Source organism: Legionella busanensis, assembly GCF_900461525.1.
GTDB lineage: Bacteria > Pseudomonadota > Gammaproteobacteria > Legionellales > Legionellaceae > Legionella_C > Legionella_C busanensis.
Genome location: NZ_UGOD01000001.1, coordinates 465,001 through 926,373 on the forward strand (window position 1 = coordinate 465,001; position 461,373 = coordinate 926,373).

Genomic DNA, 461,373 nt, shown 5'->3' on the forward strand with positions numbered 1-461,373 from the left:
CAAACTCCGAATACAGGCTAATTGAATCACGGGAGACACACAGCGGGTGCTAACGTCCGTTGTGAAGAGGGCAACAACCCAGACCGCCAGCTAAGGTCCCCAAGTGATGATTAAGTGGGAAACGATGTGGGAAGTCACAGACAGCCAGGAGGTTGGCTTAGAAGCAGCCACCCTTTAAAGAAAGCGTAATAGCTCACTGGTCGAGTCGGCCTGCGCGGAAGATGTAACGGGGCTAAATCATCCACCGAAGCTGCGGATGTGCACTAAAGTGCACGTGGTAGGGGAGCGTTCTGTAGGCTGATGAAGGTGCATTGAGAAGTGTGCTGGAGGTATCAGAAGTGCGAATGCTGACATGAGTAACGATAAAGAAGGTGAAAACCCTTCTCGCCGGAAGTCTAAGGTTTCCTGCACGACGTTAATCGGAGCAGGGTGAGTCGGCCCCTAAGGCGAGGCTGAAAAGCGTAGTCGATGGGAATAAGGTTAATAGTCCTTAACTTTTTATAAGTGGTGATGTGGGGACGAAGAAGGCTAGGTGAGCCGGGCGTTGGTTGTCCCGGTCCATGCATGTAGGCGGTGTGTTTAGGTAAATCCGGACACACATGACGCTAAGGTGCGATGGGGTTCTGACCTTTCGAGGTGCAGAGAAGTCATTGACGCCATGCTTCCAGGAAAAGCTGCTAGCCATAACTTATAGAAAACCGTACCGCAAACCGACACAGGTGGACAAGTAGAGCATACTAAGGCGCATGAGAGAACTCGGGTGAAGGAACTAGGCAAAATGGTACCGTAACTTCGGGAGAAGGTACGCCCTTGATTGTGAGTCATTACGCATGACGAAGCAGTTGAGGGTCGCAGAGACCAGGTGGCTGCGACTGTTTATTAAAAACACAGCACTCTGCAAATTCGTAAGAAGACGTATAGGGTGTGACGCCTGCCCGGTGCCGGAAGGTTAATTGATGGGGTTATTCCTTTGGGAAGAAGCTCTTGATCGAAGCCCCGGTAAACGGCGGCCGTAACTATAACGGTCCTAAGGTAGCGAAATTCCTTGTCGGGTAAGTTCCGACCTGCACGAATGGCGTAACGATGGCCACACTGTCTCCACCCGAGACTCAGTGAAATTGAAATCGCTGTGAAGATGCAGTGTACCCGCGGCTAGACGGAAAGACCCCGTGAACCTTTACTATAGTTTTGCACTGGACTTTGATGATGACTGTGTAGGATAGGTGGGAGGCTAAGAAGTGTGGACGCTAGTTCACATGGAGCCAACCTTGAAATACCACCCTGTTATCATTGAGGTTCTAACTTAGGCGAGTGAATCCTCGTCAAGGACAGTGCATGATGGGTAGTTTGACTGGGGCGGTCTCCTCCCAAAGAGTAACGGAGGAGCACAAAGGTACCCTCGGTACGGTCGGACATCGTACCAAGAGTGTAAAGGCAAAAGGGTGCTTGACTGCGAGAGCGACGGCTCGAGCAGGTACGAAAGTAGGTCTTAGTGATCCGGTGGTTCTGAATGGAAGGGCCATCGCTCAACGGATAAAAGGTACTCCGGGGATAACAGGCTGATACCGCCCAAGAGTTCATATCGACGGCGGTGTTTGGCACCTCGATGTCGGCTCATCACATCCTGGGGCTGAAGCAGGTCCCAAGGGTATGGCTGTTCGCCATTTAAAGTGGTACGCGAGCTGGGTTTAGAACGTCGTGAGACAGTTCGGTCCCTATCTGCCGTGGGCGTAGGAAAATTGAGAGGAGCTGCTCCTAGTACGAGAGGACCGGAGTGGACGAACCTCTGGTGTACCGGTTGTGACGCCAGTTGCATTGCCGGGTAGCTAAGTTCGGACGGGATAACCGCTGAAAGCATCTAAGCGGGAAGCCTCCCTCAAGATGAGTTTTCCCATGAAGCCCGTTGAAGACGACGACGTTGATAGGCAAGGTGTGGAAGTACGGTAACGTATGAAGCTAACTTGTACTAATTGGCTGATTGTCTTGACCATATAACCTGAAGTGCTGTAAACAAGCAACTGACGGCTTAGGTCACACATAAATGCTTGTGACTCGTTAATCTTTACCAGGCTGTTAATCAGCCTTACCGGTTTTCCTGGCGACCATAGCGGTTTGGAACCACCTGACTCCATCTCGAACTCAGTAGTGAAACAGACCAGCGCCAATGATAGTGTGGGGTTTCCCCATGTGAAAGTAGGTCATCGCCAGGGCTTTATACTTGAAAGCGGCTTTAAGCCGCTTTTTCTATAACTGCTAAAGTCATATTTTTTCTATAAATCATTTAAGCCAATTTCTCTTGGCTTTTCATATTTCATTTTAAATTCTACAGATTATTTGACGCTTACTTTTTTATCAAGTATATATGGTCTCTCTATATTAATACTGTATGACGTTAGTTTTATGATTGTTGAAATAGAAGGTTTTAAAGTCGAGCTTACCAGAAAGCCAGTTAAATACATTAATCTTCGTATTACATCTCAAGGTAATATTAAAATTAGTGCTCCTAAACGCTCATCCCTTGTAAGTATTTCCCGATTTGTTAAAGATAAATCTGGCTGGATTACTTCTAATCAGGAACGTTTAAAGAGCCAAGAAACTATTATTAATATGCATCTGCGAGAAGGTGAAGAGCATTTCTTTCTGGGTAAACGCTATCCATTACATCTTAAGAAAAGTCAAAAACAAAAAGGTATTGTTCTCAATGATGAGGATATGCATTGTTTTATTACCAATGATAATAATACTACTGTAAAGCGGACTATTTTGCATAGTTGGTATCGAGAGCAAATGCTAGTTCTCTTACCAAAATTAATTCAAAAATGGGAACCTATTATTGGGGTTAAAGTATTAGAATATGGGGTTAAGATGATGAAAACCCGCTGGGGATCTTGCAATACTTTAGCAAAACGAATTTGGATTAATTTACATTTAATACAAAAGCCACTGATTTGCTTAGAATATGTTTTAGTTCATGAAATGGTGCATTTGCTTGAGCCAAGCCATAACAAGCGTTTTCATATGTTAATGACGAAGTTTATGCCCGACTGGCCTCAATATAAAGATTTACTTAATACAAAGCTCGTTTAATTCCTCTTCCCAAAGTAAGTTAAATATTTTATTGTGCTTAACATAGAAAACATGAATTGCTATGGATAACAATGAATATTTTAATTGCCGGTGGAACGGGATTTATAGGGCGTGAACTAATTAATGCCCTAAAACATAAGTACACCATTACTGTCTTAGGTCGGAATCAAGCTAAACTTAAGGCAACTTTTCCTGATCTACCTCATTTAACTTGGGCAGATTTACCAGAGCATTCAGCGCAATCATATGATTCTGTTATTAATTTATCTGGTTACAATATTGCTGCTTCGCGCTGGTCTCCTAAAGTTAAGCAAGAAATTATTAGCTCGCGTGTCGATACAACGACTGATTTAATAAATTGGATTATTAATACTCAAGCTAAGCCTCGTTTTTTTGTTGCCAATGCAGTTGGTATTTATGGTGCAGAAGCTCATCATGATGAGACTGGGTTTGATGAAGATACGGTAATCGATAGACAACATCCAAAAGATTTTTTAAGTGAAATAGGTATAAAGTGGGAGCAAGCTTTACAACCGGCGCTTGATTATGGATTGGAATCAGTTATTACTCGTTTTGGTGTTGTTTTAAAAAGAGGGGAAGGGATATTAAAAAAACTTGAGTTTAGTTTTAAATTAGGTTTAGGAAGTGTAATCGGTGAAGGCCAGCAAATAATGTCTTGGGTACATATTAATGATGTTATTGCCGCTTTCTTATTTCTTTTTGACCACTCTAATTTAAAAGGCACATTTAATGTTACTTCACCAAACCCCATAACACAAAAAGAGTTTGCTCAAGCCCTCGCTAAATCAATGCATCGACCTTTAATGTTGAAAATGCCTGCGCCTATTGTTAAACTTTTGTTTGGCGAAATGGGTGACTATCTACTGCTTCGAGGGCAACGCGTGTTGCCTAAGCGTTTATTAGAGGCTGGCTTTAAATTTAATCACCCTTATATTGATGAGGCGCTCCAGGTAAATTAGGCGGCTTATTTTGGGCTAAGTATTTATCTTTCAGACGAATATAGTGCTCAGCTGAATATTCAAGCTGATCTAATTCTGTTTTACTTAATTCTCTAATAGGTTTTGCCGGACTGCCTAAATATAAATAACCACTTTGTAAGTGTTTTCCAGGTGAAACAAGAGCGCCCGCACCGATAATTACTTTCTCTTCTACATGAACATCATCAAGTAATAAAGCGCCCATCCCTATAAGACAATAGCTTTCAATTGTACAAGCATGAAGGACTGCCCGATGACCTACTGTAATTCCCTTACCAAGAATTAAAGGCCGGCCACCCGGCGTGAAAGGGCCGTCATGAGTTACATGTAAGATTGCCGCATCTTGAATATTAGTGCCTTCATCGATATAGATGCTATTTACATCGCCACGAAGAACTGCCATAGGCCATATTGAAACATCATTAGCAAGCCGTACATCACCAATGATTGTGGCAGCTGGATCAATATAGACACCTTTGCCAATGGAGGGGGTTTTATTTTCAAATGGACGGATCATACTAAACTCAAATTAAGGTTACAAACTCTTCTGCGCTAGTAGGATGTATAGCAACAGTGTTATCAAAATCGCGTTTACAAGCACCCATTTTGACAGCTACACCGAAGCCTTGCAACATTTCGTCAGCGCCATAACCAATCACATGTAAACCAATAATTTTTTCATCCGGACCTAAAGTAATAAGTTTCATTGCAGTAGGTAATTTTTGATCGCTTAAAGCATCAAACATTGGATTAAAGCGAGTTTTATAAATCTTAAGTTTTTCAGCTCCAAATTTAATAATGGCCTCGCTTTCGCTATAACCCACACTGCCAATAGGTGGATGAGTAAAAACAACGGAACAAATATTTTCATAATCTAAATGAGCTTCCTTTTGGCCACCAAATAACCGATCACAAAGCCTGCGACCAGCAGCAATTGCCACAGGGGTTAATGCAGGCTCATTTATAACATCACCAAGGGCATAAATTCCGGGGATATTAGTATTTTGATACTTATCGACCGCAATTAAGCCTTGTTGATCTAGTAAAACGCCTACTTTATCTAAATTTAAATTAAAGATTCTTGGGGTACGACCAACGGCTGCAATAACAACATCAATATTAGAGATGAGTGAGCCTTTAGTGCAAAGAATATTTTTTGTACCATTAGATTGTAAGGTAATGGCTTTTGCACAGTGATTTAAATGTACCTCTAAGCCTTGTAGTTTCATAATTTCCAGAAGAGTATCACCTAACATACTGTCAAAGCGACTAAGAGGCCGATTACCGCGAATTAATAAATGGGTTTTAACGCCTAGCCCATGCAAAACACCGGCAAGCTCTACACCAATATAACCACTACCAATAATGGCAACGCTTTTTGGTTTTTTTGTTAAATGAAAGAAGCCATCTGAGGTGATAAGGTGTTCATTGCCTTCTAAGTCATTAGGTATGGTTGGTTCCCCACCAGTAGCAATAATGATGTGAGGTGCTTTATATTGTTTATCAGCTACTGAAATAGTTTGCTTATCAACAAAGAATCCTTCGCCGTGTAAATGGGTTATATTATATTGATTAAAACGACTAGAATAAATTTCACGTAATCTTGCAATATAAGCTTCACGTTTGTTAACTAAAGTAGACCAATCAAGGTTTACATCAACAGGTTTAAAGCCATAATCTGGGGCTTTATGTAAATGTTCGGCTAGCAAAGAAGCATTAAACATGATTTTTTTAGGTACACAACCTAAATTAACACATGTACCGCCTAGATGAGATTTTTCAACAACGGCAACTTTAGCGCCATATTTTGCTGCTCGAACAGCACTAGCAATTCCACCGCTGCCGCCGCCTAATACGATTAAATCAAAATCCATTACTTACCCTATTATTAAAAAACGATGTAATAACTACTTTAGCTAGCACGTTCTATTTATTCAACGTTTATTCACTATGTCTCTGAATAAAGATCACTTAAAACTTACGCTTTATCTAAGATATTTTTATTAAAAATAATGTAAAAATACTTAAATTAGCTCTACTAGTTTGGCGCATTCTGTTTCTCTTGCTTTTGATTATTTTGACTTTTCTTGATTTTAGTCGCTTCTTATTCAGAATTTGTATCTTAAGATTTGCTGAAAACATTAATTACCGTCATTATAATTATTAATAGAATAAATTTTTATTTGCTCATGACCTTAAAATCCACTTTGATAATGCTATTTATTTTAACTTTGCTAAGCTGCAGTCGACCTAAGCAAGAAGCATATCAAGGTTATGTTGAAGGTGAGAATATTTATTTAGCCTCGCCTAATTCAGGCATTCTCATAAAATTAGCTGTACAGCGGGGTCAATTAGTTAAAAAAGGTCAATTTTTATTTGAACTAGATCCTGATCCACAGGCATTAGCTATCAGGCAATATCAGGCAGAAATCATTCAGGCTGAACATGTCCTTAAGGATTTACAAAATCCTAGACGAACAGAAGAAATTGCAGCGATTGAGGCACAAATAGAACAAGTGGATGCTCAAATAGAATTAGCTCAAGCTCGTCTAAAGCGTTATCAACAACTGTATGAACGTCGTGTGGTAGCGAAAGATATTTATGATGAAATTGTTTCTCGCTATCAAGAGTTAGTCAAAAATAAAGCGCAATATCAAGCAAATCTAAATTTAGCAAAACAGGGGAGTCGTATTGAACAAATTCGGGCTCAGGAAGCACAGATACAAGCTTTGCAAGTAAAACTTAAAGAAGCAACTTGGCAACTTGGGCAGAAAAAACTGTTTGCACCAGCCGCTGGAATTATATATGACACTTATTTTCGTGAAGGTGAATTTGTAGGTAGTCAGCAGCCAGTTCTCTCCTTGCTAACGCCAGAAAACGTCCATATAGAATTTTTTATACCAGTAGAACAATTAGGCGCGCTTAAGATAGGACAAAAGGTAAATTTTACTTGTGCTGGTTGTCAACCTAGTCAAGCAATGATCAATTACATTTCTCCAGAGGCTGAGTATTTACCTCCTTTAGTTTATAGCCGTGAAAATGATGCTAAATTGGTATTTCGAATTATGGCTAATATGATAACGTTTAATCAATATAAACCTGGCCAACCTGTGACTGTTTACCTACCATGACTAAAGACATAATTATTGATGTCTATGATTTACATAAAAGTTTTGATAATCGCGTTGTTGTTAATGGTGTTGATTTACATGTAAAAAAAGGCGAAGTTTTTGGGTTTTTAGGACCCAATGGTAGTGGAAAAACAACAACCATTCGTATGCTTTGTGGCTTATTAACGCCGGATGCGGGCCGGGGAACTTGTTTAGGTTACGATATTATTAGGGAATCTAAAGAGATTAAGCAACATGTTGGCTACATGACTCAAAAATTTAGTTTTTATACTGATTTAAGTATTGAAGAGAATCTTTATTTCGTCGCGCGCGTCTATGGTATGAATAACCGTAAACAGCGAGTTGAGCAAACAATAGAGGAATTAGGTTTAAGTAGTCGGCGTAAACAATTAACAGGTTCCTTATCAGGTGGTTGGAAACAGCGAGTAGCGCTTGCTGCTTGTCTTTTACATACGCCAGAATTATTACTCTTAGATGAGCCGACAGCAGGAGTTGATCCCATCGCAAGAAGAGAATTTTGGGATAAAATTCATTTGCTTAGTGAACAGGGGGTTACAACGCTCGTATCTACTCATTATATGGATGAAGCCGAACGCTGTACTCGGCTAGCTTATTTGGCTTATGGTGAATTATTGATTACAGGTACTGTTAATGAAGTTATTGCTGCTACTAAGCTCTTAACTTGGGAAATAACCGGACAAGTTACTACCACATTATTACAAAAGGCTAAAACATTGCCGGGCGTGGTTCAAGCAGCCTTATTCGGTAGTCAAATACACATTAGTGGTTATGACAAAGAAATTATTGAGCAAAGTTTAAGAGAATTAGCACAAACACAAAATATACACTGGCAACAAATTACATCAACATTGGAAGATGCATTTATTAGCTTAGTAACGAAATCTCAAGGGGATTTAAAGTGATTGCAGGGTTGCAGCGGTTAATGGCTATCATTAGTAAAGAATTTATCGAAATGCGTCGAGATAAAGCTACTTTTGCTATGATTCTCGGGATTCCATTAATGCAATTAATAATATTTGGGTATGCTATTAACAATAATCCGCGTTATTTACCTACTGCTATTGTTAATGATGATGAGACTAACTTTACTCGCCGAATTTTAACGAGTATGGAAATTTCAACTTATTTTAAATTTATAAGCCCTGCTGTCAGCGAAGAAGAAGCACATCAATTATTAAAGAGAGGAGAAGTGCAATTTGTAGTTAATTTTCCGCCTGACTTTACTGATAATCTTGTCAGAGGTTTAAGCCCATCTCTTTTATTAGAAGCAGATGCTAGCGATCCTGCTGCAACAAGTCGTGCCGTTGCTGTTTTTACCGAACTTCCATCTTTAATTTTAAAAGAAGAATTAGTAGGGCCCCTTAAGCGGTTAAATGCTCAGCCGCTACCTTATACACCGATAGTTCATACCCTTTATAATCCTTTAGCTATTTCTGCTTACAATATCGTTCCTGGGCTCTTAGGTGTGGTATTAACCATGACAATGGTTGTTGTAACTGCATTAGTGATTACGCGAGAATATGAGCGCGGTACTATGGAAAATCTACTCGCTACGCCTTTAAGGCCACTTGAAATCATGGTTGGTAAAATCATTCCTTATATAATCGTAGGTTATGCTCAAACCTTACTTATTTTAACCTTTGCTAGGTTTTTATTTGATGTGCCTATGCAAGGTAGTATTATTTTATTGCTATTTTTATGTCTGCCATTTATTGCCGCTAATTTAGTAATGGGGTTAACTTTCTCTACGTTAGCTTCCAATCAATTACAAGCTGTACAAAGCGCTATGTTTTTCTTTTTACCTTCGATTTTATTATCAGGTTTTATGTTTCCATTTAGAGGCATGCCTGATTGGGCTCAAGGGGTTGGCAGTATGTTACCGCTTACCCACTTTTTAGTGATTGTGCGTGGCATCTTACTGAAAGGAAATTCATTTTTTGATGTTTGGTATGAAGTAATACCTATTTTAGCATTTACTTTTGTTGTGATGTTAATAGGTTTTAAACGGTTTAGGCAAACACTTGATTAAAGTAAGAAATTCATAACCATTTGCTCAACACGTTCATCAATTAATACGTTAATATGATCAAGTTTAGCAAGCAAAGCAAGTGATGCATGAGGATAATGACGACAAAATTCAATGGACTCTCGTGGTGGAATAGAAATATCTTCTGTGCCATGGATACATAAAATAGGTGTTGTACCTCGATTGATAAAGTTACGAAAGTTAAGATGGGTAATATTTGTTTTAGAGTTTTGTCGAATCACTTCTCGTAGCCGTAAATAACCTTTACCATTTAATTTAAAACGTCTTGCATGTTTGCTTACAGGTGTTCGCATATTAGTTGGCGATGAAATAAGTACTGCACGTTCGGGTATAGATTCAAGTTCCCATTCAGGTAATTGGCAAGCTAGATTTAGGGTATTTAAAAGCATAGAGCCACCAAAAGAGTGACCTATGGCACCATAAAAGGGCCCTAAATGATTAATTACGGTTTTTAAGGTATTAACTGCATCGATCCAAGTCAATTGTAACCCTTTAGCTTCTCCATGTGCTGGAAAATCTAAAGCATATACATCATAACCTTGCTTATGTAGCGCATGAATTAAGCGCGCCATGTAAGCTGCCCGTGACATCCAACCATGAGTAATAAGAACTTTCTTTGCGTTTTCATTGCTCTCTTGAGCAAAGCGATGGATTACATGATGCCTGGGTGAATTAGCTACTAAGAAGCTAGTTCGTTGATTAACTAAGAAATCACAAGCCTTTTGTGCAAATTCTCTATATTCCTTTTCAACCGGCAGCGGAAGGGGGGTAATAAATAGCTGATAGCATAACTGGGCATGAAAAAAATTTCTTAGTTCGGCCAATGCATTAGCTAGCATAGCATTATTCTCACTACTTTATTTATTACTAAGAATAGTCAAGAAATTCAATAATAACCAACAGTAAAATTAGACTTCTTTGGAAACTCTACTACAGATGCGCATTGCTTCGTCGATACGGTGCTCTAATCCTCATGTACTTATATGTACACTCCGGTTCTTCGCTCCGTGTCTTCTCGCACCGCTCTCTCTGTAGCGAGTTTCCAAAGAAGTCTATTATTTTATTTTACAGTTTAAATACTTCTTATTATTCAAAATACTAAGCAATCTAGGGATTATGATAAAGATTTATTGTTCATATAGTTAATCAAAGGTATATTGATAGGATTGATTGGAACTTACCTCAAACTGCTTATGCTCGTCATAACACAGTACTTTTTCAGCTGTTTTTTGTCTACTTTTACTGTATCACTGACAGTTTGGAAAAGTTCTATTACTATAACTTTTAATAAAGATATATAATTAGATCAGCTAAGATTTAAATTAAGCTTAAAAGGATTAATATGCACACATCAAATTATCTTTATCATGATGGTGAGCAGGAATTGTATGGTTTTCTTGCTTATGACGATCGTAATTCGCAACCAAGGCCTGCCGTTTTAGTCGCGCATGACTGGAGTGGCCGTAATGATTTTAGCTGTCAGAAGGCTAAAATGTTAGCGAAAATGGGATATGTTGGGTTTGCATTAGACATGTATGGTCATGCTCGGATTGGTGAAACTGCTGACGAGAAAATGGCGCTTATGCAACCTTTGGCGGGGGATAGGGGGATGCTGCGGGCTCGCATTCGGGCTGCATTTGATGCCCTAATAGGTATGCCTGAAGTAGATAGTACTAAAGTGGCAGCAATAGGCTTTTGTTTTGGCGGCTTATGTGTACTTGATTTAGCTCGTAGTGGCGCTGAGCTTAAAGGTGTAGTTAGCTTTCATGGCTTACTAGGTAAGCCAGCTGATTTAGAAAATCAAAATATTCAAGCTAAGGTTTTGGTTTTACATGGTTTTGATGATCCCATGGTTAAACCTGATCAAGTTAGACAATTTTGCCACGAAATGAATGCTGCTAATGTAGATTGGCAAGTTCATGTCTATGGCAATACAAAACATTCTTTTTCCAACCCAGAAGCTAATGATGAAAAATTAGGTATAGTTTATAATCCTGTCGCCGAGAAGCGCGCTTTACAAGCAATGACTAATTTTTTACAAGAAATTTTTACTTAAACGCGAATTTTGGATAAGGATCGCTTAAAACCTCTAATAGCAAGATATTGAATGTAAATTAAAGTAGCTTGCTATTTAAATATTATTTTAATGTAGCTAATGCATCTGGAATGATTGCAGTACCTGATATAGGTATCACAAGTTGTTTAGCTTGTAGGGACCAATCTATCTTTTTCAAATCAATTTTTTGTAAAGTAGGATTCATATAGGATTTAAAATAAAAAATCCCATGAGTTAAATCTTTAAAAACAGTCCATTGCGTTTTATCTAGATTATCTTCTGTATCAGGCGTTCCTTTTTCTCCTCTAATAAAACCAAAAGGAATATCGACATTATTTAAAATATGTTCGCCTAATATAACAGCATTTAAGGCATCACGAACGGGCATCGCTGTTTGTTGTAACATCGCTACTTTAACAAAGCGGGAAGGTGGGGAAGGATCACCTGGTAAACCGACTAAGCCTGAGCCTTGTCCTGTACCTGAATAAACAATACCATCATGCTTAATAACTTTAGAAGCATAAGGTGAAAGATTAGCGTAATTCTGTAAATTGGTAATTTGCCAGCCAAAAGTTGGCGAATTCGTTAATATACCAAGCGGGTTATGATAAGTCTTAACTTGGCCATTAATAAATTCTATTACTAAGCTTTTACCTGTTTTTTCAGTGACAATAGCGTGAGCTGGGAGCACTGCTGATTTACCTGCCATTTTAATTGGTGTTGCAAAAACATAAATTGTTCGCATGGCCTGCTCTTACTTCATCAATTGAGCTAAAGTTACCTAAAATCCAGTCTCCTAGAAAGGTATAGGGAATTGCCTTATTATTATAATTGGCCTCTACCGTGGGATATTTTGTATAGCCTGGTAAGTAAAGGTAGCCAAATGAAAGCCCTTTTTCATTCATGCCATCTAAAGCTTGTCCTGTTAGAAAAAAGTCAGCAAATAAATAGCCATATTGCGCTGTCCAACTCATAGTAGGTGTACCGTCCTCACGGCTCGTTTTAAACTGTTTATGAGGTGGTGAATTCATAATTCTTGATTGTAAATCGGGGCCAAATTCTAAAGTCCTGCCAACAATCAGTGATTGATCAAGCGCTTTGATTTGGATATTAGTGCAAGCATTAAGTAGATTAGAAAATAATAAACTAAAGACAAAAATAAATGGATAAGTTGTTAGTCCTTTCATTTTAAACTCTAGAAGTTAATACTTAGATTTAAGTTAGTAAATTAAAATATATATTTTATAAGCTAAACTTTATTTACAGTGATTCTGTTAAAGATTAAAAGGCATGAAATTAAACATTTACCATGTTTGCTTGGTAACTATTATTATTAATTAAATAAAATAATCGCAGCCATAAAAAACCACTAATAAGAATTAAAAATCCTGCCATAAACAAAGTGTAATTAGCGTGATTTTTAAAAATATAATTATAAATAAGCGGCAACATAAACCCGCCAAAAATTTGTGGCAAAGTAACACTAATGTTAAAAATTCCTAAATAAGTTCCTGTTCTATCTTTTGGCAAATATTTAAGAACGATAACATAGGGTAGAACTACCAAGCTTCCCCAAAAAATCCCAATACATGTACAACTAAAAAACATACTAGCGGGCGTAGTTTTAAAGCATATTAAAGAGATGCCTAATCCACCTAATAGTAAGGCTGTACCATGTATTTTTTCACTCTTAACATATCTCGACAAATGGTAAACAATTAACGTAAAAACAAGACTAACGTATAGATAAAGAGAAAAGTAATAAGATACATCTAGGCTTACTTGATGCATGATTGCTTTATAGTGTTCGGAATCACTAATTATAACATTCCTAGGTAAATGATAAACTTGTTGGGCTAAACATAAACTAAAGTACAACCAAAAAGTAAATATACCAATCCAAGCAATACAGTTAATGGTTAGGACTTTTAAAAAAATAGGATGGGTATTTTTAATTTCTGTTTTAATTGATTTAGCTTTAAAAAATAATTCCTTAACTAAAGAGATAAATAAACCTTTGGTTATTGGTGCATCCCGGGTAGGTCTTTCTTTTGTTTGCCTAAAAAAGTAAAACAAAGTAATCAATAGCAATATACCAGTAAATATATAGCCACCTACTAAATTGGAAGGGATAAAATAAGCGCCACTTAGATTACCTTCACTGTCGCTACCTATAAAGATTTTTTGAATTGCGTTAGGTAAATAAGCACCAAAAACCCCACCTAAACCTGAAAAGAAAGCAAAGATTGAAAAAGCACGGGTACGCGTTACGTTTTCTTGAAAAAAATCGGCAGTTAAAGCACGTAAACCCTCAACACTACCATTAATGCTACAATCAATTAAAAATGTAAACCAAACAATATAAATAATCGAACTTGAAAGAGGTAATAATAAAAAAGAAAAAGCAGCACAAATTCCCCAGCCTATAATATAGGGTTTGCGTTTACCATAACTTGTAGAACTGTTATCGCTTAGATAGCCCACAATAGGCTGAATGAGCATCCCAGTTAAAGGCGGAATTAACCATAATAATGGAATAGATGCATCACTTGCACCAACAAATTTTAATAAGACAGTTAAATTAGAAAGTTGAAAGGTAAAGCAGAAATTAATAGCAAATGCTAATAATGCTAGACCTATATATTTCAACTTGAAAATTTTTTCCATCCAGCAATCCCTTGACTGTTTCAATTTTTAAGATAGGGTAATAAGTAAAATTATTCAACTATTTAGGCCATTTTAAAAATAGAAAATTGAAAAAAAATTTTTTATGCCTGTGATTTTAACACTATGTTTAGGAATGGATGCCATGTTAAAAACAGAAAAAAACCCGGTGATGGATATAAATCAAAATAAGCAAGAAATAGTTGGATTAAAAAGAGTATGGATTAGCAATGTTTATCCTGAAATAGATAGCGGAAAATTTCCAGCTAAGCGGATTATTAATGATATTGTCACGATTGAAGCTGATATTTTTTGTGATGGTATTGATGAGATTCAGGCCATTTTACTTTATAGACATGAAGAAGATAAAGTTTGGCAACAAACTTATTTTTCGCCTTTAAATAATGACCGTTTTCAAACATCCTTTACTGTGAGTAGATTAGGCAATTATTTTTATAAAATTCAAGCTTGGGTTGATGAATTTAATACTTGGAAGAAACGCTTTTTTAAAAAACTTGCTTTCAAAGATGATATTGAGGTTGAAAAATTAATTGGTACTGAATTGCTTAAGCGAACAGACCGAGCTGCTGCATCCGATATTGTTCAATCCACATTAGAAAAACTTACAGTAACAAAGCAACGGGCTCAACTTGAGAAATTATTAAATAATAAAAAATTAATTCAGTGGGTACAAAAAGAGTTAAAACCTAATTTTATTACTACATATCCGCATGAACTATCCATTACAGTTGATCGTGAAAAAGCACGTTTTAGTACTTGGTATGAATTATTTCCACGCTCAGTTACAGATAACCCAAATCAACACGGCACTTTTAAAAATGTTATAAATTATCTACCAACGCTTAAAAGAATGGGTTTTGATGTTATTTATTTGCCTCCGATCCATCCAATTGGCACTACAAATAGAAAGGGTCAAAATAATAGTATAAAGGCAGTAGAAGGTGATCCAGGTAGTCCATGGGGAATAGGCTCTTCGCTTGGTGGCCATAAAAGTGTTCATCCTGAACTAGGCACCTTAGACGATTTTCGTCAGATGATAAAACGAGCCAAGGAATTAGATATTGAAATTGCGCTGGATTTTGCTTTGCAGTGTAGTCCTGATCACCCTTACTTAAAGGAACATCCAAATTGGTTTAAACATCGCCCAGATGGCACCTTACAATATGCAGAAAATCCTCCTAAAAAATATCAAGATATTTATCCGCTTGATTTCGCCACAACTGAATGGCAAGCCATGTGGGAAGAGTTTAAATCGATTATATTATTTTGGATTAAACAAGGCGTTAAAATATTTCGTGTCGATAATCCACATACTAAACCTTTTATTTTCTGGCAATGGTTAATAAAAGAAATTAAAACATTACATCCTGATGTACTGATGTTAGCAGAAGCTTTTACGCGACCAAAAATTATGTATCAATTAGCAAAAGGTGGTTTTTCGCAATCCTATACTTATTTTACCTGGCGAAATACGAAAGAAGAATTAGTAGAGTATTTAACTGAATTAAATTCACCACCGATTGTTGATTTTTTCCGTCCTAATTTTTGGACAAATACCCCTGATATTTTGACTGAATTTCTACAAAAAGGTGGACGCCCAGCTTTTATTATTCGCTTTATCTTAGCTGCAACATTAAGTAGTAATTATGGGATGTATGGGCCTGCTTATGAAAATTGTATTAATGAACCTTTACATGAAGGTTCTGAGGAGTATTTAAACTCAGAAAAATATAGTATTCATCAGTGGCAAGAAGCTAAAGATAATATTAGCGATATTATTGCGCAAGTGAATGCAATTAGAAGACAACACAAAGCGTTACAAAATATGACCTCGCTTCACTTTTATTCTACCGATAATCCAAACCTGATTTGCTACAGTAAACATACTGTGGATAACCATAATATTATTATGGTTGTGGTTAATCTAGATTATCAATATAAGCACTCAGGATTTGTTGATATAAATTTTGAAAAATTAGGCATTAAAGAAGGGCCTTTTAAAGTTCAAGATTTATTAACAGACGATGTGTATACCTGGCATAACGGACGATGTTATGTCGAGTTAAATCCAGAGAAAGATCAATATGCTCATATTTTCCAGGTAAGGAAGTAATAATAACATGACAGAGTTAACACAAACGGAATGGTATAAAGATGCAGTCATTTATCAAATTCATGTGCGTAGTTTTTATGATAGTAATGATGATGGCATTGGCGATTTCAAAGGATTAATTCAGAAATTAGATTATATTGAGTTTTTAGGCGTTAATACCATCTGGTTATTACCCTTTTATCCTTCACCATTAAAAGATGAGGGTTATGATATTGCTGATTACATGAGTATTAATCCCATTTATGGCACGCTTAGAGATTTTAAAAAATTCTTAAAAGAAGCCCATGCAAGAAATATCCGAGTTATTACAGAATTAGTTATTAACCATACATCGAATCAGCATGAATGGTTTATTAAATCACGCTCAGCTAAGCCAGGTTCTTATTGGCGTAATTTTTATGTCTGGAGTGATACAGCTGAAGAATATTCTGATGCACGTATTATTTTTAGAGATTTTGAACCGTCTAACTGGACTTGGGATCATATTGCTAATGCCTATTACTGGCATCGATTTTATGCTCATCAACCTGATTTAAATTATGATAATCCTGCTGTCCAAAAAGAGATTTTTAAAATTGTCGATTTTTGGCTAGGTTTAGGTGTGGATGGTTTACGTTTAGATGCTATTCCTTATTTATTTCAACGTGAAGGCACCAATTGTGAAAATTTACCTGAAACACATGAATTTTTAAAAAAATTAAATCGCCATATTACATCAAAATTTGAAAACCGGTTTTTATTAGCAGAAGCTAATCAATGGCCAGAAGACGCAGTCAATTATTTTGGTAAGGGAGATGAGTGTCAAATGGCTTTTCATTTTCCTTTAATGCCTAGAATGTATATGGCTGTACAGATGGAAGATAGATTTCCCATCATTGATATTATTGAGCAAACACCACCTATCCCTCAAAATTGCCAATGGGCAATTTTTTTACGCAATCATGATGAATTAACATTAGAAATGGTCACGGATGAAGAGCGAGATTATATGTATCGTATGTATGGCCAAGACCAGCAAATGCGCATTAATTTAGGTATTCGCCGCCGCTTAGCGCCATTAATGGGAGGTGATCGAAGAAAAATAGAGCTTCTTAATGCATTGTTATTTTCTATGCCTGGAACACCTGTGATGTACTATGGGGATGAGATTGGTATGGGTGATAATATCTATTTAGGCGATAGAAATGGGGTAAGAACGCCTATGCAATGGTCTAATGATAATAATGCTGGCTTTTCTAATGCGACGCCACAAAAATTATATTTACCCGTGATTATTGATCCCGAATACAATTATCAAGCTGTTAATGTCAACCTACAACAGCAAAATTCGCAATCTTTATTATGGTGGATGAAAAGATTAATTGAAGTGCATGGTTTATATATCGCTTTCAGTCGAGGCACTATTGAGTTTCTAAATTCTGATAATACTAAAATTCTTGCTTTCTACAGAATATATAAAGAGCAAGTTATTTTAGTTCTTATCAACTTATCGCGCTTTACGCAAAGTTTTAAACTAGATTTATCTAAATATGCCAATCATTCTCTAACTGAAGTTTTTGGTAAGTCATCTTTTCCAATTATTACAGATATCCCTTACTTTTTTGTGCTCTGCCCATATGGATTTTTATGGTTGGAAATTAATAAGCCTGATACCCAACACAAAATAGCTGCTACTCATAAACATGAAGTCCTATCAATTAAAGATAAATGGTGCGATTTACTCGCTTCTTCGGAGAAGAAAAAACTAGAAAAAATTTTGGCGCATTACTTAGTTGATTGTCGTTGGTTTAGAGCAAAAAATCATGCTATTGCTAAAGTAGCAATTACCGATAATATTTTAATTAAAAATTCAGCGACTCCCGTTTATCTTCTATTGGTGAATGTAGAATTTAATGATAAGGAGGCTGAACAGTATTTTATGTTTATTACAGCAGAGACAAATGAAGATAACCTTTATGCTTCTGATCAACCTGCTAAAATCATTTGCTCTCTTGTCGACAAAAATAAAAAAATTTCTTATTTAATCGATGCTATGTACTCACTAGTTGCTTGGAAAGAAGTTTTTCATCTGTTTAGTGCTAATAAAATATTGGCCGGTGCTAATGGTAATCTTGAAGTTAAAGCAAATGGTCTTTATAAAAAGATTGTTTCCCATCAGGATGAATCAATTGAAATTAAAGCCTTAGCTGTTGAGCAGTCTAATACTTCTATTTTATATGGTAAAACAGCACTTTTAAAAATATATCGACGTTGTGAATTTGAGGAGAATCCAGAAGTTGAAATTAGCCAATTTTTAGCTCAACAAAAAGATTTTAAATCATCAAAAATTGCTTGTACTTTAAAGTATCATTATAAAAATAAAATGATGACAGTTGGAATTGTGCAAGAATACATTCCTAATGAAGGTAATGCTTGGGAATATACAGTTAATTCTATTGCTAATTTAATCGAGCAAATGGATCTTTCTATACCAGCAAAGATTACAAGCTCTCGTGTGTATCCTTGGCAAAAAATTATTCCATCGTTACCAAAAGAAATTGTAGAGTCATTAGGTTTATATGCTCATACAGTCATTATCTTAGCAGAGCGTACCGCACAAATGCATATTGCGTTAGCAGCAGAAACAGATAATAAACATTTTGCTACCGAGAACTTTAGTTTATTTGATCAGCGTAGTTTATATCAATCTTTACGTAATGCCTTTATTAAAACATCCGCGCTATTTAAATCAGCTACAATTAAACTCGATGATGTTTTACAGAAAAAAATTAATAAATTCACAACAGACAAAGATTTATTATTAGATCAGGTAAAGGCTATTTTACGTCATAAAATTGGTGGTAGAAAAATTCGTTGTCATGGTGACTATCACTTAGGCCAGATTCTTTATACAGGTAATGACTTTGTTATTATAGATTATGAAGGTGAGCCTGGTAGGCCCTTATCCGAAAGAAAAATTAAACGCCCACCACTAAGAGATGTTGCTGGAATTTTACGGTCATTTCATTACGCATTATATACAGTATTAAACAACAAAACGGTTTTTTCTACTGCACATCATTTTGATGCGGAAGAATGGTATTGTTGGATATGTCATTTATTTATTAATACTTATTTAGAGTATCCCGGTATTAAAAATTTAATGCCTAAAGAAACAGAATGTTTTGCGCTATTGCTTAAAGCCTTTATGTTTGAAAAGGTATTACATGAAATTGAATATGAAATAAATAATCGGCCTGATTGGTTGTATGTGCCCTGTAAAGGGTTAATTCAGCTTCTGGAGTGAAAATTCAGCATGGATAAAACAAACAATGATAGTTCGCAAAAAGCACTCTTAGATTTAGCTAGAGATGCAGGTATTTTGCTTTCTTATGAAGATGCCTGGAAAAAAAAGGTAACAGCAACCCCTGAGGTGATTATATGTCTTTTAAATCGCTTAGGAATACCTATAGAAAAAATTGAACAGGCGCCTGAATTTTTAAAAAAATCAATTGAAAAAAAGGTTGCTGAAAAAATTGATAAAAATATTGTTTTTTGGGACGGCAAAGCAAAAGAAATACCTATTTTTTTAACTCAAGATGAAGTAAAGGCGCAACTTGTTTACGTTATCACTTGCGAAGATGGTTCCTTAATTAAGGAATCTATTGATCTTGATAAAATTAAATCAAAGCGTAAACAAACTCATGGTGTAAAATATATAGAAAAATTAATTCGTATCCCTGCATTACCAATAGGCTACCATCATTTAAAAATAACATTACTCTCAAAAAAATATACAAGCTTGTTAATTGCAGCACCAACAAAATTTTATACTCAAAATATTGTTAAAGAGCCGTGTTACGGTGTGTTTGCTCCAATTTATGCGCTTCATGATGAATTTACTAATAAATGTGGTGATTTATCGACGTTTGCCCACTTTTCTCGCTGGTTAGCTGAGCAAGATACTAAAATTGTTGCAACAATGCCTTTTTTCGCCAGTTTTTCTGAAAGTCATTGTGAGCCTAGTCCTTATTCGCCGGTAAGTCGCTTATTTTGGAATGATTTATATCTTAATTTAAATCATATTGTTAATGACATAGAAGAAGATAAGCAATGTGAGATTGACGAGATATTAAATGATCAAAGTTTAGTTAATTATCCTGTAGCTGCAAAAACAAAACGACAACTATTTACAAAACATATTGAATCCTTTTTAGCCGATACTGAATTACAAGAGGCGCTTCAAGTTTATCGAGAAAAATGCCCTCTAATTGAGCAATATTCTTTGTTTAGAGCAAAAAATGAAGTAGATAATCAAACTTGGCACGCATGGACTGCTAAAGATAAAAAAGGTAAATTAAAATTAAATGCGGACTTAGAAAAATATTATTATTACCATCTCTTAGCGCAGTGGCAATTTGATAAACAATTAAAATCATTTAAGGAAGAACTTAATCAGCGTGGCCAACTTCTTTATTTAGATTTACCTGTGGGTGTTCATAAAGATGGTTTTGATACTTGGTATTTTCAAGATAGTTTCTTAGAGGGTATTAGTATTGGTGCACCTCCTGATCCTGTTTTTAAACATGGTCAGAATTGGGGTTCTCCGCCCTTAAGCCCTGAAACCTTAAAGAATACCCACTTTAACTACTTTATTTTAATGCTACGGAATATTTTTCAATATGTAGATATTTTGCGTATTGATCATGTCATGGGTTTTAATCGCTTATTTTGGATTCCTGATAATTTTCCAATTGCTGAGGGTGTTTATGTGCAATACCCGGCAGAAGAGATGTATGCCATTTTATCAATTGAGTCTAATCGCTACAAAGCATCTATTATAGGTGAGAATTTGGGTTGTGTTCCGCCTATAACAGATGAAATGATGCAACAGCATGACATGATTCAAATGAATATTACTCAATATTTATTAGAATCAAAATTGCCGCTTGAGCCTCTGAATGAATTAATGCTTACTAGTTTAAATACGCATGATATGCCAACTTTCTTTGCATTTTGCCAAGGTTTAGATATTGAAAAAGATAAAGAGGAAAACAATCTACCTTTAAAAGCGTATCATGATGCTATTCAAACCCGGAAAAAGCAAATTCTACGCTTACGAAAAACATTAACTAAGCATCAGCTTGATGAAGATAATTTGCTTGAATCAAGCATTAAATTCCTTGCTGCAAGCAAAGCTAAAATTTTCATTATAAACATAGAAGACTTATGGCAAGAAACTAAATCTCAAAATATACCGGCTAGTGGGCCTGATAAACCTAATTGGCGTAGAAAATTTGCTTATTCCATTGAGCAGATTAAAACAATGTCTTCAGTAAATCATCTCTTGCATATGATAAGAAAATTAAGGCCAGCAAGAGCTAAAATTGCTAAAAAGCCTAAACAGTTCTCGCTTATAAGTAAGGATGATTTGTATTTATTTAATGAAGGAACACACTATCAACTTTATGATCATTTAGGCGCTCATTATATTGCTAAAAAAGGAATAAAAGGCGTTTACTTCGCAGTATGGGCGCCTAACGCGCATTATGTTTCTGTAGTAGGAAGTTTTAATTTCTGGCATCGTGGTGAAAACCCTATGTCCACGGTTGATGACTCTGGGATTTGGGAGGTTTTCATTCCCAATGCGAACCCGGGTGATTTATATAAATTTTATATTGAATCAAAATATCATCACTATTGGGCAGAAAAAGCAGATCCATTTGCATTTTTGCAAGAGGTGCCGCCAAACACAGCTTCTATTGTTTGGCATTCTAATTATCAATGGCATGATGAAACATGGATGAATAAACGGGGGGAACATCAACGTCTAAATGCGCCTATTTCAATTTATGAAGTCCATTTAGGTTCTTGGAGGCGAGTACCAGAAGAAGGGGGGCGCTTTTTAAATTATCGCGAACTTGCACCGTTGCTTGCTGAGTACGTTTTAAAAATGAATTTTACCCATGTTGAACTTCTGCCAATTATGGAGCATCCTTTTTATGGTTCCTGGGGGTATCAAACACTTGGGTATTTTGCACCAACTGCACGTTATGGTAGCCCTGATGACTTTAAATATTTAGTTGATTATCTACATCAACATAATATCGGTGTCATACTTGATTGGGTACCTTCTCATTTTCCCAATGATGAGCATGGTCTAGCTTACTTTGATGGTACTCATTTATTTGAGCATAGCGATCCTAGAAAAGGATTTCATCCTGATTGGAAAAGTGCCATTTTTAATTATGGTCGCCATGAAGTGAAGTCATTTTTAATAAGTAGCGCTTTATATTGGTTAGAGCAATATCACATTGATGGTTTACGTGTTGATGCTGTTGCTTCTATGTTGTATTTAAATTACTCGCGTTCTGAAGGCGAGTGGATCCCTAATGTGCATGGTGGGAATGAAAATTTAGAGGCAATTGATTTCTTACAAAATTTAAATAAAACAATTTATCATTATTTTCCTGATGTTCAAACTTTTGCTGAGGAATCGACAGCCTGGCCTGGGGTTTCACGGCCAACTTATATCGGTGGCTTAGGATTTGGTTTTAAATGGGATATGGGGTGGATGCATGATACGTTATCTTATCTGCATCTTGACCCTATTCATCGGCGCTTTCATCAACATCGTTTATCGTTTCGGATGATTTATGCATTTAATGAAAACTTTACTCTTTCATTATCGCATGATGAAAGTGTACATGGTAAAGGATCTTTGTATTCTAAAATGTCAGGCGATGAATGGCAGCGTTTTGCTAATTTGCGTTTATTATTTGGCTACATGTTTGGCCTTCCGGGTAAAAAATTACTCTTTATGGGTAATGAGTTTGGCCAAAGGAGTGAATGGAATCATGAGGTCAGTATTGACTGGCATGTTTTGGATTGGCCACTCCACCAGGGCCTACAAGCTTGGGTTGCTCACTTAAATAAACTTTATAAAGAGGAGCGAGCCTTACATGACTTTGATCATGAATCAGCTGGTTTTGAATGGATTGATTGTGAGGATGCGCATAATAGTATTTATAGCTTTTTACGCAAATCAGCAAAGAGTGAACTAATATTAATAGTATTGAATTGTACGCCTGTAACTCGATTTTTTTATCGGATTGGTGTTCCAAAGCAAGGTAAATGGAAACTCATTGCATCAAGTGATGCAACACAATATGGTGGATCAGGCAATCAAGACAATCTATTAGATACAGAAAAGCACCCATTTCATTATAGGGATTATTCAATTAGCCTGACGCTACCGGGCATAAGTGTGAGCTTTTATAAATGGATAGAAAAATAACACGGACAATAGGTGCGAACCTGGCTCTAGATGGCTCTTGCACATTTCGCGTATGGGCCCCTTTTGCAGAGCATATGCAAATCAAAATCTTTCCTCAACATGGAACAGCTTATTATTTAGAGATGCATAAAGGCGAAGATGATTATTTTGAACTTATTACCTCGGATATCACCGCAGGCGATCGTTACTATTACTGTTTTGCAGACAAAGAGCTACCTGATTTAGCTTCTGATTATCAACCTGAAGGGATTCTTGGACCATCCGAAATTATTAGTAAAAAAAAGCCTAGGCCCTGGAAGGCTACGTTATTAGCGGATTATATTATTTATGAATTGCATGTAGGCACTTTTTCTGAAGAAGGTAAATTTACCGCGGTTATTCCTTATTTAAAAGAACTTAAATCACTGGGTATTACTGCACTTGAACTTATGCCAATTGCACAATTTCCAGGTGATAGAAATTGGGGCTACGATGGCGTGCTTCCTTTTGCGGTCCAAAATAGTTATGGTGGGCCGCAGGGTTTAAAGCAATTAGTAGAAGCATGTCATGAGTTAGAGATAGCCGTTATTTTAGATGTGGTTTATAACCATTTAGGGCCAGAAGGAAATTTTTTTAATGAATTTGGCCCTTATTTAACAGATAAATATAGTACGCCTTGGGGAAAAACCTTAAATTTTGATGGTGAATACAGTCACTATGTACGTAATTATTTTATTGAGAATGCGCTTCATTGGTTTTCTGAATATGGTATTGATGCACTACGCTTAGATGCATTGCATGCTATTGTCGATACATCTGCTTATCCTTTTTTAGAGGAACTTGCTGATAGGACAAAAGCTTTATCTAAAGCACTAGGACAAGAATTTTATTTAATTGCAGAAAGCTGCGCTAACGATCCGAGGCTGATTAGAACGAAGGAAGAGTATGGATTTGGTTTACATGCTCAATGGAATGATGACTTTCATCATGCTTTGCATACCCTTCTTACTAAAGAACGTGAAACTTACTATCAAGATTATGGTGATATAAAACATTTTCTAAAAGCCTATCAAGAAGGCTATGTTTATTCAGGTGAGTATTCTCCATTTCGTAAGCAGCCACATGGCGTGAGTTCTCAAGCTATTCCGGGCGATCGCTTCGTTGTTTTTATGCAAAATCATGATCATATTGGTAACCGCCCTACAGGCGATCGCTTAACGCATATTCTATCAACGGCACAGCTTCGGTTTGGAGCGGCTCTACTCTTTTTCTCTCCTTATATTCCACTAATTTTTATGGGAGAGGAGTATGGTGAAGTTGCACCATTTCAATATTTTATTAGCCATACGGATGAGCAACTGATTGAAGCAGTACGGCAAGGACGCCGGCAAGAATTTGCATTTCAAGAGCATGTTGAAGTACCTGATCCCTATGATATTAATACTTATCAGCAGAGTAAGTTAGATCATGGACTTAAAAAGAAACATGAGCATCAGCGTATGTGGCGCTATTATCAGCGATTGATTCAAATTCGCCGTAATCACCCAGCTTTGTTTGAATTAAATAAACATAGCTTATCTTTTGAATTGTTTGAAAATGAAAGATTATGGGTCATTAAACGAACAAATAAACAAAATGAAATTCTACTAATTGCTAATTTCTCAAATGAGAATCTTAGTTATGAGAATCATATTAAGCTTGCTGGATTAAGGCTGCTCTTAGACTCTTATGATTATGAGTCAACAATTGTCGATTATCAACAAGGCAGTACAGAACTTAAACCATTTGGTATCTTACTTTTTGAAAGGATAACAGAAAGTGACTAATAAATATCTTTGTATACATGGCCATTTTTATCAACCACCACGTGAAAATCCATGGTTAGAGGCTGTAGAAAATCAAGAATCAGCAGCACCTTACCATGATTGGAATGAGCGCATTACCGAGGAATGTTATGCACCAAATGCTGCGTCTAGAACTCTAAACTCAGAAGGAAAAATTACTACTATTTCTAATAATTATGAAAAAATTAGCTTTAATTTTGGGCCTACGTTACTTTCTTGGATAAATGAAAAAAATCCATTATTGCTGCAGTTATTACGTGAAGCAGATACAAAAAGCCAAGAGCGCTTAAATGGCCATGGTAATGCGCTTGCACAATCTTACAATCATATCATTATGCCTCTTGCTAATTCGCGTGATAAATATACTCAAATTTATTGGGGAATTAAGGATTTTGAATATTATTTCGGCCGAAGCCCAGAAGGTATGTGGTTATCAGAAACGGCAGTTGATTTAGAAACACTGGATATTATGAGTGAGCTTGGTATTAAATTTACAATCCTTGCTCCCAACCAATTACAGCATATTAGGCGCCTTAACAGTGACGAAGAATGGTACGATGATTTCACCATTGGGACACCTTACTTACAGCATCTTCCTTCTGGTCGAACGATTACTCTTTTCTTTTATGATGGTGGTGTGTCTAAAGCAGTTGCCTTTGAAAAATTATTAACGCACGGCGAAAATTTTGCTCATCGCTTATTAGATGCTTTTCCCCCCGAATGGACCGCAAATACATTGATGCATATTGCTACTGATGGCGAGACTTACGGTCATCATCATCCACATGGCGATATGGGACTTGCTTATGCGCTTCATTATATTGAGCAGCAAGGTGAGGTTGAAATTGTAAACTATGGTTATTTCTTAGAAGCTCAACCTCCTGAGTTTGAAGTAGAAATTTGGGAACATTCTTCTTGGAGTTGCGCGCATGGCGTAGAACGCTGGAAAAGTAATTGTGGTTGTAATAATGGTCAAGGCTGGCATCAAGAATGGCGCGGCCCCTTGCGTCAAGCGCTAGATTGGTTACGGGATGCATTAATTCCTGCATTTGAGGAAAGAGTGGGTAATTTGGTAAACGATCCTTGGGCGGCTAGAAATGATTATATTGAAGTTATCCTTCATCGTGATAAACAAAATGAATTTTTAGCAAAACATGCAAAACGAAAATTAAAACAACATGAAAAGGAAAGTGTTTTAAAATGGATGGAACTACAACGCCATGCTATGTTGATGTATACAAGCTGTGGTTGGTTTTTTGATGAGTTATCTGGCATTGAAACCGTACAAATTATGAAATACGCTGCTCGTGTTATTCAGTTACATACTGAATTAACAGGCGAAAGCTTTGAAGAGACATTTATTGAAAAACTAGCGTTAGCGCCTTCTAATTTTACGCACTTTAAAAATGGCGCTCAACTATACAATATGTTTGTCAAACCACTTAGTATCGATTTGTTCAAGGTATCTGCGCACTTAGCTGCAAGCTTACCGTTTATGGCTTATGAAGATAAGGTGGTTATGTATTGCTATGAATGTGAATTAATTAATACGCAAAAAACAATTGAGGGTAAGACACAATTAATTAGCGGTGAATTAATAGTCACTTCAAAGTTAACATCCGAATCTTTAAGAGTTTGGTATTGGCTTTTTTATCAAGGCGATCATAATCTAATATGCGCAATTAAGCACCCAGATGCTTCCTTAGAACACATAGGTAAAACATTACATGAAGTATTTATTACGGGTGATATTTTTCAGGTTGTAAAGTTATTTGAAAATTACTTTGGTGAAGAGACTATTTCTTTACGCGACTTATTTTATGATACAAAATTAAAAATCACAGAAGACATTTTATCCACCTCTTTAGCAGATTTGGAATTAAATTACCGGCGCTTCTTCGATGATAATGCACCGATGATTAACTTTATTTCTGATATAAGCATTGAATTACCAAGAACAATTAAAAGTGCGCTTAATTCATTAATTAACAGCGATATAGTGCATTTCTTTTTAGGCCCTAATCCTAATATTGAAGATTTAGAATCCATCTTTGATAAAGCGCAACGCTTGCGTGTTCGGCTAGATAAAGAAACTATTGGGTTTCATGCTAATCATATGCTGCATGATAATGCTATGATGATTGAACATCATATTAATGATAAAGATTTTTTACACTATCTAATTAAATTAGTGGCTTTTGTAAAAACAATGCCGGTAAACGTTAACTTATGGCATATGCAAAATGAAGTATATAAGTTATTGCAGGAAAATGAACAAAATCAGAAAAATCCTCTTTTAACAGAATTAGCTAGTCAACTCGATTTGGAGATCGAATATGCGTATTCCACTAGCCACGTATAGGGTGCAACTTAACAAAGATCTTCCTTTTGAGAAAGTTGAGTCTCTGTTAGATTTTTTTAAAAAGTTAGGTATTTCTGATATCTATACTTCACCTATTTTGCAAGCACAACCTGGTAGTACACATGGTTATGATGCAACGAACTATGAAGAAATAAACCAGGATTTAGGAGGCTATGACGGGTTTAAACATTTTTGTTTAACATTACAAGAAAAGGGTTTAAATCTTTGTGTGGATATTGTACCCAATCACATGGCGTCTACGGAACATAATAATTATTGGCAAGATGTTCTTAAAAAGCGAGAGAAGTCAGATTTTGCTTTTTTATTTGATGTTAATTGGACTCATTCAACGCAGGATAAATTAGTATACCGCCGCTTTTTTGATATCAATGAATTAGTTTGTATGCGAGTTGAAGATCCAAACGTCTTTGCTAAAACGCATCAACTACTTTTTTCTTTAATTAAACAAAAATTAATACAAGGCCTACGAATTGATCACATTGATGGTTTACGCAATCCAGCACATTATCTCAAATCTTTAAAAGAACATACCGCTTCTGATTTTTATATCGTTGTAGAAAAAATATTAGGCTTTGCTGAAACCTTACCAGAAACATGGTTAATTGACGGGACAACTGGCTATGATTTCTTAAATCGTTTAAATCAAGTTTATGTAAAGCCAAGTGGCTTAAAAAAAATTATTGCCTCTTATGGCTCATTAACTCAATCCACAAAGACAGTTGAGCAAATTCGTCAAGAAAGTATTATTTTAGTGCTTGAAAAATTATTTAATACGGAATTCCAAAATCTGGTTACTGCATTACAGGAATTAATTGGTGAAAAAGATCACGAAATAGGTATTATCTTGTTGCAAATTTGCGCTTTAATGCCCATTTATAGAATTTACGGCAACCTAGATTTTTACTCGTATCAGGAAAAAGAATTAATCAATAACATTCTTGAAAGAGTAAATACTAAAAGACGTGATTTATTAGAGAAAATCCAACAAGTGCTGTTATTAGACTTTGATGGCAATCAAGATGAGCAAAAGCAACGTTGCGCTAAATGGTTAAGTAATTGGCAAGTGTTAACCGGTCCCTTAATGGCTAAAGGGTTTGAAGATACAACATGCTATAGGTATAACGCTTTCTTATCCTTAAATGAAGTGGGAAGTGCGCCAGAATATTTTTCAAGAGCAGGCGATCTTCAAGATTTTCATTCTTATAATGCACTTAAACAAGAAAAATGGCCTAATAGCTTAAATACGACTTCAACACATGATACAAAACGTAGCGAAGATATGCGGGCCAGATTAAATGTCTTAAGTGAAATAAGTGAAGAATGGATTTCAACGCTAAGACTGTGGATGGAACAAAATCAGTCTAAAAAAGCCATAGTAAACCAGCAATTAGCGCCAGATAATACTGATGAAATAATGCTTTATCAAACACTAATAGGAATCTGGCCGTTTAATGGTATTAATCAAACCTTAAAAGAGCGTATAAATACATTTCTAATCAAAGCGTTAAGAGAGCGCAAATGTCATACAACGTGGTTTGCGCCCAATGAAGCTTATGAAAAGGCTGTTATTAATTTTTTTGAATCGTTGTTTGATGATCCATGGTTTTTAAAAAGCTTTACCATGCTACAAAAGAAAGTGGCTTTTTTTGGTATGTATAATTCATTGTCTCAAGTTGTTTTAAAAATAACATCGCCAGGCGCGCCTGATTTTTATCAAGGATGTGAAAGTTGGTGTTTTAGTTTAGTTGATCCAGATAATCGTAGTTTAATTGATTATAATCATATTACCTCTTTATTAAGTGAAGAGCCGTTACCTGATTTATTAAAAACGTGGGAAGATGGACGAATTAAATTAAACACCATGCGTAAGCTTTTAGAAATAAGAAATCGCTTTAAAAATGTTTTTATGTATGGCAAATATATTCCTTTAGAAGTTCAAGGTAACCTAGCGAAACATGTCATCGCTTTTGCACGAGAATTTGACAATTCTTACATTGTTGTTGTTACTTTACGTTGGATATCTCAATTAATAAGTCCTTTTACATCTTGGTCTAATTTGGCTTTTAATCAGGATGATAAAATCATTTTGCCTAAAATGTATAATCGAGCATTTCATTCTCTTTTAACAGGTGATGAAATTTTAAGTACAGACGACTCTATTTTGATGGCTGATGTCTTAGAAAAATTACCGTTTAATATTCTTTAAGCACTTAGCAAATGAAATTATTGTTAACAAATTGCTAGGTTGATTTTACTTAGCAAAACCTTGTTAGCAACTATGTTTTTTAAAGAAAGAAATTTGAAAGAGTGGAATTAAGTTAACTAATCGTCTACATTATTTTAATTAGTTATATTTCAAGGATGAAATTTATGTTAAAAGAATTAAGAATTTTTTCATATTTAATTATCTTATTTTTTTCTTCTTCTTTAATTGCTGCTGAAATAGAAAAGCCAGTACAAAGTCAACCAAGTGATTTTTCAGTTAAGGTAGAATTTAAAAATAATCAATTAGTCGTAACTAATGCATCTGATAAGCCCGTTAATTTAAACAATACGACAATAAAATTTCATTATTTAGGTAAGGTATTTTCTGCAGTATTGAATCAAAAAGAAGTAAAATTAAATTTATTAGCAATGGATGCAAAAGAATCAGGGGAAGAAGATAATTTATATAATTTAACTATTCAAGAAGGATTAGTATTAGCGCCTCATGAATCACTTAGATTTAAGCTAGTTACAGACAACAAAGATACGCCTCATCGTTTTCAATTAACAAAAGTATCTAAAGATGCGCTTGCAATAGCAACTGGCACTTTGCAGTTGACTTTGCAAAGTACACCTCTAGAAGGGCTTCGTAATCCTGTCATTACTGTGGAAGGATCAGGTGTGACCCGCACAAAAAGAGTTACTTGGGGTACTACTTGGGAGGTAATAAAATTACCCCCTGGAGATTATAAAGTTTCAGCGACAGCAGTTCATAATAGAATTCAATTTTATGAATTCAAACCGATTACTGTAACTATTGCTGCTTCACAGGTCATCTCTAAAGAGCTTTTCTTTGAGCAAGCACCTACTACGCCCGTTAAAGTTACATTAACGAATGCGCCTATTGCTAGACCTTTAATTACTTTAACAGGTGCTAAATATACTATCCCTAAATACGTATACAATAATACGATAATGAATTTACCTGCAGATACTTATAAAGTAACTTCAGATATAAGTGGTTATTCTGTTTCTTATACACCTAACCCTTTGAAAGTTCCTGACGCTACTACCTTAAATATTGTATACACTGCGATTAATCAAAATACGGGCCGTAATATTACATTTGTAAATCAATGTCCGTTTCCTGTGTGGTTTGGATTTATTAGTGGTGCAACACCTAACCCGCCTGGAAGATCATGTAACAGTGATGCAGATTGCCAAGCTGGCTCTACCTGTGTGAATCGTGGCGCTGGTGGTAATCAATGTTTTTGGAAAAACCCAGCCCCTGCCGACAATAATTTTAGATTAGCTGCAAATGGCGGCACTAATGTCGTGCAACTGCCAAGATACCAAAATAACTTAGGCGCTATCTGGAGTGGCGCTATTGCTGGGAGAACAAATTGTACAGCAGCTGGGTGTGAAACTGCGAATTGTGGTGGTGGTACCGGCGCATGTCCTGCAGGACGCGGTTTTGAGCAACCGGCAACGCAAGCTGAAATTACTATGGGTATAAACTCGCCTGATTTTTATGATGTTGAAGTAATAAATGGTATGAATATCCCTGTTCAAATGTCACCGGTACTATCAGGGCCTGCACCTGCTAACCCTTATGACTGTGGTAGTCCGGGCGCTGTTACTTCATCAAACTCTATGGGCGCTTGTTCTTGGGCAATGAATCCACCGGTAGTTGAGAATAATTATGTAAGGGCAGGCGGTAATGCATGTTCTTCAAATGGTGATTGCCAGGCGCCTAATGTCTGTGGATTAAGTTTTAACCCTGGTAAGAATCCATTGTTACAAAAAACTTGTGGTACTCGTATTGGATATTGGACTGCAAATCAAGTTTGTGGTATGCAAAATAGTTATGGTGCGCCCTTTAATTGCAGAGAGGTTTTACCACCGCCACAACAAAATTTAACCCTAACAAATCTTTATCAATGCACCCAAGTTGGTTCTTGTTATCAAGATGGGGCCGCAAGTACTTGTTGTGGTTGTGCTAACTGGGATCAATTAGGGATACCAGTGCCAAATGCTACTTACACTAAGCAATGTGTTAACCAAAATCCAACTTGGCGTTCTAAAGTGTTGCCTACGTTACAGTGGTTAAAAAAGGCATGTCCTTCTGTTTACACCTATCCTTATGATGATATGAGTAGTACTTTCATTTGCCAGATTAATAATAGTTCAAACATTAATAGTGTGAATTATACGGTAACATTTTGTCCAGGTGGCAAAACAGGTGGTGTAACTGGAAGTTAAAAGATATTAAACGCCTTGCAATATCTCCTAAAAGAGATATTGCAAGTTGTTTACCTAGCCAAAATTTGCACTAGCTTCTATAATATACCCATTCAAGTTGAAAGAATTGATTGAGCGGGTAATGGCGTGAACTTAAGGATGTTGTCATTTCCGCGCAGGCGGAAATCTATCTTAGTACTTGCACTGTGCTTGCATAGAGATGGATTCCCGCCTGTGTGGGAATGACAGAGCTGTTTTTAAGTTGACGCTATTAATTGAATAGGTAAAGCTCAGCATTTATAGAAAAATATTTTTTTAACGATATAAAATAGAGAAAAGCTCTCCTATAAAAATCACTTGTATATCGAAAGATTGTCTTCTAGCGATATCCTCTTTATGATCAGAGCTTTTATCTCTTTAATTGCTATTTAATTATCTAGGATTTTCATGAAAAAGATTATTCTCACCGGGGATCGACCTACTGGGAAATTGCACTTAGGGCATTATGTTGGCTCTCTAGCTAATCGTATTAAGCTCCAAGATGAATATAATCAATTTGTAATGATTGCAGACACGCAAGCGCTTACTGATAATTTTGAAACGCCTGAGAAGATTATTGATAATGTTTATGAAGTTGCCTTAGATTACTTAGCAGTTGGTATTGAACCTACTAAAAGTACAATTTTCATTCAATCTCAAATTCCAGAACTTGCTGAATTAACGACTTACTACTTGAATTTAGTAACGCTTGGCCGCTTAGAGCGTAATCCTACTGTCAAAGCAGAAATTCAGCAAAAAAATTATGATCTATCCATTCCGGCAGGATTTTTTTGTTACCCAGTTAGTCAAGCTGCTGACATTACTGCATTTAAAGCAGAAACAGTTCCTGTTGGTGACGATCAAGTGCCTATGATTGAACAAACGAATGAAATTGTTAGAAAGTTTAATCGTATTTACAATACTGATTGTCTTAAAGAGGCTAAAGCTATCCTTAGTAAGACGCCACGTTTAGTGGGAATTGATGGGCAATCAAAAGCCAGCAAGTCGTTAGGAAATGCGATTTTTCTTGCTGATAATGCGGAGGAAGTTAAACGTAAAGTTTATATGATGTTTACTGATCCTAATCATTTGCGAGTGAGTGACCCAGGTCAGGTAGAAGGTAACGTCGTATTTGCTTATTTAGATGCTTTCCACCCAGATAAAGAAGAAGTGAATGCCTTAAAAGCTCATTATAAAAAAGGTGGGTTAGGAGACTCTGTGATTAAAAAATTACTCACCCAAACCCTAGAGAATTTATTAGAGCCCATACGGGAGAGACGAGCGTCTTTAAAGCGCAATGAAGTACTTGATATCCTTATCACAGGTACTCTTGCGGCAAGAGAAGTAGCTAAAACAACGCTTACGGAAGTAAGAGATGCAATTGGCTTGCGTTATTTTAATTAACGTGAGTTCGACAAAGAGATGAAGGCTTTTTTAGGTCGCTAAACGAACGTTATCCTGTAAAATGCGAAGCATTTATACAGGATCTAGATTAAATATAAATAAGTTCTGACGTAAAGAAGGAAAGCTTCTTTATCGCTAAACTTTTAGCAAAATTTATTAGGAAAAGGATGTTCTTACGTGTAGTTATTCTTTTAGCATGTTTAAATAATACTGTATTCTGTTGGTCTGCTTGTACTTTTAAAGATTCAAGTAATAATACAGCACCTACCACCCATGATGCTTTGCGATTAATCATTGAACAAAGCCAAGATTGTCCAACGGATGTTTTTGCTTTACGTGCTCTTCTTAAAAATAAACAATTAACATTGCATACGACCCTAGTCGCAAATCGTGGCTTCCACAATCCAAGCCTTGGCAGCTTTAGTCTATTTGAAATAGTTACAGGACATGTAAAGGGATTTCCTATCATTGAATCTGGTGAATTTTTCTTTGGTCATTTTACTGATATTGATGAACAAAATCGTTTAATTGCAAATCAGGCACCTACGAAAGGTGCTTTAATGATTGAAGCCATTGCATGGGATTATCAAAAAAGGTTATTTAATTTTTACGAGTTACGTGGTGATGGGGAAAAAGGGCAGTGGTTTTATCGTGGTAATTCACTAGATATTTTTGCTGATAATAAAAAACTTCATTTGCAAAGTGATCCTCTTCATCCCCAATTTGGTCAAAGGCTTCGTTGTTCAGGATGTCATGGCCAAGGGGGGCCTATTATGAAGGAGATATATAATCCTTATAATGATTGGTGGACACAAAATAGGCCATTAGATTTTGGCGGTAGAAAACCTGATGATAATTTGTCTGCAATCTTAGTCAATTTAGTTTCAGCAGAAAAATTAGCAGAGCATGTTAAAATAGGTATAAACAAACTTACGCAAAATTTCTCCTATGATCATTTAACCTGGCAAGAGCAATTAAGACCGTTATTTTGTCCGGTTGAAATTAATTTTATATCTGATAATTTACCTAATGATTTGGGTCAAGCCACCATTACAATTTCTGGTGATTTTTTCATTGACGCAAGGTTATTGCCGGCAATAAAAAATAACTCAATTATTATTTCTCGTAATTATTATCAGGCAGCGCTCACTAAGGCCATGAATCATTTCCCGGAAACCAATCAGCTAGATGCAGATCATGCTTGGCTTACGCCCATAAAATCACTATCTGATCAATTAACAATACAAAAGTTAGTTGATAGAGGCTTAATTACTGAGAAGTTCGTTGCTGATATATTAGCTATTGATATTACCAATCCAGTTTTTTCAAATAAACGTTGCGCTCTTTTAAGTTATATTCCTAAAACTTATTCTTCAAATTGGCTTAATATTTTTATTAATAATCTTAATCATAGTAAAAATCAAACTGCCAAAGAGCTATTAACGAATATTATGGATATCACCCATACCAAAGAATTTTATCAAAAGAATGCCGAAAGAATTATTAATCAATGTCAAAAAAAATTAAATAAGCAGCACAACGTTGAAAAATTATATGCACTCTTAGCACAAAGACGAATAGAAATTAAAGCGTCTGAAATTTCAGCTAATCCGTTAGGACAAATTCTAGAGCCTGGTTTCCGAATTATTTTTCCAGAAAATAATTTAGCATCATTACCTGGACAATTGATGCTGGATGAGGACTGTAACATTAGCGCTCTCTATTAAAGGCCAAGCCAACGAATAAACTGCTTGGTAGATTTTAAGCTAATAAAAGATTGAGTATCAAAATAAATATTATATACTTTGGTATCACCATTCTCTATTAGAGATGTACTGTTAAGTCGCACATCTTTTGCTTTCCCTAAAAGAATAATTTTCATTTGCGTTTGATAATACCCACGATTCATTTTGACTTCTGGAATAACGAAATAAACTGCATTTAAATCATCTTTGTTAGTATTAAGAAGAATATTATTAGTAGCTATTAACGTTTTAAATTCAGATCCATTAAGAGCTACATATTCAGTATTATTAATTTGTCGGCGTAGCATTCTAGAAAGGGGGACTTTAATTTGAAAGAGGCGTTCATAGTTATCTGCTGTAATTGCTAAAATAGGTTCGTTTTCCTCGCGTTTATTATTTTTATTTAAATCAGCAAAAAGTATTTCTTCTTTAGGAATACTATCTTCATCTGGTTTTAGCTCAGGGAACAGCTGTGCATCAGCCGCTATGGTTGAATGATTATCACAATTTAAAAATTTTGATTTCGCAAACCACTTATCATTGGGATAATAAATGACTAATAATGCTTTATCTTTGATAGTATTAATAATCGCTTCACTTAAATGTTCAGGCAATGCCGGGCAACCCCAACTACGGCCCGCTCTACCATATTTTTTTATAAAATCTTCTTCAACATACCAACCCGGATGTATAACGATAGCGCGTCCTGCGGCATTATCATTAAAACTTTGATCTAAACCTGTAAGTTGCAAAGATAATCCTTCGCGACCTCGATAAGCTTTATCAGTCTCATAAACCCCAATACTGCTTGCTTTACTATTGTATTTATTAGAAAAATAATTAGATAAGAGAGTACCGGAGTTAATACCATGTGAAACATAAGTATGAAAAAGTAACTTTTTCTGGTTTAAATCAAAGACCCAAAGTCTTTTTTCACTAGATGGTAGAGAGTAATCAATGATAGCTAAAACATTATTATGTTCAACATTATATGTTGTTGCACATTTTAAGGTAGTTAATACTTTATTAATAACCGCATCACTTAATAAATAATCCTTATTTTCAAGCATTGCTTTAATATCATTAAATGGATCATTTTGTATATTAGTTTGTACAGTAGGATTAAAAATAGACGTGATCAAACCCATTAAATTATAAGTATTGGCTACTTTTTGCTGGAAAAAATCCAGTGAAGGCATAGCAAAAGAAGCTGATGTAACTGCTAAATATAATAACAGGCCTTTTATCATGAGACTCCCTCATTTCCTTAATAATTTTTAACCCGTTATTACTTAATATAGTCCAAGCTAGCGATTTAATTTTGATTTTTATGAATTTAAATTAATAGGAAGGGTCTTAACTAAGCCATATAAGACCTCTAAGTTGATTACGTAAGTGTATATTTAAATAAAATAATTTAAAAAAAGTCAATTTGTGCGACAATTTAACTAAAATGATTTTTGATAACTTTTTTTAAAAGCTCGGGATTCTTGAGAATAATATCAATAGCAACATGCTAGGCCGCGTTGTGCAAGTCATTGAACAGCTAGATTTTTAAGGAGCACGCAGTTGATAGATACAGAAGTTAACCTTAATCTAGCAAAACGCAAGCCGCAATTTACGTTATGCGCTTCACTAGATTAATAATAACAGCGCTAAATTTAATTAGCCATTTACTATAACGCCTCCATTAGGATGCAAAACTTGACCTGTCATATAAGAAGAGTCTTCAGAAGCTAAATATACATAAGCAGGTGCCATTTCTGATGGCTGGCCCGCCCGTTTCATAGGCACTTGATTGCCAAACTCAGCAACTTCCTCTTTGGAAAAAGTGGCAGGAATTAAGGGCGTCCATATTGGGCCTGGCGCAACAGCATTAACTCTAATCCCTTTTTGCACTAAATTTTGTGAAAGGGAGCGGGTAAAAGCAATAATCGCACCTTTAGTAGACGAGTAATCAATTAAATGATCACTACCTTTGTAAGCTGTTACTGAGGTGGTATTGACAATAGTGCTTCCTTTTTTTAAATGAGGCAATGCTGCTTTTATTACATAAAAATAAGAAAAGAAATTGGTTTTAAAAGTCTCTTCTAATTGCTCACAGCTAATATCTTCAAAAGATTCTTGGGGATGCTGCTCGGCACAGTTATTAACAATAATGTCTAATTGTTTAAATTGTTTAATTGCCTCATGAACAATGTCCTCGCAGGCTTTATACGTTTGTAAATTGCGAGCAATTAAATGACACTGGCCGCCTAATTCTTCTTCAATAATCCTTTGAGTTTCTTTTGCATCTTCTTCTTCATTTAGATAATGGACGACAATTTTTGCACCTTCTAAGGCGAATGCACAAGCCACGGCGCGCCCGATACCGCTATCGCCACCAGTAATTAAAGCAACTTTATTTTTTAATTTATCACTTCCCTTATAAGAGGGGGAAAGATACTCAGGCTTGGGCGTCATTTCTGCTTCGATACCTGGTTGCTGATTTTGATGTTGTGGTGGTTGTTGTTGTTCTTGCATACATCCTCCAATTTAAACAAAAGTTATAAGATGAAGTGATTAAACTGCATCTTATGGGAATATTTAGTTTTCTAGGTTAACTAATTTTTACTTACGGTGAAACATAGCAGATAAGAAAAAACCAAGCGCACTAGCCATAATTAAGTAAGAAAGTGGTCTATCTACGACTTTTTGTATAGCGGCATTAAAGCAGTTTTTAAGGTACTACTAGCATCAGACATGTTATCGCAATGATTAAAAAAATTTAATAAACCCTTAAGCCGCCTATACCAAGATCTACTACTAAAGCAATCGTTATATTTTCTTGCGGTAAATACTCTATTTACTTACCTCATCCCTAAAATAGGTAATCTAATTATTAACTATCTGTAATTAATAATAAACACTAAATTAAGGATAGCAAATTATATAACCATCAATTAAGTTAGATATTTTTATTGTTAATTTAATTAATAATATTAGTTGCGGCTTCAATCCGATTTAGGTAGTAACTTATTAATAATGTGTTTTTTTTGCTCATTTAATATATAATTTTTTTTTTAAAATAGGATAAGAATAATGAAACACAGTATTTTTAAACAAATTCCTTTAGCAGAAAGACCTGAAGTAGTTGGACATCTTAAATTTAATTCAATTATTAATAGAGAAGGTGCTGAAAATTTGCTAGATATAGCTCAATCTGGCGAATATATCCTGCGAAAAAGTTCACTTGGCTCAGACTGTATAGCTTTATCACTCGTCGCTGAAAATATAGCTGATGAAGAACCAATGAAAATTAATTCTAGAAATCTTAATATTTATCATTTCTTGATAGATGCTAAAAACCCGACGCATGATCAGTTTACAAAAGCCAAAGATCCAGTTGAAGAAATAAGGAAATATATTGAATTTGCTACACAAAATAAAGAGTTTATAAGTCCTAAAAAATATTCAATGCTAGCAAATTTAACGTCGAAATTTTCTAAATCATTAACTGTAGAAGAAGAAACGCCTACTCTTAAATTCTAAAAGTAAAATACATCTAAATTATAAATAGAATCTTCAAAATAAACCGGCATATAATTATATGCCATTTATTATTTATATGTTTTCATTATAGGTGTCATGAAATCTACAAATTATTCATGTTAAATGATTTGGAAAGACGATTGTATTACACTACCACTATATTGTGCTGTACAAAATATTTTGTACAGCACAATATAAAGTAAATTAAAATGAATTTGAAATTGTATAATTAAAACCACTAAGAATAGTATTAAAATATTAAATTATTTTAACAGCACTGGTATTTAATTTGATGTTATCCATAGTTGTTCAAAGCCAGAAAAGGATAAGCTATGATGCTTTCTAATCGCTGGCAAATGGTTAGCGAGTTGCAAAGTTGGATACTGTTGTAACAGTGTTTTAAACACTAAATGCATTTCTATTCGCGCGAGTTTTGCGCCTAAACAAAAATGGCCACCATAACCGTAACTAAAATGAGCATTTGAACGTGTGCTCAGTTCTATCTCATCCGGATTAGGGAAATAATCAGGATCGCGATTAATAGCATGCGTAGAAATAAAGATTACACTGCCTGCTTTAATAAACTGATTACCTATGTAAGTATCATTTTTTGTCACCCGGAAAATAAAAGTAACAGCTGGATCTAGTCGATTGGCTTCTTCTATATATGCATCTAACTCATTAAGTTGGTTACCCATTTTCTGCCAAAGACCAGGGATGGAAAGCAAACTATAGAGATTGTTACATAATTGATCGGTGGTAGTAACTTGTCCTGCAACTAACATCATAATTGCCTGAGAAATAATTTCGTCATCATTCAAATTAAAATGTTCTTGATATTTTAGAAGGGTACTTAGAAAATCATCTTCAGGGTTTGTACGTTTGCGCTGAATTAAGTTAGCAAAATAATTATATAAATTTTTTGCGCTATTGTTAACTTTAATGCCATCCTCATTGAAATAAGTTGTTGAGCCACCAAAAAACTGGGTCATGTTATTAGACCAATTATAAAAGTCTAGGCGTTCATTATCAGGAATAGCAAACAACTCTGCTAACGTTGTTGATGGAATAACTTCTGCAATATTTTTGACAAAATCAAAAGGTTCATTGGGCTTAAGACGCGTTAAGCTTCGCTTTAACGTTTGTTCAATAAGTGGTTTAAGTTCATTGAGTTTTTGACTAGTGAAGCCTTGATAGCAGATACGGCGTCTTGCCGTATGGTCAGGCGCGTCACTCATCACCATCATTTTACTCACTACTTTAAAAAAGTCTTGAATTAATGATAAGTCCATTTCAGGCATGCGAGAAATAAAAAAAGGACTGCGATCGCAGCTAAAATCTTCACTTAATAAAACTTGTTTTGCCAAGTCATATTTAGTAACCACCCAAAATTTACCTGGCTCCCACCAAAATACAGGGCCCATCTCACATAAATGATGGGCAAATTCTTTAGGTGTTGAAGTCTGTTTTAACTGCATTAAAGTATACGTCGTCATAATATTTGAATCCTTCTTAAGTGTCTTGGCGTTACTTCACTAAATGCGTTGCGTCCATGTAGGAGTGAAAAATTATCGGCAATAAGGTAATCACCCGTTTGCCATTGATGTTGATAACAATACTGTGGGTTGCGCATTAAATGGCTAATACTTTGTAAGATAGATAGTGACTCATTTTTACTTTTGTTTATTACATTCACTTCTACTGGATTAAGGTAATCCTCGCCTACAGGTTCGGCAAACCGCATGATTGTTTTTGCTGTATCTGGATGTTTGGCAATTAGTTTTCGTTTAATATGGCCACCATAGTGAGCTAATTTTTCAGTAGAAAAAGTCAATTCATAGTTAAGCCACGCTTGTTTTTGCTCATCGGATGCATCATTCCAAACGGTTTCTGTATTGACAAATAGTGTTTCACCACCTGTATTTTGCTTAGGCGCCTCTAAGCAATGAAAGAATAAAAAATGAGGTTCTTGATAAAACGCGCCATCCCAATGTAGAGGTACATCACTATGGGTAAATAAATAGTTTTTAGCATTTACATCAGGCTGCATTTCCATAACTGGGCCAAAATCCCAATGTAGTAGTTTTGCCTGGGATGAGCAGTAATTTAATAACTCATCTCGCGTCAGCGCTTCAAAACCTCGCAATAGTATTATTTTATGGCGTCTTGTCTCTTCTAAAAGATTATTTAAGTTAAAATCAGCCAAACTTTTTTGGTTTCTATTTTCAATAAGATAAGGATGAAAAGGAATTTCTATTGGTAAGGTAATCATTAGCTAGCCTCCAAAACATAATGATCATGGTTAAATTTAGCGCCTAATCGCTCTGCCTCTGCCCGCTTAATTAACTGCCAAGAATGTTTATATTTAAGTAAAACATTATGCCAAGGTGTTGCCCAGCAATTATTAGCAGGTAAAAATTGAATACCTAGTTTTTCTGAGCCACATGGCTGTGGATGAATTGATAAGCGCACTGCATAAGGAAAATAATTTGCTAATAGATGAGACCATGCATTGGAACGCCTTAGTACCTCATAAGCAACTAGTTTTGCTTCTTTACGTACTTGATTTTTAGAAATACTTTGTCGTAAATACAATCGGTCTTCAATAATAAAGCGATGAATACCGTTAAATTGATATAAAAGTATTTCATTAGCAAGAATTCTTTTCTTTAATGAAGGTAAAGGTTCACCAAATTCCTTAATTAATTTTTCTCGCATCGTGTCATAACTACAATGTGTATAAACATCATCTAGCGAAAATGTACTTAAATAAGTTAATTCATTTGCTGCAATAATCGATTTAATTTCTTGTTGATAAATATCAACATCATTATCATCAACTAACACTAAGTCATTAAAAACGCGGCCATCTGAACAAATAACAAGCTGAACACCGGGGGTATGTAATTGTTTAATGTCATGACATAGCTGATTAAGATTTTTTAAACCCATAATCTCACCTAAGTCTGGGCGAGATGAAATTGTTTTTTGTCGGTTTGCTGATTTTGCTGGGAAGGCGGGCAAAATTAAAGTAAGTGGTTGCTCCATCATAATGGCCTGCACCACTTTAGCCAAATGGGGCTCTTGACAGTTAGAACAATAATTGCCCTGGCAATTTAGGGCATACGATTTTACCTGTCGCTTCTGTTTTAAAAGTAAGGCAATAATTTCTTTAGCTATCCCCTGCATCATATTATCTCCTGTTAAATACGAATTATTCTCATCCTAGTCAAAATCTTGATAAATTGATAATATTATTATTTTATTAAATTGATAAATAAATATAATCATGATTGATTTTGATGCTTTAAAAGTTTTTATAACTGTCATTGAAAAAGGGGGGTTTCATGCTGCAGCACAAGCGATGTTTAAATCCCAGCCAGCCATTACAAATGCAATTAAAAAATTAGAAGAGCAAATAGATTTGATTCTTTTTGATCGAAATTACTATCGGCCAAAGTTAACCAGCCAAGGTGAAAAATTATATCAACGTGCTAAAACATTGATTGCACATTGGGAGCATCTTAATCAATTTGTAGAGTTACTACAGGAGGATATGGAAACAGATATCACTATAGCAATTGATGTCTTCTTCCCCTTAAACAAATTAGAAAATTTATTTCGTCAGTGGATTGCTCAGTTTCCGCAAACCCACTTTCATTTCCTTTCTGAGTCCCTAGGCGGGGCCTGCGAACGTTTATTACAAGGCCAGGCTGATTTAATTATTAGTGAAAATTTAATCTCTAAACACGCGGTGGAAGTGATACCGCTTGCTATAGTATTAATGCCGGCTGTTGCAACACCGCAATTTATTGAACAATATAAAGAAGAGTTAAGTAACCTAGACACGCTTAAAGATTGTATGCAAGTTATTTTAAAAGACTCATCTAAAACTAACTTTTCATTTGGCGTTATTGAGCAATGTAAGCACTGGACGGTAAGTGATGTAATAGCAAAAAAAGAAATCATTTTAGCTGGCTTAGGATGGGGACGTTTACCTAAACATCTTATTAAGAATGAATTAAATAATGGTCGTTTAAAAATTTTATCTGGTCATCATCTTGATGAGCGCTTAGTGCCATTGGAAGCTATCCGTTTACAAAAGCCTGCTCATGGGCTAATTGCAAAGCAATTATGGTCTGATTTGTTAAATTTAAAAAGTAACAACGTTATTCCATAAAGTGCCTAGTAAGGAACGGGTCAAAATAGGCCCACTTAACACTTACTGTAAAAGATTTACTATTACCTTATTTGCTAATTTTGGACAAAGTACAATTGATTAGGGCGGAGAGTATAAATAATATCGGATTAATTCTAAGAAACTAGCAACAAATCATAAAGCATAGTATCGTGCTAAGACAATTATATTCTCATGGCTAATTTAAAGGAGCTTAAGTCTATGTCAACAAAATTTAATGATATTACCAAAGGAATTAATACGCAGCTTGCTAAAATGCAAAAAGAAATGCCTGACGTTATGGCAAGTTTTGCAGCTCTAGGCCAAGCAGCAGGGAAGGACGGGGCATTAAATAAAAAGACAAAGGAGCTTATTGCTATGGCTTTGGCTGTGGCCAATCACTGTCCTGGCTGTATTGGATTTCATTCGCAAAAGCTAGTTAAGCTACAAACCACAAAAGAAGAGTTAGTGGAAACATTAGCAATGGCGGTTTATATGGGCGGTGGGCCTTCTTTAATGTATGCGGCAGAAGCTTTAGAAGCTTTTGAAGAATTTAGTCAATAATTTGGTTTTAACTTATCGTTTAATTCTTGTAAAACTATTATTTTGAATAATAGTTTTACACCTAGTTAAATTTATAGTTGACTTTAATCTCATTTTAGAAAAACTAATTTTCGAGCATAAATTATTCATAATAATCTCTTAATATTAACTTTGTATAATAAAATATCTTTTTTATTGGGTGGTATTTTATGAAAAAATCAATGTTAGAGATGTATAGATCTCAATTAGAAACTTGTCGGGATAAGAGTAAAGTAGAATCTGAACAAGAATTAATAAACTCTTTAATAAAGAGTTTAGATGATAATAAAACTCATAGCGAGGTTATCTCACTATTTTCATCAGCGCTTAAAAAGCGTCCAAATCCTAGCTCTAATTATAATTTAAAAACAATACTATCTATCTTTAACAGACGCCCCACTCTGCCAGTAAAAACTGTCTATGATCAACTTCAGAAATGGATTGAGGAAGAACAAGAAGGATTAATAATGGCGAAAGAAGCTAAAGACAATTTAGTTAAAATTAGCGAAAAAATAAAGGAAATTGCTAATTATAAAAAAATAGAGCCTTTAATTAATCTATTAGAAGAATTATTTAAAAATGAAGATATATTATTGCTTAATATTAGGGGAAAAAGTTTATTAGCCTGTATAAAAGATTTAGATTTGCCGGCTGTGTTAACATACTTGGCTAACTTATCAAATAGTGAACCTGCTGCTACCACTCAGACATTAAATAGTTTTAGCTCTTGGAGTAGAGGAAGCTTTGAGGCACAACCCAATGTCGATGAAATCCATAGCGGCTGTAAATTGCTCATGTCTAAAGTAGCTAAAGCAGCTCAGAGAGATTCATCTAATCCAAATTGGGAAAAAAGTAATAGTTTATTGCAAACTGCTATAATAATTTATACTGAAATTAACGATTCTGCAAAAAATGATTTAGTCGTTGAATATACTTAAAAACTGTAGATTTATTGGATTATAAATTTTACTTAAGGCAGAAATTTTTATAAGGATCACTTTTAAATTAAATAAGACCTCTGCAATAGAATTATTTTTTATTTAAAGGTGCAGTTTCTGAATGCTGCATAGTTTGATTTTGATTGTTAAAGCCTAAACCTGGTGCCATTGGTTGTTTTTGACAAGGATATTTTTGTATAACGCCTAGCCAGGCAATCTGCGATACTGTCATTTTATTTTTATCGCTTTGCTGGCTTGAAAGGTTGTTGTAAGTTTGAATAATAATATCGTGTAATGTTTCTGCAGATAGATTTGTGCCTGTAGGTAGGCAGAAAAAAGGACGCCCTTGATTTTTGGCTAATTCATTTCCTTGCGCAAGTGTTTCTGCAATGCTCTCATCAGCTAAGATTAATATGTTTCTAGCAGAGCGAGCCCAAGCTTGAGCTTGTGGATCTGCCTTCATCTGCATTTTAGGAATATTATTAAAAATATTCATATAATGATCAATTGTATCAGCAGAAGTATAAAAAGATATTCCAAGGGTAAATAAGCTAATTAGAAAGCGCATAAGTATCCTCATAAGCTTTATTAGTAGTTGTTGTTAATTTTTAGGTTAATAAAGCAATTAGTAGGCTTAAAGTAATTCTAATAGAGTAACACATTATTAGCTATACCACCTGCTTGTTAAGGACGCCTAAATTTAACAATTAATTTTACCTATATTGCTTCGTCTGAATTTATATTAAAAATACTTTCTAGCCAATCTTTAAGATGCTCAAGATTAAAAGGAGATTCTATATATCCTATATATTTATCTGGACGAACAACCATTGTGGCAGAATTTTTAATATTAAATCGGTCTTGAATAATATAATTTTCATCTAGCCAAATTGAAGGAAGTTGTGAACTAATATTTAAAGAATCTAATAAGACTAAATGAATATGCAAAAGAAGTTTATACTTTTGAGTCAAATCCATTAATTTTCCTTCAACTTCATTGAAATCTTTTCGTTGTAAGAAAACAAATACATTATGAAGGGTTCCTAGACAAATTGTTTCTAGAAGTTTGGAAGTTCGCTGGCTTAGAGATTTTAAAGTTATAGCTGGAATAAATTCGCCAATATGAAAGCGAGTTTTTTGACCTTTAGCACTTACTATAGGACTTTTAGCATAGGAAATATTAAGTTCAGCTAAATCTTTAACAACTGGAGACATTAAAAAATCATAGGAAGTAAATTTACTCATAAGCTTATTACGTAAATTTATTAAAGGCTTACTTTTAAGAGAAATCATTTTTGTCATTAAATCGGTTTTCTTTAAAATAGCTTTAGCAATCGGATACCGCTCTATTTGATAGCTATCTAATAAAGTGTCCCTAGCATAGCCTTTAAGTACTAAGTTTAATTTCCAGACCAGATTATAAACATCTTGAATACCTGTATTAAGTCCCTGGCCACCCATCGGACTATGAATGTGAGCAGCATCTCCACAAAAGAAAACGTGGCTGTAGCGATAATGATCAATTTGGCGATGGTGAATGGAAAAATCTGCTAGCCAGATTGGATCATAAAGCTTAGCTTCATCTGAGCTTCGTTTATTAAAAAGGGTAATAATATCTTCTAAAGTAGGTTGTATTTGCTTGTTAGCAGGCATGCTCATAATCAGGCGGTAACGTTTATTTCCCATAGGGAGACAAACGAGAGGGCCATTAAGACTTGTATAAATCACTATTTTGTCTTCAGGCAAATCTCCTTGCGCATATAGATCAGCAAGCCACCACTGTTGTTTATACTCAGCGCCTAGAAATTTGGCATTACACAAATGACGTAGCGTACTATGTGCGCCATCACAGGCAATAATCCACTTGGTAGCAATTTCTTCAGTTTGGCCATTCGCTTTTTTAACTAAAGCAATAACAGGCTCGCCTTCTTGAAAAGAAATTAGTTCTGTTTGCCATTCGAGAGGGATATTTTTTGCACACAAGCCCTTATAGAGAATATCCTCAGTTTTATTTTGTGGTAAATCAATTAAAAAATTATAATTGCTGCCTATTTTTTCAAAGTTAATTTCAGACAGTAAACCATTATCTGATTTTAATAATACACCATAGACTTTATGGCCTTCGGCAAGCACATCATTTAAAAAAGAAGTATCTTCAAACGTTTCTAAGGTACGGATATGAATAGCTAGAGCCTTTGATTTATCACTTAATGTCGATTTCTTATCAATAATACGGCAACTTACTCCATGTCGAGATAATTCGTTAGCACAGAATAAACCAACGGGTCCTGCTCCTACTACAAGTGCATCTATTATTTGTTCAGCCATACGAGCTCCTTAGCGAGAGTCACGATTGAGCTTACTTAAAACTTTCTATAAAGCCTTATATCCCAGTACTAGGCTCAGCTGATGGAGCAATAGGTAGGTAATTAAAGCGCTCTTCTGTAGGTAGTGAGCCACATTCATCATAGGTGTTATCTAAACAAAGAAAAAAGCAGGTTGCACCTGATTCACGCGCATTTCGAACTGCTTCATCCACTGTAGAAAAGCTGGCGAGATCTTCCCCTGCATGAATATAGTCAGCTCTTTTAAAGGTAATTAACTCTACCAAGTATTGATTTAAATCTGCTCGTGAGTAAATGAGCCCAACAGGTTGTTCCGTTGAAAGCTCAAGAATCTTTGATCGTGATATATGGTCCATGATCCATTGCCTTAAAACTTAGCTCTTTTAAGTATAGCTACAATTCCTAAAATGTGAGTTTTATTTAGGCAGATAGATAAAAATCATTTAAATTCTAATAAGAATAGAATTACTAATGACAAAGCCATTTAACTTGATTAAGTATAGAAAATACTTCATTGTCACCAATCACTAAATGATCAAGTAATTTCACATCAATTAAGTCTAAAGCCCGTTGAATTTTTTTTGTTATTGTAAAATCGTGTGGACTTGCATCTGATAAGCCGGATGGATGATTATGAGCAAGGATAAGGGCTGCTGCGTTTAAATTTAAAATACGTACAATCAAAGGCCTTATATAAATATAGGCTGTATTAATTGTACCTTGAAAAAGTTCTTCGTAATGAATAATTCGATGTTGATTGTCCAAAAATAGCGCTGAGAAAGTTTCATTATGTTTATCTCTTAATTGTCGTTTGAGGAAGGTATAAGTTTCTTGGCTATTAGTAAGTTTTATTGTTTTTTTAAGCGAGATAAAGTCACTACGCCGGCATATTTCTTTGCTAGCTTGTAGTTGCAAGTAGCGTACTAATCCTAGACCGGTTACTTGATTGAAATTGTTAAAATCGGTATTAAGAATGGCTCGTAAATCGCCAAAGCGCTTTAATAATGCAAAAGCAAGATCTAGGCAAGATTTTTTATTATTGCCTGTACTAATAAACAGGGCTAATAGCTCAAGATCGGATAAATTATGAGCGCCCTGTATCATTAATTTTTCACGCAAGCGCAAAGGGTTGGTTGGTAAATTCATGCTAGTTATTCCTTTATAGCGAGGTTTGTGTTTTGATCCAGGATATTCTTATTTAGAATGAGTTAATGATGCAAGATTTTATTAATAAAAAGATTTTATTAGGAATTTGTGGTGGGATTGCTGCATATAAAGCTGCTTACTTAGTCAGAGAGTTAACCAGATTAGGCGCCGAAGTTAGAGTAGTTATGACTGAAGCTGCAGAACAATTTATAACGCCTTTAACATTACAAGCTTTAAGTGGCAATGACGTGCGTAATAAATTATTTGATCCACAAGCTGAACGAGCAATGGGACATATTGAATTAGCTCGCTGGGCTGACTACCTAATTATTGCGCCAGCATCGGCGAATTGCTTGGCTAAATTAGCCCATGGATTTGCTGACGATTTATTATCAACTCTTTATCTTGTCATAGAAGCGCCAGTTTTAATTTGCCCTGCTATGAATCAAAGTATGTGGAAGCATCAAGCCACACAAAGCAATGTAGCAATATTAAAAACACGAGGCGTTTTATTCTGTGGCCCTGAAGAAGGAGGGCAAGCCTGTGGAGAATATGGTTATGGCCGATTAAGTGAAATAGATAACATTATTAATACGCTGCGATTATATTCGATTAATGGATTATTAAAAGGCAAAGATATCTTAATCACAGCAGGCCCTACCTGTGAACCGCTTGATCCAGTACGTTATTTTTCTAACTATAGTTCAGGAAAAATGGGTTATGCTTTAGCCCAGGCGGCAGCTATCGCAGGTGCTAATGTAACTTTAATAAGTGGACCAACTACTTTACCTGTGCCACCTGAAGTAAAAATCTATCAAGTTGTTACAGCCAAACAAATGTATGATGAAGTTATGAAGCATTTAAAAGCAAAAAGTATTTTTATAGGTTGTGCTGCTGTTGCTGATTATGCTCCTATCACTCGGGCCGATAAGAAAATAAAAAAACAAGTGGAAGAAAATTTAATTCTTGAATTGTCGCCTAATCCTGATATTTTACTCGCTGTAGCTCAAACTAAAAAGGCGGCTTACGTTGTTGGCTTTGCAGCTGAAACAGACCATGTTCTTGAGTATGCTAAACAAAAATTACAGAAAAAACAGCTAAATATGATTATTGCAAATCAAGTTGGTGAAGGTCTTGCTTTTGCTAGTGATAATAATGCAGTTACCGTAATTACAGCTAATAAACAAGTTGATTTACCAATCACAAATAAAGTTTGTTTAGCTGGGCAAATTATTGAAATTCTTGCGATAACTATTCAAAATGACGCTGTTTAATATAAGGTATAAAAATTTATGAAGCAGGCAATTGAATTAAAGATACTAAATCCTCAGTTAGGAGAAAAATTTCCTTTACCCACTTATGCTACTGAAGGTTCAGCAGGGCTTGACTTAAGGGTTTGTATTGATGAGCCACTGCAAATTGCCCCGCAAGAAACTGTTTTACTGCCAACAGGTTTAGCAATTTATATTGCTGATCCTGATTTAGCAGCAGTCATCTTGCCTCGTTCTGGCTTAGGTCATAAACATGGGATCGTTCTAGGCAATTTAGTTGGATTAATTGATTCTGACTATCAAGGTGAATTAAAAATTTCATGTTGGAATCGTAATCAAGAACATTTTACTGTTCATCCTGGTGATCGAATAGCTCAATTAGTATTTTTGCCTATTGTTAGAGCTGAATTTAAAGTAGTAGATAATTTTAGCGCAACAGATAGAGGAGAAGGCGGTTTTGGTAGCTCAGGGAGGGCATAATGCAATATGAAATTAAAAAAGTAAATCGAGCTGTATTTCGAGCTTATGATATTCGTGGTGTTATTGATACCGATTTTAATGAGCATGCATTTTATAGTATAGGTCGCGCTATTGGCTCGCGTATGCATGAACTTAATCGGCAGAAAATAGTCATTGCTCGCGATGGCCGCCTTACGAGTACTAGTTTAGCTGCTGCCTTAAAACAGGGTTTGCTTGACAGTGGCATTAGCGTGGTTGATTTAGGTAAATCTTCTACGCCTGTGATGTATTTTGCAACGCATGAATGTGGCATAGACTCTGGTGTGATGGTCACAGGTAGTCATAATCCTGCAGACTATAATGGCATTAAAATTGTCTTAGCTGGTAAAACATTAGTTCAAGCAGATATAGATCTTCTTTATCAACTTATTTTAAAGGCTGATTTTATAGAAGGTGCCGGAGAATCCGAAACCCTAAATATTTTACCTGCTTATAAACAACGAGTCATTCGCGATTTAACTTTAAGGCGTCACTTAAAAGTTGTCGTAGACTGTGGCAATGGTATAGCTGGTGCTATTATTCCAGAAGTTATCCAAAACTTAGGTTGCGACGTCATTCCACTTTACTGTGAGGTAGATGGCCGTTTTCCTAATCATCATCCTGATCCGGCTGTTGAAGAAAATTTAATTGATTTAAAGAACGCGGTTGCTGAACACCAGGCAGATATTGGACTTGCGTTTGATGGCGATGCAGATAGGCTTGGTGTTGTCACTAATACAGGTAAAGTTATCTGGCCTGATCGGTTAATGATGCTTTATGCTCGCCATTTACTCAAAAATAAACCTGGCGCTACGATTGTTTACGATGTCAAATGTTCAGCACATTTGGCTGAAGTTATTGAAGCTGCTGGGGGACTCGCTCAAATGTGTCCGACTGGTCACTCAATCGTGAAGGATGTTATGAAAAGGACTGAAGCCGCTTTAGCAGGGGAAATGAGTGGGCATCTCTTTTTTAAAGATGGGTGGTATGGTTTTGATGATGCACTTTATAGTGCGTGTCGTTTATTAGAGATAGTTAGCGAAAGTCTTTTATCTGTTAATGATCAATTTTTAATGATTCCTGATAGCGTTAATACCCCAGAGATTAAAATCATTATTGATGAGGATGATAAATTTAATTTTATGCAGCGATTTAGTGAATTAGCAGAATTTAATATGGCTAAAATTATAAAGATTGATGGCATACGTGTTGAATTTGAACATGGATGGGGATTAATTCGAGCTTCTAACACCACCCCCTGTTTAGTTGCTCGTTTCGAAGCGCAAGATAAAACAAGTTTAGATAGCATCCAACAATTATTTAAGCAAGAACTGTTAAGGGTCGGGAAAGACTTGGCTATTCCTTTTTAATGCGCTTTATCAGTATGGCGCTGCTAAATTTTAGACCAAGCACAAGTGGCGCTATAGAACTGTTAATTGGCATCAACTTAAAGATTTTGTCATTTCGGCGCGGCATTGTTGTGTAGATAATGAGTATCTTTCCTGCGCAGGCGGGAATCCATCTAGAAATTAACTTCAGTGCTAATTGATAAATAGTTCCCCGCCTGCGTGGGGATGACTGAGCGGTTCTTCGGTTGGCATCTTAATAGAACTCCTAATAAGCAAGATTGGCAAAAAAGCTTGCCTACTTAAAGAAAAGCAAACCGCGGGGCAGGGGGATTGACTGCTATGTCTAAAGAGTGAATATCTTTAATTGGACTTGTTCTATAGGTTTCTTGTTCCCATCGTTCTTTATACCAATTATAGTAATCAATTGTGGTGAAGCCCCGTTTTTTGAGCAGAGGCAAAGCAACCGAGCGTAAATCTTCTTGTCGCTCTTCAAATAGTTCGCTACAACGTAAAAGATAAAATGGATTACTTGGTACAATCTCCATGGCTTTTTTAAAATATTCTGCATAAGGCAAGTTGAGATCAAAAAAATTAGCAATATCGCCTAATAGAAAGTAAGCTTTTCCCAATAATTTTTTTTGTTTTGGATCTTTACAACCTGTAAGTAATTTTGTTATTCGATGAAGAGCATCTAAGGCAAGAGTAAAATGCGTTTGATGTTTTGTTTTATGTTGTATACGAGTGTCACGATCGCTATCATAGTCAGCAGGTACTAAAAATAGGTGAACTAAATAGTCAACTTGACGCATTAGTCCCTTCGCTAATGCTTTGCTAAGAAGTTGTTTTTCTTCTTTGTCAACTACCTTAGAAACGCATTTATCTAATAATTTAATGGCTTTTTCGATTTCAGCAATATTACTTTGTGCTGGCTGATGCTGTTTTAAGTTAGTATGAATAAGTAGTTGAGCATAAAGCCGCATGTGAATAAAGTATTGTTCTTTCCTTTCTTCAGTGGGGTTAACTTTTAATGCTTTCCTTTTTGCTTCGAAGCTTTGTTGATAGGCTAAAGTAGCTTTTTGCCATTGCTCTGCTTTTCGATAGGCTTTTCCCTTAACATAGGCTTGTTCACCTAATTCATTAAAATAATTACCTAATTTAATTAAATCATTAGAATCAAAACTATATTTATTATGATTGATTAACCATAAATCATAGGCTTTATCATATTGTTTTTCAGCTATAGATAAGTGAAATATATCTACTGGATTAGTTTGAGCAAGTTCAGTATCCAATTGCGTCGCAAGCTGTACATCAATAAGCGTTTTTTTCTGTATGTAATATTGAGCTAATTCTTTAGCTAAAGGAGTGTTAGGCTTGATAAGCGCAAGTTGATTGGCTGCTTCATAGTGTAAAATTATGTAATTAGCAGCTTGTTTTAAATCTGGAAGTTGAGTAATTAGATTGAAAGCTTGTTCTAATTCACGTTTTTCTAAAAAATAATCAATATATAAAGTTAAATTTTGATTAATGATATTGGGATTAAAAAATATGGCACGTTGTAAATGATAATGGGTTTGCTGCTGTGCGTCGCTAAACCAAGACCAACGATATAACAAGCTATTTTTCTTATCTTTCGCTCTATCAAGATAACTTTGGGCAGTGAGTTCGGCATAGTAACTACCTGGGTAGAAAGGATAGTCTTTGATTGCAAGCTCATATTCAAGTTTATGAAAGGTTGTTGTAATTAAATTATGTGATTGTGGATCAAGTCTCGGTATTTCTGCCCATTGTTCTATAAATTTAAAACAATCTCCAAAAGCATAATAAGATGTAAAAGGTAAAGTAGGTATCTGTGGTATTGAGTTCGAATTGCTTCGATAGTAACTAATAAGCAAATCTTGTAAGGTTTTTGATGTTGCTGCATTACGCGAGTTTTTAACAAGTTTAAGGTATTGCTCAGGAATCTTATAAGAAGTTAACGGTTGTTGTAGAACGTTTTGCGAATAATTATTTAGGTAACCATAGTAAGCAAATTTACATAGTGAAAGCTGTACTTTTTGAGGTTCACAATGGTTATTGTAACCCAACCAGCCTTTAAATAATTCAAACGTATAGCGCAATATACCCACAGGTTTCAAATTATAACCATTCGTATAAATGTATTTTGCATGTATTAATTTTTGCCAATGTTGTTCATATTGTTTTGCATTATGTTGATAGACAAGCATGTCGGGATAATAACCAAGCGCATTTCTATAGTAACTGGGAATATTATTAAGTAAATGATAATTTAATTTGCTCACCATATTTCCTGACTAGAATTAGTAAAATTAAATCAGGAAGAATATTAATTGGACTTTTGAAAATAAACCAGACTTTAGAGGGAAGTTTTACCACTTCTATGTGAAAAGTTATCTTTCTGCATAACTATTAGCCAAGAAGGTAAAGGATTACCTTCTTGATGTCGAGCTACTATTTGTTTTTTAAAAATTATTTTTAAAGAATTAGCTTCTGCTAATTGTTCTAGATACTCTTCATTATGACTAAAACGTGCGCTTTCTTGTAATTGCCAAGGCATAGTAGAACTAATCTCTGTACTAAAAATAAAATAGCCTAAAGCTTCGAGATGATTACTTATTTGCTGAAATAAAGTGGAAAGTTCGCCAAAATAAGGCAAAACATCGGCCGCAACAATTAAATTATATAATTCTTTTTCCACTTTTAAGTAGCTAAGTGCTTCACTTTCAATAAGCTTATCGTAAATACCTTTAGGACGAGCCCAATCAAGCATTTTTTTGGCAATATCTACCCCAGTGAGTTGCTGAGAAATATCGCGTAATACCTGGCCAGTCAAGCCTGTCCCACAACCTAAATCAAGTGTTTTCTCGCAATGCGTAATATTTAAATCACTCAAAACATGAAAAATCTGCTGAGGTAGTGAATACTTTAAATACTTTTGTACATGTTCATCATAATATAAAGCATAATTATTAAATAAATTGGCTGCATATTCGGGTGCAGTTTCTACTGGTTTGTCTAATCCAGATAGCGCGTTTAACATATGCTGACTTGCTTTATCTTCGGGGTTAACAATGAGTGCTTGTAAAAGTAATTGTTTTGCTTTTTCTTTATCATTAAGACGAATATAAATTGCAGCAAGGTTATTTAAGGTAGCAAAATGTTTATTCTCTACACTGAGTAAATGTTCAAAATGATTAATAGCCTCATTTAAGTGGCCTAAAGCCATTTGCGCGACACCACTATTATAAAGATATTCAATATTGTTGGGATCTTTTTGTAATAAATAATCATAATGCATTAAAGCATTTTCAAAACGGTCGTGATGCATAAAAGTTGCAGCTAGGTTATTGCGTGCTTCAATATGATCGTTATTAAGTGCTAATGCTTTACTAAAATAATCAACAGCTAACTGGCCTTGATCTCGCTTGACTGCTATAACACCCAGGTTTGTTAATGCATCGACATGACCATTATTTTCTACTAATACTTGCTGAAAAGCTTGTTCTGCATGAGTTAAATCATTTATTTCAAGTGCTAAAACACCTAAATAAAATAAAGCATCTAGATGCTTTGGAGCTAAGGCTAAAACATTTTGAAATTGAATACGGGCTGCATCTAATTTATTTAGGTTAACGAAAAGTAAACCTAAATTAAAATGGGCCGCAGTAAAATCAGGTGCATTTTTTAAGGCAAGATGATAATGATGGAGTGCTTGTTGATGCATACCCTGCATTGCATAAATACCGGCTAAGTTATTATATGCTTGTGCATAATCTGGCGCTATTTTAACGGCTTTCTGATAGTTAAGGATAGCTTCATTAAATTGATAATTCTTTTTATAAGTATTAGCTAAGTTGTTGTATAAAATAGGATTACTAGGATCTAATGCTAAGGCTTTTTTAAAATTTTCTATAGCCTGTATAGTATCACCAAGTTGAGCATAAGCTAGAGCTAAAAAATGTAGGCCTTCTGTGTGAGTAGGATTTTGACCAAGCAACGTTTCATAGGCTTTAATTGCCTGTGGCAATTTATCGTCTTTATGCAGCTGATTGGCTTTTTTAAATAATTCATCTTCCGTTGTCATAGTAATGAAAGTTGCTGTTTTAGTTGTATGAGTGCTTGGGCACGATGACTATGCTTATTCTTTATATTAGCAGGCAATTGAGCTACTGTGCATTGATAAGTAGGTAGATAGAAAATAGGATCATAACCAAAACCCTGATTACCAGCTGGCTCATAAGCAATCTTGCCCGACCAGCGGCCAAAGGCTACTAATGGCGTAGGATCCATAGGATATTGTATTAGAACAATAGCGCAATAAAAAAAAGCGTCCCGCTCGTCATCCGGAACGTCAGCTAACTTTTCCAAAAGTAAATGCATATTTGCTTGATCATTATTCTGTGTTCCTGCATAGCGTGCGGAGTAAATACCCGGCTCGCCATGTAGAGCGGGAACAACTAAGCCTGAATCATCAGCTAAAGCAGGTCTATTGGCTATTCGGCTAACATGACGGGCTTTTATTAGCGCATTTTCAAGGAAACTAAGTCCTGTTTCAGCGATGCTATCTATACCTAAATTTAGCTGACTTAGACAGGAAATTGGTGAAAGCAGCGCTTGTAATTCAGCAACTTTGCCTTGATTAGTGGTAGCTAGAATAATTTCTTTCATTTTAATAATCGTTATATCTTAAGAAATAGCCTTATAGTATAAGCGTATTATATTGTTAGCTAGCTTCTAATGATAATTTTAAGCTAATACAAATTCAAACTTAACGTTTTCTATATAGCCAAGGTGGAAAAGCATAAGGATCGGCCCATAAACCTATTTTATTTTTCCTAGCTTCTTCTTGTAATTTATAAAGGCTATTATCAGTAGTATGATAGCGATCATATACCCAAGCCATGCCGGTTCGAATTTGCTCAGCATTAACATCAATATTATTGCATTGGACTCGAGCTAATAAACGTCCATAATAATCCCTTTTTTTAATATTAAGGATAGCTTTTTTGCGAAAACAAAGATCAGCAAGCGCCTGCCTTGAGCGATTACCATAGGGCTGGGAACGTTCAGGTGCATCAATTTCTGTTAATCTTATTTTTTCTGGTAATTTACCGTCGATCAATACCACTAAGGTATCACCATCAAGGATACGAATAACTTCGCCAGTAATAATTTGAGCAAAAGAGAGTGTCGGTGTTAAAAAGACAGTAAGAAAAAAAGCAACAGGTTTAAAATGTGTCACTTTAATCTCCATGACGTTAAAGACGCTTTAATTCTAGTATAATGTGAATAAAAATTTTGCTGTTATTAATACATAACTAAGTAGGAAAAAATTACATTCGCAAAGAGATTTAAGTTTAAAAGTTAAGCAATTGGCAAAATTTCAACCTATGTACTAATCTTTACATTTGAATAATTTATTTAAATAAACGAGGAGATTATTATGCCTATGCAAGGACGTGGTTCTAACTTATCCAAGGAAGCTAAATCAAAAGGCGGTGCTCATTCTCATGGGGGCAAATCTACTAGTAGCCGTAGCTCTAATTTATCTAAGGAAGCTAAATCAAAAGGTGGTAAGAGCAGTAAAGGCTCTCGCTAAGCAGATTGGCTCACTAGCCCAGGCGGGGGATAGCCATAGCCTGGGCTATCAATATTAACGCTTTAGTTTTAATTAAATTAAGTTCCACCAGTACTTTCTCTAATCAACTGTCACTTAGATGAAGCTCTGTTTACGCTAATTTTTAATATCACTTTTAAGTAAAAAACTCTCTTTTAATTACGGTTATTACTGCAAATTAGTCATTTTTTTTTAATAAGAACTATTATTAATAGAAGGAGTTTTAATAAACTTAGCGGGAGCAGGGAGTGAGTGTTAAGAAAGTTAGTACGGGAATTGCTGGTTTAGATAAAATTTTACATGGTGGTTATCTAGCAGACAAGCCTACCCTCTTAAAGGGCAATCCGGGATCGGGGAAAACAATTTTCACCTTATTCTTTGCTCATGCTCAGCTTGCTGCCGGAAAGAAAGTTCTTTATGTAAGTTGTGATGAAAAGCCTGCAGAAATCCTCGTACACATGGATAACTTTAATTTACAAGGCACCAAATTTAAAGCCAAAAATAAATTAATTATTCTAGATTTCACGCCCGAACTTGATGAAGTCGTTGGTGAGTTTGATTTAAATGTTCTTTTATTAAGGATATCGCAAGCGAGAAAGAAAGCCGGGGCAGATATCTTAATTATTGATTCACTGCATTCTTTATTTTTAGGGCTCACGCATGACAATAATCTTCCCGCGGAAATTTTAAAACTATTTCAGTGGGCAAGTCATGAAAAGTTAACTCTTTTAACCACTATGGCTGGCCATATTGATATTTGTAGAACAAAGTTTTATGAAGAGTATATTGTTGACTGTATCATTGAGCTAAAGCAAAAAGTAACCAATAATTTAATGACTCGTTATTTACGAGTTTTAAAATTACGCGGATCATCACATGGTACCAATGAGTATCCATTTGCTATTGTTTACAGTGGTATCTCCCTTATTCCAATTACAGAAACAAGATTAGAAACTAAAATTACTAAAAAATATTTAAGCACAGGTATTCAAGGCTTAGATAAAATGCTTGGTAATAAAGGCTATCAAAAAGGTAGCTCTATCATGATTAGTGGTAAATCAGGGACTGCCAAGAGTATTTTTGCTGCACTTTTTGCTCAATCTGCGGCTCTGCAGGGGCAAAAAGTGTTGTATGTTTCTTTTGAAGAATCACCTGCTGATCTAGTTTCCCATTTTAGTTCTATTAATTTGCATCTTAAGCGCTTTATTAAAACAAAGAAACTTACCATCATTTCTAAACGCTCGGTTGAAATGGGGTTAGAAGATCACATTATCTCCTTAGTTGAACTGGCTAATCGTGAGCAATTTGATGTCTTAATCCTTGACCCTATTTCTGCTCTTCTCGATTTGGGTAGTCTCGCTGATGTTAAATTTCTTTTTATTCGGTTTATTTCTTATTTAGCTGCATCTAACAAAACGTTACTACTTACAGAATTAATACCTGAGTATGCAGGTGAGAAAAGCGTACTTGGGTTGTCTAGTTTAACAACAACATGGCTTCACTTGACGCAAATTGCCAGTAATGCTGAATTTAATCGGATGCTTTATATAGCTAAGTCAAGGGGGTTAAAAACATCAAATCAAATTAAAGAATTTGTAATAACCGACCAGGGTATAACTATTGAAGATCCTTATATACATGATAAGGAAATGGTGTTTGGATCTCAAAAAGAAGCCTGTATTTTAAAAGATAAGCAAGCTGAGTTTATGCGTAATCAAGAAATACAGTATTTAACAGATGAATTAATTGCATTAGAGGAAACACTTAAACTACAAAGAAAAATTAACGAATTACGTAGTCTTACTCGAAAAAATGCAATTTTACATAAAAAGAGTAACTTATTAAAAGAAAATGAACAAAGGAAAGAACATCAAAATACCAATAAAATGCTGAGAGATGAATAATGACTAAAATGATATTAAAACTTTATATAGTTGGTCATGGCTCTATTTCAAAGCGAGCGATTAAAAATCTTAAAGCAATTTGTGAGTTACCCGAGTTAGAGGGTTTATGTGATATTGAAGTCATTGATTTAAGTAAAGACTATAATTTAGCAGAGAAAGAAAAAATTCTAGCTACACCTGTTTTAATAAGGAAGGAACCGCTACCTCAAAAACGTATTATAGGAGATTTATCCAATTACCAGAAAGTACTTGAAATTCTGGAAGAACCGATAAGCAAATTCTTATGATAAATAGAAAGGAAATCTATTGGCAGCAGCTCGTTGAAGCCTTAGCACAGGGCGTTCTGATAATAGATAAAAAAGGGGTAATTCATTATGCAAATGAGCAAGCCGCAAGCCTATTTGGACTTGTGCCTGATAAGCTCATTGGTACCTATTTTACCCAACCATTAAATACGCAAGAAGTGCAAGAAATAGAAATTTTTAAGCAAAACGGTGGCATACGTATTGCTCAAATGGTGGTGAGGCCAGGCGCATGGCAAGGCCAATTTGCTTGGATTGTGTCTTTGTTGGATATAAGTGAGTTAAAAGAGAAGGATAAATTATTAGCAATAACGTCAAAAAGTGTTCAGTCCGCATCTGAAGGTATTATCATTACTGATGAAAATGGCACTATTATTCAAGCAAACAAAGCATTTTTAGAATTAACAGGGTTTAAGGAACGGGAAGTTCTTGGAAAAAATCCAAACCTTTTACATTCAGGCAATCAAACGCGCGGATTTTATGAAAATTTATGGAATGTTTTAATTCGGCAGGGATATTGGAGTGGAGAAATAGTTAATAAGGACAAAAATAAACAAATTTCTATCTTATTAACCCTTTCTGCGGTTAAAGATGAAAATGGAGAAATTAGTAATTATATTGGTTTTTTTCATGATTTAACCATCTTAAAAGCGCAAGAAAGACAGCTTGAGCGAGCAAAATATTATGATGTGGTGACTGCTTTACCCAACAAGTTTTTTTTAACCAAAAACCTCGAGCAGTATATTAGAAATTCACATCATAAGAATAAAAATCTTATTATTCAAAGTATAAGAATATTTGGCTCACATAAAGATTCTATTTATGCTGAGAATCAGCAAACACGAGATAAAATAATTTTACAAGTTGTTGAACGCATTCGCCGTACAACTCATAAAGTACAATTTCTAGCGCGTATTGGTTATAATGAATTTATTATTGTCTATTTTACGCATCAAAACCTTGCCAGTTTTTCATCAGTTGCTAAGCAAATTATCAAAGTCCTCACTAAACCTTATAAAGTGAATGAAAAAAGTTATAAAATTTACTGTGTCATTGGCTTGGCGACTTATAAAAAATATAGCGCCTTTAGTGCAGAAGAATTATTGCATCAAGCTGAAATTGCACGTCACAAAGCACGTCTTTTAGGCGTGAATACCTTTGATTTTTTTGACCCACAAGTCGAAATCGACACCATTGAATTTAACAAATATATTAAGTCAATTCATCAGGCGATTCAAGCTAATCAGCTTGAACTTTATTACCAACCAAAAGTTAATTTGAAAACGGGTAAAGTCATTGGCCTTGAGGCGTTATTGCGCTGGAATCATCCTAAGCGGGGCTTATTAACAGCGTCAGAATTCCTATTTCAAATAGATTATCATCCTATTTCATTAGAGCTCGGTCATTGGGTTATTCATCAGGCATTACGACAAGCTGAAATTCTTACAGCGCAACATTTAGAAATACCTATCTCTATTAATATTAGTTCTTATCAGCTTCAGGATAAAGATTTTGTTAAAAAGATAGATGAAGCTTTAGCATCATATCCCACAGTACCTAGCAAATTATTAATGCTAGAAATTTTAGAGACAGAAGCGTTAGCTGATTTGCAACTTGTTTCGCGAATTATAAGGGATTGTAGAGAGCGAGATATTCTTTTCTCATTAGATGATTTCGGCACCGGTTATTCATCGTTAACTTATCTTAAGGAATTAGATATTGCCGAAGTAAAATTGGACCAAAGCTTTATTCGTAATATATTAAAAAAACCAAAAGATTTAGCTATTTTAAAGTCTACTATTGATTTATGTCGAATCATGGGTCATGAACTAGTTGCTGAGGGTGTAGAAACAGTTCTACATGGTAAATTGCTAATGCACTTAGGATGTAACCATGTACAAGGATTTGCTATTTCCAAAGCGTTGTCCAGTAATGCTTTAATTCCTTGGCTAAAAAATTGGAGCCTTGGCGCTGAATGGCGTTATGATGAACTCACAAATGAATTAATTGATAAATTTATCTATATTGCTGTTGAACACTATATGCAATTTCAAAAAATTGGGCAGTATTTAAAAAATGAGCAAGTTTCCCTACCTGATTTAAACTTAAAAAATTGTTTGCTGGACAAGATGCTGCATAAATATGCGTCAAAGCTCGCTTCTGAGGCATTTGATAAACTAAATACTTACCATAAAAAGCAACATCTTTTAGCTAAGAAAATAATTCAGTTGGCTAAGAGTAATAATCACGAAGAAGCTTATAAGCAATTAGAACAGTTTGAAAAAATAAGGAATTTAATGCTACGAAATTTAATTTTAGCCATTTTTAAGCCAGATTAATACTGTATTTAATTCCTTCAGTAGTGCTCATTAAATTAAGCTGGAACCTGAATTAACTCTTGACCATCTTCTTTTTTAAGTTGACTAAAAATTAACAAGGATAGGCAAGTAACTAACCCCATAGCGATAAAGGTATGGTGAAGTGTATCTATATTTAGCAAAGATGTTTTAATGGGCGTAAATACATGAAGTAGAATAGCAGCAATAGCTACGCCAAAGCTTTGTGATATTTGTTGAATAGTACTCATAATACTTGTTGCTGCACTTAAATCTTCAGCGTCAACATTAGCATAAGCAAGTGAATTCATGCCCGTGTATTGTAATGAAATAAGCAAACCATAGATAAATGTTAAAGTAGCAATTTTTAAAATAGTTGAATGTTCATCAATAAAAGAGAAAGAAATTAAAGAAAAACCAACTAAGAGAGTATTTAATATAAGTAATTTTTTATAACCTAAAAAGCGCAAAATATAAACAGCTAGCGGTTTGGTAATTAGAACACCTAAGGCAGTAGGTGCTAATAACAGGCCTGAAGTTTGTGGTGAATAACTAAGGCTAATTTGTAAAAGTAGTGGTAACAGAAAAGGAATACCACCAAACCCTATGCGACAGATTAAATTACCGATAATTGCAACCCGAAATGTTCTGATTGATAAAAGGTTAATTTTAACAATGGGATGATTTTTGTTTTGAGAATGCCAGGCATAACTTAATAATAATATGATGGCAGCACTTATAGTAATTAGAGAACGTGCATCTGATAATAGCGTTTCACTAAAACTAGCAAAGCTATAAGTTAAAAGTGCAAGGCTGCTACCAAATAAAATGAAACCTAGTTTATCTAAACGGTGCACTTGGCGAGGTGGCATATTGGGTAATAAATAATATGCTAATAAGAAAGCGATTAAGCCAATAGGCGCATTAACCCAAAAAATCCAACGCCACGAAAAATAATTGGTAATTAAACCGCCTAATACCGGCCCTAACATTAAGCCTATTGCACCTATCATTACAACAATACTTAATTTGCTAACTAATTCATGTCGCTCACATGTTCGAATAATAATTAATCTTCCTACTGGCATGGCTATAGAGCCGCCTAAACCTTGAATAAAACGGGCAACAATTAATTCTAAAAGATTAGTAGTAAAGCCACACCAAATCGAACTTAAAGTAAAAATTGCAATAGCTGTCATAAATATTTTTTTGGCACCAAATTTGTCAGCTAACCAACCACTAATAGGAATAAAAATTGCCAAACTAAGAAGATAACTGATAAGAGCAAATTTTAATGAAACAGGATCGGCTTTTAAGCTATGCGCCATAACAGGAATAGCCGTGTTAATAATTGTGTTATCCACTGCTTCCATGAACATCACAAAAGCTACAATAAGCAAGATAATAGTTTTATTCATAATATATTTTGTTTAAGTGTTAAATAAAAACACAAAGATGATTTGTTTATTCCTCTCATGAGAAGTATTATAGGCATGCTTAGATTTTAAGTGAAAGGAGTAAGGAAGTTATGAAAAAAATAGCGATCGTTTTAGCATGTAGTTTATCAGCTGTTGCCTATGCAAAACAGTCAGATGCAACTCTCTTATGTGGCTACAAAGATTATTTTCGTTTAAGTGATGCTACCCATCCTGGTATTTATATCGTTGAGGCTAATACATCCCCTGAAATGTATATGCAAGTGATTAGTCCTCGTAGTTTTGAATTGCGTGATACGCCTGCTTGTCGTAGTGGTTATGCGCATATTACGGTAGCTTATGATAATTATAATTGGTGTATCTTAGATATCAAAGATGGCCCCTATATGAACCATCCTGTCGTAAAAGCTACTTGCAGCGGTATTCGATACAAAGGTACAAAATATGATGGCATAGGTTCTTATTCATATACCATCGAACTTGATTAAAACACTATTATTCAGGGTAGCTTAGCTGCTCTGAACATAATTATTAGACCTCTTGCCTAACCGGTTTATTTTACGCGATTTCTGTGTTGCAAGGATTTCTCCGGTGCTCATTTACGCCATATAAACTCCGCTCCTCAAAACCCTTGCGCCTTGCACTCACCCAAAATAAACAGGTTAGGCAAGAGGTCTATTCTCTAAATTAAGGGATAAATAAGCTGGGCAAGTGAGAGCATAAAAGCTGGGTCGCCTTTATCTTCAATAAACCATTGAGCAGATAATATGACTCGTAAAAATACCCAGGATGTTAAACAAGTTAAGTCAATATCTAAAGCTGTTGCTAGTTTAGTAAGTCGTTCTTGAATCATTGTTTTACAATTCTGTTTGTTTTGATTTAATTCTTCTTTACTAATTAGATCATAAGCTGCTGCTTCAAATCCCATATCGCCAATAATGCCTTTAGGATCAATGGCTACCCAATTTTTCTGGTGATTAAGAATATTGTCTAAATGTAAATCACCATGGCAAAGATAAGTATGCGCCCCTGTATTAAGAAGCTTAGATTTTAATCTCTTTGCTTTATCAATTAAAGATGTTTCAAACTGTTGGGGTGCTAAGTTGTCTATTACTCTTAACCAATGGCTAACTGAGTAAAATTGATGATTTTTAGGGGGTGATTTGGCTGCAAGTTGCTTAACAACGCTGGCATAGTAAGTTATTTTTTCGTGCAGCGTTAATTCAGGAATATGTTTTAGAGAATGTCCAGGAGTAGCCTGCTCAAGTAGTAAGGCATTATAATTTAAATCATACGCTAGCACATTAATGCACCCCTGGCCATTAAAGTGAGTTAACGCCTGATATTCGTCACTAATAGTGTTTTTGTCACAACCAAGTTTTAATACAATAGGTGTTTGCTGTTGAAGCATGCCTTTAGCTACATAATGCCAAGTCATATTGTCAACTGGTTTAAGATTTGCAAGTAACCATTGGGTTGATAACAGTTTTATTGTTGCAGGAAGGGTGTCTAACCATTGCTGTCCCTGCATACCAAAAGCGCCAAGTACATTTTTTTTTAAAGTTTTCATGCTAAAGCAATATCTCGCTGCTAAATGTTTTAGAAATTTAGCAATTTAAGCTGAAAAAGCGCAGTCTACACGAAGTATATGATACATCCCCATCTACAAGGGGACAAGCTTTGAAGCGCTTTTTGCGGTAGGGATTAGCCATCAAAAAGGTTTAGTTGTGGACCTAGCTTGCGCATTAGCGCTACTAGCCTCATTAATTAGCTGCTCAAAAAATAATTCTATTTGAGTGGTTTGTGCTACGCTACCTTGCTGAATCTTAACTAGAACTCGATCTTGATATAATATGGAATGACGTCTAATTAGCACAGAACCGCCCGTGTGCTCTTTGGTTATCTGGTAGTTATTAGTCTTTAGTGCTGATCGTAGGTTTTGGAGAAATATTTTACTTTCTGCTTTATTGTTGCCGCCAATTAAGCAGGTTTCGCTATCTGCCTTATGTTCATCAAGGATTTTATCTAAACAACTGATAAATTTTTTAATGTCTGTTTCAGTATCTAGGTGAGTCAATGTACCCAATATCCCATCATTTGTAATAACGGTGATACAACCATAAGCTGTAAATTTATCCTCTAGTTTTGACCGCAAATTACCATCAAAATTTATAGTTTGAATAGGTCCATGAGGTGAATTCCATACTAAGTCTTTATTGTGTCCTTCACCCTCTACGTCACCTATTTCCATAGCTTCATCAGATAACTCTGCCATTGATACTTCTTCTTCCATGGCTTCTTTATCTTCATTTTTTGATGTTTCTAGTTTAAAAAACATATAAAAAGGTTTAAATAAATACATTTATAATAAATTATGACTAAATATAAAATTTATTTCAAGGGTATATATCTTAAAATTTAATTAGGAAGATTAGAGGCAATTTGAAATAGTTTAAAGTTGAAGCTACATTAATTAATGATATATCAATTACAAGGAGAGTAACATGAGTATGCAATATCATTCAGAAGATATCGTAAGAACAGAAGATGTGATTGGTAAAGAAGTTAAATCACCTAACTTAGAAGATTTAGGTACTATTGAAGAAATCGTGCTTGATAAATTTAACGGCCAAGCTCGTTATATTGTTCTTTCATTCGGTGGTTTTATGGGTTTTGGTGATAAATATTTTGCATTTCCTTGGAAAAGTATTAGTTACAATAAAGAAGAAGAATGCTTTATTTTAAATGTTGATAAAGATAAGTTAAATAGAGACTATGGTTTCGATAAAGATCATTGGCCTGATATGAGTCGTTGGGGCGGTACTATCGATAACTATTATAGATAAGTGAGTAAGGCGCCATATTTAAGGCGCCTTATGTTTTTAATCGTCTTAAAAGACTAAACAATAAATTTAATCATGCATATGCAGGGCAACTTTAATCCAGCCTTCTTCACGTTTATCAAAATGCTCATAGGCTTCTAATACATCAGAAATAGCGACTTTTTGGGTCAGAATTGCTAAAGGATCTATTCTTTTATCTTCAATTAAAGCAAGTAATTGTGGTATATAAGCGCGGTGAGGGCAGTTACCCATCACTATTTTTAAATTTTTATTCATAGCTTCCCCAATGGGATAAACTTTAAAAGAGGGTGGATAGACACCTACAATAGAAATAGTTCCACATTTGGCTGCTAGCTGTACCCCTTCTCTTAAAGCGTAACTTGGCGCATTACCTGGTACCCATTGTTTAGTTTGATTTAAAGCATTAGGCGCAATTTGCATAAGTTCCCTTTCAAACTCAGCTTGTTGTTGCCTGGCTTTCTTAGCAGCAGGGCCATGTTTTGGCGCAAAAGCATCAATTCCTACGGCATCAATAACAACATCAGCTAAGGTGCCATTGGTTAAATCCTCAATCACTTCAACCGGGTCTTCTTTATTAAAATTGATACATTCAGCACCTTGTAGCCGTGCCATCTCTAAGCGTGAGGGAATAGAGTCAATAGCAAAAATACGTGATACGCCACGTAATTTACTGCTGGCAATAGCAAACTGGCCAACAGGTCCACAGCCTAATACAACAACGACATCACCTTGTTTAGCGCGGGCATTATCTACAGCAAAATAAGCAGTTGGAAAAATATCTGATACTAAAATTGCTTGATCATCCGAAATGGTATCAGATAGTTTAATTAAATTATTATTAGCAAAAGGAACCCGTACATACTCTGCCTGACACCCATTAAAAGGCCCAGTTGTTGTAGGTCCACCGTAAAAGGCGGTGCCAGCTGCAGGTCCATTTGGATTAGCAGTATCACATTGTGAGTAACATCCTTTTCGACACATCACACAGTAGCCACAAGAAATAGTAGAGGGAATAACTACCCGATCACCTTCCTGTAAATTTCTTACCTCACTGCCTATTGCTTCAACAATTCCAACGGCTTCATGGCCTAATACCGTACCAGACTTCATAGGTCCCATCGTGCCACGAATAAAGTGTAAGTCTGTACCACAAATAGCTGAAGTTGTGATTTTAACTAAAGCATCATACTGATCTTCTATTCTAGGTTTTCTGATTTCCTCTAGCCGAATATCACCAATATCATGAAATACAAGTGCTTTCATTCCCATCACAACCTCCTTGTTTGTTTAGCTGCTCATAAGAGCTTAATGGTTTAATACTAGTTTATAAGTAAATACCATCATTTACTAAGTTAAACACTAAATTTATTAAGTTATGAATTAGGCTGCTTCAGACACCCTATTACCTACAAAGGAAAGACATTCATTATTTAAGATTTAAGCAACAAAGCTACGTTAAATATTTTGTCATCCCCGCGTAGGCGAGGATCTATCCCTTAATGAACATCGAAGTTAATTTGTAGATAGATTCCCGTCTACGCGGGAAAGACCTTTATTAGCGACGCAACAAAGTCAATCTCCAAAGAGCTCTATGGGTTAAATTAAGTTGGCTAAGATGAACTTAAGGGTATGAACAATAATGAAAGCTTTAAAAACAACAGTTATACTGTAATAGTAATTGATATTGGAACAAGCGTTCCAATATATTTATGTAGTGAATTTTGTTAACACCTCATTATAAACAGCATCACCGCCATTAACGATATTTCTTAAAGCATTCTCTACCTCAAGACTCTCGGTTTTGGCCTGCGATGAGAAGAAGGTATTAATTTTATTAATAGTATTAGAACCTGGCCTTCTACGTTTTCCTAATTCATGAAGGTAGGATAATAAAAACGCATTTGCTGTAAGGGTAACGGTTAAGCCAACTTTAGTATCAAGGGCATATAGAGGAGTAATTATTAGATTCACAAGACCAAGCAATTTTGACGTATTTGCTGCTTTCTCTTCAACTTTTTTGTCATTTTTTTGCATATTCAATCCTTTTTAATACAAGCGGCCTTATGAATATATGCTAAGAACAATAAGTTGGCAATACAGTAAAAAATTTAATCATTATAAGCTTACTCTAATTAACTTTATGAAAATCAAATATCTTCCATGAAGGCTAAATTGATTCCATTATGATTAAAACTTAATATTCCCTTAATAATTACCCTTTATACTCGCAAGCTTCTTTGAATTACTAAGAAAGTCAATTAGGGTAAAATTAAATGAATATTCATGAGTTACTTAATAAAATAGCAAAGACTAAAGAAGCATTTGCAGAATATACTGAGAGTAAAGAGCCTGAATTTAACCTTAATTTAGATAAAAACTTAGAAGGGAAATATCTTGCAGTAGTAGATTCCCAATTTACACCAACTCATGTTGAAGACTATGAAAAACAAATTGAGCTATTACAGCACTATTATAATGAACTTAAGCAATTACCAGCACAAGCGAAGATAGTAAGTAATGAAGGGCAATTAGACCTGTTAATAACTGAAACGTTAACTGAAATAAATAAAACAATTGTTAGCTTGCACCAAGAGAAAAGAAAATTATTAACAGAAGAAAAACAGAGCCAAATTCGAGCATCATTTCAACAGCTACAAGAAGCTAGACGCCTTGAACTAATAGCAACAGTAGGTGAAACTCACTGCCTTGAACAGTATGATTCTAATGTACAGAGGCTTAGTAGGCAGGGAATTTACCGCCTTGAAGACATTATTAGTGATCCGAACGTCATTATAGACAATAAGGATAAATATGCTAGTGCAGTTGGTATTTTAGATTTAAAAGTGACTCATCGAAAAGAATTTCTTCTTAAGGCGCAAGAAGAGTTAGTTAAATATCAACAGGTGTTTAAAGAAAACCAGGGATTATATGTTTCTACCAGTAAAGTTCCTAAAGAACAATTAAAACGGTACTTAGAAAGTGATACGCGCTCTAAGTCACATAACAAGTGGCTTGATGATTATTATAGTCGAGCAAAATCTACCGAAGGAAGCGTATGGGGTTGGTTAACAGAACAGGCTAAATACCGTACAACTATTTTTTCAACAGCTGAAGCAGATGAAGATTGGTATTCCTTAGCGCAGTTAATTGATGAAAAATTAAGTCAAATTAGAGAAGAGTTAAAAGTTCAATTAGATGGTGAAGCTGTAACTTCAGTGCCTGAAAACTTAGCAAACGATAACTTATATACAATTCAGCAAAAATATCAAACTATTAAACAATTGGAAAAGCAGGAAATTGCCCAACTTGATCAATGGAATAAAGAGAATGTTCCTGTTATTCAGAAAGCAATACAAGCTAGGTTCTTTACACAATTGGCAAATCTTAGCAATCAGCAAGCGGTTGTCGAAAATAAAATTTATCTGGTTGATAATAAATATGCGGAAATTATAGACAAAGTAAATGAGCAGTTACAGACGATAGTTAATTCAATGTTAACCGATAGCGCTCAAACTCCCCTAGATTTAGACCAAGCGCAAAAAGCGATAGCAGCAATTGATGTTGAATCCTTACTAGCTAGCAGTAACCATTATCGCAATCCAAGTTGTAACACGCTAGAACAGGAAATTGCTAAGCAATTTACTACACTAGAGCGTATTCGGAATAAAGACATTGCTGATTTAACAAAAAAAATCATTAACTTGCCCAAGGAGTTAGCGCAATTTAAACAAGTCACACAAGAGAACTTGCGTACTTTAAATGATCAAAAACTAAAATTACAGGAAACAAGAGGACAGCTAAGGAAAGTTATCGCAACTTTGCAGAGTCTTACTTTAATTCAACTAGAATTAACTTGTCTACAAAAACAAGTAGCTGCTTTAAAAGTTGATGATAGTCAGGGTAAGCACAAATTATTCACGCAACTTGCTAAAGTTCAATCTCAAATACGAGAACTAGAAATAAAAGAATTGGAGAGCCTTAAACATCCAATAAGTCGAGCAAAGCTTGACGAAATCAAAATGCTTGCGAGCGTAGTTAACGAAGCAAAAACAGCTCATCAAGAAAGGCTATTAACCGATATGGATCTCTCTATTTATGACTTAAATAATGGAGCAAGATTGTTGTCCATTAAATCTGCTGCAGAAAGATCTGATTTTGCTAAAGAAATTAAAGAAGAGTTAGATAACTTAAAAGAGACTTTGCAAACTAGTTTCAACATAAGCGATAAACGCGAAGTTCAAAGTAAAAAGACTTTTATAGAAAAGAAAATTAAAGACTTTGAGCAGCTAGCAGTTACAGTTATTCCTATGCTTAATGATGTTGAAACAATTCTAAGGGATTATACTCAATTACTAGAGCGAGCTACGGCCCTTGAGAAAGATACTCAATTTGTGCCACGTTTTGAGCTTGGTCGTGACATTTCACAATTAGATAAGGATACAAAATCTATCATAGAGAAAGCTAAATCCCTACCTAAAAATATGGCCTATGCAGAGCCACTTTATGAAAGATTAACTCAAATAGATACTGCTCAAAGCCAGCTTGCTAAAATCAAACAAGCATGGGCAGAAGAGGCAAATAAAGACAGGATAGGTTTTTTTAATGCATTGACTAAAGAAGTGGAAGAGGGTTATCTGCACTTAATTGATAGTTACAAGACGCTGCCATCATTTACTCCCACGAAGCGCTTTCATGAAAATACAGAGAGAGCAGATTTTTATATAAGTGTGCTAGCCTTTGAGAAAAGTATTCTTCTTGAGAAATTAAAAGCTTATCAGGATAAAATTCCTCAGTCTTCTAATGAAGAAAATGAGTCTATAAATGAAGTTAAGGACGCATATTTAAGAATTAATGAATATAAAACGGCGTTGCAAGACCTTTTATTAACTGACCTAGAAGCAAGTTATAAAGCACTATCTACTAAGTGTCGTATGTATTCTTTGCCTTCATTTAAATTTTATACTAAAGATAAAACAAAAATAGCTCAGGAAATTCAGCTCTTTAAGAAGAGCTCTTTATTTAAAGCTTATCAAGCCTTAGCGGGTATCTCTCCTGCATCTATGGAACGTTTTAATGATTATGAAAAGCAGTTAAGTTCTTTTGTTGCGCCAGAGAAAAAGGACATACCTATTTTTACCCGTAAGGCGAAAGAGGAAGTAGCGCATAGATACTTTAGAGATGAAAGTGGCGCAGGAATTTTTGATATTTATTTAGAGAGACGACATCAAGCCTTTTGGTTTAAGGATTTCATAGGTTCAATGTCTGCTTGCTTCTTAGGTGTTTTTGGTTTTCAAAGCGAGCAGGACAAGCGTAAAGAATATATACAAAATTTAAAATCAGCCTATCAAGACTATAAAGCTGATGTAACCAAGTATGAGAGCCTAGTGACGCTCATAGATGATGGAATAAAGCAATTTAAGCCAAGAGTTGAAGAAGGTAAAGCTGGGTATGGCCAAACATTACAATCTTATTTACAAGGTTTTAAACGGACTGTTGAAACAGTCTATGAGCAAAATACCTTGGCCGCAGAGAAATTAAGATTGCATGTATAAGCTAAAATGCATCAGTTTTTAAAAGAGACGCTTTTAAATAGTTAAATTTTGAATAAAGGCCATTTACATTGTAAATAGCCTTTTTATTTCAATTATTCCTTAAATATATTGTAATATAATTTATTATCTAGCTTTTAAAAGAGGGCTTCATGTTAAAAGGAATTCATCATATTGCTATCATTTGTTCTGATTATCTGCACTCTAAATCTTTTTATACGAATATCTTAGGATTAAAGGTAATCAAGGAAACATTTAGGAAAGAGCGGCAATCTTATAAATTAGATTTAGCCCTAAATGGTCAATATGTGATTGAGCTTTTTTCATTTCCTACACCACCAAAACGATTATCACGGCCTGAGGCAACAGGACTTAGACATTTAGCATTTGAGGTAGATAATTTAACGAGTGTAGTTGAAGAGCTAGGGCAAAAAGGAATTTTGGCTGAGCCTATAAGAATAGATGAAATGACAGATAAACAATTTACTTTTATTTTTGATCCAGATAATTTACCTATCGAACTATATGAAAAGTAGTTTTACCTGCTTTTAAATTTTGTTTTTAAATGTTAATCAACTAGGTTGGTTAATTAACATTTAAAAATATTAAAGGCTTTATTCATTGATGCCTATATAAATGGCCACTTCTGAACCATTATAATGTTCAAAGTCAGTCATATAATTACGTTGGTATGTAGTTTCATTCGCAAAATAATCCCAAATTAGTTTCCACGTATTGACAATAATGTCTGGAATAGGACCGCTATTTTTAAAAACTAAATATTTACCAGCTGTAATTGTCACATGGTTTAATTTAAAACCATCCTTATTAGTAACGCCCACAGTGATATTATAAGAACCATCTACATCTGACTCATAATCAGAATAAACACCAAAAACAGGCGTTATATCTTTTAACTGACTTGCATTAAATTGCTGCCAAAGATTAGGTATTTTAGCGGTTTTTGGTATGAATTCATCACTGTTTTTAGTTCTTATACTAAAACCTACAACTTTAAAAGAATCAACAAATTGCATATTAGGTTTTATCATAGTCATTGTTCTTTTCCTAAAGAGACTACACGAAGTCGATTACCATCGGGATCTTGAGCTAAAAACGTATAACCAAAAGATAAGTCTATAGGTGATTGGATAATCGCCATCTCTTTTTGTTGCCATTCTGAAAACAATGTGTCTACCTTAACATTATCTGTTACAGTAAAAACTAATTCATTGCCTGGGCTATTAACGCCCATTGTTTGTAGCGCATTACTGTCTTTCAAACCTAGCATGAGTCCACTGGGTAGCTTAAACATTTTAAAAGTAGGTGACGATTCTTCTGCTGATATACCTAATAAGCCTTGATAAAAAGAGTTACTCTCATGAAGGTTTTTAACATACATAACAATTGCATTTGGTTCTAGCATTTAATTCTCCTTGATAGTTGGTATCAAGGCTTATTTTAAGATTAGTCAGTGTCAGTTTCTGTCAGTAGTTATTAGCTCGCCCGCTAAACTACCATAGATGGCAATTTCCTATCTCGCCTTTGACAGTTGTGCAAAGGTTTATTGTTCTGGAATTTTGTGTAATTTGCGCCACTGTTTTACAAGTGCTTGCCTTTGAGTAAAACGAGATTCTAAAGAAGTTAATTGCTGAATTCTATCCATGCGAAAATGGCGAAAATCTTTTCTTAGCTCACACCAAGCAATAATAATGCGTGTATCTTCAAAAAAACCAAGTGCTAAAGGCCAGATAATCCGGCATGACTTTTCGTCTTTTAAATCAAGATATATGATTTCAATTTTATGCGCTTTGCGTATCGCTTGGCGAATAGTCGCCTCATAGTCATCATTGGTTTGAATAGTTTTTACAGGCCCTATAAATAATCCAGAGGATTCTAGCTGATGACGTAGTGCCTCTGGAAGGACCGCTTTAATTTTTGTAAGTGCTTTAGTAGCAGCAAGTTTCAGTTTATCATCAGCTCGGCGTGCTACCCAGCGTGAGCCTAGAACCAGCGCTTCAATCTCTTCTTCAGAAAACATAAGTGGCGGTAATATAAAACCAGGACGTAATACATAACCAAGACCTGGCTCACCTTCTATGTGAGCACCTTGGGATTGCAGTGTAGCAATATCTCGATAGAGTGTACGCAAGCTAATATCTAATTTTTCAGCCAGACATTTCCCACTAACTGGATACTGATGTTGGCGTAATAATTGGATAAGTTCTAAAAGTCGTTCAGTGCGGGACAACGATTTAAGCTCGGTTATATCGTGTTGTGATAGTTTGGCAGGATATGACAGTAAATTCCACTTTTATTCATAGTTATTACGTCAATACTACCTAACTAATATTCACTAAATATGCCTTGGACTTGCTCCTCGAGCAAGTCCAATATGATTAACTGTTTTTTTAATTAAAACTATCCGATGTTTTTAGAAATTAGAGTTAATAATAACGTCATCTAAGTTCTTTTTAATCTGATACCATTGTTCAAACAATTGAGTCTGTAAGCTTAAGTTTTGCTGAATCTCCATCTGTTTAACATTCTCTTTAGTAAAATGAATATTTAAAACTCGTAAACCCTTAGAATCGGAAAAAGCTTTATTCACAGAGACGATATTCTTAATTGCATCATCAACAAACAAAATTGTTTTAATTTCTTTTTTTGTTTTGGATAATACGCAAAGCAGGGCCTGTCCCTTGTCTTCTCCATCTAAAAACATAACCCCTTGTTGATAAATAACCTCATGAGTGAATTGTGGACAATGAACATTACCGGCTACAGAAGTTTTATTATTTTTAAATTTTAAACCCTTCTCTTGAAACAATGGTTTATCACCGATTGTAAAGTCATTATCTTTCAGTTGTAGCATAGTGGCACTTAAGTGCTCTTTACCGCGTGCTGTTAAGCCTATAATAATTGATCCTTGGCTAGTAGCGTTTTTGAGAAAAGGCAATACCGCATCATCTGTAACACGCATTTTAATTAATTGAAATAAAATATTTTGAATCCGTACTAGTTGCTGGTAGTCCGCAGTAAATAATTTATCTGGGGCCTCTTTCATTTTTTGTAATTTATATTGCCAATCCCACCAGCCAACACTTCCTAACGGCTGTGTCATGGTTAATAAAGTATCATCTAAATCAAAGACCAATAATGTGGTTTTAGGGTCGATGTTAGCCTCATTATACAAAGCAGCAATTTCAGTGAAGCTGGCAGTCTGATAATTAATGACTTTAGCAAAGAGAGAGCTATGTAAGATTAAACTAATTAAGAATAATAGAATACGCATGTTACCTCCTGGTAGTTATTGTCTATCAGAAGTTAATGGTATACAGTAGTTAATTATTTGATTAGACTAAAAAATATAAATTCATTGTTCACTATGATAAACAATCAATTGAATCTAAATGATTTGGCTATTTTTGCATTGGTTGTAAAAAATCGCAGCTTCACGAAAGCAGCAGTTGAAGCTGGTATTTCTAAAGCCTGGGTTAGTCAAAAAATTTCTCAACTAGAAAATGATTTAAATATTAAACTCCTTAAAAGAACTACCCGTTCTTTAAGTCTTACGAGAGGAGGGGAGATATTATTTAAGCATTGTCAAATGATGTTGCAAGAAGTTAGCGTGGCAGAAAATCATTTACGAGAATATGCAAAATCACCTTCGGGCGAATTAGTTATTACCTGTCCTGAAATTACTGGCGTAGAATTATTACCAAACCTTTTAAGTGAGTTTAATTTTCATTATCCTCAGATAAAAATCCGATTGATTATCACTGATCAATTGATGGATTTGACGCGCGATGGAATCGACTTTGCTTTTAGAACAGGAAAATTAACAGATTCTACACTTGTATCGCGCTATATAGGTAAGGTACCTCGTTGCCTTGTAGCTTCCCCTAGTTATTTAGCCAATAGTGAGCCTATTAACAACCCGAATGATTTAATGAATCATAAATTGTTAAAACATAGTTCGCTATCTAATTGGCCATTAAAAAATAATGAAAATTTAGTTAGATTTAATATTAAAAATTTTGGTATAGAAAGTAATTCGCTTATTTTTTTACATCAAATGGCCTGTCGCTCTCAAGGTATTGCCTTTTTACCTTATTATGTTTGTTGCAATTCGTTAAAAAATAAGACGCTGGTTAAGGTGTTACCTGAATGGCTTAATACGGATAATCAATACTATTTAATTTATCATAAAGATAAAAGCACACTTTATATACATCAATTATTTAAAGATTTTATTTTAAAGTCTGATTTAAAGAAGATGGTTTCTCCATAATAAAGGAAATTTATAGTTTTTTTTGTGCTAATAACAAACCAAATAAACCTTGTATAGGTTTACCAGTATTATCTAATTTATGTAGCTGTCCCGGTTTTTCGTTGTATTCTATGATAGACCAGCCTGCATCTTGGTAAAAGTGATAGAGCTCATGCTGATTAGCTAAATAAGTAAAGTTTTCTGGGTAGGAGAAAGGTTCAGCTTTAATAGGAAAAACTAAAAAATGTAAGCCATTTTGCATGGTCAGTTTTTGTAATTCAGTTATTAAGTGATGAATTCTTGTAGGATTTAAGAATTGGAATGTAACTGTTGAGTAAATAAAGTCAAACTGCTCTTCCGAAAAAGGCAGCTGTTGATTTAGGTCATGTACTTGTGTGTTTATATTCAATTTTTCTTCAGTAGTAATTTCGTTGATTTTCTGAATAGCGTTCGCATTAATATCAACTGCGGTAATCTTATGTCCCAACAAAGCAAGCACCAATGGATTACGACCTAAACCACAGCCAATGTCTAAAATTGACATTTTCTCTTGTTGTTTAAGATAAGTTTGATAGATTTGCCAAAGATCGGAATGGATAGATGAAAGTCCATATTTTTTTTCAAAATACCGATGTGGTTGACAAGCAAATTTTAAAGTTGCTTTAAAATCAGAACTTTTCAAAATGATTTTATGCCAGGCGGCAGGAGGTATAATTAGGCTTGAATTTTGATCATTTAATTCATATCGTACAATTTCATTCGCCTGCCCATCTAAAAAGACAAAATCAATCGCGCCAGTATGTAATTGCAATACTCCCCAAGTTCCTTCTTTAGTACTATGTTTATTAAGAAAAAATTGGAGATTTTGCTCACAATTAAGCTCAATTTGTTTATATGGTTTTATATTTTTTATTAATGGGTCATCAATGGCCATAATACCTACTCGTTAAGAAAATTTATTAAGCTTATCTAAATAAATAGAGCATTGTCTATTTGCTATAATTAATATGAGAACGTTAAATTAAGTAATTTTATGATTACCGGAAAAGCCTCTATCTACGAGGCTATAATCAAAGTAGAGGATAAAATCGTTTTTAAAACAGATGGCGATGATCTTGATCATTTAATTGCCTCATTAAGTGTTCATTGTGAGTCAGAAAAGTCCGGAGCAGAGGCTGAAATTATAGAAGTTAGTACGCATAATATTGTTTATCGTTGTCATAAACAAAGCGCTAGTTATGATTGAAGTATAATTTTTATTAATTGCATAATCAGCAACTTATTTAAGTACCGTACAGAAAAGATTAAGGGTTAAGTAAAACTTTTATACGGATTTTTCTTGTTCTCACTAATGCTAAAATACTTATACAAAGCACAGGAAAAGCAAGAATTAATGGTCTTGGTTCCCATTGCGCAGTTAAAATACCTATAAAGCCAGCCAAACCAAATTGGCAAGCGCCAATTAAAGCGGTGGCAGAGCCTGCTTGTTGTTTTAAATCTTGTAAAGCAAGTGCAGTTGCTGTACCCATGCTAAGGCCAATACCTGAGGTTAAAAAAAGCATAGGCAACATAAAGCGTAAAACACTCGTGTGATAATAATTTAGAAATATCATCAAGATACAAGAGAAGATAATACAAATTAAGCCAAAGCGTACTATTTTTTCCAATGAATAATAATATGTCAGGCCTGCAGTAATAATATTAATGAAAAAAACTGTTAAGGCATTTAATCCAAACCACAAACCATATTGAATCGCACTAAGATGCAACTGACTAATTAAGATACCTGGTGATAAAGCACAAAATAAATATAAACCTAATAAATTTACCGAAGCAATAAGAGTATATTGACGAAAATAATGATTAGTTACAATAGTTTTAAATATTTTTAATTGTGCTGTATTTTGTCTAGGATAAGTATAATTTGGAATTCTATAAAAAGCGGTAATACTCATTAATAAGCCAATTAAAGTGAGAAAATAAAAGCTACTGTGCCAATCATGAGTAATATCTATTAGAAAGCCACCTATTACAGGGGCAAGACTTGCAATCATTGCATTTATGCCTCCTAAAATACTAAATAGTCGTGCACAAACTGTAGTTGAAAAATTATCCCTTACAATTATAAAGCATATTAAATAAGTCCCGCAGGCGCCGGCAGCTTGAATGACTCGAGCCAAAATAAGGAGAGAAATGGATTGAGATAAAGCTGAAAGTATTGAGCCAATAAAATAGAGAAATGCTGCATAAATAGCAATACGACGGCGGCCATACTGGTCTGCTAAAGTGCCAATAATTAGCTGTCCTAAAGCAACAGTTAGCATAAATACATAAAGGCTAGCCTGCATTATAGTATCATTGGTTTTAAAAAAAGAGCTCATTACAGGAATTGCTGGAACAAACACATCCATAGCAAAAGAAATACTAATGATTAAAGGAAATAAGTAGCGAATACATTTTGCCTCTGTCCATTGAATTGAGTTCAATTAAAGATAGTCCTATAAAGTTTATTTTAAGTTTTATACTAAAAAGAAAGGGCGAAATTGTAGCATATTAATTTAAAAATAAACTAATTTTCCCTGGAATTCACCAAATTGCAAATTAGTAATTTAAACTTAATCCTTTCATTTTAAATGAGAAAATAGCTGGTTAAAATTAGCCCTCTATTTGATAAGTCTGGTTAAGTTGCAATCATAAAATTGATCGATTAACATCTACACTCCTTTCAACTAAGGTAATAAGCATGAGAAAAATACTTGTTATAACTTCCTTTGCACTATTGGCAGGTGGCTGCGCAGCGATTCCAGCTGAACCACAGGCAGTTCGTGGTGTTATTGTTTCAACAAAGGCTGCTCCACAAGGGTGCAAGTATGTAGGACAAGTGGTAGGAAACCAAGGTAATTTCTTTACAGGAGGTTTTACGTCCAATCGTAACTTAGAAGAAGGTGCTATGAATGACCTTAAAAATAAAGCAGTGCGGCTAGGAGCAAATTATATTCAGTTAATAACTAATCGGGCTGGGGTTACAGGATCGATGAGTGGATTTGGCGCACAAAGCAATGGTTATATGAGTGGTAACTCACAACAAACCAACGTAACAAACCTTGGTAATGCTTATATTTGTTCACCAAAATCTATTGGCTTATCTTAAGTTGATTCAAACATAGAAGAGCTTAAGCTATCTAGTTTGTTTTATATCATTCTCATAAATTCTGTGTGATCCCCGCGCAGGCGGGGATTTATCCCTTAATGAGTACTGAGGCTAATTTCACCATGAATTCCCGCCTACGTTGGAAAGTCATTTATAATTCACGCAATAATACCGGACGAGCCGCGGAACGTAGGTAAAATTTAAAAGGCACAATTCAGAATAAAAACCAAAGTTTATTAAGTAGGCGACTTTTTAAAGCTTACGTCCCGGGGCTTGCCCGCGAGATCCCAGAGTTTTGCTAGTTTACATAGACAAGTCACGAAAAGTAGTTAAGAAAGAACTTTTAAAAAGAAAATAAGAAAATTTCCAACCTAGTGTTTACTAGCTTAAATCTAATCTAGTTGTATTCAATATGAAATTAAATATCACTATTCTTAATATTAATCTCACCTATAATTAAATTGAATAATAAAATATGGAAATAATTATGAGTGAGTTAACTTCAAAAGAGCGCTCTTTATTAAAGAATAGCCCATTACTTCAAACATTGACTGAGGCTGATTTTGAAGAATTAATTAATATATCTCATGTAGTTACTTTCAATACTGGGCAAACTCTTCTTATAGAAGGTGAATATAGTGATGATATCTATGTAATTATTTTAGGCCAAGTTAATCTTTACAAAAAAAGCAGCGCAGGAAAGAAGAGGAGTTTAATTACTACTTTAAGCTCCGGCGAGTCTTTAGGCGAGATGCGTTTAATTAAAGATCAGCCATGCTCTTTAACAGTAGAAGCAGATACACCCGTTAAATTATTACGTTTATCCATTCAAGTACTAAAATCGAAACCATTTCAGCACTTATTAAATGCATTAACGTTATCTCTGGCCAAAATTTTAAGTGCTAGGCTTACTTCAGACAATCAACTAGTATCTGATAAAATAGTTGAAAGAGATAAGAAATCAACTCAGCTTTGGGTCTCACTTATTGTTATTTTTGCTTTAATACTCTTCTTATTAGAGGTTGGGTTAGGTCTTTATTATTTTCTAAATACTGATGATTTTTGCGAGCTAAAAATTCAACATTCAAACTACATACCTAATACTAGGAGTTAAGTCACTAGAAAATAATTTACCCGTAATTAAATGGTTTTAATTTTTTTCCAAATAGTAAATTTACTTAACAATCTATTGGGTTGCTATTAGAATAGGGCACTTTTTGTCTTATGGCTTTTTGCAATGCTATTTTATAAAGAACATGAATTAATAAAAATTGATAATAAGAAAGGCGGTAAAAATAAATCAGATGTAGATGGTTTTTACAAAGATAGTCAGGGTCGAGAATTTTTTATAAAAAAACCTAAAGATCAAAAAGAATTATTCACCGAATTATTCGCAGGTCTTTTGCTAAAAGAATTTATGAGTCGCGGCTTGATTGATGAAACTTATTTCTCATCATTAATTTGTGCAGATCTCATCAAGTTCGCCGATGGTAGTTATGGACTTATCCAGCCAAAAATCGCTTTTACTGAATTATATAAAATTATTGGCACAGGAGATCGTAAGGGTTCTGATAGAGATCCTCTTACTGAAATGCTTGCAGGCCCTAGTTATTACCCAGCTTTAACCCAACAAGGACAGTATTTTGGTTTATCTATTTCTTTAATGTTTTCACTTTTATTAGGTGATTACAGTGTTCATAGTGGTAATGTGGTTATTTTAAAGCCGCCTTCACGTCAAAATGGCAACGAAAGTTTAGATAAGGAAGAAAAGGATATACCTTTTGTTAAACAATTTGGTCGCATTGATTGGGGTGCTGCCTTTAGATATTTTGCGCACCCAGAAAATAATAAAGATATTCTTAATCCTTATGAATATCAGGGTTTATTTAACTTTAAGTGGTTTACTAAGGGATATATTGCCAATTATAAAAATGTTGTTGGTTTATTTTCTGCCATTGCTGATAAAGCGAGTGACCTCCAATCTAGATTAACTGCTTCTGATAATATATTAAAAGACATTGTTAATAGTGCTTTTAGTAAAATACCTGCTGATTTGCTTAGTCAAAGCACCAAAGATGAATTAGCTAGTTATCTTGCTATTCCTGATTTTGCCCAAATTAACTTTGGTCATTCAGATGAATATAAAGATGTTGCCGAGATTTTTAGTGGTATATTAGACTCACGACTTGATATGATTGCTGGAATAAAGGAAAGAATATCTGCAAACAAAGAGGATTTAAGTCAGCAGTCAGTTTATCAAAGTGTGATTCTTACTTCAGCTCCAATAACCTCTACAGTATTAACTACCGAACCAAATATACCTTTTCCTGATCAGTTAACTTTTTGGTTAAGTCTATTCAATGAAAACAAACCACTAGATTTGACTAAACTTAATTTAACCGACTTGGCTGGAAAATTTAATCTTTACATTGACTTATTATCTCATCAAGCAGAGATTTTTAATCTTTGGCAACATGAACCTCATAGCAATATAAATATCTTCGCTCGCTATTATAAAGGCGAAGCCCAAGCAATGTTAGGGAACGCTTTTGTTGCCCAATATCGGGAAAGTACGATTTTAAGCCGACTCTTTAGCTTAAATTTAGAAAGTGCAGCAACCAGTCGCTTTGCACCTTACCAAATACCTATTGTAGAGTATAAAAAAGAAAACCCGGATTCTCTTTGGTTATTTATTGAAACGGTTTTAAATAGAGGCTATGACGTTATTACATATCTAAATGTGTTGAAAAAAACTCAAGGCTTAAAGGATAAAAATTTAAATAACCCAGAATTAATAAAAGAGAAATTTTTACCTTTAAAACGCGCTTTAGGGCAGTTTGCACAAGCTAGCATGATGTTAAATGAACAATTAGAAGGTTCCTCGATTAAGCTCAATCCAGATAATCAACCTAGATTTGAAAGCTCATTCTTTTATCCTATTTCGGATAAAGAGCTTAGCTTAATGAATGGCGATCAACTAGTTACTATTTGTTTAGAAGAATTAAATGCGACTAAACCAAGTAATTTAGTAGGGCGACTTATTAAAAGGGATGATGTATGGCAGAAAATAGAAAGCGCTTATGTAGAAGGTAATTTTAGCGATAGAGTAGATAATCCGCAAGGTAAAATGAAATCATTAAGGCAATGGCGTCAAGCTTTTTTAGAATTCCAGCTCCAAAAAAATAATTTTGATAAAGCAGAGAAGCTTGATAAAACAGAGGTTGTGTTTGAACTTTTGACTTTAGGCTATGAGGAGTTACCTGACTTTTTGCAAAAAGATGAAGAAATATCGGATGCTTTTAATCAAAGAAAGGAATTATTAAACAGTTGGCAACTCTATTTAAATACAGAAGAACGTTTTCTTAAAGCAAATTTAGTCAAAGATAGGGTTACGACTTATAGCGATTTAACCAGAGTATTTAATGAATTACCGATTAGATTACAAGAAACTTATCAAATTAAGCAGCAAAATTATCAAAAGCAAGTAGAAGATGAGATAAAAGAAAGCAATTATATGCAATGCTTCGCTGAATTTAATAAGCAAACAACAGTTGCTGAAAGCTATGCTATGTTTTTACATCTTAAAAAATTTTTTGCAGAGTTACCTTCTGCTATTAAAACAAAATATCAAGCTGGATTTTACGCAATACAGATTACCCGTGCTTACCATAAAGAGCTTTTAGAAAATAAAGTAATAACAGGCCATGAACCTATTGGAAAAATAAATATAGTTTTGCAGCTAGCTCACCTTTATCCTGCTTGTAACGAAACTATATTTAGTGATTCAATATTTTGGCAAGCTATCAAACTTTCTGAAAAAGAGGCCTTTACTGCAGAAATAGCACATGACTTATTAGTACTTAAAACCTTTTATCAAACTAAATATAAACCAGAAAATGATAAGATTTTTGGTAAGGAATATAATCAATCAGTTAAAGAATTTTATAAGGAAGCATTAAATATTCGCTTATCATCGCTATCTATCCCACAACAAGTACAAGCAATAACCGATAAAGCACATAGCCTATTTCAACCACGGCATAGTACAAGACGCCTTTTGGCTGATGCGTTAATGATCGTTGGTATTTTGTTTGCAGGTTTGGGCCTAGCCATTATGGCAAGGCGATATAGTAAAAATAAACCTATCTTTTTTAGTCAAGCTATTACTAAGCGAGAAGACGAATTAAGAAAAGAATGGTTAATTAAAAATCCGCTTGAAGAGAAAAAAGATGAAGCTTGTTTATTTACGTTACCAACTATATCTATACAAGCCTAATATATATTAACTAACATAAGTACTAGAAGGTTAATTCGTTTGCCCATTCTGGTGGTAATGCAAAGTCTTTTTGTAAAGTGTCAATAGCATTTGTTATCTCTTTAATAAAAGAGTTAGGAAAGCCGTTGTTGATTAGACTAAGTTTAAATTTAACATCTTTAGACCAGATATGTGTATTAACCAAAGTTTCTGCATTTTGTATTTTTAAGTCTCGCAACGTAATTGCCGAATCATCTAAAATTGCTTTGACTTCTTTTTTTATATAAAAATTGTTAGTTTTAAAAAAGTATTCAAAAAGATTGGGTTTACATTTTTTAGTTAAAGTATTTAATAACATGGATGTCGCATTAGAAACCTTTTGCCTATTGTTTTCGATAGAAAGAAATTCTTGTAATGAGCCATAGGGCGGTAATAGATTATATATTTGCTTAGCTCTAATATGTTTATTAAGTGCTTTAATTTTATTGTCCAGATCCTTGGCAAATCCTCCTAATTTTCTTTCTTGATACGCGACTACCCGATAGTCAGAGCCAAAAGGTGGGTTGATAACATGAATACCATTATCTTTATTTAATATTTGCATCTTAGGATAATGACTTATTGGTTCAATAGTAGCTGGCTTTAAAAAATTATCTTCATTAATTAATCTTTCTCTATTGTCTTTATCAAATGTCGTTGGATCTGGATCAATATGAAAGATAGATGGGCTAATTTTTGCAGCTCTTTCTGGATCAATAGAGTTTGAAGTAAGTATATGATCAGCTTGTTCAGGCATACTATGGGTATAATCTATAGTTCGATTTAATTGAGCTAATAGTAATTTCTTAGAATGCAAATAGGCATGATCTAAGCAAATATCAATTGCTTGAATAAATCGAGCGCCTCCTCGAGTTTCAATTTCAAGAATACTATTATTAGAAATAAGGCCTTCACTGACGTTCTCACCACCTGTATAGGCGCTAACAGATTTTCTTTGTGCAGTATCAAAATCAATGTTTTTTTGTTGAGAAAAATTAGTTGCATTTGGATAGGTAATGTCAATTTTAGATGCAAATCCTTTAACAATCGTATCTATTTTAGGAGGTTGGCCACCTTGAACATATAAAACAACATTTAAGTTTTCCCCCTGGTTACTAATAACAGAAAAAGAGCTTAATAAAAGATGAACATTCTCATGAATACTATAAGCTAAGGCTTCAATTTCTTCTAGAATCGAGGTAAATTGGGCTAAGGTTAGTGGATTTTGGCTATATAAAGAAAATTCAGGTAATGAAAATCGAGTAATTTTATTAAGACAATCTTGTTTCAGTTGATAGCCGATTTTTGGTAAAAATTCACAATAAGCATGTTCATGATAGAGGTTAGCCATTTGAAAGAAATTACTTATGTGATCTATTAAACGTGGCAGTGAGTCTAAATTTCTATATGGATTTTTACTATTTTTTGACTCACCAAAGGATTCTTTTTTATTTAAGGGGTAAGCAACGAGGTCTTGAATAGTAACTGTTGCATTTTCTACGCTTATTTTCTGCTCATATTTTTTAATGATCTTTTGCCAGCGAGAGCGGTATGTTAGATATTGATGATAAAACATAATAAACGAGATAAATTTATAAAGTTGGAAATATAAATCAGAAATATTAACGGAATATTAAGAAATTTTTTTATAAATCAATTATTTCATTAATGTCCTTTTTTCCATGCAAAGAATCATTGCTCTTATTTGGGGCTATACAGATACGCCTTATTAAGAGAAATTACCACTCCCTATTTAGGTTTCTAATAATAATTAGATTAGCAAATGTAGGTTTGATTAAGCATAACGCAGCATAATAGGTTCAGTTATAAGTTGTGTAGCCTATTTATAATTGATTGGCTGTATTGCGTCTAGGGTTCTGCGAAAATAGTTAAATTTATTCTTTAGAGTGAGAGCAAGCCTTTTATGCGGAAAATAAAATCATATTGTCTATAATTAAATCAGTAAAGTTATAGTTATAATAAATTTATTATGGCTGCAAGAGTTCTGGATGTTAGTGAGGATTTTAAGCTTAGATATAAAAGTTTTATATCCAATTGTAAGGACTTAAAAGAAAAATGCACTGCAACTTTAACAATGAATTTGAATGCCGCGCAGGCAGAATTTAATAAATTAAATAAAATTATTTTACTTTTGGAAGCTTGGCGCAAACATAAATATAAATCTAGCAACATACCACCTACTCATAAATTACAAGAAGCCATGGGCTATTTAAAGCTAATGGAGCAGCTAAAAACAAGAAAATAAAGTTTTGATGAGTCAAAAGAATTGATATTGAAAGACACGGTGCCTTACAACTTAGAATTAGACGAACTAACGGTGTTAGCAGGAGTTTTAGGTCATAGCCTTAGTGGCGGAGGAGCTTTACATTTTAAAACCCAAAACTTAATGGTAGAGCGGTTACAAGCAGAATTAACAAAGTTAAAAGAGGATGATGATCCTAAGGCTGCTCTTTTAAGTAAAATTATTCAAAAAATAAATGCGACTGAGCCCGCCAGGTGGGGAAATATAAAAATGAATCTCAACTTAAAGCTTTCTCAAGCAGCTGATTTTGAGGAGCAGCAAGGATTATATAATTAGATATGTTTAGAGCGAGATGCAATAAATGAAGAAATTAAACGGCTAATTCAGTCTCCAGACAAAAATGTTGAATTAGCATTTCTTAAAGTAAAAAGAAGTAAAATTCAAATTTATATGAGATCTATTACAGATCTTAAGCATATTCTTGAAAAGAATAAACTGCAGTCAGATTCTTTAATGGTTGATATTAATGACGATTTAGCAAAAGTAAAAAGAGGAATTAACAGTTCAAGTTCTGACGTTCGTAAGAAAGCAAAAGTACTTGAGAAGAAATTGTCACAATGGATAAAAAATCCAACTCAATTAGATAAATTTTATAAAGCTATTGAAGGCGCCTTAATATTAGCAGGCCAAATAGCATCATTTGAGAAAATAAGAAAGGAGCTAAACGAACAATCATTACCAGATAATTCTCAATTGTCATCGGTATCTAAAGGAGCCAATTCTCATGCTTTCTTTAGTCGCAGTAATGGTAGTAGTGAAAAATTAACACCTGAAGAAATAAAAGAAAAAGTTATGGAGAATAGGGAAAAAATTAAGGCGCTAAGAGAGAAGGTTAGTAGTAAGGCAGAAGGAGATTTAGACACAATAGTAGCTGATTGGAAGAAGTTGGAAAAAGAAATAGAAGTATTAGAAATAGAAAATGAAACACTTATGCCAGAGAGAGAAAATTCTCCTAGTGAAATAAGGAATGAAGTTTTTATTGCGGCTCTAAAAGAAGGGCTAGAAATCGTTGTGAAGCAAAGTAAAAGTGAAGATAAAAATCAGGAAAATTTAGCACAATATATAGAAACAATTAAAAACGAAATAGAGGAATTAAGGAAAGAGACTGATGATTTCGCTAATGAAAATACTACAGAACCAGAAGGTATAAGTTTTTAGCAAAGTTAGACCAAGCATAGCGCGCAGCAGTCCAACCTATTTTTACTCCATTAACATTTAATAACCACAGCCTGCCCATTAAGATTTCTAATAATGATTAAATCTTGCCTACCTTGTAATTCATCAATATAAGCACGTATGCCATTGGTTGAGAAAAAACCATAATCATCAAATACGACAATAGCACTATGGGTCAATCTAGGGAGAAGCCATTCAAAGGCATCGCGTGCACTTTGGTAAACATCCACATCAATGTGTGCGAATTTAAACCTATAATCCTTAACTTGATCACCTGTTTCTTCGGGGAAAATTCCTGGAAGAATAATTACATTCTTTAATTGCATGCTAGTTACTAGATCTTTAACGACCTGCTCATCACTTGCTAATTCGCCTCCTTGATAAAAAAGATCATGCTTACTGGCTTTCACGATACCACGAAAGGTATCACATAAAAACACCTTTGTTTCTCTATTTTCTTGAGCTAGACGATAAGCAATTAAACAACCTGACCCGCCCTGCCAAGAACCAATTTCGATAGCGTAACCTGAAAGATGATTTACTTGATTAGCGAGTTGCCAAATTTCATATAATCGCATGCTATCTAATAAGGTATTAGACTTTATTTGTTGCATGACTTTAAGAAATTGCTCATCTGTGCGCCAGGGACTATAAGTAGCATTTGAAATTAACGTTGAATGGTCAGGATAATTGCGAAGCTTAGGTATCAAAAGCTTAAGGGGGAAATGCAGTATTCTTGCAATAACTTGCCGTACATTGCTACTGAACTTAGCTTTCCAAGGCGTACTCTTTTGCAATATTCTTGCCATAATAATTTGACCGATATGTTATAACTTTAACATAACATAGGCATTAATTTTTAGAAAATAAGAGCTTAAATCAAACATAGTCACATCAGTCCAAACAAGTTACAATCCGCTCTATATTTAGTGCGTGAGGATTAATGATGTTACTTTTTAGTTCTGCCTTAAAAAAACATAAACTTACTTTTACAACCTTAAATAATTGCATGGAACATGTGCCGCTGGCAGCAAAATGGGCTGAAGAAGAATGGGGATATATTCGTAATAAAGGGGTGAAGTATAGAGAACAACTTATGCGTGATTTAAGTTCACAGGTTTATATTGGCATATTTGCAGGCCAACCTGTCGCTATGTTTGCATTAATAGATCGCAATTTTGATGAGACTATTGGCGTTTCTCCTGCGCAAGAATTGATGTATGTTTATGTAGATAAAAATTATCGTGGTCTTGGGTTTGGTAAGCAAATTATTGATAAAGCCAAGCAGGTAACGACACAATTAGGCACAGATTTGATTGTGCTAGATACGTTAAAGCCTAGTTTAAATCGATTTTATGAAAATCAAGGCGCCAAAATTGTTTGTGAAGGCGAGCTATTTTCTCATCCTACCGAGGTTTTAAGAATAAATTTGTAATAATTAAAAGTATGAATGTTTACGTGAATTGTAGCCTTAGTCACTGCCTTAAGGCTACTTAACTTTTATTACCAACCACCTTCATAAGGACGATGTTTTTTCATTTGGTTTTTACTGTCGCCGCGATGATAATGTAATTTATAGACGCTCTCTTTCGCATTTTTATCCCAAAATGGATGATAGTCGATAGCAAAAACACGTTTTGACTGCCCATTTAGTTTCTGATATACATTAAATCCGCCACCACCTTTGGCATAAAGCTCAAGCGCCATCTGGTAATTGATTTTACCCTTACGCATAAGCCCATAAATTGCTAGCGAGGTGGTTAAAAATAAGGATGTTTTATAAGGAAAATCATTAACCTGTTTTTTGGGTTCTTCACGCTCTTTCATCTAAGCTGCCTAAGTCTATAAATATATTATTTTACATCAAATTGACTTAAAAGTAATCATTTGGATTTATTATTTTATGAATTATTTATAAGTAGCCTGGGTGCAGGCCTTTAGGCCGAAACCCGGGTTTCACTTCGTTGCACCCAGGCTACTTGTTAAGGTTGATTAGCTTTTGAAAGGGTAAAATATTGATCTAAAGTACTTAACTCTTTTAAAGATTTTTGTCCAAGTTCTGTTAAATTACTATTTTTTTGGCTTTCTGGATTTAGCTGACGTAAGTCTTCTAAAGTAAAATATAAAGGGCTGTGAACTTCACTAATAGTACAATAAACTAATGATTGCGATGTTTCCGGGTTTTTAACCAGTAATTGATATATATGAACAGCAGCTAAATCCTCATCAGTTTCCATCTTATCTTTTACAGCCTTAGGTAAATTAACAACACCGAAATAGACATCCCCTTTTGTTAACTCAAATCCCTGATCTTTAATTGTTTGACCGATAGAGCTGCCATGATAGATTTTATTGTGGGTGTTTTTTAACCAAACTGGAATTGGCAACGAAAAATTGACGATTGCACAAGTTCGCATTATACCATTGGAATGTAAATTTGATATTCGAATATTATCTTCTTGAAAAATAAGCTCTATTCCGTAATGACCAAATAGAAGTTTAATTCGCTGGCTATTTAGCAGGCCCTTCATATTTTGAAGTTCAGTCATGTCTCTAGACAGTGCCTGTTGATTGATTTGATTTACATTTTTTAGCTGAAAGAAAGTGGCAAATTTTGCAGTTGCATTCGTGTGTTTTGAGTACATCTTTAAAGCTCATTTTGGTCATCATGTATATTGATTAGATATTTTTCATTTGCTACTTATTATGTCAATACATAGGAATGTTTTTAATCTAATAGATGTAGTTGTTTAACTGTTTAGGTTTAAAAATGTATTGATTTTTTTGGCAATTCTTCTTTTTAGATATGCACCAGAGGTCAGGTAAGATGTAACTGGATATTTTTGACCATCTTTCATGAGGATAAATAATCTAAAGGTGCGGTTGTCGTCTCTTCTATTGCTAATATTAATTTCAACACTAATTTTAGATACATCTGATAACACAAAATTTAAATGCTTATTACCAGTAATATTTTTTGTAATATATTGCAATGTATTATTTTTTTTATCAAAAATAAGTTCATAACGACTAGAAAATATCATGATATAAAGGCCAACTACAGCAAATAAAAGGGAGATTAAGCTAAGCCAAAGGATTAGGATTAGCAAGCTTAACTGAGTTTTGCATACCTCTAGTAATAAATTGATTAATTGTATCTACAATTTTCTGCTTTTTAGCATATCCTACACTTGAGCCGTTGGTCATATTGATTAAACCATCTGTTGTTTTAAGCATAATAGAATAGGGTGATGTGCCTGTTATTGATGCGTCTATAAGTGTGTTTAGATTAGTTTGTTTTTTAGAAATTCCAAAAAATGAAAAATTTAATACACATTCTCTCGCTAAGTTGGGCTTTATATCATTGCAGGTGATTTGATAATTACCTAGAAAATAAGGTAAAGGCAATAGACTTAAACTAATTAACATAAGCCCCATCATACGTGGAAATAGAGAGCTAATGGTTAATTTCATAGTACTATTGTTTAGCATCCTTAATTTCATTGTTTAGCTTTTAGCATAGTAAATTTTCTCCTCACTTACCTACATCCTTTGAGTAGAAAAGCGGATTTGGTTAACTATCGATTTCTGAGGAATACTTAGGTAAAGTTAAAATTAGTATAGCGCCTTTGTTTAACCCAGAACTTTTAGCTTGTAGATTGCCGCCTAGCTCTTTGGCAAAAAGAGCGCTTGTATGTAAACCTAATCCATGCCCAAGCTTTTTAGTGGTAAAGCCATTGGAAAATATTTTTGTTAGATTTGACGATTGAATGCCTATGCCATTGTCGATTACTTCAATGATAATAGAGTTATCTTTATCATAAAGATTAAGTTGTAATACCTTTTTTTTCTTATTACTTTCCGTCATTGCATCAATCCCATTTTTTATAAGATTTAAAATAATCTGTAATAATTTTACCCTATCTAACTTTATCTTCGGAACTGGTTTAAAATTGCGTATGATTTTAATATCTGAATGTTTAGATTCTAATTCATGTATGATTAAGGCGTGTTCGATTAATTCTGCTGGTGAAATTAATTCAGTTGTCTTAATTAGGTAATTAAAAGATTGTTGCATTTCGATGATACGTTTAATGTGATGTACATTTTTTCTTAGAGTAATTATTTCTTGTGTTAAATGTAAATTTTCTTCTTTCCACTCCTGAGCTAGCAGAGTTAGAAATTCAGGGATATATTGACCCTTCGCATCGTTTAATGTGCCTTTGTTTTTTGCATGCTCAACGCATAAATCTGCAATCATTGCCAGTTTAGGCATTTTGGATAAATTTAAATTTTCTTGGATCATTTGAACTGAGGTATTAATACTATTTAATGTATTGCCAACATTGTGTAATATTGACGAGGCAACCTCAGACATACCAGATAATCTTGACAGGGTTGAAACTTTCTTTTGTGCCTGTTCTTTTTCAATAAAAATACCCAACTGATTACTGATATCATTCAGAAGTTCTATTGTTTTCTTATCAGGTGATTGTGTTTCTTTTTTAAAAAATTCAAGCACGCCTAATACTTTTCCTTCAAAAAGAATAGGCAAAGCAAATCCGCTACGAAGGCCTACTTCTTGAGCTGCAGTGGAGCGTGGGAAGTTTAATTCTGCTTTTATATCTGAAATCCATTTTATAGATTTATTTTGCCAAACTGTACCAGGTAAGCCGACGCCATAGGAAAAAGTCATGTTTTTACTGATTGTTTCAGCGAAATTACTGATTTCTTTACTCTTAATCCAGGTATCTACACATCTTAATACCTTATTTACCTCATCTACTTTCCATAATGCACCTTCATCCAATCCCATAAACTCACAGATGGTTTTTAATATTTTGGGCGCAATTTCATCTAGAGAAGTGTGTTCTGCCATCAGCCGTACTAATTCATGATGCATGGTTACCCGTTGCTCTGCCATCTTTCTATCAAAAATGTTACGTAAAACGCAGATAATAGATATTTTATCGGTTAAATCGACAGTAGAGATAGCTAGTTCAATAGGAATGCGAGATTTATCTTTTTTTATAGCAATAAATTCAGTCAAACTATCAGTAGGAATAGCTAAAAGTAAGGAGGTAATTTTAAGAGTTGATTGATTAGGTGATATAAATTCAATTAATTTATTAATACTTTTTCCTTCTAAGTGTTTAGCGGGGTAATCAAATAATCTACAGGCTGCTTTATTACAACGAACGACCTGAAATTGCTCATCCATGACTAAAATACCATCAGGTGTTGCTTCCAAAATAGCTCTGGTATTTTTCTCTTTATCGACCAGATTATTAGATAGATTTTCTAACTCCTGATTAATTTGATAAAGAACGCGGCATTGATTTTCACCAATATTTTCAGCTTCCCTTCGAGCTCTTTTTTCTCGCTCTAGCTGTTTAAGTAAAATATCAACTCTTTGCACAATTAATCCTTTTTGGCGAGTGTAAAAAGAATGACATATTTTTTGTCCACTTCTGGTTTAAGTTCCTGACGTGTTAACTGAATATTTTCTTTAAAATAATGACTACATCCTAAAATTAAGCCTTCAGCAAGGTCAGCGAAAGGGTGGTTAGAGCTATATTTCATAGTCATTACATGATCATTTAACATGCTACATTCAAATCGAGGTAGTTCTGCTTCAGGATAAAGTTTACGTACCTCAACATGGATATGATTATCAACTTGCTGGAGAAATTTAAAGGTTGAATTAGCTGTTTGAATAAGATCTTTATAGCGACTTAAAAACTTATTAAAAAGATAATTGCCATATTCAATTTGTAATTGAGAAATAGGGATTTTTGTAGCTAGGCTCAGATTTTTAATTAATCTAAGAAGCTCTTGATGATCATAAGTCCCAATATCCGTATATGCACCTTGCGTCGATAAATTAGATTGTTCAATAATAGTTTCCACCATTTCAGGTGAAAATACTTCCTCAACCATTTCCAGAAAATTACTGAAAATTATACCTTTCATTATCAATAATCCCTTATATTTCATCCTTCAAAATAAAGTATAAATCAGATTAGAGAAATTTTCTTTTGGTAGGAACGGGTTATGGGATACTGTTTAATTTGTAAAATAACCCTAATAAAGAACAGGATATTAAACAATTTTAAGGAGCTATTGCAGCTCCTTAACGAAATTTTGTGATAGAGTTAATTTAGGGTGTTATAGTTTGCCACTGACCGTTTAAGAAAAAAGGTTGATTCCACTGCATTCTTAATTGTTCATCTTTTTTCTTTAATGTTATCAGCGACTTATTTGTCTGCACTGTAACTAAATGATCGGTGCTGTCTATTTTTCTAATTGAAATTAAATTACTGCGTTGATAATTAATAAATGGCGGTAAGATTATTTGAATATTTCTATCTTTAGCATCAATATCAATATTGCAATCATTAGGTTTGACAACATAACTGACAGTTTCATTGCTGTGGATAGTTGTATGTGAGCAATGATTTGCTCTAGACACCAAAAGATCATTTGCCTGATATTTTTTAGCATTAGCAAGCCGATTTAAAAATTCAGCAAGATCACCACTGTAACCACATAAGTTAATTCGTATAAAACTATCACTAGCCCCCATGGTGTTGCCATTATCAACTGCAACATTCAGATCGTTAAATATAATGTCTTCCCCGGTCATCGGTGTATTATTGGAGTTATGAAGCTTTGCAAAAAGTGTAGGACTGCCAGGAATACTTACCACTTCTGTACCAGGATAACGCTTGAGAAGCTCAGATTTGACGATATCATGGCGTTTTACAATAGTTTTAAAAGCATCATTACGTAGTGATTGTCCTGCATCAGGGAGAGATAGAAGGGCGGACATAAGATTTAAAGCGTCAGCCGTACCTGGTGAGCTAGTCCCTACTGTTAATTTCCAAAGATAAGAAAAGAAATTATGAAAAATACTGGCTGCATAAGTATCATGCATAGGAAACCAGATATAACCAAGCCGATAGCCTGGTTTACCAAGTGCCTTGGAGACAGAATTAAACGTAAATACATGCTTACCTTCACGTCTTGCTCGAGAAACCCAGGCAATATTGTCTTTAATATACCCTGTACCATCATTGCCGTACGAAGGTGAAGCAAAGACAAAATCAGCTATAATAATATTCGCTTGCGTATAGGGCTCGCGAAATTTGCCATCAGGATTATTGGGTGAAGTGACAAATTCTACTAATGTTTCATCTGGATTTAGTTTAATTTCACTAGGATCATTAAAGCCTTGAAACCGGACATTTGGATAAGGTCGATATGATATTGCATGTTCATGAAATGAATAAAAGGGAATTTTTTCAACAAATAAGAAATGTTTTTGCGGCTCGGTCATAGCAATAGCATAGACTAGCCCAAAAATAATTTGCAATGAGCCATTCGAGGGAGAAAAGACAGATTTATTTTCATTGGGATCAAGAAATAATTCTAGGTTACCAAGGCGCGTATGATAATCTCTAAGTGTTTGCGCTATATCTTTAAAAAAAGCAACACTAGAAGGAATTACCAGTGGGCCCTTTTCCCCCGGTTGCCCAATATAAACGCCGCTCTCAAAAACATGAAGACCTGGTGGATTAAGTAACCCATAACGCTGATATAGTTCAGTAAACATCGGTGTTTCATTTGGCCGCATGTAAATTAAAGGTTCAAAGGCACTACTATCTTTAATAAATACAAATAATAAAAATAATACCTTAAGTGAGACTAAATTAAATGCTTTACATACATAGTCAAAAACAATACTTAAAAACTTCTTCCCGAACATCAATTAAATCCTCCTGAAAATATCTTTAAGATATCACTGGCATTTGCAGCCCTATAAGTAACTAAATGGATTATTTTCCCTGCATCATATTCTATCAAGTCTATTTTTTATTAAGAAATTATCTTTAAGTTTTTCCTTTTCAATGGATTGAATAAACAAGTATATTATCTTATTAGCAAGATGAATGCGAAAATTTAAAAAGGATAACAAATCTAAATTATCTAAATCGTTGGATGTAAAATTATAAGTAATTATTTAGTACATTGCTTACTTTCATTAGATTTAAGAATCATAATATTAGATAAATCAGTTTATAAACCAACTTATTGTGATATTAAAAACGTAGAAATTAGCAAAGGTGTTATCTTATCGCAGGAATTATTAAGGACATGTTTAAGATATTTTATCGAGCAAAACGATGTAAATAGATTGAATCAAAATGTATTAGCAACTTAAGAATCTCTGAGTTTAAATAGGAGACCAAATATAAGGAATTAATGTTTCTAGCTAACATCTACTACTTTTTCTTATTTTTTGAACGCTTATAATTTTTAACTTGGGCAGCTTTTTTGGTTAAATAAGTTTCACAGCCTTCGATAGTAAGCGGTCGTGAATAGTAGTACCCTTGAATTCCATCAACTCCATCTAATTGTAAGGCTTTAAGTTGAGTTTCATTTTCTACTCCTTCTGCTATAACTTTCAGTTTAAGGTTATGAGCCATCATAGTAATTCCACTAATTATTGTTTGATCTAATGGATCAGTATCACAATTTCTTATAAATGTTTTATCTATTTTAATTTTTTGAATAGGTAAATTTTTTAAATAGGATAAACCTGAATATCCTGTACCAAAATCATCCATAACCAGATTAATACCTAATGCTTGTAAAGCTTTAATTTCTTTAAATACCCTATTGCTGTATTCGATAAAAACTGATTCAGTAATTTCTAATTCCAGAAAAGAGTGGTCTAATTGTGTTTCAATCAAAACTTTACTGACAAGCTCACTAATGGATTGTCGTAAGAATTGTATTGTAGAAATATTAATAGCGATAGGACCTGGGAGTATATTGGCTGCTTGCCATACTTTCGCTTGCTTACAGGCTGTTTTGATGATCCATTCACTAACTGGAATAATAAGAGGGCTTTTTTCTAAAGTCTCAATAAAACTACCGGCCTCCAAAATACCCTTTGTAGGATGATTCCAACGCAATAAGGTTTCAAGCCCAATAATCTCTTCAGATTTGATATCGTAAAAAGGCTGATACATTAAGAAAAACTCTTGATTATCATAAGCACGTTGTAAATCCTTATCAAGGCCATGACTGCGTTGATATTCTTCGAATAACTGAGTCGAATAGTAATGGTATTGATTACGTCCTTTTCCTTTTGCTTGATAAAGGGCTGTATCCGCAAGTTTAAGTAGTTTCTCTATATCATCTCCATGATCAGGAAATACACTTATACCCATACTAAAAGTAATTTGAACTAAATGTTCTCCTATTTGTATAGGTTTAACTAGCTCTTTAAAAATACGTTCAACAGTAGTTGTAATTTGCTCTTCAGAAGTAATATTGGCAAGCATAATAGCGAACTCGTCACCGCCTATGCGAGCTGCCATATCACCTTCCCGTAACGTGGTCAGAAATGTTTGGGCAATGTGCATGAGTAATTTATCACCATTATCATGGCCTAAGGTATCATTGATGACTTTAAAATAGTCTAAATCTAAAAATAATAAGGCTAATTTTTCTTGGGAGCGCGTTATTTTCTTTGAAGATTGCTGGAATATTTCATAAAGCATATTGCGATTAGCTAAGCCCGTTAGAGGATCATGGGTTGCTTGATAATAAAGTTTTGCATTTTCAAGTGATGTCATCGCTTGCGCTGATAATAAATGTAAGCTATCTAAATGGCTAGGTGTGAAAGTATGAGTGTTACTTTTGTTTTCTAAGTAAAGTAAGCGACATAACTGTCCTTTGTAAAAAAGAGGCATCATCAACAGCGAGCGAGGTTGCTCTTGTTGTATATAGGGATCATGAAAACTAATTTCAGATTCAGTAGCATCCTGTAAGATAAGGGGTTTTTGTGTTCTTTGCACATAATTTAAGATAGATACAGGATATTTAGGTTTACCTTCTTCTAAGGATAAGCCATTTAAATAAATAGTTTGTTGCTCAAGGTCGCCTTCTGCTTCAACTACCCATGTATTATGAATGTTTACCAGAATAATACTTCGTTGTGCACCGGCATTTTCTAAAACTATTTTCATAAATTTTTGTAATAACTTATCTAAACGGATTTCGCTAGAAATAAGTTGAGTAAACTTCAAGATAGCAAGCATGTCTAAATTTGGGGCATTAATTTGTGGTAACGTTGATTTTTGTAAGCTATTGTCTTGATTTAATAATTTTAAATTAGTATAAGTTTTTTCTAATAATTTTACCTTGGCTAGCAGACCCCAGTCTTTAAGATAGCGATGGGCGTTTTCTAAATATAATTTTGCAAGTCTATCCATTTTATTAGCTAAGCAATAACAGCCTGCGCCTTCGCTAGCTATCGCTGTTACTACAATACTCCCCTTAGTAAGACCAATTTCAATAGCTTGCTCATAAAATCTTAGAGCATTTTGATTTTGTAAGCGGGCCATTTCAGCATCAAAAAGTAAAGCATAGGATTTGAAATTATTAGGACACCAGCGCCCATATTTTCTTATAAATGCACCAAGTACTTTTAATTGCTTTAAATAAGTTTTTTGCACAACTTTAGATACACGTGGATAATTATAAAATAAAGCTAATGCTAGAAAAAATTTACCATCTATATGACTTATTAATCCTTTGTCATAATCTGAATACCGTTCATGGTTTAAGCCGGCCTTAATTGCTGCCTCATAATTGCCTAATAAAAAATGTAACCGAGTTAAAACGCTGTAAAAAAAACTTAATTCGGTAATACTTTTTCCCTGAATAATGACCTCTTCAAAATGAACAAGGCGTTTATGATTTACGTTTTCAAGGTTCTCTAAACATTTTATAGCGTATTCCAAGAATTGGCCTAAAGTAACAAAGTCAGAAATATTGACTCTAGCTATGAAGTATAAAAAGGAATGCAAGTTTTTTTTAAGCTCAATTAAGTCCTTTCCAGCTGATAAAGCATGTAACACTAAAAGTAAATTACAATAATTTCCATAAACTAAATCACCTACTTCACAACATAGCTTAAATGCTTTGCTAACCGTGTTATTACAAACACTTAAGGGTATTTGATAAGGTTCTATAAAAGAACCTAGTACAAATTGGTTTTTACCTTCAAAATCTGATGATCCATATTTTAATTTTAAATTATTATAAAGTTTGACAAAGGAAAGGGCCTCACCATATAAATTAAGCGAATGCATAATAACAAAGGCATAGACAGGCATTGCCATAGAGCTACTTTCAGTATATCCATAGCGTAAACTTAAGCCAATGCTCTTACAAATGAGAATGACAAATAATTGTTGATTGACTATAAAAGAACTATTAAATAATTGGGTTATTAAATCAGCAATTGCTTTTTGCATTAGATCGGTCATAGGTTGTAATTCTATGTCTTCAATCCTTGTTCTTCTTAATTGCATTTTAATTTTAAGAATTGCGCTTAAAACCTGTAATTTATTGGGATTTATAGGTATTTTTATGCCAAATTTTCTTAAAATATTAATTCCTACATCTAAAGACTCAGTATGTTTTCCTAATGTTGAAAACATTTCGATTTTCAAGCGATTAATTTCTAAAATATTAAGGGGATTACTAATATGATTTAATATGACAGAGAAAATTTCATCAGCTGCTGTGAAATCACTGATTAAATATTTACAGACAGCGAATTCTTTATAAAGCTGGAAAGTAAGATCATAATTGTCTTGCCAGCTGTTTTCATTTATTAATGAGATACCGGCTGATAAATATTCATCTGCTCTATAGTAAGCTGCCGCAAACTTAGCTTTTTGTCCAGCCCAAAGATTATATTTTGCTAGTAATAGTTTCTCTTGCTGATCAGTAATTAAATTTAAACTTTGATTGAAATGGTTCATAATTTCGAATAAATTTTCACTTTGCTGATCAAGCGCTTGTTTGTTTAACAGTAAGCGTCCTATTTTAAGATGAATAGTAGCCCTGTCTTTTTGATCAATAAGTTCATAACTTGCCTGTTGAACTCGGTCATGGGCAAAACGATAACGTAAAGAACTAATATTGCTATCGGTGGTTATGATTCCTTGTAAACCTATTAAGCCTACTGTTTTGTAAGGTTCTTCGAGCGGATAAATAAGATTTTCTCTAATAGCATCACATATTCGTTCTGCTGTTTCTTGTATCGTTTGACTAGTTACGATAAGCAGAGTCTTAAAATTAAATTGATGGCCAAGGCAGGAAGCTAATTTTAAATTTTCCTGCGTGGGCTTAGAAAGGAGATGAATTTTTGTAGTAAGTAAGTCAATGACATTATCGGTTGCGCTTTGCTGCTGAATTTTATCTAAATCCCACTCCCAAGTCCCTCTATCATAAGAAAAAGCAAGAATCTTTTTTTGATAAATAATTTTAATAAATACATTAATAAAAAAAGGATTACCGTGCGTTTTATCATGGATGGATTTTGCCAGTGGTCGAATTTTTTCTGTAGGCGCAAAAAGGGTATCTATTAACAGTTGTTCAATATTATTTAATTTTAAAGGCCTTAATGTAATAGTTGTAAAAGGAAGTTTGGTCTTTTTTAAATCATGTATAGTCAGTTGCAAGGGATGGTTTGCATAGACTTCATTATCTCTATAAGCGCCAATAATGAGCAAATAATTAGTGTCGCGATCTTGTAATAAATTTTCGATAAAATTAAGTGATGAATTATCAGCCCATTGTAAATCATCTAAAAATATCACTAAAGGATGATTAGCTTGCGCAAACACACGTACAAAATTTTGAAATACCAGGTTAAAACGAGCTTGCGCATCGCTTGGATTAAGTTTAGGAACTGGTGGCTGCCTGCCTATAATAAGCTCGACTTCAGGAATAACATCTATAACGACTTGTCCGACACCGCCTAATGCTTGAATAAGATACTCTTTTAGCTCCTGAATTCTAGTTTCATTTTCCAATAAAACTTGTTTTATTAAGTTCTGGAAAGCACCTACAATAGCACTATAAGGCACACTTTGTTGTAGCTGGTCAAATTTACCCTGCGTATAATAACCTCGATGTTGCATAATAGGTTTATGGACCTCTTTAACTAAAGAGGTTTTGCCTATGCCAGAGTAACCTGCAATAAATACTAATTCTTTTCTACCTTGACTTATGCGATCAAATGCTTCTAATAGTTGGCAAACTTGTTCTTTACGACCATAGAGATTACGTGAAATAACCAAGTGATCTTTTTTATCTTTTAAAGCTAGGTTAAATTTATCAATACTTCCTTTAGCGACCCACTGCTTTCGACATTCTTCTAAGTCATATTTTAAGCCAATAATATTTGCATAACGCTCTTCAGGCATTTTTTGTAATAATTTAGCAATAATAGAGCCTAGTATCTCTGGCGCATCATGTCTAAGCTCAAGGACGTCAGTAGGTTTTTTTGCAATGTGGCAATGAACTAATTCTAAAGGATCATCTGTGGGAAAAGGTAATTGGTTAGTTAACATTTCAAAAAGCGTAACACCCAACGAATAAAAGTCGGTCCGATAATCTACAGGTCGATTAATTCTTCCTGTTTGTTCTGGTGAAATATAAGCCAAACCTTCATCAAATTTACCTAAGTTTAAATAATCAAAGGTTTCAGGAAGTTTGGTAGAAGCACTAAGATCAATTAATTTTAAGGTTAATTTATTGGGATCTATGATAATATTTGGCGATCTTATCTCTTTATGAATGATATTTAGCTGATGTAATTCTTCAATGATATCTACTAACTGTAATCCTAGATTTAAAAAATCACCTATGGTTAACTGATGTTTCTTAAGATATAGGCTTAAAATTTGTCCTTCTACACCTTCTAAAACTAAAATAGGTTCTAAAAGATTTGGAACAAAATCAAAGGGTTTGATGACAGTTGATGATTTAATTTTTTGTAGTAGTTCGTACTCATGTTGTAAGATTGCTAAATTTTCCGAGGGTGAACCACCATTATTGGGTGTTTTTAATAGAACCTTACAACTATCTTTCCATCTTAAAGCATAGTAAGTATCTATATTATGCTTAGTTCGCATTCTTTCTTGTAATGCATACCCAGATACGGTAACCATTCACACCCCTACCTTAGTAATGCAGTAGACCCTATAGTCAGCTAGATAGGTAACTACGTCAAAATTCAAACTCTATTAAAGTATAATAATAACTACTCCTATTCGCCATGTTTATTATAATAAAATTTATACAATAAGGGCTTTTTTAATTCAATAACTATGAAATTGATGGAAGTAGAGAATTAGAATTCAAGTATGAAGGAGCAGAAGGACTGTTTATTTATCCTTCTGCTTAAAAAGCTAATTTTTAACAAAAACTCCATAAGAGGCGTGCCGCAACACCGTTATCTTTTACTTGAGAAGAGTATTGACCAAAATAAGAGAGCGTTAAACTCACATTATTAGTTAAGCGCATGGCTTCCAATCCTGCATCAATTAATAGCGCATCTTCAGCAATAGGTGTGCCTGCAATTACAAAAGGTGAGCTGCTAGGTAGAAAATTAAAGGTCGCATAAGGTGTTAGATGATTATATGCATGACGCCAGCCTAAAAAGAGGTGTTGATTAAAGGCGTAAGCCTCAGTAGTAGAAAGAAGGCCTCTTTCGCGTACACCTAAAGTTGAGAAAAAGACATCCTGACTGGCACTACGCGCTCTTAAACTGGCTTCCCCACCTTCCTCCGTAAAACTATCTGTATGGGTATCAACATAAGCTAGATTAATTAAAGGCTTAACTAAAAAGCGATTTACTTGCCAGTTATACCCTAATTCCCCAAAGGCCTGGGCTGTATGGCCATTGTAGTGGTTAGTCAGTCTATTCACTAGGGTCGAGAAATCAACAAGTCGATGAGCACTATTTTTGATTTCACTCCAACTGTAAGCTGCGCCGCCACTTAAAACAAATTGGTTAAAGAAACTTGTGCCATAAAGACCTAAGTGGCCATTACTGCTTTCGTGACTATGTGAGTTAACATTATTAACTTCGTGTTGAGATTCACTATAACCGCCCACAAGGCCTAATCGGCTATTGATACCCACTGCTTGGTCTGCACCAATGAAAAACCCTTGGGTTGCACGTTCAAATTTGGCAGCATTGCCATCGCCTTCCAGTTGACCCCAAGCACCAAAACCCTGCGCCCAAAAGGTAACTCCTCTTGCCGTTCTGAATTGTGCTAGTGTCTCACTATTGTCTAGACGATTTAAAATCGCATCACGTATGTAGCGGCTTTCTTCAACACGGGCTGCTAAAGTCGAGGCATAAAGTTCCCCATTTAAATCATCTAAAGCATTTTGTATCTCAATAGGGTGATTTAGCTGCGCAAAAGCAGTATGTAAGCTATGAGCTGGCGCTAAACTGTGGGCAGGTGCTAAACTTTCTAGTGCTTGGGCAACACTAGCTTGATTGCGTGTCCTGGCAAAAGAGCCAAACAAAATACCATTGCGAGCGATATTTAAAATAACTTGCTGTGGCGTATAGCTTAAATTATAAGTTAAAAAGGCACTTGAGGGAGGTATTATAAATGAGTAAGTCCCATTTAACTGATTAGCTTGTAGAATGGTATAATTACCTATCGTAGGGTTTCTAATTTGCACACCTGAGTTAGCACCTAATGTTGCTGTTCCAGTTACAGAAATTAAATCCGATCGCCCTGTTGGACTCATGTCAACAAGATAAAATGATGGAGAAGCTGCTGAGATGCCTGCTTGGGTATAATCTCCACTTATTAGGAGCGTCCCGATAGAAGAATTACCGGGTGAAATAATGCCCTGCACGAGTGGATTTCCAGTTATTGTACCCGTACCGCCTAAATAGCCATTAGAACCTACTGTGAGAATTGGGCTTACAAAGGTACCATTTACATTTAAAGTACCTGAGCTACCTGCATTGACTCCAACATAGGTTGCCGCAGCTAAGACAGTACTTGTCGAATCAATATTTAGAGTACCTTGGCCTAAATTACCTACTAGCAAATTACCTGTCATTCCCCAACCGCTAAATCCGGTTACATTAGTGACGCCAATACCGCCAGGGTTAGCAGCAATGACACCATCCACACTATTTACCGAACTATGATCACCAATGTTAAGTGTTCCATTACCAAAGCTGCCTACAGCAATGTATGTTTGGCTAAATAAAGTGGAGCCATTTCCAGTTAAATTAACAACGCCAACGCTACCTACATTATTACCAATTATGGCATCAGAAACACTTACTCCACCACCATTTTGAATCGAAAGAGTTCCATTACCTTTATTACCCACGCGAATATAAGAGGTATTATTCCATTGAGAGCCCAAATCTGATACACTAACATAACCTGTGCTACCAACTTCTTCAGCAATAAAAGCCCTGTAACCCTGTACAAGCCCCCCATTTGAAATATTAAATGCTCCTTGTCCGCTGTTACCTATATAAAATAGTTGATCAATCGTTAATATTGAACCCAAATTAGACACAGTTAGGATTGAAGGTAAAGGCACTAGATTATTAATATTATCAACAGTGACAGAGTTAACATGGGCTGTGCCTCCCGCTAAAACAGGATAAATGGCAGAGTTTGGGATAATAACAGTATTATCAATTGAGGGAGGGCCCGGGGGAAGCCAATTGGAAGAAGTAAACCAATTATTGCTAGTCGGAGTAGGACTCCAAAATATTGAAGTAACAGCATAAGTACTGGTTGAAAAACTTAGTAATAGCGGCGTAATGGCAGAAACATTCCGTATACTTTTTTTAACTAACATTGTAATTCCTTTTAAAAAAGTGTAAGTCCGATGTTTGGAAGCAAGAAGTTAGAAATAACATAGATAAGTTAGGCATACAATGCTATTTGTTAGATAAGAGCGATTGAGAAACACGCTAGTAAAAATAGGGCAGATTTTGTAATCAGATTAATTATATTTTTATCAAAGACTCAGACTGCTAACTATAAATTTTTTGCCGCGAAGAAATAGGGGATAACCCCGCATATTTATTTTGAATAGATGCTAAGCGGGCAAGTAATTTGGTTTTATTAACAGCAATATTATAAATTTCTTTAATCGTATTATCTTTCATTTTATTAAACGTTAAGCGAATTTGTTCTAACTTGTTTTTATCAGGAATTTCAGACTTAAACTGGGATATTAGCTTACGCATTGAATTGAAATCATAATGATTGAAAATATAAAATAAATTCTTTTCATAAACATATTTAGGAAAAACAAGGTTTTTAGCAATATCATTTAGGTAAACTTGTGCTATAGAGTTAGTCGAATCAGCTTGCATAAAATTGATTTGATTTAGAATAAAAAATTCTTGTGATATTCCAGTGATTGCTCGGTCGGTTATAGAGCAATTTATGACTGGTAAGCCTAATCCTACATTATTTAAGAAAAGTAAATCGAAAACATTGCAAATATAGCTTTCAAAATCATTATCCTTATGCTGCCTAAGCGCATTCCAAATAAAATTAAAATCGAGTCCTCTGCCACTTTTTCCATGGTTTTTATGATAATACCAAATGACATAATAATACCCATCCCATGGTGAAGATAAATAGCGGTCAATGAGCATTTTCTGTAAGTCACAAATCTGATTAATCAAGGTAGGAGTAAGGACCTCAGGCACGCGGGGTTTCAAGCAAACGCGCATGCCATTTCTTTGATTATCTTCTACAACAAGTAATTCTAAATTTTTCACCCTTACTCCAAAATTATCGTAATTAACAGTTAAAACTCAAAGATAATTGTTCCCCAGGTATAGCCAGCACCAAATGCTACTAGTAAAACGATGTCACCTTCTTTTACAGAGCCCAAATTAAATAAGTCCTCAAAAGCTAAGGGAATAGAGGCAGCTGAGGTATTACCATGTTTATCAAGCGTTACATGAATTCTATTTAATGGAATTTCTAAGTTTGCTGCAACTGAATTAATGATACGAATGTTTGCTTGATGAGGAATGATATGATGAATATCCATAATAGTTAATTGCGTACTTTTCAATGCGTTTGATATACATTCCGTAAAGCGCTTCACAGCATTCTTAAAGACTTCTTTTCCATTCATTACCACATAAGGTGATGATTTTGATACTAAAGCATTTCCTTTTGCAACTCCCCAAGGAATTTCGAGGGCATTTTTTCCTAAACCATCAGCTCCAATATCACAGTAAAAAATACCTTTTTTCTCGTCATTAAGATTACCTAATAAAAAAGCGCCAAAACCATCGCCAAATAAAATTCTTGTTGCTCGATCTTGGGGATCCGTTACTTGAGTGAACGCATCACTGCCTATCACTAATGCATAACGAACATTTCGATTGGATTGCATTAAATAATAGGCATTTGCCAGCGCATAAACGAAACCGCTACATGCTGCTTGCATATCAAATGCGATACAGTGATGGATGCCTAGTGTTTGCTGAAGCATGACCGCTGTGCTAGGCATTAGTTGATAAGGCGTAGAAGTTCCTATAATGATTAAATCAATTTCTTGCGGGTTAATGTTTGCTCGTTTGATTGCGCTAGAGGCGGCATTATAGCAACATTGTAAATAATCATCGTTTTCATCTAAAAAATGACGATTTTTTATTCCCGTCATGCGCTCTATCCACTCTTCACTGGTATCCAAGGTTTGTTCAAAGTCCTTGTTATTTATGATTTTTTTAGGGAGAAAACCACCTGATGCTAAAACTTGGATACCCATTTGAACCTCTTTGCAATAGACAGAATAAATATAACAGCAAGATAGCAGTAGTTAATAAAAGGTATTTTAGATTAATTTTTGTACAATTTCTATAAAAGATAGAAAATAAAAAAATTCAACTGATTTGTTCATTTTTTAAGCTGTTGGTCTAGTATTAAAGTTAAATGCATTTTTGCTTCATGAATTTTCTTTAATCTAGAGGTTTAGTTATGCCCTTAAAAACCATCTCGGATATCTTCGAAAATAACGATCGTCTCCAACTAGGTACTGTCAGAACAAAATGTCAAATGAATAAAATTACATCGGTAAAGGAAATTGCGAAAGCTTATGAATATGCGAAACACAAGCTTTTGCAAGCAAAAGAGTGGGGATATGAGAATTTTACTGACATGGGTAGCAACGCTTCAGGTTTAATTCGCAGTGATGCAAGTCCAGCTATCGAAAAAGAATGCATAATTTGGTCAATTAACCACTATTTTGGATTAAATCGCCACCCAGAAGTTATCCAAAGTGCCATAAAAGCCTTACAAGAGTATGGTACGGGTTCTGGCACATCAGCCATGAGTGGGGGACATAGTAGTCTACATAAGCAGCTTGAGAAGCGTTTAGCTGAAGTAATGAAAAAAGAAGCAGCTATCTTATTTTCTACAGGTTTTACGGCTAATTTTGGTGCCTTATCTGCATTAGGAAAAAGTGGAAAAGCTCTTTTCTTGCTTGATCAAGAATGCCATGCCAGTATTTTTGATGGTGTAAAAGTAACTGGATGTAATTATTTACTTTTTAAACATAATGATATCAATGAGCTAGAGCGATTTTTAATAAAAAATGCGAGTGAATATGAAAATATCTTTGTAGTTGTTGAATCAGTTTATTCTATGTCAGGAGAAGAAGCGCCCTTAAAAAAAATTATTAAATTAAAAAAGAAATACCCATTTTACTTATATGTGGATGAAGCGCATGGTTTTGGTTTATATGATGTAGGTGGATTATGTAATCAATTAGGTCTAAGTGCGGATGTTGATTTTATTGTTACCACCTTATCAAAAAGTGTGGCCTCAGTAGGCGGCGTTGTTGCTTGTAATTACCAATTTAAGACTTTTTTCCAGGTAGAAGCTACCGCTTATATGTTTCAGGCCGCAATGACCCCGGCAGATGTCGCAACAGCACTTACTGCTTTAAATATCATTGAGCGAGAGCCACAGCTGCAACAAGAAATATGGGAAAAAACAGCCTATTTCCGCCAAGGATTAATTAGCAAAGGCTTTGATACAGGAAAAGGCACAAGCCCTATTATCAGTATGTATATACGCAATATCGATCTACTTTATCAGTTTTCAAAGTTATTGTTTGAACAAGGTATCTTTGTAACGCCAATAACTTACCCCGCTGTAAGCCCTTCTGAAGTGCGGTTTCGTTTTATTGTTAATAACGGACATACCTATGAACAAATTGATTATACGTTAAGTGTATTAGCAACTATTGGAAAAGATCTTGGTGTAATTTAAAAGAAGAGGATAAAGTAATATGCAGAATTTGGTGGATATTATCGAAGCAAATTTACAAAAAAATCTTTATGGTAATGTTTATTATTTGAAAGATGGTGAGTTCGAAGAAGTAATTGCGTATACAAAAATTATTGAAGATGCTAAGCATTTAGCTACCTACTTTAAGAATCATTTTAAACCCCAATCGCGAATTATATTGCTCTATCCGCAGGGGACTACCTTTATTTCAGCACTATTAGCTTGCTTTTATGCCAGAATGGTAGGGGTGCCTACTTATCCTTTTCAAAATGCAAAGCATGCTTATAGGTTAAAGCGAATTATAAGTTCTTGTGCGCCTGCTCTTATTTTAGGTACTCATAAGACAATTAATGACATAAAAAATTTTGCAGAATTTAAAGAGTATAAATTTAAAGCCTCAGATACCATTTTAAACGAGGAAATGAGCAATAATGACTTTACTATCCAAACTAATTGGCGTGAAGATGATTTAGCTTTTCTACAATATACTTCGGGGTCAACAGGATATCCGAAAGGCGTTATGGTTAGCCATAAAAATCTAATGCATAATCTTTTTACTTTAAAGAACAGTTTGCAATTTAGTGAAGAAAAGACCTCTGTAGTTTGGCTACCTTTTCAACATGATTTGGGTTTAATTGTTGGAGCCTTGTCTTCACTCTATAATGCTAATAAATTGGTGATACTGCCTCCCGTATCAGTTATTCAAAGGCCTTATGTTTGGTTAAAAGCACTTAGTGATTATCAGGCTTATTATACTGCTGGACCCAACTTTGCCTATCAGCTTTGTATTGACAAAATACCTGAAGAACTTCTAACGACACTAGATTTATCATCGATTAAATATGCTACTGCAGCTGCTGAGCCTAACCGATATGCTACAGCAGCTGCATTTTGTAAGAAATTTGCGAAATATGGCTTTAAAGAAAATGCTTATTGTGTTGGCTATGGTCTTGCAGAAGGGACACTTCATGTTGCCACCAATTCAATTGGCAAGCATTTCTCATACAAAGAAGTTTCTCATAGTGAACTAGGTAAATCATTTATAAAAGAGCCAGTAAATGATAAAGATCGACAAATACTAATGGGTGCTGGTGTTCCTCATCCAGAGCACCGTATTGTTATTGTTAACCCTGAAACACAAACAAAATGTAAGCCTTATGAAATAGGGGAAATTTGGGAGCAAAGTCAAAGTGTTGCACAAGGCTATTGGGACAATGAAGAAACTACTCAATCAACTTTCAGAGCTACCTTGCCAGACGAGCAAGGTTTTTTTCTCCGTACTGGGGATTTAGGCTTTATAGATGGTGATCAATTATTTATTACAGGGCGACTTAAGGATTTAATCGTTATTAATGGTCGTAAAATTTATCCTCAAGATATCGAGTTAGCGGTTGAAGAAAGTCATCCTGATATTAAAAATAATTGTGTAGCTGCTTTTAGTATCGATAGAGATAATAAGGAATGTATTATAATTTGCGCCGAAGTTTCACGTGCTGCAATTGGAAAAGACAATACTGAACTTGTATTTCAAATCAGGCATGCCGTGGGCAAAAAATTTGAAGTAGATATTGCCGATATTAAATTGATACGCCCAGGCCATGCTTATCGAACGACAAGTGGAAAAATTAAACGTAATAGTACTAAAGAGGCTTATTTAAACAATCGTTTAGTTTGCGTGCCAGTTTCTAAAGAAATAAAAATAAAGGCGGATGAAAAGAAAGTACAAGAGCAGCATTTCAATGGTAAAGATCAATTAAGAAAAGTATTGTGTGATGTTTTAGGTATAAGTGATATTGAAGATAATCAACATTTCATGGATTTAGGCGGGACGTCGTTACATGCGAAAATGTTGCAGCAGCAACTTGAAGAATGTTTTGGAGAAAAATATCAAATTCCTGCAACCATTGCTTTTGATTATCCTACCTTATCTGAATTAAACAATTATTTTGGCCAACTAGAAAAACAAACTTAAGAGCTTAATAAAATAAAAGGAAAACCTTGATTACGCGTTGCTGCATCAAGGTCAATTAACCAACGTTATTACCTATATTTCTAATAATTTTCTAATTTTTATTTAATAACCAATCTTCAAGAGTTAATGCAAAGCGAAAATGATCTTCCCAGATATTATTAATTTTTAGATAGCGAGGCGAAAATCCTTCTTTCAAAAAGCCATTTCTAGTTACCAAATGAATGGAAGCTGTGTTACGAGGTTGAATATTTGCTTCAATGCGATGAAGATCTAAAGAGGTGAATACCTTTTGCAAAACAAGCTTTAGAGCTTGGCTCATTAAACCCTTGCCAGCATGATTTATACAGGCATAATAGCCTAAATAGCCGCTTTTAAAGACGCCACGCATAATACCGCTAATATTAAAAACACCAATAATCTCTTCGTTCTGATCCCAAGCAATAAAATATCGCTCGCTCTCCAGTCTACTTCTACTTAAATAAGTTTGGAATTCTTCTGAAGTGCAGGGAGCCGATATAAAAGGAAAATGAAAATGACGGCTAATTTGCATGGTATTAATAAATATAGCTTCATCTTGGGCAGCGGGTTCGCGTAGTTGGATCATCTCTAGCTCAAATTGCAATTAAATTATGAAATATATATAGCAAATGTAGCCTTGATGAAGCAAAGCGTAATCAAGGTTTATTTAGCTTTTTCTTGCCTATTATATGATTTCATTATTCTAAATGAAGGCCCTGACTACGTTATATACCAAGGCCACATTGTTAATTATTAAATACAAAGCTTATGCTCATCTTGTTTAATTAAAGAAAATAGATTGAAGTTTATCACTTCAGCTCGTATAACAAAGGTTTCCATATAATGCTTAATTAATTGCTGCGGATCTTGTTTAGAATAAGCAGGGTAGTTATTTTCCTTAAGCAGTTTATCTAAGCTATCGCGAATGGCTTCATATTCACCTGTTAAATGTATCATACTAATTTGATCGCGAATAAAATAAATAGCACCCGCCAGTTCTGGCGCAGAAAGCGGCTGCTGGCTTAATTCGTCAAACCAATTAATTAAATCTTTATACTGTTGAGTTGGTTTTTTCTTAAATAAACCAAAACAACAAGCTCTTCCTTTATGATGATCAATATAAAGCTCAGCTTCTGCAAGAAGATACTTTAACCCCATGCAAAAGCGTGCACGCTGTAGTTCTTCTAATCGTCTATCCGCTTGCAGCACATTGTTATAGGCAGTTGCAATAAGATTTTGTTGATCCTGCAAAAAGTTTTTTTGTCCTTTACCTAAAATGACTTCTAAAAGGTGTGCATATTTATCAATAACGGTTGCTGCTAATTGGATATTAATCGTTAATACTTTACGGCTGTTAGGATCGTCTTCATCCTTTGGTTGAACTTTCAAGTAGAGTTCAGCATTTTTGAGTACTTCTTGCAGATAATCATTTCCTTTCCCTTGAAAAAGATCACCTAACAAATTAATAAGTTCACCTATTTCGCTTACAGATGGCATAGGCAACATAGACTTTACTTGTTTATATTGCATAATAGGTTCTAAATTGATTTTACTCTGATTTAACTTGCTTGCTTTAAGCTGACTTTTAACTTTATCACAAGTCTCAATAAAATCATGTAAGCCATCAACTTCTTCAATTGTTTTTAAATTGAAGTCTTTTAACAGCGGATTTAACTTCCTTCGTATTATATTTAAATCATCTAGCATTGACTGATTTTCTTCTACTTTAAGCCGCATAGTTAATTCCTTTTATTGTCTAGATATCAGTGTAAAGTACAATAGTAAATCCTAGCAATCTTACTCCTTTGATAAGTTAAACCAAGTCAAGCAATTTATCTTCTTGTTAATAGCTAAGGAAAACACACATTTCTCAAATAGAAGTAGTTAAACAATTCGTTACTATTACCATTCTAACTTAGCTAAAAATGTTAAAGATAAGTCCATTTAATATTTACAATACTATGTAAATAAATTTTAAAAATTTAATTGTACAATTTACTTGAAATGATAAACATCCCGCCATATAGTTTTGATAAATTCATAAATTTAGAGGGAGCTAATCTTATGAATAAAAAATTAAAATTTTGGCTAGGAGCCTTAACGTTCACTATAGAATGGCAAAAGAGTTCCGGTCGGTGTGATTGTATTTACAAAAAACCTTTTGAAGAGCAAGTAAATAAATTAAAAAAACTGGAATCTCATAGTTAATGAAGCCTATTTCTGCCAATGGTTCACTCGCAAAAAGACGCGCTATTGTTTTTTTAGTTATCGGCGCTATACTTTTTTCTCTAGGGCCTGTACTAATAAAATTAATGGTAGAGCGGAACCAGTATTACGGTATTTTCAACCCTGGGGCAATTTCATTTTGTAATGTTCTTTTTATAGGCAATCTTTGTGCGGGAATAATTATATTAGTTTTTCACAGTTTTACAGACATTCTCAAGGAAATCATCAATCTGCCTCGTAAAACAAAATTTTATTTATTTGCCATTACCCTGACTAGCACCGTATATCCAGCATTAATTTTTATTGCATTGGAATATACTACAGTCATTAATTTAATTCTTATTAGCCGCTTTAATGGCATAGTATACATGACATTGGCTTATTTCGTTTTGGGGCTTCGATTAAGAAAACTAGAGATATTGGGTTATCTGATTATTGGAATTACCGTCATAACCCTTTTGGTATACACCAATAAAGGATTTCATTTTTCTTTAGGTGATTGGCTAATCTTAAGCGCAGCTATTTTCTTTGCTTTTAACGAATTACTAAGCAAAAAGTTATTACCTGGCTGCTCTATCCCAACCTATGTATTCAGCCGAAATTTTATTTCCGCAATCATTTTTTTCTGCATTGCTGTTATCCTTTTGGGCCCTGGCCATTTTATGGAAGCTTTTGGCCGTAATTTCTGGATTTTGATGCTACTGTATGCGGGCGTTGCTATTGTATTGGCACAAATCTTTTGGGTGAAAGCGATAAGCGTTCTTCCACTCACTTATGTAGCTAATATTAATTTATTAAATCCAATTTTTTCCCTTGCATTTGCTTTTTTACTACTGCAAGAGTCCCCTCATTCCAGTGAATGGTTAGCCATCATCATTATTACTCTTAGTATCATTTTACCGAAATTAAGTCGAAAACCTCAAAACCAAAGCGCAAGACCCATGTCCACGCTCTCTATTGATACTTCATTAGTAGGAAAATAATTGACTATTAACACTAAACAGGTTTCATATCCATAAGGATAAATTAGGTTATAAAAATATAAATGATGTCAAGAATTTAAAAAGCTTCTTCTAAGTATCCAATCACTTCATTGCGCCATTTTTTTAATAACTTAATATTATGCAAACTTTCTTGTAGTGTTACTTGTTCTTTTAATGAGGTATGTGGATGTTGAATTAGTGTATTTACTGTGTTGATTTGATACGTATAAGCAGATAAATCACTTGTTAATTTTATCTCCCTTGGCTTTTCCTCATTATCTAGATAGACACGGAAAACCTGCTCACCCATTGTGGGAAACCAAGGATTAGTGAGCATTTCTAGGCGACCTTTACTGCCCCATACCATAAATTGCCAACTCATTTCTAAGCCATCTGAAACGGTGATTGCTGCTATAGATTGATCATTAAATCCCAAAATGACAGAGGCGTGGGTATCATTGTGAGAGTGCTCGGAGTTTTTAACACCAAATGCTTTTAAATTAACAGGTTCAGCATTTGATAAGTATTGAATTAAAGATAATGGATAACAACCGAGATTATAAATAGCACCTCCTGCAACTGGATTAGCCAGATGGGCTATTTTTGCTGTATAAGCGGCTTGGAAGAGCTTGATTTCACCAATCAACTTTTGCTGCAAAAGGGTTTTGATTTCTTGGATAAGAGGATGACAGCGATACATAATAGCTTCCATACATACTAACCCTCTCTTTTTAGCAGTGGTCATCATATTAAAAACCTCCTTCTCATCGAGAGCCAAAGGTTTTTCACATAAAACATGTTTGCCAGCTTCCAAGCTTTTTATCGTCCATTCCTTATGTAAGTGGTTAGGCAAACCTACATAAATAGCATCCAAATTTGGATCATCAATTAAGGCGGTGTAGTTACTGTATATCTGTGAAATAGAAAATTTTCTAGCAAAATCGTTTGCTTTAGACAGATCTCTACTAGCAATTGCTGTAAGCTGTCCTTTTGTAGATTCTGCAATGGCAATTGCCATTTGTTGAGAGATAAAACTTGTACCTAAGATTCCCCATTTAACGTTGCTTTTAACCATGGAATTTTAATCCTTATAAAATATTTTTTTCGCTGATTAAATTGTGGATTGTATGATGGCTTCTGCCTCGACCTCTACTAAGCAGTTGCCTACAAGTTTGGCTTGTACTAGCGTATTGACAGGTTTAATTAACTTAAATTTAAGGCCATGTACTCTAGCAACGCTTTCCCAGTCGGCAATATTTTCTACATAAAATCGTGTCCGTACCACATCTTGTAAGGTGCCGCCTAAGGTAATAATTGATTGTTCAATTCGATTTAAAATAAATTCCATCTGCTTTTTAGGATCATTTTTACCTACAAGGCCGGCCGGCTTAGTGGCGGTTGTTCCTGCAATATAAATATGCCTTCCTATCCGTATAGCACGGGAAAAACCGCCCATTTCTTCCCATATGGTTCCTGTTGAATAAGTTTGCTTATTAAGTTCATCCATGCAGATTTTGTCTCGCTTAGAAAGTATTTTTCTGATAATAATTATTTTAAGCTCTATTTCCAATAACCACTTAAATCTTCGCAGCAAACTATTCTTGCGATGAATGATTTTAGGTAAAGCTTAACCTAATCAGGTTGTGAGTAATAGCACAGTGAAATTAATCTGAAAAATTATCAATATGGCCTCTCCATAACTTGGGTTATTAGCAGTAACTTAAGCCATTATTCTCAAATTAACATTTACTACCTTTAATACAATTATAAAGGTGTCCATAAGTGCATAAATGATGTTGTTTGTTGCAATAACGATATGAACCACCTGATTTCATACAAGGCTTAAATACATTTCGGCTACAATACTCATAGCTACGTATTCTTCCACTTCCAATGTAATCAGTGGCTATGTTGAAAGTCTTTTGTGCACTCGTTATATTGACCTTAGAAGTCTCAGAAGTGACATTTATATTAGTTGCAGCGCTAGTGGCGCCAATTAAGGAAAATGTCAATATGCTAATTAGACCTAACGGTTTCAATGTGTCCATTTGAATTCTCCATGAAATAATTTCTATTATTGAAACGAGGTTGCCTTGTATATTATAGCATAATAGTGTTTATAAATTGACCATAAAATACTAAGGAATTCAGCTATTCTTACCAATTCTTTAACACTATTAAAAACAAGGTTTTAGCGTTTGACCTACTGCTTGATTAGTTGGTTAATCAACTATTAAAAGTTATTTATTATCAATAACTTATATTTAAAATAATGCCTGTAAAGAATTCGAATTATATTTTAGTATAACTATAATTCACTATGTATAAATATAATTCATCGCTCAATAGGTGTATTAGTAGTTAAAAGAAATCTTTTTCTTGCTAGGGAGGGCAATTATGATCAGGAAGAAGCTAGCAAAAACCTTATTTTCACCTATTATATTTGGATTTGTTGTTTTTACCACTTCAATAGAAGTTGCAAGCGCGGATGAGCTCTGTAAAGGTGCATGTCAAACTAAATATTCCAAATGCCAACGGGTTTGTAAAGGTGATGACGAATGCTTGTCAGATTGCCAAAGTGCTCATGCTCAATACTTGGAGAAGTGTGGAGAAGGTAGTCATTCAGGCGGTGGATATCACGGCGATGGACATCTCGGCGGACATCATGGTGAATAAAGTTCCCTCTTAAATTTTCTATAATGTAAGCTGGGCTGGGCCCAGCAATTTTATTTTTGTTTCATAGATTAAGGCCAAGCTTAATTTTTCAATGATGATTAAATAGCCTAAAAACTTGTTTTAGAATAAAGAGGTTATATTAAAACAGGCCCTTAAACGTAATCAACGTATTGAATTTAGAACAGATTTTTATCTGATCTTTTTCAAGGAAAGCTAAACCTAAGGTATAGGTTCCCGAAATTTTTGTTACATCTGCAAAAGAAGCATATCCAGAATTATCTAGTGCTCGATTTTTATAGTAATTACCTACATCTATTCGCAACATTTTATGTGTTTTGATAAAAATAGTTTCCCTTGTATTACTTAATACTAAAAACGTGCTTTGTGGTAGTAAACTTTGTTCAGTTGATTGGGTTAACCATCCTTTTACTGTCAGCAAATTTCTTACTACTAGGGGTTGATGAGTCAGGTTCATTCCATTAATGAAATCAATGCTGCCCTCACATTTTAGGGCAGTTGAAATAGTATATTTCTTAGCTGCATTCAATAGTTTGTCAAATTTGAGTGTGCCTGACATATCCCGCTTTGGTGTAGCAATAGTTAGTTTTTTAAACTTAATATCGTAAACATCTCTCCAATGTTCTTTATGATTAATGGGTGAGATAGAAAATGATGATACCCTAATTAATATCGGACATGTAACATTTTCTGATCTCACTCTAAATCTGACCGATTATCTTTTAAGCTCATGAGAATTGTTCATATTACCTTTTAGAAGAAAGGAGCTTGCAAGATAACCATATTTGATAGCACTAAATTTTCATCACAGCGAAGTAGCCTTGATGTAGCGTAATCAAGGTCTAAGAAATAATAAATATCCCGATTGTTGAACCAAAGTTTTATATACATTTACAAGATAGGCGCCCTAGGTGAATTGCGAATGATATTTAACGAATAAAAACCTTGATTATGCTGCGCTACATCAAAGCTACGCTTCTAAATTAAGCTATGATTTTATTATGTAAGCGAATTTGAACATTTTATTTGTGCAGGGGATATTTTTAATGGCGCATAAACATAAAATATTCGTTATAATTCTCATTTTATTAATCAGTGTTGGTTTAATTATTTTGAATTAAATCTAAAAATATTTTTTTTGCTGTTATTAAAGTGAGCAATTTCACGCGTATATTCGGTAAATTGATCCTTACTATAATTTTTAATAGTTGATCGCCAGAAACGATAAGCACCTTCGTTCCTTGGTATAATCATAACTTCCCAAACGCCGGGAAATTTTTTAAAGCATTGTTCGGCAATATATCGACCAATGCCTTTATGTTTAAATTTTCGAGCAACAAAAAATTGCGCCATATTAAAATCAATGCTGGGTTCGCTTCCTTTTTTATCAACTATAGCAAAACCAATTAGTTCATTTGCATAACGGATTATAAATGGAAAAGAGCTTTCATCTTTCCAATATTTTTCAAAATCAATACACTCATATAAGCCATCTTCAGGAATTTCCCAACCTTCTTCATGTCCAAGATATTCACTCATATCATAAACATAAAATCTAGCTAAGTTTTGTATAGTAGGATGGTCTGTTAAAGTAGCAGGAATAAGTTTTATTTTGTTGTAATCTATTAGAGTTTTTTGAATTTCGTATAAGGCTACTTCACTATTCCAGTGATGTGCACGTCCTACATAATTCATATTTACTTTTTCTAAAACGCGACGTGAATGTTTATTATTAGGATTAATGACAGCAACTAATTTATTAATAGTTAGGTGTTGAAATCCCCAATTAATAAGTGCTTGTGCAAGCTCAACGCCATAGCCTTTACCCCAGACAGCTTTAATGAGCGCATACCCTACTTCAATTTCAGGCTGAGTATCGTCATAAGCTAGATAAATTAATCCAGCTCGTCCAACAAAAAGGCCACTTTCTTTTTCAAATACACACCCAAGGCTAAACATATGCTTCTCTTGATGAGCTAGTGCTTTCTCTAAGCCACTCATCACTTCCGAATGAGTACGTACACCCTGCCCAATGTACCTCATGACCTCAGCATCCATTTGCAAAGCGTATAAATTAGCAAAATCTTCTAATTGCGGGGTCTTGATGATTAAATTTTTCGTTTCTAAGAATACGCTCATGCTGTTAACTCATTATTCATAAAATAAAGCCATACTAGTTTGATTTTAATACTGGCTCCAGTACGCCAGTATTTTAATAAAGATATTCTATCAAAAAATCATAAAGCAATTGCCAATTTATTATTTCTCTTACAATCAGCTCAATTTAAGTTAACACTGTTTTTTTTAATTTATTTCTTGCTATTTCTTAGATGGTTTATTACTTTACCCAAGTTTATGATAAATGGAATTTTTTTATGTTAGAAACGCCTCTATTAGAAGTCATCCAATCCAATATCTTTGCTAAATACCACTTACCACTTATAAAACAAAAAACGCCAGATAAAAATAAGTATTGGGATTTTCTAACCCCGCAACAATCTTATGGCGTATTATCTGCCTGTAGGCGAGCTGCATTGATTAATATTTTGTTTAATATTCTCGAAGAGACTCAGCCTGACGCTGCAAATCTAATTACTCCAGAAGATTTATTTTATTTGCAAATTGTGGCTTTATTTGCTCACTCCATTTGGGAAAATAAATTAAATGATGAAGGAATTTTAGCAATTAAAGTTAATTGTCAAAATTTTTTAAAAAGTATTGGTGTCACTCATGCGCTTGCTCATCAATTTGCTCAGTTGCTTGATCCCACCGAAGTAACCTCTCAAAACACAAAGCAAAATTGGCTAAAAATCATTCTTAACAGTGCTGATTCGCTGAATAATATGCGCAAAGCAAATTTAATGTATAGTATTCATAAAATACCTTTAGTCGTAGAATTAAAAAAAATTGATAAACAAAACTTAATAGAAGAACTGGCTAAAGAAGTATTAGATATGCTGGTTTTGCAGCACGATATTGGGGTTAATGGTGTCCAGGTTATGGATGAAAAATACGATCTAATTTATGAAAGACGCGGTATTCATCCAAAGTCAAAGGTCAAGCTTCATTACGAGTACTCTAACAATTGTTATGGGGACGTTATAAAAGATATAAAAAAATTTCCCATGTTATCTCAATACTATAAAAACGATACGTTACCTTTACGCAAGGTAAATTTATTAGAAGATATAAGGGTTAAGCAACGAGACGAAATAAGACATTCTGCTCCCACGATAAGGATTAACAATGATTTTCTCTTTAAATCATTACGCGGTGACAATGCAAATTATTTTTTACAATTTATAGATGGTGTCATATCGCCTTTTATTCATCATCCTTTGCGCTTTAAAAGTAAAAAGATATACACAGTGGATGGCAAAGGGGTGCATTTGCGCAGCGAAAAAACACCTATCTATAGTAAAGAACAGAAAAAATTATATTCGAAAAAACAGTCTACAACCTACGGCATGCCTGATTTACAACCTAATCCATTTAATTTTTCTGAAGAAAAAGTTAAAACAGTGGGGGTTATCTTTTTTGATATTATGAAGAACGCACTACTAGCTGATCATTTATTAACACGTGATGTCGGCTCTTCTGTTCGTCCTAATGATTTTAATTTTTTGCCAGAAGCTGAGCAATATTTTAAACAGCGAGTTAATAAAGTTTTATTTGCAAAAGATAATATAGAAGCATTTAAGAATGCTTTGCGTAATGAAAAAAAATATAAATATCACAATGAAGTCTTTGCTCATTTGCGCTTTACTGCAGATGATAGCTGCCAAGTATTTATTAACGTCGATACGTTAGAAGCACGATTATTAGCTCAACTTTACGCCAGAATGATTTATGCGCGCTTAAGAAATGTCAATGAGTGCCTACCCGATTATGACGTTAAGATTTGCTACTATATGCCTACATCGTCCTTGCACTTAAAACAATATACCCAGCAAGAGCAACTGTTAGATATTGCTGAGGCCGAAGAAATCTTACAAAACGATGAGTATTTACTCGAAAAGATAATAGAAAATAATTTTGAATTGTTATTCTTCTTACCTGCTGAATTTCTTATTAAGTATTTAAATAAGAATATAGGTGGGCATACTTTAATTATCCAGATTCTAAGTCAAGGTTACTTACATATTTTAGATTTTTTCATAGAATTAAAATTACTGGACGCACCAATTCTAGAAAAATTAATTGTTATGCATGTTCAAGAATTGCATGACACAAAAACACTAATCCAAATTGCCTATTTTGCAATTAAAAAAGATAGGCCATTTATTTTTCAGCAAGTTTTGGAAACACTGTCTAAGCAACCTGACTATGAAAATTACATTAATGAAGCGGTTAATGTGTCAGGTGCCAAAGTGAACTTATTACAATTGGCATTTAGTATACAGAAAGAGAATTATATTCATGCTTTATTAAACCTAAAATCGATTAATATTAATCAGGTAGATAGTGACGGTAATACTATTTTACATGATGCGGTTTTAACTGGCGATGAATATTATGTACGATTGGCCCTTGATTTAGGCGTTGATAGTAACGCAGCAAATAGTAAGGGTTTTACTGGGCTACATTATGCAGTTGCATTTGGTCATTGTAATATTGTTCGCCTTTTATTATCGCAATCAACTTTTACACAATTTAATGCAGAAGTTGAAGTTTCAAATGGAATTTATAATCAAAAATTATCATTGCTTGAATTAGCTGCAGTACAAGATCAAGTTGAGGTGTTAAAAATACTGCATCAAGATGGCCGTTTTGATTTTAGTAAAGAATATGGTTTTAAAAGAACGCTGCTATCCGTGGCAGAGGATAACCCTTTAACCTTAGCTTATTTATTAACCTTACCTGAAATCGATTTCAAAAAGAAAGATGTTAAGAACTACAGTGGTGGGAAAAACGCGCTACATAAAGCCGCAGCGAATGGTTTTGTCGATGTAGTAAAGATGCTGTTAGAAAAAGGCATGCCAATTAATGATACGAGTTGCGACAGAAAAGAAACAGCACTCCATTTTGCCATTGGCCCTGAAAAGAACGATGATGTCAGTATAGAAGATAGGATTGAAATTATTAGATTATTGTTTACTGCTGGTATCGATAAAAATGCAGTTAACTCATCAGGAGAAAGTGCACTAGGCTTAGCAGTTACTAAAGATTGTGCACCCCTGATAAAATACTTAGTAGAAAATGGCTGCAAGGTAAAAGGAATCAAAATATCTCTATTGGAAGCTGCTTTGGAACGGCACAATCATGCAATTCCAAAATTAATAAAATATGAAATCCAAGCGAAAGCAAAATTGTTTGGCCGTTTTTTTAAGCATGAACATAAAGAGAAGCAAGAAATAACCACTGCTCCAAGTGAATCCTTAGACAGTAAAACAACCCTAAACAATTAGTTGATTTTAACAAAAGTAGGTTGGGCTAAACGAAGTGCAGCCCAACAAATTATGAATTGGTTAGCGACTACTCTATGATTGACGCTGTTGGGCTGTGCTATGCTTATTTACTTTCTTTAAGAGAAATTAAATCTTTTAGCAACACTGTCAATGATTTTATCTTTAGCTTTTTTAAAAAAAGATAACCTTAAGTTTAGGTGACTGGCAGAATCAGGGTTAACTGTACTTGCGTCGTTAACATGTTGGTCATCTTCTAACGGGCTTTGTTTAGATTTTTCAATTTTTTTAGTGTTGATAGAAGGCAGAAATTGATTCATTAGCTTTAATAAATCTGCAAAGGTTTCACCAACTTGTGTTACCGTCTTTTTCCTAAGTAATATTGGTGGCAGAAATTTATTATGAGTTCCATTGTGCTTATAATATGGCTGGCCTGTCATGCCATTACTGGCTCGGGCAAAATCCAGTAAAATATCATTAAATTCTTTTACGTAATTAGCCTGTAATAATCCTGACAAATTCTCAAGATTATTTTTATTGATCCTATCAATATTACCCCAGCATCTAACCAAGTCACTATGATGACTTAAGTCAAGCACTCCTTTGACTAATCTTGATTTATTTATCTGTGTCGATTTATCCCCTTCATAACCTTGATGAGGAACTGACGTGGTAAATTCTTTATCTAAGATGGGTATGTAATGACACATACTAAAGGCAATATTGTCAACAAGGGCTGCATTAAATTCAACTGCCTTAGCAATTTCAGTAAAAATTAAAGCTGATCGCTCTGCATTACTGGGATCACTAATCCCACCCCGTTCATTAGTTCTGCCTGCTCTAAATAAAAAAGCTGCCAACATAACAGCTTCTCTTTCTTCATTGGTAAGACGCTGTAGCGCATTTTGGATTTCTGGTAAACCAACGGTAGCAATAGTCTCTAATAAAAATTGAGTATTGGCTGCCTGTCTTAAACTGTGGCCTACATCATGATTGGGGCGATAAATAATGACACCATCAACTTCCATAAAATTATGTTTTATATCTACATAAGGAATGTTAATGATGTTAGCTGCGAGTGCTTGATAGAGTGGCGTATGAAATTCTTTTTTCAACCAATACTTTTTCCAGTCTGGATCAATAGTAATGGTTGCCTGATAAGGATTATTGTGCGATGAAGTAGAGGTAATGACCAATGTATCCATAATGATTCTGAGTCTAACTGCTTAGTATGGGTTTAAAGGAGCGATATATTGCTAGTGCAGGTATTTTTTGTCAATTCATTTGTATGATGCAAGGCTTGAAAGTTAATTTCAGTAAAGTAGCCTTGATGCAGTGCAGCGTAATCAAGGTTTAAGAAATAGTGGATGTTCTAAATTGTTGGGCTAAGGCCCAATCTATGTTTGCAAGTTATTTAAATTAAATAAATGGCGAATAAAGACCTTGATTACGCTGCGCTGCATCACGGTTACGCTTACTAAAATTTTACACACCTTCGACTTCCAATTCAAAATCGATGTTACCACGTGTAGCATGACTGTAGGGACAGATTTTTTCGTGTGTTTCCTGTACTAATTCTTTTGCTTCATTAGTAGAAAGAGATGGAACTTTAACATTCATTTTAACTGCAATACCAAACCCGCCGCCTTCACGAGGGCCAACAGAGACATGACATGTTACTGTTGCACCATTGACTTTTTTCTTGTGTTGACTCGCCACAAATTCTAATGCGCCACCAAAGCAAGCTGCATAACCAGCAGCAAAAAGATGTTCCGGTGTGGTGGTATTGGGTAAGCCAGGACCCCCCATCTCTTTGGGAACGGAAAAATTTGCACTAACCGAATGATCAGTGGTTTCTGAATGGCCGTTGCGTCCTCCTGTATTAGTTGCTGTTGCAGTTACTAGCGGTTTTATGGTGTTTACTGACATGCTACTCTCCTTGTTCTTTAGGTGGTTTGGGTTTACTTACTCTGATTGTAAGGTTTCGTAGTTACATAAATATTGTTCTAGTTTCGAGAAAAAATTTTTAACTTAGTATAATTTAAACTGAGCATTAATTCCTCATAAATTGAATTCATAAAATCTCTAGATTATGCTGTCCTACAACTAAGATGTGCTACGTTATCTATGCTCATTTGAATCGCAGGAAAGCCAAAGTAGATTGGGCTAAACGAAGTGCAGCCCAACAAATCATGAATTGGTTATTTACTCTAAGATTGAAACTGTTGGGCCAAAGCTCAACATACATTTGCTCAGTGAGGTATCTTTGATACAGCGAGGTAGCCTTGATAGAGCAACGCGTAATCAAGTTTTAAGGAATAATAATTATCTTAAATTATTAGGACAAGGCCTAATCTACGTTTGCAAGATATGCACAGTAAATAAATTGAAAAAGTGATTTATTGAATGGAAACCTTGATCACGCGTTGCTCCCTCAAGGCTACCCGGGTTTTGCCCATGCTCAGGCAGTGTATTGATACTTAGTATCCTTCTCTAGGTAAGGATTTTGATTTTCCCAGATGCTATAAGTAATATACTTAAATTAAATGCAAAAAGGTTATTTCCTTCTATAATTTAAACATACTTTCTAACCTGAAGAATAAAATAAATGAAAAAAATTATTGAGGTACCAGATCTTCTTTCATATGAAAAATACGGGTTTACCCAATGTGTTCAATACGGTGACTTAATATTCGTGACAGGCCAATCCGGGCAAGATAAAGAGGGACGGATTGTTGCGCCCGATATGGAATCTCAAACTAGACAAACATTTAAAAATATTGAATATGCTTTAAAAGCAGCTCATTCAAGTTTGGACAACATCGTTTCTATGACTTCTTACATAGTAGATATCAATACAAACGGACAAAGTTATTTTCAAGCACGTAAAGCATGCATGCCTAATTCAGCATATACGAGTACATCTATTGGTGTAGCGGCACTGGCTATACCTGGCTTACTCATTGAAGTAACTTGTATTGCTTCAATTAATAAATAATGAATAGTATGATTTAAAACGGTACTTCACAATCCAAATGGTATAAAGCACAAGTAGAGAGGTAGCCTTGATGCAGCGCAGCGTAATCAAGGTTTAAAAAATAAAAATTATCTCAAATTATTGAACCAAGGCCTGATCTACGTTTGCAAGATATGCACAGTAAATAAATTGCAAAAGTGATTTAACAAATGGAAACCTTGAATACGCGTTGCTCCATCAAGGCTACGCTGGGGTAGTTTTCTGTAAGATGAAAAAGGACAAAAGTTAGCTTAGCTAGCCATATGGGTTACGATTTTGCTTTTTCAATCATCGCTGATAGAACGAATGACTCGAGCAGGATTTCCTCCAACAAGGGTGTTGGGGGGAACATGCTTAGTGACTACTGAGCCAGCAGAGACAACCGAGTTTTCACCTACAGTCACACCACCAACAATAATTGCACCAGCGGCTATCCAGACGTTTCTCTCAATCATGATAGGTTTTCCGATTGTGGTTGTACGGCGTTTAGATGGTTCAAGGGCATGGCTAGTAGTGATGATGCTAACATTTGGCCCAATCATCACATTGTCTGCGATATGGAGTCCACCAAGATCATAGAATGTACAGTTCTGATTTATGAAAACATTACGTCCGATACGAATTTCATCTCCTCCTGCAGCATAAAAGGGGGGAATTAGTAAAAAGCTTTCGTCTACTTGTTTACCGATAAGCTCACTAAACAGTGCACGGATTTCATGGGAATCATTATATGTTAAGCAATTAAGCTTGGCAGTGATTGTCATCGCTTTCTTGGTGTTGGCCGCCATGGCAGCTGATTCTGGGGTCTTACTGTGGATTACCTTAGTATTTTTCTCATTTGACATTTAGGATTTCCTTATAACCTTCATAAAGCCTATTAATCTGCCTACAGGAGAATTTCGAGTTTTTTGAAAATACCGTAACTACTTGATTTTGGTGGGCCCACTAGGACTTGAACCTAGGATCAACAGATTATGAGTCTGAAATATACCCCTTCTAGCTAGTTTTACCTCTTTTTAAACTTCCTTAAAAAAATTTTTAAAAATCAATGTTATTAAGCCATAATTGGCTTTATTTGATTTTCTATTATTTTAAATAATCTGTCTACATTGCGTCTACATGAGAATTTTGTCTACATGACATTTGAAGGAAAAATATGAGTGCTAATCCAACTAGTTTGCGCCTAACAAAATCAATTATTGATAAACTCGAACCGATTCCAGGAAAAGATCAATCTTTCTATCGCGATGAGAACCTAAAAGGTTTTGCATTAAGAATTACCAGCAGTGGCATGAAAAGCTTTATTGTCGAAACACGTATTAATGGCAAAGTAAAACGAGTCACGATTGGTAAATACGGTAATATTACGGCTAAGGAAGCGAGAAAGCAGGCTAAAAGCCTTTTGGGTAGTGTGGCTAAAGGTGATGATCCTATTGCTGAGAAGAAGACTAAACAAGTCCAAGCAATGACGCTACAGCAAGTACTTAAAGATTATCTAAAAGCCCGTAAAGATTTAAAACCAAGAACTTTAACTGACTATCATTGTGTGCTGCATGAAGTCGTACCTGACTGGCTTAATAAACCCCTTACTAAAATCACTCGCGAAATGATTGCTAAACGTCACGCAGAGCATGGTAAAACCAATAGCAAAGCACGTGCTAATAATGCTATGCGAGTTTTAAGGGCACTCTTTAACTTCGCCATGTATGAATACCAAACGGGTGATGGCCAACCCATTATTGTAGTGAATCCAGTAAAATATCTCTCGCATACTCGTGGATGGTTTCGTGTCGATCGCAAGCAAACAGTCATTAAACCGCATCAGCTAGCTAATTGGTATAAAGGCTTAAAACAGTTAGTAGAAGGAGAGGATTATCGCAATGCGCTACTATGGCATGATTACTTTCTCTTACTACTATTTACCGGAATGCGTAAAACGGAAGCGGGTTCCTTGCGTTGGTGTGACATCGATCTAAAAGCCAAAACTATTACATTACAAGATACTAAAAATAGAGAAGTGCATACACTGCCTATGTCTGATTTTATTTACGAGCTACTTAAGCGTAGAAGTCGTCAGAAAACCAGCGAATTTGTTTTTCCAGCTAATAGTAAAACAGGTTATATCTATGAGCCTAAAAAAGCAGTGTTAAAGGTAGTTGAATTATCAGGTGTACCATTTACGTTACATGATCTACGTCGCACTTTTGCAACTATTGCTGAAAGTCTTGATTTACCAGCTTACGCTTTAAAGCGATTGCTAAATCATAAAATGAATAATGATGTAACGGCAGGTTATATTATGAAAGATGTTGAGCGGCTACGTAAGCCGATGCAACAAGTAGCCAAATTTTTGCTTGAACATATGATGGAGACGGCTGAGTTATGAAATCAATGAACTAACAGAACACTGGAAATATATCTCACCGGTAATTCGTGAACCTCAAAATGGAGATGAATACGAGCAGTTAGCTAGTGTCCTCGATCAGTTATTAGATATAGTTAAGGATGATGAATCTCATGAATTAATCGGATTGGTAGACGTTATTAGTCACCTGATTTCTACGTATGATGAAACTCATGATGATCAATAACTTGGCTAAATTAAGACTATAGGTCTCTTATGCGTAGAATTCTATTAATCAGCGATACTCATGGTAATTTGGATATCATTAATGAAAAAGCGAACCAGACAAAAGCAGATATGGTTATCCATGCTGGAGATTTTGGATTTTATGATGAACAGAGTATTTATCGACTCAGTCCAAGGGAATTACGTTTATTAATTTCTCACTCACCAATTTGGCGTCAATATAATGTTGATAAGCAGACTAATCGTGACAAGCTAATAGAGATCGTCAAAGAAAATCGATTATTAGGTGATTTCCCTGATTATATCTCAGGTGAGAAAAAGTTTTCAGTTCCTGTTTATGCGGTTTGGGGAAATCACGAAGATGTACAAGTTTTGAGGCAATTAAATAGCAATCTCAGCGTTGAAAACCTGCACATGCTTGATGAAAACCACTTTTATCAATTCCAAAATGGTGAAAATAAACTTGAATTTTCTCTTTACGGCTTGGGAGGCAATTTTCTGGTTAGTAAGAAGTTATTCGATAAACCAATTGCAGGCAATGGGGGTAAGGTTTGGACTGTACTACATCAATTTGGAGCTTTGTATCAGCAGGTTAAAAATAAGAGCAAACCATCAATATTTGTATCTCATGTCAGCCCGGGAAAAGAGCCTCTTTTATCTCGTTTAATCATGCATTTTATGCCCAATTTTTGGATCAGTGGACATATGGGTGCACCGTTTACCTGCACTTGGAATCAATTTACTATCCGTGAAATGAATGAATCCTTAAGTTGGTTAGAGACAAATATTGATTTAATAGAAGAACAATACCAGCAAGGCCATCTTACAGATGAGGCCGCATTGGCTTATGAGTTAATTAAAAAACCTATTTCTAAGGATGATTCTTGGTATAAAAAATTATGGAATATTAATCTTCCTGATGTAATTGACGGACATACACTTTTAGTTTTGAAGGAGAATAAATTTTCATTAGAGACCTATTCAAATGGAATTAAATTCATTAATTGAATACTTTTAGGCGTAGACATGTAAAAAATACCTGGGGCAAAGGGGACAAGTGGGCATCCGCGTCTTTACTGGGCTAGACTCGTCCCTACCTCTTTTTATAATTTTGGGACTAGGGGACATGAATAATTCGCATGCTTAAATAATGCCTAAAAGATATAGACGATTCGCGAATCTCGATTCGCGAATCGCAAATTGCGAATTTATGCTATACTTTATTTACGCTGATGAACTGATCATATGAAATGTTAAAGCCACAAGATATCGTAATGCTTCTAAAAATTATTGCAAATAAACATCCCGCTCAATTACTTCAAAAAGATTTGGCGACATACCTTTGCATGAGTGCATCTGAAATTCATGAAGGGATGAAGCGTCTAGAATTATCAGGGTTATTAGGTCCTGTTTATCGTAAATCCTTAATGTCTGTACTTCATAAATCTAAAGATTCCACTTCCAATCAAATAATCCGAATGCCTATAAAGTCTGCATGTGAAGAGTGCTTAATATATGGTGTAAAATACTTCTTTCCTGTGGAGTTAGGATCCTATACGCGAGGTATTCCCACAAGTTATGCAGCGCCTTTATTTAAAAAGCATCTCATGTTGGGTGATGATCCTATACCGGTATGGCCATATGCTGAGGGAGAGTGTCGAGGATTAGCTTTAGAGCCTTTATACCGATCAGTACCTCAAGCTATATCTAAGCACCCAGATCAACTGTTTTACGAATTGTTGGCTCTGATTGACGCAATACGCATAGGAAGAGCAAGAGAACGGAATATTGCAATTAAACTATTAAGAGAGAAGTTATGCTTCAAAGAAACCAGCGTGCAACCTCAAATTTAAAGATGTTGGAATTTGTCGCGCGAAAACTTGGAGAGTTAAACGATGAAGTCGTTTATCTAGGTGGCTGCACCACTGCACTTTTTATCAATGATCCGCTTTCTCTGGATGTTCGGCCAACACTGGACGTGGATTGCATTATTGATGTCTTATCTTTAGGACAGTATTACAAGTTTGAGGAAAAAATAAAAGAGAAAGGCTTTCACCGTTCGCTACAAGATGATGTTACCTGTCGTTGGCATTACGACGATATTATACTCGATGTAATGCCTACTGATGAAAAAATCCTGGGTTGGGGAAATTTCTGGTATAAAGAAGCAATTAAACATGCTGTCATTCATCAAATTACAGATGATATCAAGATTAAATCGGTGACAGCCCCGTATTTTTTAGCCACTAAAATTGAGGCATTTAAATCAAGAGGAAACAATGACTTTCTTGGCAGTCATGATCTTGAAGACATTATAACGGTAATATCCGGCTGTGTTGATATTGGCGAACAAGTACAAGCTTCTAAAGATGATTTAAAATCTCATTTGAAATTAATATTCAATGAATTTTTAAAGAACGATCAATTCATGTTGTCACTACCTGGCCATGTCAGTGACGGGCCAGTGACAATGCAACGCGTTCAAACTCTCATAGAGCGAATAGAAAGGCTTGCACAATAATAAATAAGGCATCCAAAATGAAATTGGCGTGGTTAACAGATATTCATCTCAATTTTCTAGAAGTTGAAGCTCGTCAAAAATACTATGAGAACATTCTAGTTACCGGCTGTGATGCAATACTAATTAGTGGTGATATTGCCGAAGCAACTTCGTTGATTAATATTCTAAAGGAAATGGTTGGACAAATTAAAAAGCCTATCTACTTTATTGTTGGAAACCATGATTACTATCGAGGAAACATTAATGATGTTCGCAAGGCCCTAACAGAATTAAGCACAGCGAATGCCAACTTATTTTGGTTGCCAGCGTCAGGGTTACAACAACTTCCCAATAATACAGTTTTATTAGGTCAAGACGGTTGGGCTGATGGTCGGCTGGGCGATTATCAAAATAGTCCTGTTTCACTTAATGACAGCCGAATGATTGCTGATTTATTTCAGGAAAAAATGTTGGGCCGACAGCATCTATTACAAAAAATGCAGGGATTAGCTGACCAAGATGCTAATGCTCTGAAAAATGATCTAACTCAAGCGGTTAAGCAACAACCCACAAAGATCATCATTTTAACCCATGTCCCTCCATTCAAAGAGGTTTCTCAGCATATGGGTCAAATAAGTGATGATAATTATCTGCCTTATTTTAGTTCTAAAGCGATAGGCGATATATTGATGCCTTTTGCAATTGAGAATCCTTTAATCGATTTTTTAGTTCTTTGTGGGCACACGCATAGTGGTGCTGAATATCAGCCAAGAACTAACTTAATTGTGAAAGCTGGTAAAGCTGAGTATTACAAGCCCGGGATACAAGAAATAATAACTATATAGAGTTGGAAAGACTCGCACATGGTTGGAAGGATAAATAGACTGCCAACGTTAAATTTATCTATTTTGTAGATAAATGTCTCTTATTAGGCGACATTCATTATTTTATAAGTAGTGTCTTTCTTCAATCAAACTTTCATAGGGAATATGTAATTCCTTATGTAGTTTAACGATTTGAGGTAGGGTTAAACTGCGTTTTCTATTTAGAACATCACTGACGCGGCTTCTAGGGCCAAGAAACGGTTCTAAATCTTTCCTGGTTAAATTCATTTGGTCCATTAAAAAGAGAATTGCATCTACGGGATCAGAGGGTGGCATAGGATAATGTTTATTTTCATATGCCTCTACTAAAACAAGCAGGATATCAAGCTCATCACCTTCAGGCGTATCTTCTTTTGCACCCCATAGTGATTCAATGCGTTTAAGAGCTTGTTGATAATCAGTCTCATTATGTATAGGTTTAATCATTTAGTTCTACCTCCGCGGCATTAACTCGATCATATTCTTTATGAGTGCCGACAAACTTAATAAACATAGCCATTCTAGGATAGTCCACAGCACAAATAATACGATACTCATTTCCCTTAACATTAAAAACAACCCTTTCATTAGCAATAAATGAGGCATTTCTTAGCATGTCTTTAATATCTTGAGGCGTCCTCCAATTTTGTTTTAAACAAAAATGGTACCATTCATTTAAGTAAGGCTTAGACTTCTCATTACCAGGCTGTTCCCAATACTTCTTTAATTGGCTTTTTGCTATTATTCTCATCATTACAAATTATATGTTACCAAAATGGTAACGTCAAGGGTGATATAAAGCTATACATCTAAAGCAAAGTAGATCCCAGTCAAATGCTACAATTGAGCTAATCAAGGTTTAAAGAATAATGTTATCCCATTGGGGCCAAGCCCCGATTTATATTCGCACGATATGCGAAATAAACGAATTGCAAAAGTGATTTATTGAATGAAAAGCTTGATTACGCGTTGCTGCATCAAGGCTACACTGGCTTAGCCTAACCTACTTTTGTTGAATTTTTTCTAGAATTACTTCATCAATGTGAAATACTTTGTTCCTTTTAACTAAATTCCAAAGCTTTACAGGATCTAGATTTTCTAGCCCCAACTTTTCTTGAATTTGGGAAATTTTTTTATCAAGACTATTACGTAGTTCATTTAATAATGATAAAACAGTGCCGTCATTGAACTCAATAGTAGACGTTGTTTGGAATAGTTGTTGTTCTAAAATAATCTTTCCCTTTACATTTTTACCCCTTAAAACCTTGTTGACTTCTTTTGGAGGAGGACAGAGTAATGACAGGCATATTTTTTCATGAATGGATTTGCCTGCATGGGCGACATATTGATTTCTCATTTCCATTAAAAGTGCATGTATTTCTTGGTTCGTTTTAGTTTTAATGAACTTTTTATCTAGTCTGATCTTCCTTCCATCAGCATCTGTAAAGCATTTCCCATAAGTGATAACAATAGCTCTTGTCAGACCTTTTAATATAATATTTTTTCCAATATTATCACTTGTTTGAACAAGTTTATTATGCTCTTGAATAAATAGAATCGTATCTTTAATGTCTTTTTTTATTAAAATATACCCACATAAATTTTGTGCTAATTTGGTTTTTAATAGAATTGTAGGAGTTGGTGAGGCTGACTTTCTTTTATAATGATAAGTAAAAACTGGAACTCTTTGTTCATTTATGGTTTTTTTTTCATACCAATCATCATCCACTTTTTTCCATTCAGTTTTCATGAGACATTCAATATCGGAAGCTTTGTATAATTTTCATTAATAATAGACTATAAATAGTGATTGAAGTTTATAGTTTTGATGTCTAAGACTGGGATATTAGGTTTTAAAATTTGAAACAAAAAATATATTGAATTCCAGAAGGGCTCAATAATTAAAAAATTTGGCTCTACACCATTTGAGGGGGCACTTTAATCAGGTTAGGATAAACTAACCCCTTGATTTAGCGATCAAAAAGGAGATTAAAGTGCCGAAGTTTAATGTTATCTTAAATTTACCGGGATTTACAGTACAAAAAGTAAGCGGTTATCAACCGTTATTATTAGATATCAGATATATGCGTTTAGCACGTTGTGGACATTGTGCTAGTAAATCAGTGCGTAAGAAAGCCGCCTACGAGCGGTTAGTTCATCATGAATTGATTGGCCATAGACGAAGTATTCTACGATTCAGAGCCTATAAGCTTTATTGCAACGATTGTGGTCGCTACAGTAATCAGCAATTCCCCGGCATTAACAAACATCAAAGGTCGACATGGCGTTTGCAAGCCGCGGTTTTCCACGAGCATACCCGCGGTGTTTCACAAAAGGAGCTTGCAAACCACTATAAGAAAGGGAAAGCCACCATTGAGCGCTGGTATCACAAGCATTATCAGGAGCAACATCAAGAACGTAGCAATCAGGCTTGCCCCCGTATTTTAGGGATTGATGAGCATTTCTTTAATCGCAAACAAGGGTTTGCAACAACGCTTTGTGACCTTCGTCATCACAAAATCTTTGATATTGCTAAAGGGCGTAAAGCAAGTGAGTTACACGTTTACCTCAATGCACTTCAACAAAAAGAACGCGTTAGAGTTGTTTGTATGGACTTAAGCACCACCTATCGGGCCATCGTTAAAACCTATTTCCCTAACGCGTTAATCGTGGCTGATCGCTTTCATGTTATTCGCTTAATCCAACATCAGTGCATGATGACTTATCGTGAATTAACCAACAACCTGAAATACAATCGAGGGCTACTAAACCTATTACGTACTCGACCCCATAAGCTTCCTGCTGCAGCCCTAGCAAAGCGTGATTGCTTCTTAAACGATAATCCCGTCATCGAAGCCGTTTATCAATTTCAACAACAGCTTCATGACATCTTAATGCATAAAATGCTAGATAAACATCGCTGTCGAGAGCTCATTCCTATTTTCTTGGACATGATTAAACAACTTAAGAGTAGCCCTTTTAAAGCCTTAAAAGCCCTTGGCAAAACCTTGTTTGCTTGGAAAGAGGAAAGTGCACGTATGTGGCGATTCACTAAGTCAAATGGTATCACTGAAGGCTTCCATCGTAAGATGAAGCTCATTCAACGACGTGCCTATGGCTTTAGAAATTTTGAAAACTACAGAACCCGTGTTAAGGTCCTCTGTGGATGATTAAAGCTGCCCCCGTAAATGGGAAAGACCCAAAAATTTGTCTACATAACTTTTTTGAATTTTTCTGAAACTTACGTAACTACTTGATTTTATTGGTGGGCCCACTAGGACTTGAACCTAGGACCAACGGATTATGAGTTATATGTGATTAACAAGTGGCTGCCAATGTCAACAAATAACAATAATTTTATCAAAAGGTTAACTTAAAACTATTATCTCTGTCTATTGTAGATTATTGCTATTTTTTATTTTTAAATGTCCCACCAGTGTCCCATAAAATCTAACTTATAGTCAAGAAGAACTATCAAGCTCAGAAATTAATTCTTTTTGCAAGTCGAAAGTACATCCCTCATTAAAATATATTTGCCAACTGCCAGTGTTGTTTTTTTCCTGAATTTTATTAATTAGCCAATCTTCGGTATTATCTTCGATAATTTCTTCACTAAAAATTTTTTTGCTTTGTTTGTTATAATATATGTGCCGGACAAAATGGTATTGAAAGCCATTTGAATTCAAAATTCCTGTTTTAGTTTCCATAACCTTTCCATTGCAGTGCACTTTTCCTTTATTATGATTATAGATAATAAAAAGTAGGCAAGTAGCTTAAAAGACTTATATTTATCCAATCATTGATCAGTTTTGAGAGACATAGATTATCAAGGGTTATAAATTTTGTTATAGATAGGAAGATAAGTAACTTCAATATTAACAAAGTATTTAAGTACACTGTCATCTATTCTACTTCTTACAGAGAAAAAAATATGCTGTTTTTCTTGTACCCAACCAATAGCTACGATTTCATTCTCATTTCCAGAAACTTTTTTAAGTACAATCCCCTTGCCATATTTATCTCTGAGCTTTTCCAAAATATCTTTAATTTCTTTTATACTTTCTGTCGAATAGGTCAAGTCATATCCATATAAGTGATTATCTAAAAAATAATAACCTACGATAAAATTTTTGCTATATTCTGGTAAAAACAATTTATCTTGGGATATCATTACAACCTTTTCAGCATTGTGAATTGAGCTTGGAGCTGGTTGTATAACTCCTCTTTCACCATCAAAATCCAGCGGGATATGACTATCACCCCAAATCGAGTCGCTTTCACTATTAGCATGTTTTACTTCATTTTCAGACATTCCCCATGTTGCATTTAAGAGAGCTTTTGAAGCATCATTAAATATATAGGCATAGCAAAAAATTACTAAAGATAGGGTTATAATTACACTGAGGGTGATAATTAATTTGTTCTTTGTCCAGCTTACTCCTTCCAGTATCCACCAGAGGCAACTTATTATAATTACTGGCAAAATGCCCAATATTAAAAATATAACTACCCCTGTCATTACACTTTCAAAATTTGAGAAAAATAGGGAAACAAGTATAGAAATTAAAAGCCATAAAATTCCGAAAGATATACCTATCCTTTGTCTTAAAGGTAAACCTCGCATAATTAATTCCTTTTATATAAATTTTATTCCTATACTTTTTATAAAATATAGTAGATAGGCTTGTATAATGATTTAGAGCAACCAATGAATCTGAATATGGTCTCAAGCAATGAAGGGTGACGCTACACACGCGCACGTCATGGGGTCTGGATTTAATTAGGAATAGGAGACGTAAATATGGTTGCATTATATTTTGATAAAAACTTTAATATCCACATTTCATTATTTGCTAATTCTCCGAAGACTCGGCGATCTGAAAGAGGAACATGCAGCGCTAAAACTAGAAAAAAAACTTTATGTCAGGCTCCACCTGTTTGGGACAACTTTAGAGATAATGCAATAAATGGACGCTGTAAATTGCATGGTGGCTTGTCAACAGGACCTAAAACAAAAGCAGGTCGAAACGCAATTAGTGAAAGTAACCGTAGACGAAAAAAGCAAAAAGGTTAAATGCTACCTACAATAAAATACTATGTATTTGTTTCTTCTTGATATGACGTTGTAACATTTAATAACTCACCTATTTTATCGATTGCGTTTGAGATCTCAATTGGAAGATGTATTTTAAGATTACATGATTTTATATGTTCTTTATATCCTTCTAACATATAAGAATGGATTAAGTTAAGGTTGCGAGCGGCTTCTAGTAGCTCTGTATAGGAGGGTAAATAAAATATTTTATAAAGATAACGATAAAGAGGTATAGTGCTATATATAGCGAGAAGTTTGGAAGAGCACGTCTTAACTTCTTTTGAAACTTCATTATCAGCCACAGCATTAGTTAGCTTGCTGCGGAATAAAAGAAGCGTATAGCTAATAAGTCCCATAATTTTTTTTAATTCGAAGATTGGTTCTAAAATTAACTTTAAAACAAACTGGCTTAAAATAAATATAATAATTGCTGAAAATATAGTTAGTATAAAGCTCATTAATTTTCCTCTTAATGGACTATGAGACTATAGAAGATATCTTTATTTTCTTAATCAAAATAGACTCTGTTTATTAAAAAGAGGCGAAATGCTCGCCTCTTAAGGCTGGTTTAAAATAGATTTTCTTCATCAATAGCCTTGGCATTGGTAACTGTTACTTCAGAAACTGCTGGTTTCACACTAAAATTTATTGTTAATGGCTGGGCTTTTTCAGAACCTAAAACTGAATTAGCAATAAGTTCTGAATAATTAAACTGCGTCTTTAAGATAAAACAATAAAGAGCAGTATCAATTTTAATTTTGCCATTAGAAAGTAGAGCCATGCGACCTAGGCTGATAATTTTAGCAAAAGCAGCTTCTTCTGCAATTTCAGCAGCATCATTAAACTCCTTATGTTCCATTTTCCATTCATTGTAAGTTTTACGGGTAATACCTAGCGCTTGACAGACTTCAATTACAGAGCGACCGTCTTTAAATAGGGGTAATAATTGTTTGCATAACTCCCTCGAATATTTTGGTCTCTTAACCATAATAATTTTCCAAAAAAATAGCGATTAAATAGATTATAGAACTCTAAAAAACTAACAATATCGTACGTTCTATCTCGTTTAAAATGATTTAGTCACCACAACTTGAATATTCAACAAACCTATAGGGCTTTTTTTCTGGTCTACAAAGATATTGTAGTGAAAGTTTATCAAACCAAAAAGAAAAACCACCCTCCCAATCACCGTTACGTTGTTTATCGCAGCCCCAAACGCAATCCACTTCACTTTCTAAGTTAATAACCTTGTCTGTAGTGTTTTGTTCACTAAAGGATTGCTCTCGTATTAATTTCTCTTTATCCTTATTTCGCCAAATACTAAAGCAGTTATCTGCTAAATCACTAATTGCCCCCGTGCCTTTCGTATCTAATTTACCAGGAGGTTTTGATTCATCCTGCCCCTTTCTTGGGTGAACAACAATATGAACATGACAGTTGTGCTCATTTTTGAAATCGCATAATTTCTCCATGAGGGCTTTCTGGGCTTTCAAATCATCCTCAGCAATATCAAGTTTCATGAAGGAATCAATTACAAAAACATCAATTCCATAGCGCTGGCGCGCATAAAGAAACACATCTAGTAAACGTTGAGCTTTTGTTGTACCAAGTAAATCAAATATCCAAAGCTTATTTTCATACCACTTATGAATCGCTCGAATATATTCTTTGGTGGGCTGCGAAAGTGCTCCAGCTTGTTTAGTTAGTCGCATTAACATTCGGCCGGGCTTTAATTCAAGACTTGCAATACAAACTTTAGCCCCTTGTGTTATACAGCCTAAAATTATCTGTCCTAGAAATTGGCTTTTTCCATGGCCATTTATACCTGTCCAAACAGAAAGTTCGGCAGGTCGGAAAACAATTTTGCCTTTAGTTTTTTCCCAAGGTGGTTGATACCCTAGATTTGCATTTGGCGGGGGGTAAAAGAATTCGATTACCTGATCAACAAATTGAGTTGCTGATTTAAGTTCGTCAGGATCACAAGTTTTTGCTTCTTTAAAACATCGGTATATTTTATCGGGATCGATATTAGCAACAAGACATTCATTTGCATCCTTGTAAGGTAAATTTACAATTCTGCATCGGTGTCTTCCCAGTCGCTCAATTAACTCCAATGTAGCTAGTAATCCTTCCTCATCATTATCTAGACATAAATATATTTCATCAAAAATACTTAACCTATCAAATTCATATTCAATCCAACGATGCTTATTTCCGGTTCCACCTCCAAAGGGCACGGAAAGGGCTGGAAGCCCATATTGATATAAAGTCATGGCGTCAATTTCACCCTCGCAAATAATTACTGATCTTGCAGCATCAGGCATTAAATCCCAGCCAAATAAACATGGTTCGCAGTTTAATTCTACTGACATTATTTTCTTGCCTTCAGGGCGATCTAGATTGAGATACTTAATAAAAATAAGCTCATTATTACGCCAGTATGGGAAAATTGTTTGTCGGCCTCGCTCACCGATTTTAAAGGCCTTAATAGTTCCCAAAAGTAGTTTTCTTTTTTCAATTAAATACTGCATTACTGGTGAGGAAGACTGTCCAATAGCTCTATATTTTTGTTTGGGCTTTGCAAATTTTTCGGGTTTGTAGGATATAAATCGAGGTGAAAATATACCTAGATGAGTAGCTGCTTCTTTTATTGCCTCATGTAGAGACAGATTTTGAGTTTTTGCCCAGAGATCTAGTAAGTCTCCTTTATCACCATTGGCAAAATCAGCCCATACTCCTGCTTTTTCACCTGTAAGGTGAACACCTAAAGATTTCCCTGCTTCACCATTTACACTTCCTGCGCGCCATTCATCACCTTCTTTCTTACCATTCGGTAATAGTAATCTCGCAATATCTTCTGCATTTTGTGCCAACAAATTAGATATTTCTCTGGCCATCATAGCTAAATTACTCCCTTTAAAAATTGGCGTCTGTTAGACCCATTCACAGAATGATTGTTATTAGTTTGAGAATTATTTATAAAGCGTTCAATATGTGTTGAGTCGCGAAAAATTAATTCAATATCGTTATAAACCTGATTCCTATCATTCTGTCCCATATTGTATGGGGTGTTAGCACAGCCATCTATCGCACTTTTAAGTTCTTCTTTGCTATAAAGCGCCAAAGCTTCTTTAATCCTTTTTCTACGTTTTTTATCCAATTTGGCTCTAGGATATTTCATTGTAGTTTGCCAATATTTAAAAATTTCCTGTATTGCAGGCACTGATTCTTCTTTGGAACACTTAAACGAAGAAGTATTGTCTTTAACATCTTGTAATGATGTGTATTTAGTGGAGTTATTAATATCGTTATTTGAGGTGCTATCAGCACTTAGGGTTAAATCAGCTTGCTCTCGGTTGGTAGAGCTATCAGGATCTAGTAGCTGGGAGCGCTTAGTCGAGTCAGCACTTAGCTCTTCAAATAGTTTTAAGTTAAAAGAATAGTGATTATTACAACCAGATTTTCTTATGACGTAAAGTAGTTCTTTTTTTTCAAGTGATTTGATTGCTCTTTTAATTGAGGCAATGGACAAACTACAATCATTAGCTAAAGATGAGATTGAAGGATAGCACACGGATTTTTTTCCAATGTAACTGGCTAAAATAAACAGCATCAATTTCTCGTGCGCATTTAGATATTGTTTAGCAAATTTTCCTCGGCGAATAAACCGATCTACAATAATTTGAGATTGTATATACATAAATTTATCATCCATGAAAGTTTGCAAGTGAATAAAGTGTTTATCCACTTGCAAACATAAATTGTTATTGTTCATATGTTTTTATAATTTTCTTAAGCCCCTCGATGTTTCGTCTTGCGAGTCTAATTCCCGGATTATTCTTGGAATATAAACTAGCGATAGAAACTGATTGCGTAAGGCTCTCAGCGCAGGATCTCAAACGATTAATATCCGTGAGATTTATTGTGATTCTAGAAGTGCTGGCTATGCGTTCTCTTTCTCTCCAGCCATATATAAAGCTTATTAGATAATCTAGCCAGTCATTGTCAGAATTATATATAAACAGGGTTTCAATTTTATAAACAAATTTCGTTGGCTCCTTGGTTCTTTTCCGTGGATAATTGGTTTCGTAGCTTTTAACAGTTTTAAAAGCTGATGTAGGAGTAGCATTGTAACCCGTTAATATTTTTTTACTGAGTGTAAATAATAGGTTGTCATAAGAAAAAACCTTTTTCAAACTGCCTAGATTTGCTGGACTGTTTCTATCATCCATGATCATTCTCCCTTGCTGTGGCTTGCAACCCATTCAAAAAATGCGGCTTCGTTAATCAAAACGCGCTTTCCAAGCTTTATTACCACCTTTTCGAAGCCATTTGTTTTTTTATTGAAAATATAACTACGTAAAGCAGCTATCGTAGGCCAGTGATGATATTTATCCCAGTCGGGAACAGGAATATAACGAGGGTTCTTATCTGCAAATATGGGTTTTTCTTTTGTCTTCATATTGACTCCTTAGAGTTAAAGGTTATGTGGCTTAATCGCCACTAGTCATTACGATGACATACTCTTTTCTGTAAAAAAATTAGGTTAATAGGGTCAAAAAATTAATAAAAAAATAACCCTATTTTAGATCCTAGAAGACTCTGATGTTTTTAGGAAAATAGGGTTAAAAAAAATTTATATATTTACTTATTTTAATCCGACCAGGTCTCGTAGTTGCTTTATTGTAGAGCATGGTTTGCTAGGCCTACCTCGTTGGAATTTTAATTTCATCTTTGTAAAATACTTAGATAGCCTGGCAAGGGATTGTGTAAAATGCTCCGGAGCGATATGTTTTAGAATATTAACAAATTCAGCTTTGGTTCCAGGCATTTTATTTTTATTGATGATAATATTTTTAGTAGCTGCTTCGGCTATCAATTTATCAATGGTTGTTAACATATCACATTGTTTCTGTATCACTCCTTTTTCCTTAATTTCTTCATTTTCTTCTTTGAGTTTTTTTGTATCAGAATTTTTATTAAGAGAGTCTTCTGATATTATTTTAGGAAATATATTCACCTGAATAGGCCTCTCTTTTTTAGGCTCTTGTTGTTTAAGAGGAACAGAGGCGAGGCTAAATGGAGGGATATCTGTTAGGTTGAATGATAATTGTTGTTTTTTAAGGGCCTGTATTTCATATTTTTTCAACCACGATAGTGTATCTTTTATGCCTTCTATCATCTTAAAGTCGGCTAAAATGTGACTGTCAATACTTATATTATTGGCTAATAACAATGAGTCTAAATTTTTTTTTGTCTCTATAGTGGTATTACTGAATTCCTGCAATTTGTTTACAGATTTTACTATTTCGCTAATGAGCATAATAAATATCCTTATCTATTATTGTTAAAAATTTTTTCGTTCATGCTAGCAACAACTTTGCTGGTATGGGAGTCAGATAGGTGAGCGTAGCGTTTAACCATTTGAAGAGTTTTATGTCCTAAAATTTCAGCAATTTCTGCTAGGCTTGCGTTATTCATCGCTAGGTAAGAAGCACAGCTATGACGTAGATCATGCCAGCGAAAATCATTAACTTGCGCACGCTTTAAGGCATTCTCGAAAGGAGTACGAAGATCAACTGGTTTAGTAAAGTCCTGATTAGGAAATACTAAGTCGCAACTAAGATGGCGAACTTTTGATAATTGATTAATTAATTCGAAAGCATGTCCTGTTAAAGGTAATAACCGCCTTTCACCATTTTTAGTTTCGTGTAAAATAATAACTTGTCGATTGAAGTCAATATCTTTCCAGTGCAATCCCATAAGTTCCATTTTTCGAGCTCCAGTTGAAAGAGCAAGAACGACTGCAGTGTAAAGATATTGACTTTCACTTTTTCTACACTCAGCTAACAAGCGGTTACGTTCATCATCCGATAGAAAGCGAACCCGGCCACGTGGTTCTTTAGGTTTTGTAACTCGGCGCATAGGTGAGTCTTCAAGCCATCCCCATTCTTTTACTGCCATAGTAAATGCATGAGACAGAGCTGCCATATATCGAACGACAGTAGAGGGAGAGCGTAATTTATTGCGGGTCGTTATTCCAGATAATAGCTTGTCTCTTTTTTCAGCTATAATAGATGGAGAAATATCTGCTAAGCTATATTGCCCTAATTCCTCTTGCCACCATTTAAGATGGAGAATAGTGTTTCTACTGTTTTTAGGTTTATGAGGGATAACGTCTCTTATATACCGATCAAGCATTTCGCCAAGTGTTCTTTTTTTAGCCTCAGTAGTTTTGAAGTGTTTACGATTACGGATATCTACTTCGGTTTGTTGCGCCCATCGCGTAGCATCAGTTTTTCTGGCAAAGGTTGCCTGCTGGCTTGGGAAGCCTTTAATTCTTACTTTAACTCTGTAGCTAACTTTACCTTCTTTATTAATTCTTTCTTCAATACTGGCCATAGGAAAACAACATAAAAACTAATGGTAGTATGCTATAACAAATGGTAAAAAATAACAACATAGGAATTTTAATCCTATGGGTTAATTGTAAATCTATATATAGAACCTCAATATTTATTTTATACTATAGCCTGAGGGGCATTTATGGGGCACTGTAATTTTATTAGACACCGATCACTGTTGGCCATTGCAGTTCAAAGTTCAAATATGGTATAACTTTTCGCAAATGTGTCCTTATTTCTGCTTTACAAATTTTACTGCAAATTAAGGCTTAAGTCTGGTTTTGATAATTTTTAATCTTTAAAATAATACGCTTCTTGTATAGCTTGTGCTTTTGTTAATGACAAAATTATAAAATCAGGCAAGAAGTTCGATAACCTACATGATGTTAAAGAGAAATATATGCAAACAAATTTAATGGATGGAAGTGTCATTGAAACAGAAGTTGGATCAAAAGAGAAATATATGCAGATAAATTTAATGGATGGAAGCGCCATTGAGATAGGAGTTGGAGCAAAGGGCTTTGATTTGGTGCGCCAAGTAAAAAAATCTCTTAATGGTCATCAGGCTGTAGCGCTTAAGGTAAATGATATATTTAAAGATCTTAATACTGAGCTTCAAGACGGTGATACGATTCAAGTACTGACTTTTGATGATCCAGAAGGTAAGGAAATATTCTGGCATTCTTCAGCGCATTTACTTGCTCAAGCGATAGCGCGTTTATATCCTGAAGCAAAGCCTACTATAGGGCCCGCCATTGAATCAGGTTTTTATTACGATTTTGCTGATTTGTCGATTTCTGCTGATGACTTTCCACAAATTGAGGCTGAAGTTCAAAAAATTATTCAAGAACGATTTGAGCCTAAACGTATTGAATATTCTGATAAAGAAGAAGCAAAAAGGGTGTTTAACCATAACCCTTTTAAAATTGAAATGATTGAAAAACTAGATGAGGGTTTAAGCGCTTATTCTCAAGGTGAATTTATTGACTTATGTAGGGGCCCGCATATTCCTCATCTCGGGATAGTACAAGCATTCAAGCTTATGAAAACTTCTGGTGCTTATTGGCGTGGTGATAAGAATAATCCGCAATTGACTCGGATCTACGGAATTTCTTTTCCAGATAAAAAATTATTAAAGTCCCATTTGAATTTCTTAGAAGAAGCAGCAAAGCGTGATCATCGTATCATTGGCAAACAACTTGGTTTGTTTTCTTTTCATAAAGAAGGGCCCGGTATGCCTTTTATCCATCCTAAAGGGATGATTGTTTGGAATGAATTGATGCGATATTGGCAGGAACAGCATGATAGAGAAGGCTATAAGCAGATTAAAACGCCAATACTTATGTCTCACGAATTATGGGAAACATCAGGTCATTGGGATTTTTATCGAGAAAATATGTACCTTAGTGTAGTTGATGAAAAAACCAGTGTTTTAAAGCCTATGAATTGCCCTGGCGGCATGTTGTTTTATAAAGAAGATATGTATTCTTATCGTCAGCTTCCTCTACGTATTGCTGAAGTAGGCGTAGTGCATCGACATGAGTTTAGCGGTGCACTATCTGGTTTATTCCGAGTGCGTTGCTTTCACCAAGATGATGCTCATATTTTTATGAAACCTACAGATATTGCTGATGAAATTCACAAGGTTTTATCATTAGCAACATCGATGTATAAATTGTTTGGATTAGATTATCACTTAGAGTTATCGACAAGGCCTGAGCAATCTATTGGAACTGATGAACAATGGCAATTGGCAACAGATGGTTTAATCGAATCTTTAAATCGCTGCGGCTATACTTATAGGCTCAATGAAGGTGATGGTGCATTTTATGGGCCTAAAATTGATATTCATATCCGAGATGCAATCGGTAGAACTTGGCAATGTGGAACCATTCAGCTGGACTTAAATTTACCAGAGCGATTTGATTTAAATTACATTGACGCGAATGGTGAAAAACAACGTCCTGTTATGATTCATCGTGTGATTTATGGATCAATAGAACGGTTTTTTGGCATTCTTATTGAACATTATGCTGGTAAGTTTCCGCTCTGGCTAGCACCTATTCAAGTAACAATATTGCCTGTCGCCGAGAGCCATCATAATTATGCTGAGAGCGTATTAGAGCAATTTTTAGAAGCTGGATTACGAGCAGAAGTTGATTTTGATAATGAATCAATTAATAAGAAAGTGCGTAAAGCCCAGCTTAAACAAATTAATTACATTATTGTAGTTGGGGATAAGGAGCTGACAGAGGGTACTTTAAGCGTAAGAGCAGCTAATAATCTTGTCGGTACTAAGCCTATTGCTGAGGTAATTAATAGTTTAAAAGATGAGTATCAAAGTCGCTCGCCTCGACGCAATACAGTTTAATCAGTTTTATAGGAAGTTGTATGAAAGATAAAACGCAGGTAATTGAAGAAAAGAAAGAAAGAGTATGGTATGTAGGGCAATGCCATTGTGGTAATGTTAAATTTGAAGCTTCGGCTACTCGTAATTTAACAATCACACTCTGTAACTGTGGTATTTGTTTTAAATCGGGTCACCAAGAGTTAATGGTTAAGGAAGAACACTTCAAATTGCATTGCGGTCAAGAATTTTTAAAGCCCTATAGATTTGGGAACTGCATTGCTGATCACACTTTTTGTGTAGTATGTGGAATAATGCCTTTTTATAGGCCGCGTTCTCATCCGACAGGGTACTTTAGTGTAAATGCTCGGTGCCTTGAGTTAGATCAAGCAGAGCACATTGAATATGTAGAGTTTGATGGGCAAAACTGGGAAGAAAGCATAGCTGCTGGTAAACACAAGCTTACAGAATAGATCGATAAAGTAAGTTAATTTAATTTTTACTTAAGTTGTAGTGCAGTTTAATGAGTGATGATGAAGTAGAATATCACCAACCTAATCTAAGCAATATAGTACAAAGCAGTTGGCAATTTGCTAATCCTCCTATCTATCGAGGATCGACCGTTTTTTTCGATAGCTATGAAGCAATGAGCGATGAAAACGTGCCTTATGTTTATGGAAGATGGGGGACGCCGACTGCTGATGCTTTTTGTAAAGCAATGACCGAACTTGAAGGTGGCGCGGGTACTATTGTTACTTGCTCTGGGCTGGCTGCGATTTCTACTATACTTCTTGCACTTACTTATCCAGGCTCTCATGTACTAATTGGTGAATCTTCTTTTCCTGCAGCACTGCGGTTCTGTGATGAAGTACTTAAGAAATTTGGCGTTATAGTCGAGAAATTTTCAGGTACAGATATAACGAAAATCAATGAGAAAATTTTACCAAGCACCGTCTTAGTATATATCGATCTTCCAGGAAGCTATGGGGCAAATTTTTTTAATTTATTATCCATTAAAAAAAAATCAGATAAGACTTATATTTTAGTAGATAACACTTGGGCGACGCCTTTATTTTTTAATCCCTTAAAATATGGAGCAGATATCGTTGTTCATAGTACTTCTAAATACATAGCTGGCCATTCAGATTCTATTATGGGTTGTATTACTGTAGCTAATTTGAATTTATTTCAAGAAATTCAAAATACAAGTAGAGCATTGGGACAATATGCGGGCGCTGATGACTTAAGCCTTGCTATTAGAGGATTAAAGACACTTGAGCTAAGAATGAGACAACATTTTGATAGTGCTTTAAAAATTGCAACCTGGCTAACAAATCATACTGCAGTTGAAAAAGTTTTTTATGCGGCTTTATTATCAGATGAAAATTACCAGGTTTGGAGTAAACATTTTAAAGGTGCAGGTGGAGTATTAACCTTTTTCTTTAAAAGGGCAATCGAAAAAAATTATCCGAACTTCTTAAATAAATTAAAAATAATAAAATTAGGTTGGGGATGGGGCGGATATGAAACTTTAGCATCAGCTTCTACTATCAATTTTGGTGAATATTTAGGTAGAATTGCAATACGATTAAGTGTTGGTTTAGAATCAACGGATAATATTCTTAAAGATCTAGAATTAAGTTTAAAAACTTTATAATAAAAGATCAGCTCCGTTTATATCTATAGTAGCTCCATTTATATATGAGGATTGATCTGATGCGAGAAAAGAAATTAAATTGTAAATATCATCAGTAGTACCTAATCGCCGCATTGGAATTTTTTCTGATTCCATATTAATTTTTTCTAACGTTGCCGAGTCACGTAATAATTCGGTATCAATTGTGCCAGGAGCAATTGCATTGATATTAATATTATATGGAGCGTATTCAAAAGCAGCGTGACGAGTAAGGCCTAAAATACCCGCTTTAGCTGCAGTATAGTGTGCGCCTGCAAAGGTACTGATAGAGCGCCCGGCAGATGATGAAACATTTATAATCTTTCCATATTTATTTAATTTCATATGAGGCAGCACCGCGCGCATACAATAAAAAACACTATTTAAATCTATGCAAATAGTATCATTCCACTCAGCATCATCAATGAGCTCTAAAGGCCGAGTCAAGGGTGCTATAGCAGCGTTATTAATTAAAATATCTATTCTATTAAACTTTTCTAGGGCTAAATTAATTATTTTATTACAATCAGCCGAATTAGCTACATTTCCTGGTGCCTCCACAAACGAAGGATCAAAAGGACTAATGACTTCTACTGTTTGTTTCAATCGAGAACTATCGATGTCATTAAGTACTAGATTTGCACCATTTTGGGCAAAATTAATTGCAGCTTGGCAGCCTATCCCTCTACCAGCACCCGTAATAATTACAACTTTATCAGCAAATAATTTCATTTTCTCTTCTTATGTTTGTTGAGGCTGGGTTATGACCTATTAAATTTTTGGAGCAAGCGGTAATGAGAACAACATCTCTATAACCATAATTCGCGTTTATGCTAGGGACTATTGGGGTAGAATAATGAAGAACTTCAGTATCACTAAGAATTAATAAATTTCCTTCTGGGATAATTTTATCAAATATAATTTGGCCTAAACTATCTTTAACTTGGGTTTTTGCACCCGTTATATTCGTTCTTGAAACCACAAAAATTCCTAACCAATCTATTCCGTCCCTATGAAATCCTTCTAGAGCAGTTAAACCTTGTTGATTAGAATGGCAATCTATTCGTTGCAATTGTACTAAAATAACTTCCTCGCTTTTTAGTCGACATATAGTTGAGAATTTATAAAGGAGATTATAAAAGTCCTCTCTTTGATGTAGCTCATTGTCAATTGGCGAGTAATCTCTAACAATATTTCCATGAATCTGATTGTATTTTTTTTCTTGGAAAAGAGGATAGTGAGGTAAAAGCTTAAAGTTTTTGTCTTCTCCACAATGCCATGAAATACTTTTATATCTAAATCCTTCCTGTACATAGGGATCTTTAGGGGAATTAGAAAAAAATTTACCCCATTCTTTTATTTTTACAATGTCGTTTAGATCAAAAATACAGTACTTCATTTTTACAGCCAATTATAAATTATACTTCAACTAAAGACTGAGCTTTTTCGCCAATCTCTAGCATCAACGCGTCTCTTTCTTGTAATGAAAGGGGAAAAGCCCAGCCAACTTTGGCCCCGTGTGTTACATTGACAATACTATCTTCAATTGAACCTCTTACCACCAGGCCCGCAAATTGATCTAATATTTGAAATAAACCTAAGACTATTTTATTTTCTATTCGTTCGAATTTTTCATTATCTGGCAAGTCAATCACTTCACATTGAATATATTCCTGAGCTGTTCCGCCTTTCATATTCTTTAAAGTGGTTGCTACATAATTGTCGTTGTGTTCTGAACCTACGCATACAGCTTCTCCACCATAAGAGCGATTAGCTTTAAACACAAAGTTATTCTTATTCTCTATAAGATAGCTAATATTATCTTGACGAATGGATATTGTGTAAGGGACGTATTTTAATATGGCTTGACGCTCTGCTTCGGTTAATATTGACTGATATTGTTTATCATAAAATAAAGCAAACCATTTTTTATTACTTCGAATCTCTGTTTCAAAAGTATTAATAATAGTAGCGCCGCTAGCAAACATTTTTAAAAATAATGAATGACAATTTAAATCATCATATAGGGCAAGTCGATAAATAAGGGTTTTCTTTCCAGCATTTAAGTTGAGGAACTCTTCAGGATAGTCTTCTTCTGTGGCGATAGAGATAGGGACCTCAGAAATAGTTTCTTTTACACTGTCTAAAAGACTTTTTACTGTGCCGCTTCCTTCTAATAAATATTTCTTTAAAGAAAAAATAATTACTCTCTCAAATTTGTTCTCTAAAACTAATTTATGTAAATATTTAGCTATAATTTTCCTTGGCGAGGCATAGGTGCTGATATCACCTCCTATTGCGCTAAAATAACTACTAAAACAATCAAAAAACTTAATACCTCCAAGTGATGATTCAATATTTAGTTCACAAAATTTGTAGCCTTGATTTGAAGGAATAATATCAGGTCTAGCAATAATTTTATTGCCTACTTTTAACTCATCCCAATCAATAAAAACCTTTGCCTCTTTAGGTAAGTCAAACATTTCTAGAATGTGATCTTGAGGGTATGTAGACAATAAAAAACTAAGAATTCTAGTTTGTGCTTGAATTAATAATTTACTAGCCTCACAAAGCTCTTCGTAGACATATTTTTCCATAATTAGAGGTATCGGAAAAGTTGGATATTTCGCGCCATAATTTTTTAAAAAATTACTAACCTTTTGAATAGAACTATGGCTCTCGATATTCGCTGCGTGAGAGAGAAAATTATCTACCCAAGGTTTATTGAATGTAGCAAATGACATAGTTCATTTCCCATAAAAAATTTTAGTCACATAAAAAATCTTAATTTAACAGTAAATTTAAGAACTCTTGTTCAAGCGTAACAGCATAAGACTCCGATTTTGCATACACCATATAATCAATAATCCCCCAGTTATCGATATCCTCATTCATAATAACTATTCCTGAGTGATTAGTTGTTGAGAGTTTTTCAGCCAAGTTAATAGCATGCGATAAATCACAAGTAGCGACATGATTACGAGTTAAAATGCAATGTGTATTTAAATAATTTGAGCCTAACAATTTTTCTGCGATAGGTTGTATGTGTGAGCATCCGCCTAAACGACCATTAATCTCGGTAAATAAGACTTTATTATCTTCAGTAACTATTGCATCGAAATTAATAAGCCCAACATACCCAAAGTTTAACAAAAGTTGCTTTAAAATTTCGCAACCATCTAAAAATTGCTGGGTTATATTGGAAGGTAAATTACCTGGGATCTGAAATCCGATCCAATTTACTATGTCTTTTCCTTTGGCATCTTCAGTTTCGTCCATTCGAACAATGCCATAGTTTTTAAGCTGGCAATCTTCTATTTTTTTTCCAATATAATATTCTGCATACAGGGTGTGCTTAGAGGGAAGGTATGATTCCACTACAATTAGATTGTTTCCTAATGAATCAACTAAGCTGTACCATAGCTTTTCTGATAATTCATAAGTAATATCTTTTATGCTACCTAACTTTAGAACTTCTCTGACTCCAGCATAACTTAAACGGTCAGATAAAGTGATCGCGATATTTCCTTCACCATTAGCTGCAAAATCCTTTTTGATGATAATCGCACCCACATTATTTATTTGTTGACGCATGACGTAATACAGCTCTTTCACAGAACGACATATATTTCCAGGGGCGATGGTAATATAGGGCGCAGCCAAAGCTCTAAAAGTAGCTTTACTATTAAGCAAATTAATGCCAGATTGGTTCATAAAACTAGGCGTTTGAAACTTATCGTATGACAAACCTAATTCATTAGAAAAGCAAACAATAGAAGAACTAAATATATAAGGAATTAGTTCCCACGTTTTATCAGAAATATGAGCTTTAAGCTCACAAATTAGTTTATCGTTAAGGAGGACTTCACTAGTTAAGATGCTAGAGTTATTCGAAGAAGCCATTAAAGGAAAAAAGTTTTTTGATGTAATGTTTTTATTCTTAATATGAGAAATATAGTCAATCATATATTTAGAGGGCATGGATGGAAGTATTAAGAGGTCATCTTCTTCTAACAGCCAAGCTAATCTTTTTGCGTAAACAGCTGCTGCTTGACGAGTAAAAATTGGCAGCTTAGAAACATCGCCAACCACAGCTTCACTATATACATTTCCTATCAACAATTTTGGCATGAGTTCATTTTTCCTGTATTGCTAATATTAATTAATTTTTTTATCAGCCTAATATGCCAATGGAGGTATGACTTTTCTTGATAAAGAACAGAATCGGAATTTTTTTTAAATATTTGCTGTAAGCTTGAGCCAGCAAGGCCAGGATGCAGATGATGCTCTGCATGAAAGTTTCCGTTCCATAGAAAAAGGCGTACTAAATGATTAGATAAAATACTTCTTGACTCTGAATAGAAATTTGCGACTGGATTACAGTCTAAATGCTCTGGTAAGCCAAAAAATAAGATCCACATATATGAGAAGGACAGCGGAAGCCAATAGTAGTTAAGCATGGTAAGTGGGAATAAGCTGGTAAAAATAGAAAATAAAATCAAGAGGAAGCAGATAAATAGGGTATCTAACATCGCCCTCCTTTTCTTACTTGGGCTATTAAGATAATAAGGGTAAACTTGCCATAAGACTTTTAAAGTTTTTGAGATTTTTGCAAAGGCTACGGGAAGCCCTGTCATAAAATAAAGATATTGTGTTAATGATTTGAATTGAATTTTTGTTTCTGTATCTTTCTCAGTTCCAACATACTTATGATGTTGTAAGTGATGTTCTTTATAGATGGTAAAATTTATTAACAATAGGCTTGTAAAGAATCTCCCAACATACATATTAATAAGCCTATTTTTTAGATATGTCTGATGCAGGCATTCATGAGCTAAATTCAAACCTCCAGCTAAAATAAATCCTAACGCTAAAGCAATGAATAGACTAATTAGTAGGCTATGGGAGCGTACTAGAATAAGTGAAATATATGTAAAAAGAATAAGAGTTAATTTAAGAAGAGGGTATGAGGTTCTTACTCTTTTTCTACAATAACTCATTTGCATATTACTCTATCCTTAAAGCTTATTTATAAATAATTAATGTTCTAGGTTACGCCAACCAGATACTTTTGAAATTGAAGCACTCCAATTTAAGCTTTCATATAGCGCTGTCATGGCATGGTGTTGAAATTTATCTTCTTCTTCTTTACCAACTACTAGTTCTAACATTTTATGTACCATTTCAATATGGTAGGCTTCAGCTGGATCATCCTCACCTACGTGAGTTTTAAAATAAATTAATTCGTTAGAATTGTGATTAAAATTTCTTCTAATTCCAGCCCATAAAGATTCAATAATTGTATGGGCATGCATTTCAAATGCAACCATATAAGCACATCTAATCACAGCATCTCTATTACTTAAGCCGTCAATAAGCGATAGTAAATAACTACGAGTTGGCTCTGAAAAATCAGGAGTAACAGCTTTGCCAGTTAGAGTCTCAATATCATGCCTTAACAAGTTAGAATGGAACCATTTTTTTGTATCTAATATATTCTGAAGTCCAGCTTTACCGAATCTCTCAATTATGTACTGGCCTCCTGTTTCATCCCAACAGAGAAAGTTACCCACAACACTTGTCATTTCTACATGAGAAGGGATATCGTGATTAGATTTTATAGAATCAAGAATAAGTGATAATTGAGAACCTGCCTGTATATAGGGGAAAGCTAGAGAAATTCCTAGAAAATGGGGAAATAAAGTAATTATTTGATCACGGGAATGTAGCTGATTAAAGGGATGCTTATTAAGCATTTTCATCGACTTATGCTTAAATAATTCATATAACATGTTTCACCACCGATACTGATTAGATTATCACTGTTTTTATTATTCATCTTCCTTAATGTTGTACAGCACCAGTTTGGAATTCTACTTATATCTGACTTATTGTCAATAAAATTTCCCAGAAGGATTATACTTAAACAAATCTATTAAAAATCAGTGGCTTAGTTAAAAAGCTCTTTTGTAAAAAGAGTTATCTAATTTTCAGGTAAAGGATGAATTCTCGATAAGTTGATTATTTTATTAGTCTTTTAAGAGCGTTATATAAACAAAGAAACATATTGATATTTGTTTTTATCTTGATACGCTAACTAAATTAGTGGACCTAGTTAAAAGAAGTGGCCCAGTTAATATAAAGAAACATCAATATAGACTTATCTGGATGATAAAATGACTCAGAAGAATCCCAGCACTTACCTTGACCTTTGCACAGAAGTCTATGAGCTAAGCAAGCCCAATATAACACTAGATGCTTATCAGTTTTATCGAAGCTATGCTATAGAGGCAGGAGGCCCTATTTTAGAACCAATGTGTGGTACAGGTCGTTTTTTATTGCCTTTATTTGAAGAGGGATTCGATATTTATGGTTTTGATGCAAGCGAGTCTATGTTAAAAAAATTACATGAGAAAGCAGCATCTAAAAATCTTAAACCTACTGTTTGGAAAGGGTTTATAGAAGAGCTAGAAAGAAAAGAAAAATATAAATTAATTTTTATTCCTACTGGTTCATTTGGCTTAATAACTGAGCCTCAAATTATTCAAGACACAGTAAAATTAATTTACGATCATTTAGAGCCAAACGGTCTTTTTGTATTTGAAGTGGAAACTTCAACTGCTATTGGCAAGGAGCTAGGTATTTGGCATGGCTCTAGATGGCCCTTAGTAGATGGTAAAATTATTTTAATGAGCCAACTTATTGCACTGGAGGATGAAATCTGCTGCGCAATTGCTAAATATGAACTGGTTGAGGGTAATCAAGTTATCCAGACAGAAATTGAAGATTATAAGATTCGCCTTTATAATGAGCCCGCATTTTTAGTTAATTTGTTAGATTCAATTGGATTTAGTAATTTGCGTCTGGTTAAAGCCTTCGATCGGTCTGCTTCTCCGAAAAAGGATGATATGAGCATTGTGTTTGAATGTAGAAAATAATTAGAGTTAGGTATTAAAATTGAATTTTATTATCATCCTTACCTAAGAGCATCGACCTTACTTGATCGCAAAGCTAATCTTACCATCTTTCCCGCTACTTTGTTCAATACTTACCATTTTAATAGCTATAAATCAATACAAGCCACACTGTACAAGACTAAACATAATAGTTAATCCCCTAATAATTTATGATAAGATTATGATAAATAGTAATATATTTGTATACAAGAAGCCCTGGGGCACTAGTGGACAGTGATTTAAAAGACTCAATATTTCTTAATTTCAATTTGTGTATTAAATTAACAAATTAGAGCAATTGGGTTTTATTTTATCTCGGACTAAAAATCTTTTAATAATCGGGGTTGATATGCCATTATTAGGGAATTGTCTAATTTTCTTAGATACTGGTTTTTTCACAAATTACAAACCTAACGATAACCTTTATGATGAAGTATGGAAACGTGCCAAAAATGATGGTTTGAAATTATGCACTTCTTGGATATGTATTGAAGAATGGAAAAGCCAAAAAATCAAGCACCTCACTAAATTCTTAAAAGATATGAGAGACCAGCAGATTTATCATTGTAGGCAAAATTTCTTTTCTCAAAAGTTAATTTTAGAACCATTATATGCTGAGTTCGAGAACGAGGCCTATGTGCGTGATAAAGTAGAATATTTACTTCAAGATTTCTTAAAATCAAACAAAATTAAAATATATCCTGCAAAAGACGAACATATTCCTTCAACTTGGAATGGATATTTCACGGGGGCTCCTCCTTTTCAGAAAATAAAAAATAAAGAAGATTTACCTGATGCTTGGGTATTTGAAGGTGCGAAAAACGCACTGAATGATCCTGAACACAATGCATTTGAATTAAAATACTGTATTTCTACTGATGGTGCATTGTCCAAATATCTCAGTGAATTAGGTTATACCTCTATTAAATTGAATGAATTAATTGAAATCTTGCGGAAAGAAGAACTCGAAGTTGTCGACGAGCCAGTAGTTCAGCCTCAACAGCAAGTGATATTAGTGAATGATGAAATTGAAATGGGACCTCTTGATAAGCTCTTAACAAAAACGGTTCTTATACAAGATAGTGAAATTTATTTGCGACTATTAGGCTATTTAGTAGCATTAGATGCCCCAACCCATGAGACTCTCTTAACCATGGTAAGTTCAAGAGGGTACGACTCTAAACGTGTAGAAGCTTGTGCAGTAATGCTTTCAGGAGAGCCTAATCCTTATATTAAAGATCTTGGAACACATTATATTGTTGGGAATAAAGAAGTTTGTCATGCTGCTAGTGAAAGAGTGATGGATGAAATCATTGGAATGTTGGAGTAAGAGTAATCATGGATCTTAAACAAAAAAAGAAAATTATTGGTTTTCTTATTACTAAGGCAAATAAAGACCCGCGTGCTCTTAATGCAATTAAAAGTGAGCTTAAAAAAGCTGATGGAGAGTTAAAATCGAGTATTGAATTCGATGCTATATCAGAACAAATTGCAATCCTAAAGATTATAGCCCGGCTCTTTCCTAAAGAGGTTGTGTCAATATATCTTGAACTCCTTCCTCGCTTAAATTCCATTGAGTTAAGTTATACAGAAATTTCTAATATTTCATTAGATGGTTTTAAAAGCATATACACTAAGGAAAAATTAATCATTCAAATATTTAATGCCTTAGAAACTGTACGTTATCATGACATTGAAAAAATTCTAAATATTCTTTTTGAATATACTATTCATGAAGATGAAGAGGTTAGGAAGCAAGCAACTAGAGGGCTTGAAGCCATTGCTCAATATAATTTAGAAGTCTTTTCTGGTGATGGAAAAGAGTTTCATGGTTTAGGATGGTGGCCACAAGAAAAAACTGTTGAAAAAATTCAATCTTTTTCTAAAAAGGAATGGAAAATATATTTAAATACTATTTTTTCGTGTATTCAAAAAATTCTATCTCCTTCAATTAAAGGAGCTTCGTGGGGATACGATACTGTCACACTTAAAACAGCGTCGGTACCCCCAGAAGAAGGTCTAATCAAATTACGGCAAAATGCTTTAAAACTTTTAAAAGAAATTTACTTCGAACTGGCTAATCCTGAGACCAAAAAAAAATTATTGGATGTGATGCTAACAGCCACAAGGTTTTCTAGTGCCTCCCAACGAACCAAACAAATAGAACAAATGATAATATGTAATACAACGTTTGTTCTGCAATTTATGAGTGACTGTATTGTTGAATCAGAAGACCTCCAAGTACTACAGACTATAGAGCATGATGCCTACTGGCTTTACTATCATTTAGGGAGCTTGAGTCCCGATATAAAAAAAGCGGGATTAGTAGTGAAAAAGAAACTGGATGATAATGAGGAATTTCAAATATTTCGTGTACTCATTGGGTTTGAAAGTATTTTTCATGACTGGGAAGGAGAACGAAAAAAAGAGCATTTTGAACAGGAAAGAAAAATAAGGGAAGAAAAGATTATTGAGCTTGTTCGAGATATTAATGACCAAAATTATGAAGCCTGGAAAGGCCGTATTTTTCAATATGCTGCTATTCGCTCAAATGATATGGCGACTTTTCCTTATTTTGGGAAGTTCTTAGAGTGTTTGGGAAAAGAATCGTCTGAAATCGCGATACAACTGCTATCAGAGTTTCCCGAAGAACTTGAATGGTTTATTGTTCCAATTCTACGAGGAGTTGAGCAAAGCCCTAAAAAAAATGTGCTTTCTAGTCTTATTTCCTCTTGGATTAGAGATGGTATTTTTTTTCTTGCTGTTGCAAGGTTCTTACAATTTACCACCAGCTTTAAAATATCTACTCTAAAAAAATTATTTGATAAAGCTAAGCCATCAGAAAATACTCATTTTTTAAGTCAAATAATTGTTACTTCAGCTGCACAACATACAAACAGTGATAATAAACTTATTAATGAAGTTATGATACCTGCTATTGAGAAATGCACAGAACTACGATATCCAAACTGGATATTTGATTTGTGGTTCAGTAAAGAGTATGTCAGTGTATTCCATAAAATGAATGAAGGTAACTATGATGTTATTTTAACAAATCTACTTTGGCTAAAAAATATTGGTCATGAAGCTGAAGAGATCTTATTACCCATTGCTGAACATGTCCCTCAAAGGATAGTGCGATTCTTCTGTGAACGAATCATTCTGCCTCAGGAGAAGTCTGATGATAGATTTGAGGCTCTTCCATTTCAATTTAGCTCGCTTTCTGAGCCTCTTTCTAAGGTTCCAGAGCAGATAATTAAATTGATTCTATCCTATAAGAAATTTGACGATAGATTGTTTACTTATAATGCTGCGAGGTTATTAAATTTAATTTTTCCAAAACTTGAAGAGCAACCTGCTTTTGAAAAATCACTGATTCAGCTTGTGAATAAGGGTGGTGACCTTACTCTCTTTTTTATTGCCGATATATTACGTGGTTATGACGGTAATAAGTCCATATATCCAATATGCAAAGAGTTGATCAAGGTTGCGAATAGCAACGAGGATTTACTTAATGCTGTAGCCATTGCTATGCAATCAACGGGAGTTGTTGAGGGTGCAGAAGGTTTTATATTTATCTATGAAGAGAGAAGGAAAGAAATCGAAATGTGGTTAGACGATCAAAATCGTGAAGTCGTTCTTTTCGCTAAAAATTACATAGTAATGCTTAAGAGGCAAATTGAGGCAGAAAAACAACGTATATCAGAAGATGAAGCACTGAGAAGGCATCAATATGGTTTAGATGATGAGCAAAGGTAATACTGAATAGTTGTGAGTGATTGGTATTTGTTATTTCCAATTGCCCCGTGAGTGTCCCATGGAGGTCATAATTTTCTTGAGATTACTCGTAACTAATTGATTTTATTGGTGGGCCCACTAGGACTTGAACCTAGGACCAACGGATTATGAGTCCGCTGCTCTGACCAACTGAGCTATGGGCCCCGAAAGAAGGTGTATTGTAATCTTAAATTTAGAAGAAAACCATAATAATTTTACATTAAATTATTAAAAAAGGTGCTCTGGTTAGCCTTTTTGCAAATTGTATTTAAGGCTAACCAGAGTAGGGCGATGATTAATCATCGTCTCCTTCTAAGAAGCTGCGTAACTTCTCTGAGCGAGAAGGGTGGCGTAGCTTTCTTAAGGCTTTTGCTTCAATCTGGCGAATACGTTCACGTGTTACGTCAAATTGTTTACCCACTTCTTCAAGCGTGTGATCCGTATTCATTTCGATACCAAAACGCATACGTAGTACTTTCGCTTCTCGCGGAGTCAATGTTTCTAAGATTTCTAAGGTTGCTTCGCGTAAGCCTTCTGCTGTTGCCATGTCAATTGGTGAGTCAATATTATTGTCTTCAATAAAGTCACCTAAATGAGAGTCATCATCATCGCCTACAGGCGTTTCCATAGAGATGGGCTCTTTAGCAATTTTTAAGACTTTACGAATTTTATCTTCACTTAAGTCCATTTTCTCAGCAAGCTCTTCAGGCGTTGCTTCGCGACCTGTTTCTTGCAGAATTTGGCGAGAGATGCGATTAAGTTTATTAATCGTTTCTATCATATGCACAGGTATGCGAATAGTACGCGCTTGATCGGCAATAGAACGGGTGATAGCTTGGCGAATCCACCAAGTAGCGTAAGTAGAAAACTTATAGCCACGGCGGTATTCAAATTTATCAACTGCCTTCATTAAGCCAATATTGCCTTCTTGAATTAAATCTAAGAACTGCAGGCCACGGTTAGTGTATTTTTTAGCAATAGAAATAACGAGGCGTAAATTTGCTTCGACCATTTCCTTTTTAGCACGTCTAGCTTTCGCTTCGCCAATAGACATTTTCTTATTAATATCTTTGATTTCGCTAATTGTTAGGCCATATTCTTCTTCAAAGGAAGCAAGTTTTGCTTGGATACGTTTTATTTCATCTTGGTAGCTTTCAATCCGCACTAAATCTAATTTTTTGCCATGTTTAGCAATAATGGTATCAAGCCATTTTGGATCAGTTTCTTGACCTGGGAATGTATCGATAAAGAGTTTACGTGGAATACGTGCTTTTTCGATGCACAAACGCATAATATTGCGCTCAAATTCACGAATATGATTACGTAGCTGGCGGAAATGCCGAGTTAATTTATCCACTTGTCGTGAGGTTAATTTAAGCTTTAAAAAGGACTCTGACATCGCTTCAAGTAGTTCGACTGTGTCAGCGTTATGACGTCCGTTGGCTCGCAAGGCAAGCATAGCTTTCTCATAAGCTTCACGTAATTCATCAAAATAAATCTTGGCTTGCTCAGGATTAGGGCCATCATCTGCCTCAGTAATACCACCTTCGCCGTCTTCATCTTCCTCGACTTCATCTAAAGCCACGTCATCGAGTATATCAGGGTCCGCTTGGACTTCATCTAACATAGAACCAATGCTTGATGCAGGCGCTTCTTCATCACTATCGGAAAAGCCGCTGATAATTTCACTTAAGCGCATTTCTTCACGCAATACGCTGTCATAATCATCTAAAACTAATTGAACGGTTTCAGGATAATGTGCGAGTGATTTAAGGACTTGATAAATACCTTCTTCAATTCGCTTGGCAATGCGAATTTCACCCTCACGAGTTAATAATTCGACAGTACCCATTTCACGCATATACATACGAACAGGATCAGTCGTTCGACCTGTTTCTTTATCCACAGAAGCGAGAACAGCTGCTGCTTCTTCAACGTCTTCAGGTACTTCCTCGGTGTTACCTAAAAGAGCTAATTCATCATCGCTAGGAGGCGTTTCAAATACTTTAATATTCATGCCTTCTAACATGCTAATAATGACATCAAAATGTTCAGTATCAACAATATTAGGTAATAAGTCATTAATTTGGGCGTAGGTTAAGTAATTTTGTTCTCTACCCAAACTAATCACTTTCGTGATTTGGGAGCGCTGTTGCTCTTGTTCGTTTGTAGTCATAGGCAATATCAGTCAGATGAGTAATTAAATATAAAAAAAGTTTTTGATTATAAACCTGCAGCTCCAAACTTGCCAGTAAAAAATTGTATTATTTTTTATCAGTTGCCGTTCGATGCCGTTGTTGTAACAACTTTTGCAAGAGTAATCGTTCTGTTTCAGTTAAGCCTTGTTTTCTAGATTTTTCAATATATTCATTAATTTTATGCTCTAAATTTTGTTTTTGCATAAAGTTAAGTATATCAATAAATTCAGTAGTAAGGGCATTTTCTGCTATTTCAAGCTCCCAACTTGCTAATTTATTAAAGGAATCAAAAACAGCGGTATTACGCCACTGTTCAATTAGTGTAGCAGTATTTGTATTAGGATTGGCAGCAATTTGTTTTATTAATTGTTGTAGTAAATGCTGTTCACCTGTGTCTAGGGCTGCTAAATCAATGTAATCTTTACACAAAGAATAAATTTCTGGATGCTGTAATAGTAGAGCAATCGCTAAACGTAATGGTGAGCGATGAATGGTTGTTTGAATCTTAGGTGAAGGTATTGATTCAGCTGTTAATATCTGGCTTAAGCGATGATTTTCTATTCGGGTACGCAAGGCCAGTTCATCTAATAATAATTGCTTATAAGTGCTTTCTGGCATAATTGATAGAAAGGGCTTTGCTTCACTAATTAATTGGCTTCTGCCAGCGACACTTTGCATATCAATAGTTTGAGCTAAGGTATCGAAAAAATACTGGCTTAGAGGAATAGCATGGCTTAAGCGCTCTAAGAATTTTTCTTTACCCTCACTGCGCACTAAGCTATCTGGATCATGGCCCTCCGGTAGAAAAACGAAGCGCGCATCAAGATTATTATCTAGAAAAGGTAAACTATTTTCTAAAGCGCGCCAGGCAGCTTGTCTACCCGCTTCATCACCATCAAAACAAAATATCACCTGTTTGGTGTGCTTACTTAATAATTGAATGTGATAGCTGCTTGCGGCTGTTCCAAGCGCTGCAACAGCATTGGAAATACCAAATTGAGCAAGGGCAATTACATCTAAATAACCTTCAACAATTAAAATAGTACTGATCGGTACTTTTTGCTGTAAAACTTGGTGCAAGCCATATAATTCACGGTTTTTTTGAAAAATAATAGTTTCAGGTGAATTTAAATATTTAGGTTTTTGTTCTTTATCAATTGCTCTGCCACCAAAACCAATGATGCGTCCGTTTCTATCGTGAATAGGAAACATAATCCGATGGCGGTAACGATCATAGGTTTTGCTATCTTCTTTTTTGACCAGCATGCCTGTTGTAATCAAGTCAGCTTTATAATCTTTAAATTCTTGTTCTAGTGTATGCCAGCCAGAAGGGGCATAACCGAGTTGAAATTGTTTGGCTATCTCACCTGTTAAACCGCGGTTGCGTAAATAATCAATGACTTCATTAGGCGCATTTTTTAAGGATTTTTGATAATATTGGGTAACTTTAGTTAAAAGTTGATACAAACTTAAAGATTGCTGAATTTTTTCCTGGTTTTGCTCACGAGGTACTTGCATACCTAATCGTGCCGCTAACGTTTCAACAGCGTCGATAAATCCTTGATTTAAATAACCCATCACAAAACTAATTGCATTACCACTCGCCCCGCAACCAAAGCAATGATAAAACTGTTTTTTAGCAACAACATTAAATGAAGGTGTTTTTTCGTTATGAAATGGGCAGCAAGCGGTGTAGCTATTACCTCTCTTTTTTAGAGGCACATAGCTATCAATTAATTCTACTAAATCAGTACGATGAAGTAATTCATCAAGAAAAGGTCTCGGTATTAAGCCGGACATAAAATAGTTAGCTCAACCTAGCCTTTATGAGGGCACTTACTTTACTCATATCAGCACGGCCCTGGAGAGAGGGTTTAAGCGAATTCATCACTTTCCCCATATCGCTGATATGTTTTGCATCATTGTTGGCAATGGCCTCATCAATTAATAAATTAATTTCTGTTTCCGATAAAGGTTCAGGCAAGTATTTAGAGATAATCTCAAGCTCATATTGTTCTTGAGCTACTAAGTCATCACGACCTGCGTTACTAAATTGAGAAATTGATTCTTTTCGCTGTTTAGCAAGTCTGTCTAGAATGACAAGCATACGGTCATCGGCAACCGTTATACGCTCATCAACTTCAACTTGTTTAATTGCAGCTGTAATTAAGCGTAGCGTACCAACCAATTTTTGATCTTTAGCACGCATTGCTTCTTTGAGGTCATTATTAATGCGCTCTTTAATCGACATAATTATTTTCGTCTGCGTTTAGCATTACGTTGGTTAGAGACGTCACGTGCTATTTTCTTTAAGTGTCGTTTAACAGCAGCTGCTTGTTTACGTTTACGCTCAGCAGTAGGCTTTTCATAAAATTCACGACGACGTAATTCAGTCAAAATTCCTGCTTTTTCGCAAGAACGTTTAAAACGACGCAATGCGTATTCTGGATTTTCACCTTCTTTCACACGAACGGTGGGCATTAATTAGTCCTCTGGTATAATTAAACACAATAAGCTGGCAATTCTAGTGCCACTTGTTAAACTCGTCAAGTTATTGTTAGATTGCGAGTGCTTTTTGCAACTTTAAGCTTAAATTTTAGCAGTATAAGCAGCGAAAGATTAAAATTATAAGCTTATTAGTAGATAAGACTTGGTTTATTATAACGTATTTAGTTAGTTATTAGTAGAGGTAGAAATGCGAGTATTGGGAATAGAATCCTCCTGTGATGAAACAGGCATTGCTATTTATGATTCAGAAAAAGGATTAATCGCCCAAGCCTTATATTCGCAGATTAAGATGCATCAACAATATGGTGGTGTTGTTCCTGAATTGGCATCACGTGACCATATTAAATGGCTTATCCCTTTAATTAATCAAACATTAGCAGAAGCAAATTTAAAGAAAAGTGATTTAAATGCAGTTGCCTATACGGCAGGCCCAGGATTAGTAGGAGCATTATTAGTTGGCGCCTGCTTTGCTAAAAGCTTAGCATTTAGTCTAGGCATACCCACCATTGCGGTTCATCATTTGGAAGCCCATTTATTAGCGGCTTTATTAGAAACAAATGCTTTGCATTTCCCATTTTTAGTTTTACTCGTTTCTGGTGGTCATACCCAATTAATAGAGGCAAAAAGCTTAGGTAATTATCAATTATTAGGCGATACGTTAGATGATGCCGTAGGCGAGGCTTTCGATAAAATAGCAAAATTAATGGGTATTCCTTATCCAGGTGGTGCCTTACTTGCAAGTCTTGCTGATGAATTTGCTCTCAAAAAGTTAACGCCTGGCTTTCCACCCTTTCCACGGCCAATGACAGATAGGCCTGGCCTCGATTTTAGTTTTAGTGGCTTAAAAACCCATGCTTTAACTGTTTGGCGAAAAAGCAAACAAGACGATCAGGCCCGAGCCGCAATAGCTTATGCCTTTCAACAAGCTATTGTGGATACTTTAATTATTAAATGTAGCCGAGCCGTCAAACAAACAAATTTGCAGCAATTAGTGGTAGCTGGAGGCGTTGGTGCAAATCGTACTTTGCGTACAGCACTAACAACATTAATGAAAGATAATCAAGGAGAAGTTTTTTTTCCACGCTTCGAGTACTGTACAGACAATGGTGCAATGGTTGCTTTTGCTGGCAGCTTACATTTAGAGCAGGGTAAACGAGATTTAGATTTAGCAGTTAATGTAAAAGCACGTTGGCCGCTAACTTAGAATCTGCCTTCAAATTAGATTGGCATTGTTGCGTGGATAAATTTTAGAGTTAATTATAACTAAAAGTAATCCTATGTTATTCCCGCACCCGCGTAGGTGGGGATCTATCCTTCAATGAACACTGAAGTTAACTTGTAGATGGATTCCCGCCTGCGCGGGAAAGACATTCATTATCTAAGCAACAAAGCTATATTAGGTACTTTGTTATTCCCGCATATTTTGTCATCCCCGCGTAGGCGGGGATCTATCCTTCAATGAACACTGAAGTTAACTTGTAGATGGATTCCCGCCTGCGCGGGAAAGACATTCATTATCTAAGCAACAAAGCTATATTAGGTACTTTGTTATTCCCGCATATTTTGTCATCCCCGCGTAGGCGGGGATCTATCCTTCAATGAACACTGAAGTTAACTTGTAGATGGATTCCCGCCTGCACGGGAAAGACATTCATTATCTAAGCAACAATGCCAAGTAGATTTCATAGACAGACTCTTAAAGGCTTTACAAGCAGCTAAGATGGTTCATTATCACTCTTTTTTTTCTTTTTCTTCGGGGTTCTTACCGTTTCAGGCGTAGCAGGATCAGTGAAGATAGGTTGTTCAGCAGCACTTGGAGGCTCTGATGCTGAATCCTCTTGCTGATCTGCGGTTGCATAGATTGGCTCTTCTGTAGGCTTATTAGCAGATTCATCTTCTATAATGATATCGGCTGTTTTTTCTTCTTCTTCAAATGCTTGATTAACTTGCTCGTCAACAACGATATCCTCAGTAACATCACTAAAACGGTGTTTAGAAAAGCTTAATTTAGGCTCGTCTCGATCAATTAACCGATTAATGTTATTACGATGTTTATAGATAATAAGAAACGTCATAAAAAATAAAGGAATAAAAACATCCACACTACCAAAGCCTAAAATACTATAAAGAGGCGCAAAAATTAGTGCAATTATAGAAGCTAGAGAGGCATAACCTGTGAAATTAGCAACAATAAGCCAAATTACTATCGTTGCAATACCGGTCACAAAGCTTAATCCCAATAGACCACCTAGTGCGGTAGCTACGCCTTTGCCACCCTGAAATTTAAAAAATACTGGATACATATGTCCTACCACTGCCGCAAGACAAGTAAAGCTGGTAATGATAGGGCCTAAACCTAGCGATCTAGCTAAAATAACAGGAATAAAACCTTTAAGCATATCCCCAACTAAAACTAAGGCTGCGTATTTCTTACCGGCAAGTCGCAAAACATTTGTTGCGCCGGGATTTAAAGAACCCTCTAATCGAGGATCAGGCAGAGAAAAAAGTCGACTTACAATAATAGCTGAACAAAAAGAGCCACAGATATAACCAAAAATGACAAAAATTATAAAAAGTAAAAAACCTAGCATCATGCCTCCAAGCAATGATTAGATTTCTTTGGAAACTCTACTTTTGCAGCGAGTTTTTAAAGAAGTCTACTTAATTTAATCCGCTTATTCTCACAAGTTTTTGTATAAATCTTACAAGAAAAAATAATTTTTTAAGCTCAAAAAAAGAGAAGGATATTATTATCTGTGAAAGTTAATTATTTGTGAAGGGCGATAATTAATTTAGTAAGTTTAAGCAGGCAAGAATAGGGCTTGTAAATTATTAGTATAACGTCGACCTAGTTCACTTACTTGCCAAAAATCCTTCGATAATTTAATTAAACCTTTACTTTCAGCCTCGTGTAATTTAGCTGCTAAAACGTTAAATGAAAGGCCCGTTCTTTCAGTAAAAAGGTTATTAGGTATAGGTTGTTGTAAGCGAGTAGTATTTAACATAAATTCAAATAATAAAGTTTCAGCCGATACTTTTTCTTTACCTACTAAAAATACTTTATCAGGATCTAGATAATCTTTAGGTTGCCGGTATTTTTGTGTACGGTAAATAATAGGCTCTGTATTAAACGTTAATTTACCATGCGCACCCGCACCTATCCCATAATAATCGCCAAATAACCAATAATTAAGATTATGGCGTGCTGTTTTGTTATGTTTGCTAAAGGCCGAGATTTCGTAACGTGTTAAGCCTTGTTCGCTGAGTAACTGAAACCCTGCCTGCTCTAATTCTTCAGTCACTTCTTCGTTAGGTAAATTAGGCTGTTTTTTATAGAAAACAGTATTAGGTTCGATAGTTAATTGATACCAAGAAAGGTGTTCTGGCTGATATTTAAATGCTTGTTCTAAATCATCCATACCTTGTTTTATTGTTTGATTTGGCAAGCCATACATTAGGTCAATATTAATATTTTCAAAACCAGCCAGTCTTGCCGCTTCAATAGCATGGTGAGCTTGTTTATCATTATGGATTCGCCCAAGGGTACGTAAATGATTGGGGTCGAAACTTTGAATGCCAAGTGATAAGCGATTAATACCAAGTTGCCGGTACGCTTGAAAGCGTTTTTGCTCAACTGTTCCTGGATTAGCTTCTAAGGTAATTTCAATGTCTGGCGCGAATGACAGGTATAATTGCAGTTGTTCAAGTAATTCGTTATAAGCATCTGCTGAAAATAAACTAGGCGTTCCGCCGCCAATAAAAATAGATACTATTTCTCGCTTGGGGAAATAAGTTAAGTCATTTTTTAAATCAGCAATTAATGCATCGATATAATTTTTTTCAGGTAAAATTTCCGGGCTTTTATGGGAATTAAAATCACAATAAGGACATTTACGAATACACCAGGGAATATGAATATAGAGCGAAGTAGGTAACATCATTTACAGGATACTGGCTTGTTAAACGCTGCAATAGTATCATGAGTTGCATTAGCTGTCCTAATTTGGACTTATAGATTTAAATTAATTTTAAAAAAGAGATAAAGTGACAGTAGAAAAAAGACAAAAACCTATTTGTAAAAAAAGAACAATAGTAGCTAAAACGAAAGTGTTTACTATTGAGCAACTACAATTACATTTTTCAAATGGTGAAGAACGTATTTATGAGCGTGTTGGAGGTCAGAATAGTGCAGGAGCAGTTTTAATTGTTGCTATCACAGCTGATGATAATCTTTTATTAGTACGGGAATATGGCGCCGGTGTAGATGACTATACACTTGCATTTCCTAAAGGCGTTATTGAGCCAGGTGAAGAGGCGATCGTTGCAGCTAATCGAGAATTACAAGAAGAAGTTGGTTTTGCAGCAAAAGAACTTTGTTGGCTAAAATCAATGTCGTTATCTCCTGGCTACTTTACCTCCCATACTGAATTGGTGTTAGCGCGTGATCTTTACTTAAGTTCATTACCGGGTGATGAGCCTGAGCCTATTGAAGTAGTTAAATGGCCATTAGCTGATTATGACAAGCTATTAAATGATCCAACTTTTTCAGAAGCGCGCAGTATTGCTGCGTTATTTTTAATTAAACAATGGTTAGAAAGGAAAAACAATGACTAATCGAGTTAAAGTTGCCGTAACCGGCGGAGCTGGCCAAATTGGCTACGCTTTATTATTTCGTATTGCTTCAGGCCAAATGTTTGGGCCTAATACTGAAGTTGAATTGCAACTACTTGAACTTGAGCAAGCACTGCCTGCTTTAAATGGAGTGGCAATGGAACTTGATGACTGTGCTTTTCCTTTATTAAAACGTATCGTTTGCACAGCAAATTTAAATGAAGCAATGAATGGTGTTAATTGGGCTTTATTGGTTGGCTCAGTACCCCGTAAACAGGGTATGGAGCGATCAGATTTACTACAAATAAATGGTGGTATTTTCACAAAACAGGGCCAAGCGATTAATGATAATGCCGCTGATGATGTACGCGTGTTTGTGGTTGGTAACCCTTGTAATACTAATTGCCTAATTGCCATGCATCATGCAAAAGATATTCCTAATGATCGTTTTTTTGCTATGACTACCTTAGATGAATTAAGGGCAAAAACACAATTAGCGAAACGTGCTAATGTTGATGTTACCGCAGTTACTAATATGACTATTTGGGGTAATCATTCATCAACCCAATATCCGGATTTTTATAATGCTAAAATTAATGGCCAGTCAGCTGCTACTGTCATTAATGACGAAGCCTGGTTAAAAGAAACATTTGTTTCAACAGTGCAACAGCGGGGCGCTGCTATCCTCAAAGCGCGAGGCCTTTCTTCAGCTGCTTCTGCTGCAAATGCTGTTATTCAAGGAGTAAGTAATTTAATTAATGATACCAATTCAAATGATTCATACTCGATGTGTCGCAGCTCGCAAGGTGAATATGGCGTAGATAAAGATTTAATTTTCTCTTTTCCATGCCGCACAGAACAAGGAAAATCAATTGTAGTTGAAGGGCTTGAACATAATGATTATGGCCGTAGTAAATTTGATGCTACGCTAAATGAACTACGTGAAGAAAGAGAAATGGTAAAATCACTAGGTTTATTGGATGATTAATATTTCTCCAATTGAAAGTTAATCCAACCCTTTAATGCTTTTAATTTGCTTGCCTAGATTAATTAAAAATCTAGGCAAATATATTATATTTATGAATGTTATAGACAAAGTGTAAGAGTCCCTTTAATCTAGAAAAACTAGCTGGCTCGCTTAAAGTTAATTAAATGGATCTAATGCCAAGGATAACAGGCTAAATTATATGTATGTTTCAGTAAAATTAAAATTTTTAATCTGTCTTATTATTGCTCTTGCCTGGTTAATACTTTGTTTTTGGTTGTCCTTACCCTGGATAGCAGATTTAGCTGTATATATATCAATTATCCCATCTTTAATTATTGTTTTTTCTATAGCTCTTATTCCTGGTTTCATGTTTATGTTTTTGCTTACAAGTTATCTTTTGGATCAACGTGAAAGTAAAAAAATTAATAATTATTATCCGCCCCTCACAATTCTTATTGCCGCTTATAATGAAGAAGAAATAATAAAATCTACTTTGATGGCAATTAAAAACCAAGTTTATCCCAATTATATAGAAACTATTTTAATTGACGATGGCTCGGAAGATAGAACAATAAAATATGCAGAGACGGTTGGTTTAGAAAACATACATATAATACAAGCGCAACATAATGGGAAGGCTGCTGCTTTAAATGTAGGTTTAACCAAAGCTAAGTTTGATTGGATAATTACTTTAGATGCAGATACTTATTTATTACCTAATGCAATTAAAGAACTTGTGAATAAATTATTTAGTGGTCCTGAGGGAACTATCGCTTGTGCTGGCTCAGTCTATGTAAAAAATTCTCGCCAAACATTAATGACTAGAATCCAAGAATGGGATTATTTTCATGCAATCGCTGTGATTAAACGATCACAAAGTCTTTTGCAAGGCACGTTAGTAGCTCAAGGTGCATTTTCTATTTATAAAAAAACTGCTCTAGAAGAAATAGGTGGCTGGCCATTATTAGTTGGTGAAGATATTGTACTCACTTGGGCATTACTCAATAAGGGGTATCGTATTGACTTTGCTGAGAAAGCTATTTGTTTTACGAGCGTTCCCACTACCTATCGTCAGTTCTTTTATCAGCGAAGTCGATGGGCTCGAGGCTTAATAGAAGCATTTTATCATCATATTAGAACATTAATAAGACCCCGTTTAGCTACTTTCTATGTTTATTGGAACTTAGGCTTTATTCTCTTTGATACAATATTCTTTTTCGTTTTTATTCCGGGTTTAATAGCTGCATTATTTGGTTATTACTTTATTGCAGGCCCGATGACATTAGCTCTTATCCCTCTAGCTCTTCTGAACAATCTTATTTTTTTCATAGGTCAAAAAGATTTGTTTAAATTAAGTGGATTACGAGTAAGAAAAAATATAATGGGTTTTATTCTATATCTTTTGTTTTACCAATTTTTAATGAACCCTGCGGTTATTCACGGTTATTTTTCAGAATTAATAAGAATTAAAAAAACCTGGGGAACAAAATGAAGCGCATATTTTATACTCTAGCCCTTTTAATATTTGTTATCTCAGTTAATGGCATCGTTTCGACTTGGGCTGCGGAAGATAATACTATAGAGCAAAAATATTCCTTAGCACAAAAGCTTATTGCAGAACGAAGATATCAAGAAGCAATTAAGCTTTTGGAAGAAGTAAAAGTTAATAATAAAAAGCCAGACGTAGATATTACTTTAGGCGACACTTATGTCATGTTAGATAATTTACAGATGGCCCTATATTATTATAAATCTGCTCTTGATAAAGCGAAGTTAAGCAACAATGAAGTCATGGCCCGCATTTCTCTCTTCCGTATCGCCCGTATGCAGATAAGTTTAGATCAGGTTCAAGAAGCTATTATAAATTATGAATTGTTATTGAATATGAATTTATCCTCAGAAGATAGAGGCATTGCTGAAGAAGGTTTACAAAAAGCTCAAGCTATCTTATTGGGCAAGAAACTACAACAAGCCGCTACTTTTATTGAACAAGGGAAAGGGACAGTAGCTTTTGATCTTATCAAAAATGATTTGGAAAAAAATAAAGATAATTACCGTTTACAAATTATTGCTGGCCAAAGCTTAGCTTTAATGAATAAACCTCAAGAAGCATTAATACATTTTCAGCAGGCTCTTGATTTAAGCATTTCTAATGATGAGAATAATACTGCACTTTTAAATATAATTAAAATGCAATACTGGTTAGGTGATAATCAAGCAGCCCAAAAATCTTTGGTAGAACTGCAAAAGTTACCTTTATCTGAGCAAAATAAACAGCAGCTTAATAATATTATTGAACAATCCGTGGCTACTCCTAAAGCTCTTGAACAAAAAAGCGCTGAGGAAGCTCAAGAGGTTTTACTTGGTGATAAGTTACAAAAAGCTACAGTGCTTATAAAACGAGAGAAAGGTAAGGCTGCTTACACAATTATCAAAGATGAGTTAGAAAAAAATATAAGTAGTTATCGTTTACAATTTGTGGCTGGACAAAGTTTAGCGATGATGGGAAAACCAGCGGAAGCGTTAGATCATTTTCAACGCGCTCTAGCGTTAAGTCAGACCAATGAACAAAAAATAGCAACGCTTTTAAATATACTTAAAATGCAATATTGGTTGAAGAGTAATTCAGCGCAGCAGACGTTAAATCAATTACAAAAACTATCATTATCTACGCAAGATAAACAGCAGCTGGATAAAATAATTACTAATTCAACAATAGTGCTTGGATTAAATACAGATGATACAAAAACTGAGGTTAATGAGACACTATTAGGGGAAAAGTTACAGCGTGCTATTGTTCTTATTGAGCGAGGGCAAGGTAAGGCTGCTTATGCAATTATTAAAGATGAATTAGAAAAAAATGATAAAAGTTATCGTCTGCAATTTGTGGCTGGACAAAGTTTGGCAATGATGGAAAGGCCACAAGAAGCGTTAAGGTATTTTCAACGAGCTTTATCACTAAGCCAAAATGAAGAGCAAAGAGTATCGACTCTTTTGAATATCCTTAAAATGCAGTATTGGTTGAAAGATAATTCAGCACAGCAAACTTTAAATCAGCTGCAAAAATTAAATTTATCTGCGCAAGAAAGGAGGCAGTTAGATAAGATAGTTAGTAACTCAAAGGCAGCGCCTGGAACGAATCCAGATAAAAATGAAATGAATGAGTCACTACTAGGGGAAAAGTTACAGCGCGCCATTGCCTTTATTGAGCAAGGGCGAGGTAAGGCTGCTTACGCAATTATTAAAGACGAATTAGAGAAAAATAATAAAAGTTATCGCCTACAATTTGTGGCTGGACAAAGTTTGGCAATAATGGAAAAGCCAAAGGAAGCATTAAATCATTTTCAACTTGCTTCTGAATTAAGTGAAAATGATGAGCAAAAAATCGCAACTCTCTTAAATATACTTAAGATGCACTATTGGTTATTAAATTTAAAAGCTGCTGAAAATACTTTAAAAGAGTTACATGCATTACCATTAACACCAAAAGATAAAAAGGAAATTATTGAATTAACTATAAAATCTAGACTTAAAAAAGCAAGTCGTGTTGGTAAAAATCCTACTGATTTAGCGATGGAACGAATTCGACTAGCCCTTAAAAAGGAAAAACCGCGAGAGGCTTTAGCTCTTTTACTTAAATACCCGAATAAAACATCTTACCTTTATTATTTAACTGCCGGTGATGTATTATTTTTACTTGAGGATCCCCGTAACTCAGAAGATTACTATATAGCTGCTTATAAGAAGGCAACAAACCAAGAAGAAAGAAAAGCTGCACTTTTTGGTATTGGTAAAACGACATTATGGCTTGAAGAATATGAAAAAGGGCTAGCCGCTTATAGAGAATTATCAACCTTCTCCTTAACAAAAGATGATAAAGAGATCGTAACTACTGGCTTGGTTATTTCCATTACTAACTTAGATTTTCCCCGTAAAGCACTAACATTAGTAGAGAACACACCTAGTTTTAATTATCCTATGAGTGTTATTGCTGCTACTAGAGCTGCTCTGTATTCGGGCTTAGCTTATAAAGCTCAGGCTATTTGGTTAGGAAATCTCAAAACGTTACAAAAAATTCCTCCTGGACATTTTCTCCAACGGCAAATAAGAGAAATTAATTGGCTCTTATTACAAGAAACTTCTACTGCAGCGCTCGGCACTAATTATTATACTGTTAAAGATACAGACGACTTTGTAATAACGCGACAATCTGCGGATTATAGTTACAGAACTTTTGGTATCAATTCAAATACAATTTCCGTTGTAGGCCAGAATTTTTATACCGATCCTCAATACAAAATTAAAATGAATTATTTCTCTATTCGTCAAATATTTACAAATATTGAAGACGATCTAGATTTAGATTTTACAGCAACCGCGGCCGAGCTTCGCTATGGATACCCTCTAGATCAATCACCATGGCGACCTATGTTATGGCGGGCCGGATTATTTTATCATCCTAATGATTATTTAGTATTTAATACTTACAATAGTCAAGAAGTTGTTGAAGCAATTCCGGCTCTGCAAGAAGGCATTCTTATCAATACAACAGAAGGCGGATTCATTTTTCATCCCATAACTCGACTTTATACCCGTTTTGCTTTTTTTCATAACCGTTTCACTGATGGTAATAGACGTAATGGTAAATCAATGGCATTTAGCTATCAGCTTATCCGTCAACTTGCACTATTTGTTGAATTACGTTATCGAGGTTATCGTAATTCTCTTTATAGTAATGGTAATTATTTTAGTCCTGCTAAATTAGAAGAAAAAACAATTAATGTTATTCTTAAAAGACGTTTTACGGCAACTTGGGCTATTTATGCTGAAGGCGGGGTGGGTGATCAAACTATATTGCCAACGCCATTCGATCAAGAAAGTAAGGCACCTGTACTTTCTTATGATATAAACTTAACCGGTGCATTAACAGATAATCTACGACTTAATTTAGTTTATGGCTACAGTCGAAATGCGTTTGGTTCCTTTATGGGAAGCTATGCTCGAACTTATTTTGCTGCAAATTTAAAGCTCTTTATCCTCTAAAAAGTAAGACTAGGATCAACCCCCCTTACCTAAAAATTTAGTTAGATAGACTTTGACTTGATATTACAATTTCATTTTCTACTTTATATTTACTTTCAAAAAACATGTGCCGACTAAAATCATTTGGCCCTGACTTAAATATAGGTAATACATAAAAATTAGGATTAAAATTAAATTGTTTACAAGTCTTTTCAACTAATTTGGCAAGATAGATGTCTGTAGATAACGCTTTTTTATAATAAGGAAGTCGAGATTCAAAATAGTTTTTTAGCTCTTTTTTAGAAATTGGATCAACAAGTTCTAATTTTGAGGTAAACAATTTATCTAAAGCTTCAATCTCAAATATATAAGCATTAGTTTCAGTATTTTTTATATTTGCTGCAACATTAAAGGCGTGCCCCACTTCATGAATAATAGCGCCGATAATTTCAATCCTAGGTTGACTTAAGAAACTTTGTTTAATAGCAATGGTTTGATTCATTATCCAGTTTGGATGATGTCTACTTAAAAGCTGATAAGTATTTTTATTAATAAAAATAGCTGGATTTTTACAAGCTCCTGTAAAATCCTTAGGCGGTTGTAGTATATCAATAACTAATTTAGGTATTTGAGCACATACTCCATTATTAAGGCCAAGTTTACCAATTAATTGACAGATTGCGATAAGTTGCTGAATTTCTGTTTCTGTAAGCATTATGAACCTCTTCGTAATCTAAATTACATTTGCAAATGACACAAAAATTAAATGATTAAATTTAGTGACCAATGATTATTCTTCGTGCTTATTCATTAGTCAATAAGTTTAATAATTTTTTTTGCTCAATGAGGTTCGCTGCTTACTACAATAAAAATTTAACTTTAATGCTTAAAATGTCTCACTCCGGTAAATATCATAGCAATATTGGCTGCATTAGCGGCTGCTATAATTTGTCCATCGCGGATTGAACCACCTGGTTGAATAATTGCCGTAATGCCAGCTTTGGCAATTAGCTCAATACTGTCAGGAAAAGGGAAAAAAGCATCAGATGCTAAAATTGAACCTTGACTAGAGAAGCCTGCTTGCTCTGCTTGCCATAATGCAATACGGGTACTCATTACACGACTTGTTTGTCCTGCGCCTATCCCAATAGTTGCTAAGTCCTTAGCTAGTACAATGGCATTTGACTTGACATATTTAACAGCTTGCCAGGCAAAGAGTAAATCTTGCTGCTGCTCTTTTGTAGGCCTTTTCTCAGTAACGATCATAAACTTATTGATATCAATAGGAAAATTATCATGTTCTTGAACTAAGAATCCGCCGTCAATATGTCGCATATCAAGTTTGAATTGATCATTTACAGGTAAATTGCCGGTTTCTAAAACTCGAATATTGGGTTTAGTTGCTAAAACTTTTCTCGCAGCATCACTAATAATTGGCGCAATAATCACTTCAGCAAATTGAGTTGCCAATAAGGTGCTTGCCGTGTCTTCTTCTAGACAATGATTAAAGGCTAAAATACCGCCGTAACTTGACACAGGATCAGTTTGATAGGCGCGTTGATAAGCTTGAAGTTGATTGCTTGCTAAAGCGATACCACATGGATTACCATGTTTAACAATAACGCAGGCCGCAGTAGTTGATGCGAAAGCGCGTACACAATCTAGCGCTGCATCAGCATCCAATAAGTTATTGTAAGAAAGTGCTTTGCCTTGAATAACCTTAGCAAGAGCGAGAGAGCCTGGTAGTGCATTTTTATCTGTATAAAAAATAGCTTGTTGATGAGGATTTTCTCCATAACGCAAATCATATTGTTTGTTAAATTGGCAAGTTAGCGTAGTAGGAAAACCACTAGGCGTTTTTTCGTCATTTAAAGCATTGAGATAATTGGAAATAGCCGCATCATAAGCAGCCGTATGTGCAAATGCTTTTTTTGCCAGGTTAAAGCGCCAGTCTTTAGGCATTTTCTTTAAATTAATATATTCTGCTAATTCTTGATAATCGTGAGGGTTAACAACAACTATAAGATGGGCATGGTTCTTTGCTGCTGCTCGAACCATAGCAGGACCGCCGATATCAATATTTTCAATTGCTTCAGAAAATTTACAATCTGGATCACTAATAACTTGTTCAAAAGGGTAGAGATTAACGATCAAAATATCAAACGGCTTAATGGCATGTTGTTTTAAGACATGCTGATCTTGTTTTCCACGCGCTAGTAAACCAGCATGAATAGCTGGATGCAGTGTTTTAACACGCCCATCTAATATTTCAGGAAAATGGGTACAATCACTCACTTCAGTAACAGGAAGTTTCGCTTGACGTAATAAGGCGGCAGTATTTCCTGTGGCAACTAATTCAATATTATGCTCATGAAGTGTAGTGGCTATGTCAATTAAGCCATTTTTATTAGAAACACTTAATAACGCTCTTTTAGGGCTAAAAGGGAGCATGTACTTCTCCAATTATATAGTTTTTAATATATAGCTTTACCCATTGCTGCCTTTTCTAAAGCTGAGTAGGTAAGAGTATAGATGTTTTGATTTAACGACATGTAAATACAAGTAATGACCAATCTGCCAAAGTATCCGTTTGCTGATGAACAAAATCAGATTGATAAGCCTCTATTAAGCTAGCTGTTTGTTCATTTAAAATACCTGAAACGACCAACATGCCTTGTTTATTAAGTAATTGTTTAAATTTGTCTTTTAATTGCAGTAAAGGTGTTAAAAGAATATTGGCAATAAGTAAATCAACTTTAACAGTCAGTTTATCAGGCGAAGTTATAATTAATTGTTGTGCATTAATTTTATTAACTTCAGCATTACTTTGGGTGGCTTGTAATGCTTGTGGGTCAATGTCAACAGCATGGACAAGTTGAGCGTCTAATTTTAAAGCAGCTAAAGCTAGGATCCCTGAACCACAGCCGTAATCAATCATTACTTTAGAGGACAGGTCTGCTTTAGCAAGCCAAGTTAAGCAAAGTTGCGTAGTAGGATGAGTCCCTGTACCAAAGGCAAGTCCTGGATCTAAGATTAAATTGATTTCTTTAGGGCTTGGTGGTGTAAGCCAAGATGGGCAAACCCATAAACGGTCACCAAAGCATTGCGGTTTAAAATCGTCCATCCAGGCTCTTTCCCAATCCTGATCAGGTAGTTTAGAAATAGTTACCTGCAAATGTGTATACAACTTAGATAAATTACGGGCAATTTCTTGAGCTAGTTCTTCATATAGGAAGAGTGCTTTTATTGTTACTTCGGGCCATAAAGGTGTTGCACCTGGTAGGGGCTCTAGAACGGGGTCATCATTTTTATCGCTTAAAGTAATTGATAGCGCGCCACTTGTTTCAAGAATATCGCTTAAATTCTCAACTTCATCAGGGCGACATGCTTCAATTTCTAACTGATACCACACAGTTTAAGATTCCTTTAACATCGATTCTAAATAATGAATATTGGTTCCACCCTCGACAAAGCTTTTATCATGCATAATTCGCTGATGCAACTCAATATTGGTTTTAATGCCTTCAATAATAATTTCATCTAACGCATTACGCATTCGACCAATAGCTTCTTTACGTGTTTTACCATAACTAATTAATTTACCAATCATAGAATCGTAATTAGGCGGTACGGTATAGCTACTATAAATATGAGAGTCAAATCGAATACCTGGTCCACCTGGCTGGTGTAATAAGCGAATAGTGCCAGGCGAAGGCATGAATGTGCGTGGATCTTCTGCGTTGATACGACATTCAATAGCATGACCAGTTAATTGAATATCTTCTTGTTTTAATGTGAAAGGTACTTCACTGGCAATTTTAATTTGCTCTTTAATTAAATCAATACCGGTAATCAACTCGGTAACAGGATGCTCTACCTGAATACGGGTATTCATTTCGATGAAATAAAAGCAGCCATCTTGATAGAGAAATTCAAACGTTCCTGCACCTCGATATTTTAATTCTGAACAAGCCTTTACTACTCGATCTCCAATTTCTTTCCGTAATTCTGGCGATATTCCAGGTGCTGGCGCTTCTTCTACTACTTTTTGGTGCCGTCTTTGCATAGAGCAATCACGCTCCCCTAGGTGTATAGCTTTTCCTTTGCCATCGCCTAACACTTGAAATTCAATATGGCGTGGATTTTCTAAGAATTTTTCCATATATACGGTAGGATTATTAAAAGCGGCTTTAGCTTCACTACGTGTTAAAGCAATTGCATTTAGTAAGTTTGATTCACTATGAACAACACGCATACCACGGCCGCCACCACCGCCAGCCGCTTTAATGATAATTGGATAACCAATTTCTCTAGCAAGTTTTATATTTTCCTGATCATTTTCTGAGAGTGGGCCATCTGAACCTGGAACACAAGGAACGCCAGCTTTTTTCATTGCAGTAATGGCTGATACTTTGTCACCCATTAAACGAATGGTGTCACTATGAGGGCCAATAAAGGTAAAGCCGCTTTGCTCAACAATATCGGCAAAATCAGCATTTTCTGATAAAAAGCCATAACCAGGATGGATAGCAACAGCATCCGTTATTTCAGCAGCTGAAATAATAGCAGGAATATTTAAATAGCTTTTTTGAGAAGGTGCAGGGCCAATACAAACTGTTTCATCAGCCAGTCGTACATGTAATAAATCTTTATCGACGCTTGAATGAACAGCAACTGTTTGTATACCTAGCTCTTTACAGGCACGCAAAATACGTAAAGCGATTTCACCACGATTAGCAATCACAATTTTGTTAAGCATGCACAACTTCCTTACTCAATAATAAATAACACTTGGTCATATTCAACCGGATCACCATTGTTTGCGCAGATATCGATAATTTTACCTGCTCTATCAGCTTCAATTTCATTAAACATTTTCATCGCTTCAACAATACACAATGTATCGCCTGCTTTGACTTGTTGGCCGACAGTTACAAAAGCGGGTGCATCAGGTGAAGGGGAAGTATACATTGTACCAACCATAGGAGAACGAATTTGATGACCTGATATTGAATTCTCTGTGGTTTTTACTTCAGTTATATCTGTGGTTGGTTGAATTTGAGGTGGTATATGAGTTGGCAAATTAGGCTGGGAGGGGGCCGTAATGTAGCGAGGTGGCGCTATCTCAGTGGGAGGATAGCTATAACGACTTAGACGAACGGACTCTTCACCTTCCTTGATTTCTATTTCTGAAATACCTGTTTCTTCCAACAATTCAATAAGTTTTTTGATTTTGCGGATATCCATTAATATAGCTCTCTCTCAATTAGATTCTTCTAAAATGGCTTGTAGGGCTAATCGATAGCCTCTAACACCAAATCCTGTTATGACACCTTGAGCAATATCAGACAAATAAGAAAAATGTCTAAAGGGCTCACGCGCATAAATATTGGAAATATGTACTTCAAAGAAAGGTATAGCCACGGCACTTAATGCATCGCGAAGCGCAACACTCGTATGGGTAAAAGCAGCAGGATTAATAATGATGTAATCAATACTAGCATCAGCAGCTTGATGGATAGCATCAATTAATGCTGCTTCGCTATTGCTTTGAAAACAACTTAAATCCCAGCCCTTATCTGTTGCTAGTTTGCGCAAACTATTATTAATATCTGCCAGATTTGTTGAACCGTATACAGAAGGTTCACGTGTACCTAGTCTGTTTAAATTTGGTCCATGTAAAACTAAAATTTTTTTCATTTTGGGTGAAATAAACAACATTTTTGCGATTCTGCCTGAAGTTAAAGCTAATGTCTAGAACTAAGATGATATCGGCAAGATCAAAGCATAATTGTTACCAGGTTTTAGAAAAATTTATTTGGCAACCTACTTTATTGCCAAAGATATAAAGCATAAATTCACTTCAAATTGTAAATTAAGTTTTGTTGGAATAAATTTTGAGTTGAAGTAATCTAGCCCGGGGAAAAGAATATATGAACTCTACTTGACCAAGGTAGCTAGAAAAGATAAACAAGCTATCCTGGTCTAATAATTTAGAAAAGCGGCTAATAACTGTATTTTTTAGATAATTTGCCTTTGTTAGCAAAATTAATTTAAGGCTTCCAATCTCCAGTGGGAGGCAATATGGTTGGTTCAAGCGGCATAAGAAGCCATAAAATAATATAGACTAAAAACGCAGACCCACCCACCAGAAAAAAGAGGACAAACAATAGCCTTACCCACAGGGGATCCATATTAAAATAAGCTGCTAACCCACCACAAACACCAGCAATCTTTTTGTCAGTACGTGAGCGATATAATTTTTTATAAGGTTTCTGTAATTCAGTCATTGCTATTCCATTTAATCTATATATTTACTATTTTACCATTTATTTTCGTTAATGTAGGTAAATTATTCAATTTTTAAGCCATTCACTGAGTGATTAACCATTTTTAATAGGCGTTCTGTAATGCCTGCCCAACTCTTTCCTAGTGGAGGAAGCTCGACAAGAATGGTAGAGGCAGATGAGTTATCTGCCTGACGAAGCTGATAATAAAGCTCGTAAGCAACTTCACGCGAGTTTAATGAAAATTGATAATAAAGGTTTTTATTTAAATTTAATTTTTTGCTAAATGAAAAAATATAGGCATTAGGATATAAATCTAATAAGCGATTTAACTCTTTAGCCGTCCTAAAGCAATAAAGTGGTTTTTCGGGTTGATAATGGGTCAATAAGCGGCCAGATACACGTATGTTGCTCTCATTTTTTGCTGTTTCTATTGCTATAGTCGTTTGAATAGATTGCTCATCGATTAAGCCATGTCTTAATACTTGATAGTGAATAGGTGAGGTAGCATCAATAATAGTTGATTCAATGCCTATTTCACAGCGCCCTCCATCTAATATTAATAATGGTTGATTACTAAAACTTTGTTGCACATGCAACGCTGTGGTAGGGCTAATCTTGCCAAAGGGGTTTGCTGAAGGAGCCACTAGAGGAAAATTTAAAGCTTGCAGTAATGATTGGGCAACTGGATGTTTAGGACAGCGGATAGCAACCGTATTTTGGCCGCCTGTAACTAAAGGGTTAACCATATTCGGTTGGCAATTAAAGACAATGGTTAAAGGACCTGGCCAAAAAGTATCAATTAATTTTTGAGCATACGGGGGTATAGAGGTAACCCATCTAGTTAAATCACAGTCTTTAGCCACATGCATAATTAACGGATGATTAATAGGTCGGTTTTTGAGAGCAAAAATTTTTAAGATAGCTTCTTCATCTTCCGCATTACCTGCTAAACCATAAACGGTTTCAGTTGGTATGGCGACCAGATTCCCTACGTTTAGTTCAGTAATTGCTTCATTAATATTTTGTGTAATAGTACTCATAATTTAAGTAACTTAACTTGGCTAGTTCTAGCGCTTTTTATTAAGTTCCTATAATGATAAAGGTACATACAGTTTGGTTGTTGTATGTGATTTGAACCTAATATTGCGCTATATCTGCAAATGAAAGATTTTATTGTACTAAAAACAAGCATAAAGAGTCTAAGATTTCTTATTAATTTATTTCCGTTTTGCAGATATTCTAGGTAAACGGTATAACATTTACAAATTTTAATCTATGAAGGTAGCCAAAACCAGGAACAAATAATGAGTATATTTTGAGAGTTATTAAATAACTGATGTTTTTTGTAAGAATCAAAATAAAACATATCTTGCTCAGACAAAGGATAAGGCGTACCTGCGTACGTTAAAATGCCACTACCTTGTAAGACAAGCCAGCACTCATTTTCAATATGACAATCTAGGGGCGTTTCTCCACCAGGCTGCAAGTGAAAAAAAGTCGCTTCGAAAGGAGGTTTGGCATTAAATTGGATAGGATAAATTTGTAAATCATTATTAACTGTTTCGACTTTTTTAAAGCTTAATTTTGGGTTATACATAGCTAACATGATTATTTTCCTCATAAAATTTATTGGCCGAATTAATATCAAAGACGCAATTTTCAGACGATAAATCGTAGATTTCTTTTTCACTGATACTGTTAATAATGGTTGCGCTTCGCCATGCCATCAAACAGAAATTAGGATCAGCTAACCCATGCATATGTCGAGATGCATTTTGTACATAAATTCGGTTGGATTTTGGCCCATCCCATTGAAGGGAGAAGTCTTGATTAACGATATAATGGTCGTTTTGCAAAGGAATTCGGTCTGCAAGTGATTCTAAATAGGAGGGATATGCCCATTTATAACCCGTACATAAAATAATAATATCTGCTGAAATGACTTGAGCGTATTTGGAATGAAATTCCTGAATAGCTAAATTGTAACCGTTACTGCTTTTGGTAATTTTTTTGAGTTCATGATTAAAAATTAGTTTATAGAAACGTCCCTTATTTTCTAAAAATTCTAAAATATACATCTTACGATAAATTGAATTTAAAAGGCTTAAAGAGATGCCATCGCTTACGAGTTTATGTTGATTGAGAAAAGAAATTTTTTGTTCTTCGGACAAATTAAAAAAATAATGATTAAAAGAAGGAGTAAATAAATCATTAGTAAACGTTGAATCATCAAGTGGGGCAAACAGATTGCGCCGTGTTATCCAAATTAATTTCTGAGGTAAATTTGAGGTATCTGATAAAATATCATGGATTATTTCAGCGCCACTTTGCCCACCTCCGATGATTGCAACTTTTTTCCCTTGTAGGTTATGTTTATATTTTAAAAAGTCTTTATTATGAAAAACAGAATGACTTAAATAATTCTTTGCTGCATCCGGAATATGAGCAGATAAACCATTTCCTAATACTAAATGCTGAGATTGAATGATTCTTTTTGATGTTCGCATAGTAAACAATGCTTTCGTAAATTGAATATCTTCAACTTGTTCTTTAAATATTAGATTAGGTAGCGAGCGGCTAACCCAATTTAGATAATGATTAAATTCCATTCTGAAAACATGACTAAATTGCGCATTCATAAATCGATACAGGCGTTTATGTTTAGCTAAATAGGAAATAAAAGAGTAAGGATTAGTTGGATCAACTAAGGTCACTAAATCTTTTAAATAACTTACTTGAATTTCGGCCTCTTTAATGAGCATACCTGGGTGCCAAATAAACGCTGGATTTTGATCAAAGAAATAACTTTTTAATGATTTTATTGGGGATAAAAGTGCGGCTAGACTTAAGTTAAAGGGGCCTATACCTACGCCTAATAAATCTACTACAGACGTTTGATTTCCTTTAATCATATTATCTCCTGTTAATGAATGATCGAATCTGCGGTAAGGGGCGTTTGATTAATAGTTAATTTTCTATGAAAAGGTAGTGAGGGTTTAGTGAATAATTGATGAATAGACGGCTGATTTGGATAGCCAAGTGCTTGCCAAAGCCCCTGACCTAGTTTTGGCATAAAAGGTGATATGAAAAGAGAAAAAGCTTGTAGCCACCAAAAATTAGAAGAGGCATAAGGAGGTAATTGATTAGCAAGTTTTAACCATAAGCTAATATTTTTAATTGCTTGATGAGGAAAAAAATGATTAGGTTGTAAAACTTGTTTATTTACATCTAAAAGCTTTTGTAAGTGATCTTTTAAATCTGAATCACAAGAATTAGGTTGTGAATCTGGTAGCATTGCTTGCATTTTAAGAACTAATTGGTTTTGCCAATCAAGTGTTTGATTATAAAAAATTGAAAAGTCTTGTGAAGAAAAGTTGCCTGAACTTGTATGTATATCTATCGATGCTAAATAAAGCCTAATAATATCACTAGAAAGTTGCTGATGATTAATAACATCATCTACCCAGATAGCATGACGACGACTGGTAGAAAATTTTAAGCCATTTAAATTAAAAAAATAATTTATCAAATAGAAATCAAAAGGCTTATACTCAGGAAGATAGGAGCTGATACCTAAGATACTACTAATAAATGGTATAAAATTATCATGACCAAAGCTAGCAATAGTAATAGTGGAAGAGTCAATAGCGAACGCATTAAGGTTATTACCTTCAATTTTCCCCTGCAATTCTCCTAACATTAAAGCGTAAGCAAATACAAAACCATAACTAAAAAAAGTACTGCTCTGATTACACTTTAATCCCCATGCAGCTTGCGTGGTTAATCGGAACAAGTAATTCTGCTTATGTAAAAATTGATGATAAAGCTGCTCAAGCTTTAAGTTAATTCCTTTATTTTTTAAAGGTGGCGGTGATTTTAAACAAAGAAAAATATTTTCTACTTGCTTAATAAGTTCTTGGTTATTTTGTTGAATAATTTCTTCTGGACGATAATGAGTCCCACAGGCCTCACAAAAATAGCTTTCTGTTTTTTCTTTGCATGATGGGCAAAATCCGATTTGCCAACAACCAACTTTAAAGCGTTGATTAATGCTATCCCAAATCATATTCTCTTTTAATTTTTGGCAAGCATTCTTATTTTGCAATGTCTGGAAAATTATTTCATGCCATCGAAGATACGTTTGCATCAATAGGGGATGGCTAGGTTGTACAAAATGGGCAATTTCAATATCCATTGCCTTTAAATCTGCAGCAATTAGGGGATTATAAAAACTACAAATGTATTCTGGTGTTGTCAGTTTTTTAGCCGCTTGCAGCATAACATACGATTCAAAATCATCAGTTCCGGTTAGTATTGTGGCTTGATGACCCGATATACGTAGATGCCGAGCAAGAATATCCGCACTTAAATAAGGGCCACCGATATGGCCTAGGTGTAATCTGCCATTGGGTGTAGGAAAAGCAGGTATTAATAAATATTTTTTTTGATTTAACATCGTTTACATCCCTTTAACTTCGATTTATTTATTAAGTTTTAGTCCATATTTTGCAATGAATTAACGAATGGTTTATGAGGCAATAAATGGATATGTTTTTTTAATTCAGTAGACATAATTTGAATAGAAGATTGCCAAGCTCTATTTGAAATTTCTAGGGATTTTATTTTATCCCTAGCAATGACAGCATTCACCAAATCCTGACAGTCATGAATGTATGCAAGAATAGTTTCTCGGTTAGTATTATGACGGCTTAAGCACAAAAAATGATAACGAGCAGCATTTTCATAAAGAATATCCTTCATTTTAAGTAACCAAGGTGATTTGCATGCCTTAATCAATGTAGAGCTAAATTCTTTTTCCATAGCATGCCAGGTATACGAATCGAGAGTATCATTGGTTTTCATAAATTTTGAATATCGATACCAGCAAGCTATGATTTCTGCTTCCCAATGGTCATCACCATTTTCAATGGCTAACTCTAATGCTATGTTTTCAATACGCATTCTGTTTGTGTAAATATCATATAACTCGTCTAAGGAGAGAGTTGGTACACAAAAGCCGCACTGTTCTTTAAAATGAACGAGTCCATTTGTTATTAAGCGAGATAGTGCCTCTCGCAGTGGGCTAAAGCCAACACCATATTTTTGTTTTAAGTTCTCTAACTGTAATTTAGTGCCTGGCGCAAAATAACCCCTCAGTATGTCTTGACGTAACTTCTCTGTAATTTGCGATGCTTTAGTTTGTTTTCTTAATTTATTTAGCATCATCTGGCCTGGTAAAATTAATAAAACTCAATTATGCATGATTTTCGAAAATTTTAAAATAATCGAAAATATTTATTTGTATTTTTTCTAACTTTTGTTCCATTAAATATTTGATTCTTGTGTTGTTAACAAAAAAGCAGACTGAATACCTAATAGCCTGAAAATTAAGTTACTGATTTTAAAATTTAAAAAATTATGGTAGTTTGATTGTTACCTGTTAGAATTACGTCCTTGAATTCGAGAGTAAGGCCAACCTCTTAGTCTTAAATTCTACGATGCAATTAAAATAGGCACTCAATAATTGCTTTTGTTACCATGCTTGTTCATAGCTAGGATGTTATGAATCAACCATTTTAATAAAAAAGTAAGCTTATTTTGTTGTACCTATTATCTCTAGCGGTAAAAAGGAATAGTACAACAATCAAAGGACTTTGTTTTAAATGGAGGATTAGTTATGCGCACATGGATTAGATTAACGACGTGAGCATTCTAAATGGATTTGCTTCATGTGTATTAACTGAAGGAGTTAAGATTAATGCACTCAAATTTTTATTTATCACCTGTTGCAGCAGCTTGCTTAGCGCTTAGTGTAGTTTCTTCTGTTCAAGCAGCCGAATCTGTTTCTTTAAATAAGGCTTCTCTAGATACTATTAAGAAACAATTTACTCTTAATATATCATCAGAGATGACACTGTTTAGTACTAATAGCTTGAATTTTATTAAGCAGCATACAGATAAAAATAAAATTAGTCATATTCGTTTGCAGCAACAATATGAAGGGTTCGTAGTGATTGGTGGTTATGCGATTATCCATGCCCCACAGACAGCCCAGTCGATTCTAGCAAGCGGAAATAATACTGATGTAAAAATGAATGGTATTGTTTATCGAGGTTTACAAGGCGATCTAGGTAAACCATCACCAACTTTTGTGAAAAATGCCAAAAATGCATTACAGCAGTTTAAAGCGCAGTTTGCTAATCACTTAGTAAGTGAAGAAACAGTTAAACCAGTCGTTTACATTGACAAGGATTCAAAAGCGCATTGGGCTTATAGAGTTAGCGTATTTGTTACTTATCAAGATAAAATTCCTGAGAGACCAACTGCTATAATTGATGCCGCAACTTACCGACCTTTTATTCAGTGGAATGATGTAAAAACTGAGCGTTCCGCAGTAAAGGGTAAAGGTTATGGTGGTAATAAGAAAGTAGGTCGTTTTTCATATGGTGATGAATTAGCTTATCTTGAATTAACACGTGATGCAGATTCTGCTAAATGTTATATGGAAAATGATGGCGTACGTGTAGTAGATATGGAACATCGTTATTCTTCTAGAAATAACCCTATGGCATTTGATTGCAAAGACACAGTAGGTGAAGATGGTATCTACTGGACAGGCTATAAAGCGGATGGCTACGATAAAGAAAACGGTGCTTATTCTCCTACCAATGATGCTCACTATGCAGGTTATGTAATTAACCATATGTATAAAGACTGGTATGGCATTAACGCACTTTCTAAATCTGATGGTTCACCAATGCAATTAGTCATGCGTGTTCATTATGGTAATGGCTATGAAAATGCTTATTGGGACGGCCGCCAAATGACCTTTGGTGATGGCGAAGATATGATGTATCCGCTTGTCTCACTTGGCGTTGGTGCTCATGAAATTAGCCATGGTTTTACTGAACAGCATTCTAATCTAGAATATTATGGCCAGTCAGGCGGTATGAATGAATCCTTTTCTGACATGGCAGCTCAAGCTGCTGAATTTTATTCAGTAGGAAAAGCAAGCTGGCAAATTGGTGCAGAGATTATGAAAGAAGGCAGTGGCTATGAGGCATTACGCTTCATGGATGAACCAAGTCGAGATGGTACTTCTATTGACACAGCCGATGATTATTATGGTGGTTTAGATGTTCACTATTCAAGTGGTGTATTTAATCGATTATATTATCTCATAGCTAATCTTCCAGGCTTTGATGCTCGTAAAGCTTTCGATGTGATGGTTAAAGCGAACATGGATTATTGGACACCTTACACAACTTTTGCTGAAGGCGGATGCGGTGTATTAAGCGCGGCTCAAGATCTTGGTATTGAGTTAGAAGGGGTTAAAAAATCATTAAAGAAAGTAGGCATTGATGCTAATTCTTGTGATTAATCTCTAAATACTTCTATAAAAATTATCCAAGTGTTGTGCTACAACACTTGGATTTTCCATATGTAAATGATGTCCGCCTCTTACTTTCATAATCTTTAAATTTTTAACGGCTGCAATTCGCTGTTGAATATCATTTTCATTAAATAATGATCCTTGCTCAGTAAGTATTAAGCATGTTGGCGATGTAATGCCTGAGAGACAAGAAATAACTTGTGCTTCTGTAAGACGTAAAGGACTTGGGTAAACTAAGCGACGATCATGATGCCAGTAAAATTTACCATTGCTTTCACTTAATCCACGTGAGCATAAAAGTCGTACCAGTTCAAGGGAGAGAAACCCACGTGCAGCTCTTGCTTGAGCTGCTAGCTCTAGAGAAGAATATAATTTAGGTTTTGAATGTTTTTTCTCAATGCCTTTAAATAGATAAGATGATAATTGTTCAAGACAAGTATCTTCAGGGCGAGAAAGGGGGCCAAGTCCTTCAATTAAAGCGACAGTAGAAATACGTGTTGGAGCAATACCTGCTAATATACTCGCTAAACAAGCGCCTAGCGAGTGACCCAGTAGGTTAATTTTTTTAATATGAAGCGCATCAATAATATTAATTAAGGTAAAAACGCCATCAATAAAATGGTAATAACCCCCTTCATATAAATGAGAGGATAATCCATGGCCTGGTAAGTCAATGGCAATAACGTAAAAATCTTTAGCAAGATAGGGCGCCAGAAGTTCAAAAGAATTAGCGTTATCTAACCAGCCATGAATAGCTAGCAGCGGCGGTAAATCATTCCTTCCCCAGGTTCTAGCTGCAATAGTAAAGCCTGGTATAGTTAATTTGAGCTCATCCATAATATTATCGATTTTATCTAAGATAATTAATTTTGTAACAAATACGATGTTTTTACCAATTAAAATAATTCACTTAAGTTATGGTGATAACAAGTGAATGGACTTCCAGCTTATAACCTTTAGTGAGTCAATAATATTACTTCTTCCTTAAATCGCTATTTGACTAAATAATTTAAATAGATCTTTCTAGAAGACCTTATTTTTATCAGCATAGACTTTCATTTAAAAATAGCCCGATCCAGAGTATTGATCATTTTATGTTAATTCAGTAAAATAAATTATCAATAGGTATAATTATTGAGTTATGATATGAAGATTAAGTATCATTTAAATGATTGCCCATCTATTAGTATTCAACTTAATTGGAATGAGCCAGTTTTTTATTATCCGGCGTGCCCCATCGTTTCTCAAACAATAATAGGCTATTTCAAAGTAAATAATGAGTATGAGCTAGGCAAGCTTTACTGGGAAGGCGCTCTTGAGCTTCCCTTTATCCAGCAACCGGTTCAGTATCCTCTTTGTATAGAAGTGAAACAGCCAGTGGCAGCTTACTATCCTACCGTTAAGAATTATGATGAAATCTCGCCGCTTTTAAACAGAGGGTTTTTTAAACCTATTTCTGCTGAACAACGTATTGCTTTACGTGAGCATAATATTAACAATTATAAAAAGTCAGCTAAGGTCTTAGGATATGGGCCTGATGTAAATTGTAGAGCACTAGAATTAATGGCTGATGAGATAGAAGAAATGACAGCAAAAGGAATTGCTTTTCAAAGTGAGAGTTAAGCCAGACTTAACTCTCACTATACAACCATTAAGTAATCTGACTTTGTCGCGCTCGACAAAGTTGTTTGTCAACAGGGACTTCAAGGATTTTTTTATCTTGAATCCAATAAACAAAATTTACATGAAAGTCCTTGCAAAATAAATCTTTAATTTGTTCATCATTACAAGCATTCTGCTCAATAATAGCTTTATTATCCTCTTTTATTTTTACTGCTTGATCAACATTAATATCTTTAATTTGATAGGTAAATGTTACAGTATCATCTTTTAAATGAATATCATTTAGTTGAGTCCTACTATCAACCATAATGGGTAAGCCATCGTTCAAACTTAGTTCGTCTTTGGAGGCCTGAATGAGTCCGCTAAATACCATTGCACTAGCAAGACATATAAGTTTCTTAAACCAGGATTGCTTCATAGCTTTCTCCTTATATTACATCACGATCTGTATTTAAATTTGACTCATTTTTATTGGCAATTATTTTAAGATAACATAATTTAAAATTTATCTCAAATTTTGTGACAAATTATAACTTTTATTTTGTGACGAAATTAGGAATCCTATATTTATAGACGTCATTCTAATAAACTAAACTATTAAATTAATACTTACTACTTTAAAAAGAAATTTTTAATGTTATGCTTATTAAATCTGTTTATTGAAGGTTATTAATGATGAAGCAACCGCGACAAAGTGTGTCGCTGGTAACTTATAATATTCATAAAGGTTTCGGCGTTGGCAAATTAAGATTTTTGCTGCCTGAAATGCGCTATGCTTTATCTAATTTAAATCCTGATTTTGTATTTTTGCAGGAAGTTCAAGGTTTCCATCAGCGGCGTGCTCAAAGAATTCAAACTTGGCCTGATTTACCACAATTTGAGTATATTGCTGAGAAAGATTGGCCACATTATCTTTATGCTAAGAATGCTATTTATCAATCTGGACACCATGGCAATGCTATATTAAGCAAATATCCTTTTGTAAGCTTTGAAAATATTAACTTATCAAGACAAAATCGTGCTTCTAGGAGCATATTACATGGACAAATTAAATTAGATAATAACCAAATTCTACATTTATTATGTGTACATTTAGGGTTATTTAAAGCAGAACGGGCATCCCAGTGTCGGGCTTTAGTTAATCGGATTATAGAAGTAATTCCTGATAATGAGCCTCTTTTAATGGCCGGTGATTTTAATGACTGGCAGATGCATCTATCTAAACCTCTAGCAGATGCTTTAGGTATTCAAGAAGCGTTTAAAGTTCTAGAAGGGCAACATGCGCGTTCTTTTCCAGCCTTAAAACCAACCCTATGTATTGATAGAATCTATTTTCGCGGTTTACAGGTAGAAAAAGCACAGTGTTTTAGCAATAAGCCTTGGCGAACTTTATCAGATCATTTACCTTTATTTGCCAAGTTTACTATTGCTTAATAAAGTTACTTAATTTAACAAGGTAACGTCTCTAAATTTTTTTGTATACAATCTAGCTTTAATTTTTGCATGAAACTTTAATCTTATGTCGTTCTGTGCCCTCTCCGATGCAAGGAGCTTGAGTAGGATAATGCCTTTCGATAGGGGGCAGAGTGACGTAAGTTTAAAGAGCTGGGTAAGAATTGAGCTTAAATTTTATACAAAAAACTTTAGGATCGTTGCCTAGCAATTTGAGAGGAACACTATCAAGCTATAACTTTAAAAGCAATAGCTTGATAGGTCATTGATTATATTATTCTTTTTCCATGCTAGGCTCATAATCACCGAAACATGCTAAGCTATTTAAACGAGCTCTTTTAAGTAAAGCAGCTTGGGCGGCTTCAATGTTTTCCGGATTTCCCTGCCAAATTTTTAGACAATCTTCTTGTAAGGCTCGACCATAGGAAAAACTTAAGTTCCAAGGTTGATAACCAATTTGGTTAATCGCATTTAGATTAGCTGTCGCTTGTTCAGAAGTTTGGCCACCTGACAAGAAATTGATACTAGGTACTGCAGCTGGCACCATATTACGAAAAACACCAATTGTATAGTCAGCTATATCTTCGGGTGAACTGAAAGGTTGCACTTCTTTACCACTAGTCACCATGCTTGGTTTAAGGATAATATTTTCTAATTCAACCTGATGTATAAATAAGGATTTAAAGACTTCATGAAGTACCATTTCAGCCACTTCTGCGCATAAATCAATGTTATGGTTACCATCAATTAAAACTTCCGGCTCTACAATGGGCACAATACCTACAGATTGGCAACAAGCTGCATATCGAGCTAGGTTCTCAGCGCCCGCTCGCATGGCAGTTAAGCTTGGAGTTGATTGGGTAATTGAATAGACATTTCGCCATTTAGCAAAACGTGCACCTAATTTTTTAAAATGAACTAAGCGCTCTTCAAGACCATCTAGCCCTTGGGTAACTTTTTCACCTTCAGTATTAGCTAAATTAATTAGTCCTTTATCAACTTTTATACCTGGTACGATACCCTTCTGAGTAAATAATTCAGCAATTGATGTACCATTATCATCGCGGTGTTGAAAGGTTTCTTCAAATAAAATGACACCGCTAATATATTGTTCTAATTCTGGAGCTGTAGCTAAAAGAAGGCGGTAATTGCGGCGATTATCGTCACTATTTTCTACATTAATACTAGCAAAGCGTTTGCCAATGGTACTATTACTTTCATCTGCTGCAAGTATTCCTTTTCCGTCTTGAGTTAATTGCTCTATGGTATTTGCTAATTCTTCATAATACATGTTAATTTACACTCCTTATTTAGGCTGTAGAAACAGTTGCTACTACCTCGTAGTAGCAGAAATATATTTTTCGCGAATGATTTGTTGCATTGCAAAACCACGATTTTTTAATTCTTCAAAGCACTCATCAATCATACCTGGATTGCCACATAAATAAACTACATCTTCAACAGGGTTTAATGCTATTTCGGGAAAAGCGTGTTGAATATAGCCCCTAAACTGATGCGATTGTAGATTTATATCATTAGCGCGGCTTAATTGTACTCTAAAAGAGACTTGGTTTGGATAAGCTTTCGCCAAATCTAGGAACTCTGACTCATAAAGTGCATCTTCTGGTCGTTGAACACCTAACATAATTAGTACGTTTAGCTCATGATGCTGCTTAAGCCGATTATCAAGTTCTTTAAGCATTGCGCGATAAGGTGTTACACCTGTGCTCGTTGCTGCTAAAATATAGCGCTTGGGTAATTCATCTTTCAAAATTAAGCGTCCAAAAGGTCCGTTAATATTAATTACGTCCCCTGGCGCTAAATTAAATAATAAATCGGTTCCAGGCCCTCCCTCAACATACCCTGCGGCAAATTCAATATAATTATCTTGGCTAGGTATGTTAGCTATACTATAACTACGTTTAAGTAATTTGCCATCTCGCTCAAAATGAATAGTAATAAATTGCCCCGGAATATAAGTAAAAGGTGGGGTTTTATCTGCCTTAAAAATAAAATGTTTTACATTGGGCGAGAGCATGAAAGCTTCTATTAAGGTAATAGGAAATAAATTTGCTTGCATATTTTTACTACTAAATGAAAAAGTTATCTAATATAGGCTAAATGGCTCGCATTGCAAGTGATAATAGAGAATTTAAGGTATAATTAAGCTATGAGTGGAAATATTGATTTAATTGCAATGCTCGGTAACTTAAGCCGATCCCTTTTTCCAGTCCAATCTGTGATTGTTGGCATTGCTTATATGCTTGGTATTCTCTTTTTTATTACAGCGTTGCAAAAACTGCGAAAAATTGGAGATGAGCGGGCAAATTCCTCATCACAAGAAAGTATTTTTGTGCCTATGGCTTATATTTTATTAGGGGCAGCGTTACTTTTTTTACCTTCTGCTTTAGAAGCACTCTCTAATACGACCTTTGGTGTTGGTAATGTTTTATCTTATACTGATTACAATAAAAATAGTGTATTTGGCTCGATTGGATTGATAATTCGTATAGCTGGTTTGATTTGGTTTGTTCGCGGTGCTGTACTTCTAACCCATGCCAGTCATCCAGGCTCACAAGGTCAGGACGGACTAAAAGGATTTATGTTTTTATTTGCCGGTATTTTAGCTGTTAATTTTGATAATACAGTAAGTGTAATAGCAACTATTTTCAGTAAAATCGCTGCATTTACTTTAAATTCTACTCGTGCTTGATTAATTTTCACAGATCTTAAGATTGTTCTTTTTTGCAAATTCCATAATAGATTGATAAACATCGGGGCTCGTTTCTTTTAATTTAGGGTCTAATAAGACGCATTTATAACCTTGGGTATTAATACTAGGCTGCAGGAGAGGCGAATAATAAAGACGATTATTTTTAAAGACAGCCATGTTCCCACTCATACGCTCAGCCCAATCACTTGGGCGAAAAGTCTTACCTTGCTCCGTAACACCTTCAATCACAATTTTTTTCTTTTCAACATCAGAATTCGTCATAGCTGCAGCACAAACAACACAGTATGCCTATTATAGCATCATATTGGTAAGTAATAATTAAGTTAGAATAACTAAAAATGAATATAAGTTAGATATAAAGGCAACAAAAGTTCTTTTTCGCTTTTAGCAGGCATTATTTATTATAATATAAAGCTTTTAAGTGAATTTAGCTTAAAATAGGCTTGGGTGGCGCCAAAGCAAAATTCACTAGTGATATAAGGATTCTAATAGAAAGTTGCTTATAAAAATGCATCAATCATAGCAGTCAATAGGTTGGTTGTGTTAGGATGTCTGGTTGATTTTAAGTGATATTGCTTGCTTTAAGTGCTTTTTTGCTTAGAAAGTAAATTTCAAGCAAGTTAAATATTATATAATAATTTTAAGTATATTTTATTAGGTAGGCTTAGGTTATGAATTCAAGAGAAAATTCATCTGGTGTTTATTTATTACCTAATCTTTTTACTACAGCAAGTTTATTTGCAGCTTTTTACGCAATTGTTGCATCATTTAAAAGCCAATATGAAGCAGCAATTATTGCAATTTTCATTGGTATGATTGCTGATAGTTTAGATGGTCGTATAGCCCGTTTAACAAATACTCAATCGGCCTTTGGCGCCCAGTATGATAGTCTTTCAGACATGGTAACGTTTGGTGTTGCGCCAGCTTTATTATTATATAGCTCGACTTTACAGCAGTTAGGTAAGATTGGGTGGTTAGTTGCCTTTATTTATACAGCAACAGTTGCATTACGGCTTGCACGTTTTAATACTAAGGTAGGCACGGTTGATAAACGTTATTTTCAAGGGCTTGCTTGTCCTGCAGCAGCAGCTTTAGTTTCTTCTTTTGTTTGGCTTTGTCATCAGCATCAAAATCATCATATTATAATATCCTTAATAACAGCAATGCTAACGATTATTGCATCGGCGCTTATGGTAAGTAATATTCGTTATCACAGCTTTAAAGAAGTAGATTTTAAGGGGCATGTTCCCTTTTTATATTTATTATTAATGATTATCTTATTTGTAGCTATCGCTGCTAATCCTTCTTTAATTTTATTTACAGGATTTGTTATCTATGCTTTATCCGGGCCTATACAATTATTAATAAAATTAAAAAGAATTCACAGCCAGAAAAAATCCTCTAACGAGTAAAAATTAGAAATTTAAAAGGCGCTAAAGCTTTAGCTTAAACTTTTTTATTCCGGTTCATCAAAACGATTATTAATAAGCTCAACTAGCGCTTTTTCCATATCTTTTTCATCTGGGCCATTAATTTTAATAATTAGTTCAGAACCTTGTGTAGCAGCAAGCATCATAACGCCCATAATACTTTTGCCATCTACTTTTTGAGATTGCTTAATCACTTCAATTTGGCTTTGAAATTTGGCTGCCGTAGAAACAAATTTGGCTGAGGCGCGTGCATGAAGTCCTAGTTTGTTAATAATTCGAACATTTGTTTCAATCATAAAAATCAACTTATAATTATTAATTAACGTAAGCTCAATATGAAAGATAGATTTATTTTTATACTGAACCAGCCTTTATAATAGACCTTGTTTACTCTACCATCTAGAGGGCTTTATTTTCTTAGATGTTAAACTTACGAAATTAAACAGTTAAGAAGCTTGTGTCTCTAGTGTACCGTTTACTACAAGAGCGTATAATGATTCCGCATTATTTGCTTTTCGGCAAGCATTTCTGAAGCTTGGATCACTAAATTGTTTAATAATTGCAGCAAGAATTGTTAAATGATGCTCTTCTTGATTAGGTGGGACAATAAGAGATACAACTAAATCGGCAGGTTGTTTATCTTCTGCGCCAAAATCGACCGGGTTTACTAACTTAATAAGGCAAGCTTTTGGTTGATTTATTGCTGGAATCCGTATGTGTGGGATAATAATTCCATGACCAATTGCTGTGCTTCCTAAAAGTTCTCGTTGCCAAAAGGCATCAAATAACTCATTAAAGTTAAGCTCAGGCATTGTTGTTGTAAATAGCTCACTAATTTTATGAAAAACAGCTGTCTTACTTTGAGAAGTTAAGTCTATATAAACGTTCTGAGGAGTAATAAAATAACCAAGGTTCATAAAATTGTTTCGGCTAAAAAGAAAGATTTTAGCGTGGGTTAGATTGTTCTGACAAGCCTAGATAAGTTAATTAAGCGTTTATCTGCGCCCATCCTTGGCACAGAATTGCAGACTAGATTTTAATGTGTACGTAATTTTTCTTTATGCTTTATAAGCTGTTGATCTAATTTTTCTACTAAGTTATTAATAGCAACATACATATCATCGTGTTCAGCCCGGGCATGAAATGTAGCTTTGGCAACATGGATAGTTGCTTCAGCAATTTGTGCTAATTTCTCAATATTAAAAACGACATTAATAGCAGTAATATTATCAAAATGATGAGTTAATTTACTAAGTTTTTCCTCAGTATAAGATTTTAATGCTGACGTCATTTCCATTTGATGGCCTGTGAAGGTTATTTGCATAATTTTTTCTCCTCTTAAAACTTATTAACTACGGATTATTTTACGTTCATTAGATGGAGCAATACACATTGCTTCACGATATTTTGCCACGGTTCGTCGGGCAACTTTAATTCCTTGCTCACTAATTAACTGTGCAATTTTACTATCACTAAGAGGCTTTTGGCGATTTTCTGAAGCGATTATTTTCTTAATTACAGCACGTATAGCGGTAGAAGAGCATTCTCCTCCATTAACTGTTGCCACATGGCTTGAGAAAAAGTATTTTAATTCAAAGACTCCACGCGGTGTATGCATAAATTTCTTTGTTGTTACTCGTGAAATAGTAGATTCATGCATATCTAGAGCTACAGCAATATCATTGAGTATAAGCGGTTTCATAGCTTCTTCGCCATGCTCTAAGAATTCAAGCTGCCTATCGACAATACAACGAGCTACTTTAAGTAATGTCTCCTGACGACTTTGAATACTTTTTAAAAACCATCGTGCTTCTTGAAGATTATTTTTTAAAAACTGATTATCAGCACTAGTATTAGCACGTTGAATCATAGATGCATACTGATTATTAATTGTCAAACGGGGGAGGGTTGTCTGATTTAAGAAAACCTGCCAAGTTCCATCTATTTTTTTTACAATGACATCTGGAATGATATATTCCACATTATTTTGTTGGATTAAACTACCTGGTTTAGGATGTAATTGATGAATAATTTGTAAAACGCGATTAATAATATCTTCATTAACATGATAATTCTTTATTAGTTGCCGATAATTATGCTGTCCTAATAGCTCTAAGTCATTTTTAACAATGGCCTTAGTTAACTCAATATCTTTATCATATTCAGGTAATTGACTAAGCTGTGCTAAGAGCGATTCAGCAAGGTTGAGAGTGGCGCACCCTACTGGATCAAATAATTGTAACCGATGTCGAACAGCTTCAATTTCTTCAATATCCAGAGGGTAGGTATCACTATTTAAACTTGTATGTAGCTCGCTGACTGATTGAGTTAAAAATCCATCATCGTCTATTGCATCAATAATAGCTGTCGCAATAACGCGATCGATATCCGTCATTGGTGTTAATTCTAATTGCCAACGTAAATGTTCTTGTAAATTAGTCGTTGTACAGTATAAATTTTCATAATTAAAATCTGTATCTTCAAAATTACTGCGTTTATTAAGATTATAAAGTTGTGACCATTGAAAATCATTATCTTCTACATTTCGTGAGGAGTTATCGCTAATATCTTCCTTTTCTTCGTTAGGTAAAACTTCAAGCAAAGGATTTGATTCAACAGCTTGTTGTATTTCTTGTTGTAAATCGATAGTAGATAATTGGAGCAAGCGTATAGCTTGCTGAAGCTGAGGAGTAAGCGTCAGTTGTTGACCAATACTAAGTTGCAACGAGGGTTTCATCCACAATCCTCTTAAGATCATTGCTTATTATTAAGTTTAACTGATTCACTAAGATTATCCAGTAGCTTATACGACAAACAACAGTATTAAAAGAAGTAAGGCATTGATTTTATTTATAAGTTAGTCAACTTGAAAGCTTAATTAGCTGTTTCAACTAAAGGGTTAAGGAAATATTTGTCCGACGTGTGTATGTTTCGTATGATTTATCGAAATTTTTAAAAATTTATTCAACTCAATTTTATATATTGCTTTAGAGATTTTAGTGGTGAAGAAGGATTGCTTGAAAGATAGGGTAAAATTAATGGCGATATTATAATTATAATGTCGCCATTAATTCTAAAAAAATATGAATAAAATAGGCAAGAACAGCTTATTTTACTTTTTTCTCTTTAAATACTACATGCTTACGCACGACTGGATCGTACTTTTTAAATTCCATTTTATCAGGACAATTTCTTGGATTCTTAGTTGTAGTTACATAATAACCTGTACCTGCGGTAGATTCCATTTTAACTTTAATAGTGACAGCTGCCATGATTAATCCTCGTAATTAGACTTTTTCGCCTTTTTCTCTTAAATTATCGATAACGGCTTTAATACCAAGCTTATCGATAATACGCATACCTTTCATACTTACTTTTAAAGTGACAAAGCGATTCTCTTCTTCAACCCAAAAGCGATGTTGTTGAATATTAGGTAAAAAACGTCTTTTAGTTTTATTATTGGCGTGTGATACATTATGACCAGTCATGGGCCGCTTGCCAGTAACTTGACATACTCTTGACATGCTGTTACTCCAAATTTTCTCTAGATAAAACCATAACTGAAAAATCACAACCATGGGTATGGGTGTTGACTCAGTGTTAGGCAAAGAGCGCTTTTATAACAAAAAAAGAAGAATTTTGCAATCAATAAGCGACTTTTTTGCCTTAGATTAGTTAAAAAAGCTTACATCCGTTAAGAGATAACGAATAATTCCTTAATTATAGATTATCAGCGTATAATTGCTGCCTTTTGTGGAGATTATGATTCAGATGCACCGAACTGTTAAGAGTTTTGTATTAAGAGCAGGTCGTATGAGTAAGCGTCAACAGCTTGCTTTAGATAAGTGGCTATCTCATTATATTTTACCTGTAGATGGTGTTGCTTGGGATTTTCAAGCTATTTTTGGCCGCAATACTGAAATTATTGTTGAAATTGGGTTTGGAATGGGTGCTTCGCTTATTGCTATGGCAGAGCAAAATCCTACTAAAAATTTTATTGGTATTGAAGTGCACCGAGCTGGTGTTGGAAGTTTAGTAGCAGACTTACATGAAAAAGAAATTAATAATGTTCGTGTTGCGATGTGCGATGCTGTAGCTATTTTTAATCAGCAAATTGCAGCTGAATCTTTAGATGGCGTGCAAATCTTTTTTCCTGATCCATGGCCTAAAAAAAGACATCATAAGCGGCGCTTAATCCAACCAGATTTTGTTAAATTAATCACCAATCACCTAAAGCCTGGGGGATTTTTACACTGTGCAACTGACTGGCAAGATTATGCAGAGTCTATGCAGGTCATTTTATCTGCTGAGCCCACCTTAAAAAATAGTCAGATTAATAATAGTTTTGCACCACGGCCTAGTTCAAGACCCATTACGAAATTTGAATTAAGGGGTAATCGCTTAGGGCATGGCGTTTGGGATTTAATTTATTTGAAAAAGTAAAATTGAAACTTACATTATAGGGTTTTTGATGCCTATAACTTAAATATTTAGATAAACCTTATTTTTAGTTTGCATAACTTTTAATTTATATTATGGGTGATAAATTTTTTTGCTGTAGGATAAAAGGGATTGTCTCTCTAATTTAAGACTTGAGGTAAAACTATGGATATGTTTAATGAGTTGGCGCAGCATCTAGAAAATATTGATGATTTCAAGGAATTCATTAATCATCAGTTAGAATTAGATATGGAGTTTTTGTCTCGTGCTTATTGGTTTAACGGGCAACAAGTTTCTATAGTAAATTATCTAATTCAGCAACATGATAAAGAAAATAAAAATTTAATAGAATTTATTCGAGTTATTTTAGATAAAAAAATAGATATTTATTTACATCAGCCATTTCATCTATTATTAAAACTTGGCAAGGTAGATTTATTACCAGATTTTTTAGCTCGTTTACCCTCATTTATTCTGGATAATGGTTTAAATAGGCAAGTAAGAAATGACTTGGGCTTTAATATAACTTATAAGCAAGTACTAAGTTCTTATGATGTAAATGGACAAACAATTTTATCCTACGCAATTAATTTAGGTGATGTTGACACGTTTTCTACAATTATGAAACTTAAATTAGATATTAATCAAGCAAGTGAAATTAAACTACAAGGGGGGGTGACGGGATTCTTACAACCACTTCAGCAGGCAATAGCCGCCAATTTTCCTGAGGCAGTAAGTAAGCTTTTAGATGCTGGCGCTTGCGCAGATAATCTTAGTTTAGATGTTAAAGACACGGCATTATTATTAGCGGCACATTCAGGTGCAATAGATGTATTAAAAATGTTACTCAATCATCCAAAAACAAGTTCACTTTGCCAAAAAGAACTTAATTATAGAAATAATGACGGCTATACAGCAATTGACTTATTATGCTTACGCTTACAAGAAAATATTGCTCCAAAACAAGCACTACAGGGTATTGCTATTTTACTGTGTCATGGTGCAACAACGCCATCTACAGAAGCGTTTAGAAATTTATTAAATAAACATCGCGTTGATTTAGTGAAAGCAGTAAAGAGCTATACAATAGAAGACAATCACTCAAGTCTTCCGTTTTTACGTGCTAGTCATGATAAAAATAACGCTCTTCATAATATTATTTATACTAATAAAACTTGGTCATACTCAGTAAAGAAATTTTTCGGTATTTCAGATCGCTTAGCATTTAAATGTGAAAAATTGGCGCTTGCTGATAGTAATAAGCCGGAGCTTGATCACGATGAAAAATTATTTGCCTTCTTTGTAAAAAGATACAAGGAAAGTATTAAGCGCGCTACTATCTATTCACCTTGGAGTGAAATGCTATGGCATATTACCACTGGGCAGGTTAATTCGTGGGAAGGTGTTTGTCAGTATGCAAATGAACATCCTAAAACTCGTACAGCACGTATTGTGGCTGAAATGACTAAGAAGCAACCAGAAGTCTATGTTAGTTTAATGGAAGAAGATTCGTTAATAGAGCAGTCATTAGGAAGCAAACTTTAATAATTTACTGGCAGCTGATTTAACAGTTGCCATTAATTGGAGTTCTTGCATAATTTGTGAATTTTGCTTTAGTGCTAAGCGTAAACGTTTCTAGGAGCTGAGGTTACATGGCATAGAAGCATTTTAGAAACGTTTACAACGCAGCAATAAAGTATAGGACTTACGAAAAATACCAAGATCGAAGCAAAAAACATTTTTAATGAAGTTTAGATAGCCTAAATGACCGAATTAAAATAGACTTCTTTCGAAACTGCAATTGTCGGCCAATCTCAAAAGAAAAAGGCACTTCAAAGCTTGTCCCCATGTAGATGGGATGCTCATGTATTTTATATACTCTATGCTTTTTCAGCCCCTTTTCATTTGACCTTGTCTCGCCACTAACAGTTTCAAAAGAAGTCTAATGTTTTTTAACGAAGAGATTGGTTTTTTCGTAAGTTCTAAATAAAAGATGCAGGTTATGTGAGAACTCTATTACTTATACCCTTGCTTAAACTCTAGGTAAGCCCTAGAATTCTAGCTTTGTTTAAAATTAAGAAGGCGGAGAAACAAATGGGATGGAATGAGCCAGAGAAAGATAAAGATCCATGGACTGGCAAAAAGCAGCCACCAGATTTAGATGAGGCTTTAAAACGCTTTCAAAATAAGTTAAAGAAGGCTTTAAGAGGGGGAGGAAATCCAAATAATCCTGAAGATCCGGAAGAAACGACAGCAGCTAATGGTAATGGGGGCTTAATTGCTTTAATAGTTTTGCTAATTCTTTTTATTCTATGGGCCTTATCAGGTATTTTTATTGTCGATCCTGCTGAGCAAGCTGCTATTCTTCGTTTTGGCAAATATATTAAAACAGTAGGGCCAGGTCCGCATTGGATACCTCGTCTAATTGATTCTAAAATTGTTGTTAATGTTGAACGTGTTTCGGATTATTCTTATTCAGCGCAAATGCTGACAAAAGATGAAAATCTAGTCGCTGTTTCTTTAGTAGTTCAATATCGAATTGGCGATTTACAAGCATATTTATTTAATGTTAGTAACCCCGAAGAAAGTTTACAACAAGCAACATCAAGTGCGCTGCGTCATGTAGTTGGATTAACTACTTTAGATGAAATTATTACGGAAGGGCGAGAAGCTTGGGGCAATAATGTTTATGACGCCTTAGTTAAAATCTTAGAGCCATATAAAACGGGTATTGTTATTGTAAATGTTGCCCCGCAGCCTGCGAGAGCGCCAGAAAATGTTCAAGATGCATTTGATGATGCAATTAAAGCGCAAGAAGATGAGAAGCGTTTTAAACAACAAGCACAAGCTTATAAAGCTCGTGTTGTACCCATCGCTCAAGGTAATGCAAAACGTATTTTTGAAGAAGCTCAAGCGTATGCTAGACAAGTAGTGTTACGTGCAAAAGGCGAGGTTGCTGAATTCCAGGCAATTCTTCCGTTTTTCACTCAATCACCTTTTGTCACTTCGCAAAGGATGTATTTAGATACAATGCAAAAAGTATTAAGCCAAAGTAATAAAATTTTTGTTACAGCAAAAGCTGGTAATCTACTTTATCTTCCTCTAGATAAATTAACCACTGCGCTTCCTTCTAATACAAGCCAAAATAAAACTGAGGCTAATGATTCTATTGCAGAGCAAGCAATGGGATTTAATAGTGATAGTGATAATACGAAAGTCATTCGTAACACTATAAGACAAACTCTCCGCCCAGGAAGGAGTGAATAAATGAATGCATTTAAAACAATATTGGGAATAATTATATTTTTTATTTTAATACTAATTTTAGCGAGTATATTTACTGTACAACAAGGACAACAAGGAATTTTGTTGCGCTTAGGTCGCTTGGTTAATGATTCCCAGACTAAGGAAGCAAAGATTTTGCAACCTGGTTTGCATATAAAAATGCCTTTTATTGAGAGTGCTAGAATATTTGATACGCGGTTACAAACTCTAGATATTAAATCTTCTCGCATTGTCACTCGAGAAAAGAAAGACGTTATTGTTGATTACTATGTAAAATGGCGTATCGCTAGTTTGGCTCATTATTTTATATCAACTGGTGGCAATGAATTTAAAGCCGAAACTTTACTGGAGCAGCAGCTTAATACTTTTTTAAGAGCAGAGTTTGGTAAACGTACTATTTCTGACTTAGTATCAGGTCGTGATGATGTCATGAATTTATTACGTGAAAAAGCAGAGCAACAAGCGCGTGGTTTAGGCATTAAAGTAGTCGATGTAAGAGTAAAAGGTATTGAGCTTCCACCTAGTACCAGCAATGCGGTTTATCAATTAATGCGCGCAGATATGCAGAAAATTGCTAATAGGCATCGGGCTGATGGTATTGCAGAAGCTGAGGCTATTCAAGCGTCTGCAGATGCTGAAGTAACTATTTTACTTGCTCAAGCGAAAAGCCAAGGTGAAATTATAAGAGCTCAAGGGCAAGCTGAAGCAGCGGCTATTTATAATGCTGCATATACTAAGAATCAAGAATTTTTTAACTTTTACCGTAGCTTAAAAGCCTATGAAGGAAGTCTAAATAATGATCGTACCTTGATGGTGCTTGATGAAAGTAGTGCTTTTTTTGATTACTTTAAACATTCTTTGTTAAAAGATAATGGAGTACAAGGGAAAAACGCATTATAATAATTAGTTTGGTGCGCAGCTCAACGCCAATGTCCTGCGGTTTGTCCACGGGATACAGCAAGGTGGCTAGATATTTAGACCTTGTAAGGTCAGAAGACATTAGTGGTATTAATATGGCTATTAATCTAATAGCTTGGTAATTTGAGTTAAAGACGGTTAAGGAATTGCCTTAACCTGTTTTTCATGGAGGCATAAGTGTTAACTAATTTTTTTTCAGCACTAGCCTTAGTATTGGTTTTTGAGGGGTTAATGCCATTTGGTTTTCCTCAGCGTTGGAAACGTTTGTTAAGCAGAGTCATTACACAAGATGAAAAGGTATTACGTATTACAGGCTTATTTTGTATGTTAGCAGGTGTAATACTCCTTACTATTATTCACCAATTTGCAGAGTAAGAGTTAGTTATGGGTAAAAATGTAGTCATTGTAGGAACCCAATGGGGTGATGAAGGTAAGGGTAAAATTGTTGATTTACTAACGGGTGATATTCAAGTTGTTGTTCGCTATCAGGGTGGACATAATGCCGGACATACATTAAAAATTAATGGCGAAAAAACAGTTTTACGTTTAATTCCCTCTGGCATATTGCGCTCTCATGTACAATGTTATATTGGTAATGGCGTTGTATTATCACCCAATGATCTATTAAAAGAAATTAGTGAGCTAGAGAGCAAAGGAGTTAAAGTTCGGGAGCGTCTGCACATCAGTCAATCTTGTCCTTTAATTTTACCTACTCATGTGGCGCTAGATAAAGCTAGGGAAAAAGGCAATACTGCTATCGGTACCACAGGTCGTGGTATTGGTCCTGCCTATGAAGATAAAATTGCTAGAAGAGCACTTAAAGTTAATGATCTTTTAAATCCACAACGATTTAAGGAAAAAGCTAAAGAATTAATTCAGTATCATAATTTTCTTTTGAAAAACTACTATGATCAGCCCGAGGTTGATTTACAATCTACCATAAATGATACGCTACTCTGGGCTGATGAGTTAGCAAATATGGTTTGTGATGTAACTTCTCGCTTGCATGCTCATCGTAGACAAGGTGATTCTATTTTATTTGAGGGTGCTCAAGGTATTCACTTAGACATTGATCATGGTACTTATCCTTATGTCACCTCATCAAATACCTGTGTTGGTAGTGTCATTAATGGTGCAGGTTTTGGTCCTCGTTACTTAGATTATATTTTAGGTATTGCTAAAGCTTATACAACCCGAGTTGGCGGTGGCCCATTTCCAACTGAGTTAAAAAATGATATTGGTAGTCGCTTAGCAGAGCGTGGTAATGAGTTTGGGGCTGTTACAGGACGTCCCAGACGCTGCGGTTGGCTAGATATTGTTTTATTACGTCGCTCAATTGATATCAATAGCATTTCAGGTCTTTGTCTTACAAAACTTGATGTTCTTGATGGTTTAGAAACTATTCAGATAGCAACAGCTTATAAAAATAGCTACGGTAAGTTAATTACAGAATTTCCACCAGCAGCAGATGACTTTGAGGGTATTATTCCAATTTATGAGGAAATGCCAGGTTGGCAGGAGTCAACTGCAGATGTAACATCCATAGATGCTTTACCAGGTAACGCTAAAGCTTACATTAAGCGTATTGAAGAGCTCTTAGATATTCCTATTGATATTTTATCGACTGGTCCTGAGCGTGATTCAACTATGATATTGCGCAACCCCTTTGAGTAATAGATTTTTTCGGACAATGTTAGTGAGGAGACAAGGTCAGTCGAAAACAGGGCTGAAAAAGTGCAGTGTACAATAAGTACATAGGTATCCTCATCTACATGGGGACAGGCTTTGAAGACATTTTTTCTAAGATTGGCCCCAAGGACAGTATCTGAAAAAGTTTAATGAGTGAATTAGCTTTAATTATAAGTAGTGTATTAAATCCATGTCAGAAAAAAGAATCTTAGTTGTTTGGTCTAATTATTATGAAGAGCTAGCCGAGCTGCAATTAGAAAGCTGTATTAATTTACTTAAAAAAACATCTTATAGCTATCAAATAGAAAAGGTAGAAGCCGGCACGTATGAAATTCCTGTAGTGATGCAATATTATCATCAACATCAGCCTTTTGATGGATATATCCCCTTAAGTTTATTACTTAAAGGCAGCACTGATCATTATGAATTCATTTGGGAGCATGTTAAAGAATGTTTTATTAAATTTACCTTAGATGGTTTATTACTAGGTAATGGCATTATCTCAGCCCCAACAATTCAAATCCTACAAGAGCGTGTAGCAAACGGTGAGCGTGTGGCTGAGGCAGTTCGTGCTATCGATTATTTAATTCGTTTTAAAAATAAGCTTAACAAACCCTAACTTAAAACGTTTCTCATTTAAGATTCAGTACATTTAAGCAAATGTTAAGTTTGAGGTAGTACAATTGCTATAAAATTAATAAATATGTATTAATTTATGAATATTTATTTAGAAGTATTTATTAGCGCTTATAGCGATTATGCTTCTCAATTTAAAAAGGGTAGACGTGGTTTAAGCTGGTTTTCATCTCATCGAAGTGATTCTTTTTGTCCAGAAATTAAAAATTTATTTAAAAATTTAAGACATGCAGAAAAAGAAGAAAGCCTAAAAGAAATCATTACAAACTATTTAATTGCCTCCCAGACCAATTTTAATGATAAATCTTTTTGTAATTATTTACTAATTTATTTAAAAAGGATGTTTCCGAATGATGGGTGGGAAAATTATTATCCCAAAGGCAATAAGGCAAAATTAGCTCCTGAAAGCAGTATATCTCCATATTATAGTAGTAAACAAGTAGTATTAACCGGTTCTAAGTTAAGCATAGTAACACGTCAAGAGACCAATTCACTTGTTATTACATCTCATAACTTAAAAGAAATTTTGCGAGATGAGGGAAAAAGAGAACTATATGAGTTTATTTTAAATTATTCGGATGATCCTGCAACGCCATCTTTCACTGCTGCAGTAAAAATGTTATCGATATTTACAAATAAGCCAGTTCGAACATTTACTGAAGAAGAACGTAATACTTTTAAACATGAGTTAGGAGAAATTATTCGTAAGTTTGATTCTAAAAGCCAATTGGATATAGAGAAAAATACCTATAGCGTTAAATTTAAAACAAGTATGTATTATCCGCAAGTTGTAAAAATATGTAATTTCCTTACCAAAACCACTCCCTATAAAAGAGAAAGGCTCTATAGTTTATTGGATAAACTTATAGAATATGAAGAAGGTACAAGTCTCGGCTTACAGCAATATCATGCTATCAAAAATATGTGTGAAGGGCTTTTACGCGATAACAGTTTTACTTATAAGCAAATAAGTTTTTTTGGGCTTTTTACTTCTAAGAGCAAGAATGCCGTAGAGGAAATTCATCACATATTTAACACAGGTCGAGTTCTATAACTTCTATGCTATATTGCATTAGTTGAAGTCAAATCATTGTTAGATAATTTTTAATATTAACTATTAACCTATTTTTAGTGGAAAAGTACGGTATAATTTTTCAAATGCTTGGAGCTTTAATTCTAACTTCCTTTGTAATTTTGCTTTTTCACTTGTTTTAATAAAACGAAGGCAACTATTACTATTTAGCTTTCTGCAAGCGCTTATAGGTATTAATTTAATAGGATCTGCCCATAAGCTTTTTCCTGGTAAAAAACTATAGGTTAAAGCATTATGGTTAAGGCGTTTTAAGGTTTGATAGTCAAGGTGGTAATCTTTTATAGCAATAACATATTCTTGCGTTAAGCTAGTGCGTAAAATACCCTCATCATCAGTAGAAAGAACAACAGGTATTTGAGACTTAAGATAGAAGGGCAACGGATGTTGTTCTTTAGAAATATTTAAAATTTTGCTATTACTTGTTAAATTAATTTCTACAGGGATACGATGAAAAGCCATATACTTAATAAGTTTATTAGCATTATCTTCCTGTTTTATAGCAACGCCGTGGCCAATCCTTTCTGCGTGACCCAACTTAATTGCTTCATTAATATGAAATCGTAGATCTTTTGTTTTTAAAGTTGAAGTCTTGGCATTTTTAGAAAGCTCTCCAGCATGTAAGGCAATATGAACATTAGGATATAACTGGTGCATAAAATTAAAAATTTGCATTTGGTGATGGTAATCTTTTAGGGAAATAGGTCCATCTTCTGCCTGAACTAAATTAACTGCAACAACCTCAGGTGTCTTTGCAGCAATCGTAAAATAAAGAAGCGCTTGTGAGAAAATCTTATCCAGAGGTTGCTCACGTAAAACATGTAATTGAAAATTAATTTTTAATTGACAGGCTGCTTGTTCTGGTTTTTTATCACAACCTAGGTAATTTCTAGCATTAGGTAATAAGTTAGTTAGTTCAGTGCTAATCTCTTGTACAGTCGAATTAAAAGCTTGATTAGTCAATAAGCGTTCTTTTAAGCGGTTAAAATGACTTGGAATAATTGGTTCTTTACTAATAATTGATTTGTTAAAGTCTTTAACTGACAGCATAACTTCCATATAAAGCTCATGTTGATCTGCAGCACGTTGTATGACTCTTGCTAATAAGGGGGCTGATTGGATAACTACAATCGGTATGAATTTATGAAAGGAATTAAAAAAATGATCATGGCCGGATATTTTTCCTGCTTTAAAATTCTTAAAAGACCACGCTTGTATAATTTGTTGATAAAAATTACTTTTTGGCGATATAGTGCTTATATTAATATCTTGATTATTACATGAACCCTGCTGATAAGTTACCGAAAGTGTTTTTGGGGCAATACAAAAGTTATTTTGAGCTGCTGAGGCGAGCATTGCTTCAGGGTAAGCGCCACCAGCTAGGTGATAATGTAGTTCCCCCCCTTTAGGCATTGCTTTAATAAAAGAGTAGAGTTTCTTAGGGTCCTTTTTAATCGTTTCAAATACATCTTCTACTCCTGCAAAGCAATTAAATTGTATAATTATTAAGCTTAGAAAGAGAATAATAAAACGCATGAGGTCACTACTTCGCAAAAGTGTAATTATGCCATAGATTAATAAATAAAGAACCTTTTTTAGCAAATATATTAATCAAATTAGTCTAAAAGAAATTGATCAGTTTGTATATTGTGCTTATCTTGCCAAGATAAGCACAATAGAAAGTATTATTTTCTAGCTACAGCTAAGCCTTTAAGGATGGTTAACGCAGTATAAAGTTGATAGTCTTCATGTAGTAATGCTTGATCATCTTTTATAGAGTCATTAGCTTCTACAATTGGAGTGCTTGGTTGTTTTTCTTCTGTATTATTACTACTGCCATTATCTAAATGACCACTTAGATCTGCTTCAGAAAAACCTGAAAAGATTGACTTTTTATCATCAGCATTTTTTGCTACTTCTAACTCTTCAATAATAATATCAGGTGTAATGCCTTTTGCTTGTATAGAGGTGCCAGAAGGTGTGTAATAAAGTGCTGTTGTTAATTTAATAGCTCGCTTATCATCAAGTGGTAATACTGTTTGTACAGAGCCCTTGCCGAAGCTTTGAGTGCCAACAATAATAGCCCGTTTATTATCTTTTAAAGCGCCAGCAACAATTTCAGAGGCAGAAGCTGAACCATTATTAATAAGTACAACCATCGGTGCGTTATCTAAAATGTCACCTGGGTTAGCGAGCGCTGTAAATTTTGATCCAGGAAGTCTTCCTTGCGTATAAACGATAAGCTCTTCGTCACCTTTTTTATTAGTATCGATAAAATCATCAGCTATTTGAATAGCAGAGTCTAAGAGCCCTCCTGGATTATTACGTAAATCTAAAATTAACCCTTTAAGTTTACCGCCGGCTTCTTGCTTAAGTTGAGCAATGGCTTTTTCCATATCTTGCCCAGTCATCGCTTGAAATTGAGTTAAACGAATGTAGCCGTATTTTCCATCAAGTAATTTACTTTTGACGCTTTTAATTACAATTTTTTCACGAACCAAGGAAAAAACTAATGGCTTAGTTTCTCCTTTACGCAAAATAGTAAGGTCAATAGTTGAACCTTCTTTACCACGCATTAATTCCACTGCATCCTTTAAACTAATACCTTGCACAGAGCGATTACCCAGTTTAATTATATAGTCGCCCGCCTTAATACCAGCCCGAAAAGCAGGTGTATCAACAAGAGGAGTAACGACCTTGATGACGCCATCTTCCATAGTTACTTCAATACCAAGGCCACCAAATTCTCCGGCAGTGGAAGTTTGCAAGTCTTTAAATTCATCTTCATCTAGATAATCAGAATGTGGATCTAAGCCTGTTAGCATACCTCGAATTGCATTATCAAAGAGTTGTTTATCATCTACTGGTTTAACATAATATTTTTTTATCTCACTGATTGCATTAGAGAATCTTTGCACATCTTCCATAGGTATTCTGGTTGGTGTGGTTTGCTCTGTATTAGAAGTTGCTTCTTCGGCTGCCATAAGAGGTAGAGGCAGTAAAGAAGTACTTGTTAATAGCGCTGCTAAAATACCTGAATACCACTGATTTGTTAACATATCATCTCTCCTAGGAAAGCTTAGCTTAAGCCACTTTCCAGTTTTTCAAATCATTTATTTATAAACTATAGTCTATGCCATAAGAATGAATTTAATTGGCTACTAATTTTCTTATATAGCGCCGGTTACTAAGCTTTGTACTGCGTTGCAAGCTTGTTCGGCTCAGTCGTATACTCCTATATCTAAAAACTAGTGGGTAGCGCAATAATTTTCTCTATATAAAGTGGGAAGCAATATAGATGCCAGTAATCCACTGAAATGGCCAAAGTTATTTTATTTTTTTTATATTGGATAATTATAGTAATTTTTGTATAGATAATTGCGAGTTATTGGTTGAATTTTTAACTTATGATAACCATCCAAATGGTGGAACAGCTTTACCACGTTGTCTTATCTCAAAGTATAGCCCGTTTTGCTTGACACCACCTGTATGACCTACAGCGGCAATTTGCTCACCGATTTGAACAACAGCACCTTGTTTTTTATATAAAGATTGGTTATGTGCATATAAACTCATGAATCCTTGTCCATGATCAATGATTAGCAATAAACCATAGCCATTTAACCAATCACTAAAAACAATTTTTCCTGAATAAATAGCATGAACGGGCGTTCCTTCAGGCGCAAAAAAAGTAATGCCTTGATTCATTTTTTGATAATTATTTTTATTAATCTCTACGGGTAGCTGTAGTTTGTGGCGCATATAGGTAAAGGGTTGTGCGGCCTGCGTATAACTAATAGCTTGTTCATTTAAACTAGTTAATAATTTTGCTAAATTTTCTTTATTATGTTCGTATTCTAATAAGGATTGTTGCTTTGTTTGAATATCATCATTTAAATTTTGAATAACGAACGATTGATACTCTTTATTTCGTTTTAACTTTTCTTGAAAAGATGCTAACTGTTTTTGTAACGCACGTTTTGTTTCTAGCTCGATCTTTAATTTAGCTTGATTCTGCCCAAGATTAGTTTTAGTTACAGTCATCTTGTCAATTATTTGCCGGCGTGAGTAAGCTAAATATTGATGGTAAGTAAGTAAGCGACTGACTGCTAAGAAATCATTTTGATTGATTATCCATTTAAGCGGTTGATACTCACCAGTTTGATAGCGGATTCGGATATGTTCTGCTAATAATTTTTGTTGATAATGTAAAAGCTGAGTAGTCTCATTAATTTGTTGAGTTAATCCATTGATTTTTTGTTGTTTAAGGGTTAATTCTTGTTGAGTAAGCTGTAGTTTTTGTAAATTTGCGTCGATTTTTTTCTCTGTTTTAGCAAGTTCTCGATTTAAAATACTTTTTTTATCAGATGCGGTTGTAAGATTTTGTTTAAGTTTGTTAATGCGATTAGTTAATTGTTTTAATTTATTTTGAGTTTCAGTAATAGATGTAGTATTAGTGGCAAATGAGAACTTTATAAATAGGAAGATCAATAAGATGAACAAAAAATGATAGTTTTTGCTAAACATAGAGAAATTATTGGCCATCACTTAATTATCCATAGTACTGAGCTGAGCAATTAATCTAATTTTGTTAATAATGACTTACCTGTCATTTCAATAGGTTTATCTATTTCAAGCCAAGCTAATAAAGATGGAGCAATATCTATTAAGCTACCATGAGCTTCCTTAAAATACCAACCCTTACCAACAAATAAAAGCGGGACAGGTTGACAAGTATGAGCTGTGTAAGCTTGATTATTAGTTGTATCAAACATCATCTCAGCATTGCCATGATCAGCTGTAATAAGTAAAGCACCTTGCTTATCTAAAACAGCTTTACCTACTTGTTGCATACATTTGTCTAAACATTCTATAGCACGCACTGTAGCATTAAAATCACCCGTATGGCCAACCATATCAGCGTTTGCATAGTTGCAAATTATCACATCATAATCATCACTATTAATTGCATCGACAAGTGCTTGGGTTAGCTCTGGAGCACTCATTTCTGGCATTAAATCATATGTGGGAATTCGAGGAGAAGGAATTAGAATGCGGTCCTCATTTGTAAAGACTTGTTCTGAGCCTCCATTAAAAAAGAAAGTCACATGAGCATATTTTTCAGTTTCAGCAATGCGCAGTTGACTTAAGCCTTGAGCTGCTATTACTTCACCGAAGGTATTACGCATTTGTATTGGTGGGAAAGCGACTTCTGTTAATAAGTTCTTCGCGTAAGTTGTCATACTAACGAAATGAGCTAAGTGTGGTTTTACGGTCTGATTAAAAAAATTAAAATCAGGATCTATAAAGGCTTGAGTAAGCTGGCGAGCTCGATCGGCACGAAAATTAAAAAAGAAAATAGAGTCTCCATTTTCAATAGGTCTTGCTGTTCCGATGAGTGTTGGAGGAATGAATTCATCATACTTTTGCTCTTTATAAAATGCTTGAATAGCTGCGGTCGCATCAAGAAAAGTTCTCTCTGCTTTACCTTCAGTTAATAATTGATAAACAGGCGCAATACGCTCCCAGCGCTTATCTCTGTCCATAGCAAAATAACGTCCTGTAATAGAAGCAATCGTTGCTACAGGGTATTTAGTTAAACATGCGTTAAGAGCAAGTATACTATTTATAGCACTCTGTGGTGGTGTATCACGGCCATCTAAAAACAAATGTAAATAAACATTATCAAAGTTTAACGCCTTACATAATGCAAGAAAAGCAAAGAGGTGGTTTTCATGGCTGTGGACGCCACCAGGTGATAATAGACCCATGACATGAAGAGCATGGTTAGTTTGCTTCATGTCGTTAATAGCATTAATTAAAGTAAAGTTATTTGCAAATTCACCTTGATCAATTGTTTCATTTATGCGAGTAAAATCTTGATAAATTATGCGACCTGCACCAATATGCATATGTCCAACTTCAGAATTACCCATTTGTAAATCGGGTAAGCCAACGCTTTTACCGCACGCATTTAATAGCATATGGGGATATTCTGTCCACCATTTATCCCATTGAGGAGTTTTTGCAGCAGCTATTGCATTATGTAGTTTTTCTTCTCGATAACCCCAGCCGTCAAGAATCATTAAAACTAGAGGCTTTCGCTGAAACATTATAAACTCCAAGGATAAATTTAATATAAGTGATACTAATGACTAGAATAGACTATATATGTATTTTAATGTTTGAATGCAAGCTGTAAATATAAATTAAAGCCTTTATTTTATCTTGTTAACAATAGACCTCTTTGCAAACTCTACTGCAAAGGCCAATTGCCAGGCTGCGGTAGTGCTCGAATCCTCATGTACTCTGTACACACTGCGGTTCTGCGCGCTGGCGCAACCCGACACTTGACTCTCTGTAGCGAGTTTGGAAAGAGGTCTAATATTTATTACAACACTAATAAAACTCTTCCAATGCTTGATTTATTAAGTTTTTTAATTGCCAACTTAAAAAAGCCAATGCACTTGGTTTAGATTTTTATTTAAGTTTAAATGATTGAATTAGTTTAGTACTTAATATTTTGATGCAAAGCGGTTAAACTAGGTACATGCGTAGTTATTGGAAGAATTTGGTTGAATAATAAATTACCCAAGCATGTAGCTATTGTAATGGATGGCAATGGGCGTTGGGCAGAAATACGGGGTTTATTACGTTTTGAAGGCCATCGGGCAGGTGTAGAAACGGTTAAGACTATCATCCATTGTTGTCTACAACACAGTATTCCTGTACTAAGCTTATTTGCTTTTAGTAGTGAAAATTGGGCTCGTCCAGAAAAAGAAATTGATTTTCTGATGAGTTTGTTTTTAAAAGCTTTAGATCAGGAAGTTAAGGAGTTACATCAACATAAGGTTTGCTTGCGCTTTAGTGGCATTAGGGAAACGTTATCGGCATCTTTGCGAAAACAAATGAAGCAAGCTGAGGAATTAACAGCTAAAAATGAGCGATTAATCTTGAATGTCGTCATTAATTACGGTGGCCGGTGGGATATTATAAATGCTGTAAAGTGCGTTACTAGAGAAGTACTTGCTGGAAATATTGTAGTTGATGCTATCGATGAAAATATGTTTGCTAATTATTTAAATACGGGTAATTTACCTGACCCAGATTTATTTATTAGGACGAGCGGTGAGAAAAGAATTAGTAATTTTTTTCTTTGGCAACTAGCATATACAGAATTATATTTTACTCAAACTTACTGGCCTGACTTTACAGCAGAAGAATTTGAAAAAGCGTTATCTAATTTTAAACAACGTGAGCGCCGTTTCGGTAAAACTTCTCAACAACTAAATGAGATAGAGCATGTTTAGACAAAGGTTGTTGACTACCTTAATATTAATACCTTTAGTACTAATTGGAATTTATTATAGTAGTTATTGGGTATTAAGTAGTGTCATACTTTTATTAGTTATAGGCTGTAGTTTAGAATGGTTGCAATTAGTTCCTGCTTCGCACATTTTTACTAAGATAAGCTTCATAGTGAGCATAGCTATTATTTTTTTTATCATGCGTTGGTTTTACAATTATTGGCTTTACTTAGGTCTAATAGTATGGCTGTTTATTTTCGTATGTATACAACAATATCCAAAATTACAAAAGGTATGGGCACATGCTAGTATAATTGCTTTATTAGGCCTTTTATTATTACCATTATTTGGCCAAGGTTTAATGGCTATTTTTGCAATGAATAAGGGTCGCTCACTCATTGTCTATCTTTTATTCCTTGTATGGGCAGCAGATATTGGTGCCTATTTGATGGGTAAATTTGTTGGGCGGCATAAACTAATTCCAACAGTTAGTCCTGGTAAAACAATAGAAGGTTTTATAGGTGGGTTTTTATTAAGTTTATTAGTAGCTATCGTGGGTTATTTCCTTTTTTATCCTAAGATAATTTCTAATTGGTTTATTATTGCATTAGGTATTATTTTAATCGCCTTATTTGGTGATCTTTTTATTAGCATGTTAAAGCGGCGTAGACAAATTAAAGATACGGGTCATCTTTTACCCGGGCATGGTGGTATACTTGATAGGTTAGATAGCTTAATAGCTGCTGTTCCTTTTTTTTATTTTGGCATGCAAATTTTAGCACCAGGAATATAGCTATGTTTCTTACCGTAGTCTATTTTATTGTCGCTCTTCTCATACTTATTACAGTCCACGAGTATGGACATTTTCTAGTCGCCCGTCTGTGCGGTGTAAAGGTATTACGTTTTTCATTTGGGTTCGGTAAAGTACTTGCGAAGTGGCATGATAAGCATGGCACGGAATTCGTATGGTCTTTATTACCTTTAGGCGGTTATGTCAAAATGCTTGATGAAAGCGAAGAAGAAGTTCCTAAAGAGGAACGACATCTTGCTTTTAATAATAAATCGATTCTTGCACGTACAGCTATTGTGGCAGCAGGCCCAGTTTTTAATTTTTTGTTTGCTTTTTTAGCTTTATGGCTTGTTCTAATCATTGGGATATATTCTTTAGCTCCTATAATTGATACCGTAACACCTGGTAGTCCTGCAGCACTTGCAGGTATACAAGCTCAGGAAGAAATTGTTGCTTTCGATGATACTCCTATAAAAAGTTGGCGTGATTTTCAATATGCATTAATGCCTCTAATCGCTAGTGATGAATCAATTAATTTATCGTTAAAAACGCTTAAAACTGGTGAGCAACGAACAGTTATTTTGCCTCTTTCTGGCTGGAAATTTGATAGTAAAAATCCAGATCTGTTAGCAGGTTTAGGTATTGTGCCATTTATTCCAAAAATACCGCCCAAAGTAGGAGAAGTCATGCCAGGCTCGCCAGCACAAAAATCTGGCTTGGAAAAGGGTGATTTTATTAAAGAATTTAATGGAAAACCCTTGGATGACTGGCTTACCTTAGTAGACTATGTTTTAAAGAACCCAAACAAATCTATTACCTTAAACGTATTGCGAGGAAAGGTAATTTTACCTTTTAAACTTACTATTGGTAATGTAGAGAAAGATGGTCATTCTAGTGGTTTTATAGGTGTTCGTTCAGAAAAAGTTGAATGGCCAAAGCAATTACTTAGATATGAACATGAGTCACCTTTAAAAGCAATTGGAACGTCCTTTACCCAAACAGTTACTTTAATTAAAGCAACCTTTTCATTGATGACACGGTTTTTTACGGGTAAGCTTGATTTGCAGAATGTTAGCGGGCCAGTAGGTATTGCTCAAGGGGCTGGCGAATCAGGCCGCGGAGGCTTTACTTATTATCTCTCATTTCTAGCGCTTGTCAGTATCAGCTTAGGTGTGCTTAATTTATTACCCATTCCCATGCTTGATGGTGGACATCTGTTATATTATTTAATTGAATTTATTCGTGGTCAGCCTTTATCTGAACAGGCCAAATCAGTTGGATTTAGTATAGGTTTAGTTTTATTACTTGCTTTAATGTGTCTCGGATTAAGCAATGATATTTCAAGATTATTACTTAAGTGACTTCGACTTTTCTTGACAGAGCTAATGAGTTCCTATAAAAGGAAGGCAAATCTTAAGGACTATTTTTAAAATAAGTAAATTCGAAACCAATCATTTTAATGATGTGCTGGACGTAAAATAATAATGAAGAAAGTCAGTAAAAAAAGAGTATTAAGTGTTTTCTGTTCAACTATGTTAGCATGGTCAATACATGCTCATGCAGATGGTTTTGTAGTACGTGATATTAAAGTCAGAGGCTTAAAACGTGTAACAGTTGGAACAGTTTTAAATTATCTACCCATACAAGTTGGTGAAGAAGTAGGGTCTGATACGACAGGTGAAATTATTAGAGCCTTATATGATACAGGCTTTTTCCAATCTGTTTCTTTAGAAAGACAAGGCAATACCTTAATTGTAAATGTTATTGAGCGTGCCACAATTGGCTCTATAGAAGTAGTTGGTAATAAAGAAATTCCTTCTGATAAGATGAAGGAGCTTTTAAAACAGATGAATTTAGTGAAGGGGCGAGTGTTTCAACGCTCCGCATTAGAGAGATTGGAGAAGGAACTTAAACAAGCCTACAATGCTCGTGGCAAGTATAATTCTTTCGTCGATACTAAAATTACATCCCTAACAGAAAATCGGGTTGCCATTACAGTAACAATTTCAGAAGGACGGGTTTCTCGTATTCGTGAAATTAAATTTATAGGTAATCATGATTTCTCAAGCGGTGAATTATACTCACAGATGTCTCTATCAACGAGTAATGTGTTTACTTATTTTTCTAAGAAAGATCAGTATTCTAAATCAGCAATGGATGCTTCTTTAGAAGCTTTACGTTCCTTTTATCTTGATCGAGGTTATTTAAAGTTTAATATTATTTCCTCACAGGTTATGTTATCACCTGATAAAAAAGATGTTTTTATTAATATTCATATTGATGAAGGGCCCCAATATCGATTTGCAGGTTATGACATTATAGGAAGAACTATTTTACCTAAAGAGAAGATAGCCTCTTTAGTGCAGATTAGAAAGGGTGATGTGTTCTCACGTAAAAAGGTTACTGAGAGTATTTCAGCAATTGGCTTGGCCCTAGGTGATCAAGGTTTTGGTTTTCCAGCTATTAATGCCGAACCTAAAATAGATGAGGAAAACAAAACGGTTTTTCTTAATTTTATTGTAGACCCAGGTCGACATGTTTATGTAAGACGTATTAATTTCCATGGTAATACGAAAACAGCTGATTATGTTTTACGTGATATTATCCGCCAAGATGAAGGCGCTCTATTATCATTACACAATATTAAAGAATCAGAGCGAAGATTGCGCCTTCTTGGTTATTTAAAGAATATTAATATTGCCACAAATCCTGTACCTGGTGCTAATAATCAGGTTGACTTAGATGTGCAAGTTGAAGAAGCGCCTTCAGCCGAAGCAAGTGCATCTTTTGGTTATGGTACTAATGGTCCTCAATTTAATGCTGCTTTTAATCAGCATAACTTTATGGGCACAGGCCGAGCAGTTGGTTTAAATTTTAATGCAAGTTATTGGGGACAAGAATATTCGTTTAACTACTATAACCCGTTTTATACTAAGACTGGCATAGGTAGAGGTTTTAACTTTTATTATCAGCGGGTTGATCCGGATAAATTAGATGTAAGCTCCTATTCAGCTGATCGTATCGGTGGCGATGTGAGTTACAATATTGCTTTAAGTGATGTAAGTAATCTGCAATTAGGTTATGGTTTTCAAAACTTAAATGTCAAATCAGTAGGCGTTGTTCCTCAGATTCGAAATTTTATTGATTTATATGGGCGTAACTTTAATGAAATTCGCTTAACGGGTGGTTGGAATCGTAATACCTATGATCAATTCCCCTATCCAACGCGAGGTTTAAATCAACAATTGACTGGATTAGTCGCGCTTCCAGCTGATTCAGATTCACTCTCTTACTACAAAGCAACGTATTCAGCTCATTTATATCAGCCACTTTTACGCGGGTTTATCTTATCAGCCTTCGGTAATATAGGTTATGGAAATGGCTTTAATAAAGATGTCTTGCCTTTTTTTGAAAACTTTTATGCCGGTGGTATTTCCCAACCCGGTATGGTAAGAGGTTTTCAAAGTTATACATTAGGACCAAAAGATATTTATGGCCGTGGATTAGGAGCTAATTTCTTAGTGAATGGTAGTTTAGGAATTATTCTACCTTACCCACTTAGTAGAGAAACGATTAGAACAACTGCGTTTGTAGATGCAGGTAATGTATTCGCACGTGGGATTCCACCCGCATTGACAGGGACAGATTCAGGCCCAATACGTTATTCCGCTGGGTTATCTCTCGAGTGGCGCTCACCATTTGGGCCTTTAGCTTTCAGTGTTGCTCAGCCAATAAATAAACAGCCAGGTGATGAAACGCAAGTATTTCAATTTACTTTGTCATCAGCATTTTAAAAGACAATAGGGTGCTTGCATAACGTGTGAATTATATTTTAGTGTAAGGCGTTAATGTTTCAAGGAACAGAATTTACATGGTATAAGAGCGCCGCAGAAACGTTTACAACGTAGCAAAAAAGTAAAAGACCTAGGTTATACAAGAACTCTAATAGTAAAGTAACTAATTGTTTGGCTTCTTACTATAACGGCTTAAAGAAGCCTTATAAAGTAGATAGATTTTGTAAGGTATATCTTCGCAAGATAGAGTGAATTATGTTAGCATGGTTGACTTTCAAACTGGAGAAAAATTATGAAGCGTGTTAGTAGTTTTCTTACTGCGATACTCATGTGTTTAGGGACTTTAACGGCATTTGCTGATGAAGCAAAAATAGCTATAGTTGATTTACAAAAGATTATGCAAACATCTAACCAGATGAAGTCAATTCAACAAAAGCTAGAGAAAGAATTCAAGCCTCGCCGTGATAAATTAGTAGCTATGGAAGATGATTTAAAAAAAGATATGGAAAAATTTAAGCGTGATAGCGCTATAATGAGTCAGAGTCAGAAAAAAGAATTAGAAAAGAAAATTGTAGCGAATCAACAACGATTTGAGCGTGAAGGACAGCAATATCAGCAAGAGTTGAGCACTGCACATAATGAAGCAATGGAAGATCTTTATGCAAAAATAAGAAAAGCCATTTCTAAAATAGCTGAAAATTCAAAATATGATCTTGTACTTCAAAAAGATGCCGCTCCTTTCAGTACTTCTAAATTAGATATCACTGAGCAAGTTGTTAAAGAAATTAATTAAATTTAATTGGTTAACAATTATATGTGTAGCAGTTATTTTAAATTAACTGCTACTGCGTTTGTGTTATTTTCATTAAAGTCCAGTTTTCAATCAGCTAAGATTCATAATGATGATAATTAAATAGTTTGTAATATAAATATAAGTTGTTGAAATTAATTATAATTAAAATTTAATAGTTATAGTTGGTTCATTATAAGTCTAATGCTATTATTGTGACTATCAATAAGAATGCAGGATATACTTTAAGCCTCATTTATGTATCAAAGGTAAACGCCCAATTTTGTTAACAGTTCAGATAATTTGATTAAGTGAGAGATAGCATATGAATGAACCTATAGACATAATAAGAGTTCTTGAATTATTACCACATCGCTATCCCTTTATTCTGGTTGATAGAGTAATGGAATATAAAGAGTTGGATTATCTAATTGCTATTAAAAATGTAACGATTAATGAACCTTTCTTTATGGGGCATTTTCCAGGAAATCCTATTATGCCTGGTGTTATGATGCTTGAGGCATTAGCACAAGCGAGTGCCATTTTATCAAATTTATCTCGTCAGCCTAAAGAAGGGCACGAATTTTTATATTTTTTTGCAGGAATTGACAATGCTAAATTTAAACAAATTGTTACGCCAGGTGATCAACTTCGGCTCGAAGTTAGATTAATTGGCCAAAAACGTGATTTTTGGCGTATGCATGGCGAGGCATTTGTTGGTGATAAACTTGCCTGTTCCGCAGATTTAATGAGTGCAGCGAAGGAAGTGAAAAGTGATAGATGAACGTGCAATGATCCATCCATCTGCAAAATTAGCAGAAGGAGTATCAGTAGGGCCAGGTAGCTACATTGGTGCTGATGTTGAAATTGGAGAAGGCACCTGGATTGGACCACATGTAGTTATACAAGGTCCAACAGTAATAGGTAAAAATAATAAAATTTTCCAATTCTCGTCAATTGGTGATGAGCCTCAAGATGTAACTTATAAAGGCGAGCCAACGCGTTTAGAAATTGGTGATAATAATATCATTCGTGAATATTGCATGATAAGCCGTGGCACAGTAAAAGGTGGCGGGTTAACAAGTATAGGTAATCATAATTTTTTTATGGCTTATTCACATGTAGGTCATGATTGTGTAGTAGGTAACTATACTATCATGGTTAATTATTCTGCCTTATCGGGTCATGTCATTCTAAATGATTATGCTATCATTGGCGCTTATGCAGCAATTCATCAGTTCTGTCATGTTGGCGCGTATGCTTTTGTTGCCCGTGCGACATATGTGACCAAAGATGTATTACCTTATGTCATGATTGCCGGCCATACGACTTCAGCTTGTGGCATTAATACAGTTGGGCTAAAAAGGCGAGGTTTTTCATCGGCTGCAATTGACTATCTAAGACGGGCTTATAAAATAATTTTTCGTAAAGGTCTAACTGTACAACAAGCTGTAGCTGAATTGGAAGTCATGCAGCAGGATTGCCCTGAAGTTATTCCTATGATTGATGCATTAAATAATTCATCGCGTGGCATCGTTAGATAATATTATGATTAGTATTATTATAGTTGCTTTAGGAGGCGCTCTTGGCGCGCTTGCACGTTTTGGAAGTGTGACATTAGTACAAGAGCTACTTGGTTTGCGCTTTCCCTTTGGTACGTTGATGGTTAATAGTATTGGCTCATTCTTAGCTGGTTTTATAATGATAATCATTTTAGAGCGCTTTGCAGCTAGCGATCTTTGGCGTCTATTCTTGGTAGTAGGATTTTTAGGTGCTTATACTACTTTTTCGAGTTTCTCTTGGGAAACTTGGGCCTTGTTTGAAAGTGGAAGTAGTTTACTTGCTTGGGCAAATATTTTACTAAATAATATCTTTTCATTATCATTAGCTTTTTTAGGTGTACATATTGGGCGGTGGGTTGGAGGAAGCTTGTGATGCAAGTAAAAGTTGCTCGTATTTATTTGAGTGAAAACTCACCCTTATTAATGTCAATATATAATTATTTGCATCAAAATAACATAAAAGGCGCTACTATATTTCGAGGTGTAAAAGGATTCGGTCATTCAGGTAAGTTACGAGAGGCTACAATAATGGGTATGTATTTAAGCTTATCCATGATTATTGAGTTCTGCGATGAGCCCTCTATTGTAGATAATGTTTTAAATCATTTTCGTGAACAGTTAGAGCCAAGCCGTGTTTTGCATTGGCTTGCAGACATGTGTATTGGTTAAATAGACTGAGGTAAGGCGATGTTAGACCCGCATTTATTACGTGAAAATCCTGAGCTTGTAGCAAGACAGCTTGGGAAACGAGGTTTTATATTTGATGTAGATGCTTATATCAAATTAGAAGAACAACGTAAGTCACTACAAGTTGCTACTCAATCACTGCAAAATGAGCGTAATCAGCGCTCAAAAGAAATAGGTATTGCGAAAAGCCGAGGAGAAGATGCTACTTCCTTACTAGATTCGGTTAGTAATTTGGGTCAAGAGTTAAATCAAAAAAAAGCAGAGCTTGAACAAATTCTAAGTCAACTGGATGCTTTGTTATTAACTTTGCCTAATATTCCACATGAATCTGTACCCATTGGTGATGATGAATCAGAAAATGTTGAAATAAGACGCTGGGGTAAAATACCTCAATTCAATTTTCCTGTTAAATCACATGATGAATTAGGAGAGGCATTAGGACTACTTGATTTCGAATTAGCTGTGAAAATAGCTGGTAGTCGCTTTGTGGTTATGAAGCAGGATCTGGCAAGATTACACAGAGCTCTCATTCAATTTATGTTGGATATTCATATCGAAGAGCATAGTTACCAAGAAATTTATGTACCGTATATTGTTAATGCAGAAAGTTTACTTGGTACAGGACAGTTGCCTAAATTCGAAAATGATTTATTTAAGATAAAAGGTGACGAACAGTACTATTTAACATCTACTTCCGAGATTCCCGTCACCAATACTGTTCGCAATACGATTACACCGCTGGATAAACTTCCTCTGCGCTATGTATGTCATTCACCCTGTTTTCGTAGTGAAGCCGGCTCTTATGGCCGAGATACAAAGGGAATGATTCGGCAGCACCAATTTGAGAAAGTAGAATTAGTATGGGTGACTACACCTGAATCGTCTTATGAAGCACTTGAACAATTAACTGTGCACGCAGAAGTTGTTTTACAACGTCTAGAATTACCTTACCGAATTGTTACATTATGTACAGGTGATATGGGTGCTGGTGCTGCCAAAACTTATGATTTAGAAGTTTGGCTACCTAGCCAAAATACTTATCGAGAAATTTCTTCTTGTTCAAATATGACGTCTTTTCAAGCTCGTCGTATGAAAGCACGTTATCGACTACCTGATTCGTCTATTGAATTAGTACATACCTTAAATGGCTCAGGGCTAGCAGTTGGCCGTACTTTAGTAGCCATTATGGAAAACTATCAAGATGAAGATGGCAATATTCATATTCCTACTGCGCTACAGCCTTACTTTGGTGGAAAAAAAATTATTCAAGCTGGCACCACCTAAAGAGTGTGATTTTTTAATAACTTGCTTTGCGCTAATCAAGACAATTAATTAAAAATTTATGCATTGATAAAGAAAGTAGCAGCTATTGCAATTAATTCTTGCTAAATACGTTTATATTAATAATCGTAGGATTTATTGCAAAGTTTTAGCATCCGATGGTCATGCTGAACAAAATAACTACCTTTTATGTATCTCTGGTGGGCCTGGTTTTGGGCTTATCTCAAAAGACCTTTTCACTAGAAATTCAGAAAGATAAGCAAAGGTGCAGTAGGTTAACTTACCGATTCAAGTTTATGAAATTTATCAGCTACGCCCAATATATATTAAGGTAAATGAAAAGGCGTCTTCATTAAAAGGTAATTTAAACTTTAGATAAACGACAGAAGTATAAGGATTATAGATAATAGATAAGCTTCTTTATAAAAAATTATAATTATCATAAAGAGCGACTAATAAAGTAAATTATTTAAAGGTAAATGCGTGCTTTTAGTATATTCCAAATAGAAAAATAGCTTATTAAGGATGTAGTAAGTTTAACTCGATTATGAGAATAAACATTGAAGTGATAGAAGTTAAATTTTCGACCTCTGCCTCTAAAAACATTTACTAAGTAAAATAAAATGAGCAAATTTATATTATCAATTTAATATTAATCATTTAAATTTTCAGAAGTTTATTTAGGCTATGTAGCTTGAATTTTCTAGGTACATTTCTATATAGTATTGCACTTCATTTATTGACTTCTTTAAGGCTAGAGTTCTTGAAAGGAGACTTTATAAATGATTTAATAAAATTGGAGAGTAACATCTTGTTATTAACAAAATTGATATTTTAACATTAGCGATAAAAGTAATTCTAGCTACTGCTTGAAGCCAGCAATTTATGTTTCTTAAAGAAAAAAACTGTTCATATATTAACTGAATATTAATAGTAAATATTCCTTTAGTGTTAAATAAGGGTTGTAAGAATCACTATGTACAAAATGGAAACTATAAATCTATCACGTCCTATTAATTACCGCTCTCTTATAAAGCTCACTGTCCTATTGTTTGCAGCTCTTTTTTCTTTTTTTTGCTTTCAATATCAGCTCATTCACCCTGTATGCTGCGATGCGTTAGATTATATTTCTATTGGACAACTCTATGCCAAACATGGATTTACTAATCACGCAACTTCTCACATTCGTTTATATGGCTATCCCTTATTCATAGCATTAAATGTCAAGCTTTCCGATCTGCTCTTAATAAAACTCGATTATCTAGTTTATTTAGTACAGACTGGTTTATATGTATTGGGAGTATTCCTACTTTCACGGCAAGTCGCTTCAATATTTTCTAGTACAGCTGCTAACTGCTGTTTTTTCGCTCTATTATCTAATTTTTTTGTTTATCCTTATCTAGCAATTTCACTAACAGATGGGCTTACGGTTATTCTACTATTATTTATTTCTTACATAATATTAATATTATTTTCAGCACCATTTCCCTTATCGCTTAACCGGAAAAATTTTCTATTAAGTAGTATATTAGGGTTTTTAATGGGGTTTGCTATCGTAGTGCGGCCAGCAAATATTAATTGGTTATTATTATTGCCCCCTGTATCTCTGACCTGGTTGATACGATGTCGTAAGAATATGTATACGCGGATGGGACACATTCTAGCTGTCTGTATTGGTTTTGGGTTAGCTGTGGCACCGCAATTATTATTAAATTGGGAGGGATTTCATCAATGGACTTTTCTTCCAACTTTTAAATTAGGGGATTATCAACTTTTTTCGGGCAATCGTATGATTAAATACGCAACCAGTATGGTATCAGGCGGTGGCTCGCTAATTTATAATAATCCTACTACATATATTCTAGATGCGGATATAACGACATGGTATATTCACCACCCATTTATAGCTATAAAAACTATTTTGGTACATTTTTTTGCTGCTTTTGATTTTGATTACTTATTTCCCTACATTTATAATTATGTACCGAAATACTCATGGGCCCTATTTATTTTTAGTCATCTTGTTTTATTTTGGTCTGGAGTAGGATATATCCTGGCTATTCAGTCTGCGCGCCATAATACGCTAATCAATCCACAATTTAAGACGATACAAAGATTGCTATTAGTACTTTACCCTTGCCTTATTTTAGGATGGATTACAGTTTATGGTTTATCAGCTGTTGAAAATCGTTTTGCGCTGCCAGTTTTTTCAGCCATGTTAATCTTAGCAACATGGGCATTATTTATTAAAGCGAGAACAATCTCTTGTAAATACTGGTTGTATGGGTTATTTATAAGTTACTTAATTTTGGCTTGGCAATTATCCCACTGGATAGCAGATACTAAAGTTATTAAAGTATAATTTAATAACTGTTGTAATATCACTAAATATTCAAATAGAAAAACCAGGTTTTCTATTTGATATAGATGCTTATATTAAATTGATAGGACCTCATATGTCACTACAAGTTGCTACTCACACCGAGAAGTACTAAAAATGATATTACTACAGAAGCTCATTCGGAGCTTAAATTTAATTCTAAACTAGTATTCTAGTATTTATATTAACAAGATAAAGTAGGCCAAATATCTTTAGTTGGCCCTTTAATTTAATTACAAAACATACTTAATAAATAAGCCACTGACGACTGATCCTGGGTTGATTTATTTGTTGTAAAAATCCTAAATTACTATTACTAAGTGCTTTTAATTCAGTCAAAACTAAAGCTTTTTTTGACTTATATCCGATTCATAAATGGCTTTTTCCTTACCAGACGTCTTAAAAGATGATATAAATTCTGCTAAGAAACTGGTTGTTAATCTTTTGGGAACCAATAACTATATATTTTATAACTTATTGACTTGATGGTCGGAGTGACAGGAGTTGAACCTGCGACCCCTGCCTCCCGAAAGCAGTGCTCTACCAAGCTGAGCTACACTCCGATTAATAGAATATAGCATCACCCATTAAAGGCTTCATACTAGATTTCACGGAGATACTGTAATTAGTGGGTGCGCTGAAGTGCAAATGTTGCTAATTCTTCTAGAGCCTGTTTAAAAGATGAGTTTGGAAGCACGCATAAAGCTGTTAAGGCAGCATCAACCTCATTTGCAGCAAATTGCTTGGTAAACTCAATTGCCTTTGTTTCGTGAAGAATATTTATAATTTCAGAAAGATTATTTGCATTACCTTCTTTTAAGCTTTGTCTTATTATAAATTGTTGCTCAGGTGTTCCCTGCTTAAGCGCATGTAAAATGGGCATGGTAGCCTTTCCATCTGCTAAGTCAGTACCAATATTTTTTCCAGTTTTTTTTGTATCAGCGCAATAATCTAGGGCGTCATCAACTAGTTGGAAGGCATTTCCTAAATGTAAGCCATATTGATAAAGACTAGTTTCAATTTCTTGCCCACTTTCCCCAAGAATAGCACCGATTGCTGCTGAAGCTGCAAATAATAGAGCTGTTTTTGCCCGTATTACCTCTAAATAATCATCAATAGATAATAAAGGATTATGACGATTAACTAACTGTTTTATTTCACCACAGCTAATTTCATGAGAGGTATTCGCAAATAAATTTAAGACGGACCAATTTTTTACATTTACAAGTAATTGTACGGATTGAGTAAAAAGATAGTCACCTACTAAAATACTAGCTTTACTTCCCCAGATTTCATTAGCGGTTTCTTTACCTCGTCTTAATTTAGATTCGTCAACAACATCATCGTGTAATAGCGTTGCCGTATGAAAGAATTCAACCATCGCTGCAAGAGGAATATGATTGTTACCTTTATAACCACAGGCATGGCTAGCGAGTAAAACCAGAAGTGGACGTAACCGTTTTCCTCCACTTTCTACGATATGATGTGACAAATCATCAATGAGGCCTATTTGAGATTGTATTTTATCAATGATTAGGGTATTAACGGCTTCAAAGTCGTTAGCAACTAGCGCTCGTAAACGGTCTACCGACATTTTTTATCCTCTAGCATTTAATCCAAGCATGCTAAGGTTGATACCACTGAATGTCAAGTTAACTTATAATAAATACAAAAATTATACATCTACTTTTCTTATAGTTTCAAACCTTCTTTTCAATTGCAGAAATTAGCATTGTAAACTAGGAAATTATTACCTTCTTTAGCTAAAATTAAATTATAACCTGAGTAAATTAATTGATTGTAATTTAGCGAATAATAATTATTTAACTTAAGCAACTTAACCATTTTTAGGGATTAAATCTGGAGCATGCTGATGAACCAGAAAACAGTTTGGATTATAAACAATATTAATGCTGAAAAGTTATTGCCTTTAGAGGTTAATGAGGCAAGCTCTATTGCTGAACTTCCTGCTGAACCTCCGTTTGCCTTAATTTTAGCAAAATCACCGCAACAAGATTGGATTGATCTAGTCAAGGAAATACGTAGCAAACCGAATTATCGTTTTACGCCTATTTTTTATCAAGGTGATGTTGAATCAAATTTAAGACATATTTTTGATGGCCCTTCCGATTGTGAGCTGCTTAATAAAACTGCTAATCAAATTAATGAGCGTCTCTTAAGTGTTTCAAAATTAGCGTTAGAATCTTTAAATAAAGAATCAATTTTGCTTATTTATTTATATTCTCGGCCAAATACTTATGTACAAGGTTTTAAAAGCGCGAATTCTCCCTATATTTATGAATATCCTTTATTAACTATTCTTTATAATGAAGCTTCTGGCCTAGAACACTGGCAATTGCTAGAAGATCTAGCGTTAAAAGATTTATTATCTCAACAAGGTCTAGTTGACGAAATAAAAATTTGTCCCGCTTGTGGTTCAGGGTTACTTAATTTAAAAAATAGCTGCCCTAATTGTCATTCCATAGATGTTAAACCACAACGATTTGTTCATTGCTTTGCGTGTGGAAATATCGCTTTAGTGCCAGAATTTTTACGTCAGGAGCGGTTAATATGTACTCGTTGTCATACTAAATTAGAAGAACTGGGTATTGATTACGAAATACCTTTGGAAGATAAAATATGCAATACATGCTCTCACTTTTTTGCAGAGCCTGCTGTTGATTTAGTATGCTTACTTTGTCAGCATACGGCAGCACCCTGTGAATTTATAGCACGGCGACTTTATAATTATTGTATAACCCATCGCGGTGAATACCTCGCTCGTGGCATTGAAAAAAGTATTTACACAAATTTTAGTCATTACTTTAAAGTGATTGATTATCCTGTTTTTTTATCTATTCTTAGTTGGCAAGTGAAGTTGGCTGAACGTTATAGCTCAGTTTTTTTCAGTGTTATGGTTTTACATGTTACCAACGAAGATGAGTTTATTGAATTACATGGTGAAAAAAATTCTGAACGATTAATGGGGCAATTATTTACAACGCTAAAGCAAGTTTTTCGTGAAAGTGATTTAGCTGCACGAACCAATGGTACGATGTACTTTTTTCTACCCTTAGCTAATCAAGAAAGCTGCCTTGTTATTTTTGAACGTATTAAGCAGACTATTTTGCAGTTGATTAGTACAGAAATAGGTAAAGGTTTAGCAATTGGAATTAGTTATATGACTTCAGCAGAAGTTATTAATAACTCGCTCCAAGATGATTTAATTATGGCTGAATTACAAACTCGGATGCTGGAACATAATCTTTATCTTATTGGAGATAAAGTGTAGGTTGCGTAAATTTAACATAAGAAAGCCAATAGCTCTGTTATGTTAAATTGGCAAGCAAACGGCTGTATTTGAAGCAGCCTGTACTCAAATTCAATCCTTTACTGATATAGTTTATACATTGAAACGAAAATGCATTACATCGCCATCGCAGACTACATAGTCTTTACCTTCTAAGCGTAGTTTGCCAGCTTCTTTTGCACCTTGCTCCCCGCCACAGTTAATAAAAGCGTCATAAGAAATAACTTCCGCACGAATAAAACCTTTTTCAAAATCTGTATGAATGACGCCTGCTGCTTGGGGCGCTGTAGCCCCTTTAAGAATAGTCCAAGCCCTTACTTCTTTTACACCAGCTGTAAAATAGGTTTGTAAACCTAGTAGTTCATAACCCGCTCGAATAACTCGGTTTAATCCAGGCTCATTTAACCCTAAATCTTGCATTAATTCTAAACGATCAGTATCTTCCAGTTCTACTAATTCTGCTTCGGTTGCTGCACAAAGTGAAACAACTTTAGCATTTTCATTTTCTGCAAATTCAATCACTTTATCAAGCAGGGGATTATTATGATGGCCATCATCATCCACATTAGCGATATAAAGTACGGGTTTTGCTGTTAAAAGAAAAAAACGTCGAATGATAGTCTCTTCTTCAGCAGTAAGTGATAATGTTCGAACCGGAAATCCTGCATCTAAATGCTCTTTTACCTTCTCAAGCACTTGTTTTTCAGCTAATGCTTCTTTATTACCACTCTTACTAAGTTTATTTACTTTAATTAAGGCTTTTTCAATAGTATCCATATCCGCTAAAGCTAATTCAGTATTGATAACGTCAATATCACTTAAGGGATCAACACGTCCTTCAACATGAATAATATCTGATTTAGTAGCACCAAAGCAGCGTACCACATGAGCAATAGCGTCTGCTTCCCTGATATTTGCTAGAAATTGGTTACCTAGACCTTCACCTTTAGATGCACCTTTGACAATACCGGCAATATCAACAAATTGCATAGTAGTAGGTATTGTTTGTTGTGGCTTAACAATTTTGCTTAATTCATCTAAACGTGGATCTGGTACGGTAACAATACCTATGTTAGGTTCTATTGTACAAAAAGGATAGTTCTGCGCTTCAATACCAGCTTTCGTTAATGCATTAAATAAGGTTGATTTACCAACGTTAGGTAAGCCTACAATACCACATTTAAATCCCATAATTGGCCTCTTTATAAATAATTTTAACAACGTGATAACTGATTATTTTAGTAGCTAATGGGTGATTTTTTAGCTATTAATTTTATTCATAGCCAAGGCTATTTCACCATGGATAAGTAAAGGTAATGCCGTTATTGTTCGTTCAAGCGCTGCTAGAATTAGCTGTTTATCTGTTAAGTTAGGTTTTCCAAGTACATAATTTAATACTAAGTCTTTATGTCCAGGATGGCCTATACCAATTCGTAAGCGATGGAAATCTGAACTACCAAGCTGATTTGTTATATCTCTAAGGCCATTGTGGCCACCATGTCCGCCACCTTTTTTTAATTTAATACGGCCAGCTGGAAGATCAAGCTCATCATGCACCACAAGTATTTCATTTGCATCAATGCGGTAAAATTGACTAACTGCTCTAGTTGCTAGCCCGCTTTGGTTCATAAAGGTAGTAGGCATAAGAAGTTTGCACATATATCCTGCCTGCTCAATAGTAGCTAACTCAGCATGTAATTTTTTGTCAATTTTAAAAGAAACATTATAGTGTTTAGCTAACATTTCAACGAACCAGCCTCCAGCGTTATGTCGTGTAGCGGCATAAGCAGGGCCAGGGTTTCTAAGACCAATGATTAATTTTATTGTCATAATATATAAAAAAAGAGGCGAATTAATTACTGTTCGCCTCAATAAAGATTAATAAAAAATTATATTATCTATTAACTTTGAATTAAGCTTCAGCCTCTGGTGCTTCTGGAGTAGCAGCAGCGGCTGGTGCTTCCTCATCTGTACCACCTTTTGGAGGATGAATAGCCACAACGGGTAAGTTATGGTCAGCATCATTGGCATCCACAGTAAGCTCAACACCTTTAGGTAATTTTAAATCAGCAAGATGAACAACGTCATTCAAACCAACATTAGTCATATCTACTTCAATAAATTCTGGTAGATTTTTAGCTTGGCAACGAACTTCAACCTGAGTCATATTATGGCTAATACGACCACCGGCCTTCGCGCCTTTTGCATTTTCTTCATTAATAAAATGAAGAGGAACATTTTTTGTAAGAACATCTTTTGCTGATACACGTTGTAAATCCATATGTAAAATAACAGGTTTATAAGGATGGCGTTGTAACGCTTTTAAAATAACGTGTTCAACTTTACCAGCAATATTTAAATCGAAAACTGATGAATAAATGCTCTCACTCTCGAGTGCTTTAATAACTTTGTTATGAGGAAGATTTAAAGCTTGAGGCTCCTTATCACCACCATATAAAATTGCAGGTACTTTATTTTCAAGACGACGTAGGCGGCGGCTCGCACCTTTCCCTATATCAGCTCTTGCTTCGGCTTCTAAAACGATTGACGGCATAACTATCTCCATAGAAAAAACATTTGTACTTAACACGCGACCAAGTTAAGCACTAAGAACCTATCTTTAAAGTTGACTATGGCGGTAGAAGGAAGTTAATTTTCTGTAAACCATTGCTCACATATTTCTATATATGCTCCGCTATGGTCCTCAAAAATCGACTTCTTTCCTCTCACCTTAGCAATTCTGAAGACAGGTGCTAAAATAAATTTGGAGCCAGAGTATACAATAATTTAAAATCAACTTGAAGTCATAGCAGTAATTTCATAAAATATGCAACTTTGTTGAACTTTATAAAGCCATTTCGGCGAGTTGGAGATAAGCTATGTATGCGGTAATTAAGACGGGCGGTAAACAATATCGCGTAAAAGAGGGCGATATTATCAAAGTAGAGTCGCTGTCTGGCGATGTTGGGAGTGAAGTCGATTTTGCTGACGTACTCATGCTTGCTGATGGTGATAAAGTGACCCTTGGCAGTCCCCTAATTAAAAAAGCAGCCGTGAAAGGTGAAATCTTAGGGCATGCTAGGCATAAAAAAATTAAGATAATTAAATTTCGTCGTCGTAAACACCATATGAAACAAATGGGTCATCGACAAAATTTTACGCAGATTAAAATTACTGCGATTAATAGTTAAGAGGGGAAAATAATGGCTCATAAGAAAGCAGGCGGTAGTACGCGTAATGGGCGCGATTCGAATCCTAAGTATCTTGGTGTTAAACGCTTCGGTGGCCAATATGTGAATGCTGGCGAAATTTTAGTTCGTCAACGTGGAACTCGCTTCCATGCTGGGGAAGGCGTTGGCTGTGGCCGTGATCATACTTTGTTTGCTCTTGTTGCTGGTACAGTTACTTTTCGTGTTAAAGGGGCTAAAAACCGCAAATATGTCATGATTCAAGCAGAAGCAGCTGAAGGTGCCGCTAATTAAATCTAGTTAATTTCTTTGTAGTTATCATGCCGCAGTTTTTGCTTTGCGGCATTCATAATACTTTTAATTCTTCTTTTAATGATTGCTGCTAATTATAAATTTAGTAGGTATAGCTAACTAAAATCATTAGAGCTCTTGTATAATCTGTAGGCACGTTATGCAAAAGTTTTATTAGTAATGGGAGCTAAACTTTACCATTAAGCCTAGAACTATCATAAGTAATATAAAACACCCTCATATCAGATTAAATTTAAATAGAGAAAGTAAATGAAATTCGTCGATGAAGCGATCATTAATGTAGAAGCAGGCAATGGTGGACATGGTTGCTTAAGTTTTAGACGCGAAAAGTTTGTGCCCTTTGGCGGGCCAGATGGCGGTGATGGTGGTGACGGTGGAAGTATCTATCTGGAAGCAAATTCCGATTTAAATACCCTAATTGATTTTCGCTATCAGAAGCATTTTAAGGCTAAAAATGGTCAACCAGGTATGGGTGGAAATTGTACTGGTAAAAAGGGTGAAGATTTAGTTATTCAAGTACCTGTTGGTACACTCGTTTTTGATTGCGATACTGACGAGTTATTAGGAGATATTAAGCAAGTAGGGGATCGTTTATTAGTCGCTCAAGGTGGATTTCATGGGCTTGGCAATACCCGCTATAAAAGTAGTGTCAATCGTGCACCACGTCAAACTACACCAGGCACGCCTGGCGAAGCGCGCCGCTTACGTTTAGAATTGCGGGTATTAGCAGATGTTGGATTACTAGGTTTACCAAATGCAGGTAAATCTACTTTGATTCGAGCAGTTTCAAGTGCCAAACCTAAAGTTGCTGATTATCCCTTTACCACTTTGCATCCAGAACTTGGTGTAGTGCGCGTATCTTCATTTAAAAGTTTTGTAATGGCAGATATTCCTGGTCTTATTGAAGGTGCTTCCGAAGGTGCAGGACTTGGCCACCGTTTCTTAAAACATTTAACACGTACTTGTATTTTATTACATGTTCTCGATATTTTACCTATAGATGGCAGTGATCCTGTTCTTAATGCCAAAGTCATCTTACAAGAATTAGCTCAATACGATTCTGAATTACTTAATAAACCTCGTTGGTTGGTATTAAACAAAATAGATCTCTTACTCAATGATGAAGAGCGGGAGAAAATTAAGCAAACTATTGTGCAAGGGTTAAATTGGCAAGATCGGGTATTTATGGTTTCTGCTTCTACAGGTGAAGGTACTAAAGAACTCAGTTATGCGTTAATGGAGCTGATTGATCAAATGAAGCAGCCGGAAGCTGATTAATTCTGCCGCATAATGAATCACGAGCGGGCTTCGATGCGGTATTATATGGGTTTCTTTGCCTTCAAAACGATTATGCCTATAAAAAATAGCCAGTGACGTTTGGCCATTTTTAGGCCGATTGGACCAATACTCATAGAGCCCACAAATGTGGAAATGTACTGCAGCATGGTTGGGCTCATGAAATTTAATCAATGGATAAGTTTGTGGAAGTTGAAGTAATGATTGCAGAATACCTCCTGTTGCCTCATCTAAAATTACTAGAGGTTTTTGCCATTTTTGAATAAGCTCAATTAATTCTTCCGATGCCTTTTTATGTGTTTTAGTGATTAAATGGGGACTAATAATAGGCCATAAAATTTTATTAATTAGTTCGACTAATTCTGGCTCAGCCCATACCTTGCATTCTACATAAGGCATATCTAATCGATAACCAGTTTTACAGTTGATATCTTGTAAGGCCTTATCAATCGCCTCTGCAATCTGACTTTCTGCCACCCCAAATAAGCGCCATTTCAGTAATTGTTTATTAGTATGTTGATCCTGTTGTAGAAGAGGTAAAACATAATGATTAAACATAGGTAAACATTCACGCGGCGGGCCAGGTAGCATAATAAAAAGCTTATTATGATTTCTAATATAGCAGCCTAAAGCGGTTCCATTAGGATTTGGTAGTAAAGTAGCTTGGGCAGGAAATTTAGCTTGCTGTTTATTACCTTCACTCAGAGCAAGATTGATTTGGTGTATTCTCTTGTGAATGTGATCTAATGCTTCAGGAAATTCAATAAGTGGGCTTTCTAAGTAACGACTTAACGCATAACGAGTTCTATCATCTGAAGTAGGGCCTAAGCCACCTATCATAATAATGACATCATATTGATTGGATAAGAAGCGAAGACATTGATATATATCCTCTTCATCATCACTACACGATAAATGTGAACCAACTGCTAATCCTTCTGAATTGAGCGTATGAGCTAACTGATGAGTGTTAGTATTTAAAGTATCACCCTGAATAATTTCATCGCCTGTGGCTAAGAATGCAATTGTCATAATTATGTTAAAAAGTAACTAGGTTTGTTTATCATAGAGGTTTCAGTAATAAAATTGAATAGAGGCCTATTAGAGAAATAAGTATAATTTTTTAAGTCATTGGGCATTAATTTTAACATTAAAAGTAAGGGACGTAGTTCCACAAGGATTTGTTGCATTTACAGTTATAGGAAACTCATCTTCAAAGTTTGCCTTAATAACAACTATCCCAGTACGGCGATTTATAATGACTTGATTTTTAGGGTTGGTAACGAGCGCGGAAATGGTGTAATACATCTTTGTACCCGAAATGGCTTCAGCAGCTGAAATAACTTTTGTTTGGCCAACTTGCAGATCAACATCTGAAAGTTCTTGATTTACTTTAGGCTTATCTTCTTCTGTACAATCAGTTGATAATGCTTCAGTTGGTTTTACTATATTATCCGGATTGCTTGCTGAAAAGGCTGTCGGAAGATAGAAAAGGTGTTGCATTAAAATATAAGCTAAAATCCATTTTACATTTTTATTCATATTTGTCCCTTTATTTAAAGATATTGATTAAATAATAGCATCCTCTTTCTATAAATTTTAAATCAAGATTTAAAGTATTTGCTTAGAAAATCATCATGATCAAGCAAATCTTGCAGATATAATATTACTAATTAGTTTTAAATTGTTGCAAAATTGAAAAAATTATACAAATTAAATCTTTTTTAAAGCGCTAATTTTAAATTAAGAGCTAATTGGTTGAAATTTCTTGCGGTCTTAGACAATAGGTGATAATCTTCCGCTTGCTTCTACTAGGTTGTAATATAAAGGATCAAAAAAGAATATTATAATACATAATGTACAGATGAAAGACATAATTATTAAACGATTATTAAAATGATCAGGTTAAGGTAAGACTGTATTTTGCAAAGGGAAATTACTAACGATATGCTTAGTAATTTAAGATTATTGTGACTAGCTTATTAATTAATTTTTATTATAAATCAAAGGGTTAATTGTTAGATTCTTTTATTTAAAGGCTAGCTTTTTCTGAAGTTGTTTATCTGTGTTGTACATCATATTGGCTATTTAATTATTATAGCCGCATATATTTTTTAAATTTCTTTGCTCAATTGAGCATATAAAACTGAAAAGTTAATAAATTGTAAAGATTTATAAGAATTGTATTAAATCACATTAATACTGACTTAATTTTTTTTTTATATACTGGACCCGCTTTAAAACTAAAGCTCTATACCTAGTCAAAATTATAATAAGAGGTAGACTTTTATGACTAAGAATAAGACAGAAGGGACAATAGGGCAGGATGCTAATAGATCAGTAATAAATGCACGACAGGTGATGCCTATTCAGGGGCAGGATTTAAGTTTCAAAGGAAGAGTTAAATCTTTCTTTACAACAGATCCTTATGGAAAAGCACTTACAACTGCTGTTTTTACTAGTACTGGTATGGCAACATTGATGTATGTACCTGAGCTTATCCAAGCCCAGCGTCAGTTAGGCGTATCGTATTCATTAAACCCCGCTACTATGAATTACAAAGCTTTACAAATACTTTTTCAAGGGTATATAAAAGCCAATCAAGGTAGTTTAATGAAAAATGCTGCTATTACGCAAAGAGAACCTATTACAAAACAGGTAGATTCTTTATTTGGTGAAAAAAGCAAAGAAAATAATGGAAACCCGGTTAACGTAAATAAGTATTGGTCAACGCCTATTACTGCTATGGGAGTTACCTGGATCGATATGGGTTTTACCCACTATCTTGCTAATGTACGTGCTGTGCTTGCAGCGCAAAAGGAATATCCAATACTATCGGTATTAGATAGGTTTAATCTATACAAAGGTAATATAACAGCACCTTTTGGTTCTAAAAATTATTTCTCATCGGTAGCCTCAGTAGGATATAGAGCTGTAGCCGGCTCACTATCAGAAAAAGCTAAATTTGCCAAGAATGGTGTTTTACTTCGTGGCTCTAGAAATTATTTTTCAGCTTTAGGGTGTGTAGGAACTTCAACGGTATTAAGTGATCTCCTAGAGCCATACCTTTCAAGGAAAGCGCATCCTTTTGCACATGATACAACAACTTCCATCGTTGCAGCCGTTATAATTGCGCCTTTTTCTAATATAGCAGATGGATTATGGCGTCGACAGATAGTTGATATTAACTTCACTACACTTAAGTCACCTAAAGTGAGAGAGATTGTAAAAACTACGTTGCAAAAGGAAGGAATAGCAGCACTTTTACGTGGTACTGGCTGGGGTGCTTTTAATTACGCACTTGCTTTTGCTGGCGTAAATATGTTTGCCGAAATATTAAATAGGTATGTTTTTGTACCTGAGCAACCTAAACAACCACAAGTAAGTCAATCAAGGAACGGCTTTTTTGCTAGTGCTAGTAATCCTACTAGTAAATCTACAACGCCTAAGATTGAAGAAGTGAAGGAAATAGAACAACCTCAAGCTACTGGGCCAAAATAATGTTTGAGTATAAACTTAGAAGGAATACTAACTTAAGTATCTTTCTAAGTTTATAAATTTAAATAGGTGGTGAAACCAACTATTTATCAAATGACATTACATATTTAGTTTTGAATATGTGGACTCATCCTGGGTGGTTTTTTCTTCAGCTGCAACCTTATTTGTATTAGATAAAGTCATAGACAATTTGGTAAGTACAAAGGCTTGCGTAGTTAAACTGGCTGTTTCGAGAAGGAAGGGTATTGATTGTTTTACTAGTGTTAGAGGCGCTGTTTTTGAAAAAAAACCTTGCGCGAATTTTCCTGCGAAGAATGCTGCTTTAACCATACATCACCTTTTGTATGTGAATTAAATGAAATTACAGTCTACTCCATTAACTAATGAATTAGTAGAAGTTAGTGTGATATAAAATACTCCACTATTATTAATATTTATCTAAATAGAATTTTTTTTAAATATTTTTTTAAAAAAATTTTTATTACTCTTTCATAATTATTAACGATATCTTTATTTTTTTCTTATAATGTTGGCTAAAGAACCTCAAATTTAAAAAATTTTCTCATGCAAATAATAGAGCCAATTGATGCAGTAATCACCTGGGTCGATGGAAATGATGAAGCTCATCAAAAGAAATTAGCTGCAGCACTAACAATAGTTGGCAGATATCGTCCGGAAGGCGCTGCATCTACTCGCTTTAATGAGTGTGGTGAACTTAATTATTGCCTACAGTCATTATTTCGTTTTGCACCGTGGATTAGAAACATTTTTATTATTACCGATGCACAGACGCCCCCAATTATTAAGACGTTAGAAAAAGATTGGCTAGCTAAAATTAAATTAATTGATCATCGGGAAATTTTTGCTGGATTTGAAAAGCATTTACCCACTTTCAATAGTGTTGCGATTGAAACAGTTTTATGGCGTATTAAAGGGCTTGCTGATCGTTTTATTTATTTAAATGATGACTGTTCAATTATTCGACCCGTTAAGCCAGAAGATTTTTTTAGAGGCAACAAAGTAGTATTACGGGGCGAATGGAAAACACAAACTAGTAAAAAATGGCGAAATTACTTTTATAGACTGCAAACTAAACTATTAAACAAAACGCCTAAATTATTAACTTGTAGCGAGCATCGAACATTGCAAGAGAATAGCGCGAAATTAGCAGGTTTTAACAAACATTTTTTTCACTTACCGCATGCTCCTTTTCCTTTAAAGCGTGAGACTTTTGCAACTTTCTTTGAGAACCATCCAGCGTTATTAATAGATAATATTAGCTATTCTTTTCGCGATCCTAAGCAATACTGGCCTATATCATTAGTTCATCATTTAGAGCTCCAAAATAATTCCGCTATTCTAGATAACTCTCTAAAAGCAGTTGCTGTTAATGGTGCTTGTTATTCCTTGCAAAAAATTCAATCAAAACTTAAACGAGCTGAATTAAAAAGGAATATTGTCTTTATTTGTATGCAAAGTATAGATTTAGCGCCTAGCCATTCTCAACAATGGATGCTTAATTGGTTAGATAGGAAGATAATAAAAAGTACTTAGGATTTTGGTCAAGGTAAATGATTAACCCTTACACTCAACGTCAACCATTTACCAAAATAGAATAAGTTAATTTAATTCGCATCTTATTTGTAGAGAATCTGTTAGCGCTAGAAGGTTCTTCGCTTTATCATAAAAGGAGACCAGTTCACCTTTTGCCTTTTCAAAATAGGTGCTAATTAGATCAAATAACTCATTTTGATTATAAAGTTTTGCAAAAGTAATTTTTTGATTAGCTAAATCAGAAGCTCGATTTTTTCCTAATTTATCAATTGGTGCATAATGATCTAAATAATCATCTTGCATTTGAAATGCTAATCCTAAATAGGCCGCATATTGAATTAATGCTACTTTTAATTTCTGATTTGCATTGCCAGCAGCTATAGCCATTTTAACACAAGCCGAAATGAGTTTTTCAGTTTTTAATTCATGAATAATATGCAGCTGTGATGCATTAATATTAGTGTTAGTTAACTCCGATAAATCAAGGCTTTGCCCGCTAACCATGCCAGCAGGCCCACTAGCATGCACTAACTCATGAGCAATAGTAATCACTTGAGTAGGTGGTAAAAGCGCTGGTAATTCCGTTAGCAGAATATCGATTGCTAAAGCTTGCATACCATCACCTACTAAAATAGCAGTTGCCTCATCAAATGCACGATGACAGCTTGGTTTACCACGGCGAAAATCATCGTTATCCATCGCAGGCAAATCATCATGTATTAATGAATAGGCATGCGTTAACTCTACTGCTACAGCAATTCTATCTAAGCAAGGTAAGGCTACATCTAACGCTTCACCCGATAAATAAACTAATAGTGGCCTAATACGTTTTCCACCAGGAAATAAAGTGTAATAGATAGCTTCTTTTATACGGGTTGCAGGTATGTTAACTCGATCAATAAATTTTTTAAGAAATTCTTCATGACGGTTAAGATAGTAACTTAATTGTTCATTAATCATTACATAGCCCGGTAGGATCTATAGAATTTAAACGTAATATCTCTATCTTTTGTTCAGCTTGAGTTAGGTCAGTCTGACATTTACGCGCCAGGGTAATCCCTTTTTCATAATATTTGAGCGATTCTTCTAACGTTAAATCACCTTGCTCGAGCTTTTTCACTATTTCATCAAGTTCTAGAAGTGACTTTTCAAACTGGATAGCTTTGGCCATAACCGTCCTGTCTTAATTTAAAAAGATAAGTATACCTAAGAAACGTAGAAATGCTATGTTTTGGCCGGAATGGCTTAAGCCAATCAAGATATGTTATTTTTTAAAAAAAGATAATAAGTCATTAATTCTGAGGATTAACTTGTTGATAAAATTAAATTTATAATTTAAACATAATACTCAAGCCACACAGGCATTACTTTATTTAAATAAGTCATGAATTTCCATAATCCAACTTGATACTCTGTTATCCCAAAAGGATCTGCTTTTAATTCCGGATAGGCAATACCTAAACCAAAAATGCCAGGCGCTATAATACCAATATGTGGATCATAGGAAAAATGGTGTAGTTCGTTAACTGTGAGAGAATTTCGACGTTCAAAGCCTATTGCATAAATAACTTGATCGCATGTAGCCAGATAGGGATGTATATCTTTTGCAAGTATATTATAGCGAACTAAATTAGATGGTAGAGCACCATCAATATATTCCTTTGCCCAAGTCGCTGTTTCCCCCTTAAGTCCTGTATTATCAAATAAAATCCATTTGCCCATATCAATGGCGTAACGACAAGGTGAGCGATAAAAGTTAATCACTTGTTTGGCACCCAGGTCTATTAAATTACGTATTATTATGATGGCTGAATGTGATGAGCCAAAAACGCCATAGGTAAAGTTTAAATCAATAATTTTTTTTAATTTTTGTTTATCAATCGCAATGTCAAAAGGAATAGTAGGTACATTAGAATAATCAAGTGTTGATGGAACTGAACCCGTTGCTAAAATAACCTGACTTGCTATAAATTTATCGGACTCTGTTGATAGTATCCACTTTTTATTATCCATTATCATGCATTTAATAGTGCCCAATTTACATACAACTTTATTGCAAAGTTGTTTAGTAATCCATTGTAGTGGTTCAACAACTTCTTTTAATATACAGGTTTTATCTTTCTGTAGGTTAGCTAAATTAAATTGCTCAGCAATAACATGATAATTGAAAGCTGTTGAATCGTAGAGAAAGCGATTGAATTTCTCTACCGTTGTATTACTAGATACATTGGACCAAAGCCTGCCTAAATCGCCCACTTTAAAATAAGGATCAACCCACAAAATATCTTCAGGTTCAATGCCTGCATCAATTAATTTACCTACTGCTGCAATTCCAGCTGGGCCTGCACCAACTACTGCCCATTTAAAATATTGAATGGTCATTTGCTACTTTAATTAGGGTAAGTGTAGTATGATCAAAATTGTAGAAGTTAGCTGCCAATTTAACAAGTTATGTTTTAATGTATGAAGACTAAAATCCGATTTATTTGTAGCCAATGTGCTTGTACTTTTGCACAGTGGGCTGGCCATTGTACTCAGTGCGGTGCCTGGAATTCTATTGTTGAAGAAAATGTTATTAAAGTTGAAAAAAGTCCTCGCTTTAGTAACTACGCTAATCAACGCTCAACAATTACTTCTTTAGAAGATGTAACTATTGATCATGAAGCACGTATGGACTGCGGATTATCCGAACTAAATCGGGTTTTAGGTGGTGGCCTGGTAGAAGGATCAGTAGTCTTGATTGGGGGTGATCCGGGCATAGGAAAATCAACTCTGCTGCTACAAACATTAGCTAATCTTTCTGAGCATAACAAGATACTTTATGTAACAGGTGAAGAGTCGTTACAACAAGTTGCTATGCGTGCTAAGCGACTACAACTACCTACAGCTAAACTAAGGTTACTGGCTGAAACTCAAGTTGAAACTATTATTAATCATGCGCAAAAAGAGTTACCTAAAGTCATGGTTATTGATTCAATTCAAACTATTTTTACGGAGGCAATTAGTTCGGCCCCAGGTGGGGTAGGACAAGTGCGTGAATCAGCAGCACAATTAGTAAGGTTTGCTAAGATGACGCAAACAGCTGTTTTTTTAGTTGGCCATGTAACTAAGGAAGGCGCTATTGCTGGACCTCGTGTGCTAGAACATATGGTGGATAGTGTTTTATATTTTGAAGGTCAAAGTGACAATCGTTTTCGAGTGATTAGGGCAATAAAAAATCGTTTTGGCGCAGTTAATGAGTTAGGCATTTTTGCCATGACAGATAGAGGATTAAAAGAAGTTGCTAATCCTTCAGCCATTTTTCTATCTAAACAACCTGATCCTACCCCTGGAAGTGCAGTTATGGTTACGTGGGAAGGTTCAAGGCCTATGTTAGTTGAAGTACAAGCCTTAGTAGATGAAGCACATGGGCAACAACCAAAACGAGTAACTGCAGGTCTTGAGCACAATCGCTTAGCAATTTTGTTGGCTGTGTTACATAGACATGGTGGTATCGCTACTTTTGACCAAGATGTGTTTATCAATGTTGTAGGCGGCGTCAAAGTTACAGAGACGGGTAGCGATTTAGCGCTATTAGCCGCTGTCGTTTCAAGCTTACGTAATCGAGTTTTTGATCCTGAAACAATTATTTTTGGTGAAATAGGTTTAGCAGGCGAGATTCGTCCAGTGCAAAGTGGACAAGAACGATTACGAGAAGCCGCAAAACACGGTTTTAAAAGGGCGATTATTCCTTTTGCTAACGCGCCTAAAGCCAAACATGGACTTCCGCTTGAAATTGAAGCTGTGAAGCATTTGCAAGAAGTACTTGTTAAGTTATAAATAAATTGCAATCAATAGAGCTCTAATTAATGTTGGTCGAAGTAATCTGCTCGAACACCGTAAATAGAGCAATTCAGTGTTTTATCAGATTGCTGCTCCCATGTCGGTTTATCTAAAACAGCACTTGCATCTTGATAACCCATATCCATTCTTAATTTAATTACTGCTTCAATAAAATTATAATCTTTAAAAGAATGAGAATAAGGCGTTGCATGATGAATAATATGTACAATACTAAGTCGTTTACGATGGCCTAATTTTAGTATTTTTTGAACTTCAGGATCCTCTTTCGCTTCTGGTGTTAGTTTGTCTCCTAAATATTGAATAGCTGCTTGTAGATTCTGCTTAACTGTATAAACATTGGTTAACCTTCGCGAATGACTAGCATAACGAATATCTTTTTGTCTTTCTTCGATTTGATCCATCGTTTGCGGCAGGCGGCCTTGTAAACTGAAACAATCCACAACAAAACAGAGTGTATCGAGCTGTGGTAGAGCATCTAATACGGTAACAAGCGGTGTGTTTGCATAGATTCCACCATCCCAGTAATAATCTTCACCAATTTTTATTGCTGGAAATCCTGGCGGTAATGCGCCACTAGCCATTACATGATCTACTGTAATTGGGCATTTTTGGTTATTAAAAAAAACCATTTGTCCTGAAGTAATATTTACGGCACCCAAGCATAAAGTAATTTTTTTATTTTGATTAATTCTATCGAAGTCTATATGTCTTTCTAAGGTATCGCGTAATTCTGAGGTGTCATAGTAACTTAAATGATCAGGTGAATCTTGGGTTAACGCATGGGGTGGAATAAAACGTGGCTTAAAAAAGCCTTCCAAACCAAATAAAAGAGAATACATAGCCCCAACATGATTATGCATATGATGCGTATATTCAGACATATTAAAATCAAAGAAAGCATCTATTAATAACTTAGGCGTTATAGTTTCCCAGAAACTAATTAATTTATCTAACTGTGTTTCAGGAGGATTACCAGCAATAATGGCAGAATTAATGGCACCTATAGAGACACCGGTTAAATAATTAGGTAGGTAACCACGCTCACGAATAGCTCGATAAGCGCCCACCTGATAAGCGCCTAATGCACCTCCGCCTTGAAAAACACAAGCAATTCGATCGTAATGCTGTTTCTCATGCAATGGTTTTTCTGGCTGATTAATATAACTAATTGCTTCTTTATGATGCTTACTGTTATCTTTTTTTGCCCGAGTCATATTAACATCCCTGCAGCGTCACTTTTTATTAGTATATACTGAGAATTAATATAAGGTAGCAATTTTTAATGATTGTAACGCTTGAACAAGAGGTAAAAGGGGTAGTCCTTGAATCGTGCTATCTTGACCCTCTACGTTAGTAAATAGCCATTTAGCTCTACTTTCATAGTTATACGCACCACAGCTTTGATAGGGTTTATCTGCTTGTAAATAGGTTTCTATGGTTTGATCACTTATTAGTTTCATACTTAATAATGCGATGTCTTGCCCTTCAAAAAGAAGTTTTCCCGCTTTGGCAATGCAAAACGCTGCAATTTGTTGATGCGTTTTACCTCGTAATTGACGAAGATGTGAAGTAGCGACTTCGTGATTTTCTGGTTTATCAAAATAACAATTATCCATAACGCAGATTTGATCAGCTGCGATCACATAAGAATCTGGATACTTTCTACTAACTATTAATGCCTTATCAGCAGCTAGTGCACGTGCTAATTCTATAGGCGTACTATATGCTAACTGGTTTTTCAATAAAGCTTCATCACTGTTAGATGGAATAACTTTAAATTCTAAGCCAAGCGATTTAAGTAACTGTTTTCTAATTTTTGAGCCAGAGGCTAGAATTAGGGGTTTTTGAATTAAAAAATTAGACATAAATAGCAACCGAAGCCATTAATAAAAAGCCAATTATGACGAAACTAAAATCTCGAAGATTACAACAGCGTTCAACCATGACACACTTTTCCAACCCATGTAACGTTCCTAAATAAAGAAATGTACCGGCAGAGGCAGCCATTAAGATTGGATCAAATAAAGAATGGGTTTCAACGCCACGCCCAAAATACCATCCTATAAAAATGCCAATGGGGGTCATTAAACAAAAACTTAAAAAGAAAAATAAACGCTTAGACATGCTAAGCGAACTTTTATTTAATTGAATCGAGATAGCAAAGCTTTCAGCCCATTTATGGGTAATGATCGCTAAAAAAAGCATGATAATTAAAGAGTTACTTGCATTTAAGCCAAGAGCTGCCCCTAGCATTAAAGAGTGAATGGATAACATAGCCCATGCAAGGATAGCAAAAGCGGGATGATTTGCTGCATGATGGTGATAAAGCTCTTTTCCTAGATGCTCAAACCATAAAAAGAATAAAAAAACAATGCCGGTAATAATATAAGCGAAGGGATAATCATAGCCTAATTCATTAAATAAATGATTGGCATCTGGAAGCATATGTAATAAGCCCGCGCCTAAAAAAATACCTGTAGCTAATGTTTCTCCAATAGGAAAATCAATATGTTCTTCCGCATAACGGGATCTTTTTTTAAAAGGGTACCATCCTGCTAAAAGAATAACAGCGACTATTGCTAAACCGAAAATTATTTTTAAACTAGTCGCAATTGGCATTTTTATCTCTCATGAAAGCTTAAATTTAAACAGTCTGAATAATAGAAGCAAGGTTAGTGATTGGCAATAAATTTATCTTCATAAAGTAAACAAATCTTTTTTATAAAAGGTTGCTGTTTTATATTTTTTTCAAGGAAGGCTGATAATTCAGTTAATTTATTATCTGAGTCTAAATAATTGTGTACCAAATCAATACGCATTTTGCCGTCAAGATAATGTAGAGTCCAATACTTAATATCTGGAAATTGTTCCTTCCAGGAATTTAATAAAGTTTTTTCTAATAAAGTACGGTTAGGAAGGTGAAGAGATGGGCAATTAATTTCATCATCTTCGGGATCGACATGAACAATAACATCATTAATACGTTTAAATTGATTCATTAACAAATGATGAACGTGTTGAGCAATATAGTGGCCCTCAGAGACGGAGATAAAAGGAGAAACTAAAATATGAACATCAATTAAAATATCGCCACCCATTAGTCGACTGCGTAGTTGATGAATACGCTGCACGCCATCAATTTGTTCAATGACCGCGCTAATTTCCTTTAAAATTTCAGGTTCTACTGCTGTATCAACTAATTCTTTGACACTATTCCACCCATAAGCTAGGCCCATTTTAATAATCATTAAACCGACAATAATAGCAGCTACGGCATCTAGATAAGAAAAGCCCATAAAACTACCTATAATACCTATAGTAACCACCAGCGAGGAAGCAGCGTCTGAACGATGGTGCCAAGCATTAGCTGTAATAAGGGGCGACTGAATTTTTTTGCCAATATGGCGGGTATAATGAAATAAGATTTCATTAAAGAGCACAGAAAATAAAGCGATGAATAAAGTTATTCGAGCTGGTATATTACGCACACCTGCCAGCAGTTCATTTACCGCATCCCAAGCAATGCCAAAGCCTGTAAGAATCAATAATAAAGCAAGTAGGAGAGTCGCTGCTGTTTCAATACGTTGATGGCCATAAGGGTGAGAACTATCAGCGTCTTGACTGCCAAATTTAGAAGCAAAAATAACCATGACATCTGTAATTAAATCAGCAAAAGAGTGCATTCCATCGGCAGCTAATGCATGTGAATGGTAAAGCAATCCGCCTACTAATTTAATTATTCCCAGGAATGCATTAATAACTGCGCCAATTAAAGTTACTCTTTTCGCTTCTTGATAACGCTCAGACATTGGTTATCCTCTTAAACAATCATAGATTTAAAAACAGCTGTTATAGGTCTATATCTGGTTAATAATTGTAATGCAAATGAGAATAAGCTCTAAGATTTATTTTTGATTTTTAAAAATTTATTAAATAATAAGTAGAATTAAGTAGATGAGAAATAAAATTTTTAGTGTGCATTATAGCTTTAGGTATTTGAATGAAAAATTAATGAAATTGAGTTATAGCGCTTAGTTATAAGCGCTGCTTTAATAAAATATCTTTCATTTAAACTATTAGGCTTTAAGCTGATTACCTGAGCTTAAATCTAAACCTAAGTCTTCCACTGATTTTCTTCCATCAAAGACATCCCGTAAACTCACGTTTATATCTATACCTTTTTCTTGCCGTACAAGTTCAGCCACCTCGCGTTTAGCTTCACTCAATTTACTATTAAATGTATTAAATTGGGCTCTTTCTTTATGTGGAGTTCTCTCCGACATAAGGCCAACATTTAAATTTTTAGGATTAGCTACTATTTCAGCAATATCAGAATACTTTCTTAATTCAGCGATTTTTTTTTGAGTGCGCCCTATTTGTTCAGGATTGCCGTCTAAATTATCTAAAATCTTTTTCATTAATTCAACTCTTTGTGTATAATTAAGCCTCATAATATTCCCCTATTATACATATTGATCTAAATTATAACATAAAATCCGCTTTTTTCTAAACTCGTGTTTGTAACTTATTTAGTTAAAATTAAAGTGGCGATGATTAAGACAAAAATGCGTATTCATTAAATTTTGAAGTTGGTAAGAACTAAACCACCTCTCTAAACCACGTATTTATAAGGATTTTAAGAGCCTATACACAAGGTTATCCACAGAATTTGTGGATAACGAAGAAATCTAATATTTTTAAAATTAAGCTGTTAAGCTATATCCAGTAAGGATTTTGCTTAAAAAGTATGTTAATAAAAAGAGCGTTCAGGAAAAAAAGAGAATTAGTTATCCACAGGATATTAAAGGGGCAGGGAAAACAAAGCTGGCTATAGTAACAGAGAAAAAAATAATGTCTAGTCTTGACTAATAATTTAATTACAATAAATAGTAAGAAGCTTAAATTGAGTTAATAATGCAAAAGCAAATGAGGAGACGTTAAATTAACTTTGTAGGAATTGCTCAAATTGACCTAGCCAACGTTTAGCAATTAATTGTGCTGTTTTAGGCGCTGTATTTACTAATTCATTAGCCCAATGTGTCACATAGGGTAATAAAGCATTATCTCGGGGAAGATTAGCAATTTTAAATTGACGATAGCCTGTTTGTTTAGTACCAAGAAATTCACCTGCACCGCGTAATTGTAAATCTCTTTCCGCAATAACAAATCCGTCTGTCGTTGCGCGCATGATTTGCAGGCGCTCTGAACCGAACTCGGAAAGAGGCGATTGATATAATAACAAGCAATAAGATTGATTATTTCCCCTGCCAACCCGGCCACGTAATTGGTGAAGTTGAGAGAGACCTAAACGTTCGGCATTCTCAATAATCATAAGACTTGCATTAGGTACATCGACTCCAACTTCAATCACTGTGGTAGCTACCAGTAAATCTAGTTCACCTTTTTTAAATGCTGCCATAATTGCTTCTTTCTCAACAGGTTTCATCTTACCATGAACTAAACCAATCCTTACCCCAGGCAGTTGCTCTTGTAAATTTTTAGCTGTTAAGCTGGCCGCAGTACATTGTAATTTTTCTGATTCTTCAATAAGTGTACAAACCCAATATGCCTGCATACCACTTGCAATAGCAGCTTTTAACCGCTCTATAATTTGTTCGCGTTTGTCTTGATTAACAACTGCTGTATGAACAGGAACGCGACCTGGCGGTAAGGCGTCAATAATAGAAATATCTAAATGAGCAAACTGTGTCATTGCTAAAGTTCTTGGTATAGGTGTTGCCGTCATTAATAATTGGTGAGGCATAAATTTTTCTTGCTGTCCCTTTTGTTGCAATAATAGACGCTGCTCTACACCAAACCGATGTTGTTCATCAATAATAATTAAGCCTAGCTGATAAAATTCAACACCTTCTTGAAATAAAGCATGCGTACCTATAGCAATATGGCATTTGTCGGTTGTTAACTGTGTCAGGATTTCTCGTTTTTGTTTTACCTTCATTTTTCCACTTAAGCGTACACAATGAATACCTAAGGGAGAAAACCATTTCTGAAAATTAATCGCATGTTGTTCACTTAATAAGTCAGTTGGTGCCATTAAAGCGACTTGATATCCTTGTGCTATCGCTTGCAGTGCCGCGATAGCTGCGACCGTTGTTTTGCCACATCCAACATCACCTTGAATTAGCCTAAGCATGGGCTTGTTTTTATTTAAATCTTCTTTGATTTCGAGACTGACTCGTAATTGCGCTTCTGTTAGCGCAAAGGGTAGTTGATCAAGAAATTGTTTGTATAGTAATTCGTTAAATAATAAAGGTGGCGCATAGAACTGATTACGATAGTGTCTTGCAAATTGCATGCTTAAACGTTGAGCTAGTAACTCATCGAAACTCATTCTTTGTAAGGCTGGATGTGTTCCTGATTCTAGGGTGTTCATCGTTGTATCAGGCGATGGACTATGAAGAAAAGTAATTGCTTGGCCTAGAGGAGGAAAATTATAATTTTTCAACTGCTCATGAGTCATCCATTCTAATTGCTCTAACTCAGATTGATAGTTAGCTAATGTCATTTTAATAATTTGACGTAGTCTACTTTGTGTAAGACCCTCAGTGGTTGAATATATAGGTGTTAGTGTTTCATCAACTTTGACATCATGCTCATTATCTAAAATTCGATATTCAGGATGAATCATTTCAAATTGATTAGCAAAATCACGCACTTCGCCAAAGGCGCGTAACCAGGTATTTGTTTTAAGAGTATTTAATTGTTGTTTATTAAAATGAAAAAAGCGAAGTCTTAAAATACCCTTTGTTCTATCTTGTACATAACAGTAAAGCATCATGCGCTTACCATATTTAATTTCAATCTTACAAATCTGTCCTACGATAACGCAGTACTCATTTAGACGAAGATCTTGGATAGGTGTAATCCGTGTCCTATCTTGATAACGGTAAGGAAGATGAAAAAGGAGATCGCCGATGGTTTTAATACCACATCGGTTTAATTTGTTTACTAAGGCAGGTCCTACGCCTGGTAATATGTCACAAGTATTAGACAGCACGTTATGATAATTAAGTTAAAAGAAAGAATAATAACAGGAAATTAAGTAAGTGTTGAATTGGGCTTATAAAATACTCTATTGTATCACCTAAATAACAAAATTTGCCATTGCTTCGATTCATAGGTATTAATAGATCTTGCATGCAGTGCTTCTAATGCTGCTAGAGTAAATTTTAAAAGCGAAGTTTAGTTGAAGTTAATTAACAGGAGATGGAATGAACCGGACTGTTACCTTTACGGCAAGCATAATTTTAGTTTGTATTATTGGCTTTTTATTAGTAGTTGGCCGGGGTTTATTTATTCCACTTGTTATCGCCATTTTAATTTGGCATTTACTCAATACCATTGTTGCATCAATGCAATATATTCCTGTTTTTGGTGCTCGTATGCCACCTTGGCTTAGGATGGTAATTGCTTTTCTAATCGTCATCGTTTTATTTACGATATTGGTAAATATTATTTCTGATAATGTGATGGAAGTTATTGATGTTTCACCGCGCTATCAAGAAAATCTTATGGGCATTCTTAAAAACATTGATAGTTTCTTTCATATCAAGATGCTCGCTCGCTTTGATAATTTTTTAAAAGATGTAAGCGTACAAAATATAATTGTTAATGTTTATTCTGTTTTTAGTGCAATTGCAGGTTCTGCAGTACTTATTACTTTATACGTTGTTTTTTTATTTGTTGAGCAACATTTTTTAAGACAAAAAATAGATGCGCTATTTCCTCAAACTGAGCATCGGGAATTAGTAGACAATATTATTAATCATATTGTGAATGACACCCAAACCTACTTAGGAATTAAAACGTTTTTAAGTGTGATAATGGCAATTATCAGTTGGGTATTAATGAAAATAGTAGGACTTGATTTCGCTGAGTTTTGGGCACTTCTTATTTTCTTTCTAAATTTTATTCCTAATATAGGCGCTATTATTGCAACAGTTTTTCCAGCCTTATTAGCGATGATTCAATTTGATGATTGGTTACCGTTTCTTATTATTTCTCTTGGCTTTATATTTATCCATTTCATTATTGGTAACATTATTGAACCTAGGTACTTAGGCAAGTCATTACATTTAAGCCCTTTAGTTATCTTATTTTCTCTAGCTTTTTGGGGATCAATATGGGGTATATTAGGTATGTTTCTTGCGGTACCCATTACAGTTATGATGATGATTGTTTTTGCTCATTTTGATAAAACAAGGCCCCTTGCTATTATTCTGTCTCAAGATGGTTATATTAGAAAAGCATATGAAAAATTACCTGTAGAAGAATAAAGAAGGGTTTAACTTGCTTGAGAAGCTATTGGTTAAATTTACAAAGTTTCATTTTAGTTAAATAAGTATATTTATTAATCTAATTAGGATGTATTGTAAAAACCTTGCTTCTGGCAGGAAAAAGCGCATAATAGTTGCCTTTTGATAAACGAAAAATCTGATGAAACACATTGTTGAACAGCTACTTTTAGATGCATTAGCTAAACTTAAAGCCCAAGGCATTATTTCAACTGAGCAGGATGTCGAAGTTAAGATTGAGCGAACAAAAGATGCTAATCACGGTGATTTTGCCACAAATCTAGCACTTATGTTAGCAAAGCCTTGCCAAAAACCGCCTAGACAAATGGCTGAGTTAATTATAAGTACAGTAGATCCACATCCCTCTGTTGCACGTATCGAAATAGCAGGGCCAGGCTTTATTAATTTCTTTTTAGGCAATGATGTTTTATTAGAAGTAATTGCAAAAATTTTAACAGAAAAAGAGCAATTTGGCTGTTCTAATATTGGCCAAAATAAGAAAGTTATTCTCGAGTTCGTTTCAGCTAACCCAACAGGCCCTCTTCATGTTGGCCATGGCCGCGGCGCTGCCTTTGGTGCTACTTTAGCTAATATTTTAAAAGCAGCAGGCTTTAATGTAAGTAATGAATATTATGTGAATGATGCTGGCCGACAAATGGATATTTTAGCAGCTAGTGTCTGGCTTCGTTATCTTGAATTAGCAGGTGAACCAATTATATTTCCAGCAAATGCTTACCGGGGCGATTATGTTCAAGCAATTGCAGAAGATTTTTTAAGTAAACATAGTCATCAATATGTCTATCCATGGTCAGTTATTACGGAAGGTTTACCACTTGATGAACCTCAAGGTGGTGATAAAGAAACGTATATTGATGCTGTTATTTTAAGAATGAAGGCTCTGCTGGGTACCGCAAGTTTCAATTTGTTTCATAAGCAGGCACTTGATTCTGTGCTTAATGATATAAAAGATGATTTAAATGAATTTGGTGTTCATTTTAATTGTTGGTTTTCAGAGCGATCGTTATTAGAAGGGAAGGCAATTGAGAAAGGTATCGATGCCTTAAATCAGGCTGGATATACTTATGAAAAAGAAGGCGCCTTATGGTTTAAAGCGACTGATTTTGGTGATGAAAAAGATAGAGTGCTGATTCGAGCTAATGGGCAAACAACCTATTTTGCTTCAGATGTGGCTTATCATTGGGATAAATATAATCGTGGCTTTGACAGAGTGATTGATATTTTTGGCGCTGATCATCATGGCTATGTTTCCCGCGTTCGCGCTGCTGTTACAGCATTAGGGCATGATGAACGAGCACTTGACATTATGTTAGTACAATTCGCAATTTTATACCGAGGTGGCGAGCGCATGCAAATGTCGACTCGGAGTGGATCATTTGTTACTTTGAGAGAATTACGTGAAGAAGTTGGTAATGATGCAGCTCGCTTTTTTTATGTCATGCGTAAGCCTGAACAACATATGGATTTTGATCTTGATTTAGCTAAGTCGAAATCAAATGAAAATCCAGTCTATTATATTCAGTATGCTCATGCGAGAATATGTAGTGTTCTAAGACAATTGCAAGAGCGACAATATATTCTCAAGATAGAGCAGGGTTTGCAATCAATTAAGCAGTTATCAGAACCCTATGAAATAGCATTATTAACTTTATTGAGTCGATATCCTGAAGTGATTACACTAGCGGCATCTAATTGTGAGCCTCATCAACTTGCTTATTATTTACGAGAGCTAGCTAATGGATTACATAGCTATTACAATGCAATCATTTTATTATGTGAAGATGAGTCATTACGTAACGCCCGAATGTGCCTGCTTACCGCAGTACGTCAGGTGTTAGGAAATGGATTGCAATTATTAGGTGTTTCAGCCCCTGAGAGTATGTGATGGCAAAGGATTATGTTAAGCGACCCGTAAGACAGCGTCGTAATGTTCCAAAACAATTAGTCACTTTATTAGCCTCTTTTTTGTGTGGCTATTTGACTGCAACCGTTTTTGATTTTACTAGTTTATCAGCCTGGCTTAATCAGCATGTTTTAAAAAATCAAGAGTTGCCTGCTGAAAAAATACAAGTGGCTAAACAGCAAATTGTCAAACCCAAGTTTGAATTTTATACTTTGCTAGCTAAAGATAATAATATCCCACCTGCCTCAACTAATAATCGAATAACAGTAGCAAGTGTCAGAAACCAACAGCCAACTATTCCACAATTATTACCGAATTCGGCTATGCAAGGTGCAGCTTTACAGGGCGCAGGAAATGCACAGCAAACACAGTCCCAAACAGTAGTGGGGCAACGAGCACCAATTAATTCAACAACTCAACCTTCAAACCAGCAAGTCCGTCAAGCGGTAGTGCCAGTTGATAATAAAGAAAATCTATTAGCTACGCGTCATTCAAGAGAAGCTTTTTTAATACAAATTGCAGCCTTTAATAGACGTCAAGATGCTGAGCATTTAAAAGCAGCCTTAGTATTACGAGGTTTTGATGTCGCAATCTCGCCTATTTTAAAAAATAATATAAATTGGTATCGCGTAGTAGTTGGTCCTTTTCCTTCACGTGCTGAGGCTGAAAAAGCACAGATTGCAGTAGCAAGGAGCGAACATATGAAAGGGATGATCCGTAAAATTGATGTTTGAGGTGGTATATGATCTCAAAGACTTATGAATTTTCTCTTCCCACGATAACTTGCGTCAGTTGCACTCGTTCTATTGAAATTATATTGGAACAATATAAAAAAGATCATCCCTGGTTAGAAAGTCACTATGTTGATTTAACGACTAAGCGATTGAAAATTAGTATTAATGAACAAGATACCAATGAAGCTAAAATTGATTATAATGTAATAATCGCTAAAGAAGTGGAAGAAATAGGTTTTAGATGTATACCTCTTTCTTTAGAAGACCTCATTTTTGAACCTGAGCCTAAAGAGATTGAGAAAGGGTCAAAAATAGCAGATAAAATTCGCGAGTTTTTTACCTCCCACTGGTTCCAAGGGTTAATTGGCACCACTGTTGGGCTTAGTTTATTAATTTTGTCCTTGCTTACAGGTGGTTTACCTATACCAATTATGATTATTATTGGTACGCTAAGTTCTTTGCTCACTTTAATATTAGGTTTTCCATCCTACAAAGATGCATTTATGAAACTATGGAAATCTCGTACTCTAACGATGGATATGTTATTTACCCTTAGCACACTAACAGTACTTATTGTTTCAGCACTTGCTTTTTTTGTGCCATGGCTTCCTATGATGTTTGAAGCAGGACTTTTAATTTTTGGGTTTCGACATGTTGGACTTGCAATTGAAGAATCACTTAAAAATAAACTAGGAATAGATAAGCGTTTTCAACAGCGCCTTCCTAGATGTGTCAATCTATTGATTGATGAAGACAAAGTAGAGTTATGTCCTTTATTAAATATTAAAAATGATGATGTTATCGTTATTAATCCAGGCGAAATTATTCCTTTAGATGGTGTTTGTTTAACTGAAAATAATTTAATTTATGAAACTATTAGAACAGGCTCGCCACTACCCCGTAATTTTAAAAAAGGTGAACTTGTTTATTCTGGTATGTATCTAGCAGAGGACGCAAAGCCCTTAAAATTACAAGTTACCGCAGACGTACATAACTCTTACTTAGCTCGTTTTGATAAAGCGATAGAAGCAGCGCAATTTGAAAAGGCACCTATTGAAGAAACAGCAACTCGGCTTTTGCAGTACTTTATCCCAGGTGTTATTGCCTTTGCAATTCTATCTGGTATTACGATAAGTTTGTTTTTTCCACCTGCACTTGCTATCCAATGTGCAATTGCGGTTTTAGTATCCGCATGCCCTTGCACGCTTGGATTAATAGTTCCTTTTGCTGTAAAAATTGGTTTAAGAAAAGCGGCTATCAATGAGGTCGAATTTAAAAGTGCAAAAAAAATACAAGAAGCTGCAGCAATTGATGCAATTATTTTTGATTTACATGGTACCTTAACAAAAGGAGCGCCAGTTGTTTCCAATTTAAAATGCTTAGCGCCAGATACAGATGAACATATGATGCTTGCTTATGCCGCGACTATAGAACAAAAATCCAAACATCCTATGGCTAGAGCAATTTGTAATTATGTAGAAACTAGGAAAGTTCAAATTTTAGAGCCTGGGAATAAAGTTGTGGTAGATACCTCCAATCACTCGGGTTTGTCTGGGCAAATCAAGGGCGAAAAAATTACCATTGGTGATAAAAGTATTATGCGTGAAGCGGGAATTGATGTTACATCAGTAAGAGAAAGTATAGATTTAAATGTAGGCGAAACTGTTATTTACATTGCTCGTAATAATAAACTTCTCGGTTATTTTATTTTAACAGATCCCTTACGCAACGAAGCTCATCAAACTATTGCCGCTTTAAAAAAATTGGAAAAACAGGTTTATATTTGTACGGGTGCAGAGGAGCAAACGGCGCTTCGTTATGCAGCTATCCTAGGAATTCCGGCAGATCATGTTGCTGCGGCCCATGTAGGTTTAGCAGTACAAAAAGATGATAAGGCTAAAATTGATTTTATTCGTAGTTTACAAGCTAAAAATTTAAAAGTCGCAATGTTAGGAGATGGTGATAATGATACCCATGCCTTAGCTCAATGTGACTTTGGTATAGCTATTAAATCAAGTTCCAGTAGTGAAGATGCTCAGCAACAATCGGGCGCAATTATTCAAGGTGAATCTTTACTACCAGTAGTAAGTTTATTTGCAATTGCAAAACAAACTGTGAGTAATATTAAACAAAACCTTGCACTTAGTTTAAGTTATAATTCGGCTACATTACTAGTTGCAAGTGGATTATTAGTTTTTATAGGATTTAGTTTAAATCCTGGTGTGGGTGTTGCATTAATGGTTTTGCAAACTGCATTAATTTTAGGAAATACCTATCGCTTTAAAAGAAAATCCTTAGAGCATTTAAAACCTCAGTCTAGTAACACTGATACAGTAGAAATGGGTTCTTACGAAAAATTTAAAAATATTTTTCATTTAAGAGACAAACCTAGTTTAAATGATGAGATTGTTAAAGAGGTTAATTTACATCAAAGAAAAGAAAAGGCTCTCATTTCTAATACCTCAAGAGTACAGGAATTATCTGTACCGGCAAATTCTAGTCTTTCCTTGTAAGAAAGTTTAACGCGTCACACATACTTTAATATCAGTAGCATTTTTAATAGCATGAGGTTTACTAACGCTTACTGTAACTTCGTTAAGACTAAACTCTTTCTTAATTAATTGTGCAACGTTATCTGCCACCGTCTCAATTAAATTAAAAGAATTGGATTCAACAAACGTAGTTACCAATTCTGTTAATTTCGCATAATCAATTGTTTTATTAATATCATCATTACAATTGTTAAAATTAGTAGGGATAGAAATATTTAATACTAGACGCTGTACAATACGTTTTTCCCAAGTATGTACGCCAATTTTAGTAGCAATAGTGAGACCTGTGATTTCAAGTCTATCCATTTTAAATATCCTTTTAAAGAAAATTAGGATAGCAATTCATGCTCTTAAGAGCAATGATAAATGAGCTTTCATAAAAATTAAAATGATCTCGTTATAAAACTCAAGCGTTAATCAAATTTACAGTCAATTAATAATTGTGTTAATTCTAACTTGCAACAATAATCAAAATTAATTTGCCATCTTAATTAAATTATCATATGTATATTATTAATATTAAATGAGCTAATTTTTAATAAAACTATAAATTATTCAAAATAAAATTAGTAATGCACTTCCATTAAGTTTCAGACGAGATACAAGTTCGTGCAGCAAAGAAGTGTACAAATAAATATAAGACTAAACCAAGCAGGCTTGTAACCCAGGATGAAGCTTAGGGAAAACGTTAGAAAGCAACAATAAGAGAATTAGGATATGTTTAATTATAAAAACTTGATAGGGACTCAACACAAACTAGCCTTAGCTAGTATCATTTCTCATCTTTATGATCCAATAGAATCTGAAATTCCTAGTGATCCAGTATTTGTTCATTATGAAAATAATTCTTTTATAAGATTATTTTCTAGACAGACACTGTTAAGTTTACAAACTCGCTTACAAGAATGTCCTAAAATTATTGAAGAAGGTTTACAGGATAAATCATTTATCAAATTGGCGCTTAAAGAATACACACCATGTAATAAAGAAGAAATTATTTATAAAAAAATACTAACAAAAATGGTAGATGCAGGTCTTAATTTTGGTCAGATAGCTGAGGAGTGCCTAGGAATTGATGCAGCAATGTATCTTTTAACAGGGATGCCTGAGAATTCAAATATCACTTTTGAACTAAGTGATTTACCCAGGGAAATGATTTTTTTTATTGATTATATTATCCAGCTTCATCAGTTAAGGATGAATCAACAAGATGTAGGAGAATCCAATAATATTGATGTTGAGCATAAGTCTCTTAGCATTTTTGCAGAAAGGAAATTAGTTTGTCTTCAAACAGCGATAATAGAAGAAAACAGGAGAAAATTACTTTCTAATACAGGTAAAGTATTAACTAATAATCAAGTTCTTTGTCCTTTTAGCCGTGATGTAATCAATGTAAAACAGTCTTTAGCTAGTGCAAGAAAAGCTAAACTTTTCTTACAGTTAATTATTGCAACAGCAAAAATTAATGCTTTGCAAGAGCCTGAAATCGATAGTTTTTTAAAAAGGCAAAACCCTAACTATTTGCGGGAGGCTTATCAGGCACTTAATCAATATATTAGCAATCCTACAATTCGTTTTACTGTAGAACAGCAGAAACTTCTAAATAATATAGGGGTTAATAAAATAATAAAACCAGATAATTATTTTAATTTAACTAAACGGTATCAACATTTATGGAATGAAAATAAAAGCTTAAAAGAAAATACGCTAACTGTGCTGAGCGATTATTCTAAACTAAATACTAGTTTACCTAATTTTAATTTATTTATGACTTGTCATTGGGCGAGACATCATCATCATATAGTAAAAAAAGCAATTAAGCGGATTAAAGAAAATGATTCAATTAAGCAAGTAATTGCTGATTTAGAAGACCAAGCTCAAGTTAATCCAAAGTTTAACCCAGCTGGTTCGTTGGTAAGACGGTTAGAATTTATTAAATTACATTTTAAAGAATTAAACGGTTTAACAAATAAAATACTTTTATGTTAACAAACTTAGCTAATCTAAACTCTATGAGTTTTATATATTAAACTCTGATAACTAAATTAAGCATTTTTCTCTCAGCTAAAAATGGTAGAATGCCCTTTTTATTTTGGATTTTTATGAGTGATATCGCTAATTCTCTATTAATACGGGCACTACAACGTAAACCTATTCCTCGCACACCAGTTTGGTTAATGCGACAAGCAGGGCGCTATTTACCAGAATATCGTCAAGTTCGTGCGCAAGCAGGTGATTTTCTAAATTTATGTAAGACGCCTGAATTAGCTTGTGAAGTTACATTGCAGCCTCTACGTCGTTATTCACTAGATGCTGCTATAGTTTTTTCTGATATTTTAACAATTCCTGATGCTATGGGACTTGGTTTATATTTCGCTGAAGGAGAGGGGCCCTGTTTTCAGACACCACTTAGATCAGCAAAAGCTATTGAAGTCATTGCATCACCTAATATAGAAAAAGATTTAGCTTATGTATTTGAAGCTATTAAATTAATCAGGCGCGAAATGCCTAAAGATTTACCCTTAATAGGATTTTCTGGTAGCCCATGGACGCTTGCTTGTTACATGGTTGAAGGAAAAAGTAGCCGTCATTTTAACCAAATGATCACTTTGCTGGATACGCACCCAGAAGTAGCTCATATTTTATTAACGAAGCTAGCACAAACGATAAAAGATTATTTACTTGCGCAAGTTCTAGCAGGTGTAAATGCTGTTATGATTTTTGATACTTGGGGAGGCTTATTACCAACTAACTTGTATCAGCAATTTTCTTTGCAATATATGCAGCAAATTGTACATGCTTTTAAAGAAATGCATCCTAATATTCCAATCATCTTATTTACAAAAGGTGGCGGAAAATGGCTAAAAGAAATGGCGGCAACAGGTTGTGATGCTTTAAGTATAGATTGGACTTGCGAGCTAGGTTATGCAAGAGCTCAAGTTGGGAGCGAGGTTGCTTTGCAAGGTAATTTAGAGCCAGCTTTGTTACTTAAAAGCGATGAAAGTATTCGTGAGAATGTGAAAAAGGTGTTAGAGTCATATGGATATGGAAGTGGGCATGTGTTTAATTTAGGACATGGTATTACGCCGGATATTATGCCAGAAAAAGTAGCTGTAATGATTGAAGCAGTAGCAGAATTTAGTCCAATATACCACAAAGATATATGATAATTGAAAGTAGCTTTAAGCCGGCATGGTGGTTGCAATCTCCGCACGCTCAAACAGTATATCCTACTTTAATGCGTAAGATTAAAGCGCCTATTGATAAGATAGAGCGGGTAGAATTGATAGATGGCGATTTCGTTGATCTAGCCTGGGCTATTAATGGTTTATCATCTAATTCACCTTTAGTAATTTTATTACATGGTTTAGGTGGTAGCGTCAAATCGCCATATGCAGGTGGCCTAATGCATGCTATAAATAGGCAGGGATGGCGCGCTGTCTTAATGCACTTTCGTGGTGCTAGTGGGCCTCCTAATCGTTTACCTCGAGCCTATCATTCTGGTGATACAGCTGATTTTAATTTTATTGTTAATTATCTTGCCCAATTAGAACCGCATACGCTTAAAGCAGCAATAGGTATTTCTTTAGGCGGTAATGTATTACTTAAATGGTTAGGAGAAGTTGGTAAACAACAATTATTAACCACAGCAGTTGCAGTTTCTGTTCCCTTTCAACTTCGAATTGTTGCAAATCGAATTAATCAAGGTTTTTCTCGAATTTACCAAAATCGACTTTTAGGTCGCCTGCAGCAAATCTTTATTAATAAACGAGATAGCATGGCTGCTGATTTACCACCAGCTTTTAAAGATATCGAAAAATGGAAATGTTTCTGGACGTTTGACGCAAATGTAACAGCCCCCCTACATGGCTTTACAAGTGTGTATACTTACTATCGACAGGCGAGTTCACTTAATTATCTTCCCCAGATAGCTACGCCAACATTAATTATTCATGCTAAAGACGATCCATTTATGACACCTGAGGTAATCCCACAACCTGAACAGCTACCCCATTGTGTCACATTAGAGCTAAGTAAAAAAGGGGGACATGTTGGGTTTATTAGTGGCAATATTCCAGGACAGCCTATTTATTGGTTAGATAACAGGATTCCTAATTATCTAAAGGCTTTTCTTACTCCTATTTAAGCAAAAGGAAGAAGGGATAAATTGCTACACCTTAGTAAAATTTTGGTTATTATCTTGTAAATTCTGATAAGTAAATAACAAGTTTTTTAATATAAATTCAATTTGATTATTTCATTGTAGATTTAGCCCAAATTTAATTTAATGTTAAATAAAATTGATCAATTTAATTAATCTGAAGTAGAACTTTTAATAAAAAAACTAATTTTACTTAATTAAAAATAAAAAAAATAAGTCATGGTTTTTATTGCCAGGGAGTATGGGATGTTAAGGTATAAAGATAAAGAGTTAGTTAAAATTGCAGCTACTATAGGTGGTAAAAATCAACTTAAAGGTTTTTATAAAGATAAAGAAGGCAACGTTTATTTTGTAAAAAAGCCAACTGATCTGAAAGAATTATTTACAGAATTATTAGCAGGATTGTTATTAAAAGAATTTAAGCAAGAAAATTTAATTGAGCCACAATATTTCAATTCTTTAATTGATGCAGATTGGATTAAATTTGAAGATGGATCTTATGGATTAATTCAACCCAAGGTAGAGTTTACCGAGCTCTATAAAATAATTGGTACAGGATATAAAGATAATTCTGATCGAAATCCACTTATAGAGATGTTAAACGGATCTAATCATTATGCATTATTAACATCACAATTTAGATCATACTATGGTTTATCTATTGCCCTTATGTTTTCTCTGCTCTTTGGTGATTATAGTGTGCACAGTGGAAATATAGTTTGCTTGAATCGTTTAGCAACAGACAATGAAAAAAAGACAATGCAATTTGCACGTATTGATTGGGGAGCAGCATTTCGTTATTTTAATTATTACGAAGATATTCTTAATCCTTTCGAATACCAAGGATGGTCTAAATATAAATTAATTACCAAAGGTTATATTTTTAATTATAAAAAAATCAACGGCTTATTTACTGCAATAGCGCAAAGAGCTTTTGCATTGCGACTCCAAATTAATATTGATTGGTTATATAATCTAGTTTTAAAAGCGTTAAAAGAAATACCGCCAGATTTATTAACTTTTCCAATGCAAAAATCATTAAGTGAGTATTTAGGTTTTTCTTCATTTTCTACAGTTATTTTTAGTGAAAGGCAAAATTACGAACCCTTTGCAAAAGACTTCTCAGACATATTATTTAAGCGTTTAAATAATATATGCAAGTTAAAAAATCTAACTAAAGATCGCTCTTTTTTATATCGAAGCATAAGCTTCGACAATTTAACTAATATTGTAGATAATTCAACATTGGAAAACCAAGATGAAAAAGATGTACTACCTGAAAATTTAGACTTAGATAATCAAATAATAATAAATGAAAAATACATTCAAATATTATTTAAAAAATTTTCTGATGAGCTTTTAACTGATTCTGTTTTTATAGATATTATATCTCAAGGTAAAATTATAAATTTTAAACCAGAAATTATAAAAGATTTATTAATTTTAAAAAAATTTTATACTGAAAATTTGGCGTTAAATGAGAATAGAAATTACGGTCAAATTTATTCTGAATTTTTAACTACCTTTTATAAAGAATCATTGATTATTCGTTTGTCAGAGCAAGATCGATTAGATCAAGCTAAGAATTTATTAGGTTTGGCTTATAAATATTTATATCTGAAAGATGTTAATTTATATTTTTTTAGCGAAGTTATACAAATGCTAGATAGTTTATTTGATAGCGAAATATTGGTATCAAAATTAAACATTATTTTTAGGGATGAAAACCGCTTTTTTAATTATAAAAATTTAAGTGTTAATTTAGAAGCGCCAGAAGTTAAACGCTTGGAATTAACCAATGAATTGTAGGTAAATGCTAGAGCTTTTAATTATTTAAAACTTGGGTTCAGTACTGCACAAACTTTGTAGAAAGGCACTTCTTACAGCAGCTTGCAGGGGCTTAAAAATTCATTAGGGTAATTAAATTTATACTAACCTAATTGATTATTTTTTTTTACAATGGCACAGTAATAATTGCAAGGATGTTAACTTTAAAATAAACAGGAGTTTATTATGCGAGTCAACAAATATATTGCGCCATTTATTTTAAGTCCAATCGTAGCATTTTCAAATAGTAAAGGAAACTTTGAAAATGTCATATTCTCAACGCCTATTGTACCAAAAAATACTACTATTAATCATTATTCTAGTGAGTCAAATAAGGAGCTGCCAAATTTACTTTTAGCTAGAAAAGATTATCCTACTCAGATTGTGCGGGTTGGAGGTAACGTAGAAGAATTTAAACTAACTTGTGAGGAAGTAAATAAAGAGATTGATAAAATTTTTATTAATAAAATTAATCCTGATAAATTTTATTACAATACTTATATTTTTTGTGGATTCAATCCTGAAAATCATTATGCAATGAATTTTTCTATCCATAGTTACTTTGATCCCTTAAGTAATGAAGCCATTGATTATTTACAACAATATTTAAGCGAATTTAATGGCCATGATTTACTAGGTACAAAGTTTTATGTTGAAAATGCAAAAGGGTTGGTTGCTGCTTTAACAGTGAATGTTGGAACGAAAAAATATTCAAATGGCCCATTAATTTTGTCTAGACAGGATCATAGTAGTTTTTACTTTAATAATAATTATGAAATGCGTCGTGAGCTTATAAGTGATATTCAGGCACGTTTCTATTCTAATGATCCAGAACAATTACTTCCTTTCTTTGATAATTGGTTGTTTCCGCATGCCGGTAAATTTTATCATCGTATTTTAAGGGATGCTAATTATATGGATGTTCAGCCAGAAACTATTTTTTTAATGGATGATGAGCCTACTTTATTCGTATCAAATTTAAAGTATTATTACTCTAATGACTGTACAACAAATCCGAACCAGCATTGTTTATAGCGTTTAGAGTGACACAAAAGAAAGTTATACTTTTGTGTCACTCTATTATTAAAGATAATAAAAGTAACTTCAAATAATTATACAATTAGATTCGGCTACGGGTTGCTCTACAGGATGTGCTGCGGGCGCTGCATTAAACAAATAAGGATAAACATTAGATCTATACGAACTATTTGAGGAAATTTGCTTAAGTTTATTAGCTAGTAAATTATTAAAATAGTGATTTGAAAATAATGTTTTATCAAAACTAATATGTTGGTATAAATTTGGTAACCCATTATCTAAACTCTTCTCATGAACGGTAGCGTAAGCTTTAGGAAAACTTGTATTAATTCGTTTTACCAGCTCATTTGCAACAGCTAAAGTCATATTTCCAAAATAAATGTCAATATCTAAGAGTGCATCAGTACGATTTTCATTGCGAAACATTTCAATGTAAGAAGGATTTGCATCGATGTTAAAAGCTTTAAGTAAGGTGGTTGCAAACAATGAATAACTAAAAGGCCTTTTTAAAGCGGTGCATTGTTTCTGGAACGGTAAGAGTAAATCTTCAACAGATGTACGATAACAGGCTATTTGTTGATAGATTTCTTTAATTCTATTATTTTTTAATAGCATGGGTATTAAGCATTGATAGTAGTCAGGGACAATTTTCTCTATTAATGTTACTAGATTAACTTTAATAGGGGTGTTAGGGCCTGCTGGTAAGGTGGCTGTATTATTACCATAATTTATATTTAAAAAATCTATCAATGCTTGGGTATTTTTTGCTGATAAACCCAATTTAATTATTATGTTTTGGGAAGGAAAAATTAAACTATTAGGATGTGTTGAATCTTCTTCTTCAATTGTACAGAAAATTGGGAATTTCGGTAGATGTGCCAATTTGGCTAGAACAAAACCAAAAATATTGACTTGATTCTCAGTAATACCAAGTAAATTATTCAAATGATTAAGAACAAAATTAAAATATTTATAATCATAATAAGATGGCTTAAATCTATAAATTGCGCTAGGTTCAAGGGCAATGTGGTTGCTTAATGCTGCTTTTGTTAAAGCAAACTGAGTTGTTTCTTGTAACCTGTCTAAACCAATTTTCTCGGCTGTTAATTTATCGCGTTGTAAAAAGCTATTTATAAATGTTTTATTAAGCTGCATGGCTTTTCTTGTTTCTTTTATTAGGTCTTCGACCTCATTATTAGTGCATGGTGGGCTAAATTCATTATTTAAAAGGTTAGTAATTGCCTTAGATAAGTCGGAAGAATAATTTAGCACATTCTCTATATATTCCTTTTCAGTGGTGCTATCGTCCAACCCTGGAGGAATGTTATCTAATTCGTAATTTAAATAAGCAATTAACTCGCTTAACCAATTGCCGTTTTGTGTAATAAGTTCTTTTTGTAGAAATTCCTGTAAAGGAAGGAAGTAATTTTTAAATTCATTATTTATGTTATGACATACGAAGGCATCGACTTGCTTAGCAAGTTTAGACAATAAGCTTTTTATGTCTAATTTAAAGCAAAAGGGTGAACCCACCATATTGCGGGTTATGCATTCTAACGTTAGACTTAATTGACTTAAATCTTTTAAGTTTATAGGCTGTTTAGCTTTGAGCTTATTAAGTTGATGAGCAAGTAAGATATAAATAATGTAATTTATTTTTTCTGGGAAGTCTGCAATAGTTGGTAATATACTTTTATTAGAGTGAAAGCGACTTTTATCCTGTGTAAATTGAGCAAATCTATGCCAGCTTGAAATTATTTCTAAAGCGACTTCTTTTTTATTCTCTATAGCAATATTCATTTTTGCGATTAACGCATCCTGCACTAAATCGACGTTATAAAAATCTGAACTGCCTACTTCTTCTTTCATCCTGCATATTAAGGCATAAAATATACTCGCATTGGTAATGTCACTGAGAGAGATAGTCTGACTTTTATTTTGAGTTCTTGAATAACTAACAGTTTGTAGCAGATTTAATGAATAAAAATTAATATTACCTAAATAGTCGAAGAGGAGGGTTAATGAGTTATCTTTAGGCTGGTTAGGAATTAAATTTGAAAAGTAACGAGCATTAGTAGGCATTGCATTTCTCCATGAATTTTATAGCAGATTTCAGAGCAGATTCTCAATTGTCTTCTACATAATAAGATGATTGTTAATACTTATATAACGGGATTAAGTCTTTTAATACTCTTAAGGAAACTGGTTTTTATTTTATGAAGCTAAGTTTTGCATTTTGGGTCTCAATATTAAATTTAAGACTTATTCACTCCTTAGTAGCTTTGGTTATTAGGATTCAAAAAAGTTATGAATACTAATATTTACTTAGGGCTATCCGTTATCGGCGCATAATCTATCTTAAAATAATTTTTTTCTCAATGTGTTTATTTTTTTTGTAAGTTGTATTTTAAGTTTTTTTAAATTTAAAAAATTAGGAGTAATAAATTTTTTAATAAAATGGAGCCAGCTTAGAAGGCTGGCTGATAAAATAGAGGGGTTATGTACTAGATCTATTGTTTAAATTCACGGCTAAGCTTAATAGCCATTTCTAAAGATTGCTCATAATTAAGTCTGGGGTCAACTAAACTGTGATAGGCTTGTTTAAGATCAGCCTCATTTAGGCCGCGGGCACCACCAATACATTCTGTTACGTTTTCACCTGTAAGTTCAAAATGTACACCACCTAGATAGCTAGACATTGAATGGTGGATAGTTAGAGCTTGCTGTAATTCCGATAAAATATTATCAAAATGACGTGTTTTAATCCCTTCTGGTGTTGTTTCTGTATTTCCATGCATAGGATCACAAGACCAGGTTACAGGAATCTTAATTCGTTTTACTTCTTCAATCAGAGGCGGTAATAAGTTACCAATGTCTTTAGCGCCTAAACGTGTAATAAGCACGACTCGCCCTTCTTCACGCTTGGGATTTATAATATTTAAAACTTCTTTAAGCCATTCAGGATTAGCAGAAGGACCTATTTTAATTCCTATAGGGTTTTCTACGCCTCGGAAAAACTCAAGATGGGCGCTATCTAGTTGTGCTGTACGCATACCTATCCAAGGAAAATGCGTAGACAAATTATACCAGCCGTCATCAAGATAACGTGTTAAAGCTTGCTCATAATGCAGATGTAGCGCTTCATGGGAAGTATAAAAATCCACTTTATTAAGGCTACTACTGCGAATACCATCAATGGCTTCTAAAAATTCTAAAGAGTCAGCAATCGATTTTACAATCTCATAGTATTCACTGGCTTGAGGTGAGTGCTCTACAAAACTTAAATCCCATTGTTGCGGATGATTTAAGTCAGCAAATCCACCACTTACTAGGGCACGAATAAAATTAAGTGTCATCGCAGCACAACTATAGCCTTGTAACATAAGCTTAGGATTAGGGATACGAGATTGTGCATCAAACTGCTGTGAATTGACTAGATCTCCGCGGTAGCTTGGTAAAGTAATGCCATTGATTGTTTCAAAATCAGAAGAACGAGGCTTGGCATATTGGCCTGCAATACGGCCAACACGAATAATAGGTTTACGCATACCATAGAGCAAGATTAAACTCATCTGTAGCATGATTTTTAATTTATTGCTAATAATTTCAGCTCGACAATCATTAAATGATTCAGCGCAGTCGCCGCCTTGTAAAATAAAAGCTTCACCACGGCCTGCTAAAGCAAGTGCTTTTTTTAAATTTTTAATCTCACCGCCTGTTACGAGGGGAGGTAAAACAGATAACTGCTCAACAACACGTGCAACTTGCGCTGGATCAGGATAAGTAGCTGCCTGATGATATGAAAATTTTTGCCAAGTAATTGGTGACCATGCACTCATAAAAAAACCTTTTTGCCTAGTCTGATGGCTAAGTATGCGATAAATGATTATATGCTGCAAGTAAGGGTAGTAAAAGTGGCTCTATAACTTAATTTTAAAGCTATAACACGTTATAAAAACGTCAAAATTTAATAATTTTATAATAAATATGCAAAGTAATATAAAAAACTTTTATTAAAGACTTGAATTTTTTACACTTACCCCCAATTTAGCTTGTCAAGAAATTGGGGAGATTTGTAATGAGTGACAATACCACGAAAGATTGGAAAAAATTTAAAGAAAATAATGAGCGTTTGGATGAAGAGCTGGAAAATGAAGAATCAGTTGAAGATACTGAAACTGAACAAGACGCTCAAGCAGATGTTGCACTAGGCCATCCAAGCTATACTGCTTTAGAAGAGCAATTAACGCTAGCTGAACAAAAAGCACATGAAAACTGGGAAAAAGCAGTTCGAGCTGTAGCAGAGCTTGAAAATTATAGACGGCGAGCTGAGCGAGATGTCGCGAATGCACATCGCTATGGGTTAGAAAAATTCATTACTTCGCTACTTCCTGTATTAGATAGCCTTGAGCAAGCATTGCAAATAGCCGAAAAAGAAAAGCAAAAGGCAATGCTTGAAGGTCTAGAGCTAACTTTAAAACTATTCTTAGATGTATTAAATAAATATGAAGTAACGCCCATTGATCCGCAAGGGGAAATGTTTAATCCACAAGAACATGAAGCGATGTCTATTCAAGAAGCACCTGATGCAGAACCAAATAGCGTATTAATTGTGTTTCAAAAGGGCTATAAATTAAGTGATAGGGTGATTAGACCGGCGCGCGTGATTGTGGCAAAAAAATAAATCGTAACGAAACGATCAATGATGACTTGAAATTGTTAAATTTTACCCCATATGTGGATCATTGTGGTTAAAACTTCTTTACTTGGAGCAGAACAAATATGGCAAAGATTATTGGAATTGACCTAGGTACAACAAACTCTTGTGTAGCAATAATGGAAGGTGATAAGCCACGCGTAATAGAAAATGCAGAAGGTTTACGCACAACCCCTTCTATTGTTGCTTTTACAGATAATGATGAAATTTTAGTAGGACAATCAGCAAAGCGCCAAGCGGTAACTAATCCTGAAAACACGGTTTTTGCAGCTAAGCGTCTAATAGGTCGTCGTTTTGACGATCCAATCGTACAAAAAGACATTAAGATGGTCCCTTACAAGATTATGAAAGCAGGTAATGGTGATGCTTGGATTAGCGTAAAAGGCCAAGATAAAGCGCCTCCTCAAATTTCTGCTGAAGTATTACGTAAGATGAAAAAAACGGCAGAAGATTACCTTGGCGAAGAGGTTAAAGAAGCTGTCATTACTGTACCGGCTTACTTTAATGATTCACAAAGACAAGCTACCAAAGATGCGGGACGTATTGCTGGTCTTGAAGTTAAGCGTATTATTAATGAGCCTACTGCTGCTGCGCTCGCTTATGGAATGGATAAAAAACGTGGCGATTCAACAATTGCTGTTTATGACTTAGGTGGTGGTACATTCGATATTTCAATTATTGAAATTGCTGAGGTGGATGGTGAGCATCAATTTGAAGTATTAGCTACTAACGGAGATACTTTTTTAGGCGGAGAAGACTTTGACTTAGCGCTAATTGAATATCTAGCGGCTGAATTTAAGAAAGATACTGGCATTGATTTGCATAATGATCCACTTGCTTTACAACGCCTTAAAGAAGCAGCTGAAAAAGCTAAAATTGAATTATCATCATCGCAACAAACTGATGTCAATTTACCTTATATTACAGCAGACGCTTCAGGTCCTAAGCACATGAATATCAAGCTAACTCGAGCTAAGCTTGAATCATTAGTAGAAAAATTAGTAGAGCGTACTATTGAGCCTTGTAAAATTGCACTCAAGGATGCAGGACTTAATGTGTCTCAAATTAATGAAGTTATTTTAGTGGGCGGTCAAACAAGAATGCCTCTAGTGCAAAAAACAGTACAAGAGCTTTTTGGTAAAGAGCCACGTAAAGATGTCAATCCAGATGAAGCAGTAGCGGTTGGTGCAGCTATCCAAGCAGCAGTATTGTCTGGTGATGTAAAAGATATCCTCTTGTTAGACGTGACGCCGCTATCATTAGGTATTGAAACGCTCGGTGGAGTGATGACTAAACTTATTGAGAAAAATACCACAATACCTACTAAAGCAACTCAAGTATTTTCTACAGCTGAAGATCGTCAAACAGCCGTGACAGTGCATGTTTTACAAGGTGAGCGTGATCAAGCATCAGCAAATAAATCATTAGGTCGTTTTGATTTATCTGATATTCCTCCAGCACCACGTGGCGTGCCACAAATTGAAGTGACGTTTGATATTGATGCTAATGGTATTCTTAATGTATCAGCTAAAGATAAGGCCACAGGTAAAGCACAATCTATTGTTATTAAAGCATCGAGTGGTTTAAGTGATGAAGAAATTAATGACATGGTTAAAGATGCACAAGCTCATGCTGAAGAAGATAAGAAATTTAAAGAAATGGCTGCTTTACGCAACCAAGCTGACAGCTTAATTCATAGCAGTGAAAAATCATTAGGTGACTTAGCAAATGAGCTATCTGATGATGAAAAGCGCGGTATTGAAACAGCCATTGCTGATCTTAAAGAAGCGGTCAAAGGGGATGATAAAGCGAAAATAGAAGATAAAATGAAAGTTTTAACTGATGCTTCTGGAAAAATGGCTGAGCGTATTTATGCTAAAAAATCAGCTGAAGGACAAGCTGGTGCAGGTGGACCACAGCCTGATCAAGCAGCGCATACTGAACAACAAGCGTCTAAAGATGATAGCGGTGTTGTCGACGCTGAGTTTGAAGAAGTTCAGGACGATAAAAAATAATTTAGTTTGATAAATGATGAAAAATTATTTACCACATAACTAAAATATAACAAGATGGCTTTTTCTTGAAGCCAACCTTCTGCGGCTTGTTTACGGAATCTAGCACCTAGATTTCTGAATTTTGCAAACAAATCGCAGGACGTTGGTAGTAAGTTAAAGTGTTTTTAATCAAATAATATTGGGGAGGGGTGTGAAACACTCCTTTGTATTTTTACTGTTTAAATAGATGCAGTCATTAATTGGTGTAAAATATGGACCAGCGGGATTATTATGAAGTACTTGGCGTTAATCGGAACGCTGATGATAATGAAATAAAAAAAGCGTATCGCAAATTAGCGATGAAGTATCACCCTGATCGTAATCCCAATGATAATGATGCTGAAGAAAAATTTAAAGAAATTCAAAGTGCCTATGCTATTTTATCTGACCCCCAGAAAAGAGCTATGTATGATCAATATGGTCATGCTGGAGTTAGCGGTGGTGCAGGCGCCGGTGGTTTTGGTTTTGGTGGATTTGGGGATGTATTTGAAGATATTTTTGAAAATATTTTCTCTGGCGGCCGTGCTCGCCAATCTAGGGCTCATCGAGGCGCTGATTTACAATTTAATGTGCAATTAACTTTAGAAGAAGCAGCAGTAGGTAAACAAATAGAAATTACAGTTCCTCGGCATGCAACCTGTCAAAACTGTGCTGGCTCAGGCGCAAAACCTGGTTCTTCTCCTAAAAATTGCGAGACTTGTAATGGCGTAGGTCAAGTACGTATTCAACAAGGGTTTTTCTCAATTCAACAAACATGCCCAAGTTGCCATGGTGAAGGTAAAGTTATTACCGATCCATGTACTAGTTGTCATGGTCAAGGGCGTGTTCGAGAAAGCAAGAAGCTTACCGTAAAAATTCCTGCGGGAGTAGATAATGGCGATCGAGTTCGTCTAAGTGGTGAAGGTGAAGCGGGCCTTCATGGAGGCTCACCAGGCGATTTATACGTCCAAATAAATATTAAAGCCCATAGTATTTTTGAGCGTCATGAAAACGATCTCCATTGTGAGGTTCCCATTAGTTTTGCTACAGCAGCTTTAGGTGGTACTATCGAAGTGCCTACTTTAGAAGGTCGGGTTACTTTAAAAATCCCTGCAGAAACACAAACTGGTAAGGTATTTCGCCTTCGTGGCAAGGGAATGAAATCAGTTAGAGGCCATGCACCAGGCGATTTATTATGTAGAGTCGCTGTTGAAACGCCAGTTAATTTATCACGCGAGCAAAAAGATCTACTAACTAAATTACAAGAGTCGCTAGAGAGTAGTAAAAAAACTCATTCGCCTAAGTCAACTAGTTGGTTTGACGGTGTAAAAAAATTTTTTGAAGATATGAAATTTTAAATCTTTAAAAATAATTCTGCTAATTTAAACGTAAAACTTCTCCTTATTTAAAGGGGAAGTTTTATAATACTATACTAAATAACCTATCATTCGGTATAATATGCACTCTTTAGTAATTTAAGAACCTGCCTTCAAAGTCTACTAAGGCGGCTGAAAGCGGTCGATTTTTGGGGTCCATGGCTCATTACTTCTAGGTATGCTCCGCTACGGTCCTTAAAAATCAACTTTTTTCGTTCCACCCAAGTGATTTTGCAGACGGGCTCTAAGTTTTATTGATTGTCTCGATATAAGGTTTTTTCTCATGGTTTATAAACCCGCAATTTTAGCCCTTGCTGATGGTACTGTTATAGAAGGTATTTCAGTGGGTGCCAATGGTGATTGTGTGGGTGAGCTGGTATTTAATACCGCCATGACAGGATATCAAGAAATGCTCACCGATCCTTCCTACGCGAAGCAAATCGTTATGTTAACAACCGCACATGTTGGTAATACAGGATGTAATGATGAGGATATGGAAGCATCAAGAATATGGGCAGCAGGCCTTGTAATGCGCAATTATTCGCCCTTGGCAAGTAATTACCGTTCTAATCAGACGTTGTCTGACTGGCTTAAAAAAAATAATATTGTTGCTATCTCAGGCGTAGATACGCGGCAATTAACAACAATCATTCGTGAAAAAGGGGCACTTGGTTGTTGTATTAGTACTAGAGTCGATAAACCAGAATTAGCGTTAGCTAAAGCAGAGTCTTTTGCTGGGTTAAATGGTACAGATTTAGCTTCTGATGTTTCACGACAGACCATTGAGCGCTGGGATCAGGGTCGTGGTGAATGGGGCGAAGCTTCAAAGCCTTTACAATATCATGTGGTTGCTTATGATTTTGGTGTTAAGCACAATATACTAAGAATTCTTTATGATAAGGGCTGTCACGTTACACTTGTGCCGGCACAAACTAGTGCAGAGGAAGTCTTAGCCCTTAATCCAGACGGCGTTTTTTTATCTAATGGCCCAGGTGATCCTGAGGCTTGTACTTATGCTATTGAAGCGACTAAAAAATTCTTACAAACTGAAATCCCAATTTTTGGTATTTGTTTAGGATTTCAAATTTTAGCGTTAGCAAGCGATGCAAAATCGATGAAAATGAAGTTTGGACATCATGGTGCTAATCATCCTGTCGTAGAAACATGCGAACCTAAACGCGTATTTATTACCAGTCAGAACCACGGCTTTACGATTGATGAAACAACCTTATCTGATAATTGGGAGATAACCCATCGTTCTTTATTCGATCAAACGTTGCAAGGTATTAAACATAAGTTGAAACCTGCACTTGGTTTTCAGGGTCATCCTGAAGCAAGTCCAGGTCCACATGATATAGAGATTATTTTTGATCAATTTATAACGATGATGCACAATGATAATAATTCAAGAGGAATAAAGTGAACGAATTTCATGTCTTTACTTCAGAATCAGTCTCTGAAGGTCATCCTGATAAAATCGCCGATCAAATTTCTGATGCTATTTTAGATGCTATCATTAAAAAAGATCCTAAGGCTCGAGTTGCTTGTGAAACATTTGTAAAAACTGGCATGGTTATGATAGGCGGAGAGATTACTACTTCGGCTTGGGTTGATGTTGAAGACATTACGCGTAACGTAGTCAAAGATATTGGCTACAATAGTTCAGAAATGGGTTTCGATTGGGCTTCTTGTGCTGTCTTGTCAGCAATTGGTAAACAGTCACCTGATATTTCGCAAGGCGTCGATAACTTAGAGACTAGAATTTTAGGTGCTGGTGATCAGGGATTAATGTTTGGCTATGCAAGTCGAGAAACTGATGTATTTATGCCTGCGCCGATTGCTTACGCTCATCGTTTAATGGAGAGACAAGCTTATCTTCGAAAATCGCAAAAGTTACCCTGGCTGAGACCTGATGCTAAATGCCAACTAACATTGCATTATGAAGGAGGAAAACCTGTAGCAATTGATACAGTTGTTTTCTCAACTCAACATGACCCAGATATCCAACATGCTGATCTAATGGAAGCGGTTCATGAAGAAATTATAAAGCCTGTATTGCCAAGTCATTGGTTAACAAACAATACGCGTTATTTTATAAATCCCACCGGTCGTTTCGTTATTGGAGGGCCTCTAGGCGATTGTGGCTTAACTGGTAGAAAAATTATTGTCGATACTTATGGCGGTATGGCTAGACATGGAGGCGGCTGCTTTTCTGGTAAAGATCCATCTAAAGTAGATCGCTCTGCTGCTTATGCCGCAAGACATGTTGCAAAAAATATTGTTGCAGCCGAGATTGCAGATAAATGTGAAATTCAAGTATCTTATGCAATTGGTGTGGCGGAGCCCACTTCAATCAGTATTAATACCTTCGGAACAGGTAAATTACCTAATCAAGATATTATTAATCTAATAAATAAGCACTTTGATTTAACGCCACAAGGTATAATTGACGAGCATGATTTGTTACGTCCTATCTACCGACAGACGGCTACTTATGGTCACTATGGTCGTGATGAATTTCCTTGGGAACGATTAGATAAAGTGGATGTACTTAAACAAGCTTTATAGTAGTCAATATCAGTTGTCTAATAGGTTATAAAAACTCTACTTTAGCCTATCTTCTAAATTAGAAGTAGGCTAAAAATTAATTATGTTAATATAATGCATCTATTAAAGGATAATTTATGAATACAACCACCGTTGCTGCAAGCAAAACCTTTAATGATTTTAAAGTAGCAGATGTTTCTCTTGCTGCATGGGGCCGTAAAGAAATTGCGATTGCTGAAACAGAAATGCCGGGGCTAATGGCGTTACGAGAAGAATTCGCTGCAGAGCAGCCACTAAAAGGCGCACATATCGCAGGCTGCTTACATATGACTATTCAAACAGCAGTATTAATTGAAACGTTAATTGCTTTAGGTGCTGAAGTCCGGTGGTCTTCTTGTAATATCTTCTCTACCCAAGATCATGCTGCTGCGGCTATTGCTGCAGCAGGTATTCCTGTTTTTGCCTGGAAAGGAGAAACTGAAGGTGAATATTGGTGGTGTATTGAGCAGACAATTTTAGCTAAAAATGGTTGGCGGCCCAACATGATATTGGATGATGGAGGCGATTTAACCTTTGTTATTCATGATAAATATCCTGAGTTACTGGATGACATTCGGGGTATTTCAGAAGAAACAACGACTGGCGTCGCTAGATTATATGACATGGCTAAAAAAGGTTTATTAAAAACACCAGCTATTAATGTCAATGATTCAGTTACAAAGTCAAAGTTTGATAATCTTTATGGGTGTAGAGAGTCACTGTTAGATGGTCTAAAGCGTGCTACTGATGTCATGGTTGCTGGAAAAGTAGCGCTAGTGATTGGTTATGGTGATGTTGGTAAAGGTTGTGCGCAAGCACTACGTGGTCAAGGCGCAACCGTTTTAATTGCTGAAATAGACCCTATCTGTGCGCTACAAGCAGCTATGGAAGGTTATCGAGTTGTGACCTTAGACGAGGTTGCAGAGCAGTTAGATATTGTTGTTACGGCAACTGGCAATTACCATGTTGTAACCCATGAGCATATGCTTAGGATGCGCAATCAAGCCATAGTATGTAATATTGGACATTTTGATTCTGAAATTGATATTCAAAGTTTGCGGCAATATCGTTGGGAAAATATTAAACCTCAAGTTGATCATGTTATTTTTCCAGATGGTAAACGGGTTATTATACTTGCTGAAGGACGCTTAGTTAATTTAGGTTGTGCGACAGGTCACCCAAGTTTTGTCATGTCTACTTCTTTTACCAATCAAGTTTTAGCGCAGATTGAATTATATAAGAATGGACATGATTATGAGCAACAAGTCTATACTTTACCAAAACATTTAGATGAAAAGGTTGCTCGCTTACATTTAAAAAGGATTGGTGCTAAGTTAACTGAATTAACTCAGCAGCAAGCTGAGTATATTGGTGTAAATGTCAATGGACCTTATAAGCCAGAGCATTATCGTTATTAATAGAACATTAAACTTATTTAAAGTTAATTACGGAAAGCTATAACATGCTGATGGATTTTATTTATTTTCTTTTGCATATAGATACTTATTTAGTAAATTTTGCGTCTACTTACGGTATCTGGACTTATTTGGTCTTGTTTGCAGTTATTTTTTGTGAAACGGGGTTAATTATTACCCCTTTTTTACCAGGTGATTCATTGCTTTTCGTGGTTGGCAGTTTTGCCGCTTATCCATCTAGCCCGCTTAATATTATTATTCTTTTCTTATTATTAAGTGGGGCTTCTATTTTAGGGAACCAAGTTAATTACTTAATAGGAAGGAAGATTGGACCACGTGTTTTTACGGCCAAGGATTCTCGATTTTTCAATAGAAAGCATTTAGAGCGGGCGCATCAATTCTATGAAAAAAATGGTGGGAAAACGATCTTTTTAGCTCGTTTTTTACCTATTATTCGAACGTTTGTGCCATTTGTGGCTGGCGTAAGTTATATGCGTCCAGTACAATTTTCTTATTACAATATTTTAAGCGCCGTAGTTTGGGTAGGAAGCTTATTATTTTTTGGTTATTTTTTTGGCAGTATTCCCATTATTAAAGAAAATTTTTCTATCGTTATTTATAGTATAATTATTCTTTCGTGTTTGCCCCCGATAATTACATTTATAATGGCTCAAAATAAAAGATAGATAATGATTACAAAAAACTAGGATATATTTACAATTTGATTTTGATTTACATGCCGCAATTTTTTCTAGGCTTGCATGCAAATTTATTTCATCCTATCTGCTCTTTATACCCTATGTACCGCGACTTGTTCGCGGTATTCAGAAACAACACTCTTAGTAGTAACAAAAGACCTCATGAAGAAGGAGCCATCCATCTAGAAGGCAGTCTTTAAGTAAAGATACTCTGCTTTAAATCCAGAAAGCTTGTTATTTGTCGATTCCTAGACTTATTTAAATAAATGTTGAACCCTATATCAGAGGCCATTTACGTTTACTTACCATCTTTCCTGGATGCCGCGAACAAGTCGCGGCACGTAGGTTGAGGTGGAATCGCGACACGTAAACTGAGGTGAAATTGTGGCGTGTAGGATGCAGTGAAATTGTAGCAAAAAAGGTGGGATAAAGTTGCAGCATGTAGGTGACTTAAAATTTTCGGCGCCGATTACGGAATTTTTGGTAAGCACCAATAGTAATTAAAGCTAATAAAATTTCTTAAATTAACATTTATAAGTATTTGTTATTTAAATTAAAATTTTATTATTGCTATTTTCTCAATAAAAATAAAGATTAGCAGATATTTTTTTACGAAAATCTTACTTTAAATTAAGCTAAAATTAATAATAGGCATAAAATTTACCCTACTCAATTTTTAAAATTATCTTTAGTTATTCTTTATCTACTATACTAAATTTAAGTTAAGCCTAAGTATTTTAAAGAAATTTTATACTTAAGTAATTTTACAATGATTATGCATAGTTTAATTAATTAAAGGTATAAACTATGAAAAATGTAAATAAACCAGGGGCAGTAACTTCTATAGAAAGTAAACATATTGATTTATTAGGTATTGATGAATTTGATCTTAAAAAAAATAATAAGGCAAAATTTCAGGCAAAACAAATTCCTAATAATTGTAGTCATACAGTATTCATTGGTTTATTGACTATAGATGGTATTTTTATTTATGTTAATAAGCTTGTTTTTGATGTAATCGGTATGAAAGCAGAAGAAGTTTTAAATAAACCCTTACCTAATATTCCTTGCTGGTCCTCTTCTATTGTTAATCGTAAGCTTCTGCATAGGGCTATTAAATTAGCTGCAAAAGGAAACACAATCCATTTTGAAATTTATATTCGAGATAAACAAGGGAAGATGTGTATTTCCAATTTTTTCTTATATCCTCTATTTGATTCTGAAGGAGAGGTAAGTTATCTAATTCCTGCTATTGAAGATATTACTTCCCAGCATTATCTAGAATCAAACTTACAATTAACTCAGTTTGCCGTGGATCATGCTGATGACGCTATAATACAAATTAGTGCTGATGGTAAAGTTAAGTATGCTAATAAATCTGCCTGTCGCCATTTAGGGTATTCACATGAGCAATTAATTGGTATGGCAATTGAAGAGTTCGATATTAATAGTAGAGAAATTGAGTGGCCAACGCAGTGGAATATACTAAAGACACAAGGTTCTAGACGTAATGAGTCTGTACATTCCCATTCAGATGGACGAAAAATACCTGTGGAAATTTCCGCAACTTATTTTGAATATCAGGGGGAGGGTTATTGTTTTCTCTATATAAAAGATATCAGTGAACAAAAAGCAGATGCTAAACGAATTGAGTATTTAACACATTATGACCATATGACACGATTACCGAATCGAGTGTTATTTACTGAGCGTCTAAATGAAGCAATTAATATTGCTGCAAAGAACAAAACTAAATTAGTCATATTCTGTTTGGGACTAGATCGATTTAAATTGGTTAATGATACTCTAGGCAATGTTAGTGGCGATGAAGTTTTACAAATTACAGCTAATCGACTTATTTCAATTGTGCGTAATAGGGATACGGTTGCCCGTATTGGGGGTGATGAATTTGCTATTTTATTGGCAAAAAGTCCACAAAATAATGAGGATATAGTGCGTACTGCTCAGCGCATCTTAGATGTTTTTAATCAGCCCTATTTAATTAATCGGCAAGAAATTTATATTATGTGTAGCATTGGCATCACTACTTATCCTAAGGGGGGCAGAGATGCTGATGAAATTTTAAAAAATGCCAGTGCCGCCCTACAACAAACTAAAAAACAAGGTGGCAACAATTATTGTGTTTACACTTCCACTTCTTGTAATCGTGATCCAGCTCGCTGGTATTGGGAGACAGATTTAAGAAATGCCTTAAAAAGCAATCAGTTTGAAATTCATTATCAACCTCGAGTTGAATCTAATACAGGTCGAATATCTGGTGCAGAGGCCTTACTTAGATGGCGTCATCCGTCAAAAGGTTTAATTTTACCTGATCAATTTGTAAATATTGCAGAGGAAACAGGCTTAATACTGCCTATTGGAGAGTGGGTATTACGTAATGCTATTAAGCAGCGTAAAGCTTGGGCTGAACAAGGGATTTCATTAGCAAGACTCGGTATCAACCTATCAGCTCGGCAATTTCGCCAGAGAAACTTAGCTCAAACAATAGAAGCTATTTTTGAGGAAGTTAAGCTTAATCCAGACCTTATAGAGTTAGAATTAACTGAAAGTTTAATTATGCAAGATGTAACGCAAGCAATTCAAATTATGAATGAATTAAAACAACTTGGTGTTCATATTGCGCTAGATGATTTTGGAACAGGTTATTCAAGCTTAAGTTATTTGCGTTATTTTCCTATCGATACTTTAAAAATTGATCGTTCTTTTGTTAATGAAATTACTTTTGACAAAAATAGCGTTGCTATCGCTGAGGCAATTATTATTATGGCACATCGTTTAAATTTAACTGTCATTGCCGAAGGCGTAGAAACATTTGAGCAACTTATGGTTTTGCGTCAGGGCGGCTGTGATCAAATCCAAGGTTTTCATTTTTCAAAAGCATTGCCGCCTGAAGAGATGACTATGTTATTGGCTAGCGAAGTAGCTGTAAAGAATTGGGGCGAAGCTTATAATTATCGTCACTAAAAAATTTAAGCCATTGGTACAACAATAAACTATCCTAAAAAATGCCATGTCAGCTATTTCTTATGTTTGTAAGGTACATAGACTGGCTCCCAGATATGACGCTTTATACACGCCTCAATTTCATCATCACTCATAGGTTTTGCTAAATTATCTCTTACGGCTTCTTTAGCTACTGCTAAAGCTACTTGATATGACACTTCTCTAACTTGAGTTAATGGAGGTAATAAATTTGCTTCAGGGTTTTTTCGAGCGGGTGAACAATCAGCAAGTGCTTTTGCTGCTACCATAAACATTTTGTCCGTCACATGCCGTGCTTGAACGGATATTAAACCTAAACCCATACCTGGAAAAATATAAACATTATTAGTTTGATCCACCCGAAATAATTTGCCGTTTTTAACAATATTACCAAAGGGGCTGCCAGTTCCAATAACAGCTCGGCTTTCTGTCCAAAGCATCAAATCGGATGGCGTCGCTTCACTATGGGTAATAGGATTAGATAAAGGAAGAATAATAGGCTGTTTAACATGAGAAGCCATTTCTCGAATGATTTCTTCTGTAAATAATCCTGGCTGGCCTGACACGCCTAGTAAGACATGGGGGTGTAAGTTTTTAATGACATCTAAAAGACTTATATTATCTTTATTTTCAAGTTTCCAGCCAGTGATTGCTGCTCGTGTTTGTGTTAATTTTTGTTGAAAGGGTAATAAATCTTTCATTTCATTTAGTAATAAGCCATTTCTATCGACCATAAAAATACGCTTACGTGCCTCTTTTTCAGATAATCCTTCTTCCATCATGGCATGAATAACTAATTCTGCTATGCCACAGCCTGCTGTGCCTGCACCTAAAATAACTATACGTTGTTCACCTAAGGGGATACGAGTAACTTGTACAGCCGATAAAAGTGTTCCTGTTGCAATAGCGGCAGTTCCTTGCACATCATCGTTAAAGGTACAAAGTTTATTGCGGTATTTATCTAACAAACGAGTCGCGTTTTGTAGTGCAAAATCTTCCCACTGTAATAGGATATGAGGAAAGCGTTTTTTTATAGCTTTAATAAATGCATCAACAAAATCATCATATTCTTGACCACGGATACGTTCGTGCCGCCAACCAATATATAGAGGATCATTAATGAGATCAGGGTTATTTGTACCTGTATCAAGTAATACAGGTAAAGTTGCTCTTGGATGAATGCCAGAGCAAGCACAATAAAGAGCTAGTTTACCAATAGGAATACCCATTCCACCTGCACCTTGATCACCTAATCCTAATATACGTTCCCCATCTGAAACAACAATGGCTTTAACACAATCAAAATGAGGGTTTGCCAAAATCTGATCAATGCGTTTTCTATCAGGGTAAGCAATAAAAATTCCACGCGGACGGCGATAAATATGGCTAAAGGATTGGCAGGCTTCACCTACAACAGGTGTATAAACGATGGGCATAATTTCTGTAATATGTTCAATAAGCAAACTATAATAAAGTGTTTCATTCGAATCTTGTAAATCGCGTAGATAAATATATTTTTCTAGATCAGTTTTTCTACTGCGAAAAGCTTCATAAGAACGGGCCCGTTGTTGTTCCATGGTACTTACCTCCGGGGGAAGTAAGCCAAATAAATTAAATTCTTCTCGTTCTTCGTATGTAAATGCAGAGCCTTTATTTAGAATGGGATTTAAAATGAGGTTAAAGTCTGTAACGCTGATTTCCTCTACATTTTTTTTATGTACTTTATGCTTCATTACAGCCTCCTAGCTATTTTTTAGAACATCTAAAGGAATATAATAAAATTTATAGTACAAAAATTTGACAAAATCATGTGTTTTACTATAATTAAAGTGTAGATCAATTAAAGGCTTTTATGTTTTTAATTTGATCTTAAAGAAACCACCTGCGGGTGGTTTCTGCATTTAGAGGATAAAAAGCGAGTTAACTCAATTTTAGCTAATAAATTAAAAAATTATCTTATTTTTTGTGCAACTACTTTAAAATTAATTTGTACTTCATCCTTAACAGTGCTCACATCGGACCATTCGCCTTGTCCAACTCCAAAAAGCGTTCGCTTAATGGCGGTATTTCCCTCCACCACAGTGTAACCCCTATCATTTTCGTCTACTGTAAAGGTTAGCGTTGTAGGTAAAGTTTTATTGCGAATCGTTAATAATCCATCTGCTGTATAAGTGCTTTTGTTAACTTTATTAAAATGAGTAGCTTTAAAATTAGCTATAGGAAATTTTTTTACATCAAACCAGTCAGCTGACAGTAACATTACAATTAAGTCATGATAAGAAGCACTTAATGAGGCTATATCAATATTTATATTAATCTGACTAGATGCATACTGTTTTGCATCAGCTATAATCTCACCATCAAAGTGCCTAAATTGGCCAGACACCGGCGCATTATTCTGAATGGCGGTAAAAGTTAAGCTGCTCTGGTCAGGTAAAATTTCCCATTTAGGCAAATTATTAGCAAAAAGTAGGGAAGAGAAAAAAACTAAACCAATAATTCTTAGCAGTCTTTGTGACCAATTCATGGGAGCATTCTCCGTATTGTATCATCTTTGTCGTAAAAATGATGTTTTAACGCAGCAAATAAATGCAATACAATAAGGGCAATTAAAATATTAGATAAAATTTCATGCGCTTGGGCAAAAAAGTCACGCCAGTAATCATTAGGTGCAATTAAATTAGGAAGCGTAAATAAACCAAAAAAGGAAACAGGAAAGCCAGCGGCAGATGACATAAGCCAACCGGTAAGAGGCATAGCGAACATCAAAATATAAAGCGACCAATGGACAGTTAAAGCAGCATTTCTCTCCCAGCGGGGTATTGTGAGTTGGGGCGTGATATTTACGAATCGCCATAGAACTCTTAAAGTAACCAATGTTAAAACGATTACTCCAACTGCTTTATGTAAACCGTATAATCTTAATTTCTCAGGGCTTGTATCTAAGGAAGTCATATATAAGCCAACACATAGCATAGCAATAACAATAATAGCTAAAAGCCAATGCAAACTAATAGCAACTAGACCATAATGAGAACTGGTGTTTTTTACATGCATGATTATCCCTTATAAGCTAGCTTGGTTATCTTGATATGCTTCAGCACCAATTTCAATTTTGACGTCGTCTCCTAGGGCGTCTTGTAAATTAGTCATACCAAAATCAGAGCGCTTAATTGTTGTTGTAGCTGAAAATCCTGCTGTCATTCTTTCTTTCATGGGATGTTTACCCATTTTATTTAGCGTAACCTCTAGAATAACTGGTTTCGTAATACCATGTAGATTTAATGTACCATTTACTTTAGCTGTATTTTTACCAGTAATATCAATTTGTTTACTTGTAAAAGTCGCAATAGGATATTGTGCGGTATCAAAGAACAGTTTTTCCCGTAAATGTTTATCAAGTTCAGGAATGCCAGTAATAACATTAGCAAGGTTAATATTAGCAATGACTTTACTATTTTGTGGATTTTTAGGATCAAGCATAATTTCGCCATTAACAAACCATTTGCCGGTTTGATAAGAAAATCCTAAATGTTTAATAGTCCATTGAACATAGGAATGTTGATTATCAAAGATCCATTTCTCAGCTGCAAATGCAGAAAGAGTAGTGAAAATAAATAGTAGTCCAAGAAAACGCTTTAAAAAAATAAGCATAACTAACTCCAATGTCAGTAGAATTTTGGTAGAGTCATCCAGCAGCATTACATTAGCAAGGTAGTGCTAAATTGTCATTTACTTTATTATTATTTAGAAATTCATATACCTCTGGCTTTTAATAAATTTACAATTATTTTATTTTTTAATCTCTTTTAAATACAATTTATTACGCACATTTTAACCTTAACTGTTTTTAACTGGAAAGTAGAAAAATTATCATAATTTATATTTTACAAATGGGGGCCAACACGGCTAATATAAAAAGGAATCACAGAGGCTGTACGGAGGATTCGTATAAACTTTTCCTTTAACTCAAGGAGTGACATATGTCTTTATTAGGATGGGCACTAGTATTTTTAATAGTAGCCATTATCGCAGGTGCTTTTGGTTTCAGAGGAGCTGCTTCCGCTGCTGCCGGCATTGCTAAAGTACTTTTCTTTATATTTATCATTGTGTTCTTGGTACTGTTAGTAATGGGGCTATTAGGTGGTGGTACACCGCATGTAGCGACGCCTTAAATTGATTGAAATAGCCGCATTATAGCGGCTATTTTATAAGGGCAGATGTGTTTTCGAAGGTTGGCTCTGCAGTAATTAACTTATTTTTTTTAGCATAAAGACCATGTTTAAGGACACCTGTTTCTTCCTGAGCACCTATTTCACCTTTAGGTGTTAACGTATTATTCATTAGGACTGACGGCCCAGGAATAGGTAAGGACTCGACTTCGGCATGCTCTTCGGGGGGGTGTTTAAGTTTTAAATCTTTAACGCCTATTCTTTCTAAGCGTTCTATTTGACTTTCTTGTCTGTCTAATAAGTCACGATACCGATTATTACTGAGTTCCAACTGTTCTTTTACTTCACGTAATTCTTTTTCAAGCTCTTGTACCCTAGTATTGATGAGTAAAGCATTTTGCTCATTATCGTTGATTATTGTTGCAATTTTCTTTTGAAAAACTTCTCGTTGATTATTATCATCAATTACTGCATTTGATAACGTTTTAACTGTGTTTTGTAGAGTAATAGACACATCTTTAGCTTTTTTCACTTCTATCTCCATAGAAGTTTTAACATTAACAAGTTCAGTTACTTTCTCATTAAGCTGTTGGCGACTTTTATCGTAATCTTTTCTAACTTGCAATAACTCTAATTCATTTTTCTTTAGTAGCTCTTCATTTTCTACTGCTGTTTGCCTAAGTCGCTCTGCCTCTTGTTCTAATTTTTCTTGGGTTTCACGTAATAATTTTTCAGTAAAAACAAAAACTTCTACTTGATTACTTAATGTTTCTAATTTGTCATTAAGTAAGGCTATATTGCCTGCTAATTTACTATTTTGTTCTTTGAACTTTTCAAGCTCTTTAGAAAGTCCTACACGAATGTTATCTAATGCGGAAATGGTAATAGCCAAGATGTCTGCTAAGCTAAAAACTCCTTTTTTTAAATCTTCAGTTATATTTTTATTATAATTATGGTGGTCATCGAGAATAATACTGCCCGTTGTATAAACAGCTACCGTTGCGCCACTTAAAGCTAATAGTGCTCCAAGCTGGGCTGCAATACCTGCCGCAAGGGTAGGCACAGTTAATACGGCACCACCTACCAATTTTTGCCACAATGACAATCCACCCCAATAATCGGCCGCTTTAGTAACTAAGCTTCTATTGCGAGATAAAATATCGATAATTTTAGAAAGATTCTCCTTTATTTGCGCAAGATGTTCTTCAGTTAAGGCTATTTTTTGTAGATTATCTTGCTCATTTTTATACGACTCACGGATAACTACCTCAGATAGTGGATTTTCAGAGAGCTCTGTCCCACCAACAAGATCTTCTTCTTTAGTTCCCATGACGACTCCTTGTTGTATTTTTTTCCTTTGAAACTTATTTATAAGCATAAATTTGAATGGAGTGCAAGGAAAAATTCATCCTGATTAAATTTAATAAAATTGTCTTGTATAAACATAGAGGTTAAGGATTGAAGACAAGTTAATTAAATTATATTTGCATCCTTGCATAGCCAGCCCTTTACTGTTTTGATAGGTTGTAAACGTTTCTACAGTGCTACACCAAACTCGACACTCATAACGTTTACGCCTTGCACTAAAGCAAAATTCACAAGTATGAAAAAATCCATTTCTTTAATAATAGTTAATCTTCAACAATTTAGATAAGATTTGCTGAATTTATTAAAATTAGATTGTATGAGGTTGTATCCAACCAAAACTGAACGCTAAAAAAAGAAAAATAAATAAAGCAAGGGATAAGCCGATACGCCAAGTTAAAGCTTTAACAGTTCGCTTTGTTTTCCCTTCATCGCGAACTAAAAAAATCAAACTACTACCTAGTGCAGCTAAAATGATAAACATAACACTAATAATAAAAATTTTGGTGAACATTTGTTATACTCCCCGATTTAATACAATGCTTTATTTGTTAATCTTCTAAATAAAATAGCGAGAATTATTTATTTAAATGGTTTTAACATTTATTCGCTTAGGAAAAAGAATGGCCAGTTTAACTTGTTTTCACCGTCGTTTCACCTTTAATTGGCTAATGATAATGGGTGTTATTTTTTCAAGTTCATTTTTTATCTATTTAGGGATATGGCAATTAAATCGAGCTCACGAGAAAAAGTCCATGTTAATAACTGAGAAGTATTTATCAGAAAAATCACCTATTAAATGGCAGGTTAATAGCAACCCGAAGCAATATCAACAAATTATTGTTCAAGGTCAATATCTTCCTCAAAATTTCTTACTAGATAATCAGCATTATGAGCATCAATTTGGTTATAACGTTTTAACTCCGCTTCTGCTTTCTGATGGGAAAGTTATTTTAATTGACCGAGGCTGGATTAAAGGGGACTTAGATAGACGCAAACTTCCAACAATTACTTTTCTAAATAAGTCGTTGCAATTACTAGGTCAAGTTTATTATCCTTCTTCCAAAAATTGGGTTCTAGGCCAGATTTTAGAAGAAAAGACACCTAATTTAGCTGTCATAGAGCAAATAGATCCTGTAAAAATTAGCCAATTTTTGCATAAATCTGTTTATCCATTTATCATTCGCCTACATAAATTAGAAAAGAATGGCTATATCCGTGAATGGGCAGTTATTTCTATGCCACCGGCGCGCCATAAAGCTTATGCATTGCAATGGTTTGCTATGGCATTAGCTATTTGGGTGATTTTTATTGGCTTAAATTTAAAGAAGACTAATGAGTAAAATACGAAAGAATAATTACATTACATTGTTAATTCTTGCATTAATTTTTATTTTTCCGGGTGCAGCAGCTTATTTATTTTATACTCACCCACAGTGGTTACAGGGACAACCAATTAATAAAGGTGAGTTATTAAATCCTCCTGAGCTTTTAGAAAATATTCATGAGCAACCTAAATGGCGTTTAGTTTTGTGGGTACCTCATGATTGTAAGAAAAAATGTTTAACTCAAATTGATAAATTAGCTCGTGTTCGCTTGGCTTTAGGTAGACGTCTCTTAAATGTAGATGAGTTAATTATTATGAACAATCAAAATCAATTACCAAGTTCACTTAATGATCGCCTACATGAGCAAGATATTCATCTATTATTAATTTCGCAAACTCAACAAGATAGGCAGAAAGAACTTAATAAAAACATGCGTATCTTCATTGCTAATCCAAATAATTATTTGGTTTTAGCTTATAAACCAACCACAAGTCCTGAAGATATCTTCCATGATCTTCAAAAGTTGTTGCATGCAAATGAGAAAGGTAATTGATGTTTAAAAAAAATTCCAAGTTAGAACTTTATATGGTAACCATGGCAGTAGTGCTTGCATTGGTAGTTGTTATGTTAGGCGCTTATACGCGCTTAACAAATGCTGGCCTTGGCTGTCCAGATTGGCCAGGCTGTTATGGTCATTTAGTCTTGCCAAGCGCTAATCAGGATTTAAGTAAAGCTCAATTAAAATATCCAGAAGTTCCTATTGAAGCTAGTAAAGCTTGGACAGAAATGGTACATCGCTATGCTGCTGGCTTGTTAGCTTTATTAATTTTTAGCATTGGTTTTTACAATTTACGGCTATTATTCAAAGATAAGACGCAAGCAAAGCTTTTACCTATAATTCTTATGCTATTAGTTTTATTTCAAGCAGCTTTAGGTATGTGGACTGTAACTTTAAAATTGTTACCTATCGTAGTTATGGCTCACTTGTTGGGAGGGATATTAATTTTTTCTTTGCTTTTCCGCTTAAGAATACAATTAAATAACTCTCCAACCGCTTTTCATCAATCATCATTATGGACCTTTTGGATTTGTTTAGGTGTGGGACTAATTTTTTGCCAAATTGCTTTAGGTGGTTGGGTGAGCGCTAATTATGCAGGAATAGCTTGTATAGGTTTTCCTCAATGTAATGGCCAGTGGTTGCCGCCACTACATTTAGCTCAAGGCTTTTATTTATTCTCACCTGTCGGCGCCAATTATCAAGGTGGTTTATTAGAAAATGAGATAAGAATTACTATTCAATTTATTCATAGGTTAGGTGCGCTTATTGTTACCCTCTATATGGTATCCTTGGCTACTTTAATTTTATGGCAGGTAAAAGATAAAGCTATGCGAGTGCTGGCAATCTTAATTATTTTATTAGTCTTTATACAAATTACTTTAGGTGCATTAAATGTAGTTTATTTATTACCTTTAAGTATTGCTGTAGCACATAACGGTATTGCTGCATTACTATTAGCAACTTCCTTATCTATGCTCTATTTGACTCAAAGGAGGATTAAGTGATGTCTTCTAATGAGTCAAATTTATCACCGCTAATATGGCGTGACTATCTTGAGTTATGTAAACCACGTGTTGTTGCTTTGATGCTTTTAACTGTTTTAGTAGGGATGTTTCTGGCTGCGCCTGGTTGGGTGCCATTAGCAACGCTCTTTGCTACTTTGTTAGGAGTCGCCTGCTGCGCTGGTAGTGCTGCTGCTATTAATCATTTAGTAGACAAACGTATTGATGCATTAATGCAGCGTACCAGTAAAAGACCAGTTGCCCAAGGAAGAGTATCGGTCAAGCAAGCATGCTACTTTGCTTTAATACTAGGTATAATAGGTCTCTTTATTTTAGTTGTTTTTGTAAATTTATTAACTGCAGTGATGACTTTTATTACTTTAATAGGTTATGCTGGAATTTACACAGGTTACCTTAAACGAGCAACGCCACAGAATATTGTTATTGGTGGGTTAGCAGGTGCTGCGCCTCCTTTACTTGGTTGGACAGCCATTACCAATCAACTTGATCCTCAAGCTCTCCTTTTAGTGTTAATTATTTTTACCTGGACGCCACCTCATTTTTGGGCATTAGCAATTTATCGCCTTAAAGAATATAAAAATGCAGCTATTCCTATGTTGCCTGTAACTCATGGTGTAGCATTTACCAAATTAAACATCTTGTTATACACTATCTTACTTTTGCCAGTAAGTGTGCTGCCTTTTATAGTAGGTATGAGTGGCAGTTTATATTTAATTGGTGCACTTTTATTAGGAGGGCGTTTTCTATATTGGGCAATTTCTCTTTATCTAAAAGAGGAGCCTATTATTGCCATGCGTACCTTTCGTTTTTCTATTATCTATCTAATGATGTTATTTATTTTCTTATTGCTGGATCACTATATGGTTTAGGATTGAAATTAAAATAATTGTTGTAGGCTTTATAAATTTTTAATTAAGCAAAATGGATGCAAAGCTTGGAGGAGTAAAATGCCAATGAAAAAAAGAGTTGTAGTAGGTAGCGTTTTTGCGGTTATAGCCCTAGCAATGGGTGTGACACTGTCAAACTCATTTTATAAAGAGAAAAAAATAGACCCTGAGCAATTTCATGGCACTCTATTACAAAAACCTAGGGAAATTCAACAGTTTAATCTTACGGGCGTAGACAATCAGCCATTTAATAATAAAAGTCTGCATGGTAAATGGACAATGGTTTTTTTTGGCTTTACTAGTTGCGGTTATTTATGTCCAACCACGATGAGTGAATTGGCTAAAATGTATCGTATCCTTGAACAAGAACATATTAAGCCTTTGCCACAAGTTGTTATGATTTCTATTGATCCAAATCGAGATTCATTAGATAAATTAAAAAATTACGTTATTAATTTTGATTCCCACTTTTATGGTGCTCGCGGTGAGGAAGCAATAGTTAAGAGAATGACTCATGAAATGGGCGTGGCTTATAGCAAGGTTAGTTTACCCAACTCAACAGATTCAGAAAACTATGATATGCAGCATAGCGGCGCTGTTATGTTATTTAATCCAAAAGGTGAGTTAAGTGCATTTTTCACTACTCCTCATCAGGCCAATTTACTTGCTAAAGATTATCAGCTTTTAGTAGGTTAAATAGCTTAAATAGTAAAATCTAATTATAAAATGTATTTTCTTTTGAGCAATAAAGGATATAATTTGCCTTTACTGCTCAATTAATTGTATTTCCTGATATAAATTTATTAATATTAGACTCCTTTGAAGACAGCTAGTGCTAATAGGGAGACGAGGTCAAATAAAATGGCTGAAAAAGTTCAGGGTACCTGAAGTACATGAGCATTATGAAGACCTTGTTGGGCCAAGACTCCCTGTCAATGGCAGTTTCTGAAGAAGCCTATTCTCTTAGTAGATATTTGTCAGGCTATACTTAATTTAAAGTGATGTTTAATAAATTTAGTTGTCCTATGCTTAACTAATTATTTTATAAAAATAAAAAGACGTGAATTGGTTTTGTGGTAGTAGCCGCAATAAAATTATTTAGGAATGACTTATATGCAAATTGCGATTTTAGCCACTAACCCTCATTTATATTCTCATCAGCGCTTAAAGCAAGCGGGAGAAGAGGCAGGACACAAAGTCCAAATTATTAACCCCCTTTATTGCTATATGAACGTTGCAACTTCCTCTCCTAAAGTTCATTATCGGGGCGGTGAGCCTTTGCCTCAATATGATGCGGTTATTCCTCGTATTGGCTCTTCTATTACCTATTATGGTACAGCTGTATTAAGACATATGGAGACCATGGGCATGTACACGTTAAACGAATCTCTTGCCATTTCTCGCTCGAGAGATAAATTTCGCGCCTTGCAATTATTATCAAGAAAAGGTCTTCCTTTACCCCTTACAAGCTTTGCTCAATCTCCTGATGATACTGAAGATTTAATCCGTATGGTAGGGGGAGCACCCCTTGTTATTAAATTATTGGAAGGAACGCAAGGAAAGGGCGTAATTTTAGCTGATAGTCATCAATCAGCAGTTAGTATTATTAATGCGTTTAAAGAGATGTCCGCTAATATTTTAGTGCAAGAGTTTATCGAAGAATCAAGAGGTACTGATATACGGTGCTTTGTTATCGGTGATAAGGTCGTAGCCGCTGTTAAAAGACAGGCAAAAGAAGGCGATTTTCGAGCTAATGTGCATCAAGGAGGCAAAGCAGTTAGAGTAATATTAACACCACAAGAACGTGTAATCGCCGTAGGTGCTGCAAAAACAATGGGTTTAAAAGTAGCTGGCGTAGATTTAATTCGTTCAAACCATGGGCCTTTAATTTTAGAAATTAACTCTTCGCCTGGCCTTGAAGGAATAGAGAAAGCTACTAACATAAATATTGCTGGAAAAATAATTCAGTATATTGAGAAGCATGCTAGACCTAAGACATCGAAACAAAGATTCCAAGGATAGTAGACAAGAAGGGAATTAGGAATCTTTTCTTTTTTTAAGATCACTTTTCCCTAACAACCATTCTGCATTAACTTCTAGCTCGTCAGCTAAAATATTTAATAGATTAGGATCAGGAATAGCAGCGCCATTTAAAAAGGCTTCAGCTTTAAATCTAGGTACTTTTAGCAATTTAGAAAATACTTCAACACGTTCATTTGCTAAAAGTGGAACGCCTATGCTATCTAATTCTCTATTTAGCCTATCAGCGAATCGCTTATTGGACATGCTCGCTCCAAATATTTTTGATTATTAATTTCTATAGCATAAAAAAAGGGTTTTGCAATAATTTTAAGACTCGACTATAAGCTTATAATAATGGCTTAAAATAAATAAGTTAGAATTTAGACTTAATTTATTGTTAAATGGAGCAAAAATTGGACTCATTAATTACCCTGGTTTTACTAGCAATATTTGCAATTGCCTTTGTATTGGCTGGTGTGAAAGTAGTCCCTCAATCCGAAGAATGGACTGTTGAGAGATTTGGGCGCTATACACATACCTTACATCCAGGTTTAGGATTAATTATTCCTTTTATTGATAGAGTCACTTATAAGATTAATATGCGTGAACGCGTCTTGGATATCCCGCCACAAGAAGTTATCTCTTCAGATAATGCTATGGTTACTATTGACGCAGTCTGCTTTTTCCAAGTAATTGATACTGCGAAAGCTGCTTATCAAGTAGATGATTTAGAGCATGCGATTCGTAACCTAACAATGACTAATATTAGAACGGTTCTAGGTTCTCTAGAATTAGATTCTATGTTAAGTCAACGGGATGAAATTAATAGCCGTTTAATGCATGTTGTTGATTTAGCAACAAATCCTTGGGGAGTAAAAGTAACAAGAATTGAAATTAGAGATATCAGGCCCCCTCAAGATTTAGTGGATGCAATGGCGAATCAAATGAAAGCAGAGCGGGATAAGCGGGCATCAATTTTAGCTGCTGAAGGTCATCGTCAAGCAGAAATTTTAAGGGCAGAGGGTGATAAACAAGCCCAAATTTTAAGGGCAGAGGCAGCTAAACAAGAGGCATATCTAGAAGCTGAAGCACGTGAGCGTACAGCCCAGGCAGATGCAACGGCAACCCGTATGGTTTCTGAAGCGATTGCCAAAGGTAATATGAATGCCATTAATTATTTTATTGCAGAGAAATACGTAGAAGCTTTAAAAATGATTGGCACTTCAGAGAATAGTAAAATGGTATTAATGCCTATAGAAGCCACAGCAATTATTGGCTCATTAGCAGGCATAACAGAGTTGTTTAATAAAGTAAATTCCCCCAAAGGATAGGGTTATGTTTGAATTAAATTATTGGCATTGGTTGGCGATAGCACTTGTTTTAATTATTGCTGAAACATTAGGTGCTGCTGGCCTTTTAATTGCTTTAGGCATGGCTGCAGCAACCACAGGCATACTTACTTGGCTATTTGCTATAACTTGGCAGTGGCAGTTGATTTATTTTTCACTTCTATGCATTTTATTTGCAATATCTTGGTGGTTTTTTATTAAAAAGCGAAATACTAAAGAGCCTTCTTTGATAAATAAGCCTTTTCATACCATGTTAGATCAAACTGTTATTTTAGTGGAACCTATTAAAGATGGTCGAGGTTTAATAAGAATTAATGATGCGACTTGGTTTGTCAAAGGACCAGATTTACCTGCAGGAACAAAAGTTAAAATAGTTGCAATCGAAGGAACCAGTATGGTAGTTGAGCCACTTATTGCAAGTGGCAAATGTCAATGATCGCTTCTGCCCAAGCTTCTGAATCATTAAGACAGGGAATTAACGTTAATTCTTCGCCCCCCAAATCTAACCACTGTTGCTGTGCACGAATACCTATTTCTTCAAGTGTCTCTAAGCAATCTGCTACAAATGATGGGCAAGAAACTGCCAATTTTTTTATTCCTCGCTTAGCAAGTTCAGGTAAAACTAAATCAGTGTAAGGTTTAATCCAAGGCGTTCTACCCAAACGAGATTGAAATGACATACTAAATTTATCTGCTGGAAGCGAAAGTAACTCTGCTAATTGGCGAGTAGTTTGATGGCATTGTGCTTTGTAACATACAGGATTAGCATCTTTAATAGGCGGGCAAATATGACAAATAGTATTACAACCAGATTCTTTTAAGTGAAACTCAGGAATGCCATGATAGCTAAACAAAATGTGATCATATTTTTCTATATAAGGCTTTATAAGTGTTGCTTGCGCCAATAGAAAACTACGTTGGTCATAAAAATCTCTAATCACTTGTATAGAAGGATGCGTGGTTTTTTTTGCTAAAAGTGTGAGTACTTTCTCTAAAGCAGCACCAGTTGCCGCAGAAGAATACTGCGGATATAAAGGTAAAATTGTAATATGGGGACAATTTTCTAATTCTTGTAGTGCTGTGTTTACGGAGGGTTCACCATACTGCATAGCTAATGCTACTTGAATATTGTTTAATTTGTTTTGCAATCTATGGACTAAACGTTGATGGTTAACTAATAAAGGCGATCCTTCCTTTGTCCAAATAGTTCTATATGCATGAGAAGATTGCTTAGGCCGAAAAGGAAGAATAAAAGCATAAAGAAGAAAATATCTTAGGGGAGCATTAAGGTTTATTACTCGTTTGTCAGCAAGAAATTCTTTTAAATAGTGACGTACGTCAGTAGTAGTAGGGGATTTAGGTGTACCTAAATTAATTAATAGTAAGCCGTCTTTCATCTAAATAATTGATAAAGCGAAACACTGAATAATACATCAAAATTATTTTTTATAGAAATTTAATAAATTAAATTTGTTAGCTTTTTGAGAACAATGAAGCTCGTTTAAAAAGACAGCCGAGCCTTACACAGGCTCTTGCTCTCTTTCTTCAGCTGTAACTACAACATTTGCTGCATGTAAACCTCGTTCACCTTTTATTAAATCATAACTTACTATTTGGCCTGGATTTAATGTTTTGTAGCCAGTACCATGTATAGCAGAAAAATGAACGAAAATATCTTCACCACCACCTTCAGGTATAATAAAACCCCAACCTTTGGCATTGTTAAACCATTTGACTTCGCCTGTAGCCATGAATCCTCCTTTTGCTAAAGCGTATCAATCGTCGGCTGAAAGTAATCAGCTGGCAATTGCATTCGTCCTTAAATGACAATTGGTAAGCCCATATGTATGGGTTTATTCAACATAACGCAAAAGAGGCATAACTCACAATAGTTTTTTATACTATTTTTCTAGTTTATTTATAATTAAAAGTTTTTTTTAATTAAAGAACAAAAAAATTACGCATACGATCAAAAAAACAAGCATTAGCCTTAATTGAAATAGGACATAAGAAAAATGCCAAGATCTAAGCAAAAAATATTTTAATAAGGAGTTTTAGCTAGGCTAAATGACCGAATTAAACATATTTAGAACGAAGAGATTATGGGTTTTTCGTAAGCTCTATTAAAAAGATTAGTTTTTTACAAATATTGATCAAGTGACTGCTGATCAGGAAACATTTCTGCTAATGAAATGGAAAATCCATCTTCCCGAACAATTCGTGCATGGCGACGTTGTAATTGTCTGGGTTCATCTACCCCACAAGAATGGCAAATAATAGCTACTTCATGAGCCATATTATTAGCGTAGTGAAAGACCCGTTCAGCTTTGTCTTCGATAACTAATCCCCTTTGTAAGTTAGCATTGTGCGTGGCAATACCGGTAGGACAAGTATTGCTATGGCATTTCAGAGCTTGTATACAGCCTAGAGAAAACATAAATCCTCGCGCAGAATTAACGAAATCTGCGCCAGCACATAATGCCCACGCTACTGTTGCTGGTGTGATCATTTTTCCACTTGCAATAACAACAATACGTTTGCGTAAATTATATAAAATAAGGATATCGACCAATTTGGGTAAAGATTCCTGAATAGGAATGCCCATATAATCCATTAAGCCTTGTGGTGATGCACCTGTTCCACCATCTGCACTATCAAGCGTAATAAAATCAGGTGCATATTGTGTGCCTCGATTATGAATAGCTAAACATAAATCATGCAACCATTCGTAACTACCTAAAACAAATTTACATCCTACAGGTTTACCGGTAATTTTTCGGATATGATTTATCGCATCGAGAAGTTCTTCCACGTTTGCAATATCAGTATGGCGATTAGGGCTAATTGAATCCTGATAGGGAGGAATACCTCGAATTTGTGCTACTTCAGGTGTAACTTTAACTGCTGGTAAAATACCACCTTTGCCAGGTTTAGCACCTTGACTTAACTTAATCTCAAACATTTTAATATTAGGATGTAATGCTAACTCCCGTAGGCGACTATCGGATAGATTACCATGTTCATCTCGTACCCCATATTTAGCTGTACCAATTTGAACTACTAAGTCACAGCCGCCTTCTAAGTGATAAGGAGAAAGACCTCCTTCACCTGTGTTAAGCCAGCAACCGGCTTTCTTAGCTCCTCTTGATAAAGCTTTAATAGCGGGTTTTGAAATTGAACCATAACTCATCGCAGAAATATTAAAGATATGATTACTTGTATAGGGGTGCTTACAATAAGGTCCAATCGTTAAAGGTCTAATGGCTGCCTCAGTTGCTAGCGGCGGAAAAGGAGCGCTAACGAAATAAACTGTTCCGGGTATGTGTAGCGGCCGTGTAGAGCCAAAACCAATGGTAGTATCAATGTTTTTAGCAGCTCGATAAACCCAAGAACGTTCAGCTCGATTAAAAGGTAGCTCTTCTCGATCATTGGCAAAGAAATATTGACGTAAAAACCCACCGAAATACTCTAGGATATAACGAAAATGACCTAAAATAGGAAAATTACGTAAGATGGTATGAGGTTTTTGAAGTCGATCATAGATATAGGTAATAATTAATAAAACTATTATACCTAAGATAATAACTAAGAGGACTATTTCATCGTATTCGAGTGCACGAAAAATAAAAAGATCTTTTTTACTTAAATCAACTGTTTCCACAAACTGGCCCTTTAAAATGATTAACTTAAATTTATAAAATAAAATTTTCTATAAATGAAATAATTATCTTTTAACCACAAGTATAGTCTTTAAGAAAAAAAATATTATTTATCTTATAGGTAAGTAAACAAACTACTGTTGGATTAAACGAAAATAAAGAAAAAAATTTATCTAAAATCTTTGTTTACAATAAATATTCTTAACCATAATACCTTGTTTAATCATCGCCTTATTATTTATAAATAAATCAATTTGATTAATTTTACTTATATTAGTATATAATTAAATCAAACCCTTCGGTTTCGGAGAAGCGCATTATGACAATTGAGACCTCATTGGCTAACCATTTGTTAATTGCTATGCCTTCTTTAACTGATCCTAATTTTGAGAGAACAGTTATTTATATTTGTGAACATCATCCGCAAGGTACCGTTGGCTTAATTATTAATCGCCCTACAGAGTATCAGCTCAGCATGGTTTTTGATCAGTTAAATATTTTACCCTTACATCAAGAAATAAGTTTGCGGCCCTTATTATTTGGTGGTCCAATTCAACCTGAGCGGGGATTTGTTATTCACCGCCCTAGTGGAGAGTGGCGCTCAAGTCTATCTTTACAAGATGACGTCACGATAACAACTTCAAATGATATTATTCGTGCTATTGCAGCAGGAAATGGCCCACAGGACGCGCTTGTTACTTTAGGCTATGTTGGCTGGATAGATAACCAATTAGAGCAGGAAGTTCAAGACAATGTATGGCTTGTATGCCCTTATAAACAGGAGATTTTATATGATGTTCCGTATCGGCAGCGATGGGAATATGCAGGTTCGCTCATTGGTATAAAAATGTCTCAACTTAGCTCGTCAATTGGTCATGCTTAAAAATATTATTGAAAAGCGCTTTATCTTTATCTTTATATTAAAATCTTAGAAAGTTTAGTCGTATTTTGGAGTTGATATGCCCTCAGGCATTTATTTTGGTTTTGATTTTGGTTTTAAGCGTATTGGTGTAGCAGTAGGGCAAAAGGTAACATTAACAGCTAGACCGTTAACAATAATTCAAGCTCAACAAGGGATACCAAATTGGGAGTTATTAAGGAAGTTAATTAAAGAGTGGCGACCGGAGGCATGTGTAGTTGGGTTGCCAACTTGCATTGATGATACAGAGCTTTATACAACTGAGGCAGCAAAAAGATTCGCTAAGCAGTTACAAAAACAGTTTTGTCTACCTGTTCATCTAGTAGACGAACGATTATCCACAAAAGAAGCGCGCGCTTACTTGTTTGAAGAAGGCGGATATCGTAAGATCCAGTCTTCTCAAATTGATAGTATAGCTGCTTGTATCATTCTTCAGCAGTGGTTGCATTCGCAGCAGTTTAAAAGTGAATCATGAACCATTTTCTAGAAATTAGCCAATTAACAATTAATGAAATTGAAAACTTATTAAAGCGTGCCTTATTTTTTAAACAGCTCGGTATTTATCCTAATTTTTCTAAACATAAGCTTGCTAACTTATTTTATGAAAACAGTACACGCACACGAGTAAGTTTTGAGCTGGCAGCTAATCACTTATCAATATACCCAGTTAATTTTACCTTGGCCGCTTCTTCGGAAAGTAAAGGTGAAAGTATTATAGATACTATTCAAACCTTAGCAGCAATGGGTATTAGCCTATTTGTAATTCGCCATCAACAAGACGGTTTACAAAACCAGTTAGCTGCTCAGGTTGGGCCAGGTATTCATATTATCAATGCTGGTGATGGTAAGCATGCTCATCCTAGTCAAGCTATGCTTGATTTAATGACTATTAAAGAGAAAAAGTCAAACTTACAACAGCTTAAAGTCGCTATTGTTGGAGATTTACGTCACTCACGAGTAGCAAATTCATTACAATATTTATTTTCTCTTACAGGAATTAAAGAATTAATGCTAGTTGCTCCATCTATTTGGCAACCAAGCCAGGTTCATTATGGTCAGGTTACTGATTCCTTAAAAGAAGGTATTAAAGATGCCGATGTGATTATTTGCTTACGCATTCAAAATGAGCGCTTATCATCTAGCGAAGTTATAAATTTAGACACCTATCGAGCTAATTACGCAATAACTGCTGAGGTGTTACAGTATGCTAAGAAAGATGTCATGATTATGCATCCAGGTCCCATTAATCGTGGCGTTGAAATTGATAGCGATGTAGCTGATGGCTCACAGTCATGTATCTTACATCAAGTAACAAATGGCGTTTTTATGCGTATGGCTATTATTGAGAGCTTGTTAGCTCAATATGAGCAATAAGTTAAATTTGCATTGATAATTCTATCTGTAGATGGCATCTAATATATAATCGTATTATCTATTGTGGGCCAAGGCCCAACCTACATCAATGCTTCTCATGCCTCTTTAGGCAGTATCTAAATATATGGCTGTAGCAACTGTCTTGAACTTTTTATTCAAGACAATTGCTATGACACTTCTAGATATGCAGCATCCTATCCGGCCTACGTCCTGCGGCTTGTCCGCAGGATCTAGGGAAATGCTTGATTTACAGATTCCGCGAACGAGTCGCAGAACATAAGCATAGAGTTAAACTAGCCTTGCTAACTATAACCTTAGCCTGAGTGAAACATAGTAGCTTGGGCCTTGGTCTACCTGATATTATTAAATAGAAGGTGCCTGCAATAAATGTCTAAACGATAGTGCTTGTTTTAAATTATTTAAACTTACATCCTCTTTTTCTTCCAAATCAGCCACAGTTCGGGCTACTTTTAATAAGCGATGATAAGCACGACCTGATAATTTTAGTTTTACAAGTGCTTGCTGCAAAAACTCTTTTTTTTCTGACGTAAGGTTGCATAAGCGCTCACAATCTTGAACATTTAAATGACTATTAATGACACCTTGCCGCTTTATTTGTAAGCTACGTATGCTTTCTATTAGCTCTCTTACTAGAGAACTTTTATTCGCTTTATCATCATGTTCTTTAATCAATTCATCAGGACGTAGCGCTTGTACCTGAATATGCATATCAATTCTATCAAGTAGAGGGCCTGATAATTTAGCTAAATAACGACTAATTCTATCTGGTGTACAGCGGCAGTTAGCTTGAGAATTGCCCCAATGACCACAAGGACAAGGATTCATAGCTGCTATAAGCTGAAATTGAGCTGGAAATTCAGTTTGAATGGCTGCTCGAGAAATACAAATATTTCCAGATTCTAGGGGTTCGCGTAAAGTTTCTAGTACATGCTTGCTAAATTCTGGCAACTCATCAAGAAATAAAACACCATGGTGAGCTAAAGAAATCTCGCCAGGTTTAGGAGGATTACCGCCACCTACTAACGATACTGCTGAAGCTGTATGATGTGGCGCACGAAAAGGAGGTATGCACCAAGTTTGAGGATTAATTGCTCGACCTTGAATAGAGTAAATGGCAGCGCATTCTAGAGCTTGTAATTCAGATAATAATGGGAGAAGTGTTTTAAAACGTTTAGCAAGCATTGTTTTACCGCTGCCAGGAGGTCCGCTTAGCAAAATACTATGGCCGCCTGCAGCTGCTATAATCATTGCTTTTTTAGCATGTTTCTGGCCTTTAATATCTGACCAATCAATTGCTTCATTGTATAGGTTTACTAAACGTTCAGGTAAGATTTTTAGTGAAATATCCTGACATAAATGATTACAAACTTCTTGTAAGCTAGTTGCTGTATAGACATGAGGATAACCTGTAATAGCTGCCTCTTTAGCATTTGCTTCAGGTATAATCAGCGTTTTTTGTTCGCGCATAGCAGCAAGAACGATGGGAATAATACTATGCACAGCTTTTATTTCGCCGCTTAACGCTAATTCACCAATAAATTCATAATCACTTAATCTACTATTAGAGATTTGTTTAGATGCAGCAAGAATACCTATCGCTATAGGTAAGTCAAAGCCACTTCCTGCTTTGGGTAAATCAGCTGGTGCTAAGTTAACGGTAATTTTACGGCAGGGAAATTCAAAATGGCTATTAATAATTGCGCTGCGTACTCTGTCTTTGCTTTCCTTAACAGCAGTTTGAGCAAGCCCAACAATTGTAAAACTAGGTAAGCCATTAGATAAATGAACTTCTACAGACACGGAACGCGCGTCTATGCCTAATGCACTGCGCGTTTTGCTAAATGCAAGATTCATTAATTTCCTTAAATGAAGTTGGACGATTTTGTTTTAATCTGGTTTATTGATTACATCATTATTTTTTTTTCTCTATTAATTCATTCACTTGAGTTTGTAGGTTTTCAAGTTTTTCTCGAGTTCTTGCTAGAACTTTAAGTTGAATATCAAATTCCTCTCGGGTCACTAAATCCAAACGAGAAAACGTTGATTGCAAAACTTCTTTAAATTTTTGCCGTGTTTCTTTTTCTAAATTTTGCAAATCTAAAGGTAATGTAGTAAAAAGTTTTTTAGTTAAATCATCAAATAGTTTAGAATCCAGCATGAAAATCCTTAAGATTAGGCAATCTACATCAATTTTACAAAATATACTAAGTACTCACTAGAGGTAATTCTACTTCATTAATTAATAATAAAGATAGTAGCGCTTTTGGATAATCTGCTACTTAGCTTTTAATAGTGAATTTTTAAGAAGGCTAGTTACTCTATAAATGTTGTTTCTTTAAACGTTTGAATCTTGCATTAAAGTAAACTTTACAAATTATGCAAGCGTTTTGGAGTGGTTTATAGAAGCCTATTGTCTTTCTCTTAATTTTTCTATAATTCCAAAATTGTGATTAAATATCTCTCTTAATTGAATTAGGAAAACAATATGAAAATGCTTACCGCAATTATTAAACCTTTTAAGCTTGACGATGTTCATGAAGCTTTAATGGAGATAGGTGTCCCTGGCATTACAATTTCTGAAACCCGTGGCTTTGGGCGACAACGAGGCCATACTGAACTTTATAGGGGTGCTGAGTATGTTGTTGACTTTCTACCTAAAATAAAAATCGAACTTGCTCTTCCTGATAATATGGTTGAACCTGCTATCGATGCTATTTGTAAAGCAGCTTATACAGGCAAAATAGGTGATGGTAAGATTTTTGTATATGACTTACTCCAAGTTGTACGTGTGCGCACAGGCGAAGTAGGAGAAGATGCTTTAGGGTAATAATAGACCTCTTTCCAAACTAATATTGATGGCTAATGTCGGCCAAAAAAGAAATTTAACATGCTTATGTATTTTATAATAATTTAAAACCCTTTTCGACCCAACTTGTCTTTTCGATGCCGGTTTGGAAAGAGGTCTAATAATTAACGTAATCGCGAATTAATAAAAACCCATTCTGTTTTACTAACTGGTATAATGGATAAACGATTACCTTTACGTAACAATAACATATCCTTAAGTTCTGGATGTTGTTTTAATTGCTTTAGTTCAATCACTTCCGTAAATTTTTCTTTAAAAGTTACATCTACCATAACCCAACGTGGATTTTCAACGCTACTTTTAGAGTCAAAATGTTCATTTAATGGATCAAAAGCGGTGTGATCAGGATAAGCTTCACTATTGACCTCTGCAATACCAACAATTCCTGGCGTGTTGCAGTTAGAGTGATAGAAAAATACTAAATCGCCAATGGACATTTGATCTCGCATAAAATTACGTGCTTGATAATTACGTACACCGTCCCAATGCGATGTTTTATTAGGTGAATTATAAAGATCATCAATGCTAAAACAATTAGGCTCGGATTTCATTAACCAATAATTAATCATTGCTCACCCCACCAGTACGTATTATTTGGTGTAATCACTGCTGTTAAAGGGATATCCCATTCCTGAGGAATAATCAAGTGCTGATGTTGAAAATCATAAGCAGTACCAATAAGTAAAGGATGATTCTCTTTCGCAAGGGTACGATCATAATAGCCTGCGCCTCTACCTAAACGGGTACCATACTCATCAAAAGCGACTAAAGGAAGGAAAATTAAATTTAGCTCTTTAGGTGGAATTGCTTGAGAAAAGCTAATATCCGGCTCAAGGATCCCATATTGATTCTCTTTAAAAGGAGTCGCTGGTGTTGCTGGTAAAAATAGAAGTGTTTTATCTTTAGTAAGAGCAGGAAAGCAACAAAACTTGCCTTGCCTGGGCGCTGACTGCCAGATTTCTTTAAGGCTTATTTCTCCATTAGAAGCATTATAAAGAGCAAGGTTCTTAGCATAACGGTAATGCTTAAGTTGGCGGATACGTGCACATATTTTCCTAGAAGCTTCTTTTTGATAAGAAAGTGACAAATTTTCTCTTATGTCTTTGATAGTATTACGTAAAATTTTTTTAAAGCGATCAGCCATGGTTGTAAAAATAATAACTTATATATTTAATTATGACTCGGATAGATCGGTTTATTCAAGGTGCTTATGAGTACTTTTTTTTATTTAACTATCTAGTCAGGGCAAGAAAAATATTGTATATAGCCGTTCTAGCAAAATATTTAGTAATTTAATAAATTAACTACTTAATAAATGCTAGGAAATTAAGCTTACATGGCAATTTATTGTGCAGGTATGTTTTAATATTTAAATTATAAGCTGGCTTATTGACAAGCAGGGGCTTTTAGCAAGATAAAGACTCAAAGACGTGCCTAGCCCATATTGGTTTAACTTTTTAAAGTTATTGAATTAACTGATGAGAGATAGCAATGAGTGATTTATTTGATGACGAAGATGATTTACTAGAAGACGTATTTAGCCCTGATGATACAGTACCTGTTGATTCTGCTGACCTATCTGAAAGCACAGTTTTAGATGCGCGTCGTCGCCTTGAACAGGCTTTAGAAGAAAAGCGTCTTCGTGATGAACTGAATGATTTTGTAGATTATTAATAATGCCTTGTCAGGTTGTCTTTGGTGGACTAAGTAATAATATAAGTTTTGTAAGTCACGATCGTCTTTTGTTAGGTGAAGGACTTTTTGAAACTATAAAAATAGTAAATGGAGAGCCTTGTTATGCTGATCTTCATTGGCAAAGGCTCAAACAATCTGCCGATTTTTTAGAGATACCATTTAACCTTTCTCTAACAGAGTGGGTTGATAAACTTCTTTTGTATATTAAATCTATTGCGCTTAATAATGGTGGTATTAAAGCTGTTTTAAGTGGAGGCAGTGGGGAAAGAGGACTAAATGCTAAAGGTAAAACACCTTATTTATTTTTAGAAGCGTTTAGTTATCAACCAAACTATTCTGCTGTAATACTTACTCAAGCGCCTTGGCTAAGAGACAGTAGTAATCCTGTTTACAAAATTAAGTCAATTAATTACCTTGAAGCCATTATGGCTTCTCGCTATGCCAAAGAAAAAAGGGTAGATGATGTTTTATTTTTTAATTTAGATCAATTCGCTCTTGAAACCACCATTGCTAACTTCTTTTTAATCATTGATGGTCAACTGGTTACGCCATCACTAACCTGTAATATTTTACCTGGTATTACTCGCAGCCGAATTTTAGCAATTTGTCAGCAATTAAATAAACCCTGTATTGAAACTAACGTTTCTAAGTCTATGTTAGCGCAAGCGGAAGCTGCATTTATTTGTAATACATTACAAACTATTCGGCCGGTAAAAGCATTAGATGAATTTCACTATTGTGAACAGCATCCTCTATTAAAAGAATTAATTAAATTGGTAGCATAAGTTGATTTAAAGGTTATTGTGGCAATTAACAATTCTTAAGATAAATATCTTTATATAATAATGACTTAAGTTACTAATAAAAAATTTCTAATATTATTTGAAAATTATTTTTTTAATTTGTAAAAAAAATATCTTTGTAAAATATAAAAAAAATGCTATAGCTTAAATATAGTTAATAAAACCTTAATCTAGGTTTGTTAATATAACTTCAAGACTTAATATGAGGTGCTTCTATGGCTAGCACAAATAATATTTTAGCAGGTTTGAAAAAAAATCTAGTTTCTTCTGGGGTTGAAATAAGTCAAGAATCTCCAGTTGAAAATAATACTGCAAAAAAAATGCCTAATTTCTCACCTGCTCAAGATATGACTAGGGTTCTTCAAGAATGTCTCACCAAAAAAGGTGCTCCTAATTTAGTGCCTAAATAGTTTAAAATTTAAATAACCTCCTCTTAGATAAATCTTACAAAATTTTATATACTTAATTCTAACAAGTATTCGACTTATAAGATGACGTTTGTTATTTTAATTAAGTTATACGTAGTGGTTAGATGGAGTACATATGGCTAGTTTTTCTGAGACAACCCATTGGCGCGACTCGGCAAGAAGTGCTCGTTTTTTTATTGTCGATGCACGAGCCGCATTCCCAATCTTTATATTTTTAATGCATATAAGATTCTGGACGGGTTTCTTAGTCGTAATATCGGCAATTTTTTTCGGTGTTATTGAACATTATGGCTTTACTGTACCTGTTTTTTTAAGATGGCTTAGAAGCTTTCTTGCCGGTCGAGTTAAATCATCTCAACCCTGGTGGCGATAAATATGAGTACTGATATTGATATTCGTAAAAGTTTAGCCCTCATTGCTACCTCAATGAATGCTAAATTTTATTTAAATGATAGGTTTATGAGCTTAGACGAGGTTTTTTCTGACACAGGTTTATTGCCGGCTATTGCTCGTCGTGCTGACCAATTATGCTCCCTTTGTTTAGGCTATGGATTGGGCGCTACTTTTGATGAAGCAGAAAATGCTCTCTTAGGTACTCGGGTGGTCTTTGACGAGGTTACTCCCAATTCATTACGTCTTTTATGTATGACAGATGTGTTAAATGAATTAATTCAAGGAGGACCAAGCCGGGATTATACGCCTCTTGATGAATTGATGTATGATTAAAAGTTGACCATGCATTAAATATAATGTACAATTAGGGTACACTAAACATGATGCACTGCAAGAAATTTTAACTTAGCGACGAATTTAAAAATTAATTGTAAAAAAATTGAAATTTTTAGGTTTTTAAGTTTATCTTAAGGAAAATTCTGTTAATCTATACGTGGTAACAAAAGATTTGGAAGAAAAATGGCTGATACAAATTTTACAAATTATAGTAGATTTGAGTTTTTTAAGGCTAAAGCTCAAACTGAAACAAAGGTTGTTTCTAATGAGAAAGAGTCTAGTGTCACTGATTTATTTGATGAAGCAGCTAATATTATAACCAATAATTTAGGAGTTTTAGAGCGACAAAGGAGTGCTCTTGAAAAAATTCTAGGTAGGGGGCTAAGCCAAGATGCTAAAAAAGCCAGCCAGATAGCAAATGAAGCGACAAGTGATATGACAGCTGTCCTTAATGGTGCAGAACTTACTGAGCAATATGAATTAAAATCTAAGCAAACAGATTCTATTATTTCTACAAATTCTGTAGAAAAGCAAACAGAATCCACTGATACTCAAGATAATACTTCCTCAAAATCATTCTCTTTTTAGAGTTTAAGCCGAATTTAATTTAAACAGTATTTAACTTTTCTTAGTTAAGTACTGTTATAATATTTCTAATACGCGTTGTTCTTAAATAACTAAGCAAATCCATAGGTATGAGTAAATATCATTTAAATGAGAAACAAATAAAAGCTATTTTAAAAATTTTGGCAGATGCTAGTAATCGAGGCCCATGGGAAGCGTCTAATTTTTTAAAAGTGATTGGAAAAACATTTCAAGATTTTCATGATCAGCTAGCTGCTCAATTGGAGAAAATTAATAAAGCAACGGCTGGAAGTAACACATTATTTGGCAGAGCGGTAAATCCAAACCAGCAAGAAGTTTTTATCTCTCTTTACACTATGGATGGTAGCAATATACAAGCTTGGGAGCGTATTATTCTTAATCTCCCTAAACAGATGATTTCTCGGCCTATCTATGCCAACGAAGAAGATGTTAAGAGCTTAATTAAATCAAAAGAAAATAAATTAAATGAAGGGTATATTGCTATTTTTGTTGATAAAAACAGTATATTGACTTTACCACCTGATAAAATGCCTCGAGACCGATTTGGTAAGCAATTGCTGACTTTAAGGGACCGCTCTTTAGATCTTAACAATATTCATTATTTTGTTCATCTTTCAGGGACTTATCGTTATCAAAGAGGACGACTACTTATGACTAGTGTAGAACGTTAAGTACTTGAGATAAATAATTTTAACTTGTTAAGTTACCTGCTTAAATAATAGAAATTTAACTATAACTTGCTTCATTAGTGTTATTTTCAACTAGGTAAAAATCTATTGATGAATTAAAAGATAATTTATAGTTAAAAACGGGAGAAATTTCGCCAATTTTAGCTAATAAAGTTATAATGAAAGGTATATACTTGAATTAAATAACTGGATTTAAATAGCCGATGGCCCAACAACCACAGCAATCTGGTGGTGGCGGAGGAGGCGATAATTCCATGGCGCCAGTATGGATAACCCTACTGGTTTTTGTGGTTTTATATGCTATTTGGTACGCTGCCCATCAATATATAGTAGCTTTTGTTTTTCACATTAATTTATTAGAAGCTAAGTTTGTTAACTTATTCATTGATAATCCTAAACTTGCTAATGATGTTTATTTGATGCAAACACTTAATCCCTCATCTGTTAAGTGGGATCAGTTCGCTGATTTAACAGCAAGTGTTGGAGATTATATTCGCTATCCTATTGTTGCTATCCTAGCTCTATTAGCTGTTTATCTATATACATCAAATGTGACTTTAAAATTTCGTAAAGCACACGATATGAAAACATTACGAGCGCAAGAGCAATTTAATTGGCCGGCTATTATGCCTATTGTCAAAGAAGATATTGTTAGTGAGGATGTAAATAAAGGTCGTTGGGCAATGGGTTTAACACCCATGGAATTCGCACGTAAATATAATTTGTTAAAAAAAGACGATGCTTTATTAGATAATCCTCTTCCAGGCATGGAATTTACAGCAGGCGTTCGTCGTGGCGATGCTAAGCGCGTTTTTACTTTGCAGCTTGGGCCTTATTGGGAAAGTTTTGAGCGTTGCTCTCCTCAAGCTTATACCCTAGCAGCAGTGTTTATGGCTCGTATTAATCGGGATCGTGGCGCCGCCAGTATGATCTTAGAGCATATAGACAAAACGTTTGCCCAAGGTAAACCGGATTTTGCTGTTGCAAGACCTATTTTAAAAAAATACGAAAATTCAGAAATTGTTCAAGAAATAGTGAGTCAACATGCTTATATGTTGACCGTAATGGCCTCTTTATTAGAAAGTGCTCGTAAAGACGGCGTTGTGCCTAGTGCAGAATTTTTATGGTTAAAGCCCCTAGATCGCCGATTATGGTATATGCTTAATAGTGTTGGTAGACAAACGCCATTTGCTGAAGTAGCAGGTCCTTTTGCTCATTGGATAGCAGAAAAAGCATTAGGTAGGCGTTCGTTAGTTCCCATGATTGATGAAGCTATTAAAGCTTTAGAGATAGCTATAAAAGAAGTTAAGCTGTCTCCTCGTGAGTTGCAGGAGTTAAAGCCATGATGCGTGGTATTGATTCAAGGCATGAAATTGACCCTACGCTGCTCTTAAGAGATACGCGTACAATAGGGCAACGTATTGCTGACTTTTTTTCAGACCCTACTAATGCATCAATTATATTAGTGATGTTTGCAGGTGTAGCCTATTATATGACTGCACTTGCTACCGTTGGATTAGTGCTAGGGTTTTTTTGTTTTCTTTATAGCTTTACTAGAAAACAAACGCTTCCTTTTAGATTACCTAAAGTTGCTCAAGTAAAAGATTATAATGATTTAAAGCCGGGTATCAAAACACCAAATATCGCACGTGGAATTACATTTTTTGGTAACGATAGAAAAACGAACGAAGAGTTATGGTTTGCTAATGAAGATATGCGAACTCATGCTTTAATCTTTGGCTCAACTGGTAGTGGTAAAACCGAAGCGTTAGTGTCCCTCGCATTTAATGCTTTAGTGCAGGCAAGCGGTTTTATTTATGTCGATGGAAAAGGTGATAACTCTCTGTATGCTAAAGTCTTTTCCATGGTACGTAGCATGGGGCGTGAGGATGACTTGTTACTTATTAATTTTATGACAGGCGCTAGAGACATTATCGGTCCGCAGGAAAAACGTCTTTCTAATACTCTTAATCCATTTTGCCAAGGCTCATCTAGTATGTTAACCCAGCTAGTTGTAAGCTTAATGGGCTCATCTAATCAATCGTCTGATGGTGATATGTGGAAAGGGCGAGCTATAAGCTTCGTTGAAGCCTTAATGAAGTTATTAGTTTATATGCGGGATGAAGGTGCCATTTTATTGGATGCCAATACTATTCGAAATTACTTTGATTTAAATCGGCTAGAAGCGATTGTAATAGATAAAGTATTTCCCCGTGATGAACAAGAAAGTATTAATATTGAATCAGTGCCAAAACTTGTAACCGATCCTCTACGTAACTACGTGTTTAATTTACCTGGGTATAATAAGGAAAAGAAAGGTAAACAAGTATCACAAGTTTTAGAACAGCATGGTTTTATAACGATGCAGTTAACGCGAACTTTCTCATCTTTAGCAGATACTTATGGTCATATTATTAGGACAAATCTTGCTGAAGTAGATTTTAAAGACGTTGTTTTAAATCGACGTATCTTGGTCGTATTATTGCCTGCTTTAGAAAAATCTCCCGATGAATTAGCGAACCTAGGTAAAGTGATTGTATCTTCCTTGAAAGCAATGATGGCTGCAGGCTTAGGAGAAGAAGTAGAAGGGGATTATCGGGATGTTATTGAGCGTAAAGCGACCAATGCGCCTACGCCGTATATGTGTATATTAGACGAGTATGGCTATTATGCAGTACAAGGTTTTGCTGTTGTGCCAGCCCAAGCGCGTTCATTAGGTTTTTCCGCTATCTTTGCAGGACAAGATTTACCAGCCTTCCAAAAGGCTTCTAAAGAGGAAGCTGCCTCAATTGGTGCAAATACTAACATTAAGATTTGTATGAAGCTTGAAGATCCCACTGAAACTTGGGATTTCTTTACGAAGACTGCGGGTGAAGCTTATGTCACTAAAGTAGATTCTTTTCAGACTAAAGATACGAGTATTGCAAATACTTATATGGATACAAAGAGTTCTTCATTTGAGAAACGTGCTCGTATTGATTTATTAGATCTAAAAGAACAGACTGAAGGTGAAGCGCATATCTTCTTTAAATCAAAAATTGTAAGAGCCCGCATGTTTTATGCTAATCCTAAACCAGTAAAACAATTAAAACTAAATCAATTTTTGAAAGTTGAACCGCCAGCTGATGACTATTTAGCAAAATTACAAAAGCAACTTTCTGGTTTTCAACGCATATTAGATAGTGGTGATTTAAGTATTGACAAAGATCTAGAAAGTGAGGAAATCTCTCTCATTACACAAGCGTTACATGAGTCCACAATTTCAGAGCCAATAGAACGTGGCGTAGCTGCTTTACTTGCTTATCATGGACAAAATGAATTACCGCCACTTGAAGATATTGTTGAGGAAGTAGAAGAAGGCGTATTAACAATCTTTAATCAATTACGCCAACAACCAGGCTCTTTACCTCTGCTAGTTAATGATACAGAGCAATTTTCTCAGCCTCTATTAGATGTTAATAATACTCGTAATTACCTATCTACTATCGAGCGCTTAAGTGGTGCAAAAGATAAGTATGCAGGTTCTATATCAAATGAGCTTATTAAAGATTTCAAAACAGCTACCAGTTATCCACCATTAGAAAGGGATTACATTAGTGGCGAAGAACTAGCTGAGCTTGCTAACGAGCTTTCCAATAGAATTGCTAGTGAACGAGAGAAAGCGAGCCTAGAAGATAAAATCGATTAATAACTACTAAAATTAATTAGCTCATCTAATTTTGACTTAGGTTCTTTAAATCTAGTACTCTCCTTTGTCACACTCTCTTTGGCCTAGTCTGAACCTAAACACAAAAGTGTATATAACTAGCTTTTATTAAATAAAATTATTTTTATTTTATCAACCCTTGACAGTAATAATGAGTTAACATATGTAAGGTTCTGAAATAACAACATTTATTGCTCTGATAATAGGCATTTTTTTGAATGGCTTATGAATTTTTTATGAATCCCTTGTAACCTGAAGATTTGTATGTTTTGATTTTACTAAAATGAATCAGCAATATTGGCGGCAGGATTTTAAGTGAAACGAGTAAGTGTTGGTTATTTAACCTTTTTGATACGATATTTTATCGTGTTAGCAACATTAATTTTGACAGGTTGTTGCTGTGGTAATGGCAAAATGTTACTCCTTACTCAACAGGGTTTTAAATTGCCTACTCGAGTTAAAGGCTCTTCTGATGCTTACGTTATTGCGCAGCAAGCAGGATTTGCTAAATGTGGGGTTCAAGTCATTACTATTGGCTCTGATTATTTAATTAGTATTCCTTCAGCTGTTTTATTTGCTGATCAATCTCCAAGAATAAAGTGGGGAGCATATTCGGTTCTAAATAAAGTTGTTAAATTTATGCAGCAATTTAGAAAAGTAGGCGTTAATGTAACAAGCTATAGTAGCCAGTATGTTTCCTCTAAAAGAGAACAATCATTAACTTTAGCGCGTGCAAGGGCAGTGGCTGATTATTTATGGTCACAAGGTATAGACAGTCGTTTTCTTTTTGCAGAAGGTGCAGGAAGTGAAAAGCCTATATCAGCATTTATGCAAGGCGGAGATCGCTCTTTAAATTCCAGAGTTGAGATTACTTTTAGAGATGTTGTTGCTTAAGTAAAAGTATACTGTTCTAAATTGGTAATTAAATTTTGTAGGAGCTTATGCGCGCCCTTAAATGATAAAGGTAGTATTGGGAGAAATAGAAGTAATTATATAGCAACTAATAATTGTTAAGAAATTTAAAAGCTTATTGCTTAATGCCTTAAATGAGGTTTAAATGAGTCGTCAGTCTTGGAATAGAATAAAACGGTCAAAATCATTTTATGTAATGACATATAGACGAGCATTAAAGTTCTTATTGTTGTCTATGGCATTGAACGTATTTTTTTGTGTTGCTATTAGTTACGTATATTTAAATAGGCCTGAGCGGACATTTTATGCAACGAGTGGAATTACGCCTCCTATTGAGCTTACCCCATTAGCTACACCAAATTATTCAGCACAATTTTTACTGTCACCAGATCCAGTTGATGATAATGAAGAGAAAGCCATACCACAATAAAAAGAGGAAAAGATGGTTAAAGATTCGCTAACAGCGGTAACTTTGCGTAATGAGTTTTACCGAGACGGTCAAAGAAAAATGGTTTTAGGTTTACTCATTTCATTGCTTACTAATTTTGCTTTAGGATGTATGTTAGCTTATTTACTCACACATCCCCCAGCACCTAAATATTTTGCTACAAGTATTAACGGGCGCATTACGCCAATTTTCCCTTTAAATGAGCCTAACCAATCTGATTCAGCAGTTCTACAATGGGCCAATCAGGCTGCTATTGCAGCATTTACTTATAACTTTGTTAATTATCGTGATGAGTTGCAAGCAGCCTCAGGGTTTTTTACGGCAGACGGTTGGCAACAATTTTTAGTCGCATTGCAACAATCTAATAACTTGGATGCTGTTAAAGCTAAAAAGCTAATTGTATCAGCAGTTGCAACACGGGCACCTATTATTTTACAAAAAGGCTTACTAAATGGTCGTTATTCATGGCGAGTACAAATGCCCTTATTAGTAACTTATCAAAGTGCAAGCGAGTTTTCTCAACAAAATAATGTAGTTACTATGCTAATAACGCGAGTTTCAACTCTTAATTCACCTCGAGGTATAGGCATTGCACAGTTCGTAGTTGGTCCAGCGAGCGGCGGAGTAACCTAATTATGTTTAAGCCAAAAAAAAGTATTATAACAAGAGCTAGTTCGCTATTTGTTAGTGCTATGACTCTAGTCAGTACAGTACTCTATGCTGCTGATCAATCGGATTCTGCACAGCAGGCTCTACAGCAGTTACGGCTATTACAACAGCGATTAGCAAACCAGAATCAAGGGGATAATGCCAATACAGCTCAGACTGGAAATACCACTACCACAGCTGGCGTTACTAACCCGCAAACTACAAGTGTAATACCTAATATTGCTAATCCTCCGCGTAGAACCGTTACAACGACTACTAGTAGATCTATACCAGCTGTTAGCACAGTTCCTAGCACATCAACTACTATTAATACCGCTGAAGCTAATGTAAATCCTGTGCCAGCTATCAATAAGGAATCTTTAGACGCTGTTGCTTTTGAAAGTATAACTCAACAATTATTCCCTTTAACTCCAGAGCAAACTATCCGTTTAAAGCAAATGTTTCAAACAGCAGAATTTGCTCAAGCATCACCGGCTGGAATTCCGCCAAAACCTACGGCAACGTCACAATTTGTTAATCTATCTCCTGGCTCTACACCGCCTGTTATTCGTTTAGCACAAGGGTTTGTTTCTTCTTTGGTATTTTTAGACTCAACAGGCGCACCATGGCCTATTAGTGCATATGACCTTGGCGATCCTTCATCCTTTAATATTCAATGGGATAGAACAAGTAATACTTTAATGATTCAAGCAACGAAGCTTTATACATATGGAAATTTGGCTGTAAGGTTAAGAGGGTTAAATACACCGGTGATGTTAACTCTAATTCCTGGCCAAAAAGCAGTTGATTATCGAGTTGATTTACGTGTCCAAGGTTATGGTCCCCATGCTGTGACACCTGTAGCTGAAGTAGGGTTACCCCCAAGTGCAAATGATCTTTTGTTGCATGTTTTAGATGGTGTACCTCCAGGTGGAAGTCAGCGGTTAACTGTCAGCGGGGGTGACGCTAGAGCATGGTTATTTAACAATAGAATGTATGTTAGAACTAACCTTACAATTTTATCGCCAGGATGGATTAGCAGTATGACAAGTGCAGATGGTATGCATGCTTATGAAATGCAAAAGTCTCCTGTTCTGCTTGTATCTTGGCATGGAAAAGTCATGCAGCTTAAGGTAGAAGGGTTATAATCACATGGCAGGTAGAAAAGAAAATTTGCAGGCGTTATTCACCAATACCCGTTCACGCGTTATTATTGTTTTTACAGCCATAGTTTTAATCATAGCGGTCTTATATGGCGTGCTACGTTTTGTGCGTTCTGGTGAAGAGGCATCAGTAAGTCCTTCTTCGGTAAATTTTGTGCCAGGTATTCAATCTATTCCGGGTGCTCTTGACCCAACTATTCAATATGCCAAATTACAAGAGACCCAAAATGTTAACCAAGCGAAAGCTGCACTTAAAACAGGTAATAGCGCAATTCCTACCATAGTCCGTTCACAGGCACTGGGTTCTGGCGTGCAAGTTGTGGGCGCGCAAGGAGGAGAAGGCGGATTAAGTTTTACAGGCTTAAATACGGCTGAGCAAGCTGGAAATCAACGTAGCCTATGGTTGCAAGACTTACAAAATAATAATTGTAGTAAGGCAACAGTAAATAAAGTAACTGCCCAAGGCGCAAATTTAACCGTGCTTAGAAATGCTTGTAGTTGTATACAACTTAAAGATGTGGGTTATCAAATAAATGCCTTACAGCAAGTTTGTTCTTGCCAAGAGCTAAAAGCAGCAGGCTTTAATGCCAACCAATTTAAAAGTATTGGATATACAGCGGAACGACTACGTACCTGTCAGTTTAATGCTTGTGAACTCCGAGACGCAGGTTTTAGTGCTCAAGCATTAAAAGACGGTGGATTTAGTGATGGTGAGTTACAGGGCGCAGGTTATTCGCCGCAAGAAATAGCACGTGCCAGTGGGTTGCCCAATAATATTTCAATAGGTGATGTTCAAAGAGCAGATTGCCAACCGGAAGCACTGGCTCGCCTACGAGCTGCAGGTGTTAGCGCAGGTGCTATTAGGCGAATTAATGGATGTAGCGTATCTCAGTTAAAAGCAGCAAATTATACCCCTCAGCAATTAAGAGAAGCCGGTTTTACCGCAGCTGATTTAAAGGGTGCAGGCTTTAGCGCTGATCAACTTCGCCAAGCTGGCTATAATGCTCGTGATTTATTAAATGCTGGATTTACCCCACAAGATTTAGCTCAGGCAGGCTTTCCACCAGCTGCTATTTCTGCAGCTCAATCTGAATTGCCACCTGGTATTACACCTAATGATATTAGACAGGCTGATTGTAATGTAGCTGCATTACGCAATGAAAGATTAGCTGGCGTAAGTGCAAGGCTTATTCGCCAATATGCCGGCTGTAATCCAGAAACATTAAGAGCTGCAGGTTTTACCGGAGATGATTTGGCAGATGCAGGTTTTACGCCAGCCCAAATACGTAATGCAGGCGCAGTGCCGGTTGATGATAATACTATTAGAGCTGCTGATTGTGATCCAGTGAAATTAAGAAGTTTGTTTGATCAGGGTGTGTCTGCAAGGAGGATACATGAGCTAAATGGCTGTAGCGCCCAAGCGTTAAAGGCTGCAGGTTTTAATGCTGCTGATTTATTAGACGCAGGATTTACACCACAAGATTTAGCCATAGCTGGTTTCACTCCTGATCAAATTAAAGCCGCTTTAGCAGATCCTAATGTAGCCATTCGTGTTGCCGATTGCGATCCTACTAAATTAAATGCTCTTTTAAAACAGGGTGTCTCAGCAACTCAAATACGTGATCTAAATGGTTGTAGTGCACAAGTATTGCGGGCAGCTGGTTATAATGCTAGAGCACTAGCAGATGCAGGCTTTACCCCGCAGGATTTAGCAGCAGCTGGATTTAATCCAGAACAAATAAGAGCCGCCATGGCAGCTTCTGACGCTGCTATAAAAGCAGCAGGATGCGACCCCACTAAGCTAAACATTTTGCTTAAACAAGGTGTTTCAGCAAGTCGAATTAAGCAACTAAATGGCTGTAGTGCTGAGGCTTTAAGAGCAGCAGGTTATAGTGAACGAGCATTAGAAAATGCGGGTTTTAGCCCTCGTGGATTAGCTGGAGCAACATTAACACCAGCTCAATTAAGTCAATTAAACAGAACGCCAGCTGCTTTAATTGCTGCTGGACGAACTGCAGATTGCAGCGTTGCAGCTTTAAGTGCCGCACGCGCCGCAGGTGTTTCAGCAACAACTATTAGAGAAACCTTAGGTTGTAGTGCTGCTGCTTTAAAAGCTGCAGGCTTTTCAGCCCAAGATCTAAGAAATGCAGGCTTTACCGCCGCTGAATTAAAAAATGCAGGGTTTACGGCTGATCAATTGCGAGCAGCAGGTTATGGGCCACGAGAATTACGTGAAGCAGGTTTCTCTGCACAAGATTTAAAAAACCTTGGATTTACACCTGCTCAATTAAGAGAGGCAGGTTTTACGGCAGCTCAATTAAAAGCGTTAGGACTTAATGCTAGTCAGTTAAGAGCAGCTGGTTTTAGTGCACAAGATTTAAAAGCTGCGGGATTTGGCGCACAGGAATTAAAAGATGCAGGTTATAGTGATTCAGATTTAAAGGCTGCTGGGTTTGGCCCAGCTGAGTCTGCTATTGGTTCTCATGTTCCAGGTTTAAATACATTATCTGGTGGGGTGCCAGTTGATTCTAATATTCCTACTATTGCAGGAGCAACGGCAGCTACACAAAGTATAGCATCAAGTAATATTCCAACAGCTAATGTCAATTCTAGGGACGCTCAACTAGAAGCTGTTGTTGCTCGACAAAATCAGCAAATGGCTGACCAAAGATATCAGCAGCGCTTACAAGATCGCGAAAGTCGAATGCTTGGTGTAGCAAATCAATACTTGCAAAACTGGAATAAAGTTGCTCTACAAGTGTATACAGCTGGTAATCCTGTTGTAAAAAAGACCACGACTACAACAAAAACGACTTCAACTAATAGAGCTGTAGTCGGTAGCTCAACTGCAGTTATTAATTCTAATGGCATTGGGCCTCAGCAAAAAGCGTTAATTAAAACAGGAGACGTGCTTTTTGCCGTAATAGATACGTCTGTAAATAGTGATGAGCCAGGGCCAATCTTAGCAACTGTTGTTTCTGGCAGGTTTAAAGGTGCAAAATTAATTGGTAGCTTTAATTTGCCTAGTAATGCCGATAAGATGGTGATTAGCTTTAACACTATGTCAGTTCCTGGAGCAAGTAGAAGTACACCAATAAATGCTTACGCCATTGATATAAATACAGCGAGAACAGCACTTTCTAGTCGGACAGACCATCATTATTTGCTGCGATATGGTTCTTTATTTGCCTCTTCTTTTATCGAAGGGCTAGGTAATGCCTTTCAATCTGCTGACACGCAAGTCACTGTTGGTGGAATAGGTGGTGGTGGTACGGTTACTATTCAAAATGGTATTGGGCGTTCAGTATTAGAAAATGCAGTTATTGGATTGGCAACAGTAGGTAGAAATTGGGGGCAATTTGCACAGCAACAATTTTCTACGCCAACGACAGTATATGTCTATTCGGGAACTGGGATAGGTGTATTATTTACTCAGGATTTAATGAATCTTTAAGCTAAAAGTGGGTAAGACATGGTAGATAAAATTCAAGATAATGATGAATATGAATTTGTTGATTACGATACTATTAGTACTGATCCCATGGGCCAGGATGATGAAGTAGTCGAACGCACAACTCGTGTACGCTCTGCGGGCGGCGGTCATGTTATAAGAAATGCGATTATTGCAATTGTACTGATTTTATTAGCTTTAGTAGTCTATAGGTTTATAAGTTCTTTTACTAAAAAGACTACATCAAGTGATGCAAGTATTCCTACTATAACAACGCCTACTGATCAATCATCAACGAGCACAACCAATACAGCTACTACTAATGCTATACCAGCTGATACTTCTGCACCTATCGCAGCATTACCTACGGGTGATATGCAAACGCAGCAGCCCCAATCGCCAGAATCTACACCAGTTCAAACAACAACATCATCGTCTACAACAACTACACCAACCACTGTTACTGTAAGCACTCCTTCACCTGATGTAAGTCAACTTGATCAAAAAATTTCTGCAATAGATATTAATCAGCAGGGAATGCGAGCTGATATTAATACCTTAAATAATCAGCTTAGTGGTATTAGCTCAAATATAAGTAATTTAAATGTAAAGATTGAAAATTTAGCCCAAACAATTAATACACTTTCTGCTACAATAGAGAAGCAAGTTAGCCAAATTACGGCATTATCTGTAGTAAAAAAAGCGCCTAAAGTAAGAAAAGTTGTACGTCGGGTAATTGTTCCACGTAGAGTATATTATATACAAGCTGTTATTCCAGGTAGGGCGTGGTTAATTGCATCAAATGGGTCTACACTTACGGTAAGGGAGGGGACGAATATTCCAGGGTATGGTGTGGTTAAATTGATTGATCCTAATCAGGGACGTGTTTTGACTAGTTCAGGTCAGGTAATTAGGTTTAGTCAACAAGATAGTTGAGGCAGTTATGGCAACAGGTGGTGGTTCAGTTACAAATTGGATAACCTCTAATGCAGATATCATTATTAATATTGCTAAAAGTTTAATTCCTGTAGAAAGGCTTATTACTGGTGCTGCCTATGTTATAGGTGTTTTCTTTGCTTTTAAAGCTATTTATTCTTTAAAAAGTTATGGAGAATCCCGCACGATGATGTCTAGCCATGCAAGTATGAAAGAGCCTTTAGTCTATCTTTTGGTAGCATGTATGTTTATTTATTTTCCTACCGGATTAAGTATTCTACTTAATACAACATTTGGTTCACCTAACATTATTGGCTATACGGCAGTTGATAGCCAAAACCCAACTATAAGTGCATTATTTGGTAATGATAGCGTAGTGGGGCGTTCTTTGGCAATTATCATTCAAGTTATAGGTTTAATTGCATTCGTAAGAGGGTGGGTATTAATTGCTCGTTCATCTTCCCAAGGGCAGTCTCCGGGAGGATTAGGTAAAGGAATGGTTCATGTTATTGGTGGTATTATTGCAATGAACATTGTTCTTACTTTAGAAATAATTAATAATACTTTATATGGCACAAGTTAATATATAGGAGAATAAAAGTGAAAAGCTCGGCTTTTTTTAGGAAAATAAATTTTAAAAGGCTATTTGCTTGGGTATCATGTATTAGTTTAATAATAGTAGCAGAGTCTGCCTTGGCTGGCGGCCCAACAATCGGCTCAATGGCATCTAATATAGTTAAATCTTTTGCCAGTTTAACTCGATTGATTACGGGTGGTTCATATTTAGCAGGTATTGGTTTTTCAATTGGTGCTATTATGAAATTTAAACAGCATAAGGATAACCCTACGCAAATAACCATTGGTACCCCAATAGCTTTAGTACTTATAGCAGCCGCATTGTTATTCCTACCAACAATTCTAGATGTTGCTGGTTATACTATGTTTGGAACTAGTGGTGGTAAGGTAGCTGGTCCTAGCGGTTCTATTATTGGTTCAGAAACCTAAAATGATATTATTTTAGTCTATAATTTGTCTGTAGATAAATTTATTAAAAGTTTAGAAGCTTTAGGGCTTCTAAACTTTTATGACTTGTTTGAAAATTAAGAAGTATACAGAGGTTTATATGGGTTTAGATCAGGAAAGTAATAAGTTAAAACTTGTAGCTAGTCCTGGTTCTTGGCGCTTATATTCAGCCAGAAAAGCAGATGAACGATTTAAGTCATTTGAATTAAAAGTATTTCAACGTGATCGTTACACCTGCCAATTTTGTGGTTTTCAGGCAAAGCTATTTCAAGAGGTAGTAAATCTTGATGGCAATTATACTAATAATCGCTTAGCTAATATGGCAACTGCATGTTGCTTTTGTGCGCAATGTTTTTTTATAGAATCTGTAGGGGTTGGTGGTTATGGTGGTGGTACCTTAATTTATTTGCCTGAGCTTTCTCAAGAGGAATTAAATAGCCTGTGCCATGTCTTATTTTGCGCTATTACAAACGATACAGGGTATAAAACAAGTGCCCAAAATATATATCGAAGTTTTAAATTTCGTTCGCAAGCTGTAGAAGAGAAATTTGGCGAGGGGACAAGTGATCCGGCTATTTTTGGCCAATTGATCATTGATTCTGGTACTTCTATTGATACTGCAGATAAACTTTTTCATAATATTCGTCTTTTACCATCTCGGGCTAAGTTCCGAAAGCAAATTGAGCAGTGGGCTGCAAGTGCGTTAGAAGAAATGACGGAAGCTAGTTAGATTATCTAATTTTCATTAAATCTCATTAGACTTCTGGAAACTCTACTGCAATGGCAGCGAGTTTCCAGAAGTCTATTTAAAGAATTACTAAAGAATATGTTCTATATATAATAGAAATAGTTAGATATACAAATTATCTTTAAAAAGATACTCTAAAATAAGAAAGATAGTTTAAGAAGTAAGCTAACTTTATTAATTATTAATTTAGCTGCATTAGTTGCACTGAAGCTAAAATAGGAAAGGGTATGAGTAAGTGGGCAGAGTCTTTTTTTGAAGGGGTTGATACTTTTTTCGCCTGGCTTAGTACTTCTTTAAAGCAGACTACAGAATCTTATTGTGAATTAGAAACAGCCGATAGCCCCACGGTTCTGGTAAATCATGATGGCTCTTTGCTTTCTATTATCAAAGTAGAAGGAATTACTGCTTTATCCGGCACAGATGAATTTCAGATATTAGTTGAAGGATTAACTAATTCATTCCAAGCTGCGATGGGTCGACCAGGTCACGCATTACAAGTCTTTTTTAGTCATGATAAACAAAATATTAAAAAAGTTATTGAAAAGGTTTATACACCGGCTCATAGTACAGCTGAACGGCTTGAGTTGAATCTAGCTGATTTATTTAAAGAGAGAGTTGATTATTTGGCACAATATTGTGCTGATGAAAAAGTTTATTTTGTACTATTTACGAGGCCTATTAATCTTGCACAAGAACAGTTAAAAGCTGCTAATAAAGCCAAAATCAAGATGATTAGAGATACTAAGGCGCCTCCTTTTAAAAACACTCAAACGGTCTATGCAGCTATTCCAGAATTACGTGATACACATGAAGCTTATGTGCGTGCTATATTAAATGATTTGGCAACCCTTAATATTTTTGCTAATTTAATGGAAGTTCATGAGGCAGTACATGCTATTCGCATGACGGCAGACGCTGACTTTACAGCAGAGGATTGGCGAGCTACTTTACCTGGAGATAAAATTTTTCCCCGCGAAATTAATGATTTTGAAGGGGACGCTTCAGATCTCTTATGGCCTTCATTAGCGAAGCAAATTATTCCTCGTGATGCATTCAGCCTTGACTTAAGAACAGTACAAGTAGGAGATAAAATATATTCCTCTGTTTTTATTGATTTGTTTCCTAAAGAAGTTAGACCTTTTATTAGCCTTTTTTCCCGAATTTTACCCTCCCATGTGCCCTGGCGAATTTCCTTTTTAATCGAAAGTGAAGGACTAGATACGATTAGATTTAAAGGCTTATTATCTTCAATATTAAGTTTTTCTTCGGCTCAAAATAGATTGATAAGTGACTCTGTAAATCTCTTAAAATATTTAAAGCTAAATACAGATGATGCTATTGTAAAATTACGTGTGGTAGCAACAACCTGGGCTAAAGAAGGTGAAATTCCCTTATTACGTCGTCGTAGTTCTGAATTAGTGAAGGCAATTCAAGGATGGGGCTCAACCGATATATCAGAAATTTGTGGTGATCCTTTTGCAGGCTTTGTTTCTAGTATGTTAGCGACTACGACTAACAGTGCAGCTGTACCTTCAGTCGCACCTTTATCTGATGTAATCACTATGTTGCCAATTACTCGCCCTGCTTCGCCCTGGGCTACTGGTGCAATTTTATTTCGCTCACCTGATGGTAAACCATGGCCATATCAGCCTGGGTCTACCCAACAAACAACATGGATTGATTTAATTTATGCTCGCCCTGGTTCGGGTAAGTCAGTATTATCTAATGCTTTAAATCTAGCTTTATGCCTCTCAGCTGGTATCACCAGATTAGCACGTATTGCAATTATTGATATTGGCCCTTCAAGTAGTGGTCTAATTTCTTTATTAAAAGAGGCTCTGCCTGCATCTAAACGCCATCTAGCCGCTTATTATCGATTGCGTATGACGCCTGAGTATTCTATTAACCCTTTTGATACGCAGTTAGGCTGTCGTTATCCCACAGCTTCTGAGCGTTCGTTTTTAGTTAATTTTTTAACTTTACTTACCACTCCCTTAGGTTCACCTAAACCGTATGATGGCATGGCAGATTTAGCGGGTATGGTGGTTGATGAGTTATATAAAAGTATGGCTGATGAATTTAATCCGACACCCTATGCCCCAGGCGTGGAAGAATTTATTGACAGCATCTTAGAAGAGATAGGATTTATCAGAGATTCGAAATCCACCTGGTGGGAAGTAACTGATTCATTATTTTCGGCAGGTTTTATGCATGAGGCCATGCTCGCACAGCGTTATGCAATGCCCCTGATTGCTGATGCTGCATCAATTTGTCGTACAGCATCAATTGAGGATTTATATGAAAAAGTAACTACACCGACTGGTGAATCATTAATAAACGCTTTTTCGCGTATGATTTCTGGTGCTGTACGTGAATATCCTATTTTATCAAGAGTAACAAGTTTTGATATAGGCGATGCTCGAGTTGTATCGTTAGACTTAGATGAGGTTGCGAAAAGCGGGGGAGATGCTGCGGATAGACAAACTTCTGTGATGTATATGCTTGCACGTTATGTTTTAGCCCGTCATTACTATCTAACGGAAGAAAGCTTAAGTAGTATACCAGATCAATATCGAGACTATCATAAAAATCGTATATTAGAAATTCGTGAAGATCCTAAACGTATTGTATACGATGAATTCCACCGTACAGCTAAATCATTAGCAGTTCGCGATCAAGTACTGATTGATATGCGAGAAGGTAGAAAATGGAAAGTGCAAATTGCTTTACTTTCTCAATCAGTAGAAGACTTTGATTCTGTAATGATTGACTTTGCTACTTCCATCTATATTATGGATGCAGGGCCTTCTCAAGCAGTGGAAAAAACCACTCAAATTTTTGGCTTATCGGATACTGCTAAAATAGCATTGCGTACGCGTGTCCATGGGCCCCGAGCTGGAGGAGCTACATTCCTAGCTCAATACGCTACTAAAACAGGTGTTAACGTACAATTACTAACGCTTACATTAGGTCCTATTGAATTATGGGCTTTTAGTACTACTGCAGAGGATGCTGCAGTCCGTAATCGACTATATAGGCATTTAGGTCCTGCTGAAGCAAGACGAGTACTTGCTAATTTATTTCCTAATGGCTCAATAGCCAAAGAAGTTGAAGATCGTTTAGCGGCTGTTAAAGCACAAGAAGGTTTAATTGAAGAAGATGCTATGGACAGTGTCATTGAACAGCTAATTCATGATATTTTAGAAGCTTATTCAAAAGATCCTGACATAAAGGTTTTACCAGCAAAAGCAGTCTAGTTACTTGTTTTTCTTGTTATAAATTCTATAAATATTAACTCACCTAATAATTAGCAGTGCAACTTAATATTATATTGTCCTTAAACCACCGATTTACTGTTTCATTTTTCAGTTTAACTAGATTAGATAAAGCTTAAGGCATGGGCATTGTGTTATTTTCAGTAGAATAATTATTATGTTCTTTTCCTAAATTGGCTTTTATTTTTTGTAATGTTTTTTCGGTGGCTGAATGAGGTGAAAAAAAACTAATAAAATGATTTGAGCGTTGTTGAAACAAAATATCTTTTTTGTCATTTTCAAATCTACTTATTTCTAAAAGTAGATCAGAAGCACTAAGTTTAGATGCGCCAGCAATCCTATTATAGAGATCTTTTAATTCATCAAATTTCATGCGTGTTTTAAGATCATGACAATGTAATTTAGGTATTTTTTTTAAGCGCCCATAAAGTTTATTAAGAGTATTAAGTTGATGAGTAGTTAAAGGCTTATAGCTAGTAGGAGGGGGAGGAAGAATATAAAAAGATTGTTTATCAGGAATACCACCTATTAATTTCGTATGGTAAGAAAGGGGAATAAAAAACTGTTTAGATGCATTTGTTTTATAATGAAGTACGGATTCTAAAATATCTACAGCGCTATGCCGGCATGTATTGCTAACATTAATTCTATTCATGTTGTTTACAATTTGTGGGGCAGGTCCTAAATTCTGCAAAGAAATATTTTTGGGAGCCTCATATTCTCTTAATTTTTTAAATTCAAAAACAACTTGATTAGAATTTGTAGTTAGGTTATTAGCTCTGACTTCTTGAATAGGAATATATGCTTGAATTTCTTCTTTTTTTGATTTTTTTTTGTAAGTTTTATTTATAGCATTTTTAATCTCTTCATTAGTTAATTGTTTTTCTTCAATGTAAGCAATGAGGTCTAAAAATTCTTTCATTTGCTCATAAGTAATTGTATAGGCTTGATATGTAATATCATCTTTTTGGGCGCTTTTGCGTGTAAGTCTTTCATCAGCAAGCCGTGCTAAGGTACCTGTCGTTAGATTTTTATAAAAAGGCTTAAAGCGTTTTTGTATATCAGGATCAATATCATTAGTCTTGCCCACTCTAGCTAACAAAGTGGGCGTATTATTTTGTATGACTCCTAACATTAGAAAGCTATGATGTTCTTGTTTAGCTATAGACAAAAAATATTCATCATTTTTATTAAAAGTAAGTTCTGCTGGCATAGAGTCTTAGATGCTAAATTATTTAATCAATAATAAAACATTATATTTAGATAAAATAGTCATAATTGGATTAAATGTATCATTAATAAACAGGACTCAAACTTAAAATTAATGAAAATTTAAGCAATTTCATCTTTTAAATTAAACCCGGTTAAAATTCCGGGGCTAAAGGGATTAATTTGGTTTTGAGTTTTTAGTAAATAACGGCCAGAATTTCCATTTACTTCAAATAAGATTTGTAAATTCGCGCTATCAGCACTATCTACTAAAACGTTAACTTTTTGTAACATTTTAAAGAAGGCCCAAACACCTTTTTCTTCTAGCTCAAAATGGCTGCCATCAATAGCACTTAAAATTAATTTGGCACCAGCTTGGGGCCAGTTAAAGCTTGTATAAGATTCACTTGTTTGTGTATCTTGAAGCGTTGTTTGACCAATACTTAATTCTAAATTTGCTACTACTGGATCTAAATTAATTTTTTGTAAACTAAATTCAATTTTACTTGTTCCACTATTATCTGGAAAAAACATATTACTAATGACATTCGCCCTCATAAGTTCGTTCACTAAATCTGGCGAAATAGGTAAAACAAAACCATTAAGCTCTTTAGGTCGCCATTCAGCATGAGAGGTATCTAAAAAGGGTTTTAAATAATGACTAACAAAAGTATTTAAAATTCCTTGGGGGGCAAAAAAATTATTAAAATCAGCAAGTGAAACATCTTCTTGTATTGAATCTAATGGATAACGATGAGCGATAGTTTTTTGGTAAGGAATAAAGACAGTATCTTGCCACTTTTTATTTAAATACTGTTTGCTATCATTTATAAAAATAAACCACACATCATCAGACAGTTGCTTTGCCCAACTAGCTACAGGCTCAGGTAGCTGCTTTGCTCTGCTATATAGCATAGTTAAAGGATCACCTACGCTTTCACCTAAAAATCGAGAGCGGGTAAGATTAAAAACAGTTTGACCATTGTCTCTAATCAGTGACAGTGTAGTTAATAATTTTTCTAATTCCCGAATATTTTGAGTAAATTCCTGGGTTGCAGACATAGAAATTAAATTTAAGGGCGTAAATTGACTGGCAATCTTTTGATTGAAAAGGGCAAACTGCTCACCTGATTCAGGGCTAGTTTGCTGTTGTATAAATGTAAGTAAGCGGGTAATTGCATTTGTTTGTTGCAAATTTTGTATAAGTTGACGCGCTTGTTCATAATTTTGATAATGCTCAAGTTGAACCCGTTTAATAAAATTTTGCCACCAAGTAATATAATCAAAATGATAGGCCTGTTCTAATTGAGTAGTTAATGTACTTAAATCTTGTCGAGCTAAAACCCAATTTTCTTCTTGTAATTTTTGTATGATAGTAGGTAAAGAAGCAGTAATTTTTCTAAATCCTTCTTTTGTGAAATAAATAGGAATTTCCTGATTAGATAAATTAAAGCCTTTTAAATTCATAGCTAAATTTTGTTTAGGAAAATAACTTTTAGCTAAAGAATAGTATAAATAAGTAACTGGTAAAGCGTTTAAATAATTCCTTGCATCAGTAACAAGCTGCAAATTAATAGGAAGCGGTTGAAAAGGTTGTTTTAAGGCTTTTTTCAGTAATATTTCCTGCGTATCATCAAGCTTTCTTGAGTGAGTATTTTGCCAATACTGATTAAACCACTGATGTATTTCTGCTTCTGAAAAATGCCGAGCTTCGCCAAGCATGAGATAAATTTTTAAGGCTTGATACCTTGCCGCTTGTGTTTGAGATGGATTTGTTAGTGTTTCTTCAAGACTTGCAATTAAATCAGCTAAAAAATTATGACGTAATTTAATCTTAGTATTTTTATGTAGTTTCGTTTTAAGTTGATTAATGATAGAAACTTGCAGTATACCCTGAGGAATTAAGTTCAGTTTGTTTTCTGCTAAGGATAAATGGTAAAGCGCGGCTGTTTTATTTGCTTGGCTTGTTAAGGTCTCATAGGCAATAAGCTCTTTACTTGCTTCATCTAGTAATCTTGCAGTTTTAAAATATTGATAACTTAAACCCGCCAAAAGTAGACTAACTACTGTTACCGTTACTGCAATAGTAATGTGCTGCTTTCTACTTAATTGGGGAAGATGATATTGAGTTTGTATTTGAAATGAATCAATAGCTCCCTCAATAAAATAAGCACGATAATTAGTAGACTGAGGAAATTTATCCTGTACAGAGAGCGCATACTCATGCTGAATTTTTTTATTAAGTCTATCAACGCTTAAGCCACCTTGCTCAGCGCTACTAAAATAAATAGCCTGTAGGTGTACTAAATTATGGTTGATATTTTGTAGTATTGTTTGAATAGAAACTCGTAACCCGGCTAATTGTAGGGGAAATTCACGAATTAACGTACGTTTTAAACTTGAGCGAGCTGGGTGTAACTTATTAATCAGTTGTTGCCCAAGTACTTCTACCATTTGATCAAATCGATACTGATATTGTGCAATTAACTTAGTACGTTCTTTTCCCCAGTCAAGCGAGAAGCCTAAAGGTTTCTTTAAATCAATTTCATGTTCTGACTGAAAGAATTCAGTAAAACCAGCTAGGCTGTCTAATTTCGTAAGCATTAAGGCAGCGTCAATAGAGTAGTCAAGTGCATTGGCAAAATTTTCAAGTAATAAGGAATGTGTCTTACATTGCTCTTGAAAAGTTAAAGGCTCGGCTAAAAAAAGCTCACTACTATCAATACATAAAATAATTCCACTTATTTTAATACCTTTACAACACCGGTTTAATTTTTTTAAACTAAAAGTGAGTAAATTTTCACTTTGGTTAAGCCATGTTTCGCCAAGCTCTAAGATGATGCCTAAATCATTATAAAAAAAATTAGCGTTATTTTCTGGATCTACTGTATATTGTTTGAGTGAGCTCTGTTTTAAAAGAGCACTTTTTCCTTGCTTTCTTTTTCCTGTAACAAGAATAAATGAAATAGGATTATTTTGCGGTTTTAACTGTGAGCCAATGTATTTTAGAGCGTCACATAAAGTTTCTAATGACTTATCCATCAATTATCCAGCTCTGCTATTACAGCATGCCCAAATTGGACTGCTTTGGCTTTACCATCTAATACAAAATAGCTAATTACATAGCTTGTTATTAAGATACCTAATAAACTTAAACTTATTATTAAAATAGATTTATAGCTTTGTTTAGGAATCGACATTTTTTTTGATTCTTTAAAAAGATGGCAAGGCTTATTAACTCGATGTTTTTGAATAAGTTGAAATAATTCTTCAATCATATTATCTAATATTAATCGTCCATCTGCTTTCTGATGTTGTTTTCCTTCAAAGCCTGCGATAAGGCAATAATAAGCAAGTTCAATTAAGTCTAAGTATTGATTGGGACTTTCTTTAATATGATTAACAATATCAAAAAAACGTTCCTCAGGGCCTATATCATCATAAGATAAAGGTGTAAATGCTTGAAATTCCGCAGGGCGTCCATATAAACGAAGGTAGCTTTTACCTAAAAGTTCATCAATAGTAGCGCATAGAAGATAATGAGCGATTGCATCGAATTCTTCTGTATAGGCCTTTCCCGCCAGACGGCTATGAAAAGCGCGTAATTCATGTTCAATATTCTCTCTAATATTTTGCACAGGTGGCATTGAAGGACTAATACATAGTCGTTCCAAAAGAGAAAGTAAGGGTCCTGCTGCTGCTACAAGAGGATTAGCTGTGAATGAAACTGTAAATAATTTAGAACGATAATAGACTTTTGGTATCTGTTGATTGCCTAATACTAATGGCAATCGTCCGGCAAGGGAGGCCGACATCTGCCCAGCTGTCATTGTTTCACTCCAAAGAATTAAAACTCGCTTCTCAATAAGAGACACCTATACTAAGTTAATACTTTTAAGCTTTCTGTAAAACTCTTCTTACTTTAATACGTTGTATGTTTGTTCAGTTATATTAAAGTTAAGATTACCTATAGATAATAGGGCTACTGCTTTTTGTTAATATAGACTTCTTTCGAAACTGCCATTGACGGCCAATCTCAAACGAAAATGGCACTTCAAAGCTTGTTCCCATGTAGATGGGGATGCTCATGTATTTTATAGACACTGTGCCTTTTCAGCCCCTTTTTCATTTGACCTTGTTTCGTCACTAACAGTTTTGAAATAAGTCATGAAATAAATTGATTTTAAGACGTATTATCTTTATTCAAGATTTAAAGATAATACGTTATATATAATATCTTGTCGATATAGTAATAAATTTAATCGAATTTAACGGCGTCAGCTCATTTTGTAAGACTCATAAAGAATTTAGAAGCCTGCTAAGCTACTGTTAAATTGATATTTTTATTTAAAAAATAAAATTTTTGGTTAAAAATTTATTACTTAATATTTTCTTAATACTAAAGAGTTAAAATCTAAACAAATTTATTAGTTTTTTAATTATCATGCCTCGTACAAAAGTTGATTCAGATCATACCCTGAACATTAAACACTTAAAAAAGGAAAAAAATGTTATCCCTTCAGTAAAAAGCCCTGTTATCTGGCCAACAAAGGGAGTTAAAGGGGAATATCATAAACCTACAAATATAGCAGGTGTGCCCGGTGGTCTTAGCTATATCATGATAGATGAAAATAGCACACTTCTTATGGCTGGCCACGCAGGAAGGGATAATAATAACCCGCTTTTTCTACAAGATGTGGAAAGTGTTACACCTGCCTCAAACATAAACTCAAACTCAAATCCGCCTTGCTCATCTGTAGCAAATAGTTTAACTACTCCAGAGACGGCAGCTAGTAATCCCGACCCTTTCACACATGCTTATATCGTTTATCCAGGGATACTTACGCAAAATGGCGTTGATAAAAGAGTTCAAGTTATTTTTATGGCTCAACCTTCAAAAACTCGAGTCGCTAATGGCGATCACAGTAGATTAAATAGCAGTGTTAAAGCTATAATAAATAGAGGCCAACTTGCATTAGCGCCTGGAGAAATAGGTAAAGAAATCACAAGTAAATATGAATCACCAGAAGGTGAAAAAACAACAGTTGTTTGGAGAATAACGCCAGATAAATGTTTGTTTGGTACTAATGTTCTTAGTTTAGACACTAAAAATGGCCATCGCTTCTGTGGGGAATGTAAATCTGCTTTAACGGATGAAAATGTTAAAGAAAGATTAGGAAAAACGTTAGAGGATGGTATAACCTTTAATACTAAAGGTACTGCTACAGAGAGCTTTAAAGATCTGCATCCCTCTCAAGTAGAATTTAAAACTTTTTTAGAGTCTTTCATTTCAGGAAAGTGCATGGAATTTACAGAAGTAAGACCACCTCATGTTTCTAACAATTGTAAAATTGATGATAAATTAGTTCATACGATAAGAACACCAGGAAGATGGCAAGCCTGTGTCAAACAGTCGATAAGTGAAGTCAAAGAACACCCTGTCATTAACCCAAACGAGAAAAGACCAAACCTTTTTTTCAGGCAATCAACAAAGCCGCTTAAGATCGTTGAAGTCAATATTCCTGAAGAAGACAATTTCGATGAGGATGCTTCTCAGTCAAATAATTTTGGGTAAACTTTTCTTTAATACCTTTAGGAATACAGCAAATTAACCTAAGCAAATGCCTCAGAAAAATATCGCTCGACCCATGCTTCACCTAAATAGGTGAAGCAATCTTCAAGGAAATCAGCTAACTCATCAGGTGTTACTTCATATTCAAGTCCAACCGGCTCTATATCATGATGAAAATACTGACCAAAATAATTCTCACAAAAGTTGCTATAGTCGCGGGTATGTAAAATAAACGCATGCCATAATTCATCTAAAAGCAGTAAAGGTCCAAAGAGATATGTGTGACGTTTTGCTGATTTTCGCTGCATAGTCAGCCACATCCAAGCAAGAAGATCTTGAAATAGTTGCTGAGCTTGCTCAGATGAAAAATTGGGATTATGGTGACAAAAATAATGAATTACTTGCTGATTTTCGTAGCGAAGTAATTCATCTAATTTTATTTTTTTCATTGAAAATGGCAACAAGTTTTTCGCCAGTTAGTATTTTTTGTAATATAACGAACAATCCGACAAATTTTTTCTTGTTTAGACATGATTAGCCTCCCGAGTTAATTAGACTTAATTCTAACCACATATTTCAGCAATAAATACGTTATAATGTAAACCTTATTAGTTTAACCACATTTTTATAAAAAAACTACAAATTGGCTAGTAAAAGATATAAGGCTATTTTTCTGAGGATATTATGTTTATAAAATTAATCCTGGCGCTTACCCCCATGGTACTTGCTTTACCTCTTGCTATGGACGTATATGTGCCGGCAATACCGCATATTACCGAAGCATTTAATACCACAGACACAAAAATGCTACAGACTTTAAATTGGTTTATGTTAAGTGCAGGAATAATGCAATTAATTATAGGTCCTATTTCTGATCAGTTTGGCCGCCGCGTAATAGCTTTATGGACAATTGCTTTTTTTGCTATCGGCTCACTTTGCTGTGGGTCAGCTGACAATGTTAAAGAGCTACTTTTTTATCGAATCATTCAAGCGTTAGGTTCTTGTGGCATGATGGTACTTAGTTTTGCTATCGTTAGAGACCTTTACGCTGATGAAAAGAGCGCTAGGGCCTATAGTTTTTTAAATGGTATGATTTCTTTTTCGCCAATTTTTGCAACGTTTATCGGTAGTTATTTGGATTATTACTTGGGCTGGCAATCAACTTTTTGGAGCCTATTATTAGTTGCATTTAGTGCCTTTTTTACTATGGGCTTATGGCTTGACGAAACGCTACCTTCATCTAAGCGTATACCGTTATCAAAAAACCTGCTTAGTCAATATTGGTTTGTATTGCGTAATCGAGAATTTACTATTTTTAATATGGCCTCTTTTATGGGGCACTCCTATTTATATTTATTCTGCGCTCTTTCCCCTTATTTAATTATTCGATGTTTAGGTATTCCTCAAACTCAATATGGCTTTTATTTTTGTTTTATGGGGATTTCACTTTTATTAGGAAGTTTTTTAGGTGGTATAATTGTTGAGCGGGTAGGAATCGCTAAAACGTGTTTATTAGGGTACTTAATTACTTTAGTAGGCGGTATTTGGATGACAATATGGTATTTATTTTATGGATTGAGTGTCTATAATTTTATTTATCCTATGCTATTGATAGGTACCGGAGGAACCTTTTGTATGGGTGCCGGCGCAGGAGGTGCTATGAACCCGTTTGATACAGCTAAAGGAACAGCTGCAGCAGCTATTGGGTCATCCCGCTTTTTATTTGCCGGTGTAGCAGGTTACTTTTTAATAAATAAAACGGTCAGTTCCACCTTGCCTTTAGCTATTCCTGCTATAGTATTTAGTCTTATTGGTTTAATTTCTCTTTCATTTACGGTGAGAAAATCAGCAGCAAGTTTAGTTGTAAATTACAATAGTTAAAAATAATTGTTTTGATAATTATAATCGATTTTACTTATTTAGTAAGATTCACTACAGTTAAATAAACAAAGTAATTCATAAATAAAAGGAGAATAAAATGATTTCTGTAGGTCAACCCTTTCCGCAATTTAATCTTAAGGCTACCGTTAGTAACGATATGAATAGCGCTTTCAAGACTATTTCAAATGAGACTTATAAAGGCAAATGGCTTGTTGTATTTTTTTGGCCAAAAGACTTTACCTTTGTTTGTCCTACTGAAATTGCTGCATTTGGCCAGTTAAATTCAGAGTTTGCTGATCGCGATGCGCAAGTGTTAGGCGGTAGTACTGATAGTGAATTTGTTCATTTAGCTTGGCGCAATCAACACTCAGATTTAAATAATTTACCGTTTCCAATGCTTGCGGATGTTAAACGAGAATTATCACAAAGCTTAGGGATCTTAGATGCTAATGAAGGTGTTGCACAACGGGCTACCTTTATTGTAGATCCTGATGGCATAACTCGTTTCGTGATGGTTACTGACTTAAGTGTTGGTCGTAATCCACAAGAAGTTTTGCGCGTACTTGATGCATTGCAGACGGATGAATTATGTCCTTGTAATTGGAAAAAAGGTGAAGAAACCATCCACGTTTGATTTAAGGAATTTAATTTATGTTTGAGCAAATTAAAGAAAAGTTACCTGAGTTCGCTAAGGATGTTCGTATAAATTTAAGTAAGGTAATGGATCTAAATCAAACGGATGGCCTTGAAGTGCAGCAAATTGTAGGGAGTGCTTTAGCGGTTGCTTATCATTTAGGTAATAAGGAACTAATTCAATCTTTAGAAACAGAGCTTGAAACAGAGCAAACCTTACGAGATGCGGCAAAATTGGCTGCAAGTTTGATGGCTATGACCAATATTTATTATCGCTTTATTCATCTTAGCGAGCAGCCAGAGTTAAATCATGTCCCTGCTGGATTACGTATGCAGGGCATGATGAACCCAGGCGTTGATAAAAAAACGTTTGAGGTAATGTCTTTAGCTGTATCAATATTAAATGGTTGTGGAGCATGTATTAGTGCACATTGCCGCAATTTAAAAGAGCATGGTTTTTCAGCCCAAGCTTTAGCTCGTATAGGGCGGATTGCTGCAATTATTCATAGCGCCCATGTAAGCCTCCATTTATAAATAAAAAGGTATACCGTATTTAGATTAAATCTAAATACGGGCTTAAAACCTTTAATAAGAATTTACTTTGCTGGCTTATTTTTCTCAGATGATGTATTAAAAATCCCACATCCAATACGAGCGCCACCTCCACCTAAAGCTGGGTTATCTGAATAATTATCACCACCCGCATGAATCATAACTGCTAAACCTGCTAAGTCACTGGTCTTTAATCGTGGTGCAAGTAGAGGTGTGTTTGCTTTACCATCTTCCATAATAAATAACGCAGGTAAATCACCTAAGTGGCCATCACCATAGGGGCCAAGATGTTTTTTGGTATCGTTAGGATCAAAGTGTCCACCTGCATCCATACCGTTATCCCCGCAGTTAGCATGCTGGTGAAGATGAAAGCCATGCACACCGGCAGGTAAGGCAGTTAAATCAGGTTTAATTAATAAACCGTATTGTGTATCGGTAAAAGTAATTTTGCCAAGTGGCGCTTTATTCTTTTCTGTTGCATAAATCGTTGCGCTAAGTTCATTGGCATAAGAGGCTGTTCCGTAAAGTAGCGAGGCCATTAAAAGGCAAGAAAATTTTTTCATAATTCCCTTATTAAGTTAAGTGTCATAATTAGAGTATGTTTAAGGTATGATTTACCTATCTTCAAAGATAACTGAATGTTCTTTATATGCCAATAAAAGAGCAGTAATATAAGTTAATTTTTAATTATTCCAGTTTAATAATTGAAGGAAAATATTTAATGGGGTTAAAGCGGCCAATTGTTGCAGGTGCTATTTATATTATGTCCGGTCAAGCTATTTCTGTTAATTCTTTGAATATACAAGCTTGGGTTTATCCAGGCCAACCTGCCTGTAATGCAAAAAATGAATATACAGATGGTCGGATTATACAGGTATTAAAACCAGAGTATTTTACTGTAAATGAAACAGGTATCCTTAAGCGATTAAATGTAGCAAAGGCAGGATGTAATGCTTATAGTCAGAAAAATATTGAAAGTATTAAATCGTACTCCCAACAGCAATTTGTCACTGTATCTGCAAGCGCCAGTTCTATGGCTGTCTTAGCTTCAAGTGTTAAAAAACGCGCTAATGCAATTAAGAAATTAATAAGCTTTATTAAAAAGACAAATTTCACAGGTATCGAGCTTGATTTTGAAGGATTTGGTAATTGGACTGATGATAATTACCAAAATTATAAAATATTTGTAAATGAATTAGGTAATGCTTTATGGTCAATTAATGCTGAGCTTATGATTGATGGACCACCTATATCAAATGAAACTGAACAAAGCTACTATAAATGGCACTATGAAGACTTTAATAGTCTTCCAGTCAATTATATTGTTGTTATGGCTTACGATTATCAATATAACTATGGTGTAGGTACTCCTGTCGCACCTAATGCTTGGGTAACTAACATAATTAATTATGTTAAAGATAGAATAGAAGATATTAACAAAATTGTTATTGGCATACCTTCTTATGGTTATCATGGTATTACAGGGTCTTATAAAATTAAACTTGATACATTTGAGCAATCAAAAAGTTATCCGGGTTTTTCTTTAGCTGTACAAGACCCATCCTCTTTTGAATATTTTTGGCAGCATGAGAATACGACCTATTTTATACAAACAAGCGATTCCCTTAATCAAAAAAAGGCATTGATTGAGGCAGCAGGTATTAAACATATTTCTGTTTGGCATTTAGGTGGTAATCAATGGTTTTTATAATTGATGCTTTTTCTTATCTCAATTTTAGTTGAAATCAGAAAAATTTATCAATTAAGTAACTAAAGATAATTATCTAATAGTGTAAGTAATGGCATATTATAACACTATTTATAAAATTTTTATCAGCTAGAGTTAGGCATAACAGCTCTCTTTAAGTTAAGATTAGTAGCAATTAAATTATGGTTAGTGGTGAACTGTGAGGAAGGTAAATTGTGCTATAGCACTTGCCCTATTATTTTGGGCATCTGCCTTTGTTGGAATTCGTTTTAGCTTAGAAAGTTATACACCTGGTGCTTTAGCATTATTGCGTTTTATTATTGCTTCTATATGTATGGGAATTATTTATTTAAGGTTGCCAAATAAAAATAAAATGCCTTGGTTAATTCGCATCCAACTATTACTCATTGGCGTTGGGGCAATTGGTATTTACAATATTTGTCTAAATACAGGTGAGCTAACCATTTCAGCCAGTATAGCTAGTTTTATAATTGGTATTAACCCTGTATTAACTATTCTTTTATCTATCATCCTCTTTAAGGAGCGTACTCACTTTGGTATCTGGTTAGGCGTGGGTATTAGTATGTTTGGTTTATTATTAATGGCATTAGGTGGTAAAAATACTGCTATACATATCGAAGGCGTCCTAATCATCTTTGTTGCAACAATAATGAGCGCAATATATAACCTTACACAAGGCCTTTTTTTAAAAACTTATCATCCCATTGTTGTAACATCTTGGGTAATCTGGGGAGGAACTTTATTTCTCTCATATTTTATCTTTGATTTAAAACAGGAATTTTTTAAAGCTAGTTATGAAGCAACATTTGTAGTCATTTATATGGGTATTTTTTCCGCAGCACTTGCTTATTTATGTTGGAGTTACGTCCTTGCAAACATGCCAGTTTCTAGGGCATCTATTTACTCTTATGCCCTACCTTTGTATTCAACGGCATTAGGTTTTTTGTTTTTAGGCGAAAAACCATCTGCTATGTCGTTTGCTGGTGGCGTTATTGCTTTAGCCGGCGCATTTATTGCCAAACAACCACAGCGATCTCTCGCCACAACAGCAGTATTAAGATAAGTAAGTAAAATTAAGATTATTATAAAATTATTAAAAAGCGTTAAGTAACTTTTATAGAGTGCTTTATACTAGGATTTTTGTAGTCATTAGCTTTATTAACATAACCTTTCAATAGTTACCAGAATTAGTAATGATTAAGCGTTGCTAGAAATGGATTGTGTTTAGAATAGGAATTTTAATCAATCGATTAAGTTTTAGGTGATAACTCCATGGAATTGAAAATTGATAATACACCATTTAAAGCCTTATTTCAGCCTTTAGATTTAGGGTTTACCCAGTTAAAAAATAGGCTATTAATGGGATCGATGCATACAGGCTTAGAAGAGGATAAAGAAGGATTACAACGCCTAGCTGCCTTTTATAGAGAGCGTGCATTAGGCGGGGCGGGATTAATTGTTACAGGTGGAATTGCGCCTAATCGTGCAGGCCGGCTTGCGCCCTTTGCAGCGAAGCTTACCCAACATAAAGAACAGCAGCGACATGAGTTAGTAACCCAAACAGTGCATGAAGCAGGAGGAAAAATTGCTTTGCAAATTTTGCATTCAGGTCGCTATGGGTATCATCCGTTCATTGTCGCCCCAAGCCCAGTAAAATCGCCCATTAGTCCTTTTGCACCTTGGAAAATGAGTAAGCGACGGATTAGAAAAACCATAGAGCATTTTGGACGCTGCGCTAAATTAGCTCAAGCTGCTGGATATGATGGCGTAGAGGTTATGGGGAGTGAAGGGTATTTAATTAATCAATTCATTGTGACACATACCAATCACCGCACTGATGAATGGGGGGGGGATTTCGTGAATCGTATTAAATTCCCTATCGAGGTCGTTAAGCATATCCGCGAAGTAGTTGGTGAACGATTTATTATTATTTATCGTTTATCCATGTTAGATTTAATTGCCGATGGCAGTAGTTGGGAAGAAGTTATCCTATTAGCAAAAGCTATTGAGCAAGCAGGCGCCACCATTATTAATACGGGTATTGGCTGGCATGAAGCACGGATTCCTACCATTGCTACGATGGTTCCCCCAGCAGCATTTACTGCAATCACGAAGCGGCTTAAGCCTGAAATTACAGTGCCTGTGGTTACTTCAAATCGTATAAATACGCCTGAAATAGCCAATCAGTTATTAGAAGATGGGGTAGCTGATATGATTTCAATGGCTCGGCCCTTTTTAGCAGATCCTCGATTTGCAGAAAAGGCAAAGCTTGGTGATAGTAAAGCAATTAATGTTTGTATTGCTTGTAACCAAGCCTGCCTTGATCGCGTTTTTGTTAACAAAACAGCTTCTTGTTTAGTTAATCCTCAAGCTTGTAATGAAACAGAATTAATTTATCAAACAGCACATCATCCTAAAAAAATCGCAGTTGTTGGCGCAGGTCCTGCAGGCCTTGCTTTTACCGCAGTTGCTGCTGAAAGAGGTCATGATGTAACTTTATTTGAAAAGAAAGATAAGTTAGGTGGTCAATTTAATCTAGCTAAATCAATTCCGGGTAAGGAAGATTTTCACCATACTATTAATTATTATACTCATCAATTAGAAAAATTTGGTGTAAATATTCATCTAAATACAGCAGCAGAAGTTGATTTATTAAAAGAGTACGATGAAATTGTGCTTGCTACAGGTATTAAGCCACGCACACCAAGCATTCCTGGTATTGATCATGCTAAAGCAATGAGTTATGTCGATGTTATCGAAGGACGCAAAAGCCCTGGCCAACGAGTTGCTATTATTGGTGCAGGAGGTATTGGTTTTGATGTGGCTGAGTGGTTAACACATGAATCAAAGGCATCACCTTTAGAACAATTTTATAATGAATGGGGAATTGATATTGATGTTACTCATCGAGGAGGAATAAAGTCGCCAATAATTGAAAAAACGGCTCGTGAAGTTTTTTTACTGCAACGCAAAAAAGAAAAACTAGGAAAACGCTTAGGTAAAACAACAGGTTGGATACATCGATTAAGCCTTAAACATAGACATGTAAAAATGATATCGGGCGTTGAATATGTTCGTATTGATGACGAAGGCTTACATATTCGTATTAATGATGAACCTAGACTGTTAGAAGTAGATTCAGTTATTATTTGTGCCGGTCAAGAAGAATTGCGTGAATTATTTGAGCCTTTACGTGAAGAGGGCTGTAATGTTCACTTAATCGGTGGTGCTTTTAAAGCACTCGAACTTGATGCGCGTCATGCTATAGATCAAGCATGCCGATTAGCAGCATTGCTTTAATTTCGTATACGAGTAAAATATCTAGAGTTTGTATGAATCCAATTTCAATTGAAATTGGATTAGCTTATCGTAGTTAATAAATTAGTATGTTAATAGTTATCCTAATTACATGAATTCGTATTAATTTATAAAGTATATTTGGAGACAAATTTAAATATATATAGAACTATGATATAATTATTAACAATTCGCAATAAAATAAACCGCAGAGCCGCTATACCATCTTCTATTATTGAAAATCCGTGCAAGCCATTGTTTATTTTGTTATTATACTGAGCAATTTTTACATTACTTAAGCTATTGCTACATCATTTGGAACATTTATGACAGACAATTTAGTAAATTTCGCAGCGCTGAATTTATCAGCTCCTTTATTGAAAGCATTAGAGGATATGAAATTTCAAACACCTTCTCCAGTACAAGCCCAAACTATCCCGCAGATGTTAGAGGGCCGTGACATTATTGCCCAAGCTCAAACTGGCACAGGCAAAACAGCAGCTTTTGCTTTACCTATTTTAGAACGCTTAAATACTAACTTAGCGGTTACACAAGCGCTAGTTTTAGCACCCACCCGGGAGCTAGCAATTCAGGTTGCTGAACAATTTAAAACCTTAGGTAAATATCAACGAGTTACTGTATCTGTGTTATGTGGTGGCCAAGACTATTCAAAGCAATTGAAACAATTAAGAGAAGGGGCGCAAGTCGTTGTAGGTACCCCAGGAAGAATTTTAGACCATATGGATCGTGGCACATTAAAATTAAATAATTTATCAACTTTTGTACTTGATGAAGCTGACGAAATGTTGCAAATGGGTTTTATTGACGATATTGAATTAATTTTCTCCAAATTACCTGAAAAAAAACAAATTGCGTTATTTTCAGCAACAATGCCACATCGTATTCGCCAAATTGCTAATAATTATTTAGTTGATCCTGTTTCAGTCCAAATACGTTCTGAAACTGCAACGGTAAAAAGTGTTGAGCAACGCTTCCTATTTGCCTCACCTGCCCAAAAACCTGATGCTTTATTGCGTATCTTAGCCGTAGAGGATTATCAAGGTGTTATCGTTTTTGTGCGTACTAAGAGTGCTACTGAAGATGTTGCCGATAACTTACAAAAACAGGGCCATCGAGCCATGGCTATTCATGGTGATATTACACAAGCTTTGCGTGAAAAAATTGTAGCCCAATTTAGGCAAGGGGCGATTGATGTTCTGGTCGCAACAGATGTTGCTGCGCGTGGTTTAGATGTTGAGCGGGTTACTCATGTTATTAATTATGATGTACCTCATGATAGTGAGACTTATGTGCATCGGATTGGCCGTACGGGTCGAGCCGGGCGAAGTGGGGTGACTATTTTATTTGTTAGCCCTCGTGAATCAAGAACTTTAAATAATATTGAGCGGCATACTCGCCAACGTATAGAAAAAATAAATGTGCCTACTGATCAGATGATTCAACAGGCAAAACAAGAACGCTTTTTAGCAAATATTAGCAATAGACTTGAGCATAAAAATATAGCTCAGTATCGTCAAATTATAGATTCCTTTTTAGAGCAAAATCCAAATGTTGCAGCTGCTGATGTAGCTGCTGCTTTAGCATTATTAATTAATAACAATAAGCCTTGGCAGTTTGAGTCACCAAAGTCTGTTAATGTTGTAGGTAAAGATAAACGCACTAAAGAGTCGAAAGATTCTTATGATCGTTCAACTAAGAAGAATCGACGTAGCTCTCCTGAGTCTTCTTCAAAACATTTTGAAAATATGCCGCAGGAATTATTTCGCATAGAAGTAGGGCGAGTTCATGGTGTAAAGCCAGGCAATATTGTTGGTGCTATTGCTAATGAAGCAGGATTACAAAGCCGTTTTATTACTGGTCTTAAAATTCATGATGACCATTCTACTGTAAGGCTACCTAAAGGCATGCCTAAAGAAGTTTTTCAAGATCTAAATAAAGCTTGGGTCTGCGGACGACAGTTAAAGCTAAGTGTTATTAATTCAAATTAAATTAGCTGTAAACCGAATGTTAGTCCGTACAATGCATAAGATTGTACGGGCTTTTGTTTAATCATTAAATTCAATTCAAATTATTGCCGAGGGCTGTAATTGTATATTATAGCAGCACCCAACAAGACAACTGCGCCACCAAAAAAACTGTATTCATTAAAAATTGAGGCATTTTCTTTTTTAGGTAATTTTTCTATATTCTTTTTCAATTGCTGGGATAACTTTAAAAATGGATTTTCTGGATCTAATTCTCCAACCAGTTTAGGAATATATTCAGCACGAATCTTTTCTGTCATATTATAGATAGTTTCGGCATCCTGAGTGTCTATAAATTGCTCAGTGGCCCGTGCAAACGTTTCAGCAAGTACAGCTGTGAATTTTGCAGCGTCATGTGGTTTCCAGCTTGTTAAATTAAATGTATGCATACCACTGTAACGGTTGGGATTATTTTTATTATGTATCGTTTGGAAATTTCTTAATGCTTTTTCTATTTCTAGAGGAGTAATAACATTAATAAATGATTTATAAAATGCATGTAAATATTCTGTTTCAAAATTAGACATCTTGTCTCATCCTATAAAAGCAATTACTCATAATATAAATAATTAGATAGTTTAGCGAGCCTTTTAACTATTTATCCTAATAGGATAAGCTTAGATTTGAAAGATTTACGTTACTTAATGATTTAACTAAACTAGCCTATATGCACTTTAAGGCTGCCATATCCAACAAAATTTGCTAAATGATAAAATAATTTTAATATGTGTTTTAATACAATAGTGTTGTAATAGTAAAGCCATAACTGTACTTTTAATATAGTTATAAGGGAACTAATATCTTTTTTTAAGATATTTCAATTATGGACAGTCAATGAAATTGATATCTCGGTTTTATAAGCTAGTATGCATTTTAAGTTTAACAGGGTGTAATTACCCCGCCGATCCCAATAATACCTTAATAACAATTAAAAATAATCACATAATTAAAATTGGCCTATGTTCTAACCTCCAACAAAATTCTTCTTTACTAAATAAATTATCTCAAGGACTGAATGCACGTATTTTAAAAGTGGTAGACAGTTTTGATAACCTATATAAATTATTAGAGAAAAATGAAATTAATCTTATTAATTGCGACATTGAAGAAGATAACCCCTGGCGTGAAAAAGTAGCTTTTACTACGCCTTATGAAAAAAATTACGTATGGGCAGTTCAGCAGGGAGAAAATGCTTGGCTTAGTTATCTCGATAGGTTTATTTACTTTAATAGGAATAATAACAACTAATGCAAAATGTAACTAAAACGGTAGAGTTTCCTAAAGAATTAAAAGCTCAATATTCGAAAGCTATTTTTTATGAGTGGATATCACTTTTTTACATGATTTCTGCAGCAACTTTTTCCTTTTTAGTTATGTCTAATTCTCAAACAATGAAAACAGTTTGGTTAGAAGATACTTTAGGTATCATCCCACCTTTGTCCTTTTTAGTAGCGAGTAAAATAGTTAATCAGAAGGCTAATAAGACATTTCCATATGGCTTCCATCGCGTAACTAGCATGGCTTATTTTACTAGTTCTCTGGCTTTATTTGCGTTAGGTCTTTATCTGTTAATTGATGGAAGTATTGTGCTATTAAAGCAGGAGCATCCTACGATAACTTCTTTTTTTTTTTTAAATCATACAATTTGGGTTGGTTTTTTAATGATCATAGCTTTATGTTGGTCAAGCATCCCATCTACAATTTTAGGGCATGTTAAAATACCTTTAGCACATTACCTATATGATAAAGTTTTATATGCAGATTCTAAAATGAATAAGGCGAGTTGGACAGCTGGGTTTGCAAGTATTTTAGGTGTTTTAGGAATAGGTTTAGGTTATTGGTGGGCAGATGCAGTCGTAGGTATATTAATTTCTTTAAGTATTATTAATGATGGATATAGTAATTTAAAAAAATCTATTTTGGATTTACTAGATGAAGTACCGAAAACGTTAGAAGGTAATAAAACTGATCCACTGATACGAGATGTTGAAGCAATCGTAAAAGAACAGGATTGGGTCGAATCAGTTGCATTACGTTTTCGTGATGAAGGGCATGTATTTTTTGGTGATATCTTTGTTACATCCAAACATAAAAGCATTGAGCTTGAAAAGTTATCTAAACTCCAAGAAAAAATCAAACAACATCACTGGCGATTAAATGACATTGTTATTATGCCAGTTTTGTCTAAGAACGTGTAACGAACGAATGGGTCAAAGTGAGCTTTTTTCTAATACACTTTAAGTAGAATTAAGATTAAAAATTATAAATTTATTTTATCCTTACTCATAAGACAAATATTTGTTTGTATTTTATTATAAATGATAAATAATATGACAAATTATTTAGTTTTAACACAAAAAGTGTTATAATGTTATCTATTTAGTAGTTAAGGGGTATTTATGAAAGAAAAGCATGCGGAAATACTTGAATTAGTCGAGCAGATTGTTAATACGCAATTTCCAAATATTGAAAATACCGATCTAAATAGTAGACCTATTCTTTATCAACCACCTATTTTTGGAGCTTTTAGTTTAATTTTGTTAGAGCAAACTAAAAAAGAATTAGAGCAAAACTGCACTGATCATTTAAATCTACTTGTTCAAATGCTAGATACATTAGTGCCTCAGCTACAAAATAATCAAGTAGCAAGATACTACCAAGACGAACACTATAACAATTACTTAAATTATTATAACCATTGTAAGCCCGAGTACCGTTCTTTATTGATACCTCCTCAGGATTTAGGTCAAAAACTTATAGAAATCCAGCAGGGCGTAGTTAACGCTTATAGAGAGTTAAAAAAGATTTTATCACCATCTGAAAAAATGACAAATTCACAACAATACGGCGGACTCTACTACAGGCGTAGAAATAACGACGATGTTGAAGAGCTCCGCCGTAAACCTGCTAAATCCCAACTAACGGAAGAGATTGATCCTATGGAAGAAGATACTACCTATTCATCTCCTAGTCCTAACCAATCTTAGGTTGAAATTATATCTATTTACCCGTATTTTGAAATACGGGTAAATAGAATTCTTACCTAATCTGCGTCTTTTACTTTATTGTTGTGTTGTAAATGTTTCGGCCGTGCTCATTTACTCCATTAAACTCTATTTTTCAAAAAAGTCATGCCTTGCACTAAATCAACATTTATAGGTAAGGCAAGAACTTTTTGTTAAGGGTCAACGTATAGATGTCTTTACCACTATGGCTAAATTATGCTTCAGTTATGCCTTAACATTCTAGTAAATCTTCCTTAAATAGAACTGATAACTACATGTGATATCTATTCACGGTTGTTTAAAAATAGTTGGATTATAAAACTACTTAAACAGTTACATATGTACCTTATTTAGCATGTTCTAATCAGTTCAACTAACAAATTACTAAATTGATTCATTTCGAATTTTCATACTATAATCGGGCCTCATTAATAATTTAGTTATTAAGGGCTTACTAATGAAAGTGTTTTTGGCTATGCTTGTCCTGCTGTTTTCAACATTGGTAAATGCTAATGAGCTGAATAATGTAGTCGTTTTTGGGGATAGCTTATCGGATAATGGAAATTTATACGAATATATGCGTCATCGTATTCCTCAATCGCCGCCTTATTATGAAGGACGTTTTACAAATGGACCTGTTTGGATTGAGCAGCTTACAAACTTCTATTTTCCTAATCAAGTTAAGTCGCATTTATACGATTATGCTTTTGGTGGGGCAGCAATTTCTGACAATGCCGCTGATGATGACATACTTTTTACCTTAAATCGTGAAATTAAAACTTATCTATTAAGTCATGATAATAAAGCAAGCGAGCAAAGTTTATTTATTATATGGATTGGGGGTAATAATTACTTAGCTTTACCTGAAAATGAAGAAGAAGCTAATGCCATTGTTGTTAACGGTATTGCCAATGGCACTGAGCAATTAGTTAAAGCAGGAGCAAAACATATTTTAATTCTAACTTTACCCGATCTAGGTAGGGGTCCTGCAGCAAGGCAGTTAAAAGCTGAGGAAAAATTAACTAGGTTATCAAAGCATCACAATGAGCTCTTAAAGGTGGCTTTACAAAAGCTTAGAGTAAAATATCCTAATGTTCAATTTTTATATTTTGAAACTGAGGGAACGGTAAATAGACTGTTAGAATCACCTGAAGAGTATGGTTTTACCAATACGATAGATACTTGTTATGACGTATTAGTTGATGACATATCAAAAAGCTCCACCTTATTGATGGCTGCTAAGTCGGCAAAGATAGATGAAACATGTGAAGGTTATCTATTTTTTGACCCTGTTCATCCAACAACCTTGGCACATCGATTAATAGCTGAGGATGTTCGCGCTATGCTTGATGCTTCGCATGTTAAATTTAAAAAATAAATAATACCTCTGCGAAAGAAATTTATTTATTGTACTGTTCGTTCTAAGTAGAAATGAACAGTACAACGCAAGATAGTTTTAGTTAAGCTACCATTTGGGGAGAATTTTTTCTAACCATTTGGGTAAATACCAATTTAAGGGTTTAACTAGTGCCATAGTTGCTGGCACTAAAAGGGTACGAATTAAGAAGGCGTCAACAAAAATGGCTGCTGCAATTCCTAACCCAAATTGCTTAACCATTAATACATCAGCCACCATAAACGAACCACAAAGAAAAATTACAATCAGGGCAGCACTCGTTATAATTTTACTGCTCTTTTCTATGCCAAAAATAATACTGTTTTCATTGTCTTTAGTTTGCTCATAATATTCTTTAATACGCGTAAGTAAAAAGACTTCATAGTCCATAGAAAAGCCAAAGAGAGCACAGAAAATAATAACCAGTAGACTAATATCTAAACTACCTTGGGGATCAAAGTTAAGCCATTTTTGTAAGTGCCCTTCTTGAAAAATGTAAACTAATACGCCATAGCTAGCACATAGACTCACAATATTCATTAAAATAGCTTTAAAGGGCAGAAATAAGGAACGTAATAAGATAAGTAAAACGAGATAGGTTAAACATATAATCCATAATACGGCATAGGGAAAAAGGCTATATATTTTATTTAAAACATCTTCATTTTTAACAGGCCCGCCAGTTAGCTGGAAATTCCATCCACTTGGCGGCTTAAGTGCGCGTAATTGTGAAATTAATGTCTTAGTTTCTTTTGAATTTGCCTCATATTTACTAATTATATTAATAACTGTTGCATACTTCGTTGTCGTTGTTGCTAATAAACTTTTAATCGAATTTGTATCTAGGGTACTTTTTGTATTATATAAGGTTTGATACTGTGATTTTGTTAGGCTACTACTTGTATTTACAATACTATTGATATGATCAATAAGGGGATTTTTTTTAAGTGTTTTGACTAAATCATATAATTTTCCAATGTTAGCTTTAGAAAGGATAGGATCGTTTTGACTGGTAACAATTAATAAAATAGGTGTTAAATCCTGTTCATTAAACTTATCAATATAGGTATTAAAGAATGCGCGACCTGGGGAGTGTTGGGGTAAAATACGAAAATTAGAAATTCCAAATTTAGCATTTAAAAAGGGATAACCCAAGAGTAGTAATAGGCTTAGTGTGAATACGAAAAAAATTAAGGGTCTTTTAACTACCTTCTTAGCTAGCCATCGCCAAGCAAGGGAGGCTTTTTCTTTACGCGTAAAGCGTATAGATAAATAATTTATGCCGTTTCTTATGATAGCTAGAATAGCTGGTAGAAGGATAACTGACACACAAACGGCAACAAATACGGCTGCAAGGCCACCCACGCCAACCGAAAAGAGAATATTGATAGGAAAAAAAAGTAAAGCACTAAGACTAATAAAGACAGCCAAGCCACTAAAGAAAACAGCTTTACCGGCAGTAGCAATAGTAGTAGCAATAGCAGATCTGATTGTTTTATCTTTTCTTAATTCATCTCGAAAACGACTGATAATAAAAAGACAATAATCAAGACATAGGCATAAACCCAATAAAAGAGCAATATTAATAGTAAATATAGATAGAGTGTAGACTTGGCCAATAAAATACAGTAAAGAAAGAATAATAAGCGCGCATCCTCCGCCTAATACCATGGGAATTAGGGCTGCTATTAAAGTACCGAACACTAAAATTAGAACAATTACTGAAACAGGTGCAGCAACTAAGTCGGCTTTATAGAGATCTTTTTGAGTTTGTTTGTGTATAACTTCTTCAAAAATTGCTTCACCACCGAGCTGCATGGTCATATTAGGCGGCGTTTTTATATTGTTTTCTAAATCCTTAATTAAATTTTTATCAATAACTTGATCAGGATCAAAAAAGATAACAGCATAGGCTGTATGTTTATCCTTAGATATTTGTGTTTTATTGCCATCAGGGTAAATAATTTCATAGTTAACAGGTAATTTTTTTAAACCTGATAATGATTTTTTTATTGCATTTTTAAAGCGGCTATCTGTTGCTACCCATTTTTCACTAGTATAAAGGACTAGTATTTGATTAGAACTCAAGCCAAGTTTATTATGTAAATAATCTTCTGCTTTAGCACTACTAGATGTAGCATCAATGAAACCAGTTGATTTAAAAGGTTTCATAATATTGGGTAAATAAGGCAGGCAAAGGATAACTACAATTATCGCTAGCCATACAATATGTACTCGAAGTTTATAAATTAATTTTCCTAAACAAAAGAAAAGCGAATCCTGCATAAGTAGTCTCGCTTATTTTTTATATTATTATTTAAAGTATAGGGCAATATAATAAGCCCAGTTTAAAGTATAGTTGATTAAATCTCATTGAGATCTAAAAAAAAGAAGGTTTCTTAGCCTACAAATCCATTAAATAAAATTTTTAATACTAATTTGCATTTTTATAATGGTATTTGTAGCTAAGGTTGCATTAATCTGTAATAGTGAATTGATTATCAACAACTTTGATAAAAGAAATAGTGGGAAGTAACCATTTATTTGATCAGTTTACAGGGAAGATTTAAATCCATAAAGCAAATAGCCTTACTTAATAGCATGGAGGATTCATATTTTAATGTTGTTGCATTTCTTATCAGAGAGCTCTAAAAGTTATAAAATTTTTAATTATTAATTAATACAACTTCCAATAAGGAAATGATAATGAAATATGCAGTGACCTTTTGTGTACTCGACAGAGAAGCTGGTAGTAATCCTTTCTGGCATAGTTGCCTCTTATTATCCCAATGGGAGGATAAGGGTAAGATAGAAGTAGTCGAACAGTGGGGGTTTTATGGTTTACCTACAACTACGCCCAATTCATTATTAAAGAAGGTAAAGCTAAGCTTAGGTTTGGATGTTGATTTAAATGGTAATCATGGCATGTTACGCCATGAAGAATTACGTTTTTTAGACTTAGGATGTGGTTTACGTGGGGCTACTTTTGAGTTATCAGAAGAAAAGTTTAAGCTATTACAGCAGCGTTGTAAGGTTGCTGTTGATGAGCAAGAACAAGCAATCAATGAGGTAATGAACCAACAGGGGTTAGCTGCAAAGGCAAAAAAAGATACAAGAATTTACCCTTATGAACATTGGTCTGCACAAATATATCAATTTGAAAAAGCTAAAGCACAAGAGCAGAATCGTGAATCAAGACTTAAACCTTTTGAATTAAATTTATCTTTAACCTTATGGGGACCTAGTCTCAAAGGCTCTTATACTTGTAAAACGCAAGCTTTGTCGCTCTTAAAAGGTATTTTAACAGAGCAACAGTTAAGTCGCTTAACAGAAAATGATAAACATCCAACTCTTCCTCTCTATAGTGGTCCTTTAGAAAAAATATTTTTGCATAGTGCAGGCCCTTTAAGGCAACACACTAAAAGATCAGGAAAAAAAGTACATTACCGTGCTTTAGAAGATAAAGATGTAAAACTCTATTGGACGCTACCGCCTCAGGAAATGGAAGTCCTTAGTGAGGAAACAAATAAATCCTTACAAATTTCTAAAGATTATGCAGATGAGGCTAAATTAGTTATCAGACGGTTACAGCGCCTGGAATGGTTGTTTAGAAATGCTACTTTACCTGATATCTATCAATCTTACCGGGAGCAATTAATTGAGCAAATATGTGATTATTATGATGCTTTTGCTCAAATAAATACGATGCAATCGCCACCTCTAAACGATAATAGTTGGTTTAGTTACTTATCCTTTTTAGGTGCAGTGCCAAGAAACAAAGGGGAGCAAGCCCTTTTAAAACAGGTTCAGCATGCAAAAATGCTTTTAAATTCTCTTTATATGGCCGTGGTTGATCAGTGGCAAATTGATCTTAATTATCCTTTTGAGCGCTATAAAAGGACATCAAATAAGCAATTTAGTAAAGAAGAAATGGATAATACTGCTGATGTTAATCTTTTTAATAAAGAAAATAGCTCCAATACTGATATGACAATGCCTCTAACCAACCAAGCTACAGCTAGTATTAATTATGTAAATGCCCTTGAAGCAGTAGCCTCTTATTTAAATTTAGAAGATAAAAAAGAGCTCTGTAATATTTTAGGTAGACCTTATATAGCAACTGAGAATAAAAATAATGAAGTTAATCAGGAGGTTAATTTTTCAATGAACTAGTAATACACTATAATTCTCAAATTAATAAGTTACTTTGATTAAACAGAAGTTAAGTTGCATTATTTCATTAAAAATTGCTTCTGTTTAATTAAAAATATCCTCGTTTTCAAGTCAAAATTTAGCTTATTTACTAACTTAATTATTTACCTTAAATACTTATAAAAAAAACAATAAAATTAATTTGCATACAAATTTGATATTTTGTATACATTTTCTTAAACTAAAATTAGATCACCCACTAAAATACCCATATGCACATTACCTTAAGCCTTACTAGTAATGAACTAAAGCTAGCGTTAACTATAGAAACTCATAGAATAAATCCTGAATGGGTTGTCAAGTGGGCAGTTACACATCCAGCTTTGGTTTTTATGAGCGCGGATGGTTGTTTTAACTTGATTCAAGGAACTTTTGTTGTTAAGGGAGAAAATATCAAAAAATTCTTAGAAGCTTTAATTACTCAAGGCAAAGATAGTGAGATTTCCACAAAATCTGTTAGTGAAACTTCAAGCGGTTCATCTTTGAGCATTCAGTCTATAGAGCATGCAAAATACCTGCATTCTGTACTCAAGGCTATACCGCTTGGGAATAGCTTCACTCCAGAACAATTTAATAAATTAGTTAAAATATGTGCTTTAAATTCCTCTGAAAATCTAGATGCTAAAACACGATTTAATAGAGTATATAGTATTCTTTACTCACCAATGCAAATGAGTGGTACTCTTTTTAGCCCAGATTTATCTAGGATAATTAATCAAGAGTTAAGTGCTACTGTTAATGAGGCTAAAATTGATAGTAAGAGTGCTTGTAGAAAGGTGTTTGTTTCTTTGGGCTGGATGGATGAAAAGGGCGAGCTAACAAATATAGCACCGCGAGAAGTTGTAGAAGCTGGCAATACGCCACCAGCTGCACCAGCTGCTTAAATTAAAAGTATTGAGCCTTTAATTTTCAAAATTATTACTAATTAAATGATTCCTTCTTTTAAACAAACATAAATTATTTATTTTTTTAAGTGTTTATCAATAAGGAAAAATTATTCTTACCGGCAAATTAATAAAAATTGACTAGAATTAAACAGTGATCTTTAAGCTAGAATTAGCTTTATTTTATAAATTAATTTAATTTAAATTATAATTTTTAAACTAAATAAGCTAATTTAAGAGTAGCTAAGTGACTTTTTAGAACAAACAGAAGGAAAGAAAAATGAAAAAGCTACTTATACCACCAAGTTTACTGTTGCTAGGGACATCTGCCATCGTGCAAGCACATGGTTCTATGGAGCTTCCAATTTCTCGTTCTTATCAGTGTTATAAAGAAGGTCCGGAGAATCCTAAATCAGAAGCTTGTAAAGCTGCTGTAGCTGTCGGAGGCAAACAAGCTATCTATAATTGGCATGAAATCAATCAAGGAGCAGCTAACGATAGACACCAAGCTATTATTCCTGACGGTACACTTTGTGCAGGAGGGCGAGATTTATTTCAAGGCTTAAACTTAGCTAGAGAAGATTGGCCAACAACTTTAATGAATGTTGAACCAAATAGGCCATTTCAGTTTATTTATCATGCGACAGCACCTCATCGTACTAAGTATTTTAAATTCTATTTGACCAAGGATAATTATGTGCCTTCACAACCTTTAAGGTGGGGCGATTTAGACGAGGCTTTTTGTACAATTACCAGTGTTACTTTAGAAAATGGACGTTATAAAATGAACTGTCCAATACCGGCTAATAAAACAGGTAAACATATCTTATATGTAATATGGCAACGTGCAGATAGTCCAGAAGCATTTTATTCTTGTAGTGATGTATTTATTAAACAAGCGACATCAACTGCAAGCTGGCACGAATTAGATACCTTATACAATACTGCTGATGTTGTACCGGGTACGACAGCTTATCTAAGATTATTTAAGAACGGGTCAGAAGTAGAGAGTCATAGTATTGTTACTGATCAAAGTAATTCAAGTGCAACACAATGGCCTTATACTCTTGCCCAAAAGGTTAACAGTCAATCAAACCTTTTACAAATTGGGCAACTGGATCCAGCTTCAGGTAATATAATTTTGACACCAGGTAGCGCTTATAAAGTTTATATTAAAGATAACAATGTAAGTAATTATCGCATGGCAGTTGATCTAAAAAATCCTGGTGAGATAGTAGACTATATTTACCCTGATGGCATAGCCAATTACAAAGCCGGTACAATTGTGATGGGGCGTAATGATCATAAGAGATATCAGTGTAAACCTTGGCCATACTCTAGCTGGTGCACCCAATCTCCCGCTTATTATGAACCTGGGGTTGGTTTAGCTTGGACGCAAGCTTGGAATCTTTTAAATTAACAATAAATTGTAACTTAGTATAAGCCAAAGAGGTATAATGGCTTATACTAAAATGATAAATAAATAACTGCCAATTGTTATTGCTTATTTATTAAGTGTTCTAAATGAATTTGCAATATCCCTTGTTAAGTGATTTAAGTTAGTATTCATACTTTTAACCAAAGCTTCGATAGTTACAGGTTCATTAACTAATTTAAGGCGATAAAATACATTATACTTTTTAACCAAAGATTCCTTAGAAAAAATAACATAATCAGCTCTTAAAATACTATCGCCCTTATAATCAATTTCAAACTGAAAAATATCAATTTGGATATGGTAATTAGGTTTAAACTTAGTATCCCACGGGTATCTTGCAATAACTGCACCTGGCAATAATGTAGTTAAATTAGCCTCAATAACACGTTCTATATTTTTATTTAAAGATTCAACCCAGCGATGGTACTCCTTTAATTGCACCTTGTAAGGGGTGTAATTAATCATTAATTGTGGTTTTTCAGTATATTCGGGCACTTGAATTTCATCTATGCCAATTTGCATGTCTTGATGTAGTACTTTACTTTGCTCAGGATTAATCGGATTTAACAGATAAAATTCTGCTTCTTTTGAACGACCGCAAGAAAACAATATTAATATGCATAAAACAAGGCTAATTATTCTAAAGATCACGGTTTACCTCGTAATAGTGTTTCGGGGTGTCGTGATAGATAGTCACTCAAGTTTTCGAAGGAATTAGCAGCTTCTGCTATCTCTTTTACAGAGCGATTAAAGTAAGTAATGGCCGGTGGTAAATAATCATCAAGATTGAGTGTTAAGCGATTAAAGTTATTTATAGCAGACGGGAGCCGGTTATCAAGGTTGCGCGTTAATTGATTAAAGCTATTAATAGCCGATGGTAGTCGATTATCAAGATTACGTGATAATCGAGTAAAACTATTAGCCATTTGTTGTGTAGAAGTTACAGTATCTTTAAAGGCAGGGGAACGGATAAATTTTGTAATCTCTTCAATCATTATTTGAGCTGACTTTAAGGTTTCAGTAATTGTAGTAGGTTGCTCCTTAGTATTTATCGTAGGAAAAATAGGATAACCACGAAAATAGCTAGGTTGATAATTACTCAGTTTGATATTGCTTTTAACTAGTTCAATTTCAGCTACTCCAGTTAAAAAATTAGGACTAGAAATATTAGCAACAAAGCCATTTCTAATTAATAATTCAACAGGGTTTTGGGCGAAATCTAAGTCTTTCTCTACAAAAAATTCAACATAAACAGGAATTTCCACTTTATTTTTAACTTTATTTTCTGTAATTTCAATAAGCGCCACTTCTCCAACTTTTACACCTCGATAGGTTACGGGGGTCGTTGCACTTAGTCCTTTTAATGATCCTTTAAAAAACATAACAAACGTTTGCACTTTTGCTTGTGTATGTTGCTGATAAAAAAATAAACCCCCAAGAAACATTAAGACAAGGCCACCGACTACAAATATGCCGACTAAAGTGTAAAAAGGTTCATGACGCATTAATTTATCCTTAAAATTATCTTAGCGATCATTTAAATCCGTAGAACTTTTAATAAGGCGCCTATTACGATAATCCATAGAGCACCACGTGTTAAAATCCGAGATACAGCAGTGCGTAGAGGAATATGTATAATCGCAGCTAAATAATAATAATAACCAGCTGTTAAACTTACAATGGTAGCAAATAAAACTGTTTTGATGGTTCCAATCATTAAATTGGTAAGTTTTACTGCATGACTAATATGAAGCATATACTCATATAATGTCAGATTAAAGTAGTAATTAAATATATAAGCCAAACCAATTAAAGAAGCCGTAAGCGTATAGGCGTATAAAAGTACAGCACACATATTAGTGCCTATAAATATAGGTAATATGTAGGTAAGGATAACTTCGTGTGGTGTATGACGTAACTTTGTAATTCTAATACGGGTAATAATCAAATTAAGTGAAGATTGCACACACAATACTAATCCTATCAAAAGAGGCAATAGATCCCTCGTTAACATAGTTTGGGCAATTGGAAGAGCTTTCTCATGCAAATTAAAATTTTGTAAAGTAAAATAGAGGTTAAGACACAAAGTGCCCGCTGATAAAATACTAATAAGAGTAAGTGGAATAACAATTGCTGTTCCAGAGTTATAAAGAATCTTTAGTACATTAAGCCATGTAATAGTTGGAGGGCCAAAAACTGCTCTAATTGCACTATGACCTACATGACCTATAAACGCGAAAAAGAGATTAAATGAGAGAAGAATTCGAGTAGTATTCCTTCCTATCGCGTAGAAAAAAGTCATTTACTATCCTTGTACACTATTGATTAAATAAATTTGTAATTGTTCACTGATATTCAATATTTCTCTTCTGAACACTTACATAAATTCTATCAATAAGAGGATAGCAGAGGTTATTAACGAGGTTAATTCCTTTTAGCCCTTAACACATAAAATTTGTTTTAAAGTAAACAGTATTTCTACTAAATCTTCTTGAGATTTCATTACAGCATCAATATTTTTATAGGCAGCGGGGCTTTCATCAAGTATATTTTTATCCTTACGACACTCAACTGATTTAGTAGCTACCTTATGTTCAGCTAGGCTAATTGATTTTTTCGCTTGATGCCGTGACATCACGCGCCCAGCACCATGACTACAACTATTAAAGCTTTCTTGATTACCTAATCCTCTAACAATAAAAGACTTTGCACCCATACTACCAGGAATAATGCCTAACTCGTCTTTTTTAGCAGAGACAGCACCTTTCCGAGTAATGTAAACTTGTTTACCAAAATGGTTTTCTTCTGCAACATAATTATGATGACAATTGACCACGTATAAGTCAGTATGAATAGGTATACCTAAAAAATTACTTACTGTTTGAACAAGAATTTGCAACATAATATCTCTGTTACATTTAGCATAATTTTGAGCCCAGTTAACAGCATGAAAATAATCATCAAAGTGCTTTGTCCCCTTAGTAAAATAAGCTAAATTTCTATCGGGTAATTGACCTAGTGCGCCTTGCATATCATGTTTAGCTAATTCAATAAAATAAGTTCCAATGATATTACCTATTCCTCTAGAGCCACTATGTAACATTAGCCAAAGTTGTTGTTGTTCATCTAAACACAATTCTATGAAATGATTACCCCCACCCAGTGTACCAAGTTGACTTACTGGATTAGAATGATGCTTGGCTTGTTTAGCTGGCCCTATGGAAGGGTGTTTCTCTCTTAGAAAGAGATAACCTTTATTAAGTTTATCTTTCCAGATGTTAATAGCCGGTTGTGGTAGCGTTTGTTCTGTCCACTTATCAAATCCAACTGGAATAGTTTTTTCAATTGCTAGACGTAGTTTATATAAATCATCAGGTAAATCCTTAGCAAATAAATTGGTTCGCATCGCTATCATACCGCAGCCAATATCTACCCCAACAGCAGCTGGGATAACTGCTTTTTTAGTCGGTATAACAGAGCCTACCGTAGCACCAATGCCTAAGTGTACATCGGGCATTATAGCAATATGTTTATAGATAATAGGTAAAGAGGCTAAGTTCATAATTTGCTCTTTAGCATTCTCATCAAACATAACATGTTTTGTCCAGGCTTTTATTTTACTGGAGATTTGTAAATATTGAGTCATGGTATAGATAAAGATTAAAACCAGATAGATTAAATAATAGCAAAAATTTAAGCAGATTTTGTATCTTTCTTTATAAAAAGGAATGAAATAATAGGCCGTTTTGATTCTATCTATTAGCTTCCTGTAATAGGGAATGCACTATCGCGAGGATTCCTAAAATCAGGAAAGGAAGCATGAAGATGCGCAATTTTCCAAGCCTGGTCTTCCTCATCAATGCAAATGGTAATTCTTAAGTGCTCTAAAATGTAAGTTTGCCCGTCAATCCATAATTTCGCAATACAGTTAGCGCTAGCCCAGAAAGAATGAGCAGGCGCAGGATTAAAATTAATAATGGTAATTTCACTATCTTCAGATTGACTCCAAGCACGTAACAATTGCTCTTCAATTTCTTTCAATCCATAGCGATATTCATCAATACCTGTGCCCCACAAAGTAGCATTCTCTGTAAATAGACTCAGTATATGAGGTAAATCGCGATGTTTATAACTATCACAGAAATTTTTAAATAGCTTTTCGGCAGTAGAAAGATTATTTGAAGTATATTTTTGCGTGTGCATTATTTTCTCTGATTAATAAGTATCTATTCACTGAAGGAATAGAAAAATTTTATGTGATCTTACTTTGATTTATGCCCATTAATACCTTGTTGGCTTTCTCCATGCTCAAATTGCCTTTCTTTATTTTGGCCATGCTGTTGACCGCGGGTATTTTTATCTTGTTGATCTTCTTTCGAGTTATCTTGCTTTGGTTTTTTTTTATTATCCATGATTGCTCCTAGGTTAATAACAGAAATAAATCTTTACTTAGCCATTGGTTTAAGCATTTATTACTTCAGTAGGTGACTCTATTTTCGACCCAAATTCATTTTTCTTTAGCTCTTACCGGAGAAGGAAATGTATTTTAATGAGGATTTTTGATATTTTCTGCCTGCAAGTTTCCTGACATATAATTCTTTTATTAGCAAAAGTCCTTATACAATCCATTGTCGCCGGCCTAGAGGATCTAGGTTAAAACTTATTCATTAACCTATTATCTTATTATGTATGTTAATTATAACCTCTGTCAAATTAGAGCCTGTTAGCATTTAGTGTTGCAAGCTCAAAATCTGGATAATTTAGGGTAAATTTTAGATTGAATGAGGCGAATTGCAGCCCTATTTAACAAATTCAAACTGAAATTTACGCAAATTAGGCTGGTTTTGATCCGTGATAACAAATGCCAACAGGCCCTAAGATTAAGTAGAGAAATATATTTTATATCTACTAATTAATTTGAAAAAATTGGCTCTAAATTAGATTAATTAATGCCTTTTACTATTGACTAAACGGTTAGTATAAGTAATTGCTAATGCTGAAATCACTAAAGTTAAATGAATAACAACCTGCCACATAACAGCATAATTACTTTGTTTAGATGGATCTATAAAAGTTCTTAGCAAATGAATAGAAGAGATACCAATTAAGGCAACGGCAAGCTTAACTTTCATTGCACCTGCATCTAAGTGATCAAGCCATTCAGGTAAATCTGGATGTGACTGTAAGCTAAGCTCAGAAATAAAGGTATCATACCCACCCATAATAACCATAATGAGTAAGTTAGCTATCATTACAACATCAATTAAATCTAATACACCAAGCATAATGTGTGTATCATCAAAAGATTGAATATGAATAAGTAAGTGAAATAACTCAACAATAAATCGATAAGCATAAGCGCCTAAAATTAAAATAAGGCCAAAATATAAAGGTGCTTGCAGCCATCGACTAAGAAAAATAAGATGGCTGAGATTATTTTTTATAACATTCATTTAAAATTAAACCTTCACAGAAATAAAGGTATATTAAGGGAGTTAATTGGCTGAATCAAACAAAAATAACAACAGACTGTAATAAATCTGTCATGTTAATCATAGGTTTCCTGTAATCAAAAAATAAATTTTATTTATGAACTTGCCAAAGTGAATCAACAAAATAATTTTTCGAATCAAAAAAGTTTTTAACAATTGTAAAGCTACTTTTTTTAGCGAACTCCTTAATTTGTGATAATAAATATTTATATGAGAATTCTAAATGAATAGGCTCGAATTCAGAAAAATGAATGGATTTATCAAGTGCTTTGATAAAAACAGTTTGCTTTTGGGAACTAATAAGATAGCTTTCCATTGCTCCTGAATATACATTGTAAGGTGCATAGTGATAAAATAATGTTGCATCAAAATTAGCACCCAACTCCTGATTTAAACGATGTAATAAGTTAAAATTAAATGCGCGTGTAATACCATCCTTGTCGTTATAGGCGCGTAATAAAATATCAATATCCTTTCGCAAGTCAAATCCAATTAAGAAATAATCACCATCTTCTAAATAAGACCAAATTTCTTGCAGAAAATTTTGTGTATGGTCGTAATTAAAATTACCAATACTTGAGCCTAAAAATAACAATAAATTTTTTCTATAGGATTGTTTTTTTAACCATTGTAATCCTTTAAGATAATCAGAATTTAAGGCAACTAACGTTAAATCAGGAAAATCTTGGTTATATTGATTAATAATTTGATTTAAGTACTTATTAGAAATATCAATTGCATAATAGGTAAAGTCTAAAGAATTTTGCAAAAAATATTCAATAAGTATACGGCCTTTAATACCTTCTCCAGGGCCAAGTTCTATAAGATTAAAACTTTGTTGATTGAGTAAGTCAGCAATTTCAGCTTTATGATTTCGTAGAATTTCTAATTCGCAATTCGTTAAGTAATAATCCGGATGACGAGTTATTTTATTAAATAACTCACTTCCTTTTTCATCATAAAAATACTTAGATGAAATAAATTTTTTTTCACTTGTTAAACCATTTAATATATCCGTTAGAATGGTTTTATTCTTTTCAACTAAATTAGGTTGCTCCAATGTGGTTATATTTAAATTAGCAGTCATTAAAACTCCTTTTTAATTATCCTTTGCTAGTCGAATACCGCTAAATACCCATCGCTTTTCTGGCTGATAAAAATTACGATAAGTTGCTCGAATATGTTCTTGTGGCGATATACAGCAGCCTCCGCGAAGAACATATTGATTATTCATAAACTTCCCATTATATTCCCCAACTAAGCCAGAAAAAGGTTTATATTGAGGATATGCTGAGTAAGGACTAGATGTCCATTCCCATAGATCACCGAAAAACTGTTTTGCAGTCACATCTGTTGATTGATTATGGGCAGATTGTGGATGATAAAAATCTTGCTCTAAGAAATTACCATCTAATGGTAATTGATTTTGAGTTACAAAATATTCCCACTCTGCCTCAGTTGGTAGACGGCAAGATCGCCATCTTGCATAAGCATCTGCTTCAAAATAACTAATGTGGGAAACAGGCTCACAATAGTTTATAAGCTTTGATCCTGTTAATGTAAACTCATACCAACAATTATCTATATCTAACCAATATAAAGGTTTGGTAATAGCATTATTTTTTATCCAGTCCCAGCCATCTGCCAGCCATAAAGCAGGATCTTTATAGCCACCTGCTAGCATAAATTCCAAGTATTCTCCATTAGTAACAAGTCTGTTAGCAATTGAGAAGTTCGTTATAAAATGTTGGTGATAGGGAAGCTCATTATCAAAGCAAAAATTTATACCTTGATAACCCATTATAAAATTACCCTCTTCTACATCGATAAACTCTAGCGGTGTCTCACTTGCATGTGATTTAGATGTTTCCAGGGCCCAATAAGTAGGCAAATCAGGATGGAGAGAAAAATTATATTTAATATCCATTAATAATAATTCTTGATGCTGCTGCTCATGTTCTATACCCAAACGCATTAAAGAATAGAGGTTATTTAATTTATTAGATGATGATTTATTAATGAGCTCTAAAATTTGCTTATCAACATGGCCTCGATAACTATAGATGTCAGCTACAGACGGCCTAGATAATAATCCTCGATTTGCGCGGGGAAAAGGTTGATTGATTCCTAAGTAGTAAGAATTAAATAAATAATCATAAGACTTCTTAAAAGGTCGATAATATTTGGATTTTAGTAAAATAAAGGTTTCAAAAAACCAGGTTGTATGTGCTAAATGCCACTTTGGAGGACTAACATCCGGCATACCTTGAATAATATAATCTTCTGTAATTAATACTTGGCATAGTTTTTCAGTTTTTTCGCGAACAGATCGAAAAGAAGTCATTAGCTCTTTCTTAAAAATTTCTTCGTTCTCATAAATCGCTTGACTCACTTGCACGACCTATTCCTCCGGTTTAGCTTTGACCTTTAAAATGACGTTATTTATTAAAAGGCATCAATTATATTTAAAAATTACTTTTTACCTGTTTATTCTCTTGCAATAGTCATGCCGTTGATTTTTAATTATTAATTATGCCTGAATAAATTTGATGGCATAGTTTGTTATTAGTTCTATAATAATAGACGTAGGGAACAAGGATAAATAAAAGGAGATTGTAATGGCAGACCATAATTCTAGTAATAATGTTGCTATTGTTGCGATAGTTGTCATTGTAGTAATCATTGGTGTGATTCTTTATTATGTATTAGGGGATCATAATACGACTAATACAACGACTACACCGGCACCAGGAAATAGCACAATTAATGTAGAAACACCTAGCGCTACTGTTCCTGCATCTAACACTACAGTAAATAGTTCTACAACGACTACAACAGATGTACCTGCAACGACTGGTACTACAGGAACTACTGGTGGAACTACAGGTACTGGTACTACAGGTACTGGTACTACAGGTACTGGTACTACAGGAACTACTGATACAGGCACTGGTACCACAGGAGCTGGCAGTAATAATCAATAAGCGTACAGTTCCATTAAGCAATAAGAAGAACTTAAGTTCTTCTTATTGCAGTTATTTTAAAGAATCTAAGCAGTTTATTATTGAGCCGTATTTGATGTGTTTGTAGTATTAGATTGGTTAGAAGTACTTGCAGCGTTATCCATTTTATCTAATTTCTTTTGAATCTGCTGTGCCTCTTCTAAATGTTTAACTAAATGCTTACGGGTTTCAGTTAACTGATTTTTTAATTTCTTATTACTTACACTAGGTAATAAATCATTATCGAATAACTGTATAGCTTGCTGGTGATCCTGTACCATTGCATCAATATAAGCCTTGTCTAACGCAGCACCGGTTAGGGGATTTAAAGTGTTTAATTCATCTTGTCCTTTTTGCTTTAAATTATTAGCTGTATCATTGTGGATAGGCGAGCCGATACTATGACTAAGCTTCATTGTTTCTTTTAAGTTTTTAGAGTGTTCTTTAGCTAGCATCTTTGCATATTTTTTGACTGAAGAATTAACATCTTTCTTTTTAGTAACAAGATCAGCTGCTGATATTTCATTTTGATTTAATACCACCAAAATACCTAATATCTGGCTGTCTTTTTGGTTTTGCTGGTTATTAGCTTGTTGATTTGAGCTTGTATTAGTTTGATTTACATTACCAGCGTTATGCTGAGTAGCTGTTGTTTGAGTAGTTGCATTATCAGTACTGTTAGTTGTAGCTGCTGCAAATACGATAGGCATAGTAAAAGTAGAAAGCAGGCTAAGTGTAGCTAATTTAAGTTTCATAATTAAAGTCCCTTTTAAGTTAGTTAAAATCCAAAATAATATAGCATAGTCAATTTGGTTTGTTCTATTAGATTAAAATAAATTCTATCTATATTAAGACGGTAACTGATTACTGTTAGTTGAATTTGTTGTTTTAGGATTCCATTCAGACACCTCAAATCCATCTACAGTAACCTGACTAGATTCAAAGTCTTCATAGGTTTTGATAGGTTTAATAATTTCTTGTGCCACATAAATAGTATTAGGCTTGGCATGTTTTTGCATGTGTCCGGCAATATCAATAACTCTATCACTAAATTCTTCAAGTGGCGTTGATAAATCATAATATACAAATCCCGTATTTACACCACAACGTACTTTAAAATCTGCTTTCATCATTTTTGTGTGTTTATTAAAATTATCTAAACCAGAGATAATTTGACGAGCTGCATTGATAGCTTGTTCAGTCGTATTAAAGCAGGCCATGACCCCATCTGGCGTCCAAGAAGCCTTTATATATCCAGCATCCTTAAATTTATTGCAAACAAAGTTACGATATTCATTAAAATCACTTTCCACAATAACCGGATCTTCACCTTGTTTCATGCCGGTAGAATCGACAACGTCAACTGCTAAAAACGAAAGATTTCTGCCTGTTTTTTCTAGTTCCTTTTTTAAAAGAACAAATTCTTTTAATAATTGTTGTCTATTTTTGCCTGTAGGATTATGCTCAAGTTGCTCTTCCAGTTTATTTATAGATTGACGTTGTTTTTCAGTACCTGCTTTACCCTTTAATAAACCTAGCTCTTTTTTCATCTTAGATCTTCGGACTTGTTCTTTTAGTGCTATTTTTGCTTGCGTAGTGAGAATAGATAAAATAATGAAGAAAATAATCGTAATTGGCCTAGACATATCTTTACCAGATATCGTAGTAGGGACATATTTTTTAACGTTATTGTTTATTGTTTTTTCGAAATTGACTATGGGTGTTAAATAATTATATTTGTTTATATTAGTAATATAGGGCTTAGCAAGTCCAAATAAAGTAAGGAAAATAAAAATCCAAATAACTAATTTTACTAATGTTAACAAATGAAATAGGAGATTATTTAATATTCGCATATCTCGTTCCTACATTTTTCTTATTTCAAGTATAGCAATTTGTTTTGCTAAAGAATTATGGTAATTTGAGATTGTTAAATTAGGCAGTTGCTAAGTGGCTATTTAAAATAGGTTTTTTAAGTTTAAGCTTAATATGAAGCTTATTTAAATCAATAAATCTAAGTTTTTAATAAGGGCTATTATGATTTTAAGTAGATTTTTTATTTATACGTTATTCTTTCTAAGTTCTACTTACTTATATGCTAGTCCAAACCCTAATAACTCTTTAACACAAGCACTCCATTTAGATTGGTTAGATAACAAGGTATTTCCTAGTGAAAATTTTTATAAATATGCTAATGGCACATGGCAGAAAACCCATCCAATTCCTCCTCAATATGCCAGTTGGAGTACATTTAATATCCTACAGGAAGATATACAAAATAAGCTTCATCTATTGTTAATTAGTGCTGCTAATAAACCCTCTACTTCAGGAAGTATCGAACAAAAAATAGGCGATTTTTATGCTAGCGGTATGGATACAGTTACAATTGATAAATTAGGCTTTATGCCACTAAAACCTTTTATTAATCAAATTAATGACATTAAAAACCAAATTGATTTGCAAGCTGTTATTACGCAATTGCAATTAATAGGGGTCGATGTACTATTTAATATTAGTAGCATGACAGATTATAAAAATAGTCAACAAGTGATTGGCGTAGCGGTACAAGGAGGCTTAGGTTTACCTGATAGGGACTATTATCTAAAGGAAGATCCTAAATTTAAAGCTATAAGAGAAGCGTATTTTACTCATATTGCTCGTATGTTTGAACTGATAGGTGATAGTTCATCACTTGCTAAACAAAAAGCAAAGACAGTAATGGATATAGAAACAGACTTAGCTAAAATATCGATGCCCCAAGTTAAACAGCGAGATATAAAAGCAACATTTAATATCAAGACTCGCAAAGAGTTAGAAGCGCTTATGCCTAATTTTTTTTGGACAAGCTATTTTGAAGCTTTAGGTTTACCAAATATCAAAACGATTAATATCGCAATGCCTGATTTCTTCATTGGAATCAATAGCCTATTAAAAACTATTCCTATAGATAATTGGAAGATATATTTACAATGGCATCTTTTAGATGGGTTTGCTCCCTATTTATCTCAACCCTTTGTAGATGAAGATTTTAATATGGTAAAGGCTTTAACAGGCGCACAAAAATTATTACCACGTTGGAAGCGAGTTGTAAGTACGGAAAACAGCCTCTTAGGGTTTGCAATTGGTAAATTATATGTCGAGAAGTATTTTTCTGAACAATCAAAAACGGCTGTGTTAGCCATTTTACACAATATCCGACAAGCTCTGGAAACTGATCTACAAACTTTAAGCTGGATGACACCAAGCACTCGAAAAGCAGCATTAGAAAAACTGGCTTTAATGGAAGAACGAGTAGGGTATCCAAATAAGTGGCGTGACTATTCACAATTAAAAATTGATAGAGGACCTTATGTTTTAAATGTCATTCGTGCTAATCAGTTTTTGCTTAAAAGAGATTTAAATAAAATTGATAAGCCTGTTGATAGAGAAGAATGGGAGATGACACCGCAAACGATTAATGCTTATTATGATCCTTCAATGAACAATATTAATATTCCCGCTGGCATTTTACAGCCACCGTTTTTTGATCCTAATGCGCCTGCTGCAGTAAATTATGGTTCTATTGGATTTGTTATTGGTCATGAGATTACGCATGGTTTTGACGATCAAGGGGCACAATTTGATGGACATGGTAACTTAAAAAATTGGTGGTCACCAAAAGATTTAGAGCGCTTTCATCAAGCGACTCAATGTATTGTTAAACAATATGCTGATTATAAAGTGGATGGTCTAGCTATCCAAGGTGAACTCGTAGTGGGTGAAGCCACGGCAGATCTAGGCGGTGTTTTATTAGCATATCTAGCGTTTCATAAGTCAGAAGCTTATAAACAGGCTAAAACTATTGCAGGTTTTATACCTGAGCAACAATTCTTTTTGGGCGCGGCGCACGTTTGGGCTGCTAATATACGTCCAGAACAATTACGTAACTTAGTAACAACGGATCCTCATCCACCAGCAGTTTATCGAGTTAATGGGCCTTTAGCGAATATTCCTCAATTTGCAACCGCATTTAATATCACAAGTCCAAGTCCGATGATAAATCCAAATCGCTGTGTTATTTGGTAACTAAAAGAAAAAAGATAGATAAATAGTAAAAATACTTTAAGTTTAAATAAAAAAGCTTTTAGTACTCATTATCTAAATTTTAAGATAAAATATGGTTTTTTTATTAGCAACTTTATGAAGTATCCACTCGTCTTAGCAATAATTAGATATAATATAGTTGATTAGAAAAGAAGTTTAATTAGGTCGAAAATGAGTTTATATACAATTGCAACTTTTTATCAATTTACGCCGCTTACCAATTACGAAGCAATGAAAGAGCCCTTATTAATGGTCATGAAGGAAAAAAATATTCGTGGCACCATTATTCTCGCTGCAGAAGGTATAAATGGTACGTTTTGTGGGGAAGAGGAATCAGTCACTTATTTAGAAAATTATTTAAAAAGCTTTACAGAATTAAGTGAGCTATCCTTTCGTAAAACCTATGATGATTTTAATCCATTTGATAAAGCAAAGGTAAAATTACGCAAAGAAATTGTCACTTTAGGTACACCTGAAATAAACCCTAAAGATGAGACAGGCATCCATTTGACACCCGAAGAATGGAATGAATTACTTACCGATCCTAATGTTATTGTCATTGATACACGAAACGATTATGAAGTGAAGTTGGGTACCTTTAAAGGCGCTACCAATCCAGAAACAGAAAATTTTAGAGACCTGCCTGAGTATGTGGAAAAACATCTTCTTGATAAAAAAGATAAGAAAGTTGCCATGTATTGTACTGGCGGTATCCGGTGTGAGAAATCCACAGCTTATTTAAAGAAATTAGGTTTTAAACAGGTTTATCAGCTTAATGGTGGTATTTTAAATTACTTAGCTACCATGCCTGTTGAAAACTCTATGTGGGAAGGTCACTGTTTTGTGTTTGATGAGAGAGTGGCTCTTGATCATAGCTTAAAAAGCTTAGAGAAGGGATCGATTGATACTGAGTGGAAAAATAAAAATAGAAAGAAATTAGAGCAATATTAAATTTTTGCTGGCCTTTTATCTAGTTTAATAACTTTTATTTAAAATTCTATTATAAATCATGCCCTTAATAGTCAAATTTTAGGATTAAGATTATCCACTTGTTCGGTTAATTCAATTGGAGGTTTATCTTAAAAATAAAAAAATATTAAAATTCAAAAGCTTAATAAGGATATTATTTAAATTCACTAATAAACTTATTTGTTAGAACAAACTTCTTGTGTTAATATTTTTTATTATGAAGATATCTAACCGTATAGTTAAGTATTTCTTTATCTTGAGCTTAATTTTTACTTTCATTAAGCCCGTTTCACTTTTCCTGAATAATCAGCCTTTATCAACCAGCCAATATACTCAGACCGCAGAATGTCCAACTAGAGCAGCAATAAATGCCTTGTGCCAATCTTCTACTTATTATACGGCTGAGGAACACTACTTAGGTTGTTTGCCCTATTTATTTATTCCTATTGGGCTATTGTTTTTTTCCTTACCTTATTTAGTTTCTACCCCGCCACATGACTCACCCTTTAAGCCACCTATTTAATTTATGTAATCTAGTTTTAAAAATTTAAGCAAATAATTTTGAATGCTGAACTTAGGTTAAAGCACTAATTCTTTAGCCGATTTAATCCTATTGCTTCAGTTGAACTTAGATTAAGTAGCTAATGAAAATTAGCTATACATAGATTATGAGGACTATATGAAAAAGAATACTTATTTATTAAGCTTAATAGGGCTTATAGGTATTGTTAGCTCAACCTGGGCGCTACCTGTCGGCTTTGATAGCTCAAATCCTTTAACGTTAGCGCACCTTATTCAAGAGAATAGCCCCTGGGTTTATTTAACTATCTTTTTTGGGCTTGGTGTATTATTGGCTTTTACACCCTGCGTATTACCTATGGTGCCTATTTTATCAGGCATTATCGTTGGCCAAAATTCGTTATCTTTATCAAGGGCTTTTAAGCTTTCAGCAGCCTATGTTATAGGTATGGCATTAACCTATGCGCTAGCCGGCATGCTAGCTGCGTATTTAGGTAGCACGGTGCAGACTTTAATGCAGCAGCCTTGGATTATTGGCACCTTTAGCGTTTTATTTATACTAATGGCACTATCTATGTTAGATATTTTCCATCTACGTCTTCCTAGCTCGTTTAATTCTCGTTTAAGCCAGTTAAGCCAGAAGAGCAATAATAAGAGTTTTATTTCTGTTGCTTTGATGGGTGTCATTTCAACCCTGATTGTCTCGCCCTGCGTAACGGCACCTTTAATTGGGGTATTAACTTATATTGGGCAAGAAGGCCAGGTATTAAAAGGGGGCTTAATTTTATTTGTAATGGCCTTAGGTATGGGAACCCCATTGTTGTTAGTAGGCGCAGGATATGGCTCTTTATTACCTAATACAGGCCTGTGGATGATTAAAATTAAACAGTTTTTTGGTCTTTTAATGCTGGGAATGGCCATTTGGATGTTATCTCGAATTCTTCCCAATACCATTATCAATGTTTTATGGGCTCTTTTATTGATTATGGTAAGTTTTTATCTCGGACTTTTTCAAAATACCACGTCAAATGGACAGAGAGTCATGCAAATCTTTGGTAGTTTGGCATTAATGATAAGTGGGATCATGTTGTATTCGTTAGTCCCCACTATGGTTAAAAATAATGCTAATGCTAATACTCATACTATTGCAGCGCCTAAAGAGGCTCCCTTTATAAAGGTAAATACTTTAGAGGAAATTAATGCCCAACTGATTCAGGCTAAGCAAGCTCATAAACCTGTATTTCTCGAATTCTATGCAACTTGGTGCAGTGATTGCCAGGCGATGGAAGCACATGTTTTTAATCAACCAGATATTATTAAAACTATGAATGGTTTAGTTAGTCTGAAGGTAAATTTAAGCGATAATACCCCTGAAACACGTGAAATTAAGAAAAAATTTGCGATTTATGGTTTACCAGAGATGATTTTCTTTGATTCATTAGGTGCTGAGCGAAGTGGACTTACTTCTGCTGGCTATTTAAATAAAGCAGAAATGTTATCACTCCTTAAGAAAGCTAAATAACTTAAAAAAGCGCATGTACTTCTTGTACACTGCGCTTTTTCAATCCTTTTTGACCGCTTTATGTCTTTGCAGTCAGTTTGGAAAGATGCCTATCATTGCCTAAAATAAAGCCATGGAGGCTAAAACATTGCAAATGAAAGAAGATTTTTTTAATATGCATAGCTATTAATTCCTAATTTCATCTTAAATTATCCCTTGAAATCAGTATTAGATAATCTAAAGGTCTTTAATAATTATATTAAAGGAGAAAGAGCAGACGTTGTAAAAAACGAGTTAGCTTATTATAAATACAATCTAGATGCATTAAAAATTAACTTCAAGGAAGTTATTATTACCGATGATGAGGACATTGTTGAACAAGTTCAAAATATTTTAGCCAATCTAAATATTCCTAAATCTCAATGGCCAAGCTATATTAAGCGAAAAAATCTCTACCAATTCCTAGAAAAATTAAATCGTCGTGGTTTTATTCAAATAAGCTATCTTTTGCAGTTAATTGATGAGAAAACCCAGATAAGAAAGAAAAATCTTACCCTGGCTGGGTTTGGGGCATTAATGATTTTTCTGTCTTCGCTTTTTATACCGCAATTAGTAGCGGTTAGGCTTGCCCTGCAATCATTTATTTTATCTACGTTTAGTCTACCGCTTTTAGGACTTATTTCTAAGGTCTTTTCAACTGGATACTATCTTTATAATAACCATACAGATACCAAAAGAACGCTTCTTAAACGTTTGCATGATAACGGTTTTGTAGTGGCAAGTTTTATTGTTAACTTTGTAGCTTATGTTTTATGGATTATTGCAGCCTCACCAATGACGCCTCTAATTGGCGGTTTATTTATTTTGGCTTCTGTCTTAAATGTGGCTAAGGAGCTCTTTTCATTAGGTCATTATGCTATTAAATATATCGCTAGAGATGCCTTGCCAACTACCCTAGACTTAAATCTTTATCGTAGTCACATTCGTAATGAATATAGTTACTTTAATCGACGCAATAGCGCTTTTATTAACTTAGTGGCAGCCATTTTAATTGTTGGCATTATGGCTGCTTGGTCATTTTTACCAAGCGGTATTATCTTGTCTGTTGGTACCTTTGTAGCGATAGGTATAATCTCCTTGGTTAAAAAATTAATTCTTGATAGAAGTGAAAAAATCATTAGAGACCGTTTACAATTGCAGTTACAGCATATTAATGAAGTAGAAGAAAAATTAACGACTAAAACGCCCTTGACTAACCTGCTAAGTCAAGAAATAGTTAAAGAAGTTAGAAAGGAGCAGCAGAGAGAATCTGCTGCACACTCTAGGGTAAATGATGCTAACTCAACCCCAACTTACTTGCTAGTAAAAAAGTTAAAGTTTCTTTTCTGGCAGCGTCCAGAAAATATTACGATTCCTTTTAATACAAATACATTAGCTCCACCTAGTCTTAAGTAATAAATATATTATGTTTAAGTTTCAGAAGAGCTTAAAGCTTACTGCATTTTTGCTTGATTGGTTTCTTCATCGTCTTCAGGACTAAATTCTCCTTGTACGACTTTTGCTTTTTCCTTAGTTTCTTTTAATCCTTCTTTTACCATAAGTGTTTCAAAGGTAAGCCCAGCTTGTTTATATTTTTCTTTAAGGGGATTACCTTCTTCAAGCGTATCTTCCATTGCTTTTAACTTATTACGTATTTCTTGAAGCGTTCCTTCATAACTTTGACCATCACCTAAAGAGAATATATTATAACCTCCAGGCTTTGGCTTTCCATCAGGCGTTGATTCACGTCCAAAGAAGGCTCTATTTTTTTGAGCCTGCTCTTTAAAGAACACTTTAGCTTGCTCTAAGGTAGGAAATTCAAAGCTATTTTTAGCTTTATCGTATTTACCACCTTTTTTCTCAAATTGAGTAATGAAGGCTGCAACAATGTCGTCGAAATCTTTACTTTTAGGCGCAGTATTAACTATGGTAGGGTTACTTTGCTCATTTTTCTTTTGCTTTCTTGCTTGCTCCAACTCATATTGATACTCTTCATCATGTAGCTCTGCTGCTGACTTCATTGGGGTGAGCGGAGTTAGTATTTGCTCTTTTTTTTGAGCTGGATTCTCTTTAGGTTTAGGCATAGCAAAATTCCTTAATTCTGTTTAATATTTTAACATTATGATCTAAAATTTTAAATTATTTTAAGAGAAAAGACAAGAGAGACACCAAGTTTTCACCTGTTTCTAGCCTGTTTTGGGCTTTCCCTGTAAACTTAAGCACTTTATCAATTAACTATGAAATTAAAATGCTTGAAGTAAATCAAATTAATATAACTTTACATGATTTAAGTGAGCGAACCAACGCACTTCGGGGGTATCTTTGACTTCGATAGTAAGCAAGAGCGCCTAGAAGAAGTGACGCGTGAGCTCGAATCGGCTGCCATTTGGGATAATCCAGAGCATGCTCAGGCCTTAGGGCGGGAGCGTGTCCAGCTAGAATCCGTTGTTCACCACTTGCAGTCCTTAGCTAAAAATATCATTGATTTAACTGAACTTTTTGAGTTGGCGCGCGAGGAAAATGATGAAGAAGCCATCAATGATGTTGCTAAAGAAGTTGCCTCATTAGAACAGCAGGTAGCAAAATTAGAATTTCGCCGCATGTTTTCAGGTAAAATGGATGGTGCATACGCTTATTTAGATATTCAAGCAGGCTCAGGTGGAACAGAAGCGCAAGATTGGGCAGAAATGCTACTACGTATGTATTTACGTTGGGGTGAGCATCACGGTTTTAATATGACGTTAATAGAATGCTCACCAGGTGAAGTTGCGGGAATTAAAAGTGCAACTATTCATGTCGTAGGTGAATATGCCTACGGTTGGTTACGGACCGAAACAGGTGTACACCGGTTAGTTCGCAAGTCGCCTTTTGATTCAGGTAATAGACGCCATACCTCATTTGCCGCTGTATTTGTTTCACCGGAAATTGATGAGGATATAGAGATTGAAGTTAACCCTGCTGATTTACGTATTGATACGTATCGGGCTTCAGGCGCAGGCGGGCAGCATGTTAACCGTACTGATTCAGCAGTACGAATAACACATATGCCAACAGGGATAGTGGTGCAATGTCAAACAGATAGAAGTCAACACAAGAATAAAGACAGCGCCATGAAACAACTGCGAGCAAAGCTTTATGAAATGGAACTACAAAAGAAAAATGCAGAACAGCAAGCACTTGAGGCCACAAAATCAGATATTGGTTGGGGCTCACAGATACGCTCTTATGTCTTAGATCAATCACGTATTAAAGATTTAAGAACCGGGGTTGAAACAAGTAATACGCAAGCTGTATTAGATGGGGATCTGGATAAATTTATAGAAGCCAGTTTAAAAGCTGGTATAGGGGCAGCAGTATGACAGAAGTAATCGTAGATGAAAGTGAAGTATATTTAATTCGTAAACAAAAATTAGCTAATTTACGCGAGCAGGGGTTTAATTTTCCTAATGGTTTTCGTCGAAAATATTATGCTGCTAATATAATCGATCAATATAAAGAGTGTACGAAAGAAGAATTAGCTGCAGAAAAAATTCAAGTTGCCGTTGCCGGTCGTATTGTTTTACGTCGAATTATGGGAAAGGCGAGCTTTTTTCATATTCAGGATGTATCGGGTCGTATTCAAGTGTATATAAAGCAAAATGATTTACCTGAAGTCTATGAGCAATTTAAAGAATGGGATCTAGGTGATATTGTTGGTGTAGAAGGAGAGTTATTTAAAACGAATACCGGTGAATTGAGTATTCATGCCAGTAATGTCGTTTTGCTTACAAAATCATTAAGGCCTTTACCCGATAAATTCCATGGTTTAGCTGATCAAGAAATGCGTTATCGCAAGCGCTATGTGGATTTAATTGCCAATGAAGAGTCGCGTCGCACTTTTTTAATTCGTTCGCAATTAATTAAAGCCTTTCGCCAGTATATGGATAGCCATCATTTTCTTGAAGTAGAGACGCCGATGATGCATCCTATTCCGGGCGGGGCTTTAGCTAGACCTTTTATTACCCATCACAATAGTTTAAACATGGATATGTTTTTACGGATTGCTCCGGAATTATATCTTAAGCGTTTAGTTGTTGGTGGATTTGAACGCGTATATGAAATCAACCGTAATTTCCGTAATGAAGGTATTTCAACGCGCCATAACCCTGAGTTCACTATGGTTGAATTTTATCAAGCTTACGCCGATTATCAGGATTTAATGGATTGTACTCAAGATTTAATGCAGCATTTATGTGATGTTGTTTTAGGTAGCCGAAAAATTAATTATCAAGGTCAGGAAATTAATTTTAATGAACCTTTTGCGCGCTTAAGTGTTAAAGAAGCAATTTTACATTACCATTCTAATCTGACGTCTACTCAGTTAGAAACTGTAGAGGAATGCAAAGCTATTTTAGAGCAGTTGCAATTACCTTATAAATCTACGGATGGATTAGGTAAGTTACAAATGATTATTTTTGAAGAAACAGTGGAGCATTTATTAATTCAGCCTACATTTATTACGGGTTATCCAACAGAAGTATCACCACTAGCGAGACGTAATGATAAAGATCCAACTATTACTGATCGCTTTGAATTTTTTATTGCTGGCCGTGAAATTGCTAATGGCTTTTCAGAGCTTAATGATGCGGAAGATCAAGCTGAGCGTTTTCATAAACAAGTTACTGAAAAAGAAGCTGGGGATTTAGAAGCCATGCACTTTGATCATGATTATATTGAGGCTCTTGAGTATGGTTTACCACCAACAGCAGGCGAAGGTATTGGTATTGATAGGTTAGTCATGCTTTTTACTAATTCACCTTCTATACGCGATGTCATTTTATTTCCACATCTACGTCAATTAGATTAATCTTTGTATTTTTCTGTCCACTTATCCCGCATAGAAAATTGAATTCTAAGCGGGACTTTCATAGTTAAAAAAATTATTACAAAACACTGGACTTATTTAATATTTCCTATTTAATAGATAGCGCTAGTGATCATTTATTAGCAATACCTTACATTTTTTATTTTCATTGTACAAATAGTCTTGTACAAGTAGTTCTAGTGAGGATCAAGGCTATGAAATCTCAAATTCAATACAAAGAAGAAATTAATGACGCATCGGCTCAAGCCCCAAATGTGTGTGCTTGTTTAAACAATAAGGATGTCATAGCAAGTAAGATTTCTGATCATCATCCTATAGTTCATAATGGTATTTTATTTTGGAATGTCATGATGCAAGGAAGGAAAAGAGGAAATGGATTTAATAATGGATTTGGTATTATCGAAAATGATGCAGATTATAAAGCGAGGTTAAGTAAAATCGCAGAAGTTATTGCAGAAGTGGTTGAGTATAATCCTTCAATTGAAGCAATTTGCCTTTGTGAAGGGCCTATTAAAGATGATGATACTAAAGTCTTAAATGATAGTTTAAAAGCCTTTCCTTCAATGCAGCGTTTTATCAGTCAAGATAGGTTTTATAAACCAAATGAAGTAGGTCCTGAATGGGGTTTATTGATGCTCGCTGATAATCGCTATAAAGCTTCTAAAGTCAATTTAGAAGGAATAAGCCTTCTTCCAAATCTAGTAAATCGCTTCCAACTATGGCAATTACAAGATGGTGATACAACAAAATATGTTGCTTTAGCGCATTTTCCCTTTTCAGGAGATGTTTATACAACAGACAGGAAATTGCTTTCAGCACGTTCTCAAGTATATTGTCAATTTATTCAGTATGTTTTGGATCAATACCAAGATAAAAGTTTAAACTTTTGTGCAGATTTTAATTTTAATCCACATTTGATAGGTCAACCTGCAGAACGAGTCTTAGATCACATAATTAATAACAATAGTATTTTATTAAACATTGAAGAAAAGTCTGGTGTATTTAATGTTGATACTGTGACAGTTGATGGCGTTTTGTTATCGCAAAAAGAAAAACAGAACTATCTTAATACAAGAAGAGAGCAAAATTTAATGACAAGACTTCAATGGAATGATCGATTTTTTAAAGCAGCACTGAAAGTTGTTATAGATCAAAAAGAGGCTAATGCATATTTAGATTATACTCCAATAGCTTCTTTGCAGGCTGGTTAATTTAAATTTATTTAAAATAATTTAAAATTTTGCTACCAAAAAAATTAATAAAGTCAATTTGATTTTTATTAACATTGTGTAGCACAATTTTTGCAAATCCTAACGACATATACTCGGTTAACCACTGAATATGTTGTTTAGGATCTTCCGAAATATGAACATAATCAAAAAGCTGTTCAGGTTTTACTAATGCAGCGGCCTGCTCAAATTGCTCGGGTGTCTTTAATTCCGCTAACATACTACTGCCAAAAATATTGCTTTTCCATTGATCAAAAGCACCTTGTAGGGCAACTTCCTTCGAGTAATCATAAGAGAGTTGTATTTTTAAAATCATAGGTTTGTTGCTGCCGCCGTTTTCTTGCCATGCTTTAACAACTGCCTTTACCTTATCTAGAGGTTGAGAAACAGTTACAAGGCCATCAGCCCAATTGGCAAGCCAGGCTGTTGTCTCAGGAGTAATTGCTGCGCCCCATAGAGGAAGAGACGAGGAAGGTCGCGTATAAAGTGTGGCTTGCTCGATAGTTATTAAACCTTTATGAGTAACTGTTTCACCTTGCCATAATGCTCTTATGATATCAGCTGCTTCTTTAAGCCTTGCATTTCGTTCTTTTTTGGCAGGCCAATGTATACCAGTGATTGCCTCATTTAAAGCCTGCCCACTACCAAGACATAACCAAAAGCGTTTCGGGAATAAATTATCTATTGTTGCTGCTGCTTGCGCAACAATAGCAGGATGATAACGAAATGTAGGACAGTTAATTAAGCCATATTCAAATGCGGTCTGACTCATAGCAGCGCCAAGCCAAGCCCATGAAAAGCCAGAGTGACCTTGTTCTCTATTCCAGGGATGAAAATGGTCTGAAGAAAAGGCAAAATCAAATCCAGCTCGTTCCGCACGTTTAACATAATCAAGTAAATTTATAGGAGAAAATTGCTCATGCGAGATGTGATAACCAAATTGAACTCTATCCATTAGTGTAATTTGCTCCTGCATTTTTATGTTTTTATCTGGATACTAAGGTATCCAGATAAATCAACTCATTATTAATGACGAATTTCTGCAGTTTCTTCACTGGTAAAATGCAATTTATCATCTTTCCAAGAGACATGAATGGTTTCACCTGCAATAAATTGTCCAGTCAACAAGGCTTGTGCTAATGGATTTTCTAGCTCTTGTTGAATGGTACGTTTAAGGGGCCTTGCGCCATATACTGGATCAAACCCAGCTTTCCCTAAATGAGCAAGGGCTGCCGGTTCAACGTCCAAGCGAATATTTAATTGCTGTAAACGTTGTTGTAAGTTACTAATTTGAATACCAGCGATGGTTGTGATTTGCTCTTGACTGAGCGGATGAAAGACTACCGTATCGTCAATGCGATTAATAAATTCAGGACGAAAATGCTGGCTTACAATTCCCATTACCGCTTCTTTTAATTGATCATATGTGACTTTAGAAGCCATATCTTGAATTAAATGGGATCCTAAATTAGAGGTCATGACAATCACTGTATTCCGAAAATCAACAGTACGACCTTGACCATCTGTTAAACGACCATCATCCATTACTTGCAGTAAAATATTAAATACATCTGTATGCGCTTTTTCAATTTCATCAAGTAAAATGACAGAATAGGGTCTTCTTCTTACAGCTTCTGTCAAATAACCGCCTTCTTCATAGCCTACATATCCTGGTGGAGCGCCTATAAGGCGAGCAACTGAATGCTTTTCCATGAATTCAGACATATCCATTCTAACCATCGCTTCTGTGGTATCAAATAAAAAGGCAGCTAAGGCTTTACAAAGTTCAGTCTTACCTACGCCTGTTGGACCTAAAAAGAGAAAAGAGCCAATAGGGCGATTAGGATCAGAAAGGCCTGCGCGTGAACGGCGAATAGCATTAGAAACCACATCGACTGCTTCATCTTGGCCAATTAACCGTTTATGTAGCGCATCTTCCATATGAAGTAATTTTTCTTTTTCACCTTCAAGCATTTTAGCTACTGGAATACCAGTCCATTTAGAAACGACTTCAGCAATTTCTTCTTCAGTTACTTTATTACGAACAAGTCGAGGCTCAGTGTTGTCTTCTTTTTCATTGACTTGTAATAGTTGCTTTTCAAGTTCAGGAATACGACCATATTGCAATTCAGACATGCGTGCTAAATCGCCCGCTCTGCGTGCTGTATCTAATTCTATTTTCGCTTGTTCCAGCGCTTCTTTAATATGTGTTGCACCTTGCAACGTCGCTTTCTCTGCTTTCCAAACCTCTTCTAAATCAGTGTACGTTTTTTCAAGCTCATCAATACTGTGTTGCAAATCTTGTAATCTTTTTTTAGAAGCTTCATCATTTTCATTTTTAAGCGCTTCTCGTTCAATTTTTAATTGAATTAAGCGTCTATCTAATTTATCTAAGCTTTCAGGCTTAGAATCGATTTCCATGCGGATTAAACTGCCTGCTTCATCGATTAAGTCAATCGCTTTATCAGGGAGTTGACGATCACTAATATAACGATGTGAAAGTGTTGCTGCAGCAATAATAGCAGGGTCAGTAATTTCAACACCATGATGAACTTCATAACGCTCTTTTAATCCACGTAAAATAGCAATCGTGTCTTCAACAGATGGTTCATCAATTAATACTTTTTGAAAGCGTCTTTCAAGGGCTGCATCTTTCTCAATATACTGACGATATTCATCAAGCGTTGTTGCACCAATACAATGCAATTCACCGCGAGCTAAAGCCGGCTTTAACATGTTACCAGCATCCATTGCACCTTCTGCTTTACCGGCACCTACCATCGTGTGTAATTCATCAATAAATAGGATAATTTGACCTTCTTGTTTGCTTAAATCTTTTAACACGGCTTTTAAGCGTTCTTCAAATTCACCACGAAACTTAGCACCGGCAATAAGAGCACCCATATCAAGAGAAAGTAAACGCTTATTCTTTAATCCTTCAGGTACTTCACCATTAATTATACGTTGTGCTAACCCTTCAACAATGGCCGTTTTACCTACTCCAGGTTCACCAATTAAAACAGGATTATTTTTAGTACGTCTTTGTAGAACTTGAATGGTTCGGCGAATTTCATCATCACGGCCAATTACAGGATCTAGTTTACCTTGCTCAGCTCGCTCGGTTAAATCCAGTGTATATTTTTCTAAAGCTTGTCGTTGATCTTCTGCATTAGGGTCATTAACGCCTTCACCGCCACGAACATCATTAATTGCTTGTTCAAGTGTTTCTTTGGTTACACCGGCTTGCTTAAGTAAGCGGTTTAAATTTCCTTCCTCACTAATAGCAGCAAGTAAAAATAATTCACTTGAAATATAAGCGTCTTTGCGTTGTTGAGCTAATTTATCTGTTAAATTAAGCAGGCGATTAAGCGCATTTGAAATATGAATATCGCCGCCGGTACCTGCTACCTTAGGCAAACGGTCCAGCGCTTGATCTAACGCGGTACGAAGTTGGGCAATATTAGCACCGGCCTTAGTTAACAAAGGTCGAGTGCTGCCGCCTTGCTGATCAAGCAGCGCTTTTAAGACATGTTCAGGCTCAATAAAACTATTATCTCTTCCTAAAGCTAAAGATTGAGCATCAGCAAGAGCCATTTGAAATTTTGAGGTAAGTTTATCCATTCGCATTGTATAACCTCTCTATCATAGATTATTTATGCTTGCTTGCATAAGTTAAGTCTGGTTAAATATCGACCTTTATCTTTAAATATGAAGCTAAAAGGTATTAATTACAGTCTTACTGCCGTAAAATAAGGGCTGAAATTCAAAAAACAAGGGGTAAAGCGGTCTATCTATGAATAATTCTCCTAACCAACAGTCTGAGTCACAAGCGCTATTAAATCAAATAATTCTTGAATACATGCGCGAACAAAAACGAAAGCGCCGTTGGCGTTGGATAATACGCATTCTTATTGTCGCTTTAATTATTCTAGCTTTTTTTAAAGTGAGTTCTTTATTAGAAACTGATAAAGAGGTTCTAGTTAAAGAGCATGCTGGTTTAATTGATCTAGAAGGAACTATTTCTGATGATGGCGGCGGCAATGCAGAAAACTTTGTTAAAGGGTTAGATAAAGCATATAAAAATAAATCGTTAAAAGCATTAATTATTCGTATTAATAGCCCCGGTGGGAGTCCTGTACAAGCTGATTATATGTATAGTGCTCTACGTCATTATCGTACTCAATATCCTAATATTAAGACCTATGCCGTATGCGTTGATGTATGTGCTTCAGCTGCTTATTATGTCGCAGCCGCGACTGATGAAATTTATGCTAATGAAGCAAGTATGGTCGGTTCTATAGGTGTACTTTATAACGGCTTTGGTTTTGTTGATGCTATGCAAAAATTAGGCATTACACGACGTTTGCAAACAGCAGGTAGTAATAAAGGCTTTTTAGATCCATTTTCGCCAGTCACTCCTGACCAGCAACAACTGTTACAAACTATGCTCAATGATGTGCATGAGCTATTTATAAATCGAGTAAAAGAAGGGCGTGGCTCACGATTACACATAGATAATCAAACCTTTTCAGGTTTATTTTGGACTGGAAATCAGGCGAAAGAGCGTGGGCTTATTGATGGCTTTGCTAGCAGTGGGCAACTTACTCGTGATGTCTTAAAACTAAATACTGTTATTGATTATACTTATAAACAAAGTGTCTTTGAACGAGTTAGCCGTAATGTAGGTACCGCCATTGCAGATGAACTTCCCAAAGCGTTAGGACTTAATCCAGGTATTATAGAATAAAGGCTGATGAATATTAATTAGCAGTAAGGAATTTTTAGTTCCTTACTGCTAAAAAGTTTATGTTCTATTGTAATTGCCGCCACGATTGTCTGCCGAAAGCTTGTTGGCCAGGATTTTCATTTACCTTCTGCATACTACCACTGGTACCTGCCAAATATTTATATTCCTTACTGCCTGCATTTAAAATGGCTGGTGTTGCTGTAAGACCTACTTCAGATTTAATGCCGCTAGCTGTCGCACTAAGTTGTTGTCCATTTTGGGTGGTAAGAGTGACTGCATCTGATGAATTAAATTGTCCATCTTGATTTAAATCAAACACATTGAAATTTAATCGGCCACCCGTATTGGCGTTTAATTCCATAAGCCAACTTGTACCGCCATAATCACATGGGTCAGTGTTAGGAATAACCGTGGTAAAGATAATTCTTCCATTTAGATAAATCATATCTGAGACAATACGTTCACCTTGTGCTTGACCATTATAAACTAAATCCATATACCAGCCGCGTTGATTTGTTATTGCATTGTCACTGGTAACGCGTAGATTGTTTTGTTCTGCTACAATAGTTTGTTCTAATAATTGGTCTCTTCCCGTAATGACTGTATTGGTATCGTCACGTAAAGCATAAATACTTTGAATACTTAAATCTGTTTTATCTGCGTTTTCGATGTATTTACCTGTGCCAATATAAATTTGTAATCCCCCGGTACTAAAATTAACGCGTGATACAGTGGGGCGTGTGGTAATTGGTTGACGTTTGCCTGTACTATCTTTTGCTATAAAGAAGGGTATGGGATTAGTACCTGTTGGCGTATAGCTAAATTTCCATGAAGCAGGATCACTTGAAGAAATATCGATTTTCCAGACATTACCAAATAAATCACCAGCATAAATGAGGTCAGCAACCATATTACCATCTGTATCCACAACTGTAGGTGAAGACATACCATTAGGGCGAGCTAAATTCAATGGATCAGAACTCATGCCAACTTTAGTATCGAATTTTTTGATAATAGCGCCGGTATCAATATTAACAACGTAAATGATGGCATTACCCGTGGAGCTAACATTTGAATCACTGTAGGTATTATTATAGCCATTACCAAAGATAGCAGCCCACTGGCCATTAGCGAGGCGCACAATAGACGCTTGGCCAAAGGAGAAGCCCATATCAATATCGCCACCTAATGCAGGATCATCAGTAAATTCCCATTTAACTAGTTGCTCTGCATTAGATTCAGCAAACATATTAGGATTTGTTATATCGAGTGCAAAAATACCTTGGCCGCCAGCGTTAAGCGAACCAACTAAAACTGTATGCCAATTATTATCAATGCTACTAAAAATATCTATAGCATTCGGTGACCCATCTACATAATACCGATGTGTGTAATTAGTGCTCGATAACTGATTTAAATTCTTAAAGACAGTTGAGGGTACATAGGCGAATAATTCATTCCCATTATCGGCATCAAACGCATGGAGCATGCCATCATTAGCGCCTACATAAATAACCGGTTTGCGATTTAACTTAGCATCTCTAAATATGCTATAAGGTGTTTCAGCAGCGCTACCAGACCAAACAATAGGATAATTTTGTTTTGGTACATCCACTAAGACGGGCCCTGAATCAATAATATCGCCTAAAGGTGTACTACGATTGCGAAAAAAACCACCATTTTGCATTTCTTTGCTGCGATCACCGCGGATGTAATTAAGTCGATTGCTGCCTTGATTGTCAACAAGCGCTGTAGAAGGGTTTGTGTTTAAGATGGTAGACTGCGAAACGTCCAGCTCTATAAGCGTGGGTGAGGCAGAATTCGTTGGCCATCTAAAAGGGATACCTTTTTTAGTTGAGGGTTTATAAGTAATAATATTACGACCTGTATTAAAGTTCTGTAATTTTAGTTTTTCAGCAGCATCCCAGATTGCGCCTTGCGTTGAAGAACCTGTATAAAGAATATTTCCATTGTTTGGGTCAAGTGCAAACGCAAGTAAGCGGCCACTCCAATCTTTAGTACGGAAAATAGCTTGATAAATTAAGGTTCCTGATTTTAAAGAACCACTGCTTAATGTTGCAGATGAAAACGAACCTGATCGGTCCATAATGGCTTGCAAAGCTTTGGAAAGTTGTGCGCCTAAATTACTTGCATTAGTAATTAAAAAGTAATTATCAGGATTGCCACTATTAGCGGTATCATATTCACTTTGTATATCAGGTAATTTGTTGTTATTACTATCAGTAAACCCGCCCCACTTAGCTGCATACCATAAAGGGGAGTTAAAAGTTTTAGCTGGCCCTAGACCGTTTGCTGTCAACGTACGACTTGTTATCCACGGCAATGGTTGATTATCATTCCAAGTTCCACCTGGAAAGGCGCCAGGCGGTGTATCTAAAACATAATCAACATCTTGATTAGTACCTGTATCTTTATCCCTAACTTCTAAATAAATACCGTCTTTAGTTGTTCCTGAAATAATAAAACCCAGGTGTTGTTTTTTACCGCTATTAGCAAAAAGACTTTCTGTGGTAATAGTGAGCGTATTGTTGGCGTTAACAGTAATCGTGTATCTTACGATGGTATCAATACCAAAACCTGAGCCTGCTTGTAGATCAGAAAAATTAACCGTAAAAATACCTTGATTGGTTGTCAGGTAATCGACATAAATGTCAACAACGGCACTAGTTGGTGTATTATTACCACCATTATCATTAATCTGTGATCCTGAAACGGATTTAGCAAAGGGAATAATACTCACATTACTGTTGCCAACTTTAAAATTAATTTCAGGCCTACGTGGAGATAAAACAACAGAAAAGAGTTTAGCATTCTGTGTGCCTGCAACATTACTTAAATCGTTCATCCATCCATGATAAGCAACACTTGCGGCATAATAACTACCATCATAAGCTGTGTCATAGGGTGCAAGTCCTCGAATATTTGCAAAGCTTGTGACAAGTTTAGCTGTTGGATTACCATCTGTATTAGTACCTGACTCCCCAATAAAAGCAAATAAACTGGAAAATCCTTCGCCATTGAAAATAGCTTGGGCAAGGGCTGAAACATTTAAGGAAGCAAGATCACCTGACATAGGATTAAAATAATTTCCAGGTACATAATCACTATCATAGGTGGGATAAAAATCGCTAATAGAAAGTATATTTGCTTTAGCACAAGAAGGAAAATTAGTATAAGGGTTTTGCCAGCTTGCATTAGGCAAATTAAGACTGTTATCTCTGCCACCGGAGTAATTAAATCCTGCTGTGGGACCACCTTTACCAGCAAAATAACGTACTGCTTCATAAATCATTTCAGCAATAGGCTCGCCTAGCATTTCGCATGAGCCACTGGTTAAATTTTTATAAGCGCAAACATAAAGATTGGTATTCGGATGAGTAAACGTAAATTTATTAATCGTTGAAATAATACCATTAACGGCAGTAAATTGTCCGGTTGTTAAATTTATTTCGTCACGAATGCTGCCAATATTTTTGCGCAAAACGCCACCATTCGTATTATTAACATAGGAACCAGTAATAAGCCCAAACAGCATGGAATCATTTTCACCATACTCTTGTAATAAGCCAATTGGTTTATAATTTCCATTTGGATAGGCACGGCAATTGGACTCAAGGCCGACATTCGGATCACATACTTTTACCTGTACAGCAAAATCTGTCACGCCTGGAACTGCAGCTGCATTCCCTTTAAATTCAAGATCTAACCATTGCCACACTGTATAAGGTTGGTTTAGGGCGACCCGCAGCATAGGATAACCATTTTTATTAAGTGAGCCGCTATAAAAAATATGTCTAGTATTGGAACTAGTTGGTGAGGCATAGGGTGTATAATCACTGATATTATAACCATGCGTAAGTTCATATTCCTTTGCCCAGCTATGACCATCTAAAGGAACATATATTCGTTGTAGTACTGTTTGAGAAGAGGTGTCAATGGCACGAAATCCACCGTAAAGTACTTTCCTAACGGCATCAAAGCGAGCAGTAGTTAAATAATTTAAAAAATTACCACTCCAGCTTCCGGGACATTTCTTATTAGTTGCCACTGAAGTTGGATAAAAAAGATTTCCACCCGTATCATACGCATAACATTTGTTGCTATCAAAATAACCGAAATAGTCAAAAGAAGGTTTAAACGTATATTCAATAGCTCCGTCGCCATCTAAATCAGTAAAATCATCATAGGCTTCAAAATAAAATTTATGATCCCGGCCTAAAACAAGCATCGTCATTGGTGCTACTGATTCAGTAAAAAAAAGAGGTGATTGCGCTAAATTCAAAGCTGCTGTATAACCTACACCACAAAATAAATTAGCGATTGTTAAAAGCAGTAACAAAATACGTCTCATTAGAATCGCCTCGCTACGGTAGTTTGTAAATAAGTGACCGACTCGCTATTAGCACCTACGCCACGGGCCGTAATCCGATAATAATGCACCCCTGTTCCAAAGGTGGCACTCCCTACCACCGGTGAATCAGGGACAAATTGTAAGTATTCAATAACATAACGGGGAGCTGCGGTGACATTTTTAAGTTCGCTTGTATAAGCTGCCGAGTTACTATTCCACCAGGAAGCAGGCTGACTATATAAACTAGTACTGTCAAACATTTGCCGTACACAGGGAGAAGCTGGGCAGTTATTAGAATAAATAACCGGTTTCTTTGTTTGTGCTATTAGCCAGTCCTCACCCGCATTTAAAGCCGATTCAGCTGCTCTGAGTGAAATTTCTTTATCTTGTATATTAGCAGACATTCTTTCTTCCATATGACTAACTTGAACGGAGCCAACTGCAAGAATGGTAATTACGAATAATAAAATAAGTGCTATAGCAAGTGTGGCTCCTTGTTGCTTTTTCATACAGGTAACCCTCGATTACGTAATGTTATGAACATCACCCATTCTCGTCTGATTTTCCTGTCAGTAGGTGTAACTGTAACCCCATTAAATGTATATGGTCTGGGTCTATCAGTGACATTATCAATTGTGGCTAACAATAAATTAACTTGAACACTAATAACATTATTCCAATTATTAGCCGTATTAACCTGAGCAGCAGTTTGATAACTATTTACGGTATTATCATTATCTGTATCAACGCCATAAGTAATTTGCAAGCGTTCTACGCCTTCGGCTATCTCATCTTCATTGCTATTGGCACTTAGCCTGACTAAAGCAAATATGGGTTGGCTTTGACTATTTACTCGCCCCGTGTTTTTAATATAGAAGGCATAGTAAAAAAGTTGCATAACCTGCGCGTTAGTTAAATAAGCAATACTTAAATTATCAGAGGTATTTATACCATTTGGATGCGTGATGGTGGTATTGTTAGTGCCTGCGCCTGCCATAAATATATTCCCTATCACGCAATTGGTAATGATTAGTGGTGTCCCACTTTGGGCACCTAACCCCGTATAAACACTAATAGCACCATTAGCTTGTGTCATATCGGCACTTAAATGTACGCCATTGCTTGATGCCATACGGACTTCTATTATATCGTTTCCAGCGACTGGCGATTTGGAACTAATATTTGCAGGTAAAGAAGGTGTAAAAGACGTTCCGCTGCTGCTAAACCCTTGCAAGGGTTTGTCATAATTTAACATGGTTGAGTAATTTGAGACCAAATTTGTCAGTGTGACTTGCCGCTGATTTGTACACCCTTGAAAACCGGCCATACGAATGTCTCGGGCTAAAATATAGTTTGCATAGCGACCATTTTCTTGTAATCGAGCTAAAGCAGATTGGATGGAAAAAGTAGCTTTATTGCTTAAATAAACAGCACCAATACCCGCAACTAATAAAGTACCAATAGTGGTGGCAATTAAAAATTCAAGAATAGTAAAGCCTGCAGATTTCATAATTCAACCTCCATACGTAAGCAGGTTAAATCGACATTAGTATTACCACTGCAGTTTGTTCCTGTTGCGCCAGTACGATCATTATCCCAGAATAAAGTAATAGTAAAACGCTGCCCATTACGTGTGACAGTGCCTGTACCTGAAGGCAAAAGTTGAGCATTATTTGTATTCCATTGATAAATATCACGTTGTGCTATTTGCGTACTTGAGCAAGTAGTACAATTAATCAAGCTTCCTATGCCAGAAACATTATTATAAGCACCTGCATTGACCCCAGCGTAATTAGATTGCATGCGATCTATCATATTATTAATTTGGTTAATTGCTGTAGAGCGAAGTAGGGCTGAATGATTATCACGAACCGCACGCGCTTGTAAGGCCGCTATTCCTAAAAGGCCAACAGCCAGGATAATTAAACTAATCAAGACTTCAAGCAAACTAAAGCCATGTTGTTTGCTTATACTCACAATCATATCTACTCATAAAAAGGGTATTATTTTAAAATTAAGCAAAAAATGTACCGAAATTGTATTTTTTGTTTTTTTATAGACCGAACTATAAATATTTAACCCTTATTAAACTTTAATTTTAACTCTACCTACTTTTTGCGACTTGCTCGGGGAATCCAGAATTTTTGGTTTAGTTTAGAGCCTGTAGACGAGCTGCAAGTTAGTAGCAGAGAAAGTAGCCTATTTATTCATTTTTGTCTGTGCAAAGCTCCTTATTCAGAATAAATGATCAAAGTTAAACATAAGACTTACTGGTTAAATTAAAATTGCATTTTACAAAAAACGAGTTATGCTGGAATAAGTAGCTGTCTGTTTTAAAGAAGTTTAAAGGACGATAACTTTTTCTTATTAGACGTATTTGGATGAGATTAGTTTCTAGTGGCAACTTTTGAAAAAGTCTATTGACCTTAAGCTTAAGTAAAAAAATAACTTACTTTAATATTAAGCATCTTAAATATCATGTCACAGATTGCATTCTATTTATGTCATTTAAAGACTTCACAACTTAACTTTTTCAATAAAGAGTTTGAACCAGTTGCTGCTGAAAGTTTAAGTGGCTTATTTGCCTATATCTTTTTTAAGAAGACAAGCATTTTGATTATTAGCAATTTAACCGGATATCAAAGTAATCATGCTGGTATAAATTTAATTCAAAAAGCACTAATAAAGAGATTAAGTGAGAAAACCCTGAGGCAACCCATAGATATTACCTTGTCTCGTAATGAGCCCGATTTTGGTGGAGAACTTTTACTTTTAAAAGGTGAAATTATTTTTTGGAATTTTAAAAGTAGGAGTTATTCTGAGAAGTATGAAGCATTACATGATGGGAGTTTAAATTTAAAGCAACAAATAATGGAATCTGGTTTGCTCCCTAAGCGTTTTATTAATATTAAAAGAGCAGAGTATTTTCAAGAAAATTATCTCAAAATTTACTTTGCTCCCAATGGACAATATCGGCAAAATCCTTATCAAGTCGTTCAACTGTTATCTGCAGCGCTAGATTTACCACCTTTATTAAATAACCACCAGAAGTTATCTGGCCCAATTATAGAAGCTGGAGCCAAGCATAAAGCTAATCATCCTCCTATAACAGCAGCCGACAACTCATTTTCCTTTTTCAGCAGAGCTTTAGAAAATCGGTCAGTAGCTCTTGAACCAGATTTACCTAAAATTTAGCGATTCATAATAGGCGCTAAGGTTTGTAATATTGATTTAAAAATTTTAGGTGTTCCAGCGATAACATCTCCATGATCAAAATAACTTTCCCCACCTTCTAAATCGCTTACTAAACCGCCTGCTTCTTTTACAAGTAGGGACGCTGCGGCTAGATCCCATGGACGTAATCCAAACTCCCAAAAACCATCTAAACGGCCACAAGCTACATAAGCTAAATCAAGCGCTGCTGAACCTGTACGGCGCACGCCGGCACATTTAGTAGCTATTGCTTCAAAAGTAGGTAAGTAACGTTGAGTTAATAGCGCATTTCGAAATGGAACACCTGTGCCTAGTAACGCTGCATTCAGTAATGTTTGTTTTGAGACACGTATTCGTCTGTCATTTAACTGTGCTCCACGGCCGCGACTAGCTGAGAAACATTCATGACGAATAGGATCGTAAACAACGCCATGTTCAATTCGATTTTTTATCTTAACGGCGATTGAAACTGAGACAAAAGGAAAACCATGTAGATAATTAGTTGTGCCATCCAATGGATCAATAATCCAAATTGTTTCAGCATTATCATTAAACACGCCGCTTTCTTCAGCTAAAATACCGTGTTCAGGATAAGATTTTTGAATTGTCTTAATAATCGCTTGCTCAGCCTTTACATCCACCTCACTAAAGTAGTCATTTGAGCCCTTAGCGCTGACTTTAATTCTATCAACTAACTCTAAATTACGTACAATAATTTCACCTGCCTGACGGGCAGCATTTATAGCTATATTTAATAATGGATGCATGCGTTGCTCTGGGAAGACAAAATCAGGTATTCTAGCATGTTTTTTTATTTAAGGCAGTTATTGTAAAATTTAAACTTAATTTGATTAATACGAGCAGCTTGTCTTATTTAATAACTTTTATGGTTTTAAATTAGATATCTATATATTTGATTATTAAATACACTTCTTGTATAAGAAAAAATATTAAAATTATTATGAAATTCAACAAAATTCGTATTGTATTAGTGGCTACTTCTCATCCAGGTAATATTGGTTCAACAGCGCGTGCTATGAAAACGATGGGTTTAAGTCGACTTTATTTAGTGACTCCTAAGTCTTTTCCAGATCAAAAAGCATATGAGTTAGCGGCGGGAGCTGATGATGTGTTAGAGGAGTGTCAAGTTACCCATTCTTTAAAAGACGCTTTACATAACTGTCAGCTAGTTATTGGCACAAGTGCTAGGCCGAGAGGGATTGACCTACCAGGTTTATTACCTAAAAGTTGTGCAGAATTGATTTCTAAACAGTCAGATGATACAGAGGTAGCTATTGTATTTGGTAGGGAGCATGCAGGTTTAACTAATGAGGAATTATTACAGTGTCATTATCATGTCAACATTCCTAGTAATCCGATATATAGTTCGCTAAATTTAGCTCAGGCAGTACAGATTATTGCTTATGAATTAAGAATCTCTTTACTAGCGCCGGTGTTAAAAGTTAGCCATACTCAAGATAAATTAGCAACTGTAAATGAAATAGAACAATTTTATAGTCATTTAACAGAGGTATTATTAAGAATAAATTTTTTAAAGAAAGACAATCCGCGCAGATTACAAGAGCGATTAAGACGATTATTTAATCGAGTAGGCTTAGAACAAATGGAAGTTAATATTTTACGTGGCATTCTTACTTACATGCAAAGAGCATTACAAAAAAGCGAGAAGTAGAGAAGTGGATACCCAAAATTTACCTATTTATTTTGATTATATGGCTACTACGCCTGTTGATCCCCAAGTTGCAGAAAAAATGATGCAATATCTTGGGCCTGAAGGAGTATTTGGTAATCCTAATTCAATAACCCATGATTATGGCCGGCTTGCAGCAGTAGCTGTTGAAAATGCTAGATCACAAATTGCTGATTCAATCTCTGCTAATCCAAGAGAAATTGTTTTTACTTCTGGTGCAACAGAAGCAAATAATCTTGCTATTATTGGTGCTGCCCATTTTTATCAGCGCAAAGGTCGGCATCTTATTACAATGATAACAGAGCATAAAGCTGTACTTGATAGTTTTGCTCAATTAGAAAAAGAAGGGTTTGTAGTTACATATTTAAGTCCTAAATCAGATGGTTTACTAAATTTAGATGAATTAAATCAAGCTTTACAACCTGATACTATTTTAGTTTCCATTATGCATGTTAACAATGAAATTGGTGTTATCCAGGACATTGCAAGCATCGGTAGCTTGCTCAAAAAGCAAGGTATTATTTTCCATGTTGATGCTGCACAAAGTGCAGGCAAATTACCAATTAATTTACAAGCGTTATCAGTTGATTTAATGTCTTTTTCAGCACACAAGAATTATGGCCCAAAAGGCGTAGGTGCATTATATATTCGACACAAACCACGTATCCGTATTGAACCTCGCTCTTTTGGGGGTGCTCACGAAAACGGATTAAGGGCAGGAACACTCGCTACACATCAAATAGTGGGTATGGGAGAGGCTTTTCATTTGGCTCAATTAAAGCGTGTTGATGAACAAGCAAGATTATTAGAATTAAGGCAAAAACTTTGGCAGGGTATCAAAAATATTCCAGGCATTAAATTAAATGGTCATCCCACTGAGCGTATTGCTGGGAATCTTAATTTAACTTTTTCAGGTATTCATAGTGAGTCTTTGCTACTTGCTCTACGTCAATTAGCTGTTTCTACAACCTCTGCTTGTGCATCAGCAAGTTTTGCACCATCTTATGTTTTAAAAGCGCTAGGGCTAAGCGCCGAAGCAGCTTATAGTTCTATTAGGCTTTCTATAGGTCGTTTTACAACAGAGGAAGATATAAATCAAGCAATTGAAATTATTAATACGCAAATTTTGCGACTACAGCAAATGGCGCCTTTATGATTTATAATAATCTTGTTAAGCATTATTTTTTTCAGCCGGAACATATTGGAAAATTAGATGGTACTTTATCTAGGACTGCGTATTGTTCAATAAGTGATGCATCTAAAAGTAATTATTTTGATTTATATATAGCCTGTGATGAGTCAGAGCAAATTATAAGAGCATGTTTTAAGGCATGTGGTAGTCCATATTTAATCGCGAGCCTTGAATGGCTCTGTAAGCAATTAGAAGGTAGCTTTTTAAAAGCGCATCCTAAGCTAACTTATCTAGTTTTAGTAAGTCATTTAGATATACCTAATCATGTATATCCAATAGCAATCTTGGTTGAAAAAGGCTATAACAATATTATATTGGCTATGAAAAAAAAGCTAAATGAGGAAAAGAAATGAGTGGAGTTGTAAATTATTCAGGTAGCAAAAGTCAGGGTGTTACTTTAACTGACGCGGCAAAACGTCATGTGATAGCTTACCTTGATAAAGAACCAAACAGTCAGGGCGTTCGCTTTTCAGTTAAAAAAACAGGTTGTTCGGGTTTATCATATGTAGTGGATTATGTCATTCATCCACAAGAAAATGATATCGTTTTACCCTTGGATGGGCATTATCAAATTTGGATTGATAAAGCAAGCTACCCTTTTTTAAAGGGCATGAATATTGACTATATTAAACAGGGATTAAATTATAAATTTATTTTTGATAATCCTAATCAGACTGGACAGTGTGGTTGTGGCGAAAGTTTTACAGTAGATTCTGTCTAATTAATCTTCTAAATTAATCTCTAAAGCTTCTGTCTAACTTAGGTAGGAGCCCTCTTCTTATTTTTATAACTATTAAATTTAATCGCTACCTCTCCTTTATATTTACATATTTAAATTTAACTAATTTGATTTAAATTTTATTAACTAGAGTTAAGTAAATTTAACTTGATTAAATTGGTGTAAAAATGTACAATAAAGGATCTAATTTGAGTTGTAGGTTACTAGATGAATTGTAGTAATAATCTAAGAACATATCATTTTGCATGTCGGCTATAAAAAAAGCTTGATAAATGCTCAGTTTTTCCTTAAGCTTCCCTTAAGAAATGAATATGATTAAAACAATATTTACATAGTTTGTAATATTTGGTAGTATATAAGTCACGGTGTTCTGTTTATGACGAATAGAACGTTTTTATTTATTTAATTTTAACTATTTAAGTATACGGAGAGATGTAATGAATGCAGTAATGCAGGATATTGAGCAAGTTAATGAAGCATTAACTCAGCAAGTGATAAGCGCAGTGAAGGGATATCTAAACACAGTAGGCAGTAAAGATGCAAATTTAAACCTTTATCAACTTATTGTTGAGGAAGTTGAGGCACCTTTATTCCGTACTGTTATGGAATTAACTCGCTATAATCAATCAAAAGCAGCTCGAGTATTAGGCGTTAGCCGTGGAACTTTACGTACTAAGTTAAAGCGTTATTTTGATGACGAATTTATTGGTACACGAGGTTAATTCTGGCATTCGCAAGCTCAATTTGCTACGATAATAACAAGCTGGTCAGGCAATCGCTCTTTGTTTTTCAAAGGGAGGAAAGTCCGGGCTCCTTAGGGTAAAGTGCCAGGTAACACCTGGGAGGCGTAAGCCTACGGAAAGTGCCACAGAAAATATACCGCCTTTTTAAGGTAAGGGTGAAATGGTGCGGTAAGAGCGCACCGCGCAACTGGTAACAGTTGTGGCAGGGAAAACCCCACTTGGAGCAAGACCAAATAGGAACCCATTCTCATTAATTTGAGTGCACATGACCCGTGTGGGGTTCGGGTAGGTCGCTTGAGGTATATGGTGACATATATCCCAGATAAATGATTGCCCGCGACAGAACCCGGCTTATCGACCAGCTTGTTTATATCTAATTTATTTAAGCCAATTCTTTATTAGTAATGGCAATGAGTAATATTTTTTTTAAAAAAAATAACAAAAAGAAGTCGTGGGATCATATTTCAGTAAAATATTTTTCTTCAGTTAGTAGCCCCTGTCGTAACCATATTGCTATATTCGGTGTAATGAAACGCTTATTAAAAAGCTCTTTATTAAGCTAGATCTTGATTTTATCGTTTTTGAGTCTTACTATCGTCCATCTCTAAGGCTTGAGAGCTCACGCTATGATGTTATGCATTGATGTTGGTAATTCTCATATTTATGGTGGTGTTTTTATTGAAGACAATTTACAACTTCGTTTCCGACATACTTCTAAAGCAAGTGCATCTGATGAGCTGGGGATTTTTCTAAAAGCAGTTCTACGTGAAAATCAATGCCAACCTGAAGAGATCAGTGAAATTGCAATTTGTTCAGTTGTGCCGCAAATTGACTACTCATTACGTGCAGCCTGTGTTAAATATTTTTCTATCGATCCATTTGTACTGCAAGCTGGTGTTAAGACAGGTTTAAATATTAAATATCGCAATCCAATCGAAGTGGGAGCGGACAGAATTGCCAATGCTATTGCTGCTGTGAACGCTTATCCTGGACAAAATATCATTGTTATCGACTTTGGAACAGCGACCACTTTTTGTGCTATTACTGCTCATAAAGCTTATTTAGGAGGCACTATTTTACCAGGCGTACGTTTATCTGTAGATGCTCTTTCTACTAATACTGCTAAACTTCCAGCAGTGGAGATTATTAAGATGGAACAAGCGCTTGGTCGGTCTACAGCTGAAAGTATTCAAGCAGGTGTGTTTTTTGGTGCTTTAGGCGCATGTCGCGAGCTTCTTGCTAAAATTAAATTAGAGGCTTTTCCCGAGCAAGATGTGATTGTATTGGCTACCGGTGGTTTTGCTTCCTTATTTGAAGAACAAGCACTTTATCATTATTTAATTCCTGATTTAGTTTTGCAAGGTATTAGGCAAGCCGCTATTCTAAATCGTTAATAGACTTCTCTCCAAACTAGCATTGATGGTCAATTTCACTCGAAAAAGTCCTTCAAAGCTTGTCCTTATGTGGATAGGGATGCTCAGGTACTTTATGATACGGTACTTTTTCATCTTTTTTGACCGAGCTTGTCTCTTTACTGGCAGTTTGGAAAGAGGTCTGATTATAATTGTCTTATTAATAAGCAAAATAATTGATAAATAATCGATCCAATCATTTTTCTTCATTTTTATATTAAATAGATAAAATTTGATCTATTTAACGCTAGAAAATTAAATTCCTATAGTGTATAAAAGTGGAGTAAAATATAAAAAAGTGGAGAATTGTGGGTAAATTTAAGTTTACCCACATTACTAAAAATGTTTCGTGGAATCAATACAAGCACATTAGATGGAAAGGGGCGCTTTATGGTGCCTATTCGCTATCGTGATGTATTGTGTGCTGAAGAAAATAGTTCATTAGTTATTACTATTGATACAGAGCTCTGTCTCCTTGCTTATCCTTTAGCACAATGGCAAATTATCGAGAAAAAATTACAGAATTTACCTAGTTTTGATAATGTAGCTCGTCGCATTCAACGCTTACTTATTGGGCATGCTACAGATGTTGAATTAGATAATAGTGGACGTATTTTATTACCTAGTGTTCTACGTGAATACGCTAAATTAGACAAACATATCGTTATAATTGGCCAAGGTAATAAATTTGAAATTTGGAATGAAATGTTGTGGCAGCAAAAGCGTGAGCATTGGTTGGCTGAAGAAGCATTGCAGTTAGATAGTTTACCAGAGGAAATGAAAAAATTTTCTTTATAATGGGAAAATATCATGTCGCATCAGTCCGTGTTGCTACAAGAATCAATTGAAAGCTTAGCTATTAAAGCTGATGGTGTTTATATTGATGGAACGTTCGGCCGTGGTGGCCATAGTCAAGCTATTTTGGCTCACTTATCTTCTCAGGGCCGACTAATTGCCATTGATAAAGATCCTCAAGCTGTAGAGTTTGCGAACTGCCATTTCACTACCGACCCACGTTTTCAAATTTTTCAAGGTTCATTTGCCGACTTGCCCAAGTTTGCCAAACAAGCAAATGTTTATCAGCGAATTGATGGTATTTTACTAGATTTAGGGGTGTCATCACCGCAATTAGATGATGCTAATCGTGGCTTTAGCTTTATGCAAGCAGGTCCTTTAGACATGCGTATGGATATACAGCAATCTTTAGATGCTGCTACTTATATTAATCATGCAAAACTAGATGATATGGCAAAAATATTTTGGGAATATGGTGAAGAGAGATTTGCACGTCGTATTGCTAAAGCAATTATTGACGCGCGAACACAGGCGCCTATTACCTCAACAACTGAACTTGCGGAAATCATTAAGCAAGCCAATCCTAAATGGGAAAAACATAAGCATCCAGCAACGCGGGTTTTTCAAGCAATTCGTATTCATATTAATAATGAGCTAGAGGATTTGAAAAAAGGGCTTAAAAATGCGTTTGAAGTCTTAGGTACGGGCGGGCGCTTAGTTGTTATTAGCTTTCACTCTTTAGAAGATAGAATCGTTAAGCAATTTATGCGTGATATGGAAATAGGGCATCAGCTACCTTTTGATATTCCAATACGCGCGCAAGAGGAGATGAAAAGTTTTAAACGTGTAGGGAAAGCAATTAAGCCTCAAGAAAAAGAAATAAAACAAAATATTCGCTCACGCAGTGCAATCCTAAGAACAGGAGAAAAAATTGTATGAACGCTGCAGCAAGAATAATTAATCAAAGTACATTATTTAATGGTCAATTATTTGCTATGCGTATTTCTAAAAAACTTTGGTTTACTTTAATCCTTATGCTGCTTGTTCTATCAAGTGCATTGGCAGTTATTTATATGACAAATGAGTACCGTACAAACTTTAGTGAATTGCAGAAACTTGAACAGCAAGGACATCAATTACAATTACAATGGGGCCAATTATTGCTTGAGCAAGCAAGTCTTGCTACACCAGCACGTGTAGAATTACTGGCAAAACAAAAATTGCAGATGCGCCTTCCCGAAGATAAACAAACATTTGTATTACAGGCCAAATGAAAAAAAATGGACACCGTTCACGGTTAGCTGCTATATCGATTTTCTTTATAATGATTTTTAGTATCTTAGCTTGGAGGATACTTGATTTAACTGTGTTACATCGGCAATTTTTAAAGGGCCAAGGTGATGCTCGCAGTTTACGTGTTCAAGATATTCCGGCTTATCGCGGAATGATTACCGATAGGCAAGGTATTCCACTTGCAGTTAGCACGCCTGTACAATCTGTTTGGGTCAATCCTAAAGAGTTCTCTCCTACTAAAGAGCAGCTTGATAAATTAGCAAAACTAATTAGCGTTAAAGCACAGACCTTAGTAGAGCGGGTTAAGCACGCAAATTCAAGAGAGTTTCTTTATTTACAACGCCAGTTACCACCGACATTAACTAAAAAGATTGAACAATTAAAAATTCCAGGTGTTAATTTTCAACAGGAATTTAAACGTTATTATCCTGAAGCAGATAGCGCAGCTCAATTAATTGGGTTTACCAATATTGATGATGTTGGTATAGAAGGATTGGAGTTAGCTTATCAAGATTGGTTAATGGGCATACCCGGTAAGAAGCGGGTGCTTAAAGATAAAATGGGTCGAGTTATTGAAGAATTAGGCATTATTAAGGAGCCACGCTCCGGACAAGATTTAGTATTAAGTATTGATAGACGCATTCAATATTTAGCTTATCATGAATTACAAAATACATTAGAAAAGTTTTCTGCTAAGTCAGGCTCTGTTGTTGTATTAGATACCCAGACGGGTGAGATTCTAGCTGCTGCTAATTATCCTTCTTTTAATCCTAATGCGCGTGGACGATATTCACGTGATAAATACCGTAATAAAGCGTTAACAGATGTTTTTGAACCAGGCTCTGTCATTAAAGCCTTTAGTATTGCTAGCGCCTTAAGTAGTGGTTTAGTAAAACCAGAAACAATTATTGATACGCGGCCAAGTTGGATGGTCGTTCATGGGCGAACTATCCGAGATATACATAATTATGGTGTATTAGATGTCACAGGGGTCTTACAACATTCAAGTAACGTAGGGGTTACAAAAATGATTCTTTTAAGCCCGCCTGAACAATATATAGGTTTGCTGCAACGCAGTGGTTTTGGCCAACGTACAGAAAGTAGTTATCCGGGTGAAAGTGATGGAAGTATTGTTAGAATTAAAGATGCTAATCCATTTGTTTTGGCCACTTTAAGTTTTGGTTATGGTCTATCAGTAACCGCTTTGCAATTAGCTAAAGGCTATTTAATCTTTGCTAATGGAGGTAAAACACTACCTGTAACACTTTTACATAAAGAAGCTATGGAAGCTGGGCAGCAAGTTATCGATGAAAAAACAGCGAATGCAGTATTAAATATGCTTGAAGCTGTTTTGGGAAATGAGGGAACGGGTAAATTAGCACGAATACCTGGTTATCGCGTTGCCGGCAAAACGGGTACTGCGCGTATTGCTGGTAAAAAAGGTTACCAAGAGAATAAACATATTGCTAGCTTTGTTGGTATTGCACCTGTATCTCGCCCAAAATTAATTGTAGTTGTAGTTATTCATGAACCAACTCGCAATAGTTATTATGGTGCGGCAGTAGCTGCACCTCTTTTTGCGCAGGTCATGTCAGGTTCTCTACGAATTTTAAATATTCCACCCGATAAAACAACAGGTTAGATGAGTTTATGAAATTAAATACCTTACTTGCACCATGGATTAAAACATCGCTACCAGAAGTAGATATTTTAGGATTAAATAATGATAGTCGTAAAATAAGTCAAGGATTTTTATTTTGCGCTTACCCAGGTGTTGCTACAGATGGACGAAGGTATGCTGAACAAGCAATAAAAGCAGGCGCTATAGCTGTTTTATATGAGCCAAAAGATTATATACCGCCTAAAGAGTTTGCTGCTATAATTTGGATACCTTTTGCAAATTTAGCCCAGCATTTAGCGTCAATTGCAAACCGATTTTATGGAGAGCCAAGTAAAAAATTACATCTTACTGGTGTAACAGGAACAAATGGTAAAACAACCATTGCCTATCAACTAGCACAAGCGCATCAATTACTAGGTCATCAAGCTGCCTATATTGGGACAATTGGCCAAGGCAAAGTAGAAAATCTTAAATTACTAGATAATACGACGCCTGATGGCATTTGCCTACAAGATCTTTTTTCTAATTATTTGTATAGTGGTATAGAACATGTATGCATGGAAGTTTCTTCGCACGCACTGGCACAACAGCGAGTAGATGAGGTTAATTTTGAGCAAGCCATCTTTACTAATCTGACCTTAGATCATCTTGATTACCATCAAACTATGGACGCTTATGCGGCAGCGAAAGCAAGATTATTTTCATACGCTTCTCTTAAAACTGCTATTTTAAATGATGATGATGACTACTCTAAATTTATGCAGGCGCATTTAAATTCTGCTTGTAAATGTATTACATATGGTTTCAATAAAGAAAGTAATGTACGCGTAGTCGATTGGCAGGTTACTATGCAAGGGACCTCAATTAATGTTTCTTCTGATTGGGGCCAGGCACACTTAAAAATTCGCACCTTAGGGTACTTTAATATTTATAATGCCTTAGCTGTTTTTGCAAGTCTACTTGCTTGGGGTTATCCAATTGAAGAAGTTAGCTCGATTATGGAAGAGCTTTCTCCTGCACCGGGTCGGATGGAAGTAGTTACTCAAGAACCATGCATTGTTGTTGATTATGCGCATACTCCTGATGCATTAGAAAATGTTTTAAAAACCTTAAACCATGTTAAGGAAGAGCGTGTAATCGTTGTTTTTGGTTGCGGTGGCGATAGAGACAAATCAAAACGCCCTATTATGGGTGCTATAGCAACCCGTCATGCTGATATCGCGATTATTACTAGTGATAATCCTCGTACAGAAAATCCAGACCAGATTATTATGGAAATTAATCAAGGTACTACAACTACTGGTGCAGTTGTTTATCAAATTTCAGATAGAAAGTCGGCTATTGGTAAAGCAATTAGTTTGGCAGGCCCAAAAGATATTATTCTAATAGCTGGTAAAGGCCATGAAGATTATCAGCAAATTGGTCATGTAAAATACCCTTTTTCCGATCAAGCGATTGTTAAACAAATGGTTAGCTCATTGTGTGGTTTAAACGAAAAGTAGTGATGAGTGATGGTCTTTACTATTGAGGGATTGTATTTGATGCAAATCCAATCCTTTATCAAAACATTTACATACCTCCTAATTTAGAATTATTGTTATTAATACGACAGTTATTTTAAGCTAAATTTCTAGCTTAAAAGTGGCTTTATAAATTTCGGTAATTGAGATTCATAAAGTATGAAATCATGACGTTTTTGATGTGCTTTGCGCAATCTAAGAAAACACTCGTTCTTATTTATTGCTTGCTTTAAGATGTTGGTTTCATGTATGGGATTATAAAGTGCTAATATATAGTCTTGCCAAGTTGCAGCTGATTTAAAATCCGGAACTTCTGAAGAAGGAAAAGAAGATGAGTAGGGTGAATATGGTAAATTTAAAGCTTGATGAAGCGCTTGACTTAGCTGGATAACAGCATTGAATTTTGCTTCTATACTATGACCTGCGATATGGGGTGTGCATAAGTAACTTAGTTTAATAATATTTGGATCAATGTTAGGTTCATGAGCAAACACATCAGTACAATAATAAATTTTTAAAACCTGACTAAGAAGCGCTGCTTCATCAACTATGCCGCCGCGAGAAGCATTAATAATAGCTATATTAGGTTTTAATCCAGTTAATATTGATTCAGAAATTAAATGCCTACTAGGAAAGGGTAAGTTATTGTGTAAGTTAGCGTGAATGCAAATTAAATCGCATTCTAAAATTTCATTAAGTGATACGCTATAAAATTTATTATCAACTAATGCCTTAGGTGGATCGTAGGCAATAATCTCAAAGTTAAGCGCTTTTAAACGCTTAGCAACTTTAGAGCCTACCGCGCCTAAGCCAATAATTCCTGCCTTTTTCCCCTTAAAAGAAGTATATTTTTGTAAGTAAGCGATAGTTGCAATAACATAATCCGCGACAGCACCTGCGTTGCTACCCTTAGCGTCGAGAAGTGTTATATTTTTTTGCTTAAGGAAAATTTCATCAATGTGATCAGTACCGCTGCTTGCCGTAGCAACAAATGATAAAGAAGAGTCTTTTAATAATTCCTTTGTTACCTTCAAAGTTGAACGACACAATAAAATATCTTGCTTTGCAAGTAGGCTACGAAGGTCATCTTGCTGATGATAAAGTGTAATGTTAAATGGTGGTGGAAATGCTGTCATTAAACCGGGTAAGGAAGCATCAGCTAAGATATTCATATATTAAAAAGGGCACTCAAGGCTGCTAAAGACCAATTAATCGGTGCAGAAATAATCCAACTTAAAATACCTGTGATTAATAACAGTAGAATAATAAAAAAACCATATGGTTCGAGCTTTTGATACATAATTGCTTGTCTTGTAGGTAATAAGCTAGCAACAATACGACTACCATCCAGAGGAGGTACTGGTATCAAATTTAAAAAAGCCAGTAGCAAATTAATTATAATTCCAGCTTTGCTGGCTAAGATTAAAAATAAACCAATCGTAGATGTTTGCGGGTTAATTGATAATCCTATCTTAAAAAGACCAGCCCAAAAAATTGCCATAAGAAAATTAATCAAGGGCCCAGCTGCAGTAACGAAGATCACATCACGTTTGGGATTTTTTAATTGTCCTGTATTAATGGGAACTGGTTTCGCCCAGCCAAAAACAAAAGTAAAATTACTTAAAGCTAGTGTAAGAATTGGTACAATAATTGTTCCAATAAGTTCAATATGATTCACCGGGTTAAAACTTACCCGTCCTAATAGTTTAGCTGTTGTATCGCCAAATTGATAGGCAACCCAAGCGTGAGCTGCTTCATGAAGAGTAATAGCGAATAAAACAGGGATAATCCAAACTGCAATTTGTTGTATAATAGTTAATTCTGGCATCCGAGTAATGCAGTATAAAACAAACAAGCATTCTAACTAGTCTTTTAAGATATAGCTAGTATTTCCAACACTGGTCTTATATTATACGCATCATTAGAACATATTTATATATTTAGGCATTTGGTTTTGGAAAAGATCAAAATTAGTTTCTTTTTATTGCTTTTCTCCTTGCTATTATTTGCTTCAGGTATAGCTAAAATACCTGTTATCGATCGCGATGAAGCGCATTTTGCGCAAGCAAGTAAGCAAATGATGCAAGTAGGAAATTATTTTCAAATTCGTTTTCAAGATAAAACACGATTCCAAAAGCCACCTGGAATTAATTGGTTACAGGCACTGAGTGTAAAGTTAATTAGTGATAGTCGTATAAGCCAAATTTGGCTTTATCGTATACCCTCAGTACTAGGCGCATTTTTATCAATTTTGCTTACCTATCTTTTTGCAAGTCGGTTTTTAGGATCAATGACTGCTGCATTGGCAGCCAGCCTGCTTGCCTCTTCTCTTCTTCTAGTAGTCGAAGCGCATATGGCAGTGATTGATGCAACACTGCTTTTTTCTGTTGTATTGATGCAGGGCGCTCTATGGAATATTTATCAATCTTATAAGGAACAAAGAAAAGTAGGTTGGTTTTGGCCGTTATGTTTTTGGTTTGCCATGGCCTTTGGGATTGTTTTAAAAGGCGTGACACCTTTAGTAGGTTTATTGACTATCCTAGCCTTATGTTTAGTGGACAAAGATCTGTCTTGGTTGCGTCAATTAAAATTTTTACAAGGGTTACTCTTAGTAATAGGTCTAACTGCAGTTTGGTTAATATTAGTTAATAAGGCTGAGCAAAGTAATTATTTATTGCAAATGTTTAATAAAGATTTGCTGCCCAAGTTAAAAGGTGGACATGAGTCTCACGGTAAGCCACCTTTATTTCATTTGGCTATGTTACCTATAACCTTTTGGCCCTCTTCTTTATTTCTAGGGCTTGGTGGGATTTATGCCTGGAAAAATCGTACTACCAATCAGATTAAATTTTTATTGGCTTGGTTAGTACCTTCTTGGATTTTCTTTGAATGCATGCCAACAAAACTGCCACAATATATTATGCCTTTATTTCCTGCCCTGGCTATTTTATGCGCATTAGCAATTAGAGAGTATGCTTACGCCTTAACTAGCAAATGGTTAAGAATTTTACAATATCTTTGGTTACTATTATCTATTACACTTGGCTTAGTTTTAATATTAATAACTTATTGGCTGAATGAAAGTTTAAGCTTAAGTAGCGTTATTATAATTGGAACTATTGTAATTTTTTCTAGTAGTACAATTTATTTTAGTCGGCAAGGCAAAGTAAATTACAGTATTGTCAGTAATTCTATTATGGCAATGATAGTTTTTCCTCTTATTTTTAATAATTTATTACCCTCTTTAAAGCCGGTGTGGCTCACTCATACTATAGCCCAACTTGTTGATAAGAACAGAATTGATAATAATATACCTTTATTAGTTGTAGGTTTTGAGGAACCGAGTTTAGTATTTAATCTTGATACTAAATCAGTTCGCTTTGTTGATTTTAATACAGCTCTTACACAATTACTTAGTAACCCTAAGCAGCTAGCTATCTTTGATGATAGAGTATTACAAGCTTGGCCTTATCCCTTAGATAAAATAAAAATTTTAGCTCAAATGAGAGGGTTTAATTACAGTAAAGGACGCTGGGTAAAATTATTTCTTATAGGGCAAGAGACGGGAGAAACCTTAAATGGCGCCATTTAATCGATTGGTTTTAATGATGACTAGGCCATGGGTTATTATAGCCTTTATATTAATTGTTACGCTGCTATTTCTCTATGTTGATAAGCCTTTAGCGGAATATCTGGCTTTAAAAAATTTTCGTGTCAATTTTCTCTTCCTTAACCATTTTACTAAACTTGGCTTAGGTTTAACTTATTTTATTACTTTCTTTCTAGGTATGCTTTATTTTAGATACATTAAGATTAATCGTATTTGGGAAGCACGTATGTGTTTTCTTTGGCTTTGTGTTGTTGTAAGCAGTGTATTTTGCGGTATTTTAAAGGTAATATTTAGTCGTGCTCGCCCTGATATGTGGTTTAGTGGACACTACTATGGTTTTTACTGGTTAAAGGCTAACGCTCCTTTTTGGTCTTTTCCATCAGGACATACAACCAATATTATGGCTATTGCTTTTGGCTTGTGTGTTCTTTTTCCACGATTTTTTTATGCTTTTCTACTGGTTGGTTTCTCAATTGCTTTTTCACGTGTTTTATTAATTCATCATTATTTTAGTGATATAGTCACTGGCACCTATTTATCTTTACTCAGTGTTGCTTTAATACTTTGGTTTTTACGTAAAAAATCTTGGCTGGAACCTATTTGGCGAGATACGGTATACTAGTTATTATTTTGCTTAGGAAGGATGTTTTGAATAAGTTAACTTATTTATCTGTTATTATTCCCGTATATAATGAAGTCGACAATGTCGCGCATTTATATGAGGAAATTGTGCAAGCGTTACCTGCAGAGCAATTTGTTTTTGAAGTTATTTTTGTTGATGATGGCAGTACTGATGGCACAGTAAAACGCCTAGAAGCTTTAGCAAAAGAAAATGCTGCTTTACGTCTTGTATGTCATAAACATAATTATGGGCAGAGTGCAGGTTTAGTAAGTGGTGCTAAAGCAGCACAGTATCCAATATTAGTGACTTTAGATGGCGATGGCCAAAATGATCCTAAGGATATTCCTCACTTATTGAATTACTTATCCAATAATAAAACGGTAGTATTAGGAAACCGAAAAAAACGCGATGATAATTATCTGCGGAAAGTCTCTTCAGTGATAGGTAATAAAGTTCGCCAATTTTTATTAAACGATCAATGCCCTGACACGGGATGTAGTCTTAAACTTTTTCCACGTGATGGGTTTTTAAATTTACCTCATTTCAATCATCTACATCGATTTTTACCAGCTTTATTTAAACGAGCAGGCTATAAATTAGTTAATGTTCCTGTAAACCACCGGCCACGTTGGCATGGGGTATCTAAGTATGGCGTCATGAATAGATTGTTTGTAGGTATCCATGATTTAATAGGGGTGCGTTGGTTATTAAAACGTCCCTGCGCTCCGGAGATCTCTAATAATGAATAAAGATTATATTTGGCTGACAATTGGTTTAATTGGCCAAGGTATCTTTTCAGCACGTTTTATTGTTCAATGGTTAGTGAGTGAAAGAGAAAAAAGAAGTGTGATTCCGGTTGCTTTTTGGTATTTAAGCCTTTTAGGCGGGATTACACTATTTATGTATGCTGTTTATAAACGTGATCCTGTTTTTATCATTGGCCAGTTTAGTGGCGTTTTTATTTATTCACGCAATCTATATCTTATTACCAGAGAGCGCGCATCTCGCTTAAATAAAAATACTGTGTCTATTTAATTTACCTTGCCAGTAGGCAAGGCAATATCACTACTATGGCGCACCAGGCATGAAACTAAATTGATTTCTTTAATGGCATCAATTTAAAGAGTGTGTCATTTCCGCGCCGGCGGAAATCTATCTTAACGCTTGCACGGTGCCTACTTAGAAATGGATTCTTGCCCATGTGGGCAGGGCAAAGCCGTTCTTAAATTGACATATTCTCATCCTAATCTACTTATTCTTTTCCAGGCCTACATCCCGCGTCTTGTCTGCGGGATATTGAATTATAGGATCGTTTAAGTTATTTGCTTATCAGGTACATTGAAATTTATAAGAGCCTGACCAGCTACAATGCGATCAGTTTTCTTGTTTCTAATCCAATGTATATTAGTAGGCTTAGCTTGCTTAATTAATTGCTCAGCCCAATATGGCATGGTTTGACCCTCCCACAATAAGAGGGAAGCACCAGAAGGAATAGTAATCCCTTGATTAATTAAATAAGATTGGGCATTTTTAAATTGTAATTTCATGTTTCCCAATAGCCAATGTGAATCAGAGACAAGAAAGTCAATTTTTTGGGCATTCGTTTTATAAGTTTTAGCAATTTCAACAATGGGAATAGACTGCCGTTTATTGTGCCCAAAGTAACTTCGATAACTCAAGATTAGCAAAAAAATAAATTGTACAAATAGGCAAAATAGAATAAAGCGTTTACTGTATATTGCTAAAGAAGCATTGGGCTTTAGGTAACTAAAAAACACAAGTGGAATTAAAAATAAGATAGGAATAAGCCAGCGAGTTTCAAAATCATGAACGCCTGCGGATAAAACAATAAATACAATAACAGGAAAATAAAGAATGTGATAATGGAGTAATAAATCGTTAGCCGCTGACCTCTTAATCTTAAAGGGTAAAGGAAAAAATAAATAGGAGATAGTTAACACGGGTACAATAAAAAAAAGACTAGCGCTTAGCAAATTAATAAAGCCATCAAAAAGTGTTTTTTGCTCTGGAGCTAATTTATAAACAGCATGAAGGCCCACATGGTAATTATGTATTAGCCATTTTCCGTAGGGCAGTGCCGTTATGATTACTAACAAAATAGTAAAAAAAACGCGTCGATTTAGTAGTTTTAAACGGTATTCTTTTTGTAAAGTTACACTGATTAAGAAAAGCGTTAAAAATAATAAATAATTAAATTTAGATAATAAACCGAATCCAATAATAATACCTAAGCGTAAATACCAATTTATAGGCGATTTTGTATTGGTAATAAACCAGTACCAAGTTATACAAGCAGTTAAAAGAGCTAAAATAGAATGTGTATTGTCTTTTAATAAATCTAAACTTATCGAGCTAATTAAAGACCATGCTGCTGTTGCGCTTAAGGCAAGCAGTTTATCGGAACAATAAAATTTACAAATTAAGTAATAACAGTATACGCAGCCTAAAAGTAAACTATATTTTAAAAGAGCAAGGCTGATTAAATTAACACCTAAAAGCTGAAATAACAAATATTGCAACCAAGAGTATAACGGTGGCTGATTTGGATAACCTGAAAGAAGTTGTTGAGCCCAGATAACTTGTTCTGCTTCATCTAACTCTAGTAAGGAGCTGCGAAAGCATAGTCGAGCTAAAAATGTGATTACAAAAAAAAGTAAAAAAAAGAGCTTAGGATTATTTAATAAGTAAGTTTTTACGTGCGTAGCTAATTTTGTCATTTCAATTAAATATTGTTATTTTTTAGTTAGCGTTTATATCTTAAGTTTATAGGTAAATGAATAGGGTGAAGTAGATAGAACATAATTGATTAACCCTATAAATAGTCTAAAAGCTCAATAGATAACGCTATAAAAAGCTTGTTTTTTTAAGTCACTACTTTAATCTATAACCTACAGGATGTAGTAGTAATTATCTTTTATTGCTCGTAAGGATACAATAATGAATAGCCTTAATCAAAGCCTAGCTGATATTGTAACTGCTTATACCCAATATGATCCCTCAAATAAGTCCTATTATCCTAAGCAATTATCTTCCCAAGAATTACAAAAGCTTGAAGTGCAACTTATTACGCTCTTTTCTCAGTTTTTAACCAATAATGGTGTTGCAGAAAATGAAATTAATAAACAGCAAAAGATTCTTCGCGGCCTTTTTCATCCTGATAAACTCGTTATAGCTTCTCCAGAAATTCAATGGTTAGAAAATAGTTTAAGTACCGGAAATAATAATGGGATATGTTTTAAACTAATTGATAGCTGTGCTGAAGAATTAAAGCAACCGAAAATAAATAAAGAAGATTTTATATTTGATGAAGATGATTTAAGTTTCCTGCATATAGATGAGTTGATTAGAAAACTTGAACAGTTAAAGCAACAAGCCGTTACCTTTACACAGCAAGCGTTAATAGATAGTACGATTACCCTTTTACAAACTATTAAGCGCTTTCAATCCACAACTGATCAATTTGAGCCAGGATGGCTTAAAACAATTCTTAACTCTCTACCTTATATAACGAGTGGCTTTTGTATTACTCTATATCTTAAAGAACTTTCTTTGCTTTACGCTATATTATCTTTGGTTGCTAAGGGTGGGAGTTGGCTACAAAAAGGAGACATTTACGGTTGGCGCGCCTTAGGAGAAATGACACGTGAAATTAGTGGTGTTATTTCAAATGCAGCTACAACACTCACCCTTTATTTTATTAGTATGAATTTCTCAGCTTTGAATACCGCTTATTATATTGGTTTTGAAGCTTGCTCAAAAGTATTTCAATTAATTGGCCTTTCAGAAACAAAACAAATACCTAGTGCTCACGCTAACTCGCAAGCCCTGATATTACCGCAGCATTTTTTACCAGGTAAATTTAATTTTGAAACCTTGGAATTAAAATTAATTACTCTTAAACTAGAGCAATATCAAGAGCAACAAAAACAGCAATATTTCGCCTCATGGCGGAGAGGCTGTAAAAAAAGCAGTCTAATAGAAAGAGTTTTTCATCAACTTAAAGTAATCGATCTTAAACCCATTTCAATAAGTGATAAGCTTCTTGAGGTTAATAGTATTATTAATAATTTAGGCTGTCATCCTTATTTTAAAGCAAACAAAAGTAAAGCAAGAGAAACAATAGAGGCGGTCAAGGTAATCCTAGAAGCACTTATAAGTAATGTAGATAAAAAAACTAAAAGCGAAAAAATAATTACTGAAGATGACGATACGCTTATTGACAATTTATATTCTCTTAATGCACCTTAAAATACTTTTAATAGTTTTATTAGATTAGATAATTAATATTATTAATTTTAGCTAACCAAGTTCCCTTTATTTCAATAAGATTATTTGTTATTCAGTAAAATTTTATTAATAATACGGCCTTAGGTTGATATGGCGAGAGAATAATGAATATTGCAGTTTTTGGCGCTGGGTACGTTGGCTTAGTATCTGGTGCCTGTTTCGCTAAACTTGGGCACCAAGTAATATGTGCAGATATAAATTCTGAGCGAATACAGATGTTAGAAGACGGCCAATGCCCTATTTATGAGCAGGGCTTGAATGAGTTACTTAGGGAGCAATTAAGTTTAGCTCATTTAACTTTTACCACTAATCTAGTGCACGCTATTCAATCCAGTCAGGTTTTTATAATTGCAACTGGCACGCCTAGTTTGCCTAATGGGCAGGCTGATTTATCCCAAGTTTTTTCAGTAATAGATTTGATTGTAGAGCATGTTAATCAGGATGCAGTACTAGTTACCAAATCAACGGTACCCGTTGGTACGGGCGATATTATTGAAAATTTAGTCCATGAAAAAATGAGTGCTAAAAAGAAGCAGATTAAGCTAACTATTGCTTCTAATCCTGAGTTTTTACGAGAAGGGTGCGCAATTAGCGATTTTTAAATGCTGATCGTATTATCGTTGGCGGGAATGCCTATGCAATTGCTTGTTTAAAAAAATTATATCAACCGTTAATTGATAATGATATTCCTTTTCTAGCTATGAGTCGAAGTTCTGCAGAATTAACAAAATACGCTGCTAATGCTATGTTGGCCTGTCGAATTAGTTTTATGAATCAAGTTAGTCAACTTGCAGAAAAGGTAGGTGCTAATATTGAAGATATTAGAGACGGAATGGCCCTTGATCCGCGCATAGGACCTTATTTTTTGCAAGCAGGTATTGGTTACGGCGGTTCTTGCTTTCCTAAAGATGTGCGAGCGCTCGCTCAAACTGCGCAATCGTTAAATATTGATACTGCTTTTTTAGATGCTATAGACAATGTTAATGAATTACAAAAAAGCTGGTTATTTGAGCACGTAGCAAACCACTTTCAACAGCAATTACAAGGCTTAACAATTGGTTTTTGGGGTTTGGCATTTAAGCCAGGCACAGATGATTTACGTGAAGCTAGTAGCCTTGTAGCAATACAATCTTTTTTAAAAGCAGGCGCAATTATAAGAGTCTTTGATCCTGCTGCGGTTGCAAAAGCACAACTATTATTTCAATCCTCTGATAATATTGTGTGGTGTCAAGATATAAATGATGTGTTTGAATCTAAAATTGACGCATTGATTATTGCTACTGAATGGCCTGCCTTTAAGGATTATCCCTTAGCTATTTTGCGTGATAAATTAGCTGGTGCGCCTGTTTTTGATGGACGAAATTGTTTTTCCTTAGCGTCTGTACAAAAGGCAGGAATAGCTTACTATTATTCAGTTGGTCGGCCTGTGGTTTTTAATAAGGAAGACATGGAGCTTGTTCATTATGCAAATTAAAAAAGCTGTTTTCCCAGTAGCAGGGCTAGGTACTCGCTTTTTACCTGCAACCAAAGCAAATCCGAAAGAGATGCTTCCTATTGTTGATAAGCCCTTAATTCAATATGCGGTTGAAGAAGCTGTAAGAGCAGGGATTACGCATATGATCTTTATTACTAGTTCAACTAAACGTGCTATTGAAGATCATTTTGATAAACATTTTGAATTAGAAGCCAGACTTGAGGAAGAAGGAAAAGAATTCTTACTAGAATTAGTAAAAAATGTTTCACCTGCTCATATTCAATTTACTTATGTAAGGCAAAATCAACCACTAGGTTTAGGACATGCCATCTTATGTGCTGAGCATGTTATTGGTGATGAGCCCTTTGCGGTACTTTTAGCGGATGATTTAATTGATGAATCAAAGTTACCTTGTTTATCCGCTATGATCGAGCATTTTAAATATAATAAGCATTCTATTTTGGCAGTTCAGCAAGTGCCATGGGAAAAAGTACACCAGTATGGTGTGGTTAAACTAGATTCTGTTAATAAAGATTATGCCAAGCTAGACGCTATGATTGAAAAACCTACTGTTGATGAGGCGCCTTCAAATTTTGCAGCGGTTGGCCGTTATGTTTTTACTTCCAGTATTTTTGCATCTTTAAAAAGGATTAAAGCTGATCACCGCGGTGAAATACAGTTAACTGATGCTATTCAACATTTATTAAATTATGAATCTGTGATTACCTATCACTTTCGTGGTAAACGCTATGATTGCGGTTCTAAATTAGGTTATTTACAAGCAGCTGTTGAGTTTGGTCTGCGTCATTCTGAAATCGGAATAGACTTTTCAAAATATTTATCTAATTTATTAGAACGTGTCATTAATTAAATTTGTTTTCATTTTTTAAGAAATAGCTATTTCTATACTGTAAAATATTTAGTTTCAGTCTAATCTGATTAATGCCTATTAACCAGGCATGTTAACAGTATTTTCATCTGTATTATTGTTAACATTGTTAACTTCGTTAAGTTGATCATCTTTATCTTTTATTTCATAGGCGTTGCCAGATTTATTCTGCACACTATTTGCTTGGTTTGTTGCAAAAAGTCCTAATGTGGATGTGGCTACTGCAACGTTACTTTTTTCACCATCTGAGTTCTTTAATGATTTAGCTGCCTGAATTTTACTTTTGATTAATCTATCATGTTCATCGCTAAAGTCTATAAGTTCTTCTGGAAGATGAGTGACTAAAGCGGGGATGTCCTCATCTTTTTTAGGAGGATCCTCCTTTATATTATTTCTAAAATTGTTAGTTTTTGTTCCTCTTAAATTAAATCTCATTCGAGTTAACCGGTAACCTAATACACTTTGTTGAAATTCCTGTTCTGTTAAGTCAGATTCACATTCGCCACTATATTTAGCTTTTTTGGATTCCAATTTTTTAATCTTTTCTTCCGCTAAGGCTTTTCCAGTTGATGGTAACATTGCCCAAGTATTAACATTTCCATGATTACTGTCGCCGCTGGGCTCGAGGCCTATCATAAAAAAAACTTGTACAGGTTCTTCTTCGCCCTCTGTAGTCTTAATTTCGCTATCAAAAGCCATATAAGCACTTCTATATGAATATGTTCCCTTATAAGGCTGAGCATTTGGTAATAAAAAACTTTCATCAAGCCGTTTAGGATACGCTTTTCTACCTGCACCTATTACTACACCATATTGGTTTAATACAATAAAGCTTAGCCCCGGCATAATATTTGTTTTATAAAAGGGGGCATTGGCTCTCATAGAATGTATTATTTCTGAATTATTATTGTTACACGCATCATCATTGTCTATTGTCTTTTTACCACTTTCTAAGTGTGATACTTCTTCTTTTTCTTCGGAAGGCTTGGTTTTCTTTATTTGCTCAATAGAGCTGTTATCTTCTGTATTGGGTGCTAGTTCTGCAGACGCTACTCCTATAGCTCCTCTTTTCTTAAGTGTTTTATGCGTATCAATTAGGTTATCTTCCGTGTTTTCTGAGGCTGCTTTTTCTTCTAAGGCATAAGCTTGGGTTTCTATTATATCTATATCAGGCGCAAGCGTTTCTTCTAAAGAAACTTCAGAGCTGACTTTTGACGAAGTCGAGGAGACAGGGCGAGTTGATGAGATATTATCATTTAATTCTAAACGCTCTTTCATGATAAACTCTGTTTTACAAGTTTGATAACGGTAGTTTAACATAGCAACATTAACTTAAAGTTAACTGTTTTTATTGATAATTTATATTATTCTCATGGCTAGGCTAAGTGCGACGATCTAGCACTTGTCATGAATTAGTTTGAATTTTCTTAAAAAATAGCTCTCTTATGCAGTTCAAAAATTAAACGATATAAGACAAACGCTATGAGATATGACAAAACAGTTCGAAAAACCTTTAGTAAAATTTATTTGGCTCCTACTGTCACTTAGCTTTAAGAAAACTATGTCATAAACCTTGTTATAGACGAGATTTATTTAATGATTTATAGCATTAATACATTCAAATACAGATTAACTTTTTTCCACTTAAACAAGCGTTTTAAATTAATCTATATTTAAATTATTGGTATAGAAGTGAAGATGAATCATTATTAAAACAATATTTAATGATGAATATGGTTTCCTAACTTGAATTGGATATATACCTCTGGCAAGATGCTTGTTGATTTGGATTTCCAGCGAGGAAGTATGAAGATTCTTGTTGCAGTAAAACGTGTTATTGATCCCTACGTCAAGATAAGGATTACACCAGATCACATGGGGGTTGAAACACAAAATGTAAAGATGTCTATGAACCCTTTCGATGAGATCGCGCTTGAAGAAGCAATTCGTTTAAAAGAAAAAAATATTGCCTCTGAGGTAGTTGCTGTTACTGTTGGCGCTGATTCGGCGCAAGAAACACTGCGACACGCACTTGCTTTAGGCGCAGACAGTGCTATTTTAGTAAAGAGTGAAAAGCATTACTGCAGTTTAAATATTGCCAAGATTTTACAAAAAGTTGTAGCGCAAGAACAGCCTAGCTTAGTACTTATGGGTAAGCAAACTATTGATGGTGATAATAATCAAACACCGCAAATGTTAGCAGCGTTACTTGACTGGCCGCAGGCAACTTATGCATCTAAGCTAGAAATTGACAGTAACTCCTTGCAGGTGACCCGTGAAATTGATGGTGGTTTAGAAACGCTTGCTTTAACATTACCTGCAGTGGTTAGCACAGATTTACGTTTAAATGAACCACGCTACGCTAGTTTACCTAATATTATGAAAGCAAAACGTAAACCACTAGAAATTCTATCTATAGAAAATTTACAACTTAATTTACAAGATCATGTTCAAGTGCTTTCGGTAAAGCCTCCTTCTGCACGTTCAGCTGGTGCCATACTGGATTCAGTTAAGTCACTTGTTGAGAAATTAAATGAAGCGAAAGTGCTTTGATAAGGAGAAATAATGAGTGCTCTAGTAATTGTTGAACATGATAATCAAAAAATACATGCATCCACGCGCAGTACTTTCTCGGCTGCATTAAATCTAGACGAGCATCCAACACTCTTAGTAGTAGGATATCAGTGTAAGCAGGTAGCAGAAGAGGCGGCTGCCTTAGCAGGCGCAAACATGGTTTTATTGGTAGACAATGAATCTTATCAACATCATTTAGCAGAGAATACAAGCCAACTTATTACAGCAATTGCCAAAGATTATGCATTTATTTTAGCGCCTTCAACAACATTCGGTAAAAATATAATGCCGCGTGTTGCAGCAAAATTAGAGGTGGCTCAAGTTTCAGATGTCATACGAATCATTGATGCTGAGACATTTGAGCATCCTATCTATGCTGGTAATGCAATTGAGACAGTTAAGGTCCTTGATAATAAGAAAGTATTAACTATTCGTACGACTGCCTTTTCAAGTAATTTAGCAAGCCAAACACCTTGCTGTATCGAAGCAATAGATAATTTAATTTTTGACACAAGCACAACATTTGTTAAACAGGAATTAAGTCGTTCAGTGCGGCCTGATTTATCAAGCGCTAAAATTATTGTTTCAGGAGGGCGTGGTTTACAAAGCGCTGAAAAATTTAAGCTTATTGAAGAATTAGCAGATGCCTTAGGCGCTGCTGTAGGTGCATCAAGAGCGGCTGTTGATGCAGGATATATTCTTAATGATTGCCAAGTAGGACAAACAGGTAAAATTGTTGCCCCGGAACTTTATATTGCGATAGGAATTTCGGGAGCAGTACAACATTTAGCTGGTATGAAGGATTCAAAAATTATTGTTGCCATTAACAAAGATCCTGATGCTCCTATATTTCAAATTGCCACCTACGGTTTAGTTGGCGATTTATTTGAATTAGTTCCAGAACTAATTGAACAATTGAAGCAATCTTAGGAGATATTATGATCGTTGGTATACCTAAAGAAATTAAACCTCAAGAAAATAGAGTAGGTTTAGTTCCTGCAAGTGTTAGGGAAATTGTTCGAGCTGGAAGTTCGGTATTTGTTGAGAAAGGCGCTGGCTTAGGTATTGGTATTTCTGATGAAGAGTATCAAATAGCAGGGGCAGAAATTGTTGATACGGCTGATGAGGTTTTTGCTAAAGCAGAATTAATTATTAAAGTAAAAGAACCTCAACCCATTGAATGTAAGCGTTTACGAGAAGGTCAAACAATATTTACTTACCTACATTTAGCACCTGATCCGCATCAAGCACGCCTACTTAAAGAATCAGGCGTTACCGCCATTGCTTATGAAACCGTAACACAAAATGATGGCGGGTTACCCTTATTAACTCCTATGTCGCAAGTTGCCGGGCGTATGTCAATTCAAGCGGGTGCACATTGCCTGGAAATGGCTCAAGGTGGAAGTGGTGTTTTGCTAGGTGGCGTGCCTGGCGTAGCAGCTGCTAATGTGGTAGTCATTGGTGGCGGCGTTGTTGGTACTAATGCTGTACGTATGGCAATGGGTATGGAAGCGCGCGTAATTGTTTTAGATAAATATTTACCTCGCTTACGTGAATTAGATTTTCAATTTGGTGCTAAATTAAATACTATTTATGCTACTTCTGATGCATTAGAACAATACATAGCAACTGCTGATTTAGTGATAGGGGCTGTCCTTGTGCACGGTGCTGCTGCACCTAAATTAGTTACAAAAGCCATGTTAAAGACGATGCGACCTGGTTCAGTTGTTGTTGATGTGGCTATTGATCAGGGTGGATGCTTTGAGACAAGCCGCCCAACCACTCATCAAAATCCAACTTATGTCGTTGATAATGTTGTCCATTACTGCGTCGCTAATATGCCAGGTGCGGTACCGCGTACGTCAACCTTTGCTTTAAATAATGCGACATTGCCTTTTGTTATGAGTTTAGTGACTAAAGGAATTAAACCTGCTTTATTACAAGATCCACATTTGTTAAATGGATTAAATGTTCATAAAGGAATGATTACTTATGAAGCAGTCGCATTAGATTTAGGCTTTGAATATATTCCCGCTATTACTGCTTTAAATAGTTAAGATGGCCTAGATTTTAGTGAAACCTAGGTTGTATATTTTTGTAATAGCCCACTTAATGTCGTTAACTTAATAATTGTTCTGTCCTTCCCGCGCAGGCGGGAATCCATTTTTGTGTAGGTACAGTGCAAGTGTTAAGATAAATTTCCGCCTGTTCGAAAATGACAAATCTTTAAGTTAAAGCTATTACCTGATCTATTAGCTGAATGTAAGCTACAATAGACCTCTTTCCTAACCCGTTAGGCAACAGGTCTATTTACCTATTGCTCCCCGTTATCTACATCCTACGCTTAAAATACTTCTTTTTGTTCTTCTTGTGATGTAGCAAAACTTGATGTATTTGCTGGGCCTTCTTCATTAGGTACATCTTGTTCTCGAAAGTACTCAACAATACTATTGTCTTGGTTTTGTTTAGCTAATAATCCTGTTTGAGGATCAATACGTACAGCAACAATATTCTTTGGTTGTGGGAGCGCTCGTTCCGGTATGTCTTGTAAAGCAACTTTCATGAAGTCTATCCACATAGGTAAAGCAATACTAGCTGCATATTCATGAAGCGAGTGAGGCGCATCATAACCAACCCAAGTTGTTACCACTAAATCTGGTGTAAATCCAGCAAACCAAGCATCAACTTGATCATTGGTTGTACCTGTTTTTCCAGCTAAATCTTGGCGGTCAAGAATATTTGCAGCATGTGCTGTACCATGTTGCACAACACCTTTTAAGGCCGAAGTCATAAGAAATGCTGTATCGGCAGGGATTACTCGAGGCGCTTGAGAAGAAGAATCAGGTGTAGCATTTTGTTCGCAATCTTGTTGGCAAACTTTAGCAGGCTTTGCTTGCAATAGTACCTCGCCTTCATTATCGGTAATATGATCAATTAAATAGGGCTCAATTTTATAACCACCATTAGCAAAAACAGCATAAGCTGTAGTTAATTCCATAGGACTAACAGATAAGCTGCCGAGTGCTAAAGATAATCCTCTAGGAAGATTTTCTTTATGGAAACCAAAGCGAGAAACATAGTTAATAGCGTAATTAAGGCCTAAATCATCTAATACCCGAATAGAAACCATATTTCGCGAACGTACAAGCGCTTCTTTAAGTCGCGTTGGACCGTTAAAAGTTAAGGTATCATTGCGTGGCCGCCATAAATCTGGTTGACTAGGATCCTCAACAACAATAGGTGCATCATTAACTAAAGTTGCTAATGTATAACCCTTATCTAAGGCAGCGGCATAAATAAACGGTTTGAAGCTCGAGCCTGGTTGTCTATTAGATTGAGTAGCCCGGTTAAATTTACTTTTATCAAAATTAAAGCCGCCAACTAGAGCTAAAAGGGCACCATCATTAGGATTTAAAGCGATTAAAGCTGCTTCAATTTCAGGGATTTGACTTAGAAACCATTCATCTTGTTGTTTTCTTACATAAACAATATCACCTACTTTAAGGATTTGTTTAGCATAAGTAGGTTGTCTGCCAACCCAGCCTTTTCTAAGCGCAGGTCTTGCCCAAGACATGCCAGACCATTTTAAATTAAAGTCTTCATTAAACCGGGTTAACCCTTGTGCTTCTTGATTATCAATATTTAGAATGATAGCAGGTTCTAGGCCGTTAAAAGCAGGATAATTTAGAAGGTATCTATTTAATGATTCTTTTGGCTTGCCTTGTATATCAATATTACTAACAGGGCCACGATAGCCATGACGACGATCATAACTTAGTAGGTTTTCAGCTACAGCTTGATTAGCCGTTAGCTGATAAGGTGCTTTGATTGTTGTATAAACATTATATCCTTTGGTATAAGCAGCAGGACCAAAGTGATTATAAAGAGATTGACGAATCATTTCAGCAACATAAGGTGCCGGGACTTCTACTTTAGCACCATGATATTTAGCTGTAATAGGTTGATTAAGCGCTTCTTTGTATTGCTCTTCAGTTATGTACTTTTCTTCAAATAAACGTTCTAAAACATGATCGCGTCTTTTGCGAGCTGCAGCTGGATTGACAATAGGATTTTGTGTAGAAGGGGCTTGCGGCAACCCTGCAATCATAGCCAATTCAGCTAAATTTAGATCCTTTAATGACTTCCCATAATAAACATTAGCAGCGGCGCCTACACCATAAGCACGGTTACCTAAATAAATTTTATTAAGATAAAGCTCTAAAATTTTTTCTTTACTTAACTCGCGATCGATTTTAATGGCTAATAAAATTTCATTAAATTTACGTAAGAACGTTTTTTTGCGACTTAGAAAGAAATTACGTGCAACCTGCATGGTAATAGTACTACCACCTTCTGCTTTAGTCCCTGTTTTAAGCATTTTTAAAGTAGCTCGCCCCAGACCAAAGATATCAACGCCAGAGTGTTCAAAAAACCGTTGATCTTCCGTGGCAAGTAGAGCATAAATAAGCATTTTAGGAATTTCTTCATAAGTTACGGGGATACGCTTTTTCTCGCCATACTCTTGAATTAATTTCCCATCTTGAGTGTAAATTCGCAAAGGAACTTGTAAATGCACCGTATTAAGAGATTCAACATCAGGTAATTGGCTTGCTAGGTATAAATAAAGAAAGCTTATTCCAATAGTAATTAGGAAAAATAGGCTTAAAAGAGTCCATAAACCTTTACGCCAGAAGTAAATCGCTTTTTTCATATTAGATTAGTGTAATTTGGTACAATTATATTGAATTTGCGATTATAGCGCTATTTCGTACAATTTTGCGAACAATACTGTATATTTATAGGGAAAATATACTTAAATTTTAAAAAATTATTTCTTAACTAATTTTAAAAAATAGTCATAGAAAATAATGTAAAAATAAAATCCAAGTCTAACCAATGCTGTTTTGATATTTATTTTATAAAATAGAAGCCTCGGATTGAGGCTTACAATTTAATTTAGAAGATTTTTTTTATTATTGCGTGTCTGTATTACTATTTCCCGGTGAAAATGTTGATGAACGAGGTAATGCACCTGTAGTAGGGTTACCTAAATAATTACGCCCAAAAATACCGGATGTGTTTGTTTGAAAGAAACTTGGTGCAGTAGGAAGAATTAGGCGATTATAAAACGGTAAATTAGGCTGTTGTTTCTTTTCTTCTAACTTACTAGTTATTTTTTCCTCTTCAGGTTGTTTAATATCTAAATCATCAATTTCTTTTTGGGCGAAATTTTGTTCATCTAAATGTTTTGCTTTTAATTCTCTATTTTCTTCTTCAAGCTTGCCAATCTTTCTTTGCGATTTATGTTGTATATCTTCTAAATTATGAATTTGCTGTTTGGCAGCTTCTAATTCTTCTTTAAGCATTTTAATCTGGTTGGTTAAAGAACTAATTGTTTCGTCTTTTGCAAGATTAGTTTTTTTATCATCTAACTGAGTTGTCTCGAAAAAATTGATTGTTTTTTGCAACTCTTTAGATTTTTCCTCTTCTTGAGTTAAGGACAATTGTAATTTTTCATTAGACTCAACGGTATTTTTTAACGCTAGATTTAAGGAGTGTATTTCTTCTTGAAACTGGCTTTGCTGCTTGGTTAAAACAGGTACCATTAAAATACCTTGATGTTCGCTAACAAGTTTTTCAATATAAGCACTCACTTCCTCATTGCTTTTAGCGCTGATATTATTTATTAAATAATCTGTTACAATAGTACCCATACCAGAAAGCTTACTGGTTTTACTAAATGTCCAATTACTAATAAACCGTGGTGTGTTCTTTGTAATATTGTTATATTTTAATTCTATCTCATCTGTTTTACTAATATCTAATAATTCAAAAAGTGTAATTAAAAAATTATTTAAAACTGATTTTATTGATGCTATTTCTTGTTCATTAAGAGGGGCATCTTGTTCACATACTTTTTTTAATTCCTTAATGACATAAAGAAAATAGTCTAAACAAGGTCGTCTAGTGTCATATTTAACTTTTGTATCAATGATATTTATTAATTCTTTAATCATTTCATCATGGGGCTTCGCTAAAATTTCGTCAGCTGGATAGCTTGTTTTTGGTGGCTGTGCTTCAGCATAATGTATAATCACATGGCCTAGCTTGCTCATAAAGTCTTGTAAACGTGACATAATAACTCCTTTACGTGATTACAATGGTTATTTCCACTTGTTTACACACTATATTTAATAGAAACGTAGAGGGCAACCCTTGAACAGTTTAAAAATTAAAAAATTAGTATGATTATTAAATCATTAAGTTAATTTAAAATATTAATTTTATAATTCTCTAACTAAAGCTTATTAATCTAATAATTGTTTTAGAAGGATTTCTTTTTTACATCGCATAAGCTAGCATGCTATATATACATATGGAGGTGGAATCAGTGTTTAATCTTAGTTCTAAATGCCCTCCTATCTTAGGAATAGATATTAGCTCAACGGCTATTAAAGTTGTTGAAATGTCAGGAAAGGAAGGCCATCGTATAGTTGAAGGATATGGTTACCAGCCTTTGCCGCCTAATACAATGGAAGGGCACGCCATTAAAGATGTTGATGCCGTTGGTCGAACTATACAAGATATTATTAATCGTAACCGTTTAAAAGCTAAGCTAGCTGTCTTATCTTTGCCTGATTCGTTAGTCATAAGTAAAGTTATTCAAGTTAACGAAGGATTGAGTAATTTTGAAATTGAAGAGCTAGTAATTATGGAAGCTGATAAATTTATTCCTTTCCCCATTGAAGAAGTAAATATAGATTTCGAAATTCTAGGTCCTGCAGCTAGAAATACAACGCTACTCGATGTGCTTGTAGTTGCGTCACGTTCAGAAAATGTAAATACCCGAGTTGAGGCAGCGAGCAAGGCAGGATTACAGGTCAAAATTATGGACGTTGAATCCTTTGCAATTGAGAGAGCGTGTAAAGCAGACTCCCTTGTGGAAAATAAAATTACAGCTGTCATTGATATTGGTTCTTTATTTGCTAATCTTTTTGTTTTAAAAAACAATGAAATTATTTTTACTCGAGAAGAAGAATTTGGGGGTAGCCAGCTAATTGAAAATATTAAGCAACATTATCATATTTCTCATGAGGAAGCGCTGCAGTTAGTAACTCAAACACAAGTGCCAGCAGATTATCAGGAAGAAATTATTAACCCTTTTTTAGAAACATTCATACTTCATGTAAAAAGGTCATTACAATTTTTTTATTCAACAAGTAATTACTCAATTGTTGATCAAATTCTATTAACGGGTGGCGTGGCTAAAATAGCCCATATTGAAAAAAAAATAGAAGAAGAAATAAAGATACCGACCTTAAAAGCAAATCCTTTCTCTTCTTTGACTTTAGGAAGAAAGTTAAATTCTGAGTATGTTAATAGTGATATGCCATTATTAATGATTGCTTGTGGATTAGCCTTACGAAATATTGGTAAAGCGTTATGACAAACATTAATCTATTACCATGGAGAGAATTACGCCGAGAACAAGAAAAAAGAGAATTTCGTACTTTAATGTTAGGCGCTGTTTTGATTGGAATAGGTATTGTAATCCTTATAAATTATTACGTACAAGATTTAAATAGCAGCCAAACCGCACGGAATCAGCGCCTGCAGGATGAAATTAATACGTTTAATCGACAAATTAGAGAGATAAAACAGCTTAAACAAGTTAGAAGTGAATTAATTTCACGTATGAAAATTATTCAAGGTTTACAAGCAAAGCGTACTTTGACCGTTCATTTATTTGATGAGTTGATTAAAGTAGTCCCAGATGGAATTTATCTTACTGACCTAAAGCGGGTAGGCGATAAAATTACGGTACAAGGGTATGCAGAGTCAAATACAAATGTGTCAATTTTAATGCGAAATATTGAACAAAACCCATGGATACAGGACCCAGTCTTAACAGAGATTAAAAAGAGTAAAGAAGCGACAATAGTTAATAATGAATTTACTTTAAGCTTCGTTCTTCAATCGAAAAACCCTTCATGATGAATAATTTAAATTTAAATGAGTTAACATTAGAAAACGTAGGACAATGGCCACCAGTAGTAAAGTATTTGGCGGCATTATTATTAACAGCTATTATTATTGGTTTTGGCTATTTATTTCTAATAAAACCTAATTTAGAAACCCATGCTAGCCTGTTAAATCAAGAACAAACTTTGCGCGCAGAATTTGAGCAGAAGCAGCGCTTAGCAGCTAACTTAAATGCCTATAAGATTCAATTACAAGTAATGAATGAGCGGTTTGGTGCTATGTTAAGGCAGCTGCCAGCAGAAAATGAAATGCCAGGTTTATTAGAGGATATTTCAAAAACGGGGATAGCAAGTGGTTTAACGTTTGAAAGTTTTGCGCCTCAAGCTGAGCAAAAACACGATTTTTATATTGAGCTACCAATTAAAATTGCTGTGGTAGGTAACTACCATCAACTAGCTGTATTCATCAGTCGAATCATACAAATGAGTCGTATTGTTACATTACATGATTTTGAAATTAAGCCGCAAATGGATGAAAAACAAAAAAAACCCATAGGGGATTTATTGGTAATGCATTTAACAGCAAAAATTTATAGATACAAAACTAAATGAAAAGACAAGGCTGGATAATTTTAATATTAATACTAATGTTATCGTCTTGCTCAAGTGCAAGAGAGGATGACTTAGATCAATATATTAAGGAAGTTAAAGCACGTAAGGTGAATTCTATTGAGGCCTTACCTACTTTTATACCGCCTATAAAGTTTGCCTACCCTGAAATTGATAATCGACGTAGTCCATTTAAACAAAAGGAGGTCGTCGTTGTTACTGTGGATGAATTGGCCCCAGATACTAAAAGGCCAAAACAACGTTTAGAACAGTTTGCTTTGGATGCGTTAAAATTTGTAGGTACGTTAGAGCAGACCCCTACAATATGGGGTTTAATTAGCCTTCCTAATGGTGAGATTGTACGCGTTAGAGCTGGTGATTACATGGGGAAAAATTTTGGTCAAATAACTCGGATTACACCGACTGTACTTTCTTTAGAAGAAACAGTTAGGGTTGCAGGGAAATGGCAAAAAAGGAAAATTGATTTTAATTTAAATGCAGGGAAATAGGAGTTGCATTTTGCGTAAAGTTATTTGGGCAGTGGCATTGTTTATGTGCTTTTGTAGCGCTTTGTTTGCTAAGGAAAACACGTTAGTGGGTTTAAAGGTCATCCCCTTACCCAGTGAAAGAGTAAGAATAGATTTTGTATTCAATGAAACATTAACCACATTACCAACAAATTTTATTACTAAAAAGCCAGCACGCTTAGTGCTTGATTTCGCTAATACTAAAAGCTTACTTGATCAAACATTAGTTACTAAAAAAATTAATCTTGGAGCACTTAGTGATTATGTTATTGTTTCCGTTGATAATCGCGTGCGGGCTATTTTTAATTTATCAACATTAGCTATTTATTCTGGTTATGTTTCTGGCAAGGTATATACACTAACATTAAGCGGTAAAACAACGTCTGGCTTTGAACAACGGAAAGAAATTTTTATTACGCATAGGCCAGTTAAAGCCCATTTTACTATAAATAACGTCGATTTTCGCGGTATAGGTAACCAAACAGGTCGAGCAATTGTTGATGTATCTAATAGTAGTGTGCCTGTTGAAGTTACGCAGCGGGGTAGAGATGTTGTGGTTGATTTTATAAGTACACGTATCCCTGAGCGGTTAATGAAACGTTATGATGTCGCTGATTTTCAAAGCCCAGCTAAAACCATGACATTTCGGCAAATAGGCAAGAAAACTCGGTTAGTTATTAGAAATAAAGGAGATTATGGTCATTTTGCCTACCAGGTAAATAAGCAATTTTTTGTTGATATTTTTCCATTAACCGCTGAAGAAATAAAACAAGCCAAATTAAGAAAGCAAGTATATACCGGCAAATCTATTTCTTTAAACTTTCAAGATATTTCTATTCGTGCAGTGTTGCAGTTACTGGCGGAATTCAGCGGTTTTAATATTATCGTAAGCAATAATGTAGATGGTAAAATCACGCTACGTTTACATGATGTTCCTTGGGATCAAGCACTAGATATTATTCTTAAAACCAATAATCTTGATAAGCGACAGTCAGGTAATGTTATTTTTGTTGAAAAAGCAGAGGATTTGTTAAAAAGAGAACAGGCAGAGCTTAAAACGCAACAAACGGTAATTAATTTAGCGCCTTTGCGTTCTGAATTACTACCTTTAAATTTTGCTAAAGCAGCCGATATTGCTACTCTTTTAAAAGATAAAAATACGTCTCTCTTATCAAAGCGAGGATCGGTTAGTGTTGATGCACGTACCAATACTATTTGGATTCAAGATACAGGAGAGCAGATTGAGCGAATTCGCGAACTTGTAAAACAGCTCGAAATCCCTGTGAAACAAGTCCAAATTGAAGCACGTATTGTTAATGTGACGCGTGAAGCGATTAGAGATTTAGGGGTACGATTTGGCATTTCTCGTCCTCCTCATTTAAGTGGAACATTAGAAGGGGCTAATCAGCTCGCTGCAGGGGTACCGCCGGCTGAAGTCATTCCATTAGCTGATCGGTTAAATGTTGATTTAGCAGCACCTGTTGCTAATCCTGCGTCGATTGGTATTGCGCTAGCTAAGCTTGGTGATGATATTTTATTAGATTTAGAGCTCTCCGCCTTAGAAAGCGAAGATAAAGCAGATATTATTGCAAGCCCACGTCTAATGACGACTAATCAGCAAGCGGCGATGATTGAATCAGGTGAAGAAATCCCTTATCAGGAGGCAACTTCCAGTGGGGCTACAGCTGTCGCCTTTAAAAAAGCAGTCTTGAGTTTAAAAGTAACGCCTCAAATTACTCCTGATAATAAAATCCTTATGGATTTGCAAATTAACCAAGATTCACCCTCGGGCCGGCTAGTTAATGGCGTACCAGCCATTTTAACCAAGCAAATTCAGACTAGTGTTTTAGTAAACAATGGTCAGACAGTTGTTTTAGGAGGCATTTATCGCCAAGATAAAAATAATACGATAAATCGTGTACCTTTTTTAGGCGAATTACCAGGGCTTGGTGCTTTATTTCGCAACAAACATTCTAGAATTAGAAATGAAGAGTTGCTCATTTTCATTACTCCAAGGATAATAACGGATAATTTGGCTATTTTGGCCGTAAAAGGGCAAGGTATAGGGTTAGATAAGTTTGGAAAGCCAATTAATGTTTATAAATAAATCTCTTGAATAAATAAAAAAAGAGTTAATAATTTGCACCTTAGTCGCAACATAGCGCCACTATTTTTTATATTTAGTAATTTACAAATCATAATTTATAATAAAAAATGAGCCTAAAGTTTTGGACGTGAGCAAAATTGAGGTGATTTAATATCGGCTTTAGGTATTATGTTAATCAAACAGAATTGTTAATGTACAATTCTCTATTAGCAAAGAGGTATGTGATTAAAAATGAGCATAGTTAAAGTACGTAATATTTTTTTAATTGGGCCTATGGGAGCAGGTAAAAGCACTATTGGCCGTACTTTGGCAAAAGAGCTCAAATTAGAGTTCTTTGATTCTGACGAAGTAATTGAAGAACGTGCGGGGGCTGATATCTCCTGGATATTTGATATTGAAGGTGAGGAGGGTTTTCGCAAGCGTGAACAGAAGGTAATTGATGAATTAACGCAAAAAACAAATATTGTATTAGCTACCGGCGGAGGGGTTGTGATGACCCCAGAGAATCGTAATGCGCTTGCTGGCCGGGGTACAGTTATTTACCTAAAAACGTCTCTTCAGCAGCAGTTCGAACGTACTAAGCGTGATACAAAAAGGCCGCTTTTACAAACAGATGATCTAGAAAGTCGTTTAGAGATGCTACGAGATGAGCGTGAGCCTTTTTACGAAGAGTTGGCAGATATTAGTTTTGAGACAGATAAATTAACTGTTAAAGCTGTTGCCAACAATATTATAAAATATATTTACGGTGAACTTTGATTTGCTTTATACATTAAAAGTCAATTTACCAGGACATGATTATTCTATTTTTATAGGCAATCAACTTTTATCAGATAAAAGTAACCTACTGGCAGACCATATAAAATCAAAGCAGATTATGGTTGTTACAAATGAAACAGTAGCTCCTTTATATTTAGAGCTTGTACAGGGTTTGCTTGGTAAGCGGCAGATCGATAATGTTATACTTGCCGACGGTGAAGAATACAAAAATCAACAAAGTCTTTTCCAAATATTTGATGCATTAATGGAAAAAAAGCATCATAGAGACACAACTATTATTGCTTTAGGAGGCGGCGTTGTTGGGGATATTGCAGGGTTTGCAGCCTCAGCTTATCAAAGAGGTGTTAACTTTATCCAAATTCCCACAACGTTACTGTCTCAAGTAGATGCATCAGTAGGTGGAAAAACTGGAATTAATCATCCTTTAGGTAAAAATATGATTGGTAGTTTTTACCAGCCGCAAGCTGTTATTATCGATCTAGCTGTTTTAAATACGCTACCTTTAAGAGAATTTCGCGCAGGGCTTGCTGAGGTTATTAAATATGCCATCTTAGAAGGCGGTCAGTTTTTTACTGATGTAGAAGAGGCCTTACAAAAAGGTTTAAGCTATCATTCATCTGAGCTTGCAGAAATTATTTATCGTTGTTGTCAAATAAAAGCAGGCTATGTACAGCAAGATGAACGAGAGGCAGGGGTTAGGGCTTTATTAAACCTAGGCCATACCATAGGACATGCTCTTGAATCTTCTACTCATTATCAACGTTGGTTACATGGCGAAGCAGTAGCGATTGGCTTATACTGTGCTGCTTTATTATCTCATCGGCTTGGAGAAATAAACTGGGAGACTGTTAAACAGATAGATAATTTATTATATTTAGCAAACTTACCTAGACGGATACCAAAAGATATTAATCTGGAGCATTTATACATGCTATTAGCAACAGACAAAAAAATTAAAAATAATACGTTGCGCTTTATTGTAATTAAAGAAATTGGAAATTGCTCTCTTGTAAGTGATATTAACGGACTAATAATTCAAGAAGTTATGGCAAGCGCAGTAGGAGATTAGTAAGATGTTATCTAATTCTCATGAAGCCTTTATACCTTTGCAAGCTACAACTACTTTTTTATATAAACCTCATAATTGGTTAGCTAAGATTAATTTTATTAATCACCTAGTTTTATTTAATGATTTGATAATTGTTGTCATGGCTGAGCGAGGCGGTGGTAAAACATCATTTGTGCATTTATTACAAGAAAATTTAGACCTAGAAATAAATGTAAATCTTATTGACGCAAAAACACCTTTAGCTGAGGCACAAATTTTAACTGAGTTAGAAAAATTTTGTAAGCAGCCTAAATGTATTAAACCGCAATTAAGCGAATTAGTTAAAGAAGTTAATACGATTAAAAAGCATATTTTAATTATTATTGACAATGCTCACTGCCTAAAGGAAGATTTTTTAAAAAGTTTGTTAGAAGAAGTAAGAAAATATCAACATAATTTTTTTCATATTTGCTTGGCAACAGATTTTTCACTAAATCCACTGCTTAATTCATTACATAGTGATTCTTATAAAGATTTAATCCACACAATTGAACTAGGACCTTTAAGTAAAAAAGAAACGAGAAAATATCTATTAAAAAAATTGCCTGTATCTAGAGGGATAAGTAAAAATTTAACTGATAAGTGTCTAAATGAATTTTATAATTTAACCAGCGGCCAAATTGCTCAGATAAACGCCCATTTAGATGCTTTTTTTAAATTAAATAAAACAAATCAGTTACCTTTATTAAAGTCTATTAATTTCATGGGTGGTTTATTTTTCTTAGCGTTACTTATTGCCTATGTAGGAAAGATTAAATTTAAGACGTATGAAACTTCAGCCTCACAATTTTCTAATTCTTTTAAACCTATTTTAGTTGCAGAGAATCAAAATATTATACAAGAGCCATTAGTGCAAAATAATCAAGTTACTATTTCAACTAAAAAATCAATAGACCAGGCTTTAGAACAATTTTTTATCAATGAAGAAGTTTCATCAGCCTATGTTAATCATTTGCATTTTATTAATGAAGAAGTGAGTAAAATAGCGCAAGCTGTTCTTATAGAGGAATCTGAATTATCCTTTTTGAAATCTAACTTACAGCCAATAAATAATTTTTTTGAAACAAAATTAGCTCCTAACACGATGCCTGAAAATTCATATTTTACAATCCAATTAGGCGCTGGACCTGATAAAGAAAAATTAAAGCATTTTTTATTAAAGCACATGATTTCGGATGCTCAAATTAACCATGTTAAGCTAAATGGAAAAGACTGGTTTATTGTCACTTTAGGTCAATATAGTCAAGTTAAACAAGCAAAAATGGCATTAAATCATTTAAATCCCAAACTTTTAAAACTTAAACCTTGGGTGAGAAAACTACCTTCGACTTCTCTTTCATAGCACTACTTTTTGGAACGGTTTTCATGGCTTGTTTCATACGTTTTAAACCATGTTTTGTACGAGTATGTTGTAATATCTTAAGCCAGCTATAATAACCATAAAGTGCCATGAAGGTATAAAGTGTCATTAACAAAGCATGAAAAGGAATTTGTTTTTGCCAATATAAATAAGCATAAATTGCATCAGTAAAAAACCAAATTAACCAAGTCGCTATAAACTTATAACACATGAGCCACTGACCTACTAAACTTAGTGACGTTGTAAGAGCATCAAGTGTCGCTATATCTGAATTTGTAAAGTAAATTAATGCAAAATAGATAGTTAAAAAGAGGGCGCTAATAGCGATTAAAAGTAAAAGCCATTGATTCAAGTTTAAGGTAAGAATTGATTGATAGCTATTTTTATTTGTATGACGCCAATAAAACCAACCATAACAAGTGGTAATAAAATAAAATAATTCTAACACCATATCAGCGTAAATTCCTTTCTGCCAATAAAGCCAACTATTTAAGCTTATAGCTACTAAGCTGATTAACCATGCAGAACTATGTAAGCGAATAAAATAAAAGGTTGCTAAAAATGAAGTAATGGCACCAAAAATATCTAAAAACATAACTAAATCCCTACGACGGCATGACCCGAACAGGTTCAATGGGTATAGTCTCAGCCTATAAATAAATTACCTAAAACTAGGTAGGTTTATTAAGAGGCACCCCTTAAGCAGAAATGTAACAAAAATTAGGCAATAAAAGCAAATAGTTAAATGAAAATTTCATTAATTTCTGATAGGCTTATATTATAGGAATTTAAGGGAGATTAGGATGTATAAAAGAGTAATGTTTGCCACTGATTTTGACGAAGTGGGTATTAAAGCTGCTCAAAAAGCGAAGAAAATTGCTGATGAAAATAATGCTGAGCTACTATTAGTTCATGTGGTTGAGCCTATTCCAGCTTATGCTTATCCAGGTTTTGCAGGCTTTGCAGAAGTAGAGGTTTCTATTCGTGAGCAAGCTGAAAAAGAATTAGCTTCACTCGCTAGAATGTTAGGTGTCGATGAGGCACATTGTATGATTGAATATGGCTCAACCAAAAATGAAATTTTGCGGGTGGCTAAAGAAAAAAATATTGACCTTATTGTAACTGGTAGCCATGGTAAACATGGGCTTGCATTACTATTAGGCTCAACAGCCAATGCAATTTTGCACGGCGCTGAATGCGATGTGTTGATCGTAAGGCCGGTTACCGATCAAACTTAATCGCCTAGATTCCGCGAACAAGTCGCGGAACGTAGGCGGAGGTTAGAAAAGTTAACCTCCTTGGCTTTAAAAACAGTAACAAGGCTATTCTTTTATCTATGTAGGCTGCTTTCTACCTATGTGAGCTATTCCTCTATCTCTAGATTTACCCTATACCTACGTTCCGCGGCTTGTCCGCGGGATCCATAGGCAGCGTTAGATTCTAGGTATAGCGAATAAATCGAGGCACGTAGGTAGGTAAAATTAGGTAGAGCTCAATGCATTAGTAATTATTATTCTGCCAATAAGGCATCAACTTTAGCAGCGCAAATAAAATCATTCATTGTAAGGCCCTTTAGCGCATGAGTCATAAAATTAACATGACAATAGTTATAACCAACTTCTAAATCCGGATGGTGGTTTTCAGTATTAGCTATCCAGGCTAAGGCATTAACAAACGCCATGGTTTCATAAAAATTATGAAACTTAAGAGAACAAGTTATTTTTTTATTATCAGTTGAAACTTGCCATTTACTATTAAGTTGAGGCATTAAATTACTTATTTGTTGACTATTTAGAGCTTCTCCAATTCCTTCACAGGATTGGCAGTGTTTTTGTTTTAATTCGCTGTTCATAAGGTATTCCTCACTTTCTAAGAATAATTGCTAAATTTTTAAGAAAATGTGTATTTTGTTCAGGTAAACCTACACTTACTCTTAAATGATTAGGGAGATTATAATTATGCAGTGGCCTAACTATAATTCCTTCTGCAAGTAATTGCTCATAAATAGGTAAACTATTTTGACCACAATCAAAGATAATAAAATTACCCGCCGATGGAAGAAACTGCAGATTAAGATCGGTTAATCTTTGCTGCATCTGCTTTAGTTCCTGCGCGTTTAATTTGATTGTTTCGGCAAGAAAGCTTTCGTCTTCTAGCGCTGCATTACCCCCGGCTAAAGCTACTTGATTAACAGTAAAAGGTAGTTGGATTCGATATAACAAATTAATTATATCTGGATGCGCTACTGCATAACCTAATCTTAAACCAGCAAGCCCATAGGCTTTAGAAAATGTTCTAGTAACCACTAAATTAGGAAATTCAGAAAGTAAGCTAAGTGAAGCTCGTTGGTTAGATTGATAAGCATATTCATAATATGCTTCATCAATAACTACAATAGTTGAATCAGGAACATGCTTAAGTAAATAATGAATTTTTTCTAAGGGAATAAGTAAGCCAGTGGGGTTATTAGGATTTGCGAGAAAAATTAAAGAAGTGTTTGCATTAGCCATTTTTACCATGGCTTCAATATTAACTTCCCAATTTGGTAGTAAAGGACTTATTTGTACTGGCACGCCTAAAGTTTGAGCCTGAATACTATAAGTAATAAAAGCATACTCATGAGTAAGCATGGATTTATTTTTATGCAATCCAAAAACTGTAAGAAGTAAGGAAAATAATAAATCAGATCCATTACTTAAGATCAATTGATTTTCAGTAATAGCCAGTTTCTCACTTAACTTCTTTTTAAGTGGATGGCTCCCGGCTGCTGGGTAGCTAGCCATTTTTGCTATTGCTAGTTGCGTAATAGCTTCTTTAACTTTTAAACTACAACCTAGCGGATTTTCATTACTAGCAAGCTTAATAATTTCGCTTAAGCCTTTTTCTTGCCCCAGCTCCTCAATAGATTTTCCAGGTACATAAGGTTTTAAATTTCTTATACCATCATGCGGCAGTTGCTGATAATCACAAGGCAAAACATTCTCCTTTGCTCAATACTTTAAGGAATGCTGCTCATCTTACTTAAGAAATACTAGAAAGGGAATGCTCAGTATCTAACAAATATTTCTTGCTTATAAGTTAAGAAAAAAGCTATTCTAAGCGCGCAATTTCAAACCTCAATAATGGATTACGGTATGCAACGTGGATTTTCACTCATCGAAGTGCTTGTTTCTCTATTTATAATAAGCGCAACTATTTTTTCTCTTATTACTCAGCAATTACATCATTCTCTGTTAAGCAATGAGATTTTGAGACAGTGGACTAAGTTTGTTAATACAACAAATTTAATAGAGCAGCCACCGCCGCAAAGTATAAAAGTCTCATAGCGTTCCTACTTAGTTTCAGACAAGGCACAAGCTCGTCCAGTGCATGAGTGTACAACTAAAAACTAAGTACATGACTGAGCTAAGCGAGCTTGTAGCGTAGCGGGAGACGCAAGAGATAATAATGTGCAGTCCCCTGCTAATTAATTATTTTAATTTAACTTTGTAGGAAGTTAATAAAATATCATCAATAACTTGCGAAATATAAATAATGATGAAGCAACATGGTATAAGCTTACTTGAGCTAATGATAAGTCTTTTCTTGTTTTGTTTATTAATAGAAATTATCACGCAATCGTATCTAAATAGTAAGCAGCAATATCTAATAACTCAAAAAAAGCTAGATAATACATTTGATATTCAATTAGTAAGTCAATTAATTAGAGCGAGTATTAGAAGTGCAGGATTTACACCATGTCTAAATAGCGATTATTTGATAATGCAGGATAGGCGCAACAGCAGCAACTTACAACTGCCATCTATTCAAATTAAAGGTAATAGTTTAACTATTAGACATATGAGTGATAATTTTTTTACAGTCAAGCGCCAGTTAGATTCACAACATTTATTAATTACCAATAATAGAATATTAACTAAAGGAAACGATGTGTTAATTGCCGATTGTGTACACGGCGAAGTTCACGAACTAAACTCAGTTGAGCATACATCATCAGGATTATTAGTTGGTTTAAAAAAGCCACTGTCTTTTCATTACATCTCACCTATGTATATAGGTAGTTGGCTAGAGGAGAAATTTTTTACCAAGACTGACAAGTATGGGGTAGAGAATTTATTTTATAAATTAAAACATGCTGAACAATTAACATCTCTTGTTAATCATTTTTCGGTAAAAATGTTAAAGGAAGGAAGATATCGATTTATCGATGTTATTTTAGATATAGGCGATAAGGCTATTAATTTACATACTCGAGTACGAACATCGTGCGGCAACGGGGCATAATTTTACTAACAACGGGGCTTATGCTAAGTCTCGTCATGTTACTGTTTTTAGCGCAAATAGAGCTAATTAATTTACATCAAAAAGCACATAACCAATTTATCAATCGTGCGCAAATACTTCAACATTTAGAAAATATTGCTTTCCAGTTAATAGATAAAATTAATCTCCACAACGTCAATAGTCTGTCTTGTACAATTAATAAAATGGATCCCAATAAAGTAATTAATTTAGTAAAAAATCAGCAAGTTGGTTGTTTTATAGCGGACAGTACTTATACTTATAATTATGTAATTGAAGACCTTGGTTTGTTTAATTGTATAAGAATGAAAAGTAATAATGGTGGCATTTATTCTACTAATCAATGGCGTCTAACTATTGCCTTACAAGCATCGAAAACCTCGGTTTTACAATTGCGTTTTGCTAATATAAATTCCTTAATATTTAAGAAATGTAAGGAACCTATAATTATTGAATCTGATGTTTTAAGCTGGCGCAATCTAACTTAATTGTTGTATAATGGTCTTTTTTTGATTAATTTGAACTTTTTATGATTAGATTAATAAAGCAGTGTTTAATTTATTGCACAATATTTTCTTTTTCGATCCTACAAGTATATGCGGATTCTGATGTTATATCCTTGTTTCCTATCGAACATTATGATCAAAATATTTCCTCCTGGATTAAGCCTTCTAATCCTAATTACGATAAACCCTTATTAAGCCAAAATATACAAAAGCAGCGTATGAAGCAATTTTATGAGCATAGTTTTGGCGAAATGTCTCCTTGGAGCGCTACTTTTGTAAATCAAATATTACAGCAAACAGCGCCTTATAATATAAAGGGATATGTTAAAAATTTAATGGATGAATTTAATAATGAAGGTAAGGATAGTAATCACATTGGTTATGGCGAAAATTTTAGACCCTATACCAGCAAATGGGTAACTAAAATTGCGCAAAATATTGATTTAGATCAATTAGATAATTTAACTTATCACAGTAATAATCGCGGTATTGCTATTGATAATTTATATGCACGTTCTCTACCAACTAATGATGTCTACTTTTATCATCATAAAATTCCCGGTCAAGGATACCCTTTCGATAACTTACAACAATCGGCTCTTTGGGCAGGAACACCCGTTTATATTTTAGCGCAGAGTAAAGATGGCGCTTGGTTATTAATCCTTACGCCTGAGTACATTGCTTGGGTTAACAGTAAAGGGATTGCTCGTACAAATAATGATTTTGTGACTAAATGGCAAGCAGCAGCTCAAAATAAAATGGCTGCTATCATCCGTCCTGATACACAACTTTTAAATGAAAAAAGACAATTTTTGTTAACTAGTTATCCTGGTGCGGTTTTTCCTGCTCATCAGGACAAGAACACCTTGCGTTTATTAGTACCGGTTGCTAATACTAAGCGCCAGGCATTAATTAAAGAAGCAACAGTTACAAGTAAACAGGCAGTTATTATGCCGCTTGTTGCAACGCCACATAATTTTACCAAAGTAATGACTAACCTTATTGGCAGACCTTATGGCTGGGGCGGCCTTTATTTTTATAATGACTGCTCAGCTGAATTAAAAAATCTATTTGTGCCATTCGGCATCTGGTTGCCACGTCATTCTTCGCAGCAAATTCAAATGGGTAGGCAAGTAGATTTAAGCCTTTTACCCGCAAAAGATAGGTTAGATTTCCTTGCAGCTCAGGGTAAGCCTTTCATGACTATTGTTTATGTGGGCGGCCATGTGGTTTTATACATTGGGACATTGCCTAATCCCAATAACCCATCTGTATCTATGATAATGACCTATCAAAATATATGGGGATTAACACCGCACTTAGGCGATAGACGTGATGTCATTGGTGGTTCAGTATTATTCCCACTACTTTTGGCATATCCAGAAGATCCAAACTTAATATCTCAAGCGGGCAAACCGTATTTTCAAATAGCCTATCTTGATGAAATGCCTAATTTATCTACAGAATTTAATAAAATTGATATCAAAACTCTAATGACTGCGAAAGTAAAACAATATTAGAGATTATTGGCAAAATCTCAATGATCCGGTTAACTCCATATGTATGTTGGGCCCCGGGCCCAACAATTGTCCGTTATTATTAATTCTAAGCGTAGGCCAATCTCGATTCTCACCATTTTAAGTAAGAAAAACTATAAAGAACGTCATTCTTTTATTGACTATGGTTTAATCTCTAATCATTCAGGAGTGGTATAAATATTGCTATAAATATAGTATTCACTAAGGTAGCGTAAATAAATTTTATGATACGTTAAGCTTACTTAAGTAGGGATTAACTTATGAATCGTGAACAATTGGCTGAGTTTCCATATTGGCCCCATTTGATCACGTTGATCATTATTGCGTTAGCTTTTTTAGGCTATCGTTATTTTGCCTACTACGATACTCGTTCAAATGATTCCTATGTTTCCGCTAACGTGATTAATATGGCTTCGTTAGTGTCAGGGCCTATCAGTGTTTTATATGTACAAGAAAATCAATCAGTAAAAAAAGGTGATAAACTTATTGAGATTGATCCAAGGCCCTATCTTTATGCCCTAAATAAAGCAAGAGCGTCTCTTAATTTAGCTAAAATTCATTATGAGAATAAAAAGTTAGCAATAAAAATTGCTGAAGAAAAATTAAAACAAAGACAAGCTTTTTTAAGTTTAAGTCAAGATTATTTCAAACGCTTTAGTAAATTAACAAAAGAAGGCGCATTGGCAGAAATTCAGTTAGTGAATGTAATTGCGCAAATAAAAGAACATGAAGCAACGGTGTTAGCTGCAGCCCATAATCTTAGAATTGCTAGACAAAATTTTGATGATAATGAAGTTAAAGCAGCCCAAGCTATTTATGACAAAGCCCTATATTTATACCGAAACACAACCATTGTTGCACCCACAGATGGTCTTATAACTAATTTTAACCTTCGGGTAGGGCAGTATATAAAAACAGGAGAGTGGTTATTCGCTTTTATTGATACGCAGCAATGGTGGGTCGAAACGCGTTATCGTGAGACTGCGATAAGGCTAATTAAACCGGGTGATAAAGCTAAAATTTGGCTAGATATGTATCCTGGAAAAACTTTTCATGGACATGTGAAAAGTATTGGTTGGGGTATTAATCGGGTTCAGTCTCAAGGTGTTGCGCCTTCTTCTTTAGTGTATATGGAACCTACCGAAGATTGGATTCGAATAGCTCAGCGATTTCCAGTGCGTATTTATATAGATGACATAAGTCCTGATTACCCATTGCGAATTGGTGCCAGCGCAACAACGGTGACTTATCGATGAATAGGGTCGATTTTTTAAAACAATTTTGGCCACGTTCCTTAGAAAATCGAGCTGCCTTGCGTACTGCCGTAGGCATTGTCATAGCTGTTGTAATTTCTTATGCACTGCATTTTGAAAAGCCTTATTGGGCAGGCATGACAGTAGCAATGGTAGCTAATATTTATACAGGTAGTGTTATTGATAAAGCAATAATGCGTTTATTAGGAACATTTATTGGCGTTTGGGCAGGATTTTATCTTGCTCACTTTATCGTAAATAGTTTCTTGCTTTATTTCGTAATTAATTTTTTTATTCTTGCTGCCGCAACCTATTATTACAATTTTAGTCGTTACGCCTATGCCTATTTATTAGGAGGTATTGGTGCATTTTTTGTTGTAGGCCAGCTCGCTATGGACCCACAATCAACGTTTGATATTGCCATTTGGCGACCGGTTGAAATAGGGTTAGGGGTTATTGTTTCAGCTGTCGTTGCTCTATTTATTTTTCCAAATAGCTTAGGCAGTGATGTTGCTAAGGAAATAACCGCACTTTTTACTGCTATTGATTCGCTACTTAATAAAGTCGGTAGTTTGTATAAAGCATCTGATAAAGAACTCTCTTTAGAGTTTCGGCAGGAAAATATTAAAGTAAAAAAGAAGATACGTAAGACATCAGAATTAATTAGTTTTATGCATAGAGAATTTGATAATGATAAAAATAGAATTGATCAATTTCGTTTTTTTACAGCGTCTCTTGCCGATTTAAGACAAGCTATTGATTATTTTAATTCTCTAAGTGTAAGAAGTGAAAAAATAATCAGTGCAAATTTAATTAATTTAACAGACAGTTTATTTGCAACAGCTAGGCGTGATCTTGTGCATTTACATCAAGCCTTTATAGAAAGGAATGAAAAAGTTTCTTTAAAATTACCTAAATTAATTTTTAAGCTTGAAAATTTAGGCACATTAACAACTAAAGAAGAACTAGCAATTATTCATTTTTTTCGACAAATAAATACCGCTCTTCTTGATTCACAAAAGTCGTTATCAGGTATAAGTAAGCAGGGTCAGCCAACTAAACTAGTTAGTAATGAGCAGCAATTGCGTAATGATCCAGATGTTTTAATGCATAGTATAAAGGTAGGTTTAACAGCTTTAGTTGCATTAGCTTTATGGATGATAAGTGATTGGCCGGGTGGTTTGGCAGGTATTATTAGTAGTATTGTTATTTCAGTAAAAAGGAATTTATTTGAAATGAAAAATACCAGTATCTTGCGTTTTTTAGGTGCTTTAACTGGTGGCGGTATTACAATTTCAATTATGTATTGGCTACCTTTAAACTTTTATCTTTTGATCATGATTATTTTTCTTTGCGGTTGGGGATTTAGCTATCTTTACTTTAAATCTCCAGCTTATTCGTATTTAGGATTACAAGCGAATGTGGCCGTGCTAATCACGTTAGCACAAGCCGGTGGTCCGCCTGTTGAAGTAGCAGCACCTTTAGAAAGGCTAGCCGGGGTAATTATGGGAATTATAGCCAGTTTTATTGTAGGGAATTTAATTTGGCGTACAGATTTAATGGCTATGTTACAAAGGCAACTTAAGAAATTAAAAAAATATTTGTTTCATAATTGTGTAACAATTTTAACATTACGGACACACGGTGTTTTATATGATTTAATTAGCTTGTTCTGGTTATGCCGTAGTCTAGTCGATACCTTATCTAATGAAACTTTGCGTGCCGAAAAACAGGTCAAATTAGCTAACTATATAGATACTTTTAAGTCAGCAGTGTTATTGCAGATGTCCTTAAAAAATATATTAAATACTATTAATCAAGATCTAGCTGAACAAACAGCAGCTAAATTCGACCTAAATTTGGTGCCCCTTGAGCAAGCGGTCGCTGCTTTATATCAAGACCCTACCACTGTAAAAAATACTGATATAAAAATGCAATTAGAAGAAGCTATAACGACTGTGTTAGCCAGTAAAAATAAAGAAACGCTTTCCGTCACTGAAGAAGAAAATTTAGTTGCTTATTTACATGCACTAATTCGTTTAGTCGAAATTAGAAAAAATTTACATGCTGAAAGCTTGTAATGAAGATTTTAAATTATTTAATGCCACTCCACTAATCCTTTAGGCTTTTGTAGCCAATTTGAGTCAGGATATGGAAAAGCTGCATCAATCACATGTAAAGTGTAAGCATGTCTAGAATTAGGCGACAAATTAGCATTACTTTTATGAGGTAGGCGACCATGTAATAAAATGACACTACCTTGTTCAACTTCTAAAGGAATACAGTTTTCTTCTTGCCAAATTAGCCGATGATAGTTTTCAAAATAAATTTCATTGCCTTTACGAATCATCCGCTTACTTAAAGGTGTTGAAGTTGGGCTTGGAATCACTTCAAGACATCCATTATTTATAGTGGCGTCTTCTAGTGCAAACCAAAAACCTAAAATTTCACTGTTTTCTGCATGTAAATAAGTACTATCTTGATGTAAATTAACTTCGGCACCAATATTAGGTTGTTTAAATATATACATAGATTGCAACAAACTTGGTTTTTGAAAATTAAGCTGATGACAGATTTTCTTTAATCTTAAATCGTAAGAATGTTCTTTAAAAACGGGATCTAAATCATGTAAAGCATGACCAATTTTATTGAGAGATTTTTCTAAAGGCTGTTTTAACTGACCATCAGTGTTAAAAGAATCAGGTTCAAAAAAGAAATGAATTTTATCACCCGAATTTAAAAAATATTGTGTTTGTGCATGTTCATTAGTTTGGGTCGAAAAAATAGTGGTAGGGATTTCATGTTGTTGCTTAGTTAAAATCCAATGAATACGCTCTTTTAACGTTTCACAAATTGCTTGCGAGAAAAAGTTATTAATGACTAAGTAACCATTGTCGTTAAAAAATTCGATTTGCGAGCTAGATAAATCCATTTTTACAACCTAAATAGTAATAAAGTGCTTTATCATAATCAGCGAAAATTTTTTTAGCAATACTCCATAACGTCTCTAAAGTTTTTTACATATCAGCCAACCAATGGTAGGTTGGGCTAAACGAAGTGCAGCCCAATAAATTATAAAGATGCTATATACCTTATAATTAAAAATGTTGGGCTACGCTATGCTTAGCCCAACCTACTTATGTTGGCTCTATGCTACAATATGGCCAATGTGATTTATTGTTACCAGTTCATGATTAAAGTTGATGTTATTATTGTAGGGGCAGGCGCTGCTGGCATGATGTGCGCGATTGAGGCAGGAGCACGTGGTAGGCAGGTTTTAATTCTTGATAAAAGCAATAAGCCTGGTAAAAAGATTTTAATGTCAGGCGGGGGACGGTGTAATTTTACTAATTTATATGCCAGTCCAGACCAGTTTATTTCGCATAACCCACACTTTTGTAAGTCAGCTTTAAGCCGCTATACCCAATGGGATTTTATTGAACTTGTTAAACGCCATAAAATTGCTTTTTATGAAAAAACACAAGGACAGTTATTTTGTGAGGAAAAATCACAACAAATTGTTGATATGCTACTAGCGGAATGTAAAAAAAATAAAGTAACTATTCAATTAAATCATTCTATTCAGTCAATCAGTAAAAAAGATAAGCAATTCATTGTTCAATGTCAGCACGCTACTTATCAAAGTGATTCTTTAGTGATTGCAAGTGGCGGGCTCTCAATTCCTACTTTAGGAGCCAGTCCGTTTGGCTACCAACTGGCAGCGCAGTTTGGGTTACAGGTATATCCAACCCGGGCAGGCTTAGTACCCTTTACCTTACATGATAAAGATAAAGAGCAGTTATCCGCATTAACTGGAAATTCTCTTGATGGATCTGTGAGTTGCAATGATATATCATTTCAAGAAAAGGTGCTTTTCACTCACCGTGGATTAAGCGGGCCTGCTATATTACAAATTTCATCTTATTGGTTACCAGGTCAGCCTATTTTTATTAAATTTCTACCTGAACTTGATCTATATCAGGAATTGCTTCAAGCACAAATTTCATCTCCCGATAGTTATTTAAAAACGATATTAGGCAATTATACCGCCAAACGTATTTTGGACGTACTCTATAATAATTACCCCATAGATAAACCCATTAAGCAATTTAGCTCTAAACAATTACAAGACATTGCGCAAGTTTTGCAAAACTGGTCTATCAAACCGAATGCCACAGAAGGTTATCGTACGGCAGAAGTGACTTTAGGCGGCGTAGATTGCAATGAACTCTCTTCACAAACTTTTGAAACCAAAAAAGTACCCGGCTTGTTTTTTATTGGCGAAGTTTTAGACGTAACAGGTTGGCTCGGGGGATATAATTTTCAATGGGCCTGGTCTTCAGGGTGGGCAGCGGGGCAGGTTGTGTAGAAAACAAAAGTTTGCTTTCTCAGAAGTACTAATCATCTATCTAGGCATTATAATTGTAGTGAATATTTAGAAAACCTATCTTTAATGCTTATATGAGGGCTAATGCTTATATACATTAGCCTTTCTGTGGAGAAATTTCTAACGCTCAAAAGTCGCTACAGAATAAGTCTCTGCCGTATAATAAGGTTCTTCATCAACTTGATAGTCTTTGGCAAGCGCTGCTGCTGTTTTATGGTCAATACAGTGTATGCCTAGCTCTTCGCAGATAGAGACTATTTCTTCTGGTGCAAAAAAAGCTTTAAAGGGAGATTTCTTGCTTGCAAATTCATCTAGCGTTTTTTCTAAACAGTTTTCATTAGCAGCTGAATCTAATGTCTTTGTTTTAGTTTGCATTAGAGCATGCATATAATCAAAAGTAATAATTAAGTGGTTGAATTGATTAGCTAAATTTTTAAGGATTTGAATGACTTCTTCTTTCTCAAGATAAAAGGTATTGCCTTCCCAAAGAATTAGGGTTGGTTTGTTAAAGTCAATATCATTATTTTTTAATGCTTCAATCAAATTACCTTTAACATAATCAAGACCAATATAAGTAGCATTTTTGTTGACATGATTTTCAGCAAAAATTTCCTCTTTGCATTTTAAAATAGAGGGTTGATCAATTTCAAAAAAGCGAGCGCTAAACTGCTGTGTATATTTCGCTTTTCGTGTGGCTAGTGTATCAAAACCGCTGCCTAAAATAATAATTTGTTTAACGTCTTTGTGTTTTACGGCATCAGAAATAGTTCGCCTAAAAAAGCGTGTTCTTGTGGCAAGCGGGAGCCACATGCGTTTATCTAAGCGTTCTTTGGCCTCTTTTTCAATCTCTTCATTAACAAACTTTGCCATTTCAGCATCTTTAAAAAGATCTTTATCTCTACTACCTTGTTTTTGGGTTAATGTGGGCCAATTTTCTTTTTTCTTAGCTTCATCTTTCCAGTAATTGGCTAACAGGGCCGTAGTAGCAACGTTATAGTCATTTAAAATTTTTTTAAGCATAAATAAACTCTCTTTATTGTAATAATGCATCAATAATCTGATTGGTACCGGAATAATAAGCAGCGTGATCTGCATCTAAATAAATAATACGGTCAGTAACTATTTTGCTCATGCGTAATTGATCACTTAAAAGAAGAGCCTGGTCATAACGGCAAACTAAGGCGCGCTTAGCAAGCTTGGCAAAGTGTTGGCCTACCTTAACAGATTCTATTAAAGGTTTTAACGGTTCAGGCTGAATTTTAGATAATGCTGTTTGCGCCTCTACCAAACTACATTGATTAAAAAAGACATTTACTAGATTTTCAGTGCATTTAAGACAAATCGTTTGGTAATCTTCATTAATAATGAGGTAAGGCGTTAAGTTGTTTGACTCGGAAGCTTGTGCAATTGAGAATAACGATTGCTCCCCTTGAGGGATATAAGCTGCCACAAAAATAAGTTCACGGATAGTTTCAGGTATGGCTTCAGCAACTTCTGAAATAATGAGTCCTGCCATACTATGGCCAACTAGTGTGACTTGCTCAGATTGTTCTTTTATAAGCTCAATAAGATATAAGATATAATCTTGCATGCCTATATTATTACGATTGTTCACATTTATTTGACGTCCAGGTAAATTAGGCGTTAGAACTTTATGTCCTTTTAAAGCAAGTGCTCTAGCTATATATTCCCAACACCATGCAGCATGCCAAGCGCCATGAACTAAAATAAAGGTGCGATAATTCTGCATAAAACTTCGTAAACAAAAATTATTTTATGGAAAAGATTAAAAATTAGTTAAATAGTCATTTTATAATCTAACTTAGTAGTCTGTTGACTTTATTCAATTTAAGCAATGAAATCAAATAAAAATTTGATGATTTTAAGTACAGTCTATATTTAAATATAAATAATTAAAATACTGGAGCTAATTGCATGCTAACAAAAGAAATAGTCATTATAGGCGGTTCTATTGCAGGCTGTGCACTTGGAGTTTTATTACAAAAGTTAGGTATAGATTTTGTTATTTTAGAGAGAGCAACATGCCTTATAAATCAAGGAGCGGGCATAATGTTACCCGAAAGCCTTATTAAACAGTGTATTGACCTCGATTTATTAGATGAGACAATGCCACGGATACCAATTAATGAACGCATCTTTGAAAGAAAAAATGAAAATGGGCAATCAACAGCCTTTTGGTCTCAAGAAATTAATGTTCAGGCACTTAATTGGATGCACATTTATGAAAATCTTTCTAAGCGCCTGAATAAAAAACATTATCATTTGCAAACAGAGGCCCGTGCAATTACACAAGAAAATGAATTATTTACCATAAAGACTTCTAAAGAGACCTATCAAACTGACTTTATTATTGGCGCTGATGGGATTAACTCGTTTGTGCGTACTCAATTGATACCACAAGCTAAGCCTAATTATGCAGGTTATATTGTATGGCGCGGTCTATTAAATGAAGCAGAAGTAGTAAATATAGACTTATTTGAAAAACACATGTTTTATTATTTGTTTCAAGGCGGTCATGCTTTATTTTATAAAATCCCTGATAAAGAAGCTGGTCAAAGTCTATTAAATTGGGTGCTCTATGAAAATTGTCAGGATAAACAGTTAAGTGATTTATTAATCGATAAGATGGGTAAAAAACATAAACAATCGCTGCCCAGAGGCTATTTATCACCCGAGCAAATTGATTATATTAAAAAATTAGCTAAGGCCACATTACCTGTGCCTGCGGCAAAATTAGTAGATAAAACAGCTGAGCCATTCATTCAAGCTATATTTGATTTTAAATTACCACCTTATAATAATAATCAATTTATTTTTGTAGGCGATGCAGCTGTCACTTTAAGACCACATAGTGGCTCAGGCGCACTTAAAGCACTAACCGATGCTATCAAATTCTATCAACTCATCAATAAAAGCGGTAGCAAAAAGTTAAATAATATTACTATTGAAGAATGGAAAAATTATCAGACGCATCTTGCTACGCAAGAAACAGCAAGAGCCAAAAAAATGGGTGAAGTACTCGTAACTAACCCCCCTGATTGGTCTTTAATGAATCATGAAAAAACAGAAAAATGGTGGGCTGATCTTATGGTAGAAAAAAACTGGTATGCAACTAAATTAAAATAAGTGGAATATTTAAGTAAAGGCAGTATCTACCCTTACTGCGGCTTGTTCGCAGGATTCAATCACATGGGTAATTCCTAGATTCTGTGAACAAATCGCGAAACGTAGATATAGGGTTAAGCTAGCTTCGCTAATTATAACCTTAGCCTAAGTGAAACATAGTAAAGCTCTTATCTTAAATTAAAATTAAAGACAAGGTTATGCTTGCTCATGTTCTTATGTAAGTTAGTTTTATAACTTAAATCCTATTAATTCCACCAAGGGCAACTTGATAGAGATTTTTAGTTAAATAAAATTATATTTTTTAATCATTTAGTTGATTAAAAGAATGATTTTAAAAAGATGAAAATTTATAAAAATAAAATTTATTTTTAATCTCTTCCTTGGATTCCTGTGGCTTTGTTTAAAAATTTATCTAAAAGTAAAATTTTTTTATTTTTTGGGTAAATTTAATATATCCTTAAGGTTTCAGGAATAGAATATATCTCATTAACCTACCAATGTTGAGAAAGCGCTATGTCTAGGGATATTTTAAAAACTACTCTATTACTGATTGAACAATTAGACAGTTCATTACCTGAGAAATTGGGTAATAAAATTAGAAATTTATCTAAAATAATTACGCAAATTTCTAAGAAACAAAAAGATTCTCAAGAGCTAGAATCTATAAGCGAAGCGGTCTTAAAAGAATATAGAAAATTCTTAGAGCTACCTGAAGAAAGCTCGCGAGAAGACATTTTGGATTCTGCGCAGAGGCAACTTCAAGCTATTGTCGATGATAAAAGTAATGAAAAAATTGTCGGTAAAATTATCGATAAACTAAACCTGGTTATAAGGGCTTTCAATGGCGTTAATGAGCACGCCTTAAATCCTGACGATGCTAAAATAGATGCTGAACAATATAATATTAATGAGCGTAAAGATGGTGAAACTATCGCAAGTTACATAATGCGCATTCAAGCTCAAGTTAAGGTAGTAAAAAATAAGCAACAATTATTAGACGATCTCTACTTAAAAGTTAAGCTTTTTGAAAATTTACGGGATGCATTAGCAAAAAAACCCCAACCTGCCGTTAAGAAAAAAGCTGCTAATCGTTCTCAATTAATAGAAGCAACGCTAGAGTCCAAAGAAAAAGTAACAGCTTTAAACAACGTACTAGAAACTAACTATACAGAACACAATGCAAAAGTTGTAGCGTTACAAGGTCAAGCTAAAGATGAACTAAATAAACTAAATCCTCATAAACCTGCCAAGGATAAAATTATAGTTTATGTATGGTACTTAAAAGGGGTTGTACCTGGTTCAAGAAAAATGTTTGGGATGGATTCCACGGGGCATATTGGTATTAGCGTAGGTGAAGAATACTTAAGTTTTTACCCCAATAAAAGCGGAAGTGCAAAACCTTCTTTTTTAGCTAAATTAGCAAAAAAACTAGGTATGCCATCACCCGATGCGTGTCAAGGTGTTTTTCGTCCTCTGGAAGAAGATTTGTATCGACGCTATGTATCGACAGATAATTATAGCTACTGGCAATGTGAAGCTATCGAGATACCTTGTGGTGATAAGAAGCTTGATATAGATGCAGCAACTAAATATGCTAAAGAATTATTAAGTGACCCCGTTAAGTATGCATTTTTTAGTAAAAATTGTTCATCAATAGGTTTTAATATTCTTAAAAAAGCTGGGGCTGAAGACGTTATGCCATTACCAACTTCACATGGCGTTTTACCTGATTCGCCTGGAGAGTGTCGAAATTATGCTAGGGATGTAAAACAACGTATCGAAGAAGCTGCTTTACAAGAAAGACTAGTTGTAGCTGCTCCTTATCAGCAACGTATACGAAAACGTCTTGCCCATATAAAAGCTCAACTGCAAAAAGATTTAGAAGCACTTATTAGAAATCATGAGCCTTATAATAATGATCCTTTATATACACAAGATAATAAAACGGAAGCGCAAAACTTATTAAAAGAGGCAAAAAAGAAAATTGAAGATATAGATAGAGATATTGAAAATGCTAAAGATGTTGCTCGTATCAATGAAATATTAGCGGGTAAAAAATATGAGCAGGCAATTCAATATGTTACGCGCCCTAGGAACTCAGAAGAATTTAAAGATAAATTTATTGTAGAACATATTTCTCCTTTATTTAGTACCTTAAAAATATTTTTACCTAGCGAAAATGAGCAAGCTATAGACTCAATATTAGGAATATTAAAGGCTAATTGTAAAGAACCAATAGAAACTGTGAATCAAGCAATTCCTCAAAAGAACTACTCATTATTACAGTTAATACAACAGCAAGATAACACCATTGTTTTATTAATAGCAGCCGCTGGAGAAAAGAAGGATGGTTTTTTAACCAAAAATCCAAGGCAGTTTTCATTAGAAGTAGTTAAAAAACTAGATCAAACGGCTAAAGACTTCGGTTATGAATTATATGAAAGAGTTCAGTCTTGTGACAACATTTATTTTCATGCTTTACACCAATTAGCAAATAATTTAAATAGACCTGATTTGGTAAGAGATTTTTATACAAATAATAAAGACAGAAAGAAAACATATGCAATATTGTATGATACGTTAAATAAGTTACAAAATGATGATAATGATATTAAGAGCCTTATTGATACAGTATTATCTAATTATATAGATGAAGCTTGTTGTAATAGCCTGCAAACATTTGAAAAAACCTATGTAGACCAAGTTCAAATGGCAACAGGTATCTTTAATGGTTATCTCTATTTTGATGCCCACGCTTCTTACGAAGAAGAAGACAACAATAATATTATGGCAAGGTTGCGATTAATATTAGGAGTTAATCAAGCCGGTTGTGATTTGCATTTGATGTCCAAGTTACCTGCAGACCATTCTCCATACAAAGGCAGCTATATATTTATCAAAGAGAACGATACGCGTGAATTGCATTATATTAAGCCGAATGGACAAGCTGAACAAGTACCTATTAATAATTTTGATTTATTTGAACAACAAATAAACCATATTAAAAAGGAAGGTGAGCTTAAATTACATCTCAGTGAGCAACAAATTAAAGAAATTGTAAAATCAAACGGGGGTTATACTCATCAAATTAAAAATATTAAAGATTTAATGGATTCATCTATTAATAACTTTAAGAAAAACCCTGCAGAAACAAAATATGATAACGCTTCTCAAGCGATTTATAATATTTTGGCAAATTTAAAACGAAATGATCATGCTAAAGCGCCAATTTCATATATTGAAGCAAAGAAGCAAATTGAAGAAGAAATTTCTAAAGCAGCGAACTGGGCTTTACCTGCTACCAAAAAAGAGTTAAAAAAATTAAAATTGCAAGCATTTGTAGTGGCTGCACATCAAGGATTTGTAAATGGACATTTAAACAAAGATGAATTTATTTTTGAACTACGCGAAGTAGCAAAACTAGAAGATGATCTGGCGAAAAAACAAACTTTAGAGCGCTATATTGATAGCTTTGCATCACAAGCGTATTTGGATGATATTTCTCCAGAAGAAAAACAGAAATTTACCGATGTAAAAAGCTTTAATTTTTATAATGACTTAACTGAAGAGCTCATAAGTTCCGATGATCCTTTAGAGTTTATACATCAATTACCGATTGACATGAACGATCAAGAGAGAATAAAGCAATCTTCTTGGCAAATTTTAGACGATGTCATACGTAATATATGTAAACATCCCTTATTTACCACTGAAATGAACCCATATGGTATTAAACATTGGGATTATTATTTTTCTAATGCAATGCGAGAAGGCTTTGGAGAAAATACAAAAGATTTCGCTAATAAAAAGTTAAATAAAGTTTATAAAGAAATTGAAGAAAAAAAAGAAGAAACATTAACTGATAGCGAAAAATTATTCATGGATGTTTATCACCATCTAAAAGTGGCAACAACTTTCCTTAATGAAAGTATGAGTGCATCTACAAGACAAAATAAGATCCAGTCATTACAGGATGAAAGTCGAATACAGCAAGGTGATTACTTCTATAATAAAATTAAAGAACTAACATTTCATGTACGTGCTGCAGGCAGAGTAAGAAATCTTGCGCAAGAAAGTGTTTTACATCAAGTCAGTAGTTTATCAATGGGCTTCCAAGGTGAGTTCTTCAAGCTGGTAGATGAAGAAGTTGAAGTTAAAGACATTAAAGAAGCAGAGAAAAAACCTAGGCAGCTTTTGGCTCAAATTACAATTGCTAAACATTTTGATCAACTGGCTCAAGAAGAAAACAATGAATTTAGTGAGAACGAGTTAGATACACTTAAACAACATATAAAACCTGCCGATCTAGCTAATAATGATAGGTTAATATTAGAAAAATTAATAGTAGATAAATATTTGAAAAATCCTCGTTGCGTGGAAGCAAGGTATGTAGAAAAACTATGCCAGGATAGAGAGGATATCAAAGCGGTAGTCGAAATCTACAAGGTTAGAATGTTTTTAATGAAAACTGAGGCGAAGCTTTATAATAGCATTACTTGGTATGAAGATGTCGTTAGCTTACGTCAAAACTTAAAAACGCAGTATGAATTAATAAAAGAAACTAATCTGCCTGAGGCTGAGGTAAATGATAGTAAATTAGAAGTAGATGAAGTAGAAGAGAAAGATAATGCCGGTTCATTCATTACTAAAGACGAGTATAAAAAACTTAAAGATGTTGCGCTCGTTAAATTAAACCAAAGTATCGGCACACTTAATAAGTTAGTTTTTCTAGAAGATGAAAAAATTAAGAAACTAATTGCAAAATTTCTCGATGTTTCAGACAGTAATACAAAAACGATTGAGAAAATCTTAAGTGAAGCAACTCATAGCGCAGTTGAGGAAGCTAGAAAGTATAACTACTCACCAGAAGAGCATTATAAAATGCAGCTTGTAGAACTGATTTGCGCGTTTTCTGCTGGCAATATAGACGAAGTAAAATTTTACCATAAGCTTTCTAGCTACATTGAAGACCATAGTCGACCTAAGTCGTGGGGGCCACTTAATTGGCTATATGATCTTACCGAAAGACATGATAGAGGCCATAAATATAGTCAAATGTCTAAACTAAAAGAGATGCGAAAAGAATTCTTAAATAAATTTGCTAGTTTAGAAGCGCAACGATTAGATTCTGTTGTGTCATTGAATGGAGCTATAAAAATACAACCTAAAGGTTATGTCCAAGAAACCGGTTCTTCTTCTTTAATTAACGATTCTCAAGCGAAAAAAGAAAAGAAACCAGTGGATTTTCTAACTGAAATAGAAACTACAAAGAGAAATGAACAAAACAGTACGAAGAAGTTAAAAACTAAGATTAGCGATAAACTAAATAGCTTTTTTAGAAAGGGCCAACATGAAAGAAAGATGGATGCCGCCCAAAAAGTTAAGCTTAATGTTAAATATGAGCATTATAATACTAGAAAGGCAGAGCTTGAAGGTGTTAATAATGATGAACAAAACGACATGGAAAAAGTAGAACGTGGACAAGCTGTGATAGAAATTTTTAAAACTTAATAATTCAAACGTAGCAACTTTCTTAAATTTTAATTCAAGAAAGTTGCTACGGCTGCTGTTCATATGTGAGCAATTACAAGGATAATTAGAAAACAATAGTAGGTAGCTTTACTTTTTAGAAAAGTATTAGGTATAAGCAACCTGAAATCAATTTTACTTTTAAATTTGATAAATAAAATATTAAGTCTTAATAACTGACACTTTAGCAAACCTATAAAAATTTTTATATTTTTTAAAAATTTTTCCAAATAAAACCATTTGTTTCGGCTATGCGTTGTGCCTCATCTAACTCTTCTTCAGTTTGTTTGGAGTCAGGACGCTCAGTCTTTTCTTTTAAATTGTCCTGAGTTTGGCTATGACTCTCATTCTCTTCATCTCTAGCTAGTTGCTCTTCAGGTTCATAAGTATTATCGGCCACTTCATCCTCAAACTTTTTCCAAACAAAATCTTCTGTTATAGCTAATTTCTCCCTAATATTTAATATTACTGGTGCTTGTAAACTACGTATATTTTGTTTAGGCAAATTATATTTACCTTTAAAGAAGGAAGGTGCTTGATATAAATGATACGCCGGCCCTCTGCTATCAGAATACATTACACTTTGGTTTAATTCTGGTGGCGATTTCTCATTATTCCTTACAGTGGATGTAACCTTAGGCACGTTCATTTCACTTGTTCGAGTAACTAAAGCTGTATCAAGCGCGAAATTGGTAGCTACCTTATTTTTGATGGTTTCGTCAGATAAGTACATGCTGCCATTTATACTTCCAGCTTTAGCTTCAAAACCCATTTTTTTCCAGAAAGGACTTGAATTGTTTACAGCCTCAAGCTCAATTTTACCTTGCTTATTAAAATTAAGGCTTTGAGTGAAGGCATATCTTGTTAATATAGTTCCAACTCTACTATAATTACTATCCAAATTGCTAAGGTTAGCTATATATAAATTGTCTTTATGTATAGCAAAAAGTATTTGCCCAATAGGCTTAACCTGACCATCAACTTTTAGCTTGGCAATAAAGAAATTATTAGGCCTTGCTGTTTCTTTAATATCAGCCTCAACTAACTTTTGATTTACCTCATCATACACTTCTACTCTAATTTTCATATAACTCTTAAATAATAGAATTAAGCTTATAAGGTAATTATAGATATCTAATCAACCAAGTGTGGAAATTTCATCAAACTAATGGGCTGCTGTCGGATAGTAAGTATTATTAAGATTTCCACTTAATTTAAGGTGTTATATTTGTAAATAACTAGGCGAGGATTATCCTGTGCAGGTATCAGTATTCCCTATCTTAAAATTGGGCGCAAGGTTTTATATTGCAAAAGTGGTGTTTTAGCAAGTGTAGGTTGGGCCAATCGGCCCAACATTTACTCTCTATTTATAATTATAAGTCGCTCTGAATTTTTCATTACTCCGGCCGCTCAATAGCCCAATATATTTAAAAATTGATGAAAACTAAAATATTTCCAGTTGTGACTTGTACTAATTGCCCCTGTAGACATAATTCGTTTTGAAAATTCGCAGTTGATTGTCGGGCCGAATGGCCTGGGTCGTGTCATCCAAGGTTATATATTCCCAAGCTTCGTTAATAACATCTTTAAACATACCCTTTCCTGGCTAATTGCCGCTTATACTACCGACCAACAGATGTTGCAATGACTGGCGAATCAATATGTTTGCGACAATTGGTGAGTGCAGGCTAAGAATTTTCTACTTTAAAAAAATATGTTGAGGCAAATAAAATACCTGCTAAAAAATTCTTCAGTAGCAAGCAGCAAATGTTGCAACTGCCTTAAATTTAAATTAAAGGCGATAACCCCATTGCTGAAAAGAAAGCAAACAAAATTAAATCTCTAACGCTGCAGCAAGTATTTAATGACTATCTTAGAGCACGCAAAGATTTAAAGTCATTAATTATTAAAAATTATCAAAGCGTTTTAAAGCAAGTTATTCCTGATTGGCTAGGTAAACCTTTAATTAATATCACCAGAGAAATGATTGCTAAACGCCATGCCCAATATGGGCAAACCAACAGTAAAGCGCGCGCAAATTACGCCATGCGCGTTCTACGCGCTGTTTTTAATTTTGCAGTCCATGAATATCAGCTTGAAGATGGCCAACCCATTATCGCCATTAATCCCGTTGAATACCTATCGCACACTCGCAGTTGGTACAGAGTAGATCGCAAAAATACCATGATTAAAAATCACGAGCTTGCTGCCTGGTATGAGGGTTTAACCAAACTAGGTGAGCAAGAGAGCTACCCACAAGCCATGATGTGGAAAGATTATTTCTTACTTATTCTTTTTACCGGTTTACGGCGAATGGAGGCAGCGTCATTATGTTGGCAGGACATTGACCTCAGAGCCAAGACATTTACCGTACAAGATACTAAAAATAGAGAAACGCATACTTTACCTCTAACTGATTTTCTTTAAGACTTATTCTTAAGAAGAAAACAATTTAAAACGAATGAATTCGTATTCCCAGCGCCTAGTAGAACAGGGCATGTTGTAGAACCAAGAAAAGCCATGCTCAAAGTCGCTGAGCTATCAGGTATTCCATTTACCATTCATGATTTAAGACGAACCTTCGCAACTATTGCTGAAAGCCTTGATTTGCCCGCTTATGCTTTAAAGCGTTTGCTCAATCATAAAATGACTAATGATGTGACGGCAGGATACATTATGCGAGATGTGGAGCGGTTAAGAAAACCTATGCAGCGAATTACTGATCATTTGATTAGGAATATGGCAAGTCAATTAGATAGTTTAAAAGAGTTAATAATATAATAAATAGAACTACTTCCCCCAGGATTCTGCTCTTAGAGCACAGAGTTTCTTCCCAGCGTGGATAAGTTTAAGAGTTAATTATAATCAAAAGTGATCCTATGTCATCCCCGCGCAGGCGGGGATCCATTCATCAATTAGCACTGAGGCTAATTTTTAGATGGATTCCCGCCTGCGCGAGAAAGACAATATAAAGTGGCCGACGTCGAGTTTAAGATTTAATAAGCAGAATTAACACCTTATTCCGAATTATCCAGACTTTTATATTTAAATATCAATAAGTTAAAAATTAAAGTGACATAATAGCCCTACATTAAGATTTCCCATTAATAAGCATATTATTTCGAGGTGATTTTTAAATTTTATTTAACCATTAAATAAAAATAGTGGGACAACTGGGACACTTGAGACAACCTTATAAACATTGAGCTAAAGTTGTCCCAGAATATTATTTTTTAATGGGACAAATGGGACAATTTATATAGAAAAATTGTCTTATTAGCATTGCGCTCTGCATTAGAGAAATTAATGCGAAATTACGATTTTAATAAACCTGAAGTCCCTTTAAATAAAAGACGTATATAAGATACGACGAATATATGTAGTTTTTTCAGCTGCGTTGGATTAGCTGCCTTAATAAGCTTTGTTGATTTTACTCCTAAAAAAATTTCTTACACGGGAATACTTCAATCACTTTTTCGTTTTTAATAATTGTATAAGCGAAAGTGATTTCTAAAGCGTTTTTAAGCTCAGATTTTATAATTTCCGCAGCAATACCTGTTTGGATATGATATTGCTCTATTACTTCTGGTAATAAAAAGATCAAATCTTGACTGCAGCTTGAAGGTTTATAAAGGATAAGGCTCTGAGTATTTAATGAAAATTGCTTATTACCTGCGTCTATTTGCTCTTTAAGCCAGATTAGGAAGTTAGATAAAGGACTTTTAGTAAATTTCTTTTTCACATTGAGAACTAATGGTTGCTCTTGCTTAGAGTCTTGCAGTTTCATGCTAATTTTAGAAGAAAATGTAGCGTTATGTGAATTGTAATTATTATTCGCCTTCATATTATTGTCCTAATTCTTATATGTAAAATTCCTAATCAATACATTGATATTGAGTAAACCTATATTAAGGCGGTCATCTCGCTATTTTATACATAGTATTTGTACTACCTATAAATAGCTCTAATCACTAGCTTAACTATAGAGGATTGTATTTTTTCATATAATTTGAAGGTAATCATTCATCATTCAAATAATAAATATTTTTATAATAATCAATAGGTTATTATTAAATCTCATCATTTATAACTTTAATTTCTAAAGTTATAGAAGGTTGGTTGTAAAGTTAAAAGGGTAGTAATATTTTAAATGTAGCTCCTTGGTTTAGAGTGCTTTTAAGTATGATTTTTCCATCCATTTTCTTTATCATTAAGAGAGCATTACTCAAACCTAGGCCAATACCGGAGTATTTTGATGTTTCTGGTGATTCAATACAGGTAAATGGCTCAAATATTGATGCATGATATTTTTTATCAATACCGATTCCTGTATCTTTAATTGTTATAACTATCCATTCTTTCTGTTCAAATTCTTCGAAATTTAAACAAATAGTAACTCCACCAATACGAGTAAATTTAATAGCATTAGATACAATATTGAGTACGATTCGATGAATCACTAACCGATCAGTATTATAATAAATTGGTAAATTTGGATAATGGCTACTTACTACTAATTTTTTTTCTTCTGCTTTAGCAGAAACAAGTAGGATAACTTCATTAATTATAGATTTGATGTCTATAGTTTTAATAGACAATTTATATTGATTACTATCTAGTCTTGAATAATCTAAAACATCTTCTAATATATTCATTAGTTGTTCTGATGATTGAATAACTAATTGTTGTAATCTTTTTAATTTAGGATCTTCTATTCTCTTGTAAATTGAACGAGACATAGAATAAATTCTACTTGCAGGAGTCCTAAAATCATGAGACATTTTCATTAAGAAATCTGCTTTTACTCGATTTGCTAATTGTAATTCAGTTACAGTATTCATAATAAATTTACATAATTTTTCTACTTCATAGATGCTGAATTTTTCATTTGTTATATAAAATTGATTAATATCTTCTACTTGTTTTTTTAAGTCAGAAATATCTACGTTATCAGTCTCAATAAAGCGATTAGTAATATTTTCTAATTTAGAAAGTGTTGATGAAATTTTAGCTGATAAAAAATGACTTCCAATAATAACTAAAACTGAAATTGGAACAAGAGTAGATAAAAACCCCTTTGTGATCTGGTTATAAAGACTATATTTAGTAAAAAGATAATTCCAAGTAACAAATAAAAGTAATGATCCTAACCATAATATGAGGGACCATATAGTTAACTGTGATTGAAGGCTAGTCAAAGGCATTAGTTTTAATATTTTAGTCTTCTCTTCATTAAAGCTTAAATAGAATCCTAAGCAGATGATTAAAAGTCCTAGAACCCAGGTTGCCTCAAATGGACTTAAATAAGGAATAGATCTAGATATAACGCAATATCGAATGATAAAGTCTGAAGAAACAATGATTAAATAGCCAATAGTAATGAAACTAACGAGATGACTCTTTGATCTTGCTAAACAAATAGTTGCTAATGCAAAGCCAGCCGCTTCAAGAAGAGTGTCTATAAATTGGAATATTCCTACTGCTAAAAAATAACTAATTTTCCAAGGTACTCCAAATATAAACATTGTAAACATCAACAAAGATAGAATGATGTTTGGTGTATATAGTGTCTGCCTTTTATTTTCACCTTTTCTGTTTAAAATAATGATGTATGCCATTGCAAGAAACTGTAATAATAAAAACGAGGCAAATGGGATTTCAAAAAGCAGTATGGTAATTGTATTTTCATACTTAAAATCAAATAAATTTAGTAAAATATTATAAGTTAAATCTGAAGATAAAGAAGCTATAAATGAAATTGATAAAATTAAAAATAATCTTTTATAAATTTTTTCCTTAAATTAATTTTTTAATCTAAATGCCAATATGGATGCTAACGCATCAAAACTGGTTTCTCCTATTAAAGGAAAATAGGCTGAATAATGATCTAATAATGAGTTACTTTTAAAAATAAAATAAAGAGAAAGGAATATTAACCACTCTATTATAGGTTTAATAATAAAATGGTTAATATTTAAGAGCTTATCGTGAACTAGGGTGTTCATATTTTAGCAATGACACGAGCTGGTAAACCATCCATATCATTAATTTTCATTGGCATAATATAAATTTTACAGCGACCAACAGGTACATTGTTGAGTTCTAAACCTTCAACAATGAGGACATCTTTTAACAATAAAGATTTATGTACAGGTAGATCTTCTGACTCATATTTATCAACACTAATATAATCTATTCCTACAATTTTTACGCCCTTTCTTAACAGTTCTTTAGCAGCATCTGGTTCAATGTAAACATATTTATCAGTAAATGCTGAATTTTTTAAAATTTTAGAGTTTGCAGTTTTAAAAAAAACAAAATCATTTTTCATAATAGAGTGACTTGCAATAAGACTTTTTGTAACGGAAATTTCTTGATCAGGAACTTCAATGATTAAACCAGAGCCAATTAAGGTTTCGATTGGAAAATCACTACTTGTTTTTCCTCCTTTAATTACATGAGCAGGAAAGTCAATGTGAGTACCTGTATGATTTCCTAAGGACAGTTTATTTAAATGAAAATGAGATCCATCTTCTAAGGTGCTTACCTGTTCAGCTTGATAGCGTGGATCGCCTGGAAAAGTGACTAATTTTTCTGAAATATTAGCTGTAAGATCATAATATTTTTTTTGTTTTTTTAAAATTGGTTCATCATTATTTGTGCTTAAATTTTCTGATTTTGACAGTATTTTTACTCCATAAAATATTTTTAGATTCAGATGTAATTGATTTTTTATTGCAAACTTAATTTATCAGAGAAGTATGTAAGGAATCAGGATGAGCATTGTTAACTAATTTTAAAATAATATTGTTAACATTATCATCTTTTATTTTCTTAGCTATTCGTGATTTCAAATTTCTTACGTGAGATAACTCTACACATAAATCTAAGGCTATTTTATCGTCAGATTTACCTGAATTCGACTGAACAAACACTTCAAATTCTCTTTTTGTAAGTTTATTTAACCCAATAATATTTTTTGATTCTCTTAAATTGTTTAAGAGTGAAGGATCAAGATACGTTCCACCTTCAATAACATAGGATAAAGCTGTTAAAAAATTAATCTCAAAATAGGGCGAACCTTTGATTGCAATGGCATCAATATATTTATTATTAATAATTCTTTCGATAATAGAGGGTTCATTGTGTGCAGTTAATACAAAAATTTTAATGTCAGGATAATAGCTTTTAATTCACTTCGATACTTCAAGCCCTGTCATATCCTGTAATTGAAAATCGAGAATAACTAAATCAGGTTTACATTTTTTAACAGATTCTATTCCATCACGGCCAAGATTATTTGTGCTGACAACGATAAACTTAGGATCGTCTATTAACTCAGTATTAAGCCATTCCCGATGTATTTCACTATCTTCAATAATACTAGTTTTAAATCGACTATGCTCCGCACAGACTTCATTTTCCATAACTTGTAATCCTATAACAAGCGATTAATAGATTTCTCAAGCAGGGCATTTTAATTGAAATAATATTTGGACGCTAGGTAAGACTTTAATGATTTTAAGAATTTAGCAATACGGGGTTTACTAGATAAATAATATTTCTTAATTAACTTTAGAATTATCTCTAGATCACAATTTATTTTTGATTTCCATTATTTGTCGGCTAGATCTTTAATTGTTGCAGCGTGTCGCTCTTTTAATTTAGCAATTGCATGAGCACGTCTTTTCTGTTTTGCTTTTTCAAGTTGTGCATTAGTAGGCGTACCAACTTTGCCAAGGATAAAGGGCTTATGTCCTTTGCGAGCGAAGCAAATTTGTTCACCATTGGCTATTTTTTCCATAATTTCACTCAAATGTTCGCGCATATAAGTGTAAGTTATAATTTGCATGACTTTCCCCACCCTCAATAGACTCATGGTTTTAACATTTTGTTATTTCCATAATGGTAAGATTAAGAGAAGTATATTTTTTTACGGTTTGCCGGTGCATCTCTAATTTACTACCAAGCTCTGTAAAGTTAATTAGGTTTCCAGAGTAAAGTGTTAAAGCTTTTAAAAGTTTAGTCATTTCACTGTGGTGTTCTATATGTCCTAAATCCTGTATATCCTTTTGAATTAAACTTAAGAGATAATTGTTATACCATGCTTGAATTCTAGGTTCATTTTCCTTTTGCACGGGTTCTGGAAAGCAGCCTGTAACGATTCTTTTAATTAAATAATCCCTAATTCTTATTTCTTTAGTGTTGGGTGCTTTTCCTTCCATAAGCTTAGATAAGAAGGTTGGTTTCCTATCTAATATTTCATATTCAGACAAGGTGGTTAATGGAATTATTTCCATCCTTCCAGCTAGGGAATCAGATAAAGTAGGAAGTAATAATGCATTCGCTGAACCTGTTAAAAGAAAACGCCCAGCAGTACGATTTTCATCAATAGCTTGTTTTATAGAGACAAATATTTCGGGTAAACGTTGAACTTCATCTAGAACAATAGATTTATCTGCAGGAATATTGCGTATGAAATCTACTGGATCTAATTTTGCAAGATTTAACTGAGTCATATCATCAAACGTTATATATTCCCAGGTTTCATTAATAACATCTTTAACAATAGTGGTTTTTCCAGATTGCCGAGGGCCCATAATATAAACGATAGGCGTATCAGATAGTGCATTGTAAATATTTGTTTTAATATAACGTTTAAACATACTCCCCTCGGACAATTGATGGTTATAGTGCCGTCCAATTGATGGTTATGATGCCGTCCAATTGATGGTTATGGTGCCGTCCAATTGATGATTATAGTACCGTCGAATCGATGATATAATAGCCGTCCAAATGATGGTTGCCTGGCCGTCCAATTGATGGTTCTATATCAATTAAAGAGGTGTGGGATAAAAAGTTTTTTCTTTAAAAACATTTATTAATGCAAATAAAATAGTAATGAAAAAATTTTTTCAGTAGCAAACAGTATCAAACAAGTCCATTTGTTATCACTACCCTGAAAGTGCTTGACGAGCTTTTAATTTTCACGCAATACTCACTTCGAGCTTTAAACTTTTATAGGTTAATGGTTCTATAAAAGTAATGGAAAAAGAATTATCACCGACTTTTTCCCGCAAGGGAACCCGGCCGGACAGTCAACTGATATTCGTAAAGTAGGATGCAATACCGTCGGCATTAAGCTGAATGAATAATCAATTGCTGAGGTAATCTATGAATCAAAAAGTATCACGTTTACAACGCTTAAATGAATTTGAATCTGCACCAAGTTCTGCTTTGTTTAATCAACACACGTTAGCGGCTGTTTTAAGTTGTTCTACTCAACTTTTAGAACGCAATCGTTGGGCAGGCACACGTATTCCTTATCTTAAAATTGGTCGCAAGGTTTTATATCGCAAAAGTGATGTCTTGGCATTTCTTGAGCAGCAACGAGTCTATTGTTCAACTAGTGATGAAGGGCGAGCCTTATCTTTAGTTAACGAATAAGTTCAATCAACATAGATTTCTGTTCAAGAAAGGGATGATTTCTATTACAGAACTTATGCCTTTCCTGAACGCTGTTTGGAGAAAGCGTCATGCCTCAAAATCAAATTATTAATATCAAAAATAAAGCGGGTAATTTCCCTGTCATTTATGAATATGCGGGTGGCTGTTTTAAGTTAACAGAGAAAGGCATTTCTTTCCTTGGCAAAGATAAAAATGGCAACCCAATGGCACCGCGCTGGATTTGTTCACCCCTTTATGTCATTGCTAAAACTCGAGATGCTAAAAGTGGCGATTGGGGTCGCTTTCTGGAATGGCAGGATGATGACGGTGTGATACACCAATGGGCGATGCCAATATCGTTACTGCAGGGTGATTCTTCGGAAGTAAGGCGAGAATTAGCCAACCTTGGCTTATCTATTTCACCGAGTAAAACTGCGCGAGATTTGCTGGCTATCTATTTACAAGTGTGTCCCGTTGAAGCAAGGGCACGTTGTGTAGATAAATTAGGTTGGTATGGTGAAACATTTATAACGGCTTCACAAACAATAGGCAATTCGTCAGAAAAAATTGTCTTTCAAAATAATAATGCGATTAAATCAGCATTGTCGGTGTCAGGCACAGTTGAAGATTGGCGAGATTCCATCGGTGCGTTATCTGCTAGAAATTCACGACTAGTTTTTGCTATCAGTGCGGCTTTTGCACCAACCTTAGCAACGATTGCCGGCGAAGATTCAGGTGGTTTTCATTTTAGAGGGGCTTCATCCTGCGGCAAAAGCACGGCTTTAAAAGTAGCGGCTTCTGTTTGGGGTAATCCACAAGCTTATTGTCGCTTATGGCGAAGTACCGTAAATGGTCTTGAAGGATTAGCTGCGCTTCATAATGATGGGTTGTTAATTTTAGATGAGCTAAGTCAAATGGATCCCAAAAAAGCAGGCGAAGCTGCTTATTTACTGGCGAATGGTCAGGGAAAAACCCGCGCTACTCACCAAGGAATAGCGAAGTCCATTTCTCAATGGGCTTTGCTTTTTCTTTCTGCTGGTGAAGAATCACTCATGTCTTTAATGGCGAGAATTGGGCAGCGAACCAATGTTGGTCAGGAAATTCGATTAGCTGATATTGAAGCAGACGCTGGCTTTCATATGGGTATTTTTGAATGTATTCATAATCAGCTTAGTCCTGTTACGATGGCTTGTCTTTAAAAGAGTATGCTAGCCAATACTATGGTGCTGTTGGTATGGAGTGGCTAAGAAAAGTCGTGGCTAATCGGCAAACGATTGCAAGTACCATAACAAATAAATTAGCGGAATTTACCGGCAGTGTTGCTATGCCTGGTTCAACTGGCCAAATCATGCGAGTGGCTCGGCGTTTTGCACTTGTTGCTGTTGCCGGCGAATTAGCGACTCAATATGGGCTAACGGGCTGGGAAGAAGGGCAATCGTTTTATACGGCCCAAGTCTGCTTTAGAGCTTGGTTAGATGCGTTTGGCAGAGAAGGTAATCGGGAAGACAGAGCAATACTTGCGCAAGTACGAGCTTTTTTTGAATCGCATGGTGCTAGTCGCTTTGATAATGTAAGAACGCCCAATAATGAACGCGTGCTAAATCGTGCCGGATTTTATTCAACTGATGATGAAGGGTATCGTGTTTATATGGTGCTGACAGAAGTCTTTAAAAAAGAGTTATGTCTTGGCTTTGATCCTAAAATGGTTGTTCGAGTATTAATGAATGAAGGCTGGTTACAACCTTCACCCGATGGATTGCCTACTCATAAACCTAGAATTAGAGGTGTAGGAACGCCTAGAGTCTATAAATTCACTGATAAAATCTGGGGCGGTGAGTAATTTATTAATTAAATAGGTGTCCGATAAATTTTAATGCTTGGGACAATTTGGGACAGTGTTGAACCCAGTACTAATGCGCTGTCCCAAGTGTCCCACTTGTCCCAGCCGATTTTACATCTTTAAGATACAACCATAACGTGTTACGCGATTTTATTCCCATTTCATCTTGTATCAACAGACACAACTTGTAGTTACCATACTCAGTCAACAAGCTTGAATACATTTGCTGCGCATACAAATAGCGCCAGCTTTTAGCGCTAGATAGGCGATGTTTAGTTAAAGCGCTGCGCCATCTTAAGCGGATTTCTTCATAAGGAATGATGTTTATTAGATTATCCAGCCTGCCAACTAATTGGTTAAAAAAGTTTAAAAATGAACGTTGAGTGATTGTTCGAATAGGGATGGTTCGATCGCTGGAATTAAAAGCAATGTCTCGAGTAATCCAGAGTTGATCATCGTTTATATGAATGGCAGATTTTAAAGTAATGGCTTCACGAAAGGTTAAACCAAATTCTACTTGCAACGCCATAATGACTCAAGCGTAAGGATCAGTGATTGATTGCCAAATATCTGCTTTAACGTTTAGCTTACGCTTTTTGCGTTTAACAGGTCGTATTAAGTTAAGCGATTTGTTATCAATATTGCCAACAGGACACTCACACAGGACTAAGAAACGACGAATGATTGTCATATAACGCATGATTGTCACTGGGTTAATCCTGCGCTTTTTCCAATAAGAAACTAGTTCTGTTATATGTTGCGTGTTTAATGCTTGCAGGTGGGCGGTACTTGCCGAATAGAAAATAAATCATCAATCATTTTACGAATAACATAAGCACGATGCTTGCGATAAAGGTATTTACCTTGTCTATCAAATTTTATTTGCTGATTAGCGAATTGTCTCAATAATTGTGTACGCATAGTTCACCTACAAAAATACTTTTTAAATAGCATTTGCCCTGAGTGCTGTTTAGTGTTGGTCGAGCAGCTCACTCGCTAGTGAACCTCGGCAAAGCCGTAAAGCTCGAAGTAGGGGGCAAAGCAATCGTTATAAGGCAAACGATTTGGCCATAACAAAGTTTTTCTAGTGGTTTTTCTCCTATTAATGCATGTGAAAAGGTTAGATAAAACGAAAGCATTTTATCCGCCATCCATTTCATATTGAATAATGAGTTAGCTCTATCGAACGACAGAGTTCCTTTAAGGTTTTCCGACTAAACGTCCAACCATGAGGTTAGGGAATGAGCATAGTTTTAGTACAAGACGCGGTAGCGTTTCGCCGGATTTCCACCGTCTCATCAGTCATACTTCAGTTAGAAAATTAACAAAGTGCAGATCTTGGTGCAAGAGGTTTGGTAGAGATTTTTTGTCCTATCTTATTTGGTGCGTTAGGACAGAAGGTTTTCTAGGGCAGGTAGGAACTGGGTAGTTAATGGAAAAATTTCTGCGTCACTGCAGATAAATCTCTTAAAAGTACCCACAACTTAAAAAATTTTCCGCAGTGACGCTGATATTATAAAAAATAATCAATTTTCAAATACTATTTTAGTAAAATTATTTTTATTTATTATTTTAAGGGTTCAAGTTCGCTTTCTAAGAAATTAGAAAGATAATAACATCTCTTTCAACAATAAGAGGGAGTTGTTTCTAATGGTTCATCATGAGTGGATTTCTAAAGAATTTGACGACATCTGTCTGGGTGATAAGCGATTAAATAAAAGATTAAAGACAGTAGCAACCCAGTTCTTCCTGAATGCAGAAAGCACGATCCCGTCGGCTTGTGAAGGCTGGTCTGGTGCAAAAGCCTGTTATCGATTTTTTAAAAACCCTAAAGTCAATGCTAGAAAAATATTGGAAACGCACCGTCAAAAGAGTCTTCAGAGAATTGGAGAAACAGAAACGGTACTTATCGTACAAGATACAACTTTTATTGATTATAGCACCCATTATCAAACCAAAGGATTAGGCGGAATAAGTAAAGATTCCAAAGGATTAATCATGCATTCATCTTTAGCTCTCTCAGAGGATGGAATTCCCGTGGGATTTTTAGGCCAAAAAATTTTTGCTAGGCCTTTTGTCGAAGGATTAAAAAAAAGAAATCGCCATGCCACACCGATCCAAGATAAAGAAAGCTATCGGTGGCTAGAGTCTTTTCACGATTCTATTGAAGGATTTTCCAATACGCAGAGACTGGTTACTATCACAGATAGGGAGGGTGATATGTACGAATTGATGCTTGAAATAGACAAGAAAGACAGCAATTTCTTGATACGCATCCGTCAAGATAGAGCAATCAATCAAAGGTTTAAGAGATCACCCGTTCAACAAAGAATGTGGAATTATATGTCTCAACAAACGCCAGTAGGTTACTTTAAAACGGAAATACAATATGTGAATAAGCATGTGAATAGATGGAGAGAAGTGGAATTAAGCGTTAAGATAGGTAGCTTTACTATACAAGCGCCACAACAAAGTAGAAATAGAGTGCTCAATGCCCCTCGCCCCATTAAGGTGTATGCTATTTATGTTCAAGAGATAAATCCGCAGAAGGGTGAAAACCCTATTGAGTGGATGTTACTCACTAATTTAAGTACGATCGATTTTGAAACTGCTTTGGTTAGAATTAGATGGTATAAATACAGATGGCTCATCGAGCTTTTTCATAAAATTCTTAAATCTGGTTATCAGGTAGAAAGCTGTCGATTATCAGAAGCAGAAAGACTGATTCGTTATTTAACTGTGATGTCTATTATTTCTTTCCGAATTCTTTCCATTACTTATTTACAGAAATATCAAGATTCGGTTAAGGCAGATGTTATATTTACGCCAGATGAATTAGTCATTTTATCTCTGTGGTCAAATAGATTAGGTAAAAATATATCCTCTCCTTTAAGTTTAGTTACAGCAGTTAAAATATTAGCCCAAAAAGGTGGTTTCTTTAATCGAAAATCAGATGAGACCCCTGGTTTCATAACTATTTGGAGGGGACTGAGAAAACTTGCTGAATGCATAGATTCTTGTCACATGATCATAGAAAATTTACCTATCGCACGCGTCACTGCGGAAAATTTTTTAAGTTGTGGGTACTTTTAAGAGATAAATCTTCAGTGACGCAGTATTAATAATTAATTTTTTTAAATTCTATTAATTTATTTGTATAAGTTAAAATCCTATAGCCTAACTTAGGTATGTAGTAATAATTTCGCCATTACTTGTTGAGCAGATTCATCCAATAAATCTAAATCTTGCTTTGTAACAGGTGGAATATTTTTCTCACTAAAAAATAGCTGCATATTATTAGCGAATAAATGATTTGGTAAGTAAGGTTTTACCTCTTTATCATGGCAATAAGGTTTTTTCCCCTTTACGGCTTCTTCATTAATTAATGCTCCTGCAACGGCTTGGCCAACTTTAAGAGCAGCCGCACAAGCATCAGGACCTTTAACCTCTGCTTGAAGTATATAAGGACTACTTTGAATGGATGATTCAGAAACTTGCTCTTTGTTATCTTTAAGCAAAGTCTGTTTGATAGCTTCTGGGAGAATAATTTTAAATTGATTATCAATCCCGATAAATTTATCGCATAAGGAGAATAATCTTTCACAATAGTTAATAAGATCTTTTTGCCCTGGATGAATGCCAAAACGAACTTGCATATGTGGATGTTCACCACTCTGTAATTCGTTTAAAAGCGCCTCGACAAACGCCATATCAACATCAATAGGTTGTGAGGTACCGGAAATAAAGAGCAATTCATCTGTCTCATTTAAAAGTAACTTTTGTCTTGTAGCCTGATTATCAGTAGGTGCATTTGCTGTTAATGCACGATCAATACTTAAATGGCCAATTTCAGCGACATTTGCATTAGCATTTACAGCTAAGATATCTGCGCTTGCTGCTTTTAAAGGTGTGGCAAATTGACAATTGGGTAGGGTTGCCAAAGTATTAATATATTTATCCCAAAATGCATGTTTTTTGGGTTTAAACATATATTCATAAGCGATAGTACAAGGGATAGAAGGTGAAATAACCTCAACTAGCTGATAAGCACTTTCTTCATCAACAGCAGAAGGAACACCAAAATAACAGCTGGTGACGTTTTTGGCTGCGACAAACTCGTTGACCTTTATAAGTTCGTCTTGGTTTAAACGATTATTGGTATAAATATTAGGCTTTTCAGTTATTGTATCAAGGTTAGCTAGATGTAATTTGTCTTCAAACTTTAAATCTTTTACACGATCTTTAGCTACTAAGGTTAATGGTATTACATACAACTCATCACTAAAACCTGTAGTTTGTAAGTACTCAATTGTTTTTTTGGCTAAATCACTATCGCCAATACTACTAATAAAAAAAGCTAAAGCCATAGATATTCTCTCTACTAAATTGACAATTTAATTTGCTCACGTAAATCTAGTGGCAAATTAGAAATTTCATTAGGTGAAAAAAAGTTTATATTGTTTTGAATATACCGAAAAGATTGTTCTTTTAATGATGGGACTGCTAATGTGAATTTTAAATCCTCAGTAAGGTTTAAAATATCCTTTAAGGATTGAGCCATTTGAGCAGAGAATGGATGAATCTTACTAATTTCAATTAATATAGTCCCTAATTGTTCTTTAGTAGCAACCAATCCATTATCATAAATAGAACAAGGCAGATAAGCAGACCAGCCATTTTCTTTAGTATGCCAAGCTGTACTACTATTGCTCATCTTATCTATTTCACAAGGTATATTTAGTTTTAACAAATCATCTATTAATCCATTTAATTGTTGTTCATTCTGAGTTGAGAATGATAAATAAACTTTGCCTGTTGCAAATTTTACTAATTTTAACTCATTCAAGGATGTAGCTAGTTTTAACTGAAAAACGTGTTTTTCAAAAAAAGCGGTAAAAGCATCTGGGTACATTTCAAAGTCTGGATCATAATCGTGAGTATAACCCGCCCAAGATCGCCCCTTCGTCATGGGTATGATTTGCCATTCTTTCATAATTATTCCTCATTAATAAAAATATAAAAGTGAGCGGAGGGGAAATATTGTATGATGAGATAAAAATTTAATCAACAAGAAAAATGTATAAACACTGGGCGACTTCTCCTATAAATGTAGTTAAGTAGATTAGATAAAACGAAAGTGCTTTATCCGCCGTCCATTTTATAGTGAACAATGATTTAGCTCTATAGAAAAATAGAGTTCCTTAAAGGTTTCCCGACTAAACGTTTAACCATGAGGTTAGGGAATAAGTATGGTTTTAGTATAAGACGCTTAAGCGTTTCGCCAGATTTCCACTGGCTCATCAGTCATACTTCATATAGAAAATTAACAAAGTGATGATCTTGAGGCAAGGGGTTTGGCAGGGATTTTTTGTCCTATCTTATTTGGTGCGTTAGGACAGAGAGCTTTCTAGGGCAGGTAGTAAATGGGTAGTTAATTGAAAAATTTCTGCGTCACTGCACAGAATTGCAGTGACGCAGGATAATTAAAGATAGAGTTAGCAATGTCGATAAATAGTTAAATCGAAGCTTCTTGAGATATGAGATGGCAAAAATCAAAGGAAATAATGACGGAGTAAATGGGAGAAATAAAACTTATGACGTAGGCAGCAGAAAAAATGTTCCCAGAAAATAAGTAGTAAAGGAAGTAAAAAATGGTCAACATCCTGGATATCATATATATCAGAGAGGCGATCAGGAGTATGTTAGGGATAATCCAGATGGATCAAAAAAAGATAATATTAATGAATAGTGATTTTAAAATGATTAATAAATAAAATGATAAATCTTAATAAAAGAAAAATAGCATTAAAGCAAATTAAACTACTTATAGAAAAGCCTGAAAATGTTCTTCTTATTCATTATTCCTGCGAAAGTTTTTATGATAGAGACTCAATGTGTTCTCCTCGAATAACTTCAATAGCTGTTACAAATCTTTATTCTCGCCAAACGCATTCATTTTCAATTCATCAGGAAGCTGAAATTCGTGGGAAGCTAGATGATATAGATAATAACTATGATTTTCTTGAAAGAGAAATGTTGACCAAATTTTATAAATTTGTTGATAAGAACTCAATGAAAAAATGGGTTCACTGGAACATGAAAAATTCAAATTATGGTTTTTTAGCAATTGAGCATAGGTTCAAAGTTTTAGGAGGAGAGCCGATCGTTATATCAGATCAAGATAAAATTGATTTGAATAGTTTACTAATTGATATTTATGGAGTTGGATATATAGGACATCCGCGTTTAGAAAAATTAATTGATAAAAATAATATTTCTAAAAGTAATTTTCTTAGCGGACAAAACGAAGCTGATGCTTTTGAGAAGAAGGATTATTTAAAACTTCATCAGTCAACTTTAAGAAAAACTGATATATTTTGTAATATCCTTGAGAGAATAAACAATAAAAAATTAAAAACAAATCTAAACTTTAGCAGCTTGCAAGGAAACAGAATCTTATATTTCATAGATTGGTTTAACAATCACTCAATTATAGTTTTTTTATTAGCTATATCCGGTTGGATTTTTGGGTTTTTGCAATTATTTTATAATTAGCTTGCTCTTAAACACAATGCTTATTTAGAAGCTGCCTTACTAATGAAAAAATTACATCTTCGAAGATGTTCCCGACTGAACATCCATTCACAGAGTTTAAGGAGCAAACTAGCTTAGTATTAAACACTTAAGCGTTTCGCTGGTTAATCAATGCTTCTACTTCAAATTAGAAAAGTTAAGTTAGTTAGGAGATTATTTTTTCTTTTCTTGCGGAGCGCGTTAGGACGGACAGGTGTTGGAGTCTTGATTTTATTGGGCTGTACTGATTCTGAATTTCTGCATCACTGCGCTTTTTATGCAGTGACGCAGATAATAGCTTTAAAGATACAAAAGTGAATATTTACTATACTTAAAATAATTTCTCAAATTTAGGCAAATTATAGCTCAAATTTATGGAGTTAATATGGAGGACGAGTTTAAAGAGACTATAATTAAGTTTCCAGACAAGCTAGTACAAATCTATACCTTACCACTAATAAAATATCTAAAAAACAATCCTCATTTAATTAAAACTTGTCCAGGAATGCTTGTTAACTTTGATGAGATATCATTTTATGTATTTAGGTCTCATATTGCCATAGAGTATGACGGCCCATACAATATACTAGATATTAATCGTCCCATAAACATGAAGTGCAATTTTTTTGTTTTTATGGATAAGGAATGTGATGTTTTAGAAGGAATTACTGGGTTTAAGTATACAAAAGGTGACTCTGATTCTTTCATTTTGCCTGTAACTAATGAAGAATTAGTTGTGCCAACTTTAAACGGATTAGATAAGCTTGTAGAGCTTAAATGGAATTTTTTTGCGCAAAATATGAAATTAATTATTAGTCAAAATATAAGTATTGATAAAAAGCGTCCAACACGGATCATAAATTCATATTTTTTTGATGCCAATTCAAAGGGCCTTATGACGAGGCATGTAAAATGGCTAGAAATATTACCAATTAATTTTAAAGAAAACGATAATTTCTATACCTTAGAGTGGGATACTTTTTTCCTGGAAAATGCATATAAGATAGATGCTTCGTATTGTTTTGATTTTCCTGATGATTATAAGTATAAGTTACTACCTATTATTAACAGATTTATTGAACTTTGGGGAAATGACTGTACAAAAGAAACTACAATTACAAAATTTCTTTCAAAAAACGAACATCAATTTATTATTAAAAAAAAATTTGGAGTAATAAAAATATCTCCAGAAACCATCTGTATTTGGCAAAATAGTAAAAAAGAAAACTTAAAGCCGGACTTTTTTATTATCCATCCTAATGGTTATGCAGATATAGTCGATTTCAAATTACCTAAAATTGACAAAGTAATTGTCGGAACGGTTAACAGAAGATCTTTTTCAGCAAAGCTGAATCAGTATATAGCACAAATGAGAGAGTATGCTAATTTTTTTAATGAAGAGTGTAATAGAGTATGGTTTGAGAAAGAATATGGATTTAAAGTAAAAAATCCTCGTAAGTATCTAATTATTGGGCGGAGAAATAACTTTTCAAACGATGAATGGAGAGAGATTCTCGCTGACTATCAAAATATTGAAATTTTTACTTATGATGATTTGATTGACTCTGTAACAAGTCAATTTTATATGGTTAATTAATTTGTTCTCGTATTTGAGGGAGACCAATTATCTGTCTACATTGCGTCTACATGAAAAATTCTGAATTTCGAGGATGTTACGTAAGTGCTTGATTCTAATGGTGGCCAGAGGTGGAATCGAACCACCGACACAAGGATTTTCAGTCCTTTGCTCTACCGACTGAGCTATCTGGCCCCAAGGGTTGCTATTAAACTCTGTTAATGAATTTGAGTCAAGTATAAAAATTAAATTTTTTTTACATATTTCTTTTTTTTAATCAATTATCTTAGAGAGCTGCCTACCCTTGTGGAATATAACCTGTCGGTTTGTCTGATCCTTCACCAAAAAAGAATTTTTCCATTTCTTTAAATAGAAATTCTCGTGCTTTTGGATCAATTAAACTTAAGCGATATTCATTGATTAACATGGTTTGATGGGCAAGCCACATTTGCCAGGCGCGTTTTGAAACCTGTTGATAAATGCGTTCGCCAAGCTCGCCTGGAAAAGGCGCAGACGCTAGACCTTCTAATTCTTCATTTAGTTTTGCGCATAAAACTTGTCTAGTCATAACTATTCTATTCATTAAAGTGAGTAGACTGGTAGTTTATAATGCAAAAGGCAAAGAGGCAAAAATAAATTGTTATTAGTTTGTTCTTTATTTTAGTTAATAGAGGGTAAAAGGGCCTGGAAAGGTCGCGAGAAAGAAAGCTTAACACACCAATACTAATCAAGACGGCATTGTACTTGAGCAAGCATAATATGCTGCGATAACAATTGTTCTTGCTCTTTTGTTAGTCCATCAAACTGCACTGCTGTCCTGTAATTATTGTTATTTGAATATTGGCTATAGACAACTACCGCATTAACGATAATAGGTACCATTTTAGGCTTGGTATAAATGACTAATTTTAATGACGTATGTTCTTTGATTTTAGTTTTAGAGTAAAAAGCCATCCCGCCTAAACTAATATTAACTTTATGTTGTGGGGTTTTTTCCGCAATTGATAAGTGTCTCATTAGATAATCAATTTTAGCATTTAACAAATTTAAATAATGAGCGATGGCAGGTTCTTTCATAGCAAGTGTCTGAGTTAACTTAGATAACTCATAATCAAGGCTTTGAAAATAGCGCGTTGTTTCTAGGTAGCGTTGCCCACTTTGCCCTAATAATTCGTCCGTGAGAGCCTTATCTGAACTAAAGTCTCCTGGTTCAATTACTTTATATTCAAAATAAATTTCATCATCTATACGAAAGTGTTGTCTACGTTCATGTACAGGCATAATTACTCCATCAATTCCATTTTAATAATAAAAAGAATTTTTAATCTTGAGATTATGAACTCCATGTCATTTAATTGCCTTAAATTAAATATAGTCAGAGATTTAACTATTAGTAAAATAAATGTAAAAAATTTAACTGAGTAAGGATTGGGTAAATGATGAGAAATTTACTTCTCATACGTAGTAGTAGAGATATTAATATTTTTAATAGCAGGATATTTCTCGATTTGGGCGATAATTTCTTCTGCTAATTTATGATGTATTTTAGTAAAGACTATAGTGATATCATCGTAATCTAACGTTTGGTTAGGCTGTACAATCAGCTGGCCAACTTGGTTAATATTATCACCAATAATTTCTTTAAGTTTTTCCATGGACATAAGGCCATGTTCTATTTGAAAATTTAAAACACGCCGCGTTCTCTTGGCTTCAAATTTATCTTCTAGTGGTTTAACCACAATCAAAATAATAAGAATAATGACAGTTGTTGCTATTGCAGCAAAATACATTCCACCACCAATAGCCAACCCAATGGCCGCTACAATCCAAATACTGGCTGCTGTTGTTAAGCCATAGACCATATTATTGCGTAAAATAATGGCGCCTGCGCCTAGAAAGCCTATGCCAGATACCACTTGGGCTGCCATCCGAGAGGGATCTAGAACAATATAATTATGGGCAGGACTTAAAATATCAAAAAAACCAAATGCAGAAATAATCATGATTAGGCATGAACCAACGCAAACAAGCATATGCGTGCGCAGACCCATAGCCCAAGATAAACGCTCTCTCTCTAACCCTATAATGCAGCCAAGAAAAGCTGCCAAAAGTAAACGTAAAATTAATTCCATTGACGAGAGCATAATTATCCTAATGTTTGAATATAAAACATCTGGTTATATTTTATATCTTAAATCCTTTGTCTTAATTAAAGATTTACCTATAGAAGTTTGAAAATCAATAAATTTTTATACCTTGTTTAGTTAATTTTAACTACAATAGAATTTTA

At 34.8% G+C, this 461,373-nt stretch carries 403 protein-coding genes, 3 tRNA genes, 2 rRNA genes, 1 other RNA gene, 3 pseudogenes and 1 riboswitch (1 of these 413 only partly in view); of the genes and pseudogenes, 219 read left to right on the forward strand and 193 right to left on the reverse strand.

The window, feature by feature from the left end:
• The 4 genes from DYH30_RS02180 to DYH30_RS02195 form a co-directional block, all read left to right on the forward strand.
• Nucleotides 1–1,991: ribosomal RNA gene (locus tag DYH30_RS02180) — 23S ribosomal RNA — on the forward strand (it extends 912 nt beyond the left edge of the window).
• A 103-nt stretch (nucleotides 1,992–2,094) separates the two neighbouring features.
• Nucleotides 2,095–2,210 (forward strand): 5S ribosomal RNA (gene rrf, locus DYH30_RS02185).
• 190 nt (nucleotides 2,211–2,400) lie between these two features.
• Complete coding sequence (locus DYH30_RS02190) at nucleotides 2,401–3,087, forward strand: M48 family metallopeptidase (protein ID WP_115330083.1); 687 nt, start codon at nucleotides 2,401–2,403, stop codon at nucleotides 3,085–3,087.
• A 71-nt stretch (nucleotides 3,088–3,158) separates the two neighbouring features.
• Nucleotides 3,159–4,067 (forward strand): TIGR01777 family oxidoreductase, encoded by a 909-nt coding sequence (locus tag DYH30_RS02195; RefSeq protein WP_115330084.1) that lies wholly within the window; start codon nucleotides 3,159–3,161, stop codon nucleotides 4,065–4,067.
• Here DYH30_RS02195 and DYH30_RS02200 read toward each other — a convergent pair.
• Both DYH30_RS02200 and gorA read right to left on the reverse strand, forming a co-directional pair.
• On the reverse strand, nucleotides 4,027–4,602 hold the full coding sequence (locus DYH30_RS02200; protein WP_115330085.1) for a gamma carbonic anhydrase family protein: 576 nt from the start codon (nucleotides 4,600–4,602) through the stop codon (nucleotides 4,027–4,029). The two genes, DYH30_RS02195 and DYH30_RS02200, sit on opposite strands and share 41 nt — an antisense overlap.
• A 7-nt stretch (nucleotides 4,603–4,609) precedes the next feature.
• Complete coding sequence (gorA, locus tag DYH30_RS02205) at nucleotides 4,610–5,959, reverse strand: glutathione-disulfide reductase (RefSeq protein ID WP_115330086.1); 1,350 nt, start codon at nucleotides 5,957–5,959, stop codon at nucleotides 4,610–4,612.
• A gap of 339 nt (nucleotides 5,960–6,298) precedes the next feature.
• Between gorA and DYH30_RS02210 the strand changes: the two genes are divergently transcribed.
• The 3 genes from DYH30_RS02210 to DYH30_RS02220 are packed head-to-tail and all read left to right on the forward strand — an operon-like array spanning nucleotide 6,299 to nucleotide 9,266.
• Nucleotides 6,299–7,216, forward strand: coding sequence for an HlyD family secretion protein (locus DYH30_RS02210; protein WP_160116138.1), 918 nt, complete (start codon nucleotides 6,299–6,301; stop codon nucleotides 7,214–7,216).
• Nucleotides 7,213–8,139, forward strand: a complete 927-nt coding sequence (locus DYH30_RS02215; protein WP_115330088.1) for an ABC transporter ATP-binding protein — start codon at nucleotides 7,213–7,215, stop codon at nucleotides 8,137–8,139. The genes DYH30_RS02210 and DYH30_RS02215 overlap by 4 nt, the downstream gene beginning before the upstream one ends.
• Nucleotides 8,136–9,266, forward strand: a complete 1,131-nt coding sequence (locus DYH30_RS02220; RefSeq protein WP_242604720.1) for an ABC transporter permease — start codon at nucleotides 8,136–8,138, stop codon at nucleotides 9,264–9,266. Before DYH30_RS02215 ends, DYH30_RS02220 begins: the two co-directional genes overlap by 4 nt.
• Here DYH30_RS02220 and DYH30_RS02225 read toward each other — a convergent pair.
• Nucleotides 9,263–10,123 carry an alpha/beta hydrolase gene (locus tag DYH30_RS02225; RefSeq protein ID WP_115330089.1) on the reverse strand — a complete coding sequence of 287 codons (861 nt, stop codon included), beginning with the start codon at nucleotides 10,121–10,123 and terminating at the stop codon, nucleotides 9,263–9,265. The genes DYH30_RS02220 and DYH30_RS02225 overlap by 4 nt on opposite strands.
• Before the next feature lie 503 nt (nucleotides 10,124–10,626).
• Between DYH30_RS02225 and DYH30_RS02230 the strand changes: the two genes are divergently transcribed.
• On the forward strand, nucleotides 10,627–11,340 hold the full coding sequence (locus DYH30_RS02230; protein WP_115330090.1) for a dienelactone hydrolase family protein: 714 nt from the start codon (nucleotides 10,627–10,629) through the stop codon (nucleotides 11,338–11,340).
• A gap of 82 nt (nucleotides 11,341–11,422) precedes the next feature.
• On the opposite strand, the gene DYH30_RS18525 is transcribed toward DYH30_RS02230, so the two are convergent.
• The 3 genes from DYH30_RS18525 to DYH30_RS02245 form a co-directional block, all read right to left on the reverse strand.
• Nucleotides 11,423–12,085: a linear amide C-N hydrolase gene (locus DYH30_RS18525; RefSeq protein ID WP_115330091.1), complete on the reverse strand. Its 663-nt coding sequence runs from the start codon at nucleotides 12,083–12,085 to the stop codon at nucleotides 11,423–11,425.
• Complete coding sequence (locus tag DYH30_RS18530; protein WP_115330092.1) at nucleotides 12,051–12,527, reverse strand: linear amide C-N hydrolase; 477 nt, start codon at nucleotides 12,525–12,527, stop codon at nucleotides 12,051–12,053. The genes DYH30_RS18525 and DYH30_RS18530 overlap by 35 nt, the downstream gene beginning before the upstream one ends.
• Nucleotides 12,528–12,636: 109 nt before the next feature.
• Nucleotides 12,637–14,007, reverse strand: coding sequence for an MFS transporter (locus DYH30_RS02245; RefSeq protein WP_115330093.1), 1,371 nt, complete (start codon nucleotides 14,005–14,007; stop codon nucleotides 12,637–12,639).
• Nucleotides 14,008–14,149: 142 nt separating this feature from the next.
• Between DYH30_RS02245 and DYH30_RS02250 the strand changes: the two genes are divergently transcribed.
• From DYH30_RS02250 to DYH30_RS02290, 9 genes are all read left to right on the forward strand, one after another.
• Complete coding sequence (locus DYH30_RS02250; protein WP_207385779.1) at nucleotides 14,150–16,138, forward strand: alpha-1,4-glucan--maltose-1-phosphate maltosyltransferase; 1,989 nt, start codon at nucleotides 14,150–14,152, stop codon at nucleotides 16,136–16,138.
• 7 nt (nucleotides 16,139–16,145) lie between these two features.
• Complete coding sequence (treS, locus tag DYH30_RS02255; protein ID WP_115330094.1) at nucleotides 16,146–19,424, forward strand: maltose alpha-D-glucosyltransferase; 3,279 nt, start codon at nucleotides 16,146–16,148, stop codon at nucleotides 19,422–19,424.
• Between the two features lie 9 nt (nucleotides 19,425–19,433).
• Nucleotides 19,434–23,414: a 1,4-alpha-glucan branching protein GlgB gene (gene glgB, locus DYH30_RS02260; RefSeq protein ID WP_115330095.1), complete on the forward strand. Its 3,981-nt coding sequence runs from the start codon at nucleotides 19,434–19,436 to the stop codon at nucleotides 23,412–23,414.
• Nucleotides 23,399–25,219 carry a malto-oligosyltrehalose trehalohydrolase gene (gene treZ / locus DYH30_RS02265; RefSeq protein ID WP_115330096.1) on the forward strand — a complete coding sequence of 607 codons (1,821 nt, stop codon included), beginning with the start codon at nucleotides 23,399–23,401 and terminating at the stop codon, nucleotides 25,217–25,219. The genes glgB and treZ overlap by 16 nt, the downstream gene beginning before the upstream one ends.
• The gene (locus DYH30_RS02270) at nucleotides 25,212–27,599 is read left to right on the forward strand and encodes a DUF3536 domain-containing protein (RefSeq protein WP_115330097.1); all 2,388 of its coding nucleotides are present in this window, start codon (nucleotides 25,212–25,214) and stop codon (nucleotides 27,597–27,599) included. Before treZ ends, DYH30_RS02270 begins: the two co-directional genes overlap by 8 nt.
• Nucleotides 27,574–29,826, forward strand: coding sequence for a malto-oligosyltrehalose synthase (treY, locus tag DYH30_RS02275; RefSeq protein ID WP_115330098.1), 2,253 nt, complete (start codon nucleotides 27,574–27,576; stop codon nucleotides 29,824–29,826). The genes DYH30_RS02270 and treY overlap by 26 nt, the downstream gene beginning before the upstream one ends.
• 164 nt (nucleotides 29,827–29,990) lie before the next feature.
• Nucleotides 29,991–32,087, forward strand: a complete 2,097-nt coding sequence (locus DYH30_RS02280) for a thaumatin family protein (RefSeq protein ID WP_160116139.1) — start codon at nucleotides 29,991–29,993, stop codon at nucleotides 32,085–32,087.
• A 426-nt stretch (nucleotides 32,088–32,513) separates the two neighbouring features.
• Nucleotides 32,514–33,509 carry a tryptophan--tRNA ligase gene (trpS, locus tag DYH30_RS02285; RefSeq protein ID WP_115330100.1) on the forward strand — a complete coding sequence of 332 codons (996 nt, stop codon included), beginning with the start codon at nucleotides 32,514–32,516 and terminating at the stop codon, nucleotides 33,507–33,509.
• Nucleotides 33,510–33,676: 167 nt separating this feature from the next.
• The gene (locus tag DYH30_RS02290) at nucleotides 33,677–35,236 is read left to right on the forward strand and encodes a hypothetical protein (RefSeq protein ID WP_115330101.1); all 1,560 of its coding nucleotides are present in this window, start codon (nucleotides 33,677–33,679) and stop codon (nucleotides 35,234–35,236) included.
• Here the strand turns inward: DYH30_RS02290 and DYH30_RS02295 are convergent.
• Nucleotides 35,233–36,504 (reverse strand): murein L,D-transpeptidase catalytic domain family protein, encoded by a 1,272-nt coding sequence (locus DYH30_RS02295; RefSeq protein WP_115330102.1) that lies wholly within the window; start codon nucleotides 36,502–36,504, stop codon nucleotides 35,233–35,235. The two genes, DYH30_RS02290 and DYH30_RS02295, sit on opposite strands and share 4 nt — an antisense overlap.
• Nucleotides 36,505–36,919: 415 nt before the next feature.
• A complete protein-coding gene (locus tag DYH30_RS02300) occupies nucleotides 36,920–37,777 on the reverse strand; it encodes an SDR family oxidoreductase (RefSeq protein WP_115330103.1) in 858 nt (285 codons plus the stop codon).
• Between the two features lie 558 nt (nucleotides 37,778–38,335).
• Between DYH30_RS02300 and DYH30_RS02305 the strand changes: the two genes are divergently transcribed.
• The gene (locus tag DYH30_RS02305; RefSeq protein ID WP_115330104.1) at nucleotides 38,336–38,785 is read left to right on the forward strand and encodes an SH2 domain-containing protein; all 450 of its coding nucleotides are present in this window, start codon (nucleotides 38,336–38,338) and stop codon (nucleotides 38,783–38,785) included.
• A 284-nt stretch (nucleotides 38,786–39,069) separates the two neighbouring features.
• Here DYH30_RS02305 and DYH30_RS02310 read toward each other — a convergent pair whose 3' ends face one another.
• Genes DYH30_RS02310 through DYH30_RS02320 form a run of 3 tightly spaced genes read right to left on the reverse strand, consistent with a single transcriptional unit; the run spans nucleotide 39,070 to nucleotide 41,977 of the window.
• Entirely contained in the window at nucleotides 39,070–40,281 is a 1,212-nt protein-coding gene (locus DYH30_RS02310) for a cytochrome P450 (protein WP_115330105.1), read from the reverse strand.
• Nucleotides 40,278–41,057: a TauD/TfdA family dioxygenase gene (locus DYH30_RS02315; RefSeq protein WP_115330106.1), complete on the reverse strand. Its 780-nt coding sequence runs from the start codon at nucleotides 41,055–41,057 to the stop codon at nucleotides 40,278–40,280. Before DYH30_RS02315 ends, DYH30_RS02310 begins: the two co-directional genes overlap by 4 nt.
• The gene (locus DYH30_RS02320) at nucleotides 41,057–41,977 is read right to left on the reverse strand and encodes an isocyanide synthase family protein (RefSeq protein ID WP_115330107.1); all 921 of its coding nucleotides are present in this window, start codon (nucleotides 41,975–41,977) and stop codon (nucleotides 41,057–41,059) included. Before DYH30_RS02320 ends, DYH30_RS02315 begins: the two co-directional genes overlap by 1 nt.
• Nucleotides 41,978–42,074: 97 nt before the next feature.
• Here DYH30_RS02320 and DYH30_RS02325 point away from each other — a divergent pair, with 97 nt between their 5' ends.
• The 3 genes from DYH30_RS02325 to DYH30_RS02335 all read left to right on the forward strand — a co-directional run bounded on the left by DYH30_RS02325 (nucleotide 42,075) and on the right by DYH30_RS02335 (nucleotide 44,482).
• Nucleotides 42,075–42,965, forward strand: a complete 891-nt coding sequence (locus DYH30_RS02325; RefSeq protein ID WP_242604719.1) for a LysR family transcriptional regulator — start codon at nucleotides 42,075–42,077, stop codon at nucleotides 42,963–42,965.
• 219 nt (nucleotides 42,966–43,184) lie between these two features.
• Entirely contained in the window at nucleotides 43,185–43,526 is a 342-nt protein-coding gene (locus tag DYH30_RS02330; RefSeq protein ID WP_115330109.1) for a carboxymuconolactone decarboxylase family protein, read from the forward strand.
• A gap of 188 nt (nucleotides 43,527–43,714) precedes the next feature.
• Nucleotides 43,715–44,482, forward strand: coding sequence for a hypothetical protein (locus tag DYH30_RS02335; protein WP_115330110.1), 768 nt, complete (start codon nucleotides 43,715–43,717; stop codon nucleotides 44,480–44,482).
• 91 nt (nucleotides 44,483–44,573) lie between these two features.
• On the opposite strand, the gene DYH30_RS02340 is transcribed toward DYH30_RS02335, so the two are convergent.
• From DYH30_RS02340 to radC, 4 genes are all read right to left on the reverse strand, one after another.
• Complete coding sequence (locus tag DYH30_RS02340; RefSeq protein WP_242604718.1) at nucleotides 44,574–45,050, reverse strand: phosphatase; 477 nt, start codon at nucleotides 45,048–45,050, stop codon at nucleotides 44,574–44,576.
• 149 nt (nucleotides 45,051–45,199) lie between these two features.
• The gene (locus tag DYH30_RS02345) at nucleotides 45,200–46,810 is read right to left on the reverse strand and encodes an FAD-dependent monooxygenase (RefSeq protein ID WP_115330111.1); all 1,611 of its coding nucleotides are present in this window, start codon (nucleotides 46,808–46,810) and stop codon (nucleotides 45,200–45,202) included.
• Nucleotides 46,811–46,865: 55 nt separating this feature from the next.
• On the reverse strand, nucleotides 46,866–47,183 hold the full coding sequence (locus DYH30_RS02350) for a hypothetical protein (protein WP_115330112.1): 318 nt from the start codon (nucleotides 47,181–47,183) through the stop codon (nucleotides 46,866–46,868).
• 112 nt (nucleotides 47,184–47,295) lie between these two features.
• Nucleotides 47,296–47,973, reverse strand: a complete 678-nt coding sequence (radC, locus tag DYH30_RS02355) for a RadC family protein (RefSeq protein WP_115330113.1) — start codon at nucleotides 47,971–47,973, stop codon at nucleotides 47,296–47,298.
• Between the two features lie 68 nt (nucleotides 47,974–48,041).
• Between radC and coaBC the strand changes: the two genes are divergently transcribed.
• Genes coaBC through DYH30_RS02370 form a run of 3 tightly spaced genes read left to right on the forward strand, consistent with a single transcriptional unit; the run spans nucleotide 48,042 to nucleotide 51,112 of the window.
• Nucleotides 48,042–49,247: a bifunctional phosphopantothenoylcysteine decarboxylase/phosphopantothenate--cysteine ligase CoaBC gene (gene coaBC / locus DYH30_RS02360; RefSeq protein ID WP_115330114.1), complete on the forward strand. Its 1,206-nt coding sequence runs from the start codon at nucleotides 48,042–48,044 to the stop codon at nucleotides 49,245–49,247.
• 18 nt (nucleotides 49,248–49,265) lie between these two features.
• Nucleotides 49,266–49,724, forward strand: a complete 459-nt coding sequence (dut, locus tag DYH30_RS02365; RefSeq protein ID WP_115330115.1) for a dUTP diphosphatase — start codon at nucleotides 49,266–49,268, stop codon at nucleotides 49,722–49,724.
• Nucleotides 49,724–51,112, forward strand: a complete 1,389-nt coding sequence (locus DYH30_RS02370) for a phosphomannomutase/phosphoglucomutase (RefSeq protein ID WP_115330116.1) — start codon at nucleotides 49,724–49,726, stop codon at nucleotides 51,110–51,112. The genes dut and DYH30_RS02370 overlap by 1 nt, the downstream gene beginning before the upstream one ends.
• A 278-nt stretch (nucleotides 51,113–51,390) precedes the next feature.
• Here the strand turns inward: DYH30_RS02370 and DYH30_RS02375 are convergent, their stop codons facing one another.
• The 4 genes from DYH30_RS02375 to DYH30_RS02390 all read right to left on the reverse strand — a co-directional run bounded on the left by DYH30_RS02375 (nucleotide 51,391) and on the right by DYH30_RS02390 (nucleotide 56,354).
• Nucleotides 51,391–53,394: a hypothetical protein gene (locus DYH30_RS02375; protein WP_115330117.1), complete on the reverse strand. Its 2,004-nt coding sequence runs from the start codon at nucleotides 53,392–53,394 to the stop codon at nucleotides 51,391–51,393.
• 74 nt (nucleotides 53,395–53,468) lie between these two features.
• Nucleotides 53,469–55,196: a tetratricopeptide repeat protein gene (locus tag DYH30_RS02380; RefSeq protein ID WP_115330118.1), complete on the reverse strand. Its 1,728-nt coding sequence runs from the start codon at nucleotides 55,194–55,196 to the stop codon at nucleotides 53,469–53,471.
• Nucleotides 55,193–55,780 (reverse strand): RdgB/HAM1 family non-canonical purine NTP pyrophosphatase, encoded by a 588-nt coding sequence (gene rdgB / locus DYH30_RS02385; protein ID WP_115330119.1) that lies wholly within the window; start codon nucleotides 55,778–55,780, stop codon nucleotides 55,193–55,195. The genes DYH30_RS02380 and rdgB overlap by 4 nt, the downstream gene beginning before the upstream one ends.
• 100 nt (nucleotides 55,781–55,880) lie before the next feature.
• A complete protein-coding gene (locus DYH30_RS02390) occupies nucleotides 55,881–56,354 on the reverse strand; it encodes a thermonuclease family protein (protein WP_242604717.1) in 474 nt (157 codons plus the stop codon).
• Nucleotides 56,355–56,555: 201 nt separating this feature from the next.
• On the opposite strand from DYH30_RS02390, the gene DYH30_RS17890 reads away from it, so the two are divergent.
• The 4 genes from DYH30_RS17890 (at nucleotide 56,556) to DYH30_RS02405 (ending at nucleotide 61,274) form a co-directional block, all read left to right on the forward strand.
• Entirely contained in the window at nucleotides 56,556–56,711 is a 156-nt protein-coding gene (locus DYH30_RS17890; protein ID WP_160116140.1) for a hypothetical protein, read from the forward strand.
• A gap of 266 nt (nucleotides 56,712–56,977) precedes the next feature.
• A complete protein-coding gene (gene kaiC, locus DYH30_RS02395) occupies nucleotides 56,978–58,633 on the forward strand; it encodes a circadian clock protein KaiC (RefSeq protein WP_115330121.1) in 1,656 nt (551 codons plus the stop codon).
• A complete protein-coding gene (locus DYH30_RS02400) occupies nucleotides 58,633–58,920 on the forward strand; it encodes a circadian clock KaiB family protein (protein WP_115330122.1) in 288 nt (95 codons plus the stop codon). Before kaiC ends, DYH30_RS02400 begins: the two co-directional genes overlap by 1 nt.
• Complete coding sequence (locus DYH30_RS02405; protein ID WP_115330123.1) at nucleotides 58,917–61,274, forward strand: sensor domain-containing protein; 2,358 nt, start codon at nucleotides 58,917–58,919, stop codon at nucleotides 61,272–61,274. Before DYH30_RS02400 ends, DYH30_RS02405 begins: the two co-directional genes overlap by 4 nt.
• 35 nt (nucleotides 61,275–61,309) lie before the next feature.
• Here DYH30_RS02405 and DYH30_RS02410 read toward each other — a convergent pair whose 3' ends face one another.
• Nucleotides 61,310–62,689, reverse strand: coding sequence for a DHA2 family efflux MFS transporter permease subunit (locus DYH30_RS02410; protein WP_115330124.1), 1,380 nt, complete (start codon nucleotides 62,687–62,689; stop codon nucleotides 61,310–61,312).
• A gap of 110 nt (nucleotides 62,690–62,799) precedes the next feature.
• On the opposite strand from DYH30_RS02410, the gene DYH30_RS02415 reads away from it, so the two are divergent.
• Nucleotides 62,800–63,195 (forward strand): hypothetical protein, encoded by a 396-nt coding sequence (locus tag DYH30_RS02415; RefSeq protein WP_115330125.1) that lies wholly within the window; start codon nucleotides 62,800–62,802, stop codon nucleotides 63,193–63,195.
• A gap of 194 nt (nucleotides 63,196–63,389) precedes the next feature.
• On the opposite strand, the gene DYH30_RS02420 is transcribed toward DYH30_RS02415, so the two are convergent.
• Complete coding sequence (locus DYH30_RS02420; protein WP_115330126.1) at nucleotides 63,390–64,277, reverse strand: aminoglycoside phosphotransferase family protein; 888 nt, start codon at nucleotides 64,275–64,277, stop codon at nucleotides 63,390–63,392.
• 141 nt (nucleotides 64,278–64,418) lie between these two features.
• Nucleotides 64,419–65,069, reverse strand: a complete 651-nt coding sequence (locus DYH30_RS02425; protein ID WP_115330127.1) for a hypothetical protein — start codon at nucleotides 65,067–65,069, stop codon at nucleotides 64,419–64,421.
• A gap of 142 nt (nucleotides 65,070–65,211) precedes the next feature.
• Between DYH30_RS02425 and DYH30_RS02430 the strand changes: the two genes are divergently transcribed.
• Nucleotides 65,212–65,553 (forward strand): PRC-barrel domain-containing protein, encoded by a 342-nt coding sequence (locus DYH30_RS02430; protein ID WP_242604716.1) that lies wholly within the window; start codon nucleotides 65,212–65,214, stop codon nucleotides 65,551–65,553.
• A 66-nt stretch (nucleotides 65,554–65,619) separates the two neighbouring features.
• Here the strand turns inward: DYH30_RS02430 and DYH30_RS02435 are convergent, their stop codons facing one another.
• Both DYH30_RS02435 and DYH30_RS02440 read right to left on the reverse strand, forming a co-directional pair.
• Entirely contained in the window at nucleotides 65,620–66,840 is a 1,221-nt protein-coding gene (locus tag DYH30_RS02435; protein WP_207385778.1) for a zinc-dependent alcohol dehydrogenase, read from the reverse strand.
• Nucleotides 66,841–67,278: 438 nt separating this feature from the next.
• Nucleotides 67,279–67,605, reverse strand: coding sequence for a hypothetical protein (locus DYH30_RS02440; protein WP_115330128.1), 327 nt, complete (start codon nucleotides 67,603–67,605; stop codon nucleotides 67,279–67,281).
• 239 nt (nucleotides 67,606–67,844) lie between these two features.
• Here DYH30_RS02440 and DYH30_RS02445 point away from each other — a divergent pair, with 239 nt between their 5' ends.
• Together DYH30_RS02445 and gloA2 are read left to right on the forward strand one after the other, a co-directional pair.
• Nucleotides 67,845–71,123, forward strand: coding sequence for a hypothetical protein (locus DYH30_RS02445; RefSeq protein ID WP_115330129.1), 3,279 nt, complete (start codon nucleotides 67,845–67,847; stop codon nucleotides 71,121–71,123).
• Nucleotides 71,124–71,272: 149 nt separating this feature from the next.
• On the forward strand, nucleotides 71,273–71,656 hold the full coding sequence (gloA2, locus tag DYH30_RS02450; protein ID WP_115330130.1) for an SMU1112c/YaeR family gloxylase I-like metalloprotein: 384 nt from the start codon (nucleotides 71,273–71,275) through the stop codon (nucleotides 71,654–71,656).
• Nucleotides 71,657–71,734: 78 nt separating this feature from the next.
• Here the strand turns inward: gloA2 and DYH30_RS02455 are convergent, their stop codons facing one another.
• From DYH30_RS02455 to DYH30_RS02470, 4 genes are all read right to left on the reverse strand, one after another.
• Nucleotides 71,735–72,178: a GyrI-like domain-containing protein gene (locus tag DYH30_RS02455; RefSeq protein ID WP_115330131.1), complete on the reverse strand. Its 444-nt coding sequence runs from the start codon at nucleotides 72,176–72,178 to the stop codon at nucleotides 71,735–71,737.
• A complete protein-coding gene (locus tag DYH30_RS02460) occupies nucleotides 72,175–72,546 on the reverse strand; it encodes a VOC family protein (protein WP_115330132.1) in 372 nt (123 codons plus the stop codon). Before DYH30_RS02460 ends, DYH30_RS02455 begins: the two co-directional genes overlap by 4 nt.
• A 138-nt stretch (nucleotides 72,547–72,684) precedes the next feature.
• Entirely contained in the window at nucleotides 72,685–73,371 is a 687-nt protein-coding gene (locus DYH30_RS02465) for a helix-turn-helix transcriptional regulator (RefSeq protein WP_115330133.1), read from the reverse strand.
• Between the two features lie 183 nt (nucleotides 73,372–73,554).
• Nucleotides 73,555–74,415 carry a DUF2608 domain-containing protein gene (locus tag DYH30_RS02470; RefSeq protein WP_115330134.1) on the reverse strand — a complete coding sequence of 287 codons (861 nt, stop codon included), beginning with the start codon at nucleotides 74,413–74,415 and terminating at the stop codon, nucleotides 73,555–73,557.
• 93 nt (nucleotides 74,416–74,508) lie between these two features.
• On the opposite strand from DYH30_RS02470, the gene DYH30_RS02475 reads away from it, so the two are divergent.
• Nucleotides 74,509–75,414, forward strand: a complete 906-nt coding sequence (locus tag DYH30_RS02475) for a LysR family transcriptional regulator (protein WP_115330135.1) — start codon at nucleotides 74,509–74,511, stop codon at nucleotides 75,412–75,414.
• Between the two features lie 10 nt (nucleotides 75,415–75,424).
• On the opposite strand, the gene tehB is transcribed toward DYH30_RS02475, so the two are convergent.
• Entirely contained in the window at nucleotides 75,425–76,327 is a 903-nt protein-coding gene (gene tehB / locus DYH30_RS02480) for an SAM-dependent methyltransferase TehB (protein WP_115330136.1), read from the reverse strand.
• A 99-nt stretch (nucleotides 76,328–76,426) separates the two neighbouring features.
• Between tehB and DYH30_RS02485 the strand changes: the two genes are divergently transcribed.
• Complete coding sequence (locus tag DYH30_RS02485) at nucleotides 76,427–76,639, forward strand: hypothetical protein (protein ID WP_115330137.1); 213 nt, start codon at nucleotides 76,427–76,429, stop codon at nucleotides 76,637–76,639.
• A 58-nt stretch (nucleotides 76,640–76,697) separates the two neighbouring features.
• Here DYH30_RS02485 and DYH30_RS02490 read toward each other — a convergent pair whose 3' ends face one another.
• Nucleotides 76,698–77,879, reverse strand: a complete 1,182-nt coding sequence (locus DYH30_RS02490; RefSeq protein WP_115330138.1) for a multidrug effflux MFS transporter — start codon at nucleotides 77,877–77,879, stop codon at nucleotides 76,698–76,700.
• Between the two features lie 257 nt (nucleotides 77,880–78,136).
• Between DYH30_RS02490 and DYH30_RS02495 the strand changes: the two genes are divergently transcribed.
• The 3 genes from DYH30_RS02495 to DYH30_RS02505 all read left to right on the forward strand — a co-directional run bounded on the left by DYH30_RS02495 (nucleotide 78,137) and on the right by DYH30_RS02505 (nucleotide 82,820).
• Nucleotides 78,137–78,544 carry a DUF4156 domain-containing protein gene (locus DYH30_RS02495; RefSeq protein WP_115330139.1) on the forward strand — a complete coding sequence of 136 codons (408 nt, stop codon included), beginning with the start codon at nucleotides 78,137–78,139 and terminating at the stop codon, nucleotides 78,542–78,544.
• 487 nt (nucleotides 78,545–79,031) lie between these two features.
• Nucleotides 79,032–79,658: a cyclic nucleotide-binding domain-containing protein gene (locus DYH30_RS02500; protein WP_160116141.1), complete on the forward strand. Its 627-nt coding sequence runs from the start codon at nucleotides 79,032–79,034 to the stop codon at nucleotides 79,656–79,658.
• Between the two features lie 123 nt (nucleotides 79,659–79,781).
• Entirely contained in the window at nucleotides 79,782–82,820 is a 3,039-nt protein-coding gene (locus DYH30_RS02505; RefSeq protein ID WP_115330141.1) for a LepB GTPase-activating domain-containing protein, read from the forward strand.
• A gap of 22 nt (nucleotides 82,821–82,842) precedes the next feature.
• On the opposite strand, the gene DYH30_RS02510 is transcribed toward DYH30_RS02505, so the two are convergent.
• Nucleotides 82,843–84,414 carry a hypothetical protein gene (locus tag DYH30_RS02510; protein WP_115330142.1) on the reverse strand — a complete coding sequence of 524 codons (1,572 nt, stop codon included), beginning with the start codon at nucleotides 84,412–84,414 and terminating at the stop codon, nucleotides 82,843–82,845.
• A gap of 414 nt (nucleotides 84,415–84,828) precedes the next feature.
• Between DYH30_RS02510 and DYH30_RS02515 the strand changes: the two genes are divergently transcribed.
• The 3 genes from DYH30_RS02515 to DYH30_RS02525 all read left to right on the forward strand — a co-directional run bounded on the left by DYH30_RS02515 (nucleotide 84,829) and on the right by DYH30_RS02525 (nucleotide 86,319).
• Nucleotides 84,829–85,104 (forward strand): hypothetical protein, encoded by a 276-nt coding sequence (locus DYH30_RS02515; protein WP_115330143.1) that lies wholly within the window; start codon nucleotides 84,829–84,831, stop codon nucleotides 85,102–85,104.
• A 27-nt stretch (nucleotides 85,105–85,131) separates the two neighbouring features.
• Nucleotides 85,132–85,437 carry a hypothetical protein gene (locus tag DYH30_RS02520; RefSeq protein WP_115330144.1) on the forward strand — a complete coding sequence of 102 codons (306 nt, stop codon included), beginning with the start codon at nucleotides 85,132–85,134 and terminating at the stop codon, nucleotides 85,435–85,437.
• A 114-nt stretch (nucleotides 85,438–85,551) separates the two neighbouring features.
• On the forward strand, nucleotides 85,552–86,319 hold the full coding sequence (locus DYH30_RS02525; protein ID WP_115330145.1) for a hypothetical protein: 768 nt from the start codon (nucleotides 85,552–85,554) through the stop codon (nucleotides 86,317–86,319).
• A 50-nt stretch (nucleotides 86,320–86,369) separates the two neighbouring features.
• Here the strand turns inward: DYH30_RS02525 and DYH30_RS02530 are convergent, their stop codons facing one another.
• Nucleotides 86,370–87,146 carry a TylF/MycF/NovP-related O-methyltransferase gene (locus DYH30_RS02530; RefSeq protein WP_115330146.1) on the reverse strand — a complete coding sequence of 259 codons (777 nt, stop codon included), beginning with the start codon at nucleotides 87,144–87,146 and terminating at the stop codon, nucleotides 86,370–86,372.
• Between the two features lie 137 nt (nucleotides 87,147–87,283).
• Here DYH30_RS02530 and DYH30_RS02535 point away from each other — a divergent pair, with 137 nt between their 5' ends.
• The gene (locus DYH30_RS02535; protein WP_115330147.1) at nucleotides 87,284–87,772 is read left to right on the forward strand and encodes a GNAT family N-acetyltransferase; all 489 of its coding nucleotides are present in this window, start codon (nucleotides 87,284–87,286) and stop codon (nucleotides 87,770–87,772) included.
• A gap of 68 nt (nucleotides 87,773–87,840) precedes the next feature.
• Here the strand turns inward: DYH30_RS02535 and DYH30_RS02540 are convergent, their stop codons facing one another.
• The 11 genes from DYH30_RS02540 to DYH30_RS02590 all read right to left on the reverse strand — a co-directional run bounded on the left by DYH30_RS02540 (nucleotide 87,841) and on the right by DYH30_RS02590 (nucleotide 105,003).
• The gene (locus tag DYH30_RS02540) at nucleotides 87,841–88,164 is read right to left on the reverse strand and encodes a hypothetical protein (RefSeq protein WP_115330148.1); all 324 of its coding nucleotides are present in this window, start codon (nucleotides 88,162–88,164) and stop codon (nucleotides 87,841–87,843) included.
• Between the two features lie 155 nt (nucleotides 88,165–88,319).
• Nucleotides 88,320–88,982 carry a hypothetical protein gene (locus tag DYH30_RS02545; RefSeq protein ID WP_115330149.1) on the reverse strand — a complete coding sequence of 221 codons (663 nt, stop codon included), beginning with the start codon at nucleotides 88,980–88,982 and terminating at the stop codon, nucleotides 88,320–88,322.
• Between the two features lie 105 nt (nucleotides 88,983–89,087).
• Nucleotides 89,088–89,381: a hypothetical protein gene (locus DYH30_RS02550; protein ID WP_115330150.1), complete on the reverse strand. Its 294-nt coding sequence runs from the start codon at nucleotides 89,379–89,381 to the stop codon at nucleotides 89,088–89,090.
• 40 nt (nucleotides 89,382–89,421) lie between these two features.
• Nucleotides 89,422–89,829, reverse strand: coding sequence for a hypothetical protein (locus DYH30_RS02555; protein WP_131740673.1), 408 nt, complete (start codon nucleotides 89,827–89,829; stop codon nucleotides 89,422–89,424).
• Nucleotides 89,830–89,911: 82 nt separating this feature from the next.
• On the reverse strand, nucleotides 89,912–91,756 hold the full coding sequence (locus DYH30_RS02560) for a PAS domain-containing sensor histidine kinase (protein WP_115330152.1): 1,845 nt from the start codon (nucleotides 91,754–91,756) through the stop codon (nucleotides 89,912–89,914).
• Between the two features lie 2 nt (nucleotides 91,757–91,758).
• The gene (locus DYH30_RS02565; protein ID WP_160116142.1) at nucleotides 91,759–92,310 is read right to left on the reverse strand and encodes a heme NO-binding domain-containing protein; all 552 of its coding nucleotides are present in this window, start codon (nucleotides 92,308–92,310) and stop codon (nucleotides 91,759–91,761) included.
• A 187-nt stretch (nucleotides 92,311–92,497) separates the two neighbouring features.
• Complete coding sequence (locus DYH30_RS02570; protein ID WP_115330154.1) at nucleotides 92,498–94,105, reverse strand: aminotransferase class I/II-fold pyridoxal phosphate-dependent enzyme; 1,608 nt, start codon at nucleotides 94,103–94,105, stop codon at nucleotides 92,498–92,500.
• A 517-nt stretch (nucleotides 94,106–94,622) separates the two neighbouring features.
• Nucleotides 94,623–100,379, reverse strand: coding sequence for an EAL domain-containing protein (locus tag DYH30_RS02575; RefSeq protein ID WP_115330155.1), 5,757 nt, complete (start codon nucleotides 100,377–100,379; stop codon nucleotides 94,623–94,625).
• Nucleotides 100,380–100,626: 247 nt separating this feature from the next.
• Nucleotides 100,627–103,062, reverse strand: a complete 2,436-nt coding sequence (locus DYH30_RS02580; protein WP_115330156.1) for an autotransporter outer membrane beta-barrel domain-containing protein — start codon at nucleotides 103,060–103,062, stop codon at nucleotides 100,627–100,629.
• A gap of 178 nt (nucleotides 103,063–103,240) precedes the next feature.
• A complete protein-coding gene (locus DYH30_RS02585) occupies nucleotides 103,241–103,999 on the reverse strand; it encodes a hypothetical protein (RefSeq protein WP_115330157.1) in 759 nt (252 codons plus the stop codon).
• 29 nt (nucleotides 104,000–104,028) lie between these two features.
• Nucleotides 104,029–105,003, reverse strand: a complete 975-nt coding sequence (locus tag DYH30_RS02590; RefSeq protein ID WP_115330158.1) for a beta-ketoacyl-ACP synthase III — start codon at nucleotides 105,001–105,003, stop codon at nucleotides 104,029–104,031.
• 209 nt (nucleotides 105,004–105,212) lie between these two features.
• Here DYH30_RS02590 and DYH30_RS02595 point away from each other — a divergent pair, with 209 nt between their 5' ends.
• Nucleotides 105,213–106,508, forward strand: a complete 1,296-nt coding sequence (locus DYH30_RS02595) for an aminotransferase class I/II-fold pyridoxal phosphate-dependent enzyme (RefSeq protein ID WP_115330159.1) — start codon at nucleotides 105,213–105,215, stop codon at nucleotides 106,506–106,508.
• 19 nt (nucleotides 106,509–106,527) lie between these two features.
• Nucleotides 106,528–108,498 carry an AMP-binding protein gene (locus tag DYH30_RS02600; RefSeq protein ID WP_115330160.1) on the forward strand — a complete coding sequence of 657 codons (1,971 nt, stop codon included), beginning with the start codon at nucleotides 106,528–106,530 and terminating at the stop codon, nucleotides 108,496–108,498.
• 91 nt (nucleotides 108,499–108,589) lie between these two features.
• Here DYH30_RS02600 and DYH30_RS02605 read toward each other — a convergent pair whose 3' ends face one another.
• Nucleotides 108,590–109,102: a GNAT family N-acetyltransferase gene (locus tag DYH30_RS02605; RefSeq protein ID WP_115330161.1), complete on the reverse strand. Its 513-nt coding sequence runs from the start codon at nucleotides 109,100–109,102 to the stop codon at nucleotides 108,590–108,592.
• 167 nt (nucleotides 109,103–109,269) lie between these two features.
• Nucleotides 109,270–110,253, reverse strand: a complete 984-nt coding sequence (locus DYH30_RS02610; protein ID WP_115330162.1) for a hypothetical protein — start codon at nucleotides 110,251–110,253, stop codon at nucleotides 109,270–109,272.
• Nucleotides 110,254–110,580: 327 nt separating this feature from the next.
• Between DYH30_RS02610 and DYH30_RS17895 the strand changes: the two genes are divergently transcribed.
• Together DYH30_RS17895 and DYH30_RS02615 are read left to right on the forward strand one after the other, a co-directional pair.
• The gene (locus DYH30_RS17895; RefSeq protein ID WP_160116143.1) at nucleotides 110,581–110,724 is read left to right on the forward strand and encodes a hypothetical protein; all 144 of its coding nucleotides are present in this window, start codon (nucleotides 110,581–110,583) and stop codon (nucleotides 110,722–110,724) included.
• Complete coding sequence (locus DYH30_RS02615; RefSeq protein ID WP_115330163.1) at nucleotides 110,724–111,725, forward strand: DMT family transporter; 1,002 nt, start codon at nucleotides 110,724–110,726, stop codon at nucleotides 111,723–111,725. The genes DYH30_RS17895 and DYH30_RS02615 overlap by 1 nt, the downstream gene beginning before the upstream one ends.
• A gap of 76 nt (nucleotides 111,726–111,801) precedes the next feature.
• Here the strand turns inward: DYH30_RS02615 and DYH30_RS02620 are convergent, their stop codons facing one another.
• From DYH30_RS02620 to DYH30_RS17815, 3 genes are all read right to left on the reverse strand, one after another.
• Complete coding sequence (locus DYH30_RS02620; protein WP_115330164.1) at nucleotides 111,802–112,800, reverse strand: Gfo/Idh/MocA family protein; 999 nt, start codon at nucleotides 112,798–112,800, stop codon at nucleotides 111,802–111,804.
• Between the two features lie 36 nt (nucleotides 112,801–112,836).
• The gene (locus tag DYH30_RS02625; protein WP_115330165.1) at nucleotides 112,837–113,232 is read right to left on the reverse strand and encodes a RidA family protein; all 396 of its coding nucleotides are present in this window, start codon (nucleotides 113,230–113,232) and stop codon (nucleotides 112,837–112,839) included.
• A 232-nt stretch (nucleotides 113,233–113,464) separates the two neighbouring features.
• Entirely contained in the window at nucleotides 113,465–113,773 is a 309-nt protein-coding gene (locus tag DYH30_RS17815; protein WP_131740671.1) for a hypothetical protein, read from the reverse strand.
• Nucleotides 113,774–114,122: 349 nt separating this feature from the next.
• Here DYH30_RS17815 and DYH30_RS02630 point away from each other — a divergent pair, with 349 nt between their 5' ends.
• On the forward strand, nucleotides 114,123–114,401 hold the full coding sequence (locus tag DYH30_RS02630; RefSeq protein WP_115330166.1) for a hypothetical protein: 279 nt from the start codon (nucleotides 114,123–114,125) through the stop codon (nucleotides 114,399–114,401).
• Nucleotides 114,402–114,540: 139 nt separating this feature from the next.
• Here DYH30_RS02630 and DYH30_RS02635 read toward each other — a convergent pair whose 3' ends face one another.
• Both DYH30_RS02635 and DYH30_RS02640 read right to left on the reverse strand, forming a co-directional pair.
• Complete coding sequence (locus DYH30_RS02635; protein ID WP_115330167.1) at nucleotides 114,541–115,119, reverse strand: hypothetical protein; 579 nt, start codon at nucleotides 115,117–115,119, stop codon at nucleotides 114,541–114,543.
• 407 nt (nucleotides 115,120–115,526) lie between these two features.
• Nucleotides 115,527–116,558 carry a GNAT family N-acetyltransferase gene (locus DYH30_RS02640; protein ID WP_115330168.1) on the reverse strand — a complete coding sequence of 344 codons (1,032 nt, stop codon included), beginning with the start codon at nucleotides 116,556–116,558 and terminating at the stop codon, nucleotides 115,527–115,529.
• A 236-nt stretch (nucleotides 116,559–116,794) separates the two neighbouring features.
• On the opposite strand from DYH30_RS02640, the gene DYH30_RS02645 reads away from it, so the two are divergent.
• Nucleotides 116,795–119,827, forward strand: coding sequence for an ankyrin repeat domain-containing protein (locus tag DYH30_RS02645; RefSeq protein WP_160116144.1), 3,033 nt, complete (start codon nucleotides 116,795–116,797; stop codon nucleotides 119,825–119,827).
• A gap of 116 nt (nucleotides 119,828–119,943) precedes the next feature.
• Here the strand turns inward: DYH30_RS02645 and DYH30_RS02650 are convergent, their stop codons facing one another.
• Together DYH30_RS02650 and DYH30_RS02655 are read right to left on the reverse strand one after the other, a co-directional pair.
• The gene (locus DYH30_RS02650) at nucleotides 119,944–121,029 is read right to left on the reverse strand and encodes a SidE phosphodiesterase domain-containing protein (RefSeq protein WP_115330170.1); all 1,086 of its coding nucleotides are present in this window, start codon (nucleotides 121,027–121,029) and stop codon (nucleotides 119,944–119,946) included.
• A 280-nt stretch (nucleotides 121,030–121,309) separates the two neighbouring features.
• Nucleotides 121,310–121,753: an organic hydroperoxide resistance protein gene (locus DYH30_RS02655; RefSeq protein WP_115330171.1), complete on the reverse strand. Its 444-nt coding sequence runs from the start codon at nucleotides 121,751–121,753 to the stop codon at nucleotides 121,310–121,312.
• 679 nt (nucleotides 121,754–122,432) lie between these two features.
• On the opposite strand from DYH30_RS02655, the gene DYH30_RS02660 reads away from it, so the two are divergent.
• Nucleotides 122,433–122,822, forward strand: a complete 390-nt coding sequence (locus DYH30_RS02660; RefSeq protein WP_115330172.1) for a RidA family protein — start codon at nucleotides 122,433–122,435, stop codon at nucleotides 122,820–122,822.
• A 302-nt stretch (nucleotides 122,823–123,124) separates the two neighbouring features.
• Here DYH30_RS02660 and DYH30_RS02665 read toward each other — a convergent pair whose 3' ends face one another.
• A complete protein-coding gene (locus DYH30_RS02665; protein ID WP_115330173.1) occupies nucleotides 123,125–123,685 on the reverse strand; it encodes a sugar O-acetyltransferase in 561 nt (186 codons plus the stop codon).
• Between the two features lie 311 nt (nucleotides 123,686–123,996).
• On the opposite strand from DYH30_RS02665, the gene DYH30_RS02670 reads away from it, so the two are divergent.
• From DYH30_RS02670 to DYH30_RS02695, 5 genes are all read left to right on the forward strand, one after another.
• A complete protein-coding gene (locus tag DYH30_RS02670; RefSeq protein WP_115330174.1) occupies nucleotides 123,997–125,226 on the forward strand; it encodes a tyrosine-type recombinase/integrase in 1,230 nt (409 codons plus the stop codon).
• 234 nt (nucleotides 125,227–125,460) lie between these two features.
• The gene (locus tag DYH30_RS02680; protein ID WP_115330175.1) at nucleotides 125,461–126,438 is read left to right on the forward strand and encodes a metallophosphoesterase family protein; all 978 of its coding nucleotides are present in this window, start codon (nucleotides 125,461–125,463) and stop codon (nucleotides 126,436–126,438) included.
• A 242-nt stretch (nucleotides 126,439–126,680) separates the two neighbouring features.
• Nucleotides 126,681–127,283, forward strand: coding sequence for a hypothetical protein (locus DYH30_RS02685; RefSeq protein WP_115330176.1), 603 nt, complete (start codon nucleotides 126,681–126,683; stop codon nucleotides 127,281–127,283).
• On the forward strand, nucleotides 127,247–127,951 hold the full coding sequence (locus DYH30_RS02690) for a hypothetical protein (protein WP_244917897.1): 705 nt from the start codon (nucleotides 127,247–127,249) through the stop codon (nucleotides 127,949–127,951). Before DYH30_RS02685 ends, DYH30_RS02690 begins: the two co-directional genes overlap by 37 nt.
• A gap of 17 nt (nucleotides 127,952–127,968) precedes the next feature.
• Nucleotides 127,969–128,775 carry a metallophosphoesterase family protein gene (locus tag DYH30_RS02695; protein WP_115330178.1) on the forward strand — a complete coding sequence of 269 codons (807 nt, stop codon included), beginning with the start codon at nucleotides 127,969–127,971 and terminating at the stop codon, nucleotides 128,773–128,775.
• Nucleotides 128,776–128,877: 102 nt separating this feature from the next.
• Here DYH30_RS02695 and DYH30_RS02700 read toward each other — a convergent pair whose 3' ends face one another.
• From DYH30_RS02700 to DYH30_RS02710, 3 genes are all read right to left on the reverse strand, one after another.
• Nucleotides 128,878–129,240, reverse strand: coding sequence for a helix-turn-helix domain-containing protein (locus DYH30_RS02700; protein WP_115330179.1), 363 nt, complete (start codon nucleotides 129,238–129,240; stop codon nucleotides 128,878–128,880).
• Nucleotides 129,233–129,547, reverse strand: coding sequence for a type II toxin-antitoxin system HigB family toxin (locus DYH30_RS02705; protein WP_242604714.1), 315 nt, complete (start codon nucleotides 129,545–129,547; stop codon nucleotides 129,233–129,235). Before DYH30_RS02705 ends, DYH30_RS02700 begins: the two co-directional genes overlap by 8 nt.
• Before the next feature lie 249 nt (nucleotides 129,548–129,796).
• On the reverse strand, nucleotides 129,797–130,543 hold the full coding sequence (locus DYH30_RS02710) for a hypothetical protein (protein WP_115330180.1): 747 nt from the start codon (nucleotides 130,541–130,543) through the stop codon (nucleotides 129,797–129,799).
• Nucleotides 130,544–130,787: 244 nt separating this feature from the next.
• On the opposite strand from DYH30_RS02710, the gene DYH30_RS02715 reads away from it, so the two are divergent.
• On the forward strand, nucleotides 130,788–131,963 hold the full coding sequence (locus DYH30_RS02715) for an ISL3 family transposase (RefSeq protein WP_115330181.1): 1,176 nt from the start codon (nucleotides 130,788–130,790) through the stop codon (nucleotides 131,961–131,963).
• Between the two features lie 291 nt (nucleotides 131,964–132,254).
• Here the strand turns inward: DYH30_RS02715 and DYH30_RS02720 are convergent, their stop codons facing one another.
• Together DYH30_RS02720 and DYH30_RS02725 are read right to left on the reverse strand one after the other, a co-directional pair.
• On the reverse strand, nucleotides 132,255–132,500 hold the full coding sequence (locus DYH30_RS02720) for a hypothetical protein (RefSeq protein WP_115330182.1): 246 nt from the start codon (nucleotides 132,498–132,500) through the stop codon (nucleotides 132,255–132,257).
• 119 nt (nucleotides 132,501–132,619) lie between these two features.
• Nucleotides 132,620–133,417 (reverse strand): hypothetical protein, encoded by a 798-nt coding sequence (locus DYH30_RS02725; RefSeq protein ID WP_115330183.1) that lies wholly within the window; start codon nucleotides 133,415–133,417, stop codon nucleotides 132,620–132,622.
• A gap of 177 nt (nucleotides 133,418–133,594) precedes the next feature.
• Here DYH30_RS02725 and DYH30_RS02730 point away from each other — a divergent pair, with 177 nt between their 5' ends.
• Entirely contained in the window at nucleotides 133,595–133,867 is a 273-nt protein-coding gene (locus tag DYH30_RS02730; protein WP_207385777.1) for an HGGxSTG domain-containing protein, read from the forward strand.
• Between the two features lie 20 nt (nucleotides 133,868–133,887).
• On the opposite strand, the gene DYH30_RS02735 is transcribed toward DYH30_RS02730, so the two are convergent.
• The 8 genes from DYH30_RS02735 to DYH30_RS02770 all read right to left on the reverse strand — a co-directional run bounded on the left by DYH30_RS02735 (nucleotide 133,888) and on the right by DYH30_RS02770 (nucleotide 140,290).
• The gene (locus tag DYH30_RS02735) at nucleotides 133,888–134,346 is read right to left on the reverse strand and encodes a hypothetical protein (protein ID WP_115330184.1); all 459 of its coding nucleotides are present in this window, start codon (nucleotides 134,344–134,346) and stop codon (nucleotides 133,888–133,890) included.
• A gap of 110 nt (nucleotides 134,347–134,456) precedes the next feature.
• The gene (locus DYH30_RS02740) at nucleotides 134,457–134,876 is read right to left on the reverse strand and encodes a transposase (protein WP_115330185.1); all 420 of its coding nucleotides are present in this window, start codon (nucleotides 134,874–134,876) and stop codon (nucleotides 134,457–134,459) included.
• 88 nt (nucleotides 134,877–134,964) lie between these two features.
• Nucleotides 134,965–136,788 (reverse strand): bifunctional DNA primase/helicase, encoded by a 1,824-nt coding sequence (locus DYH30_RS02745; protein ID WP_115330186.1) that lies wholly within the window; start codon nucleotides 136,786–136,788, stop codon nucleotides 134,965–134,967.
• 2 nt (nucleotides 136,789–136,790) lie between these two features.
• The gene (locus DYH30_RS02750; RefSeq protein WP_160116145.1) at nucleotides 136,791–137,588 is read right to left on the reverse strand and encodes a helix-turn-helix domain-containing protein; all 798 of its coding nucleotides are present in this window, start codon (nucleotides 137,586–137,588) and stop codon (nucleotides 136,791–136,793) included.
• Between the two features lie 64 nt (nucleotides 137,589–137,652).
• Nucleotides 137,653–138,120, reverse strand: coding sequence for a hypothetical protein (locus tag DYH30_RS02755; RefSeq protein WP_115330188.1), 468 nt, complete (start codon nucleotides 138,118–138,120; stop codon nucleotides 137,653–137,655).
• Nucleotides 138,121–138,122: 2 nt separating this feature from the next.
• On the reverse strand, nucleotides 138,123–138,350 hold the full coding sequence (locus DYH30_RS02760; RefSeq protein WP_115330189.1) for a hypothetical protein: 228 nt from the start codon (nucleotides 138,348–138,350) through the stop codon (nucleotides 138,123–138,125).
• A 186-nt stretch (nucleotides 138,351–138,536) separates the two neighbouring features.
• Nucleotides 138,537–139,211 carry a hypothetical protein gene (locus tag DYH30_RS02765; protein WP_115330190.1) on the reverse strand — a complete coding sequence of 225 codons (675 nt, stop codon included), beginning with the start codon at nucleotides 139,209–139,211 and terminating at the stop codon, nucleotides 138,537–138,539.
• A gap of 11 nt (nucleotides 139,212–139,222) precedes the next feature.
• Nucleotides 139,223–140,290, reverse strand: a complete 1,068-nt coding sequence (locus DYH30_RS02770) for a tyrosine-type recombinase/integrase (RefSeq protein ID WP_115330191.1) — start codon at nucleotides 140,288–140,290, stop codon at nucleotides 139,223–139,225.
• A 402-nt stretch (nucleotides 140,291–140,692) separates the two neighbouring features.
• Between DYH30_RS02770 and thrS the strand changes: the two genes are divergently transcribed.
• From thrS to DYH30_RS02785, 3 genes are read left to right on the forward strand one after another with little or no spacing between them, the layout of a single operon-like run.
• Nucleotides 140,693–142,663, forward strand: coding sequence for a threonine--tRNA ligase (thrS, locus tag DYH30_RS02775; protein ID WP_207385776.1), 1,971 nt, complete (start codon nucleotides 140,693–140,695; stop codon nucleotides 142,661–142,663).
• Between the two features lie 20 nt (nucleotides 142,664–142,683).
• Nucleotides 142,684–143,112 carry a GFA family protein gene (locus DYH30_RS02780; RefSeq protein WP_115330192.1) on the forward strand — a complete coding sequence of 143 codons (429 nt, stop codon included), beginning with the start codon at nucleotides 142,684–142,686 and terminating at the stop codon, nucleotides 143,110–143,112.
• A gap of 50 nt (nucleotides 143,113–143,162) precedes the next feature.
• Entirely contained in the window at nucleotides 143,163–144,296 is a 1,134-nt protein-coding gene (locus tag DYH30_RS02785) for a trans-sulfuration enzyme family protein (protein WP_115330193.1), read from the forward strand.
• On the opposite strand, the gene DYH30_RS02790 is transcribed toward DYH30_RS02785, so the two are convergent.
• Genes DYH30_RS02790 through DYH30_RS02815 form a run of 6 tightly spaced genes read right to left on the reverse strand, consistent with a single transcriptional unit; the run spans nucleotide 144,291 to nucleotide 150,106 of the window.
• Nucleotides 144,291–145,046, reverse strand: coding sequence for an SDR family NAD(P)-dependent oxidoreductase (locus tag DYH30_RS02790; RefSeq protein ID WP_115330194.1), 756 nt, complete (start codon nucleotides 145,044–145,046; stop codon nucleotides 144,291–144,293). The genes DYH30_RS02785 and DYH30_RS02790 overlap by 6 nt on opposite strands.
• On the reverse strand, nucleotides 145,030–145,713 hold the full coding sequence (locus DYH30_RS02795; protein WP_115330195.1) for a 2OG-Fe dioxygenase family protein: 684 nt from the start codon (nucleotides 145,711–145,713) through the stop codon (nucleotides 145,030–145,032). The genes DYH30_RS02790 and DYH30_RS02795 overlap by 17 nt, the downstream gene beginning before the upstream one ends.
• Nucleotides 145,714–145,732: 19 nt before the next feature.
• Nucleotides 145,733–147,058: a hypothetical protein gene (locus DYH30_RS02800; protein ID WP_115330196.1), complete on the reverse strand. Its 1,326-nt coding sequence runs from the start codon at nucleotides 147,056–147,058 to the stop codon at nucleotides 145,733–145,735.
• Between the two features lie 40 nt (nucleotides 147,059–147,098).
• Nucleotides 147,099–148,445 (reverse strand): preATP grasp domain-containing protein, encoded by a 1,347-nt coding sequence (locus DYH30_RS02805; RefSeq protein ID WP_115330197.1) that lies wholly within the window; start codon nucleotides 148,443–148,445, stop codon nucleotides 147,099–147,101.
• Entirely contained in the window at nucleotides 148,430–149,320 is an 891-nt protein-coding gene (locus tag DYH30_RS02810; RefSeq protein WP_115330198.1) for a fatty acid desaturase family protein, read from the reverse strand. The genes DYH30_RS02805 and DYH30_RS02810 overlap by 16 nt, the downstream gene beginning before the upstream one ends.
• Before the next feature lie 33 nt (nucleotides 149,321–149,353).
• Complete coding sequence (locus DYH30_RS02815) at nucleotides 149,354–150,106, reverse strand: hypothetical protein (protein ID WP_131740669.1); 753 nt, start codon at nucleotides 150,104–150,106, stop codon at nucleotides 149,354–149,356.
• Nucleotides 150,107–150,490: 384 nt separating this feature from the next.
• On the opposite strand from DYH30_RS02815, the gene DYH30_RS02820 reads away from it, so the two are divergent.
• The 3 genes from DYH30_RS02820 to DYH30_RS02830 all read left to right on the forward strand — a co-directional run bounded on the left by DYH30_RS02820 (nucleotide 150,491) and on the right by DYH30_RS02830 (nucleotide 155,029).
• A complete protein-coding gene (locus DYH30_RS02820; RefSeq protein WP_115330200.1) occupies nucleotides 150,491–151,252 on the forward strand; it encodes a class I SAM-dependent DNA methyltransferase in 762 nt (253 codons plus the stop codon).
• A gap of 367 nt (nucleotides 151,253–151,619) precedes the next feature.
• Complete coding sequence (locus DYH30_RS02825; RefSeq protein WP_131740667.1) at nucleotides 151,620–152,600, forward strand: PIN domain-containing protein; 981 nt, start codon at nucleotides 151,620–151,622, stop codon at nucleotides 152,598–152,600.
• Between the two features lie 8 nt (nucleotides 152,601–152,608).
• Nucleotides 152,609–155,029, forward strand: coding sequence for a hypothetical protein (locus DYH30_RS02830; RefSeq protein WP_115330202.1), 2,421 nt, complete (start codon nucleotides 152,609–152,611; stop codon nucleotides 155,027–155,029).
• A 106-nt stretch (nucleotides 155,030–155,135) separates the two neighbouring features.
• On the opposite strand, the gene DYH30_RS02835 is transcribed toward DYH30_RS02830, so the two are convergent.
• The 5 genes from DYH30_RS02835 to rpsU form a co-directional block, all read right to left on the reverse strand.
• Nucleotides 155,136–155,212: transfer RNA gene (locus DYH30_RS02835), tRNA-Ile, on the reverse strand.
• Nucleotides 155,213–155,342: 130 nt separating this feature from the next.
• Nucleotides 155,343–157,223, reverse strand: coding sequence for an RNA polymerase sigma factor RpoD (gene rpoD / locus DYH30_RS02840; protein WP_115330203.1), 1,881 nt, complete (start codon nucleotides 157,221–157,223; stop codon nucleotides 155,343–155,345).
• Between the two features lie 88 nt (nucleotides 157,224–157,311).
• Nucleotides 157,312–159,045, reverse strand: a complete 1,734-nt coding sequence (gene dnaG / locus DYH30_RS02845; RefSeq protein ID WP_115330204.1) for a DNA primase — start codon at nucleotides 159,043–159,045, stop codon at nucleotides 157,312–157,314.
• A 7-nt stretch (nucleotides 159,046–159,052) separates the two neighbouring features.
• Entirely contained in the window at nucleotides 159,053–159,496 is a 444-nt protein-coding gene (locus DYH30_RS02850; protein ID WP_115330205.1) for a GatB/YqeY domain-containing protein, read from the reverse strand.
• Nucleotides 159,497–159,498: 2 nt separating this feature from the next.
• Entirely contained in the window at nucleotides 159,499–159,726 is a 228-nt protein-coding gene (gene rpsU, locus DYH30_RS02855) for a 30S ribosomal protein S21 (protein WP_115330206.1), read from the reverse strand.
• A gap of 214 nt (nucleotides 159,727–159,940) precedes the next feature.
• Between rpsU and tsaD the strand changes: the two genes are divergently transcribed.
• Entirely contained in the window at nucleotides 159,941–160,957 is a 1,017-nt protein-coding gene (gene tsaD, locus DYH30_RS02860) for a tRNA (adenosine(37)-N6)-threonylcarbamoyltransferase complex transferase subunit TsaD (protein ID WP_115330207.1), read from the forward strand.
• Between the two features lie 511 nt (nucleotides 160,958–161,468).
• Here tsaD and plsY read toward each other — a convergent pair.
• The gene (gene plsY, locus DYH30_RS02865; protein WP_115330208.1) at nucleotides 161,469–162,344 is read right to left on the reverse strand and encodes a glycerol-3-phosphate 1-O-acyltransferase PlsY; all 876 of its coding nucleotides are present in this window, start codon (nucleotides 162,342–162,344) and stop codon (nucleotides 161,469–161,471) included.
• A gap of 210 nt (nucleotides 162,345–162,554) precedes the next feature.
• The gene (gene hemW / locus DYH30_RS02870; RefSeq protein ID WP_115332475.1) at nucleotides 162,555–163,691 is read right to left on the reverse strand and encodes a radical SAM family heme chaperone HemW; all 1,137 of its coding nucleotides are present in this window, start codon (nucleotides 163,689–163,691) and stop codon (nucleotides 162,555–162,557) included.
• Nucleotides 163,692–163,797: 106 nt separating this feature from the next.
• Here hemW and nudE point away from each other — a divergent pair, with 106 nt between their 5' ends.
• The 4 genes from nudE (at nucleotide 163,798) to DYH30_RS02890 (ending at nucleotide 170,395) form a co-directional block, all read left to right on the forward strand.
• The gene (gene nudE, locus DYH30_RS02875) at nucleotides 163,798–164,367 is read left to right on the forward strand and encodes an ADP compounds hydrolase NudE (protein WP_115330209.1); all 570 of its coding nucleotides are present in this window, start codon (nucleotides 163,798–163,800) and stop codon (nucleotides 164,365–164,367) included.
• Entirely contained in the window at nucleotides 164,360–165,352 is a 993-nt protein-coding gene (locus tag DYH30_RS02880) for a malate dehydrogenase (protein WP_115330210.1), read from the forward strand. Before nudE ends, DYH30_RS02880 begins: the two co-directional genes overlap by 8 nt.
• 199 nt (nucleotides 165,353–165,551) lie before the next feature.
• Complete coding sequence (locus tag DYH30_RS02885) at nucleotides 165,552–166,844, forward strand: glycosyltransferase family 2 protein (protein ID WP_115330211.1); 1,293 nt, start codon at nucleotides 165,552–165,554, stop codon at nucleotides 166,842–166,844.
• Nucleotides 166,841–170,395, forward strand: a complete 3,555-nt coding sequence (locus tag DYH30_RS02890; protein WP_115330212.1) for a hypothetical protein — start codon at nucleotides 166,841–166,843, stop codon at nucleotides 170,393–170,395. The genes DYH30_RS02885 and DYH30_RS02890 overlap by 4 nt, the downstream gene beginning before the upstream one ends.
• A gap of 37 nt (nucleotides 170,396–170,432) precedes the next feature.
• Here DYH30_RS02890 and DYH30_RS02895 read toward each other — a convergent pair whose 3' ends face one another.
• From DYH30_RS02895 to DYH30_RS02950, 12 genes are all read right to left on the reverse strand, one after another.
• Nucleotides 170,433–171,089, reverse strand: a complete 657-nt coding sequence (locus DYH30_RS02895; RefSeq protein ID WP_115330213.1) for a hypothetical protein — start codon at nucleotides 171,087–171,089, stop codon at nucleotides 170,433–170,435.
• Nucleotides 171,090–171,253: 164 nt separating this feature from the next.
• Nucleotides 171,254–172,825, reverse strand: coding sequence for a bifunctional phosphoribosylaminoimidazolecarboxamide formyltransferase/IMP cyclohydrolase (gene purH, locus DYH30_RS02900; protein ID WP_115330214.1), 1,572 nt, complete (start codon nucleotides 172,823–172,825; stop codon nucleotides 171,254–171,256).
• A gap of 91 nt (nucleotides 172,826–172,916) precedes the next feature.
• Nucleotides 172,917–173,786, reverse strand: a complete 870-nt coding sequence (prmA, locus tag DYH30_RS02905; RefSeq protein WP_115330215.1) for a 50S ribosomal protein L11 methyltransferase — start codon at nucleotides 173,784–173,786, stop codon at nucleotides 172,917–172,919.
• Nucleotides 173,787–173,789: 3 nt separating this feature from the next.
• On the reverse strand, nucleotides 173,790–175,133 hold the full coding sequence (accC, locus tag DYH30_RS02910; protein WP_115330216.1) for an acetyl-CoA carboxylase biotin carboxylase subunit: 1,344 nt from the start codon (nucleotides 175,131–175,133) through the stop codon (nucleotides 173,790–173,792).
• A gap of 11 nt (nucleotides 175,134–175,144) precedes the next feature.
• Nucleotides 175,145–175,621 (reverse strand): acetyl-CoA carboxylase biotin carboxyl carrier protein, encoded by a 477-nt coding sequence (gene accB / locus DYH30_RS02915; RefSeq protein ID WP_115330217.1) that lies wholly within the window; start codon nucleotides 175,619–175,621, stop codon nucleotides 175,145–175,147.
• A gap of 15 nt (nucleotides 175,622–175,636) precedes the next feature.
• Nucleotides 175,637–176,074 carry a type II 3-dehydroquinate dehydratase gene (gene aroQ / locus DYH30_RS02920; protein WP_115332476.1) on the reverse strand — a complete coding sequence of 146 codons (438 nt, stop codon included), beginning with the start codon at nucleotides 176,072–176,074 and terminating at the stop codon, nucleotides 175,637–175,639.
• Nucleotides 176,075–176,427: 353 nt separating this feature from the next.
• Nucleotides 176,428–176,664, reverse strand: coding sequence for a PspC domain-containing protein (locus tag DYH30_RS02925; RefSeq protein WP_115330218.1), 237 nt, complete (start codon nucleotides 176,662–176,664; stop codon nucleotides 176,428–176,430).
• A 62-nt stretch (nucleotides 176,665–176,726) separates the two neighbouring features.
• On the reverse strand, nucleotides 176,727–177,704 hold the full coding sequence (locus tag DYH30_RS02930; protein WP_115330219.1) for an L-threonylcarbamoyladenylate synthase: 978 nt from the start codon (nucleotides 177,702–177,704) through the stop codon (nucleotides 176,727–176,729).
• Between the two features lie 233 nt (nucleotides 177,705–177,937).
• A complete protein-coding gene (locus DYH30_RS02935) occupies nucleotides 177,938–178,270 on the reverse strand; it encodes a cupin domain-containing protein (RefSeq protein ID WP_160116146.1) in 333 nt (110 codons plus the stop codon).
• Nucleotides 178,254–179,576 carry a lysine N(6)-hydroxylase/L-ornithine N(5)-oxygenase family protein gene (locus tag DYH30_RS02940; protein WP_115330221.1) on the reverse strand — a complete coding sequence of 441 codons (1,323 nt, stop codon included), beginning with the start codon at nucleotides 179,574–179,576 and terminating at the stop codon, nucleotides 178,254–178,256. Before DYH30_RS02940 ends, DYH30_RS02935 begins: the two co-directional genes overlap by 17 nt.
• Nucleotides 179,577–179,587: 11 nt before the next feature.
• Nucleotides 179,588–181,120 carry a class I tRNA ligase family protein gene (locus DYH30_RS02945; RefSeq protein WP_115330222.1) on the reverse strand — a complete coding sequence of 511 codons (1,533 nt, stop codon included), beginning with the start codon at nucleotides 181,118–181,120 and terminating at the stop codon, nucleotides 179,588–179,590.
• Between the two features lie 38 nt (nucleotides 181,121–181,158).
• Nucleotides 181,159–181,887: a GntR family transcriptional regulator gene (locus DYH30_RS02950; protein ID WP_242604713.1), complete on the reverse strand. Its 729-nt coding sequence runs from the start codon at nucleotides 181,885–181,887 to the stop codon at nucleotides 181,159–181,161.
• A gap of 535 nt (nucleotides 181,888–182,422) precedes the next feature.
• Here DYH30_RS02950 and proA point away from each other — a divergent pair.
• Nucleotides 182,423–184,045 carry a zinc metalloprotease ProA gene (gene proA, locus DYH30_RS02955; protein ID WP_115330224.1) on the forward strand — a complete coding sequence of 541 codons (1,623 nt, stop codon included), beginning with the start codon at nucleotides 182,423–182,425 and terminating at the stop codon, nucleotides 184,043–184,045.
• Nucleotides 184,046–184,048: 3 nt separating this feature from the next.
• Here proA and DYH30_RS02960 read toward each other — a convergent pair whose 3' ends face one another.
• Nucleotides 184,049–184,894 (reverse strand): alpha/beta fold hydrolase, encoded by an 846-nt coding sequence (locus DYH30_RS02960; protein WP_115330225.1) that lies wholly within the window; start codon nucleotides 184,892–184,894, stop codon nucleotides 184,049–184,051.
• 309 nt (nucleotides 184,895–185,203) lie between these two features.
• On the opposite strand from DYH30_RS02960, the gene DYH30_RS02965 reads away from it, so the two are divergent.
• Nucleotides 185,204–185,680 carry a hypothetical protein gene (locus DYH30_RS02965; protein WP_115330226.1) on the forward strand — a complete coding sequence of 159 codons (477 nt, stop codon included), beginning with the start codon at nucleotides 185,204–185,206 and terminating at the stop codon, nucleotides 185,678–185,680.
• Between the two features lie 28 nt (nucleotides 185,681–185,708).
• Here DYH30_RS02965 and DYH30_RS02970 read toward each other — a convergent pair whose 3' ends face one another.
• Complete coding sequence (locus DYH30_RS02970; RefSeq protein WP_115330227.1) at nucleotides 185,709–186,098, reverse strand: hypothetical protein; 390 nt, start codon at nucleotides 186,096–186,098, stop codon at nucleotides 185,709–185,711.
• Between the two features lie 257 nt (nucleotides 186,099–186,355).
• Between DYH30_RS02970 and DYH30_RS02975 the strand changes: the two genes are divergently transcribed.
• The gene (locus DYH30_RS02975) at nucleotides 186,356–187,114 is read left to right on the forward strand and encodes an endonuclease/exonuclease/phosphatase family protein (protein WP_115330228.1); all 759 of its coding nucleotides are present in this window, start codon (nucleotides 186,356–186,358) and stop codon (nucleotides 187,112–187,114) included.
• Between the two features lie 292 nt (nucleotides 187,115–187,406).
• Here the strand turns inward: DYH30_RS02975 and DYH30_RS02980 are convergent, their stop codons facing one another.
• On the reverse strand, nucleotides 187,407–188,423 hold the full coding sequence (locus DYH30_RS02980) for a class I fructose-bisphosphate aldolase (protein ID WP_115330229.1): 1,017 nt from the start codon (nucleotides 188,421–188,423) through the stop codon (nucleotides 187,407–187,409).
• A gap of 42 nt (nucleotides 188,424–188,465) precedes the next feature.
• Nucleotides 188,466–189,212, reverse strand: coding sequence for a ferredoxin--NADP reductase (locus DYH30_RS02985; protein WP_115330230.1), 747 nt, complete (start codon nucleotides 189,210–189,212; stop codon nucleotides 188,466–188,468).
• A 90-nt stretch (nucleotides 189,213–189,302) separates the two neighbouring features.
• Between DYH30_RS02985 and DYH30_RS02990 the strand changes: the two genes are divergently transcribed.
• Nucleotides 189,303–189,845 carry a type IV secretion protein IcmC gene (locus DYH30_RS02990; RefSeq protein WP_115330231.1) on the forward strand — a complete coding sequence of 181 codons (543 nt, stop codon included), beginning with the start codon at nucleotides 189,303–189,305 and terminating at the stop codon, nucleotides 189,843–189,845.
• Here the strand turns inward: DYH30_RS02990 and DYH30_RS02995 are convergent, their stop codons facing one another.
• A complete protein-coding gene (locus tag DYH30_RS02995) occupies nucleotides 189,846–190,127 on the reverse strand; it encodes a DUF3579 domain-containing protein (protein WP_115330232.1) in 282 nt (93 codons plus the stop codon). It lies immediately after the preceding gene.
• A gap of 410 nt (nucleotides 190,128–190,537) precedes the next feature.
• On the opposite strand from DYH30_RS02995, the gene pssA reads away from it, so the two are divergent.
• Nucleotides 190,538–191,278: a CDP-diacylglycerol--serine O-phosphatidyltransferase gene (gene pssA / locus DYH30_RS03000; protein ID WP_115330233.1), complete on the forward strand. Its 741-nt coding sequence runs from the start codon at nucleotides 190,538–190,540 to the stop codon at nucleotides 191,276–191,278.
• 44 nt (nucleotides 191,279–191,322) lie between these two features.
• Here the strand turns inward: pssA and DYH30_RS03005 are convergent, their stop codons facing one another.
• From DYH30_RS03005 to rpmB, 6 genes are all read right to left on the reverse strand, one after another.
• Nucleotides 191,323–191,592 carry an HPr family phosphocarrier protein gene (locus DYH30_RS03005; protein ID WP_115330234.1) on the reverse strand — a complete coding sequence of 90 codons (270 nt, stop codon included), beginning with the start codon at nucleotides 191,590–191,592 and terminating at the stop codon, nucleotides 191,323–191,325.
• Nucleotides 191,593–191,742: 150 nt separating this feature from the next.
• The gene (locus DYH30_RS03010) at nucleotides 191,743–192,213 is read right to left on the reverse strand and encodes a PTS sugar transporter subunit IIA (protein WP_115330235.1); all 471 of its coding nucleotides are present in this window, start codon (nucleotides 192,211–192,213) and stop codon (nucleotides 191,743–191,745) included.
• Nucleotides 192,214–192,332: 119 nt separating this feature from the next.
• Nucleotides 192,333–192,620, reverse strand: coding sequence for a ribosome hibernation-promoting factor, HPF/YfiA family (hpf, locus tag DYH30_RS03015; protein WP_115330236.1), 288 nt, complete (start codon nucleotides 192,618–192,620; stop codon nucleotides 192,333–192,335).
• Between the two features lie 24 nt (nucleotides 192,621–192,644).
• Nucleotides 192,645–194,033: an RNA polymerase factor sigma-54 gene (locus tag DYH30_RS03020; RefSeq protein ID WP_115330237.1), complete on the reverse strand. Its 1,389-nt coding sequence runs from the start codon at nucleotides 194,031–194,033 to the stop codon at nucleotides 192,645–192,647.
• Nucleotides 194,034–194,403: 370 nt separating this feature from the next.
• On the reverse strand, nucleotides 194,404–194,568 hold the full coding sequence (rpmG, locus tag DYH30_RS03025) for a 50S ribosomal protein L33 (protein ID WP_115330238.1): 165 nt from the start codon (nucleotides 194,566–194,568) through the stop codon (nucleotides 194,404–194,406).
• Nucleotides 194,569–194,583: 15 nt separating this feature from the next.
• Nucleotides 194,584–194,820, reverse strand: a complete 237-nt coding sequence (gene rpmB / locus DYH30_RS03030; RefSeq protein ID WP_115330239.1) for a 50S ribosomal protein L28 — start codon at nucleotides 194,818–194,820, stop codon at nucleotides 194,584–194,586.
• A 247-nt stretch (nucleotides 194,821–195,067) separates the two neighbouring features.
• On the opposite strand from rpmB, the gene trmB reads away from it, so the two are divergent.
• From trmB to DYH30_RS03070, 8 genes are all read left to right on the forward strand, one after another.
• Nucleotides 195,068–195,739 carry a tRNA (guanosine(46)-N7)-methyltransferase TrmB gene (gene trmB / locus DYH30_RS03035; protein ID WP_115332477.1) on the forward strand — a complete coding sequence of 224 codons (672 nt, stop codon included), beginning with the start codon at nucleotides 195,068–195,070 and terminating at the stop codon, nucleotides 195,737–195,739.
• Between the two features lie 162 nt (nucleotides 195,740–195,901).
• The gene (locus DYH30_RS03040) at nucleotides 195,902–197,281 is read left to right on the forward strand and encodes an ankyrin repeat domain-containing protein (protein ID WP_115330240.1); all 1,380 of its coding nucleotides are present in this window, start codon (nucleotides 195,902–195,904) and stop codon (nucleotides 197,279–197,281) included.
• Nucleotides 197,282–197,830: 549 nt separating this feature from the next.
• Nucleotides 197,831–199,003 carry an FtsH protease activity modulator HflK gene (hflK, locus tag DYH30_RS03045; protein WP_115330241.1) on the forward strand — a complete coding sequence of 391 codons (1,173 nt, stop codon included), beginning with the start codon at nucleotides 197,831–197,833 and terminating at the stop codon, nucleotides 199,001–199,003.
• Nucleotides 199,004–199,921: a protease modulator HflC gene (gene hflC / locus DYH30_RS03050; protein WP_115330242.1), complete on the forward strand. Its 918-nt coding sequence runs from the start codon at nucleotides 199,004–199,006 to the stop codon at nucleotides 199,919–199,921.
• Between the two features lie 195 nt (nucleotides 199,922–200,116).
• Nucleotides 200,117–200,314 carry a DUF2065 domain-containing protein gene (locus DYH30_RS03055; RefSeq protein WP_115330243.1) on the forward strand — a complete coding sequence of 66 codons (198 nt, stop codon included), beginning with the start codon at nucleotides 200,117–200,119 and terminating at the stop codon, nucleotides 200,312–200,314.
• Between the two features lie 9 nt (nucleotides 200,315–200,323).
• Nucleotides 200,324–201,613, forward strand: coding sequence for an adenylosuccinate synthase (locus DYH30_RS03060; RefSeq protein ID WP_115330244.1), 1,290 nt, complete (start codon nucleotides 200,324–200,326; stop codon nucleotides 201,611–201,613).
• A 205-nt stretch (nucleotides 201,614–201,818) separates the two neighbouring features.
• Nucleotides 201,819–202,247 carry a 6,7-dimethyl-8-ribityllumazine synthase gene (locus DYH30_RS03065; protein WP_115330245.1) on the forward strand — a complete coding sequence of 143 codons (429 nt, stop codon included), beginning with the start codon at nucleotides 201,819–201,821 and terminating at the stop codon, nucleotides 202,245–202,247.
• Nucleotides 202,248–202,343: 96 nt separating this feature from the next.
• A complete protein-coding gene (locus tag DYH30_RS03070) occupies nucleotides 202,344–203,318 on the forward strand; it encodes a hypothetical protein (RefSeq protein ID WP_115330246.1) in 975 nt (324 codons plus the stop codon).
• Between the two features lie 63 nt (nucleotides 203,319–203,381).
• Here the strand turns inward: DYH30_RS03070 and DYH30_RS03075 are convergent, their stop codons facing one another.
• From DYH30_RS03075 to gpmI, 4 genes are all read right to left on the reverse strand, one after another.
• The gene (locus DYH30_RS03075; RefSeq protein ID WP_115330247.1) at nucleotides 203,382–204,890 is read right to left on the reverse strand and encodes an adenosine deaminase family protein; all 1,509 of its coding nucleotides are present in this window, start codon (nucleotides 204,888–204,890) and stop codon (nucleotides 203,382–203,384) included.
• Nucleotides 204,891–205,039: 149 nt separating this feature from the next.
• Nucleotides 205,040–206,413, reverse strand: coding sequence for a S41 family peptidase (locus tag DYH30_RS03080; RefSeq protein WP_115330248.1), 1,374 nt, complete (start codon nucleotides 206,411–206,413; stop codon nucleotides 205,040–205,042).
• Nucleotides 206,414–206,759: 346 nt separating this feature from the next.
• Nucleotides 206,760–207,899: a murein hydrolase activator EnvC family protein gene (locus DYH30_RS03085; protein ID WP_115330249.1), complete on the reverse strand. Its 1,140-nt coding sequence runs from the start codon at nucleotides 207,897–207,899 to the stop codon at nucleotides 206,760–206,762.
• A gap of 32 nt (nucleotides 207,900–207,931) precedes the next feature.
• Complete coding sequence (gene gpmI, locus DYH30_RS03090) at nucleotides 207,932–209,467, reverse strand: 2,3-bisphosphoglycerate-independent phosphoglycerate mutase (RefSeq protein ID WP_115330250.1); 1,536 nt, start codon at nucleotides 209,465–209,467, stop codon at nucleotides 207,932–207,934.
• 462 nt (nucleotides 209,468–209,929) lie between these two features.
• Here gpmI and DYH30_RS03095 point away from each other — a divergent pair, with 462 nt between their 5' ends.
• From DYH30_RS03095 to DYH30_RS03145, 11 genes are all read left to right on the forward strand, one after another.
• The gene (locus tag DYH30_RS03095) at nucleotides 209,930–210,664 is read left to right on the forward strand and encodes an undecaprenyl pyrophosphate synthase (protein WP_115330251.1); all 735 of its coding nucleotides are present in this window, start codon (nucleotides 209,930–209,932) and stop codon (nucleotides 210,662–210,664) included.
• The gene (locus tag DYH30_RS03100) at nucleotides 210,657–211,454 is read left to right on the forward strand and encodes a phosphatidate cytidylyltransferase (RefSeq protein WP_115330252.1); all 798 of its coding nucleotides are present in this window, start codon (nucleotides 210,657–210,659) and stop codon (nucleotides 211,452–211,454) included. The genes DYH30_RS03095 and DYH30_RS03100 overlap by 8 nt, the downstream gene beginning before the upstream one ends.
• 2 nt (nucleotides 211,455–211,456) lie before the next feature.
• Nucleotides 211,457–212,812 carry an RIP metalloprotease RseP gene (gene rseP / locus DYH30_RS03105; protein WP_115330253.1) on the forward strand — a complete coding sequence of 452 codons (1,356 nt, stop codon included), beginning with the start codon at nucleotides 211,457–211,459 and terminating at the stop codon, nucleotides 212,810–212,812.
• A 123-nt stretch (nucleotides 212,813–212,935) separates the two neighbouring features.
• Complete coding sequence (bamA, locus tag DYH30_RS03110) at nucleotides 212,936–215,245, forward strand: outer membrane protein assembly factor BamA (protein WP_115330254.1); 2,310 nt, start codon at nucleotides 212,936–212,938, stop codon at nucleotides 215,243–215,245.
• Between the two features lie 292 nt (nucleotides 215,246–215,537).
• A complete protein-coding gene (locus tag DYH30_RS03115; RefSeq protein ID WP_115330255.1) occupies nucleotides 215,538–216,038 on the forward strand; it encodes an OmpH/Skp family outer membrane protein in 501 nt (166 codons plus the stop codon).
• A 322-nt stretch (nucleotides 216,039–216,360) separates the two neighbouring features.
• The gene (gene fabZ / locus DYH30_RS03120) at nucleotides 216,361–216,819 is read left to right on the forward strand and encodes a 3-hydroxyacyl-ACP dehydratase FabZ (protein WP_115330256.1); all 459 of its coding nucleotides are present in this window, start codon (nucleotides 216,361–216,363) and stop codon (nucleotides 216,817–216,819) included.
• Complete coding sequence (gene lpxA, locus DYH30_RS03125) at nucleotides 216,809–217,579, forward strand: acyl-ACP--UDP-N-acetylglucosamine O-acyltransferase (protein ID WP_115330257.1); 771 nt, start codon at nucleotides 216,809–216,811, stop codon at nucleotides 217,577–217,579. The genes fabZ and lpxA overlap by 11 nt, the downstream gene beginning before the upstream one ends.
• A gap of 4 nt (nucleotides 217,580–217,583) precedes the next feature.
• The gene (gene crcB / locus DYH30_RS03130; RefSeq protein ID WP_165482144.1) at nucleotides 217,584–217,970 is read left to right on the forward strand and encodes a fluoride efflux transporter CrcB; all 387 of its coding nucleotides are present in this window, start codon (nucleotides 217,584–217,586) and stop codon (nucleotides 217,968–217,970) included.
• Complete coding sequence (locus tag DYH30_RS03135; protein ID WP_115330258.1) at nucleotides 217,970–218,266, forward strand: DUF190 domain-containing protein; 297 nt, start codon at nucleotides 217,970–217,972, stop codon at nucleotides 218,264–218,266. Before crcB ends, DYH30_RS03135 begins: the two co-directional genes overlap by 1 nt.
• Before the next feature lie 18 nt (nucleotides 218,267–218,284).
• Complete coding sequence (gene serS / locus DYH30_RS03140) at nucleotides 218,285–219,568, forward strand: serine--tRNA ligase (protein ID WP_115330259.1); 1,284 nt, start codon at nucleotides 218,285–218,287, stop codon at nucleotides 219,566–219,568.
• Between the two features lie 973 nt (nucleotides 219,569–220,541).
• Nucleotides 220,542–221,927: a hypothetical protein gene (locus tag DYH30_RS03145; protein ID WP_115330260.1), complete on the forward strand. Its 1,386-nt coding sequence runs from the start codon at nucleotides 220,542–220,544 to the stop codon at nucleotides 221,925–221,927.
• 504 nt (nucleotides 221,928–222,431) lie between these two features.
• On the opposite strand, the gene DYH30_RS03150 is transcribed toward DYH30_RS03145, so the two are convergent.
• Nucleotides 222,432–222,508: transfer RNA gene (locus tag DYH30_RS03150), tRNA-Pro, on the reverse strand.
• A gap of 62 nt (nucleotides 222,509–222,570) precedes the next feature.
• A complete protein-coding gene (locus DYH30_RS03155; RefSeq protein ID WP_115330261.1) occupies nucleotides 222,571–223,539 on the reverse strand; it encodes a polyprenyl synthetase family protein in 969 nt (322 codons plus the stop codon).
• A 279-nt stretch (nucleotides 223,540–223,818) separates the two neighbouring features.
• Between DYH30_RS03155 and DYH30_RS03160 the strand changes: the two genes are divergently transcribed.
• Nucleotides 223,819–225,237: a TackOD1 domain-containing metal-binding protein gene (locus DYH30_RS03160; RefSeq protein ID WP_160116147.1), complete on the forward strand. Its 1,419-nt coding sequence runs from the start codon at nucleotides 223,819–223,821 to the stop codon at nucleotides 225,235–225,237.
• Between the two features lie 111 nt (nucleotides 225,238–225,348).
• On the opposite strand, the gene ychF is transcribed toward DYH30_RS03160, so the two are convergent.
• The 3 genes from ychF to DYH30_RS03175 all read right to left on the reverse strand — a co-directional run bounded on the left by ychF (nucleotide 225,349) and on the right by DYH30_RS03175 (nucleotide 227,809).
• The gene (gene ychF / locus DYH30_RS03165; RefSeq protein WP_115330263.1) at nucleotides 225,349–226,446 is read right to left on the reverse strand and encodes a redox-regulated ATPase YchF; all 1,098 of its coding nucleotides are present in this window, start codon (nucleotides 226,444–226,446) and stop codon (nucleotides 225,349–225,351) included.
• Between the two features lie 69 nt (nucleotides 226,447–226,515).
• Complete coding sequence (pth, locus tag DYH30_RS03170) at nucleotides 226,516–227,085, reverse strand: aminoacyl-tRNA hydrolase (protein WP_115330264.1); 570 nt, start codon at nucleotides 227,083–227,085, stop codon at nucleotides 226,516–226,518.
• Nucleotides 227,086–227,167: 82 nt separating this feature from the next.
• Nucleotides 227,168–227,809 (reverse strand): 50S ribosomal protein L25/general stress protein Ctc, encoded by a 642-nt coding sequence (locus tag DYH30_RS03175; RefSeq protein WP_115330265.1) that lies wholly within the window; start codon nucleotides 227,807–227,809, stop codon nucleotides 227,168–227,170.
• A 325-nt stretch (nucleotides 227,810–228,134) separates the two neighbouring features.
• Here DYH30_RS03175 and rplU point away from each other — a divergent pair, with 325 nt between their 5' ends.
• The 3 genes from rplU to cgtA all read left to right on the forward strand — a co-directional run bounded on the left by rplU (nucleotide 228,135) and on the right by cgtA (nucleotide 230,033).
• Nucleotides 228,135–228,446: a 50S ribosomal protein L21 gene (gene rplU / locus DYH30_RS03180; RefSeq protein ID WP_115330266.1), complete on the forward strand. Its 312-nt coding sequence runs from the start codon at nucleotides 228,135–228,137 to the stop codon at nucleotides 228,444–228,446.
• A 12-nt stretch (nucleotides 228,447–228,458) separates the two neighbouring features.
• The gene (gene rpmA / locus DYH30_RS03185; RefSeq protein ID WP_115330267.1) at nucleotides 228,459–228,737 is read left to right on the forward strand and encodes a 50S ribosomal protein L27; all 279 of its coding nucleotides are present in this window, start codon (nucleotides 228,459–228,461) and stop codon (nucleotides 228,735–228,737) included.
• A gap of 267 nt (nucleotides 228,738–229,004) precedes the next feature.
• Complete coding sequence (gene cgtA / locus DYH30_RS03190) at nucleotides 229,005–230,033, forward strand: Obg family GTPase CgtA (RefSeq protein WP_115330268.1); 1,029 nt, start codon at nucleotides 229,005–229,007, stop codon at nucleotides 230,031–230,033.
• On the opposite strand, the gene DYH30_RS03195 is transcribed toward cgtA, so the two are convergent.
• Entirely contained in the window at nucleotides 229,989–231,083 is a 1,095-nt protein-coding gene (locus tag DYH30_RS03195; protein ID WP_115330269.1) for a competence/damage-inducible protein A, read from the reverse strand. The two genes, cgtA and DYH30_RS03195, sit on opposite strands and share 45 nt — an antisense overlap.
• Before the next feature lie 96 nt (nucleotides 231,084–231,179).
• On the reverse strand, nucleotides 231,180–231,593 hold the full coding sequence (locus DYH30_RS03200; RefSeq protein WP_115330270.1) for a hypothetical protein: 414 nt from the start codon (nucleotides 231,591–231,593) through the stop codon (nucleotides 231,180–231,182).
• A gap of 747 nt (nucleotides 231,594–232,340) precedes the next feature.
• On the opposite strand from DYH30_RS03200, the gene DYH30_RS03205 reads away from it, so the two are divergent.
• Nucleotides 232,341–233,552 (forward strand): hypothetical protein, encoded by a 1,212-nt coding sequence (locus DYH30_RS03205; protein ID WP_115330271.1) that lies wholly within the window; start codon nucleotides 232,341–232,343, stop codon nucleotides 233,550–233,552.
• 96 nt (nucleotides 233,553–233,648) lie between these two features.
• On the opposite strand, the gene DYH30_RS03210 is transcribed toward DYH30_RS03205, so the two are convergent.
• The gene (locus DYH30_RS03210; protein WP_115330272.1) at nucleotides 233,649–233,879 is read right to left on the reverse strand and encodes a hypothetical protein; all 231 of its coding nucleotides are present in this window, start codon (nucleotides 233,877–233,879) and stop codon (nucleotides 233,649–233,651) included.
• A gap of 234 nt (nucleotides 233,880–234,113) precedes the next feature.
• Between DYH30_RS03210 and DYH30_RS03215 the strand changes: the two genes are divergently transcribed.
• Nucleotides 234,114–235,103, forward strand: a complete 990-nt coding sequence (locus tag DYH30_RS03215) for a stealth family protein (RefSeq protein ID WP_115332479.1) — start codon at nucleotides 234,114–234,116, stop codon at nucleotides 235,101–235,103.
• 66 nt (nucleotides 235,104–235,169) lie between these two features.
• On the opposite strand, the gene DYH30_RS03220 is transcribed toward DYH30_RS03215, so the two are convergent.
• The 3 genes from DYH30_RS03220 to DYH30_RS03230 all read right to left on the reverse strand — a co-directional run bounded on the left by DYH30_RS03220 (nucleotide 235,170) and on the right by DYH30_RS03230 (nucleotide 237,485).
• A complete protein-coding gene (locus DYH30_RS03220; protein WP_115330273.1) occupies nucleotides 235,170–236,063 on the reverse strand; it encodes a polyprenyl synthetase family protein in 894 nt (297 codons plus the stop codon).
• Complete coding sequence (locus tag DYH30_RS03225) at nucleotides 236,056–236,274, reverse strand: exodeoxyribonuclease VII small subunit (protein WP_115330274.1); 219 nt, start codon at nucleotides 236,272–236,274, stop codon at nucleotides 236,056–236,058. Before DYH30_RS03225 ends, DYH30_RS03220 begins: the two co-directional genes overlap by 8 nt.
• A 164-nt stretch (nucleotides 236,275–236,438) precedes the next feature.
• Nucleotides 236,439–237,485, reverse strand: a complete 1,047-nt coding sequence (locus DYH30_RS03230) for an FAD/NAD(P)-binding protein (protein WP_115330275.1) — start codon at nucleotides 237,483–237,485, stop codon at nucleotides 236,439–236,441.
• Nucleotides 237,486–237,566: 81 nt separating this feature from the next.
• On the opposite strand from DYH30_RS03230, the gene radA reads away from it, so the two are divergent.
• Nucleotides 237,567–238,922, forward strand: a complete 1,356-nt coding sequence (radA, locus tag DYH30_RS03235; RefSeq protein WP_115330276.1) for a DNA repair protein RadA — start codon at nucleotides 237,567–237,569, stop codon at nucleotides 238,920–238,922.
• 26 nt (nucleotides 238,923–238,948) lie between these two features.
• Here radA and DYH30_RS03240 read toward each other — a convergent pair whose 3' ends face one another.
• The 6 genes from DYH30_RS03240 to recG form a co-directional block, all read right to left on the reverse strand.
• Nucleotides 238,949–240,160 (reverse strand): patatin-like phospholipase family protein, encoded by a 1,212-nt coding sequence (locus DYH30_RS03240; protein WP_115330277.1) that lies wholly within the window; start codon nucleotides 240,158–240,160, stop codon nucleotides 238,949–238,951.
• A gap of 45 nt (nucleotides 240,161–240,205) precedes the next feature.
• The gene (locus DYH30_RS03245) at nucleotides 240,206–240,811 is read right to left on the reverse strand and encodes a Maf family protein (RefSeq protein ID WP_115330278.1); all 606 of its coding nucleotides are present in this window, start codon (nucleotides 240,809–240,811) and stop codon (nucleotides 240,206–240,208) included.
• A complete protein-coding gene (locus DYH30_RS03250) occupies nucleotides 240,804–241,565 on the reverse strand; it encodes a ZIP family metal transporter (protein WP_115330279.1) in 762 nt (253 codons plus the stop codon). The genes DYH30_RS03245 and DYH30_RS03250 overlap by 8 nt, the downstream gene beginning before the upstream one ends.
• Nucleotides 241,566–241,618: 53 nt before the next feature.
• Entirely contained in the window at nucleotides 241,619–242,755 is a 1,137-nt protein-coding gene (locus DYH30_RS03255) for a cation diffusion facilitator family transporter (protein WP_115330280.1), read from the reverse strand.
• Nucleotides 242,756–243,022: 267 nt separating this feature from the next.
• The gene (locus DYH30_RS03260; RefSeq protein WP_131740660.1) at nucleotides 243,023–243,364 is read right to left on the reverse strand and encodes a hypothetical protein; all 342 of its coding nucleotides are present in this window, start codon (nucleotides 243,362–243,364) and stop codon (nucleotides 243,023–243,025) included.
• Nucleotides 243,365–243,888: 524 nt separating this feature from the next.
• Nucleotides 243,889–245,964 carry an ATP-dependent DNA helicase RecG gene (gene recG, locus DYH30_RS03265; protein ID WP_115330282.1) on the reverse strand — a complete coding sequence of 692 codons (2,076 nt, stop codon included), beginning with the start codon at nucleotides 245,962–245,964 and terminating at the stop codon, nucleotides 243,889–243,891.
• A 214-nt stretch (nucleotides 245,965–246,178) separates the two neighbouring features.
• Here recG and DYH30_RS03270 point away from each other — a divergent pair, with 214 nt between their 5' ends.
• The 4 genes from DYH30_RS03270 to DYH30_RS03285 all read left to right on the forward strand — a co-directional run bounded on the left by DYH30_RS03270 (nucleotide 246,179) and on the right by DYH30_RS03285 (nucleotide 252,429).
• On the forward strand, nucleotides 246,179–247,243 hold the full coding sequence (locus DYH30_RS03270) for an AI-2E family transporter (protein ID WP_115330283.1): 1,065 nt from the start codon (nucleotides 246,179–246,181) through the stop codon (nucleotides 247,241–247,243).
• A gap of 160 nt (nucleotides 247,244–247,403) precedes the next feature.
• Entirely contained in the window at nucleotides 247,404–249,164 is a 1,761-nt protein-coding gene (gene argS, locus DYH30_RS03275) for an arginine--tRNA ligase (RefSeq protein ID WP_115330284.1), read from the forward strand.
• Complete coding sequence (locus DYH30_RS03280; protein WP_115330285.1) at nucleotides 249,164–249,916, forward strand: SPOR domain-containing protein; 753 nt, start codon at nucleotides 249,164–249,166, stop codon at nucleotides 249,914–249,916. The genes argS and DYH30_RS03280 overlap by 1 nt, the downstream gene beginning before the upstream one ends.
• Nucleotides 249,917–249,924: 8 nt before the next feature.
• Nucleotides 249,925–252,429, forward strand: a complete 2,505-nt coding sequence (locus tag DYH30_RS03285; protein ID WP_115330286.1) for a heavy metal translocating P-type ATPase — start codon at nucleotides 249,925–249,927, stop codon at nucleotides 252,427–252,429.
• 6 nt (nucleotides 252,430–252,435) lie between these two features.
• On the opposite strand, the gene folB is transcribed toward DYH30_RS03285, so the two are convergent.
• The gene (folB, locus tag DYH30_RS03290) at nucleotides 252,436–252,774 is read right to left on the reverse strand and encodes a dihydroneopterin aldolase (protein ID WP_115330287.1); all 339 of its coding nucleotides are present in this window, start codon (nucleotides 252,772–252,774) and stop codon (nucleotides 252,436–252,438) included.
• Nucleotides 252,775–253,185: 411 nt separating this feature from the next.
• On the opposite strand from folB, the gene DYH30_RS03295 reads away from it, so the two are divergent.
• The 5 genes from DYH30_RS03295 to DYH30_RS03315 all read left to right on the forward strand — a co-directional run bounded on the left by DYH30_RS03295 (nucleotide 253,186) and on the right by DYH30_RS03315 (nucleotide 259,492).
• Nucleotides 253,186–254,457 carry a DUF5617 domain-containing protein gene (locus DYH30_RS03295; protein WP_115330288.1) on the forward strand — a complete coding sequence of 424 codons (1,272 nt, stop codon included), beginning with the start codon at nucleotides 253,186–253,188 and terminating at the stop codon, nucleotides 254,455–254,457.
• Nucleotides 254,458–254,570: 113 nt separating this feature from the next.
• Entirely contained in the window at nucleotides 254,571–255,635 is a 1,065-nt protein-coding gene (hemE, locus tag DYH30_RS03300; protein ID WP_115332480.1) for a uroporphyrinogen decarboxylase, read from the forward strand.
• Nucleotides 255,632–256,615, forward strand: a complete 984-nt coding sequence (locus DYH30_RS03305; RefSeq protein ID WP_115330289.1) for a hydrolase — start codon at nucleotides 255,632–255,634, stop codon at nucleotides 256,613–256,615. Before hemE ends, DYH30_RS03305 begins: the two co-directional genes overlap by 4 nt.
• 261 nt (nucleotides 256,616–256,876) lie before the next feature.
• Nucleotides 256,877–258,439: a hypothetical protein gene (locus tag DYH30_RS03310; protein WP_115330290.1), complete on the forward strand. Its 1,563-nt coding sequence runs from the start codon at nucleotides 256,877–256,879 to the stop codon at nucleotides 258,437–258,439.
• 204 nt (nucleotides 258,440–258,643) lie between these two features.
• Nucleotides 258,644–259,492 (forward strand): Lpg0189 family type II secretion system effector, encoded by an 849-nt coding sequence (locus tag DYH30_RS03315; RefSeq protein WP_115330291.1) that lies wholly within the window; start codon nucleotides 258,644–258,646, stop codon nucleotides 259,490–259,492.
• A gap of 69 nt (nucleotides 259,493–259,561) precedes the next feature.
• On the opposite strand, the gene DYH30_RS03320 is transcribed toward DYH30_RS03315, so the two are convergent.
• On the reverse strand, nucleotides 259,562–261,577 hold the full coding sequence (locus DYH30_RS03320) for a hypothetical protein (protein WP_115330292.1): 2,016 nt from the start codon (nucleotides 261,575–261,577) through the stop codon (nucleotides 259,562–259,564).
• Nucleotides 261,578–262,005: 428 nt separating this feature from the next.
• Nucleotides 262,006–263,334 carry a 3-deoxy-7-phosphoheptulonate synthase class II gene (locus DYH30_RS03325; RefSeq protein ID WP_115330293.1) on the reverse strand — a complete coding sequence of 443 codons (1,329 nt, stop codon included), beginning with the start codon at nucleotides 263,332–263,334 and terminating at the stop codon, nucleotides 262,006–262,008.
• A gap of 239 nt (nucleotides 263,335–263,573) precedes the next feature.
• Here DYH30_RS03325 and grpE point away from each other — a divergent pair, with 239 nt between their 5' ends.
• From grpE to DYH30_RS03365, 8 genes are all read left to right on the forward strand, one after another.
• Nucleotides 263,574–264,179: a nucleotide exchange factor GrpE gene (gene grpE, locus DYH30_RS03330; RefSeq protein WP_115330294.1), complete on the forward strand. Its 606-nt coding sequence runs from the start codon at nucleotides 263,574–263,576 to the stop codon at nucleotides 264,177–264,179.
• Nucleotides 264,180–264,277: 98 nt separating this feature from the next.
• A complete protein-coding gene (dnaK, locus tag DYH30_RS03335) occupies nucleotides 264,278–266,227 on the forward strand; it encodes a molecular chaperone DnaK (protein WP_115330295.1) in 1,950 nt (649 codons plus the stop codon).
• A gap of 251 nt (nucleotides 266,228–266,478) precedes the next feature.
• The gene (dnaJ, locus tag DYH30_RS03340; RefSeq protein ID WP_115330296.1) at nucleotides 266,479–267,603 is read left to right on the forward strand and encodes a molecular chaperone DnaJ; all 1,125 of its coding nucleotides are present in this window, start codon (nucleotides 266,479–266,481) and stop codon (nucleotides 267,601–267,603) included.
• Between the two features lie 301 nt (nucleotides 267,604–267,904).
• Nucleotides 267,905–269,044 (forward strand): glutamine-hydrolyzing carbamoyl-phosphate synthase small subunit, encoded by a 1,140-nt coding sequence (gene carA, locus DYH30_RS03345; RefSeq protein WP_115330297.1) that lies wholly within the window; start codon nucleotides 267,905–267,907, stop codon nucleotides 269,042–269,044.
• Entirely contained in the window at nucleotides 269,041–270,189 is a 1,149-nt protein-coding gene (gene metK / locus DYH30_RS03350) for a methionine adenosyltransferase (RefSeq protein WP_115330298.1), read from the forward strand. Before carA ends, metK begins: the two co-directional genes overlap by 4 nt.
• A gap of 116 nt (nucleotides 270,190–270,305) precedes the next feature.
• Nucleotides 270,306–271,625 carry an adenosylhomocysteinase gene (gene ahcY / locus DYH30_RS03355; RefSeq protein WP_115330299.1) on the forward strand — a complete coding sequence of 440 codons (1,320 nt, stop codon included), beginning with the start codon at nucleotides 270,306–270,308 and terminating at the stop codon, nucleotides 271,623–271,625.
• Between the two features lie 44 nt (nucleotides 271,626–271,669).
• Nucleotides 271,670–272,308 (forward strand): DedA family protein, encoded by a 639-nt coding sequence (locus DYH30_RS03360; protein ID WP_165482142.1) that lies wholly within the window; start codon nucleotides 271,670–271,672, stop codon nucleotides 272,306–272,308.
• Nucleotides 272,309–273,127: 819 nt separating this feature from the next.
• Nucleotides 273,128–275,305 carry an EAL domain-containing protein gene (locus DYH30_RS03365; RefSeq protein WP_115330300.1) on the forward strand — a complete coding sequence of 726 codons (2,178 nt, stop codon included), beginning with the start codon at nucleotides 273,128–273,130 and terminating at the stop codon, nucleotides 275,303–275,305.
• A gap of 53 nt (nucleotides 275,306–275,358) precedes the next feature.
• Here the strand turns inward: DYH30_RS03365 and DYH30_RS03370 are convergent, their stop codons facing one another.
• From DYH30_RS03370 to DYH30_RS03385, 4 genes are all read right to left on the reverse strand, one after another.
• Entirely contained in the window at nucleotides 275,359–277,056 is a 1,698-nt protein-coding gene (locus DYH30_RS03370) for an NAD-dependent malic enzyme (RefSeq protein ID WP_115330301.1), read from the reverse strand.
• A gap of 218 nt (nucleotides 277,057–277,274) precedes the next feature.
• The gene (locus DYH30_RS03375; protein WP_115330302.1) at nucleotides 277,275–277,850 is read right to left on the reverse strand and encodes a YceI family protein; all 576 of its coding nucleotides are present in this window, start codon (nucleotides 277,848–277,850) and stop codon (nucleotides 277,275–277,277) included.
• Entirely contained in the window at nucleotides 277,847–278,380 is a 534-nt protein-coding gene (locus tag DYH30_RS03380; RefSeq protein ID WP_115330303.1) for a cytochrome b, read from the reverse strand. Before DYH30_RS03380 ends, DYH30_RS03375 begins: the two co-directional genes overlap by 4 nt.
• 9 nt (nucleotides 278,381–278,389) lie before the next feature.
• The gene (locus tag DYH30_RS03385; RefSeq protein ID WP_115330304.1) at nucleotides 278,390–278,977 is read right to left on the reverse strand and encodes a YceI family protein; all 588 of its coding nucleotides are present in this window, start codon (nucleotides 278,975–278,977) and stop codon (nucleotides 278,390–278,392) included.
• Between the two features lie 329 nt (nucleotides 278,978–279,306).
• Here DYH30_RS03385 and DYH30_RS03390 point away from each other — a divergent pair, with 329 nt between their 5' ends.
• Complete coding sequence (locus DYH30_RS03390) at nucleotides 279,307–279,498, forward strand: DUF1328 domain-containing protein (protein WP_115330305.1); 192 nt, start codon at nucleotides 279,307–279,309, stop codon at nucleotides 279,496–279,498.
• Nucleotides 279,499–279,526: 28 nt separating this feature from the next.
• On the opposite strand, the gene DYH30_RS03395 is transcribed toward DYH30_RS03390, so the two are convergent.
• Both DYH30_RS03395 and DYH30_RS03400 read right to left on the reverse strand, forming a co-directional pair.
• Entirely contained in the window at nucleotides 279,527–280,825 is a 1,299-nt protein-coding gene (locus DYH30_RS03395) for a LegC2/C7 family Dot/Icm T4SS effector (RefSeq protein WP_115330306.1), read from the reverse strand.
• 345 nt (nucleotides 280,826–281,170) lie between these two features.
• Complete coding sequence (locus DYH30_RS03400) at nucleotides 281,171–281,374, reverse strand: twin transmembrane helix small protein (RefSeq protein ID WP_115330307.1); 204 nt, start codon at nucleotides 281,372–281,374, stop codon at nucleotides 281,171–281,173.
• Nucleotides 281,375–281,483: 109 nt separating this feature from the next.
• Here DYH30_RS03400 and DYH30_RS03405 point away from each other — a divergent pair, with 109 nt between their 5' ends.
• The 6 genes from DYH30_RS03405 (at nucleotide 281,484) to rimK (ending at nucleotide 286,678) form a co-directional block, all read left to right on the forward strand.
• A complete protein-coding gene (locus DYH30_RS03405) occupies nucleotides 281,484–282,203 on the forward strand; it encodes an SURF1 family protein (RefSeq protein ID WP_115330308.1) in 720 nt (239 codons plus the stop codon).
• Complete coding sequence (locus DYH30_RS03410; protein ID WP_115330309.1) at nucleotides 282,196–282,741, forward strand: hypothetical protein; 546 nt, start codon at nucleotides 282,196–282,198, stop codon at nucleotides 282,739–282,741. Before DYH30_RS03405 ends, DYH30_RS03410 begins: the two co-directional genes overlap by 8 nt.
• Nucleotides 282,741–283,751 (forward strand): COX15/CtaA family protein, encoded by a 1,011-nt coding sequence (locus tag DYH30_RS03415; RefSeq protein WP_115330310.1) that lies wholly within the window; start codon nucleotides 282,741–282,743, stop codon nucleotides 283,749–283,751. Before DYH30_RS03410 ends, DYH30_RS03415 begins: the two co-directional genes overlap by 1 nt.
• Nucleotides 283,751–284,638, forward strand: a complete 888-nt coding sequence (cyoE, locus tag DYH30_RS03420) for a heme o synthase (protein ID WP_115330311.1) — start codon at nucleotides 283,751–283,753, stop codon at nucleotides 284,636–284,638. The genes DYH30_RS03415 and cyoE overlap by 1 nt, the downstream gene beginning before the upstream one ends.
• Before the next feature lie 78 nt (nucleotides 284,639–284,716).
• Nucleotides 284,717–285,352 (forward strand): SCO family protein, encoded by a 636-nt coding sequence (locus tag DYH30_RS03425; protein WP_115330312.1) that lies wholly within the window; start codon nucleotides 284,717–284,719, stop codon nucleotides 285,350–285,352.
• 417 nt (nucleotides 285,353–285,769) lie between these two features.
• Entirely contained in the window at nucleotides 285,770–286,678 is a 909-nt protein-coding gene (gene rimK, locus DYH30_RS03430; protein WP_115330313.1) for a 30S ribosomal protein S6--L-glutamate ligase, read from the forward strand.
• Nucleotides 286,679–286,693: 15 nt separating this feature from the next.
• On the opposite strand, the gene DYH30_RS03435 is transcribed toward rimK, so the two are convergent.
• Complete coding sequence (locus DYH30_RS03435; RefSeq protein WP_115330314.1) at nucleotides 286,694–286,942, reverse strand: hypothetical protein; 249 nt, start codon at nucleotides 286,940–286,942, stop codon at nucleotides 286,694–286,696.
• Nucleotides 286,943–287,091: 149 nt separating this feature from the next.
• On the opposite strand from DYH30_RS03435, the gene DYH30_RS03440 reads away from it, so the two are divergent.
• Together DYH30_RS03440 and DYH30_RS03445 are read left to right on the forward strand one after the other, a co-directional pair.
• A complete protein-coding gene (locus DYH30_RS03440) occupies nucleotides 287,092–288,009 on the forward strand; it encodes an SPFH domain-containing protein (RefSeq protein WP_218018920.1) in 918 nt (305 codons plus the stop codon).
• A gap of 4 nt (nucleotides 288,010–288,013) precedes the next feature.
• Entirely contained in the window at nucleotides 288,014–288,463 is a 450-nt protein-coding gene (locus DYH30_RS03445) for an NfeD family protein (RefSeq protein ID WP_115330316.1), read from the forward strand.
• Here the strand turns inward: DYH30_RS03445 and hemH are convergent.
• The 3 genes from hemH to DYH30_RS03460 all read right to left on the reverse strand — a co-directional run bounded on the left by hemH (nucleotide 288,438) and on the right by DYH30_RS03460 (nucleotide 291,688).
• Nucleotides 288,438–289,424, reverse strand: coding sequence for a ferrochelatase (gene hemH, locus DYH30_RS03450; protein ID WP_115330317.1), 987 nt, complete (start codon nucleotides 289,422–289,424; stop codon nucleotides 288,438–288,440). The two genes, DYH30_RS03445 and hemH, sit on opposite strands and share 26 nt — an antisense overlap.
• A gap of 123 nt (nucleotides 289,425–289,547) precedes the next feature.
• Complete coding sequence (locus tag DYH30_RS03455; protein ID WP_115330318.1) at nucleotides 289,548–289,778, reverse strand: cold-shock protein; 231 nt, start codon at nucleotides 289,776–289,778, stop codon at nucleotides 289,548–289,550.
• A gap of 389 nt (nucleotides 289,779–290,167) precedes the next feature.
• Nucleotides 290,168–291,688 carry an FMN-binding glutamate synthase family protein gene (locus tag DYH30_RS03460; RefSeq protein WP_242604712.1) on the reverse strand — a complete coding sequence of 507 codons (1,521 nt, stop codon included), beginning with the start codon at nucleotides 291,686–291,688 and terminating at the stop codon, nucleotides 290,168–290,170.
• Between the two features lie 317 nt (nucleotides 291,689–292,005).
• Here DYH30_RS03460 and DYH30_RS03465 point away from each other — a divergent pair, with 317 nt between their 5' ends.
• The 3 genes from DYH30_RS03465 (at nucleotide 292,006) to DYH30_RS03475 (ending at nucleotide 293,979) form a co-directional block, all read left to right on the forward strand.
• Nucleotides 292,006–292,569, forward strand: a complete 564-nt coding sequence (locus DYH30_RS03465; RefSeq protein ID WP_115330319.1) for a YqgE/AlgH family protein — start codon at nucleotides 292,006–292,008, stop codon at nucleotides 292,567–292,569.
• Nucleotides 292,570–292,645: 76 nt separating this feature from the next.
• Complete coding sequence (ruvX, locus tag DYH30_RS03470; protein ID WP_115330320.1) at nucleotides 292,646–293,080, forward strand: Holliday junction resolvase RuvX; 435 nt, start codon at nucleotides 292,646–292,648, stop codon at nucleotides 293,078–293,080.
• Nucleotides 293,077–293,979 carry an aspartate carbamoyltransferase catalytic subunit gene (locus DYH30_RS03475; RefSeq protein ID WP_115330321.1) on the forward strand — a complete coding sequence of 301 codons (903 nt, stop codon included), beginning with the start codon at nucleotides 293,077–293,079 and terminating at the stop codon, nucleotides 293,977–293,979. Before ruvX ends, DYH30_RS03475 begins: the two co-directional genes overlap by 4 nt.
• A gap of 363 nt (nucleotides 293,980–294,342) precedes the next feature.
• On the opposite strand, the gene DYH30_RS03480 is transcribed toward DYH30_RS03475, so the two are convergent.
• Both DYH30_RS03480 and DYH30_RS03485 read right to left on the reverse strand, forming a co-directional pair.
• Complete coding sequence (locus DYH30_RS03480; protein ID WP_115330322.1) at nucleotides 294,343–295,854, reverse strand: YifB family Mg chelatase-like AAA ATPase; 1,512 nt, start codon at nucleotides 295,852–295,854, stop codon at nucleotides 294,343–294,345.
• Nucleotides 295,855–295,912: 58 nt separating this feature from the next.
• Nucleotides 295,913–296,158, reverse strand: a complete 246-nt coding sequence (locus DYH30_RS03485) for an accessory factor UbiK family protein (RefSeq protein ID WP_115330323.1) — start codon at nucleotides 296,156–296,158, stop codon at nucleotides 295,913–295,915.
• 327 nt (nucleotides 296,159–296,485) lie between these two features.
• Here DYH30_RS03485 and DYH30_RS03490 point away from each other — a divergent pair, with 327 nt between their 5' ends.
• Nucleotides 296,486–296,827: a P-II family nitrogen regulator gene (locus tag DYH30_RS03490; protein WP_115330324.1), complete on the forward strand. Its 342-nt coding sequence runs from the start codon at nucleotides 296,486–296,488 to the stop codon at nucleotides 296,825–296,827.
• Nucleotides 296,828–296,970: 143 nt separating this feature from the next.
• Here DYH30_RS03490 and DYH30_RS03495 read toward each other — a convergent pair whose 3' ends face one another.
• Together DYH30_RS03495 and DYH30_RS03500 are read right to left on the reverse strand one after the other, a co-directional pair.
• A complete protein-coding gene (locus DYH30_RS03495; RefSeq protein ID WP_242604711.1) occupies nucleotides 296,971–297,435 on the reverse strand; it encodes an EVE domain-containing protein in 465 nt (154 codons plus the stop codon).
• Nucleotides 297,432–298,010 (reverse strand): 5-formyltetrahydrofolate cyclo-ligase, encoded by a 579-nt coding sequence (locus tag DYH30_RS03500; RefSeq protein WP_115330325.1) that lies wholly within the window; start codon nucleotides 298,008–298,010, stop codon nucleotides 297,432–297,434. The genes DYH30_RS03495 and DYH30_RS03500 overlap by 4 nt, the downstream gene beginning before the upstream one ends.
• 347 nt (nucleotides 298,011–298,357) lie before the next feature.
• Here DYH30_RS03500 and DYH30_RS03505 point away from each other — a divergent pair, with 347 nt between their 5' ends.
• The 19 genes from DYH30_RS03505 to DYH30_RS03595 all read left to right on the forward strand — a co-directional run bounded on the left by DYH30_RS03505 (nucleotide 298,358) and on the right by DYH30_RS03595 (nucleotide 318,108).
• Complete coding sequence (locus DYH30_RS03505; protein ID WP_115330326.1) at nucleotides 298,358–298,540, forward strand: PA3496 family putative envelope integrity protein; 183 nt, start codon at nucleotides 298,358–298,360, stop codon at nucleotides 298,538–298,540.
• Between the two features lie 2 nt (nucleotides 298,541–298,542).
• Entirely contained in the window at nucleotides 298,543–299,346 is an 804-nt protein-coding gene (locus DYH30_RS03510; protein ID WP_115330327.1) for an aminotransferase class IV, read from the forward strand.
• Nucleotides 299,347–299,579: 233 nt separating this feature from the next.
• Nucleotides 299,580–299,774, forward strand: a complete 195-nt coding sequence (locus tag DYH30_RS03515; RefSeq protein ID WP_115330328.1) for a hypothetical protein — start codon at nucleotides 299,580–299,582, stop codon at nucleotides 299,772–299,774.
• 133 nt (nucleotides 299,775–299,907) lie between these two features.
• Complete coding sequence (gene icmT / locus DYH30_RS03520) at nucleotides 299,908–300,165, forward strand: IcmT/TraK family protein (protein ID WP_115330329.1); 258 nt, start codon at nucleotides 299,908–299,910, stop codon at nucleotides 300,163–300,165.
• A 2-nt stretch (nucleotides 300,166–300,167) separates the two neighbouring features.
• Nucleotides 300,168–300,518, forward strand: a complete 351-nt coding sequence (locus tag DYH30_RS03525) for a type IV secretion IcmS family protein (RefSeq protein ID WP_115330330.1) — start codon at nucleotides 300,168–300,170, stop codon at nucleotides 300,516–300,518.
• 186 nt (nucleotides 300,519–300,704) lie between these two features.
• Nucleotides 300,705–301,109 carry a hypothetical protein gene (locus DYH30_RS03530; protein ID WP_115330331.1) on the forward strand — a complete coding sequence of 135 codons (405 nt, stop codon included), beginning with the start codon at nucleotides 300,705–300,707 and terminating at the stop codon, nucleotides 301,107–301,109.
• A gap of 107 nt (nucleotides 301,110–301,216) precedes the next feature.
• Entirely contained in the window at nucleotides 301,217–301,798 is a 582-nt protein-coding gene (icmQ, locus tag DYH30_RS03535) for a Dot/Icm secretion system protein IcmQ (protein WP_115330332.1), read from the forward strand.
• A 221-nt stretch (nucleotides 301,799–302,019) separates the two neighbouring features.
• Nucleotides 302,020–303,162, forward strand: coding sequence for a type IVB secretion system coupling complex protein DotM/IcmP (icmP, locus tag DYH30_RS03540; RefSeq protein WP_115330333.1), 1,143 nt, complete (start codon nucleotides 302,020–302,022; stop codon nucleotides 303,160–303,162).
• Nucleotides 303,159–305,504 carry a TraM recognition domain-containing protein gene (locus DYH30_RS03545; RefSeq protein ID WP_115330334.1) on the forward strand — a complete coding sequence of 782 codons (2,346 nt, stop codon included), beginning with the start codon at nucleotides 303,159–303,161 and terminating at the stop codon, nucleotides 305,502–305,504. Before icmP ends, DYH30_RS03545 begins: the two co-directional genes overlap by 4 nt.
• A 333-nt stretch (nucleotides 305,505–305,837) precedes the next feature.
• A complete protein-coding gene (gene icmN / locus DYH30_RS03550; protein ID WP_242604710.1) occupies nucleotides 305,838–306,416 on the forward strand; it encodes a type IVB secretion system protein IcmN/DotK in 579 nt (192 codons plus the stop codon).
• A gap of 163 nt (nucleotides 306,417–306,579) precedes the next feature.
• A complete protein-coding gene (gene icmM, locus DYH30_RS03555) occupies nucleotides 306,580–306,864 on the forward strand; it encodes a type IVB secretion system protein IcmM/DotJ (RefSeq protein ID WP_115330335.1) in 285 nt (94 codons plus the stop codon).
• Nucleotides 306,865–306,876: 12 nt separating this feature from the next.
• On the forward strand, nucleotides 306,877–307,515 hold the full coding sequence (locus tag DYH30_RS03560; RefSeq protein WP_115330336.1) for a type IVB secretion system apparatus protein IcmL/DotI: 639 nt from the start codon (nucleotides 306,877–306,879) through the stop codon (nucleotides 307,513–307,515).
• Nucleotides 307,516–307,574: 59 nt separating this feature from the next.
• Nucleotides 307,575–308,678 carry a DotH/IcmK family type IV secretion protein gene (locus tag DYH30_RS03565; RefSeq protein ID WP_115332485.1) on the forward strand — a complete coding sequence of 368 codons (1,104 nt, stop codon included), beginning with the start codon at nucleotides 307,575–307,577 and terminating at the stop codon, nucleotides 308,676–308,678.
• Between the two features lie 4 nt (nucleotides 308,679–308,682).
• The gene (dotG, locus tag DYH30_RS03570) at nucleotides 308,683–312,147 is read left to right on the forward strand and encodes a type IVB secretion system protein DotG/IcmE (RefSeq protein WP_115330337.1); all 3,465 of its coding nucleotides are present in this window, start codon (nucleotides 308,683–308,685) and stop codon (nucleotides 312,145–312,147) included.
• 18 nt (nucleotides 312,148–312,165) lie between these two features.
• Nucleotides 312,166–313,080, forward strand: coding sequence for a type IVB secretion system protein IcmG/DotF (gene icmG / locus DYH30_RS03575; protein ID WP_115330338.1), 915 nt, complete (start codon nucleotides 312,166–312,168; stop codon nucleotides 313,078–313,080).
• Between the two features lie 7 nt (nucleotides 313,081–313,087).
• A complete protein-coding gene (locus DYH30_RS03580; protein ID WP_115330339.1) occupies nucleotides 313,088–313,663 on the forward strand; it encodes a type IV secretion protein IcmC in 576 nt (191 codons plus the stop codon).
• An 80-nt stretch (nucleotides 313,664–313,743) separates the two neighbouring features.
• Nucleotides 313,744–314,085: a type IV secretion protein IcmD gene (locus tag DYH30_RS03585; RefSeq protein WP_423202836.1), complete on the forward strand. Its 342-nt coding sequence runs from the start codon at nucleotides 313,744–313,746 to the stop codon at nucleotides 314,083–314,085.
• Between the two features lie 118 nt (nucleotides 314,086–314,203).
• Nucleotides 314,204–314,833, forward strand: coding sequence for a type IVB secretion system protein IcmJDotN (gene icmJ / locus DYH30_RS03590; RefSeq protein ID WP_115330340.1), 630 nt, complete (start codon nucleotides 314,204–314,206; stop codon nucleotides 314,831–314,833).
• A gap of 245 nt (nucleotides 314,834–315,078) precedes the next feature.
• On the forward strand, nucleotides 315,079–318,108 hold the full coding sequence (locus DYH30_RS03595; protein ID WP_115330341.1) for a type IV secretion protein IcmB: 3,030 nt from the start codon (nucleotides 315,079–315,081) through the stop codon (nucleotides 318,106–318,108).
• A gap of 133 nt (nucleotides 318,109–318,241) precedes the next feature.
• Here the strand turns inward: DYH30_RS03595 and DYH30_RS03600 are convergent, their stop codons facing one another.
• From DYH30_RS03600 to icmH, 3 genes are all read right to left on the reverse strand, one after another.
• Nucleotides 318,242–319,339: a hypothetical protein gene (locus DYH30_RS03600; protein WP_115330342.1), complete on the reverse strand. Its 1,098-nt coding sequence runs from the start codon at nucleotides 319,337–319,339 to the stop codon at nucleotides 318,242–318,244.
• A 119-nt stretch (nucleotides 319,340–319,458) separates the two neighbouring features.
• Nucleotides 319,459–322,377, reverse strand: coding sequence for a type IVB secretion system protein IcmF (gene icmF, locus DYH30_RS03605; protein WP_115330343.1), 2,919 nt, complete (start codon nucleotides 322,375–322,377; stop codon nucleotides 319,459–319,461).
• Complete coding sequence (gene icmH / locus DYH30_RS03610; protein WP_115330344.1) at nucleotides 322,377–323,165, reverse strand: type IVB secretion system protein IcmH/DotU; 789 nt, start codon at nucleotides 323,163–323,165, stop codon at nucleotides 322,377–322,379. Before icmH ends, icmF begins: the two co-directional genes overlap by 1 nt.
• A gap of 614 nt (nucleotides 323,166–323,779) precedes the next feature.
• Here icmH and DYH30_RS03615 point away from each other — a divergent pair.
• Nucleotides 323,780–324,910 (forward strand): hypothetical protein, encoded by a 1,131-nt coding sequence (locus DYH30_RS03615; protein WP_115330345.1) that lies wholly within the window; start codon nucleotides 323,780–323,782, stop codon nucleotides 324,908–324,910.
• 38 nt (nucleotides 324,911–324,948) lie between these two features.
• Here the strand turns inward: DYH30_RS03615 and DYH30_RS03620 are convergent, their stop codons facing one another.
• The gene (locus DYH30_RS03620) at nucleotides 324,949–325,356 is read right to left on the reverse strand and encodes a glycine-rich domain-containing protein (protein ID WP_115330346.1); all 408 of its coding nucleotides are present in this window, start codon (nucleotides 325,354–325,356) and stop codon (nucleotides 324,949–324,951) included.
• 235 nt (nucleotides 325,357–325,591) lie between these two features.
• On the opposite strand from DYH30_RS03620, the gene DYH30_RS03625 reads away from it, so the two are divergent.
• From DYH30_RS03625 to DYH30_RS03635, 3 genes are all read left to right on the forward strand, one after another.
• Nucleotides 325,592–326,788 carry a multidrug effflux MFS transporter gene (locus DYH30_RS03625; protein WP_115330347.1) on the forward strand — a complete coding sequence of 399 codons (1,197 nt, stop codon included), beginning with the start codon at nucleotides 325,592–325,594 and terminating at the stop codon, nucleotides 326,786–326,788.
• Nucleotides 326,789–326,885: 97 nt separating this feature from the next.
• The gene (locus DYH30_RS03630) at nucleotides 326,886–327,422 is read left to right on the forward strand and encodes a peroxiredoxin (RefSeq protein WP_115330348.1); all 537 of its coding nucleotides are present in this window, start codon (nucleotides 326,886–326,888) and stop codon (nucleotides 327,420–327,422) included.
• A gap of 17 nt (nucleotides 327,423–327,439) precedes the next feature.
• Nucleotides 327,440–327,955, forward strand: a complete 516-nt coding sequence (locus tag DYH30_RS03635) for a carboxymuconolactone decarboxylase family protein (RefSeq protein WP_115330349.1) — start codon at nucleotides 327,440–327,442, stop codon at nucleotides 327,953–327,955.
• Between the two features lie 62 nt (nucleotides 327,956–328,017).
• On the opposite strand, the gene DYH30_RS03640 is transcribed toward DYH30_RS03635, so the two are convergent.
• Nucleotides 328,018–328,512 carry a superoxide dismutase family protein gene (locus DYH30_RS03640; RefSeq protein ID WP_423202835.1) on the reverse strand — a complete coding sequence of 165 codons (495 nt, stop codon included), beginning with the start codon at nucleotides 328,510–328,512 and terminating at the stop codon, nucleotides 328,018–328,020.
• A 182-nt stretch (nucleotides 328,513–328,694) separates the two neighbouring features.
• Here DYH30_RS03640 and DYH30_RS03645 point away from each other — a divergent pair, with 182 nt between their 5' ends.
• The 4 genes from DYH30_RS03645 to DYH30_RS03660 all read left to right on the forward strand — a co-directional run bounded on the left by DYH30_RS03645 (nucleotide 328,695) and on the right by DYH30_RS03660 (nucleotide 335,008).
• Nucleotides 328,695–329,684 carry a glycosyl hydrolase family 18 protein gene (locus DYH30_RS03645; protein ID WP_115330351.1) on the forward strand — a complete coding sequence of 330 codons (990 nt, stop codon included), beginning with the start codon at nucleotides 328,695–328,697 and terminating at the stop codon, nucleotides 329,682–329,684.
• 196 nt (nucleotides 329,685–329,880) lie between these two features.
• Complete coding sequence (locus DYH30_RS03650) at nucleotides 329,881–330,765, forward strand: DMT family transporter (protein ID WP_115330352.1); 885 nt, start codon at nucleotides 329,881–329,883, stop codon at nucleotides 330,763–330,765.
• 209 nt (nucleotides 330,766–330,974) lie between these two features.
• A complete protein-coding gene (locus DYH30_RS03655) occupies nucleotides 330,975–333,002 on the forward strand; it encodes an NADPH-dependent 2,4-dienoyl-CoA reductase (RefSeq protein WP_115330353.1) in 2,028 nt (675 codons plus the stop codon).
• A gap of 323 nt (nucleotides 333,003–333,325) precedes the next feature.
• Nucleotides 333,326–335,008: a DEAD/DEAH box helicase gene (locus DYH30_RS03660; RefSeq protein ID WP_115330354.1), complete on the forward strand. Its 1,683-nt coding sequence runs from the start codon at nucleotides 333,326–333,328 to the stop codon at nucleotides 335,006–335,008.
• Between the two features lie 80 nt (nucleotides 335,009–335,088).
• Here DYH30_RS03660 and DYH30_RS03665 read toward each other — a convergent pair whose 3' ends face one another.
• On the reverse strand, nucleotides 335,089–335,571 hold the full coding sequence (locus DYH30_RS03665; RefSeq protein ID WP_115330355.1) for a hypothetical protein: 483 nt from the start codon (nucleotides 335,569–335,571) through the stop codon (nucleotides 335,089–335,091).
• A 307-nt stretch (nucleotides 335,572–335,878) separates the two neighbouring features.
• Between DYH30_RS03665 and DYH30_RS03670 the strand changes: the two genes are divergently transcribed.
• The 4 genes from DYH30_RS03670 to plaA all read left to right on the forward strand — a co-directional run bounded on the left by DYH30_RS03670 (nucleotide 335,879) and on the right by plaA (nucleotide 339,427).
• Entirely contained in the window at nucleotides 335,879–336,292 is a 414-nt protein-coding gene (locus DYH30_RS03670; RefSeq protein ID WP_115330356.1) for a type 2 periplasmic-binding domain-containing protein, read from the forward strand.
• Complete coding sequence (locus tag DYH30_RS03675; RefSeq protein WP_115330357.1) at nucleotides 336,292–337,242, forward strand: cation efflux transmembrane domain-containing protein; 951 nt, start codon at nucleotides 336,292–336,294, stop codon at nucleotides 337,240–337,242. Before DYH30_RS03670 ends, DYH30_RS03675 begins: the two co-directional genes overlap by 1 nt.
• Nucleotides 337,243–337,443: 201 nt before the next feature.
• Entirely contained in the window at nucleotides 337,444–338,031 is a 588-nt protein-coding gene (locus DYH30_RS03680) for a hypothetical protein (protein WP_115330358.1), read from the forward strand.
• A 475-nt stretch (nucleotides 338,032–338,506) separates the two neighbouring features.
• Nucleotides 338,507–339,427 (forward strand): GDSL family lysophospholipase PlaA, encoded by a 921-nt coding sequence (gene plaA, locus DYH30_RS03685; protein ID WP_115330359.1) that lies wholly within the window; start codon nucleotides 338,507–338,509, stop codon nucleotides 339,425–339,427.
• A gap of 87 nt (nucleotides 339,428–339,514) precedes the next feature.
• On the opposite strand, the gene DYH30_RS03690 is transcribed toward plaA, so the two are convergent.
• Complete coding sequence (locus DYH30_RS03690) at nucleotides 339,515–341,731, reverse strand: MMPL family transporter (protein ID WP_115330360.1); 2,217 nt, start codon at nucleotides 341,729–341,731, stop codon at nucleotides 339,515–339,517.
• 420 nt (nucleotides 341,732–342,151) lie between these two features.
• Here DYH30_RS03690 and DYH30_RS03695 point away from each other — a divergent pair, with 420 nt between their 5' ends.
• The 3 genes from DYH30_RS03695 to DYH30_RS03705 all read left to right on the forward strand — a co-directional run bounded on the left by DYH30_RS03695 (nucleotide 342,152) and on the right by DYH30_RS03705 (nucleotide 345,961).
• A complete protein-coding gene (locus DYH30_RS03695; protein WP_115330361.1) occupies nucleotides 342,152–343,618 on the forward strand; it encodes a hypothetical protein in 1,467 nt (488 codons plus the stop codon).
• Nucleotides 343,619–343,869: 251 nt separating this feature from the next.
• On the forward strand, nucleotides 343,870–344,541 hold the full coding sequence (locus DYH30_RS03700) for a hypothetical protein (protein ID WP_115330362.1): 672 nt from the start codon (nucleotides 343,870–343,872) through the stop codon (nucleotides 344,539–344,541).
• Between the two features lie 280 nt (nucleotides 344,542–344,821).
• Nucleotides 344,822–345,961, forward strand: coding sequence for a lytic polysaccharide monooxygenase (locus DYH30_RS03705; RefSeq protein WP_115330363.1), 1,140 nt, complete (start codon nucleotides 344,822–344,824; stop codon nucleotides 345,959–345,961).
• An 84-nt stretch (nucleotides 345,962–346,045) separates the two neighbouring features.
• Here the strand turns inward: DYH30_RS03705 and DYH30_RS03710 are convergent, their stop codons facing one another.
• The 9 genes from DYH30_RS03710 to egtB all read right to left on the reverse strand — a co-directional run bounded on the left by DYH30_RS03710 (nucleotide 346,046) and on the right by egtB (nucleotide 353,869).
• The gene (locus DYH30_RS03710; RefSeq protein ID WP_242604709.1) at nucleotides 346,046–346,630 is read right to left on the reverse strand and encodes a PqiC family protein; all 585 of its coding nucleotides are present in this window, start codon (nucleotides 346,628–346,630) and stop codon (nucleotides 346,046–346,048) included.
• Nucleotides 346,627–347,484: an MlaD family protein gene (locus DYH30_RS03715; protein WP_115330364.1), complete on the reverse strand. Its 858-nt coding sequence runs from the start codon at nucleotides 347,482–347,484 to the stop codon at nucleotides 346,627–346,629. The genes DYH30_RS03710 and DYH30_RS03715 overlap by 4 nt, the downstream gene beginning before the upstream one ends.
• A gap of 32 nt (nucleotides 347,485–347,516) precedes the next feature.
• Nucleotides 347,517–348,281, reverse strand: a complete 765-nt coding sequence (locus tag DYH30_RS03720) for an ABC transporter permease (protein ID WP_115330365.1) — start codon at nucleotides 348,279–348,281, stop codon at nucleotides 347,517–347,519.
• 132 nt (nucleotides 348,282–348,413) lie between these two features.
• Complete coding sequence (locus DYH30_RS03725; RefSeq protein WP_278043130.1) at nucleotides 348,414–349,571, reverse strand: RtcB family protein; 1,158 nt, start codon at nucleotides 349,569–349,571, stop codon at nucleotides 348,414–348,416.
• 167 nt (nucleotides 349,572–349,738) lie between these two features.
• A complete protein-coding gene (locus DYH30_RS03730; protein WP_115330367.1) occupies nucleotides 349,739–350,182 on the reverse strand; it encodes a nuclear transport factor 2 family protein in 444 nt (147 codons plus the stop codon).
• A gap of 59 nt (nucleotides 350,183–350,241) precedes the next feature.
• Nucleotides 350,242–350,391, reverse strand: a complete 150-nt coding sequence (locus DYH30_RS17900) for a hypothetical protein (RefSeq protein ID WP_160116148.1) — start codon at nucleotides 350,389–350,391, stop codon at nucleotides 350,242–350,244.
• Nucleotides 350,392–350,925: 534 nt separating this feature from the next.
• On the reverse strand, nucleotides 350,926–351,432 hold the full coding sequence (locus DYH30_RS03735) for a TIGR00645 family protein (protein ID WP_115330368.1): 507 nt from the start codon (nucleotides 351,430–351,432) through the stop codon (nucleotides 350,926–350,928).
• A 130-nt stretch (nucleotides 351,433–351,562) separates the two neighbouring features.
• Entirely contained in the window at nucleotides 351,563–352,558 is a 996-nt protein-coding gene (gene egtD / locus DYH30_RS03740) for an L-histidine N(alpha)-methyltransferase (protein ID WP_115330369.1), read from the reverse strand.
• Nucleotides 352,559–352,570: 12 nt separating this feature from the next.
• Complete coding sequence (gene egtB, locus DYH30_RS03745; RefSeq protein ID WP_207385775.1) at nucleotides 352,571–353,869, reverse strand: ergothioneine biosynthesis protein EgtB; 1,299 nt, start codon at nucleotides 353,867–353,869, stop codon at nucleotides 352,571–352,573.
• A gap of 220 nt (nucleotides 353,870–354,089) precedes the next feature.
• On the opposite strand from egtB, the gene DYH30_RS03750 reads away from it, so the two are divergent.
• The gene (locus tag DYH30_RS03750; RefSeq protein ID WP_115330370.1) at nucleotides 354,090–354,455 is read left to right on the forward strand and encodes a hypothetical protein; all 366 of its coding nucleotides are present in this window, start codon (nucleotides 354,090–354,092) and stop codon (nucleotides 354,453–354,455) included.
• A 77-nt stretch (nucleotides 354,456–354,532) separates the two neighbouring features.
• On the opposite strand, the gene DYH30_RS03755 is transcribed toward DYH30_RS03750, so the two are convergent.
• Both DYH30_RS03755 and DYH30_RS03760 read right to left on the reverse strand, forming a co-directional pair.
• Nucleotides 354,533–355,228: a DUF4142 domain-containing protein gene (locus DYH30_RS03755; RefSeq protein WP_115330371.1), complete on the reverse strand. Its 696-nt coding sequence runs from the start codon at nucleotides 355,226–355,228 to the stop codon at nucleotides 354,533–354,535.
• 93 nt (nucleotides 355,229–355,321) lie between these two features.
• Nucleotides 355,322–356,329: an adenylate/guanylate cyclase domain-containing protein gene (locus DYH30_RS03760; protein ID WP_115330372.1), complete on the reverse strand. Its 1,008-nt coding sequence runs from the start codon at nucleotides 356,327–356,329 to the stop codon at nucleotides 355,322–355,324.
• A gap of 181 nt (nucleotides 356,330–356,510) precedes the next feature.
• On the opposite strand from DYH30_RS03760, the gene DYH30_RS03765 reads away from it, so the two are divergent.
• The 5 genes from DYH30_RS03765 to DYH30_RS03785 all read left to right on the forward strand — a co-directional run bounded on the left by DYH30_RS03765 (nucleotide 356,511) and on the right by DYH30_RS03785 (nucleotide 363,000).
• Nucleotides 356,511–358,538, forward strand: coding sequence for a M13 family metallopeptidase (locus DYH30_RS03765; RefSeq protein WP_115330373.1), 2,028 nt, complete (start codon nucleotides 356,511–356,513; stop codon nucleotides 358,536–358,538).
• Nucleotides 358,539–358,727: 189 nt separating this feature from the next.
• The gene (gene trhO / locus DYH30_RS03770; RefSeq protein ID WP_115330374.1) at nucleotides 358,728–359,507 is read left to right on the forward strand and encodes an oxygen-dependent tRNA uridine(34) hydroxylase TrhO; all 780 of its coding nucleotides are present in this window, start codon (nucleotides 358,728–358,730) and stop codon (nucleotides 359,505–359,507) included.
• 235 nt (nucleotides 359,508–359,742) lie between these two features.
• A complete protein-coding gene (locus DYH30_RS03775) occupies nucleotides 359,743–360,048 on the forward strand; it encodes a lpg1681 family protein (RefSeq protein ID WP_479724376.1) in 306 nt (101 codons plus the stop codon).
• A gap of 156 nt (nucleotides 360,049–360,204) precedes the next feature.
• Complete coding sequence (dsbD, locus tag DYH30_RS03780) at nucleotides 360,205–361,566, forward strand: protein-disulfide reductase DsbD (protein ID WP_115330376.1); 1,362 nt, start codon at nucleotides 360,205–360,207, stop codon at nucleotides 361,564–361,566.
• 195 nt (nucleotides 361,567–361,761) lie between these two features.
• Complete coding sequence (locus DYH30_RS03785) at nucleotides 361,762–363,000, forward strand: hypothetical protein (protein ID WP_115330377.1); 1,239 nt, start codon at nucleotides 361,762–361,764, stop codon at nucleotides 362,998–363,000.
• Nucleotides 363,001–363,038: 38 nt separating this feature from the next.
• Here DYH30_RS03785 and DYH30_RS03790 read toward each other — a convergent pair whose 3' ends face one another.
• Nucleotides 363,039–363,668 carry a hypothetical protein gene (locus DYH30_RS03790; protein WP_115330378.1) on the reverse strand — a complete coding sequence of 210 codons (630 nt, stop codon included), beginning with the start codon at nucleotides 363,666–363,668 and terminating at the stop codon, nucleotides 363,039–363,041.
• A gap of 164 nt (nucleotides 363,669–363,832) precedes the next feature.
• Between DYH30_RS03790 and prfB the strand changes: the two genes are divergently transcribed.
• The 3 genes from prfB (at nucleotide 363,833) to DYH30_RS03805 (ending at nucleotide 367,659) form a co-directional block, all read left to right on the forward strand.
• A protein-coding gene (prfB, locus tag DYH30_RS03795; RefSeq protein WP_115330379.1) for a peptide chain release factor 2 occupies nucleotides 363,833–364,943 on the forward strand; the annotation gives its coding sequence in 2 pieces (ribosomal slippage) (nucleotides 363,833–363,907 and nucleotides 363,909–364,943; 1,110 coding nt in all).
• A complete protein-coding gene (gene lysS / locus DYH30_RS03800) occupies nucleotides 364,940–366,430 on the forward strand; it encodes a lysine--tRNA ligase (RefSeq protein ID WP_115330380.1) in 1,491 nt (496 codons plus the stop codon). The genes prfB and lysS overlap by 4 nt, the downstream gene beginning before the upstream one ends.
• A gap of 212 nt (nucleotides 366,431–366,642) precedes the next feature.
• Nucleotides 366,643–367,659, forward strand: a complete 1,017-nt coding sequence (locus tag DYH30_RS03805; RefSeq protein ID WP_115330381.1) for a hypothetical protein — start codon at nucleotides 366,643–366,645, stop codon at nucleotides 367,657–367,659.
• A 7-nt stretch (nucleotides 367,660–367,666) separates the two neighbouring features.
• On the opposite strand, the gene DYH30_RS03810 is transcribed toward DYH30_RS03805, so the two are convergent.
• Nucleotides 367,667–368,632: a TIGR03885 family FMN-dependent LLM class oxidoreductase gene (locus tag DYH30_RS03810; RefSeq protein WP_115330382.1), complete on the reverse strand. Its 966-nt coding sequence runs from the start codon at nucleotides 368,630–368,632 to the stop codon at nucleotides 367,667–367,669.
• A 71-nt stretch (nucleotides 368,633–368,703) separates the two neighbouring features.
• Complete coding sequence (clpB, locus tag DYH30_RS03815; RefSeq protein ID WP_115330383.1) at nucleotides 368,704–371,304, reverse strand: ATP-dependent chaperone ClpB; 2,601 nt, start codon at nucleotides 371,302–371,304, stop codon at nucleotides 368,704–368,706.
• 166 nt (nucleotides 371,305–371,470) lie between these two features.
• Here clpB and DYH30_RS03820 point away from each other — a divergent pair, with 166 nt between their 5' ends.
• Nucleotides 371,471–372,424, forward strand: coding sequence for a S49 family peptidase (locus tag DYH30_RS03820; protein WP_115330384.1), 954 nt, complete (start codon nucleotides 371,471–371,473; stop codon nucleotides 372,422–372,424).
• A 64-nt stretch (nucleotides 372,425–372,488) separates the two neighbouring features.
• Here the strand turns inward: DYH30_RS03820 and DYH30_RS03825 are convergent, their stop codons facing one another.
• Genes DYH30_RS03825 through pilV form a run of 4 tightly spaced genes read right to left on the reverse strand, consistent with a single transcriptional unit; the run spans nucleotide 372,489 to nucleotide 378,779 of the window.
• The gene (locus DYH30_RS03825; RefSeq protein WP_115330385.1) at nucleotides 372,489–376,796 is read right to left on the reverse strand and encodes a pilus assembly protein; all 4,308 of its coding nucleotides are present in this window, start codon (nucleotides 376,794–376,796) and stop codon (nucleotides 372,489–372,491) included.
• On the reverse strand, nucleotides 376,796–377,305 hold the full coding sequence (locus tag DYH30_RS03830; RefSeq protein ID WP_115330386.1) for a pilus assembly PilX family protein: 510 nt from the start codon (nucleotides 377,303–377,305) through the stop codon (nucleotides 376,796–376,798). Before DYH30_RS03830 ends, DYH30_RS03825 begins: the two co-directional genes overlap by 1 nt.
• A complete protein-coding gene (locus tag DYH30_RS03835; RefSeq protein ID WP_115330387.1) occupies nucleotides 377,302–378,306 on the reverse strand; it encodes a PilW family protein in 1,005 nt (334 codons plus the stop codon). The genes DYH30_RS03830 and DYH30_RS03835 overlap by 4 nt, the downstream gene beginning before the upstream one ends.
• The gene (gene pilV / locus DYH30_RS03840; protein WP_115330388.1) at nucleotides 378,303–378,779 is read right to left on the reverse strand and encodes a type IV pilus modification protein PilV; all 477 of its coding nucleotides are present in this window, start codon (nucleotides 378,777–378,779) and stop codon (nucleotides 378,303–378,305) included. Before pilV ends, DYH30_RS03835 begins: the two co-directional genes overlap by 4 nt.
• A 495-nt stretch (nucleotides 378,780–379,274) precedes the next feature.
• Here pilV and DYH30_RS03845 point away from each other — a divergent pair, with 495 nt between their 5' ends.
• Nucleotides 379,275–379,991, forward strand: a complete 717-nt coding sequence (locus DYH30_RS03845) for a hypothetical protein (RefSeq protein WP_115330389.1) — start codon at nucleotides 379,275–379,277, stop codon at nucleotides 379,989–379,991.
• Here the strand turns inward: DYH30_RS03845 and DYH30_RS03850 are convergent.
• Nucleotides 379,988–380,776, reverse strand: coding sequence for an inositol monophosphatase family protein (locus tag DYH30_RS03850; protein WP_115330390.1), 789 nt, complete (start codon nucleotides 380,774–380,776; stop codon nucleotides 379,988–379,990). The genes DYH30_RS03845 and DYH30_RS03850 overlap by 4 nt on opposite strands.
• Nucleotides 380,777–380,970: 194 nt before the next feature.
• Here DYH30_RS03850 and trmJ point away from each other — a divergent pair, with 194 nt between their 5' ends.
• The 12 genes from trmJ to DYH30_RS03910 all read left to right on the forward strand — a co-directional run bounded on the left by trmJ (nucleotide 380,971) and on the right by DYH30_RS03910 (nucleotide 391,017).
• The gene (trmJ, locus tag DYH30_RS03855; protein WP_115330391.1) at nucleotides 380,971–381,702 is read left to right on the forward strand and encodes a tRNA (cytosine(32)/uridine(32)-2'-O)-methyltransferase TrmJ; all 732 of its coding nucleotides are present in this window, start codon (nucleotides 380,971–380,973) and stop codon (nucleotides 381,700–381,702) included.
• 4 nt (nucleotides 381,703–381,706) lie between these two features.
• Nucleotides 381,707–382,876: an IscS subfamily cysteine desulfurase gene (locus DYH30_RS03860; protein WP_115330392.1), complete on the forward strand. Its 1,170-nt coding sequence runs from the start codon at nucleotides 381,707–381,709 to the stop codon at nucleotides 382,874–382,876.
• Nucleotides 382,873–383,265, forward strand: a complete 393-nt coding sequence (locus DYH30_RS03865) for an iron-sulfur cluster assembly scaffold protein (RefSeq protein WP_115330393.1) — start codon at nucleotides 382,873–382,875, stop codon at nucleotides 383,263–383,265. Before DYH30_RS03860 ends, DYH30_RS03865 begins: the two co-directional genes overlap by 4 nt.
• The gene (locus DYH30_RS03870) at nucleotides 383,262–383,633 is read left to right on the forward strand and encodes a HesB/IscA family protein (protein WP_115330394.1); all 372 of its coding nucleotides are present in this window, start codon (nucleotides 383,262–383,264) and stop codon (nucleotides 383,631–383,633) included. The genes DYH30_RS03865 and DYH30_RS03870 overlap by 4 nt, the downstream gene beginning before the upstream one ends.
• 455 nt (nucleotides 383,634–384,088) lie before the next feature.
• Nucleotides 384,089–384,373 (forward strand): helix-turn-helix domain-containing protein, encoded by a 285-nt coding sequence (locus DYH30_RS03875; RefSeq protein WP_115330395.1) that lies wholly within the window; start codon nucleotides 384,089–384,091, stop codon nucleotides 384,371–384,373.
• 37 nt (nucleotides 384,374–384,410) lie between these two features.
• Nucleotides 384,411–384,764: RNase P RNA component class A (rnpB, locus tag DYH30_RS03880), an RNA gene on the forward strand.
• A 256-nt stretch (nucleotides 384,765–385,020) separates the two neighbouring features.
• A complete protein-coding gene (locus DYH30_RS03885) occupies nucleotides 385,021–385,788 on the forward strand; it encodes a type III pantothenate kinase (protein WP_115330396.1) in 768 nt (255 codons plus the stop codon).
• 360 nt (nucleotides 385,789–386,148) lie between these two features.
• Nucleotides 386,149–386,604, forward strand: a complete 456-nt coding sequence (mraZ, locus tag DYH30_RS03890; protein ID WP_115332489.1) for a division/cell wall cluster transcriptional repressor MraZ — start codon at nucleotides 386,149–386,151, stop codon at nucleotides 386,602–386,604.
• A 9-nt stretch (nucleotides 386,605–386,613) separates the two neighbouring features.
• The gene (rsmH, locus tag DYH30_RS03895) at nucleotides 386,614–387,540 is read left to right on the forward strand and encodes a 16S rRNA (cytosine(1402)-N(4))-methyltransferase RsmH (RefSeq protein WP_115330397.1); all 927 of its coding nucleotides are present in this window, start codon (nucleotides 386,614–386,616) and stop codon (nucleotides 387,538–387,540) included.
• Entirely contained in the window at nucleotides 387,537–387,875 is a 339-nt protein-coding gene (ftsL, locus tag DYH30_RS03900) for a cell division protein FtsL (protein ID WP_115330398.1), read from the forward strand. Before rsmH ends, ftsL begins: the two co-directional genes overlap by 4 nt.
• Entirely contained in the window at nucleotides 387,872–389,536 is a 1,665-nt protein-coding gene (locus DYH30_RS03905) for a peptidoglycan D,D-transpeptidase FtsI family protein (RefSeq protein WP_115330399.1), read from the forward strand. The genes ftsL and DYH30_RS03905 overlap by 4 nt, the downstream gene beginning before the upstream one ends.
• 8 nt (nucleotides 389,537–389,544) lie before the next feature.
• On the forward strand, nucleotides 389,545–391,017 hold the full coding sequence (locus DYH30_RS03910; protein ID WP_115330400.1) for a UDP-N-acetylmuramoyl-L-alanyl-D-glutamate--2,6-diaminopimelate ligase: 1,473 nt from the start codon (nucleotides 389,545–389,547) through the stop codon (nucleotides 391,015–391,017).
• A gap of 128 nt (nucleotides 391,018–391,145) precedes the next feature.
• On the opposite strand, the gene DYH30_RS03915 is transcribed toward DYH30_RS03910, so the two are convergent.
• On the reverse strand, nucleotides 391,146–392,207 hold the full coding sequence (locus tag DYH30_RS03915) for a 4-phosphoerythronate dehydrogenase (RefSeq protein ID WP_115330401.1): 1,062 nt from the start codon (nucleotides 392,205–392,207) through the stop codon (nucleotides 391,146–391,148).
• Nucleotides 392,204–392,863, reverse strand: coding sequence for a site-2 protease family protein (locus DYH30_RS03920; RefSeq protein WP_115330402.1), 660 nt, complete (start codon nucleotides 392,861–392,863; stop codon nucleotides 392,204–392,206). Before DYH30_RS03920 ends, DYH30_RS03915 begins: the two co-directional genes overlap by 4 nt.
• Before the next feature lie 126 nt (nucleotides 392,864–392,989).
• On the opposite strand from DYH30_RS03920, the gene DYH30_RS03925 reads away from it, so the two are divergent.
• The 4 genes from DYH30_RS03925 to DYH30_RS03940 are packed head-to-tail and all read left to right on the forward strand — an operon-like array spanning nucleotide 392,990 to nucleotide 396,302.
• Nucleotides 392,990–394,627, forward strand: coding sequence for an ArnT family glycosyltransferase (locus tag DYH30_RS03925; RefSeq protein ID WP_115330403.1), 1,638 nt, complete (start codon nucleotides 392,990–392,992; stop codon nucleotides 394,625–394,627).
• A complete protein-coding gene (locus DYH30_RS03930) occupies nucleotides 394,614–395,267 on the forward strand; it encodes a phosphatase PAP2 family protein (RefSeq protein ID WP_115330404.1) in 654 nt (217 codons plus the stop codon). Before DYH30_RS03925 ends, DYH30_RS03930 begins: the two co-directional genes overlap by 14 nt.
• Nucleotides 395,268–395,293: 26 nt before the next feature.
• Nucleotides 395,294–396,016 carry a glycosyltransferase family 2 protein gene (locus DYH30_RS03935; RefSeq protein WP_115330405.1) on the forward strand — a complete coding sequence of 241 codons (723 nt, stop codon included), beginning with the start codon at nucleotides 395,294–395,296 and terminating at the stop codon, nucleotides 396,014–396,016.
• Nucleotides 396,009–396,302, forward strand: coding sequence for a lipid-A-disaccharide synthase N-terminal domain-containing protein (locus tag DYH30_RS03940; RefSeq protein ID WP_115330406.1), 294 nt, complete (start codon nucleotides 396,009–396,011; stop codon nucleotides 396,300–396,302). Before DYH30_RS03935 ends, DYH30_RS03940 begins: the two co-directional genes overlap by 8 nt.
• Nucleotides 396,303–396,580: 278 nt before the next feature.
• On the opposite strand, the gene DYH30_RS03945 is transcribed toward DYH30_RS03940, so the two are convergent.
• Nucleotides 396,581–398,005, reverse strand: a complete 1,425-nt coding sequence (locus tag DYH30_RS03945) for an ArnT family glycosyltransferase (RefSeq protein WP_115330407.1) — start codon at nucleotides 398,003–398,005, stop codon at nucleotides 396,581–396,583.
• Between the two features lie 220 nt (nucleotides 398,006–398,225).
• Between DYH30_RS03945 and DYH30_RS03950 the strand changes: the two genes are divergently transcribed.
• The 4 genes from DYH30_RS03950 (at nucleotide 398,226) to galU (ending at nucleotide 401,920) form a co-directional block, all read left to right on the forward strand.
• Nucleotides 398,226–399,536 (forward strand): hypothetical protein, encoded by a 1,311-nt coding sequence (locus DYH30_RS03950; RefSeq protein ID WP_115330408.1) that lies wholly within the window; start codon nucleotides 398,226–398,228, stop codon nucleotides 399,534–399,536.
• Between the two features lie 143 nt (nucleotides 399,537–399,679).
• Nucleotides 399,680–400,177 (forward strand): UDP-glucose/GDP-mannose dehydrogenase family protein, encoded by a 498-nt coding sequence (locus tag DYH30_RS03955; RefSeq protein ID WP_115330409.1) that lies wholly within the window; start codon nucleotides 399,680–399,682, stop codon nucleotides 400,175–400,177.
• A gap of 38 nt (nucleotides 400,178–400,215) precedes the next feature.
• Nucleotides 400,216–401,049 carry a nucleotide sugar dehydrogenase gene (locus DYH30_RS03960; RefSeq protein ID WP_244917902.1) on the forward strand — a complete coding sequence of 278 codons (834 nt, stop codon included), beginning with the start codon at nucleotides 400,216–400,218 and terminating at the stop codon, nucleotides 401,047–401,049.
• Nucleotides 401,036–401,920, forward strand: a complete 885-nt coding sequence (galU, locus tag DYH30_RS03965) for a UTP--glucose-1-phosphate uridylyltransferase GalU (protein WP_115332490.1) — start codon at nucleotides 401,036–401,038, stop codon at nucleotides 401,918–401,920. The genes DYH30_RS03960 and galU overlap by 14 nt, the downstream gene beginning before the upstream one ends.
• A 78-nt stretch (nucleotides 401,921–401,998) precedes the next feature.
• Here galU and DYH30_RS03970 read toward each other — a convergent pair whose 3' ends face one another.
• Entirely contained in the window at nucleotides 401,999–403,216 is a 1,218-nt protein-coding gene (locus DYH30_RS03970) for a hypothetical protein (protein WP_115330411.1), read from the reverse strand.
• A gap of 528 nt (nucleotides 403,217–403,744) precedes the next feature.
• Here DYH30_RS03970 and DYH30_RS03975 point away from each other — a divergent pair.
• The 3 genes from DYH30_RS03975 to ald are packed head-to-tail and all read left to right on the forward strand — an operon-like array spanning nucleotide 403,745 to nucleotide 406,569.
• Entirely contained in the window at nucleotides 403,745–404,491 is a 747-nt protein-coding gene (locus DYH30_RS03975) for an electron transfer flavoprotein subunit beta/FixA family protein (protein ID WP_115332491.1), read from the forward strand.
• 12 nt (nucleotides 404,492–404,503) lie between these two features.
• Nucleotides 404,504–405,442, forward strand: a complete 939-nt coding sequence (locus DYH30_RS03980) for an electron transfer flavoprotein subunit alpha/FixB family protein (protein ID WP_115330412.1) — start codon at nucleotides 404,504–404,506, stop codon at nucleotides 405,440–405,442.
• Between the two features lie 8 nt (nucleotides 405,443–405,450).
• Nucleotides 405,451–406,569, forward strand: a complete 1,119-nt coding sequence (gene ald / locus DYH30_RS03985) for an alanine dehydrogenase (protein ID WP_115330413.1) — start codon at nucleotides 405,451–405,453, stop codon at nucleotides 406,567–406,569.
• Between the two features lie 287 nt (nucleotides 406,570–406,856).
• On the opposite strand, the gene DYH30_RS03990 is transcribed toward ald, so the two are convergent.
• Together DYH30_RS03990 and DYH30_RS03995 are read right to left on the reverse strand one after the other, a co-directional pair.
• Complete coding sequence (locus DYH30_RS03990; RefSeq protein WP_115330414.1) at nucleotides 406,857–409,223, reverse strand: penicillin-binding protein 1A; 2,367 nt, start codon at nucleotides 409,221–409,223, stop codon at nucleotides 406,857–406,859.
• A gap of 262 nt (nucleotides 409,224–409,485) precedes the next feature.
• Nucleotides 409,486–410,649, reverse strand: a complete 1,164-nt coding sequence (locus tag DYH30_RS03995; RefSeq protein ID WP_115330415.1) for a hypothetical protein — start codon at nucleotides 410,647–410,649, stop codon at nucleotides 409,486–409,488.
• Nucleotides 410,650–410,903: 254 nt separating this feature from the next.
• Here DYH30_RS03995 and pilM point away from each other — a divergent pair, with 254 nt between their 5' ends.
• From pilM to DYH30_RS04035, 8 genes are all read left to right on the forward strand, one after another.
• Nucleotides 410,904–411,959, forward strand: a complete 1,056-nt coding sequence (gene pilM / locus DYH30_RS04000; RefSeq protein WP_242604708.1) for a type IV pilus assembly protein PilM — start codon at nucleotides 410,904–410,906, stop codon at nucleotides 411,957–411,959.
• Complete coding sequence (locus DYH30_RS04005; RefSeq protein ID WP_115330416.1) at nucleotides 411,956–412,507, forward strand: PilN domain-containing protein; 552 nt, start codon at nucleotides 411,956–411,958, stop codon at nucleotides 412,505–412,507. Before pilM ends, DYH30_RS04005 begins: the two co-directional genes overlap by 4 nt.
• Nucleotides 412,507–413,106: a type IV pilus inner membrane component PilO gene (locus DYH30_RS04010; RefSeq protein WP_115332493.1), complete on the forward strand. Its 600-nt coding sequence runs from the start codon at nucleotides 412,507–412,509 to the stop codon at nucleotides 413,104–413,106. The genes DYH30_RS04005 and DYH30_RS04010 overlap by 1 nt, the downstream gene beginning before the upstream one ends.
• Before the next feature lie 35 nt (nucleotides 413,107–413,141).
• A complete protein-coding gene (locus DYH30_RS04015; RefSeq protein ID WP_244917898.1) occupies nucleotides 413,142–413,612 on the forward strand; it encodes a pilus assembly protein PilP in 471 nt (156 codons plus the stop codon).
• 10 nt (nucleotides 413,613–413,622) lie between these two features.
• Nucleotides 413,623–415,737, forward strand: a complete 2,115-nt coding sequence (locus DYH30_RS04020) for a type IV pilus secretin PilQ (RefSeq protein WP_242604707.1) — start codon at nucleotides 413,623–413,625, stop codon at nucleotides 415,735–415,737.
• Between the two features lie 231 nt (nucleotides 415,738–415,968).
• Nucleotides 415,969–416,496 carry a shikimate kinase AroK gene (gene aroK, locus DYH30_RS04025; protein WP_115330418.1) on the forward strand — a complete coding sequence of 176 codons (528 nt, stop codon included), beginning with the start codon at nucleotides 415,969–415,971 and terminating at the stop codon, nucleotides 416,494–416,496.
• A complete protein-coding gene (gene aroB / locus DYH30_RS04030; RefSeq protein WP_207385773.1) occupies nucleotides 416,486–417,586 on the forward strand; it encodes a 3-dehydroquinate synthase in 1,101 nt (366 codons plus the stop codon). Before aroK ends, aroB begins: the two co-directional genes overlap by 11 nt.
• A 4-nt stretch (nucleotides 417,587–417,590) precedes the next feature.
• Nucleotides 417,591–418,967 (forward strand): AAA family ATPase, encoded by a 1,377-nt coding sequence (locus tag DYH30_RS04035; protein WP_115330420.1) that lies wholly within the window; start codon nucleotides 417,591–417,593, stop codon nucleotides 418,965–418,967.
• On the opposite strand, the gene pnuC is transcribed toward DYH30_RS04035, so the two are convergent.
• Nucleotides 418,924–419,580 (reverse strand): nicotinamide riboside transporter PnuC, encoded by a 657-nt coding sequence (gene pnuC / locus DYH30_RS04040; RefSeq protein ID WP_115330421.1) that lies wholly within the window; start codon nucleotides 419,578–419,580, stop codon nucleotides 418,924–418,926. The genes DYH30_RS04035 and pnuC overlap by 44 nt on opposite strands.
• Nucleotides 419,570–419,694: riboswitch (TPP riboswitch) on the reverse strand. Its footprint overlaps the gene before it by 11 nt.
• A 94-nt stretch (nucleotides 419,695–419,788) precedes the next feature.
• Between pnuC and DYH30_RS04045 the strand changes: the two genes are divergently transcribed.
• Nucleotides 419,789–420,223 carry a universal stress protein gene (locus DYH30_RS04045; protein ID WP_115330422.1) on the forward strand — a complete coding sequence of 145 codons (435 nt, stop codon included), beginning with the start codon at nucleotides 419,789–419,791 and terminating at the stop codon, nucleotides 420,221–420,223.
• Between the two features lie 272 nt (nucleotides 420,224–420,495).
• Here DYH30_RS04045 and DYH30_RS04050 read toward each other — a convergent pair whose 3' ends face one another.
• Together DYH30_RS04050 and hisC are read right to left on the reverse strand one after the other, a co-directional pair.
• On the reverse strand, nucleotides 420,496–420,837 hold the full coding sequence (locus DYH30_RS04050; protein WP_115330423.1) for a 4a-hydroxytetrahydrobiopterin dehydratase: 342 nt from the start codon (nucleotides 420,835–420,837) through the stop codon (nucleotides 420,496–420,498).
• 10 nt (nucleotides 420,838–420,847) lie between these two features.
• On the reverse strand, nucleotides 420,848–421,960 hold the full coding sequence (gene hisC, locus DYH30_RS04055; RefSeq protein ID WP_115330424.1) for a histidinol-phosphate transaminase: 1,113 nt from the start codon (nucleotides 421,958–421,960) through the stop codon (nucleotides 420,848–420,850).
• A 159-nt stretch (nucleotides 421,961–422,119) separates the two neighbouring features.
• Between hisC and DYH30_RS04060 the strand changes: the two genes are divergently transcribed.
• From DYH30_RS04060 to DYH30_RS04085, 6 genes are all read left to right on the forward strand, one after another.
• The gene (locus DYH30_RS04060; RefSeq protein ID WP_160116149.1) at nucleotides 422,120–422,311 is read left to right on the forward strand and encodes a PulJ/GspJ family protein; all 192 of its coding nucleotides are present in this window, start codon (nucleotides 422,120–422,122) and stop codon (nucleotides 422,309–422,311) included.
• 208 nt (nucleotides 422,312–422,519) lie between these two features.
• On the forward strand, nucleotides 422,520–423,269 hold the full coding sequence (locus DYH30_RS04065; RefSeq protein ID WP_115330426.1) for a PilW family protein: 750 nt from the start codon (nucleotides 422,520–422,522) through the stop codon (nucleotides 423,267–423,269).
• A gap of 20 nt (nucleotides 423,270–423,289) precedes the next feature.
• Nucleotides 423,290–423,775, forward strand: a complete 486-nt coding sequence (locus DYH30_RS04070; RefSeq protein ID WP_131740655.1) for a hypothetical protein — start codon at nucleotides 423,290–423,292, stop codon at nucleotides 423,773–423,775.
• 41 nt (nucleotides 423,776–423,816) lie between these two features.
• A complete protein-coding gene (locus DYH30_RS04075) occupies nucleotides 423,817–425,313 on the forward strand; it encodes an SH3 domain-containing C40 family peptidase (RefSeq protein ID WP_115330428.1) in 1,497 nt (498 codons plus the stop codon).
• Between the two features lie 278 nt (nucleotides 425,314–425,591).
• On the forward strand, nucleotides 425,592–426,587 hold the full coding sequence (locus DYH30_RS04080) for an efflux RND transporter periplasmic adaptor subunit (protein ID WP_115330429.1): 996 nt from the start codon (nucleotides 425,592–425,594) through the stop codon (nucleotides 426,585–426,587).
• Nucleotides 426,584–428,665, forward strand: coding sequence for an FUSC family protein (locus tag DYH30_RS04085; RefSeq protein WP_115330430.1), 2,082 nt, complete (start codon nucleotides 426,584–426,586; stop codon nucleotides 428,663–428,665). Before DYH30_RS04080 ends, DYH30_RS04085 begins: the two co-directional genes overlap by 4 nt.
• A gap of 17 nt (nucleotides 428,666–428,682) precedes the next feature.
• Here the strand turns inward: DYH30_RS04085 and DYH30_RS04090 are convergent, their stop codons facing one another.
• Nucleotides 428,683–429,516, reverse strand: coding sequence for a phytanoyl-CoA dioxygenase family protein (locus tag DYH30_RS04090; RefSeq protein ID WP_115330431.1), 834 nt, complete (start codon nucleotides 429,514–429,516; stop codon nucleotides 428,683–428,685).
• 258 nt (nucleotides 429,517–429,774) lie between these two features.
• On the opposite strand from DYH30_RS04090, the gene DYH30_RS04095 reads away from it, so the two are divergent.
• Nucleotides 429,775–430,953: a BaiN/RdsA family NAD(P)/FAD-dependent oxidoreductase gene (locus DYH30_RS04095; protein ID WP_115330432.1), complete on the forward strand. Its 1,179-nt coding sequence runs from the start codon at nucleotides 429,775–429,777 to the stop codon at nucleotides 430,951–430,953.
• Nucleotides 430,954–431,091: 138 nt separating this feature from the next.
• Here the strand turns inward: DYH30_RS04095 and DYH30_RS04100 are convergent, their stop codons facing one another.
• Together DYH30_RS04100 and DYH30_RS04105 are read right to left on the reverse strand one after the other, a co-directional pair.
• Nucleotides 431,092–431,991, reverse strand: coding sequence for a class I SAM-dependent methyltransferase (locus tag DYH30_RS04100; protein ID WP_115332495.1), 900 nt, complete (start codon nucleotides 431,989–431,991; stop codon nucleotides 431,092–431,094).
• Nucleotides 431,992–432,004: 13 nt separating this feature from the next.
• A complete protein-coding gene (locus DYH30_RS04105) occupies nucleotides 432,005–432,721 on the reverse strand; it encodes an alpha/beta hydrolase (protein ID WP_115330433.1) in 717 nt (238 codons plus the stop codon).
• Nucleotides 432,722–432,906: 185 nt separating this feature from the next.
• On the opposite strand from DYH30_RS04105, the gene DYH30_RS04110 reads away from it, so the two are divergent.
• The gene (locus tag DYH30_RS04110; protein ID WP_115330434.1) at nucleotides 432,907–434,118 is read left to right on the forward strand and encodes an FAD binding domain-containing protein; all 1,212 of its coding nucleotides are present in this window, start codon (nucleotides 432,907–432,909) and stop codon (nucleotides 434,116–434,118) included.
• 513 nt (nucleotides 434,119–434,631) lie between these two features.
• The gene (locus DYH30_RS04115; protein WP_115330435.1) at nucleotides 434,632–439,629 is read left to right on the forward strand and encodes a hypothetical protein; all 4,998 of its coding nucleotides are present in this window, start codon (nucleotides 434,632–434,634) and stop codon (nucleotides 439,627–439,629) included.
• A 232-nt stretch (nucleotides 439,630–439,861) separates the two neighbouring features.
• Here the strand turns inward: DYH30_RS04115 and DYH30_RS04120 are convergent, their stop codons facing one another.
• On the reverse strand, nucleotides 439,862–440,734 hold the full coding sequence (locus tag DYH30_RS04120; protein WP_115330436.1) for a hypothetical protein: 873 nt from the start codon (nucleotides 440,732–440,734) through the stop codon (nucleotides 439,862–439,864).
• Between the two features lie 707 nt (nucleotides 440,735–441,441).
• Between DYH30_RS04120 and DYH30_RS04125 the strand changes: the two are divergent.
• Nucleotides 441,442–442,428, forward strand: a pseudogene (locus tag DYH30_RS04125) (tyrosine-type recombinase/integrase); the annotation flags it as partial.
• Nucleotides 442,429–443,083: 655 nt separating this feature from the next.
• On the opposite strand, the gene DYH30_RS04130 reads toward DYH30_RS04125, so the two are convergent.
• From DYH30_RS04130 to DYH30_RS04160, 7 genes are all read right to left on the reverse strand, one after another.
• Nucleotides 443,084–443,491: a hypothetical protein gene (locus DYH30_RS04130; RefSeq protein ID WP_115330437.1), complete on the reverse strand. Its 408-nt coding sequence runs from the start codon at nucleotides 443,489–443,491 to the stop codon at nucleotides 443,084–443,086.
• Nucleotides 443,492–443,774: 283 nt separating this feature from the next.
• The gene (locus tag DYH30_RS04135; RefSeq protein WP_115330438.1) at nucleotides 443,775–445,265 is read right to left on the reverse strand and encodes a sensor histidine kinase; all 1,491 of its coding nucleotides are present in this window, start codon (nucleotides 445,263–445,265) and stop codon (nucleotides 443,775–443,777) included.
• A gap of 383 nt (nucleotides 445,266–445,648) precedes the next feature.
• Nucleotides 445,649–446,395, reverse strand: a complete 747-nt coding sequence (locus tag DYH30_RS04145) for a cyclase family protein (RefSeq protein ID WP_115330440.1) — start codon at nucleotides 446,393–446,395, stop codon at nucleotides 445,649–445,651.
• On the reverse strand, nucleotides 446,391–446,582 hold the full coding sequence (locus tag DYH30_RS17820) for a hypothetical protein (protein WP_131740653.1): 192 nt from the start codon (nucleotides 446,580–446,582) through the stop codon (nucleotides 446,391–446,393). The genes DYH30_RS04145 and DYH30_RS17820 overlap by 5 nt, the downstream gene beginning before the upstream one ends.
• A 258-nt stretch (nucleotides 446,583–446,840) precedes the next feature.
• Nucleotides 446,841–447,074, reverse strand: coding sequence for a response regulator (locus DYH30_RS04150; protein WP_115330441.1), 234 nt, complete (start codon nucleotides 447,072–447,074; stop codon nucleotides 446,841–446,843).
• Nucleotides 447,075–447,262: 188 nt separating this feature from the next.
• On the reverse strand, nucleotides 447,263–447,499 hold the full coding sequence (locus DYH30_RS04155; RefSeq protein WP_115330442.1) for a type II toxin-antitoxin system Phd/YefM family antitoxin: 237 nt from the start codon (nucleotides 447,497–447,499) through the stop codon (nucleotides 447,263–447,265).
• 31 nt (nucleotides 447,500–447,530) lie between these two features.
• On the reverse strand, nucleotides 447,531–448,313 hold the full coding sequence (locus DYH30_RS04160; RefSeq protein ID WP_115330443.1) for an ATP-binding protein: 783 nt from the start codon (nucleotides 448,311–448,313) through the stop codon (nucleotides 447,531–447,533).
• A 508-nt stretch (nucleotides 448,314–448,821) separates the two neighbouring features.
• On the opposite strand from DYH30_RS04160, the gene DYH30_RS04165 reads away from it, so the two are divergent.
• Both DYH30_RS04165 and DYH30_RS04170 read left to right on the forward strand, forming a co-directional pair.
• A complete protein-coding gene (locus DYH30_RS04165; RefSeq protein WP_115330444.1) occupies nucleotides 448,822–449,094 on the forward strand; it encodes a helix-turn-helix domain-containing protein in 273 nt (90 codons plus the stop codon).
• Nucleotides 449,095–449,183: 89 nt separating this feature from the next.
• Nucleotides 449,184–450,934: pseudogene (locus DYH30_RS04170) on the forward strand (DUF927 domain-containing protein).
• A gap of 70 nt (nucleotides 450,935–451,004) precedes the next feature.
• On the opposite strand, the pseudogene DYH30_RS18680 reads toward DYH30_RS04170, so the two are convergent.
• Nucleotides 451,005–451,855, reverse strand: a pseudogene (locus DYH30_RS18680) (integrase).
• 729 nt (nucleotides 451,856–452,584) lie between these two features.
• On the opposite strand from DYH30_RS18680, the gene DYH30_RS04180 reads away from it, so the two are divergent.
• Nucleotides 452,585–454,027: an IS4 family transposase gene (locus tag DYH30_RS04180; RefSeq protein WP_115330445.1), complete on the forward strand. Its 1,443-nt coding sequence runs from the start codon at nucleotides 452,585–452,587 to the stop codon at nucleotides 454,025–454,027.
• An 89-nt stretch (nucleotides 454,028–454,116) separates the two neighbouring features.
• Here the strand turns inward: DYH30_RS04180 and DYH30_RS04185 are convergent, their stop codons facing one another.
• Both DYH30_RS04185 and DYH30_RS04190 read right to left on the reverse strand, forming a co-directional pair.
• The gene (locus DYH30_RS04185) at nucleotides 454,117–455,301 is read right to left on the reverse strand and encodes a hypothetical protein (protein ID WP_115330446.1); all 1,185 of its coding nucleotides are present in this window, start codon (nucleotides 455,299–455,301) and stop codon (nucleotides 454,117–454,119) included.
• 14 nt (nucleotides 455,302–455,315) lie between these two features.
• Nucleotides 455,316–455,927 (reverse strand): hypothetical protein, encoded by a 612-nt coding sequence (locus tag DYH30_RS04190; protein ID WP_115330447.1) that lies wholly within the window; start codon nucleotides 455,925–455,927, stop codon nucleotides 455,316–455,318.
• 782 nt (nucleotides 455,928–456,709) lie between these two features.
• On the opposite strand from DYH30_RS04190, the gene DYH30_RS04200 reads away from it, so the two are divergent.
• Nucleotides 456,710–457,489 carry a hypothetical protein gene (locus DYH30_RS04200; protein ID WP_115330448.1) on the forward strand — a complete coding sequence of 260 codons (780 nt, stop codon included), beginning with the start codon at nucleotides 456,710–456,712 and terminating at the stop codon, nucleotides 457,487–457,489.
• Between the two features lie 403 nt (nucleotides 457,490–457,892).
• Entirely contained in the window at nucleotides 457,893–459,104 is a 1,212-nt protein-coding gene (locus DYH30_RS04205) for a Shedu anti-phage system protein SduA domain-containing protein (RefSeq protein ID WP_115330449.1), read from the forward strand.
• Between the two features lie 98 nt (nucleotides 459,105–459,202).
• On the opposite strand, the gene DYH30_RS04210 is transcribed toward DYH30_RS04205, so the two are convergent.
• From DYH30_RS04210 to DYH30_RS04225, 4 genes are all read right to left on the reverse strand, one after another.
• A tRNA-Phe gene (locus tag DYH30_RS04210) sits at nucleotides 459,203–459,278 on the reverse strand.
• A gap of 103 nt (nucleotides 459,279–459,381) precedes the next feature.
• The gene (locus tag DYH30_RS04215; protein WP_115330450.1) at nucleotides 459,382–459,651 is read right to left on the reverse strand and encodes an oxidative damage protection protein; all 270 of its coding nucleotides are present in this window, start codon (nucleotides 459,649–459,651) and stop codon (nucleotides 459,382–459,384) included.
• A gap of 155 nt (nucleotides 459,652–459,806) precedes the next feature.
• On the reverse strand, nucleotides 459,807–460,364 hold the full coding sequence (locus DYH30_RS04220) for a PilZ domain-containing protein (RefSeq protein WP_115330451.1): 558 nt from the start codon (nucleotides 460,362–460,364) through the stop codon (nucleotides 459,807–459,809).
• Between the two features lie 167 nt (nucleotides 460,365–460,531).
• Nucleotides 460,532–461,227 carry an MgtC/SapB family protein gene (locus DYH30_RS04225; protein WP_115330452.1) on the reverse strand — a complete coding sequence of 232 codons (696 nt, stop codon included), beginning with the start codon at nucleotides 461,225–461,227 and terminating at the stop codon, nucleotides 460,532–460,534.
• Nucleotides 461,228–461,373 lie beyond the last annotated feature (146 nt).

Coding starts and splice junctions, on each gene's coding strand:
- DYH30_RS02190 (WP_115330083.1), top strand. CDS start 2,401: ATGATTGTTGAAATAGAAGGTTTTAAAGTCGAGCTTACCAGAAAGCCA.
- DYH30_RS02195 (WP_115330084.1), top strand. CDS start 3,159: ATGAATATTTTAATTGCCGGTGGAACGGGATTTATAGGGCGTGAACTA.
- DYH30_RS02200 (WP_115330085.1), bottom strand. CDS start 4,602: ATGATCCGTCCATTTGAAAATAAAACCCCCTCCATTGGCAAAGGTGTC.
- gorA (WP_115330086.1), bottom strand. CDS start 5,959: ATGGATTTTGATTTAATCGTATTAGGCGGCGGCAGCGGTGGAATTGCT.
- DYH30_RS02210 (WP_160116138.1), top strand. CDS start 6,299: ATGCTATTTATTTTAACTTTGCTAAGCTGCAGTCGACCTAAGCAAGAA.
- DYH30_RS02215 (WP_115330088.1), top strand. CDS start 7,213: ATGACTAAAGACATAATTATTGATGTCTATGATTTACATAAAAGTTTT.
- DYH30_RS02225 (WP_115330089.1), bottom strand. CDS start 10,123: ATGCTAGCTAATGCATTGGCCGAACTAAGAAATTTTTTTCATGCCCAG.
- DYH30_RS02230 (WP_115330090.1), top strand. CDS start 10,627: ATGCACACATCAAATTATCTTTATCATGATGGTGAGCAGGAATTGTAT.
- DYH30_RS18525 (WP_115330091.1), bottom strand. CDS start 12,085: ATGCGAACAATTTATGTTTTTGCAACACCAATTAAAATGGCAGGTAAA.
- DYH30_RS18530 (WP_115330092.1), bottom strand. CDS start 12,527: ATGAAAGGACTAACAACTTATCCATTTATTTTTGTCTTTAGTTTATTA.
- DYH30_RS02245 (WP_115330093.1), bottom strand. CDS start 14,007: ATGGAAAAAATTTTCAAGTTGAAATATATAGGTCTAGCATTATTAGCA.
- DYH30_RS02250 (WP_207385779.1), top strand. CDS start 14,150: ATGTTAAAAACAGAAAAAAACCCGGTGATGGATATAAATCAAAATAAG.
- treS (WP_115330094.1), top strand. CDS start 16,146: ATGACAGAGTTAACACAAACGGAATGGTATAAAGATGCAGTCATTTAT.
- glgB (WP_115330095.1), top strand. CDS start 19,434: ATGGATAAAACAAACAATGATAGTTCGCAAAAAGCACTCTTAGATTTA.
- treZ (WP_115330096.1), top strand. CDS start 23,399: ATGGATAGAAAAATAACACGGACAATAGGTGCGAACCTGGCTCTAGAT.
- treY (WP_115330098.1), top strand. CDS start 27,574: ATGCGTATTCCACTAGCCACGTATAGGGTGCAACTTAACAAAGATCTT.
- DYH30_RS02280 (WP_160116139.1), top strand. CDS start 29,991: ATGTTAAAAGAATTAAGAATTTTTTCATATTTAATTATCTTATTTTTT.
- trpS (WP_115330100.1), top strand. CDS start 32,514: ATGAAAAAGATTATTCTCACCGGGGATCGACCTACTGGGAAATTGCAC.
- DYH30_RS02290 (WP_115330101.1), top strand. CDS start 33,677: ATGTTCTTACGTGTAGTTATTCTTTTAGCATGTTTAAATAATACTGTA.
- DYH30_RS02295 (WP_115330102.1), bottom strand. CDS start 36,504: ATGATAAAAGGCCTGTTATTATATTTAGCAGTTACATCAGCTTCTTTT.
- DYH30_RS02300 (WP_115330103.1), bottom strand. CDS start 37,777: ATGCAAGAACAACAACAACCACCACAACATCAAAATCAGCAACCAGGT.
- DYH30_RS02305 (WP_115330104.1), top strand. CDS start 38,336: ATGAAACACAGTATTTTTAAACAAATTCCTTTAGCAGAAAGACCTGAA.
- DYH30_RS02310 (WP_115330105.1), bottom strand. CDS start 40,281: ATGACGACGTATACTTTAATGCAGTTAAAACAGACTTCAACACCTAAA.
- DYH30_RS02315 (WP_115330106.1), bottom strand. CDS start 41,057: ATGATTACCTTACCAATAGAAATTCCTTTTCATCCTTATCTTATTGAA.
- DYH30_RS02320 (WP_115330107.1), bottom strand. CDS start 41,977: ATGATGCAGGGGATAGCTAAAGAAATTATTGCCTTACTTTTAAAACAG.
- DYH30_RS02325 (WP_242604719.1), top strand. CDS start 42,075: ATGATTGATTTTGATGCTTTAAAAGTTTTTATAACTGTCATTGAAAAA.
- DYH30_RS02330 (WP_115330109.1), top strand. CDS start 43,185: ATGTCAACAAAATTTAATGATATTACCAAAGGAATTAATACGCAGCTT.
- DYH30_RS02335 (WP_115330110.1), top strand. CDS start 43,715: ATGAAAAAATCAATGTTAGAGATGTATAGATCTCAATTAGAAACTTGT.
- DYH30_RS02340 (WP_242604718.1), bottom strand. CDS start 45,050: ATGCGCTTTCTAATTAGCTTATTTACCCTTGGAATATCTTTTTATACT.
- DYH30_RS02345 (WP_115330111.1), bottom strand. CDS start 46,810: ATGGCTGAACAAATAATAGATGCACTTGTAGTAGGAGCAGGACCCGTT.
- DYH30_RS02350 (WP_115330112.1), bottom strand. CDS start 47,183: ATGGACCATATATCACGATCAAAGATTCTTGAGCTTTCAACGGAACAA.
- radC (WP_115330113.1), bottom strand. CDS start 47,973: ATGAATTTACCAACCAACCCTTTGCGCTTGCGTGAAAAATTAATGATA.
- coaBC (WP_115330114.1), top strand. CDS start 48,042: ATGCAAGATTTTATTAATAAAAAGATTTTATTAGGAATTTGTGGTGGG.
- dut (WP_115330115.1), top strand. CDS start 49,266: ATGAAGCAGGCAATTGAATTAAAGATACTAAATCCTCAGTTAGGAGAA.
- DYH30_RS02370 (WP_115330116.1), top strand. CDS start 49,724: ATGCAATATGAAATTAAAAAAGTAAATCGAGCTGTATTTCGAGCTTAT.
- DYH30_RS02380 (WP_115330118.1), bottom strand. CDS start 55,196: ATGACAACGGAAGATGAATTATTTAAAAAAGCCAATCAGCTGCATAAA.
- rdgB (WP_115330119.1), bottom strand. CDS start 55,780: ATGAAAGAAATTATTCTAGCTACCACTAATCAAGGCAAAGTTGCTGAA.
- DYH30_RS17890 (WP_160116140.1), top strand. CDS start 56,556: ATGCCTATGCAAGGACGTGGTTCTAACTTATCCAAGGAAGCTAAATCA.
- DYH30_RS02400 (WP_115330122.1), top strand. CDS start 58,633: ATGACTAAAATGATATTAAAACTTTATATAGTTGGTCATGGCTCTATT.
- DYH30_RS02405 (WP_115330123.1), top strand. CDS start 58,917: ATGATAAATAGAAAGGAAATCTATTGGCAGCAGCTCGTTGAAGCCTTA.
- DYH30_RS02410 (WP_115330124.1), bottom strand. CDS start 62,689: ATGAATAAAACTATTATCTTGCTTATTGTAGCTTTTGTGATGTTCATG.
- DYH30_RS02415 (WP_115330125.1), top strand. CDS start 62,800: ATGAAAAAAATAGCGATCGTTTTAGCATGTAGTTTATCAGCTGTTGCC.
- DYH30_RS02420 (WP_115330126.1), bottom strand. CDS start 64,277: ATGAAAACTTTAAAAAAAAATGTACTTGGCGCTTTTGGTATGCAGGGA.
- DYH30_RS02425 (WP_115330127.1), bottom strand. CDS start 65,069: ATGTATTTATTTAAACCTTTTTATATGTTTTTTAAACTAGAAACATCA.
- DYH30_RS02430 (WP_242604716.1), top strand. CDS start 65,212: ATGAGTATGCAATATCATTCAGAAGATATCGTAAGAACAGAAGATGTG.
- DYH30_RS02435 (WP_207385778.1), bottom strand. CDS start 66,840: ATGGGAATGAAAGCACTTGTATTTCATGATATTGGTGATATTCGGCTA.
- DYH30_RS02440 (WP_115330128.1), bottom strand. CDS start 67,605: ATGCAAAAAAATGACAAAAAAGTTGAAGAGAAAGCAGCAAATACGTCA.
- DYH30_RS02445 (WP_115330129.1), top strand. CDS start 67,845: ATGAATATTCATGAGTTACTTAATAAAATAGCAAAGACTAAAGAAGCA.
- gloA2 (WP_115330130.1), top strand. CDS start 71,273: ATGTTAAAAGGAATTCATCATATTGCTATCATTTGTTCTGATTATCTG.
- DYH30_RS02455 (WP_115330131.1), bottom strand. CDS start 72,178: ATGACTATGATAAAACCTAATATGCAATTTGTTGATTCTTTTAAAGTT.
- DYH30_RS02460 (WP_115330132.1), bottom strand. CDS start 72,546: ATGCTAGAACCAAATGCAATTGTTATGTATGTTAAAAACCTTCATGAG.
- DYH30_RS02470 (WP_115330134.1), bottom strand. CDS start 74,415: ATGCGTATTCTATTATTCTTAATTAGTTTAATCTTACATAGCTCTCTC.
- DYH30_RS02475 (WP_115330135.1), top strand. CDS start 74,509: ATGATAAACAATCAATTGAATCTAAATGATTTGGCTATTTTTGCATTG.
- tehB (WP_115330136.1), bottom strand. CDS start 76,327: ATGGCCATTGATGACCCATTAATAAAAAATATAAAACCATATAAACAA.
- DYH30_RS02485 (WP_115330137.1), top strand. CDS start 76,427: ATGATTACCGGAAAAGCCTCTATCTACGAGGCTATAATCAAAGTAGAG.
- DYH30_RS02495 (WP_115330139.1), top strand. CDS start 78,137: ATGAGAAAAATACTTGTTATAACTTCCTTTGCACTATTGGCAGGTGGC.
- DYH30_RS02500 (WP_160116141.1), top strand. CDS start 79,032: ATGAGTGAGTTAACTTCAAAAGAGCGCTCTTTATTAAAGAATAGCCCA.
- DYH30_RS02505 (WP_115330141.1), top strand. CDS start 79,782: ATGCTATTTTATAAAGAACATGAATTAATAAAAATTGATAATAAGAAA.
- DYH30_RS02510 (WP_115330142.1), bottom strand. CDS start 84,414: ATGTTTTATCATCAATATCTAACATACCGCTCTCGCTGGCAAAAGATC.
- DYH30_RS02515 (WP_115330143.1), top strand. CDS start 84,829: ATGGCTGCAAGAGTTCTGGATGTTAGTGAGGATTTTAAGCTTAGATAT.
- DYH30_RS02525 (WP_115330145.1), top strand. CDS start 85,552: ATGAGATCTATTACAGATCTTAAGCATATTCTTGAAAAGAATAAACTG.
- DYH30_RS02530 (WP_115330146.1), bottom strand. CDS start 87,146: ATGGCAAGAATATTGCAAAAGAGTACGCCTTGGAAAGCTAAGTTCAGT.
- DYH30_RS02535 (WP_115330147.1), top strand. CDS start 87,284: ATGTTACTTTTTAGTTCTGCCTTAAAAAAACATAAACTTACTTTTACA.
- DYH30_RS02540 (WP_115330148.1), bottom strand. CDS start 88,164: ATGAAAGAGCGTGAAGAACCCAAAAAACAGGTTAATGATTTTCCTTAT.
- DYH30_RS02545 (WP_115330149.1), bottom strand. CDS start 88,982: ATGTACTCAAAACACACGAATGCAACTGCAAAATTTGCCACTTTCTTT.
- DYH30_RS02550 (WP_115330150.1), bottom strand. CDS start 89,381: ATGATATTTTCTAGTCGTTATGAACTTATTTTTGATAAAAAAAATAAT.
- DYH30_RS02555 (WP_131740673.1), bottom strand. CDS start 89,829: ATGCTAAACAATAGTACTATGAAATTAACCATTAGCTCTCTATTTCCA.
- DYH30_RS02565 (WP_160116142.1), bottom strand. CDS start 92,310: ATGAAAGGTATAATTTTCAGTAATTTTCTGGAAATGGTTGAGGAAGTA.
- DYH30_RS02570 (WP_115330154.1), bottom strand. CDS start 94,105: ATGTTCGGGAAGAAGTTTTTAAGTATTGTTTTTGACTATGTATGTAAA.
- DYH30_RS02575 (WP_115330155.1), bottom strand. CDS start 100,379: ATGGTTACCGTATCTGGGTATGCATTACAAGAAAGAATGCGAACTAAG.
- DYH30_RS02580 (WP_115330156.1), bottom strand. CDS start 103,062: ATGTTAGTTAAAAAAAGTATACGGAATGTTTCTGCCATTACGCCGCTA.
- DYH30_RS02590 (WP_115330158.1), bottom strand. CDS start 105,003: ATGGGTATCCAAGTTTTAGCATCAGGTGGTTTTCTCCCTAAAAAAATC.
- DYH30_RS02595 (WP_115330159.1), top strand. CDS start 105,213: ATGCCCTTAAAAACCATCTCGGATATCTTCGAAAATAACGATCGTCTC.
- DYH30_RS02600 (WP_115330160.1), top strand. CDS start 106,528: ATGCAGAATTTGGTGGATATTATCGAAGCAAATTTACAAAAAAATCTT.
- DYH30_RS02605 (WP_115330161.1), bottom strand. CDS start 109,102: ATGATCCAACTACGCGAACCCGCTGCCCAAGATGAAGCTATATTTATT.
- DYH30_RS02610 (WP_115330162.1), bottom strand. CDS start 110,253: ATGCGGCTTAAAGTAGAAGAAAATCAGTCAATGCTAGATGATTTAAAT.
- DYH30_RS17895 (WP_160116143.1), top strand. CDS start 110,581: ATGAATAAAAAATTAAAATTTTGGCTAGGAGCCTTAACGTTCACTATA.
- DYH30_RS02615 (WP_115330163.1), top strand. CDS start 110,724: ATGAAGCCTATTTCTGCCAATGGTTCACTCGCAAAAAGACGCGCTATT.
- DYH30_RS02620 (WP_115330164.1), bottom strand. CDS start 112,800: ATGGTTAAAAGCAACGTTAAATGGGGAATCTTAGGTACAAGTTTTATC.
- DYH30_RS02625 (WP_115330165.1), bottom strand. CDS start 113,232: ATGGATGAACTTAATAAGCAAACTTATTCAACAGGAACCATATGGGAA.
- DYH30_RS17815 (WP_131740671.1), bottom strand. CDS start 113,773: ATGGACACATTGAAACCGTTAGGTCTAATTAGCATATTGACATTTTCC.
- DYH30_RS02630 (WP_115330166.1), top strand. CDS start 114,123: ATGATCAGGAAGAAGCTAGCAAAAACCTTATTTTCACCTATTATATTT.
- DYH30_RS02640 (WP_115330168.1), bottom strand. CDS start 116,558: ATGAGCGTATTCTTAGAAACGAAAAATTTAATCATCAAGACCCCGCAA.
- DYH30_RS02645 (WP_160116144.1), top strand. CDS start 116,795: ATGTTAGAAACGCCTCTATTAGAAGTCATCCAATCCAATATCTTTGCT.
- DYH30_RS02650 (WP_115330170.1), bottom strand. CDS start 121,029: ATGGATACATTGGTCATTACCTCTACTTCATCGCACAATAATCCTTAT.
- DYH30_RS02655 (WP_115330171.1), bottom strand. CDS start 121,753: ATGTCAGTAAACACCATAAAACCGCTAGTAACTGCAACAGCAACTAAT.
- DYH30_RS02660 (WP_115330172.1), top strand. CDS start 122,433: ATGAAAAAAATTATTGAGGTACCAGATCTTCTTTCATATGAAAAATAC.
- DYH30_RS02665 (WP_115330173.1), bottom strand. CDS start 123,685: ATGTCAAATGAGAAAAATACTAAGGTAATCCACAGTAAGACCCCAGAA.
- DYH30_RS02670 (WP_115330174.1), top strand. CDS start 123,997: ATGAGTGCTAATCCAACTAGTTTGCGCCTAACAAAATCAATTATTGAT.
- DYH30_RS02680 (WP_115330175.1), top strand. CDS start 125,461: ATGCGTAGAATTCTATTAATCAGCGATACTCATGGTAATTTGGATATC.
- DYH30_RS02685 (WP_115330176.1), top strand. CDS start 126,681: ATGTTAAAGCCACAAGATATCGTAATGCTTCTAAAAATTATTGCAAAT.
- DYH30_RS02690 (WP_244917897.1), top strand. CDS start 127,247: ATGCTTCAAAGAAACCAGCGTGCAACCTCAAATTTAAAGATGTTGGAA.
- DYH30_RS02695 (WP_115330178.1), top strand. CDS start 127,969: ATGAAATTGGCGTGGTTAACAGATATTCATCTCAATTTTCTAGAAGTT.
- DYH30_RS02700 (WP_115330179.1), bottom strand. CDS start 129,240: ATGATTAAACCTATACATAATGAGACTGATTATCAACAAGCTCTTAAA.
- DYH30_RS02705 (WP_242604714.1), bottom strand. CDS start 129,547: ATGATGAGAATAATAGCAAAAAGCCAATTAAAGAAGTATTGGGAACAG.
- DYH30_RS02710 (WP_115330180.1), bottom strand. CDS start 130,543: ATGAAAACTGAATGGAAAAAAGTGGATGATGATTGGTATGAAAAAAAA.
- DYH30_RS02720 (WP_115330182.1), bottom strand. CDS start 132,500: ATGGAAACTAAAACAGGAATTTTGAATTCAAATGGCTTTCAATACCAT.
- DYH30_RS02725 (WP_115330183.1), bottom strand. CDS start 133,417: ATGCGAGGTTTACCTTTAAGACAAAGGATAGGTATATCTTTCGGAATT.
- DYH30_RS02730 (WP_207385777.1), top strand. CDS start 133,595: ATGGTTGCATTATATTTTGATAAAAACTTTAATATCCACATTTCATTA.
- DYH30_RS02735 (WP_115330184.1), bottom strand. CDS start 134,346: ATGAGCTTTATACTAACTATATTTTCAGCAATTATTATATTTATTTTA.
- DYH30_RS02740 (WP_115330185.1), bottom strand. CDS start 134,876: ATGGTTAAGAGACCAAAATATTCGAGGGAGTTATGCAAACAATTATTA.
- DYH30_RS02745 (WP_115330186.1), bottom strand. CDS start 136,788: ATGATGGCCAGAGAAATATCTAATTTGTTGGCACAAAATGCAGAAGAT.
- DYH30_RS02750 (WP_160116145.1), bottom strand. CDS start 137,588: ATGTATATACAATCTCAAATTATTGTAGATCGGTTTATTCGCCGAGGA.
- DYH30_RS02755 (WP_115330188.1), bottom strand. CDS start 138,120: ATGGATGATAGAAACAGTCCAGCAAATCTAGGCAGTTTGAAAAAGGTT.
- DYH30_RS02760 (WP_115330189.1), bottom strand. CDS start 138,350: ATGAAGACAAAAGAAAAACCCATATTTGCAGATAAGAACCCTCGTTAT.
- DYH30_RS02765 (WP_115330190.1), bottom strand. CDS start 139,211: ATGCTCATTAGCGAAATAGTAAAATCTGTAAACAAATTGCAGGAATTC.
- DYH30_RS02770 (WP_115330191.1), bottom strand. CDS start 140,290: ATGGCCAGTATTGAAGAAAGAATTAATAAAGAAGGTAAAGTTAGCTAC.
- thrS (WP_207385776.1), top strand. CDS start 140,693: ATGCAAACAAATTTAATGGATGGAAGTGTCATTGAAACAGAAGTTGGA.
- DYH30_RS02780 (WP_115330192.1), top strand. CDS start 142,684: ATGAAAGATAAAACGCAGGTAATTGAAGAAAAGAAAGAAAGAGTATGG.
- DYH30_RS02785 (WP_115330193.1), top strand. CDS start 143,163: ATGAGTGATGATGAAGTAGAATATCACCAACCTAATCTAAGCAATATA.
- DYH30_RS02790 (WP_115330194.1), bottom strand. CDS start 145,046: ATGAAATTATTTGCTGATAAAGTTGTAATTATTACGGGTGCTGGTAGA.
- DYH30_RS02795 (WP_115330195.1), bottom strand. CDS start 145,713: ATGAAGTACTGTATTTTTGATCTAAACGACATTGTAAAAATAAAAGAA.
- DYH30_RS02800 (WP_115330196.1), bottom strand. CDS start 147,058: ATGTCATTTGCTACATTCAATAAACCTTGGGTAGATAATTTTCTCTCT.
- DYH30_RS02805 (WP_115330197.1), bottom strand. CDS start 148,445: ATGCCAAAATTGTTGATAGGAAATGTATATAGTGAAGCTGTGGTTGGC.
- DYH30_RS02810 (WP_115330198.1), bottom strand. CDS start 149,320: ATGCAAATGAGTTATTGTAGAAAAAGAGTAAGAACCTCATACCCTCTT.
- DYH30_RS02815 (WP_131740669.1), bottom strand. CDS start 150,106: ATGTTATATGAATTATTTAAGCATAAGTCGATGAAAATGCTTAATAAG.
- DYH30_RS02820 (WP_115330200.1), top strand. CDS start 150,491: ATGACTCAGAAGAATCCCAGCACTTACCTTGACCTTTGCACAGAAGTC.
- DYH30_RS02825 (WP_131740667.1), top strand. CDS start 151,620: ATGCCATTATTAGGGAATTGTCTAATTTTCTTAGATACTGGTTTTTTC.
- DYH30_RS02830 (WP_115330202.1), top strand. CDS start 152,609: ATGGATCTTAAACAAAAAAAGAAAATTATTGGTTTTCTTATTACTAAG.
- rpoD (WP_115330203.1), bottom strand. CDS start 157,223: ATGACTACAAACGAACAAGAGCAACAGCGCTCCCAAATCACGAAAGTG.
- dnaG (WP_115330204.1), bottom strand. CDS start 159,045: ATGTCCGGCTTAATACCGAGACCTTTTCTTGATGAATTACTTCATCGT.
- DYH30_RS02850 (WP_115330205.1), bottom strand. CDS start 159,496: ATGTCGATTAAAGAGCGCATTAATAATGACCTCAAAGAAGCAATGCGT.
- rpsU (WP_115330206.1), bottom strand. CDS start 159,726: ATGCCCACCGTTCGTGTGAAAGAAGGTGAAAATCCAGAATACGCATTG.
- tsaD (WP_115330207.1), top strand. CDS start 159,941: ATGCGAGTATTGGGAATAGAATCCTCCTGTGATGAAACAGGCATTGCT.
- plsY (WP_115330208.1), bottom strand. CDS start 162,344: ATGCTAGGTTTTTTACTTTTTATAATTTTTGTCATTTTTGGTTATATC.
- hemW (WP_115332475.1), bottom strand. CDS start 163,691: ATGTTACCTACTTCGCTCTATATTCATATTCCCTGGTGTATTCGTAAA.
- DYH30_RS02880 (WP_115330210.1), top strand. CDS start 164,360: ATGACTAATCGAGTTAAAGTTGCCGTAACCGGCGGAGCTGGCCAAATT.
- DYH30_RS02885 (WP_115330211.1), top strand. CDS start 165,552: ATGTATGTTTCAGTAAAATTAAAATTTTTAATCTGTCTTATTATTGCT.
- DYH30_RS02890 (WP_115330212.1), top strand. CDS start 166,841: ATGAAGCGCATATTTTATACTCTAGCCCTTTTAATATTTGTTATCTCA.
- DYH30_RS02895 (WP_115330213.1), bottom strand. CDS start 171,089: ATGCTTACAGAAACAGAAATTCAGCAACTTATCGCAATCTGTCAATTA.
- purH (WP_115330214.1), bottom strand. CDS start 172,825: ATGCTCCCTTTTAGCCCTAAAAGAGCGTTATTAAGTGTTTCTAATAAA.
- accC (WP_115330216.1), bottom strand. CDS start 175,133: ATGCTTAACAAAATTGTGATTGCTAATCGTGGTGAAATCGCTTTACGT.
- accB (WP_115330217.1), bottom strand. CDS start 175,621: ATGGATATCCGCAAAATCAAAAAACTTATTGAATTGTTGGAAGAAACA.
- aroQ (WP_115332476.1), bottom strand. CDS start 176,074: ATGAAAAAAATTTTAGTTTTACATGGACCAAATTTAAACAGACTAGGT.
- DYH30_RS02925 (WP_115330218.1), bottom strand. CDS start 176,664: ATGACTGAATTACAGAAACCTTATAAAAAATTATATCGCTCACGTACT.
- DYH30_RS02930 (WP_115330219.1), bottom strand. CDS start 177,704: ATGAGTACTATTACACAAAATATTAATGAAGCAATTACTGAACTAAAC.
- DYH30_RS02935 (WP_160116146.1), bottom strand. CDS start 178,270: ATGTTAGCTATGTATAACCCAAAATTAAGCTTTAAAAAAGTCGAAACA.
- DYH30_RS02940 (WP_115330221.1), bottom strand. CDS start 179,576: ATGATTAAAGGAAATCAAACGTCTGTAGTAGATTTATTAGGCGTAGGT.
- DYH30_RS02945 (WP_115330222.1), bottom strand. CDS start 181,120: ATGTTAAATCAAAAAAAATATTTATTAATACCTGCTTTTCCTACACCC.
- DYH30_RS02950 (WP_242604713.1), bottom strand. CDS start 181,887: ATGCTAAATAAATTAAGAAAACAAACTAAAGCATCGCAAATTACAGAG.
- proA (WP_115330224.1), top strand. CDS start 182,423: ATGCACTCAAATTTTTATTTATCACCTGTTGCAGCAGCTTGCTTAGCG.
- DYH30_RS02960 (WP_115330225.1), bottom strand. CDS start 184,894: ATGGATGAGCTCAAATTAACTATACCAGGCTTTACTATTGCAGCTAGA.
- DYH30_RS02965 (WP_115330226.1), top strand. CDS start 185,204: ATGAAGATTAAGTATCATTTAAATGATTGCCCATCTATTAGTATTCAA.
- DYH30_RS02970 (WP_115330227.1), bottom strand. CDS start 186,098: ATGAAGCAATCCTGGTTTAAGAAACTTATATGTCTTGCTAGTGCAATG.
- DYH30_RS02975 (WP_115330228.1), top strand. CDS start 186,356: ATGAAGCAACCGCGACAAAGTGTGTCGCTGGTAACTTATAATATTCAT.
- DYH30_RS02980 (WP_115330229.1), bottom strand. CDS start 188,423: ATGTATTATGAAGAATTAGCAAATACCATAGAGCAATTAACTCAAGAC.
- DYH30_RS02985 (WP_115330230.1), bottom strand. CDS start 189,212: ATGCAAGCAAATTTATTTCCTATTACCTTAATAGAAGCTTTCATGCTC.
- DYH30_RS02990 (WP_115330231.1), top strand. CDS start 189,303: ATGAGTGGAAATATTGATTTAATTGCAATGCTCGGTAACTTAAGCCGA.
- DYH30_RS02995 (WP_115330232.1), bottom strand. CDS start 190,127: ATGACGAATTCTGATGTTGAAAAGAAAAAAATTGTGATTGAAGGTGTT.
- pssA (WP_115330233.1), top strand. CDS start 190,538: ATGAATTCAAGAGAAAATTCATCTGGTGTTTATTTATTACCTAATCTT.
- DYH30_RS03005 (WP_115330234.1), bottom strand. CDS start 191,592: ATGATTGAAACAAATGTTCGAATTATTAACAAACTAGGACTTCATGCA.
- DYH30_RS03010 (WP_115330235.1), bottom strand. CDS start 192,213: ATGAACCTTGGTTATTTTATTACTCCTCAGAACGTTTATATAGACTTA.
- hpf (WP_115330236.1), bottom strand. CDS start 192,620: ATGCAAATAACCTTCACAGGCCATCAAATGGAAATGACGTCAGCATTA.
- DYH30_RS03020 (WP_115330237.1), bottom strand. CDS start 194,033: ATGAAACCCTCGTTGCAACTTAGTATTGGTCAACAACTGACGCTTACT.
- rpmG (WP_115330238.1), bottom strand. CDS start 194,568: ATGGCAGCTGTCACTATTAAAGTTAAAATGGAATCTACCGCAGGTACA.
- rpmB (WP_115330239.1), bottom strand. CDS start 194,820: ATGTCAAGAGTATGTCAAGTTACTGGCAAGCGGCCCATGACTGGTCAT.
- trmB (WP_115332477.1), top strand. CDS start 195,068: ATGCACCGAACTGTTAAGAGTTTTGTATTAAGAGCAGGTCGTATGAGT.
- DYH30_RS03040 (WP_115330240.1), top strand. CDS start 195,902: ATGGATATGTTTAATGAGTTGGCGCAGCATCTAGAAAATATTGATGAT.
- hflK (WP_115330241.1), top strand. CDS start 197,831: ATGGGATGGAATGAGCCAGAGAAAGATAAAGATCCATGGACTGGCAAA.
- hflC (WP_115330242.1), top strand. CDS start 199,004: ATGAATGCATTTAAAACAATATTGGGAATAATTATATTTTTTATTTTA.
- DYH30_RS03060 (WP_115330244.1), top strand. CDS start 200,324: ATGGGTAAAAATGTAGTCATTGTAGGAACCCAATGGGGTGATGAAGGT.
- DYH30_RS03065 (WP_115330245.1), top strand. CDS start 201,819: ATGTCAGAAAAAAGAATCTTAGTTGTTTGGTCTAATTATTATGAAGAG.
- DYH30_RS03070 (WP_115330246.1), top strand. CDS start 202,344: ATGAATATTTATTTAGAAGTATTTATTAGCGCTTATAGCGATTATGCT.
- DYH30_RS03075 (WP_115330247.1), bottom strand. CDS start 204,890: ATGCGTTTTATTATTCTCTTTCTAAGCTTAATAATTATACAATTTAAT.
- DYH30_RS03080 (WP_115330248.1), bottom strand. CDS start 206,413: ATGTTAACAAATCAGTGGTATTCAGGTATTTTAGCAGCGCTATTAACA.
- DYH30_RS03085 (WP_115330249.1), bottom strand. CDS start 207,899: ATGGCCAATAATTTCTCTATGTTTAGCAAAAACTATCATTTTTTGTTC.
- gpmI (WP_115330250.1), bottom strand. CDS start 209,467: ATGTTTCAGCGAAAGCCTCTAGTTTTAATGATTCTTGACGGCTGGGGT.
- DYH30_RS03100 (WP_115330252.1), top strand. CDS start 210,657: ATGTTTAGACAAAGGTTGTTGACTACCTTAATATTAATACCTTTAGTA.
- rseP (WP_115330253.1), top strand. CDS start 211,457: ATGTTTCTTACCGTAGTCTATTTTATTGTCGCTCTTCTCATACTTATT.
- bamA (WP_115330254.1), top strand. CDS start 212,936: ATGAAGAAAGTCAGTAAAAAAAGAGTATTAAGTGTTTTCTGTTCAACT.
- DYH30_RS03115 (WP_115330255.1), top strand. CDS start 215,538: ATGAAGCGTGTTAGTAGTTTTCTTACTGCGATACTCATGTGTTTAGGG.
- fabZ (WP_115330256.1), top strand. CDS start 216,361: ATGAATGAACCTATAGACATAATAAGAGTTCTTGAATTATTACCACAT.
- crcB (WP_165482144.1), top strand. CDS start 217,584: ATGATTAGTATTATTATAGTTGCTTTAGGAGGCGCTCTTGGCGCGCTT.
- DYH30_RS03135 (WP_115330258.1), top strand. CDS start 217,970: ATGCAAGTAAAAGTTGCTCGTATTTATTTGAGTGAAAACTCACCCTTA.
- serS (WP_115330259.1), top strand. CDS start 218,285: ATGTTAGACCCGCATTTATTACGTGAAAATCCTGAGCTTGTAGCAAGA.
- DYH30_RS03145 (WP_115330260.1), top strand. CDS start 220,542: ATGTACAAAATGGAAACTATAAATCTATCACGTCCTATTAATTACCGC.
- DYH30_RS03155 (WP_115330261.1), bottom strand. CDS start 223,539: ATGTCGGTAGACCGTTTACGAGCGCTAGTTGCTAACGACTTTGAAGCC.
- DYH30_RS03160 (WP_160116147.1), top strand. CDS start 223,819: ATGAACCAGAAAACAGTTTGGATTATAAACAATATTAATGCTGAAAAG.
- ychF (WP_115330263.1), bottom strand. CDS start 226,446: ATGGGATTTAAATGTGGTATTGTAGGCTTACCTAACGTTGGTAAATCA.
- pth (WP_115330264.1), bottom strand. CDS start 227,085: ATGACAATAAAATTAATCATTGGTCTTAGAAACCCTGGCCCTGCTTAT.
- DYH30_RS03175 (WP_115330265.1), bottom strand. CDS start 227,809: ATGCCGTCAATCGTTTTAGAAGCCGAAGCAAGAGCTGATATAGGGAAA.
- rplU (WP_115330266.1), top strand. CDS start 228,135: ATGTATGCGGTAATTAAGACGGGCGGTAAACAATATCGCGTAAAAGAG.
- rpmA (WP_115330267.1), top strand. CDS start 228,459: ATGGCTCATAAGAAAGCAGGCGGTAGTACGCGTAATGGGCGCGATTCG.
- cgtA (WP_115330268.1), top strand. CDS start 229,005: ATGAAATTCGTCGATGAAGCGATCATTAATGTAGAAGCAGGCAATGGT.
- DYH30_RS03195 (WP_115330269.1), bottom strand. CDS start 231,083: ATGACAATTGCATTCTTAGCCACAGGCGATGAAATTATTCAGGGTGAT.
- DYH30_RS03200 (WP_115330270.1), bottom strand. CDS start 231,593: ATGAATAAAAATGTAAAATGGATTTTAGCTTATATTTTAATGCAACAC.
- DYH30_RS03205 (WP_115330271.1), top strand. CDS start 232,341: ATGACTAAGAATAAGACAGAAGGGACAATAGGGCAGGATGCTAATAGA.
- DYH30_RS03210 (WP_115330272.1), bottom strand. CDS start 233,879: ATGGTTAAAGCAGCATTCTTCGCAGGAAAATTCGCGCAAGGTTTTTTT.
- DYH30_RS03215 (WP_115332479.1), top strand. CDS start 234,114: ATGCAAATAATAGAGCCAATTGATGCAGTAATCACCTGGGTCGATGGA.
- DYH30_RS03220 (WP_115330273.1), bottom strand. CDS start 236,063: ATGATTAATGAACAATTAAGTTACTATCTTAACCGTCATGAAGAATTT.
- DYH30_RS03225 (WP_115330274.1), bottom strand. CDS start 236,274: ATGGCCAAAGCTATCCAGTTTGAAAAGTCACTTCTAGAACTTGATGAA.
- DYH30_RS03230 (WP_115330275.1), bottom strand. CDS start 237,485: ATGACCATTCAATATTTTAAATGGGCAGTAGTTGGTGCAGGCCCAGCT.
- radA (WP_115330276.1), top strand. CDS start 237,567: ATGAAGACTAAAATCCGATTTATTTGTAGCCAATGTGCTTGTACTTTT.
- DYH30_RS03240 (WP_115330277.1), bottom strand. CDS start 240,160: ATGACTCGGGCAAAAAAAGATAACAGTAAGCATCATAAAGAAGCAATT.
- DYH30_RS03245 (WP_115330278.1), bottom strand. CDS start 240,811: ATGTCTAATTTTTTAATTCAAAAACCCCTAATTCTAGCCTCTGGCTCA.
- DYH30_RS03250 (WP_115330279.1), bottom strand. CDS start 241,565: ATGCCAATTGCGACTAGTTTAAAAATAATTTTCGGTTTAGCAATAGTC.
- DYH30_RS03255 (WP_115330280.1), bottom strand. CDS start 242,755: ATGTCTGAGCGTTATCAAGAAGCGAAAAGAGTAACTTTAATTGGCGCA.
- DYH30_RS03260 (WP_131740660.1), bottom strand. CDS start 243,364: ATGAAAAAGATTTTAGATAATTTAGACGGCAATCCTGAACAAATAGGG.
- DYH30_RS03270 (WP_115330283.1), top strand. CDS start 246,179: ATGAACCGGACTGTTACCTTTACGGCAAGCATAATTTTAGTTTGTATT.
- argS (WP_115330284.1), top strand. CDS start 247,404: ATGAAACACATTGTTGAACAGCTACTTTTAGATGCATTAGCTAAACTT.
- DYH30_RS03280 (WP_115330285.1), top strand. CDS start 249,164: ATGGCAAAGGATTATGTTAAGCGACCCGTAAGACAGCGTCGTAATGTT.
- DYH30_RS03285 (WP_115330286.1), top strand. CDS start 249,925: ATGATCTCAAAGACTTATGAATTTTCTCTTCCCACGATAACTTGCGTC.
- folB (WP_115330287.1), bottom strand. CDS start 252,774: ATGGATAGACTTGAAATCACAGGTCTCACTATTGCTACTAAAATTGGC.
- DYH30_RS03295 (WP_115330288.1), top strand. CDS start 253,186: ATGTTTAATTATAAAAACTTGATAGGGACTCAACACAAACTAGCCTTA.
- hemE (WP_115332480.1), top strand. CDS start 254,571: ATGAGTGATATCGCTAATTCTCTATTAATACGGGCACTACAACGTAAA.
- DYH30_RS03305 (WP_115330289.1), top strand. CDS start 255,632: ATGATAATTGAAAGTAGCTTTAAGCCGGCATGGTGGTTGCAATCTCCG.
- DYH30_RS03310 (WP_115330290.1), top strand. CDS start 256,877: ATGTTAAGGTATAAAGATAAAGAGTTAGTTAAAATTGCAGCTACTATA.
- DYH30_RS03315 (WP_115330291.1), top strand. CDS start 258,644: ATGCGAGTCAACAAATATATTGCGCCATTTATTTTAAGTCCAATCGTA.
- DYH30_RS03320 (WP_115330292.1), bottom strand. CDS start 261,577: ATGCCTACTAATGCTCGTTACTTTTCAAATTTAATTCCTAACCAGCCT.
- DYH30_RS03325 (WP_115330293.1), bottom strand. CDS start 263,334: ATGAGTGCATGGTCACCAATTACTTGGCAAAAATTTTCATATCATCAG.
- grpE (WP_115330294.1), top strand. CDS start 263,574: ATGAGTGACAATACCACGAAAGATTGGAAAAAATTTAAAGAAAATAAT.
- dnaK (WP_115330295.1), top strand. CDS start 264,278: ATGGCAAAGATTATTGGAATTGACCTAGGTACAACAAACTCTTGTGTA.
- dnaJ (WP_115330296.1), top strand. CDS start 266,479: ATGGACCAGCGGGATTATTATGAAGTACTTGGCGTTAATCGGAACGCT.
- carA (WP_115330297.1), top strand. CDS start 267,905: ATGGTTTATAAACCCGCAATTTTAGCCCTTGCTGATGGTACTGTTATA.
- ahcY (WP_115330299.1), top strand. CDS start 270,306: ATGAATACAACCACCGTTGCTGCAAGCAAAACCTTTAATGATTTTAAA.
- DYH30_RS03360 (WP_165482142.1), top strand. CDS start 271,670: ATGCTGATGGATTTTATTTATTTTCTTTTGCATATAGATACTTATTTA.
- DYH30_RS03365 (WP_115330300.1), top strand. CDS start 273,128: ATGAAAAATGTAAATAAACCAGGGGCAGTAACTTCTATAGAAAGTAAA.
- DYH30_RS03370 (WP_115330301.1), bottom strand. CDS start 277,056: ATGAAGCATAAAGTACATAAAAAAAATGTAGAGGAAATCAGCGTTACA.
- DYH30_RS03375 (WP_115330302.1), bottom strand. CDS start 277,850: ATGAATTGGTCACAAAGACTGCTAAGAATTATTGGTTTAGTTTTTTTC.
- DYH30_RS03380 (WP_115330303.1), bottom strand. CDS start 278,380: ATGCATGTAAAAAACACCAGTTCTCATTATGGTCTAGTTGCTATTAGT.
- DYH30_RS03385 (WP_115330304.1), bottom strand. CDS start 278,977: ATGCTTATTTTTTTAAAGCGTTTTCTTGGACTACTATTTATTTTCACT.
- DYH30_RS03390 (WP_115330305.1), top strand. CDS start 279,307: ATGTCTTTATTAGGATGGGCACTAGTATTTTTAATAGTAGCCATTATC.
- DYH30_RS03395 (WP_115330306.1), bottom strand. CDS start 280,825: ATGGGAACTAAAGAAGAAGATCTTGTTGGTGGGACAGAGCTCTCTGAA.
- DYH30_RS03400 (WP_115330307.1), bottom strand. CDS start 281,374: ATGTTCACCAAAATTTTTATTATTAGTGTTATGTTTATCATTTTAGCT.
- DYH30_RS03405 (WP_115330308.1), top strand. CDS start 281,484: ATGGCCAGTTTAACTTGTTTTCACCGTCGTTTCACCTTTAATTGGCTA.
- DYH30_RS03410 (WP_115330309.1), top strand. CDS start 282,196: ATGAGTAAAATACGAAAGAATAATTACATTACATTGTTAATTCTTGCA.
- DYH30_RS03415 (WP_115330310.1), top strand. CDS start 282,741: ATGTTTAAAAAAAATTCCAAGTTAGAACTTTATATGGTAACCATGGCA.
- cyoE (WP_115330311.1), top strand. CDS start 283,751: ATGTCTTCTAATGAGTCAAATTTATCACCGCTAATATGGCGTGACTAT.
- DYH30_RS03425 (WP_115330312.1), top strand. CDS start 284,717: ATGCCAATGAAAAAAAGAGTTGTAGTAGGTAGCGTTTTTGCGGTTATA.
- rimK (WP_115330313.1), top strand. CDS start 285,770: ATGCAAATTGCGATTTTAGCCACTAACCCTCATTTATATTCTCATCAG.
- DYH30_RS03435 (WP_115330314.1), bottom strand. CDS start 286,942: ATGTCCAATAAGCGATTCGCTGATAGGCTAAATAGAGAATTAGATAGC.
- DYH30_RS03445 (WP_115330316.1), top strand. CDS start 288,014: ATGTTTGAATTAAATTATTGGCATTGGTTGGCGATAGCACTTGTTTTA.
- hemH (WP_115330317.1), bottom strand. CDS start 289,424: ATGAAAGACGGCTTACTATTAATTAATTTAGGTACACCTAAATCCCCT.
- DYH30_RS03455 (WP_115330318.1), bottom strand. CDS start 289,778: ATGGCTACAGGCGAAGTCAAATGGTTTAACAATGCCAAAGGTTGGGGT.
- DYH30_RS03465 (WP_115330319.1), top strand. CDS start 292,006: ATGACAATTGAGACCTCATTGGCTAACCATTTGTTAATTGCTATGCCT.
- ruvX (WP_115330320.1), top strand. CDS start 292,646: ATGCCCTCAGGCATTTATTTTGGTTTTGATTTTGGTTTTAAGCGTATT.
- DYH30_RS03475 (WP_115330321.1), top strand. CDS start 293,077: ATGAACCATTTTCTAGAAATTAGCCAATTAACAATTAATGAAATTGAA.
- DYH30_RS03480 (WP_115330322.1), bottom strand. CDS start 295,854: ATGAATCTTGCATTTAGCAAAACGCGCAGTGCATTAGGCATAGACGCG.
- DYH30_RS03485 (WP_115330323.1), bottom strand. CDS start 296,158: ATGCTGGATTCTAAACTATTTGATGATTTAACTAAAAAACTTTTTACT.
- DYH30_RS03490 (WP_115330324.1), top strand. CDS start 296,486: ATGAAAATGCTTACCGCAATTATTAAACCTTTTAAGCTTGACGATGTT.
- DYH30_RS03495 (WP_242604711.1), bottom strand. CDS start 297,435: ATGATTAATTATTGGTTAATGAAATCCGAGCCTAATTGTTTTAGCATT.
- DYH30_RS03500 (WP_115330325.1), bottom strand. CDS start 298,010: ATGGCTGATCGCTTTAAAAAAATTTTACGTAATACTATCAAAGACATA.
- DYH30_RS03505 (WP_115330326.1), top strand. CDS start 298,358: ATGAGTGATTTATTTGATGACGAAGATGATTTACTAGAAGACGTATTT.
- DYH30_RS03510 (WP_115330327.1), top strand. CDS start 298,543: ATGCCTTGTCAGGTTGTCTTTGGTGGACTAAGTAATAATATAAGTTTT.
- DYH30_RS03515 (WP_115330328.1), top strand. CDS start 299,580: ATGGCTAGCACAAATAATATTTTAGCAGGTTTGAAAAAAAATCTAGTT.
- icmT (WP_115330329.1), top strand. CDS start 299,908: ATGGCTAGTTTTTCTGAGACAACCCATTGGCGCGACTCGGCAAGAAGT.
- DYH30_RS03525 (WP_115330330.1), top strand. CDS start 300,168: ATGAGTACTGATATTGATATTCGTAAAAGTTTAGCCCTCATTGCTACC.
- DYH30_RS03530 (WP_115330331.1), top strand. CDS start 300,705: ATGGCTGATACAAATTTTACAAATTATAGTAGATTTGAGTTTTTTAAG.
- icmQ (WP_115330332.1), top strand. CDS start 301,217: ATGAGTAAATATCATTTAAATGAGAAACAAATAAAAGCTATTTTAAAA.
- icmP (WP_115330333.1), top strand. CDS start 302,020: ATGGCCCAACAACCACAGCAATCTGGTGGTGGCGGAGGAGGCGATAAT.
- DYH30_RS03545 (WP_115330334.1), top strand. CDS start 303,159: ATGATGCGTGGTATTGATTCAAGGCATGAAATTGACCCTACGCTGCTC.
- icmM (WP_115330335.1), top strand. CDS start 306,580: ATGAGTCGTCAGTCTTGGAATAGAATAAAACGGTCAAAATCATTTTAT.
- DYH30_RS03560 (WP_115330336.1), top strand. CDS start 306,877: ATGGTTAAAGATTCGCTAACAGCGGTAACTTTGCGTAATGAGTTTTAC.
- DYH30_RS03565 (WP_115332485.1), top strand. CDS start 307,575: ATGACTCTAGTCAGTACAGTACTCTATGCTGCTGATCAATCGGATTCT.
- dotG (WP_115330337.1), top strand. CDS start 308,683: ATGGCAGGTAGAAAAGAAAATTTGCAGGCGTTATTCACCAATACCCGT.
- icmG (WP_115330338.1), top strand. CDS start 312,166: ATGGTAGATAAAATTCAAGATAATGATGAATATGAATTTGTTGATTAC.
- DYH30_RS03580 (WP_115330339.1), top strand. CDS start 313,088: ATGGCAACAGGTGGTGGTTCAGTTACAAATTGGATAACCTCTAATGCA.
- icmJ (WP_115330340.1), top strand. CDS start 314,204: ATGGGTTTAGATCAGGAAAGTAATAAGTTAAAACTTGTAGCTAGTCCT.
- DYH30_RS03595 (WP_115330341.1), top strand. CDS start 315,079: ATGAGTAAGTGGGCAGAGTCTTTTTTTGAAGGGGTTGATACTTTTTTC.
- DYH30_RS03600 (WP_115330342.1), bottom strand. CDS start 319,339: ATGCCAGCAGAACTTACTTTTAATAAAAATGATGAATATTTTTTGTCT.
- icmF (WP_115330343.1), bottom strand. CDS start 322,377: ATGGATAAGTCATTAGAAACTTTATGTGACGCTCTAAAATACATTGGC.
- icmH (WP_115330344.1), bottom strand. CDS start 323,165: ATGACAGCTGGGCAGATGTCGGCCTCCCTTGCCGGACGATTGCCATTA.
- DYH30_RS03615 (WP_115330345.1), top strand. CDS start 323,780: ATGCCTCGTACAAAAGTTGATTCAGATCATACCCTGAACATTAAACAC.
- DYH30_RS03620 (WP_115330346.1), bottom strand. CDS start 325,356: ATGAAAAAAATAAAATTAGATGAATTACTTCGCTACGAAAATCAGCAA.
- DYH30_RS03625 (WP_115330347.1), top strand. CDS start 325,592: ATGTTTATAAAATTAATCCTGGCGCTTACCCCCATGGTACTTGCTTTA.
- DYH30_RS03630 (WP_115330348.1), top strand. CDS start 326,886: ATGATTTCTGTAGGTCAACCCTTTCCGCAATTTAATCTTAAGGCTACC.
- DYH30_RS03635 (WP_115330349.1), top strand. CDS start 327,440: ATGTTTGAGCAAATTAAAGAAAAGTTACCTGAGTTCGCTAAGGATGTT.
- DYH30_RS03640 (WP_423202835.1), bottom strand. CDS start 328,512: ATGGCCTCGCTACTTTACGGAACAGCCTCTTATGCCAATGAACTTAGC.
- DYH30_RS03645 (WP_115330351.1), top strand. CDS start 328,695: ATGGGGTTAAAGCGGCCAATTGTTGCAGGTGCTATTTATATTATGTCC.
- DYH30_RS03655 (WP_115330353.1), top strand. CDS start 330,975: ATGGAATTGAAAATTGATAATACACCATTTAAAGCCTTATTTCAGCCT.
- DYH30_RS03660 (WP_115330354.1), top strand. CDS start 333,326: ATGACAGACAATTTAGTAAATTTCGCAGCGCTGAATTTATCAGCTCCT.
- DYH30_RS03665 (WP_115330355.1), bottom strand. CDS start 335,571: ATGTCTAATTTTGAAACAGAATATTTACATGCATTTTATAAATCATTT.
- DYH30_RS03670 (WP_115330356.1), top strand. CDS start 335,879: ATGAAATTGATATCTCGGTTTTATAAGCTAGTATGCATTTTAAGTTTA.
- DYH30_RS03675 (WP_115330357.1), top strand. CDS start 336,292: ATGCAAAATGTAACTAAAACGGTAGAGTTTCCTAAAGAATTAAAAGCT.
- DYH30_RS03680 (WP_115330358.1), top strand. CDS start 337,444: ATGAAAGAAAAGCATGCGGAAATACTTGAATTAGTCGAGCAGATTGTT.
- plaA (WP_115330359.1), top strand. CDS start 338,507: ATGAAAGTGTTTTTGGCTATGCTTGTCCTGCTGTTTTCAACATTGGTA.
- DYH30_RS03690 (WP_115330360.1), bottom strand. CDS start 341,731: ATGCAGGATTCGCTTTTCTTTTGTTTAGGAAAATTAATTTATAAACTT.
- DYH30_RS03695 (WP_115330361.1), top strand. CDS start 342,152: ATGAAATATGCAGTGACCTTTTGTGTACTCGACAGAGAAGCTGGTAGT.
- DYH30_RS03700 (WP_115330362.1), top strand. CDS start 343,870: ATGCACATTACCTTAAGCCTTACTAGTAATGAACTAAAGCTAGCGTTA.
- DYH30_RS03705 (WP_115330363.1), top strand. CDS start 344,822: ATGAAAAAGCTACTTATACCACCAAGTTTACTGTTGCTAGGGACATCT.
- DYH30_RS03715 (WP_115330364.1), bottom strand. CDS start 347,484: ATGCGTCATGAACCTTTTTACACTTTAGTCGGCATATTTGTAGTCGGT.
- DYH30_RS03720 (WP_115330365.1), bottom strand. CDS start 348,281: ATGACTTTTTTCTACGCGATAGGAAGGAATACTACTCGAATTCTTCTC.
- DYH30_RS03725 (WP_278043130.1), bottom strand. CDS start 349,571: ATGTTTGATGAGAATGCTAAAGAGCAAATTATGAACTTAGCCTCTTTA.
- DYH30_RS03730 (WP_115330367.1), bottom strand. CDS start 350,182: ATGCACACGCAAAAATATACTTCAAATAATCTTTCTACTGCCGAAAAG.
- DYH30_RS17900 (WP_160116148.1), bottom strand. CDS start 350,391: ATGGATAATAAAAAAAAACCAAAGCAAGATAACTCGAAAGAAGATCAA.
- DYH30_RS03735 (WP_115330368.1), bottom strand. CDS start 351,432: ATGAATGTTATAAAAAATAATCTCAGCCATCTTATTTTTCTTAGTCGA.
- egtD (WP_115330369.1), bottom strand. CDS start 352,558: ATGACTGCTAATTTAAATATAACCACATTGGAGCAACCTAATTTAGTT.
- DYH30_RS03750 (WP_115330370.1), top strand. CDS start 354,090: ATGGCAGACCATAATTCTAGTAATAATGTTGCTATTGTTGCGATAGTT.
- DYH30_RS03755 (WP_115330371.1), bottom strand. CDS start 355,228: ATGAAACTTAAATTAGCTACACTTAGCCTGCTTTCTACTTTTACTATG.
- DYH30_RS03760 (WP_115330372.1), bottom strand. CDS start 356,329: ATGCGAATATTAAATAATCTCCTATTTCATTTGTTAACATTAGTAAAA.
- DYH30_RS03765 (WP_115330373.1), top strand. CDS start 356,511: ATGATTTTAAGTAGATTTTTTATTTATACGTTATTCTTTCTAAGTTCT.
- trhO (WP_115330374.1), top strand. CDS start 358,728: ATGAGTTTATATACAATTGCAACTTTTTATCAATTTACGCCGCTTACC.
- DYH30_RS03775 (WP_479724376.1), top strand. CDS start 359,743: ATGAAGATATCTAACCGTATAGTTAAGTATTTCTTTATCTTGAGCTTA.
- dsbD (WP_115330376.1), top strand. CDS start 360,205: ATGAAAAAGAATACTTATTTATTAAGCTTAATAGGGCTTATAGGTATT.
- DYH30_RS03790 (WP_115330378.1), bottom strand. CDS start 363,668: ATGCCTAAACCTAAAGAGAATCCAGCTCAAAAAAAAGAGCAAATACTA.
- lysS (WP_115330380.1), top strand. CDS start 364,940: ATGACAGAAGTAATCGTAGATGAAAGTGAAGTATATTTAATTCGTAAA.
- DYH30_RS03805 (WP_115330381.1), top strand. CDS start 366,643: ATGAAATCTCAAATTCAATACAAAGAAGAAATTAATGACGCATCGGCT.
- DYH30_RS03810 (WP_115330382.1), bottom strand. CDS start 368,632: ATGGATAGAGTTCAATTTGGTTATCACATCTCGCATGAGCAATTTTCT.
- clpB (WP_115330383.1), bottom strand. CDS start 371,304: ATGCGAATGGATAAACTTACCTCAAAATTTCAAATGGCTCTTGCTGAT.
- DYH30_RS03820 (WP_115330384.1), top strand. CDS start 371,471: ATGAATAATTCTCCTAACCAACAGTCTGAGTCACAAGCGCTATTAAAT.
- DYH30_RS03825 (WP_115330385.1), bottom strand. CDS start 376,796: ATGAGACGTATTTTGTTACTGCTTTTAACAATCGCTAATTTATTTTGT.
- DYH30_RS03830 (WP_115330386.1), bottom strand. CDS start 377,305: ATGAAAAAGCAACAAGGAGCCACACTTGCTATAGCACTTATTTTATTA.
- DYH30_RS03835 (WP_115330387.1), bottom strand. CDS start 378,306: ATGAAATCTGCAGGCTTTACTATTCTTGAATTTTTAATTGCCACCACT.
- pilV (WP_115330388.1), bottom strand. CDS start 378,779: ATGATTGTGAGTATAAGCAAACAACATGGCTTTAGTTTGCTTGAAGTC.
- DYH30_RS03845 (WP_115330389.1), top strand. CDS start 379,275: ATGTCACAGATTGCATTCTATTTATGTCATTTAAAGACTTCACAACTT.
- DYH30_RS03850 (WP_115330390.1), bottom strand. CDS start 380,776: ATGCATCCATTATTAAATATAGCTATAAATGCTGCCCGTCAGGCAGGT.
- trmJ (WP_115330391.1), top strand. CDS start 380,971: ATGAAATTCAACAAAATTCGTATTGTATTAGTGGCTACTTCTCATCCA.
- DYH30_RS03865 (WP_115330393.1), top strand. CDS start 382,873: ATGATTTATAATAATCTTGTTAAGCATTATTTTTTTCAGCCGGAACAT.
- DYH30_RS03870 (WP_115330394.1), top strand. CDS start 383,262: ATGAGTGGAGTTGTAAATTATTCAGGTAGCAAAAGTCAGGGTGTTACT.
- DYH30_RS03875 (WP_115330395.1), top strand. CDS start 384,089: ATGAATGCAGTAATGCAGGATATTGAGCAAGTTAATGAAGCATTAACT.
- DYH30_RS03885 (WP_115330396.1), top strand. CDS start 385,021: ATGATGTTATGCATTGATGTTGGTAATTCTCATATTTATGGTGGTGTT.
- mraZ (WP_115332489.1), top strand. CDS start 386,149: ATGTTTCGTGGAATCAATACAAGCACATTAGATGGAAAGGGGCGCTTT.
- ftsL (WP_115330398.1), top strand. CDS start 387,537: ATGAACGCTGCAGCAAGAATAATTAATCAAAGTACATTATTTAATGGT.
- DYH30_RS03905 (WP_115330399.1), top strand. CDS start 387,872: ATGAAAAAAAATGGACACCGTTCACGGTTAGCTGCTATATCGATTTTC.
- DYH30_RS03910 (WP_115330400.1), top strand. CDS start 389,545: ATGAAATTAAATACCTTACTTGCACCATGGATTAAAACATCGCTACCA.
- DYH30_RS03915 (WP_115330401.1), bottom strand. CDS start 392,207: ATGAATATCTTAGCTGATGCTTCCTTACCCGGTTTAATGACAGCATTT.
- DYH30_RS03920 (WP_115330402.1), bottom strand. CDS start 392,863: ATGCCAGAATTAACTATTATACAACAAATTGCAGTTTGGATTATCCCT.
- DYH30_RS03930 (WP_115330404.1), top strand. CDS start 394,614: ATGGCGCCATTTAATCGATTGGTTTTAATGATGACTAGGCCATGGGTT.
- DYH30_RS03940 (WP_115330406.1), top strand. CDS start 396,009: ATGAATAAAGATTATATTTGGCTGACAATTGGTTTAATTGGCCAAGGT.
- DYH30_RS03945 (WP_115330407.1), bottom strand. CDS start 398,005: ATGACAAAATTAGCTACGCACGTAAAAACTTACTTATTAAATAATCCT.
- DYH30_RS03950 (WP_115330408.1), top strand. CDS start 398,226: ATGAATAGCCTTAATCAAAGCCTAGCTGATATTGTAACTGCTTATACC.
- DYH30_RS03955 (WP_115330409.1), top strand. CDS start 399,680: ATGAATATTGCAGTTTTTGGCGCTGGGTACGTTGGCTTAGTATCTGGT.
- DYH30_RS03970 (WP_115330411.1), bottom strand. CDS start 403,216: ATGAAAGAGCGTTTAGAATTAAATGATAATATCTCATCAACTCGCCCT.
- DYH30_RS03975 (WP_115332491.1), top strand. CDS start 403,745: ATGAAGATTCTTGTTGCAGTAAAACGTGTTATTGATCCCTACGTCAAG.
- DYH30_RS03980 (WP_115330412.1), top strand. CDS start 404,504: ATGAGTGCTCTAGTAATTGTTGAACATGATAATCAAAAAATACATGCA.
- ald (WP_115330413.1), top strand. CDS start 405,451: ATGATCGTTGGTATACCTAAAGAAATTAAACCTCAAGAAAATAGAGTA.
- DYH30_RS03990 (WP_115330414.1), bottom strand. CDS start 409,223: ATGAAAAAAGCGATTTACTTCTGGCGTAAAGGTTTATGGACTCTTTTA.
- DYH30_RS03995 (WP_115330415.1), bottom strand. CDS start 410,649: ATGTCACGTTTACAAGACTTTATGAGCAAGCTAGGCCATGTGATTATA.
- DYH30_RS04005 (WP_115330416.1), top strand. CDS start 411,956: ATGACAAACATTAATCTATTACCATGGAGAGAATTACGCCGAGAACAA.
- DYH30_RS04010 (WP_115332493.1), top strand. CDS start 412,507: ATGAATAATTTAAATTTAAATGAGTTAACATTAGAAAACGTAGGACAA.
- DYH30_RS04015 (WP_244917898.1), top strand. CDS start 413,142: ATGTTATCGTCTTGCTCAAGTGCAAGAGAGGATGACTTAGATCAATAT.
- aroK (WP_115330418.1), top strand. CDS start 415,969: ATGAGCATAGTTAAAGTACGTAATATTTTTTTAATTGGGCCTATGGGA.
- DYH30_RS04035 (WP_115330420.1), top strand. CDS start 417,591: ATGTTATCTAATTCTCATGAAGCCTTTATACCTTTGCAAGCTACAACT.
- pnuC (WP_115330421.1), bottom strand. CDS start 419,580: ATGTTTTTAGATATTTTTGGTGCCATTACTTCATTTTTAGCAACCTTT.
- DYH30_RS04045 (WP_115330422.1), top strand. CDS start 419,789: ATGTATAAAAGAGTAATGTTTGCCACTGATTTTGACGAAGTGGGTATT.
- DYH30_RS04050 (WP_115330423.1), bottom strand. CDS start 420,837: ATGAACAGCGAATTAAAACAAAAACACTGCCAATCCTGTGAAGGAATT.
- DYH30_RS04060 (WP_160116149.1), top strand. CDS start 422,120: ATGCAACGTGGATTTTCACTCATCGAAGTGCTTGTTTCTCTATTTATA.
- DYH30_RS04065 (WP_115330426.1), top strand. CDS start 422,520: ATGATGAAGCAACATGGTATAAGCTTACTTGAGCTAATGATAAGTCTT.
- DYH30_RS04070 (WP_131740655.1), top strand. CDS start 423,290: ATGCTAAGTCTCGTCATGTTACTGTTTTTAGCGCAAATAGAGCTAATT.
- DYH30_RS04075 (WP_115330428.1), top strand. CDS start 423,817: ATGATTAGATTAATAAAGCAGTGTTTAATTTATTGCACAATATTTTCT.
- DYH30_RS04080 (WP_115330429.1), top strand. CDS start 425,592: ATGAATCGTGAACAATTGGCTGAGTTTCCATATTGGCCCCATTTGATC.
- DYH30_RS04085 (WP_115330430.1), top strand. CDS start 426,584: ATGAATAGGGTCGATTTTTTAAAACAATTTTGGCCACGTTCCTTAGAA.
- DYH30_RS04090 (WP_115330431.1), bottom strand. CDS start 429,516: ATGGATTTATCTAGCTCGCAAATCGAATTTTTTAACGACAATGGTTAC.
- DYH30_RS04095 (WP_115330432.1), top strand. CDS start 429,775: ATGATTAAAGTTGATGTTATTATTGTAGGGGCAGGCGCTGCTGGCATG.
- DYH30_RS04100 (WP_115332495.1), bottom strand. CDS start 431,991: ATGCTTAAAAAAATTTTAAATGACTATAACGTTGCTACTACGGCCCTG.
- DYH30_RS04105 (WP_115330433.1), bottom strand. CDS start 432,721: ATGCAGAATTATCGCACCTTTATTTTAGTTCATGGCGCTTGGCATGCT.
- DYH30_RS04110 (WP_115330434.1), top strand. CDS start 432,907: ATGCTAACAAAAGAAATAGTCATTATAGGCGGTTCTATTGCAGGCTGT.
- DYH30_RS04115 (WP_115330435.1), top strand. CDS start 434,632: ATGTCTAGGGATATTTTAAAAACTACTCTATTACTGATTGAACAATTA.
- DYH30_RS04120 (WP_115330436.1), bottom strand. CDS start 440,734: ATGAAAATTAGAGTAGAAGTGTATGATGAGGTAAATCAAAAGTTAGTT.
- DYH30_RS04130 (WP_115330437.1), bottom strand. CDS start 443,491: ATGAAGGCGAATAATAATTACAATTCACATAACGCTACATTTTCTTCT.
- DYH30_RS04135 (WP_115330438.1), bottom strand. CDS start 445,265: ATGGCATACATCATTATTTTAAACAGAAAAGGTGAAAATAAAAGGCAG.
- DYH30_RS04150 (WP_115330441.1), bottom strand. CDS start 447,074: ATGGAAAATGAAGTCTGTGCGGAGCATAGTCGATTTAAAACTAGTATT.
- DYH30_RS04155 (WP_115330442.1), bottom strand. CDS start 447,499: ATGCAAATTATAACTTACACTTATATGCGCGAACATTTGAGTGAAATT.
- DYH30_RS04160 (WP_115330443.1), bottom strand. CDS start 448,313: ATGTTTAAACGTTATATTAAAACAAATATTTACAATGCACTATCTGAT.
- DYH30_RS04165 (WP_115330444.1), top strand. CDS start 448,822: ATGAATCAAAAAGTATCACGTTTACAACGCTTAAATGAATTTGAATCT.
- DYH30_RS04180 (WP_115330445.1), top strand. CDS start 452,585: ATGGTTCATCATGAGTGGATTTCTAAAGAATTTGACGACATCTGTCTG.
- DYH30_RS04185 (WP_115330446.1), bottom strand. CDS start 455,301: ATGGCTTTAGCTTTTTTTATTAGTAGTATTGGCGATAGTGATTTAGCC.
- DYH30_RS04190 (WP_115330447.1), bottom strand. CDS start 455,927: ATGAAAGAATGGCAAATCATACCCATGACGAAGGGGCGATCTTGGGCG.
- DYH30_RS04200 (WP_115330448.1), top strand. CDS start 456,710: ATGATAAATCTTAATAAAAGAAAAATAGCATTAAAGCAAATTAAACTA.
- DYH30_RS04205 (WP_115330449.1), top strand. CDS start 457,893: ATGGAGGACGAGTTTAAAGAGACTATAATTAAGTTTCCAGACAAGCTA.
- DYH30_RS04215 (WP_115330450.1), bottom strand. CDS start 459,651: ATGACTAGACAAGTTTTATGCGCAAAACTAAATGAAGAATTAGAAGGT.
- DYH30_RS04220 (WP_115330451.1), bottom strand. CDS start 460,364: ATGCCTGTACATGAACGTAGACAACACTTTCGTATAGATGATGAAATT.
- DYH30_RS04225 (WP_115330452.1), bottom strand. CDS start 461,227: ATGCTCTCGTCAATGGAATTAATTTTACGTTTACTTTTGGCAGCTTTT.